Genomic DNA, 432,952 nt, shown 5'->3' with positions numbered 1-432,952 from the left:
GATTTGATCTTCTACACTTAACTTAGATGGTCTACCTTTAGCAGGTACAAGCATTTTTAGCTGTTCAGCCATTAAATCAAAGGTTGACCATGAGATGCCTGTATATCGCTTAAACTGTGTTTCAGAGAGCTTCTTTGAGTCGATGTATTTCATTCGCAAATTATGCATGAATATTTAAAATTATTCGGTACAAATAGTCAGCAAGGGATAGATCTTTTTTTGATTTATGAAAGAGATCTTAAGTTGTTGGTGATGTGTGAATGATTCGAGTTGAACCATCGTTAATGGTTCATTATAAATCCGATAAGGGATGTGAAAAATACTTTGATTCAAAGTAATAATACGACATGCATCCATATCTTCTAAAACTAAATAATTTTTTATGGTATCGATGTCATTCCTACAATGTAATGGAAAAGCATTTTCTAAAGAATGAATCATTTTTAGTCACTTTGAAATTAAATTATATGTGCATTTTGAACCCATTTAACTAGAAATTTATATAATTCTCTATATATATGTTGAGCTGACGTATTAGAAACTAAATGTATTTCCTCGTCGTAAATAATAATATAGCTATATAAGCTACCTACTTTCAATTTGTCATTAAGCTCATGGAGATATTCAGAAAGAAAAATTAAATTGTGAAGATGATATTTATATTGATGATTTAATTTGTGTGGCAACTTTTTTTGCACATAGTCTTCTAAAACGGACAGAGCAATTTTTTCTGTATCGATTGTTAACAAGTGCGGATTGATCTCGATAAAATATTTTTCTATTTTATCTGCTGATTCCATGAAGCAGAGATTAAGCGCAAATTCATTATGTACGTCTTTTAGAAGGGTTGCTTCAGCCCAATCTTGAATCTCTTTTGCTGTACAAAGTTCTACAATCAATTTAAGTTTTAGACGAAATTTTTCCTCATCATGCATTTTTTGTATTTTTAAATAATAGCCATTGATTTCATTTTGGCATAAAAAAACCCACTGAAGTTGGGTTTTTTTACATTTAATTTAAATTAAGCATTTTCACGAGCAATGGCACGGTAACCAATATCTTTACGGTATTGAACGCCGTCAAACGTTACTTTTTGGCAAAGCTCTAAAGCTTTTGCTTGTGCTTCACCAATGGTATTGCCAAGTGCAGTCACGCAAAGGACACGACCACCAGCAGTTACGATGTCACCATTCTCATTGGCTTTCGTACCTGCATGGAACACTTTCGCATCTGCCATTTCCGTATCTAAACCAGAAATCACATCGCCATTGCTAGACGTTTCAGGGTAGCCCTTGGATGCAAGTACGATACCAACCGTTTTACGCTCATCCCATTCAGCTTCTGTAGGAAGTTTACCTTCAATACCAGCTTCAACTAATTCAACTAAAGATGATTTTAAACGCATCATAATCGGTTGAGTTTCAGGATCACCGAAACGACAGTTAAACTCGATCACTTTTGGTTGACCTTGTTCATCAATCATCAAACCTGCGTATAAGAAACCTGTATAAACGTGACCGTCTTTTTTCATACCTTCAACGGTAGGACGCATCACTTCATTCATGGTTTTTTCAAAAACTTCAGCCGTTACAACAGGAGCAGGAGAGTAAGCACCCATACCACCAGTGTTAGGACCTTGGTCACCTTCAAAGATACGTTTATGATCTTGTGACGTAGCCATAGGTAAAATGTTGTCGCCATCAATCATACAAATGAAAGATGCTTCTTCACCTGCCAAGAACTCTTCGATGACAACGCGTGAACCTGCATCACCAAATTTGTTGCCTGCAAGCATGTCATCAATTGCATCGAATGCTTCTTGATTGGTCATCGCAACGATCACGCCTTTACCAGCAGCAAGACCGTCAGCTTTGATCACGATCGGCGCACCATTTTTCTCAACAAATGCCTTAGCAGTATCGACTTCTGTGAACACGTCATAGAAAGCGGTTGGGATGTTGTGACGTTTCAAGAAGTGCTTCGCAAATGCTTTAGAGCCTTCTAATTGTGCTGCAAATTGGGTAGGACCCCAAATTTTCACACCTGCAGCGCGACAAGCATCGACTACACCATTTACAAGCGGTGCTTCAGGACCGACAACAATCAGGTCCACGGCATTATTTTTTGCAAAGTCGATAATGGCAGGGTTATCTAAAATGTTAAGTGCTACATTTTCACATTTTGGTTCAGTTGCTGTGCCCGCATTACCCGGTGCAACAAAAACTTTAGCTACTTTTTCATCTTGAGCGATTTTCCATGCTAACGCATGTTCACGACCGCCATTACCCAAAACTAAAATATTCATCGGTTCATACTCCATGAATCGAAAATGACATAAAGTCCTCAACTAAATGAATAGAAGAGGACTTTAGGCAAGATTAAAAATCTCTTATCAGTGTTATAGGTGACTTATGAGAAGTCATCATGACACGAACCATTAATTAATGACGGAAATGACGCATGCCAGTGAACACCATTGCAATACCTGCTTCGTCAGCAGCAGCAATCGTTTCTTCATCACGCATTGAACCACCCGGTTGGATAATACATTTGATACCTGCTTTAGCGGCGTTATCAATACCATCACGGAATGGGAAGAATGCGTCAGATGCCATTACTGCACCTTCAACGACTAAGCCTGCATGTTCAGCTTTGATCGCAGCAATACGAGCAGAGTTTACGCGGCTCATTTGACCTGCACCCACACCAATCGTTTGACGGTTTTTAGCATAAACAATCGCGTTTGATTTAACGTATTTCGCAACTTTCCAAGCAAAGATCATGTCATCAATTTCTTGTTCAGTTGGGGCACGTTTCGTCACAACTTTAAGATCATCTTTAGTAATCATACCTAAGTCTTGATCTTGAACGAGTAAACCACCGTTTACACGTTTGTAGTCCATTTGTGGAGCACGTTCGTCAATTGCTGGTAATTCGCCACATACAAGTACACGTACGTTTTTCTTCGCACCAGTAACTTCTAATACACCTTCAGCAACGCTTGGTGCAATGATCACTTCAACAAATTGACGGTCAACAATGGCTTGTGCAGTTTCAACATCTAATTCACGGTTGAATGCAATGATGCCACCGAAAGCTGATTCTGGATCAGTTGCATATGCAAGGTCATATGCAGCTTTAATACCGTCTAAAGACACTGCAACGCCACATGGGTTTGCGTGTTTTACAATTACACAAGCAGGTTTAGCGAATGATTTAACACATTCAAGTGCGGCATCAGTATCTGCGATGTTGTTATAAGATAATTCTTTACCTTGTAACTGTTTAGCAGTAGAAACAGAGGCTTCAGTTGCAGCAGGGTCAACATAGAATGCAGCAGATTGATGTGGGTTTTCACCGTAACGTAAATCTTGCGCTTTATTCAATTGCGTATTGAATGTACGTGCAAATTGATCAGCTTGACCTTCTTCTTTACCAACGCGAGCGCCTAAGTAAGATGCGATCATACCGTCGTACTGAGCAGTATGTTCAAATGCTTTAACTGCTAAGTCAAAACGGGTTGCATAAGAAAGTGAGCCTTCAGCTTTAAGCTCAGCAACTACAGTCGCATAGTCAGATGCATTTACAACGATACCTACAGACGCATGGTTTTTCGCAGCAGCACGAACCATCGTTGGACCACCGATGTCGATATTTTCAATCGCATCAGCAAGTGAGCAGTTAGGTTTTGCAACAGTTGCAGCAAATGGATAAAGGTTTACCACAACTAAATCGATCGCATCGATGTTGTGTTCAGCCATCACAGCTTCATCTAGACCACGACGAGCCAAGATACCACCGTGGATTTTCGGATGAAGTGTTTTTACACGTCCGTCCATCATCTCTGGAAAACCAGTGTGCTCTGAAACTTCGACTACAGCAATATTGTTGTCACGTAACAACTTATAAGTACCGCCAGTAGATAAAATTTCTACCCCTAGAGCAACAAGGTCTTGGGCAAATTCAACAATGCCTGTTTTATCAGAAACAGAGATTAATGCGCGTTTAATAGTCATGATTTAGTCACAGTTATCAAGAATTAAAACAAAAAAGCTAAATAGCAGGTAAAAAAAATGCCCGCGGAAGCCGCAAGCATTTTATCATTTATTCACTCATTAAACCGTGAGCTTTCAACTTTTTACGTAAAGTACCACGGTTAAGGCCTAGAATCTCAGCAGCGCGAGTCTGGTTGCCACGTGTATATTCTAACACTACAGATAAAAGAGGTTTCTCCATTTCTGCTAAAACCATGTCATAAACTTGAGATGGTTGCTCGCCTTGCAATTGTGCAAAATAATGGCGAACTGCGCGATCTACGTGAATACGAAGAGCGACATCAGATTGTGCAGTAAAAATAGGAGATTTGCTATTCATGCGAGTTAATCCGAGAATCAATAATCACTTAGGGTAAAAGTGATTTTGTGGTCAAAATAAAAAAAACGAGCTCCGTTTTAGGTCCTAAAACGGTCGACTCTAAAACAAGAACAATTAGCTTGCCACAACTAGAGCAATTGAGTGAAAAATAAGCGTAACAATAGTTTAATATTTGTTACGGTTCCACATAAAACAAAAAACATCCCTGATGCGCTGAATAAAAAAATTAAGCACATGAACAGAACTGTATTTATTTTGAGAAATTGCGAGGAGTTTGCGGTACAAAGCTTTCGTGGCGCGTATCATACCATTGTCTATGAAAAAGTGAGCAAGAAAACTACATTTTTTTTAATTTTTTTATCGTTTTTTTTGATCTTATGGTCGTATAACTTCCAATTTGTAATTGTCAAACTCAGATTGAGAAAAATTTATACTAAATTTGAAACCAAATGGACTGTCTTGAGGAATTCGTGTAATTCCATGCAAACTTTCTACTAAATATTCATTGGGTGCTTTAATAGAAGATGAAATCAACTTCCCTTGTTGATAAATGCTTATTTTTAACAGAGGCAGTTTTAGCCCTTTGCTATATTGGTTCACCAAGTGACCTGAAAAAACAGTAGATATCGCTGACGTTGACTCAATATTGAAGTCTTGTACTTTTATATAGGTATAGCGTTCATCGAGCGTGTCACAATTAAATAAGTTACATGCTGATATAAATGCCTGATTCAGCGCAGGTGAGCGTTGCAATACATTAGGGTTAAACCATAAAAATTGAAAAACCAGTAATAACGCTAAAATTGTATTTACGATCGCCCATGTCGCAATATAAAGCTTAGTTCTTGGTTTCGATTGGCTATTGGCATGGATTGATGATGAAAGATTTAAAGAAGGGTAATTGGTAATCGGATCATGATTGAACGTATTTAAGTTATTTAAATACGTACGCAAGGTAATATTTGAATTTGCAACTTTACGATCGAAAATATCCAATAGGTGTTGTTCTTGTTTGGGTTCGATCACATCTTCAGATGGTGCGGTACTTTCTTGGACTTCTTTGATTAAAGGCTCAACCACTTTCGGTTGAGGATTGAATAGATGTAGAAGCGCATTAAACTCAGCAGAACATTTAGGACAACAAACCATACCCTCGGCAACAGTTAACTGGGTGACTGATACCTTGTAAATTGTGGAGCAATTTGGGCAGCGGGTTTGTTTATCACTCATATCTTAAATTAAGCTCTACTTATTTATGGCGTTTCCCAGAAAGACGGTACCAATTTTCATCACGCTTTTCTTTGTCTAATATATCAAAAAATTCAGCATAAACACGAGAAACATCATCAACTTGCTCTTCAATAATACCGGCTAGTGCGAATTCACCCTCAGGTTGAATGAGTGTTGAAAACTCCTCAGCAAGTGCCATCAGTGGGCCAGCAAGAATATTTGCGACAAATACATCTGCCTTTTGCTCACCGAGTGCTTGATTAAATTCTTCAGGTAAGCCGACATATAAATTTTCGAGAACGCCATTTAATTCAGCATTTTGTTGTGTAGCGAGTACAGCTTGAGGATCAATATCTGTTGCATATACTTTTTTTGCACCAAGCAGTAGGGCAGCAACACCTAGAATGCCAGAACCACAGCCGTAATCGATGACGATTTTGTCTTTCACATCGGTTTTACCTAACCATTGTAGGCAGAGGAATGTTGAAGCATGATTACCTGTACCAAAAGCTAGGCCTGGATCTAATTTAATATTGACCGCATCCGCTTCAGGTGCTTCCATCCACTCAGGCACGATCCAATATTTTTCACCAATTTGAATTGGCTCATATGCATCCATCCAAGTGCGTTCCCACTCTTGATCTTCGATAAACTCATAACGTAAAGGCGCTTCAGGCATCTGGTCTTTAATGAAAGTTTCTAGTGCGACGACATCGATTTCTTCATCCTCTTCTTGAGCGTAAATACCCGTTACGATGACTTTGTTCCAAAGCGGAGTCTCACCTGGAAGTGGTTCTAATAACGCTTGATCTTCTGCATCATCTAGCGTCACACTGACTGCACCAAGAGATAATAATAATGTTTCAGTAAAATCAACTTGTGCTTGATCGACAGTAATATGGATTTGTAACCACTTCACAGTAAAAAAACCTAAATATGCAATACGAGAGTTAGCATTGTACTGTATTCGCTTTAAGAATGCAGATAAAACCTGAAGCATAAATAAAGGCACGATTACAGTGCCTTTAAGATGAGTTGGTTAACTCAATTAATATCAGTTAATTTGTGAGTGGTTTCGAGTTAACTCAGCCGGATGGTCTAATGGTGCAAAACGATTCAGCAACATGCCGAAAATAGCAGCGAAGATATACATAAAGATTGAATAAACGGCTGCTGGCATCGCAATTTCGCTGCTATTCATTATCGTGATTGCAATCGCCATGGCCAAAGTACTGTTATGGATACCAATTTCAAAAGCACACGCTCTTGCTTGAAAACTCGGTACACCAAAGAAGCGTGGTAGAAAATAACCAACGCTAAGACTTGCGATACAAAATAACGCTGTTGCCAAACCAATTTGAGCAAGATAATTCATAATGTTGGCACGTTCAGAAAGTACTGCACCGACAATAATTAACACTAAGAATACAACGGCAAAAATACGCACTGGTTTTTCTAGTTTAGTTGCAACATTTGGAAATTTGTAGCGCACAAACATACCGAGGGCAACTGGAATAAGAATAATGGCGAACACTTGTAAAATTTTACTAAATTGTAGACCAATTTGAGTTGAATCCTGAATGAAATGTGTGATTGCAAAATTCACGATAAGCGGCAAGGTCACTGCAGCAATAATGGCATTAATCGCAGTCAAGGTGATGTTGAGGGCAACATCACCTTTGTATAAATAGCTAAATAGATTGGCTGTCGCACCCCCTGGTGAGGCAGCAAGCAACACTAAGCCGACAGCCAAGTAAGGCGAAAGATTGAGTATTTTACATATAATAAATGCAACGCCAACCAAAATGACGAGTTGGGAAAATAATGCGATGAGCACTGCTTTAGGGTGTTTACGAACGCGTAGAAAATCTTGAACAGTGAGTTCAAGTCCTAAACCCGCCATCACAATTGCAAGTGCTAAAGGTAAAAAAATCGTAAGGATCCCTGTGTCCATAAATTCATCCTGAATTTTGTTGTGTTATTTGTAAATAGATCGTTATTTTTAATTTTGTTTTATCGTTATCAATAAATAAAAGCAACCAATTTTTCAATTGGTTGCATAAATGGTCGAATTTAAAAAATTGGATTAAGACGCTTTTGGCATCGGTGGCGCATATCCGAGTGCACATTTGCCTTTATATTCTTGACCTTCAATATTCACGGAAACACTCGCTGCATCAGACTTACAAGCTGAATTAAGCTGCTCTTCATTTCCTTTCAAATCTTTACTTTGGGTAGGGAAAAATTGAGTTTGGCAAGTACCATTCCAAATGATTCCTTTATACGGGAAACTGACAGCATCACCTTCGCTTTTACCCTTACATACGCTTTGGAATTGTTTGGCATTATAAGCATTATCAACTTTGTCATTCGCAATACTCATACTACTTACGCTTACACCCAAACAACATAACATTGACATCGTAAATAACTGGACTTTCATGTTCGTATACTCTTGTTAAAAAATATGACAGGAATATGTTGAAAAAATAGTCAAATCAATGGAAGGGCAATGCTGTAAATAAATTTTCTAAATTGTTAAAAAATCACTTAAATCTGCAAAATTTATAAATTTTTATATCAAAATAGTTTATATTATTGGACTTCAAAAAAATTAGAATTAAATTGTTCTCGATTGTCTCAAGGCAAACAAAATTTGCTATAATTTTCTGTCATTATTTTTATCTCCTCATATACCACTATGCATTATCCTAAAGTTTACGATGTCATTGTTATCGGTGGCGGACACGCTGGTACAGAAGCAGCGCTTGCTGCGGCACGTATGGGTCGACAGACTTTACTCTTAACTCATAATATTGAGACTTTAGGGCAGATGAGCTGTAACCCAGCGATTGGTGGTATTGGTAAATCACACCTTGTTCGCGAAATTGATGCCTTAGGTGGTGCGATGGCACTCGCAGCAGACAAGGGTGGTATTCAGTTTCGTATTCTGAACTCACGTAAAGGTGCTGCAGTTCGTGCAACGCGTGCGCAGGCTGACCGTGTACGTTATAAAGCGGCTATCCGCGAAACATTAGAAAACCAAGCCAATCTTGATATTTTCCAACAAGCAGCAGATGACCTCATTGTTGACGGCGATACCGTTAAAGGTGTAGTCACCCAAATGGGGATTCGCTTTGATGCGAAAACAGTCGTGTTAACCGCTGGTACATTCTTGGGGGGCGTGATTCATGTTGGTCTTGAGAAATCAAGCGGTGGTCGCGCAGGTGATCCACCTTCAATATCTTTAGCGCACCGTTTACGTGAGCTTCAATTGCCAGTAGGTCGTTTAAAAACAGGTACGCCACCACGTATTGATGCACGTTCTGTAGATTTCTCTGTGATGACACCACAGCCGGGTGATTTCCCATCACCAACGATGTCATTTATGGGTGATGCATCTATGCACCCAGAGCAAGTCAACTGCTACATCACGCATACCAATGAAAAAACACATGAGATTATCCGTGGCGGCCTAGACCGTTCACCGATGTATACTGGTGTGATTGAAGGTGTAGGTCCACGTTACTGTCCGTCAATCGAAGATAAAATTCATAAATTTGCCGATAAAGATTCTCACCAAGTATTCTTAGAGCCTGAAGGCCTAGATACACATGAACTTTATCCAAATGGTATTTCTACATCTTTACCGTTTGATGTCCAGTTTGAATTAGTACGCTCAATCCGTGGTATGGAAAATGCGCACATTCTTCGTCCGGGTTATGCGATTGAATATGATTATTTCAACCCACAAGCGTTGAAATTTACTTTAGAAACTAAAGCGATTAATAACTTGTATTTTGCAGGTCAAATCAACGGTACGACTGGTTATGAAGAAGCAGGTGCACAGGGTTTACTTGCAGGCCTGAACGCTGCACGCCGTGCGTGGGATCAAGAGCAATGGACACCGAAGCGTGATGAAGCGTACATGGGTGTATTGGTTGATGACTTAATCACTTTAGGTACGAAAGAACCGTACCGTATGTTTACCTCGCGTGCGGAATACCGTTTGATGCTTCGTGAAGATAACGCAGACCAGCGTTTGACGCCAATCGGTCGTGAAATGGGTCTTGTGGATGACGAGCGTTGGGCGGCTTATTGTGAAAAAATGGAAGCGGTTGAGCGTGAAACAGGTCGTTTGCAACATCTTTGGGCTGCACCAAACAATCCAATGGGTAAAAAATTCGTTGAAATGACAGGCGCGGATCTTTCAAAAGAATGTTCAGCGATTGATTTGTTGAAACGTCCAAACATTACTTTTGCTCAAATTGCGGAACTTACTGGTTCTGATGTTTCTGCTCAAGTGGGTGACCAAATTGAGATTGCGGTGAAATACGAAGGTTATATCAACCGTCAGCATCAGGATGTTGCACAAATGAAGCGTCTTGAAGAAACCAAGATTCCAGCTGATTTTGATTATGACGTGGTATCTGGTTTATCTCGTGAAATTACCTTGAAACTCAAAGAGGTTCGTCCTGAAACTCTTGCTCAAGCAAGTCGTATTCCGGGCGTAACACCTGCTGCTGTTCAATTGGTGATGATTACGATTCGTAAGAATGCACAAACTAAAAAGTCTGCTTAAACCTTTTACTTTCCTAAAAAACCCGCTTGATGCGGGTTTTTTTAATCCTCATAGAACTATTTATTCATAAATTAGATAAAGATTTTGTTATTTTCGTTTAACAAGAATATAGATTAATAAAGAAATATTGATTATTTCTCAATCGATGTTGATATCGTTATATTGATTCTACGTTCACAATAAAGAGGAAAGGCCATGACGATGAAGCGTATTCGTTATAATGGTTATGAAATTGCATGCTGCACGATGTAAATCATAATCCAACGACATTGAAAAGTGTACGTGGGCTAAAGGGGAGTTTAGTTCGCGTATTTAAACTCAACAAAATAAGAAATCAGCGCAATACTGAAAATATGATAATAAAAAATCTTCAGAGCCAATTTGGCTCTTTTTTTAATTTTCAATTTCATGAACGGCATTAAATACATCGAGTGGTTCAATACGAATGATTTTTTTGCCGAAGCTTCTGAGCCACCAAACCAATTGTGAAGTAAAGGGCACATTAGCCACCACTTTAAAGAGATCATCGGATACTTGTGTGATGGATTGATCTTTACTGAGTTGGCTTTCGGAAAAGTAAAGTGCATCAGCTTTATTCATAAAGAGTTCGAGTTGAACGAGCTCAGTGGGTTTATTGAAATCAACTCTAAAGCCGAGCGCACCAGATTCAATGTAAGCATCAATATCAAAGTCAACAGGGTGTAAGGCGCGTTGTTCTAGAACTTTTGCAGATTTAAAACGATGTAAAGCAAAAGTTTGAACTTCTGATTTGTCATGTCGAGTACAAATCAAATAAATGATTGAGCCCTTTTGAACCAGTGCAAGCGGGTTTAAGGTATAACCACGTTCTTCACTTTCAGGTCCACGCGCACGATATATACATTCAATCTGTTTATCTTGTAATAGACCTTCGTAAATGGCTTGCTGCGCATGTTTCTCTACAACAGGAGGGATCAAGGGTTGGCTTGCTGGGACAATACGAACACGGTTAATCCACTGACGTACATTGTTTTGTGTAGATAAGCTGCGTTTTGCAAGCTCGAACCAAGGGTTCATTTCTTCAATTAAACTTGGAGGAAGCAAATGCTTTAAATGCTCTTCAACCATCATAAAGGTGACCGCTTGAGAGCTGGTCATATGCGGCAAGCTTTGAATAGGGGCATCTGATCGCCAACGCCAACCTTGTGGTACAGTTTTATTACTCTCAATAGGAAATCTTTGAGAAATTTGATTTAAATCACGTTGAATGGTTCTTAAACTGATTTCAATGCCTTCTCTTTGCAGGGTCTCTTGCAACTCTCGTGTACCCATCCATTTACCAGTGGTCAAGCGTGAAAGAATTTGCCACTGTCGATATAAGCTATTCGATGTTTCTTTTTCTTGAGAGGACATAATCAACTAATGAATAAAGAGAAAATATTTTTCAAACACACAATAAAAAATCTTAAAGAGATAAGCAAGCATGAAGAGCGAAGCAGTTGACTATATTTCGATACATCTTTAGGTCATTTTTCGTTGTGAATGCTTCAAAAATGGGGCATTAATAGATGAATAGGTAAATTTTTGGCATTGAAATTGCTTAATTTTGTTTACAATTGATAACAATTAAGAGGTATGTATGCTAAAAGAGGAAAAAGATACCACTTCAATTCTGGCAAATTTTGAGGCTGATCATACCGTTGAAGCTTTTGAAAAATCTAAGCACATCGAAGTTAAACAAAACAGTACTGCGTATTTGTTCGATCAACTTAAATCTGAATTTTATAATGAACTTTTAGATGACAAAACCATTGGATTAGAGGCATCTAGCAAAATCGAAAATTGGTTATGTGAAAGAAGCTTGGATGAGCTGAAATCTTTAAATCATCAAGCGAAGGAACATTTCCTCAATCAGGGCATTACATTTACAGTCTATGGTGATGCTGAGGGTACAGATCGCATTATTCCATATGACTTAATTCCACGTGTAATTGCCAAACAACAATGGCACAAAATAGAGCAAGGCTGTGCGCAAAGAGTGCAAGCATTAAACTTTTTTTTAGATGATATTTACCATAATCAGGCGATTTTAAAAGATGGTTTAGTGCCTGAGCTACAAGTGCTCACTCATGAAGCATACCAACCATTGATGTATAAACATTCATTGAAAGGTAAAGTTTATAGTCAAATTAGCGGAATCGATATTATTCGTGATCAGCAAGGTGACTTCTTCGTACTAGAAGACAATTTAAGAACACCATCAGGCGTGTCTTATATGTTGGAAAGTCGAAAAATTAGTGAAAAAATGATGCCCGAACTTTGTAAGTCATCAAATTTACAAGGTGTAGAGCAATATCCACAACTTTTAAGACAAATACTCGAGGAAAATGCTGAAGTAGATAACCCATTTATCGTGGTGCTTACACCCGGTCGATATAACAGTGCATATTATGAGCATTGTTTCCTCGCACGTGAGATGGATGTTCCTCTAGTTACAGGTCAGGATTTATTCGTTGAAAATGCTAAGGTCTATGCCAAAAACGTTTGGGGTAAAAAACAAGTCGATGTCATTTACCGACGCCTAGATGATGGATTTCTTGATCCATTGTGTTTTATGCCAGACAGTACATTAGGTGTACCTGGCCTAATGTCTGCATATTTACAACACAATGTCGTGATTGCGAATGCGCCTGGCACAGGGGTGGCAGATGACAAATCAATCTATCCTTATGTCGATAAAATGATTGATTACTATCTAAACCAGAAGCCAATTTTAAATAACGTACCGACTTATCAATGTCGTGAGCGTGATGAACTCGATTATGTACTTTGTAATTTAGAAAAATTAGTGGTTAAAGAGGCACAAGGTTCAGGTGGTTATGGCATGTTAATTGGTCCTAAAGCGACCGAACAAGAAATTGAACAATTTAGATTAAAGTTAATTGCACAGCCGCATACTTACATTGCACAACCAACTTTAGCGCTTTCAGTCGCTCCCACTTTAACTGAATTTGGCATCGCTGAACGTCACATTGATTTAAGACCGTTTATTTTAAGTTCACCATATCGAACAGAAATCGTGCCGGGAGGTTTAACCCGAGTTGCGATGCAAGAAGGGTCATTAGTTGTAAATTCATCACAGGGTGGTGGCATTAAAGATACGTGGGTTATAGATCTGCTACATTCATAAATATACAACCAGGAGCTTGTCATGATTATATTAAACAGCAATGCACAAAATATTTACTGGGTTGGCCGTTATTTATCTCGTATTCAACATTTATGTGGTCAGTTTCCATTTCAAGATGATGCTCAAGCATTACAGTACGCACATGCTTTTTGCTTACCTGCTTTTAATGCGTGTTCGCTCAATGAGCTGATTCTGAGTAATGATCAGCCAGCTTCTTTTTTGCAACAATTTGAATGTGTGAAAAATAATATTCAAGATTTACGTGGTGTATTGTCAGTTCAGGCTTATTCAGAATTAAAACAGATGGTGGATACAGCGACACAAAATGCAGGATTAATTTGTACTGTTGTTGATGAGTGTAGCGATATTCTAGAAGCTGAAAATGAAGACATTTTTCTGTTTTTTAGTCTAGGACAATATTTCGAAAATCTTGATCGTGAAATAAGATTGAATCAGGATGTTAATTCTACAATCAATTCTTTAAGTGTTGTGATTGAACTGTTGAAGTCTAAAGGATGGGACAGTTTAGATGAGGCTTGGCAACATCTTTTAGCGCATCCAAATGCTAATAGCTTTTACCAATTGAATGATCAGGTGCAATGTTTATTTGAGGTGGATGCATGAAATTGATGATTAATCATCAAACCCATTATCAATATACGGAAACAGCAAAAAATAGTATCCAATATATACGAATGTGTCCTCAAAGTAATGCTCACCAAAAAGTAGATGCTTGGTCAGTGAGTATTCCTGGTTATAAGGTCGAAGCAAAAGATGCCTTTAATAATATTTGGATCACTTCGACTCAACGCTATGCATATCAGAATTTAAGTATTATGGCGCAGGGCATTATGGAAATCGATACAGTTTCAGAACAAGCTATTGAGTCAGAAGTGCCAGTCGGTATTTTTCTACAAATTACCCCAGCGACTCAATGTGATGCTGAAATGAAAGCTTTTGCAGCTCAACATGTAAGTAAAAAGACTCGTGATGAATTAAAACATTTAAGTTCTGCATTGCTTGAGCATATGCCATATATTTCAGATTCTACTCAAGTGAATACTACGGCAATAGATGCATTCCATCATCAACAAGGGGTATGTCAGGATCATACTCATGTATTTGTAGGTATGTGTAGAGAGTTAAATATTCCTGCGCGTTATGTTTCTGGATATCTTTACGTTCCAGAAATGAGTCATTTGGCGAGCCATGCTTGGGCTGAAGCTTATATAGATGGAGTTTGGTATACATTTGATGTTAGCAATCAGCTCTATACGCCAAGTTCACACATTTATATTGCATTAGGGCGTGATTATTGGGACGTTGCACCTATCAGAGGTGTGCGAGAAGCTGGTGGCGTGGAGAGTATGACGACTATCGTTCAGGTATTACCGTGTTAGAACAAAATTTAGAAGAGAGATTTCAATGACCTATTGTTGTGCTATGCGTTTACGTGATGGCTTAATTTGTATCAGTGACACGCGAACAAATGCAGGTGTAGATCATATCTCTGTATTTCGTAAACTCTATCTTTTCGGTGTTGAGGGTGAGCGTTTTATCAGTATACAAACTGCGGGTAATTTGGCGACGACACAAGCCGTTATAGGACATTTGCAGAATCAGCTAGATTTAAAACACGAACCTAATTTGTATAGTGTGAATAGCATGTTCGAGATGGCTGAATTGGTTGGTCATACTTTAAAGCTTGTCATTATGGATGTGACTACTGATCAACTAGAGCAAAGTAATTATCACTGTACGATTTTACTTTCTGGTCAAATTCAAGGGGAGGATATTCAGTTATATAATATTTATCCTCAGGGTAATTTTATCAATGCGACGTCAGATACGCCCTTTTTTCAGATTGGGGAAAGTAAATACGGTAAACCAATTTTAGATCGTGCATTAAATTACAATACTGAGTTAGATGAAGCATTAAGATGCGGTTTAATTTCATTTGATTCAACCCTTAGATCTAATGTTTCTGTGGGCTTACCACTAGATGTATGTATTTATAAAAAAGATAGTTTTGCGATTCCATTGTCTAAACGTATTCATGATGATGATCCATATTTCTCATCTATTAGTAAACTTTGGTCAGATACTTTGCGTCAAGGATTAAACGGTTTGCCACGTCCAACAGAAGACTATTGGCAATAATTTTGCTTTATGATTAAGTTTAGATTAAATTGAGTTGCATTGAATATTAAATCATTACTATAAAAATTAGGGGAAGCAATGCAACAGTTCAGTTATGCGAGTGTGTCAACTGCAGATGCAAGTCGGTTATTGATTGATGTTCGTGAAATCTTGACTGAAGCCCGTCATTTCAATTTTGAGCATCAAATTTCTGGAGCACTTTATTATGCAGATGGGCACTATTTTCAATGTCTAGAGGGTGATGAAGCCACACTAGATATATTGTTGCAAAAGCTTCATAAGGATAAACGCCATCATCAAATTCGCCTATTTCAGCGAAAAAATATTGAAAAAAAACAATTTCAAGAATGGTCTATGAAGTTTGTCGGACGACAAAGTCCAGTGAAGCAGGCTTTAATAGATATGGGATTTAGTCAATTTACGCCTACACAGTTTACACAAGATCAAGCTGATTATTTAATTCGATTTTTGACACGCGCTCAGGATACGGATTTTAATGAACTACAACGTAATGCTGTTTAGCATTACGTTGATTTAATTCGCTCATTACATTTTGAGACGCTTCGGACGTTGGCTTAATCGACATAACAACTCATAACCAATCGTACCATTCGCTTCAGCAACATCATCCACTAAACGATGTTTACCCCATAATTCTACTAGATCACCAATTTTTGCGTTGAGATTAGTAACATCTATGGCAATCATATCCATGGCAACTCGACCGATCACTGGGGTCAATTGACCATCTAGTGAAACCGTATTATCACGAATAAAAGCTCTTGGATACCCATCACCATATCCGATCGAGACAATTGCTAATTGCATAGGTCGCTGTGCAACAAAGGTTGAGCCATAACCTACAGCTTCACCTGATTGAATGGTGTTAAGTGCAATAATCTCAGCACTGAATGTCATGACAGGTTTTAAATCTAGAGCGTGGACGTCACGATCTGCAAATGGCGTTGCGCCGTACAGCATAATACCAGGACGAACATAGTCAAAATGCAATTCAGGGTATTTATAAATTGCTGCTGAATTACAACACGAAGCTATAATTGGTGCACAATCTTGTTTTACTTCAAGAAATTGAGATATTTGTTGTTCATTTAAAGGGTGATCAACATCTGCATTAGCAAAATGCATTGCAAGTACACAGGTAAAACCTTCATTTTTTAATTGATGAATAATCGATTTGATTACATCAATTTTGAAGCCTAAGCGGTTCATTCCGCTATTTAGTTTAACCCATACTTTTAGATTTCGGGCGATATAAGCATCTTTAACTTGCAACAACCACTGCAGTTGTTGATGATGATGAACGATTACTTCAATATGTTGGTCAATCGCAATTTGCATTTCATCTTCAGAAAAAACACCTTCAATTAATGTGATAGATTGTTTAAAACCTAATTCACGTATTTCAAGTGCTTCTTCTAAACATGCAACGCCAAAAGCATCAGACTGGCTCAATGCGGCTAAACAGTCTGAAATGCCATGACCATAAGCATTTGCCTTCACCATACTTACAACTTTAGAGTTTGGTGCAAGTTGTTTCACGCGATTTAAATTGTATTGCAATGCGTGTGTGTCAATACAAACCGTTGCTTGGCGCACTCTAATTTACTCCTAGAGGCATGTGGAAAGGTTAAATCTTTTAAACTGAAAAAAGATAATTGTGGTCAGATCAATTCGTGCGTTCTCAACTACGAATTGATCAAAGCAAAATTACTCTTCTTCTTGGTTTTGCGCATAATATTCAGGTGATAGGTTACTGAAACGCGTATATTGGCCTTCAAAAGCGAGTCGAACAGTACCAATTGGACCATTACGTTGTTTACCGATAATGATTTCGGCAGTTCCTGCTTCTTTCGACTCTTTGTTATATACCTCATCACGATAAATGAACATGATCAAATCGGCATCCTGCTCAATTGCTCCAGATTCACGTAAGTCTGACATCACAGGACGTTTATTTGGACGGTTTTCGAGTGAACGGTTAAGCTGCGAAAGTGCAATCACAGGGCAATGCATCTCTTTCGCCAAGGCTTTCAAGCTTCGAGAAATTTCACCAATTTCACCCACACGGTTATCACCCATACCTGGTACTTTCATTAACTGCAGGTAATCGACCATGATGCAACCCAGCTTACCACCGTGTTGTTTGGCGATACGTCTTGCACGTGCGCGCATTTCAGTCGGTGGGAGGGCAGAAGAATCATCAATATAGAGATGCTTCTCTTGCAGTTGAAGAATAGTTCCCGTGACCTTGTTCCATTCTTCGCCATCTAATTTGCCAGATCGTAAATGTCCTTGATGCACTTTACCAAACGAGGAAATTAAACGCATGGCAATAGAGTCAGCAGGCATCTCCATGGAGAATACGAGAGCAGGAAGGTTGCAATTAAATAGCACACTTTCGACTAAATTCATTGCGAAAGTTGTTTTACCCATTGATGGACGGGCAGCAACGACGATCATATCTCCAGCTTGCATACCTGATGTTTTATTATCAAGCTCCACAAATCCTGTGGTAAGACCTGTAATATTCCCATCAAGTTGTGATAATTCGTTGAGTTTATCGAATACATCTGCGACAACGGTATTAATTGCTTTTGGTCCTTGAGCTTTAGCATTGTTATTGTGTTGTTCAGCCAAAGAAAAGATACTGGTCTCAGCTAAATCTAAAATTTCACTGACTTCTCGACCTTTCGTGTCATACGCATTTTGTAGAATTTCATTACCAACTTTGATCATATTTCTCAAAGTTGCAAATTCACGTATTTTATTGGCATAAGTTTCAAGGTTATAAAAGCTTGATGGAGAATCCGCCATCAATTGCATTAAATATTCTTCACCACCAATCGCATCAAGCAGGTTCTGTTTGATTAACCAATCATTGACCAATACGGCATCATAAGGTGAACTTTCTTTAGAAAGTTTTTCAATCGCTCTAAAAATATATTTATGTCGTGTCGCGTAAAAATCATTCTCGGTTAATATATCGCTGACTTGTTCGAATGACTCAGCTACTGTCATGAGTGCGGCAAGAACAGCCTGTTCAATAGCAAGATTGTGCGGAGGCGTACGAAACTCTTTGAGTGCTGAAGATTCACTCTTTAGCAAATCTAACTCAGTGTTATTCGTATTTTTTTTGGCAGTCGCCTGAGACATATAAAACCTTGATTTACAATAATTACGAAAATGAAAAGGGGGAGACTTATCTTAATGCAAAATGCATAAGCAAGACAGTGCAACAAATAATATCGATAACAAATGAAAAACTAAGTCCAAATTTCAGCTTGCTAAATCAAATTTTATAATTATTAGGGATAAAAAAAGAGCATGCAGATGCATGCTCTTTTTCTTTGCATAAAATTACTCAGATACGATTGTAACGAGAACTTCAGCAACAACATCATGGTGCAATTGGATTGCGATGTTGAATTCGCCAGTGTGACGAAGTGCACCGTTCGGTAAACGAACTTCAGCACGGTCAACTTCAAGACCAGCATTTGTCAACGCGTCAGCGATGTCACGAGTACCGATAGAACCAAATAGTTTACCTTCGTCACCAGCTTTCGCAGTGATTACGATATTTACTTCGTTCAATTGGTCAGCACGTGCTTGAGCAGCAGCTAATACTTCAGCTTCTTGCTTCTCAAGTTCAGCACGACGAGCTTCGAATGCAGCAGTGTTAGCTTCAGTAGCAGCAACTGCTTTACCTTGAGGGATTAAGTAGTTGCGGCCGTAACCAGCTTTAACTGAAACTTTATCACCTAATTTACCAAGGTTCTTAATGCGTTGTAATAAGATAATATCCACAGCTCAACCTCACTTATGATTGTCAGTGTAAGGAATCAACGCTAAGTAGCGAGCTTGTTTGATAGCAAGAGCTAATTGACGTTGGTAACGAGCTTTAGTACCTGTAATACGGCTAGGAACAATCTTGCCGTTTTCAGTGATGTACTGTTTTAAAGTATCGATATCTTTATAGTCGATATATGTAACGTTCTCAGCTGTAAAGCGGCAGAACTTACGACGACGGTAGAAACGTGCCATTGATGTTCTCCTTATGCTTCAGCAGAGTCTTGAGCTTGTTGTGCTTCTTCACGTTGAGCTTTACGCGCACGTTTTTCTTCAGCACTCTTAGCCAATAAAGACTCTTCAGTGATTGCGTTTTCACGACGAATAATAACGTTACGAAGAATAGCATCGTTGTAACGGAATAATTCTTCCAATTCATTAAGCGTAGTTTGGTTACATTCAACGTTCATTAAAATGTAGTGCGCTTTGTGAATTTTGTTAATTGGGTAAGCCAATTGGCGACGGCCCCAATCTTCAAGACGGTGAATTTGACCTTCAGCATCTTTAATGTGAGAGATATAGCGTTCTACCATACCTACCACTTGATCGCTTTGGTCTGGATGTACCAGAATTACGATTTCGTAGTGACGCATTGTCAGCTCCTTACGGTTTTATGCAGCCCCTAACGCATTTGTTAGAAGCAAGGAGTCACAAATAAATTTTATTGGTTTCAAAAAAACTTAATGTGTCGCAAAAAAATGCGAAGCTGTATTGTAAGGATGTCGGCAGGAGATTACAAGAAAAATAAAGGAAAATATAACGACGAAGAAAATAAATTGGACTATTAAATTTTGAAAATTAACTTGCTTTTAGAAAGTATTTGAACGTAGTGTTGAGTATAGATATTTATAGACTGCTGAAACCGAAGATAAAAAAAGATAGAGGCTTCTCTATCTTTTAAAAAATGACAAGATTGTTTATTGGTGCAGTAGCAGTAAAACTAAAGCAAATACTAATAATCGTAATTAGGAGAACAGAGAATAAAAAATATTTCTTTGCCCATAATTGATCATTTTCAGCTTTAAATCCAATGATATTTAAATATAGCCAATAAACAGTCAATACATTGAGAATTATACAATAAAGCCAATTTGCATAGCCAAATACAAATAAAGCGTTCATTGAGATTGCAAATAGCACAATGTAAATCAGCGATTCGATCTTGGTGCGAACAATCGAGCGCGCAACAGGAAGAATCGGAATACCCGCATTTTTGTAATCATCAAAACGATAAATTGCAATTCCCCATGAGTGAGGCATTTGCCAAAATGCATAACCCAAGAAAATGAGTAGCGCACCTAAATCGAATTGATTCGCGACCGCTGTATATCCAATGACAGGGGGGGCTGCACCAGAAATACTACCGACCACAGTTTGGTGGATCGTTGTTCGTTTTGTCCATAAGCTGTAAAAACCAACATATACGACAAAACCAATAACTGCGAATAAAAAAGCGTACGCATTTACCCAAAACCATAAAATACCAAAACCGAGTATGCCTAACAGCAAAGCAAAAGCTAATGCAATTTGAACAGAAATGGTTTTCTTAACTAACGCACGATTTTGAGTGCGCTGCATTTTTTGGTCGATGTCTTGATCAATAACGTTATTAACCACACATCCAGATGCAACTACGAGGGTAGTGCCAATGAGGGTAAGAAGCAGGAGAAGGAAATCTACTGAACCTTGGGTAGCTACAAAGTAGCCACCCAAAGTGGTAACAAAGTTACCAAAGAGAATTCCTGGCTTAGTCAGGAATAAGTACTTTTTAAACATGACAATCAGTTTAGATCATCATGTTTGAATGTAAGTAGTTCATGATCCATACAGAACCAACTAAAAGAACAGCAATAGTTAGAATTGTATAGATAAATGCAATCACGTTCCAACGTTGCTCAGAAGATGAGTTCATGTGCAAGAAGTAAACTAATTGTACAAGTACCTGAGCAACAGCTGTAATACCGATAACAGCAATAATTGCACCACGGCTGAAGCTATCAGTATTCATTGCCATGTAGAATGGAACTACAGTCAATAAAACAGAAAGTACAAACCCGATTGTATATTGCTTTACGTTACCGTGTGATGCACCAGCAGCATTATGATCATGACTCATTATAATACTCCCATTAAGTACACTACGCTGAATACGCAGATCCATACGATGTCAAGGAAGTGCCAGAACAAGCTTAGGCAAGCAAGACGACGAGTATTGATTGTAGTCAAACCATATTTTTTGATTTGAATCATCAACACGATCATCCATACCAAACCAGAAGTTACGTGAATACCGTGGGTACCAACTAAAGTAAAGAACGCAGATAAGAACGCACTCACGCTTGGTCCATGACCAGCATGAACTAAATGATTAAATTCATAAAGTTCCATGCCGATGAAGATTGCACCGAATACAAATGTAACTGCTAACCAAGCTAGAACTTGACCAACATTTTTCTTGTAAGAAGCAAGTACCGCAAAACCAAATGTCACTGATGAAATCAAAAGTGCGAAAGTTTCAGTTAAAACGAAACCTAAAGAATCTGCAAAAAGATCCTTTGCACTTGGAGTGCCAGGTGGAATATGACTGCTTAATACAGCGAACGCGATGAAGAGTGTACCGAATAAAATCAAGTCACTCATCAAGTAAGTCCAAAAACCAAAGACCGTGATGTCTGTATCATCGTGATGATGTTCATCATGCTCGTGGTTTTCGTGATGAAGTACTTCAGCCATATCCTTAGTCCTTCTTCAAGTGTTTTTCGAGTAACGCATAACGTTCGTTTTCAATACGTTCTACTTCAGCCGCTGGAACATAGTAATCCACTTTCTTCGTGAATGAGCTCCAGATAAAGCCGATGATTGCAGAAACGAAAGAAACAATCGCTAACCACCAAATGTGCCAGATAAGTGCAAAGCCCATAACAGTGATGATCAGTGCAATAAGTACACCCGCAGCACGGTTAGTTGGCATATGAACATCTTCATATTTAGCAGGACGTGCGTAAGCTACACCATTTTCTTTGTCAGTCCAGAAGCGGTCGATACCGTTCGCTTGAGGCAGTACTGCAAAGTTATAGAATGGAGCTGGAGATGAAGTCGCCCATTCAAGCGTACGTGCATCCCATGGATCGCCTGTAACGTCACGAGTTTGTTCGCGTTGTAAGAATCCAACAATGATTTGCATGATGAAACAAGCAATACCAATTGCGATTAATACAGCACCGAATAATGCGATACCAACATATGGATCCCAGTCTGGGTTGTCATACGAGTTTAAACGACGAGTCATACCCATGAAACCTAGGATATACAATGGCATGAACGCGAAGTAGAAACCGAAGAACCAGAACCAGAAGCATGCTTTGCCCCAGAATTCACTTAACTGCCAACCGAACATTTTCGGCCAGTAGAAAGTAATACCAGCAAACATACCAAATACAACACCACCAATAATTACGTTATGGAAGTGAGCGATTAAGAATAGTGAGTTGTGTACAAGGAAGTCCGCAGGTGGAACCGCCATAAGTACACCAGTCATACCACCGATACCGAAAGTCACTAAGAAGCCAACTGTCCAGTACATTGGTGATGTGAAGGTAATACGACCCTTATACATTGTGAACAACCAAGAGAAGATTTTCACACCTGTAGGAATCGCAATAATCATGGTCATGATACCGAAGAACGCGTTAACGTTGGCACCTGAACCCATTGTAAAGAAGTGGTGTAACCATACAACGAATGCAAGAACTGTAATCGCGATCGTTGCATATACCATTGATTTGTAACCAAACAATGTCTTACGAGAGAATACAGAAGTAATCTCAGAGAATAGACCGAATGCAGGTAAGATCAAGATATAAACTTCTGGGTGACCCCATGTCCAAATCAAGTTTACATACAACATTGGGCTACCACCCATGTCATTTGTAAAGAAGTGGAAACCGAAGTAACGGTCAAGCGTTAACATTGCAATTGTTGCAGTCAACACTGGGAATGATGCGATGATCAATACTGCAGTACATAAAGATGTCCACGTAAAGATCGGCATATCCATAAGACCCATGCCAGGAGCACGCATTTTAATGATGGTAACGAAGAAGTTAACACCAGTAAGAAGTGTACCAAGACCAGAGATCTGAAGTGCCCAGATATAGTAGTCAACACCAACACCAGGAGAATATTCGATACCAGAAAGAGGAGGGTAAGCCATCCAACCAGTTGCAGCGAATTCACCAAGCGCAAGAGAAACCATCATCAAACCAGCAGCACCAGCGAATAACCAGAAGCTTAGAGAGTTTAATAATGGGAATGCTACGTCACGTGCACCAATTTGTAGTGGAACAGAAATGTTCATCATACCCACTACAAGACCCATCGCAACGAAGAAGATCATGATCACACCGTGTGCTGTGAAGATCTGGTCGTAATGTTCTGGGTGTAAGTAACCTTCACCGCCACCTTTTGCAAGGAACAGTTGAAGACGCATCATAATCGCATCTGCGAAGCCACGAAGTAGCATTACCACAGAAACGATAAGGTACATAATACCAATCTTTTTATGGTCTACTGATGTGAACCATTCATTCCACAAGTAGCTCCATTTTTTGAAATAAGTGATACCAGCAACTGCTGCGATACCACCTAAAATCATCATTAATACTGTTACCTGTACGATTGGATCGTACGGGATAGCATCTACACTTAACTTACCTAAGAAGCTCATGTCTTATTCCCCTACAACTGAAGAAGCAGGTTCAGCATTTACATCAACAGCTACAGCATGATCTTCAGCTTCTGCTGAGTGATCTGCACCGTGGTAGTTTGCCATGTATTTGTTGATAATTGATTCAAACAAGCCTTTTTCAACAGAAGAGTAGTAAGTCACAGGATGAGGATGTGCCTTATACGGACCTTCTTTTTGAGCAATTTCAGCTTGTTGCTTCTCTAGATCGGTTTTAGCGTTACTAACCATCGCAGCGATTTGTTTCTCTGAACGGTTACCATCACGCAAGGTTGCAAATTCAGCTTGGTCTAAAACTGTTTTTTGAACAGCTTCAGGGTTAATTGAAGTACCGTTACCAGCTTTTACTGCAGACACCCATTCAGCGAACTTAGCTTCTGAAACAGAATGAGCTTGGAAGCGCATTTGTGTGAAACCATAGCCTGAATAGTTCGAAGAGAAACCACGGTATACACCTTCATTATCCGCAAGGACGTGAAGTTGAGTTTGCATACCCGCCATTGCATAAATCTGACCAGCTAACTGAGGAATGAAGAAAGAGTTCATTGTAAAGTTAGAGGTGATATTGAAATTAATCGGAGTTTTTTCTGGGAAACGAACTTCGTTAACTGTTGCAATTTCTTGTTCAGGGTAAACAAAAACCCATTTAAACTGTTCAGCAATAACTTGAATAGTTAAATGTGATTTCTCTGATTCTAGCGGACGATAAGGGTCGTACTTGTGCGAGCCCCACCATGTTAAATACGCTAAAATACCAATAATAATACACGGGATACCCCACACTACGATTTCGATAATAGTAGAGTGTGCCCATGTAGGTTTATAGTCTGCATCTTTATTTGACGCACGATATTTCCAACTAAACCATATAGCCATCAATGCTGATGGAATTACTACCAATAGCATGAGGTAGATCGCAGTCATCATAAGATCAGATTGACCTTGTGCTACTGGACCTTTTGAGTTTAGAAGTACCATATCACCGCCACACCCTGTTAAGAGCACGGCAAGCGTTGATAAAGACAATACAGCTAAAATTGTTTGTCTCATTTTACAACCTCGGTGAAGAGTCCCATTCCCTAATAAAATTATGGGATAGCGATTATAGTGTCACATGATTGAAAAACAGAAAATTACATTTCTCGGATTCCAGTCATACGACACCGCTACGTTGTAGGGCATTATGCCCTATAACGACCAACTAAGCTATATGTAAAGTGCCTTTAAATATAAGGATTAAACCCAATTTGTTTGGTCGGAATTGGTTGAAGAGTTGATTACTTTTGATGCGAAAATAGAAGCAAAACAAAGGGGAGCATTTGCTCCCCTAAGATAGAAATTATCGTTTTACGACTTTAGTCTTTGCTAATTTATCGTGCAAAGTTTGTCTTTTTTGACTTAGACCGAAGGCATGATCAATGATGGTAATGAATGGCATAAAGAGTAAATTCAATACAATAAAAATCACACTACGCAATGTGAAAGCACGCATTAAGTTTACTTGCTGACCATTTTCAGCATCTACAATCTGAATTTTTGCTACTTTTTTACCTAAACTCTGACCACTTTTCGCAATTAAAAATGCTTGAGCAGCTAGCATTACTACAATGTAAACCAACATTGCTTGCCAGGCTTCCATTGGAATCAGTGTAAATAACTGTTCCTGTAATTTGATTGCTTGATCTGATGAGCTAGCATTCTGCATTTTTTGCTGAAGTTCAGTCAATTGAGCAACTTGTTCTTCTTGCATGAAAAATGAAGGAATCACCATGGCAGGCAACCACAGCGCCAGATCAACGAGTTTAGCTAAAAATCGAGATCCAATTGAGGCAAGTTCTTGCTGTGTAGTATTTTTTTGAACATTGACACTCGAAATTGAAGGATTTGAATAGCTTTGTTGTACTGGTGGAGTGGGATGATAGCCTTCAGGTTGGTAATATAATTTTCCTTGAGTGAGTTCACCTAAAGCTTTCCATTCAGTCATACCTTGATGCCAGACCAAGTCTGTGAGTAAAACTTGTTGGCTCGAGAGCATTTGATTTAACTGCTCTACCGTATACGGTCCAGCTTGTTGATTATTTCTCGCCAAGTAAATTTGCATAAACCTAATTTCTCAAAAATTACTAAAAATAATGGGGTAAAAAAAAGACCCACGAATGGGTCTTTTTTTAACATAGTTTATTAAGCTTGTTTAGTCTTTTCTTCAGATAAGAAGAACCATGTATCTAAAACTGAGTCTGGGTTGAGTGAAACAGATTCGATACCTTGTTCCATTAACCAACGAGCAAGATCTGGGTGGTCTGATGGTCCTTGACCACAAATACCCACATATTTGCCTGCTTTACGACATGCATGAATCGCCATTGAAAGAAGTGCTTTTACTGCTGGATCGCGTTCATCAAATAAATGAGAAACGATGCCTGAGTCACGGTCAAGACCAAGCGTTAACTGAGTTAAGTCATTTGAACCGATTGAGAAGCCATCAAAATGCTCTAAGAATTGTTCAGCAAGTAGAGCATTGGTTGGTAATTCACACATCATGATCACTTTAAGACCATTTTCGCCACGTTTTAAGCCATTTGCAGCAAGAAGTTCAATAACACGTTTTGCTTCAGCGACTGTGCGTACGAATGGAATCATGATTTGAACGTTGGTCAGACCCATTTCATCACGAACTTTCTTCAATGCACGGCATTCTAATTCAAAGCAGTCACGGAAGTTGTCAGAAACATAACGGCTCGCACCACGGAAGCCCAACATTGGGTTTTCTTCTTCAGGTTCGTATAACTTACCACCGATTAAGTTCGCGTATTCATTCGATTTGAAGTCAGACATACGTACGATGACAGGTTTATCAGCAAATGCTGCAGCAAGTGTAGAAATACCTTCAACGAGTTTTTCAACATAGAATTCGATCGGTGAAGAGTAACCTGCAGTACGGGTCATCACAGCTGCACGTGTTTCGCGAGGTAAGCTGTCAATATTGAGTAATGCTTTAGGGTGAACACCAATCATACGGTTGATGATGAATTCTAAACGTGCAAGACCAATACCTTCGTTTGGAATTTGAGCGAAGTCAAATGCGCGATCAGGGTTACCAACGTTCATCATGATTTTGAACGGTAGTGTTGGCATAGATTCAATCGAGTTACGTTGAATTTCGAAATCTAAAGCGCCTTCGTAAATGAAACCTGTATCGCCTTCAGCACATGAAACAGTCACTTCTTGACCATCGACAAGTACTTCTGTTGCGTTACCACATCCAACAATCGCTGGAACACCGAGTTCACGTGCAATAATCGCGGCATGACAAGTACGACCACCACGGTTTGTAACGATCGCAGCAGCACGCTTCATAACTGGTTCCCAATCAGGATCGGTCATGTCAGAAACAAGAACGTCGCCATCTTGGACTTTGTCCATCTCTTTGATTGAATTAACAATACGTACTTTACCAGAACCGATACGCTGACCGATTGAGCGACCTTCACAAAGAACTGTACCTTTTTGTTTTAATAGGTAGCGTTCCATTGAGCCGACATTCTCACGGCTTTTCACAGTTTCAGGACGTGCTTGAACGATGTAAATTTGACCGTCATCACCGTCTTTCGCCCATTCGATATCCATTGGCGCACCATAGTGTTGCTCAATGATTAACGCTTGCTTAGCAAGTTCTTGTAATTCTTGATCATTTAAAGCAAATTGTTGGCGTTCAGTTTTTTCAACATCCACAACAACAACTGATTTACCAGCAGAGCCTTCTTCACCGTAGATCATTTTTTGGTGCTTAGAGCCAAGGTTACGACGCAATACTGCGTGTTTACCCGCATTTAAAAGTGGCTTAGATAAATAGAATTCATCAGGGTTTACAGCGCCTTGAACGACCATTTCGCCTAAACCGTAAGATGCAGTAATGAATACAACGTCACGGAAACCAGATTCAGTGTCCAGTGTAAACATTACACCAGCAGCACCAGTCTCTGAACGAACCATACGTTGCACACCAGCAGAAAGAGCAACGATGTCATGATCGAAGTTTTGGTGTACACGGTAAGCAATTGCGCGGTCGTTATAAAGTGAAGCAAAAACTTCTTTAATCGCGATTAAGACGTTATCAATACCGCGGATGTTTAGGAAAGTCTCTTGTTGTCCTGCAAAAGATGCGTCTGGTAAATCTTCTGCAGTCGCAGATGAACGAACGGCAACCGCGATCTCAGGGTTGCCGTTAGAAAGAGTTGCGAATGCATCACGAACTTCTTTTTCAAGTGCTGGAGTAAGCGGAGTATCAACGATCCATTGACGGATTTTAGCACCAGTTTCAGCAAGTGCATTTACGTCGTCAACATTGAGTTGTTTGAGCTCGGCTGAAATTTTGGCATTTAGACCACTTTGCTCAAGGAATTCACGGTAAGCTGCAGCAGTTGTTGCAAAACCACCTGGAACTGATACACCAGCATTTGCTAAATGGCTGATCATTTCGCCTAGAGATGAGTTTTTACCGCCCACGATTTCTACGTCGTGTTTACCTAATTTTTCCAGACCGATTACGCGTGCTTCCAAAGTTGTTACTCCACTTTTGCAGTATTAATCACTATCTTGGCATGATATTTTTCTGTGAAAACTTAGCAAACTTTCATTACTAAGCGACAGTCATGTAAGATCGGTTTACTATAAAGATTATATAGTACTTAGACAAATATTTGAGGATTAATTTAATGGCAGAAAGTAAAGATATTAAACGAAGTGTTTTTTTTATTTCCGATGGTACTGCCATTACGGCTGAAACACTCGGGCATTCTTTATTGGCTCAATTTCCTCATGTCGATTTTGATATTCATATTATTCCGTATATCACTACAGAAGAAGCCGCAATGAACGTCGTTGCAGAGATTAACGCTCGCGCAGAGTCTGATGGCCAACAACCTCTTGTCTTTGATACGCTTGTGGATCCCTATGTTCGGGATATCATCAATACGGCAAATGCGGTTAATTTAGATGTGTTTGAAGGGTTAATTAGTAAGCTATCTGAGGTGCTTGGAACAGCCCCTACAACTTTAGTCGGACAAACGCATGCTGTGACTGATTCAGAGTCTTATAAGGCACGTATTGATGCTGTACATTTCGCGCTGGATAATGATGATGGCGCACGTACAAGACACTATGATAAAGCGGACTTAATTTTGATTGGAGTGTCGCGTTCTGGTAAAACACCGACCTCAATTTATTTGTCATTACAATTTGGTATTCGAGTTGCGAACTATCCGTTAACTGAAGAAGATTTGGATGACAACCGTTTGCCAGCAGTTTTACGTCCACATAAGCATAAATTGTTTGGATTAATGATTGATGCTGATCGTTTGGTGGCAATTCGATCTGAACGCAAAGCCAACAGTCGTTATGCAAGTTTTAGCCAATGCCAGATGGAATTGCGTGCAATCGAAGGTATTTATATTTCTGAAGGGATTAAATATCTAAATGTTTCAGAAATGTCGATTGAAGAAATCTCAACACGAGTATTGCAAATGACTGGCTTAAAACGTCGGATTGGTTAAATCTGTAAATCTAATTTAAAAAAAAGAAGCACTAGCTGTGCTTCTTTTTTATTAAGCGATTAATCGTCATAAATACTCATAAAATTCAAAAATTATATAATTCAAGTGTCTATAATTTCATCATAAAATGTCATTTAGAATCGCATTTATCTACAAAATGATGATCACTATTCGTACGTTGTAATAATAATATCTACTAAGTGTTCGATTCCTTCCATACTTTGAACGGCATTTTCAGTAATTTTCACGACTGGCCATGTGATCAATTTACAGTTTTCTCGCTGTAAGGCGTTGTAATAATGATCGGATTTAAAAAATATTTTTTGCGACGAAGCTGGATTTGGCATCAATTGTCTTTTTAACCAAGTATCTGAAATCTGAGAATCTAAATATCGTATTGCCAATGTCGTCTTAATACGCTGATTAAATAATCGCTTATTTTTAGCGATGAGGGGATGAGCAATAATTTTTTGAATCCCTTTTTCAGTGTGTGGCAAAACGAAATGAGGTGTCATTTGAAATACTTTGACGAATAGCGCATTCTGACAAATCACATCTAAATGTGAGACTGACATTTGATTGGCACCAATAATCGCGACCTTTAATCCTGTAAAATCGGTTTGTTTGATGTCCTCAGCTGAGATAATTTTTCCTTTAAAGTCGGAAAAATATTCAGCTTCATTATGAAAGAACGAATCCGTGTGGGCTTTATTCCTTTTTTTCATTTCTGTACCTAATTATTGTTTTAGTGGGTTGCTTTTGGTTCTGCAGTTAATTCATATATCCAAGAAGGAATTTTAGGTAAAGATTTTTCTGGAATCTTATCAGTCATTTTTACCATGGTGTCGACAGGGATATGAAACCATTTATTACGTCGGTTCATGGCACTTCGTGCATGGAAGTTAATAATCTGATACCAAGGATTACGACGACCTTCTGCAGTACGTCCACCGATTCGAGCAAATTTGTGCATCGCTGCATAGAGCTTTTCTTCTGGCAAGCCTAGTTTAATCACGTTATCACGCATTTTATTAATGAGTGGTAAGTAGGCAAGAATACCGAGTAATAAACGTGGATCTACAACACGCGCTGCCATTTTAGAAAGCTCAATAAAGGTTTTATTGTAGCCTTGATCTTCCATGACACTAAATCCAACACCTAAATGTCGAGCTTCGTCACCATTAATCAGTTCAAAAGCTTGATGGCAAACTGGGTCTTCTACAGTATCCAATAGGAATGTACAAAGGGCGCCATCAAGAGCGACTTCTAGCATCGGGATGACAGCACCTAGAATATAGAAGGGCATTTCGTCAGCATAAGTGTCGAGCCATTCGATAATTAGTCTTAAGTTTTTATTGGGTTTAGGAATGTCGCCTTCAAGCATACCCCATCTTTTCATCAGTGCCATTTCGGCATTGGCATGACGCTGTTCCTCAGCGTGGAAAATGGCATACATTTCACGAAGCGTATCTGTCGGTGCTTTTTTTGACATTGCAGAAAATGCACGTGCACCCACATGTTCGATCCACATTAGATCAGCCATAAAATCTTTAAGCTTTGGCCACTGTTCTGCGGTGACTAATTCTTTGCCAGGAGCATCCCACTCAATATCAGAGAGTGTCCATTGAGTATGTTTTACTTTATCCAACATTTTTTCTAAGTCGATAGAGGCCATGTTATACATCCGTATTTATTTTTTAATCATGAAATTCTATCGCTTAAAAATGTGATGTATTTTGCAGAAGTGCTTATTCTAATTTGATATAAAATGCCAACTTTTAAGTGTTTGATTATGAATAATTAATATTATTGGTTAAAAGAATTGTTTAATTGGAATAGTCTTTTGGGGACATTCGATGTCATTTATTGCCAATAGTTGTTTGACAAACTCAAGAAATGAAAGAGTAATTAAGAACAGATTCGAAATCAAAACCATTACTCAATCATTTCAGATTTTTTGATCTAAGCGTTTTGCTTAATTTGCATTAAATACTCAAAGTTTTGAATGCGTTTGGCTGTATCGTAGATATCACAGGTAAAAATAAACTCATCTACATCATAAGGCACCAGTAGTTGTTCAAGACCTTGTTTCACAGTTTCTGGTGATCCGATTTGAGCCATTGCGTAAAAATTGTCAACTGACATCTTTTCTGGAGCAGACCAAATTCCATCCATTGATTTAACTGGAGGTTTGAGTTTTAAGCTTTGCCCGCGCATTAAACCTAATACACGTTGATAAGCGCTAGTTGCCAAGTATTCAGCTTCTTCATCAGTATCAGCTACAACAGTTGGAACGCCCATTGATACATAAGGACGATCCAAATATTCAGAAGGTTCGAAGTTTTCTCTGTAAAGTTGAATCGCTTGACCCAGCATACGAGGGGCAAAGTGAGAGGCAAAAGAATAAGGTAAGCCAAGTTTGGCTGCCAATTGTGCGCTAAATAAGCTAGAACCTAACAGCCATACTGGAACATGTGTTCCTTGACCTGGTGTCGCTTTGATTCTTTGATGTGGTGATGGATCTCCCAAATAGCTCAAAATTTCGAGCACGTCTTGTGGAAATTGATCCTCAGTCTCTTGACGACCTCGGCGTAAGGCACGCATGGTCAATTGATCTGTACCTGGTGCGCGTCCTAATCCTAGTTCAACTCGATCAGGATAAAGCGTTGCTAGTGTTCCAAATTGTTCTGCTACAACAAGTGGTGCATGATTAGGTAGCATGATTCCGCCAGAACCTACTTTTAAAGAGGAGGTGTTTGCAAGGATATAGCCTAATAAAACAGCTGTAGCTGAGCTAGCGATACCGTCCATATTATGGTGTTCTGCAAGCCACAGTCTTTTAAAACCCAATTGTTCGATTTTTTGTGCTAACTCCAAAGCATGCTGTAGTGAAAAAGCAACCGTTTTATCATCGCGTACAGGAGCGAGTTCCAATACTGAAAACTCGATATCTTTTAAGCTTCGCATAACATTCTACTCTTTTGAACACTCATAAAGATGTTAATACGAACTTGAGTATTTGTATATTGAAAAAAAACGATATAAGTGTAAATAAAAAAGCGCTCTAAGTTGAGCGCTTGAATTTTAAGAGTTTGGAATTAGCGTTTACCGTTTTTATACCAACCTAAATGACGACCATTGTCACTTCTGTAATTACGGTCATTATAACGATAGTTTGAATTGCGATAACCGCGGTCACGACGATCATAACGATCTCTATAATCATCTTCGCGACGGTCTTCAGCCACTTTTTTACCTAAAACTGAACCGCCAGCTGAACCTAATGCAGCACCAGCATAACCAGCATTTGTTCCGCCCATATTATTACCAACCGTGTAACCACCAGCACCACCTAATGCAGCACCAATTGCAGCAGCATTACGATCTTTTTTATTCGCTGATGCTGCTGCGCCACCAGCACTACCAATCGCTGATCCGATCATTGCTCCAGTTGAGCCACCCATTTGTTGACCAATCGCAGCACCAACGACTCCACCTAAAGCAGATGTGAGGGCAACTCTAGACGAACTATCAGCATAAGCGGTTGTTGTACTCAAGGCAGCAGTTGCGATCGCAGCAGCAAATAACTTTGAATTAAATTTCATGGTGAACTCCTTGTCGAAGTCTTATATTTGATCGTTTTAATTTAATCCAAATTTCTGCAATCATTTGGGAGAGCAAGTTGCTTGTTTGTATTTTTCTCTCCCTAATTTATCCATAATTAATTTGTTGATAAAAAAATGCGCCCTAAGGCGCATCGAGGTGAATACAGAGTATTCAAAGGGGAAACGATCAATCAGTTTGAATTAACGACGGTTACGTTTTTTCTTTTTCCATTTACGATCTTGGCGAGCATCGTATGCTTTGTCTTTCGCAATTTTGTTACCAAGAGCAGCACCGCCAGCAGCACCTAAAGCTGAGCCGACATAACCACCATTGGTTCCACCCATGCTATTACCTACGGTATAACCCGCACCGCCACCTAATGCACCGCCGATGGCAGATTCAGTACGGTTACGTTTATTACTGGCAACTGCAGCACCACCAGCACCACCAAGTGCTGCACCTAAAGTTGCACCTGTTGTGCCACCCATGTTTTTACCAATTGCTGTACCTGCTACACTACCTAAAGCACTCGCAGCAGCGACACGCGCTGTACTGTCAGCATGTGCAGATACCGTGAACATTGATGCAGTGGCTAAGGTGGCTGACATTAATAGGGTATTCAATTTCATGTGTGACTCCATGTCCTTGTTCGTGGACGAGTAATAATTCGTTGAGCACAATGTAACAAGAATTGAAGCGCTAAATATGTAGAAGTTAACCTAGAGTTTTACGTTTTGGTTGCACAATGTTGTTTTTATATTACAACTGATCATTCAATATGCATTATTGGGCTGATTAAGAAGAAACTATGGAGAGTTGATTCAGTAAACAGTTTTTAAACTTGGCAGTTATGGAGCTAATTTTTTGATTATCCATTAATTGGGTGTGACAAGGATTGAAAAATGGTTTTGCAAAGTCATTCTATATAAATATGTTAATTGAATGTCAGAGTCGTTAAACTACTCGCAATTTTAGAAATATTAATTTAAGGCAGTCCTTAAGTTAATCCAGTATTAGAGATTTTATTTAACATGAAAGAATCGTTACGTTTACGATTAGACCAACTTTGTGATCGTCATGAAGAATTAGAAGCGCTATTGGCTGATGTTGAAGTCATTTCCGACAATAAGCGTTTCCGTAATTTGTCACGTGAACACAATGATTTGACTGAAATCACCACTGTTTGGAAAAAATATACCCAAGCGGAAGAAGATATTGTAACGGCTGAAGCAATGTTGTCAGATCCTGACTTTAAGGAAATGGCACAAGAAGAAATTAAAGAAAATAAAGCATTAATTGAATCTTTAGAGGCAGAATTGAATATTCTGATGATTCCGAAAGATCCAAATGATGCGAACTCTGCATATCTGGAAGTACGTGCAGGGACAGGTGGCGATGAAGCTGCGATTTTCTCTGGTGATTTATTCCGTATGTACAGTAAATATGCTGAATCACAGGGTTGGCGTGTCGAAATCCTTTCTGAAAATGAAGGTGAACATGGCGGTTACAAAGAAATTATTTGTTTAATTAATGGTGAAGGTGTTTACGGACGCTTAAAATTTGAAAGCGGTGCTCATCGAGTTCAGCGCGTTCCTGCAACTGAATCACAAGGTCGAGTTCATACTTCAGCTTGTACCGTTGCAATTCTTCCTGAAATCGATGTTGATACGACTGTAGACATTAACCCTTCAGACTTGCGTATTGATACTTATCGTGCATCTGGAGCGGGTGGTCAGCACGTTAATAAAACGGATTCTGCTGTACGAATCACGCATATTCCGACGGGAACTGTCGTTGAATGTCAGGAAGAGCGTTCGCAACATAAGAACAAAGCAAAGGCAATGGCATTATTGGCATCTCGTCTTGAGAATGCTAAACGTGCAGCAGCTGATGCTGCGACATCTGAAATGCGTCGTGATTTGGTGGGTTCAGGTGATCGTTCAGAACGTATTCGTACCTATAATTATCCTCAGGGTCGTATGACTGATCATCGTATTAACTTAACTTTATATAAGTTGGATGCGGTGATGGAAGGAGATTTGACTGAGCTTTTAGATAGCTTACATCGTGAATATCAAGCGGATCAATTGGCAATGCTTGCACAGCAGAATGGTGGTTAATGAACATTCAACAAGCGCTTGCACTGCGTGGTGAGCCTGAAAGTTATGAGCGTCAAGAAAATGCTTGGTTGCTCGAACATATCACTAAAATCGATTCATTCGATTTAGTGATGAATAAGGATAAAGAGCTCACTGCGGAACAAGAGCAGGCGTATCGAGAGGCGATTGCTCGGATTGAAGCAGGTGAGCCTTTAGCTTATGTCACAGGTTCGCAACCTTTTTGGACATTGGACTTAAAAGTGACGTCTGATACTTTGGTGCCTAGACCAGACACCGAGGTTTTGGTGGAGACAGTTTTAAAGTTAGAATTGCCTGAGGATGCGCGCGTTGTAGATTTGGGAACTGGAACAGGTGCCATTGCATTGTCACTCGCTTCCGAACGTCCTAATTGGTCTGTAACAGCAACCGATATTTATGAGCCTACATTGGAGGTCGCTAAATTTAATGCTGAGCAACATGACTTAGATCAGGTTGAATTTGTATTAGGCAGTTGGTTAAAACCGTTTGGCCGTCAATTTTTTGATGTCATTGTGTCTAATCCGCCTTATATTGATCCAGCAGATGAACATATGCACAATTTGGTGACCGAGCCTCAACGTGCATTAATCTCTGATAAAAAAGGTTTAGCGGATCTTGAGCAAATTATTTTACAAGCCAAGAAGCATCTGACTGTTGAAGGTTGGGTGGTACTTGAACATGGATATGATCAAGCAGACGCTGTTCAGCACCTATTCCGTCAAGTAGGTTATAAGAAAGTGAGAACCGTTAAAGATTATGGTGGTAACGATCGCGTGACTCTAGCGCAATGGCCTCACTAGAAATATAAAAAGCGACTTTAGGTCGCTTTTTATTGATTTATCTTTTGATGACATCACGCCATAACAATAATTTTGATTCAAATACTTTCATTATGGTATCCGTGATTTTTCCTAATATTGCCAATAAAATAATGGCAATGATCACAATATCTGGGCGCGATGTTTCACGTCCATCACTTAATAAATATCCAATACCTTGCGTTGCTGCAATGAGCTCAGCAGCAATCATAAACATCCAAGCTAAACTCAAACTATTGCGCAAGCCTGTAAGGATAGATGGAGAAGCTGCAGGTAAAACGATTTGGTAGATCTGTTGCCAACGATTCAGTCTATACACTTGAGCCAACTCAATCAGTTTTCGGTCGACACCATGAATACCAGCCACAGTATTGGTATAGGTTGGAAAAAAAGAACCAATCGCAATGAGGGTGATTTTTGAGGACTCATCAATACCTAGCCATAACAAAAGGAGGGGAATCCACGCAAGACTAGGAATTGACTTAATTGCAGAAAAGGTCGGTTCAATAAACTCTTCTGCATGGCGATTGAGTCCTACCAAAACTGCAAAAAATAGTGCTAAGCCACTACCAATAGCAAATCCCAAAAACACTCGCCATGTACTCGCCCAAATATGTTGCCCTAAATCATTCTGAGCAAGTTCTTGCAGGGAAACCAACAAGCTACTTGGTGCAGGTAGTAGATAAGGTTCAACTACACCACCTCGAACCAAAATTTCACACAGTAATACCAGTAATACAGGGAGAAAAATGCTTTTCAACCATTTATTCCCTTTTGTCGACAGTTGTGATTGGACATCAATATTTCGATGTTCAATCGCTTTTTCACTGATCGCCATTATTTTGTCACCACTTTTTGAGCGAATGAGGCATTAAATAACTGTTGAACAACTTGATTTACATTTGTTCCTTTACGAACTAAGTCTTCTTCAGTCAAGATTTTGCTGGATTTTTGTAGTGCATTAATGTGTTGGGCTTTAGGAATATTTTGATTAAAGTCAGTACGCTGAAGCTGAAATTTTGCAACCTCTAAAGGTAGTTTAGCTTCAGTGGCGAGTAACTGCGCCAGTTTATCTGGATTGGCTTTTGCCCATTTACGTGCTTGCTCATACGCTTTAATTACGGCTTCAATTGCTTCTGGGCTAGATCGAGTAAATGGCTCTTTGACGCTTAACACGCTATAACTATTAAAGCCTACATTACGATAAAGCAGTTTTGCACCCGACTGGACTTGAGCTGATGCCATCAAAGGGTCTAAGCCAGCCCAAGCATCCACTTGCTTACGCTCTAACGCCGTTTTGCCATCTGGATGTTGCAAATGAACAAGCTGTACATCTTTTTTATTCAATCCAACGGTATCTAAAGCTTGTAGCGTAAATAAAAATGGGTCAGTTCCTTTTGTCGCGGCAATTTTTTTACCTTTTAGATCTTTTAGGGATTTAATCGGGGAATCTTTTGGCACGACCAAAGCTGTCCACTCAGGTTGGCTTTGGATATAAATCGTTTTAACAGGGCTACCATTGGCACGACTTAATACAGCGGCAAGACCAGCTGTTGAAGCAAAATCAACACTACCGCTATTGAGATATTCTAAGGAGCGATTACTGCCTTGACTAAATACCCATTTGATTTTGGTATTGGGTAAAGCCTTTTCTAATAACTTTTGATTTTTAACCACTAAGCTCGTAGGAGCATAATAGGCATAATCCAGTTTGATTTCCTTAGGGAGGGCAGCATTAGCTCCACTATGAACAACACTAATTACTAAACCCAACAGTCCTAATTTCAATGGAGATATCGATTTTTTCACTAAAGTACCTGATTTAATTCGCTAAATTTTCGATATAAATAGCCTTTTAGGTGATTTGTGACAAAAAAGAAAATGAGATATTAAAAGAATAAATTTTGATAAAGTTAAAATTATGAGTTAACACATTGAAATCAAATCAATATTTTATAAATATTGTGGTTTTGTGAAAATATAGTGAATTATCAGAACTTTATATGAATTAGTGCAATGAGATGAAGGTCACATAATTTAATATAGCAAGGCTAAGAGAGAAAATGAGACCAAACCATATCAGTTTGATCTCAACACTCACATTATACAAAATACTCAGTTGAAATATCGCTCACTTCAAGAAGGTCTAATGAGTCTGACTCCAAAGCCAAGCATAGCGCCACTACTTTTAGAGTATCCGAAATTTTCGAAGCATCTTTTAACGCAATGCCAGATTTCAGTTCATTAAGACGTTCAGTTGAAATATCTAACGCAAGTGCAGTTTCACTTGCATCTTGAGTGTTTAGGAAATGATTGATTGCATTTTTTAAATCTATTTCAGATGCATTCAGAATGCTCATTTGAAGCTGCTCTGAAATTCGATCTGCATCTTGATTAAGTGCATGGGGGAAAGTTTGAGCAAAATTTTGCTCTAAGACATCGATCATTTTAAACATGATTGAACCTTTAGGAGATATGGCAAAATGCCGAAATGAATAAGATTAAAATAGTCTAAATATTAGTCGAATTCAAAAAAATAACGATGACTGTATGGTTTTTAAATCATGTCACTAAGGCAAACTTAACTGTAATGTGTGATTAATTTTTTATATAAAATAAATATTAAATTATAACTATTTTGAATTTTTTTATACCAATTGGTCACTGAATAAATTGAATCCGTATTAGAGGAGGATTACCCTAAAGCCAACTTAAAACTAAAAAAAGGATAATGAGATTTATGAATATTCAAGGAAAAGTGATTGTTATTACAGGTGGCGCTTCTGGGTTAGGTGCGGCGACAGCAGCTTATCTTCAACAGCAGGGTGCTCGTGTGGTAATTGTTGATATGAATGCATCTTTGGGCGAGCAGACTGGTCAAGAAATTGGTGCAGAATTTATTAAACTAGATGTAACTGATGAAAAAGCAGTTGAATCATTCTTTGCACACATACAAGAAAAATATGGACAATTAAATGGTTTAATCAATTGTGCTGGTATTGCACCATCAGCTAAAGTGCTTGGTCGTGATGGCCTGCATGCCTTAGATATGTTCCAAACAGTGCTGAATATCAACGTCAGTGGAACCTTTAATATGTTGCGCTATGCTGCGCAATTAATGTCACAGTATGCGCTTTCGGGGGAAGAGGAAGAACGCGGTGTCATTGTGAACACGGCTTCAGTTGCTGCTTTTGATGGTCAAATTGGTCAGGCTGCATATTCTGCATCTAAGGGCGCTGTTGTTGGTATGACTTTGCCATTGGCGCGTGAGTTAGCACGCGAAAAGATCCGTGTTATGACTATTGCACCTGGGATCATGGAAACTCCGATGCTTAAAGGTCTTCCGCAAAATGTGCAGGATGCATTGGGACAGATGGTTCCATTCCCACCACGTTTAGCTAAACCTGAAGAATTTGCGAAACTGGTTGGACATATCTTTGAAAATTCGTATTTAAATGGTGAAGTGATTCGATTGGATGGCGCAATTCGTATGGCGCCAAAATAATATATGAAAATCAGTTTAGTCTTCACTTAAATAGACGACTAAACTGATCTCAGATGTTTTATGGTGAAATCGCCGGACGAGCTACATTTCGATACTTCTCAAGTAATGCATCAAGGCGGGCTACAGTCTCAATATCCGCGATACCATCATATTTCTCAGGATAAAAATGCATTTGGAATGCGGATACAACATTTCGAGTGACTTGATCATATTGACCAGTGACAGGAACGTTATAACCGTATAATGCCAATTTGCTTTGTAACGAAGCAATATCATTCTTCCAAGGATGATAGGTACGATAATAATTTACAGTGTCGTTATCGTACCAAGCACCGATGTTGTAGTCTTCATATAAACGTTTCCAAGGAAATAGCGGACCTGGATCAAATTTGCGACCTGGAGAAATATCACTGTGCCCCAAAATTCGGTCGGGTCTGATCTCGTATTTTTTAGTAATTTTTAAAATAATATCTGCAAGGACTTCGATTTGTTGTTTTGATGAAAATGGATACCATCGACGTTGCATCAAAGGGAGTTGTTCATCATCTGCAGGGAAACCGAGATTTTCAATTTCAATTCCGATACTCGAGGCATTCAAACTACTGTTGGTCTGCCAAGAACTCGCGCCAGCATGCCAAGCTCTTTTATCATCAGGCACAAGACGGTACACAGTAAATTTACCATTGGTTGATAATTCGGGTACAAAATAGTGACTACTGGCAGGGAAATTAGGATCTTTAAACAAAGCCAATGTTTCGTCTTTAGATACTGCTGTGTAGTGCAGAATCAAGAACATTTGCCGATTGTCTTGATTGGGTGAAGTATTATCTTCGTCCAGATCATAAAGCGTGCTTTCTATATATTCTGGTTGGGTATCCGAACCTTGATTGACGTATGTAATGTTGGTGATCTTTTCATCTTTACATGCCGTCAGGAATAAACTCGAAACTAATAATGTAGCGAGTGCAAAAAATTTTTTATTCATAAGTATGACTGTCATTTATTGGAGTTAGATGTTTTTAAAATCAATTGCTAGTGAAGCAATTATTGAGATTATGTTTATTAATATTAAAAAATAAAATAAGAAAAATTAAACAAACCTATTCGAATTGTAACAATAAGGTACAGATCTTCTAGGGTAAAAAATATCTTCAGAATTGTATGAATAGACTGCTTATTTATTCGGTATCATAGGCTTATACAAGCATGTAATCAGGGTGTTTAGGTGAGTGATAGCATTGAACTGAGTGATGTTGAGCTACAGTTGTACGCAAGACAAATATTGCTAGAGGATTGGGATATTGATGCACAAGAAAGATTAAAGCTGTCGAATGTGCTCATTATTGGTTGTGGTGGAATAGGGTGTTTGACTGCAGAGTTATTGGCGAGAGCAGGCGTCGGTAAATTGACACTCATCGATGCTGATACTGTAGAAATCAGTAATTTACAGCGACAAATTGCCTTTGATCATCATGAGGTGGGTTTTTACAAAGCTGAAGTGTTAGCCAAGAAAGTTTCTCAAATTAATCCTTATATTAAGATTGAATACATCACTTCAAAAATTGATTTTAATAATGCTGCCGCACTGATTACACAGCAAGATCTTGTGTTAGATGGTTGTGATAATTTTGAAACCCGTTATTTGGTCAATCAAATCTGTAAGGATGCGAATGTTCCACTCATCAGTGCATCTGCGATTGGTTTGCAGGGGCAGTTATTTATGGTGGATGGTGAATCAGCATGTTATGAATGTCTTTTTCCCAAAGAAGATCATGCAGATGAGAGTTTAAGGTGTGCAGATTCAGGAGTTTTAGCAACAACTCCTAACATGATGGCAAGTATGCAAGCACATCATGCGCTATTATATCTGGGGTTAAATTTAACACCATTAAAACAGAAGATCCTTCTATGGAATGGAATGAACATGCAACAGCGAATTTTGAGTTTTGACAAGGATAAAGAATGTCAAATCTGTCACAGTAGTCAATCCGCAAAGACAATTTAATTTGCTACACTCAACATATCGAAATTTAATATCGACATTATGAAAAATAATATTTGGTTAGATGGTTTACGCTCAGTGGCCCGTGTAGGTGAAACTGCGGTCATTGCTGCGCGAGCAGGGATTAAATACGCGACAGAAAAACCGAGTAATGCGAAATTAATGCGCGAAACTTTCGAGTCGCTTGGTTCAACGTATATTAAGTTGGGACAGTTTATTGCCAGTACGCCTTCATTATTTCCACGTGAATATGTTGAAGAATTTCAAGGATGTTTAGATCAGACACCTAAACTCCCATTTAGCTATATTGAAAGTGTCTTGAATGCTGAGTTTGAAGGTCGCGATTTAGGTGAAATTTTCGCATCTATTGATGAAACGCCATTAGCTTCTGCTTCGATCGCACAAGTGCATGCTGCTAAATTGGTGAGCGGCGAAGATGTCGTGATCAAAGTCCAAAAACCTGGTGTTGAAACCATCCTTTATACGGATTTAAATGTCCTACATTGGGCGACCAAGATTCTAGAGAAGGCAGTTCCTAAAGTAAAATTTGCTTCACTTGCGGACATAGTTGAAGAAATCAAAACACGTATGGTTCGTGAAGTTGATTTTATTGAAGAAGCAAAAAATATTGATGATTTTGTTAATTATCTGCACATTACTCAAAATACCAAAGCGACTGCACCAAAGGTATATCATCAATATTCCACACGCCGTGTTTTGACAATGCAGCGTCTGTATGGCGTGCCGTTAACGGATTTCGATGTGGTTCGTCAAGTTTCCAAAGACCCATCACAGGTTCTGATTACTGCCATGAACACATGGTTTGGTAGTTTGATGATGTGTGAAAGTTTCCATGCAGATTTACATGCAGGCAACCTCATGCTTTTGGATGATGGTCGCATTGGATTCATTGATTTTGGTATTGTGGGACAATTAAAGCCTGAAGTATGGACTGCATGTATTGCTTTCATGGATGCATTGCAAAATACCAATTATCCATTGATGGCAGAAAATATGCTGAAAATGGGCATGACCAATACGCAAATTGATACAACAGTTTTGGCAAACGATTTAGAACGATTATTCAGTGGTGTGCTCACCGCTGATCCTCAGCAAATTCTGTCATCTAATCCAGCCGACTTAAATGACATCATGATGGATATGGTGGCTGTAGGTGAGCGTCATGGCATCCGTTTCCCACGGGATTTCGCATTGCTGTTTAAACAAATGCTTTATTTTGATCGTTTTATGAGAATTCTTGCGCCGTACACTGATATTTATGCAGATCAGCGCTTACAAATGGTACAAACAATCGATCCTAATCTTTTGTTGAAACATTAAATCTTAAACAAGTGTTAAAATATAAAAGCAAATCCTCAGTAGAAGAGGATTTGCTTTTATCGCCTCCCGTCAAGTGTGCTATCACTGTTTGATAGTTTACGAAAAGGTCATGATTGAAGATGGATTCCGTATTAATTGAAGGATTGAAAGTTGAAACAGTCATCGGATGTTTTGACTGGGAAAGGCAAATCATTCAACCATTATTGCTTGATCTTAATATTGCGACCGATTTAGAGCAGGCATCAAATTCAGATCTTCTCGCTGATACTTTAAATTATGCTGAAATTTGTGAAATCGCGACTCAGACGATTCAAAAAGCTCAACCTGAATTAATTGAATTTGCTGCAAAAATTGTCCTCAAAGCTTTGTTTGAACAATATCCAGCAATTGAGTCTATCCAAATTACTGTGCGTAAGCCTGCTATTATTCCACAAGCTAATTCAGTAGGAATTCGTCTTGAAAGACACCGTAATGATTTATGCGCTAGCATTGGCGAGTAATAGCCAACCGCACGATCATCTGGTGAATGCATTAAAACAAATTGCGTCATTAGGATGTATTACGCGTTCTCCCATCTATGTCATACCTTGTCGAGATGGTGTTGGACAAGACTATTGGAATGCTGCATGTTTATTAGAATCAAAGCAGCAAGTCAATGAAATTACCAATCTTTTAAAAGCGCTGGAAAAAGCTTCTGGTCGAGTTCGCCCTTCACATGATATCTCTTTGGATGTAGATCTCATTGCATGGGGAAATACGCTCCAAAATATGCAATTTAATCCAAAAAAAATGCCATTAGCCTTAGATGTTAAAATTCCAATGTTTGATATTTGGGAAAATCCATTATTTGAACATGAAGCGCATCATTTTCCTCAAGTGTCACTAGATGGTTCATTTTCTAAAATAGGATGAGTTTCGCCGAATAGTCCATCGGTAGCATTGATCAAATATGTCTTTGATACGGAAATAAGCTGTGATGTAACAATAATCGGCTTCTTTTAAATGGACTAATTTTTATAATACGGCACTTCAAAATAAATAAGCTCCATATCAAGAAGATGTATAAAATTATTGTGTTAAGCGCAATTTTGGCGTTCCTCTCAGGTTGTGCAACGCTTTCCCCTCAAGAGTGTCGAACTGCTCAATGGTCGGAAATAGGTGAAAAAGATGGAAGCAGTGGTTATTCGAATCGCATTGTTAAACATCAAAAAGCCTGTTCAAAAGTGAATATTGAACCTGATCACAAGTTATATGAACAAGGTTACCAACTTGGGCTTCGTTCATATTGTCAACCCGAAGTTATTTTCGATGGAGCTTTGGATGGAAGAGGTGGGTATAGGGTTTGTCCATCAGAGTTACATGCTCAATTAGCACCCTTTTATAATGTGGCCGATCAGTACTATCGTTCTAAGAAAGACAAAGATGCAAAAGATAAAGAAATTGAAACATATCGAGACTACTTGCTGGATGACAAAATCACCAAAGAAAAGCGGGAAGAGTATCTTAAGAAAATCAAATCCTTAAAGCAGGATAAATTGCGGTTAGATTTGAATTTTAATCATGCTGAACGTGAATTAAATAAGTTTAGACGATTCCATCATCTATAAAAAAATGCGGCCCATGAGCCGCGTTTTTTTTAAATATAATAACTTGTTTTGGTCATGAGTTTGGATATACCCGTCATTGCGATTTTGACCGCAGCTGGTAATTCCACACCACCTGCATTTAGTGCAGTATCTCGATGCTGAAGTTCATCCTGATTCATCTGTGTCAAAATTTGACGAGAGCGGTCATCATGTGGTGGGAGTTGATCGAGATGGTGTTGCAGATGCAGACTCACTTGACGTTCAGTTTCTGCAACGAAGCCTAAACTGTATTTGTCACCAGCAATACCTGCGATCGCACCCATACCAAAAGAAAGACCATACCATACAGGATTGAGTAGACTTGTATGACTATCTAACTCTTTTAAACGATCTTCACACCATGCTAAATGATCTTGTTCTTCAATCGCGGCATGCTCCATTTCACGACGAACATTAGGCAACTTAGCTGTCAATGCTTGACCGTGATAAAGCGCTTGAGCACAGACTTCACCACTGTGATTAACACGCATGAGTCCAGCAACATGCCTTGCTTCACTCACTGCGAGATGAGTCTCTGCTTGACTTGCTGGATTTTCACGTTGTGAGGTGGTGGTGCCTGGAACCAAACTACGCAGTGCTTGATCAAATGAATGGATAAATTTATCTAGACCTGTGTAGTGACGCATAACCTTAATCCTCTAAATCAATTTGAGCATTTTTTAACATTGGTTTTAAGCGTGTTAATAACCAAATCGTGTACAGAGCACTCAATATCGCTGTAATACTGAATAGAATCTTAATATCAATACTTAAGATACTTAAAATAATAATGGAGAATATAGCAGAAGACACCATGAATACTGCATTCATAATGTTATTAGCAGCCACTACTCGAGCACGATGTGAACACGGTGAATAGGCTTGCATCATGGCATATAGCGGAACAATATAAAAACCGCCACTGATCCCTAATAATGTAACTGCAATCATCACATGATAATAAATCATACCAGAATTAAACATGTCTGATATGCCAATAAAATCACCAGTCCTTTCAGGAACAAAGGCTAAACTTCCTGCTAAGTAGAAAGCGAAAACGGTTAAGCCTACTGCACCAATAGGCACCATTTTAATATTGACCTCTGAGCCACCAATTTTTCGGCATAGCAATGAACCTACACCAATACCCACAGAAAAAAAGGTAAGGAGGAGGCTGACCACATTTTCATTGGCGTGCAGATTTTGCTGAGTCATTTGAGGAATTTGAGTTAAATAAGTCGCGCCGTAAAACCAATACCAAGAATTACCCAATAAAATGGTAAAAATGAGGGGTAAGCTTTTTGCATAACGTATGGTTTGGAAACTTGTTCGAAAGAAATTCCAATCGACATTGATATGATTTTCACGGACTTTTTGTTTGAGAATGAAGCGACTGCAAATATAACCAAGTATCGCGATGGTCACGACCGTCAGGCTGATCCAAACTAAGTTGCCTTCAGAGTTTGAAATCACTACACCACCCAAGATCATCCCCATCAATATTGCAATGGAAGTACCTGACTGAAATAAAGCATTACCCGACATCAATTCATTTGGTTTTAATATTTCAGGGAGAATGGCGTATTTAATCGGTCCGAAGAAGGTACTGTGTGTACCCATGAGGAACAATGCAAATAACAATAGCCATAAATTGCCGAGTAAAAATCCAGCAGTACCAATCAGCATAATCAAGATTTCAAGCAATTTGATATTACGAATCAAGAAAGAGCGTTCGTATTTGTCTGCAATTTGTCCTGCAGTCGCTGAAAAAATGAAGTAAGGTAGAATAAAGAGAAGTGCAGCTAGATTATTGAGTGTGCTTACGCTTGCGGTCTGTTGTTGAATCCAACCATAGGTAATGACAAGCAATAAGGATTGTTTAAAGACATTATCGTTTAAGGCTCCAAAAAATTGAGTCAAAAACATAGGTAAAAAACGGCGCGAACTCAGTAGATGCTCTTGTTTTTGCATGACAATTCAGCTTTTTTAAAAATTATTAAGAAATGTGATGATTTAGTAACAATATCGGAAAATCATGTATCATATTTTCATCCTAAAAATTTTGAAAATACTAGAAATTTGATTCAGTTAGCTTGAGTGAAAAATCCGTATTTTCTATTTAAAATATAAAGTATTCAGAGCGCAGTATGCCATCGAAAACACAATTTAAAAAATCATTACTTTCCCAATGTGTACAGCACATATGGATATCAAATGATATCAATAAATGGTTATATGCAAGTGTTTTTTTAGGTGCGCTTTCTTCACCTGTATTGTTTGCAGCCGACACAGTGATTTCAAGTCAGGAGCTTGAGCCTGCGACATCCGTACAAGCCATCGAAAATAATAAACAAAAAATTGAAAACGTTGCGCAACAACAGGGATTGTCAAAAGAGAAAATTGAAAGTATTGATCAAAAAATAGATCAGTTGAGTGGGCAAGATGATTTTAATAGTTATGAAATGCTTCAGCAGCAAGAGCAATTGAGTCCACAAGAGCAATTCAAGCCGATAGAATTTGATGATTTGGAGTTGCTGCCTGAGGAGAGTGTGGACCCTCGACTTGCCAATGAAATTTTATCAGTCGCTGAAGAAGCCAAGCAGGAAGCGCAAAATTTCAGATCGGGATCGACGACTCCAGCCATTCAAGTACAAGATTTACCTGCGAATGACATTACAGAGGCTGAGTTAACAAAAGCGCCAGTCAACATTGATCAGTTGATGCAAAATATTCAGTCTGATCGTCAGATTGAGGTGTCTGAAAATGCCGAAGGACGTTCATTATCTGTTCAAAACCAAGAACCTGAGAATAAAGAACCAGAAAAAGTAAATGTGTTTAAACGCATTTTCTACAAAATACGTCCTCCTCGTCTTAATCAGCCCGCTGCTGTGCCACGTATTACCGCAGATGTCACAGGTGCACCCAAACCACTCGCTGACAATATCAAAGCAAAGTTATCTTCATTCACAGTTGAGTCATTTTCAGATTTCAATGCTGCCGTTCCGCAACTCCGTAATATGACTATTCAAGCTGCACAAGCCGTAGGTTATTACGATGCTGAATTTAAGTTTGAAAAAGTCAGTGATAACCGTGTGCGTGTCAATGTCACACCTCATAATCCAGTAGTGGTGCGTGAACAAAATATTGAATTTACTGGGCCTGGGCAGAATCTTGCTCAATTGCAAGTGATTCGAGTGCTTCCTGATTTGGAGGTGGGTGATATTTTCGATCATGGTAAATATGAAGCGACAAAGGCTCGAATCATTGAAGCGGCGAATAACAACGGTTTCTTTGATTATTATTGGCGAATGCACGATGTCATGTTGGCCCGCCCTCAAAATCAAGCAGATATAAATTTGAAGATGGAAACAGGTGAACGTTATAAGCTGGATGATGTGCAGTTTAGAATGAGTGATCCATCAAAAAAATTACCGATTCGTGAAGATATTTTAAGAACATTAGCTCCTTGGCAAGAAGGCGCAGACTTTACTGCTTGGCGTGTGAATGTATTAGCCAACAACTTAACCAATTCACGTTATTTCAATTACAGCCTCGTTGACGCTGTTAAACCCGATCCAATTATTAAGCCGCTTGAACTTGCACCTGATTTGCAGGCTTTGGTGGATGAGCAAAAAATTGATCGAAATTTATTAACAGGTCAAGAAAAGGCTGAACAACAGGCAAGTTCATCAGAAGAAGTCACGCAGAATGTGGCAGATGAAACTCAATTTGCGGGTGGAAATGAACGTCGTACTTTGCAAGAGCGTAATGATGCTGATAATCAAGCGCAGGCCAAGAAAGAAGAAACTGAGCGTTTACAAGCCTTAGCACGTGAAGAGAAAAAAATCCCTGTCATCGTGACATTGAATGCGGATAAATTAAATAGTGTTGAAGCAGGTATTGGTTATGGTACTGATACAGGTGTGCGTTTACGAAGTCAGTACCGCCGTTCTATTGTGAATGAACGTGGTCATTCGTTTGATGCAAACTTAGAGTTGTCACAAGTCAGACAATCGATTGATGGTCGCTATAATATTCCATATAAACACCCATTAAATGATTATGTCAGTCTAGTGGGTGGTTATGAGCGTGAAGATCGTGATGAAATTGGGAATGGATTAAATCTCATTGTGGAATCCGCCGTTGCCGGAGCTGACAGAATTATTAAAGGTGCGCGTCGTGATTGGCAGCATATTTTTGGTGTGCGTTATCGTCTAGATCGTATGACGATTGAAGGTGATATTCCTGAGACACTTGACCCAGATACCAATTGGGATGAAATCCCAGAGTTTGTCGTTGCAACGGGTAATGATGACCAGCAATCTTTATTACTTGGTTATGAAGCCACTAAAGTCACCAGTGATAATCGATTAAATCCGACAAAAGGATTTAAACAAAACTACAAAATCCAATTGGGGAGTGAAAGCCTGCTATCCGATGCTGATATGGCGATTGTGAATGCGAACTGGAAATTTTTATATTCACTAGGCAGTAACAATGATCATCAATTCATTGGTGGGGCAAACCTCGGTTATATCATCACAGAAGATTTTCAAAAAGTGCCCTATAACTTGAGATTCTTTGAAGGGGGTGACCAAAGTCTACGAGGCTTTGACTATAAGAGTTTGTCCCCTGTGGAATTTGGATATAAAGTCGGAGGTCAAGCGCGTGCGATTGGGACTTTAGAGTACAATTACCAATTTAAAGAAGGTTGGCGCGCCGCGTTATTTAGTGATTTTGGTAATGCTTATGATGAAAAATTTACCAATGATACTGAATATAGCATAGGAGCAGGAATCCGCTGGAACTCTCCAATTGGTCCAATTCGTCTAGATGTGGCATCGGGGATATCTGATCCTGGTAAACCGATTCGTCTACATTTCTTTATCGGGCCGCAACTTTAATATTTAAGATAATAAAAGTACTCAATCATTTTTTGGAATAAGTATGGCTGAAGACATCGAGCAGCAACCTGAGCAACAACCTGATCAAAACGTGACGCCACAGCGAAGTTTATTACGCCGTGTATTGCTGATCATTTTATTTATTCTGATCTTTTTTGTGGCTTCGCTTGCCGTAATGTTTTCAACAGACAAAGGCAGTAAATTCTTACTTGACCGTGCTTTGTCCACTCAACAGATTATTCAGTATGAATATGAAAGTGGAAATTTACTTCAAGGCATTATTCTAAAAAATGTATTGGTAACGCTGAAATCAGTTGATGTGAAAATTGATAGAGCTGATGTCACTTTGGGTTGGCGTGCCATATTAGATAAAGAAATTCATTTGAATCGTGCTGATGTCCGAAATTTGCGTGTCATTAACAAGTCACCGCCGAGTGATGAGCCATTTAAGTTTAGTGAAATCAAACTCCCTTTTGTTTTACGTGTTGATCATGCCGATATCGATCAATTGGTCATTCAGACTTCAAGTTCTAAAGTGCAATTTAATGACATTATCCTAAACGAAGCACTATGGTCAGGTACTGAGCTTAAGTTTGAAGATTCGCAGTTTGATATGGGTTATTTGTCTGTAAAAAAAGCAACAGGTCAGATGGATTTTAAAGGTAAATATCCGTTAGATGCGCAAGCAGTTGTAAGACTCCCATCTTTAAAGTCGATCAACGTTGAGGATATTTATCTCCATGCAAAAGGCTCTTTAGATACCATTCAAGCGGGCATTGCCACGCGTACCCCTGATTTATTAACAGGTTGGGCAGTGGTACATCCAGTTCGAAAAAATGTACCGATGCAAGGTGCTTTAAACTTTAAAGATTATCACTGGCCTTTAATGCTAGAGCAGGAGCTCTTATCTAAACAAGGAGTTGCTAAGTTTTCTGGAGATATCCAACGTTTGAATTTGGATATTAATACCGATATTTCTGGTAAAAATATTCCTCAAGGACAATATACTGCGCTGGCGCATACAGATCTCGTCAATCAATTGAATATTTCAAACCTGAATGGTCAATTGATGAATGGGGCGCTGAATCTTGCGGGTGTCGTGGGATGGAAGGATAAAGTCACTTGGGATGTGCAAGGTCGCTTAGATAAAGTCAATCCAAAAGATAAAGTGATTCCACAAGTGGTGCAAGATTTTCTGCCAGAACGTTTGGATGCCAAAATCGCCTCAGCTGGGTCGTTAGAGAAGGGATTAGCTCTCACAGCACTTATTGATTTCGACCAATATGAAACATGGAATTTAAAGCTTAATCAAGCTGAACAAAAAAATAATAAGCCGAATCCGATGTTGCTAGATGTCGCTTGGAAAAATATTGATCGTGCTGTTCCGTACATTGGTTGGTTAAGTAGTGAATCTGGGGATGTAAAACTTGCTTTAGTTGAAGGTCAACAAAATATTCATGTGGCAACCGTAGTTGGTGCAAATGAAAAAGGAACTTTACCTGCTGGCAAATACAATGCCCAATTAGACCTTAAAGGTAATGATCTTCATGTTCCTTCATTTATCTATCAAGCAGATGGAAAAGGATCTTTACAAGCAAATGCCAAGGTTGAATTACCATCTGATCAAAGACAGTTGAAATGGAATGCGGTGCTTAATGCAAAAGACTTTAATCCGCAAACCATCAGTTCTGCTGCTCCTGTAAATTTATTAAATGGACAAATTCAAGCGAGTGGCTTTGCTCGACCTAACCAGCAAATTATTCAGTTAAATCAGATCAATCTTTCAGGTCAGCTTGCCAATCAAAATCCACCGGAAACAATTAAGCTGACTGGCTCAAGTACAGCAGCCATTCTTCTACATGATGAAAAGTCGGGTGGTGGCTTTAAAGGCTTCGCAGTCAATTATGATGGTGCATTACATGCAAGCCAACTGCCACAAGGGGATGGTCAGCTTAAAATACGTGTAGCAGGCACACCTCAGCGCATCAATATTTCCGAATTTAAACATCAGGGTGCTGCGGGTCAGATCAATGCCAATGGTTTAGTCAATTTAGCCAATGGAATCGGATGGGACATTAATGCTTCTTTAATACGCTTTAAGCCTCATTATTTTGTTTCAAGTGTTAAAGGTGAAATTTCAGGTAATGTCAAAACGGATGGTGTTTGGTCAGATCGTTTGAAAAAAATTAATATTGATCGACTCAACCTCGCTGGCATGATCAATAAAAAACCGCTGAGAGCAAAAGGTAATCTTGCTGTTATTCTTAATTCGAATCAGACAGGTTTCTTGCCACAACAGTTTGAAGCCAATAATTTGTATTTGGTGTATGCGCAGAATCAGATTCAAGCCGAAGGGAATGCTCAGAATCTTCGCGTTAAAATTGACGCACCTGCATTATTTGAGATTTATCCTGGTTTACGTGGTCGTGCGCAAGGTTTTGTTAATGTGCAGTCTCAACCGAGATTGTCCGCAACTGCGAATGTAAAGGTGAATAACTTTGGTTTCAATGATCTGGTCAGTATCAAATCACTCAACATCCAAGGGGAATTACCAACTTCAGATACAGTGCCTACTGTATTAACTGCAAGAATGGACAGTTTAAGAAGTGGCAATCGTGAGATTCAAAACGCTGAAGTCTCAATTGCTGGTACACGAAAAGCACATTTATTGAAAGTGCAAGCCGCGAACAAGCTGTCTAAATTTTACGTACAACTGGCAGGTGGATTTAATCCTGCGAATGATTGGTTAGGTCAAATTCAAAAAGGTGACTTTGACTCTGCACGCGCGCATTTGAAACAGGCCCAATCTGCCCCTGTGATTTATAATACTGCGAAAACAGAATTATTTGTGGGTGCTCATTGCTGGACCAGTAATCAAAGCCAGCTTTGCTTTGATCAGCCCTTACGTGTGAGTAAGACCAAAGGTAGCGCCTCATTTGTGAGTAGGAATTTAGATCTTGGTGACTTTGCTGCATTTATGCCTGAAGGTTTCGCAATTACGGGTAAATTGGATGGTTATGCTAAAGCGTCTTGGGGGCAAGGCATTCAACCAAAAATCGATGCCAAACTTGTTACGCGTAATGGTGTTGTCGGTCTAGCAGCTGCCGATCCTGATGATATTAGCACCACAATGAACTACGATGAAGTAAGTCTTATTGCACGAAGTATTCGTGAAGGATTATTACTTCGTGCTGATTTGAAAGCTCCGAATATTGGGACTGGATATGCAAATGTTGTGGTGAATCCATTTGTTGATTCGAAACCAATGCGTGGTGAAGTTGCTCTGAGTCAAGTACAACTGAAAATTTTAAAACCATTCATTGCGGATGTGCGTAAAATCGATGGTAATTTATCCCTTGCGGGTAAAATCAGTGGGACATTGACTCAACCGTTATTTAACGGCGAAATGCGACTTAAAAATGGTTCAATCAGCATGATTTCGTTACCTGTTAATCTCACGAATATTCAGCTGTATTCATCTATTCGTCAAAACCAAGCGACGATCGATGGCGCTTTCAATAGTGGTCGGGGTGTGGGTAAATTAACGGGTGATATCGATTGGAAAAATGATCCTAGAATTCGTTTAAAACTCAAAGGTGATAATTTATTTATTCGCCAAGCACCATTAATCACAGCTGTTGTGAACACTGAGATGGATTTAGATGCACGTCCAGTCAGCAAGCAGTTAACTTTGAATGGTAAAGTTGAAGTTCCGCGTGCGCTGATTTCAATGCCAGAATCGAGCGCATCCGTAGTGCCTTTATCCGCCGATGTTCGAGTGGTACGTGAAGGTGATAATCAACTCGCGGTACTTAAGGCTGCAAAGCCATGGGATATCCGCGCTGACTTAGAATTAAATTTAGGAAACCAAGTAATTTTCCAAGGCTTTAATAGTCGTATTCCATTGCTTGGGCGAATTTACTTAACGCAACGCGGATTAGAAACTGCCATGCGTGCCAATGGTGCGATTGGTGTAAGTAAACGCGTTACCATTGAAGCTTATGGTCAGTCTTTAGAATTAAGTCGTGCAATCGCACGTTTCAATGGCGCATTGTCCAACCCAACCCTTGAGGTTGAAGCAAGTAAACTCATTTCAGGCAGTACAGTTGGTGTGCGTGTTACTGGAACTGCAAGCAGTCCAAATATCCAAGTCTTTAATGATGCCGGGTTGTCTGAACAAGAAGCAATGAATGCCTTAATTACAGGTCGAATCAATGAAGGTTCAAGTAGCTTGAGTCAAGCAGAAGGCTTTAAGTCAGATGTGAACAATACCATTGCTGCAGCGGGGATTAGCTTAGGGCTTGGTGGTACACGTGCTTTAACCAATCAAATTGGACAGACATTTGGGTTAAGTGGTCTTGCTCTTGATGCGCAAGGAACAGGTGATGACACTCAAGTGAGTGTGACAGGTTATCTGACCCCTGATTTATATATCCGTTATGGTGTTGGTGTCTTTACGCCAGTCAATAAATTGACGCTACGATATCAGATGAACCAAAGACTCTATTTGGAAGCAAGTCAGTCTTTAGAAAAAGCCATTGATATTTTCTACAATTGGCGATTCTAAAAGGTAAAAGGGCTTCAATCGAAGCCCTTTTTAATGCACTGTATAAACCGAAATTAAATTTAAGCCCTATTGTTAAAAATGCTAGACTTAAAATTTATCGGACAAGAACGAATTAAAAAATGAAAACAATTGCAATATTCATCGCGATGACAGCTGCAACACTCATGGCGGGCTGTCAAACCACTCAAACTGAGCAACTTACTCCAAAAATTGGAATGGCTAATCCTGCAAGCAAATTTTGTGTTCAACAAGGTGGAAAATTAGAAATACGTGATGAGGCAAATGGTCAAGTGGGTTATTGCCAGTTGCCAGATGGTGTTGTGGTAGAAGAATGGGAGTTATTTAGACATCATCAAAATATTTGCAAGCCTGAAGAAGCGAAAAAATTAGTCGGCATGCATAATCTTGATGATCAACAGATTTTGAATAAAACCAAAGCCAAAATTATTCGCTCAAGCTGTGGCTAATGAACAAGAAAAGTCATTACACGATTTCCTATTCGGTTTAACTCGATTATCATAGCCACAACAGGAGAGATGTATGAACAAATTCGTGATTCTGGGTGCTGTACTTGGTTCAGCCGTTTTGCTCAGTGCTTGTGAAGAAAAAAAGCCACTAACCCCTGAAGAAGTCTGGCATGGTTACTGTACCAGTATTGGTAATGCTGCACGCTCTATTTTGCTAGACCGTCAAAATGGTATCGAGAAAACTGCAGCGGTCGAACATGCTTCTAAACTGACCGATCCGACGACGAAGAAATTTGTAGATGCTCAAATTGAGAAGGTCTATGCTTATCCTGCGAATCAATTAGAAGTGGATCGTGATGCATTAATGGCTAAATTCAAAAAAGAAGCAACGGATGAGTGTTTAGCCACTCCTTACGATAAAGATAATCTGCCTGACTACAAACAGTTTTAAAGCGCTACAATAAGATTGATCATAAAAAAGAGGGAAGCGCAAGTTTCCCTTTTTTTTGTCGAAATTAATTACAAATTTTAATTAGCATTAAAATAGAAAAGCTTATATAAAAATAAGATAAATAAACAAAAGGAGCGGAACAATGGAAGTGGTCGCATACCTGAATAATGCCGATCTTCTGCTTGAAGATGCCAATGGTGTTGCTGTAATTAATGGCAGCCATTATGTCCTAAGTTTAGGGGATCGAGTCTATCTTAAAAATATGATCAATGAACATGCCAAAATTTATCAGGTACACATTAGTTTTGCCTGTGCCGAACACCGCATGCTACATGATGATGAAATTCTGGTCAGATTCGAAGGAACACGAGAAAGTCTGCAACAATATTTAGATCGCACGACTGTCCACTAAGGTTGAATAGTCAAAAAAGGATTTAAAAGGCAACATCTTGTTGCCTTTTATTTATTTCAGATCCGTAAAAGCTTCATGTTAATGTCAGAATTGTTCGATAAAACAACATATTGAACAATGAGTAATCAGAAGAGAGATCATTTAGTAAGAAAATAATGGTCATCACAAAGAAACACTCTTCTTGCATTAACTTTTAACCGGAATTTTAGTAAAATTTAGCAGTCCATATTATTTGCAGGCTTTATAAGCAGGATATTGCAAGTAATTTTTTAAAGAAGAGGAATAACACCGTGCTAGAAGCTTACCGCCAACACGTTGAAGAACGTGCCGCACTCGGAGTCCCACCGAAGCCACTTGATGACGCTCAAACAGCTGCATTAGTTGAATTATTAAAAAATCCACCAGCTGGCGAAGAAGCATTCTTAGTTGATTTGCTTGAAAACCGTGTTCCAGCAGGTGTTGACCAAGCTGCTTACGTAAAAGCTGCTTTTTTGGCTGCTTTGGCGAAAGGTGAAGCGACTTCTCCATTAGTTTCTAAAGAGCGTGCGGTTTACTTACTAGGTACTATGCTTGGTGGTTACAACGTTGCTCCTTTAGTAGAATTATTAGAAGACGCAGCGCTTGGTGCTTTAGCTGCTGAAGCGCTTAAGAAAACACTTCTTGTTTTCGATGCGTTCCATGACGTTGCTGATAAAGCAAAAGCAGGTAACGAAAACGCGAAAGCTGTGCTTCAATCTTGGGCTGACGCTGAATGGTTCACTAGCCGTAAAGACGTTCCAGAAGAAATCAAACTTACAGTTTTCAAAGTTACTGGCGAAACAAATACAGATGACTTGTCTCCAGCTCAAGACGCTTGGAGCCGCCCAGACATTCCGTTACACGCGAATGCAATGCTTAAAAACGTACGTGATGGTATTAACCCAGAAGTTCCTGGTGAAGTTGGTCCATTAACTCAAATCAAAGAATTAATCGCGAAAGGCAACCAAGTTGCTTACGTGGGTGACGTTGTTGGTACAGGTTCTTCTCGTAAATCTGCAACAAACTCTGTGCTTTGGTTCTTCGGTGACGAAATCGCTCACATTCCAAACAAGAAAGAAGGCGGTTACTGCTTAGGTTCTAAGATTGCTCCGATTTTCTTCAACACTATGGAAGACGCTGGTGCGTTACCTGTTGAAATCGACGTTGCAAACATGAACATGGGCGACGAAATCACGTTAAAGATTGACAAAGCGACTGCAAAAGTTACAGCGTTCAAAGATGGCGCTCAAATTGCTGAAGCTGAGTTAAAAACTCCAGTACTTCTAGACGAAGTACGTGCGGGTGGTCGTATTAACTTGATCATTGGTCGTGGCTTGACTACTAAAGCACGTGAAGAATTGGGTCTTCCTGCTTCTGACTTGTTCCGTACTCCAGTTCAACCAGCTGCAACTGGCAAAGGCTTCACGCTTGCTCAGAAGATGGTTGGTCGTGCTTGTGGTCTTCCAGAAGGTCAAGGTGTACTTCCAGGTACTTACTGCGAACCTAAGATGACAACTGTTGGTTCTCAAGATACAACAGGTCCAATGACGCGTGACGAATTGAAAGACTTAGCTTGCTTAGGTTTCTCTGCTGACCTCGTAATGCAATCTTTCTGTCATACTGCTGCGTATCCAAAACCAGTTGACGTTCAAATGCAACACACGCTTCCTGATTTCATCATGAACCGTGGTGGTGTATCACTACGTCCAGGTGACGGTATTATCCACTCTTGGTTAAACCGTATGCTTCTTCCAGATACAGTCGGTACTGGTGGTGACTCGCATACTCGTTTCCCAATCGGTATTTCTTTCCCAGCGGGTTCTGGTCTTGTAGCGTTCGCTGCAGCAACTGGTGTTATGCCACTTGATATGCCTGAATCAGTTCTTGTGAAGTTCAAAGGTAAAATGCAACCTGGTATCACTTTACGTGACCTAGTACATGCGATTCCTTACTACGCAATTAAAGAAGGTGACTTAACTGTAGAGAAGAAAGGTAAGAAAAACATCTTCTCTGGTCGTATCTTAGAGATCGACTTATCAGAAATGGAAACTGACTTAACTGTTGAGCAAGCATTCGAACTTTCTGATGCTTCTGCTGAACGTTCTGCTGCTGGTTGTGCGATCACACTTTCTGAAGAGAAAGTTGCTGAATACCTTCGTTCAAACATCACAATGTTGAAGTGGATGATCTCTGAAGGTTATGGCGATGCTCGTACTATGGCGCGCCGTGTTGAGAACATGGAAAAATGGTTAGCGAACCCATCACTTCTTAAAGCTGATGCTGATGCTGAATACACGAAAGTGTATGAAATCGACCTTGCTGACATCAAAGAACCTATCCTTTGCTGCCCGAACGATCCAGATGATGCAAAACTTCTTTCTGACGTTCAAGGCGACAAAATTGATGAAGTATTCATCGGTTCTTGTATGACGAACATCGGTCACTTCCGTGCAGCTGGTAAACTTTTAGACAAAGTACCTGGTGGTTCTTTATCTACTCGCCTTTGGTTAGCTCCTCCAACTCGTATGGACGAACGCCAATTGATGGAAGAAGGTTTCTACAATACTTATGGTAAAGCTGGCGCGCGTACAGAAATGCCAGGTTGTTCATTATGTATGGGTAACCAAGCACGTGTAGCTCCAAATACAACTGTTGTATCTACTTCTACGCGTAACTTCCCGAACCGTTTAGGTCAAGGTGCAAACGTTTACTTGGCTTCTGCTGAGCTTGCATCTGTTGCTGCGGTACTTGGTAAGTTGCCAACTCCTGAAGAATACCAACAGTATGCTGCTCAAATCGACAGCATGTCTGCGGATATCTACAAGTACTTGAACTTCGATCAAATGAACGACTATACAGACGCTGCTAAAGACGTTGATACGAAGAAAATTGCTGCTGCTCAATTGTCTTAATTGATTAAGTAGTTGAAAATAAGGGCTGATTTATCAGCCCTTATTTTGTATGCAAAATTATTATGAAAATAAATTCGATGCTTTGTCTTTGGATTTTGGTCCTGAACTAGCAAAAGAAAAAATGGTACAAGAACTCTTGTATAAAAGTTCACAACCTAAAAATGGAATTTTTAAAAATAAATTTGATATGTTTTGGCAATCAAGTTTTATTAAATTACTCACTGTCGATGATATAAAAAGGCCAAATTATATTCTCGCATTAAGTCAATATATTCGTTTAAATTCGATTGATAAAAATATTTGTCTAAATTATTTAAAACTTGATGTTCAAAGTTTTATTTTGGCAGTACGTTATTCAGGGATAATACTTCATTCTGCTCATTATTCATGGTGTCTACTAAAGGAAATTGAACAAGAATTTAAAAATGAAACCCTTTCTAGTTTTTTTCAGACTGTATATTATTTACAATCACAATATACGCATCGATTAGAAATTTATGATGATATTAAGAATAGGCTGAATATTGGTCAAATTACAGCTATGGCTTTTGGTAGTTTATATGCTTATGAGTATATGATTCCAAATCAAGATTACTTTGATTATTTGCCTTATCAATTTGATAAAAATGAAAAGAATTCAGCAGAAACTATTTGGAAAGCTTTTGATGAAATTGTTAAAACTTCTAAACGAAATACCAAAAAACTAACGGATCAATCAATAGGATTAGCACTGAAAAATAAATTAATGCCTTTCTTAATTGGGGGAGGAGTGACTCCGTTACTTAAAGAGCAGTATGAATTGTATAAAAAGCTTGTAGCTATAAAAATTGAGATTATTAATTATAAAAGAAATGTCTTAGAGTCGTTTAGTTTTAATAAGCAGGTAAACTACGAGCTGAAAAATTCAGAATTGATTTATACTGATACCCAAGAAAAAAAAGATAACTGGTCTGAGAAAAATTCATTACTCATAAGCTATTGGTTAGGTATTGGTACTAAAAAACTTTTAAATTCCGATGTTATATATAGCATTATAAATACTGGTGAGAATTTAGAAGCTAATGCAATTGCTTTATCAAAAGCATTTGGTATCCAAGAACAATTAGAACAGGTCTATGGGATTGTAGACTTCAGTATTAACCATCAAAAACTTGATGCGTATGAAACCATGATTACCATGACTTTATCGCAAGCCCATTATTTAAAAGATCATATTGAAAAATTTATAAGTTTTTTACCTCATTCTCAAAGTAATTTGCAAGCCTTAATGCGACTCACTATGCATGGTTTTATGATCGGTGAAAATAGAATGCCTTTCACATTTGCTAGGCAAGAAGACAAGATTAAAAGAATGTCATCTTGGGTAAAAGGTAGTTCAAATTCAGTCAAAAAAAAGAAAATGGAACAAATCTTGAATTTTTGGACTTGTGACTTGTACAGTGAAGATGATTATTCCACATTTCAACAAAAACCATTTTACAAAATTGATGATTTTGTTTTTCAATTTCCATGGCTAACTGCATTTCAAAATCTAAATACGATGATGATAAATTATGTGCGTAAACTATATAAAAATCGTTTAGAGCTTAAAAGTGAGACAGATAATATTGAATTAAATTTAGCTGAAAAATTTAAGAATGCTGGATTTGAAGTATTTTGCCAATATCAACCTCTAGATAGAGAAGTTGGCGAAATTGATCTAATCGCAATATATGAAAATTTTGTCATTGTTGCAGAAGTAAAATCAACTTATATTAAAAGTAGTATTCAAGAAATCTATGAATATCGCAACTTCACGTTAAATAAAGCAGCTTATCAACTATCTAAAAAAGTGACCTACATTAGAAATGAATTTTTGAAGCAATATTTTGAAAATTTAGATGATGTAAAAATTCATTCTTGGATTATAGATACAACATTAGAATTTGATCACCAATATTTTGAAAATCATTTAAAAATATCTATGGATGAAATCATTATATCTTTAAATGGAAAGGCTGATTTTATGAACTCCTTCATAGATGATTCATTTGATCTAGAGAAAGAAGCGAATCCTGTTGATGTTTTACAGTTTATTGATGATATTGAGAATGATAGATTTTGGAAAAATCAACTTGGGAATTATGATAATTATATGAATAGTATGTTGAGTAAATTGAATGTTTAAACACCCCCGTTTCCTCTGTATCGGTGGATTCCTCAACGGAACCCAAGTCAAAGACCAAGGCGACAGCTTTGTTTGTATGACCAATGGAAAGAATGAAACTTATACGAAGAAGGTCATTTTCCATCAAGAAGCATGGGATCATGACTACTACGTGTTTGAAAACATCACCGACCAACAAGCAAAAGAGTGGGTGTTACAAAAATACGGCGAAACCGTCATTTACCGAAAAAGAAAGCCCATAAAAAAGCCCCGTAATTAAAAATTAACGGGGCTAGTCGTACCACTCTCGTGATACTCATATAAGGCTCATCTCATACTGCCTGCATTAAAACATATTCACACAGATTCGTCATGCTGAATCGAATATAAATTCGAATCGACTACTGTGAAAAGCTTACAAGCCCATAACCATACATAAAACTGACAGCAACAATCTAGAAAGGTGAAATAAATAGAATAAGCAAAAAATGAACACAGCATGAATATAATGAAAAGCCTACTCACATTAAGTTTAATCAGTCTATCGCTCATTGCATGTTCAAGCGTGGAGATTAAAAATTATGATCCAGAAGAAGATGCACGTTATCAGAAATATAAAGATGAAACAGTAAACATGTCTGAATACGATAAACAGCGCTATTACAATCAGCACCACCTAGGTGTAGTCGAGCCAGATCGAGTTCGCGAATCAATTCGAGAGCAAAGAAGAAAACAGGTGCAATAAACTAACAGGGTAGTACAAGAAAATGCACTGCCTATAAATCATTGAAAAATTACATTTCAGTAGCTGAATAAAGCAAAATTCTTTGTGAAAATTGATTAAAATTAAAACATTAGGGAAATAGAATGAATTTTGAAGTTGATGCCTTTGGCACCATCGTGATTGCCGTATTTTTTCTATTTATTGGGCGCTATCTAGTCAACCGTATCCAATTCTTTAAAAACTACAATTTACCTGAACCTGTGATTGGCGGTTTGGTCGCAGCAATTACAGCATTAATCTTATTTAAATTCTTTAATATTAGTGCCACCTTTGATGCGCAAATTCAAAGCATTTTAATGCTGATGTTCTTTACCTCTGTGGGCTTAGGTGCAGATTTTGTTAAATTAAAAGATGGTGGGAAAGCCCTATTTATATTTTTGTTCTGTGTGATCGGGTTTGTGATCGTTCAAAATATTGTTGGGGTGAGTTTAGCGACGGTTTTAGGCTTAGATCCTCTTATTGGTTTAATTGTAGGTTCAATCACCTTAACGGGTGGTCATGGCACGGCAGGTGCATGGGGGCAAGTGCTTGAAACCCAGCATGGCATTCAAGGTGCGATTGTATTGGGTATGGCAAGTGCGACCTTCGGTCTTATTATTGGTGGTATTGTTGGTGGTCCAGTTGCTAAATTTTTAATTAAACGTCATCAATTGGCTGACAAAATTGACAATGATCAAAACGAATCACAATTGGATGATCAGTTAAAATCTGCACCATTTGAATATCCAAAAAAGACACGATTAATTACTGCAAGTAATGCGGTTTCTACCCTTGGTATGTTTGCACTTTGTATATTCACGGCAAACTTAATGACAGATTTTAGTCAGGGTAAATGGTTTGAGCTTCCAACCTTTGTTTGGGCGTTAGGTTCAGGTGTGATTTTGAGAAATCTGCTTGAGCATGTATTCAAAGTGAATATTTTTGATCGTGCGATTGACGTGTTTGGAAATGCATCTTTATCACTTTATTTATCTATGGCATTGTTATCACTACAACTGTGGTTATTAGCAGATTTAGCAGGTCCGTTAGTCACGATTCTGATTGTGCAAATGCTGGTATTGATTTTATACACTGCTTTTGTGACATTTAAGGTGATGGGGAGCAACTACGATGCTGCAGTTTTATCAGCAGGTCATTGTGGTTTTGGTATGGGTGCGACGCCAACGGCTATTGCCAATATTCAAGCAGTCACCAATACCTATGGTCCTTCACACAAAGCATTCTTACTTATTCCACTGACAGGTGCTTTTTTCATCGATATTGTAAATGCGATAGTGATCCAGCTTTCGATTGGAATATTGGGATAGAGTAAGTTTAAAAAACCGCCTTTAAGACGGTTTTTTACTTATGGAGATTTATATATGCAGTTGAGATTCGATCATCGGCCAAATATTTTGATGCGACTGTTTGAACATCATCATGTGTCCGATCGCTTTATGTCCAAGCTCTTTGGGTTTGAGTTCGATCGCTTCGGTAGGTGCATTAGGATATAAACGTAGTAAATCCTGAACATTTGCTTCAGTTGCAATCTCATCATCACTTGCCCAAATGGCAGTGACAGGAATTCGTATCTCTTGGTGATAGTCTTGGTCTAGGGCAACCGTTTTGCCAATCGCATTAATAACATAGCCTGGTTGACTACAAAATTGAGCCCAGTCACGTGCAACATCTTTCGGTAGATTTTCCCCCATACCAATGGCTTGGGTAGGGCCGTAACCGAGCGTCATACGTGCGAGAGGAAAAATACCTTTAAACATCACAGGGGCAAGTAGTTTCGTACGACCTTTGAGCCCTTTTACATGCCCAGTCGAACCTGCAATTGCAACGACTTTTGCAACTTTATCATGGTTAGGGGTAATCCCAATCAGTTGTCCGCCAGCGCTGTGACCGACAAGAATAACTTGCTTGGCATGGGTGAGTTGTAAGAGTTGATCAATCGCAGCGGGAATATCCAACTGCCCCCATTGCACAATACTTGCTTTGGATTGCTTCAATGGGCCATAAAGAGAAGCACCAATACCACTAAAATCAAACACCATTACGGCATAGCCTTGTTGGTTAAGCCATTCGCAAAATTGATGATAAAACTTTTGAGTAATTCCAGTGGCAGGGCACACCAAGACAGGAAGGCGCTTTGAATGCTCGGCAGGAAAAAAGGTAGCAGCGAGTTCGTATTGATCCTGACGAATAATTTTAATTTTTTGCATAATTTAAACTGTGCAAGTATCCGTAATCAAAATACTTTACCGCAGTTCTAAAAGATCAAACCAACAAATGATGACTGTTGCGTTTGTGAAATGACTGTTCAGTCGTGAAAGGAACCTGTTTCAAGAAGTGCCAATAATAATGGAAAGTATTCCTGCTGCAATTAAAGGTCCAACAGGGACGCCACGTAAAATAGCAACACCTGCTACAGTACCAATCAGAAGTCCAGCGACAATATTTGGCTGATTCGCCATAAGCGTTACGCCACGACCACCTAACCATGCAACCAATAATCCGATTCCAATGGCTAAAATTGAGTTTAAGCTCAAGAATGACTTGAGGATATCTTTACCCGGAATGGTGCCACTGGCAATTGGCGTAAGTACACCAATGGTGAGGATAATAATGCCAATATTTAAACCATGCTGTTGAAGCAATGGAAAATATTCGTTTAAAGGGGTGATACGAAAAACAATAAGTACTGCGACTGCAATTGTGACGGCCGTATTTTGACTGAATATTCCACATGCCAATAAAATGATTAGAACGATTAAATTGAGGTCTAATTGAGACATAAAGAAGATCCAGTGCTTATCAGGACAGTACTTGAAAGTTATAATAGTTTAACTGATTTAAAGTCTGCATTCAGATGACATACTTTAAATTTCAACGAATATTGTAAGTAATGGAAGTGATTCATGGTTCTGGAAAAAATGTTACAGTCTCAAGGCTTTGGATCACGAAAATATTGTCAACAATTAATTAAATCTGGTGCAGTGGTCATTGATGGTACTGTGATCACGGACCCGAAATATAAACTGAAGCTTCAAGGTCTTAGCTTCCACGTGTATAACGATGAATATACTTATCGTGAAAAAGTTTATATAGCACTCAATAAACCTGTAGGCTATGAATGCTCGCATCAAGCGAAGCATCACTTCAGTGTATTTGAATTGATCGATGACATATTATTGCAAAGGGGAGTGCAAACAGTCGGACGTTTAGATCAAGACACGACTGGTATATTGTTACTTACAGATGATGGACAATTTCTGCAAGCGCTGACTCATCCTAAAAAACATGTTCCTAAAGTTTATCAAATGCATACAGCAGATCCAGTCACTGAGCAGCAAATCATTCAATTGGGTCAAGGTGTAGAGCTTCGCAATGAAACAGGATTTTTTCAAGCAACAGATATTCAACTCATAAGCAATCAACACCTACAATTTACAGTGCATCAAGGCGTTTATCATCAAGTAAAGCGTATGGTTGCTGCTGTGGGAAATCGTGTTGAATCATTGCATCGACTGCAAATTGGACAATTAAAATTAGATCAGCTTGCTGAAGGTGAATATTGCTATCTCACTGAACAGCAAATACTCGCCGCCAAAAATCAAAGTCCTGATGCTCAACTCCTTGAGGTTTAAATCATCAACTCAAAAGACTCTATGCTCAAGGCGATATGTTGTGTAATGCCTTAGGATAGGAAGCAATGATAGGTTTGGAATTCATTGTCTTTGACGAAGCCCATCTTTTCGTAAAGTTGGTGAGATTGAAAGTTACTTCTTTGTGTCTCTAATGAAATTCGACTGGCTTTTTCGGATTGTGCAAACAAAATTGCAGTATCAATGAGTTGTTTGGCTGAACCTTGTCTTCTATAAACTGGAGTGACATATACATCATCTAAGATGTAGTAGCTTGAACAAGCATGGGACGAAAAACCTAAATAAAGAATCACGAAGCCAGTGATTACATCATTTTTGATGTGAATAAAAATAACACTTTGTTGGTTTTCGAATCGCTGTTTTAGAAAATTATAGGATTGTTGAATATTGGATGACGCACCATAAAATTGTCGGTATTCGTCAAAAAGTATAGCGAGTTGATTGAGATCTTCTGTTGTGGCTTTCCGTACTATCACTGTTGAGCTCTCCTCAGATCATTATTTTTAATCTTGTTATGATGAAGAGCTAAACATATTTGCGCAGGGCGCTGTAAATTAAATTGTTTAAAAATACGACAAAGTTAACTTATGTCAAAAATTAATCTTTATCGCTTTCACCCAAAAGTGCATTCAATTCTGCAAAAAAATCGTCGTCATCTAAACTCGAAATTGTAGTGTTGGAATCTTGTTGTTCTTGCTTAAGCTTTTTGAGTTTCAACAATTGATCCATGTTGATCGTTTGATTTTCGATTGCAAAAGGAATGGACTTTGTCAGTACAACTTGTTTGAAAAATAAACGCACTGCTTGCGCTGGTGTAATCCCCAATTGCTTAAAAACTGCAAAGGCTTGTTTTTTTTCTTGTGAGTCAAGTCGGACTTGATAAACTTCTGTTTTTCTCATGAATTAAAACCAAACGACTCTAAATTTAAGTGCTTATTTTAATCTAAGTAAATGTAATTTCAATGTCTGAACGTGAAAATTAAATAAATTTGTCATTACAATGAATCTACAATGTCAGTATTTGTGTGCTTTTAAAGTGCATTTCAATATTTAATATCGGATCAATAAATTGAAGCTCATCAGCAAGTAATTGCAACGGAGCACTGAAATCATCCTCAGCTTTATGCGCGATTACCGGATATAAAGGATCATTTTTAATTGGAATATTGAGCGCATTGAGGTGAACGCGAAGTTGATGTTGCTTACCAGTCAGTGGTTTCAAAATATATCGTCCCCACTTTGAATTGTGTTCTATAAGGTCAATTTCAGTGACAGAATTGGTGACACCTTCACATACTTTCATTATATAAAATGGGTTTCCCTTTTCCATACGCAATTCAACTGTTCGTGGAAAGACTAAGTCTTTTAAGTAAGGTGCGATTGCTTGATATGTTTTGGATACTTTACGATCCGCAAAAAGTTGTTGATAGACTCCGCGACTTTCAACTTTTTTTGAAAATAAAACAACACCTGCTGTTTCACGGTCTAAACGATGAATCGGAGTGAGATGAGGATTATCAGTGAACTGCTTTAATCTCACCAATAAGGTTTCTTGAACATATTGACCTGTCGGACTCATGGTTAAAAAATGAGGTTTATCCACCACGAGCAGATCATCATTTTCGTATAAAATTTTTTCCTTAAACGGAACATGAATTTCGTGTGCTAAAAAACGATAATAAAAAATATGAGAATTGGGTTGATACGCCGAATTGATGGAAAGTGTGTTGCCATCTGAATTATAAACAAGCCCATCTTGAAAACGTTGTTGCCATTCCAGTGCGTCTATATGAGAAAAGGCTTGAATGAGAAAATCATAAATCGTAATCGGGGAGATTTGTAGATTTGGAAGAAATACTTTGCTGGCTGTTACACCATTGATCATCGGTGGCGTAAAACTTGGGGCACTTTCTGAATTTGATTTTGGCATAACAAGACAACAGAATAAAAAAATGATCAGATGAATGAGTTTTTGAACAAGTCTAGATAGGCACTGTTCAGGAGCATGCTATTATACCTCTTCAACAGATGTCTAATGTGATCCAGATGCAATATTCTTTTCAACTCAACTTAAATGATGAAGCAGATACTCAAAAATTAGCTGCATGTTTAGGGCAGTGTATTGAAAAGGGTGTCATATACCTCATTGGTGATTTGGGTGCGGGTAAAACTACCCTGACGCGTTATTGGCTACAAAATTTAGGTCATCGTGGTGCGGTTAAAAGCCCGACTTATACATTGGTTGAACCGTATAAAATCAATCAGCAGGATGTCTTTCATTTTGATTTGTATCGTTTGAATGATCCTTATGAACTTGAGTTGATGGGTATTCGTGATTATCTGGATATTGCTGATGCACTATTCTTGTTTGAATGGCCCTCTAAAGGTGGTGACGAAATTCCAAATGCAGATGTTATCTTGAATATTGAGAAATCTGATGATGAATCAGTACGTCATGTCACGATTTCTTCAAATGATGAAGCTTTACTCGCAAAATTAAAGACACAGTTTTAAATAATTCTATGGCGCATGATCTTAGCTTGAATCGAATTCAAACCTTATCTCCTGCATTAGCAAACCAAATTGCTGCGGGAGAGGTAATTGAACGTCCTGCATCAGTGGTGAAGGAACTTTTAGAAAACTCCATTGATGCAGGTGCGACTGAATTAATCATTCGAGTCGAACAAGGCGGTAGTACGCTGATTGAGATTATCGATAATGGCAAAGGGATTCATCCTGAGGATCTTCCGCTTGCGGTGATGAGGCATGCGACCAGTAAAATTCAAACTGCTGAAGATTTACATGCAATTGTGAGCTTAGGTTTTCGCGGAGAAGCCTTGGCTTCCATTGCTGCTGTTTCGCGCTTGACCTTGACCAGTAGTCGTGATGATTCAGGAATTGGTTATCAGGTCGAAGTAAACGGCACGGCCTTTGATCATCAAGAGATTCAAGCTGTTGCTACTCAGCAAGGCACACACATACGTGTACAAGATTTATTTTTTAATGTGCCAGCAAGACGAAAGTTTTTAAAAAAGCCAAATACGGAATTTGGTCACATTGAAGAAATCGTACGGCGCTTAGCCTTAACGCATTTCGATATTCGGATTGTGCTGGAACATAATGGTGCTATTCGTTTAAATTTGCCTGTCGCAGACAGTGGTCAACTCAGATTTCAACGTGTACAGCAGCTTTTAGGTCGACAATTTACTGAAAATGCGTATTGGATCGATGCTGATAGTGTCAATATGCGCTTATCAGGATGGTTAGGTCATCCTTCTGATGCTCGAGCACAAAGTGATTTGCAGTATGTGTACGTGAATGGTCGTATCGTAAAAGATAAAACAATCTCTCATGCTTTGCGAATGGCCTATGATGGCATCTTGCATGGGCATCAACATGCAGCTTATTTGTTGTTCTTAGAAGTTGATCCTGAATTTATTGATGTGAATGTACATCCGACTAAACATGAGATTCGATTTTTGAATCAACGTGAAGTACACGAATTTGTACGTCATTTTGCCAAAGAAACTTTGTCGCAATTTCAAACTGCGACTGCGGATTTAGCCCAGGCTTTAAAGCTTGATCAAGATGTCATCGCACCATCAGTTCAGCTACCACGTTATCAAGAGCAATTTAATTTGCATCAAAATGCGCAAGCATCGCCCCCTATGTCCCAGACGTTGCAGGAATCGAGTCATGAGGGGTATCTAACAGATTTTAGTGCTAAACAGCCTCAGTCAGTTCAATATAGTGCGCCGAGTCAGTCTTATTCAAATTCTAATATTAGCAATGCACTCAAATCTTATTTGGCACCTTTGAAAGAAACGTCATCTAATTTTGAAGTTCCTTATGATACTGAGATGGAATCAACATCGTCTAAAGTTGACGAGTTTCCTTTGGGGATTGCAATTGCACAACTTCATGGAATTTATATTCTGGCGCAGAATTCTGAAGGCTTGATCATTGTAGATATGCATGCGGCGCACGAGCGGATCTTATTACAGCAAATGAAATCTGCTTGGGATAAACCTGAATTTTGGACATCACAGCAGTTGCTTATTCCAAAAGTGATTTCAATTACACGCATGCAAGCCACGCGTATCGAAGACCTTAAGCCTCAGTTGGCGCGGCTTGGTTTAGAAATTGATCAATATGGCGATGAGCAAGTGATAGTGCGAGGTGTGCCTGCTATTTTGCACAAAGCCGATTTTAATGCATTAATCCCAGAACTTTTGAATGATCTTGATCCCAATGATGAGGCCAGTGCTTTACAACAAAAAAGAGACCATATCTTGGCAGGAATGGCATGTCATGGCGCAGTGCGTGCGCATCGAATGTTAAGTATTTCTGAAATGAATGCACTGTTGAGGCAGATGGAACAAACTGAGTTTGCAAGTCAATGTAATCATGGACGACCAACTTGGAGGGCTTTTCCACTTAGCCAGTTAGATAAATTATTTGCTCGAGGAGAGTAATTGTACATGTCAAATCAAATGCCAGTCATCAACTTAATGGGGCCGACTGCGAGTGGGAAAACTGCTTTGGCATGTGAGCTATATGAACGCGGTAATTTTGAAATTGTTTCGGTAGATTCTGCTTTAATCTACAAGGACATGGATATCGGTTCGGCAAAGCCATCAAAAGAAGAGCAGGAGCGATATCCACATCACCTGATTGATATTATTACACCGCTCGAGGTTTATTCGGCAGCTCAATTCGTTGAAGATGCATCGCTGCTGATTGATGAAATACATTCACGCGGTAAGACCCCAATCTTGGTGGGTGGGACGATGTTGTACTACAAAGCACTATTGGAAGGCTTGGCAACGAATCTCCCTAATGCTGATGAAAAGGTACGTCAACAAATTGAAAATGAAGCCATGGCAATAGGGTGGGAGAGCGTCTACGAGGAGTTAAAACGTGTCGATCCTATGGCAGGTGAGAAGTTTAAAGTGAGTGATCGTCAGCGCATTATACGCGCGCTAGAGGTCTATCGTCTGACAGGTCGCCCTATTACTGAGCTTCAAGCTGAACAGCCTAAAAAACAGCCATATCGTTACAATTTTCATAATTATGCGCTATTACCTGATCGTGTAGAATTACACAAAAGAATTGAACTGCGCCTAAAAATAATGTGGGATATCGGTTTTTTAAATGAGGTGGAGTACCTGATTGAAAAATACGATTTAAACGATAATTTGCCATCGGCAAGATCTGTTGGATATCGCCAAGCTTTAGATTTTCTTAAAAATAGTGATAGAAGTCTCAAATCTAAGCAAGATATGGAAGACAAGTGTTTGTTTGCAACACGACAACTGGCTAAACGTCAATACACTTGGTTACGTTCTTTGCAAGAAGCGCACAGTTTTCAAACTTTTTTGACGATAAAGCAAGCTCAAGAAGACTTGCGAAACTTATATGGATAAAGCAAAATTTACTCACTATCTTTTTTATAAATTTTAATTGAAAAATAAAGATAGTTTTTTTGCGCTGATTTTATTTTTTGGAGTATAACATGTCTAAAGGTCAAACTTTACAAGATCCGTTCTTAAACTCTCTCCGTAAGGAACGTATTCCAGTTTCAATCTTTTTAGTCAACGGTATTAAATTACAAGGTCATATCGAATCATTTGACCAATACGTTGTATTATTAAAAAACACGGTAAGCCAAATGGTTTACAAACACGCTATTTCAACAGTTGTACCTGCGCGTAATCCACGTCCTGCTGGTGCTCCTGCTGGCGCTCCTGCTGGTGCTCAAGGTGGCTTCGGTGGTCAACAAGGCGGCTTCGGTGGTCAAGGTGGCTTCGGTGGTCAAGGCGGCTTCGGTGGTCAAGGTGGCTTTGGCGGTCAAGGTGGCTTTGGCGGTCAAGGTGGCTTCGGTGGCGGTCAAGGTTTTGGCGGTCAAGGTGGCTTCGGTGGTCAAGGTGGCTTCGGTGGTCAAGGTGGTTTTGGTGCGACTTCTACACCAAACTTTGATGGCGAAACAAAATTTGATGATGCTCAAGAAGACGATAACAATCGTTAATTTTTGAGTAATCAAAAAGGCACCTGATGAAGGTGCCTTTTTTTATATGAACAGCCAAAAAAATTAAAGCCCCCATAGTGGAGGCTCTCAATTAAGAAAAATTAGTTTTGGTTGGGTTGTTTAATTTCAACGTATGTACTTGCGCGAAGTTCTCTTAACCAGCCATCTAACTCTGCATCAAATTGACGGTCACCAAGAATTTGGCGCGCTATGCGTTTTTGTTGTTCCTGAGTCATGTCTTGCTGACGTGCATCAGTAACTTGCAAAATGTGCCAACCAAACTGTGTTTCAAAAGGTTCACTGACTTCGCCAATTTTCGCAGTCTGCATTTTTTGATCAAACTCTGGCACCATCATACCTGGTGAAACCCAACCTAAGCTACCACCATCACGTGCAGAACCTGGATCATTAGAATAAGTTGCAGCAAGGACTGCAAAATCATCACCTGCCTTTACACGGCTATAGATACTGTCAATAGTGTGTTTGGCATTTTCAGGGCTCACCACTTCAGAAGTCTTAATCAGAATATGGCGAGTTTGGTATTGTGGCACAATTGTCTTTTTCTCATTTGACTTGCGCTCTAAGAGTTTCAACAAGTGGATGCCATCTCGAGCCTGAATTAAATCAGTAGTATTGCCTGGTGAAACTAAAGCGATACTCGATGCAAGTTCTTCTGGAATATCTGCGATTGAGCGCGAGCCCATATCTGCACCTTCAACTTTAATTGTAGATGTAGAAAATTGTTTCTGTATCGCATCTACATCATTCGAAGCTTGAAGTGCATCTTGAACTTGTTGCGCGACTTGAGTGAGTTCTTGTTGAGAGGCTTCACCAGAAATTCTGAAGTGAATCACGTGAGCTTGAGTACCCACAGCAGCTTGACCTTCCGGTGATTTGAGGAAGTTTTCAACATCTTGGTCGCTGATTTTGATGCGTGACATCACTTGTTGTTGACGTAAGCGCTGAATAGCAAGATCATCAGCGACTTTAGCACGTAGGTTTTCATAAGTGCCTGGAGCCATACGGTCAAGCTTTTGCTGGAAGTCTTCTAGGCTATTACTGTTCGACTGGCGAGCAACATTAAGTACAGCATCATTTAAAGTTTTTTCATCAACTTGAATGCCATAGCGTTTTACTTGTTCAAGTTGCGCATTTTGGATGATAAGTTTATTCAGAGCTTGATTTTCAAGTACCTGAAGTGGTGGTACATCCTGTTTTTGAGCTTTAAGCTGATGTTGAAGCTCAGCGACACCTTGTGCAATGTCACTTTTTAAAATGGCACTTTTGCCAACAATAGCAACGATTTGATCTGATGGGTTTGCATAACTTGACACTGATGCAGAAATAACAAGTGCTAACGCTGAAGCTTTAAAGAGTTGTTTTAAATTTTGCATCTTCATTAATTCGTCCAATTTTGTTTAACTTTATCGAAACCCAAGATTCGATTTTCCAGTAAAGAGCTTAACTTACTGTTTAAGCCACCAAGTCCTTTAAGTGTAAACTCTGCCATTACAGCACGTTTTTGTTTGGTATCTGGTGCATTAACATCATCTAAGTCATTGTAATAAGAGCGACCGTAGACCGAAACACCCCAGCAGCACGACTCATAATTAATACCTAAAAGGTACTCGCGTGCAACACTGTTGTCTAGATCATATTGCATATGACCCATCAAATTCCAATTACCTTTCACAGGTTGTATAAAGGATGCTGTAACTTGGTCATAGTGGTCTTGACGATCTTCAAGTCGCTTACGATTAAAATAACCAAAGTTGTATAGGTTACCTTGATCACCTGTGTAATACACTTGTAGATCACGTTGAGCATTATCTCCGTTAGACATCCACATTGAGTTTGCATTCACAGTAAAGTTCTGAGAAAGCTGGCTGGCAATGCTGATCACAGGACCAGTTTGACGCTCAGTATTAAATGGGTCATTTTGACTATTATTCAAAGTCACCTTACGGTCTTCAAAATAGTAACTTTGTCCGATGCTGGCACGTAAACGTTCTAATCCGATTGTATCAAAGAGGCTGTAACTTACCCCGAGTGATAAGAAGTTATTATCTTCTAGGCGGTCATGACCGTAAAAGCGACGTGGATTAAAGAGTTGATCGTAATTCAGAGATGCTGCAGTTGAGTCAAAGTTCGGTGAGCTATTTTGATTTCTGTGCGGTGCATAAGCATAGAATGCACGTGGTGTGATGGTTTGTAAGAATTTTCCATCTTTTTCAAAGATAAGACCAGCATCTAAAGTAAACTCTGGAACTATAACTGCATTGTCTTTGGTATTTTTTCTTTGTTCTTCAGTGATACGATCAATCGTATTTTGATCAAAGAAAGTATTTATAGAGCGAACTGATGCTTGTGGTATAAAGAATGACCACTGATTGCGGAAATTGTATCGAGCAGAAAACTCATTATAAAGACGTGTACCACTTGGTTGATAAATGGTGTCCACATTTGAGTTGTCTGAAGCATTTAAGTCATTAATATCTTTTTGGAAATATGCTGTATCGTTATTAAATTCATATTCCAGTCCTTGCGGATTACCAGTGATATAATTGACGAGCAATTGCGGTAGTCGTGCATAGGGGCGATCAACATCATCAACATCAGGGTCTAGCGTCTGGAAGTCTTCAACTTTGAGTTGCGCGCGTAACCCTGGAATTCCATTGGCGTAATTAAGATCCCAAGCGCGGCGTTGGTTTAACTCTGTTCTTGTATTCGGATTGCTGTCTAGATCGGCAAAGAAGTCTTTATCAGAAACATAGTTGTATTCTAAATTGGTCGTCCATTGGTCATTGATTTTCCAATTGTGCAAAAGGTGTAAATCTTTACGATCTTCATCATCATATTTACGATCTTGTGCTAAATAACCACCCCAAATACGACCGCCACCATATTGTTCAGTCAGATATCTGAACTCACCCTCAGCCATCAATCCACGACCGCCAATGAAACGTGGGGTTATAGTCGCATCATAATTGGGTGCTAAATTGAGATAAATTGGCGCTTCAAGTTCTAAACCACCATCGTTGGTATAGCCAAAACCTGGGTTTAATAAGCCAGTGGTACGACGATCATCAATAGGGAAATTGAAATATGGCACAGCCAGCACTGGTGTGTTTTTAATATATAGTTTAGTGCCTTTGGTCACGCCACGCCCAGTGTCTTGATTTAACTCAATCGAATTGGCTTGAATCTTCCATGTTGGGCTTTGCTCAGGTGGACACGTGCTATAAGTTGCATTTTGAAGGAGTAAAATATTGGGTGAGGTGCGCTCAATATTTTCTGCACGACCATGCCCATGTGTCGCTTCTGAAATATAAAAGCTGTTATTGAGGCGTCCCGTTTGGGTTTTTAAATTGTAGTCAATTTGATCACTTTGAGCCAATAAACCCGCTTGTGCTAACTGTACATTGCCAGAAGCTTTGGCATGGGTTTGAGTGTTGTCAATTTTAATCTTATCTGCACGAACCATACGACCTTGTTGATCGATGATGACATTGCCTTCTAATTCTGAGTCACCATTTGGATTGTAATATGCACGATCAGCGGTGATGATCGACGTTGCTTGCTCAGGATCAATTGCTTTGGTATCAGGGCTGATTGGTGTCAACCAAGTTTGAGCACAAAATTTCGAGCTTGGGGAGAGCGTGCTACGTTGTTGCGCTTCGGCTGAATTTTTATTGACATAATATTGATCAAAGAAGCGCTGACCAGGGTAGCTTTCTTTAATTGCAGTTTGAAGTGCTTGATTGTCCACCTCAGTTGTACTGTCTTTAGAGTCGGCATAACTTGAGACTGTGCTACCACACAATAAGGTTAAAATAGCAGTCGCCAAAGGGCTGAAAGTAAACTGATGCTTCATTTATATCATTAACCAAGTATGCAAATTGCAATTAATTATTGTCGCATCATAGAGAAAAAACGGATTAGTGGCTACACTTAGCACTTTAAATATTCAGCCTGTACTAGAATTTATAGCAAATGAATACACAACGTGAACAATTGATACATACGTGGGTGCAATCTGTACTTCAATCAGAGCAGTTCGTAATAAAATATTTAGCAGGCGATGCCAGTTTCCGTCGCTATGCGCGAATCACCTTGAATAATAAATCATTTATGTTAATGGATGCACCTCCAGAAAAAGAAGATTGTGTACCTTTTGTGACGATTGATGAATTCTTCGATCGTCATGGTGTTCGTGTTCCACATATTGTTGCAAAGGATTTAGAGCAAGGGTTGTTGCTTCTTGAAGATTTTGGGGATGAGCTTTTAGCGAACCATTTAAACAATGACACGGTAGATCAGCATTATTTACAGAGTTTTAAACAACTCATTCAATTACAGTCTATTCGTGGTGTGGATCAGTTTCCAGAATATAGTTACGAAAAATTAATCAGTGAAATGGAGTTATTCACAGATTGGTTGCTTCCATCATTAAATATTCGATTAAATGCTGATGAACAAGGTTTGATTAAGCGCACTTTTGCGATATTGGCAAATGCGGCTTTAGCTCAACCCCAAGTGATTGTTCATCGAGACTTTCACAGTCGTAATCTCATGTTGTTGAATGATGAACAAGAACAAGGCGTAATTGATTTTCAAGATGCGGTAATTGGTGCGGATACCTACGACTTGATTTCAATTACACGTGATGCATACGTGCAATGGCCTCCAGCACGTGTAAAACAATGGTTTAAAACCTTCTATGAATTATTACCAGATGATTCAAAAATTGATCGTGATTTAGAGCGCTTTATTAAAGATGCTGACTTCATGGCGATTCAACGCCATTTAAAGATTTTAGGTATTTTTGTGCGATTGTTTGAACGTGATGGAAAGTCGGGCTATTTAAAAGACCTGCCTCGTGTCATGTGGTATTTACTCGAAGAGTCGAAGCCTTACGCTGAACTCACTCCATTTATTCAATGGGTTGAAGATAAAGTGCTTCATGCATTTGAAGCCAAGTATGGTCACTATGAGGTAGTTGCTGCATGAAAGCCATGATTTTAGCAGCCGGTCTGGGTAACCGTATGCGTCCCTTGACGCTTTATAAACCAAAGCCACTGTTGGAAGTGGGTGGAAAGCCTTTAATTGTATGGCATATTGAAAAACTAAAGTCGATTGGTGTTAGTGAAATTATTATTAATTCGGCATGGCTGGCAGACAAATTGATCGGTGCTTTAGGCGATGGTTCTCAATTTGGTGTGAACATTCGCTGGACGCGTGAAGATGAGGGTTTGGAAACAGCTGGTGGTATCATCAATGCTTTGCCCTTGTTGGGTGAAGAACCATTTATCCTCGTCAATGGGGATGTGTGGACTCAGTTTGATTTTGCTCAGTTGCTTGAGCTTGATTTACAAGAAGATCTAGCACACTTAGTACTTGTGCCAAATCCGCTACAACACCCCCAAGGTGATTTCACACTATTAGATGGTCGTGCTTATACTTTTGAGCAAGAAAAAGAGGGCGAAAATCTGACTTATAGTGGTATTGCGGTGATTCATCCTCGTTTATTCGAAGGTTTAGAGTGGGGTAAGCGTCCTTTAGCACCTTTGCTTAAAGATGCTATGCACAACCACAGAATTTCTGCTGCAAAAATGGCAGAAACATGGGTTGATGTGGGTACTCCAGAAAGGTTGATGCAGTTGGATCAGCAAATTCGAGAAGGACAATTTAACTAACTGAGTATTCACTAAGCGTTAAATAGTGTTCCACGATGCATAAAACGGTATACTTTGATTAATTTTATTGAGATGTTTACTGTTTATGCATCCTTTTTTTTATGAGTTACAACAAGGTAGTCAAAAACTAGGTTTATCACTCAGTGATGAGGCGTTGAATTTATTATTAAAATATCAAGATGCGCTTGTATTGTGGAATAAGGCGTACAACTTGACCGCGATTCGTGATCCTAAAGAAATGTTAGTTAAGCATTTATTGGATAGCCTCAGTATCTTGAAAGACTTGCCTGAAGGACGATTGCTTGATATTGGTACTGGTGGTGGTATGCCGGGGATGATTATCGCGCTATGTCAACCTGATCGAAACTGTGTGCTTCTGGATTCGAATGGGAAAAAAATTCGTTTTCTCAAACAGTTTATTGCTGATTTAAAACTAAAAAATGTTGTGGCAGTTCAAACTCGAGTAGAGAATGAAGAGAGTATTAATGAACTGGGTAAATTTGATGTAATTACCAGTCGTGCTTTCGCCTCACTGACAGATTTTATTACAGCTTCTCGTCCTTTTATGCATGAAAACAGTATTATTGCTTCAATGAAAGGTTTAATTCCTGCTGAGGAAATTGAAAACCATAAAGATGAGTTGAGTTGCGAAATTATTGAGCTTCACGTTCCACGTTTAGATGAACAACGTCATTTATTGCTACTTAAACAAATTTAAAAATTCTAGGGATTGGGGTTACCATGGCTCAAATTATTGCTATTGCGAACCAAAAAGGTGGCGTAGGTAAAACCACGACTGCTGTAAATTTGGCTGCATCATTAGCAGTGCTTAAAAAGCGAGTATTGTTGATAGATATGGACTCTCAAGGCAATGCCACTATGGGTTCGGGTATTCAAAAGAATGATCTCTTATACTCAGTAACTGATGTTTTACTGGGTGAAGTGCCAATTGAAACGGCCATCACTAAAGCTGAAGTTGGATATCGCGTACTTGGCTCCAATCGTGATTTAGCAGGTGTTGAATTAGCCATTGCTGAGCAAGAAGGTCGTGAATTTATTCTGCGTGATGCGATCCAACAAATTGAAGATAAGTTTGATTACATCATTGTGGATTGTGCACCAAGCTTAAGTTTGATCACGGTAAATGCATTGGCTGCTGTTAAAAGTGTGATCATTCCAATGCAGTGTGAATATTATGCCTTGGAAGGCTTGGCGGATTTAACACAAACGATTGATCGTATTCAGCAAGCTTTAAATCCTGATTTAGAGATTATTGGTGTATTGCGTACCATGTACGATGCTCGAAATGCGCTGACACGTGATGTGTCGGATGAGTTGGAGCAGTATTTTGGTAAAAAATTATACGAAACGGTTATTCCTCGAAATGTGCGTTTAGCGGAAGCGCCAGCACATGGGTTGCCGATTATTTATTTTGAAAAAAGTTCTAAGGGTGCAGTGGCTTATTTGAATCTTGCTGCTGAAATGTTAAAAAAAAACAAAGTGAAAAAAGGAAGTAAAGCATGACCGTGAAGAAAAGAGGCTTAGCAAAGGGTCGTGGCTTAGATGCGTTATTGGGCTCTATTCAAAAAGAAAAATTACAATTAGAAGCACAGTCATTAGATCATGGTCAGCTCAAACAAGTAGATGTCAAACTTCTTAAACGTGGTAATTATCAGCCGCGACGCTTTATTCATGAAGAAGACCTTCAGGAATTAGCATCTTCTATTAAAAAGCATGGCATCATGCAGCCGATTGTCATTCGTCCAATTGAGGATGATGTACATCAATATGAAATTATTGCTGGGGAGCGCCGTTGGCGAGCAGCTCAAATCGCTGGACTAAATGAAGTTCCTGCAATTGTTCGTGATTTGTCAGATCAAGTTGCAATTGCGTTGGCATTAATTGAAAACATTCAACGCCAAGATTTAAATCCAATTGATCAAGCTATGGCATTGCAGCGTTTTCATGAAGAGTTTGGATTAAGTCACCAAGAAATTGCTGAAACGGTGGGCAAGGCACGTACTACAGTAAGTAATTTATTGCGCTTATTAAGCTTAGCGGATCCGATTAAAGACCATATCCAACAGGGTCAATTAGATATGGGGCATGCGCGCGCAATATTGACTTTGCGTGTAAAAGATCAAATTGAAATTGCAAAAATTGTCATTGAAAAAAACCTTTCTGTTCGTCAAACAGAACAGTTGGTGCGTGATTTTAATGCACCAAAACAGGATAAGCCAAAACCATCAATTTCAGCTGATTTAGAGCAACTGACTCAGCGTCTTTCTGAACGTTTCAGTGCAGATGTTAAAATTGATCACAATAAGCAAGGTAAAGGTAAGCTTGTGATTCATTACCATTCACTTGATGAGTTAGATGGTATTCTAAATATCTGTTTAGATGAAAAATAATTAATTTAAAAGCTGTAAATGTGATTTATTTAGATGAGTTTGAGATTTAAGTCATTTAGGTCTCAATACTTCAATTGAGCTAAGGTTTACTTTGATTATTCCATACAATCAGGTCATTGATTTTAGAGTGGGGCAGACTTTAGCATTCGATGTTCGAATTATGTATGATTAAATTGCATACGTGCTGAATCTGTTTAGGTGTTTAAGGATACCGTACCAATTAGAGGTTGTGAGTGAAGCAAGATTTTAAAGTTTATATGCGTTTGTTGAGTTACTTAAAACAGTACTGGACGATTGCATTGATTGTTGTATTTGGTTTTGTGCTGAATGCCGCGACTGAAGTTTCTGTTGCGAAATTATTAGAGCATATTATCAATGCCATTCAAGAACAGGATCGAAGTTTCACGAACTTATTCCCATTTTTGGTTGTTGTTTTGATGTTTGTACGAGGAGTGGGGCTATTTCTAGGTGGATACTACACTTCGGTGATTTCTCGAAATCTAATTTTTAATATTCGCCAAGAAGTTTTTGCTAAATTAATGCGATTACCGTCGCAATATTATTTAGATAACACTAGTGGTCATATTACTGCCAAAATTATGTACAACGTTGAACAGCTGACTGCTGCCTCAACGGAGTCATTAAGAACCTTATTACAACAAGGTTTGATTACCATTGCGCTGTTAGGATATTTGTTCTATTCCAACTGGCGCTTGACTTTATGTATTTTGATTTTTGCGCCATTAATCGGTTTGTTGATTAGAAAAGCTGCTAAACGTATGCGTAAGCTGTCTACTCAAGTGCAAGATACGATGGGTGATGTAAACCATGTAGTGCAAGAAACCGTGAATGGTAATTTGGTAGTTAAAGGGTTTGGTGGACAGGCATACGAGCAAACTCGTTTTAAAGAAACCTCACTCGAAAACTTGCGTCGTGGTTTAAAAATGGTTGCAGTACAACAATTAAATAGTCCTGTTGTACAACTTATTATGGCAATCGCTTTAAGTATTGTGATTTGGATTGCTTTAAGACCTGAGATATTACAGGATACTTCAGCAGGTCAGTTTGTTGCGTATATTACTGCAGCAGGTATGTTGAGTAAGCCGATTAAAGCTTTAACCGATATCAATGAAAAATTACAGCGAGGAATGGCTGCAGCACATTCAGTATTTGAATTATTGGATATGCCTGAAGAAAAAAATGAAGGGCAGTTAAAACCACAACTCAAAGGCAATATTGAATTTAATGAGGCAAATTTAACATATAGCGATGGTTTCCATGCCATCCATGATTTCAATTTAAATGTTAAAGCTGGACAGACTGTAGCATTGGTGGGGCGTTCGGGGGCTGGTAAGTCTTCTTTAGTCAACTTATTGGTTCGTTTTCAAGAATTAAGTTCAGGGTCAATCAAATTTGACGGCCATGATATTCAAGATATCGAAGTTACAGCGTTACGCTCACAAGTGGCCATGGTCAATCAGCAAGTCGTGCTGTTTAACCGAACTGTTCGTGAGAATATTGCTTATGGGCAGTTACAAGATGCTTCGGAAGAGCAGATTATTGCTGCTGCGAAAGCTGCTTATGCCCATGACTTTATTATGGCACTGCCTCAAGGCTATGACACACCATTAGGTGCTCAAGGTTTAAATTTATCTGGCGGACAAAGACAGCGTATTGCAATTGCTCGCGCAATCTTAAAAAATGCTCCAATTTTAATTCTTGATGAAGCGACAAGCGCATTAGACAATGAGTCTGAATACTTCATTCAACGTGCTTTTGATGCAGCTATGCAGGATCGGACAACGATTGTCATTGCACATCGATTATCAACGATTGAGAATGCAGATCTTATTGTGGTAATGGATAAAGGTCGAATATTAGAGCAGGGAACACATCAGGAATTACTTGATTTGCGTGGTGCATATTTCCAACTGCATCAACGTAATTTTGAGGAATAAGTTATGTCTATTGCGCAGGTCATTCAAAACGCTTGGAATAAGCAATCCAAGTGGTTGATTGTATTGCGACCACTGTCATTGCTTTATCGATTAGGATTTTCCTTGAATAAAGCGTTGTATCAACGTGGTATAAAACCTATTTATACTGCACCAGTTCCTGTCATGGTCATTGGCAATATAACGGTAGGTGGTAGTGGTAAAACGCCGTTATTAATTCAATTGGTTAAATATCTTCAACAAAAAAATATTAGAGTTGGAGTAATTAGTCGAGGTTATGGTGGTAAAGGTCCTTTTCCTGCAAGCGTGAATCTCGATTCTGAGCCAAATGAAGTGGGTGATGAGCCCTGTTTAATTGTGCAATCTACAAGCGTGCCGATGGTCGTAGGTGGGCAACGACAGAAAAGCATAGAGTTGCTTCTCTCTCAGCATCAACTTGATTTAATCATTAGTGATGATGGTTTGCAACATTGGGCACTCGATCGTCAATTAGAATGGATTGTACTGGATAACAATCGTGGTTTAGGTAATCAGAAACTGTTGCCAGAAGGCTTTTTGCGTGAGCCAGTAGCACGGTTATGCAGTGGTACAGTAATTGAGCATGCTGAGCAACCAAGCTCAAATCTGTATATGCAATTACAAGTCGCAGCGCCGTACTTGTTAAATCCAGTCGAAGATCAAGTTGAATATTTTGCCACTGATTTGAATTATTATGCGGTTGTTGGTATTGGGTTTCCGCAACGGTTTTATAAAACCCTTGAAAGTATGGGCTTAAAGCATTTTCAGTGCCATGAATTTCCTGATCATTATGATTATCAGATTGATGATTTACAATTTGAAGATTCAAATCCAATCATCACCACTGAAAAAGATGCTGTGAAACTCCTCCCTTTGTTAAAACAACATCCAGAATTTAGTCGTGAAATTTGGGTGGTTCCTGTTGAAGCAGTTTTATCATCAGCTTGTTATGATTTGCTGGATCAACAGCTTGCAAAACTCGGTATCGTAAACACATAAGGAATATCCATGAAACATATTGTAATACCTGCTCGCTTTGCAAGTTCGCGTTTACCTGGAAAACCACTACTTAAAATACACGGGCGTGAAATGATTTTACGTGTGGTAGATCAGGCGCGAAAAGTGACTGGGTTTGATGATTTATGTGTTGCTACTGATGATCAAAGAATTGTTGATCTTTGTAAGGCAGAACAAATTGATGTTGTGTTGACCAGTGCAGAACACCCTTCTGGAACCGACCGATTGAGTGAAGTTGCACGAATCAAAGGTTGGGCGAGTGAAGATATTATTGTAAATGTGCAAGGTGATGAACCATTATTGCCTGCATCTTTAGTCCAACAGGTTGCTTCTTTGTTAGAGCAAAAGCCTGAATGTTCAATGTCCACTTTGTGTGAAGTGATCAAAGAATTAGAAGAATTTAAGCGCGATAGTATTGTGAAAGTCGTCATGAGTAAGTTCAATGAAGCGCTTTATTTCAGTCGTGCAACCATTCCATATGATCGTGATGGATCAAAGCAACAAACTCAGATACTACATCGAAATGCTTACCGACATCTTGGTTTATATGCCTATCGAGTGAAGTTGCTGCAAGAGTACGTGACATGGGATCAGGGAGATCTCGAGGTTTTAGAAAGCCTTGAGCAACTGCGTGTTTTAGAAAATGGTCATCGAATCGCAATTGATGTGGCAGAGGTGAGCTTACCACCAGGTGTGGATACGCAACAAGATTTAGACCGTCTTAATGCAATGCCTATTTCTCATTTCCAATAATATAGATTAGTCAATGACTCAGACTCAGCATGTTTATCCTTGGCAACTTAATGTATGGAACACACTGACTCAGCGGTTTCCTCAAGTTGGTCATGGATTACTTTTTTATGGCAAAAAAGGCTGTGGTAAAGAAGCTTTTACCCAGCAATTTGTTGCTTGGTTGCTATGTTCTGATAAGCAGCCAAATCAAGCTTGTGGTCAGTGTACGAGTTGTTTGTGGCTAAAATCAGATACTCATCCAAATTATGTTTACGTCACGACGGATGAGGACAATAAGAAACAAAACGCTAAAATTAAAATTGAGAAAATTCGTGAATTACAGCCATTCGTGCAACAAACCGTCGATGGTTGGCGGGTTATTGTGATTGAACCGGCGGAAGCGCTCAATATCGCATCGTCAAATGCTTTATTGAAAACACTTGAAGAACCAGGTGAGCGTGTTGTGATTATTCTTTTGGCGGATCATTATTTAAAATTACCAGCCACTATACGAAGTCGCCTACAACATTACGCCTTAGATCGGCTGACTGATGTTCAAGCCAATGCATATTTGAATGAACATTTGAATGCAGAGCAGCAGACTTTGAGCACACTGTTGCTTAACCTTTCGAATGGTATGCCTTTAGCTGCTATTGAGTTGGCCTCAAGTGAATGGTTAACTCTGCGAAGTGAGTTTATAAATGATTGGTATCATTTAGTCAGTCAAAAAAATATGCCAATGCAGTACGCTTCTAAATGGAATAAGCAACTCAACTTTTCCGAGTTGATTATTATGTTTGAGTACTTATTAGCTGATCTTGTTGCCTATAAAATGGAACAAAATGTAAAAAATACCGATTTAGACTTTAGTTTGTTGGCTGAGCAATATCAATTAGAGCAATTATTTGATATTTATAACGATGTGCATCAAGCAAAACAAATGGTTGAGCAGAATGTTCAATCAAATTTAATTGTTGATCAGCTTTTTATAAAATTAATGAATGTTCAATAATCATGTTTGAATACAGGGGATAGAGATGCGGCCACGTCCGGGCGGTTTATTACAAGTCAATATTAATGATCGCGAAACTCTGCAATCAAGTTATATGCCTTTTGTTGAGGGTGGTGGATTATTTATTCCAACCAAACATCCAGTCAAAATGGGTGAAGAGATTTTTATCTTGGCAACACTTCCTAATCAAACCCAAAAAATACCAATTACGGGTAAGGTGATTTGGATTTCCTATAAGCAATCGGGTATTAAACCACAAGGTTTTGGATTGCAGTTAACTGGAGATAAAGGAGCCTATTACAAAATGGAAGCAGAAAAAATACTCGCTGGAAGTATGTCAACAGCACGCGCAAGCTTTACAATGTAGGCTCTGACTTAAAAATTTAAAAGGTGTCCTTGTGTTTGTAGATACACACTGTCATTTAAACATGCTCAATCTTGAACCTTACGAGGGAAATATCGATTTAGCAATTCAGCAAGCGATTGATGCAGGTGTCACAAAAATGATGGGGATATCCGTTGATTTGGATGATCATATTGTTCTGTCAGAAATTGCAGCTCGACACGAAGGAGTGGGTTACAGTGTTGGGGTGCATCCATGTGAAGATCCAGCAGTCATGCAGCGTGCTACTGTTGAAACTTTGGTTGAATTGGCGAGTAAAGATAAGGTCTGGGCAATTGGTGAGACGGGTCTAGATTATTATCACAGTACTGAATTTGTTAAAGAACAAAAAGAATGTTTTGCACGACATATTCAAGCTTCACAGATGGTGAAAAAGCCAGTTGTCGTACACACACGCTCATCTAAAAACGATACGATAGATATTATAAGAGCTGAAAAGTCGACACACGGAATTTTGCATTGTTTTACTGAGGATTGGGATACGGCAAAAGCGGTTCTAGATTGTGGTTATTACATTTCATTTTCAGGAATAGTATCGTTTAAAAATGCTCAGGATTTACGTGATGTGGCCAAGCAAGTTCCATTAGATCGACTATTAATTGAGACTGATAGCCCTTATTTAGCACCAATGCCATATAGAGGAAAGTCTAATGAACCAAAGTATGTCCCATATGTAGCCAAAGCATTAAGTGATGTATATGATAAGTCAGTCGAGGAGATTGCCTTTATTACAACGCAAAATTTCGAGAATCTTCTACGAATGCAGTAAAAATTTAATACGGAAAATAGAAAGAAGAGAGTTTATAGAGTGAAGATGGATCGTCAGGCTCAGTTTAGAGCGAGAGAAGCATTAATATTTCAGGTCGCAGAACAACTTCTTTTGGAAAACGGCGAAGCGGGTATGACATTAGATGCATTGGCCGCTGAGTTGGATTTGGCAAAAGGAACACTCTATAAGCACTTCCAAAGTAAAGATGAATTGTACATGTTGCTTATTATTCGTAATGAGCGCATGTTATTAGAAATGGTTCGAGATACTGAAAAAGGCTTTCCTGAACATTTAGCTTTTTTTATGTTGCATCATTTGCATCATCCAGAACGTACTGTACTCTTTCATCAAATTGAAGAACGATTATCTACAACTGGTCAGGGTATTAATCATTTATTTAATGAAATGTATCAGATCCGCAAAAGTAGACTCAGAATTATCATTCGTATGACAGAAAATCATCTAGCATCCATTCAAAGTAAGATGAGTTCTCGGGATTATCTAGCATCCATTTGGTCGATTACTCATGGTGGTGCTGCGATATTAAACTCGAGTTTCTATCAACGCTATTTAGGTTGCCGAGATACGCTAAGGGTTGCTTTAATTGATCAAGCGTTGATGATGCCTAAACAGATTAATTTGACAGAATCAGTGGCCTAATATGCAATCTCTAGATCACCGTCAAGGCGGATTTACTTTAATCGAATTGATGGTGGTCATTGTGATCATCAGCATCATGGCGGCATTGGTGGTGATGAATATTGGTGGGATTGATCAACGTAAGGCAATGCAAGCTAGAGAAGCTTTAATATTAGATTTAAAACGTATTCAACGAGAGGCTGTTGATCAATCGTTAGTGGTTGCATTGGTGCCACAATGGAATGGTGATCAGTTTCGCTATACATTTCAAAAATATAATGATTTAACTCGTCCTGAGCAGACGCTTGTATCGAACAATAATCGTCAACCTTCCACTTGGGTTGAAATGCCAGAGTTTTCTGCGAGAGAACTCCCTGCTAAGGTTTCATTTCAGATTGAAAGTAGCGACTATAGTTTTGAAAATGCAACTAATGCAGACCTAATGAATAATAATGCACCTAAATTAATTTGGTTGGGCAATGGCGAGGTTAAACCTGTCACAATTCAAATGTATTATGAACAAAAAGCAATTGGTGATCTTATTCAAATAGATTACTTGGGTAAAATCGATGCGGGTGCTTAAAGGATTTACCTTGATTGAGGTTGTGGTGGCTTTGGCTATTTTTGCTGTAGCAGCAATGTCATTGACGAAGGTAGCTATGCAGTACACACAGGCAACTGCGAATGCAATTTTACGAACAAAAGCACAATTCGTCGCACAAAATGAAGTCGCTGCAATGCAAATTAGTGGTGAATGGTTAGAGGGAACTCAATCGAAGCAAATTACCTCTCAAGGATTAAGTTGGCAAATTGATAAAAAATCAGAAGCGACTATTAGCCCAGATGTTCAGAAAATAGAAGTGCAAGTGAGTCTATATAACAATGATTTAGGTAAAGTTGAATCAGGTGTCACCACCATGGTGTTTTATAACTATCCTATCAGAGAGCAATCCAACTTATGATCAAGAGTAAACAACAAGGTTTTACCTTGGTAGAGCTTTTGGTTGCCATAGCCATCTTTGCAGTATTGTCTGCTTTGGGATGGAAAATTTTTGATTATTTAAATAAAGTCAAAGATCGAAATGCGGTGCATGAACAGCAACTTCTCAGTTTGCAAGATAGTTATTTACAAATGCAAAGAGATGCTTTGCAAATTGTACCGCTGACTGCAAATATCGCAGGACAAATTCAACCTGCACTTTTACTGGATGATCAGTCTTTACAATTTAGTAAGGCAGGGGTCACAGACCCGCTGAAACAGGGTTTGTCTCCATTTGAGAGAATAGAATATCGTTATAATGCACAAGATCGAAAAGTTTATCGTTTAAAGTATCCCAATCTGAATGTTCTTCAAACAACCCAACCTTTATCCAGTACGATCCTAGAGAATGTGGATGAGTTTCAAATCACAATTTTGAACCCGAATGAATTGAATTCGTGGCCGGATACATCAACAATAAGTTCTAATAGTAATGAAGTTCAAGATAGTGTTGCTCGGCTATTGCCTAAAGGTATGCGAATTAGATTTAAACAACAAGATGTTGAATACGAGTGGATTTTTAGTTTGCTTAATACTGACTATTTAAAACCGGCATCTAGTCAATAATCATTAGGAAAATGCATGAAGCAGCAAAAAGGAATCGCCCTGATTACGATTTTGATGTTAGTCGCTTTGGCAACTATCATTGCTGCGACGATTGCCCATCGTCAATACAATACCAGTGAAAATACGGCCTATGTGATTCGTCAAAACCAAGCACTGTATTATGCAAAAAGTGCTGAAGCTTTTTTCTCGGAATTATTGGTTCAAGATGCTAAGTCCAATTCAAAATCAGATAATCTTCAAGAAACTTGGGCTCAACCGATGCCACCATTTCCAATTGATGGTGGTTATGTCGCAGGGCGAATTATTGATGAAACGGGTAAGTTTAATTTAAACAGTTTGGTCAAAGATGATGGTGTGTCGAATGATAATGCGGTGAATTACTTTAAGGGATTATTAACAAAGCTTGGTTTACCAGAAGAATTGAGTGAAGCGGTAATTGATTGGCAAGATCAAGATGATTTGACGATTGGCGCAATGGGGGCAGAGAGTAATTATTATTCAAGTTTAACGCGTCCTTATTTGCCAGCGAATGGTCCTTTTCATAGCGTGGAAGAGTTGAAGCAAGTGCGAGGATTTGAAGGTGATAAGTTTTTATTGATAAAACCTTATGTTACAGCGATTCCTTTAAAAGAAATTAAAATTAATATCAATACAGCACCAGCGATGATTATTGCTGCTATAGACCCAAGTTTGGATATGCAAAATGTACAGCGTGATTTGGATCAGAAAAAAGCCAATGGTGAATTTTTTGAGTCCGTAGATCAGCTCTGGGAACTCAACACTCTAAGTCAGTTAAGTGAAGAAGCAAAAAGCACAGCAAAAAATAATTTTGATGTTAAATCAGCATTCTATCGAGCAGATATTGAAATCATGCTATCTGATCGAAAGCGATATTTTTCGAGTTATCTGATGCGTGATGAAGATAAGGTTTATGTTTTCTCAAGAAGTTTGGCACCTCTTCAAACCAATTGATTAAATTTCTAAACTATTAATTTAAACAAATTGAATGATAGCTTTTTATTTTTTTGTTTTTAATACGTTTTGCCAATTGCTTAAAACGTTAAAATTAATGATGAGTTGTGTGAATATGCACTATAATCATTTTAATCCATGATTTTTTATTGCTCTGACATATGTTAATTCGAAAATTATTTAAGTTTGAAAACGCGCATATTGTGCGAAATTGCACATCAGACCGCTGTAAGCGTTCAATTCATGGTCATAGCTATAAAGTCGAATTATTATTGAAAGCCTCAAAGCTAGATCATGGTCAAATGGTCTATGATTTTGGTTTGCTGAAAGGTGTGATCAAAGAACTTTATGATAGTTTTGATCATGCGATTTGTTTTTGGCAAGAGGATTCAGCTGAATATATTCAAGCATGTAAAACTTTTAGTGCGCGTTGGGTTTCATTGCCTGTTTCACCTTCTGCTGAACAATTTTCTCGAATTTTCTTTTATTTGGCAGAACAAGTACTGAAATCAACTATCACGCAAAATGGTGAAGGTGATGTTGAAGTCTATTCAGTGATCGTGCATGAAACTGACACAGGCTATGCGCAAAGTTTTGCTGAAGATATCTTAAATGAACAGATGGGCTTATTGGCGCTTGATCAAATCGTATTCTCAGAACAAATTCAAAATGAATGGTCTGATCCTAAAATGTACGAACAATTGAAACAAGGATTCACTTTTAAGAACCCAAGTGTAGATTTACAAGTAAAACTTTAAAGCTGTGAATGATTTAGGGATGAACACAATGCAACTCACCGAACAAGAATTAAGTCAACTGAATCAAGTTCGGTTAGAGGATGGTTGGAAGTATGCTTTAGCAGATTTTCTGCTCAGCGATAAAATGGATCAGCTGAAAGCTTTTCTCAAATCTGAATTACAGGCGAATAAGGTGATATACCCACCTAATTCCCTTATATTTAATGCGTTCAACACTACACCCTTAGATCGTGTAAAGGTCGTGATTCTCGGTCAAGATCCTTATCACGGTCCAAATCAAGCACACGGATTGAGTTTTTCAGTGCAAAAGGGTGTTGCATTACCGCCGTCTTTGCGTAATATCTATCACGAACTCAGCACTGACCTTGGAATTGCGCCTGCCAAGCATGGTGATTTAACCCAATGGGCTGAAGAGGGTGTCTTGTTGCTGAACAGTGTATTGACTGTTGAAGCGGGCCAGCCGACTTCACACCAAAAGAAAGGTTGGGAAGATTTCACTGATGCTGCGATAGATGTTCTAAATGAGCAACGTGAAAAGATCGTTTTCATTCTTTGGGGTGCGTACGCGCATAAGAAAGGTCAACGAATTGACCAAAATAAGCATTTGGTCTTAAAAGCAGCACATCCATCACCATTGGCAGCAAACCGAGGTGGTTTTTTTGGGTGTAAAGTTTTTTCAAAAACAAATAATTATCTTAAACAAAATGGCATTGAGCCAATTAAATGGCAGCTGGAAGCATGACAATATCTCCTGAGACGAATCAATATCATCCTGACTTAATTGTTGAAGAAGCACAGAATGGATGGAGAGTGGTTCGATTAAATCGTCCAAAATCTTTACATGCACTTGATGAATCTATTGTAACGGCTTTATTGGCTGTTTTTGAAAAGTTTCATCATGATGATGCGGTTAAAGCGATCTGGTTTGATTCAACAACCCCTAAAGCTTTTTGTGCCGGTGGGGATGTACGCAAACTCCGTCAGTTGGTCATCAATAATGAGGTTGATGCGGCAAATAAATTTTTTGAACAAGAATACGCGCTTGATCTTTTGTTGCATGACTACGCTAAGCCGATTGTCGTTTGGGGTGAAGGTTATGTGATGGGTGGTGGGCTTGGTTTATTTATGGCTGCACCATTCAGACTCGTTACACCTTATTCGCGCCTTGCAATGCCAGAAGTGAATATTGGTTTATATCCAGATGTTGGTGCTAGTCGTTTCTTGGCAGATCGTGGTCCAATTGGTCTATTTACAGGTTTAACTGGATCGATCATGACTGCGGCAGGAGCTTATGGTATTGGCTGGGCGACTCATATTTGTGATGCTCAGCGCGATGTTGTTTTACAAAAGTTGATCAATATCGATTGGGATCATTATCCTGCTGGCGATTTTAGGGCATTAGATGACACTTTAAATAGTTTGCATCGACCAGTTTCTCCAGGGCCACTGCAAATCTCGTTAGACGTGATTCACAGTGTCTGTCGTGGTGCAAACTTTGAAAATGACTACGAAGCAATTATCGGTCTAAGTGATGCACGAAGTGATTGGCTAAGACAAGCGAGTGAAAATCTAGCAAAAGGCTCACCAAGTACAGCTGCGATTACCTGGTTGTTATGGCAATGGGGGCGTCAAGTTCATCCTTGGCAAGAAGTATTTGAACTTGAAACTCAAATTTCTGATTGGAAAATTAGACATCCTGATTTTGTTGAAGGCGTACGTGCACGTTTAGTGGATAAAGATTTATCTCCTGAATGGACACCTGCAGAATCTATGTCCTTAAAAGGAATTTTAGGTGCGCACCCACCAGTTACAAATATCGAGAGCTGGAATAACTTGTTAAAACAGTACGGTATTATCTAATTTTGTCTGAAATTCAATTTGATGCCGAAGATCTAAAATGGATGCAGCGTGCCTATGAGCAGGCTGCATTGGCAGCTCAATTGGGAGAAATCCCTGTTGGAGCTGTCATTGTGAGTCAAGGAAAAGTAATTGGTGAAGGATATAATCAACCCATCCTGAGTCATGATCCAACTGCTCATGCTGAAGTGGTCGCACTGCGCCAAGCATGTAATCAAATTCAGAACTATCGTCTACCAGAAGATGCAACCCTTTATGTAACCCTTGAGCCATGCACGATGTGTGTGGGGGCTTTAATTCATGCTCGAGTTCATCGTGTTGTATTTGGTACTTTAGAGCCGAAGGCGGGTTCGCTGGTCAGTGCGCGACAGCTATTGAATAATCAAGGTTATTACAACCATATATTTGAATTTGAAGGGGGGTGCATGCAATCAGCGTGTGCTCATCAGCTTTCAGAATTTTTTAAATTCAGACGTGAACAAAAAAAACAACAGCGTGTACGACAAAAAATAGAAAATAATCAGGAATGATTGCTATTGTTGATTGTGGAAAAATTGACATAATGTATTGTCAGTATGAAGCGGACTCAATGAAAAGGAATAAAAAATGAATTCAATCCAAGTTAAACAAGAATTTAACCAGCCTATAGATCGTGTATTTGAAGTTTTGTCAAAACATGCGACTTATAATGATGTATTTGCACCGATTCAGGTTGTACGCATTAAAGATGCAGCTGATCCGAGTCGTCCTGATGGGATTGGATCAGTACGAAAAATGGGATTAGGCCCAATAAAGCCAATTCAAGAACAAATTACTGTACTTGAACCAAATAAGCGTATTGAATACAAACTTATCAAGAATCCATTAATCAAACATCATCTCGGAATTATTGAATTTAAAGAGCTTTCATCCGCTAAAACTTTAGTCACATACACGATCGAATTACAGGCAAGAGCACCATTTGTGAGCAAATTAATTCTTGCACAACTCAAACTTGCTATTACACTTGGCTTTAAGAAATTAGCAAAACGCCTCTAAGGCGAAGTTGGTAAAGTAATGACAATTCAAATTATCACGATCGATGGACCAAGCGGTTCAGGCAAAGGAACTTTGGCAGCTAAATTGGCACAGCATTACCAGTTTCATTTACTTGATTCTGGCGCCTTGTATCGTTTGTTGGGATTGTCATTACATCAACTGAATTTAATTGATTCAATTCACAATCCAGATGTGTTGGTTAAATGCGTAGAAATAGCGACTCATCTCGATATTCAATTTGTTAGTGATCATTTAAAAACAAAAATTTTACTTAACGGGCATGATGTAACGGATGAAATTCGCACTGAAAAAGTCGGTGAGTTTGCATCCAAGGTTGCAGTTGTACCTGAATTAAGACAGGCATTATTCGAAAGACAACGTGCATTTGCTCAAGCACCAGGTCTTGTTGCCGATGGCCGTGATATGGCGACTTCAATCTTCCCAGAAGCCCAAGCAAAAATATATTTGACGGCTTCTGCTGAGTCTCGTGCTGAGCGACGTGTAAAGCAGTTGCAGGCCATGGGGCAAAATGTTAAAATAAGCGACATTTTATCTAATATCCAAGCACGTGATAAGCGTGATATGGAAAGAACCGTTGCGCCGCTTAAGCCGGCTGAAGGGGCTTACATTATCGATAGTTCAGATCTGGACATTGACGCTGTATTTAACCTGATGACCGCATATATTGATGCGCAATAAGATAAATTAATGAATATTAGTGGAAGCATAGCTTGATCAGTTCTATATGGACTATGTCGATACTTAACTAAACCGGCCTTGTCTGATCCAAGACCGCTGACTTTTCTAGGTATATCATGACCGAATCTTTTGCAGCCCTCTTTGAAGCAAGCGAATTAAACCTCAACGTTGAAAAGGGTGCAGTCATCCAAGGTATCGTTGTTAGCATCGATTCTGACTGGGTAACTGTAGATACTGGCCTTAAATCTGAAGGCGTAGTAGCTCGCTCTGAATTCTTAAACGAACAACGTGAACTTGAAGTTAACGTTGGTGACACAGTTGACGTAGTTGTTGAAGCGCTTGACAACGGTATGGGTCAAACAGTTTTATCACGTGAAAAAGCTAAACGTGCTGAAACTTGGACTAAACTTGAAAAAATCTTTGAAGACGGCGAGATCGTTACTGGTGTTATCTCTGGTAAGGTTAAAGGCGGTTTCACTGTTGACATCGGTCCAGTACGTGCGTTCTTACCAGGTTCTTTGGTAGACACTCGTCCTATCCGTGACACGACTCACCTTGAAGGTAAAGAGTTAGAGTTCAAAGTTATCAAACTTGACGCTAAACGTAACAACGTTGTTGTATCACGTCGTGCTGTTATGGAAGCTGAATCTTCAGCTGACCGTGAAGCTCTTCTTTCTCAACTTGAAGAAGGTCAAACAGTTACTGGTACAATCAAAAACCTTACTGACTACGGTGCTTTCGTTGACCTTGGCGGTATTGATGGTCTTCTTCACATCACTGACATGGCTTGGAAACGTATCAAGCATCCTTCAGAAGTTGTTGAAGTTGGTCAAGAAGTTACTGTTAAAGTACTTAAATTTGACAAAGAGCGTAACCGTGTATCATTAGGTCTTAAACAACTTGGTGAAGATCCATGGTTAGCGATCATGAACCGTTACCCTAAAGGTTCTATCGTTAAAGCGCGTGTAACTAACTTAACTGATTACGGTTGCTTCGCTGAAATCGCTGAAGGCGTTGAAGGCTTAGTACACGTTTCAGAAATGGACCACACAAACAAAAACATCCACCCATCTAAAGTTGTTCAGATTGGTGATGAAGTTGATGTTATGGTTCTTGAAGTTGATGAAGAGCGTCGTCGTATTTCTCTTGGTATCAAACAAACTCGTGCTAACCCATGGGAAGAGTTTGCTAAGGCTCACGACAAAGGTGAAAAAGTTTCAGGTACAATCAAGTCTATCACTGACTTCGGTATCTTCATCGGTTTACCAGGCGGAATCGATGGTCTAGTTCACTTATCTGACATTTCTTGGAACGAACAAGGCGAAGAAGCGATTCGTCGTTACAAGAAAGGTGACACTGTTGAAGCGGTTATCCTTTCTGTAGACGCTGAAGGCAACCGTATTAGCCTTGGTATCAAGCAAATGAACAGCGATCCGTTCAATGATTTCTTAGCTGCTAACGAACGTGGTGCTCTTGTTAAAGGTACTGTAGTTGCAGTTGATGCTCGTGGCGCAACAATTAAGTTGGCTGACGAAGTTGAAGCTTCTCTTAAAGCTTCAGAAATCAACCGTGACCGCGTTGAAGATGCAACTAAATTCTTAGAAGTTGGTCAAGAAGTTGAAGCTAAGATCATCAATGTTGATCGCAAATCACGCGCAATCAACTTGTCTATCAAAGCGAAAGACGAAGCTGAAGAGAAAGAAGCTGTTGCTAACTTGAAAACTGCTTCTGCAGGTCAAGACAACGGTCCTAAGACAATTGGTGATTTGATCAAAGCTCAAATGAACCACTAAGTCTTTCGTGTTCAATGTATTGTTAATGTAATTTAACTAATACTTTTTACACAAATACTGTAAACGGTAGCGTAGTATTGACTTACTGCGCTACCGTTTTGTATTTAAACAGGTTATTATCTCGCTATGCACAGAGTAGCTTGATAATTAAAGAGGTCGCAGATGACTACTGAAGCACTTAATAAGTCTGACTTAATAGAACGTATTTCTATCAAAAATCCTCATTTGGCTGAGCCATTGGTCGAAGAAGCTGTTAAAATTATGATCGATCAAATGATTGAGTCATTATCAGCTGATAATCGTATTGAAATTCGTGGGTTTGGAAGTTTTGCTTTACATCATCGTGAACCGCGAGTTGGACGTAATCCTAAAACAGGTAAGTCAGTTGAAGTGGCTGCTAAAGCTGTACCTCATTTCAAACCAGGTAAAGCACTAAGAGATGCTGTAAACGAATCAGCAGGAAAATAATAAATTACTCAGGGGTGGTTATGCGTTACGTATTAGTTGCACTGTTAGTTGTAATCTTCGGATATGCATTGGCATTGGTTCTGCAAAATGGTACAGAACTGACTGTTGATCTTCTCTTCACTCAAGTACCGGCAATGAGATTAGGTTTATTGCTTTTGTTGACTTTGGCACTTGGGATCATCGTTGGATTATTACTCGGAGTTCAAGTTTTCCGTGTATTCCAAAATAGTTGGGAAATTAAGCGTCTTCGCAAAGATATTGAATATCTTCGTAAAGAACAAATCCAAAATGCTCAGTTAGCTGCTGCTGAAGCTGCTGCAAATGTACGTCATGAAAAGACAGTATTAGATGTGCATTCAGATCCGCGTAACTCAAATCCGCTGTAATTTATAAATATTTAAAAAACCTCTAAAATTTATTTTAGAGGTTTTTTTTATTGAAAATAAACTGTTGAATTTTAAGCTGAGTTTTTGAAAGTTAATTTTGCAGCTTAAGTTGAACATCTTTATAATGACGCAACTTTAGATGGACGGAAGAACAACCTTGAGTATCATTGTTGCTTTAGATGCAAAAAGCCAATACGACGCATTGAAAATGGCTGAAAATTTGGATCCTAAACTTTGTCGTGTAAAGGTGGGTAAAGAACTTTTTACACATGAAGGTCCGACCGTTGTAAAAGCATTGCATGATCAGGGTTTTGAAGTATTTTTAGATTTAAAATTTCATGATATTCCAAATACTACAGCACAAGCCGTTTGCGCTGCTGCAGATCAAGGGGTATGGATGGTTAATGTTCACGCATCTGGTGGACGAAAAATGATGGAAACTTGTGTAGAAAGATTAAAATCAGGTAACTATCAAACACAGTTGATTGCAGTTACCGTATTAACTTCAATGGGGCGAGAAGATCTACGTGATCTTGGTTTGGATATTGAGCCTTTTGAACATGTAAAACGTCTAGCGACTTTAACTCAAGAAAGTGGCTTGGATGGTGTTGTATGTTCTGCGCAAGAAGCAAAAATGTTACGTGAAACTTTAGGTCAGAACTTTGCTCTCGTCACTCCAGGAATTCGTCCGGAAGGTTCTGCAGCGGATGATCAAAAACGTATTGTTACACCTAAGCAAGCAATGTTAGATGGTTCTACACACTTGGTGATTGGTCGTCCGATTACTAAATCAGAAAATCCAAATCAAACTTTAAGAGACATTCTGGCTACTTTGTAATTTTTAAATTACAGTCTTTAAGTGTTTTAAAACGCCATGAAAATTCATGGCGTTTTTTTAATTTTATGATGTATCAATAGTTAAAGTTATATTATCTCTAAGGGGAACTACTGACCATTATTGTTAGACTCAAGAAAGTTTTAAACAAGGTTTAGAAAGAAGCGAGAAGAAGCCTAGTGCTAAGACAGTTAAAACTTAATAACATGATAAAATCAAAGAGTTGGATAAAAGGTTTAACAAATAAAAAAATTGAAAAAGCTGTTTAGCATGGCATTGTTGCTGCATAAAAGGTACGAAAGGAAAAAATATGCAAGTTTGTAACTGGGATTGGGGAGCAATTACTACTTTAATAGGGTTGGAATAGCATCTACTACTGCATGGTGTATTTCAAATGAATGGAGAAATCAAAAAGGTAGTGAAGTCATTGTAAATGAATGTAAATTGATTCTTTTAGATTTAAATAAATTTCTTATGAATATTGAACTTCTATTTAAAGTGAGTGCAAATGAAGGTGAAGAGTTGTTAGTTTAAACAAGTATAAATCAACTAACCAACGATATTATAAAAATAGAAAATCATCTGCAATCAGTTAGAGATTTATTAAAAAAATAAAGAAGTAAATTTTAGTGATTTTATAATGGATGTATATGTTGATATACGAAGGGGTTTGATTGATTATATCTCTCTATACAAGGATAAGGACAAATTAATTAATGAGTTTCTAAAGGGTGAAGTTGAATTAGATAATGGAGATATAGAGTTAATCCCTGTAAATATCTACTTTAGTGAAGTTGAAAAAGTTCATGCAAAAATATCAAGTAGAATTGATTGCGTAAAACAAGAGATAATACCATTTATAATGTATGAAAAAGTTTTAAAAAATCGAAAAGTCTATAGGCGCACCGTATCGCACTCGTGAGAGTGATCCTAGATAGTAAAAGGACAACCAATTCCTTTAAGTTAGATTTTCTTTAGAGAGGGCTAGAGTGAAGGTATGTTAGAAAATATCATTTTCCGCTCAAACTATGCCTAGAATCATCAATCAAAAAATAAGCCCTCTAAAAAAAGGGCTTAGGTTTAGAGATCATTCATGATTAAAGAATTGCTTTTAAGCGTTTAACAACTTCTTTACATTGGTCTAAATCTGCGACCAGTGCCAAACGAACATGGCTTTCACCTGGGTTTCCTTGTTCAGTATCACGAGATAAATAACGACCAGGAAGGACTTTGATATGCGCTTCTTGCATTAAATGTTGAGCAAAAACTTCATCATTGTCTACTTTAAGCCAATAATAGAAACCCGCATCAGGCTTTTTCAGTGGTAGCAAATGACCTAATTCTTGTTGGAATAAATCAAATTTAGCACGGTATTGTTTACGGTTTTCTTCAACATGTGCCTCATCATTCCATGCAGCAATCGATGCCAATTGATGTTGTACTGGCATTGCAGCACCGTGGTAAGTGCGGAATTTTAAATAAGGTTTTAATAGACTAGCATCACCTGCAACAAAGCCAGATCGCATACCTGGTAAATTAGAACGTTTAGACAGAGAGTGGAATACGATACAGTTTTTGTAGTCATCGCGACCTAATTCTGCACAAACTTCTAATAAGCCAACTGGTGCTTCATCAAACCATAGTTCTGAATAGCATTCATCGGATGCGATGACAAAATTGTATTGATCAGAGAGCGCGATTAACTTTTTAAACTGTTCTTTTGAAAGCACAGCACCTGTCGGATTTCCGGGGGTGCAGACAAAGAGCAAAGCTGTCTTCTCCCATACTTCCGCAGGGACAGCATCGAAGTCGCCAAGGTAACCATTTTCTTCAGTACAGTTGATGAAATAGGGTTGAGCGCCAGCGAGTAAAGCTGCACCTTCGTAAATTTGATAAAAGGGATTCGGCATAACTACATAAGGCGCTTCATCACGATTGATCAGCGCTTGTACGAATGAGAAAATTCCTTCACGTGTGCCAGTCACAGGTAAAATATGATCTTCTGCGCTAATAGCATTTAATTTGAAACGGCGTGTGAGCCATTGCGAAATACTTTCACGTAATTCTGGTAAGCCTTTACTGTTTGGGTATGTCGAAAGATGATTGAAGTTATCGACAATAGCTTGTTTTACGAATTCAGGTGCAGGATGTTTTGGCTCACCAATTGACAATGGAATTAACGGAAGATTTGCAGGTTTTACATCCTGAAAAAGTTTATTCAACTTTTCAAATGGATAAGGATGTAATAGGTTTAAACTAGAGTTCATGAAACAGTTACCGTCGGGTTAAATCTAAATTTTAATGATGATTACAGACCTGATTTGAAGCCTCATCTAATGCTGCTTTTAATTGTTCAGCAAAAGCCTGAGCTTCAGTTAAATTCATAGGTTCGCCATTCTTTTTGGTTACAAAGAAAATATCTTCTGCGCGCTCACCCAAGGTGGCGATTTTCGCGGAATGGATATCGAGACCTTGCATCATAAATAAGCCACCGATACGGGCAAGTAATCCAGGCTGATCGAGGGTAGAGATCTCGACCATATTTTGCTGTAGCGCCTCGTTTAACGTGATATCAATTGTGTTTTCAATATCAAAATGACGAAGTTGGCGTGGAATACGGCGTTGCATTATACCGGGATAATTTTGTGAATCTGTTAATGCATGCACCAATGATTCTTTTACCGTATTTTCACGTTCTGGATCTGTCACTAATGTGCCAAAACGATCAAGCACCACATAGGTGTCTAAGCTAAATGATTTAGTTGCTGTAATAATGCGTGCATCTTGTACATCTAAATTCATACGATCTAGAACCGCAACAGTAGTGGCAAAAAGATTAGGTTGATCTTGAGTGTAAATAAAAATCTGCACAGCATCTTGCGCTGATTTACGGTGCGCGCGCATCATCACCAATGGTGCTGAATTATCACCATGATCTAGGATTGCACGTGTATGCCATGCGACTTCATCTGCAGTTTCTTTGAGGAAATATTCGTCACCAAGTTCTTGCCAAACTTTTTCAACAGCTTCTAAAGCATAATCATTGACGAGTAATTCACTTGCAGCAAATTTGGTATCTTCGATCAGCATTTGGTAATCGACAGGACGTCCCAAACCACTACGAATAACGTCACGAGCATTGGTATATAACTGACGCATGAGCGATGCTCGCCATGTGTTCCAAAGCTTAGGATTGGTTGCGTTAATGTCAGCCACTGTAAGCGTATACAGATAGTCTAAGTGTTCCATATCACCTAGCTTCTCGGCAAAATCTTTTACAACATCTGGATCAGAAATATCTTTTTTCTGCGCAGTCATCGACATCAATAGATGATTTTGGATCAACCACGCAACAAGATTACACTCACGCTCAGTAAAACCGTGCTTGCTACAGAACTCAATGGCATCAACCGCGCCCAATTCACTATGGTCTCCACCACGGCCTTTGGCGATATCATGGAACAAAGCAGCGAGGAATACGATGTCTCGGCGCACCAGACGCTGGAATACCGAACTTACGACAGGAAAATCTTTAGCAAATTCTGGCGCTTTAAAACGATTTAAATTTCGTAAGAGTAGGAGCGTATGTGCATCTACAGTATAGATATGGAATAAATCGTATTGCATAAGGCCCATGATTTGCCCAAATGCAGGAATATAGTTGCCGAGTACACCATAACGTTTCATCGCAAGCAATGTTTCATATAAGTTATTTGGTGATCGGATGATCGCCATAAACAAGGCTTGATTAACTGGATTGTCTCTATACGCTTGATCAATGCGTTTTGCAGCTAAAGTAAGCAATCGAAGTGTACGAGCTCGAATACCATCAATATCAGGGCGATTTGCTAGGATATAGAAAATTTCAAGGATGGCTGTAGGCTTCTCTGCAAAAATTTTATGGTGTTGAACTGCGAGTTTACCATCCACCAATTTGAAGTTTTCATTCACTTCTTCAATTTTACGCTCATAGTTGGGTAAGCGAGGAGTGATGACTGATTCATTAAAATAGGCGAGTAGCATTTCATTCAGGGTTGAAACCTGCTGAGCTGCTCGATAGTAGCGTTTCATGAACTGTTCAATTGGATAATTGATATGTTCACCTTCAACTTTGTGATAACCAAATTTTGCTGCGATATCGCGTTGGTAATCAAACAATAGTCGATTTTCATCACGCTTAGTTAAGCGGTGTAAATGATGACGAATTTCCCAGAGAAAATTCTCAGCATCTTCGAGAACCCCAAGTTCAAACTCAGAAATGAAACCTAAATGAACAAGATCGTATATACGATTTACTCGGAAATGCCGTTTTGCAATCCAACCAATTTGGTTAATGTCTCGAATGCCACCCGGTGCATTTTTGATATCAGGTTCTAAATTACTTTCAGTGTTGTTGTGCTGAGCGTAGCGTTTGGCTTGTTCTTCCATCTTGGCATCAAAGAAGGTTTTATCAGTCCAAGTTTGTGAAACAACACGACGAGGCCATTTCGCTAAGTGTTCATTTCCAATAATTAAACGAGACTCAATGAGAGATGTTGCTACCGTTAAGTCATTCATGGCCTGTTCAAAGCACTGTTGAATGGTTCTTACACTTACGCCAGGTTTAAAATTGCCAACATCCCATAGAGAGGAAATAAAAATGGTAATGGCATTTTCTTGTTCTTGTGTAAGATCATCTTCTGAAAGGATCAGAATGTCGACATCAGAGTAGGGCATCATTTCACGACGACCATAACCTCCTACAGCGAACAAGCCCAGATCGGTTTGATCTAACTCAGCATGTTGCCAAAGGAATTTAAGCGCCTCATCAATCAGATTTGATCGAGTGAGAATAATCTCACGTATCGCCTTACCATGTTCAAACTCATGTTGTAATTGATTTTCAACATCTGAGCGCCATTGATTAATTGCCTTGATGTCGTGATTACTCGAAACATAGTTTGCTAATGGAGACGTATTGATCATGAAATGATGGCCTACCTAATGAATTATTTGTTTTGATTTACAATTACTTTTGAAGCTGCTTCAGTCGCTAATTCGCGTGCTATGTCAGTTGTTTCAGCACGTGCAGTTGCGACCCCCATACGACGACGTTTAAAGCCTTCAGGTTTACCAAAAAGACGTAAATCGACATTTGGGTTTTGCATAGCAAGATTTAAGCCAGAAAATGACAAATTCGTATTATCAACACCTGCATAGATCACAGCACTTGCAGCAACACTGTGACGTTGCGTATTCACTGGAAGACCTAAAATCGCACGGGCATGAAGTTCAAATTCACTTTGATATTGAGATGCAAGTGTCACTAATCCAGTGTCATGTGGACGTGGAGAAACTTCACTGAACCAAACTTGATCACCTTTAACGAATAATTCCACACCAAAAATACCGCAACCGCCGAGCGCTACTGTGACTTTATTGGCAATACGTTTTGCTTCATCAAGGGCAGCTGTGCTCATAGGTTGAGGTTGCCAGCTTTCTACATAGTCACCTGCATCTTGACGGTGTCCAATAGGATCGCAGAAGTGCGTTTCGATTTCTCCTGTTTCAGAATTTTTTGCGCGTACTGTGAGTAATGTAATTTCGAAATCAAAATCAATTTGTGATTCTACGATGACAGTACCTTGATTGACACGACCACCTGTTTGAGCATATTCCCAAGCTGCGTCGACTTCATCAAAAGATTTTACGCGTGATTGTCCTTTACCTGATGATGACATCACAGGTTTTACAAAATTTGGATAGCCAATATCATCACATGCTGCACGGAATGATTCCAAACTATTGGCAAAACGATAAGCAGAAGTTGGAAGCCCTAGTTCTTCAGCTGCAAGGCGACGAATTCCTTCACGATTCATGGTGAGATTCACGGCTTTCGCAGAAGGAATAACTACGGCAGTTTTAGTCTCTTCGATTTCCACTAAGACTTCAGTGGCAATGGCTTCAATCTCGGGAACAATTAAATGAGGTTGAACTTGTTCAATCAGTTTTTTTAATTCTTTTGGGTCCGCCATATTCAAAGTGTAGGAATGATGAGCAACTTGCATGGCAGGTGCATTGTCATAGCGATCTGCTGCATGTACTTCTACACCTAATCGTTGTAATGATATTACCACCTCTTTACCCAACTCACCTGAACCCAATAATAGAACTTTAAACGCCGAAGATTGAAGTGGAGTACCGAGTGTAATAAGCATTTGATTCATCCGTGCTTGATATTATGGACTTTTAGCATATCAGAACTAAAACCTCTTGAGCGCGATGAATACAAGAAAAAGCAAGAAATTATTTTGATATCGTTTAATTTTTTTATTGATAAAAATGCATAAGCCTTATCCGAAGATCAGGCTTATAAATTTAGAATCTGAATGAATAATACGCGAGAAATATTTTAAAGCGGGAAATAGGTATATACCAAACCGTATGTGAGTGCCGCTGTGAGTGTTGCAGGTACAATCTGTTTAAATTTGAAATACAAACCCGAGAGCACAATAAAACCAATTAGCATGGCAACGCTCTTATTGGGTGTTTCTAAGAGCGGCGGTAAAGTCGCGACCACGAGCATTGAACTGATCGCAGCAATACCGATTGATCCAAGGGCGATTTTGAGCCAAAGAGCACCGCGTTTCTGGCGACCTTGTTGTAGTTTCTGAATCACAAAAAAAGGACCAAAGCGTGAGGCGAAATTCGCGATACCGACCAGAATACCGACACAAATAATTTCTAGATTCATGATTGTTCACCTGTGTGCAAAGGATCATGTTGCTTTAGTACATAATGTTTAAACAAACCAGCCAAAATACCGGAGCTTATACCAATGAATATCGCTGCAGATAAATCGATAAAGTAACACGCAATAGCAGAAACAATAATGGTGATGGTCACGACAAAGGTATGTTTTTTCTCGAATGCAGCTAGTAAGAAGCTCAAGAAAAGTGCAGGTAATAGAAAGTCGAGCGCTGCTTGCAAAAATTGGGGGAGATGACTGACTTGATCTGCAAATAAGCCCCCGAGAAAAGATCCGAGTGCCCAAGACAACCAGCTAAATAGACTCAGACCTAACATCCAAGATTCAGACCATTCTTGACGGCGTTGCGACAGTTTAATCATGCCTGATGCAAAGACTTCGTCGGTCAAGCCCCATGACCAAATTGCAGTTTTTTTCAGATTGAGTTTATCTTGAATTAAGTTTTGTAAAGCAGGGCCATATAACAAATGTCGAATATCAAGCGCTATTACAGTTAAGGCTGTCATCCAGATAGAAGTGCCACTGCCGAGTAAGGCAACCACCAAAAATTGACTGGCACCGGCATACATCGAACAGGATAAAAATAATGCTTCCCACGCTGTAAAACCAAATTGAGTTGCAGATACACCAAACGCGAATGAAACAGGCAAATAGGTGAAAATGATGGCTTGACTGTCTTTGGCACCTTGCCAAAAACCTGCCGGTGTCATGTGTGGGGAGCTTGATTGGGTCACGATAAACCTAATTGGAGATTGGAACAAAAGGTATAAAACGAGATTGAGTATTCTACCCGAATTTACTAGCATAGTGCCGAATAGTTTATTAGAGCGATGTCATGTTTGCGATTCAATCTCCCTTTAAATTAGCTGCATTGACTACATTCCTCATCTTCACTTTGTCCGGTTGTGGTGGTCAGGCAGAAACTGCCGATGAAAAGGTTGAAATTAAAGAAGCACCGAAGTTGACCAATGATGCAACTGAATATGCAAATCATGCTTGGCAATTGATTAATCAGGTTGATCCTATTCTGTATCAAGCCAATAAAGCGCTTATACCATCACAAGTACGCGAGCCTGTGCGTCAATTGGTGTTGGATTGGCGTATTAATGTCAAAATGACCGATTCAGTGACTGAAGGGAAATATGCGCTTTGTCGAAAAGCGCTAACAACCATAGATGCTTGGGCGCGTGCAATCGTGGAAAATGAGGGGCAGCTCGCACAGCGTCAAGCCAATTATGAACGCGATAAAGCCCAGTGCAAAACTGCAATTGAGCAACCAGAATTAGGAAACACCAAGGCGTATACAAAATTATTTTAAATAACCCCCAAATACAATGATTAATCCAGATTTTACTGATGCTCCTCATCTTTAGTCGATTAAGTTTGATCGGCTAAAGCTTTAAGTTGATTGAGATTAATCACCTCAATTTTTTTAAATGCAATTTTAATTGCGCCAATTTTTTCTAAATGTTGTAGTTCTTGATTAATGGTTTGTCTTGAGCAGACCAACATTTGTGCCAATTGTTCCTGAGATAGGTTGATGGTGTTTTTTTCAATCTCTTTGAGATTACCGTATCCATTTAAGATAAAGATTAATCTTTGAGCTAAACGTTGAATAAGGGGTTGTGTTTGAATAGAGACCAACTCCATGAAAGCATAACGGAGTTTATGACTGACCAATTGAGCCAGATATAACCAAAATTTTGGATATTGTTCTAAAATTAGATCAAGTCCGACACGGCTTATTTTGAGGATTTTGGATTTTTTACTGGTAATCGCATGATGAGAGCGAGGTTGTTGATCAATCAACGAAATTTCACCAAACCACATAATGGGATCTGCGATAACTGTCACCGCCTCACGACCTTCTACGTCAATATGTGCTAAACGAACAGCACCATCAATCACGGCATAAATGCCATCAAATTGATCAGCTTTAGAAAATATCAGTTGATCTTTGCCATACTCAATGAGCTGTGCATGTTCGAGCATCAGCTGTTGTAGTTCATGATCAAACTGGCTAAACCACCAATTATTTTTTAAAAGATAAACGTATTGATTTAAAAGCAAAATTATCCCTTTTATGCTGCTTATTTGTCGTCTAGTCGACAACTTATTGGTTTACATTTATATATAGTGAAGGAAATAGTCAGAAAAAGGAATGATAACATGACTCGTTTAGAGAGCTTGCTTGGACAATATGCAGCTTATCACCTAGATCGTAAAAACGTATTTTCACATTTTATTGGAATTCCCTTGATTGTATTTTCGATCTTGTGTTTTGCAGCCAAAGCGCAATTTACAGTTGCTGGATATTCCATTGATCTTGCAATGTTATTGATCGTAGCATCGGTCATTTATTATTTGAGTTTGGATCTCATTTTTGGTGTGGTAATGGCAGTGCTATTTGCTTTAATTTATCAGCCAGCCACACAAGTAGCAGCTTTAACGACATCCTCTTGGGTATTGGTAAGTGCTGGATTTTTTATTGTGGGATGGATTATTCAATTTATTGGGCACTATTATGAAAAGAAAAAACCAGCTTTTGTAGATGATCTTGTTGGACTCGCAATAGGCCCTTTATTTGTCGTGGCAGAATTTATCTTTCTTATTGGTTTACGTAAGAAACTTGAAGAAAAAGTATTGGTTCGAGCTAAACAATTACGTTATGACATGGACCACAAACATGTAAATCACTCGAATGCTTCAACTCAAAATCCATGATCTCAATCTTTTAAATAATCTTTGCAAAAAAAAACAGCCTTTCGGCTGTTTTTTAATGACTTAAACGTTGAAACGGAAATGTAAAACATCACCATCTTGAACGACATAAGTTTTACCTTCAAGGCGCCATTTTCCAGCTTCTTTAGCGCCAGCTTCACCGTTGTATTGAACAAAATCGTCATAGGCAATGCATTCTGCACGAATAAAGCCTTTCTCAAAATCAGTGTGAATCACACCAGCAGCTTGAGGAGCGGTCGCACCGATTTTTACAGTCCAAGCACGAACTTCTTGAACGCCTGCAGTGAAATAAGTTTGTAGGCCAAGTAAGCCATAACCTGCACGAATAACCACGTTAAGACCTGGTTCTTCCATGCCCATCGCTTCTAAAAATTCAGCACGTTCATCATCTTCAAGCAAAGAAATTTCAGCTTCGATTTGGTTGCAAAGCGGAACAACAATGGCATTCTCTTCTGCCGCTAATTTTTTAACAGCATCAAGGTGCGGATTGTTTTCAAAACCGTCTTCAGCAACGTTAGCAATATACATTGTTGGTTTAAGGGTTAATAAACCAAAGCCACGAACTAATTTGCGCTCGTCGTCATCAAGATCAGCTGCGCGAGCAGGGCGACCTTCATCAAGTAATGGCTGAATTTTTTCTAGTACAGCTTTTGTTGCAACGGCTTCTTTATCACCACCTTTCGCAGACTTTGCTAAACGTGTAACCGCTTTTGATACTGTTTCTAAATCAGCTAAAGCAAGCTCAGTGTTGATGGTTGCAATGTCATCAAGTGGGTCAATTTTACCGTTCACGTGAATAACATTTTCGTCTTCAAAACAACGTACTACGTGTGCAATTGCATCAGTTTCACGAATGTTGGCTAAGAATTGGTTCCCTAAACCTTCACCTTTAGAAGCACCAGCAACTAAACCTGCGATGTCTACAAACTCCATCGTGGTTGGAATAACACGTTGAGGTTTAACAATAGCAGTTAATTTGTCCAAACGTGGATCTGGAACAGGAACGATGCCAGTGTTTGGTTCAATGGTACAGAATGGGAAGTTTTCTGCAGCAATAGCAGCTTTCGTCAATGCATTGAAAAGTGTAGATTTACCAACGTTCGGCAAGCCGACAATACCGCAATTAAAACCCATGAAAAGACTCACACAGTGTTATTTAAAAATTGTCGGTGATTTTACATCAAAGCCATGACAAAGTCAGGTCATGGCTTTGATGTTTCTCGTAAAGACAGATGAGACTCAATTGAATAGTGTGAATTAGATTTTACGTTTGTCCAAACTATGTGCCAATTGATCGCCTAAAGCTTGAATCAGCATCACCAATACGACTAATACAATGATCACCGCCAACATAATTTGCATATCGAAACGTTGGTAGCCATATCGATAGGCGATATCACCTAAACCACCTGCACCAATAGCACCCGCAATCGCAGAGGAATTGATCATGGTCACAAGCGTGACAGTAAAACCTGCCACAATACCAGGCAGTGCTTCTGGTAAAAGCACATGCCAAATAATTTGTTTGCGATTGCAGCCCATGGCTTGAGCGGCTTCTATGAGTCCATGATCAACCTCTCGTAGACTGACTTCCGCAATACGTGCGAAAAAAGGTGTAGCCGCAATAGTTAAAGGTACAACCGCAGCCCATACCCCATAACTGGTCCCTACAATCAGTCGAGTGAAGGGAATGAGCGCCACCATTAAAATTAAGAAGGGAATAGAGCGCGTAATATTCACCACCCAACCTAAGGCATGATTGATTTTTTTTGAAGGATAAATCCCATTTTCTGAGGTATTGACGAGGATCACAGCCATAGGCAAGCCAATGAGAAGTGCTAAAAATGCAGAAATACCGACCATTAATAAAGTATCAATAGTGCCAGTAATTAAAAGATCAATGAGCTGGTTGTGCATAGCCAAGCACCTCGATTTGTGATGTTTTATGGTGGAATTGCTGATGGAGCGTATGCACATCAATATCTAATTGAGGAATACCTACGATGAGTGAGCCAACCAGATGATGTTGAATAGTGTCTACATGGCTTTGATATAAATGCACAGGCAGTGCAATTTTAGAAAGTACATCATTTAAGTTGGGAGGATTTTTCAAATCAGTTGCATAGCTGATTTTCAAAATGGTATGCGTTAAATGTGTAGCTCGCTCTTGATGTAACTGGAATGGCAAATCTAGCTGTTCCAAATTGAGAAGTTCTTGCGTGATTTTCTGCTGGGGACGAGAGAAGACTGACCAAACTTGCCCTGATTCAACGATTTCACCTTGATCAATGACCACCACTTGATCGCAAATTTCACGAATCACTTGCATTTCATGTGTAATGAGAACGATGGTGAGTCCTAATTTTTGATTAATTTCTTTCAGTAAAGATAAAACAACAGATGTGCTTTCTGGATCAAGTGCCGATGTTGCCTCATCACACAATAGTATTTCCGGTTTACTGACCAATGCGCGGGCAATCCCAACTCGTTGTTTTTGTCCACCCGATAATTGTGATGGATAGTGATGATGCTTTTCAGCTAAACCGACTAGATTTAAAACCTCATCTACACGAGTTTGAATCTCAGCAGCAGGCACTTTTGCGATTTTCAATGGAAGCGCGACATTTTCCCAAACTGTTTTGGCAGATAGTAAATTAAAATGTTGAAAAATCATGCCAATACGCTGGCGTAGGACGATTAACTCATTGTGATTAAGTTGCCCTAGATCATGTTGATGTATATGAATACTACCATCAGAAATAGTTTCTAACCCATTTAAGGTGCGAATCAATGAGGATTTGCCCGCACCACTTTTGCCGATAATGCCGAAAATTTTTCCTTCAGGAATATCCAAATTAATGTTTTTGAGTGCGTGAACTTGTTTTCCTTGTACATCGTAATACTTATTTAAATGACGAATCGTAATATGGGGTACTGCAAATTCAATGTGTGAACCAAAACTCACCATGATTATTCTCCTTATTTCCAGCCTTCAAACCACAAACCTTGCCCAAAGTCTTTGTCTAGAATCTGACGGACTTTTGCAGAGTTTTGGAAGGTGTCAACCACAGTTTTTAATTTGTCATCCTGATCTTGATAATCCCGACGCGTTACAAACAAAATCGCAAATTTTTTATTGATCGGATCTAATAACAGTGCAGACGTAGGATCAGCAACTTTTGCCATTTTCAAATAATGAGGAAAACCCATAATTAAGTCAGCTTCATTGTAAGCATGCGCGGTTTGCGGGCCTTCAACTTCAATAATCTTGAGTCTTTTAGGATTACTGATAATGTCTCGGGTGCTGGTGAGTTCATTATTAATATCTTTAACTTGAATTAAGCCTGCACGAGCCAGCAAATTTAAACCACGTGCCATGTTGACTGGATCATTCGGTACGACTACTTTCGCTTGATCAGGTATGTCTTGTAGAGATTGATATTTTTTTGAATAAAGTCCGACATGACTGCCTGAACCTTTTGCAAAAGGCACAAGGTCATAGCCTGTTTCACGCACTGCATTCGCTAGAAAAACACTTTGTTGAAAGAAATTGGCGTCAATATCACCATTTTGCACAGCGACATTGGGCGCTTGCCAGTCTGAAAATTCAATCAACTCCAGATGGATACCTTGAGCTTTTACATCCTCAGCGACACTTTGCAGTAATTCAGCATAGGGTGGGCTAATGCCGATTTTAATAACTTTATCATTTGAGTTTTGACTGATATAACGATATCCCACTAAGGCCGCCAGTACTGCGACGATGACGACTGCAATTTGGATGAATTTAGATGATTGTGTTGAAGTAGACATGAACGCTCCTTATTTCCAGCCTTTGAACCATAGTTTTTCACCAATATCCTCATTCAATGCTTGTTTAACTTTGTCTGAGCTTTGATAAATTTGGATAAATTTTTTCAGTTGAGCTGCTTTTTCAGGCTGAGTTTGTTCAAAGTCATCGCGAACAACAAATAAGATGGCATAAAGCGTGTTGTTAATTTCATCCAAAATTAAGGCATCATTTGGATCAATCGTTTGCGCTAAGCGTAGGTACATTGGATAGCTAAATACGAGGTCTGCATCATCTACGGCACGCGCAGTTTGCGGGCCTTCGACTTCAATAAAGTTCAATTTTTTTGGATTGGATTTAATATCTTTTAAGTTGGATAAGTGGTTGTTGGAATCCTTAAGTTGTATTAATCCAGCGTGTTGTAAGAGGAGTAGGGCGCGACCCTGATTCACAGGATCATTTGGCAGTACAACTCGAGCGCCATTTTCAACTTCACTCATCGCTTTATATTTTTTTGAATATAAACCGACATGTGTTCCTGAGCCGATGCCCAAGGGTTTGAGCTTAAAGTTGGTTTCTTTTAACGCATTATTCAAGAAAGGTTGATGCTGAAAATAATTTGCATCAATATCCCCATGATTTAGGGTGATGTTGGGTGTATTCCAATCTGAAAATTCTACCAAACGTACATGAATGCCTTGCGCCTTTGCTTCTTCAATTGCGGCTTGAAGTGGTTTTGCAAATGGTGGGCTAATGCCAATCACAATTTCTTGTTGATCATTTTTTTTCAAAAAGGACCATGCAAACGCTGCAATCACAATAATGGCGATTGCAACGCCGATCCATTTAAGTCGAGAAGACTGAGCTTGTGCCATAGAAAGACCCCTAAATATTAAAAACTTAAGCTGAATGTTGGTGTATAGGATTTAAATTTGATTGTTGTATATCTTGTGTTGAGCTTGGACATCGGAAATGATGTGCAGGATGTGAAAGTGGTAAATGATCTCCCGCATTGAATAGCTTGTGCCTTAAGCTACCCTCAGCATAGGCGGTCTTATAGCGACCACGTTGTTGGAGTTCAGGAATGACATAACGAATAAAATCTTGATGTGACTCTGGAGCGACTGTACGGGCAAGGTTAAAACCATCTAATCCAGAAATATCAATGAATTCGATTAGCTGTTGAGCAACTGTTGCTCCACTGCCAACAAATAAGGGATAACGTCCACCGAGTACATGCTGAGCTTTTAAATCTGCCAAAGTGACTTTGTTTTCCTTAAAGCGCTCATTTACAGAAACGATGCTGTTGGTTTTTTTATATGGAATAGCATCCTCATCTTTTAGATGACCTAAGTCTGTTCCGATTGAGCTTGAAAAATGCGCAATCCCTGCTTCAGGACTTGCATATTGAATATAGTCCTGCAGTTTTTCTTGCGCTTGTTGATCTGTTTCAGCAGTGACGACAGTGATACCCGCAAATAATTTAATTGCTGTACCATCACGACCTTGTGAATGGGCTAATTGGCGAATCTTTTGTGTTTGCGATGCAATTTTTTCAGCGGTATCTCCACCAATAAACATGGCTTCTGCATGCCGAGTGGCAAACTGTAGTCCTTTAGGTGATGCTCCCGCTTGATATAGAACAGGTGTTCGTTGTACTGAAGGCGAGACTTGGAAGACGCCGTGACTGTTATAGAACTTTCCTTGATGGTGGATCGCATGTACTTTAGTCGGATCGGTAAAAATGCGATTGAGCTTATCTTGGATGACGGCATCATTTTCCCAAGAGCCTTCCCAAAATTTGTAGCAGAGTTCTAAAAATTCTTCAGCTTGTTCATAACGTAAATCGTGATCTTTCAGTCCTTGCTGACCGAATAATCGCGCTGCACTATCCAAATAGCCAGTGACGATATTCCATCCTAAACGTCCTTGGGTCAGGTGATCCAGACTCGCGAAGCGACGAGCAAATTGATAAGGAGATTCATAACTTAAGTTCACTGTAATACCGAAACCCAAATGCTGCGTGACGGCTGCCATTGCAGACACCAGCGTGCTTGGATCATGGCTTGGCAGTTGAATTGATTCTTTCAAGGTTAGATCAATGCCATTTTGATAGACATCGTAAACGCCAGTAATATCGGCAATGAACAATCCATCGAAAAGACCTTTCTCTAAAGTTTGAGCGAGTTCTGTCCAATAACTTAATTCATTAAATCGGTATGATTGATCACGTGGATGTGTCCAAAGTCCATGATTAATATGACCTACACAATTCATATCAAATGCATTGAACAGGATCTTTTTTTGAGGATTCGATTTATTTTTTGTCATTAAAGCGTACCTCGTCTTGGGGGGAATACGCCGTTTAAAACATAATTGGCTATGAAGAAATATTTCCAACGCGCTGGATCATGCAAGGTATGAACGCGTGCATTTCTCCAGTATCGATCAAGATTATCTTGTCGTTGACTTCCACGGCTACCAGCCAGTTCAATTAGTTTTGACGAGACTTTTAGTGCAGTTTCGGTACTGTGAGCACGTGCTTTAGCCACTTGAATAGAAGCATGTGCAACTGAATGTTCTGAAGGGGCGACTTTGGCGTCTTGAACCGCTTGCGCTGCTTGTTTAAGTAGTAACTCAGTGGCCTTGACGTCTGTTGCAATTCGACCAATTTCGTACAGTGTCAAAGGGTCTTGAGTGGCATGTTCAACTTTTGCATCTATCCAAGGGCGTGCTTGACGAACGCGTATTAATGTTTCTTCAAAAGCAGCTCGAGCAATGCCTGTTTCAATTGAGGCATGAATAATTTGTGCAAATGGACCTGAAATTGTGACAGTTGTATATGCCAAATCAAAAGGAACTACATCCTCAGGGTCAATCTGTACATTTTCAAATTTAACAGTCCCACTGCCTGTGGTTCGTTGTCCAAATCCACTCCAGTCATCTATTAGGCTTAAGCCTTCGCTATCACGTGGAACAAAGACCAGAAACTGGCGCTCTTGTTCATCACTAGCAAGGGTTGGAATACGGTGAGCGAATAGACTGCCAGTGCAATAAAATTTTTCTCCATTGAGGACATAACCATTTTCGACTTGCCTTAAAGAGGTATGGCGTTGTGCTGCATTTTTAGTTTTAAACTCAGCCAAGGCATTTCCAAAGCGAGCACCTTGTAAAACTTCAGTAAATAAACGTCTTTTTTGAGCCTCAGACCCAGTATTCCTCAAAATTTCAAGTGCATAGAAATGATTTTGTGGAATTTGTCCGATAGAGCCATCAACACCACTCATTAATGCGATGATTTTTGTCAGTGTATGAATAGAAACATCGGCACCGCCATATTGTTGAGGTACTGTAATGGCCCACAAGCCAGATTGACTGTAGGCTTCGATTTCTTCATGAGGAAGTTCACGATTTAAATCTCGTTCAGATGCACGGTGCTTAAACTTTTCTGCAAGTTCGTGTGCGACTTTTAATGCTTCTTCATCAGAGCGAATAATATGCGCTGGTCTATAACTGCCTGATTTTTGGATCTCTAAAGCTTGTAAAGATGACATGATGACTCCTCAAATCCAGGCATGACGTGCAGGAAAAGTATGGTTTAAGTAATACGAACCCAGCGCGTGAAGTTTCCAGCGAATGGGATCATGAAGGGTATGTACACGTGCATTTCGCCAGTGTTGATCAAAATTATGAACATTGAGGCTGGCGCGACTTCCTCCGAGCTCAATCAACTTTTCTGAGATATGCAGTGCAGCATCATTGGCATAGACTTTAGCTTCAGCAACTTTGATCGAAGCTTCAGCAATATGTTCATCAGAGAGTTGTTCAACTAAACTGAGTGAATCTAAATAATCAGCTGCTTCATCGAGCAAAAGAATGGCGGCATTTAACAAAACATTAGCTTTGCCAACTTCTTGTAAGGTGAAATGCTCATCACTGGCACGTTCAACTTGTGCATCCACAATTGGGCGTGCTTTACGGATCGCAAACAACATGTCCTTAAACGCTGCTTCAGCAATACCAACATCGATAGCCACTTGCATCAGCTGTGAAAAAGCACCTCTAAAATTAGGGACGACTAATAATTTTCTTTCATCAAAAATCAGTAATGGATCAACTTTAACTTGATCTAAAATCACTGTGCCACTTGAAGTGGTACGTTGACCAAATCCATCCCAGTCATTGATCACTTCGACACCACTGGATTCACGATTCACTAAAACTAAAACCACGTGACCTTCAGGGTGTATGGCTTTGATGGCTAACCAATGTGCAAATGAACTGCCTGTAGAATAGAATTTTTTTCCTGAAACTCGATATTTCCCATCCTCCAAAACAAGGTGTGTGTCTAAAGTCTTGGTATCTTTGGTATGACGTTCTGGCCCCCCATTGGCAAGACGCTTACCTTTTAAAATTTCATTAAAAATAAATTGCTTTTGTTCATGGCTTCCCATGATGTTGATCATATTGAGCAATGCAATTTGATTTTGTGGAATTTGCCCTAAACTTGAATCCGCTTTATTTAGAATACGAAATACTTGGGCGAGGGTACGATGAGAGACTTCAGCACCGCCATAGACGTAGGGGATGCGCAAGCCTCCTAAACCTTTTTGGCTGAATAATTCAATTTCTGCAAATGGTAAAGCTCGTTGTTGGTCACGGTGATTGCGACCTTCGAGCGCATAATCAGCAACATGATAGGCTGCATGAATGGCGTCTTGATCATTTTCAATAATATGAACATTTTCAGTAATTAAACGAGACATAGATCAATTCCTCTTTGAGGAGATATACGCTACGCCCATACAATATTTTTTTTAAATGCTGGTTTTCGTTGAACTATTCAAAAAAAATGCTTAAGACAAATATAGATATCGATTGAAAAATATTAGAAAATTTAAACTATTGATTGATAATGAATTTTAATAAATCATAGTGCTCTAAACACGATGGATTCATTTAGACATTGCAATAAAAATGATAAAGATTTGCTAAACATTTATAATTTAACGGATTCATATTTCCAAAAATAACAATTTAAGTTGCAATTGATGCATTATCACATTGTGTTTTGGCATAGGGTTGCATAAAGTAAGCAAAACAATAAATCCTATGATTGATCAAGATTTCGGAGATTTTATGCGCATCCTTTACCAGTTTCCTTTATCTCACTTTTGTGAAAAAGCTCGCTGGTTACTTGATCATAAGGAATTGGATTATGTTGCTCAAAATATCATTCCGGGCGTACATCGTGCATTCGCAAAATTAAAAACAGGTCAAAACTCTCTGCCGATATTACGTGATAAAGAAAAGTGGATTGCAGATTCAACCCAAATTGCCCTGTATTTGGATGATGTTTATCCAGAGCATTCATTGCTCAGATCAGATTTAAAGTTAAGAAAAAAAGCACTTGAAATTAATGACCTGAGTAATCAATTGGGTGTATCAGTGAGGCGCTGGGGGCTTGCTCAAGCTTTATCTGAAAGCGATGAGCCGCTAGAAATCATGATTGGTGAAAAAGGGTATCTGAGAAAATTTCAAAAGATCAGTAAGCCACTTATCAAAACTTTAGTTTCAACCAGCTACCAACTCGATGATGAACAAGTTGCGCTTGCTAAAGAAAATATGCATGAAATTATTATGCAGTTAAATGATCAATTAATTCACAATCAAGCTCGATATTTGGTAGGAGATCGTTTAGGTTTAGCAGATATTGCCGTTTGTTCAATGCTTGCTCCACTACTTGAGATCTCTGGTACACCTTGGGAAAGAGAATATCATCAGCCAGTTTCATCTGAATTTGAGGATTATCAAAATCAATTGCTTGATTTGCCGATAGGACAATATGTTAAACGTATTTATGCCAATGAACGAAATGCGCGGGTAGATTGGCGCGGGATATAACAGACATATTTTCTGTTATGTTGTCTGATTAGTTAATTTATTTTCATTTGAATCGATATTTTCGAAAAAATAACGCATAATCATTTTGTGCCATGAAAATATTGAGAAGAAGATGGAATTAGATCGTTACGATAAACAAATTTTAGAAATTCTTACGCATGAAGATTTGAATCTGAACGAGCTTTCGGAGCGTATTAACCTGTCTGTAAGTTCAGTGCACCGTCGTATTAAACATCTCATCGAAACCAATATCATGACGAATTTAAAGCGTGATATTAACTATCAAAAATTGGGGTTTAATTTACATGTGTTGTTACAAGTATCATTGAGTAAGCATGACTCAGATACTTTTGCAAAATTTTTAGATGAACTTAAAAGTATTCCTGAAGTGATCAATGCTTTTTTAGTCACAGGGCAATCTGCTGATTTTATTATAGAAGTTGTTGCTCGTGATATGGAAAATTATAGCCAGATTTTGTTACAGCGCATTGGTAAAATTGATCATGTCGTGGCATTGCATTCAAGCTTTGTCATTAAAGAATATGATGTATTTAACTGTCATGGTTTATTGAGTAAAGCATAATTCAAGCTTGCAAAAAAAGACGCCTTTCAATTAAAAAAACGCACCAGAAGGTGCGTTTTCTAATTCTGAATATGGATTAAGCATCCAATTGCGCTAAAACTTCTTCAGAGAACTCAACGTTGGTATATACGTTTTGTACATCATCTAAATCTTCAAGCATATCAATCATTTTCATGATTTTTTTCGCTTGATCGATATCTGTGATTTCTGCTTTAGTTGAAGGGTTCATCACCACTTCTGCATTGTCAGATTTTAAACCTGCAGCCGCTAAAGCATCTTGCACTGTACCAAAAGACTCTGGTGTGGTGATCACAAGAATTTCATCTTCTGTCACTTCAATGTCTTCTGCACCAGCTTCCAACGCAACGTCCATAATTTGGTCTTCTAAAGAAACATCTTCAAAAGTAATTTCGCCACGTTTAGTGAAAAGGAAAGCAACAGAGCCGTTAGTACCTAAGTTACCATCTGTTTTAGAGAAGCAGTGACGAACATCTGGTACGGTACGGTTTAAGTTATCAGTCATTGTCTCAACAATAACGGCTACACCACCAACACCATAACCTTCGTATGTGACTTCTTTTAAATCATCATTGTCTTCACCACCAGCACCACGCTGAATGGCACGATTGATGACATCACGAGTCATGTTAACGGACAATGCTTTTTCAACAACTGCACGAAGACGTGGGTTGCTTGCTGCATCAGGACCACCGAGTTTTGCAGCTGTAACAATTTCACGAATATATTTTGTGAAAACTTTACCACGACTAGCATCTTGTTTAGCTTTACGATGCTTAATATTGGCCCACTTGGAATGACCCGCCATGCGAAATATGCTCCTTGTAGATTGGCCTTATGCCTAATCAAATCTGCGAAATTCTACCATAAGGGCTTTTTTTTAATAAAGACCCTTATTTTAGCAATTGATCAAGTTCAGGCTTTATTCTTCGGTTCAGGAATAATAATGTCTAAACCTGTATGTACTTTATAAAGTTCCTGAATCAACTTCAAATCATGATCCAACTCTGATGGCATGATTTTGCCAAAAATTCCGCCTTGTTTGGTTTTTGGGTTTACAAACAAGAAAACGATAGGGACGTTTGCGGCTTTTGCGATATGCCAAAAACCGGTGCGGATCGGTTTACGTTGTTCACCATTTTTCGCACGAGTCGCTTCAGGCGCAATCACGAGATTAAATTTGTCATTGGAGTTGAAGAGTTCAACCATTTGCGCCACGATATCTTTATTTGAGTGACGGTCAACTGGAATACCGCCAACCCCTTCTAGAATTGGCTTAAAAGGTCCTTTGAATAGTTCTTTTTTAATTAGTGTGTGAATCGGGATATCATGGATTTGAAACAGTGCGATTGAGAGTACAGCATCCATCATCGTGGTATGTTCAAAACCGATAATGACTTGTTTATCACCAAGCACATTCGGTTCAACATGATATTTGACTCCAGCAAGTTTAAATGCCATTTCGGCAATGTGTTTTTTCATGATTCACAGAGATATTTGAATTTTATATGGCAGAGTTTCTTACTTCATTTTAAAAAATTCAATCCCTTTAGTGATAAATTATAGAAAAGTTGACTACTAATTTAGATTTTCTCTGCAAACTATACATCCTCGACGCTTACCGAAAATTCATAATTTTTCACATATTTGTGACTGAAATTCTATAGATGATTAAGATCCTACGTGATTTGCAAACTGCGATGAATAAATTTTGGTCAAGCTGAAGATAAAAAAATGAAAAACCTTGTTTTTGAATTTGATATTGGCTAGTATTCTGATTCGAAAATACTTGAGAAATCAGTATTTATAGGGCCTATAGCTCAGTTGGTTAGAGCAGCGGACTCATAATCCGTTGGTCGACAGTTCAAGTCTGTCTGGGCCCACCAGTTTTTTGTAATGATATGCTCAGTTTTGTTCTGTTATTACTACTAAACCCATGAATTTAAAAGGTTCATGGGTTTTTTTATGTCTTTTTTTATACGGCTATGTACGGTGATGTTTGGCTATAATTTAGCCTATTGTGTATCCGATCTTGTATCCGATACCCTGTATTCATTACTCGGATACATGAGGTATTTAGAAATGAGAAGAAGTGACTTAAATGGGACTAAACAAATAAAAGATACTCACCTCCATAATTTAGAACCTGAATCAAAAGAGTATCGAATCGCGTGTGATACAGGGTTGTACTTCCGTGTTTCTCCAAAAGGGAAAAAGACTTGGCAAGTACGTTTTAAAGATGGTGAAGGTAAGTGGAAATGGCATAGCATAGGTGGATATCCAGACCTTACACTAGCAGAAGCAAAACATGAAGCATTAACTATTTTTCTTAAGTTAAAGCAAAATGAAAAAGTACTAACAAAAAGAGAAATTGAATTAGAACGAGTTCAAAACAATCATTTAACATTTAAAACCTTGATATACGATTGGCTGGATACCAAAAAAACTACTTGGTGTGAGAAAACTTTAAGAAAGGAGACACAATCTTTTGAAAGAAGGGTTTTATCATTATTCGGGAATAGTGATTTTACAAAGATTTCATCAGAAAAGTGGTTAAACTTTTTTCAGGAGTTGATTAGACAAGAAGAAATTTTCAATCGAGTACGGAAGTTAGTTTCACATTGTCGTAATGCTTATGATCTTGCAAAATTCCGTGGCCAAATTGGCTCAAACCCTTTAGATGGCATTCTTAAATATCTTGATAGAGGAAGCAAGGGGAATATGAAGCATGTGAAATTGACTGAACTACCAAAGCTTGTTCAATCGATTAGAAGTTATAGCAATCAGCATACTGCTATTGCTCTTTAATTATTAGTTTTACTTTTTCCTCGACCTCAAGAACTTCGTTACGCAAAATGGGAAGATTTTGATTTCGAAAGAAAACTTTGGATTAAACCTGCTCACACAATGAAATGTGGTATTAGACACGTTGTACCATTACCACAGCAAGCGATTGATCTATTATTACAACTTAAAGAAATAAGAACGCCATCGGATTACTTGTTTTGTAGTCGCGATAGCCTAACAAAGCCCATGAGTGAAGCAACACTGAATAATGCTTTAAAGAATCTTGGATATAGAGGAAAGCAGAGTCCTCATGGCTTCCGACATATTGCAGCGATAGCTTTGAATGAACAGTTTAGTTCTCATGATCAGGTTATCGAAGCTTGTTTGGCGCATAAAAAAAGAGGTGTAAAGGCTGTCTATGATAAAGCAACACATTTAGGTGATAGAGTTAAATTGATGAGGTGGTGGGCTAATCATGTCGATAAAATAATTGTTGAGGCTAAGCTAGTTGCTTAAATAGTTTATTTGAAGGTTGGGCCATCCCTTAAAAGGGAATGGCCTATAGTGATTGTAAGGTTCGATTTGCTAAAAAAACTGATCAGATATTGTTTAATAATGAACCGTACCGGGTTTGTCGGAAACCAACTTTCTTGAGAGAATGTCCCGATGAAAAAGGTAAAATATACCCCTGAAATCAGAGAAAGAGCGGTTCAATTATTGATTGAATCTAAAAAAGACTATCCATCTAATTGGGCTGCGATCACGGCTATTGCAACTAAGATTGGTTGTACTCCTGAAACTTTACGCGTTTGGCATCAAAAATATCTCGATAAACAAAATCCAGTTAAAGTACAGCAACTTTCAGATCAAGAACGCATTAAACAACTTAAACGTGAAAATAAAGATCTGCAACGAGCCAATGAAATTCTACGTAAAGCAGCCGCTTTTTTCGCCCAGGCGGAGCTCGACCGCCCATACAAATAATGGTGGATTTCATCCATAACAATAAGGCGTTATATGGTGTTGAGGCGATTTGCAGGATTTTACCGATCGCAGCTTCGACCTATTATCGAACGTTAGATCTCACTGAAAATCCAGAACATCGAGCGAAACGGGATTTACATGATTTACATCATGCTGAACAAATTAAACGAATTTGGCAGGAAAGTTCAGGTCGATATGGTGTGCGTAAGGTCTGGCAACAATTGAAACGTGAAGGCTATGTTATTGCATGTTGTACAGTTGCTCGATTGATGCAAAAGCTAGGTATACAAGGTGTTTGGCGTGGTAAGAATAAACAAACTACCCGTAGCCGAGATGATCAAAAGCGAGCAGATGATTTAGTAAAACGTAATTTTAAAGCCGATCACCCTAATCATTTGTGGGTTGCTGACTTCAGTGTGCCGCAGCAAGCGGCGTAAGAGATGAGGGTATGGCCCCTCGCTATCGGCTTGCAGGAGCAGGTAGCAAACCACCATAAGCGGCTTGGATCAAAAGTCCCGGTCGTGAGCGTTATGGAAAAGGCATCGTAGAGATGTCAGGTAAGAATTAGGAAGGCGAACAACAGTGAACTGCCGTTCAAGTGTCGAAAGTACTCAAATGACATCAAAACCGGGGATGGAAGTTACCCCGCGATTAGTTTGGCCGTTACCTGCTTACGGGCCATTCGGTGTCCGGCGTAGAGGCAGCGCGATCCTAATTCAGGCTCTTACGTTGAACTGCGGGAACCTTCGGTGGCGATGTCAAGCGAAAGGCACAAGCTCAAAAGGCAAGGCTGATAATAGCAATGCGTCACCAAGGGGCGGAGCAACTCGTAGTAGTGTTGAAGTTACTGTAATGGTAATGGAGCGAAGGGGTTGCATTATCCAGGTCTACGGATTTGTCAACTGTGCAAGCAGGAGGAGCAAAACTTTATGACCAAACCATTTAACATTCCTAAAGCGTTAATCTGGGAGGCATTTAAGAAAGTCAAAGAGAATGGTGGCGCTCCAGGCGTTGATCATGAATCTATTGAGCAATTCGAAAAGCATTTAAAGAACAACCTATACAAACTATGGAATCGACTTTGTTCTGGCAGTTATTTTCCACCGCCAGTTAAGGCTGTTCCGATTCCAAAGAAGTCAGGTGGCGTGCGTATACTAGGTATTCCAACAGTTGCAGATCGAGTCGCGCAAACAGCAGTTAAGCTCTTATTAGAGCCGAAAATTGATCCATTATTTCATCCAAACTCATATGGATATCGTCCGGGGCGTTCTGCCCATGATGCAATTGCGATAGTGAGGAGACGAAGTTGGGATTATGACTGGGTTGTGGAATTTGATATCAAAGGTCTCTTTGATAACATCGACCATGATTTACTCATGCGTGCACTCAAGAAACACTGTGAAATTCCATGGATTCTTTTATATGTGCAACGTTGGTTAAAAGCACCAATGCAACACATAAATGGCCATCTTTTAGAAAGGAATCGCGGCACACCACAAGGTGGTGTTGTGAGTCCTTTATTGGCGAATTTATTTATGCATTATGCTTTTGATATGTGGATTACGAAACATCTTCAAAGTGTACGGTTCAGCCGTTATGCAGATGATGGCGTAATTCATTGTCGGAGTTTATCTCAAGCCAAACTTGTTTTACAAAAGATCGATGCACGATTTCGTGAATGTGGACTCGAATTGCATCCAGACAAGACAAAGATTGTTTATTGCCAAGATATTAATCGTCGTAAAGCATATCCCGATGTTCAATTTACTTTTCTCGGGTACACGTTTAGGCCCCGTAAGGCTGTGGACAAGTATAAAAGAGTTTATGTAAATTTCTCTCCTGCAGTCAGTCGTGATGCACTTAAAACAATGCGACAGACTATTCGGAAATGGCATCTACATCTGATGTGTAATCGCGAATTAAGTGATTTATCTGCAATATTCAATCCAATTCTTCAAGGTTGGCAGCAATACTATGGTCGATTCCATGGTTCAGCAATGTCAGCGATCTGGCAACACATGAATGCTTATCTTATACGCTGGATGAGGCGTAAGTATAAAAACTTGGCCCGTCATAAAAGACGGGCTAGATATGCCTTAGGGCGACTTGCGCGTGATTTTCCAAATGCCTTTGTGCACTGGAAAATGGGATGTTTACCATCGGTTGGATAATGGGAGCCGGATGAGCTGAGAGGTTCACGTCCGGTTCTGCGAGGGGCTAAGGGTGAAATTCCCTTGGTCTACTCACCCCTATATTTAAACAAATTCAGGCTGGGTGTATACCGCATTTATTGTTGATGTGTTCTCACGAGCAATTGTTGGATGGAAAGTATCGACACGCATGAATACAGATATGGTACTAGATGCATTAGAACAAGCTTTGCATGATCGAGGTATGCCTAAGAATGTGATTCATCATTCTGACAGAGGGGTTCAATATCTTTCCATTCGCTATACTAATCGTTTAGAGGCAGAAAATTTACGAGCATCAGTCGGTACAACGGGTGATTCATACGATAATGCCTTGGCTGAAACGGTGAATGGTTTATACAAAACGGAGGTGATTAAATATTTAAAAGCAGATTGGCAAGGCTTAGCTGATGTACAACTTGCGACACTAAACTGGGTAGATTGGTTCAATAAAAAAGCGTGTACACAGTGCATTGGGTTATGTGTCGCATTTTGAGTTTGAAGCAATGTACTATGATAAGATTAACCCGTTAGGTCAGGTGGCCTAACTTAAATAAAAAAGTCTCCGACAAACCCGGTACGGTTCACTTATTGAAGTGATGTTTTTTTTTAGAATATATATTGATTGAAGTCTAGGGAATGAAGATATTTCTGAATGCATTATTCAACAGAGGTAATTTTATCTGGAGTCATGAGTGCTTGGTTAATGTATAGTTTTATTAATCTTTCACGTGAGCCTATGGCTTTTTGATAATGACTTGAATTCAATAATAATGAAGCACCGTAAGTGACGGTCCAAATATAAGACAAATAATCACGAATTGACATTGCGCTTTCTAAAGCCTGTAAATAAGCACCGGTCATGTCTTTAATTTTAATGATTCGTTCTTCTCTCACCTGATAGAGTACGTCAAACAAGTCTTTTAATTTGCGTTCATTGTTGGTTAACTTTTCTTCAATGACATGCAGTAAAATGGTTCTGTTTGAGTTGAGCATATTATAGAGCATATATTGAGAAACATAAGTTTTCATGTCATGGTTATATTTCTTTGAAATCTCTAATAAGCGCTGTTCATTTAAAATAATGAGTTCTAAATACAGCTGATTTTTACTTTTGAAATGTTTATAAATAGTCCCTTTCGCAATATCTAATTCTAATGCAAGTTCACCTAAGGTGATGTCTTGGTTGTTTTCTAACAATAGAATTTCAGCCATCGCTAAAATTTTCTCTTTACGTAATAGAAAATTTTGTTGGCGTATTGAACTCATAATTTTTGTTCCATAAACATCAAAACTGCATCATCAATCTAACTGATTCAAATGGAATTTCCTATTCCACTATTGTATAGAATATACACCTAAATGAACGAGAAAAGTGTTGGAATATAATAGTTGAATAATAATTATTCTTTTCATGTGAAATATGGCTTGTCAAGAAAGTTGAACTGAGGAGGTCAGTTTTGGGAAATAAAATTCCATTTTTATAATTTTTAATTTATTGTTTTTGTGTTCGAACAACAATAGATATGTTTATTTGAAACTGTAAAAGTAGTCATATAGATATAGCGACTAAACAAATCTTGTTATTAGGTTTTATTATGTATAGCTGCACTTCTTATATTCTTAAATTTTTATTGAATTCTATTCATTCTGATCTACCCAAATACTATTCACAGTAAGTATTACAGTCTTCACAATTTTTGTTGTGCTTAAGATGTAATCCCTCAGTAATATTGATTATTACTGTCATTTATCTCACAAATTTCAATCATTCCGTAAAAACATTTCAATGGTTTTGCGTGGAAACATACAACTTTAAAAAAGCACTTTGATCGTTAAAGTATGAAATATCACTTGACTACAAAGTAGGGAAAGGAAAACACCATGCCAATTTATAATGCACCACTGAAAGATATGGACTTTATTTTAAACGATGTGTTTAAAGCAGAAGAGTTCTGGCAAAGTAATGAAAATTTAGCTCATTTAGATATGGCAACAGCCAATGCCATTCTAGAAGAAATGGCTAAATTTTCTAAAAATGTCATTTTAGATTTAAATCGTTCAGCAGATGAATCTGGTGGTGCAGAATTTAATAATGGTGTGGTAACAACACCCGCAGGCTTTAAAGAAGCTTTTAATCAATTTGCACGTGGTGGTTGGATTGGTTTAGGTGCAAATGAAGAATGGGGTGGCCAAGGCATGCCTAAAATGCTGACGGTCCTTGCTGATGAAATGATTTGGAGTACAAATCCATCATTTATGTTATATCCACTCCTTACCGTTGGTGCGGGTATGGCCATTAATGACCGTGCATCTCAAGAGCAAAAAGAAACCTATTTACCTAAAATGTATACGGGTGAGTGGTCAGGTACCATGTGTTTAACTGAACCACACTCAGGAACAGATTTAGGTATTATTAAAACCAAAGCTGAACCGAATGAAGATGGTTCTTATAACATTACTGGAACTAAAATTTTCATTACCAGTGGTGAGCATGATTTATGTGACAACATTATTCATCTTGTACTGGCAAAAACACCAAATGCACCAGCGGGTTCACGCGGTATTTCATTATTTATTGTGCCTAAATTTTTAGTCAATGCGGATGGTTCTTTGGGCGAACGTAATGCGGTGGCTGCAGGTTCAATTGAACATAAAATGGGGATTAAAGGTTCATCAACTTGTGTCATGAATTTTGATGGTGCGAAAGGCTTCATGGTTGGCAAAGAAAATGAAGGCTTAGCAGGTATGTTTGTCATGATGAACTATGAACGTTTGTCTATGGGAATTCAAGGTATTGGTGCATCTGAATATGCATATCAAAATGCAGCACAATATGCGACAGATCGTTTACAAGGCCGTGCAACTACAGGTGCGAAATCTCCTGAAAAGCCAGCAGATTCAATTTTAGTACATGGTGATGTACGCCGTATGTTATTGAATGTACGTGCTAATAATGAAGCGTCACGTGCATTTGCCGTATATGTAGGTCAACAACTAGATATTACAAAGTACTCAACAGATGCAGAAGCTGTTCGTAAAGCCAATGACCGTGTTGCGTTATTGACGCCAATTGCCAAAGCCTATTTAACAGATACAGCATTGCAAGCTACGCTAGAAGCTCAAATGTGCTTTGGTGGGCATGGATATATTCGTGAATGGGGTATGGAACAATGTATTCGTGATTTACGCATCGCACAAATTTATGAAGGCACCAATGGTGTGCAGGCTATTGATTTAATTGGTCGTAAAACTACAAAATGTGCGGGCGCATTTATTGCAGAGTATATTGCTGAAATTCGTGAGTTTGTGACGACTTTAGATGATCAATTGAGTATTAAAGCAACCACTCAAAAATTATGTGATGAACTTGAAGCACTCACCACCTTTATTGTTGAGCAATCTAAACTCAATTCTGATTTTAGTAATTCAGTTGCTGTGGATTATTTACATGCAGTCGGTTTACTGAGCTTTACCTATATGTATGCCCGTATTAGTCAAGCTGCACAGCAAAAAACCGAAGTATTCTTCCAAAATAAATTAGTTCTAGCACAGTATTTTGCAGCAAAAGTACTGCCAGACTTAGCTGCACGTACACAACGTATTCATGCTGGTGCTGAATTAGTTATGCAATTGCCTGAAGAATATTTCACTGCTCAGGCATAAGTCGCTGTAAAAAATGTAAAATTTGATGTAAAAACCCGAAGAAGTCCATATGCTTCTTTGGGTATACAAAATGTAAAAATAGGATGAAAAAATAAATGATTGTTATTGTAGATGCTGTACGTACAGCAATGGGTGGTTTTCAAGGTTCTCTTTCATCTTGTAGCGCACCCACTTTAGGTGCAACGGCAATTAAAGCAGTTGTAGAGCGTGCAAAATTACAAGCAAGCGATATTGATGAAGTGATTTTTGGTTGTGTGTTGCCAGCTGGTTTAAAGCAAGGACCTGCACGTCAAGCAATGCGTCAAGCTGGGTTACCCGATTCAACTGGTGCAACCACCATTAATAAAATTTGTGGTTCTGGCATGAAAGCAGTAATGCAAGCTGCTGATGCAATTAAAGCAGGTTCTGCAGAAATTGTAGTTGCTGGTGGTATGGAATCTATGTCGAATGCGCCTTATATCTTAGATAAGGCACGTTCAGGCTACCGTATGGGACATGGCAAAATTACAGATCACATGTTCCAAGAAGGTTTAGAAGATGCTGAAACAGGTCTTTCTATGGGAATATTGGCACAGGATATGGCAGATCAAAAAGGCTATACCCGTGAACAACAAGATGCTTTTGCCATTCAGTCATTAAATAAAGCAGTAACGGCTATTCACAGTGGTTTCTTTAAAGATGAAATTGTCCCTGTGACAGTAACTAGCCGTAAAGGTGATGTTGTTGTAGATACAGATGAACAACCACTAAATGCAAAACCAGAAAAGATTCCAACGCTACGTCCTGCATTTAAAAAAGATGGCACCATTACTGCTGCAAATGCCAGTTCAATTTCAGATGGTGCATCTGCATTGGTCATTACTTCAGATGAAATAGCAACGGCTCGTGGGTTAAAACCATTAGCCAATATTGTTGCTTATGCTACTCACTCACAACATCCTTCAGAATTTACTATTGCACCTGTGGGTGCGGTTGAAAAAGTCTTGAAAAAAGCAGGCTGGACAGCTCAAGAGATTGATCTTTGGGAAGTCAATGAAGCTTTTGCTATGGTGACCATGGCAGCAATCGATGCATTTGATTTAGATGAAGCCAAAGTCAATATTCACGGTGGCGCGTGTTCTTTGGGGCATCCACTCGGTTCATCTGGTTCACGTATTATTGTGACTTTAATTCATGCATTAAAACGTACAGGTGGCAAAAAAGGAATTGCAGCACTGTGTATTGGTGGTGGTGAAGCAACTGCAATAGCAGTTGAACTTATTTAATACACTTCGCAATTTTCTTTTGAGATTTTTATGATGAACGGTTTAGATCGCATTCGTTTGCATGCTTTGCATGATAAAGTTATGACCGCAGAACAAGCAATTGAATTAATTCAAGATGGTGCTGTAGTTGGCTTAAGTGGTTTTGGTGGTGCAGGTGAAGCAAAAGTGGTACCACTTGCTTTAGCAGATCATGCAGTAACACATCCTTTACGTATTACAATTGCAACAGGTGCAAGCTTAGGTAATCGTATTGATGGTCGTTTAAATGATGCTCATGCTATTGCACGACGTTATCCCTATCAGGCAGATCCAGGCTTAAGAAAATCGATTAATGCTGGTGAAGTCATGTATATTGACCAGCATTTATCTGAAATGGCAGATAACATTCGCCATCATAATTTGCCAAAAACTAATGTTGCTATTATTGCTGCAACTGCAATTACAGAAGATGGTCAAATTATTCCGACAGGATCATGTGGTAATTCTGCAAACTTCATTGAAATGGCAGATCATGTCATTATTGAAATTGACACCACTATTAATCCTATTTTAGAAGGGGTACATGATATTTATGTGCCTAAAGCTCGTCCAAATCGTGGCCCAATACCATTAACACATGTTGGTGATCGTATTGGTACTGCTGGTATTTGTGTGAGCCCAGAGAAAATATCTGCAATTGTGATCAATGAAATCCCAGATACCTCATTTAGTATGGATGAACCAGATGCTGAAACACTTTCAATTGCCAAGCATTTAATCCACTTTTTTGAAGGGGAAGTTGCAGCAGGACGTTTGCCTGAAAATTTAGGACCATTACAATCGGGTGTGGGGTCTATTGCAAACGCCGTATTCTCTGGTTTTGAACATTCTAATTTTCATGATTTAGAAATGTATTCTGAAGTATTACAAGACTGTGCTTTCCAATTGTTAGATTCTGGAAAAATGAAGTTTGCTTCAGGTTGTTCAATGACATTGTCAGATCCATGTTTTGCACATGTGATGAAAAACTTTGATCAGTACAAAGATAAAATTGTGTTGCGCCCACAAGAAATTTCAAATAACCCTGAAATTATTCGTCGTTTAGGCATTATTGCCATCAATACAGCATTAGAGTTTGATATTTACGGGAATGTAAATTCAACACATGTGACTGGAACAAAAATGATGAATGGTATTGGTGGTTCAGGTGATTTCACTCGTCATGCACATATTGCTATTTTTGTAACGAAATCGATTGCGAAAGGTGGTGCGATTTCATCTGTAGTGCCAATGGTGAGTCATACAGACCATACCGATCATGATGTCGATGTTTTGGTGACAGAACAAGGTTTAGCAGATTTACGTGGTTTAGCACCTCGTGAACGTGCACTGAAAATTATTGAGATTTGCGCACATCCAGATTATAAGGAAGAGTTACTCAGCTACTTTGAGCGAGCTTGTGAGCGCGGTGGGCATACGCCACATCTTTTAGAAGAAGCATTGTCTTGGCATGCTAATTTTGAAGAAACAGGTCACATGAAAAGTGCTTAAATATTTTTAGTAATTAAAAAAGCCTTAGAATTTTCTAAGGCTTTTTTATGTTTGATCTAAAAATTATTGAGCTTGTGCGAGTAGTTTTGCACGTGCTTGATGTAGTTTCTGATAACTATCAATTAAGCGCTGATGACGGTCTAAACCTTCAAGTTTCATAGTGGTTTCGGTTAATCCATAGAAACGTACAGTACCATCAACAGATCCTAAGACAGCATCCATACGTTCATCACCAAACATACGACGGAAATTCACAACAGAATCGTCAAGTTCCATTTCATCATCTAAGACAACTTCAAGAACAACGTCCATACATTGATAGAACAAGCCACGTTCTACTGTATTGGTGTTGTATTGTAGGAATGTTTCAACCAGCTCTTTTGCTTCTTCAAAGTCTTTTAAGACTAAATTAATGAGAAGTTTTAACTCTAAAATAGTCAATTGACCCCATACGGTATTGTCATCAAATTCAATCCCAATAAGGGTGACAATATCGGTGTAATCATCAAGTTCACTTTCTTCTAAATGTTCAAGTAGAGTTCGGAGCTGTTCGTCACTTAAACGATGTAAATTCAAGATATCTTCACGGAAGGTGAGTGCTTTATTGGTGTTATCCCAAACGAGATCTTCAACATCATACACTTCAGAGTAATCTGGAACTAAAATCCGGCAAGCAGTTGTACCTAGGTGTTGATGCACAGCCATATATACTTCTTTACCCATGTCTTTGAGAATATCAAATAATGCATCTGCTTCTTTAATATTTGCATCGTCACCTTGATGAGAGAAACTCTATTCAACAAAATCATAGTCAGATTTTGCACTGAAGAAATGCCAAGAAACAACATCACTTGAATCAATAAAATGTTCTACAAAATTATTGGGTTCAGTGACTGCATTGGTGCTGAAGGTTGGTTTTGGTAAGTCATTTAAACCTTCAAAACTACGACCTTGCATAAGTTCAGTTAAGCTACGTTCAATGGCAACTTGCATGTCTGGATGTGCACCAAAAGATGCAAAAACACCACCAGTACGTGGGTTCATTAAAGTAACGCACATGACTGGGAATTGACCACCAAGAGATGCATCTTTCACTAAAGTAGGAAAGCCTTGTTCTTCTAAGCCTTTGATACCTTCAATAATACCTGGATATTTAGCTAATATTTCTTGTGGAACATCAGGTAAAGTAATTTCACCTTCAATAATTTCACGTTTTACAGCACGTTCAAAAATTTCAGATAAACATTGAACTTGTGCTTCAGCTAGAGTGTTTCCTGCACTCATACCATTACTTAAGTATAAGTTTTCTATCAAGTTTGATGGAAAGTAAACAGTTTCACCATCCGATTGGCGAACGAAAGGTAGTGAACAAATCCCGCGTTTGGTATTTCCTGAATTGGTGAACCGTACCGGGTTTGTCGGAGACTTTTTTATTTAAGTTATGCCACCTGACCTAATGGATTAATCTTATCATAGTACATTACTTCAAAATCAAAAGGTGATACATAGCCGAGAGCACTGTGTACACGCTTTTTATTGAACCAATCCACCCAGTTTAATGTTGCAAGTTGTACATCAGCTAAGCCTTGCCAATCTGCTTTTAAATATTTAATCACCTCCGTTTTGTATAAACCATTCACCGTTTCAGCCAAGGCATTATCGTATGAATCACCCGTTGTACCGACTGATGCTCGTAAATTTTCTGCCTCTAAACGATTAGTATAGCGAATGGAAAGATATTGAACCCCTCTGTCAGAATGATGAATCACATTCTTAGGCATACCTCGATCATGCAAAGCTTGTTCTAATGCATCTAGTACCATATCTGTATTCATGCGTGTCGATACTTTCCATCCAACAATTGCTCGTGAGAACACATCAATAATAAATGCGGTATACACCCAGCCTGAATTTGTTTGAATATAGGTGAAGTCAGCAACCCACAAATGATTAGGGTGATCGGCTTTAAAATTACGTTTTACTAAATCATCTGCTCGCTTTTGATCATCTCGGCTACGAGTAGTTTGTTTGTTCTTACCACGCCAAACACCTTGTATACATAGCTTTTGCATCAATCGAGCAACTGTACAACGTGCAATGATATAGCCTTCACGTTTCAACTTTTTGCCAAATTTTACGAACACCGTACCGACCTGGACTTTCCCGCCAAATTCGTTTGATTTTCTCAACATGATGTAAATCATGTAGATCTCGTTTCGCTCGATGTTCCGGATTTTCAGTGAGATCTAACGTTCGATAATAGGTCGAGGCTGCGATCGGTAAAATTCTACAAATCGCATCAACACCATATAGATCTTTATTGTTATGGATGAAATCCACCATTATTTGTGTGGGCGGTCGAGCTCCGCCTGGGCGAAAAAAGCGGCTGCTTTACGTAGAATTTCATTGGCTCGTTGCAGTTCTTTATTTTCACGTTCAAGTTGTTTAATGCGTTCTTGATCTGAAAGCTGCTGTACTTTAACTGGATTTTGTTTATCGAGATATTTTTGATGCCAAACGCGTAAAGTTTCAGGAGTACAACCGATCTTAGGGGCAATAGCAGTGATTGCAGCCCAATTTGATGGATAGTCTTTTTCGGATTCAATCAAAAGTTGAACCGCTCTTTCTCTAATTTCAGGGGTATAGTTTGATTTTTTCATCGGAACATTTTCTCAAGAAAGTTGGTCTCCGACAAACCTGGTACGGTTCATGTTCCTCACACCAATTAAGGAAAGCTCGTGTAAGTCGGTATGCTTTAGCTGATGTTGTTGGACGAAAGTCATTGTAATCAAGCCAATCGCAAAATACATCTGCAGTTAATTCAGAAAGTTTGTACTCAAACAGTTGATAAATGGGTTGACTGGTATAAACACTATTTTTTTCAGGATCGTAACCACCTCGAGATAATTCGATATGGTCCTGATAACTTCTTGGTCGCCAATCAGATTGTCTTGCTTTTAAATATTCCAACCATACATCTTTAAATTTAATCGTCTTGCGTTTCTCTTGTTTTAGCATTTCTTTATTATCAGCTAAAGCTTTCTTACGCTCGATCAATGGGTCAATCCCTTTGTGACACATAATAGCTAATTCTTGTGCATACTTACGAGCGTCATCTAATTTCCATATATCAACGTCACCAATTTTGATACGACGGTTTTGAAGACCAATACGACCTTGGAAAATGTAGCTTTTATCATTTTTAGGTGTAACTTTAACACCAAATCCAGGTGTTTTTTCATCCCAAAAGAAAGTTGGTTTAGTTTGGTCTGAGCAATCAATTTTATCAATTGTGGGTTTTGTTAGTTTCATTCTAGTAAGCGTCTGGTAAGCAAGTAGTAAGCAAAATCAATATATTAATCTACAAAAAGAGTGAATAGTAAACTTTTTAAAATAAATAACTGTATGATATTGTTGAATTAATAGTTGTATCTTTTTGATTTTTAATCTTTATATTAACAGATTCATAATCCGTTGGTCGACAGTTCAAGTCTGTCTGGGCCCACCAAATAAAACGACCACTTACGTGCATTAATCGTAAGTGGTTTTTTATTTTTAAATTTTGGTAAGTAAATGGTAACAGCTTAAATCATCAATTATTTATAATGAGCTTTAGGGCACAAAGAGTTGAAAGATAGAATATCCTGATTTAATCAAATTTAACGGTTGTTTTACAATCTTGTTCAAAAGCCGATTTTTCCCAAGCTATTTAAATTTAATAGATAACTTGGAAATGGGTTACATCTAATTTAATAAATTCTGTTAATCCTTGAATAAGTGCATGAATTCTATTCATTTGGATTTGGACAATGATTGCAGTCTAAAAAATTCGGTCAATCAAGACACATGCTTAATTTTTTTCAAAACTTAGAACTTCAAAAATTCTGTATTTTAGTAGAGTATTTAACCTCAACCAAAAGCCAACAGATAACACGTAATATAGCGGGCTTTCCAGCCTTTGTAGCCATTGCCGATCGTGTCCAATCGGATCACGATATGGTACCCCTTGAAGCAAGTCAGGATTATCCAAAATCAATCGATAAAGTTTTGCATTTTTCAGGGAAAGGTCGTGATATTAAGGATTTTGAGTTATTTCTTCATCAGGCTAATTCAGCTCAGATTAGAAATTTACTTTTGATCACTGGTGATAAGCTTAAAGAGCATAGTTATGGGGATGATCAATTTGAACGTACCCGATACTTAGAATCGATTAATGCAGTGATGTCCGCAAAGAATTATGGTGGCTTTAATATAGGTGTTGCATTTAATCCCTTTAAATATACTGAGGCTGAGCATTATGCTCAATATTTAAAATTACATAAAAAAGTTAAAGCCGGCGCAGATTTTATTATTACCCAATTAGGGTATGACATGGATGCCTTAAAAGAGATAAAGTCTTTTCTAAAACATTACCATTACAAACAAAAAATACTGGCTTGCGTTATGCCACTGAGCTTGGCACGGGCCAATTTTATAGTCAAAAATAAAGTCGCTGGTATTGTGATTACACCTTATATGTTGAGAGTGTTGGCTCAGGAAAAACAGAATGGATTGGCTGCAAATGCGTATAAGCGGTGTGCCATACAAATATTGATGTGTAAGCTTTTAGGTTTCAATGGTGTTCATCTTTCAGCATGCGAAAAGTCAGAAGAACAGAAGATTCTTCAAAATTATATTGAGCAATATCAACATGATGATTTAGAGGAACTAGAAGCACGCTGGAAATCTCTTTGGCAGATTAAGACTGGAAATGAGTTTGTTCCAGAATTAACTTATGATGCACGTCAACCGACATTAGGTCAGCTGATTAAATATCATCATTTGCATGTCATGCATAAAGCCCTTTTTGAGTCCAAAATCTCTAAAGGTATAGGTAAGTTTATTTTTAAAGCGTCCTTTTGGAATAACGAGCTAGCATCAAAAACTTTGTTAAAAACCGAATTTACGTCTAAACATATGGTTGTGGGCTGTGAAAATTGTGGTCAATGTAGATTGACTGATACTTTATATATTTGCCCTGAAACATGTCCTAAAGGACTTGCAAATGGTCCTTGCGGAGGCACCACATTAGATCGATGTGAGTTTGGAGATCGTGAATGCATTCACTCTGTAAAAGCCCGATTAGCCAAAGCCGTAGGACAAACTGACGTTTTAAAAGATACCCTGATTGCAACCGTACCCGTTGAAGTTCGTGGAACCAGTTCTTGGAAAAATTGGTTTTTGGGAAAAGTTTAAGTCTTTTCAATTTCTTGTATGGTTTGATTTATATTATTGAAATGCAATTATTAATTAGCGTTATATTGGGGCTTAAATTAAATTATCCTATAAATCTAAAAGCCAAAATTTAATCTATTTTCCTATATATCAACATTTACTGATTCTTAAATTCTCATGATGACTCTATAATTTATTTATTACATAGATGTAAAACGAGAATTAAGGATGAGCATAACGCCCATTAAGTCAGGCACTGGCAATTTAGCTAATGTGATTTATCAACAAATAAAGGATGATATTTTTAGCTTTAAGCTCAAACCTGGACAACGTTTTACTGAAACGGACCTTTCTGAAAAGTATGAGGTTAGCCGTACCCCAACACGGCAAGCACTGTATCGTCTTGAACAAGAAGGCTATGTGAATGTGCATTTCCGCAGTGGTTGGGAAATTAAGCCTTTAGATTTTACCTTTTATCAGGAGCTCTTTGATTTACGTATGATCTTGGAAAAAGAGGCTGTTAAACGTTTATGCGTAATGGATCATGAGCAATCTGAAGAATTACAGAATTTAAAGCGATTATGGCTTGTAGACGAACAGGACTATAACCAGAACACCAAAGCATTGGTGCTGCAAAGTGAAGATTTTCATTGTGCCTTGGTTAGAGCTGCAGGAAATCGTCAAATCGCCAAGATTCATCATGAAATCAGTGAAAAAATCCGAATTGTGCTCAGTCTAGGCGCCATGCGTGAATTCGATATCCAGCATGCTTATCAAGATCATGCTGCAATACTTAGATGTATTTTAGCTCGTGATGCTGATGGGGCGATCCATTTAGCAGAACATCATGTCTTACATAGTATTGAGGACGTGAAGAAAATTATCCATAAAATATTTTCGACTGTTTAGGATAATTTATTAAAATTAAAAAATGCCAATTTTCAAAAATTGGCATTTTTTTTGCTTCTAATTCATATCTTGTATACAAGAATGTACACAAAACTAATCCAGCGATGCCAGAACAACATATGCTTAGTTTTAGTGCACCAATTTGAATTCAATATTTGTAAATGCATCAATATTGTGCGTATAGATGAGGATAGTTTTTTTGAAATCGCGTGTGGTTTTTTTAATGAGTTTGGTTGGTATAAGTGATCAGGTGTTTGCTACAGATCAGCTCAAAACCCTAGATACGATTTATCTCAGCACAGCTTTAAACTCAGAATCTACACTGCACGCTCAAGCGCTTACCAAATTTCAGCATGATCTATTGGACATCCCGTTTAATAAAAGCCATCTGTCGCAAGATGTCATTCAGCAGCAAGATATTCAGCGCATCGATCAAGCCCTTAGCATCGTGAGTGGGGTACTGCATCAAAATAATTATGGTGGGGGCTTTTGGGATAATTATTCATTCCGAGGTTTCCAAGGTAATCCCAATATGGGGGTGAATGCCATTCGTAATGGGCTAAGTGTCAATCGTGGCATTTCTGCACCGCGAGATATGGTGAATATTGAATCACTGGATTTTTTAAAGGGTCCGAGTGCCTCACTGTATGGGCGTGGCGAGGTCGGTGGTGCATTGAATGTCACCACAAAAAAACCAAAATGGACGTCTGAAACAGAACTTAATCTTCGTGGGACAACACAAGATGAATATCGTTTAAGTCTTGAACAGACCGCGCCAATCAGCGATGCGTTGGCGTATCGAATGGCTGTTGCCATTGAGGATAATCAGTCGTTCCGTGATCATGTCAGTAGCCAACGTTTATTTGTCGCACCGCAATTCTCATGGAAATTATCTGAAAATACCCAAGTGCATTTAGATACTGAATTTACCCAGCATTTAGGCACATTTGACCGTGGTATCACGGATGTAAATAACCAGTTATTGATGGATCCAAAGACCTTTACCGGTGAGCCTTCTGATGATGATATGCGCGTCAAAGACAATCTCTATCAAGTTCGATTAAAGCATCAGTTCAATGACGCATGGCAGATGAATGCTGCGATCAGTTATAAAGACGCCCAGATGGTGGGCTATTCGACAGAACCACGCAAATTACAAGCAGACTTAGAAACGCTAGAGCGTCAGCGTCGTCATCGTGATTATCAGACTGAGGATATTTTGCTCCAAGCTGAAGTACTTGGCCAACTGCAACTCGGTCATGTTCAGCATGAATTTGTACTCGGTGTAGAAACAGGGCGTTTAGACTTTATGCAACGTCAATTGCGTCTCAATCACTCGGCTGCTCAGCCCAATTGGATCAATATTTACGAGCCCACTTATGGGCAATTTAGCCCTGAACTACCTTTGTATACCGATTCGGATGAACGTCAGCAGTACATGGCTGTGAATCTACAAGATCAGGTCTTTTTTAATGATCAATGGAATATTTTATTCGGCGGTCGCTTAGATCGTGTCGAACAGCGCTTTATCAATCATCGTACGCAGTTCAAAGATGAGAGCACAGCACAAAAGTTTAGCCCACGAATTGGTCTGAATTATCGTCTTACGCCAGCACTCTCTTTTTACACCAACTATGGCGAAGCATTTTCAATCAATAATGGCATGGGGCGCACAGGGGAGACGTTTGCACCTGAAACAGCGAAAAGCTATGAAATCGGCGCGAAATACCAATGGCAAGATCACAGCATGCTTAGCATCGCCTTGTTTGATATGACCAAAAAAAAATGTACTGATGACGGATGCCATTGACCCAAACTTTGAAGCTGCAGTCGGTGAAGTGAAAAGCAAGGGGCTTGAAATTGACTTCAACCACCGTATTAATGACCAGATGATGGTGTCAGCAGGCTACGCCTATATGGATGCCAAAGTCAGCAAAGATGATGTGTTGCCTGCAGGCTCAGCACTGAGCAACGTACCCAAACATAGCGCACATGTCATTGCAAGCTATGACCTTTGGAAAAATACGCAACACGCAGCAGGTCTAAATTTCAACCTCCATTATGTCGGGCAACGGAGTGGAGACAGCCCAACCAATACGGCTAATGGTTTCAGCTTACCTGCCTATACCGTATTGAACTTTGGGGCTTATTACCAAGCAAATCCAAATTTACGCTATCAATTGAATATTCATAATTTGTTAAACGAGGAATATTACCTATCCAGTTATAGCCATGTATGGATACAAGCTGGTGAGCCGATCAAAGCAGCGTTATCAGTACAGTGGCAATACTAATGCGAATATTTATTGTCATTTTACTGAACTGTGTACTGTTGGGTTGTACGGTAACAGAGCAACCGATACCAGCAAAAATACAAAGCCCAACATCGCGTTGTGTGATGGATAGCTCAGAAACCGAAGTCTGCTTAGTTCAGCCAGCACAGCGCATTGTATCCTTATTTGAGTCAGGTTTAGACGGGCTATATATGTTGGGGCAGGGTGCAAAGGTCGTGGGGATTCCTGCCGAGGTGTATTTACAGCCCTTGTTATTTGATGCCTACTCAAAAATGGATTCGCGTATTGCCAATAAACAACTGACCACACCTTCACAAGGCTCAAATGCCACCAATATTGAAAGCTTAATGCTGTTAAAGCCGGATTTGGTGATTTTAGTTAGTGGGCAAACGCAAACCATTCAATTGCTTCGACAATTTGGTATTGCAGTCTATGTGATGGAATCAGGCACTTATGAGCAAGTAAAAGAAGAGCTGTATGAAATTGCTCAACTCACCGGTGCTGAGCAACGTGCCAAAGAAATTCTGGATTTTTCAGATGCGCTTCTAGCAGAAGTGGCACTCAAAACCTCAAAACAAAAATATAAGCAATCAGTGTATTACGCATGGTCAGGTGGGCGGATCTATTCAACCTCAGGCCGCAAATCAATTACCAATGATTTTATTGAATTGGCAGGGGCTTACAACATTGTTAAGACAGAGACCAATCAACCGAATGTTAATCCAGAAACGTTGATTGAGTGGAATCCCGACAATATTGTGCTGTGGAATACCGACCCAAACCTGATTTATCAGCGTAAAGAATTGCAAGGTCTAAAAGCAGTACAACAACAGAAAGTGTTTAATCTCAGCCCTGCATTTATCTATAACCCTCATACCATCAAAATTATTGTGACTGCGATTTATCTGCATCATCACATTTATCCTGACACTTCAGACTTAGCATTTGAAGCTTTGCAACTCAAGATTTTAGAGAAGCTCTATGGTCAGAAAATTGCCAAGGAGTTGATGTCATGAGCCATACTTCATGGAAGTACACTTGGTTTTATCCATTGCCGATTCTGCTGATTTTTACGTCGCTGTTACTAGGACCCAGTCAAACATTAAACGCAGGGGATTATGCGCTTTGGTTTATCCAATGGATGTTGGGTACTCCATATTTTGATGCGCAACAATTTAGCTTGATGCAAAATATTGTCTTCAATATTCGCCTACCACGCATCTTATTGACCTTTATGGTCGGGGCTGCTTTGGCAACAGCCGGCAATGGATTACAAGCTTTATTCCGCAACCCCTTAGTGGATTCCTATGTGCTGGGGATTTCTTCAGGTGCCGCCTTTGGTGCGGCTTTAGCATTATCTTTGAGTTGGTTATCGCCCAATTTATCAGCATTTATTTTTGGCGTATGTGCAGTGGCATTAACCTATATATTTGCCCGACAAAAATATGAAAGCCAAACTTCGTTGGTGATGGTGATTTTATCCGGCATGATTGTTTCAGGTCTGTTTTTAGCAGGACTGACCATTATTCAATATTTAAGTGATCCTTTTAGATTACAAGCGATTGTGCAATGGACCATGGGGAATTTACATCAAGCATCGTGGCAAAAAGTCCAATATGCGGTTGTGCCGATCACGGTGGCTTTAATGGGCTTATACGCCATGCGTTGGCGCTTGAATCTGATGGCATTGGGTGCTGATGAAGCACAAGCCGTGGGGGTGAATCCGAAGTGGGAGCAGCTTATACTGATTATATTGGTCACGCTATGCACCTCAACTTCAGTGGCTGCTGCAGGCATTATCAGTCTATACGGACTATTTATGCCGCATATTGTGCGCATGTTGGTCGGTCCTGACCACCGCTTCAGTATTCCTGCCAACATGATTTTAGGCGGTAGTTTTTTACTGCTGATTGATAATTTTTCACGGGTTTTACTCAGCTTTGAAATTCCAATTGGCATTTTCACCATGCTCCTCGGTGCGCCATTTTTCTTATTATTAATCAAAACACAAAAGACGGCTTGGGCATGATTCATATTGAACAGTTGAACTATGCCTATGGGCATAAACACGTGTTAAAAAATATTCAGCTTGAATTTCCAGCCCATCAGTTTTCGGTGATTTTAGGTCGCAATGGTTGTGGCAAATCGACCCTATTTAAACTGATGTCAGGTTTAGAACAGACCACAGATGGGCAAGTACTTTATGCAGGTCGAGCTTTAGAAAACATAAAAGGTAAAGAAAGGGCCGCGCTACTTGGATTTTTACCGCAGTTCCATAAAACGGTTTTCCCATTTTTAGTTAAAGATGTGGTGATTACAGGTCGGGCTGCTTTTAGTCGATTTCGTCCATCTAAACAAGATTGGGACATGGTCGATCAGGCTTTAATTGATCTCGATATCGAACATTTAAAAGAACGCCCTTATACCGAGCTTTCAGGCGGAGAGCGTCAATTGGTGATGATTGCCCGTATTTTGGTGCAAGCACCAAAAGTGATTTTATTAGATGAGCCGACCAATCATTTGGATGTCTATTATCAATCTTATTTGATGAAAAAACTGCGTCAATTGTCACGGCAGAATTTTACTGTGATCGCCATTATGCATGACCCGAATTTGGCTTTCTTATTTGCAGATCATTTGTTCTTTATGCGTGAACATGAAGTGATTCGCCCTGATTCAAAAGCGCGTCTCACCGATCCGAAATTTTTAAAAAGCGTCTACGATGTCGAGTTTCATGAAGCCATGATTCAAGATAAAACCATTGTTATCCCTGATCATTCTTGGTTGTAAAAATGAATTTAACGTTTGAAACACTACAATCCGCCGATCAATCTGTCATTCAATTTGCTTTAGATTCACGGCAGCTTTTATTTCCAGAACTGTATAGCACTAGTATTCCCAAAGATATTGCCCAGTTTGAGCAGTACTATGTAGACACTCCTTTAGGATGCTTTATCACAGTAAAAGATCAAGGACGGATTATTGCAACGATTGCTTATCGGATCTATGACGGACGTTTTGATTTGGATATTGCTGAAGGTGCCGTTGAGGTGGTTAAACTTTTTGTGCTGCTTGAATATCGTCGACAAGGCATTGCCACGCAACTGTGTCAGTTATTATTTACACATGCCGAGCAACACGGCATAGAAACCTTGTATTTGCATACACATCCCTTTTTACCTGCAGCGGAGCAGTTTTGGCGTTTACAAGGTTTCGACGTGATTAAACGTGAGTGGTTAAAAACTTACAATACCATTCATATGTTAAGAACTATAAAATCTGATCAACGATTTTGAAATTTAGCCATTAGCTTAATTATTTATATAGATTATAGCTAAATACTGAAGTAATCAGTCTAGATCATCCAGAGCATTTGAATAGAATTTCACACCTATTTTGATGCGATCACGCCCTTGGCTCATACGCCAACGATTAGTATCACGTAAGGAATAGACGCAACCACAATATTCCTGTTGGTAAAACTCCTCTTTTTTGCTGATTTCGAGCATACGCACAGCACCACCATTCTTACGCCAGTTGTAATCCCAATAAGTTATCCCTTCATAATGTGAAGCTGAACGATGACCACAGTCGTTGATTTGCTTCATATCTTTCCAACGGGAAATACCAAGCGAACTACTTATTAGACTGAAGCCATTTTCAGCTGCATATAAAGCTGTACGTTCAAAACGCATGTCAAAACACATAGTACAACGAATGCCTTTTTCAGGTTCATTTTCCATACCTTTGGCGCGTGCAAACCAATTGTCTGTATCGTAATCACAGTCGATAAAAGGAATGTTATGTTTTTCGGCAAAGCGAATATTTTCTTCTTTACGAATTTCATATTCTTTGACAGGGTGAATATTGGGGTTATAAAAAAAGATCGAAAAGTCGATGCCTGATTCAATCAGGGTTTCCATCACTTCACCCGAGCATGGTGCACAGCAGGAATGAAGTAGAAGTTTGTCGTGACCTGCTGGGAGAGATAGTTTTTGACGTTCAAGTTTGTTTGACATATTTATATGGGTTTAAATTTAAACCCTATATTTTAAAGATTGAGTTGATAAATAAACCTCTAATAAGCTGATATTTTCTAAGGTTAGGTTGAGATAAATTCACTTGAGCACCATTTGAGTGAATGGAATCGCATCCGTATACCAGTGATCTACACATTAACTGCATGGATAAGTTAGCTCATCTATTCTAAATCGCTTTGAAATAGCGAATATGCTTTAACATGAGAGATTCTCATCTTGAGCTGAATTTATATCGTTTTACTCACTTTATTATTCACGTTTAAATACAGCCATTCAGAAATTTAGCTTTTTATAAAATTTTTAGGTGGCAATCTCCATGAGTACAGCATTTGAGTGTTCAATTAAACGTATCCGTTTTGATGAAAACTATACGCCAGCAGAAAGTACACGTTTGACTACAAACTTTGCTAATTTGGCTCGTGGTGAAAGTCGTCAGGAAAATCTGCGCCGTACACTTGCGATGATCAATAACCGTTTTAATAGCTTGGCAAAAGTTGATAACCCTAAAGGTGATCGTTATTCACTTGAGATCGACATCATTTCTGCTGAAATTGATATCGAAGGTAATGGTCAAACCTTCCCATTTATTGAAACACTGAAAAGTATGGTGATTGACCACCAAACAGGTGAACGTATTGAAGGCATGATAGGCAATAGCTTCTCATCTTATGTGCGAGATTATGACTTCAGTGTGGTATTGCCTCAGTTGGGTTGTGGCGTGGGTGAAAAACCTGAAGATTTTGGTAATCTACATGGCAAATTGTATAAACATTTGGTGAATTCAGCAGTATTTAAAGCAGAATTCAACAAAGAACCGGTAATTTGCTTAAGTGTTTCAACCTCTAAAACCTATTATTGTACATCCAATGTACATCCTATTTTAGGTGTGGAATACAAAAATGATGAATATTCACGTACCGATGAATATTTTGCCAAAATGGGCCTACGTGTACGCTATTTCAAACCAGAAGGTGGTAATGCGCCACTCGCATTCTATTTCGCTGGAGATTTACTTCGTGATTACACTGATTTTGAATTGATCAGTGCGATTGCAACTATGGAAAGCTTTCAAAAAATCTACCGTCCTGAAATTTACAATACTAATTCACCAGCAGGTGTGGAGTATCAACCAAGCTTAAGCTATGGCGACTACTCACTAACTCGTATTGTTTATGACCGTGTAGAACGTGCTGAGTTAGCAGTCAAACAAGGTAAATGGACAGAAGAAAATTTCATTAAGCCTTATCAAGACATTTTAAATGAATGGGCTGAAAATTTCGAAGTCGAAACAGCTGCTTAAAACACCCAATTGATATACAGATTCACGAATTTAGAGAAAGAAGATTAGACATGGCACTTACACCACCGAAATTATTACTCCCAACTTCAACTGCGGGTAGTTTACCGAAACCATCTTGGTTAGCTGAGCCTGAAAAACTATGGTCTGCATGGAAACTCGAAGGGGAAGAGCTTCTTGAGGCAAAACGTGATGCATTGAAACTCTCATTACATGAGCAAGTCACTGCTGGTATTGATATCGTGAGTGATGGTGAACAAACCCGTCAGCACTTCGTCACTACATTTATTGAGCATCTTGAAGGTGTGGATTTCGAAAAGCGTGAAACCATGCGTATTCGTAATCGTTATGATGCAAGTGTACCTTCTGTTGTGGGCGAAGTTTCTCGTAAACAAGCAGTATTTGTAGACGATGCGAAATTCTTGCGTAGCCAAACCAATCAGCCAATTAAATGGGCGTTGCCTGGTCCAATGACCATGATTGATACTTTATTTGATGGTCACTACAAGAGCCGTGAAAAATTGGCTTGGGAATTTGCCAAAATTTTAAACCAAGAAGCTTTAGAGCTTGAAGCAGCAGGCGTGGATATTATCCAATTCGATGAACCGGCGTTTAACGTATTCTTCGATGAAGTAAATGATTGGGGGGTACCAACCCTAGAGCGTGCACTTGAAGGTTTAAAATGTGAAACTGCGGTTCATATTTGCTACGGTTACGGTATTAAAGCCAATACCGATTGGAAACAAACTTTGGGTAATGAATGGCGCCAATACGAAGAGTCATTTCCGAAGCTACAACAATCTAAGCTCGATATTATTTCGCTTGAATGCCAAAACTCACGTGTGCCAATGGATTTGATTGAATTGATTCGTGGTAAGAAAGTCATGGTCGGTGCAATTGATGTGGCAACTAATCAAGTTGAAACCGCAGTAGAAGTCGCGAATACCCTGCGTAAAGCTTTGCAATTTGTGGACGCGGATAAGCTTTATCCATCAACGAACTGTGGTATGACGCCGCTCTCTCGTCAAGTGGCACGTGGCAAGCTTGAGGCTTTAAGTGCTGGAGCTGCCATTGTCCGTAAAGAGCTAGAAGCTTAATCAAACGTAGTCTAGTATTAATCAGGGCAAATCGTCGCAAGATCATTTGTTCTGTCTAATGTACGACACGTCATATGTATATTTGAGATGAAAGAGATGATTGAAGCAACAGACTTTAGAAATGCAATGTCTTTACTTACAACTGCGGTAAATGTGATTACAACCACAGGCGAAGCAGGGATGCATGGCTTTACTGCATCTGCGGTATGTAGTGTCACAGATACTCCGCCAACACTATTAGTCTGTATGAATCAGTCCTCTCGTTCACATGCACATTTTGTTGAAAATAAAGTCTTAGCTGTAAACGTACTGAGTAATCAGCATGAACAGCTTTCGAATGCTTTTTCTTCAAGCAAGCTCAGCTCAGAAGATCGTTTCAGACTAGGTGATTGGATTGAGTTAAAAACTGGGTCGCCGATTTTAGAAGATGCTTTAGTCAGTTTTGATTGCGAGATTGAGAATATTCAACAAGTCGGTACACATAGTATTTTTTTATGCCGTGTGACTGCAGTAAAGCAAAGTAATCAAGAAGAAAGTTTGGTGTACTTTAACCGTGCTTATCATCAAGTGGGTCAGTTGGAACACGCTTAACTCAACCCCTTAATCCCTTCATCTTTTTAAAAGTTAGTCTATTGTGGAACTTATAACCTTTTTAATCATCGGTGCATTTGCTGGTTTTGCGGCTGGGCTGTTTGGTGTAGGCGGTGGTACGATTATTGTGCCACTACTTTTTATTGTCTTTACCCAAATGGGTTATGATCCTGATGTCATTATGCATCTGGCACTAGGAACATCTTTAGCAACAATCGTTGTCACTTCGATTAGCTCATTAATGGCACACCATAAAAATGGTGCTGTGCTATGGCCTGTATTTAAAAATTTAGCTCCACCCATGGCCATCGGCTGTTTTGCAGGTGCTGGAATTGCTGGTTTGTTACCGGGATTACATCTTCAAATCATGGTCGGCTTATTTTTAATTTGGGTGGCGTATACTATGTTTACAGGCGCGAACAAAGCAGTTAATTCAACAATGGCTCTTCCTTCATCAAGTCAGCAAGTTGCAGCAGGTAGTGTCATTGGGATTGCATCGGCACTCTTTGGGATAGGTGGTGGTAGTCTGACCGTTCCATATCTGAATCGTTATGGGGTGGTGATGCAAAAGTCTGTCGGTACATCTGCTGCTTGTGGATTACCAATAGCTCTAGCTGGTGCTATAGGGTTTATGGTTTTTGGTATGACTGCTGAGATCAATGTGCCGAATACCATCGGGTATGTTCATATTTATGCTTTCATTGGCATTAGTGTGATGAGTTTTATAACAGCAAAATTTGGTGCCAAAACTGCACATGCCTTATCGCCAGCAATGTTAAAGAAATGTTTCGCTGTCTTGTTGGTTATCATAGGAAGTATCTTCCTTGTAAAAGGATTGATTTAATTTCACCCAAATGTCTTATCACCCTAGATAGCTCACTTAATGTGGGCTAAAGCGAAGATTTTAATATGTCCCTAGAGGGATCATGATTTGAGTTTTTTCCCATATGATCGAACTAAAACATTTGAAAATGCTATTGGCTTTGAGAGAGCATGGCTCTTTAGTCGCTGCAGCGAGTGATCTCTGCATTACACCTTCAGCCGTATCTCATCAGTTACGTGAGCTTGATCAGTGGATGGGGGTTGAAGTCGTCAACCGCAAGACGAGACCAATTACTTTTTCTAATGTTGGTTTAAGACTGTTGCAGTTAGCGGATGAAATTTTACCGCAAGTTCAGATTGCTCAAAGCGATATCACGCGTATTATCCATGGGCAAACTGGTAGAATTACATTTTCTTCAGAATGCCATAGTTGTTTTGATTGGCTCATGCCGATATTAAATCAGTATCGAAACCAATATCCTGATGTTGATTTAGATTTCGCATCAGGGTTTGAAGCAAATCCTCATGAATTGCTACAAAATGGCGAATTTGATTTGTTGATTACTGCAGACCCAATTGCATTAAAAGGAGTTGAATATTTCCCAGTATTTGAATATGAATCACGACTTGTTTTATCTACAACACATCCTTTGGTACGTGCAAAAAACATTACTGTTCATGATTTAGCTGAAGAAACGCTGATTACATTTCCAGTAGACAAACATCGTTTAGATATCATGTCGAAGTTGTTCATTCCTGCAAATATTCTTCCAAAAAATATTCGAACCACAGATCTGACCCAGATGCTGATTCAGTTAGTCGCAAGTGGGCGTGGAATCGCAGCTTTACCAGATTGGGTGGTAAACGAATATGAAACCAAAGGATGGGTAACTTCACGTCGCCTAGATTGCGTTGCACCAGAGGGGTTAAGGCGTACTTTATATGCAGGTTTTCGAACTGAAGATAAGGAAAAAGATTATTTCGATTCATTTATAAAAAAATTAGCTAAATTTTCAGAATCAAGAAAACTCTATTACATGTAATAAAGTTTAATCTTACTGAATAGAGTAAAGATTGAACCTCGAATGAATCTTCATATAAATAATGAGCGAAGTTAAGATGAAAATTAGATAGTCGCTATTATTCGTATGAAGACGAATTTTTTGCTTTTGATTATACTTTTTTAACTAAGAGTGATGTCTGACATCGAGACATTGGACTTATCATTTGTTTGTAGACAGTAAACGATTTGATCTCAGTCCATTGTCCATTATTTTGGTCATTTATCTAAGTGTTTGTTTTAATTATAAAACTCAATTCATTATAAATTTAAGATTATATCCATGATACAACTCATACCTTCATTTTCAGTTTCAGACTATCTCAGCTTATTTTCGATTATTTGTACGATGCTGATAGGTATCGTCGCTGTCTTTTACGGTCGAAAAACGTATTTTGTGAGTCTAAAAAGTTTTAATGAAAATAAAAATTTATATGAGGCTGCATCTTTTTACATTCGAGAATTTATCACTGTAAGTCCGAATAAAACAATAGATCCTTTTTTGAAGAAAATTGCCAGTGATCAACTCAATGGCGGTGTCGAGATTCCTTCATTCTTAACCGATATACTTATACGCAAATATGCAGATTACTATTTTTACTTAGTGAAGTCCCTTCGCACTACATGGAAATTTTTTAAAGTTGAAAATGGAGAAATCCAATGTATTTATTCAGAACGGGAATTAGTCTTTAAAGGGTTAGCGTATGGTGCCTTATATACTGTCACAGGTTCTTTAGCTTTTTTTATATTTTCAAATTTTACTTGGTTTTTAGCTCGCTATACCTCAGATAGCGCATTAAACACAGGGATGACTTTAATCATTTTACTTGTATTTCTTTTGTTCGTAGCACTTGGAAGCTTAGCTATGATTTTTAAGTTAATCACTGTGCGTGATATCAACCAGAGTCTAAACCTACTTAAGCAATCAGAAAATAAACGCTCATAACAAACAGAATAGAATCACGTGTTAGCTTTTTTCTTTGCACAAGAAAATTGCACGCAGGTTAATTTCGGTGCTTACCGATTATTCTTTACTCCGACTGATTCAACTGGTTTACTTCAATTAAGTTCCGTTCAATACAATCAGCTCTAAGAGAAATGTTATATATCAAGCAATAGTAATACTAAAACACAAAAAAGTATTACTTTGGCACAGCCTTTGCATCTATCTACATCATCATAAAGTGATCTAGGGTTCCGATACATGAAGTTTCATGTAGGTTTGCGACCGAGAGTTCACGGCTTAAGTTGCAAGCTCAAGCTACACGGAGGGATAAAAGCCCGGGAGGTAAACCGTAAAAGATTGGGATGGATGTATATGAGCACAATAACTTATCATGAAGATCAAGTTCTTTGGACAGAATGTTTACCGGGTGGACACCACTGGTCAGCACGTATTCAGCGTGGCGCAGTATTACAACTTAAATCCTTAGGCAAAAATGCCAATGTGGCACTGTACTGCGTCAATAGCGAAGACAAACTCGAACGCTACAACATGCCAGACAGCTTAAAAGGGCAGCATACGGCATTTTTAAGTACAGGACATATCCTTGCATCTGACCTTGGTCGCGCGATGATTTCCATTGTGAAAGATGACCATGGCTGGAATGATGCATTTTGTGCACCAAGTAATGCACAGCAAATTGAACAACAATTTGGTTCAAAAACGTTTCAAGATGTACGCAACGACATGTACCGTAACGGCAAAGATTCGTTATTGCTCGAAATGACCAAGTTTGGTTTATCTGCAACAGACCTCAGCAGTACTTTAAATTTGTTTTCTAAAGTTCAACCGGATGACCATGGCAATCTCAGCTATGTGGCATCTGACAATAGCGATCAAGTGATTGAACTGCGCTTTGAAATGGATTGCTTGGTGTTTTTATCCTCTGCACCGCATGCTTTAGATAACAGCACAGAATATGCGCCTGCCGATGTTCAATTGTCTTTATACAAAGCACTTCCTTTAAGCGACAGCGATGTATGTCGTGATTCATGCCCGCAAAATCAGCGTGCATTTCAAAACAATAATCGTTACTACGCACTCAGCGCTTAATTTGGAGGATACAACATGACTGCACTCGTAAAATTAGAAAAATCAGTTTTAAGCGAAGTTTGTCCTGCCGGTGAAGCATGGATGTGCGAAGTCAAAAAAGGGCAATATTTCCGTATTGTGGATTTAGAAGGCAACCAAGCGGTGGATACGCTCTTTATCTCAGCGTCAAACCCTGAAGAGCGTTATAGCGCAACAGATACCTTAGCGATTAATCAACAAATCTATTTAGAAAAAGGCACAGCCTTATACACCAACTTTGGCAACAAAATTGCCACCATTCATGATGATAACTGCGGTCGCCATGACACCTTAGGCGGGGCATGTTCATGTGAAAGTAACACCGTTCGTTATGCACATGACAAATATCCAATGCACAGTTGCCGTAACAATTTCATGATTGCGCTGTCTCAGCATCCAATTGCCAAAAAACACGGCTTAAACGTGCGTCACATCGGTCCAAATATTAACTTTTTTATGAATGTGCCCGTGACCTCTGAGGGTCATCTAAAGTTTGATGATGGTATTTCTGCACCGGGTAAATATGTGGAAATTAAAGCGGAAATGGATTTGATCGTGCTGATCTCTAACTGCCCACAATTGAATAATCCTTGTAATGCCTATAACCCAACTAAAATTCAATTGATCATCCGTGAAGGCGAGGACGCATAACATGTTTAATAAAGTTTTAATCGCCAACCGTGGTGCAATTGCGTGTCGTGTCATTCGTACCCTTAAAAAATTAGGCATCCAATCGGTTGCGGTGTATTCAGAGGCCGATCGTGATTCACTCCATGTGACTTTAGCGGATGAAGCGGTATATATCGGTGAAGCACCAGCCAGCCAAAGCTATTTAAATGTTGAAAAAATCTTAGAGGTTGCTAAACAAACCGGAGCACAAGCGATCCATCCGGGTTATGGCTTCTTGTCTGAAAATGCGGAATTTTGTGACTTATGTGAATCACAAGGCATTGCTTTTATTGGGCCAAATTCAACACAAATGCGTGCCTTTGGTCTTAAACACACGGCACGTGAACTTGCGATTCAAGCCAATGTGCCGTTGCTTCCGGGCAGTCAATTGCTTGCAGATGAAGCTGAAGCACTGTTTGAGGCCAATCGTATAGGCTATCCTGTGATGCTAAAAAGTACCGCAGGTGGCGGTGGGATCGGCATGCGTTTGGTCTGGAACGAAACAGAGCTGAAAGATGCCTATGCAACGGTGTCCTATTTAGCGCAAGCCAACTTTAAAGATGCAGGTTTGTACTTAGAGAAATTTGTGCAAAATGCCCGTCATATCGAAGTGCAAATTTTTGGTGATGGCCAAGGGCAGGTGATCGCACTGGGTGAGCGTGATTGTTCGGTACAACGTCGCAACCAAAAAGTGATTGAGGAAACCCCGGCACCGCATATCAATGATGAACAACGTGCCTACATCCAAAATGTTGCCATTCAACTGATGCAGTCGGTAAATTACCGTTCTGCGGGTACGGTTGAATTTGTGATGGATACCGACACACAAGAATTCTATTTCTTGGAAGTGAATACCCGTCTACAAGTGGAACATGGTGTTACTGAGCAAGTCTTTGGTGTGGACTTGGTGGAATGGATGGTGACATTGGCCAGCGGTGATTGGACTGCGCCAACTGAAAAGTTGGAATCCAAAGGTCATTCCATTCAAGTGCGTTTATACGCTGAAGATCCAATTAAAAACTTCCAACCAAGTGCCGGACTGTTAACACATGTTGAGTTTGATGCTAATGCCCGAAATGAAACATGGGTAGAAACAGGCTCAAATGTATCGTCATTCTATGACCCGATGATTGCTAAAATCATTGTCACTGCGGACGATCGTGCATCTGCGATTCAAGCTATGCTTGACACTTTGGCGAAAACCTCTGTTGCTGGGATTGAAACCAATCTTGAATATCTACAAAACATCGTGGATGGTGACGTCTTTAAAGCAGGGACACAAACCACACGTTTCCTGAATACTTTTGAATGGAAAACCCAAAAAGTTGAAGTGCTACAAGCTGGTATTCAAACTGCCGTGCAAGATGTCACAGGTCGTTTGGGCTACTGGGATGTTGGTGTGCCACCTTCAGGTGCGATTGATCCATTGTCATTGAATGTCGCAAACCAACTGCTTAGCAATGCCTATAACACCGCAGGGCTTGAATGTACGCTACAAGGTCCGACGTTAAAATTCCATTGTGATAGCCAAATCGTGCTTGCTGGTGGTGATATGCCATCGACTTTGGATGGTGTTCAAGTTCCGATGTGGCAAACCGTCAATGTACGTAAAGGTCAGATTTTAAAATGTGGCAAAATTGCGACAGGTTGCCGTACTTATATCGGTATTAAAGGTGGTTTGAATGTGCCTGAATATCTAGGCTCACAAGCAACCTTTACCTTGGGTCAGTTTGGTGGTCATGCAGGGCGCAACTTATTGATTGGCGATATGCTTCCAATTACGGCATTTAGCTCCGATGAAGTGAAAACGCTTGCGCCTGAACAAGTGCCGTCATTTAGTCATGAATGGGAAATTGCGGTGATGTACGGCCCACATGGTGCGCCTGATTTCTTCACCAAAAATGACATTGATACTTTCTTTGCCAATACCTTTGAAATTCACTTTAACTCAAGCCGTACCGGTATTCGTTTAATTGGTCCAAAACCAGAATGGGCACGTGAAGATGGCGGTGAAGCTGGTCTGCATCCATCCAATATTCATGACAATGCCTATGCCATTGGTGCGATTGATTTCACCGGTGATATGCCGATTATTCTCGGTCCAGATGGTCCAAGTCTCGGTGGCTTTGTTTGTCCTGCTGTGGTGATCAATTCTGAGCTTTGGAAATTAGGACAGCTTAAAGCCGGTGACAAAGTGAAATTTGTGCCTGTGAGCTATCACCAAGCAAAACTTTTGAATGAAAAATATCATGCTCAACTAGAAGCATCAGATACACAAGCAGTGGCGTTTGATGAGTCGTTCTATCCTGAGCTATCTACACTGAAAAATGCTGTGCTTGATACCTTAAAAGGTGAAAATGGTGTGCCTGATGTGGTGTATCGTCCTGCCGGCAACAACTACGTGTTGGTGGAATATGGCGAGTTGGTGCTGGATCTAAACTTACGTTTCCGTATTCATGCTTTGATGCAGTGGGTACAAAATCAAAACATTGCTGGCATTATTGACCTCACACCGGGTATTCGTTCGCTACAAATTCACTTTGATTCGATCAAACTGGATCAACTAGATTTACTGCGATTGTTGCAAGTGGCAGAAGCTGAACTGCCTGATGTGACGAAAATGCAAGTGCCATCACGTACTGTGTATTTACCACTGGCTTGGGAAGACTCACAAACCCAATTGGCAACCGAACGCTATATGCAAACGGTACGTCCAGATGCACCATGGTGTCCAGACAATATCGAATTTATCCGTCGTATTAATGGCTTAAAAGACAAGCAAGCAGTCAAAGATGTGGTTTATGACGCAAGTTATTTGGTCATGGGCTTGGGCGATGTGTATCTCGGTGCACCTGTGGCAACTCCACTTGATCCACGTCAGCGTTTAGTGACCACCAAATATAATCCTGCACGTACATGGACACCTGAAAATGCCGTCGGTATTGGCGGTGCATATATGTGTGTTTATGGTATGGAAGGCCCCGGGGGCTATCAGTTCGTGGGTCGTACTACGCAAATGTGGTCACGCTACCGTAAAAATGCTGACTTTGAGCAAGGTAAACCGTGGTTATTACGTTTCTTTGACCAAATTAAGTTTTATGAAGTGTCTGAAACTGAACTCATGCAAATGCGTGAGGACTTTAAAGCAGGACGCTTAAAACTGCGTGTAGAAGAAGGTGTACTGAATCTAAAAGAATACAATGACTTCTTGACTGAAAATGCAGAATCTATTTCAGCATTTAAATCTGTCCAACAAGCCAATTTTGATGAAGAACGTCGTCGCTGGCATGAAGCAGGGCTTGCAGAATATGTCTCTGAAAGCCTAGATGCAGTAGATGATGGAGAAGGGGTAGAAGTGCCTGAAGGTGGCTGTGCTGTGGAATCGCATATGCCGGGTTCAATTTGGAAAATTGAATGTCAGTCAGGGGATATTGTGGAAGAAGGTGCAACGCTTGCTGTGATTGAAGCGATGAAGATTGAGATTCCAATTATTGCGCCTGAACGTATGAAGGTTGAAGCCATCACCATTGAAAAAGGGCAGACGGTAAAAACAGGGCAAGTGTTGTTTACGTTGTCGCCTGTGGCTTGATGAAGTAGGAATAAAAAGACCGTCCGTAAGGGCGGTTTTTGCTTTTAAATATTAAGAATATATAGATAATATATGGATGATAAAGACGATTAAAACTGAAATGACTAACTACTTTATAAAATCTTTTAACGCAGAAAATTTCAGACTGTTTTCAAAGATTTCAGTAAAATTCAATGAAAAATTTAATTTTATAACAGGGCCTAATGGTTGTGGTAAAAGTAGTATTTTAACAGGTATATATCACTGCCTTCATCATGATTTCAATTCTTCTCGATTAACTAATGAATCTAGTTTCGATATAGAAGTTGTAAATGGAAGTGAACTTATATTTCTAGGTCTAGCTAAAGAGTCCTTTAGAGAAAATAATGCATATAGAGAAACTCAAATGAAAAATTGGGTTCCTCCTCACATTGAAAATGTTACACAACCATACAGAGTATTTGTTCCTGACGGTCAAAATAAAGAAATAATTCCCTTATTCTTAGGGACAAAAAGATCTATTGATTATATGAGGGTTCAAGGCGCACAGCGTGAAGAAGCACAGCAACGAGCTATAGACATATATCGCCAAAGGAATCTTGAATATAATAATTCAAATGTTAAACAATGGTTTATTAATAGATATTTCTATATTGATAAAGATTGGGCATACGAGGAAAAAATTAATTGGGATATTTTACTTCAGAACTTACCAAGAATTGCACCTACTGGAAGTGATTTCCAATATTTAAGAACAGAAAGAGATTTGGAACCTATTTTTCAATTGTATGGCAAAGAGTGCTACCTAGAAGAATTATCAGCAGGATTCCAAGCAATTTTTTCAGTAATTGCTAATATTATCGAATGGATTGAAAAAATTAATCCTAAAGGTGCAAGGAATGTCCAACAGGCTAGAGGTACTGTGCTAATTGATGAGTTGGATTTGCATTTGCACCCTGAGTGGCAATTTAATATTCGAGATGGATTAGAGGCATTGTTTCCGAATCTTCAGTTTATAGTTACAACTCATTCACCACATCTTTTGGCATCTGCAAAAGAGGGGGAAGTCATTATTATGAACCGTGAAATTGGGAAAACAGAATATCATTTTGAGCCTAGTAATAAGCGCTATTCAGGTTGGAACACGGATCAAATTTTAGAAGATGTAATGGGGGTTAAAAGCCTGAAAAATAAAGATTACGAAAAATTAATTGATGAAGCTTTTGATGCTTATGAGTCAAAAGATAAGATTAAGCTTTTATCTGTGATGGAACAGCTAAAGAATATTACTCATTCTGATGACACAATTGTTCAAGTGCTAGAAATGAAAATGGCTTCTTTGGAGCTTCTATAAGATATGATTAAACTTGAAAAATCTGTTAATGCCCCTCAAATTCTTCAGGATAAACAAAAAGAATGGACAGATCATTTACTTTCATTAGTAAGTAAATATGGAAGTTACAAGGAGATTCCGAAAGAAGAGAAAGCTTCTGCGCTCAGTCATTACAGACATAAAGATATTACAACTCCTTTATTTGATAGTTCATATCAAAAATGTGCTTTTTGTGAATCTACTCCAAAGGATAGTGGAAATATAGAAGTTGAACATTTCTATCCAAAATCCATCTATCATGATAAAACTTTTGATTGGGAAAATTTTTTACCTAGTTGTCGTAAATGTAATGATTCAAAACTTGCACATGATGTAGGAGTTGAACCTATTCTAAATCCATATGAGAGTGATTTTGATCCAAGTGAGCATTTTGAATTTACTTTGGCACGTATGAAAGGTAAGACTGAAATAGCGAAAATGACAATAGATGTTTGTGGCTTAAAAAGCCGATTATACGATCCATATAGTAACTTGATTAAAGTGTTTTGTGAGTATGAGCAAGATTTAGAAGAAGCACTTCAAGAGCTAGAGGTAAAAGATACTGAAAGAAAAAAACAGAATCAATTGAGAAAAATTTCTGAGTCTATAGCGAGAATTGAAAATTTAATGCAACCTACTAAAAAGTATTCATATTTTTGTAGCTGTATGATCAAAGATAGTGAAATATATAATCAAGCAAAAACAATTTTATCCTTAGAGCTTCAGGAAGCGTATTAACGGTTTTGTAAAGCATAATTTTATCCGATCATGCTTTGTCGCAAATATTTCAGATGCCAATGGAATCAAAAGAGATTTTTTTAATTATGGCAAAAAAATTACAAGAACTTTTAGATGCTCGTAGCTCTGAAAGTCAAAATAGAATTAAGGAAAATGCAAAAATAATTTTGAATGATTGTCTTTCGGAAGATGTGCATTTAACACAACTAGCAGAAGAAGCTAAAAGTGAAAAAACGATAAATTCAAATTAAACGAGCTACGAGCTCGAGTTCATAAAAACCACGCTTAAAAAGTTCGATAAGCTTAATCCAAAAAATGTGGAACAGTTTATTCGTAATATGATGCCATTTTACACAATCCCTAGATTCCAAAAAACAAACTCAGTGGATCGGTCGACTTGTATAAAGTCAAACTCAGGTCGGCAGGATATCGCTTGGTCTATCAAGTTATCGATACAAAAATTGTAGTACTTGTCTTAGATGTTGACCGCCGTGATACGATCTATAAAAAGATGTAAAAGACCGCTATATAGCGGTCTTTTTTATTAGGCGAATTAAGGTTTAGAATTCAAATGCTCATGCAAAATCCGTCTTAACTCTAAAATCGTTTCAGGCTTAGCATGAATCGAGTGTCCCCCTTCAAAAATTTTCTCCGACTGAGCACCCTCTAAATGCGAACTCATATAGGGCACAATGCCATCCGACATTTTAGAAGGATCATTGGATTTGGTCACATTGCCAATAATAGAGTGATACGGCAACCCCGGCTTTGGCATTACCGTCTTAGTCACTTGCATAAAACGAGAGGAAGGGCTCAAGTCATCTGGACCATTTTGAACCAAGCCTTCAGTACTCTTACTTCCAGTGAGCTGAATGTTAACCTGATCGAAGAAAGAAGTTGGAAGTTTAACCAATTTTTTCGCTAAGTCGACGTACCAACGATCGGTCAGCTCACTCCCTTGATGTGGTGCAGCAACAAAAACTGCACGCGTAAAAGGCAAGTCCGCTTTAAATTGGAAACGTTCACCAATTACGGGATTTTGTTGCAATCGCATATATTGTTCATAATTCATCAACGGAATAGCTGATTTAGAAACATCAGCATCACTCACCAAAAGCCGACTAATAATACCGCCCATACTATGACCAATCAGAACCGCATTTGAACTTGATACCGAGCCCGATTGAACTTGAGAGAATGCTTGCTTTAATAAGGCGTGAATTTGGAAGCGACTTTCAACAATCGGCATATTGGTCGAATAGGAGACCATCCACACCTGATAATTTGCTCGAAGTGTCGTATCACCCAAGATATTATTGGTTAAATTCATCCAGGTTTCAGGGCTACTGGCCAAACCATGTATCAAAACGATGACTTTCTTATTCGGTTGATAAGGCTCTAGCATATATAAATGTGGCATTCGTAATGTTTCCACACGATCCAGCAAGCTCAGATAACCTGATTTACCTAAATGGTTTTGTGCAAGCCAAAATGCAAATGGTGCGGTATAGTTCGCGGTCAGCTTATATTGCTGATCATCCAGTGTCGCAGTTGAATACTGGTAGGGATTATAAAATTCGATCTTAAATGGAACTTGACCAGAAATAATCTCTCCCGCAGAAGCGTTGTTTTGTAATGGTTGAGCTGTCGCTGTCACAGACAAATAGCGCGGATGATGAATACGAGGATTGTTTCGATTAGAATAATAATCAATCGGATCAAGGATAAAATCATTGGGAATATGAGCTTCGTGCTGTCGAATAGCAATAAATTCAGCACCTAAACCATCTTGGCGATTGATCTTGTCAAAACCTGAAAAATTTAGAATATAGCTAGATTGCAGGTCTTGAAACTGAAATCTAGTCAGTTCTGGATAATGTTGAGCATCTATGATGTATTGCTGATTCCCTACAGAAAATTCAGTCGGTAGATGAGATGATTTCAAGCTTTGATATTTTAATCGGATCAAGCGAGATAGGGCATAATTATAGAAGGTTCGAACTTGTAACTGTCTTAAATCAATCGATTGTTGATCATGGTTTGAAGCCGTTTTGAATAAATATACGTAACTATGTCTGAGACTTAAATCATAAGCTATTTGTGCCTGTGCTAAAGCTTGCGGATTGTTTTGTTGATCCAATTGCATCGCTTGAGCAAGAAAAAGCTCAGCCAATGCACTATATCGTTCATTGGGTTGGATAATTTTCTGTTGTTCAATATGCGCTGAACAGCTCTCTATTTTTTCTAAACATGTTTCAGGTGTATATGAAAGGATTGTCAGTAGACTGGTTGTATCTGCACTAAATTGATGACTATTTATAATATCTTGTGAACGATACTGAATTGCCTGATCAATTTTGTATTCTTTGATCTTGACCAATTGGCATCCACTTAAGCTCATCAGTAGAGACGATATTCCAATACATAATATTTTTGAAGAAAAATGAGATAATATTGATGTCATTATTAAAATAAAAATCAAAGAATGTAATTTTCATTTTAGCGTTTTAAATCAGGTATAGCGACAACCCTACGACAAGTGAATCAGCATATATTTCCAAAGGTTTAAGTGCCTTCTCGATGTTTTTGTCCCCATACCGCCATTTGCACCATCAACTTTTCTAGGCCACGACCTGATGGCGTCAGATCATACATTGAGGTCGTTTTACCCGTGGTTTCATCAAGAGACTCAATTTTTTCAACAACATTGTTCAATTCAAGTTCTTTGAGCTCTTTAGAAATCATTCTTGGTGTAATGCCTTGCAGCAGACGTTCAATCTCATTAAAACGGCGTGGCTGTTTAATCATGGTTGCAACAATCGCAAGTTTCCATTTGCCATTAATGACATTCATGGCATTTTTAAGCGCCACAATAAACATCAAATTACATTGGTCATCCTCGCTTAATGTTTCAGCATTCTCTTTCATAAAATCAGCCACCTATCCTCCCATCTCGTCATAAAATTTAATCAAATGAAATCCTAAATTCACTATACAACAGTATAGTGATCTCGTTTTTTAACTCGCCTATAAATTACATCATTGCAAAAATAATCCAAGGTTATTGAATGATTTTAGTTACTGGTGCTACTGGCCATTTAGGGCGAAGTGTAGTGCAACAATTAAAGCAACAGCTACAAAACAATGAATTTGCTGTATTGGCGAGAAACTTAGAAAAAGCCAAACCTTATGTCAACGAACATATTGAAGTGCGTGAAGGAGATTTCAATCAACCTGGAAGTTTGATCAAAGCCTTTCAGGGTGTCGACAAGCTACTTCTTATTTCAACGATGGAAATGAATCGCTTTGAACAACATAAGAATGTCATCGATGCTGCGCGTGAAGCAGGTGTTCAACATGTCTATTACACAGGTTTATCCATTCAAAATATAGAAAATTCAGCGGTGAAAGATTTGATGATCAGTCATTTTCAAACTGAAGATTACCTCAAAGCAAGCGGACTGAAATATACAATCCTACGCAACACCATGTACGCAGAAGCGATTCCACAAATTATCGGTGAGGGAGTCATCGATACAGGCATCAAGCTCTCTGGAGGAGCGGGAAAAGTGCCTTATGTGCTAAGAGCAGAGTTAGGAGAAGCAATAGCAAATGCCTTAATTCAAAATGATCATGAGAATAAGGTCTATGAGTTAGTCGGCAGCCAAACTTATAGTTATCAAGATATTGCTGATGAGCTAAGTCAACTTAAAACAATACCAGTGGAATATCACGATCTCACTGAAGAAGCCTATCAACAGTTGTTAAAAAGAATCGGTTTGCCCGAATTTCTGATCTATCTCACACATGGCACAGTCGTAGATATTAAACATCAACAGTATGAAGTTCAAAGCCAAGATTTAGAACAACTTTTAGGTCGTCCAAGCCAATCACTCAAATCAATGTTGGCGAGTTTGTACGCTTAAAGAATTAAAAATATTCACATTTAAACATTATAGGTAAATACATGAAATTATTAGAGGCTTTACAGTGGCGTTATGCAACCAAACAAATGACTGGTGAAAAACTACCGCAAGAATTAGTCGATCAAATTCTTGAAGCTGCGCGTTTAGCGCCGACCTCAGCGGGCTTACAACCGTTCCATATTATCTCGATCAGTAACCAAGAACTTAAAGAGAAAATTTCACCAGTTGCATTGAATCAACCGCAAATTACCCAGTCATCGCATCTTTTGGTATTTACGGCTTGGGATACGATTCCAGACGAACGTATTGATGAACGCTATAACGCAATGAATCGTGAGCGTCATTTACCTTTAGATACGACCATGGATGTGGTGCAAAACTTAAAGAACCTGTTCTCGACGTTTACTGAAGAGCAGCAATACCATCATACTGCAAAACAAGCACATATTGGTTTTGGTATGGCAATTGCGGCAGCAGCTGAGTTAGGTGTAGATGCAACGCCAATGGAAGGTTTTGATAAAGACGGTCTGGATGAATTATTAGGATTAAAAGAAAAAGGCTTAAAGTCTGTGGTGCTATTGGCATTAGGTCGCCGTAACCCAGAAAAAGATTGGTTAATTGGATTGAAGAAATTCCGTATTCCGCGTGAGGAGTTCGTCACTGATATCCAGTAAAGTATTTCATTAGAACAAGAAGACAAAATAATAACCATTCGAGTTGACCGTCTATCTCCAGAAAGGCGGTCTTTTTGCATTTCTGAACATTGAACAAATCAAGTGCACAAATTTGATTCATGCACATTTTTGAATCTTTCCGACGACTTTTTTCCTAGCTCTCTTTTATATATCTCAAGAAAAGTTTTGGCACGTTTTCTGCATCTACCAAGTATTACCAATTCTTTTTTTTGTAATACCTAGAGGTGCTGCAGATGACGACAAATCAATCCAAACAATCGAAGCATCCCATCCTTCAATTCTTCATTGAACTGATGAGTGTCCGTGCCGGTTTACACCTACAACAATCTCAAAAACCTAAGGAGCTCAAACGTGCCTAAACAGAAGCTGGCGCGGATCAGCATCACCTTACCTGAAAATACATTGCAGGCTATGGATCAAAAAATTGTAGATCAACATTATGAAAGCCGATCTCAAGCCATTGTCGACATGATTAACCACCATTTGATCAATGACCTTGTCAGCCGCAATGAAGTCATGGTCGGTACTTTAACCTTATTGTATGACGTCAGTTTAAAGCCATTAAGAACACAGCTTATTGATTTACAGCAACAGTTTTTGACTCAGGTAATTAGTTCACTACATATCCAATTAGATGATGACAAAGTCATGCAGGTGATGTTGATGCAAGGGATCAGCAGTGACCTAAAAGCCATAAGTGAGCAATTTAAAGCATTAAAAGGGGTAATTAAGGGGCATTTAGAGCTGATGGATGCAGTCATGCCACCTATTCCTCAAAATTCTGAACACGTATAAGGAGCACCGCCGTGCATACATTATGGACTATACAAGATTGGCAACAGGCTTATGCAAATCAAACTATTCAACTGAATGACCTAAAGCGTTATGTTGCTGAATTCTCCAATGATAATCACGCTTGGATTTCAATAGCCAGTGCCGAGCAAATACAGGCGCAGATTGATGCATTAGCCCATCAGGATATCGCTGATCTTCCGTTATATGGTGTACCATTTGCTGTCAAAGACAATATTGATGTTGCTGGATTTTATACCACTGCGGCGTGCCCAGATGCGGCTTATTTAGCAACGCAAGATGCAACCGTCGTGGCTAAGCTTAAATCTGCTGGTGCAATCGTGGTGGGCAAGACCAATCTAGATCAATTTGCCACGGGATTGGTTGGCGTGCGTTCACCCTATGGGGCTGTAAAAAACAGTTTCAATCCGGATTATATCAGCGGTGGATCAAGCTCTGGCTCAGCGGTTGCAGTAGCAAATGGGTATGTACCATTCGCCCTCGGTACTGACACAGCAGGTTCTGGCAGAGTTCCCGCGGGTTTTAATAATGTTGTAGGACTCAAACCAACCAAAGGCTGGTTTTCAGCCATGGGTTTAATCCCTGCATGTCGAAGTATTGATGTGATCTCAATTTTTGCAACTCAAGTGGATGATGCTTGGACAGTAGCGCAATTGATGCAAGGTTATGATGCGACCGATGCTTATTCAAGACAGCATCCGAGAACAGTTCCGACACAATTTTCGAAGGGCAAGATTGCAATCCCAGATCATTTAGAATTTTATGGTGATACTCAAAGTGAGCAAGCATTTCAAACAGCCATTGCTCGAATGAAATCGCTCGGATTTCAAGTTGAAGAGATTGATTTCACAGTATTTAACCAATTGGCTACCGCATTATATAACCGCTCATGGGTTGCGGAGCGTACGCATGCAGTCGAACAAAAAGTTCGACGTGAGCAATGTCATCCGGTAATTAAGCAAATTATTGATCAAGCTGATCAATTCAATGCTGTAGACGTGATGCAAGATGAGTATCAGCGTGCAGAATGGGCTAGACAGATTAATCTTCAATTAGAAAATTATGATGCGTTGATGGTGCCTACCGCACCTACGATTTATCGCATTGCAGATGTTGAAGTAGATCCGATCCAAAAGAATTCGCATATGGGGGCTTATACCAATTTTGTTAATTTTGCTGATTTATCAGCATTGGCACTCCCAAATGTCATCCGTGATGATGGTTTGCCAAGTGGTATCACCTTAATTGCTGGCGCTTGGATGGATCAAGCTTTGGCACACTTCGGTCAGCAATGGCAAGCGACTTCAGGATTAAATTTAGCAACGTCAGAGAAAGGTTATCAAATTCATAAATCAATAGGATCTGAGCACACCGTTAAATTGGCAGTGGTGGGAGCACATCTCACAGGCATGCCGCTGAATTTTCAGTTAACGAGCAGACAAGCCACCTTGGTTAAAAAAACGCGTACTGCGCCGTATTACAAACTATTTGCTTTAAAAAATACTCAGCCACCTAAGCCGGGGCTACAACAAGATACATCAGGTCATTCTATTGAAGTGGAAGTGTGGGATGTACCAAGAGCATTGTTCGGTGACATTGTTGCTGAAGTCCCAGCACCACTAGGTATTGGCAATGTCCAACTCATTGATGGAACATGGGTGAAAGGCTTTATATGTGAAAACCATGCTTTAGCAGATGCACTTGATATCAGTCACTTTGGTGGATGGCGTGATTATATTCAAGCCTCAAATTTTACCAATACTAAATTTAAGTGCACGAGCATTGGTGAGGTGGTGCAATGAAAACGATGGTCTGGGGAGTCATTGGAACTGCACTGCTATTCGTGGGTTGTGATAAAACCGCAAAAATTCCAGAACCAAGTCAACATGCTCAAGCCGAAAAATCAATGCAACCGATTCGGATTGGTTACAGTGATTGGCCGGGATGGGTGGCATGGCAAGTTGCTATTGAGAAAGGGTGGTTTAAAGAAGCTGGATTAAACGTAGAGTTTAAATGGTTTGATTATTCAGCCTCTATGAATGCTTTTGCAGCAAACCAATTGGATGCGGTTTCTGTTTCTCATGGGGATAATTTGGTCATCGCCTCAGGTGGAACGCGTGGCATTATGATTTTAGCAACTGATTATTCATCAGGGAATGATGTCATTCTTGCAAAAGAGGGCATTCATAGTGTGGCAGATCTTAAGGGTAAAACGATTGCAGTCGAAAAAGGGCTGGTCGATCATAATTTATTGAACACCGCACTTTCAGATCAAAATATATCAGCCAATGAAATCAAACTGATTAATGCAGCAACCAACGAATTACCCCAAGTGTTTAGCAGCCCAGATGTGGATGCCATCGCTGTATGGCAACCTGTAGCAAATCAAGCTTTAAAAAGCGTAGCCGGGTCCAAAATCATCTATAGTTCTCAAGATAAACCAGGATTAATCTATGATACGTTGACGGTAAATATGACGCATTTATCTAGGCATCAAGCAGAGTGGAAAAAAGTGCTGCAAGTATGGGATCGAACCGTCAAGTATATTCAAGACCCTGAGACGAGAAACGATGCTTTGATGATTATGTCTAAGCGTGTTGGTGTTGAACCTGAGCAATATGAACAATTTATTCAAGGCACACATTTGTTGGATCTTGAGGCAAATCAAAAGGTATTTAAACGCTCCTCAACTTTAGATTCTATTTATGGATCAACTTATCATGTTAATAAGTTTAATCTTGAAAATGGAGTTTATACGGTAAAACTAGATATTGATGGGCTGATTTATCCAAAATTGGTTGAATCATTTAAATAAAAAAAAGCCCAGTGCAGAGGGGCTTGCACTGGGCACAAAGTTGGACTGAATGATTGGTCGGTAGAGCAACAGAGTTGCCTACCTTGTATGTATTAAGAATAGATAAAAATGGAAAAACTAGGAAACGGATTAAAATCATAAAATCAATCGTTTTATACAATGAATGCGTTAGCGTGTATGAAGTGTCTATAAATCAACAAAAAATCACATATTTTTCACGAATGAACGCTTAACATCAACGTTTGATGCGAATGAAAAAGGATCATGTGCGTTGTATACAACAGCTGATATTTCCAGAATTATTGAAATGGCGTGGGAAGATCGGACACCCTTCGAAGCCATTCTGCTGGAATACGGATTAAACGAAAGTGCAGTCATTCGATTGATGCGACAACAATTAAAAAAAAGTAGTTTTGAAATGTGGCGTAAACGTGTTGCGGGACGGAATATCAAGCATATTTACAAGCGCTCACCAGATATTTTAAGAGCTTACTGTACTCGACAATACAAACTGAAGTAGGCCTATTGGGAGATAAAGCTTTGCGTATTTTAAAACAACGAAAATGGTGGATTCTCATTCTGCTCATTTCGATGGGTGGGATATATTTCATTTTCCGTTGGTGGCAAGGTCCTGTAGTCGAAACTTACCTAATCGAAGAAAAACCACTGATTCAAACAGTGGTTGCTTCAGGTCGTGCTGAAAATGTAGCACGTAGTGAAATTGGGAGTGAAATTTCGGGTGTGGTGATTGAGCGACGCGTGCAAGAAGGTCAACGAATAGCAGCAGGAGATGTACTGTTAATTATTCAATCTGATGATTTAAAAGCACAAGTCCGTGAAGCAGAAGTTGCGCTAGAGGAATTGCGGAAAATTCGCTATCCACAAGCGCAGGTTGAATTGAAAACGGCAGAATTCCAATTACAACAAGCCAGTCGCGAAGCAAGACGTCGCCAGCAAACGGAACCGGGAGTGCTTTCTGTAGAGGAAAAAGAACAAGCCTTAGAAGCTGAACGCTTAGCGAGAAATCAATTATCTGCGGCAAAACTGAAGGTGCAAAGCCTTGCTCCAGGTCAAGTGGAAGAAAAAACCTTAAGTGAAAGATTAAATGCGCTACGTGCCCAATTGGCAAAAAGTGAAATTCGGGCACAAGTATCGGGTACGATCTTGACGCGTGAAGTCGAAAAAGGGGATGCGATTCAACCTGGAAAGGTGCTCTTTACAGTCGCAGTTGATAGTCCAACGCAAATTAAAGTGGCGGTGGATGAGCAAAATTTACCTTATCTTAAATTGGGTCAAAAAGCGGAAGTGATTGCAGATGCTTATCCAGAGCAAGCATTTCCAGCTGAAGTTAACTTTATTGCACCTAATATTGATCCTCAACGTGGTACGGTTGAAGTTAAATTGGCGGTGAATTCTGTACCCAATTTTTTGAAGCAAGATATGACAGTCTCAGTGAATGTCGAAACAGCACGTCGAAATAAAACCAAAGTAATAGCCAGTAACGCGCTTATTGACCCTTCAACCAAGCAAGCTGAAGTTATGGTGATAAGAGAGGGTAAGGTCCAACGTCAATCTGTAAAATTAGGATTGCGTGGAACCACCATGACTGAAATTTTATCAGGGTTGGATCACAATGATCAGGTCGTTATAAAGCCTGATCAAGTAAAAGCGGATCAGCGTGTCAGAACTAAGCAGGTACAAGCACTTTGAAGATGAAGCGTTTATGGACCAATTGGCTCATCGCTGTTGGGTTTTTACGCGAGGGTCGCAGTCAAACACTGATGATTATTGGTGGTGTTGCTATTGGTGTTGCCGTTATTGTCTTTATTAGTGCATTAATTCAGGGGCTTCAGGCCAATTTGATTGAGCGTACGTTGGGTACTCAGGCACATATCAGTTTACATGCACCAGATGAGGTTAATCGCGTCGTTAAAGTGCCTGAGGGCGTGGCACACATCATCCATGAAGATCAAAGGGCTCAAAGACTCAAGTCGATCAATAACTGGCAAGAAGTTCTTGAAAATCTAGACAATATCAAGACGCTCAATGCCGTTTCTCCCATGGTTTCAGGACCTGCACTGGTAAAACGAGGGGAAGCGATTCAGTCAGTTGCGATTATGGGGATTGATTTACCACGTTATCAACGTATTGTACCTTTGCAAGAGTATCTTAAAGCTGGTCAGCTTCGTCTAAAGGCAGATGATGTGCTTATCGGAAGTGAGTTGGCCAAAGACCTTGGGGTGCGCGTAGGCAGTAAAATTCGTGTTGATAACGGTCAAGATATTAACGCCGTCATGAATGTAACGGGTATTTTTGAACTCGGGGTCAAAGAACTAGACTCACGCTATATGTATATCGATCTAAAGCGGGCACAGTCTTTATTGGGTTTGCCGGGTGGGGTTACCATTATTGATCTTCGTATTTCTGATATTTTCTCCGCAGATCAGGTCGCAACTCAAATTCATCGTCTCACTGGATTAAAAGCTGAAAGTTGGATTGAAAGTAATGCGCAATTGATGAATGCGATTTCAGCGCAAAGTCTTTCAACCAATATGATTATTATATTTGTTGGAATATCTGTTGCATTTGCGATTGCCAGCGTACTCTCCATTACAGTGGTACAGCGTACACGTGAGATCGGAATCTTGCGTGCTACAGGTGCGAGCCGAGAACAAATTTTGATGATCTTTCTCATTCAAGGTGCGATTTTCGGCTTACTTGGTTCTATTGTTGGAATCCTGACCAGTTATGTATTGGTTTGGTCATTTAATGAATTTGGCCCAGGGTTATTCTACATTCCAATTTCACCTTATTTGATTGGATCAGCTTTATTACTTGCAACATTGAGCGGTTTAATTGCAGCGGCGATTCCTGCCCGTCGTGCAGCGCGTTTAGATCCTGTGGAGGCAATCCGTCATGTCTAATCATGATGAAGTACTACGTTTAGAGGCTTTGAAAAAGTCTTATAACATTGGACAACCCAATGAAATTGAAGTGCTGCATGGGATTGATTTTGCGATACATCGTCGAGATTTTGCTGCGTTAATTGGACCTTCAGGTTCAGGTAAAAGTACGTTATTAAATATTTTAGGTTTACTTGATCAACCCACCAGTGGTGAAATTTATTTACTTGGTCAACCAACCAGTCAAATGGAAGATCAACAAAGAACGGAATTGCGTGGAAAGAGCATTGGATTTGTGTTTCAGTTTCATCATTTGATTCAAGCGTTCACCGTTATTGAGAATGTTTTGATGCCTCTAATGTTGGCGCATGGCAAACCCAATCAGCAAGCTTTAGATCGGGCACATGATTTGTTAAAAGCGGTAGGATTGAGTCAATTTGCACAACGAAAAGCCAGTCAACTTTCTGGTGGGCAACAACAACGTGTCGCAATCGCCAGAGCTTTAATCACTCAGCCTGCTTTACTCCTCGCTGATGAACCTACAGGTAATTTGGACAGTCAAACAGCGAGCGAAGTCTTTGAGCTGTTTCGTGAAGTAAATGAGCAACAAAATTGTGCGGTATTGTTAGTGACCCATGATCCACGATTATCCGCTACATGTGATCGAACCATTCAATTGGTAGATGGGAGAATTGAGCGTGATGAAATGAAGTCGTGATTAATCCAAGGCTGCATTTAAAATGGTGTGGTCAAAAGGATTGATGTTGCATGCTTTATCCTGACCGTTTGTGTGATCAGGATATAGCGCCTTATTTAGAATGACTGACCTTGGTCATTCTAGGAATTTTAGGTAAGTCTGCGAGAGCTGGATCAAGTTCATCTTCTTCAGCATGTACCAAAGCATCTACACGTTGTCTTAACGATTTAAATTTTTCAGTGAGCATCAATTCATGCTGACGTGGTCTTGGTAGATCAACCTCAATGATTTCCTTAATTTCGCCAGGATTGGCCTTCAATGCCACAATCCGATCGGCCAGTAAAATTGCCTCGTCCATATCGTGTGTCACAAAAATAATCGTGATATCGATATTGGCCCAAAGATCGATCAGATGCTTTTGCATTTTTTGACGCGTATGAGGATCTAAAGCCCCAAAGGGTTCATCCATTAAGAGAATTTTTGGCTGATTCACGAGCGCGCGAGCGATGGCAACGCGTTGTTTCATCCCTCCTGAAAGTTCATGAGGGTATTGCTGCTCAAATTTTTCAAGTCCGATAATGTTGATCCATTCGCGGGCTTGCGCCTCAGCTGTAGCATTGCTGGCACCTCGCATGAGTGGACCAAACATGACATTTTCTTTTACCGTTTTCCATGGAAACAGTGTGTAGCCTTGGAAAACCATGCCACGCTCTGGACTTGGTCCTGTGATGGTTTCACCGTCTACCAGTAATTCACCACTGGTATATGGATCAAGACCTGCCACAATACGGCTAAAGGTAGATTTACCGCATCCTGAAGGACCAATAACACAGATAAATTCACGATTATGAATTTTTAAATCTAAAGCATTTAAAATGGTGCGCTCAGTTTTTCCGTGGCTAAACTTTTGGGTGAGATTTTTCGCTTCTAAAATGACGGGACGAGCGTAAATTTTGTCAAAGTAAGCGCGGGCATCAAAATCTGAGGGTTGAATTAGTGAAGACATTAGCGAGCTCCCGTTTTCCATTTAAATAAGTGCTGTCCAAGTTTCATTAAAATCACGTCGCAAATCAGACCAATCAAACCGATAATCAAAATTGCGGCGAAAACATTGTCAAAGTTTTGATAGCGAGCTTGTTGAGTGATGAACCACGTGATACCGGATGTACTTCCTATGAGTTCTGCAACGATTAAATAGGTCCAAGCCCAACCTAAAAGTACACGAAGGTTTCGATAAATTTCTGGGAGTGCAGCGGGGATGACCACATAAAATAAACTTTTGATTTTGTTGGTTCCTAAGGTGAATCCAGCTTCAATAAGACTGCGGTCGACCAGACGGGTGGTATTGGCAATAATGAGAATTTGTTGGAATAAGGTACCAATCACAATAATGGCAATTTTAGGTGCATCATTAATGCCCAAAATCGCAACAGCAAGAGCGCCAAAGGCTGGTGCAGGCAGATAGCGAAAGAACTCTACAAAAGGTTCAGTTAATTGAGAAATTTTATGAGAAAAACCGCAAAGAATACCCAAAGGAATACCAATCAAAGAAGAAATAAAAAATGCGGTAAACACCAGTTTGATGCTGTGCCATAAACTTTCATGAAACCATGGTGCATTCGCTTGAGCGGGTGGTGTTGTAAATGCGGTCACTAAAGCTGTAGCGACTTCATCTGGTGCGGGTAGGTAAATGGGATTGACCAAAATTCCCCGAGGTGGTGGCAGTCCTTGATCGACTGCCAATTGCGCTTCAGCATAATAAACTTCTCTACTGACACGGCTATCGACTTGTAAAAATGATGTGCTACCAGAATCTGTGATTTGAACTTGGGGATGCCAAATAAAAGGCAAATAACTTACTGCACACCAGATTAAAATTGGAATTAAAAACGATCCAAAACCAAGCAAAAATTTATGCTTTTGGGTCAATTCTCGTGCAACATAGCTCATCGTTGCCACCTCAGTAATACAAAAAATAAAATTCGTATGATTGGGTTGCAAAATCGATGCCATTTTCGAAGCGTGCTTTAAAAGCGCTAAATTTTTAAGTTTTCATTCATTTTTCTTATGTACATTCTTTCAATATCAAGGTTTCGATCATGAAAATATGATGGAGAATTACAACTCTTCACTTGATTGTGATCACTATCACGTTTTAAATGCAGATAGAAAAGATGAGAGCCTGCTTAAATGAGATCGGCTAAATTTGTGACATTCTTAGCATGTATGTTCATGTTCCAAAGCCTTTGGAATGTGGCGGCGGCTTTTTGTGTTCATGAAAGCGACTCAACATCGACACAAAGTTTTCACTTTGGTCATCATCAACCTGTACTTTGCCAAGCCGATCTTTCAAATCAAAGTCCGAAGTCCCAAACTGAAAAAGACTTCGTGCTTGGCGATGATCAAAGCGTGACGCTAGAAGAAAAAGCGCAAATCGATGTTTTGGATCATCAAGATCATCTGCCGTCGATGTCTCAGTTTATTCTTGCTGTAAACGAGAATTTGCCTTCATCACAACACATCGAAAAGATTTACCAAAATCACTTTCTTTGGATTAATGCTTATCAATCGCCTCATTTAGGTAAAATCCCTCCGCCTCCTGAATTAACCCCGCTATTGGTGGGGTAGCCTAAAAATTTCCCACCACTTATTTTTAAATTAGTGGGAAATTCACATGTCTTTTAAATTAAAACATTCCATTCGATTATGGCTGGTTTTAGGTTCGCTTAGTTTGGGTGCAAATGCTCAAGCAATGACAGTCAATTCGCTTGAACAAGCACTCGTTCAAGTGTCTCAATATCAACAATCAGAACAGATTTGGCAGCAACGACAACATATGTCAGAACTTGCTGTCAAGCAAAGTGGACTTTGGCAAAACCCGTCCATCAATCTCTCTCGAGATGGTTTTGGTTCGAGTCAAGATCAAGAATTGAGCCTTGGTATTAGTCAGCCGATAGACATTTTTGGTCAAAGACGGATTCAAAAAAATATAGCGCGTTTGGCTGGGCAACAAAATGAATTGCAAGAAAAGTTGTGGGAAGCACAAAGCCAATTAATCGTGAAGTATGCTTGGTCACAGTTTTTAATTTCGCAATCTGAAGCACAAATTCAAAAGTCTCAACTGCAAGTCAGTCGTGAAACTTTAGACAGCGCTAAAAAACGATATCAGGCAGGAAGCATAGCCTTGGTTGAGTATGAACGAGTGCAGATTGAAGCGGCAGAAAATGAACGCAATTATCAGCAAGCCATTTTAAATAAAGAAATTGCAAAACGTAATCTTTCTAATCTCTGGGGAGAAACTGAAGCAGAGGTGAAGGTTGATTCAAATCGGATTTATTGGCCTGACCAAGTTGAACAGAATGTTCAAAATTATATTTCTGCAGGTTATTTAGAAAAGCTTTATGCACTCAATGTTGTGCAGGCTAATCAACGAATTGAGCAGCTTAAAGTAAAAGCAAAACCAAATCCAAACTTGAATGTAGGGATGACGCGAACAAAAGCGCCCAATGAGACAAACGATACTAGTTTATCTGTGGGTGTCGATATTCCGTTCAATATTTTTAATCGTCAGCAATACCAAATTCCGCTTGCCCAACGCCAGCAATCTCTACTTGAGCGTCAACAACAAAGAGAACTCAAACAACAAATTTTAGAGATTGCAAACTCATTTCATCAGGTGCGTGGCTTAAAACTGCAGTATGACGCTGTACTGAGACAAAAAGACTTGTCTGAAAAAGTACAGATGCGCTCTTTGCTCGGTTTTAAAAATGGAAAACTTTCAATCACTGAGGTGCAACAAGCAACGACACAATTACAAAATATTCGGCTCAGTCAAATTCAGCTCTTAAGAGAGGCATGGCAAACCGCACTTACTGCTGAGGCATTAAGTATTGGTACCAGTTATGAACAAATTAGTCGTTCGGATGCCTATACCCAATTACTCAAAGAGGCTGTGTCACAGTCAGAAAATTTCATCAATATAGGGGCAGAATAAAATGAGATCTATACAACAAGGAAAAATAAACCAAGCATTCCTCATCGCCCTGATTATTGGGGTGACGGTAGTTATCGGGATTTGGATTTTTTTCAAAGATAATAAGAAAACAGCAATTGTTGAGAGTGAAGAGCAAGCTGAAACGTCGAATGGCGCAGAAGCTGAGCATGCAGAAGAAGATGAGATTGAACTCACATCTAAACAGTTGGTAGAACATGGTATCAAGATAGAATCAGCTCAATTAGGTGCAATTCCGCGATACACAAACTTGCCTGCAAAATTGATGGTAAATACAGACCAACAAGCGCATATTTCCCCTAATTTTGCTGGTCATGTTGAGCAAGTGAATGTAGCACTGGGACAAGAAGTGACTAAAGGTCAAGTACTTGCAGTATTAAGTGTCCCAGAACTTATTGACCAACAAGCGAATTTGAGAATGGCGCAATCCAATTTAGATTTGGCACATCAAGATTTGCAACGTGAACAACAGATGTGGTCGCAGGGGATCTCCGCAAAACAGGATTTGCAACGTGCTGAAAATTCATATCGTCAATCACAAATCGCAGTGCAAAGTGCCAATGCACGTTTACAAGCTTTGGGAGCTTCAGCAGGTTCGAATGGTCGTTTTACCATTCGTTCGCCAATCTCGGGCGTGATCAGCCAAAAAGACATTGTGGTGGGTGAAAATGTGCAACTTGCAGATCAGATTTTCATCATCGAACAATTAAAAGATTTATGGCTCGAATTTGTGTTACCTGCAGATGCGAGTAATCAAATTCGTGCACAACAAAATATTCAATTTAAATCTTTACAGTCAGGTCAGACTTATACAGCTCTTGTGCAATCGTTAACGCCGCAAGCAGATGCGCAGACTGGCCGCTTGATTGTTCGCGCTAAAGTTCAAGGAAAGGCAAGTGAGTTAAGACCAAATTTGATGGTAAATGTTGAACTTCAAAGTCCCGATGCATCGAATGTATTACGCGTTGCAAAAAATGCAGTGCAACAAATCGAAGGTAAATCAGCAGTATTTATTGTTACAGAACAAAAAAATGGAAAACTCCACTTTAAAGCGCAACCCATTGAAGTAGGTGAAATGTCTTCAGATGGTCAATGGGCAGAAATTAAGTTTGGTCTTCAGACGGGGCAAAAATATGTCAATCAAGGCAGCTTCTTACTGAAATCGGAGTTAGAAAAAGGAGAAGCTGACCATGGGCACTAATCATGACATGCCGAAGGCTGAAGGGCTATTTGAGCGAATTATTCAGTTTTCAATTCAACATGCGATTTGGATCATGCTGTTTGCTTGTGCTTGGATTGCTGTTGGAGTTTATAGTTATCAAAAATTGCCAATTGATGCAGTTCCAGACATTACCAATACACAGGTTCAAATTAATACCCAAGCCAATGGATTTACTGCGCTCGAAGTTGAGCAACGCATTACGTATTCAATTGAAAATGCCATGGCAGGGATACCAGATCTTGAATTAACACGTTCGATCTCTAGGTATGGTTTATCTCAGGTCACCATTGTATTCAAAGATGGCACAGATATTTACTGGGCACGTCAACAAATCAATCAGCGTGTGCAAGAGGTTCAATCCGAATTACCTGATGATATCGCACCTACCATGTCTCCAGTATCTACGGGGCTGGGTGAAATTTATCAATGGGTACTAAAAGCTGAGCCAAAGGCTAAAAAACCTGATGGTTCTTCATACACAGCAATGGATTTACGCGAAATTCAAGATTGGATCGTGCGTCCACAATTGCAACGCGTAAAAGGCGTTGCTGAGGTGAATAGTATTGGAGGATTCAATAAAACATATGTTGTTTCGCCAGACTTGAATCGTATGCAACAACTACAAGTCAGTTTGACGCAACTTCAACAAGTTCTTACTGAGAACAATGAAAATCGTGGAGCAGGATTTATTGAAGATGGAGGTCAACAACTTACAGTACGAGTTCCTGGAACACTGAATACGATACAGGATATTGAAAATACAACGGTGGTTACCTTAAATGGAAATCCTGTCCGTGTTTCAGATATTGCTTCAGTGTCGATTGGACATGATCTTAGAACAGGCGGAGCGACCTATAACGGAGAAGAAACCGTACTCGGCATCGCCATGATGATGATGGGTGAAAACAGCCGTAGTGTTGCACAGGCTGTTGATCAAAAAATTCAAAAAATTCAAACCACACTGCCCGAAGGCGTAAAAATTGAAACTGTTTACGATCGTACCACCTTAGTCGAGAAAGCCATTAAGACAGTTCAAAAGAACTTAGTCGAAGGGGCGATTTTGGTGATTGTGATTTTATTCATTTTCTTGGGAAATATTCGAGCAGCTTTAATTACAGCATGCGTGATTCCACTTTCGATGTTATTTACATTATCTGGCATGGCACAGCAAAAGATTAGTGCCAACCTTATGAGTTTAGGTGCGCTAGATTTCGGAATTATTGTAGATGGGGCGGTGGTAATTGTCGAAAACTGTATTCGCCGATTAGCTCATGCCCAAGAACAGTTTAAACGACCTTTAACCCGTTCAGAGCGATTTAAAGAAGTATTCCTTGCTGCTCGTCAAGCGCGCCGCCCTTTGATTTTTGGTCAAACGATTATTTTAGTGGTGTACTTGCCCATTTTTGCTTTAAGTGGTGTTGAAGCAAAAATGTTTCATCCTATGGCACTCACCGTAGTATTAGCACTTATTGCTGCGATCATTTTATCCATCACTTTTGTTCCTGCAGCGGTAGCCTTATTTGTAACAGGTGAAGTAAAAGAAACTGAAAGTAGATGGATGTTATGGTTAAAGAAAAGATATCTAAAAGCATTAGATATGACTTATTTATATCGAACGGTCATGTTAACGCTCGCAGTCAGTATTTTGGTTTTAACAGGGTTATTGGCGACACGTTTAGGAAGTGAATTCGCACCGCAATTAAGCGAAGGTGATTTTGCAATTCAACAAATGCGTTCACCCAGTACCAGCTTAGAAGAATCATTAAGAATGCAGGAAATGACTGAGAAACTTTTGCTTCAAAATTTTCCAGAAATTAAAAATGTTTTCGCACGAACGGGTACTGCTGAAGTGGCCACAGATGTGATGCCACCCAATATCTCAGATGGATTCATTATGTTGAAATCTCGCCAAGAGTGGCCGAATCCCAAAGAAAGCTTAGATGATTTAAGGTCACGTATTGAAACTTTTTTGGAGACTTTGCCTGGCAACAATAGTGAATTTTCTCAACCCATTGAACTGCGTTTTAATGAGCTCATTTCTGGGGTGCGCAGTGACATAGGTATAAAAATTTTTGGCGATGATATGCAGGTGTTAAACGATGAAGCTGCCAAAATTGCCAAGATTGTGCAAAAAATCAGTGGCAGTACCGCAGTCAAAGTAGAACAGACTTCAGGTTTACCCTTGTTAAATATAGATGTAAATCGTTCTTTAGCAGCGCAATATGGTCTTTCGGTTCGTGAAATACAAAATTTAGTCGCTTCAAGTATCGGTGGTCAACAAGTCGGTGAAATTCTACAAGGCGACCGCCGTTTTGATTTTGTTATTCGACTTAGCGATCAAGATCGAACAGTCATGGGTATTGCACAATTACCCATACAACTCCCCAATGGTGGGACAGTAAGACTGGCAGATGTGGCTACAGTTTCAAATATTGATGGTATGAATCAGGTGAGTCGTGAAAATGGCAAGCGTAGGATTATTGTGACGGCAAATGTTGAAGGGCGAGATCTGGGTTCATTTGTCCAAGAGTTGCAATCTAGCCTCACGACATATGTATTACCGAGTGGCTATTGGATTGAGTATGGTGGACAGTTTGAGAATTTGGCATCTGCCAAAGCTAGAATGACTATCGTGATTCCATTGGCTTTGATTACGATTTTTATCCTGCTGATGGCTGTATTCAAAAATATAAGAGAAAGTTTATTGGTATTCACGGGCGTACCCTTTGCTCTCACGGGGGGAGTCTTATTTTTATGGTTACGTGATATTCCCATCTCAATGTCTGCCGGTATTGGTTTTATCGCTTTATCAGGTGTCGCTGTTCTGAATGGACTGGTTATGTTGACCTTTATTAAGGAGCTAAGAAGTGAATACAGTTTAAAAGATGCCATTTGGCAAGGTGCAATGTTGCGATTACGTCCTGTGCTGATGACTGCTTTTGTGGCGTCTTTAGGATTTGTTCCAATGGCGCTCGCTACGGGTACGGGTGCTGAAGTACAGCGACCGCTTGCGACAGTGGTTATCGGTGGAATTATTTCATCCACCATACTGACATTGCTACTTTTACCTGTATTGTATAGGTGGATGAATCAAGCAAAAGCAGAACAATAAATTAAACAATAACATTAAGTATATGAATCAGATCCTCACTTTATTTTAAGTGAGGTTTCTGATGAGGAGTATAAAATGGGTAGTTCGCATAATCATGATCACAGTCATGTGGAAGTCAGTAAAGGCAACGCAAAGAAACTGACTTTTGCACTCGCTTTAACCACGACCTTTCTAATTGTTGAGGTCGTTGCAGCATTCATTACCCAAAGTTTAGCTTTATTGTCTGATGCTGCACATATGTTTACTGATGCTGCCGCTTTAGCCATCGCGTTGGTTGCAATTAAGATTGGTCAAAAACCTGCAGACAACAAGCGAACTTTTGGATATCAACGGTTTGAAATTTTGGCAGCTCTATTTAATGCAGTGATGTTATTTATCGTTGCAATTTATATTTTGATAGAAGCGATTCATCGATTAAGTAATCCTCCTGAAATTCAGAGTGTTGGAATGATGATAGTCGCCGTCATTGGCTTAATCATTAATTTAATTTCGATGAAGATTCTTTTTTCGAGTAGTAAAGATAGCCTCAATGTCAAAGGTGCATATCTAGAAGTATTAAGTGATGCACTTGGTTCTGTAGGTGTGATCATCGGTGCTGTGATTATTTATTTTACAGGCTGGGTACTTATTGACACGATTATCGCAGTCCTGATCGGATTTTGGGTCTTACCACGTGCTTGGATTCTCGCCAAGCAAAGTGTAAATATCCTACTTGAAGGTGTGCCTGATGAGATTGATATTGAAAAGCTCCGTACAGATTTATTATCGCTTGAAGGAGTTAAGGACATTCACCAATTAAAAGTTTGGGCGATCACATCCAAAAAAGTCATGCTCACAGTTCATTTGGTTGCACCGAATGTCGATCCTAAACGTTTACATCAACAAGCTTTTGAAATGTTAAGTCATGATCATCATATTACTGAAATGACCTTGCAGATAGAAGATGATGCATATCACCATGAACTAGAACATCAGCATTAAAAAAAGCCCCCGAAAGGGGCTTTTTTTAGATTTAGAGAATTTAAATGGATCTACACAGATTCAAGTGTTGCGGTTTGGGTTGTGGTGTGCAGCCCATTCGTTGATGACCTACGGTATTGAGCACCACGATGATCATCTGGAAGTAATGGTCCATGACCAAACAACTTTTCTCTAAGCGTCCCCTTGGTGTATTCTGTAGGATAAACACCGCGACGTTGTAACTCAGGAACGACGTATTTGACCACGTCTTCAAAAGATTGATGTGCCAAAATATAAGCCAAATTGAATCCATCAATGCCAGTTTCATCCACCCATTCTTGAAGACGATCGGCTACTGTGCTTGGTGAGCCGACAATCACGGGGCCATTTCCACCTACACTGGTCCATTTTGCAATTTCTTCAATGGTCCAAACTTTATCTGGATCTGCTTCTACGTAAGATTGCAACATAGACTGAATGGCATTGGTATGAATATATTCAACCTGGTCTGTAGCTTTGAATTGTGAAAAATCTACACCAGACCAGCCTGAAGCGAGTGTTAATCCACCATCATAACTACCGTAAGATTGATACTCTGCAAATTTAGCCTGCGCTTTCTCATCAGTTTCATCGACCACAATCGCAAACATCGTATAAATTAAAACTGCGTTTGGATCTTTACCTTCCTCAATAAGATTCTGACGAATTCCTTGTGCTAACTTTTTTACAGCAACTTTCGTTGGTGCAGATATAAATACGCATTCTGCATTTTGACTGGCAAATTTTTGTCCACGCTTTGATGCACCTGCTTGGTATAATACAGGTGTGCGTTGCGGAGAAGGTTCACAGATATGAATACCTGGCACGCTAAAATATTTACCTTCATGTTGGATTGGATGAACTTTGGTATGATCCGCAAAAATACCAGCGGCTTTGTCGCGTCGTACCGCATCATTTTCCCAAGAACCCTCCCAAAGTTTATATAAAACTTCCAGATACTCGTCTGCAATATCATAACGATTGTCGTGACTTACTTGGGTTTTTAAACCTAAGTTTTTGGATCCGCTTTCTAGATATGAAGTCACAATATTCCAACCCGCGCGACCTTTGGTGAGATGATCCAACGTGCTCATACGTCGTGCGAAGGGATAAGGATGTTCGAATGAAATAGAGGTGGTTACGCCAAAGCCTAAATGTTGGGTGACTGCTGCCATTGCTGGAACAATTTGAATTGGATCATTCACAGGAACTTGAACAGCACCATTTAAAGCATGTTGAGCCGATTGATGATACACATCATAAATACCCAAAACATCTGCAAGAAAAATACCGTCAAAAATACCTTTTTCTAATATTTTTGCTAAATCAGTCCAATATTTCAAATCTTTATATTCCGTAGAGCGATCGAGCGGATGACGCCATAAGCCTGGGGACTGATGTGCAATGCAATTCATTTCAAAAGCATTAAATCGTATATGTTTAGTCATAATGAAAATATAAAATAATTAAATGTTTATATTCTGATTATATGAAATATCATACTTATTATTTAATGAGAAAAACTGCAATATTCATAATAAAAAAATAAATGATTTATTTTGTTTGAAATTAGATTAGTAAATAAAATAATCGTATAAAAAATTAAAATAATTAGTGCTAGTTTAATTTTATTCAATTTTTTTGAAGAGAATAAAATGACTGCACAAATAGATATAAAATTGCATGAGGCTGAAATTTCAAAAGAATTCTACCAAATTCATCAGCCAGCGCATGTGATTAAGACAGATGAAGAAGCGATTCAAATCGCACAACAGCTCGCTGAAGATTTTGCAAAGGAAGCCTCCATTCGTGATCATGAACGCCGTTTACCTTTGAGTGAAATTAACAAGTACTCTCAATCAGGGCTTTGGGCAATTAATATTCCAAAGCAATATGGCGGTGCAGGAGCGAGCTACAAGACTCTCGCTGAAGTTGTTAAAACCATTTCTAGCGCTGATCCATCACTAGGTCAAATCGCACAAAATCATTGGGTGTTTCTAGAGCATATCCGTTTAGATGCCACCGAAGAACAAAAACAATTCTTTTTTAAAGCAGTGCTTGGTGGAGAGCGTTTGGGGAATGCTTTCTCAGAAAAAGGGTCAAAGACGGTTGCCGATCTCACCACAAAAATCGAATTTGATGCTTCTGGTAATGGGATTGTGAATGGTCAAAAATTCTTTGCGACTGGAGCTTTACTGGCACACCGCATTCCGGTTGTTGCGATTGATGCTGAAGGAAAACCATTTGCTGCAATCGTGCCACAAGGGACAGAAGGTGTAAAAATTACCAATGATTGGAGTGGGTTTGGTCAGCGTACAACGGTCAGTGGATCAGTCGAATTAAACAACGTTAAAGTGGATGCAAAATTTATCGTTCCAATTTATCAAGCTTTTGTAAGACCGACTGCAGCTGGAGCAATTTCTCAATTTATTCAAGCTGCTGTAGATGCTGGGATTGCGCGTGGTGCGATTCAAGAAACGATTCATTACGTTCGTAACTTTGCACGTCCATGGATTGATTCAGGTTTAGATAAAGCAAGTTCAGATCCATATACCATTGCTAATATTGGTGAATTGAAAATTAAGCTGCGTGCTGCTGAAGCCGTTCTGGATTTGGCAGGATTAGCGCTTAATTTAGCACTTGCTGAACCGACCGAAGATCATATTAATGAAGCAACATTGCTCGTGGCTGAAGCAAAAGTCTTAACGACTGATATTGCGATTTTAGCAGCGAATAAATTATTTGAGCTTTCTGGCACGCGTTCGACCTTATCAGAATTAAATTTAGATCGTTATTGGCGCAATGCCAGAACACACACTTTGCATGATCCCGTGCGTTGGAAATACAACATTGTAGGAAATTATTTTCTAAATGATGTCCCACCACCACGTCATCCATGGAGCTAAGGAGAAATTTATTATGACTATATTACACCAGAATGAAGAACTTTCACTTGGTGCCAACTATGAAGAGGTTGCAGCAAAGTTTCGACCGATTTTTAAGCGGATTGCAGAAGGGGTTGTTCAACGAGAAGCCGATCGTAATTTGCCTCATGAACAAATTAAATGGTTAAACGATGCAGGTTTTGGTGCATTACGTGTGCCAAAAAAATATGGCGGTGCAGGTTTTACCCAACAGCAACTTTTCCAAATCTTAATCGAGTTGGCGACAGCGGATTCAAACATTGTGCAAGCTTTACGTGGACATTTTGCATTTGTCGAAGACCGTTTAGTGGCGCATAAAGATCAATCACAAGCGTTTTGGTTTAAGCGGTTTGTAAATGGTGAAATCGCAGGAAATGCTTGGACAGAAGTCGGTAATGTTGAGATAGGCGACGTCATTACCCGTGTTAAGCAAAACCAACAAGGCGAATATGAAGTTTCAGGAGAAAAGTTCTATTCTACAGGCACTATTTTTGCCGACTGGATTGATCTTTTTGCTTATGACGAAACCACTGATCAGCATGTGATTGCAGCGGTCTCAACTAAAGCTAATGGAATTAAAGTACATGATGATTGGGATGGATTTGGTCAAAAAACCACTGGAAGCGGGACGCTAAAAATCAACCAAGTGTCGATTGAACGAGATCATATTTACCCGTTTGATCAGCGTTTTAAATATCAAACAGCTTTTTATCAAGTTGTACATCTAGCAACACTGACCGGCATCGCATTTTCTGCGGTGGAAACCTTTAGTGAGGAAGTGCGTAAGCGTACTCGAATCTTTAGCCACGGGAATGCTGATCTTGTCCGTGATGATGCTCAGATTCTACAAGTGATTGGTAAGGCATCTTCCCAAGCATTTGCCAGTCAAGCCATTACTTTAAAAACAGCTGCAGCACTGGATGATGCATATTTAAGTCACTTTAATGCTTCATCTGAAAAAGCTCATGAGATTAACCAAATTGCAGAACTAGAATCTGCTCAAGGGCAGGTAGTCATTTCAGATCTTGTACTTGATTTAACAACTAAACTATTCAATAGTTTGGGCGCTTCAGCCAGCGCTTCATCGAAGCAGTTAGATCGTTTCTGGCGTAATGCACGTGTCGTATCCTCACATAATCCGATTATTTATAAGGAGAAAGTGGTGGGGGCTTTTGTCGTGAATCAAACTGAATTGCCATTTGTATGGCAAATTGGTAATAGTCCTTTGGCGAAACACTTGAAAGCTCAAGTGGCTTAATTGATGTAATTTCTATGATGCTGCTAAGAAGGTCCTGTTAAGGACCTTTTTACTAGCTTCGTAAATAAGAGCTCTAATAGCCTAAGCGATTTAGATAGATCACTTTAAAAAACAATAAAAAAAGACACTAAAAAATAGTGTCTTAACGATTTAAAGCGAGCTTAAGAAGCCTTATCTGTTTGCAGAAGCCCTGATTCATCAACTTTACCGATACGCCATTGATAAGGGGGTAATGCACCATTTACGCTAAAGTCTCCGACAATTCGATCTTTATAAATTCTTGGGTTGTGAGATGCGAGCGTACGAATATTTCGCCAGAAACGATCTAAAGCTAAGTTTTTATCAGTGGCTGATGCTCCTAGAGCATCAAAAATGATGGTCGAAGCATTTAATGCAAGTGTAGTGATAATGGTTTGAGATTGAGCAACCTCTAATTCTGCTATGGCATTTTGATCTGCTTCGAGTTGTTCATTATCATTCAACCCAGCTTCAAAAGCACGTTGTATCGCCTGTGCATTTTTTTCAATAATTGCTGCAGTGGTGTAGGCGACACCACGAATTTGACCCACCACTTGTAGGATTTGAGCATCATTACGGACGTAGGAAGCATTGGCATGTGTATAATTTCTTTCACGTTTATAAACTTCAGCTGATACTTCATAGCTTGCTGCTCTTGTAAGCCCTGAAATAATTGCCAATTGAATCAGTTGATAGAATGCTGCAGAATATTTAAAGCGCTGTTGGTCTCCGATGACATCTTGTTGATTCACAACAACATGATTGAACTTAGTAGTACCACTTGCTGTAAGAATTTGACCAAAACCATTCCAATCATCCACAATCTCAACACCTTCAGCATGTCGAGGGATTAGAATACTGGCTGATTCTCCATACAAATCAGTAATACCCACATCAATCCAGTCTGCATACAAACTTCCTGTGGTATAAAATTTTTGTCCATTCAATACCGTACGTCCCTCAGCATCTTTGGAAAGTCTGGTTTTAAATTCATGAATGGACTCATTTCCACCTTCAGACCATGCGCTTCCAATAATTTGACCTTGAGCCACTCTAGGAAGCCATACAGATTTAAACTGTGGGTCGCGGCTGAGCAGTAAATCTTCTACAAAGCCAAAATGTACGCGAAGTGCCTGTGGTAAATTTGCATCAGCTTCGGCAAGTTCGATTAATAGATTAAATAATTCTGGAATAGTTGCATCAAATCCACCTTGCGAACTGGGTAAGCGAAGTCTCGTAAAACCGATGTCTTTTAACCATTGAATCTGTTCAAAAGCTAAAATTCGCTTTTCTTCGCGTTCTGATCGCGAAGCTTTGATTTTTTCAAATGTTGGTCTAAATAACGAGGCGAGGCTTTCATAACGTGAAGATGGTCCTTGTCCCCATACAGCATTAATTTGTGTGGTCAGTGCGCTGGGACGATGTTGCAATGCAGTTTGAGTTTTTAAATTAACGATACTCATAATACTCAGTCTTTATTTTAAATTGAAATAAAATAATAGCGCTTATAAAATGGGTGAAAATCTATTTATTGTGATATGTAAATATAATATGTTGGATTAATAAAAAATTAGATATTATCTTAAATAAAGAAAATGATATTCAATAAAATGAATTGAGATATAATAATATTGTGACTAGAAAAAAGGATTTAAATTAAATGGGTAAAGATTTTAAATCAAATACTTATATTTGTGATGATCATGCCATAGATACGATTTATTGGTTGATGCACCACCAAGATAGTTATGATCGCTTTGAGTTTGATGCATTTAGTCAAAAAATAACGGTACACCATGCCAATGGAACAGATGAAATTAAGCCAGGACAGTATCTTAATGCCAGTTATGGCATATTGATCACATCATAAAAAAACCGAAGCAAAGCTTCGGTTTTTAATTGAGTGAAGCTTTGAAATTAACTTGCCATTGCATCTATAGTCAGCTCTGATACAGTCGGCTTCGCTTTTTCTGCTTTTAGACCTAACTTATCGAATAACTGCTTATCTTTGCCTTCACCAGCATTAGGTGTCGTTAAAAGCTTTTCACCTGAGAACAAAGAGTTAGCACCTGCCATAAACGCTAAAGCTTGATCAGAATCAGAAAGGGATTCACGACCCGCTGAAAGTCTTATATAACTTTTTGGCATGATAATGCGCGCTACGGCAATAGTGCGAATCCATTCAGTCACATCGAGTTTTTCAACGTCTGCTAAGGGTGTGCCTTCAATCGGCACAAGCATGTTGATTGGTACCGATTCTGGATGAATAGCTAAGGTCGCAAGTTCATGTAATAGACCAATACGATCTTGAGTATCTTCACCTAAGCCAACAATTCCACCGCTACACACTTTCATGCCTGCTTGGCGTACAAAGTCTAAAGTATTTAAACGATCATCATAAGTGCGTGTGGTAATCACATTTGGATAGTACTCACGAGAGGTATCTAAATTGTGATTGTAATAATCTAAACCTGCTTCTTTTAAACGTTCCGCTTGTGATTGATTGAGCATCCCTAAGGTCATACAAGTTTCAAGTCCTAGGGCCTTTACCTCACGTACCATTTCAAGTACATAAGGCATATCGCGTTCATGAGGATTTCGCCATGCAGCACCCATACAAAAACGAGATGATCCAGAAGCGAGAGCTTCTTTGGCTTCATTAATTACTTTTTCAACAGCAATTCTTTTTTCGGCTTCAAGTTTGGAATCATAACGTGCAGATTGAGAACAGTATTTACAATCTTCAGGACATTTACCCGTTTTGATCGATAGTAATGTGCTGACCTGAATGGTATTTGCATCAAAGTATTGACGATGCACGCGTTGTGCTTCGAAAACTAAGTCCATGAAGGGTTGTTCATAGAGTCTTTGTATTTCTTCACGCGTCCAATCATTGCGTACTTGCATAATTTATCCATCAATTAAAAAGCTACTTATTTGATCATACTGTAATTTTAATAATGCAAAATCGTAAAATATGACAATAATGACTCAAAAAAATTATCAAATTCGCCAACTCAATAGAAATTAATCATTGTTGATTTAGTTACAAACTTAACTATTTTTATGCATTTTTCGCCGCAAAATTATTTTTTGGGAACTTGATGCTGAGAACTTGTTGCTAACGTGTGCTTAAAATTTCAGATCATGCTCAAAATGGTGATTTTGTCTTGTCAAGTCATTTTGGAAAAGTACAGTTAATTGTTTCTTTTTGATTGTTGTTCTTGTACTGCCCAGTCAATATGGATTTGCACAATCTCACTAGACTGATTTCTTTTTAGTATCAATTGCTCAATATTGTTTGGATGATACGGTGCATTCCCGATTCCAATCGCAATATTCCGCATAAAGCTTTCATAGCCTGTTCTACGCAGTGGACTGCCTTCTGTGTTGGCTAAGAATGTTGCTTCGTCCCATTGCCATAATTCTATTAAAGAAAGACGATCCAGCCCATGACGGGGATGGAAATCAGCAACCGTTGTGGTTTGTGCGAAACTATTCCAAGGGCAAATCAGCTGGCAATCATCACATCCAAATACGCGATTACCTATGCCGCGGCGTAGTTCTTCAGGAATCACCCCTTGGTATTCAATCGTCAGATAGGCAATACATTTTCGGGCATCTAATTGATATGGCGCTACAATCGCCTGCGTTGGACATATATCAATACATGCTGTACATGATCCGCAATGCGCACTGGCAGGCTCGTCAAAGGGTAATTCAAGAGAACTAAACAGTTCACCGAGTACAAAAAAGGAGCCCGATTTTTTGTGGATGAGCAGGGTATGTTTACCTGTCCAACCCATACCTGCAGATTCAGCGAGTGATTTTTCAAAAATAGGGGCTGAATCGGCGAAAGGTCTTGATTCAAATGGACCGACTTTTTCACGAATAAGGTTTGAGAGTGTTTTTAATTTACCGCGCATGGTTTTATGGTAATCCCGTCCGCGTGCATATCGCGCAATAACGGCAGAATTGGGGAAATCTGGTACTATTCGAGGTTGAGGTCGTTCAACCAAATAATTCATTCTGACGCAGATAATACTTTTTGTATGGGGAACCAAGAGTGTTGGATTAGCACGTTTTTCCAAATTTTCTTCGAGGAACTTCATGTCACCATGAAATCCTTGATCTAAATATGCTTTTAATCGAGGCAATTCATCTTGAGCATCAGGTCGGGCAATGACACAATCAGCGAAGCCCAGTTCCAATGCTTGAGCTTTAATCCAAGCTTTAAGCGCATAAGGATCAAATTGCTGTGTTGGAATACGAGCTGGTATAGATGAGAGAGATTGAGTCATAAATAAAAAAAGGAACGATGATGCATCAACAAGTTTATCACAGCAGTAAGATACAAGCTTGGGAACAGCGCTGGTTTGACGATCAAAATAGTGCTTTTGGTCTTATGCAGCAAGTTGCTTGGATGATGGCACAAGAAATCATCACAATTCTTCAAGGTATTGAAAAAAAGAAAATCCGTATCGCAGTCTGCTGCGGCAAAGGAAATAATGCAGGGGATGGTTATCTTGTTGCGTACTATTTAGCACAGCACTCTTTATCACAACATTGTTCATTCAACCCAAATCTAGAAATCGATATTTTTTCTTTTTCACAAGTCGATCATCACTCGGCTGACTCCTTGCAGAGTGCTTATAAAATGAGTCAATCCATACCACTTAAGCAGTTCACCGATCTGAACCATTGTAAGGGTTATGATGTCTATATTGATGCATTGTTTGGAATTGGAATTAATCGTATTTTAAGTGAAGACTGGCAGAGAATTATCCATCATATTAATGAGCAAGACGGCGTTAAAATTGCGATTGATATGCCGAGTGGTTTAGATGCAAATACAGGTCAACCATTACCAATGGCTATTCATGCTAAGCATACGCTTACCGCACTCGCATATAAGGTAGGGCAATTTGTAGGGCGTGCACAGGATTTTATAGGACATCTAAAACTCATTCCCATTTTACCATGTGACTCAAATTTAAAACCTGTGGCCCGTTTAAGCCCACTCAAAACAATTTTACCGCGACGACACTCTACAGGACATAAAGGAACGTATGGGCATGTGCTCGTGATTGGCGGTCATGCACAAATGGGAGGTGCGGTGATTATGGCGGCTGAAGCTGCATTTGCCGCTGGGGCGGGTAAAGCCACGATCGTGTGTGATGCTAAACATCATTCAGCAATTTTGTCACGATCACCCAATGTAATGGTGCAGGATATTAATCGTTTCGATCCATTACAACGAAAAAATTTGCTGCAGCAAGTCGATTCGATTTGTTTTGGGATGGGGTTGGGACGTGATGATTGGGCAGCTGAGCAATATGATCAATGGATGAGTATTCTGCCCTCTACGAATAAACCGACTGTACTCGATGCTGATGCATTGTGGTTCTTATCTGAAAAGCCCATTCGACTCAATGAGAGAACTTACGCAACGCCACATCCTGGTGAGGCTGCAAAACTTTTACACTCTAGCGTGGCGGAAGTTGAGCATGACCGGATCAAAGCAATTAAACGATTACAAACACTGTATGCAGGTGAATGGGTTTTAAAAGGTGCAGGAAGTTTAACGATTGACGCGCAGCAAACCATTTGGATTTGCACCCAAGGTAATCCAGGAATGGGGACAGGTGGAATGGGGGATATTCTTGCAGGAATGATTGCTAGTCTTAAAGGACAATTGTCTAATTCCATCCAGCTTCATGAAATTGTTAACTTACATGCTATGGCAGGTGATGTATTGGCTCAACAGGGTGAACGTGGTTTGTCGGCTCAGAATATGGCTGAAGCGATTTATCAAATAGTAAATCTAAAATAAAATTCAGGGATAGATATGCGATATTTAAAATTAACGATACAAGGTCTTGTTCAAGGGGTCGGATTTCGTCGCTGGTTTACGGAACAAGCCTTAAAGTTGCATTTAACTGGTTACGTTAAAAATATGGATAATGGGGATGTGGAAGCTGTCATTGTTGGTACATATCAAGATGTAAATGACATGATCAAACTGACCATGGCAGGGCCTCAAAATAGTAAAGTTAAGCAAATCTTCTATGAAGACTTGATTGAAATCACAGAACTTGATTTCGATAGCTTTCAAATTCGCCAATAAGTGCATTGAGTGTCGAGAGACTTTTAACGTCGACGACTATTGCTGCGGCTTCGTCCACGTGCCATTCCACCTAAAGCATTTAAGACGGCCAATTTACTCATACTGCCAGAGGCATGTGCATGGCAAATTGCTGCGGCAAGTGCATCTGCAGCATCGGCTTGTGGTTTAATACTTAAATTAAGTATGCGCATGACCATCATTTGAACCTGTTCTTTATCAGCAGCGCCATAGCCAACAACAGATTGTTTAATTTGACGCGCAGTATATTCAGCCACTTGTAGATCTAAATTGACCAATGCCGCTATAGCTGCACCGCGTGCTTGACCAAGTTTTAAGGCAGAGTCAGGATTGACCGCCATAAAGACCTGTTCCACAGCAGCTTCGGTAGGACCATGAAATTTAACGATTCTTTCAATTCCTGAAAAAATTCGTTTTAGACGCTCAGGCATGTCAGGTGTTTCAGTGCGAATTGTTCCAGCATCAATAAAAGTGAGTTTTTGCCCCTCTTTTTGAATAATACCGTAACCTGTTAGACGTGAACCAGGATCAATTCCGATAATTAATGACATTCCATGACTTTAAAAATAAAATAATGCCCATATTGTTACATAAGCGTATGAAAAAAGCTTGATACAGATTGAGCAGATGATTACGACCCTATATTTAAATTTTTGAGATTAGATTACATTTCATGAAATTAGCTCTTATTGTTTTAATCGGTATAGTCCTTGAAATCTTCGTATGGGTCGGTGTGGGTGATCTAGTCGGAAGTATGTGGTATGTATTCTTCTGGTTTATTGCTGCATTCTTTATTGGTTTAAATATGGTTCGTTCTCATGCATCAGGTTTAATGCCACAGATGCAGCAAATGCAACAAGGTCATATGAGTGCTGATCCGAATTTGACCAATAACTTACCTAAAATTATTGCGGGTATTTTCCTTTTGATTCCGGGGTTAATTTCCGATCTATTCGCCTTACTTATTCTAATTCCACCTGTTCAAACAGCATTTAAAGCGGTGATGATGAAAACCATGATGAAGCGTCAGCAAGCCATGATGGAAAAAATGATGGGTGGTATGATGGGAGATATGGGCGGCATGGGTGGTCAAGCAAATGGTCAGAATCCATTTGCAGATTTAATGCGCCAAATGCAAGAAATGCAGAATCAGCAGCATGGTCGTGGTTCAAATGACTCTACTATCATTGATGGTGAAGCGAGAGAAATTACACCTGAAGCAAAAAAAATTGAAATGAAAGACGTTAATCAAAAGTAAATTACGCATGTTCAAAACCAGACCTAATGTCTGGTTTTTTTAATTTTGTATCTCGATTTTCCTAAAAAACAGTATAATTCAAACAATTTTAATGCATTTTTGATTTATGTCTCTATTACTTACCATCTGTGTCCTGCATCTTGTTGCTCAATTGAGTCCTGGACCTGATATTTTGTTGATTGCCAAATGCGCAGCGTCAACCACAATCGCAAACACGTTGAAAGTTATTTTAGGTATTTCTATTGGAATTTTATTTTGGGTGATTTTAACCTTATCAGGTTTTGCACTTTTGATTGCCCAATTCCCATGGATTCAACAAGTCTTAATGTTAGTCGGTGGTTTATTTTTGGCAAAAATGGGCTGGGCGATGCTAAAGGGTGGTTGGCAAACCTATAAGTCTTTCAAACTTGATGCAATTGATGAAAATCAGTTACCTTTAAAAGCTGAAAAATACTTTCTGATGGGGTTGTTTACAAACCTATCCAATCCTAAAACACTGATTTATTTTAGTAGTGTATTTTCACTTGCCTTAACTGCTTCAGCACCAGAGATGTTGAAAATACAACTTGCAGTCATTATTCCGATTCAAACGTTTTTAACCTTTACGTTTTTGATGGTCGTTTTAGCGCGCCCCAAAATTAAACAGCTCTACCAGCGTTCAGGGCATTACATAGATATGGCATCGGGTGGTCTATTTTTGATCTTTGCAGTCTGGTTGTGGATAGATGCGCTTATTTTGCTTAACTGAATTCTGATCTAACTCTTCTGTTTGAGTCAGAACGAGCGTGTCTTGCTGATAACGTCTTGGTCGCAAAGTTGCTTCAGTATTTTCAGAACCTTGATAAGAGCGACTTCTGTTTGCTCTTTCTCTCAAGCCGCCTTTCTTAATTAATTGAACCATAGTCATATCATCATTTTTTCACTACGTTTATTTTACTTCAATTTATGATTTCCATGCGGATATGATGGGCGAGTGCGTGAATAAAATATGGATAATCTCTAGAAAAAAAAGAATGATAGAGCAGGTTGTCAAAAAAAATTCACATAGATATCTGATAATACAAAATATTGAATGAAGTCATAGATGGTTGCTGTTTTATAGCTACATCATGAGGTTGATTATTGGTGAAGGCTTATATAGTATAAATATTAGCCTCTAAGGTGATGTAGATAAAAATAAAAAAGACAGTCAAATCGGGAGGATGAGTATGCTGTATCAGTATCATTGTGCGTGTTGCGACAAGGTGGTTGCTTCGACAGACAAAGTGTGTTCTGAATGTGGATCACAAAATATTAGAACACCTTATGGTTTTTGGATATTTTGTATTATTGCTTGTTTAGCCGCAGCCATTGTGTTTAAAGTGGCCCATTTATATTTACAAGATAACCAAAATGTTCCTGTGAAGCAGTCGTTTTTGGACACGCTTCATCAAAGTGATAAAGCAAATTGAATCTATAAAAAAAGCCCACATTGATGTGGGCTTTTTTTATTTGGAAATTACAAACCAGCTGATGCTTTAAGCGCTTCAACTTTGTCTGTCTTTTCCCAAGTGAATGCAGTATCAGAACCTTCACGACCAAAGTGACCATATGCAGCAGTTTGCTTATACATCGGTTGAATGAGATTCAACATACGTGTAATACCATATGGACGTAAATCGAAATGCTCACGTACCAATGCAATAATCAATTCTTCAGAAACCTTAGCAGTATTGAATGTATTGATTGAGATAGATGTTGGTTCAGCAACACCAATCGCATAAGACACTTGAATTTCACATTTATCAGCTAAACCAGCGGCAACAATATTTTTTGCAACATATCGACCAGCATAAGCAGCAGAACGGTCTACTTTAGATGGATCTTTACCAGAGAAAGCACCACCACCGTGACGAGCCATACCACCATATGTATCTACAATGATTTTACGACCTGTTAAACCACAGTCACCGACTGGACCACCAATCACAAACATACCAGTAGGGTTGATGTGGAATTTGGTATCCGCATGGAACATATCTGCTGGAATCACTTTTTTCACGATTTCTTCAATGACAGCTTCTTTTAAATCAGTCTGTGAAATCTCAGGATCGTGTTGAGTCGATAATACGACCGCATCTAAACGAACAGGTACGCCATTTTCATATGCAAAAGTCACTTGGCTTTTCGCATCTGGACGTAACCATGGCAAACTTCCGTTACGACGAAGTTCTGCTTGTTTTTCCATAAGACGGTGCGCATACGAAATAGGAGCAGGCATTAAAACATCTGTTTCGCGACTCGCGTAGCCAAACATTAAACCCTGATCGCCAGCACCTTGATCTTCAGGTTTTTGACGATCTACACCTTGAGCAATTTCAGGAGATTGTTTACCAATCATGTTGATGACAGCACAAGTCGAACCATCGAAACCTAAATCAGAATGATGGTATCCAATGCCATTTACGGTTTGGCGTACAATTGCTTCAAAGTCTACATTTGCAGTTGTTGTGATTTCACCTGCAAGAACAACAGCACCTGTTTTTACAAGCGTTTCACAAGCAACCCGTGCATATGGGTCTTCTTTTAAGATTGCATCCAAAATAGCATCACTGATTTGGTCAGCCATTTTATCTGGATGGCCTTCGCTTACAGATTCTGAAGTAAATACAGCGTACTCGCGCATAAGTCCTATCACAGTTATTTCTAAAGACGCAATATGGTACATCGACTTAACGTTAAGGACTAGCTTAACCTGACTAAAAAGCATGAATTTATGTCATTTTTGTGTTTTTTTAATTGATATCCTCATCTGTTAAATTGATAAGTGAAAACTTTTGTATAAGACTTATTCTTTTTAAGACTGAGCTGAAATAAAAAACAGCTTAAGTGGGTACGAAAAAATGTGAATACATGATTCAACATCAGTACTTTAAAAAAAGGCCAAGCGACTAAAAAATATTGGATTGAATTGAATATTGATAAAACCGACTCGCATTGTATGAATTTTTTCGCTTTAGGGCTGAAATATACGTTTCTGGGCTTTACGCTGTTTGATTTTTTTAAGACAATACACCCAGTTTTTGAATTTTATTCATTTCCCATCTTTAATTTATCGGACACTGATCTATGACAACCCCGCTGAATGAACGTCGCATTGCTAACGCAATTCGTGTACTTGCAATGGATGCTGTGCAAAAAGCAAATTCTGGACATCCAGGTGCACCAATGGGGATGGCTGATATTGCTGATGTTGTATGGCGTGAATTCTTAAATCACAATCCGACAAACCCTCAGTGGGCTAACCGTGACCGTTTTGTATTATCAAATGGTCATGGCTCAATGCTTCAATATGCATTATTACATTTGACTGGCTATGATCTTTCAATTGAAGATTTAAAAGCATTCCGTCAATTGCATTCTAAAACACCGGGGCACCCAGAATTAGGTTATGCACCTGGTATCGAAACAACCACTGGTCCATTGGGTCAGGGTATCGCGAATGCTGTTGGTTTTGCTTTGGCTGAAAAAACCTTAGCAGCGCAATTCAACAAAGAAGACATTAAAGTCGTTGATCATTTCACTTACTGTTTCTTAGGTGACGGCTGTTTAATGGAAGGTGTTTCTCATGAAGCATGTTCATTGGCAGGTACTTTGGGTCTAGGTAAATTAATTGCTTACTATGACGACAATGGTATTTCAATTGATGGTGAAGTAGAAGGTTGGTTCTCTGACGATACAGAACAACGCTTCTTAGCTTATGGCTGGCAAGTATTGAAAGTTGATGGTCACGATGCAGATGCATTACGTGCGGCAACTTTAGAAGCGAAAGCTGAAACGAAGAAACCAACAATCATTATCTGTAAAACGATTATTGGTTTAGGTTCACCAAACAAACAAGGTAAAGAAGATTGCCACGGTGCACCGCTGGGTAATGACGAAATCGCCTTAACACGTGAAGCGTTGGGTTGGACTGAAGGTCCATTCGACATTCCCGCTGATGTTTATGCAGCGTGGGACGCGAAAGAAAAAGGTCAACAAGCAGAAGCAGCTTGGAACGAAGTATTTGCACAATATGAAGCAAAATATCCTACTGAAGCGGCTGATCTTAAACGTCGTTTAAGCGGTGAATTACCTGCTGACTTCGTTGCAAAAGCGGATGCGTATATTACTGAAGTAAACGCAAAAGCTGAAACCATCGCAACACGTAAAGCAAGCCAAAATGCAATCCAAGCATTTGCCCCAATGCTGTCTGAAATCTTAGGTGGTTCTGCTGACTTAGCAGGTTCTAACTTAACACTTTGGAAAGGCGCACAAGGCGTTCAAGACAATGCTGCAGGTAACTACGTACACTATGGTGTACGTGAGTTCGGTATGACTGCAATCGCAAACGGTGTTGCACTTCACGGTGGTTTCATTCCTTACGTAGCAACATTCCTCATGTTTATGGAATATGCACGTAACGCAGTACGTATGTCTGCATTGATGAAACAACGTGTGATTCATGTTTACACACACGATTCTATTGGTTTGGGTGAAGATGGTCCAACACACCAACCAATTGAACAAATCGCATCTTTACGTGGTACACCAAACCTCAACACATGGCGCCCATGTGACACAGTTGAAGCAGCAATTTCTTGGAAATCTGCGTTAACACGTTCTGAAGGTCCAACTGCGTTGATCTTCTCTCGTCAAAACTTAGCATTCCAAACACGCACAGAGGCACAAATTGCTGATGTTGCGAAAGGTGGTTATGTATTGGCTGAAGAAAAAGGCGAATTGAAAGCGATCATCATTGCAACAGGTTCAGAAGTTGCATTGGCAATGGAAGCTTATGCACAGCTTGAAGGTGTGCGTGTTGTGTCTATGCCATGTGCTGAAGAATTTGTGAAGCAAGATGCTGCTTACCGTGAGGCAGTTCTTCCATCTAACATTCGTGCACGTGTTGCTGTAGAAGCGGCACATGTAGATTACTGGTGGAAATTTGTAGGTCTAGATGGTCGTGTAATTGGTATGACTACGTATGGTGAATCTGCACCAGCGAAAGATTTGTTCCAACACTTCGGTATTACGACTGAAGCAGTTGTCGCAGCAGTGAAAGAAATTACTGCTTAATTCTTAGAATTAAGTGTTTTAAAAGGCGTCCCATCTGTGGGGCGTCTTTTTATTTTTATGTATCTATATAGATACATTCATTCCCTAAATTTCAGATTAGAAGTGAGTAGCGCAATGAGTTTGTATGAGCAAATTAGTGATGAAATTACTTTAATGGATGCGGGTGAGCAAAAGTGGATTGGTGAAGACTTACCACTTGAAGCGATGGTAGCAGTAGAATTATTGCTACAAGATATGGCTGAAGAGAAAATCATTAAAGTACGTCGAAAAAATCGTGAAAAAACTTCAGGATTAAAACAGATTGATCGTATTCTGATTGAAAAGCTTTAACAGTCATAAAAAAGCCTCCTATGAGGCTTTTTTATTATCCTATTTTTATTATTTTACCGTTAATTAGCCGTAGTTTCTGACACGGTAAAATTTAATTTTGGATCAGCATTTTGTTGAATTGTCCATTCACCACTTACTCTGAAAGATGCTGCTGAAGCATAAGTATCTTCCATAAACTGGAAATACGTGATTAAGCCATCTTTAACAATTGCTTTAATCGAAAAAGGTGAAGTGAAGGTGCGCTTAGCGTGAACAGATGTATAAGTAAATTGACCGAACACAGCCACTGTTTCATCTTCAGCTAAAATATCTGTGATTTGAAAATCATCGATCGTCCAATAAGTTCCGACATTAGAAAAAGTATAAATGTAGACATCACGACCTGTAGAAGTGCCAGCCCAAGGTTCAATTTGTTTCAGTTCAGGATTATTAAAATTTAGCGAAGTATAAATCGCATCTTCAGCCACTAACTTTTCTGAAGCAATCGCTACTCTTGATTTATCAGTATTATATAAAAAAGCCAATACCACATCTTTAGGTGCTTTGGTTTTAAGCGCTTTATCAATAACTTGTTGTTGTTCACTCATCATTGTTCTCCAGTTTAGTATAGTAATCTTAGTATTGTAAATGAGACAAAATATTATTATATTGTATAAATGTTTAATTTAATCTCATATTTAAGATATATGTTGATGTTAACTGCTTATTAGTAGAAAGCTTAAAGATGAAAAACATGATCTATACACAAGTGATAGTCATAATCTGATCAAATTGATTTGATAAAAGTGATACTTTCTTAAGGTGCGTTCTAATCTTGCAACAAACTGTTCTATATGTACTGATGCAAGAATTTCAGAATGCTATACATTATTCACTATCCATTTCATAAATGTTTTTAAAAAATTTGAGGAAAAATTGATGAACTTTAAAACAATAGCGTTAAGTGCCGTAGTACTTTCTGTAGCAACAGTTTCAGTTGCTAAACCAGTTGAGTATAAAATCGATCCAACTCATACAGCAACAGTATTTACTTGGGATCATTTTGGCTTTTCTACACCATCAGGTAATTTTAGCGATATCCAAGGGACGATCAAAGTAGACAATGAAAAGCCTGCGAATTCAGCAGTGAATGTTACAATTCCACTTTCAAGTATCAATACAAATGTTAAAGCATTAGATGAACATTTATTGAAACCAGATTTTTTTGATGCTGAAAAATATCCGAATATCACTTTTAAAAGTACTAAAGTTCAACCAAATGGTAAGAACAAGTATAAGATCACAGGTGATCTAACGATTAAAAATGTTACTAAGCCTGTCGTACTTGATGCTGTATTGAATAAACAAGCTGAACATCCTATGACGAAAGCGCAGTCTATTGGTTTCAATGCAACGACTTCATTTGACCGTTCTGCATTCGGTGTTGGCGCATATGTACCTAATGTAGGCGATAAAATCACGGTGAATATTACAACTGAAGCTTCGGTAGATAATAAAAAATAATAAAATCAATTTGTTAAGTTTTAAATAAGCCGCCTAAATGGGCGGTTTATTATTTTCTTATGAGGCCAAAAGCTTATCATTTTACTGCTCTACCCGTAATTATCGAAAGTAAGATGAACCAAATCTATAACAAGAATTTTATCTAAATAGCTTAAGTCATTGAGCGTGGCTCAAGCTTTAGAATCAATGTCACATACGACTTTACAAAGGGAGATAATAACCATACTAAGAAGTTTGTAGATCAATTAATTAAACGTGATATACGCTTGCAGAGATAGGAGTAGAGATATTTAAAAAAGTCTTGGATATTGTATGGTTTAAAAAAATTGCATTTATTTAAAATAAATTTAGATTTATGATTTGGACTGATTATAATTATTTAGTTTATTTTAAATATGTATTTGCAAATATTTGAAAAAGCCATTGAGCTTATTACACCATCATACAATCGAAAAAAATATCTTGAGCGCCACTTACGTCTTAAATCTTTTTTTGAAGAACGAGAAAGGATTAAAAATCTTAATGAAAGCGAGGAAGTTAAAACGCTTCTGCTAAATTCAGCAATTTCTGCACTTACTGGAGCAAAAAACGTTGATATAAAAGAGCTGGAGTATTTCTTAGATAAATTTAATGCAATGGAGTTTGAGTTACTTTATTGGACTTTTGTATGGAATAGAGCAGGTTATCAGGTATTAAAAAACTCTAGAGGTGAAATCATTAGACTAAAGGTATCAAAAAAAGGAAAAATAAAAGTTTTAGTAATGAATTTACTAGTTTTATTTTCTATGAGTTTTGCTCCCATAATGTTTTACTTTAAAAAAGATGAATATTGGAGATTGTTTAATTCTTTAGGTGCATCACAGATAGTTCCCGAAATAATTTATGGAGTTATATGTGTGATATGTGGACTCACCATAGTCAAACTTCTTAACGATTGGGTACATTGGAAAAATTTGAACAAAATTTTAGACACTTGATATCAAAAAAATATTAACTGCTGAAAGCGGTTTCTCACTCTATCAAATTCGGTTGAATGGTATGCAACGGAGTGGATGCTCATAACGAATGGTGGATTGATTGGCATAGCACAATCCAATATCCTGATCTACAGTTGGGTTGAAGGCTATCAAATCAAAATCATTTAATCTGTTCAATAAAACGGCTTATGATTGAACCTGCCACAGATTCTAGCCTTTCAGCATAACGATGGTTATCTGCACGTAATTGAGTAATATTTATACTGGCTTTACGCAATTCGCAAGTATGACCAATCAACCATTTTTCTAGACTATCTGAGGTCACTTCAGGATGGAACTGGAGTGCTAAAATATTAGATCCAACTTGAAAAGCCTGATTTTTATAAATTTGAGTGCTCGCCAGAAGTTTCGATTGCGAGGGAAGATCAAAGGTATCACCATGCCAATGCAAAACTGGTACACCATTTAAAGAATTTAGAATGTTGTCTTGCTCATTTATAATATCTACCGTACTCCAGCCAATTTCTTTGGTGTGGCCAGCATATACTGCACTACCCAAGGCTTTTGAAATGAGTTGAGCACCTAGACAGATGCCAAGCGTAGGGCGTTGTAGTTTTAATCTTTCTTTAAGTAAGTCTATTTCTGTTTGTAGGAAAGGGTAATCTTCTGTCTCATAAACACCAATCGGTCCACCCAAAATAATGGTCAGACCTTCGTACTTTAAGGCTACTGAAAGATCATCCACACCTGCATCAAAATATCTGACCCGATAACCCAGTTGATATAGTGTCTCCTCAAAAGAACCTAGATCTTCAAAGGCTAAATGCTGTATTGCATATACTGTTTCAGGAAGCTTTCTCATGATGTTACGTTCTTAAAAGAATGATGAGGAAATTATAGAGCTTTTGGAACTAAGGTTTCGTCCATAAAACAATATAAAACGATTTATTTCGCAATCCCATTTTTTAATAATGTCTTGAGCATAGCTAGACTAGAATTGAGAACATCTTTTTTTAAGCGTTCATCTTGAACTCCACGCGCTAATAGTACGGAGCCCACCATTTGACAGAGTATTGCCCAAGCGAAATCAGGTTCTGGAGCATGCTGCGCAAATAGTTTGTAACCACGCTGAAGTTCTTTTTCAAAACATTGTTTAATGTCAGCATCAGCGCGTGAAACTTCAGCAGCAAGTGAGGGTAAAACACAGCCTTTTTCTGGGTGTTGAACGTGTAATAGAGAAAGATATCGGTTCATTTCAAAATCTAACCAAGATTCTGGATCTTGATGGGGATTCATTTCCCACTGTTGAATACTTGCTCTGATTTCAGATTCGATTAAGGCTTTAAATAAGTCGTTTTTTGAAGAAAAGTGAGAATAGAAAGCACCGCTAGTCATATTTGCAGCGTGCATAAAACCATCAACCCCAGTATTGTTAAAACCTTGTTTTTTTGCGAGTTCACCACTGGTTTTTAAAATTTCGCGACGTTTTTCTTCTTTGTATCCTGCTTTATATCTCATATTGAATATTCAATAACCATTGACTGTGCCTCAAAACTATAACATAGTGATCGTTATAATAACGATCGTTATTTAATGGAGCGATGATGAATGATCAGCAGTCAGAAATTAATCATTCAGAAGAAAAATCAACATATAACAAGGTCGCACTGATCATTGGTGCAGGAGATGCCACAGGCAGTGAGATCGCAAAACGCTTTGCACGAGGTGGATATACTGCTTGTATGACTCGACGCAATGCAGACAAGCTTGGACCTGTCATCCGAGAGATTGAAGCACACGGTGGTAAAGCTTATGGATTTGCTTCAGATGCAAGAAAAGAAGATCAAGTGATTCAACTGATTGACACAATTGAACGTGACATTGGTCAGATTGAAGTATTGGTTTTTAATATTGGAGCAAATGTGCCGTGTAGCATTCTAGAAGAAACAGCACGTAAATATTTTAAAATCTGGGAAATGGCTTGTTTTAGCGCTTTTTTAAATGGTCGTGAAGTCGCTAAACGTATGGTCGCAAGGCAGCGCGGCACTATCATTTTTACTGGTGCAACAGCAAGTATTCGTGGTTCATCATATTTCAGCGCTTTTGCTGGCGCTAAACATGCGTTAAGAGCCTTAGCCCAAAGTATGGCGAAAGAGTTAGGGCCTCATTATATTCATGTTGCGCACGTCATTATTGATGGAGCGATTGATACTGATTTTATTAAAGATACTTTCCCTCATTTGTATGAAAAAAAACAGCATGACGGTATTTTGAATCCTCAACATATAGCTGATAACTATTGGCATATTGCTCATCAACCACGAGATGCTTGGACACATGAATTGGATTTGCGTCCATGGTCTGAACAGTGGTAATCATATTTAATAAGGATAAGACATGACTACACAACAACAAAAAGTTGAATTTTATTTCGACCTTGGCAGTCCATTTAGTTATTTGGCTTTTTATAAGCTACAAGAAATCACCAAAAAATATAATGCAGTGATTGATTACACACCAATTTTATTAGGTGGAATTTTTAAATCGACTGGTAACAAGAGTCCAATTGAGGTGCCTGCTAAAGGGATCTATTCAATGCAAGACTTAAATCGTTGGTCAGATTATTATCAGATTCCGATGCAAATGAATCCATATTTTCCAATGAATACATTGACTTTAATGCGTATATTAACGGGAGTCAAAATCTATCATGATGAATATTTTGAAGTGATTTTGACCAAGCTTTTTGATGTGATGTTTAGAAAGCCCTTGAATTTAGCCGATCCAGAAGTTCTGATAAATTTATTTCAAGGTGATGCAATCGACGGTCAGCAACTTTTGGATTTAAGCCAAGATCAGGTAGTAAAACAAAAATTGATTGATGAAACAAACAATGCCGTACAAAGAGGAGTATTCGGAGCACCTACATTTTTTGTACGGGAAAATATGTATTGGGGACAAGATCGCTTGCATTTTGTAGAGCGCGAATTACAAAAATAAGTGAAAAAGAAATTAAATTGAGACTCAGCTAAATTTATTAAAAATATTGATGTGATATAACGAATAAGAGAGTACGAAATTAACAGCTTGAGGGAGTCACGATGACCCATAATGTTTTAGCTTACGCAGCGCTTGATTCTAAAAGTCCATTGGTTCCATATACGTTTCAGCAACGTCAAGCTCGCCCCGATGATGTCATTATTGATATTGAATACTGCGGTGTATGTCATTCTGACTTACATCAAGCGCGTAATGATTGGGGTTTTAGTCGTTACCCAATTGTACCGGGTCATGAAGTAATTGGTCGTGTAAAAAGCATCGGAACATCTGTAACGAAGTTTAAGGTCGGAGATCTGGTCGGAATCGGGTGTATGGTAGATTCATGTCGTACTTGTTCAGCTTGTCACCAAGGTTTGGAGCAATATTGTGAAGCTGGCAATACACAAACGTATGGTAGTTTAGATCGCCATGATCAAACACCTACTTATGGTGGCTACGCACAAACGATCATTGCGAGCCAAGATTTTGTATTGAAAGTACCTGAAAATTTAGATACTCAATCCATTGCACCCATCTTATGTGCAGGGATCACGACATGGTCGCCGTTAAAACATTGGAATGTCGGTAAAGGCTCTAAAGTGGCTGTTGTTGGACTCGGTGGTTTAGGTCATATGGCGATTAAACTTGCTCATGCGCTTGGTGCAGAAGTGACTTTATTTACACGATCAGCAAATAAAGAACAGGATGCACGTGATTTAGGTGCAGATCATGTCGTGTTATCAACAGATCCAACACAAATGAAATCAGTGAAAAATCAGTTTGATTTAATTATTGATACTGTGCCTTATGATCATGATTTAAAGCCTTATATTCCGACACTTGCATTGAGTGGGACACTGGTATTGGTAGGCTATCTCGGAGAATTTAGCAGCAATTCCGTACCCATGATTATGGGAAGAAAATCAATCGCTGGATCGGTGATTGGTGGGATTCAAGAAACTCAAGAACTACTTGATTTTTGTGGTCAGCACAATATCGTGTCAGATGTAGAAGTCATTAATATGCAAAATATTAATGAGGCATTTGAGCGCATGCTTCAAAGCGATGTGAAATATCGTTTTGTGATTGATATGAAAAGTCTACAAGCCAGCTAATCTATTAAGCTCCTGTAGCAAAAAAGAAGCGGCAATCTGCCGCTTCTTTAGCTTTTGTTTTAGAAGAAACCCATTGGTTTAGTTGAGTAACTTACCAATAAATTTTTAGTTTGTTGGTAATGATCAAGCATCATTTTATGATTTTCACGACCAATCCCTGATTTTTTATAACCGCCAAAAGCAGCATGAGCAGGGTAGATATGGTAGCAATTTGTCCAGACTCGACCTGATTGAATTGCACGTCCTGCACGATATGACGTATGTGCTGATCGTGACCAAACACCAGCACCTAATCCATAAATGGTGTCATTGGCAATGTTGATGGCATCATCGAAATTTTTAAATGTTGTCACAGCCAAAACTGGTCCAAAAATTTCTTCTTGGAATGTTTTCATGCTGTTATTGCCTTTGAAAATCGTCGGCTCAATATAAAAACCTTGTCCAATTTCTTCACGTGCTTGACCACCTGTAAGAATTTGAGCACCTTCTTCACGACCTGTCGCAATACAACCTAAAATTTTATCTTGCTGCTCTTGCGAGGCTTGAGCACCAATCATGGTTTCTGTATCAAGTGGATGACCTGTTTTAATCCGCTTCACGCGCTCTACAGCCATCTCTAAGAATTTATCTGCAATACTTTCCTGGACTAAAGCGCGTGATGGACAAGTACAGATTTCTCCCTGATTCAGCGCAAACATGGCAAAACCTTCAAGCGCTTTATCTAGATATTCATCATCCTTATCCATGATGTCTTCGAAGAAAATATTTGGAGATTTGCCACCCAATTCTAATGTCACTGGAATAATATTCTCGGTGGCATATTGCATAATTAATTGACCGACCGCAGTTGAGCCAGTAAATGCAATTTTTGAAATACGTGGATTTGTCGCAAGAGGGCGTCCTACTTCAACACCATAGCCATTGACGATATTCAGCACACCTGGTGGTAAGATATCTTGTATGAGTTCAACTAAAACTAGAATACTGACAGGAGTTTGCTCAGCTGGTTTTAAGACAATACAGTTCCCCGCCGCTAATGCAGGCGCAAGTTTCCACGCCGCCATTAAAATCGGAAAGTTCCAAGGAATAATCTGTCCAACGACACCCAATGGCTCATGAAAATGGTAGGCGATAGTATCTTCATCAATTTCTGAAATACCACCTTCTTGTGCGCGGATACACCCAGCAAAATAGCGGAAATGGTCAATACACAGTGGAATATCTGCAGCTAAGGTTTCACGGATAGGTTTACCATTGTCCCAGGTTTCTGCCACAGCAAGTAATTCTAGATTCTCTTCTAAGCGATCTGCTATTTTTAATAAAATGTTAGAGCGAGTTGTTGCAGACGTTTTGTTCCATTCAGTTTTAGCGGCATGAGCTGCGTCCAAAGCGAGTTCAATATCCTCGACTGAAGAACGGGGAACTCGAGTAAAGACTTTCCCATCTACGGGAGAAAGATTATCAAAATACTCACCTTTTACTGGAGGAACCCATTTCCCACCAATGAAATTTTCGTATTGTGCTTTAAATTGAACTTTAGAATCTGGTTGATTGGGATCAGCGTAGCGCATAGTGTCCATCCTTTGGTTGTGCTATAAAGTTATGGAAAATATCTTCGTCTTTGGTATTAGATATCTTCTATTATTGATGAGTTAACATAACCACTATAAGGTTGGAAAAAGGTTGGAATGATGAAGGTTTACAACTGATCAACAAATACTATAACTATAATAAGTACAACACATGCATATTGGGAAATGTTGAGATAATAAGGAATGAACTCAATGCAGACTCTAATCAAGCAAAGACAACAAATAGAAACACTTAGAGAGAAAATCAGTCTTTCAACTGTACAGGCGAAACAACTTGGTCAGCATATTTTAAAGTCTTGGCAAAGATCGAAGTTGGCAGAAATTCCGAAAGAGCGAATGGTAGCGCCGTTGATCACAACGAGTACTGTTGAAAGTAACAGCCTAAATCAAGCATTGAAAATATGTGAACAAGAGTTAAAACATGTTGCACAACAATCATCTATGGTACTTGCGGTAGGCGATATCAACAGCACCATTATTTGGACGGAAGCTAGTCAACAAATGCGTAAGGCTGCAGAACGTGTTCACTTTATTGAAGGCGGTCAATGGCGGGAGGAAGTGGTTGGAACCAATGCTTTAGCATTAACCTTGAAAACTGAAAAATCAAGTTGTGTGTTTTCAAATGAACACTATATGGAGTCTATTCATGATTGGGTGTGCTATGCAGCACCAATTGTTGATCCATTTTCGAAGCAACTCATTGGTGTATTAGATTTATCAACGACATGGGATCATCACAATAGTTTTGGACTACTCGCAGCAGAACGTTGTGCATCTTTAATACAATCAGCATTACTGAATTATCAACGCCAACATTTATTTATTCGTACCTTTGGAATTCCTCAAGTCATATTTAACGGACGTACCTTGGTGGTTACACCTAGACAGATTGAAATTTTGACAATATTGGCATTATGTCCTCAAGGTCTTAGCTTAGATTCGCTTCATCAAGCTTTGTATGGGGAACGAAAGGTGAGCATGGGAACTTTAAAAGCTGAAATGTCGCAGCTTCGAGATTTATTGGGTGGAATGTTAGGCTCAAGACCCTATAAATTACTGGCGCATATTGAGGCTGATTTCCTCCAAATCGAAAATGCTTTAGACGTTGGATTTGTTGATAAAGCTTTACAGCAGGTCAATGGTGTAATGCTCTCCAAAACTGAAAGCCCATTCTTATGTTCTTGGCGAAATTGTCTAGATTCGCGTCTAAGCGAAGCAATTTTTAACTATTGTGATGTTGAAGTGCTTTTAAAATACATTGCACGAAATCCTGATGCAGTTGATGCAATGGAGCGTTTAATGGAGTTATCACCGCAAGATCACTCAGCGCAACAACTTTTACAGCACTATCATAATTGAGTCGAATTAAAGTAAAACACAATAGCCTAAAGCATCTTTTTCATATTGTTAACAACCTTTACTCTCATTGTTTATACCTACAAAAATTTAAACCCGCCATGCCTGATGTAATGCACAATTGAATTCGATTGAGAATCAAAGAATAAAAAAGAGAATCTAAATTGTATTCAGATTCTCTTTTAGATCTAGCAAATCAAAAGTTTACATTGCGGCTTTAAAAATGTTGATGACTTGTTGGAGATCTGCTTTACGTGGGTTAGTGAGCATGCAGGCATCTTTTTGTGCATTTTGAGCCATCACTTCTAAATCTTCCTCTTTAACCGAAAGCTCTTTTAATCCTGATGGAATGCCAATGGATTGAGATAGGATTTTGATGGCATCAATTGCTGCATATGCAGCTTCGTTAATGGTTAATCCTTCAATATTTACACCCATTAATTCAGCTATTTTGGCATAACGATCAGGGCAGGCAATTAAGTTGAACTCACAGACATGGGGGAGCAAAATCGCGTTACACACACCATGCGGAAGATTATAAAAACCGCCTAATTGGTGAGCCATGGCATGTACATAACCTAGAGAGGCGTTATTAAATGCCATGCCTGCCAAATATTGTGCATAACTCATAGCATCACGTGCTTCAATATTCTCACCATTAGCAACCGCAGGACTCAGCCATTGACTGATCATGCTGATAGCTTTTTCAGCACAGGCATCAGTAATTGGATTTGCTGCTGTTGAAACATAGGCTTCGACTGCATGAGTAAGCGCATCCATACCTGTTGCAGCTGTCAATGCTGCAGGTTTTGCGATCATCAGTTTAGGATCATCTATGGCAATGAGTGGAGTGCAACGCCAGTCGACGATTGCCATTTTTACATGGGTTTCTGTATTGGTAATAATACAGAAACGCGTCATTTCCGAAGCAGTTCCTGCAGTTGTGTTGATTGCAATAAGAGGTGTCATCGGAACGGTACTTTTATCGATTCCTTCATAGTCGCGAATGTGCCCACCACCTGCAGTCACTAAACCAATACCTTTAGCACAATCATGTGAAGAGCCACCACCTAAAGAAATAATAAAATCACAAGCATTATTATTGTAGGCTTCCACACCATCATGAACATTAATATCAGTCGGATTAGGCTCGGCACCAGCAAATATGTAGCTCTCCACTTGCGCTTCTTTTAAATAACCGGCGATGATATCTGCGACACCAAATTTGTATAAACCTGCATCAGTCACAATCAGTGCTTTTTTAGCGCCCAAATTTTGAGCTTTGCTTCCAACTTCTTTAGCACTACCTGGTCCGAAAAGTGAAACACAAGGGATATAAAACCCGTTTGTTTGGTCTGCAATATTTTTAAAAGCCATGGTGAGATTCCTTTTACCATTTATTGTTGTGTTCGGTGATATTTACCGTGTTTGCAGTATTGGACACGCTTGAGAAGATGTGTACCTACCAAACACCAACCCAATTTCTCCATGGCTCAAAACAAGAAACAGCAAGCAAGAAGTAATATTTCAAATGTGTGAAAAGGAGATTGGTCGCAAAGGTCTGTGAAGAGATGGGAAGGTTGAAGAATAGAAATATTGTATGACCAAGAGAAAGTCCATTCAGCTTGATCAATACACATTAACAATCAAGACCATTAAAATGAGGTCTTAGATGAACAGAATTTATAGATTTTTTGAAGCAAGCCAAGCAAAGAGTTGGTCATATACTTGCTGACGAACCAGTTTTTTTGAAAGAACCAAATCATGCAGACCATCTTTAATTGTCATTACAGTGACATCACCTTGTAATGCTTTTGCATATTTTTCGATGGTTTTTACATCTAAAATCACATCAGAGGTCTGAGCATCAATGTTATATTTCTTGGGATTGGTCGTGCGACTTGAGTGCATAACAAGAAGCGGAACTGAAATTTTAGGACCAGATTGGATTTTCTGTTGTGCTTTCACAACAGCACCGATAAAACTCAAATACACTTTGGTGTAGGTTTTAGGTTTAAGCTTGAGATCGAAACTCCATTCGCCATTTAAATTTTCGTGCAAACTCTTTACGTAAAACTTATTTAATTCACTTGGTAATTGCATCAACGGAAATTGCTGAGCTAATTTTGCAATCATTGGAAGCGCATATTTTTTTTTCAAGACATTCATATTGAAATCATAAAATGGACTGTTGGCCCAGATTGCTTTAATCAATGGATAATCAGGGTGTCGAATTGAAAAATAAGTGGCAGTTAAACCGCCTGTAGAATGACCGCATAATAATACCGATTCATTTCCCTCACTTTGAATTGCATTCAATGCGGCATGAATATCTTCATCATATTCGGTTAGGTCTTTCACAAAATAAGGTTTTTGATGCGGAAGTAGTGATCTACCGTATTTTCTAAGGTCTATGGCGTAAAAATGAAAACCTTGGGCATTAAATTTTTTCGCCATTTCTTGTTGAAAGAAATAATCAATAAAGCCATGGATATACAGCACAGCTTTAGTTGATGGAATATCTGATGGACGACGTACTAATGTTGCAATAACCTCACCATCATAATCAGGCGAAAATTTGAAAATATGTTGCTCAAATTTTTCACCTAAAATGTCGGATTGGTATTGTAGCGTGGTTTCAGCACTCATTTTTTCGATCATCTATTGATTCATTCCCTGATTCAAAATTGTTTATATTGACTGTAAATATTCTTTTAAAAGTTGTTCTGTCTCGTCAAACAATCGTTGAGCTAAACTACGATTTTTCGCATGTGTAGATTGAAAAGCTGGTGTTTGCAAACTTTTGTATTGACCTGTTTTCTTAGACCAGTCAGGTGATAACGCAATTTGATGAATAAGATTTGCTGGTTTGTTGGGTGAGATTAAGAACAATTTTAAAGCGCGATATTGATAGTTAGGAAGCTCGCGATAAATTTCGGAATCCACACCACCTGGATGAATTGCATTACTGGTGATAGATGTGCCTCTGAGCTTTTCAGCTAAGGCATGACTAAATAGTAAATTTGCTAATTTACTATTTCCATAGCTGAGTACACCGTTATACTTTTTAACAGAATCAAATTTAAATTGATGCGTGTCAATTTTACCCAGAACGTGCATCATGGATGCAAGGTGAATGATACGGCCTGAAGGCGCGTTTTGAAGTAAAGGTAACAACTGCATTGTCCACACAAAATGTCCTAGATAATTGACACCTATTTGTTTTTCAAAACCATTAGCCGTTTCTTCTAATTTAGGCGTCATTAGACCTGCATTGTTGACCAAAATATCAATCTGTGAATATTTTTCTTTTAAAGTTTGTGCTGCAGATTTGACTTGATTTAAATCATTTAAATCTAATTCTACAATATCAATTTGACCATGACCTTTGGTGCTGATTTCTGCTTTAGCTTTCTGAGCTTTATCCAAATTACGACAAGCAAGCACGACATGATGACCATCTTCAACAAATTTTTTTGCTGTCGCTAATCCAATACCTGTATTTGCACCTGTAATCACCACTGTTTTCATTATTGTCTCTAAAATTCTTAGTATGAGATTGTTTTAATACAGTCAGAGCAGTGAGTCAAACCTACTTTCAAGAAATTTTCATATAATTGTTGCATGATACGAACTGCTTATCTGACTCATACAAAAGTTACAGAATCTGAATAGCACAACTCATTTTAAGATAGAATAATACAGTTATATCGTTGTTATTTTTAAAAATCTTCCAGTCTTTCATATTTAGGCAAACTGTATGCTGGCGTGTCCTCCGCAAAATCCAAAGCAACGTCATCAATATACTGCACAGGCATTAATTGATCATTGCGATACACTAAAAGCCGTATTTCAGGATCAGTGGTTATATCTATGGACGATTACGCCTGAAAATTTATTCGTAATTGATCAGGAAAATAATAGCTTAGTGATCGCAGATGGACTGCTCACAGTTGAGTGTATCGATGATTATAAAATTCAATTTTATACATCTCGCGCAAATGTCGAGATTCAAAAAATTGCGGATTTTATGTTCAATGATTTTAGTTTTATCTTTAATCATAAGGCCTCACATCATTCTTTATATTTAAAAACGAAAGTGCAGTTATTTCGTCAAATGCTGGTTGAAGAAGTCTTTAAATGGGTCGATGGAGAAAATCGTGTTGAACAGTGCCTCTATAATTTGACCGATCAGCAAGCGATGCAGTTAGATCGAATCATGATGCAAAGTGAGTATTATGATGAACCTCATTTGCTGAATTTCAGCCGATTTGGTGCTGAAATACCTTTGGAAGTTGAACTGAATTTTAAACATCTGTGTTTGGTCAATTCAGTCATGGGAGATAATTTTCTTGCAGTGCAAAAATTGATTCCAGTATACGATCGGTTAAGCACTTCAGCAGAATTAATGTTGCCAAAACGGTTATATCGTATGGCACAAATTTCGTTCGAGGAACAATTTAGCTTATCTCAATTGGTAGACTTAGAGCCTGATTTCAATTTACTCAAACAGCATAACGAGCAAACACCGCATTTATTAGGTTTTACACGTTGGATCAAACGAGGGTATTGGCAGTATCAAGATATTTTCAATAAACAAAATTTTTTAAATAAAGATGTGCAGTATTGGGTAGAAGATATAGCGCAACAGTCGCCACTGTTTATACATAAAAGAGCAGTGAATTGGTTATTTAAACAAGATTATCTTGTCATCGACTGGGTAAGTGAAAATTTAAAAGATCCCAATATTCGATTGGCCGTCACCGCTTTAAGTTTTGTGGATTGCTCTAAAGTACATCCGCATGTCATACAACTCTCGATTCAATATTTTGAACAGGTGATCGGTCGTTTATTTATTTCTGAGTGTTTACGTATTTCACAGCAACAATCATGGTTTGAACTATCTGTTGAGCATCATTCATATACATTGAATGAGTCGCTAAATGTTCAAGATTATAAAAAATCAAAACCTCTCACGGCTTCTATTTTATATCTTAAAGAATGGTTGGACTTGTTATGGTCATTGGATCAGCAAGGATTGAGTTCAGTAAAATATGTCTTTAAACGTATTTCTCAAGTGATGCAGTCTTATATGTTGTTTTTAAATGATTTAGTTAAAGATCTGCCTAATGAAATCATCAAATTTATTGAGCCCTCAACACAACATCAAACGCATTTTCATTTCTTAATGCAGCAGTATCATATCAATCTAGATGAGTTTAGGCAGCGCTTTAAGCATCCAAATTCTCAATATAACCGCAGTAATAGTATTTTTGACTCTTATGTTGCAGATTATCTGATTGATTTTTTTCAACAAGATCGAACTATTGCGAAAAACATGACATGGCCCGCATGGTATCAGCAAGCAATACGTTGGCATCAGCATTTACATTATGTGGATACATTGACGACTTTGAAATTGCGACATGCTGAAAGTCATTGGAAACGAGTATCACCTCAAGCAGTCATGTATACAGAGAATTGGAAATTTCTGGAGTTGAATGAATTAGAGCAAATTATTCAAGAGTCTGTAAATTATAAACATTGTCTGGCTTTATCTTATACCCAAAGAATTATTGATGGTGAATATGTGGCGTTCCATATGTCAAATTTACATGATCCCTCACAGCATTTGACACTCGGTTGTTTTTTTAAATTCGATCAGCTTCATTTTGACCAACTGCGTTTGCCCAATAACGAAGTTGCTGATCTAAAGGTTGTGAGGGAAGCCAAAGAGTTTGTACATCAAGTCAATGAAATGTTGATTTGGAATTTTGGAGATCCTGAACAAATCAACAACTGATGCGCCTTAAATTGACGTATTCACGCGTTAACATGATCATAAGACTGATTTTTGGCTTAACTTTTTGATGAAATGTCGTTAGTCTATGAGCGTTTAAATTAGGTTAAGCACAAATGAAACAAGAAACTGCACTGAAGTTAATGAAAGCAGGAGAAAATGTCTTTTTGACAGGTTCTGCGGGTGCAGGAAAAACGTATACGCTTAATCAATATATTAATTATCTAAAGGCACGAAAAGTTTCAGTCGCCATTACCGCATCTACAGGCATTGCAGCCACACACATGAATGGGATGACCATTCATACGTGGGCGGGGATCGGGATCAAAGATTTTTTATCAGATGATGATCTAAAGCGCATGAAAGAGCGTAAATATCTCAAAGAGCATTTAGAAAATGCGCAGGTATTGATCATCGATGAGATTTCGATGCTACATGCGAAGCAGCTTAATTTAGTTAATCAAGTGCTTAAGTTTTTTAAAGAGTCTGATGAAGCATTTGGTGGCATACAGGTGATTGCCGCCGGAGATTTCTTCCAGTTACCACCAGTCGGACGCAATGACGAAAAAAATCGAGATAAATTCTGTTTTATGTCCCAGGCTTGGGTAGAAGCGAAATTTCGTGTTTGTTATTTAACTGAACAACATCGACAAGATGACTCAGTCTTGAATGATATTTTGAATGCAATCCGTGCGCAAAATATTCAAGCCGAGCATATTCAAGCTTTACAACAAACGCGTGAGCAAGATATTGGTGAAACATTTACACGTTTGTATACCCATAATATGGATGTTGATGCCATTAATTACCGTCATTTAAATGAGATTGATGGGGATGGTCATCAATTTTGTGCACAAATGGATGGTAATGAAAAATTAATCGAGACATTAAAATCTTCCGTACGTGCACCAGAAGAATTGACCTTAAAGAAACATGCCAAAGTCATGTTTGTAAAAAACAATTTTGATGTGGGCTATATCAATGGCAGTCTTGGTGAAGTCATTGGCTTTGAAGAAGTAGATGATCACGGGGTATTACCTAAAGTGAAATTAACAGACGGCACTGTTCTGGTGGTCGAACCTGAAACCTGGTCTGTTGATAATGATGCAGGAAAGACAATCGCGAGTTTTTCCCAAGTTCCTTTGCGGTTAGCTTGGGCGATTACTATTCATAAGTCTCAAGGGATGACTTTATCGGCGGCAGAAATAAATTTGGCGAATACCTTTGAAAAGGGTCAGGGCTATGTCGCCTTATCTCGTTTGAAATCTATTGATGGTCTGAAGTTGCTCGGCTTCAATGAGCAAGCATTAGAATTAGACAGTTTAGCAATTAAAGCCGACCGAAGATTTCAAGAACTCTCTGATGAAGCAGAAGCGCATTTTGGTGATGCTGATTTAGAAGCGCAACACAAGGCATTTATTCGGCACTGTGGTGGCACACTCAATGAGCTTGAGATTAGTCGTAATGAGAAAAAAATTGCCAAAAATGCAGGCAAAGCCAATTATGCCACCGCGACTCTCGATGAAACTCGCGAGCTCTTTGAAAATGGTTATGAAATTCAGGATATTGCGGTTGAGCGTGGTTTAACGCCAGCAACCATTATTAACCACTTAGGCAAACTTCATCGTGAGCAGGGGTTAGATATCTCGGTTGCTCATCCTGGGGATGAAGTCGTTGAACAAGTACGTAAAATCTATAAAAAATTACTTAAAAGACAGAGTCCTGAACATTTCGGTGAAGATGGTGCGATCAAGTTGCGTCCGATCGTGGAAAATACCAATCCGCGTATGGGCTATGACCAAGTGAGATTAGCCTTATTATTCATTGAATAATGAGTTACGCATTTGAAATTGATTTTTTAACACACAAGCAAAGGGAATTAAGATGCCACAGATGATCGTTGAGTATTCGGATAATATTCAAAATTTAGATGCGAAAGCGTTGCTTTTAGGCTTAAACCACGCTTTATTTGATACAGGTCTAGTGGGGCATCCTTCTGATATCAAATCACGTATTCGTGCTAATAGCGATTTCCTGATTGGTTTTGGCGAAGACCCTCAAGCCTATATTCATGTTCGTTTAGGAATCATGACGGGGCGTAATGAAGAGCAAAAGAATCTTATTTCAGATCGCTTAAATGAGTATCTTCATAGCTTTAATGGTTATCATGCTCAAGGCTTAACGGTTCAATTGATCATTGAGTTGGCGGAAATGCCAAAAGAGTATTATCGTAAAGGTAGAGTTCAGAAGTAAGACTAAAAAGGCTGAAGTGATCTTCAGCCTTTTGTTATGCAGCAAAAGTCAGTATTTCGATATCTGCACTGTTTTGAATTTTTTCAGCCGAATAGCTATAGAGTTCATCGATAAAAGCGACATTAAAACTTCCGACAGTTTGAGCCTGCGTATAAGCGAGTTTTCCTGCGATGGCAAAGTGTACATGGGCAGCAATACAGGCAATGGTTGGGTTTGTTACGCCAGCATAAGCTGCAATTAATGCACCTAAGGCGCATCCTGTAGCGGTAACTTTTGGCTGTAAATGTGAACCTCCATTAATCTTAACCATACATCCATAAGACTTAGAAAGAATAAAATCAGATTCGCCCGAAATTGCGATACATTCAGAGTAATCTAATAAGGTTTTCGCCTGTTCTACTACGGCAGCGCTATCGAGGGTACTGTCTACACCCTTAGATTGATTTCGTTGTCCTGCTAAGCTCCCAATTTCTGAAGCATTACCTCGGATAATGGTGGGTTTAAACCGCAATAAATCAGTTGTAATTTCAGTACGCCATGGCAAAACAGCACTATAGCCAACAGGATCTAATACCCAAGGTATATTTTTTTTGCGAGCAGTTTCTGTGGCAATTTTCATTGCGGCAACTTGTTCTGTATGAGGAGTCCCTAAATTGATACTTAAAGCTTGACTAATACTTACGAAACTTTCAGCTTCAAAAGGATTATCAATCATGGCAGGTGAGGCACCAACAGATAACAGTACATTTGCGACATAGTTGGCAGCAACCTGATTGGTCATACAATGCACTAAAGGTTGAGTGGTTTTTAACAGATGCCATGCTTCAATGACCTGTTTAAGAATCTCTTGGGTTTGAACCTCAATATCTTTTGGAGCATTTGCTATCAAGTTTTCTGGATGATTCATAGTCGTTCGCTAGCGTGTAAAATAGTGGTCTTGGTGATTACAATTACGACAAATTAAACTGACATAGTCATCTGCGTCATAATCCACAGAAAGTTCATTCGAGCCACAATTCATACAACGTTTTTGTGAGTAAAAATTTAAACGTGGCTCAATTTTACTCCACGATCGCCAAACAGGTTGAAAAAAGATTGATTCATCATAGCCCAGAAAATGAAAAAATAAGATTTCGCTCATTTTACTTAAAGGCAAGTTAGGTAGCCTTGGCAGTGTTGAGGTTTCCCATTTTTCAGCTACAGAACGTTCACGGTATTGCTGTAAGGTCTTTTTTAAAAGGTTGGTATTGATAAAATTTTCATTACGGGCTTGGAGTGCTTTCTGATGGTGCAAATACTCAAGCGCAGTTTGAACTAAATAATAGATTTGACCCACAGCGAGAGAGTCTAATAATCTAAAACAAAAGGTTTGAAAACTCTGATTTCCAGCAATTTGAACGCCCCAAGTACGACAGTAGTATTGCGCAAATTGAATAATTTCTTGGTACAACAGAGTGTAGAGTGCACTTTTGACTTCATCACTATTTTTAAATGGTACACCTTGGCTCAGATTTTCATAAAAGAGTTGACGTAACGCTTGAGTAATACTAAACAAGCTCGGCTCAGAATAGCCGTCAAGACGGACATTAATATAGTATTGACTGAGTTCGCTCGAAAAGTCACGCGGGACAAGAATATTGTCTTTCAAAAGTTGTTTCATCAAATGATTTTGAAATAAATAACTTGGGGTAATGGTGTGATATTTAATATTTTCCCAATCGATGAATTCTTGATGTTGGGTATGCTCATGGACTTGTTGATCTAATATTGAGAGTAAAAACAACTTGTGCATAAAGCTCAGTTGATGTAAATCGAGTTCTTGTATGTCCTTATTCTTCGATGCAATCTTACGTTGTTCTTGAATGCGAGTTTCTTGCATCATTTTCTTTCGTTTTGCTGTGCAGCGCTCACAATGGCAGTTGCGGTTTTCATCTTGAAAGACTTGATGATGGCAGTGAGAGCATTGATGGAATAGGATTTCTTTATCAAATTCTTCTGCTTCAATAAAGTACATACTGGCCTGACAAAGTGGACAGAAACTACTTTCATCAGCATTTTTTTGGAGAATTTGCAACATAGCAGCACTTTAATTTCAAGATAAAAGAATTATACACACGATTGTTCAACATCGCTTGATTGAGTCAGTATTGAAAACAAATCTGACTGATGTTGCGATCAATAAAATAAGCAGGTGAATGCCTGCTTATGTGAAATATATGAATATATCGAACCGGAAAATCTTTTCCTCAAGTGTTAGATCGACCTAGATGGAGGATTCAATAGGTTAAAGGGCAAGGGAGCTCTGAATCGGAAAAATGTTGCATTTTAGCTTGGATCAGTACCTGAGATTTCTTTTGAGATAATCTCTTGATTCCGAGTGCATCATAGTTTTTCAATACAGCTGTGACTTCTGATGTTTCAATAGGCATTCCCTCACTGGTTAAAAATGCTGCAATCACGCGATGATCAATTTTAGCAGCATCCATCATCTGCATGGTTTTGATGTTTTCTACTCTGACTATGTGGTCCCTGATGAGCATATTTCACCTCATTTATGATTTATAAGTTTTTTGATGATTACCGCTCTTAAACTGAAGCAATAATTATGCTTGAAAATAAAGAAGTGAATTTTTGTTACATTTCTATCGTAGTTAGACAAGATATTTGAAACGGGTAATAAAGAAGCAAACTGTTGTTACTACAAATAAATTAAATTGAAAAAAACATGAATAGACCCATATTAAATAGAGCGTCAAACACAGACAATTCGTCAATTTTGACCTATGATCAATTGACTTCACATAAAAGCATAATCGCTGTAAAGAACAGCTTATAGGACGAGTTATGAATATCGCGGCAAATCCAGTGATCGAAGCAGATCAAACGATTTATTTGAAAGATTATCAGAAGCCAGCATTTGTCGTGGATTCGATTGATTTAAATATCCAAGTCTATGACGATCATACGATGGTGACAGGCACACTAAAAATGCAACGTCAGACTGAAGGTGATTTGGTGTTGCTTGGTCGTGAGCTTGAGTTGAAGTCAATTACACTGAATGGTCAAGACTTAGATTCTTCGCAATATCATCTAGATAATGAACAGTTAGTGATTAAAGATGCACCTGATGATGCATGCATCGTTACAGTCGTTAAAATTCATCCTGAATCAAACACACAACTTGAAGGTTTATACCAAGCAGCATCTGATCTGTTTGTTACACAGAACGAACCAGAAGGCTTTCGTAAAATTACGTTTTATCCAGACCGTCCAGATGTGCTGTCTGTTTTCACAACACGTGTCGAAGCGGATAAGAAATTTCCAGTCCTACTGGCGAATGGTAATTTAATTGAAGCGGGTGAAGTAGGCGAAGGACGTCATTATACCATTTGGCAAGATCCAACCAAGAAACCAGCCTATCTCTTTGCATGTGTCATTGGAGACTTAGCGGTATTAAAAGATCGTTACGTCACTTCTGAAGGTCGTGATGTAGCTCTAGAAATTTATGCTGAAGAAAAAGATATTCCGAAGTGCCATATTGCCATGGAAGCACTTAAACATTCTATGCGTTGGGATGAAGAGCACTATGGATTACCTTATGATTTAGACAATTATATGATTGTCGCGACCAGTGCATTCAATATGGGTGCAATGGAAAACAAAGGGCTTAATATTTTTAACACATCATGTGTTTTAGCTGATGAAGAATACACGACTGATGCTGCGATTATGCGTGTTCAATCTGTTATCGCTCATGAATATTTCCATAACTGGACGGGTAATCGTATTACTTGCCGAGACTGGTTCCAACTTTGTCTGAAAGAAGGTTTAACCGTTTTCCGTGATCAATCTTTTTCTGAGGATTTGCAGTCTGCTGCTGTTCAACGAATTGATGATGTAGCAGTACTTAAAGCGCACCAATTCCCTGAGGATTCAGGCCCATTGTCTCATCCTCCACGTCCAGATCATTTCGTAGAAATTAATAACTTCTATACAGCGACTGTGTATGAAAAAGGTGCAGAAATTAACCGAATGATGGCGACTTTATTAGGTAAAGAAAAATTCCGTAAAGGAACGGATGAGTATTTCCGTCGCCATGATGGTCAAGCTGTGACTGTGGAAGATTGGGTTGCTGCATTATCAGCAGGTTCTGGTGTGGATTTATCAGGATTTTTAACTTGGTATAACCAACCGGGTACACCTAAGCTTGAAGCCAAAGGTGAGTATGATGCTGAGCAGAAAACTTATCGTTTAAACTTTAAGCAAAGTTTAAAACCACATCCAAAATATCCAAACTTAAAAGCGGTTCCAATTCCTGTCGCTTTGGCTTTGTTTGATGAACACACTGGTGAGCAACTTCAACTTGATTGCTCAGCTTTAGTTGAAGATCAAGTCAAAGATGGTGTTTACTTATTCACGACTGATGAAGCAACGATCGAGTTTAAAAACGTGGCGAAGGTGCCTGTAATTTCACTATTACGAAATTTCTCTGCACCCGTGAATTTAGAGTTTAATTATACTGATGAACAGCTTGCGTTCTTATTACAGTACGAAACCAATGGCTTTAATCAGTGGCAAGCGACGCAAACATTGCTTGAGCGCATCTTATTAAATGACCAACCTGCTGACATATATATTGAAGCGATGTTAAAAACGCTACCTAGAGTAATTCAGCAAGATCCGCTGTTAGCTTCACGTTTATTTGATGTTCCGAGTGAAGGATATTTGGGTAGCCGTATTGACTACGATTATCAACCGACAGCGATCTATGAAAAGCGTAATGCTCTATTAGATACTTTGTCTCGCCGTTTAGGTGATTTTGCTAAAGAGACTTATTTATCATTAGATCCAGCAACACAGTCAGATTTTTCCCAAGCTATGGGTACACGTGCTTTAAAGAACATCATGCTTTCTTTTATTGCGCGTCAAGGAGATGAAGCTGCATTTGACTTAGCTGAGCAACAGTATCGTCAAACACGTAATATGTCTGAACGTTTAGGTGCTTTAAAAGTGTTGGTGTGGAATGATGCACCGCAAGCTGCTGAGATTTTAGAAGATTTCTATGCGCGTTTTAAAGATGAGGCTCTATCAATGGATCAGTGGTTTATGATCCAAGCAGCTCATCCGAAAGCGACAGCAGAAACGATTCAAAAACTGACATCACATGCTGATTACGATCTTAAAGTACCTAATCGAATCCGCGCTGTAACTGGTGGTTTAAACTCAAACCCTATCAATACTTGGAGTTTTGGGGTAGATCATATTATTCAGTTGGCTCAATATTTGGACGAAAAGAATCCGATTGTAGGCTCACGTTTGTTACAACTTTTGTCACGTTGGTACACGTTAGCCCAACCTCAACAAGCCGAAGTCAAAGCGAAACTCGAAGCATTGAAACCTATCGTGAAATCTAAAAATGTATCTGAAACTTTAAATAGTATGCTTGCTGTTTAAATCACAAATAAAAAAACCAGTGCAATGCACTGGTTTTTTTGACTCAACAGAATCAAGCTTGCATGGTCATTAGACTCGCATTACCACCTGCAGCTGCGGTATTAATACTAATTGCACGTTCAATAAAGAAGCGTTCTAAAGGAATGTCATAATTACCAGGCTCTAGATGTGTAATTCCGATGATCGGACCTTGTCGCTGAGCCACTTTATCTTGCAATTTTAACAGTTGATTTTTGGTGCCATGATGTAGAATTGCATCAAAACTACCTGTCTCAATATCAGCAATAATGGCGATACGTTGAGCGACTTCTTTAGGCATAGACTGTAAGTATTTTAAAACAAACGTATTCTCACCTAGAACAGTTGGCTGAGAGCCAACCGCGAGAATGGCATGCAGTTGATGAATCTGATCAATTTCCTGATCTGCCAAGCTTAAAACACGATGTCTCGGTAACACAACATATTGATTGCTTTCACCTGTTGGTCCTTGTAATTCATAGCTATGTCCGACACAACTTGGTTGTAACGCCTTCATTTGATAATGCGGAAATGACTTATTGACCCAATCTTTATATTGATTCAATACGTTTTGATGTTCAGTCAATTCAACGGCTTGGCTCGTTGCATAAGGTTGTGCAATTTTTTTATGTGTACATTCATGCATTAACCGATAAATATACATCGGTCCACCAGCTTTTGGACCTGTACCAGATAAACCTTCTCCACCGAAGGGTTGTACACCCACAACAGCACCTACAATGTTGCGGTTAATATAGAGATTTCCAACTTCTGCTTTTGAAATTACGGTTCGTATGGTTTCATCGATACGCGTGTGTAAGCCCATAGTCAAACCATAGCCTTTGGCATTGATTTGATCAATAAGTCGATCAAGTTCGCCATATTTATAAGTAATGACATGCAGTACTGGACCAAATACTTCACGTTCAAGATCATCTAAATGTGGTAACTCAACCAAAGTCGGTTTAACAAATGTCCCTTGCTTGAGATGAGAGTCATCTTCATCCAACATGAGTTGTTGAACGGGATAGCCCAAAGATTTCATTTTATTGATATGTTGATCAATGGTTTGTTTTGCTTCTCGATCAATTACAGGTCCGATATCAATTTTTAATAAACTTGGAATACCGACACGCAATTGCTTCATTGCACCTTTGAGCATTTTGATCACGGTATGCGCATTATCTTCTTGAACACATAAAATTCGCAGTGCTGAACAACGCTGACCTGCACTATCAAATGCTGAGCTGACAACATCTAATACCACTTGTTCAGTCAGGGCAGAAGAATCTACGATCATGGCATTTTGACCGCCAGTTTCTGCAATGAGAGGTATTGATTGACCAAATTGATTCAGTCGTTTTGCAACGGTTTTCTGCAAAATTTTCGCAACCTCAGTTGACCCTGTAAACATAATACCTTGAATACGATGATCACTACTGAGTTGTGCACCCACTGTTTCACCACGTCCTGGCAAGAGCTGTAAGACAGATTGTGGTACGCCAGATTCCCAAAGGATCTGAACTGCAATTGAGGCAATTAAAGGAGTCTGCTCCGCTGGTTTGGCGATTACAGTATTCCCTGTTACAAGTGCCGCCGCGATTTGACCTGTAAAAATTGCCAATGGGAAGTTCCAAGGACTAATACACAGTACTGTACCTAAGGGTTGAATAACGGCTTTGTGTTCTAGATCTTTCACTTGTGCTGCGTAGTAGCGTAAGAAATCTACTGCTTCGCGTACTTCAGCAATCGCATTGGCAAATGTTTTACCGCTTTCACGACTGAGCAGAACCATTAGCTCTTCAAGTCGAGACTCCATCACATTGGATGCTGTAATTAAATATTCTGCACGTTGATCTTTTTCCAAATTTTGCCAATCCTGCTGTGCTTCAGTCGCATTAACTAACGCCATTTCCACTTGCATGGCATGAGTTTCCGTCACATTACCGACAATATCTTGACGGTTTGCAGGATTGAGAATTGCCATTGACTCTGTATCGTGTACGGATTCATCTAATCTCAGACCCATTGGGGTGGCTTTAATTTGAACTTTAGACCATTGTTGATAAGTATGATTCAAATGTTCAAGGTCTTGGTCATTTGCAAGATCAATTCCAAGAGAGTTAGGGCGATGATCAGCATATAAATGTTTCGGATATGGAATAGCAGGGTGCTTTAATCCAACTTTGCCTTCGATTCGACTTGTGACATCAATGGTTTGATGTGGATTTTCAATCAAGTCATCAATTTTGAGTGTTTTATCAGCAATACGATTTACAAAAGACGTGTTTGCACCATTTTCAAGCAATCGTCTAACCAAATAAGCCAAAAGGGTTTCGTGATTTCCGACAGGTGCATAAATTCGGCAAGGTACGCCAAGTTTATCATCTGCTTTAGAACCGACGACTTGTTCATAAAGTGGTTCACCCATGCCATGTAAACATTGGAATTCGTATTGTCCCTTATAATATTGTTCAGGATTTGCTAAATGATAAATAGTGGCTAAGGTTTGTGCATTATGTGTCGCGAATTGCGGATAAATAAAGTCTGGTTCGGCTAAAAGTTTGCGAGCACATGCAATATAAGATAAATCTGTATGCACTTTTCGAGTAAAGACAGGATAATCGGTCATGCCTTCAACTTGTGCTTTCTTAATTTCACTGTCCCAATAGGCGCCTTTGACTAAACGAATCATTAAACGTTTTTGACTACGCTTAGCTAAATCAATGATGTAATCGACCACGTAAAAACATCTTTTTTGATAAGCTTGAATCACAAATCCAATGCCTTTCCAGCCATTCAATTTCGGTTCGAAACATAAGCGTTCAAGAAGTTCCAATGAAATTTCCAGACGATCAGTTTCTTCAGCATCGATATTTAGACCAATATCATATTGTTTCGCTAGAACCGCTAGATTAAAGACTTTGTGATAAAGTTCATCGTGTACACGGTCAATTTGCGAGCGTTGATAACGTGAATGAAGCGCCGAAAGTTTGATTGAGATCCCAGGGCCTTCGTAAACATCTTTGTTGGATGATGCCTTACCAATCGCATGAATCGCATTTGTATAATCTTGATAATAGCGCTCCGCATCATGATCTGTAAGCGCTGCTTCACCTAACATATCATATGAGTAACGAAAGCCTTGTTCTTCTAATCGTTCTGCATTATTTAAAGCCTCGTCAATGGTTTCACCTGTCACAAACTGTTCACCCATCATACGCATAGCAACATCAACGGCTTTGCGAATAATGCCACGACCACTTCGTGCCAAGATGCCTGTGAGAAGACCAGATAAACTATTTGCTTTAGGTGTTTCCATTAACTTACCGGTCAACATTAAGCCCCATGCTGCCGCGTTTACAAACATTAGGCTGCTTTGACCTAAATGATCTTTCCAATTGCCTTGGTTGATTTTGTCTTTGATCAATAAGTCACGTGTTGCTTTATCAGGAATACGTAACAGCGCTTCAGCTAAACACATGAGCGCAATACCTTCTTGAGAAGATAATGAAAATTCTTGTAATAAACCCTGTACAATGCCTGCTTTGCCCGCTGACCCTTTACGTTCACGTAATGAATGCGCTAAATTGAAGGCTAATTGATAAATTTTGTCTGAAATTTCTTGATCAATCTCGGTCTGTTCGAGAAGTGTTTCGACACATTCAGATTCATCACGGCGCCATGCACGATTTATTTCTAATTCTAGATCTGATTTATCTTTAAATTCAGTAATGTCTTGAATGTCTATTGGGCGAGAAAGGGGTGAGCTAAGTTGTTCCATGAGATATACGCCAGCGTCCTGTGACAATGAAATAGATTTATCTTTAAGGTTTATTTAATTTATAATTACAGAAAATATGGTGCATAACTCACTATAATTAGAGTTAAATTTAGAGAATAATTCGCATGCAGACTCAGATGATGACCTTGGATCGTACAGATTTAAAAATTTTAGATATCTTGCAAAAAGATGGGCGTCTATCAAATATAAAACTTGCTGAAATGGTCAATCTTTCTCCCACAGCAGCGCTTGCTCGAGTACAAAAACTAACCAAGGATGGATATATTACAGGTTATGAAGCCAAGTTAAATCCAGATCTGCTGAATCGAAGTTTTGTGGTATTTGTCGAAATTTTATTAGATAAAACAACTCCAAATGTATTAGAAGAATTTTCTGATGCAGTCAGAAGTTACCCTGAGATTGTTGAGTGTCACATGATCAGCGGTGGGTTTGATTTTGTGGTTAAAATCCGTTGCGCCAACATGGAAGAGTTTCGCAAGATTTCTGGACAGGTTTTATGGCAACTACCTGGCATCAAAGAAACCCGTAGCTATCCAGTGATGGAAGTTATTAAGGAATCGTCGCAAGTGCAACTTAAGCAAACATTTAAAAAGTAAATATATAAGAAAGGGGCTATAAGCCCCTTAATTTTTTTATTTTTTATTACTTTCCATTTTTGATTTCTTGCATCTCAATTTTATATTTCTGTTGAGCTTCATCAAAACGGGCAGTCACATCTTGCGCTGGTGGGCGGCCTAATAAACTCACCACCATAATACTTACCCAAGATAAAATAAACCCAGGAATGATTTCATAGACGCCTGTATCAGCCATTGTGTTTTTCCATACAATGACTGTAACAGCACCAACAATCATACCTGCCAATGCACCATTGATGGTCATGCGCTTCCAGAAGAGAGAAAGAATAATCAGTGGTCCAAATGCTGCACCAAAGCCAGCCCACGCATAGGCAACTAATCCAAGTACCTTGCTGTTAGGATTCATTGCAAGGAAGATTGCCATAATCGCAACGATTAATACCATCAAACGACCTACCCAAACGAGCTCGGTTTGTGAGGCAGATTTACGAATAAATGCTTTGTATAAGTCTTCTGTAAGCGTGGTTGAGCATACCAATAGCTGGCAACTGAGGGTACTCATCACTGCAGCAAGGATAGCGGCAAGAATCACTCCTGCAACCCATGGATTAAATAAAATTTTAGTTAATTCCATGAAGACTGTTTCAGGATTTGCATTGACTGTAGCACCGAGTTGAGGAAACGTATCAAAGTAAGCGATTCCAAAATAACCGACAGCGACTGCACCACCAAGACATAGAATCATCCATGTCATTCCAATTCGACGTGCTGCTGGAATAGACTTCACGGAGTCTGCTGCCATAAAGCGCACAAGAATATGTGGTTGACCAAAGTAGCCAAGTCCCCATGCCATTGAAGATAAAATCGCTACAGTGCTGAGATCTGAAAGTAAATTATTCGCTAATGGGCGTGCGGATTCCACCATGACACTAACTTGCTGAGCATTTTCACCAATGGCTAAATAGGTCATTACTGGAGCAAGTAAAAGCGCAAAGATCATCAAGCCTGCTTGGAATGTATCTGTCCAACTGATGGCTAAGAAACCGCCAATACAGACATAACTAATCGTTGCCACTGCTCCAATCCAAAGGGCTGTGTTGTAATCCCAGCCAAATAGGCTTTCAAATAAACGTGCACCAGCGACCATGCCAGAGGCACAATAAATTGCAAAGAAAATCAAAATTACAAAAGCTGAGATGATACGAAGAACTTTTTTCCGATCACCAAAGCGGCTGGTGAAATAGTCGGGGAGAGTCAATGCGTTATGTTGAATTTCGGTATGAACACGTAGACGACCCGCGACCAACAGCCAGTTCAACCAAGCACCGATAACTAAACCAATGGCAATCCAAGCTTCGGATAAACCTGAGAGATAAATTGCACCAGGTAGACCCATGAGTAACCAGCCACTCATATCTGATGCACCTGCGGATAATGCAGTGACGACACTGCCTAAACTCCGACCACCTAAAATATAATCATCAAAATTATTCGTGGCTTTGTAGGCATAAAGCCCAATGCCAAGCATCGCCACAATATAAAAAATAAATGTGATTAGCGTAGGATTTAATTGGCTCATTGCTATGCCATCCTTTGTCTGTCCTAAATGACCATCTTTCCGAGATGAATTTTTAATCGAATTATTCGAGGAGCTGATTCAAGCACGTTTTGAAAATTACGCTCTGTTACATTTGAGTGAGATTTATAGTCGTTTAGTGAAACTGAATGTAATTTTGGTTACAAAGACTATTTTTTCAAAAAATAATTACTTTGAGGTTTAATACAATTCTATAAATGATTGTCTTTAACATAAAGTTACATTAGTCACTTAAACAGCGAAGTTGTAATTTTTTATTGCATAAAGAAGTATTAAATCAATAGTGAAAATAAGCATGAAGCCTATCATCGATATTGCACGATAATGGTGCATTATTGTTGAGTAATAAAAGTGTCTACGATTGAATTTGATAAAACAAGAATAGAGCAGGATCTGCTCGGTGAAAAAGCGGTTCCTTTCGATCGTTACTATGGGATTCATACCCTGCGGGCGATGGAGAATTTTCAGATTTCGCATCAACAGATAGGTGAAAACATACATTTTATTCGTGCATTGGCGCAGGTAAAAAAAGCATCAGCACAGACAAATTTAAAATTTTCCAAATTGAGTCAAGACGTCAGTCAAGCGATTCAATGGGCTTGTGATCAATTGATTGAGCAGCCTGAAAGCTGGAAATCTTCATTTCCAATTGATATTTATCAGGGTGGGGCTGGAACTTCTATTAATATGAATAGTAATGAAGTAGTGGCTAACCTTGCACTCGAGCATCTCGGCTTGCCAAAAGGTCAATATGATGTAATTCACCCAAACGACCATGTGAATAAATCGCAATCGACCAATGATGTTTATCCCACTGCATTGAGACTAGCAACATATTACAGTTTAGAAGATTTATTGTCTCAAGTTCGCTCATTAATCGCTGTTATTGAGATCAAAGCATCTGAATTTCAACACGTAATTAAAATGGGGCGAACTCAACTCCAAGATGCTGTACCCATGACACTCGGACAAGAGTTTCGTGCATTTGCGACGCTATTAAAAGAAGACTATCGCCTCATCCAAAAGATGCGTCATTTACTGCTAGAAATAAATTTGGGTGCGACTGCGATTGGAACGGGTGTGAACACACCTCATGGATATGCACAAGAAGTGGTTCAAACGCTTTCTCAAATTACTGGATTGAAATTACAAGGTGCTGAAGACTATGTTGAAGCCACCAGTGATTGTGGCGTATTTATTATTCTATCAAGCACTTTAAAGCGTTTAGCCGTCAAGCTCTCAAAAATTTGTAATGACCTGCGCTTATTAAGTTCAGGGCCTCGTACGGGATTAGCTGAAATTAGATTACCTGAATTACAAGCCGGCTCATCTATTATGCCTGCGAAAATCAATCCAGTTATTCCTGAAGTAGTGAACCAAATTGCTTTTAAAGTCATTGGTAATGATTTGACAGTGACCATGGCAGCTGAAGCGGGGCAATTACAATTAAATGTCATGGAACCTGTAATTGCACTGACCATGAATGAATCAACCAATTTATTAATTCAAGCAATGCAAACACTAGAAAACAAATGTATCCAAGGTATTACTGCAAATGAACAGACTTGTTACGATGCAGTGATGCGAAGTGTTGGTATCGTCACATTATTAGATCCGATTCTAGGTCATGCCAAATGTGATGAAATTGGGAAGGTTTGTCTTGCAGAAAATAAAACCATTCAGCAAGTTGTCATTGAGCAGAATCTTTTGACGCAAGAGCAGTTAAATCAAATTTTCTCTTTTGAAAATTTAGTGTCTGAGATCACGGGTCATGTTGTCGATGATATGAACATGGATAAAGTAAGCTAATAGAGTAGGTAAAATCTGAAAATCAATTGAATATGAATTGATGGCATATTTCATTCAATGAGGTATGCCATTTTCATTGAAATTTTTAAGTATAATTTCTTAATTGAATGTTAATAATAATTAAAATTATGAGCCATAAATACAAACATTATAATTTAGAGAAAACGAATGAAAAGAATAGTAATAAGCACGCTGCTGTGTTCGATGTTGCTTGCATCCTGTTCAAAAAAAATAGAGGAACATTCTGCTGAAGCAGTTCAAGAAAATACTGCTGATACGCAAGTTGATATGCAAGAAGCGGCTGAACCAAATACTTTGCCCGTCCAGGAGCAAAAACCTGAGGTCATATTAAATCAAGAGGTTAATCCAGTTGAACTGACTCGTCGTATGGTTCGAGAGGCGCAAGTTAACTTTACTGTTAAAGATGTGGTGAAAAGCAGTTTAGAGATAGAAAAAATAACCCTTGAAGCTGGCGGATTTATTGAAAGAAAAGATATTGATTTCAATGTGGTTGATCTTAAACGTCAGAATATTTCAGAAGGCAAAGTAAAAGTATTTGAAAAAGTTGAACCTGTATCTTTTATAGTGCTACGTGTACCGAGTGAGCGTGCCCCACATGTTGTTAATCAACTTTTACCTTTAATGTTTTTTCTGAATCAGCAACGCTATAGTGCACAACGTTTTGAATTGAAGCTTCTTCAAGAAAAAATGAATCAAGCACAGACTATTTCAAGTCAAGCACGACCAGCTCATTTGAATGAAATCACACGGCTCACTCAATTCGAAGTTCAAGACCGCGTTAAATTCAGTACGATCAGTTTACAACTGAATCAACCAACACTGGTCCGAGAAAGGGTTGATATTGATCTTGATGCAGTGGCGCGATTAAATGGTGATCACTTTACTCAGCGTGCTTGGAATAGCATCAAATATGGCTGGCAATTTGTGCTCGATCTTTTGGTGTTTTTATTAATGATTTGGCCTTTGTATTTGATTGCCTTAATTGGCTTCTTGTTATATCGATGGTTAAAACCTTATTTTGATAAACTCAAATAAGCCCATGCCTCAATTTGGCTGAACTGAAGAAAGAAGTTTGGCCAAATCTTGCATTCCTTCGGTTGCTGATTTTGAGATACATGTATAGTGTTGTGGCACACGGCCGAGATCGGCTTTAGGGTCGATATAATACGCATCACAACTTGGTGAAATACTGTGTACTAAGCCTGCAACAGGATAAACAGCTAAGCTCGTTCCAATCACAACAAAGATTTCAGCTTGCTGGCAAATCACTTCTGCTTCTTCAAAAGCGGGAACGGATTCACCAAACCATACGACATGTGGACGAAGTGGGTATCCAGCGTCACAAAAGTCACGAGAAATATCCAGTTCAGTACCTTCAATTGTGTAAAATTTGTCTGTGAAATGAGCATCTGGCCCCGAGGTTTTGGCGAGTCTTATATTTCCATGAAGATGCAGTACTTTTTTGCTTCCAGCGCGTTCATGTAAGTCATCAATATTCTGCGTGATCACATGTACATCAAAATGTTGCTCAAGTGCTGCAATCGCAAGATGTGCTGCATTAGGTTCAGATGCTAAAATTTTTTTTCGCCGTTCATTGTAAAAGCGCTGTACTAAAACAGGATTGTTACGCCAAGCTTCGGGCGTTGCGACATCCTCTATGCGATGGTTTTCCCAAAGTCCATCGCTATCTCGAAATGTATTGATACCACTTTCAGCACTCATACCAGCACCCGAAAAAATCACAAGCTTTGTTTTAGACTGATTCATCCAATCTCCATCCTATTGATTTTGTGCCCACGTATGACGTCTGGATCAACTTAATATTCAAATATTCATTAGAGCTTATATAGTTTGATTCAGAAATTTAGAGATTTCTTGTGCGAATTTAATGGGTTCATTGATCAAAGGCGTATGCCCTGAGCGCTCAAACAGTACGATACGATGATTTTTAACAGATTCAGCAATAAGCTTTTGCCCTTGCGCTGGATAGAGTGCGGATTTAGCGCCGATAAAAAAAGTTGCTGGACATTCTAACTTTGAGATTGATGCTCTGTAATCTTCTTTATGGTTTAGATAGTTGTCAATGTACCAACGCATATAGTCGAGACGTTGCATAGGGAGGATTAACTTTTGAATTTTCGGTTGATTGAGTGTTGTTTTAAAAATTTTAGCGCTCAATTGATGATTATCTTGTAAAGATAAAAATTTAACCCAAAGCTCGACTAATTCGCGGCTTAAGTGAGTAGGTAATTCACTCAGGTTTTGATAATTTTCATGTTGATGTAAAAAAGAAGAAAGTTCGATGAGTAGCTTTTTGAACTCTGGATAGCGATCGCCCAATAGCCCGAAACTCCAAGTTTCATCAGAAGGTATTTTAGGGGTTTGATCAATATGCAAGTATGCTTGGATTTGATCAGCAAATTGACCATATTGCATACCATGCATGGCAGTAGTTGCCCCCATAGAATAAGCAATCACTCTATATTGTTGTCTAGGGCGTTGACTGATCAATGCCTGAATATCGTTCCAGTGACTTGAAATAGCATCAGTATCTGGAATTTTACAATGCTTAGACCCACCAAAACCGCGCCAGTCAGGAATAATGAATTTATATTTCTTTAAATTAAATGCAAAAAAAGGAATCCATTGCCAACTTTGCATTCCTAAACCAGATAGCACCAAAACAGGTTCACCTTGACCAATTTCACGAACATATAATTTTTCGTCATCTTGCATGGTATAAAATGGCATAGATATATCCTTTATTTTGTATTCATTATTTTCAATTGTGGGATTACACGTTCTAACCAACTGATCCAACCTTGCTCTAATTCAATGCCTAATTGAAGAATCATTTTATGAATATAGAGTGTACGATCATCATTATTTTTATTGGCAAAATCTTTGTCGTAAATCGCTTGGTATATTTTTAATTTATTTTTATGAATTTCTAAATGAGACTCCAATTCTGTCAGCACATTATTACCACCTAGTTGTGCTTCAGCTCTTAAACGCACCATCAATTCTTCTCTGAGTTGGGCTGGCTCACTATGCTGTACCATCCAATTGGCAAGTTCAGTTCGACCTAGAGCATCAACTTTGTATTTTTTCTTTCTCGAGTTGGGGTCGCCTTCATCAATAGTCGAAATCCAACCTTTTTTTTGCATAGCATTGAGTTCACGATAGATTTGTTGGTGAGTTGCATTCCAAAAGAATCCCATAGAACGATCAAAGCGACGCGCAAGTTCAATACCTGTACTTGGTTTTTCAATGAGACTGGTCAACAAAACATGTGCTAAAGACATAAATCATATATCGTAAAATGTTGAATCAACTTTATTATGCAACATGTTGCATAAAATACAAAATTAGAATATATATTTATGCAACAAGTTGCATGAAGCACACAATAATAGCAAGCAAACGCGAGCCATGAGGTCAGAATGTCAAATTATCCAAACTTACTTGCACCACTAGATTTAGGTTTTACCACTTTAAAAAATCGTGTATTGATGGGTTCAATGCACGTAGGTTTAGAAGAGGTTGAAGGTGGCTATGAACGTATGGCCGCATTTTATGCTGAGCGTGCTCAAGGACAGGTCGGTCTTATCGTGACGGGGGGGATTTCACCCAACGATGCTGGTGTAACTTTTGCTGGAGGGTCAAAATTAGACTCGATTGCTGAAGCTGAGAAACATAAAATCATTACACAAGCAGTACATGATGCTGGCGGTAAGATTGCAATGCAGATTTTGCATACTGGTCGATATTCATATCAGCCTGAAAACGTTGCGCCATCAGCAATTCAGGCACCAATTAATCCAGTTAAACCTCATGCTTTAAGCTCGGCTGAAGTTCATCAAACTATTGATGATTTTGCTAACTGTGCAAAGCTGGCTCAATATGCAGGTTATGATGGTGTTGAGATTATGGGGTCTGAAGGTTACCTCATTAATGAGTTTATCGCAGCACGTACCAATCACCGTGATGACGAATGGGGTGGGAGTTATGAAAACCGCATTCGTTTGCCGATTGAAATTGTGAAACGTACCCGTGCAGAGGTGGGTGAAAACTTTATTATCATTTATAGACTTTCGATGCTCGACTTGGTTGAGGGCGGTTCAACGCTTGAGGAGGTCATCCATCTTGCAAAAGAAATTGAGAAAGCTGGCGCGACTATCATTAATACAGGTATTGGTTGGCATGAAGCGCGTATACCCACGATTGCAACGAAAGTACCTCGAGCAGCATTTACATGGGTGACAGAAAAGCTAAAAGGTGAAGTTAATATTCCATTGATTACCTCAAATCGTATCAATACCCCTGAAATGGCTGAACACGTGTTAGCTTCAGGTCATGCAGATATGATTTCTATGGCTCGCCCAATGCTTGCAGATGCAGAATTTGTACTAAAAGCTGAACAGGGTAGAAGTGACGAAATCAACACGTGTATTGGCTGTAACCAAGCGTGTTTGGATCATATTTTTTCACTCAGAATTGCGTCATGCTTGGTTAATCCACGTGCATGCCATGAAACTGAACTCATTTTTAAAGAAACCCATACGCCAAAAAAAATTGCAGTCATTGGTGCAGGTCCTGCAGGATTGAGTTTTGCTACTTATGCTGCTGACCGTGGTCATCAGGTCACCATTTTTGAGGCAGCCGATCAAATTGGGGGGCAATTTAATATTGCAAAAACGATTCCAGGAAAGGAGGAGTTTTATGAGACATTGCGTTACTTTAAGCGAAAAATTGAGTTGCAGCCTTTAATTCAATTAAAACTTAACCATACTGCAACTTTTGAAGAGCTCAATACAGATCAGTTTGATGAAATTGTAGTCGCTACAGGTGTGACACCTCGACATTTAGATATTGAAGGAATTGATCATCAAAAAGTGCTGTCTTATATCGAAGTTTTAAGAGAGAAAAAACCAGTCGGACAGCGTGTTGCGATTATTGGTGCTGGTGGTATTGGTTTTGATACTGCTGAGTATCTAACCCATGAGGGGGAAAGTGGAAGCTTGAATCCTCAAAAATTTTATGATGAATGGGGAATTGATACATCATATTCTAATGTAGGAGGTTTAAAACCTGCTCAAGTAGAACAGCCATCACGTGAAATCTACTTATTACAACGTAAAGCCACTTCAGTTGGTGCAGGCTTGGGTAAAACAACGGGTTGGATTCATCGTACTGGATTAAAAAATCGCGAAGTAAAAATGATTCCAGGTGCAACGTATAACAAAATTGATGACCAAGGCTTACATATCACAATCAACGAACAAACTACCGTCTTAGACGTGGATCATGTGGTGATTTGTGCAGGTCAAGAATCATATACGGCTATGTTTGATCAACTTGAGCAGGCAGGTAAAAAAGTTCATTTAATTGGTGGGGCGAAAGAAGCGGGTGAGCTAGATGCAAAACGTGCGATTCGTCAAGGTGCTGAATTGGCTGCCAAGATTTAAGCCAGAAAATTTCTCTCCTGTATTCTAGATGAAAGTGCGAGAAGAGGATTTGGAGAGGGTACTTAATTGAATGAGACCTCTCCTTGACGCAGTATTCTCCCTTTTCTTCTAAACCATTGGACTGATACAACAAAAAGGACGTAACAATGACACTCGAAACCACACAAAAATCTATTCAACGTTGGCACCACATGCTTGAAACGCGTGATTTAAGTCTATTGAATGAGCTTTTGTCTGAAGAAGTCGTATTTAAATCACCTGTCGCATTTAAGCCTTATCCAGGCAAACAGGTTGTTACTTTTATTTTGACCAATGTGATTGAGATCTTTGAAAATTTTCGTTATCACCGTGAGTTCTACACAGCAGATGGGCTCAGTGTTGTTCTTGAATTTTCCGCAAATGTCGGTGAAAAAACATTAAAAGGGATTGATATGATCCAATTTAATGAGCAAGGTCAAATTATTGACTTTGAGGTGATGATTCGGCCTAAAAGTGGTTTAGAGGCTTTGGCGTTTCAAATGGGCCAACGTATGGCTCAATTTCTACCAAAATAAATTAGGCATGTTTTTGGCTTATGAATTGGAGTAAGTAAATTCGGAGTCTGTATGAATCTTAATCAGCGTTTCAAGTGGATGCAAGAATTCACTCAAACCCAACTTGATCATTTTACTGGTGCAGCTATACCTTCAATCTATTTTAATCCGCAAGGTGAGTTAGCGCATGTGATTTCAAACTTGAAACGTCTGCATTATAAATATAGACCAACGCCGTGGCTCTCGAATACGCATGCTCACTTGGTGTATTTTGATAAAATTCGAAAGAAAACCGTAAAATTAGAATACGACTTCATTGAACAGTTAACAATGTCTGATGGGGGAACGACGGGTATTGCTTGGTATGGCATGCATCTTTCTGCGGAAACGCCAACTATCTTAGTGCTACATACCATTACTGGAAGCCCAGCCAGTATGAGAGAATTGGTCAGAGATTTATATCAAGTTACAGGTTGGCGTATTGCATTGTGTTTAAGACGAGGGCATGCAGGTCTACCACTTTCAGTTCCTAAAATTAATCTTTTTGGAAACACGCAAGATTTAAGAGAGCAGATTGAACATATTCAACAGCGCTTACCATATTCTAAATTGTATGCAGTTGGGTCTTCAGCAGGAACTGGACTATTGGTCAGATATTTAGGGGAGGAAGAAAGTTCCACACCAATTCAAGCGGCTTTCGCACTTTGTCCTGGATACAATACGGAAACTGGTTTTTCAAATGTTCATCCTTTTTATAGCCGTTTGATGGCAAAAAAGTTAAATACACATTTTTTAAAACCGTATGAGCAACATTGGAGAAATTTAGAAAGTTTAAAGCAACTGAGTGTTGCTAAAGATTTATTTGATTTTGAAAAAACATATTATCAGTTCGCAGGATTTGAAAATTATGACGCATATTGTAAAGCGACAAATCCCATCTATGTCTTTGAGAACATTAGAGTGCCATTGATGATTTTAAATTCGGAAGACGATCCAGTATGCCATATCCGCAATTTAGAGCCTTATAAAGAAGTGATTCAACATATGCCGAACATGGCAGTAGTGACCACAAAAAAAGGAAGCCATTGCTGTTTCTATGAAGGTAATAAAAATCCAGAATCTTGGGCACACAAATTAATTGCAGAATTTTTTTTAGAATTAGAGAAAGCCTGACAATTTTTGTTGTTTATAAATGAATAACAATTTGACTTTCATTCATGTTGATATAAAAAAACCGAGTCTTGTCACTCGGTTTTTTTAAATTCGAAAATTAGTTTTCTAAAGCAGGGGTAGCAGCAGCAATAGCAGCGGCAACAGCATCATCTTCAGATTGAGAACCATCTGTTGATGCACTTGGAGAAGGTGTAGGGCGTTCTACATTTTCAACAGCTGGTGCTGGCGCAGGATTCGTTTGTGCAGGAGCATCACGATATTCACGACGAATAGTCGCTGACGTATTGTTTGTTTCCTGATGCTCAATTTCAACTTGAGTTGGTGGCTCAGGTTCGATTTCAGGTTCAGAAATCTCTATGTTCTCAATTTGTTCTGCCTGTTCAGTTGTTTCAACAGTTTGTTCCTGTTCTTCTTCCTTAGGCGCTTCTTTTTTTACACATGCAGTAACGAGGAGTGCAGATAAGATTGCACCACCGATTAAAAGTTTTTTATTCATAGTTGCTCAAAACAAACTAGCTAGATCGACTGACGTAGTATAACAGCAAATTAACAGATGAAAATCACTGAAAGTGTGCGTGAATCTTTATTGGAAATGATGATAGAATAACCAATTGTTTATTGTTCTTTGAATTGATGCGGATTGACTTTGCTTTATAGGTACAGAGTAAAGTAAAATTGCGCAACATTGCAGGCCGATTTAGGCTCGATTGTACGAGAAACCCAATGACCCATTTTATTTTCGTTACTGGTGGTGTTGTTTCATCACTAGGTAAAGGTATTTCAGCTGCTTCAGTTGCTGCACTTTTAGAAGCCCGTGGATTAAAAGTAACCATGGTGAAAATGGATCCATATATTAATGTCGATCCAGGGACGATGAGCCCGTTCCAACATGGTGAAGTTTTTGTCACAGAGGATGGTGCGGAAACTGACTTAGACTTGGGTTATTACGAACGTTTCTTGCGTCGTGCGAAAATGACCAAGCTTAATAACTTTACATCTGGTCGCGTGTACCAAGACGTTTTAAATAAAGAGCGTCGCGGTGATTACCTTGGTGGAACAGTTCAAGTTATTCCACACATTACAGACAATATTAAAGAACGTGTTCTTCGCGCTGGCGAAGGCTATGACGTTGCTATTGTTGAGATTGGCGGTACAGTAGGTGACATTGAATCTCTCCCATTCATGGAATCTGTTCGTCAGTTAATGGTTGAACTTGGTCACAAACGCACAATGCTGATGCATTTAACGTTGTTGCCATATATCAAGTCAGCTGCAGAGTTGAAAACAAAACCAACTCAGCACTCGGTGAAAGAATTACTCTCAATTGGTATTCAACCAGATATTTTGATCTGTCGTACTGAACACGATGTTGATGCTGATACAAAGCGTAAAATTGCGTTGTTCACGAACGTAGAAGCTCGTGCAGTTGTGGTGTGTAAAGATGCACGCACAATTTACGAAATTCCACGTACGTTCTATGAACAAGACGTTGATGATTTAATTTGCGAGCGTTTTGGTTATAACGATTTACCAGAAGCCGATCTTTCAGATTGGGATAATGTCGTAGAAGCACTATTAAATCCTGAGTACACTGTTCGTGTTGCGATGGTGGGTAAATATGTTGAACTTCCAGATGCTTATAAATCTGTAAACGAAGCACTTTTACATGCAGGTATCCAAAACCGCGTTAAAGTTCAAATTGATTATGTCAATGCCGAAGAACTAGAAAGCCAAGATGTAGCAGAAGTGTTGAAAGATGCTGACGCAATCTTAGTTCCTGGTGGTTTTGGCGAGCGCGGTACTGAAGGTAAGATGCAAGCGATTAAATTCGCACGTGAGAATGGAATTCCATTCCTTGGTATTTGCTTAGGTATGCAACTTGCGGTCATTGAATACGCACGTAATGTTGCTGGTATTGCAGATGCAACCTCAACAGAATTTAACCGTTCAACTAAATCGCCTTTAATTGGTTTGATTACAGAATGGTTAGACGAACGTGGTGAAGTACAGCAACGTTCTGTAGATTCTGACCTTGGTGGAACAATGCGTCTTGGCGCTCAAAAATCAGAATTGGTTGAAGGTACTAAAACTGCAGAAGTGTATGGTTCAGTAGAAATTATTGAACGTCATCGCCATCGTTACGAAATGAATAATCGTTATATTCCTGCTTTAGAAGAAAAAGGCATGAAAATTTCTGGTTATTCGCCAATCCAACGTTTAGTTGAAACTGTTGAAATTCCTCAACATCCTTGGTTTATTGCTGTACAATTCCACCCGGAATTTACAAGTTCTCCACGTGATGGTCATCCATTATTTGCTGGTTTTATTGATGCTGCTAAAAAACAGTATCAAAAATCGAAATAATGAATGTCTTAGGACATAACTAGGAAGTTTAAATGTCACAATTAAAAGCACAAGAAATTGTACGTTTAGGCGATATACAAATGGCAAATCATTTGCCATTTGTATTATTCGGCGGAATGAATGTACTTGAATCAAAAGATTTAGCTTTTGAAATTGCAGAAACTTATGTTGATATTTGCAAACGTTTGGATATTCCATATGTTTTCAAAGCAAGCTTTGATAAAGCAAATCGTTCGAGCTTAAATTCTTTCCGCGGACCTGGTCTTGAAAAAGGAATTGAGTGGTTAGCTGACATTAAAAAACATTTTAATGTTCCGATCATTACAGATGTTCATGAACCATATCAAGCAGCACCTGTGGCTGAAGTGGCTGACATCATTCAATTACCTGCTTTCCTTAGCCGTCAAACAGATCTTGTTGAGGCGATGGCAAAAACTCAAGCCATTATCAATATCAAAAAAGCGCAATTCTTAGCACCGCATGAAATGCGTCATATCTTGCATAAATGTTTGGAAGCCGGGAATGACAAGCTGATTTTATGTGAGCGTGGCTCAGCATTTGGTTACAACAACTTAGTTGTCGATATGCTTGGTTTCGACATCATGAAAGAAATGAATGTGCCAGTCTTCTTTGATGTGACACATGCACTTCAAACCCCAGGTGGTCGTGCAGATTCAGCAGGTGGCCGTCGCGCACAAATTACGACATTAGCGCGTGCGGGTATGGCTACAGGTCTAGCAGGTCTTTTTCTGGAAGGACATCCTGATCCAGAAAAAGCAAAATGTGATGGACCTTGCGCTCTTCGAATGTCTCAACTTGAGCCATTCTTAGCTCAGCTTAAAGAATTGGATACCTTGGTTAAAGGTTTCAAAAAATTAGATACACACTGATGCAGCGTTAGACGCATCGTTTTATTAATCAACTGAGGAATTGTTCATGAGCCAAATCGTTGACATTCGTGCACGTGAAATTTTGGACTCTCGTGGTAACCCAACCATCGAAGCAGACGTTATCTTAGCATCTGGCGTAGTTGGCCGTGCATGTGCACCATCTGGTGCTTCAACTGGTTCTCGTGAAGCTTTAGAACTTCGTGATGGCGATAAAGCACGTTACTTAGGTAAAGGTGTTAAAACAGCTGTGAACAACGTAAACACGTTAATCCGTGACGCGTTAGTGGGTAAATCAGTATTCGAACAAAAAGACATCGATAATACGATGGTCGCTTTAGACGGAACTGAAAACAAAGAAAAATTAGGTGCGAACGCAACTTTGGCAGTGTCTTTGGCTGCTGCGCGTGCTGCTGCTGACGAAAAGAAAATTCCTCTTTTCCAATACATCGCAGACCTTCGTAACAACAGCATTTTAACAATGCCTGTTCCAATGATGAACATCTTAAACGGTGGTTCACATGCGGACAACAACGTTGATATCCAAGAGTTCATGATTGAGCCAGTTGGCTTCACTTCATTCTCTGAAGCACTTCGCGCAGGCGCAGAAATCTTCCATTCTTTAAAATCAGTTTTAAAGAAACAAGGTTTAAATACTGCTGTTGGTGATGAAGGTGGTTTCGCGCCGAACTTACGTTCAAACGAAGAAGCAATCACAGTTATCCTTGAAGCGATTGAAAAAACTGGCTACAAAGCGGGTTCTGACATTATGCTTGCGCTTGACTGTGCATCTTCAGAATTCTACAAAGATGGTCAGTACATCCTTGCTGGTGAAGGCAATAAAGCATTCACAAACAACCAATTCTCTGACTACCTTGCAGGTCTTGTAAACCAATATCCAATTATCTCTATTGAAGATGGTTTAGATGAATCTGATTGGGAAGGTTGGTCTTACCTAACTTCGATTCTTGGCGACAAGATTCAATTGGTTGGTGATGATTTGTTTGTTACAAATCCTAAAATCCTTCAACGTGGTATCAACGAAAAAGTTGGTAACTCTATCCTGATTAAGTATAACCAAATCGGTACGTTGACTGAAACTTTAGATGCGATCTATCTTGCTAAAGCAAATGGTTACTCTACAGTGATTTCTCACCGTTCTGGCGAAACTGAAGATTCTACAATTGCGGATCTTGCAGTAGGTACTGGTGCTGGTCAAATCAAAACGGGCTCACTTTGCCGTTCTGACCGTGTAGCGAAATACAACCAATTACTTCGTATTGAAGAATTAACGAATGCTATTTACCGCGGTAAAGCTGAGTTTAAAGGTTTAAATTAATCGTTTAGATTATTTTGAATTTCAAAAAACCACTCTGTAAAGAGTGGTTTTTTTTGTTATTAAGCTATGAAATAAAAAGTGTAAATATAATGACTCTAGAATATTCAATAACTTTTGATATTTAACAGTACATATTTTTAAAAGAAATCAATCAATGTGAATTTGTTTAACATTTGCATATTTAACACAGTTACACATACTACCTTTCTTTGTTTTAGGGTATATTAGTGCTCTAATTTCATGATGTTAACTAAGCCTCAAATATAATGTTAGACGTCTTTAAAACTACTTCAAGTAAAGTGATTTTGCTGGTGGCAATAATTTTAATTGCCATCTTTCAATATCGCTTTTGGCTCGGTGAAGGAGGATATTTCCCTCATCAGGCGCTACTTCAGCAAATGAATCAACAAGCTGAAACAAATGAAGAGTTAAAAGAGCGTAATCGTATTCTGGCTGCTGAAGTATATGATCTAAAAAATGGTGTAGAGGCGATTGAAGAACATGCACGTTTAGATCTTGGCTTAATTAAGCCTCATGAAACTTTTATTCAAATGAGTACAATCAGTACGAATTACAAGCCGATTTACATCGACCCAAATGCTAACGTAGATTTAAGAACCAATGAGTCTAGACAACCTGAATCTGAACAACCGTAAATTATGGGCTATTATTCCGGCAGCAGGTTCTGGTAGTCGATTTTCCAAATCAGCGTTAAAGCAATATCAAATTATCCAGAATAAAACTGTACTTGAGCATACTGTAGAACGTATTGCTCAATTGCCTATTGCTGGCTATGTGTTGGCAATCTCAGAGCATGACCAATTTGCTCAGACACTTCAATTTGCTAAATCAGAAATCCTTCATTTCTGCTTAGGTGGTCAGGAGAGGGTTGATTCTGTACTTAATGGTTTAAATTATTTAACCAATATTGCAGATGAAAATGATCTGGTGTTTGTGCATGATGCTGCTCGACCTTGTGTGAGCTTGAGTAATTTAGAATCTTTGATTCGCCATGTTATCGAATCTAAGCATAGCGCAATTTTAGCAACGCCTGTACGTGATACTTTAAAAAGAGTAGATCAGTCGAGTGCCATTGAAAAAACTGTTGATCGAAGTGCATTGTGGCAAGCACAAACTCCACAATTGTCGACCATTAAATTGCTAAAAACCTCGATTGAACATGCATTAACTCACAAGATCACAATCACGGATGAAGCGAGTGCGCTTGAATATGCTCATCATCCAGTAGATGTGGTGATTGGACGATCTGATAATATTAAAATTACTTATCCTGAAGATTTAGAACTTGCTCGTCTGATTCTTCAGTCACAGTCTGACTCGAAATAATTTAGTTTTATGTTTGGGACTTTGCTTAAATAGCCAAAACATTGTCTTATAATAACGCCACTTAGAATATGCAATTCAGCCAATGATACCTTCACAACAGTACCGTTTTTTGCGTCATGCCTTGAGAGATGGACGAACAATCAAACATGATTCGTCACGTTGGACTAAATTACATTTAGATCCATGGTTACTTGGTTTTTTGATATTAAACGCAGCTTTTGGACTCATGGTTGTTTATAGTGCAACCAATCATGATTCAAGCATGGTGATTCGTCAGGCGACCAGTTTTGGTATCGGTTTTATTTTGCTGTTTATTTGTGCACAAATTCCTCCAAAAGTTTATCAAATTGTCAGTCCTTATCTGTATGCATTTTCAATTGTGCTTCTGCTTTTGGTATTGCTAATTGGTGATGTCCGCTTAGGCGCAAAACGCTGGATTTCTATTCCTGGATTAGGGAGTGTGCAGCCCAGTGAATTTATGAAATTTACGATGCCACTCATGATGGCTTGGTTTTTCAGTCTGCGGACTTTACCACCCAAATTTATGCATATTCTCTTTGCTTTATTTCTGATGATGATTCCTTTTGTTTTAGTCGCATTACAGCCTGACTTAAACATTGGATTAATTATTCCTGGAATTTTTGTCATTTTTTTAAGTGGTATTTCTTGGCGTTTGATTGGGGCTGTGGTTGCTGGGTTTGCAGTAGTTGCACCATTATTATGGAATTTCTTTCTACAGGAATACCAAAAAAAGCGAATTTTAACTTTATTTGATCCTGAATCAGATCCGCTAGGTGCAGGGTGGAATATCATTCAGTCTAAAATTGCGATTGGCTCTGGTGGACTATTTGGTAAAGGTTTTAATGAAGGAACACAGTCTCATTTAGGTTATCTCCCCGAACATCATACAGACTTTATTATGTCTGCTTATGCAGAGGAATTTGGCTTTTTTGGTGTGTTCGTATTATTTGTTATCTTTGCGGCGATCATTATTCGTTGTTTGATAATTTCCATGAACAGCTTCCATAATTTTGGACGTCTTTATGCGGGTGCGGCAGGTTTAACTTTCTTTTTCTTTGTATTTTTGAACAGTGGAATGGTGAGTGGAATTCTTCCAGTCACTGGTGATCCATTGCCACTCATGAGTTATGGTGGTACGGCAGTCATTGCAACGCTTGCAGGTATGGGCATTGTAATGTCTATACATACTCATCGCTAAAACATGTGGGGTTGACAGCAAATTTTTAACTCACATTCTGCTGACTCTCACATCTATTGAAACTTTGAGCTTCAATGATTGCTCTAATCAGTCATTACACTTTTATGCTGAAGAAGATGAAAGTGTAGATGGAAGATGATCTAAGCTCTCTGAGAGAGTAACTTTAAAAAATAAATTGTTTCCTCATTTGTTTTTTAATGACTAAATTGTTCTCGATGGTAGAGAAAGTTTGAGCTAAACAATGATCTTTGTAACGTTTCCCAAGCTAAAAATTCCTGTCTTAGCTGTTGTCTTAAAGTTGGTGATCCATTTTTATAAAAATATTTTTTAAAATTGATTTTCGTAGATGTATAAAAAAATTAACTATGGCATATTAATTGCTGAATAAAAATTAAACGAATATTGCAGGAGAGAGGTCTTCTGTAGATCCGCCGAAGGAGCAACGACCCCGGAATCTCTCAGGCAAAAGGACTGTAATTATTCTCAATCATCTGGAGAGAAGTCTAATGATATTTAGACTCACCGAAGGGGATGGAAAAATTCATATGTCATGAAGATTTCCGAAGCTCTCAGGTACCGTGACAGATGGGGCATTGAAAATATAAAATTTTCAAGGAGCTTTTATGTCACATATTATGGTGATTGGTGCTGGCATTACAGGAATAACCACTGCCTACGAATTATTAGAACTTGGTTATCATGTCACGATTCTAGATAAAAACTTATACCCAGCAATGGAGACTTCATTTGCGAATGGAGGTCAACTCTCTGCATGTAATGCAGAGGTGTGGAATCAGAAAGCAACGGTACTGAAGGGTATCAAATGGATGACCCAAAAAGATGCACCATTATTACTCAACCCATCTTTTGATTTGCATAAATACGCTTGGCTGATTGAATTTATGGGTAATATCAAGCATTACGAAGCCAACACTCAAGAAACGGTAAGACTGGCATTATTGGCAAGAAAACGGCTGTTTGAAATTGCACAGAAAGAAAAAATTCAATTCGATTTGGAAAAGCGTGGAATTTTGCACTTTTATCATAATCAGCAGGATTATGATGTTGCAATAAGAGTGAATGATTTGTTATGCAAAGGTGGATTAGAGCGTCACGCTGTTACAAATGAAGAAATTCACAGTATTGAACCAAGTTTGACTGGGGAATATTACGGTGGTTTTTATTGTCCTGACGATGCCACAGGAGATATACACAAATACACCACGCATTTAGCCCAAGTGGTGGCGAATAAAGGCGGGAAATTTTTATACGGTGTAGAAGTTGAAGATTTAAATCTGGATCATTCTACAGAGCAAGTTTCAGCTAAATATCGGGCTTGTGATCCCAAAAATAAAGATATACCCGATGGATTTATTCAAGCTGATGCAATGGTTATTTGTGGTGGAGTTGGAAGCTATCATTTAGCACAACAGGCTGGAGATCGTGTCAATGTTTATCCGGTGAAAGGGTATTCGATTACAGTTCAGCTGAATGATGAACATAGCCAACAACATGCACCATGGGTAAGTTTATTGGATGAAAGTGCAAAAATCGTGACGTCGAGATTAGGTCGAGGTCGTTTAAGAATTGCTGGTACTGCGGAATTTAATGGCTATAACCGAGACATCCGTATGGATCGCATACAACCTTTGGTTCATTGGGTGAATCGTAATTTTGATATTTCAACTGAGCATTGTGTCCCTTGGGCTGGATTAAGACCGATGATGCCGAATATGATGCCAGTGGTAAGACAAGGGAAGCATCCGAGAGTCTTTTATAATACCGGTCATGGGCATCTGGGTTGGACGCTGTCAGCTGCAACTGCTGCAATGATCAGTTTAGAAATTTCACAGAAAATAGCGGCTTAATAAAAAGCCACAATAGCATGAAAGCTATTGTGGCAAATACATTTATAGTCGAGTGAAAACTTGATCTGCATTCAAACGAGATTTAGGTAATTTGGCATTAAAATCTTTTTCACTTCGATAACCAAGCGCCAATAGTACTGATGGAATCAGGCCTTTTGCGTCAAGATTTAACTCTTCAGCGATAATTTTTTCATCGAATCCTCCAATTGGAGTGGCATCGATACCTTCTAAACCTGCAGCAAATAAGGTTTGCCCAAGTGCAATAAAAGTTTGATTTTCAGACCAGCGCTGGATATCGCCTTTTTCGTTGCGATAATAATCAACATAGCCTAAGCGCGTATCTTTTTGAGCTTGTTTTGCTTGGTCATCTTTAAAACGACCGCTGATTTCATCTTGATTTAATAATTGATCTAGATGAGAGTCTGTAATGTCTTTATGCGTACAAAACAGAATTGTGTGTGAAGATTCAAGGACTTTTGGTGCATTATAAACATACTTACCAACCAGTGCTTTAGCAATGCGCTGTTTGGCTTCATCAGTTTCGATAACAAAGAAATGCCATGGTTGAATATTGATAGATGAAGGTGCGAGCCTTAAAGATTCCAATAATTTTTCAAACTTTTCTTGAGGGATCTTTTTTGAAGAATCGTATGCTTTGGTGGTGTAGCGAGATTGGGAGATGTTTAACAGATCCATATTATCCTCCGATTATTCACAATATATTCATCTAAAAATTTTAAATGAGTCCGAACTGAAATATTTTCTATAGTTGATGCTAAATGATATGAAAGGCCTGACTTGTCTTTAAATCAATAGGCATATTTTAAATCAGTATATTTTTCTAATGACATTGCAATTTGTTGATTGATGAATGCGCGAACATCTTCTTCAGTCATAGGCTCACCATTCTTACTGATATTATGTTCAATCGGTGCTTGGTCTGCGGCTTTAATTTTATAGACAAGGTTGGTGATCAATTCGTAATCGTTATTATGGTTTACGATGTTAGTCACATATTGATATGAATGCTCAAAGTTGAGATCTTGATGAGAAAATATAAATTGTTCAAAAATTGTCAATGCAGCGCCATCAGCAAGATTTTGGAGTTCATCAATAATTGTGGCATCTAGGCGTACATCATAACGTTCAGAGATTGCTTTACCATCGATTAATAATGACACTTTATCATCTTCATGGTGTTGAACAGTAATATTGCTGAAATTAGACATGACAAACTCACGAATTGAATTGAGTCGTTATTATCATATGCAAAAAAACTTAAAGCAAAACATACTGATTAATATTCAAACATTGAGTGAAATTTCAATTTAAAGATTGATGAGATCAGTAGAATAAATATAGGGTAATTAATAATGCCAAGTTTTCAATTTTAAATCGTTAATTGAGTGCTTAGAGAATTTCGATTGATTAATTTCCAAAATTTGAGCTTGATCCAAACGCCAGTCGCCTAAGACAATTCTTCTTTTATCTTGAAAGATATGGATTTGAGGGCGATGCGTATGACCATGAATTAATAAATCAACTTCTTTCAATGCATCGTGCACAGCATCTTGATTTACATCCATGACATCATAAGATTTAAATTCTTTTGATTCGTGGCTTTTTTTTCTAAATCCATTTGCAAGTTGAGTACGAAAAGAAAGTGGGGTTTTCCGAAGTATCCAAATGAGGAGTGGATTTCTGATTATTTTTTTAAAACGTTGGTATGAAATATCATCTGTACACAAGGCATCGCCATGTTCGAGACGAATATTGACATCGTTGATTTGTAAATAAGAAAATTCTGGTAGCAACTGACCACCAAATTTATTTAAAAAAATTTGATTCAGCGCAAAATCACGATTGCCGACAGAAAATAAAACTTGATTTCCCTGAGCAGTAAATCTTTTTAAGCGTTCAACGATTTCATCGAGCCAAGGAGCTGTATAGTCATCACCAATCCATGCATTAAACCAATCACCTAAAATATAGAGTTGGGTTTGCTGGTCTTGATAATGATCTAATAAATCTAAAAACCCTCGAACGAGTCGAGGGTGTTCAGGTGACAGGTGTAAATCTGAAATAAACAGATAGGTCACTTAATATTCCTTATTCGCCTACATCCGCACCAACTTTAGATGGGGAAACAATCCCTTGAACCATTATATTCGTTTTAAAGCAGTGCTTGAAAACTTAATAAGTTAAGGGGGAGGTTTTTTATTCAGAGATAATTTTAGCAGATTCGATCACAACGTTTTCTAGTGGAACGTCAGCGTGGTAGCCACGGTTACCAGTGCGAACGCCTTTGATTTCATTAACAACGTCCATACCTTCTACAACTTTACCAAATACTGCATAACCCCAACCTTGAGCTGTTTTACCCGTATGGTTAAGGAAAGCATTGTTTTTTACGTTAATGAAGAATTGTGCAGATGCTGAGTGAGGAGCTTGAGTACGTGCCATAGCAATCGTACCTTCGTCATTGCTTAAACCGTTGTCAGCTTCATTTTCAATAGAATCGCGAGTTGCTTTTTCTTTGAAGTTTTCATCCATGCCACCGCCTTGGATCATGAAACCGTCAATTACACGGTGGAAAATTACGCCATCATAAAAACCATCACGAACGTACTCTAAAAAGTTAGCAACAGTTTTAGGTGCTTTTTCAGAGTTAAGCTCTAGAACAATACGTCCTTTATTGGTGTTTAATTCGACTTGAGGAAAACTCATTCTATAATCTCCTGATCATGGACAAAAAGCCATGGGTTTGTGGTTGAGAGAAGCATAAGCAAACTGTAAACTACAAGGCAAGCAAAAACGTTATTTTCTTTGTTAATAATATGAAGATAGCGTTTTAATTATCCTATTTTATCTTATAGAAGTGATTTATCAACTATGAAGCCGAATGATGTTGTTTCATCCCTGCCAATTACCCCGACGACTAACAATCCATCAGTCGATGCTGCGCAGCAAGAACAACAACCGGGCTTAGACTTTGTACGTCAAGTAATTACAGAAGATCTTGCAGCAGGGCGTACAGATAAAGTCGTGACGCGCTTTCCACCAGAGCCTAATGGTTATTTACACATTGGACATGTTAAAGCGATTTGCCTGAATTTTGGTATTGCAGAAGAATTTTCTGGTTTATGTAATCTTCGTTTTGATGATACAAATCCAGATGCAGAAGAACAAGAATATGTAGATGGTATTGCGAACGATGTAAAATGGCTCGGTTTCGACTGGAATGGTGAACCACGCTACGCATCAAGTTACTTTGATCAATTGTATCAATGGGCGATTCAATTAATTAAACAAGGTGATGCATATGTCGATTTGCAATCTCCTGAAGAAATTAAGCTGAATCGTGGGAATTTTGTAGAACCAGGTAAAAATTCTCCGCAACGTGATGCAACGGTTGAAGAAAACTTAGCACGTTTTGAACAAATGCGTAATGGTGAGCTTGGAGAAGGCCAAGCAGTACTTCGTGCCAAGATTGATATGGCATCACCGAACGTACATATGCGTGATCCAATTCTTTATCGTGTTTTACATTCTGAGCATCATCAAACAGGCGATACGTGGAAAATCTATCCAATGTATGACTATGCTCATCCTTTGTCTGATGCGATTGAAGGCATTACGCACTCGTTATGTACGCTTGAATTCCAAGACCATCGCCCGTTCTATGATTGGGTTGTCGCTAAGGTAAATTCTCCAGCAGTTCCACGCCAGTACGAATCAAGCCGTTTGAATGTTGATTACACCATCACCTCAAAACGTAAATTACGTAAGCTGGTCGAAGGTGGTTACGTCAATGGTTGGAATGATCCACGTATGCCTACAGTCGTGGGAATGCGCCGTCGTGGCTTTACTCCAGAAGGCTTGCGTGATTTCTGTAAGCGTGTGGGCGTATCTAAAACTGATGGTATTGTCGATGTTGCAATGCTTGAATTCTGCATTCGACAATCATTAGAAAATACTGCTGCACGTGGTATGGCGGTATTGAATCCTCTTAAAGTGACATTGACCAACCTTCCAGAGGATATGGATTTAACACACGCACGCCATCCAAATGTTGATATGGGTGATCGTGTAATTCCACTGACTTCTGAATTGTATATTGATCGTAAAGATTTTGAGGAAGAGCCGCCTAAAGGGTTTAAACGCTTAATTCCTGGTGGTGAAGTCCGTTTACGTCATGCTTATGTGATTAAATGTGATGAAGTGATTAAGGATGAAAATGGCGAAGTTGTTGAACTTAAATGCTCTATCGATCCGCATACTTTAGGTAAGAATCCAGAAGGTCGTAAAGTCAAAGGTGTTATTCATTGGGTATCTGCAAATAAAGGGATTCCTGCTGAAGTTCGTATTTATGATCGTCTATTTACTGAAGCCGCACCTGATGCGGACGATGATTTCTTAGCGAATTTAAATCCAGATTCTCTAAAAATTGTTCAAGCAGTAATCGAACCTGCTTTAGCTCAAGCAAAACCTGAAGATCGATTCCAATTCGAACGTGAAGGTTATTTTGTCGCTGATCAATTTGATCATACTGTTGAAAAACCTGTCTTTAACCGTATTTTGGATTTAAAAGATAGTTTTAAGCCTGCAAAATAAAGTTTGGTAATATCAAAAAAAGCCTGATTGATTCAGGCTTTTTTTTATTCAAATTTAGGTTAATAAATAATTTTTGTGATTAAATTCACATGATTAGATAAAGGTGGGTATTTAAGAATAATTTAATAAGTTATAAATAAAAACTAAAATAACATTATATTTCAAATATATATTTGACTATTTGAATTTTCAAGCGCATATTTAATTCAACCGAAAGGTTAATTTGAAACTTTGTTTTCCTCAAAACCCTGCTTAAGCGGGGCTTTTTTTTGCTTTAGTTTCTGATGTTGCTGTAAAGCGATATACACAGGGCCTTTCAGTTTGCGCTGATCATTTAACTTTTTCTTAATATAAAATACCAAAGCAAAACAGGTGGTTGCTAAAGTTAAAAGAAGACTATTTAAGTAGCTCATGAGTGAGCTGATATAACCAATAGTGGTGAGTCTATTCATCATTTTGATGACTTGTGGACTACTTTCGATGCCCGTGATCGCCCAAGAACATAAGTGTTCACAATTATTAATAATGAGATGATAGTTATTTTCATGCATTCGAGAGCGCATTCGTCTTACGACAGCACGACCTGAATATTTGGGGGTACTATAATGCCGAATCGTAATTTTTTTGCCATGTGCAAATTTTTGCAGAGATGTAATTTCGATCGGATGTTTTTTAAAGAGATGAGCAAAACCTGAATAATGAATAACACGACCCTTACCCACATAAATACCATGATGTGAATAACCAAAATGCTTAACAATTAAGTGAGCACCAAGAGGGAATGTTTTGACGTGTTTATGCCGCATTTATAAAATATTCCAATAACTTTACAGATGTACATTTATTGAAAGAGAGTCCACAGTATAACCGAATTGGAAATAAATAATGAGGTATAAATACAATATAAGCACCCTAAAAAAGTTGCCTAATTTTTTTATTCAAGTCAAATGAAGTTATGAGAAGAAAGCATTTTGTGCTTCACAATTTTTAATTGCATCTTCTTTAGGAAGCTGTTTAATTTGCTCTTCAAACTCGATTTTTTGACGATCTATGGCAGTTTGAGGAATACCGCTCTCTTTCGCTAATTTTTCAATGTTGCCCCAAACTTCCTCACATGCTGAAGGTAGCTTATTACAACCACTAAGCGATATGAAAGTCGCCCCTAAAATAATGAATAGAATATTTTTCATTGAATCCCCAAATATATTTTTAATTATCCTATGAGCTTATCTTAATTGAACATTTTTAAATTGAACAGAAAATTTATCATAAAAAAAGCACTGTCTATGCAGTGCTTTTTTCTTTACTGAAGGGTGATTTTGTTACTCAATAAATCAGTAAGATCTTTTTTTGAATAGCCACGCGAAATAAGAACTTTTTTGATTCCGCGTATTACATCTTCATCTGATGCCTTTTGTAAAGCCTCGATCAACTGATCGTTAGTCTTACATGAACAATCATTTTCAACACAAGCAATTTGATTTTTATGCTCGTTCTGCTGCGAATCTGATGAAAACAGCTTTTGCCAAAAACTCATAGAGCCTTCATTTGCAACCAAAGATAGGTCGAAATATAGTCGATTTAAAATTTAATGCAAGTTTGTAACCGTGATTTAAGGCACATTTAAAAATAAATATTTCGATGATAAAGCTAAAGTTTAACGAAATTATGACATTGAAAAATTAAATTTTCCTTTATTTATATGATTTCTAAGTGAAATTCAAAAAGCATAAAAAATGGACAGTGTAAGAACTGTCCATTTGGTAAGAAATAAATTGTTTAAATTTTCTCTAAAAGAACGCCTGACTCGACATGGTGGGTATAAGGAAATTGATCGAACAGCGCAAATTTAGTGATTTTATGAGTTTCCGATAACATCTTCAAATTGTCGTGCAAAGTATCTGGATTGCATGAAATATAAATAATACGGTTAAAGCGTTGAAGTAGCTTCAAAGTATCATCATCAATGCCTGCACGAGGTGGATCTACAAATACAGTATCGAAGTCATAACTTTGAATATCAATATTGGCTTCTTGTAAACGTCTAAACTCACGTTCTGCATTGAATGCTAAGGTAAAATCTTCAGCTGAAAGGCGAGCAACTTGAATATTGTCTATTTGATTTTGCTCAATATTCCATTGCGCTGCATAAACTGATGATTTAGCCAGTTCCGTCGCTAGAACGCGATTAAACTTTAGCGATAATGGAAGGGTAAAATTACCATTACCGCAATAAAGCTCTAAAAGATCTTTATCACTGGTTTGAGCTGCATTACATGCCCACTCCAGCATTTTTTGACAAACTTGCGCATTAGGTTGCGTGAAGCTACTTTCAATTTGCTTATATTTGAATTTACGGTCAAATACGTGTAATTCTTCAACTACATATTCATCCGTCAATACAATTTTTTGACCACGGCTGCGACCAATAATCTTAATATTGAGTTTTGAAGATAAACTTTTTGCTAGTTGTTCCCAGTCTTGATCAAGCGGACAACGATAAATCAATGAAACCAGCATTTCACCGTTCAACGTTGAAAGAAAATGTACTTCAAACAGACGCTTAGAGAGCACTGCATTTGATTTTAGTTCAGACAGGAGAACTGGCATTAAATCATTAATAGATTTATCCGCGATTGGAAACTCATCAACACGTACAACTTTCTTTTGAATACCATCTTCCGCGCGTTCAAACATGGCATAAAACATATCATCTTCTGTATGCCAAATACGGAACTCAGCTCGCATACGGAAATATTTTTCAGGAGATGAAAAAACTTCTAGTTCGGGTGGTTGATATTCAGCAAATTGATTGCGGATACGTTCAATTTTTGCATCAAGTTGTTGTTGATAAATAGAAGTCATAAAAATCTAAAAAAACTAGCACAAAGCAGAGTGAATGGTAGCAAATAATAAGCCAACATTCTTCTAAATCTTTATGCTGTTGTGACTATCTTTTGGTGAGGTGCTCAACTAAATAGTCGATGAACACACGTACAGCTGGTAATAAACCACGGCGAGAAGGGTAAACCACATGAAAAATACCGTGTGGTGCATTCCAATCAGGCAGAACCTTAACCAATCGTCCATCTTTAATATAATCTTCAACAATACTATCTGGGAGTAATGCTACCCCACAATTCTCACTTGCAAGTTGTGCAAGCATCAGTAAGTCAGAGCCCATTACGACTGGACTCACTTTGACTTTAATCGATTTGTTGTTTGAATCATGTAGTACGAGTTGTTGATCAGTATGTTCATCAACCATGCTTAATATTCGATGATTTGAGAGTTCTTCAGGTTTTTTGATAGATCCAAATTCATTGAGATAGGCCTGACTGGCGAATAGATGTTGTTCAATATTTTCAAATTTTCGAATGACCAAACTTGGGTCATCATCCAAACTTGAGCGAACGCGAAGCGCTAAATCAATTCCTTCATTGATGATATCGACACGTCGATTAGTAACCATCAATTGAACTTTGATTTCAGGATACTGCTTAAGGAAATTTGGCAGTATTTTGGTCATTTCATGCTGAGCAATTGATACGGGTAAACTAACACGAATTAAGCCTCTTGGTTGTTCACTTAAATGATCTACCAAATCATGAGCAGATTGGGCAGCACTCATCATTACTTGCGCATGGCGATAAATGTTCATCCCAATATCAGTAACAGCAAAATGACGTGAACTACGTTGAATAAGCCTTACACCGAGATTTTCTTCTAAGTTATAAACACGTCGACTCAATTTTGATTTGGGAATGTCGGTTGCTCGTTCAGCAGCGCTAAAACCACCATGTTCGACAACAAGGGCAAAGCAATAAAAATCATCTAAATCTGAAAGCATGGATTCATTCCATATATGCAACGTTTTGTTAAAAAATACATTATTGTTCTGAATAGTCAATTGGCTTGCTGTGTTTTCTCTAAAATCTAAGGTTGTTATATTTAGTAATCAATATAGAGGGCTATTTAAAAATCTAAAAGCAATGGTTAAACTTATGTTTTATAGCGCGTAATACTTAAGGTTGACATGGCTTATACAACAATTGAACTTCAAGATCCTCAAGAAAATGTACAGTGCCCGCATTGTCAACACGCTGTTATCGACTGGAATGAAGAGCAATATATTCAACCTTGTGAGCATACATTGTTTATTGCCATGGACTTAGGATTTGAATTTATTTCAGATGAATTTGAAGCAACTATGCCTCGCACAGTAGACGAAATTCATGCAGATGATGAAAACTCGAATGTGTTTAATGAGATTACGCGTTCTGATTTAGCTCAGTTTAAAATTTATAAAGTGTCACTGGGTGTTGAAAACCTCAATCGTTATATTGGTTTTCAATGATAATTTTTTTAATCATAAGCAGATGGTCAAAAGACTTGGGGTTTCCTTGAGTCTCTTAATTTGATTGTATTTTGATATTGATTGCAAAGTTCTAAGGTTGTGTTTTTTCATGATAAGTTCAATGCTTTGCATAAAGAAATCATGGCTATCATAAAACGCACTGATGGATATAAACATCTGATCTATTTTTGGATTGGTTCGTGTTTTATCGATCAACTTCACCTTAGATCCAAGTGAATTCTATCTAACCCACTTGGATTTCAGCATTAGGATGACTCAACCTGCTTTTTTTAGGGGTTGCAATTAAATAAGCTAATGTCAAAGGACCGAGACGACCTGCAAACATCAGTATCATGAGCATATATAAACTTGCAGGTTGTAATTCTGAAGTAATACCTCTAGATAATCCGACTGTACAAGCCGCGGAAACAGCTTCAAATAGTAAATCTAGAAAGCGTTTATTAGGCTCTAAAATTAACAGTGTAAAGAAACCAATGAAAATGAGCATAGCAGTTATGCTAATGACCGCAAGAGCTTTATAGGTGACAGTTGCAGGAATCGAGTGTTTAAAAACAGTAACTTCGTCAGCTCGTCTCAAAAACGTGATCACACTCAATACTACAATAATAAATGTACCTACTTTAATACCACCAGCAGTACTTAAAGAGCCGCCGCCAATAAACATTAGTAGCATAGTCACCAAGGTTGCTGGATCACTCATACTGGCCACATCAATACTATTAAATCCAGATGATCGTGGTACTGTGGCATGAAACCAAGCATTTAATGCTTGGTCTCCAATTGACATTGGGGCGAGGGTCAATGGATTATTTGCTTCTAAACACCAAATCATAATAAAGGCAAATAGATTGAGTCCTGCGATGGTAGAAAGAATGAGTTTGCTGTTGGTTGAGAGTTTTTTCCACTTATGAGCGCGTTTGATATCCATAAGTACCACAAAACCTATTCCACCAATGATATACAACATACTGATGGTCAGTGTTACAGCATATTGGCCTGAAAAACTCATTAAGCTGTCTGGAAAAAGAGAGAAACCACCATTATTAAATGCTGAGATACTGTAAAAGGCTGCATAAAACAGAGCATCACTAAAATCGTAGTATTGAAGCCATGTAAAGGTCAGGATGAATGTTCCAATCCCTTCGAAAAATAGAGAATACAATAAGACGGCTTTAACAGTGAAAGAGGCCCTTGCTAAACTGGTTTGACCAATTGTTTCTTGAGCCATCACTTGTTGCTTTAAACCGAGTTTAGTGGAAAGGCTTAAAGCAGCCAAAATTGCGAAGGTCATGAACCCTAAGCCACCACATTGGATGAGTAGCATAATGATGAGCTGACCAAAAGTCGTATATGCTTCGCCAATATTGACCACAGAAAGTCCCGTAATTGTCACAGCAGACGTGGCGGTAAATAAGGCTTCTAGCCAAGAGACATTTCCTTCGTGTGCAAAGGGAAGTTTTAGCAGTAATGTTCCAATGATAATAAAACTGAGAAAGCCCAAAGCCAGCAAACTTGGTGGACTCAAATTAATACTTTGCGTTTTTTTGTTGATTAATTGATCATAAAATTTCATCATTTCGAAATAAATCTCGATGAGAGTTTACGTAAAAGATTGACAGGACCTTCAACAATTAAAATGTCATTTTTTTGCAGCAATGTACCAGGTGCGATGTCATAAATTACATGTGTGCCACGTTGTAATAGTAATGTTTGTACGCCGTCGCTGTGCTCCATGATATCTTTAAATTCTACACCTTGTAGTTTTTCACCCACTTCCACTTTGACAATATAACGGTCATCATTCAACGCCATATAGCGTCTAACCATTGGATAACTTAATGATTGTGCAACGCGAATACCCATGTCTTCTTCTGGATGAATAATTTGACCAATACCGAGATGCGTCAAAATCATATGATGGGCTTTCGATTTTGCTTTTACTAGGATTTTTTCTACGCCTAAATTTTTAAGGTTGAGGACACATAGAATACTGGCCTCAATATCTTCTCCAATTGCGACAACGACGGCATCGCAATTCTGTACATTCAGTTCTCGAAGTACATGTTCATCTGTGGCATCGGCGATGACAGCATGACTGATGTTATCAGAGATATTTTCAACGTATTTTTTTTCAGTATCGATTCCAATCACATCATGTTTTAATTGAGTGAGTTCTAATGCAACTGTACCGCCAAAGCTGCCTAAGCCAATTACTGCAAATAGCGCCATTGAATATCCTAAAATTTTAAAGATCAGAAAGTAATGATTTGATTTTAATTTCGCTTTGAGTGAGTTTATCTTGTTGATCTGAGTTGATTCAATTCATTTGTTGAGGATTATTTGTGATCACTATAAAAATAGTAAATCGTGATTGAAATCAATGTCCATGAAAGTGCTAAGTAAATATAAGTTAAATGAATATGATCAATCATAAAGTTAGCATGAACGAAACTTGTTGTGATCACAATTGCCATCATATAAATCAAGGTCATGCGATAGCGATAAATAGGTGCTAATCCCAACATGATATAGGGGAGTGCTGCATAACCTAAAAAAATAAAAACTTCGAGAAATTTGCTTAAGGTGGTAACTTCAGGATATAGATATTTCGAAATAAACAGAATTGCGGAAAAGATGATCCACATGAGAAAAGGAATAACTACAAAACTGAACCATATTTGCATGATTTATCTTAATATCTAAAATTTTAAAGTGATTGTTTTTCTATCTTTCGATTTAATTGTATATCAATTATTAAATTAAAAAAGCCTGTCAAAAATGACAGGCTGTATTGATTTTATTTAAGGAAACGTTGATAACCAAGATTATTGGTAATTTCTTCGTATGGATAACTGATACTTTCTAAGGTCTCAACTAAACCATCAGGGTTTTGTTGTGCATCTTCCGCTTCAAGACCGACCAATACACGACCTTCTGCTGCACCGTGGTTACGGTAATGGAACAAGGTAATGTTATGCGTTGGACCAAGACGTTCCAAGAATGTTAATAATGCACCCGGACGTTCAGGAAATTCAACGCGGAATAAACGTTCATTTTCAATATCAGCATGACCACCGATCAGGTAGCGAATATGTAATTTGGCTACTTCATCATCAGACAAGTCATCCACATCGTACTGAAACTTTAATGTCTCGAAGATTTCTTGACGTTCTTTTTCGCCGCTCTTTAAACTAATTCCAACAAATACTTGCGCTGCAGTCGCACTACTTGAACGGTAGTTGAATTCAGTAATATTTCGACCTTGAAGGGCACGACAGAAATTGAGGAATGCACCTTTTTGTTCAGGAATCGTGACAGCAAAAATAGCTTCTTTACGTTCACCTAATTCAGTTCGTTCTGCAATATATCGTAAACGGTCAAAGTTCATATTTGCACCGCATACAATTGAAACAATGTTTTTACCTTCTAAGCCGTGCTCAGCCACATATTTTTTAATACCAGCAAGTGCCATTGCACCTGACGGCTCAACAATACTACGGCATTCATCATAGGTGTCTTTAATTGCGGCACAGATTTCATCGGTATTCACCAAAACGACATTTGGCTCTACGATTGGGCCTGAGTTATCTGATTTTTGTAGGCGAATCACGTCAAACGGTTTTTCACCAATTTGCGCCACGGCTGTACCATCCGCGAATAAACCAACTGAAGGCAGAATCACACGTTCATTTGCTTCTAAAGCGGCTTTTAAACAAGCTGACTCATCATATTCCACAGGAATAACTTTGACATGTGGTGCAACATCACCAAGGTAAGCAGCAACACCTGCAATCAAACCGCCACCCCCAACGGCAACGAATACATAATCCACATCTCGCCATTGACGTAAAATTTCATTGGCAATTGTACCTTGACCAGCCATAACGAGTTCATCGTCATAAGGCGGAATAAAAGTCATTCCTTCATCTTGCGCACGTTGAATTGCGTATTTATTTGCGATATCAAAAGAATCACCATGAAGTACGACTTCACCACCTAAACGCTTTACAGCTTGGACTTTAATGTCTGGTGTTGTCTTAGGCATCACAATAATCGCGCGAATTCCTAATTTTTTTCCTGAGAGTGCTACGCCTTGAGCATGGTTACCAGCAGAAGCGGTAATGACACCTCGTTCTAGTTGAGCTTTAGGAAGTTGGCTGATTCTGTTATAGGCACCGCGGAGTTTGAAGGAGAATACGGGTTGTAGGTCTTCACGTTTAAAACGAATATTATTGTTAAGACGTTCACTAATTCGTGGTGCCGCTTCGAGTGGGGTTTCGATAGCAACGTCGTATACCGTTGCTTGTAAAATTTGTCGAACCAAACGAGACAGCATGTTAATTTTCCATCTAACAGTTTAAAATAGGCGCTTATTGTAACAAACCATAAGGCTTAGCGGTTTAAAATAACTGCAAAAGTCCAAATTAGTTGAGTGAAGTCATGAGTCTATATGCAACCCAAGATGAGAAAAAACAAGCAGCAGCACAAGCAGCTTTAAAACACTTACCGAAAGGGGGCATTTTAGGCGTAGGCACAGGCAGTACTGTTAACTTTTTGATTGATTTACTTCCTGAACTTCAATTAGAAGCTGCAGTTGCAAGTTCGGAAGCGACTGCGCAGCGTTTGAAGAAGCTGGGTATTGAAGTGGTAGATATGAACTCAGTGGGTGGTCTTGATGCATATGTAGATGGTGCAGATGAGATTGATCGTCATATGCACATGATCAAAGGTGGTGGTGCGGCATTGACACGTGAAAAAATCGTGGCATCGATTGCAAAAAAATTCGTCTGTATCGTAGATGATTCTAAATGGGTAGATCAGTTGGGGCGTGATTTTCCACTTCCTGTTGAGGTGATTCCAATGGCACGTTCTGCTGTTGCACGTAAAATTGTCTCTTTAGGTGGCGACCCAGCGTACCGTGAAGGTGTAGTGACCGACAATGGTAACGTGATTTTAGACGTGCATAACTTAAATATCTTAAATGCACTTGAGCTTGAAAAAACATTGAATGATATCCCTGGTGTGGTATGTAATGGTATCTTTGCTTTGAATAAAGCAGACATTGCGATTGTTGCGACCAACAATGGTATTGAAGAGCGTACAGCGGTTTAATTTTAACTCCTTGACGAGCTAATGTCCCCCAAATCCCTCTTTTAAATAGAAGGGCTTTTCTTCCCCCTTTCTTAAAGGGGGATTGAGGGGGATTTAATACTTAAAGAATAACAATGAATTTATCCGACCTTCCTGATATTGAAATCACCAAAAGTATTCGATCGAAAAGACTACGTCTACGTATAGATGGAACTTCAATTCGTGTGACTGCGCCATGGTTTTGTACCCATAAACAAATACAACAGTTTGTTCAAGATTCAGAAGCTTGGATTGTTCAAACTTGGCAGGCACAACAAAGTAAAATTCAACAGATTGATCGCGTTTTACCTTTATCTTTACAGTTATTTAATTTAGAAAATCCTATTCAAATTCAATATATTCAGCAGAAATTCAACTATAAGTTTGATTCAGTGATGAATGAGCTGTGTGTGAGTGATCGTCAGCCTGAACAATATTTAAAAGCCTTTGTTATTGATTATGCTAAACAGCATCTGCCTGTATATCTAGCTCAAGTATCTGATCAGTGTGGTTTAGCTTATCATGGCTGTAAGATTCGTCAGCCAAAAACGCGGTGGGGAAGTTGTACAGCACGTCATGACATTATGTTGAATAGTGCTTTGGTGCTTTTTCCTCAGGAAATAATACGCTATGTTTGTGTGCATGAATTAGCACATACAAAGCATTTTGATCATAGTGCTCAGTTTTGGGCGGAAGTGGCGAAGTATGATCCAGATTTTAAACTTAACCGAAAAAAATTAAAAATAACACCGTTGCCATATTGGTGGATTTAAAGAAGAATAATATGGAAAAAGATTTAAAAAAATGGAAGTCATTTGCGGAACAGTTAGACATCTTAGAATCTAGAGGTTTAGTTATAACAAATCGACAAGCAGCTTTAAAATACTTAGAGAGATTGGGTTACTATCGATTGAGTGGATATTGGTATCCATTTCGTCAAAATGAGCCCAAATCTTATATTAAAAAAGATGAATTCATTTCTGGGGTAACTTTTGAACAGGTTGTAAAGCTTTATGTATTCGATAAAAAATTAAGATTATTAGTGCTTGATGCTATTGAAAGAATTGAAATGGCAATAAGGGTAGATATTGCTTACTGTTTAGGTGAAATTAGTGCTCTAGCCTACTTAGAAGGGGTTACTTTTCATGGTGAGTTTTCTAAAAAGATAATAAAGAAAGGAAAAAATGCTGGAAAAACACAGCACCAAGTTTGGCTAAATAAGTTAAATGGTTCAGTTGAACGCAATTCTAAAAGTGATTTTGTTAAGCACTACAATAATGATTACAGTGGGAAGTTGCCAATTTGGGTCTCAATTGAATTGTGGGACTTTGGTATGATGTCAACTTTATATTCAGGTATGAAGATAGTGAACAAAGATGCCATTGCCAAAAAATATAAAGTTAAAGATGGTCAAATATTTAGCCAATGGTTGCGTAGTTTAAATCATATTAGAAATATTTCAGCACATCATAGTCGTCTTTGGAATGCTAATATTGTGGATCGATCTAATTTAATAGAATTTCAAGAAGGAATTTCATTAAATAATTCAAAACCATTTTTTTATTTGTGCATTATAAAGCAGATACTGGATGTTATATGTCCAAACAGTTTATGGGGACAAAGATTAAAAGCTTTGTATGCTGAATTTCCAATCCAAAATAGTGATTTTGTAAACCTGAATCAGACCGGTTCTGTCGATTTTTGGGAAAACTGGGAGTTATGGAAATAAAAAAGCCAACGCGTACAAAACAATAAAGTTAAGAAGAGGCGTTGGGCGTATTAAGGTATATATTAATATATATAATTAATATGTCAATTATAGTTGACAACCGTATTGTAAATTTTGTTTAAAACTCAATTAAGTCATTAAGAAACTTATCCAAAACAGTTCAGAAAGTCACAAGTTCCTGTCATACTACTGCCTGTAACGAATACAGTCATTTAGAGGTAGATATCGTGATTTCAGTTGGTATTGTTGGTGGTACAGGATATACAGGCGTTGAACTTTTGCGTCTTTTGCTGCGACACCCAAATGTTCAAGTGAAAGCACTGACTTCTCGTACTGAGGCTGGTCGTCGTGTCGATGATATGTTTCCAAGTTTACGTGGTCATACCGATCTAGAGTTTTCAGATTTAAGCTTAGATTTATTAAAGTCATGCGATGTTGTGTTTTTTGCGACACCACATGGTGTAGCGATGAAACACGCTGAAGAATTAGTAGCAGCGAATACAAAAGTAATCGATTTAGCCGCTGACTTTCGTTTGCAGGATTTAGCGCAATTTGAAAAATGGTACGGTATGGAGCATGATTGTCCAGATCTACTTAAAAATTCAGTGTATGGGCTTTCTGAGCTCAATCGTGAAAAAATTAAACAAGCTCAAGTCATTGGTAATCCTGGTTGCTATCCAACGACAGTTCAAATTGGTTTGGCGCCTGTACTTAGATCTTCAGAAGTATTGATAAAACCTGAAAGTATTATTATTGATGCAAAATCTGGTGTATCTGGAGCTGGACGCAAAGCAAGTTTAGGCATGATCTATACTGAAAATGCTGATAACTTCAAAGCCTACGGTGTTGTAGGGCATCGCCATCATCCTGAAATTGTTGAAGCGCTTGAAAATATATCAGGACAGAAAGGTGTATTTGACAATATCCTTTTTGTTCCGCATTTGGTGCCGATGATTCGTGGCATGTTATCTACAATATATATCGACTTAACAGAAGCAGGTCAGCAAGCCGATTTGCAAGTAATTTACGAACAGTTCTACCAAAACGAGCAGTTTGTTGATGTTATGCCGGCAGGAAGTTCACCAGAAACTCGTTCTGTTCGTGGATCAAATGATTTACGTATTGCGTTGTATAAACCACAACCAACAAAGTTAGTCATTTTAGTTGCCCAAGATAACTTGGTGAAAGGTGCAGCAGGACAAGCTGTTCAAAACATGAATTTAATGTTTGGATTTGCGGAAAATGCAGGCCTTAACGTGATTGGTTTATTACCATAAAAAACCTTTTTTGACTTCACACACATTTAACTTTGCAGTTAAATGTGTGTTTTGATTTTATAAATTAGAGATGACGATGCAAAACTCAGAATCAAATAATACGTCACAGCATAAAGATGAAAAAAATATCGGTTTTTTTCAATCGAATAAACCTCTTATGGCGGGTGGAATCATCTTATGTGCAGGCAGTTTACTTCTGGGCTATACGGTTGGTCATCGTCAAGGTCTAACCGTAGTTGGTTACGATGCTGACGCAGAACAATTGGTTGAAGTTGTCGAAAAACAAAAAAAAGAATTATCCGAGCTGAATAAGAAATTAAATACCTCAGTTCAAGAACGTGATGTTGCTGTAACTAACTCAAACGATATGTATGTTGCATTAAATCAAACTAACGCTGAAAAACTTCAAATTGAAGGTCAGAGTGCTATTTTCCGAGAAGTGCTGAGACAACGTGGTGGATTGAGTTTAACAGTGCAAAATTTAGCTGTTAAGTCACTTCCAGAAAATGTATATGAATATCAGGTTGATTTAGTTCAAGTCAGTCCGAATAAACGTAAAGCATCTGGTGAAATTGAAATCAGATTAATTCAAGGTACGGAAGTCTTAGTTGTTCCAATTTCAGAAAAATCATTCAATTTCGACCATTATCAGCGATTAACTGGTCGTTGGACGATGCCAAAAGGCTTTACGCCCCAATTTATTGAAATCCGTGTGAAAGGCTCAAGTGCTCAAACCAAGCGTTTTAGTTGGCAACGTGGTGAAGCAATCGAATCAACCGCTGCATTTGCAGCTGAAGTACCGCAAGCTGCGGCAAATTCTCAATAATAGATTATAGAGTGCTATGCGAAGTAATAAACGTCATAAATGTCTAAATGACATTAAATTATCATTTCAACAATCTGGATTGGTGGATTGGCACTTCAACCCACGATTGAGTGATGCACAAAATGATGAAGCCGATGGCGATTTAGCTGTAGCAACAGCACCACCGCAATTTAAACGACCTCCCTTATACAATGTGGTATTGTTGAATGATGATTACACTCCAATGGATTTTGTAATTGAAATTTTACAACAATACTTTGCATTGAATCTTGACCAAGCTACTGAAGTAATGCTAACAGTACATTATCAAGGAAAAGGTATCGCAGGTGTCTATCCTAGAGACATTGCTGAAACCAAGGCGAATCAAGTTAACAATTATGCGCGCTCTCAAAGTCATCCATTACTTTGCCAGATCGAGCCACAAGAATAAGGGGATCACATGCTCAGTCGTCAATTAGAAGTATCACTGCGTTTGGCTGTTAGCATGGCTCGTCAAAAGAGACATGAGTTTCTTACAGTTGAACATTTGTTACTCGCACTTTTAGATAATGATTCTGCAGTGAATGCACTAAAAGCCTGCGGTGCAGAAATTGTCAGTTTACGTAAAGAGCTTGAAGAGTATGTAGAGCAACATACGCCTAAATTAGGCGATAATGCTGAGCAAGCACCTCATCCTACAGAAAGCTTTGATCGTATATTACAACGTGCAATTTTCCATGTTCAGTCTAGTGGTGGAGATCGGACAGTTGAGGGTGCAGATGTACTGGTTGCAATGTACTCAGAACGAGATTCATTTGCGGTTTATTTGTTAAAACGCCACCAAATCAATCGTCTTACTTTAACTCAATATCTTTCACACGGTGCGCGTAAGGAAGATGTTCCAGCTGAAGAAGAAACGGATGACTTAGATGGTGACAATTCAGCCTCAGCAAATGCAGGTCCATTAGAGCTTTATACCTTAAATCTCAACGCAGAAGCTTTAAAGGGTAAAACTGATCCTTTGATTGGTCGTGAAAAGGAAATTGAACGTGCAGCTCAAATTCTATGCCGACGTCGTAAAAACAATCCGCTTTTGGTGGGTGATCCAGGTGTGGGTAAAACATCCATAGCAGAAGGTTTGGCTTGGCTGATTGTTAACAATAAAGCACCAAAGCCACTGCTGAATGCGGAAGTATATAGTTTAGATATCGGTGCACTTGTTGCAGGTACAAAATACCGTGGTGACTTTGAGAAACGATTAAAGCAATTGTTAAATGCTCTAAAGAAGAAGCCAGAAGCAATTTTGTTTATTGATGAAATTCATATGATCATTGGTGCAGGCTCAAGTATGGGTAGCACTATGGATGCATCGAATTTAATCAAACCTGCATTGGCAAATGGTACTTTACGTTGCATTGGCTCAACAACGTTTCAAGAATATCGTCAAGTTTTTGAAAAAGATCATGCATTATCACGCCGGTTCCAAAAAATTGATGTTAATGAGCCATCAATTAATGAAACAATTGATATTCTTCGTGGACTCAAGTCTAAATTTGAAGAATTTCATAAAGTTCAATATGATGACGCAGCTCTTGTTTCTGCAGTTGAGTTATCGGCTAAATTTATCAATGATCGCTTCCTCCCAGATAAAGCGATTGACGTAATAGATGAAGCAGGGGCACAACGACGTTTAAAAGCTGATCAAGATAACACTTTGATTACAGTTGAAAATGTTGAAGATATTGTTTCTAAAATTGCACGAATTCCACCTAAAACTGTGTCCAAAGATGATAAATCTGTGCTTGAGCATTTAGAGCGTGATCTTAAACGAGTTGTATTTGGTCAAGATGAGGCGATTACCGCATTATCCTCTGCAATTAAGTTGTCACGAGCTGGGCTTAAAGCACCAGATAAGCCAGTTGGTAGTTTCGTATTTGCAGGACCTACTGGTGTAGGTAAAACCGAGGTGACAAAACAACTTGCAAAACTGCTCGGTGTTGAATTAGTCAGATTTGATATGTCTGAATATATGGAACGCCATGCGGTTTCACGTTTAATTGGTGCACCTCCAGGTTATGTTGGTTTTGATCAAGGTGGCTTACTGACTGACGCAATACATAAAAATCCACATTGTGTATTGTTATTGGATGAGATTGAAAAGGCACATCCTGATGTGTTTAATTTATTGCTGCAAGTCATGGATCATGGTTCATTAACTGATAATAATGGTCGTAAGTCAGACTTCAGAAATGTCATTATTGTGTTAACAACGAATATTGGCGCTGAAAGTATTTCCCGTACAAGTATTGGTTTTACAGAGCAAGATAATAGTCGTGATAATCAGGAAGCAATGAAGAAGGCATTTACACCAGAGTTTAGAAACCGCTTAGATGGGGTTATTCAATTTAAAGCTCTACCTACGACAGTAATCGATTCTGTAGTAGATAAATTCCTTACAGAACTTCAAGCTCAACTTGATGACAAAAAAGTTGTTTTAGAAGTAGATCAGTCTGCACGAGATTGGTTAAGTGAAAATGGTTATGATCGTCTGATGGGTGCTCGTCCAATGCAGCGTTTGATTCAAGAGCATTTGAAAAAGCCGCTTGCTGAAATGATTTTATTTGGTGAGTTGGCTGAAAACGGCGGTAATGTAGCAGTAACAGTTAAAAAAGAAGATGGCAAAGCTGTTGGATTAAAGTTGGAAGTATTTGAAGATTCTGCAGCTGAACCAGCATAGTGTGTTATTAATTGTATTAAAGCCCGTTTATTTAAACGGGCTTTAATTTTTGGGTGAAAGTATGGACATACAAGTTACAAAAGTAATATCTACGACAGCTTTATTTTTTCTGACAGCACTGATGGAAATATTAGGGTGTTACTTTCCATATTTGATCCTAAATCAAGGGCGTTCGCATTGGTTGTGGCTACCCACTTTTGTCGCACTCGCTGCTTTTGTGTGGTTATTGACTTTGCATCCAGCAGCATCAGGTCGAATATATGCTGCATATGGAGGTATTTATATTTGTTCGGCATTGTTGTGGTTAAAGTTTGTGGATCAAATGGATCTTACTAAATGGGATATCATTGGTGGCGGAGTGGTTATTTTCGGGGCGCTGATTATCATTTTACAGCCACAAGGCTTAATTCGGTGAGTTGTCATAGGAGAAAGTCTGTTTAATTAAATTAATAATAAATCGACCTTGAATATTTTTGAGAAAAATTTAGAAGCCTATTTAATAAAATTTACATAAAGGCTTTTTAAATTGGCATGAAATAGGCATATATTTTCCGCCTATAATTTTGAAATACTTCAGAGTTTCATCATTATTCGACAATAAACGATGTAATTAGAATAAGGATTTTTCATTTGTCTACAACATATTCCAAGCAAGAAAAAACCAGCCGTATCAAAGGAATTATTGGTGCAGCTTCAGGTAATTTAGTTGAATGGTTCGATTTTTATATTTATGCAGTATTTGCTGTATATTTTACCCAAGCTTTAACTGCGCCAGATATGGATAGTTCTACCCAAGCCATCTATGTGTGGGGTGTATTTGCAGCAAGCTTTTTTATGCGGCCTATCGGTAGTTGGCTTTTTGGTCGAATTGCAGATAAACACGGTCGAAAAAAATCAATGGTCATCTCGATTATATTGATGGCTATAAGTTCTTTCATGTTCGCAGCATTACCAACGTATGAACAAGTAGGTATGGCTGCACCGTTTTTATTATTAATGGTTCGATTGCTTCAAGGCTTATCCGTTGGTGGTGAATATGGTGCTGTGGCGACTTATATGAGTGAATTGGGTTTAAAAGGTCAACGTGGCTTTTTTTCATCATTTCAATACGTAACGCTCACGGGTGGTCAACTCCTTGCAAGTTTATTGGGTGTAATATTCTTAGCATTTATGTCTGAACAGCAGCTTTATGATGGGGGATGGCGAATTCCATTTATTATTGGTGGTGTTGCAGCAATTTTATCTTTATTAGCGAGAAGTAGATTAGAAGAGACTTTATCTAGTGATGAAAGTGACAAAGAAGATTCTGGTACACTTCGTGAGCTTTTTAAAAATCACTGGAAAACTTTCCTATTGGTAGTTGGTTATACTTCAGCAGGCTCTCTTAGTTTCTATGTGATTACAGTTTACTCAAAAACTTACCTTACCAATATTGGAATAGACCCTAAAACGGTAGGGTTGATGATGACAGCCTGTATTTTTGTACTCATGGTGGCACAACCATTCTTTGGTGCATTATCAGATCGTATTGGTCGCAGAAATTCTATGCTGTTATTTAGTGGTCTAATGGCTATATTTATCTACCCAGTCATGGCAATCGGGATGAGATATTTCAGCGAAACTCCATTCATTGTAGCGATGCTTCTGATTTTCCTTATGCTATTGCTTAGTTTGTATACCTCTATTGGTGGGATTGTAAAAGCTGAAATGTTTCCTCCGCATGTTCGTGCGTTGGGTGTAGGTTTCTCTTATGCGATAGGTAATGCTGTATTTGGTGGTTCTGCACCTTCTGTTGCCTTGCAGTTTAAGGCCGCAGGAATTGAAAATTCATTTTTTATTTACGTGATCATTATTTTAATCGTATGTTTCTTTTGTAGTTGGCAACTTCCAAAAGAACCTAAATATTTAAAAGATGATCATTAAGATTTAGAAAATAAAAAAGCACCCGAGGGTGCTTTTTTAGTGGATGAAATTAATCTTTTTTTAAGCTTTCATTGATGAGGAACTCAACAAGTGCTTTTTGAGCGTGAAGGCGGTTTTCAGCTTCATCCCATACCACAGCATTTTTATGATCGAGCATATTTTCTGAAATTTCTTCACCGCGATGGGCAGGCAAGCAGTGCATAAATAAACAGTCTGGATGAGCAAGATCCATTAGACGTTCATTGACTTGAAAATCAGCAAAAGCTTTTTCACGAATTTTTTGCTCTTCTTCTTGTCCCATGCTGGCCCAAACATCAGTAACGATAAGGTCAGCATTCACTGCAGCATCTTCAGCAGAGTCTACAACTTCGGCGCAGTGCGCGAATTCAGAGAGAAATTCAAGTTTTGGTTCATAACCTTTTGGTGATGCAATCTTGAGCTTAAAGCCCCACATATGTGCAGCTTCGATATATGAGTTACACATATTATTACCATCACCAATCCATGCAACGGTTTTGCCTTGGATAGCGCCACGGTGTTCTACGAATGTTTGAACATCAGCAAGCAATTGGCAAGGGTGGTGATCATCGGTCAGTGCATTAATAACTGGGACTTTAGAATATTCTGCAAAACGAGTGACAATATCGTGGCCAAAAGTACGAATCATCACAATATCAAGCATGCTTGAAATAACGCGAGCTGAGTCTTCAATCGGTTCGCCGCGACCTAATTGTGTATCGCGGGACGAAAGGAAGATTGCACTACCACCAAATTGGGTCATACCCGCTTCAAAAGAAACACGGGTACGTGTGCTCGATTTTTCAAAAATCATTCCCATTACTTTACCAACAAAGGGTTGGTAGACTTCATGATTATGCTGCATGCGTTTTAATTCTATAGCACGATCAATAATGCGATTTAATTCTGCAGTTGAAAGGTCACGTAAAGTAAGAAAATGTCGTAGAGCCATGGTTACTCCACAATCATTGTTTCGTCAAAATAGTGAGTGAGACGACCAATAATTGTTGGTTGATGAAAAAAACGAGAATCGACTAATATACTATATGTAAAGAGAATTGCAAAAAAACTAGACTTTTTGGTGCCCATCTAGGAAGCGATCGACAGAATAGCTGATGTATTCGATGGTTTCTTGATCGGTTTCAAGTACTGGTATCCCCATTAAAATCTTCCATTCTAAATTTCTTAAGATTCCAAAATATAATTGAGCAGAAAATAAAGGATTTTCACATTTTAACACACCAAGTTTATGCGCATTTTCTAATGCATTTGCGATCGCTAACTGGATATGTTTAGGGCCTTTTTCGTGCAAATAAAGAGCAAGTTCTGGATTTTTTTGGGATTGCTCAATCACGAGGCGCATAAAGGCAGTGTGATCTTCTTTTTTAATGTGGCGATGAAAGTTAAGTAGTGTATGTATCAGATAAGATCTAAAATCGCCATGATCTGGATCATATGCAACACAGATATCTTTAAAAAAGAGTTCACGTCGATAATCACATATAGCAGTAAAAAGGCCTTCTTTGCCGCCAAAATATTTATAAATAGATGCTTTGGAGCCTCCAGCATGTTGAACAATATCATCCAAAGACACAGCATCGTAGCCACGTTCCAAGAATAGCGTATTGGCGCTTAGCAATAATGCTAAACGTCGTTCTTGACCACGGCGAGTATGGGGCATATCACAACCAGAAGTTTCAATATGCGGAAATGGATGTTGCATGCAGTAACAATAGCGAAAATGAAATTGAAGATGGAGTATAACAAATTAAAGCACTTAACGCCTGACACTCAAAATAATAACAAAATCAAAAAATGAATGATAATTCATTTTTATATGACTAAAGTTTTAGAGCAAAAATACTAAAAGGTCATATATCAAACTAAATTTATAGATATACTAAAAACTCGATAATTATAGTAAACACTGTGGAAAGGAATATGACAGAACAATCGTCTGCAGGCTTAAGATTTAGACAAGCATTAGAAGTGGAAAAGCCATTACAAATCATCGGAACTGTAAATGCATATGCAGCAATGATGGCAAAACAAGTTGGCTATAAAGCAATTTATCTATCAGGCGCAGGTGTTGCAAACTATTCCTATGGTCTTCCTGATTTGGGAATGACGAGTTTAGATAATGTGCTTGAAGATGTTCGTCGTATCACTGAACGTGTAGATACGCCTTTGCTTGTGGATATTGATACAGGTTGGGGCGGTGCATTTAATATTGCACGAAGTATCAAGCAAATGATCGCTGCTGGAGCTGCTGCAGTTCATATTGAAGACCAAGTTGCGCAAAAACGCTGCGGACATCGTCCGAATAAAGAAATTGTGTCACAACAAGAAATGGTAGACCGTATTAAGGCTGCTGTTGATGCAAAAACTGATTCTAATTTCGTGGTCATGGCACGTACGGATGCACTGCAAAAAGAAGGGCTTCAAGCTGTCATTGATCGTGCATGTGCATGTGTTGAAGCTGGAGCTGATGCTATTTTTGCGGAAGCGATGACTGACATAACGATGTATAAAACAGTCTGTGATGCTGTTGGTGTGCCTGTGCTAGCGAATATCACTGAATTTGGTGATACCCCTTATTATACGACCGAAGAGCTAGCAGAACAGGGAATTTCAATGGTGTTATACCCATTGTCTGCGACACGTGCGATGCAGAAAGCAGCATTAGAAGTGATGCATTCAATTCGTAAAGACGGCACGCAAGTGAATGTTATTGATAAAATGCAACAACGAAAAGAATTATACGAGTTCCTTGATTATCATACTTTCGAAAATACACTAGATAAGCTATTCACTCAGGAGAAATAAAAAAATGGCTGAAGGAAAAGTATTGACTGGCGCAGGATTGCGTGGACAAGTCGCAGGTAAAACAGCACTTTCAACCGTTGGGAAAAGTGGTGCAGGCTTAACATATCGTGGTTATGATGTTCAGGATTTGGCGGAAAATTGCCAATTTGAAGAAGTTGCATATTTAATTTTCTTTGGTGAACTACCTACGGCGCAACAACTTGCGGACTATAAAGCAAAACTAAAATCACTGAGAGCGTTACCGCAAGCATTAAAAGAAGTGCTTGAACGTATCCCAGCAGATTCACATCCTATGGATGTTATGCGTACAGGTGTTTCTATGTTGGGTAACTTAGAAACAGAACAGTCCTTTGGTGAACAGCAAGATATAGCTGATCGTATTTTGGCAACATTGCCAGCCATTATTTGTTATTGGTATCGATATAGCCATGATGGTGTTCGTATCGAAGAAAATACTGATGACGACTCAATTGGTGCTCAATTCTTGCATTTATTGCGTGGCGAAAAACCTAATGAATTGCATGAACAAGTCATGAATGTTTCTTTAATTCTCTATGCAGAACATGAATTTAACGCTTCAACATTTACGGCACGTGTGTGTGCTTCGACGTTATCAGATTTACATTCGTGTATTACAGGTGCGATTGGTTCTTTGCGTGGTCCACTGCATGGCGGTGCAAATGAAGCGGCAATGGATATGATTGAGCAATGGAAATCTCCTGAAGAAGCTGAGCGCGAAATGCTGGGTATGCTCGAACGCAAAGAAAAAATCATGGGCTTTGGTCATGCAATTTACAAAGACAATGATCCACGTAATGGGATTATTAAGGTATGGTCTGAGCGTTTGGCTAAGGATGTAGGAGATACTGTTTTATATCCAGTATCAGTACGTTGTGAAGAAGTCATGTGGCGAGAGAAAAAATTATTCTGTAATGCTGATTTCTTCCATGCTTCTGCTTATCACTTTATGGGTATACCAACGAAACTATTCACGCCAATTTTTGTGATGTCTCGTGTAACAGGATGGGCGGCACATGTGATGGAGCAACGTGCGGACAACCGTATTATTCGCCCAAGTGCGGATTACACAGGACCTGAATTGCGCAAAGTTGTACCAATTGAACAACGTGCTTGAAAAGCATAAAAAAAGCTCCTTCGGGAGCTTTTTATTTTGTTGAGCTGAGTAAAATGGCATCTTGTTTTTCGTAGCCTGTTTCAGTAGGAATACCCATATAACTAATAACTGCAACGCGATAATTGGGGAAAGTGTTAGGAAATGCGTAAAGTTTTTTGATCTGAGGTAAATTACGATGATATCGAATATTCTCGAATTGTTGGCTTTTATACATTGAAGGTTTAGAACTTTGGCTGAGTTGTACCTGAGATTGGAATTTACTTACTTTAATTTCAGGCACGTTTAACCAAAAATTTCCAGTCTGTTCTCTTTGTTTATTTAATTTTAGGTTAGCAGTCTTAGGGCTTAATGGCGCTGGTTTAACAAGGCGAGCTTGAATACTTTGAATTTTGCGAAGCGTATGCTGAGTTTCAGTAATGTGATTTCTGCTATTTAATGGGGTATAAATGGATTGAACCTCAATCGCTTTATGTGGGTTTCTGCTGTTGAGCAAATAATAATAAAGTGTTGGTGGTCGACCAGATTCATCATGGTAATGGCGTAAATAATATATTTTCTGATCTTTAATATCTGAACCTAGTACTTCTATTGTCTCCGGACCGCCGACTGTGGCAAAGGAGGGTGAAGAAATAAGGCAGAAGATGATACCTAGATAAGTTTTATGCTTTAAGTGATTATTGTTCATTTGGACTCATCTTTTTGTATTTTATATTGAGCATGATTTAAAATTTTAGAATTATGATGAAGAATAGGTTAATCAATTGTGTTGATTAACCTAAATCTAGAAGTTTACTCGGCAGTAGTGCTTACAACTTCATCTTCATCATCTTCAGCAGTATCCATTCCTAATTCTTTTAGCTTACGAGTCAAGGTATTGCGACCCCAACCTAAAAGCTCAGCAGCATGGCGTTTTCTTCCTCGAGTTTGTTGTAGTGCAGCATTAATTAAGGTGCGTTCAAACATAGGCGTGGCGATATCCAATAATTTCATTTCGCCATTTTTGAGTTTTTGTACAGCCCACTGACTAAGCAACTCATCCCAATGCTGAATAGCGATACGATCTGCTTGATTGTGTGGATGATTTGGATCATCAAATTTTTGGATTGGTAGTTGTTTTAACTCAGAAGGAAGATCTTCTGGGTAAACCTCTCTTCCAGTAATCATCACTGTCAGCCAGCGACATGTGTTTTCAAGTTGACGTACATTACCTTGCCAAGGCAACTGTTTCATGTATTCAATAGTTTCTGTACGTAAAATCTTTGGACTTACACCAAGTTCTTTACCTGCTCGTGCGAGAAAGTGTTGTGCGAGCATCGGAATGTCTTCCGAGCGGTGAGCAAGTTTAGGAATATGAATACGAATTACATTCAGACGATGATAAAGATCCTCACGGAAGCGTCCATCATGTACTAATTTTTCTAGATCTTGGTGAGTCGCAGCGACAATGCGGACATCAACACGCACTGGAATGTGTCCACCGACGCGATAAAACTCGCCATCAGCTAAAACACGCAATAAACGCGTTTGGGTTTCGAATGGCATGTCCCCAATTTCATCAAGGAATAATGTACCGCCATTGGCTTGCTCAAAACGACCTTGTCGCTGAGTATTAGCGCCAGTGAATGCACCTTTTTCATGACCAAATAATTCAGTTTCAATCAAATCTTTCGGAATGGCAGCCATATTAAGCGCAATAAATGGCTTGCTGCTACGTGGTGAATGACGATGCAATGCATGAGCGACTAACTCTTTACCTGTACCTGACTCACCATTAATTAATACCGTAATGTGTGATTGCGACAAACGTCCAATTGCTCGGAAGACTTCCTGCATTGCAGGAGATTCTCCAATGATCTCGGTTGATTGAATTGGCTGTACGGTTGATTTCGCAGATTCTTGTTGTTGGAGCTTATTAATGTGCATGATGGCACGATTGACAAGTGCTAAAGCCTCATCAATATCAAATGGTTTTGGTAAATATTCAAAAGCACCCGTTTGATAGCTTGATACCGCTGACTCTAGATCCGAATGCGCCGTCATGATGATCACAGGTAGATCAGGATAATGACCTTTGACTTTAGCGAGAAAGGTAAGACCATCAATTCCTGGCATACGTATATCAGTCAAAATTACATCAGGTGTATCATCAAGTAACTGATCCAGTGCAGATTGAGCCTCTTCGAAACTGGTAACATCTAAACCTTCTTCTTTAAATGTTTTTTCTAGAACCCAACGCATGGCGCGATCGTCATCTATTACCCAAATTTTATTTCGCGACATGGTTTAACTCCCAAGGTATATAAAGACTAAATACGGTTTTGCCCGGAACAGATTGGCATTCAATCATTCCATTGTGTTGATGCATAATATTTTGCGCGATGCTCAGACCTAAGCCTGTTCCTTTAGCACGCCCTGTGACTAATGGATAAAATACGGACTCTAAAATTTCCTCTGGAACACCAGGGCCGTTATCTTCGATATCAATTCGAACAGTTGAGCGATGTAAAGTTCCGTTAATCGTGACAAGGCGATGAATACGTGTACGGAGGGTTAATTCAGGTTGAGTGTCTTGAAAAAACTCTTTGTTTTCAGTCATGGCCTGAACAGCATTTACACTGATGTTCAACATCACTTGAATAAGTTGATCCCGATCTGCTTCAACATCAGGTAAGGAAAGATCATAATCACGAGTAATTTTAATTTTCTTTTTTGTTTGATTCACAATTAACGAACGAACACGCTCCAAAGGCTCGTGAACATTTACAGGTTCATAGCTTGGTAACTGCCGAGAGCCGAGCATTGTGTCAGCAAGATTTCTCAGGCGATCTACTTCACTAATAATAATGTCCGTAAATTCTTTATATTCAGGGTCATTTAAACTACGTGCCAATAATTGAGTTGCGCCACGTATGCCCCCTAATGGATTCTTAATCTCGTGCGCGACACCTCTGATTAATTGGCGTGCGACCTGATGTTGTTGAATAAAATTTTCTTCTTTAGAAATTTTCAACATTCGATCAATTGGATTGAGTTCAATCAGAAGGAGGGGGTGATAAATTTTGCCAGTGTTAAGTTGGGCAACAGAATAGTCAACATGTACATCTTTAAAGTTCACAATAATAGTCGCTTCACGGCGGGTATAAGCTTGCCCCGTGAGTAATGTATTCGTGAGTGCTTCTTCTGTGTTAAATGAATCACCTGGAGATTGTAAAATACTGAGCACAGATTGACCTGATGCTCTTAATAAGCTGATATCAAAGAGTGCTTCACATGAGGAATTTAAATAAAAAATATTTAATTCACTATCGACTAAAAGTATCGCAGTGCTCAAGTTGTCTACGAGTAAACGGTAATCAATCGTTGGTTGTTGATTCATTAACCTCAAAATCCTGTCTTAAAATAGAGCAATTGCATCTATGTGTTTTTCCATCACTGCTCACAAAGAGGGAGTTATTTAATTTTAACGTCCCCAAATAAAGCAAAATATGAGCCAACTTTGTTTGAAATCGTTAAATACAACTAAAATGAACGCATTTATTAAGAAAAAATGTGCGAAGCGTTTGCAAAGCATTCATGTAAAGTTAGGTTTATTTAATAATGCATCATATTGGTGCGATTGCAATATTTTTTAAAATTTATGGGAATATTTTGGTGCGTTATGCAAAGAGTGGGGTTTTCAACTGTTTTTATGAATTGAAAAGACATACAATACGCGGATTCTAGTGGAGCGCAGATTCATGAAATCCCCCAAAGTCGGTTTTGTTTCTTTAGGTTGTCCTAAGGCATTGGTAGATTCCGAGCGAATTCTTACTCAGTTAAAAACTGAAGGTTATGATGTAGCGTCGGATTATGACGGTGCTGATTTAGTTGTTGTTAATACCTGTGGTTTTATTGAATCTGCAGTACAAGAGTCATTAGACGCGATTGGCGAGGCGATGAGTGCGAACGGTCGCGTCATCGTAACAGGTTGTTTGGGTAAAGATGAAGAAAAAATTCGTCAAATGCATCCAAACGTACTTAAAGTTACTGGTGCAGCAGCTTATCAAGAAGTAATGGAAGCTGTGCATCAATATGTTCCTGAGCCTCCTAAGCACAATCCTTTTATTGATCTTGTGCCAGAACAAGGTATTCGATTAACACCAAAACATTATGCATATTTGAAGATATCTGAAGGCTGTAACCACCGTTGTACCTTTTGTATTATTCCAAGTATGCGTGGCGATCTCGTATCTCGCCCAGTTGGTTCTGTATTAGAAGAAGCGGCGGCTTTAAAACGATCTGGTGTAAAGGAAGTCTTGGTTATTTCTCAAGATACTTCGGCATATGGTGTAGATACAAAATACAAGCTTGATTTTTGGAATGGTCAGCCTGTAAAAACTAAGTTCTATGATATGTGTGAAGCATTAGGTCAATTGGGTATTTGGGTGCGTCTGCATTATGTCTACCCATATCCACATGTTGATGCAGTTATCGATTTGATGGCACAGGGTAAGATCTTGCCTTACTTAGATATTCCATTCCAACACGCTAGCCCTAAAATTTTAAAACTGATGAAGCGTCCAGCGCATAGTGAAAACACGCTAGAGCGTTTAAAAGTTTGGCGTGAAAAGTGTCCTGATTTAGTCATTCGTTCAACATTTGTTGTTGGCTTCCCGGGTGAAACTGAAGAAGATTTCGTGCAACTTCTAGATTGGTTGAAAGAAGCTCAGCTCGATCGCGTTGGTTGTTTTACATACTCTCCAGTTGAAGGTGCAACTGCAAATGATCTGCCAGATCATGTGCCTGAAGAAATTAAACAGGAACGCTACGAACGCTTTATGCAGGTTCAGCAAGAAATTTCTGCTGCAAAATTACAAAAGCGTATTGGTCAAACCATGACTGTGCTGGTTGATGATCTAGAAGAAGAGTTTCCAGTTGCAGTGGCGCGTTCTTATGCAGATGCCCCTGAAATTGATGGAAATGTCTTTGTGGAAGATATTGATAAGAGCATGATTAAAGCAGGTGATTTACTGGTTGTTAAAATCACTGATGCGGATGAATACGACCTTTATGCAGAATTGATTGAAATTAAAACCGCATAATTGTTTGAAGTAATACATATAAATGAATTCGGATATTGGAGTTTGTAATGTTAGATTCTAAAAAACCACGCTTTGGTCGTATTCTGCTAAAACTTTCGGGTGAAGCGCTAGCAGGCAATAAAGATATGGGTATCGATGCACAAGTGCTTGATCAAATGTCTTTATCTATTGCTCACTTGGTTGGTCTAGGTGTGCAAGTTGGTATCGTTGTGGGTGGTGGTAACCTTTATCGTGGTAGCCAATTACAGCAAGATGGGTTGGTTGGTCGCGTAACAGGTGATCAAATGGGTATGCTAGCAACTGTGATGAACGGTTTGGCGCTACGAGATGCATTGGTACGTCGTAATATTAAAACCCGTTTAATGTCAGCATTACCAATCGGTACAGTTGTAGAATCATATTCTAGCCGTGATGCGATTCGTCATTTAAATAATGGTGAAGTTTGTGTGTTTGTGGCGGGTACTGGTAATCCATTCTTTACGACAGATACGGCTGCATGCTTACGTGGTATTGAGATTGAGGCTAACTTAATTCTCAAAGCGACGAAGGTAGATGGTGTCTACAATAAAGATCCAAGCAAATATGAAGATGCTGTTAAATATGATGCATTAACATTCGACCAAGTCTTAGATGAGAAGCTTGGTGTAATGGATTTAACTGCGATTTGCTTATGTCGTGACCACAATGTTCCACTTCAAGTATTCGATATGAATAAATCAGGTGCGTTATTGTCAGTGGTTATGGGTGAAAAAGAAGGTACTCACGTTACTAATTGATGTACGTGGCTTTCAAAGCTATTTATACTAAACACTATTTTGATTTAAATTTTGAGAATTAGGTAAGGAAGATCACATGATTAACGATCTTAAAAAAGATGCTGAAGAGCGCATGAATAAATCATTGGACTCATTAGAGCATGGTTTTGCTAAAGTTCGTACAGGTCGTGCACATCCATCAATTCTTAATGGCGTAATGGTTCCTTACTATGGCTCTGATGTGCCATTAAACCAAGTTGCTAACATTGGTGTTGAAGATTCGCGTACATTACTTGTTCAACCTTTCGAGCGCACTATGGTTGCTGCAATTGATAAAGCAATTCGTGAGTCAGATTTAGGTTTGAACCCAATTACTGCTGATTCAATTCGTGTTCCAATGGCGGCATTAACTGAAGAAACACGTCGTGATATGCAAAAAGTAGCACGTAACGAAGCTGAAAATGCAAAAGTTGCGATTCGTAATATTCGCCGTGATGTATTGGGTGATATTAAAGCATTGTTGAAAGAAAAAGAAATTTCTGAAGATGATGAGCGTCGTGCGGGCGATGAAATCCAAAAGATCACAGATAAATTTGTTGCTGAAGTTGAAAAGCGTTTAGCAGCAAAAGAAGCAGAGTTGATGAAGGTCTAAGCTATATAATGACCATCTCAGCAGAGCTTCTGCCACAACATGTTGCCATCATTATGGATGGCAACAATCGTTTTGCAAAAAAGAAACATCTACAAAAAGGTGATGGACACCGTGAAGGAAAAAATGTCCTTGATCCGATTGTAGAACATTGTCGTAAAGTGGGTGTGAAAGCACTTACTGTCTATGCCTTCTCAAGTGAAAACTGGAATCGACCTCAATACGAAGTTGATTTGCTCATGAAACTGTTGGAAGAGACGATTAATGAACAAATTCCTCGAATGATTAAGTTCCAAATTGGGCTAAGATTCATTGGGGATCGCTCTCGTTTGACGCCAGAATTGCAACAATTAATGTTGCAAGCAGAACAAAGGACTGCTACTTTCACAGAAATGACGCTCACAATTGCTGTGAGTTATGGCGGAATGTGGGATATCGCACAAACTGCTAAAACAATCGCACAACTCGTCAAAGAACAAAAAATTGATGTTGATCAAGTTGATGTTGATTTGTTTGCTCAGCATGTCAGTTTAGGTGACTTACCTCCAGTCGATTTATTGATTCGTACTGGTGGTGATTATCGGTTGTCTAATTTTTTATTATGGCAATCTGCATATGCTGAGTTGTATTTTACTGAGACGTTGTGGCCAGAATTCACAACAGAAGAATTGGATCATGCCTTTGGTGTGTTTTTAGGGCGAGAAAGGCGCTTTGGAAAAACTTCTGAGCAGGTCCAACAAGAGAAAATAGAGAACTAATAATGTTAGAGCGGATAATTACCGCATTGATTTTAGTGGCTGTAGTCTTGAGCTGTATGTTTGCGACTACGTCCATTTATCCAATGTTAGCGTTAATGATTATCGCTGCCGGGGGGGCAGGCTATGAGTGGTTTAAACTCATGCCTCGTCAAACTGAACAAGTGAATAAGTTTAAAGCAGGATGCTTTGGTGTAATCACTGCTGTATTTTCTGCTATTGCACTTTATTTTGATGATCTAGCACTGCTGTTATGGAGTGCTTCGATTATCACTTGGATTATTACCATTTACTGGGTTAAACAATATCCTCTTTATGATGCTTGGTATAACACTTCACTGAATTTGATCGGTGTTGTGATTATCAGTGCTGCAGTATCAGCAATATATGAAGTCTGGACAAGTTCACCTTGGTGGCTCATGTATTTATTCCTCTTGGTGTGGGGTGCAGATAGTGGTGCTTATTTTGTAGGTAGGAAACTTGGTAAGCGAAAACTTGCGCCAGAGGTTAGCCCGAATAAATCTATCGAAGGGCTGATCGGTGGTGTAATTACCGTAATTATTGTTATCTTGTTTGTACAATTTAACTATTTAGATTTAACCGCAGTAGAGCACATTCTATTTTTACTTCTATCTGTGCTGACAGTATTTAGTTCAGTACAAGGTGATTTATTTGAATCAATGATTAAGCGCCGTGCAGGCATTAAGGATTCAGGTCGTATTTTGCCTGGTCATGGTGGTGTATTAGATCGCATTGATTCATTGCTTGCTGCCGCACCTATTTTTGCTGCGGGAATATTTGTTTTAAAACTTGTTGGTGTAGATTTATAGATGTCTCAATCAGTATGTATATTAGGTGTAACAGGTTCAATTGGACAAAGTACCTTAAAAGTCATTGATCGACATCCAGAGAAGTACAATGTTTTTGCGGTATCTGCATTTAGTCGTGTAGAGCAGTTAAGCGAAATATGTCAACAGTATCATCCACAGTATGCTGTTGTACCTGCGGCGAAAGTGGATGAACTACATCAATTTTTCAAATTAAAAAATATCACTTCAACCGAAATTCTCTCTGATGAATCTGGTTTGATCGCTGTTGCTGAGCATCCACAGGTGGATATTGTGATGGCGGCCATAGTGGGTGCAGCGGGATTGTTGCCAACACTCGCTGCTGTTCAAGCGGGTAAGCGTGTTCTTCTAGCAAATAAAGAATCGTTGGTGATGTCTGGTGACATCATGATGAAGGCCGCTAAAGAGAATAAAGCCTTATTATTACCTGTAGATTCTGAACATAACGCAATATTTCAGTGCCTGCCTCAAAATTATTTACAATTAGATACAGGTGGTAAACCCCAGTTAGGTGTTTCACAAATTTTGTTGACTGCTTCTGGGGGGCCATTTTTGCATCATACGCTAGATGAGCTCAGTAAGGTGACACCTGCACAGGCTTGTAAGCACCCTAATTGGTCTATGGGGCAGAAGATATCAGTTGATTCGGCAACGCTAATGAACAAAGGTCTCGAGTTGATCGAGGCCTGTCATTTATTTTCAATTCAAGAACATTTTGTTACAGTGGTTGTGCACCCACAAAGTATTATTCACTCAATGGTTCAGTATGTTGATGGTAGTACTTTGGCTCAAATGGGTAATCCTGATATGTGTACGCCGATTGCACATGCATTTGCATGGCCAAATCGGATTGAAACACATGTTCCTCCGCTAGATTTATTTGTAAACGATACGCTTAATTTTAAGCAGCCTGATACTGTGCGCTTTCCAGCGCTGCAATTGGCTCGTGAAGCAATGAAATCTGGAGGATTGGCCCCTGCGATCTTAAATGCTGCAAACGAAATCGCGGTTGAAGCATTTTTAAAAAATAAAATCAAATTTTTAGATATTCCTAAAGTTGTTGAATCAACTTTGAACCATATTCAAAATTCAAATGCTGATTCTTTAGAGCTAATCCTAGAGACTGATTCGCTTTCACGTCGTTATGCTATTCAACTCACGAATTCACTGAGTACCTAAGATGAATATACTTTTCATTATCGTCGCGGCTATTTTGCTTCTAGGTCCATTGATTGCAATTCATGAATTTGGACATTACTGGGTAGCACGAAAACTTGGCGTTAAGGTTCTTGTGTATTCAATTGGATTTGGTCCAACAGTTCTAAAGTGGACCTCTAAAAAGTCAGGCATTCAATATCAGCTCTCTGCATTACCTTTAGGTGGTTATGTAAAAATGCTAGATGAGCGTGAAGGTAATGTAAGTGCAGAAGATTTACCTTATGCGTTTAATCGGCAATCCCCTTTAAAACGAATTGCAATCGTTGCTGCGGGACCACTTGTTAATTTAATTTTTGCTGTTTTACTGTTTTGGATTCTGTTCTTACCAGCTCAGGAACAATTAAACACTCGAGTTGGTAAAGTGATTGAAAATACGCCAGCCGCACAAGTAGAGATGCGTTCTGGTGATAAAATCATAGCAGTGGATGAAACTGCGACGCCAACTTGGGAAAAATTGAATTATGCGCTGATTGATCGCGTAGGTGAAACTGGTACGATTCAAATTCAAGCTGATCGTGATGGTCAGGTACAAACTTTTAATTTACCGATTCAGCAATTTCTAAAAGATCAGTCTCAATCACCTTTGGATGTCTTGGGGTTTTTACCATATCGACCTCATATTCAACCAGTTGTTCATAAATTATCTGAAGATGGTGCTGCTATACGCCAAGGGATGAAAGAAGGTGATGTAATTGTCGCGATTGATAATAAAAAAATTAACGATTGGTTTGAAGTTGTTGATATAGTACAAAAATCACCAGAAAAACTATTGAATATTGAAGTGATGCGTCAAGGCGAGATTGTTCAATTAAAGGTCATGCCGCAAGGAAAGCGTGACAATATGGGCAATACGACAGGAATGTTGGGAGTGCAAGCTCAATCTGATCAGATCAATATTCCTGCTGAATATAAGCATACAATTCAATATAATCCAGCGGAAGCTTTTGTGGTTGCGGTTGAAAAAACGGGTCAATTATCTTCTATGATCCTTGGCTCAATTGTCAAAATGATTCGTGGATTGATTGGCTTGGATAATCTCTCGGGTCCAATTACGATCGCTAAAGTTGCAGGTCAAAGTGCTGAAATGGGGTGGCAAACTTTCATTTCATTTATGGCATTAATGAGTGTAAGTTTGGGGATATTAAATTTGCTTCCGATTCCGATGTTGGATGGTGGGCATTTAGTTTATTACATAATTGAATTAATTCGTGGTAAACCTGTTTCTGAACAAATACAATTGGTTGGATTAAAAATTGGTATGGTGTTGCTGGGAAGTATGATGTTTCTCGCAATATTTAATGATTTTATGCGTTTATAAGCGTTATAGATGGATAATTAACTTACTGGAAAACAATAGGCATGCAGCACAAACATTTATTTATGCCATTGGCACTCGTTAGCGCAATGGCAGCAGTACAACAAGTATATGCAGCAGACGAGTTTATCGCGCGGGATGTGCGTGTTGATGGATTAGTTCGACTAACGCAAGCTAATGTACTCGCAATGTTACCGGTGAATGCTGGGGATCGCATTAATGATCCAGTGATTGCGAATGCGATCCGTGCGTTGTATGCCTCTAATTCGTTTGATGATATTCAAGCTTTCAAAGAAAACGATGTTCTGGTTTTCAAAGTCGTTGAACGTCCTATTATTTCTAAAATCAATTTCAAGGGTAATAAGCTCATTCCAAAAGAAGCCTTGGAAGAGGGCTTGAAGAAAATGGGTCTAGCTGAAGGTGAGGTGCTCACTAAATCTGCACTTCAGACGCTAGAAACCGAGCTTGAACAACAGTATTCACAACAAGGTCGCTACAATGCGGATATTCAGGTTGAAACTGTTGCAAAAGCTAATAACCGTGTAGATGTCAATATTAATTTCATTGAAGGTAAACCAGCTAAAGTTTTTGAAATTAATTTAATTGGTAATACTGTATTTAAAGACGATGAAATTAAGCAAGTCTTTGCTGTCAAGGAAAGCGGATGGTTATCTGTCATTTCCAGAAATGATCGCTACGCGCGTGAAAAGATGGCAGCAAGCCTTGAAGCATTAAGAGCTTTATACCTTAATAAAGGTTATATCAATTTTGAAATTATCAACTCTAATTTGAATATCAGTGAAGATAAAAAAAATATTTTCATTGAAGTTTCAATGAATGAGGGTGAGCAATTTAAATTTGGTGAAACCAAATTTTTAGGTGATGCTTTATATAAAGACGAAGATCTTCGTGCACTAAAGATTTATAAAGATGATGCAACTTACTCACAAGAGTTGGTGAATGCAGTAAAACAGTTATTACAGCGTAAGTATGGTAATGCTGGTTATTACTATGCGGAAATTAATGTTGTGCCTCAAATTGACAATGAAACAAAAAAAGTTAATTTGAATTATTACATCAATCCGGGTCAGCAAGTTACGGTTAGACGTATTAATTTTACAGGTAATACCAAGACTGCTGATGAAGTTTTACGTCGTGAAATGCGCCAGATGGAAGGTGCATTAGCGAGTAATGAAAAAATTGATCTTTCAAAAGTCCGTTTGATGCGTACTGGATTTTTCAGCAAAGTTGATGTTAAGCCGGTACGTGTTCCAGGAGCGCCTGATCAAATCGATTTGAATATCGCTGTTGAAGAACAACACTCAGGATCAAGTACTTTAGCTGTTGGTTATTCGCAAAATGGTGGTATCACATTCCAAGCAGGCTTAAGTCAAACTAACTTCTTAGGTACAGGTAACCGTGTAGCGATTGATCTTTCTCGTTCTGAGACACAAGATTATTATAACCTAAGTGTTACTGATCCATACTTTACAATTGATGGTGTCAGCCGTGGTTACAATCTCTATTATCGTAAGACGAAATTAGACGAAGACTATAACGTTAACAATTATGTTACAGATAGCTTCGGTGGTGGTCTGAGCTTTGGTTACCCAATTGATGAGAATCAGAGCTTAAGTGCTGGTATTAATATTGATCAAACTGAAGTAACGACTGGTCCATTTGTTTCTACTTATGTACGTGATTATTTACTTGCCAATGGTGGTAGGGAAACAAGTACTGGTAAGTATTGTCCAGTCGACTTAGAGCCAATTAAAGATGATAACGGTAATGTAATTGGTTATGAACCTTGCTCTGAACCTGAAGTTGAGTACGGTAATGAGTTTAAAGGTGATTTCTTTACTTATAGTTTAAATTTAGGTTGGTCTTATAACACATTAAATAATCCACGCTTCCCAACGTCGGGTATGTCTCATCGTGTTAATGCAGAGATTGCATTGCCGGGTAGTGATGTTGAATATCAGAAGGTAACATACGATACTCAAGCCTTTATTCCTTTAGGAAAGGATTTTGTATGGCGTGGTTATGGTAAGGTAGGTTTCGGTAATGATTTACCATTCTATAAAAACTATTACGCTGGTGGTTATGGATCTGTTCGTGGTTACGATAATAGTACATTAGGTCCAAAATATCCGAGTATTACAGATGCTGCTCTAACTAGAGAAGATAGAAACCCTGAAGAGGTGGGGGGTAATGCATTAGTTCAATTTGGCACTGAATTAATCTTACCAGTTCCTTTTAAAGGCGACTGGGCGCGACAGGTCCGTCCTGTTATTTTTGCAGAAGGTGCTCAAGTGTTCGACACTCAATGTGACGTACCTACTGGAAATATTTATTTTGGCGCAACCAATCCGACGGCATTCGATGCTAGACAGTACTGTAAAGATAACTTTGGCTTCGATGCCGGAAATATGCGTTATAGTGTTGGTGTAGGCTTCACATGGATTACGATGATTGGTCCACTATCATTAAGCTATGCGTACCCACTGAATGATAAGCCTGGTGATGAAACTAAGTCTGTTCAATTTGAAATTGGTCGTACTTTCTAGTACGGCCTTTTGCCTTAAAAGGAATAATAATGAATATATTTAAAACAATGATATCAACGGCTTTACTCACATCTGTAGTTGGCTTTGCACATGCAGCAGGATATGGGGTAATCGATTTAGAAAAAGTGGTAGAAAATAGCACGTATTTAAAGCAGCAGAATGCTCAGCTTGAGCAGACAATTAAACCGCAAACGGTAAAGTTGGAACAGTTAGGTAAAGAAATTGAAGCTTTGGCTAAATCAGCTCAAGCCAATCAATCGAATGCCCAGCAACTATCCTCTCAATATCAAACGAAGATGAACGAATTTCAATCTTTGCAACAGACTGTTCAATCACGTGTTCAAAGTACCATTCAAAATACAAATAAAGTTTTTGACTCAAGAATTAAACAAGTTGCTGAACAATTGCGCAAAGAAAATAATCTTGATTTAGTTTTAAATAAAAATGCTGCCTTGGCATATGACCCAAAATACGATTTAACTGCTAAAATGATTCAAAAGGTTAATGCAATCAAATAGTCAATGAAATCAAATCAATTTCGTCTCGATCACTTGGCCAAACTTGTACAAGGCCAAGTCATTGGTGATGCAGATCTGTTGCTAGAGGGTCTTGCAAGTTTAACTCAAGCGAACTCAAACCAAATTTCTTTTGTAAATTCTGATAAGTATTTAGACGAAGCGATTTCATCTCAAGCAGGTGCGTTAATTGTCACTTCTGAGATGCAGGCTCAGCTTAATCAGCATAATAATTTTATTGTCGTACAAAATCCGTATCTTGCTTTCGCGATTTTAACTCATGTGTTCGAATCTAAAACTGTGCAACGTGGAATCGAGGCCACCGCAGTAATCGATCCGAGTGCTATGATTGGAGATAATGTATACATTGGTCATTACGTTGTAGTTGGCCCACATGCCGTGATTGGTTCAAATACAGTAATTCATTCGCAAACTAAAATTGATGAGTATGTTGAAATCGGTGAGGATTGTTTCATTGATTCGCATGTCACGATTACGGGTCGATCTAAAATTGCTAAACGTGTTCGTATCCATGCGAATACCGTAATTGGAGGAGAGGGTTTTGGCTTTGCTCCTTATCAAGGTAAGTGGAACCGAATTGCTCAACTCGGGTCTGTTCAAATTGGAAATGATGTCAGAATTGGTTCTAACTGTAGTATTGATCGTGGCGCTTTGGATGACACTATACTTCATGATGGTGTGATTATTGATAATCTTGTGCAAGTCGCACACAACGTTCAAATCGGTGAAAATACTGCGATTGCTGCAAAATGTGGTATTGCGGGCAGTACTGTGATTGGCAAAAACTGTATCCTTGCAGGTGCTTGTGGTATCTCAGGGCATCTAAAAATTGTAGATAATGTGACGCTAACAGGAATGTCAATGGTCACAGGTAGCATTTTAGAAGCTGGGACATATTCTTCAGGAATGGGATTACTCGAAAATTCTCGCTGGAAACGAACGGTTGTTCGTCTAAGACAATTAGCAGATGTGCCATTGACCAAATTAGTCAAACAAATAGATGATATGCAGGCTCAGTTAGAGTCAATCGAATCAACTTTAAAATTGCGTAAATAATATGACAGAGTCTACTTTATCTTTTTCAATTCCTGAATTGCCGATGAATATTCAAACAATTCGTGAATATTTGCCGCATCGTTATCCATTTCTATTGGTAGACCGTGTTACAGAGGTGACTGAGAATGGAATTGTCGGATTTAAAAATGTCTCCATAAATGAAGAGTTTATGCAAGGTCATTTTCCAGGTTATCCAATCATGCCGGGTGTCTTAATCGTTGAGGCGATGGCACAAATTTCTGGCGTTCTTGGCTTTATTATGAACAATGAAAAACCCAAACCGGGTTCACTTTTTCTTTTCGCTGGCGCTGAAAAAGTTCGTTTTAAAAAACAAGTCGTTCCTGGTGATCAACTCGTGTTAAAATCAGAGCTTGTAATGCAGAAACGTGGTATTTACAAGTATCTTTGTAGTGCGAGCGTTGATGGTGTAATTGCAGCGACAGCTGAAATTATTATTTCTCATCAGAAATTAGAGCAAGCATGAGTAACAGTGATTTAATCCACCCTACAGCAATTATTGATCCTACGGCAACAATTGCTTCTGATGTAAAAGTTGGTCCTTACTCGATTATTGGTCCTCATGTGACGATTGATAGTGGGACAGTATTACACTCTCATGTGGTGGTTGGTGGATATACTCGCATCGGTAAATCAAACGAAATTTTCCAGTTTGCAAGTGTGGGTGAGGTGTGTCAGGATCTTAAGTATGCTGGTGAAGAAACTTGGCTTGAGATTGGTGACAACAACAAAATTCGTGAGCATTGCAGTCTGCATCGCGGTACAGTGCAGGATCAAAGTATTACTAAAATTGGTAGTAATAATCTTTTAATGGTGAATACGCATATTGCGCATGACTGTGTGGTGGGTAATAACAACATTTTTGCAAACAATGTTGGTGTCGCAGGTCATGTGCATGTTGGTGACTTTGTTGTTGTCGGCGGTAACTCAGGTATTCATCAATTCTGTAAGATCGACTCATACAGCATGATTGGTGGAGCATCATTGATTTTGAAGGATGTTCCTGCTTATGTGATGGTGTCTGGTAATCCGGCGCATGCATTTGGAATGAATGTAGAAGGTATGCGTCGTAAGGGTTGGTCCAAAGATGTAATCAATGGTTTGCGAGAATCATTTAAGTTGATTTATAAGAGTGGTCTGACGACACAACAAGCCATTGAGCAGATTACTGCTGAAATTTTACCAAATGTTTCTGAAGCACAGCTCCTTATAGACTCTCTGAATGAATCTAAGCGCGGTATTGTTCGTTAAGGGCTTTTGCTAGCATAAAAAAAAGACATCTTATGATGTCTTTTTTATTTAACTTTTTTTGAAATATCCAGCTTCTTCTGAGTCAGGATATGTGCTTAATAATTTATTTTTGTAAATTTCAGCAGTTTGAACATTTTTATTTACATCTTTCGCGATGCTATATAGCTGATATAAAGATCGCGCTGCTTTCCCTGAATTTGGAAACTTCGAAGCGACAGTTTCATAGTGTTTTCTTGCTTCTTCATAATTGGGTGGTTCAATTGCTAAATTGAACTCAGCTAACCAAAAATAGGCATTACCTGTATACACACTATTTGGATTGTTACGTACAAAGTTTTGCATAGGTGCAATAGCTTTTTTTGCGCCACCTTGTTTGTATGCATCTAAGGCAACTGTATAAGCTGCTTTATCCAGTTCTTGTTGGTTGGTATGATTCAAGTTCGTTGCATTTTGTGATGCTGTGGTATTTGAGTTAGTGCTAGTGCTTGGTGCAGTTGGCTCATTGGGAGCGGGTGGTGCAGCATTAGGATCTTCGGCATTGGACTCCTCCACAGGATCAATTTTTTGTTGAAGGAGTTCTAATCTTTGATCTAGATCTGTATAGCGATTTTTTAATTCGTTGGTCAGTTGATTAATTTGATGTTCTTGTTCTTCTAATTTGCCTTGAAGTGCACGAATTTGATTTTCTAAGCGTTGATTCTGTTGGATAAGTTGCCAACTGGTGTTGGTAGGAGCGGTAGCGGTGTTATTCACTGCGACTGCTGTTTGGTTCAAACTTGAATTTTGGCTTAATCCTTTTGATTCGATAGGAATATTGGCAAAAACTGATGTTGAGCTCATCAATGCTAGTGCAAGAAAAGTACGCTTATTGAGCATGTTCATTATTCCATTTGTATCCATACTCAAATTTGAACTTTGAGTATTTTCAATTCTTAATAATCAGATCATTTAAAACGTCATAGCATTTAAAATCAATATAAATTTACAATGAAACTGTATAAATGAAGAAATTTAAGTTGAAGTTATTTAAATGAAAAATATCAAGTTTGTTGTTAATAGATTAGTAAATATTCACTTGAACTTTTTTAGTGCCTTTAAAGCCCATTATGGTCTTGCAAGATCGTTAAAAATCTCTATACTCTGTTCTTGCAATGGTAGCCCTGCTGGTGGCTTCGCAATTGTACTCTGAAAACCCCGCCAGGACCGGAAGGTAGCAACGGTATCAGAACTATGATGTGCCGGAGTTTTGCTAGTAGGGTTGCCACCATTATAATAATTTTATCTCTTATTCTTCATTCTCTTTTCGTTTTATAGCTTTCATAATCGCATCCATTTCAAAGCCTCTATATTGTAAAAAGCGAATTTGTTTTGCTTTTAGTTTTGCGTCCTGAGCAACTTCATAGCCATATTTTTTGACTTTCAATAAGTATGCTTGTTCATACCAATCTATTTCTTCCATTTCTGGTTCAGCCAAGGCTTTATCAACGTGTTTGCTTTTAAGCGCTAGCTTTATTCGATTTGGACCTTTTCCTTTGCGTAATTGGCTACGTACCGTCATTTCTGCAACGCGAGCATCACTTTGATAATTTTCTCGTGCTAGCTCATCAACTAAGCTCAAAACCTCTTCCTTATTTTGTGCATACAAAGCAAGTTTATCAATTAAGTCTTTTTTTGAGTATTCTTTGCGAGTTAAGACTGCAAATGCATACGATCTCAAACGAGTCCCTGTTAAGCCTTTATTCTGTGCTAGAACTGATGAATGAGTGTCATCTAAATCACATTCATCTGGTGCTTGATTGGCGAGGTATTGATTAGACGAGTGTTGATCATTGATGAGATGTTGAGGTTCATCTTCATTCATTATTGATTTTAAGTCCTCATAATGAATGAACTTGGGAAACTTCTCTGACATTTTAAATCCATGCTCTTAAGCAAAAGCGCCCATAATTTGGGCGCTTCGATTTCAAATTTTTGAAAAATTATACTTCAAATAAATCTGCTTCTTCGTCATTTTCTTCAGTTGGGGCTGGTGTCGCTGTGGTTAACAACTGTTCACGAATCATGCGATCAAGATCTTGTGCAAGTTGAGGATTTTCCTCAAGGTGACGAATCACGTTGTTCTTACCTTGTCCAATCTTGTTGCCTTGGTATGAATACCAAGCACCAGCTTTTTGAACAAGTTCTTGTTGTACAGCGAGATCGACCAATTCAGCAAGCTGATTTGTACCTTTACCGTACATGATTTGGAATAATGCTTCACGGAAAGGAGGTGCCATTTTGTTCTTCACCACTTTAACGCGTGTTTCAGAACCAACTATTTCATCACCTTCTTTTACTTGACCAATACGGCGAATGTCTAAACGTACAGAAGCATAGAATTTGAGCGCATTACCACCAGTAGTGGTTTCTGGACTTCCAAACATGACACCAATTTTCATACGAATTTGGTTAATGAAGATCACCATGCAGTTGGAGCGCTTTGCATTACCTGTAATTTTACGCAATGCTTGGCTCATCAAGCGTGCTTGTAGACCCATATGAGAGTCACCCATTTCACCTTCAATTTCGGCTTTAGGAGTTAAGGCTGCTACAGAATCGACAACAATTAAGTCGATAGCGCCAGACCGTACCAGCATATCTGCAATTTCTAGTGCTTGTTCACCGTGATCAGGTTGTGACACCAATAAGTTATCGATATCTACACCAAGTTTGCGAGCATATTGAGGATCTAAAGCATGCTCAGCATCGATAAATGCACAAGTACCACCAGCTTTTTGACATTGCGCAATCGCTTGAAGTGTCATGGTGGTTTTACCTGATGATTCTGGACCATAAATTTCAATAATACGGCCTTTAGGTAAACCACCAATACCTAGTGCGATATCCAATGTAAGAGAGCCTGTAGATACAGCTTCTACAGCTTGAACAGTATTGTCACCAAGGCGCATTACCGTATTTTTACCAAATTGTTTTTCAATTTGGCTTAAAGCAGCACTCAGTGCTTTGCTTTTATTATCATCCATCTCATAACCTCAAAACGATGTAAATCACTGATAACTTAAGTGGATGTCTTTAATTAAGTCTAATGTCCACGGCATTTATAGTGACAGAAAAAATAGGACTGTTCTATAATTTTAAACTTCAAAACGACAATATTTGTCGCTTTAACTTATTCATCATCGTATGACCAAACTTCGTCATATTGCTGACCATTTTGTTGACGGAATCTTGTAATATCACGACGATCTTTTTTGCTTGGTCGATGATCTGGTCGTGCAAGATTATGCAATTTTCTTTGTGCAGAAAGCAACTCACGACGCGCGATACTGACTTCAGTTTCTTCATAGAGTAATTGTGCAGCGGGCGCACCACCTCGAACAGACGATAATGCTTTCACAATGACGGTTTTCTTTTCAAATCCCTGCTGAATCGTTAACTCCATTCCTACACGTACTTCTCTGGAAACTTTAACGCGATCATTGTTATGATGAACTTTACCACCTTCAATTGCTGCCTTGGCAATTGAGCGGGTTTTAAAAAAGCGTGCTGCCCAAAGCCACTTATCAATTCGCATTGAATCTGTGATTTTAGTTTCATGCTGTTTTGACATTCATTTCTTTCTCATGGTTAATTTGGTCTAAATAGGGGATTAATGATCTTAGATCATTGATTGCAGGATACTGAAGTTTAGACCTTTCGCGCTCAGGTTGAGCGCTAGATGGTTGGGTAATTGTGATTAGATGCTCAATACCAAAAGATTTAGCACCTTCGAGTACTACTGCAGTATCATCAACGAGAACGCAGTGACGAGGTTCAAATGGGTGCATTTGCTGTAATTGATCCCAAAATTCAAAACGCTCTTTAGCAAAACCGATCGTTTCGCTACTGATCATCACTTCAAAATAAGAGGTGAGGTCAACTTGATTCATTTTCAATGCCAAACCTCTTTCATCAGCATTGGTGACTAACCACATTCGGTATCCAGCTTGCTTAAGGCTTGATAATAACGCAATGCATCCCTGTCTCGGCTTGATGAATTCTTTGTGATCGTGTTGAAGCTGAAAGGTATCAACGCCGACTTTGGCTGTCCAAAAGCGCGTAGAATACCAATCGAGCGTGTGCTTATGATCTTGATAAAATTTAAATAGAATTTGATTGCTCTGTTCTAAACTGATTTGATGAGTTTTGGCATGTCGCTCAGGGAGTTTGTGATTCCAAATTAAATCGTCAAAAGCAAGATCGAGTAGGGTTCCATCCATGTCGAACATGATGATGGGTTTGTTCATTCATCTTTCCTCAGGTATTGTTGCAATTTAGCACAAATAGAAACAACAAAATGGGTGTTATTTAAATATGGATTTACACCATCATTTGATGCAAAAGGTTGAACTCGCATCAGCATTCTTAAATTTAACCTAAAGATTGGGCGTGCGTGGTGACTTATATATTTCATTCCATTCGCATTATATCGAATTAGATGTGTGAGGTCACAAATTTAGATCTTAAGAATGAATACAAAAATAGTATAGAGGTTGCGATGAAAGCATCTTATTTTTTGAAAATGGTGCATAGGAGTTTGAAGTATGACAAAACATGATAATAGTTCGAAACCACACAAAGAATCTAATGAGGATAAAGGGAGTCAGGACTCTTTTAAAAATAAAGAGCCTGTGAAAAAACCGAATGAACAGCCTGAAAGTCCAGTCAAAGAGCAAAAATAAAAAAACAAGCCTTCTTAAAGAAGGCTTATTTTTTATGGTGATATTGACTCTAAGGTGCGCTCTGATTTTTGGAACTATTGCGGGGTGTTATTTAAGATGAATTGAGGATTGTTGGCAATCACGCTTCGGATTTTGTTTTAAAAGTGTTAGAGTTCTTCTGATTGAAATGGGTTATGTGTTTCAAAGTGGTTATATTTTATAGGTTTGCTACTATAAATATAAATCCAAAAATGCAAATTAAATCATGCTGCATTTAAGCTGAGGTTCTTAATATGATCGTCATGCTTAGAGTGTGTAGCGCCAAAAGACAAAAATAGGTTTTATCCATGTTTATCACAACGCATGCTCCCCAAGATCAGCAAATGTTAAATTTGGTTCCGATTTTGGCTGTTGCAAGCCAAATATTATTAGAAGAATATCAAAATTATTGTGCTGGACGTGATTTTAAAATCAACGAAAAAGATGATCATTCTCCTGTAACTCAAGCAGATTTAAAGGTCAATCAATATCTGCTCAGAGAGCTTACAAAACTTACACCTGATATTCCAATCATTTCTGAAGAAAGTGATTATTCGGAGCGACATGAATGGCCTCAATGTTGGATGCTAGACCCTTTGGATGGTACGAAGGAGTTTATTCATGAGCGTGATGAATTTACGATTAATCTGAGTCTTATTCAGAACCATCAAACTGTATTTTCAGTCATAGTCGTGCCGACAGAGCAAGTTATGTATATGGGCTATTTGACGGATCTTCCTTATAAATATTCATTTATGAACAATATTTGGGAAAAATATTGCAAATTTAAAGCCTCACCAGTCGATGCCATCCAAATTGGACTGAGTCATAGTAGTAAAAATCCTAAGTATCAACACTATATTGATTATATTGAAAGAGAAATACCGGTTATACGTCGTGAAGCTGGAAGTGCTTATAAGTTTTGTATGATGCTTGAAGGTGAGATAGATATTTACCCAAGATTTCATCCAACCTCTGAGTGGGACACCAGTGCTGGACAAGGCTTGCTAGAGAGTATAGGGGGTGGTTTATTGACCTTAGATTCTGTGCCATTTACCTATAATCAGCGTGATACTGTTTTGAATAACGGTTTTATCGCCTATCGTGATCCTGAAATGAGGCAATTGGCTTTAGATGCGTTGTCAAATGTACTTTAGGGGAGTGGAACTATAATTTCATCGTGTTATAGTCAAATTAATTTCATTTATTAGAATTATTATGTCGCTGAAGTTGCTTCCTCCAAGTATGCTCAGAGCGGTTGATTTACTGCCCGATGTTGCTGTGCCTGTTACATTATTTACTCGCCACTCAATACGTGAAATGGTGGTGGGTCAAGGACTCGCTGGATATGATTTGCAATTAACTGATCAAGGTAAGGATCTAGCGCAGGCTTGGGGGGCTTATCTTATAGATCAAACAGATCGTGTGATAGAACACTGTATTTCTAGTCCAATTCAACGTTGTATTGATACTGCTGCACTGATGATTCAAGGTGCTGATCAAATTAATCCTAAGTCAAATACCCATCATATTAAGATTGTTGAGCAGGGGCTTTTGGTCGAGCCTGGTAGCTTTGTTTTAGATATCGATCAAGCTGCGCCATATTTTAAGCAACAAGGTGCTTTGGGCTTTATCAATAGCTTTGTAAACAATACCTTACCTGGGATGAAGCAGCCAATTACAGGTGTGGTTGATGTTTTACATTTGCTTTATCAAACTCACCCTCAACAGAATCATGGATTAAGTTTGGCGGTTAGCCATGACACTATTCTGGCTGGTATTCTGGCTGTGATTTCAGGTAAAACACAGATTATTCAGCAGGATTGGCCAGAAATGATGGAAGGTTTGTTTGTTTGGTTTGAAGGTGAAGCATTTATAGATGCAAAATTGAAATGGATATGGCGTGGTCAATCTAATGAGCTGTCTATTCGTGAATTTATAGAGCAAGAAAGATAGTAATTTTAATATTTTTTAAGCATTATTGATAAATTTAAGATATAAAAAAAGCCCTTAAAGGGCTTTTTTTAACGCAACTTAGTTAGAAGCTAAAGCTTTAACTTGTGCATTTAAACGGCTCTTATGACGAGCAGCTTTGTTCTTGTGGATGATACCTTTGTCAGCCATACGGTCGATTACAGGTACTGCAGTTTTGTAAGCTTCAGAAGCTGCTGCATAGTCACCCGCAGCGATCGCTGCTACTGTGCGTTTAAGGTAAGTACGAACCATAGAACGTAAGCTTGCGTTGTGTTTACGTGCTTTAACGTTTTGACGAGCACGTTTTTTTGCTTGAGCAGAGTTTGCCACTCGTGCACTCCTTGAAATTGATTGGTCTGGGCGGGCTGAAATTTCAACTAAATACAAACATTAGAAGAATTTACACCAGCCCGTAAACAAGTGCCATATTGTGATTAAATGATGCGGCAAAGTCAAGTCTTGACATGCTTTGACAACATTTTTGATGCAGATAAAATGCGGTTAGCGCGTTAGATTATATGAATATTGGAAGGAATGGCGAAAAAATGATTAAAAATATTAAAAGTGCAATAGTTATAGGGGCAACTGGTTTAGTTGGTCGATCTTTGGTAAATCATTTGAATCAATTGGTAGATTGCGAAAGAATTGTCGTAGTTGTTCGTAAGCATGATGAACAATTTGAAAAGTTCACTAAAGTTGATCAGTTGGTCATTGATGACTTTTTAATGTTAAATGATGAGGACGCTTCTGGATTCTCACATGCGTTTAGTTGCCTAGGAAGTACAATTAAAAAAGCAGGCTCTAAAGAAAATTTTTACAATATCGATTTTGAAATAAATGCTCATTTTGCTGATTTGCTCGTGAATACCGATACTTTTTTTGCAATTGTAAGTGCGGAAGGGGCGAATGAAAGATCTCCATTCTTTTATAATCAAGTGAAGGGAAAGTTAGAAAATTATCTAAAATCATTATCACTCTATCAATTGGCGATCATTCGACCTTCACTCTTAATTGGTGAAAGAGCTGAAACAAGGACACTCGAAGATATTTCTCAGAGTATTTTCAAGCGAGTATCGCAATTTCTGCCAAATACATTCAAATATAAGCCAGTGACAGCAGAGCAAGTCGCTAATACTATGGTCGTGAGCGCAAGAACTCAAAATGAAAAAATTAAGATTTATGATAATTTAGAGATTCAAAAACATAACTGAGGGTATAAAAAGTGACAACGCCAACATTTGTAACGTGTGATTTACTGGATGACCATCCTGATTTAGATATTCAAGTATTGTATCCATCTATTGATGGAAAATTCTTTAAAAGTTACGGCGGTGTAAAAAGCTTTGGGGGGGAAGCGGTCACTGTTAAATGTTTTGAGGACAATTCACGAGTAAAAGAGTTACTCGCTACAGATGGGCAAGGCAAAGTTTTAGTTGTAGATGGTGGTTCTTCCATGCGTTGTGCATTGATGGGAGATATGATTGCTGAGTCTGCCGTTAAATATGGATGGAGTGGTGTCATTATTAATGGTTGTGTCAGAGATGTTGATGCCATTGCGAGTTTAAATCTAGGCGTGCACGCACTTGCAGCTATACCTCAAAAAAGTAATCGTAAAGGGGTGGGCGAAACCAATATCACGATTCAAATTGGAAATATCACAATCCAACCAAGTGATTATATCTATGCAGACAATAATGGAATGATTGTGTCCAAGACAAAATTAGTCGACTAATTTAAATAAAACAAAAAAGAGGTAATCGGTATGGTGATTCATCAATTAAAAGTGGCTCAGGCGCTAGCTTCAGCTGTTGCAGAAGGTGGACGTGGGACTTTAGGTACACCGTTTCCTAAACAGCCAGAAAAAGCATTAAAGCTTTACGAATTTGAAGGATCACCATTCTGTCGTCGTGTAAGAGAAGTGTTGACTTTACTTAATCTTGATTACGAAGTGTATCCTTGTCCGAAAGGTGGAAGAGTCTATCGAGATCAAGTAAAAACACTTGGGGGTAAGACTCAATTTCCTTTTTTGATTGATGAAAATACTGGGGCTAAACTTTACGAGTCTCAGGATATTATTCACTATCTTTTTAAGCATTATGGTAAGACAGGTCAAACACCGAAGCAATTCTCACATTACCCCAAATTGCCTGTAGTTGCTCTAGCTGGAACACTGATTAATGGTGCTCGTGGGATTTTTATAAATAAAGCGATTAAGCAGAGACAACAACCCGAGCATTTAATTGAGCTGTGGGGGTTTGAAGCGAGTCCATACACCAGAATCGTGCGCGCTGAACTTACAGAACTTGAATTACCTTTTAAGTTTCACAATGTCGCTAAAGAGCGTTGGCAGGATCAAGGACCAGCGATTTTAAGATTGAAGCCTGGGAAATATATTCCTTTGGTTGGCGGTAAACGCGAGCAGGTTGTAAAGGTAATGAATCGCAAGGGGAAGGATATACAAGTCCCGTACTTAGTTGATCCTAACACAGGCGTAAAATTGTTCGAATCGAAGAAGATTGTAGAATATTTAAGAAAAAATTACGGTTAATTTTAGTTTGAGTGCTTTTTGGTCATGAATATAGGTGTATTCGTGACCAGATGCTAAGATAAACCATCATTTTGAGTTTTCCGCTTTTCCTCCCAAACTATGTTTAAAAAAATTTCTGATTTGTTTCAAAAAAAACCATCGGCTGAGCAAATTTATTTACAGACCCACCAAATTCGTCATGATCCTGAATTAGGATATATTATCGATGACATCGTATTGAATGAATTAAATGAAAGATTGTCATATTTTTCAAACCGAAAGGTAACTCGTTTTGATGATTTGGAAAATTTATTTTATCGCGGAATGTTGATCAAAGAGAAAATTGATCTCGAGTTGAATACAGGTCGTTTTACAACGAGATTAGGTAATAATCAACAGAATCTAGAACAGTTAAAAAAAATCGTGATATTGCTCAATGATTATTATCGTGAATTCAAACGTGAGCGCTAAAGTTTGCGACTGAATGTTTGTGATATCTAAAAATAACTCATTCTCGATTTTGAACATGATAAAATAGTGCAATGTCCTACCAGACTTTTAAAGCGATCTTCATGTTCCAAAAAGAAATTTCTCAACTTAATCTATCACAAATAAAATCTGGCGAAAAAAGATGGTTAGGGGCGCTTAAAGGCTCTGCCATCGCTTTGCTTTTAAAAGAAATAAGTCAAAATTCCGATCGACTCTTTGTTCTGGTGGCTAGAAATAATCAACATTTAGCTCAACTTGAGAGTGAGCTTGAATTTTATGGTGTGAAGCCCACCATCTTTCCTGATTGGGAGATCTTACCTTACGATCGGTTGTCTCCGCATCAAGATATTGTCTCAGAAAGATTATCAGTGCTCTCTAATATGCCAACAAAAGGGATACTGCTCATTTCAAGCACAACTTTGGCACAACGTGTTGCGCCGAGGTCTTGGGTGTTAGGTGAGCATTTTGATATTAGCGTTGGGCAAAAATTTGATTTAGAAAAGCAGAAACAACGCCTGATTCAGGCTGGTTATCATTTGGTCGATACTGTATATGATCACGGAGAATTTGCTGTTCGGGGAAGTTTAGTTGATATTTTTGCTTCAGGGCAAGATGCTCCAATTCGAATAGATTTGTTTGATGATGAAATTGATTCTTTAAAATTTTTTGATCCAGAAACTCAAAGAACAACGACAAAACTTGAACAGTTTAAGGTTTTACCAGCTAAAGAGTTTCCCTTAAAAGAAGGTAGAACTCAATTTCGAGACCGTTATGCTGAAGAGTTTCCAACGGCTAACCCGAAAAAGAATCCAATTTATCAGGATGTAATGGAGGGTATTTCTTCACCGGGATTGGACTATTACTTTCCGCTGTTCTTTTCAAAAAAAGAAATGCTAGAACAAAGTAGTATTTCATCATACTTACCAAATCATTCCATTGTCATTACAGATCGCAATATTGAAAGTGAATTAACTCAATTTTGGAAAGATATTTATCAGCGTTATGAAGACCGACGTCACAATGTTGATCAACCTTTATTAGCTCCAGAGCAAATTTTCTTTCAACAAAATCAAATTTTTGAACAACTCAATCAGTTTCCTCGTATTATCGCGTCTGACGAAGTTTTTGAACCTAAAGCGGGTGTAATTAATACCTCTGCTGAACAGCCACCTCGTTTAGCGGTAGAGCCTAAACATCAACAGCCTTTTCATGCTGTAAAATCATTTATTGATGCTGCGCAACACCCTGTCTTACTCGTCGCTGAAAGTGCGGGACGTCGTGAATCGTTAAAGGACTCCTTACGAGCAAGCATGGGTGAAATTCCTGTTGTAGAGCATTATCAGGAGTTTATTAATCAACAATATTCAGTAGCAGTAACGCATGCACCACTTGAACGTGGCTTGGAGATTAAAGGACAAATATCTGTCATTTCAGAAAATCAACTCTATGAGCATCGTGTTGTACAACGCCGTAGAAAACGCCAGCATGAAGTTTCTGAAGAGTTCTTAGTTAAAAGTTTAACTGAATTAAGTATAGGTGCACCTGTAGTTCATATTGATCACGGTGTAGGTCGCTATGCGGGATTAGTGACTTTATGTATTGATGATCAAGACCACGAATTTTTGCAACTTAACTATGCTGATGATGCCAAAGTTTATGTTCCTGTCACCAATTTGCATCTGATTAGTCGATACAGTGGAGGTGATCCTGATTTAGCACCACTGCATAAACTTGGTACCGATGCTTGGAATAAAGCTAAGCGCAAAGCACTAGAACAAATACATGATGTTGCAGCCGAACTTCTTCATATTCAAGCAAGACGCCACTCAAAACCAGGTATTCAATTTGAATTAGATCACACTACTTATATGCAGTTTGTTAGTGGTTTTGCTTATGAAGAAACGCTTGATCAAGCGAATGCTATCGAAGCGACTTTATACGACATGCAACAAGCTAAACCAATGGACCGTTTAGTCTGTGGTGATGTTGGATTTGGTAAGACAGAAGTAGCGATGAGAGCTGCTTTTGTTGCTGTACAGAACAATAAGCAAGTTGCTGTTTTAGTTCCAACAACTTTACTGGCACAACAGCATTATGAATCCTTCAAAGACCGATTTGCTGATTGGCCTATCCGTATTGAAGTGTTATCTCGATTTGGCTCAAATAAAACACACTTAAAAACGATCGAGGATTTGGCAGAGGGTAAAGTCGATATCGTCATTGGAACGCATAAAATTTTGCAGGAAAATGTCCAGTTTAAACAACTTGGATTGATGATTGTTGATGAAGAACATCGCTTTGGTGTGCGAGATAAAGAACGTATTAAAGCGATGCGTGCCGATGTAGATATGCTGACGCTAACCGCTACGCCAATCCCGCGTACCTTAAATATGGCGTTTTCAGGTATGCGTGACCTCTCAATTATTGCTACACCACCTGCACGCCGTCTCGCTGTTAAGACCTTTGTCAATGAGCAGACCGATGCCACGATGAAAGAGGCGATCTTGCGTGAACTATTACGTGGTGGTCAGGTTTATATTTTGCATAATGAAGTGGATACCATTGAACGAGCAGCTGAAAATATACGGTTGTTAGTTCCTGAAGCTCGGGTTGCAGTTGCGCATGGTCAAATGCGTGAGCGTGAGTTAGAGCAGGTCATGCAGCAGTTTTATCATAAAGAATATAATGTATTGGTGTGTTCGACCATTATTGAAACGGGAATTGATGTACCAAATGCCAATACAATTATCATCGAGCGAGCAGACAAGCTAGGTTTGGCCCAACTTCATCAACTGCGTGGCCGTGTGGGGCGCTCTCATCATCAAGCCTATGCGTATCTGATGGTTCCGTCTATTAAAGGCTTAAAAGGTGATGCTGAAAAACGACTTGATGCCATTCAGCGTGCTTCTACTTTAGGCGCTGGTTTTGTATTGGCGACAGAGGATCTGGAAATACGTGGAGCAGGCGAGCTTCTAGGTGAGCAGCAAAGTGGTTCAATGCATGCAATTGGATATAGTCTATATATGGAAATGCTTGAGAAAGCGACTAAAGCCATCCAAAATGGTAAGACTCCTAACTTTGATGCCCCTTTGTCACTCACGGCTGAAATTAGTTTACATATGCCTGCATTAATTCCAGATGAATATTTAGGTGATGTGCATCAGCGTTTATTGTTCTATAAGCGAATTAGTAATACGGATACACAAGAAAAACTCGATCATATCCGTATGGAGCTTATCGATCGTTTTGGTGTGCTACCTCAACAAGTGAAATATCTTTTTACTGTTCATCAGGTGCGTATAAAAGCAGAAAAATTAGGTATTACCAAGATTGATTTGAGTAAGCAGGGTGGCCAAATTGAATTTTCACCTGATACTCCTGTTCAAGCGATGAGTATTATCCAAATGATGCAAAAACATCCGACATTTTTTAGAATGGACGGTGGTCAACGTCTGAAAGTGATGGTTATGCTTGAGGAAAATGACAAAAGAATTCAGTTTATTAATGATCTTTTAGATGAGTTGATGAGAGGGCTCAACTGATCTAAGTTGGGCTTGAATCTAGACTTGTTCATTGCTCAAAATGCATTGGCTGAAAGTCAACCTTATGGGTTGATTTTTTAGCGATGAATTGCAATGAATGAGTGAGATTCAAATCAATGAAATACATATTTTTTTGTATCGAAACACATGACTAATAATACTCAGTCTAAAACTGTTGTGTTAGTATTAGCTATCCATTTAATTTTTGCGTCATTTATAAATATATGTTTAGTTTGCATCCACAACTTGCTCAAGATACTTTTTTTGTTGGAGACTTTCCACTTTCAACTTGTCGTTTAATGAATGACATGCAATTTCCATGGTTGATTTTGGTACCGCGCGTTCCTGGTGTAACTGAATTATATGAATTAAGCCAAGCAGACCAAGAACAATTTTTAAGAGAATCTAGCTGGTTATCTAGTCAATTATCTCGAGTTTTCCGTGCGGATAAAATGAACGTTGCAGCACTAGGAAATATGGTTCCTCAACTTCATTTTCATCATGTAGTTCGTTATCAGAATGATTCTGCATGGCCTAAGCCTGTTTGGGGGGCTTCACCTGCAGTTCCTTACAGTAATGATGTTTTAGCGCATATGCGTCAAACGCTCATGCTCGCGCTTCGTGGTCAAGGTGACATGCCTTTTGATTGGCGTATGGAGTAAATACGTCAATTTCAGGGAAGAATAAAAATAATGTGAATTGAGGTAATAGCAATTGCCATTTGAACGAATGCTGGATAAAGAGCCACAGCAATTTGAAGTACTCCTCAGGATGATGGGGTATGTGATGATCGCGATTCTTGTTGTGATCTATTATTTCACTTCACAAAACCAAAATTATCAGATTTTATACCCTCTATTTATTTTCTTGCTGATTCTATTGGCACCCCGAATTTCACACAGCATCCAATATCGTTATGGTAGTAAAACCAGACGTTTTGCGTTCTTTATTATTGATGTTGTTGTTGTTGCTGCCGCCTTAGCAGCAGTGCATTTAAGTTTGTTGCCAACATTTGTGTTTCTGTTCGGATTGGTGTTTACCGCCGTTAATAATAAAATTTCGATGATGGTGAGTTCGATTGCAATTTTGGTCGCGATCATTGTTTTTTATATTTGTACAATTTTTATTTTTGGTTTTGAAGATTATTTCCAGCAAACTTCAATCGAATTATCCGTAGTCTCGTGCATATGTGCGATTCTTTTTGTGAATTTTGCCAATTATTATCAGAATCGACGTGTAAAAAAATTAGATGTTCAACGTCAAACTTATTTTAAAGAAATGAATCGATATATTGAATTGTCGAATCAGTTAAGCCGCTATGCACCAATTCAATTGTGGCAATCAATCATGCGTGGTGAAACTGAAGCGAAACTTGAATATAAACGAAAAAAAATTACGATTTTTTTCTCTGATATTCAGGGATTTACTGAGCTTTCAGAGACTCTTATTCCAGATGACTTAGCTTTTGTTTTGAATGATTATCTGAGCCATATGACTGAAATTGCCAAGCAATATGGTGGAACAATTGACAAGTTTATGGGTGACGCGATTCTCATTTTCTTTGGAGATCCAGATTCGCAAGGTGTTGAACAGGATGCCAAAAATTGCATCGATATGGCGATGGCAATGCGTCAACAAATGAAATTTTTGCGTGAACGCTGGGTGAAAATGGGATACTCAGCATTGCATATACGTATGGGCATTAGTACTGGTTATTGTCACGTTGGTAACTATGGCGCAGTTCATCGAATGGCATATACCATTGTTGGGCGGGATGCGAATTTAGCTGCAAGACTTCAAAATGCTGCAGAAATTGATGAAATTTTAATCTCGGATGAGACTTATAAGTTAGTTAAAAACTATTATCTTTGTGCACCTCAGGAACCTATAGAGCTGAAAGGGATTCATGGTTCAATTAAAAGTTGGCAGGTCATGGAAAAATATAGCACCAAGCAAACCCATCAACATTGGTTTGATTATGAGTACAAAGGGTTTCAACTGGTGCTGAATATGGAAGAAGTACAAAATTACGAATATGCTGAATTAATCGCAGTTTTAGAAAAAATGATTGAACGTATTAAACTTCAGCAGGATTTAACTAACTCTTCTGGTATTGTGAAGTTAAAACTATCTGATGAAGTAAAATATCTAAATTAGAATTTTATATCTACATAAATAAAAAGGTCACTTAAGTGACCTTTTTTATATAGTTTTACAAATGATTAATGATTTTCAGAAGCATGGTTAATCGTGTACTTCGGAATTTCAACTTCTAAATCATCATTTTCAATTTTTACTTGGCAAGAAAGACGTGAATCTGGCTCTAGACCCCAAGCACGATCGAGTAAATCTGCTTCTACATCATTCATTTCTTCAAGACCATCAAAACCTTTACGAACAATGACATGGCAGGTCGTACAAGCTGCAGACATATCACAAGCATGTTCAATTTTGATACCATTTTTTAGAAGGCTTTCGCAAAGATTGGCATTTTGCTCAACTTCAAACTCAGCACCTTCAGGGCAAATTTGCGCATGTGGAAGAACTTTAATACGTGGCATAAATTTTTACCTATGTTTAGTTTGAGTTTGACCAATCGTCAAGTTTAGTGCCTTTGAGAGCATGATCAATATGTTGATTCATTCGTTTTGCAGCAAATGCATCACTATGAACTTTTAACGCAGCAACAGCAGCTTCAATTGCTTCAATATCAGAAGTTTCAAGTTGTTGAGCCAAATGAGTTTGTGCAGAAATTAAATCCTGAGCTTCCTGTTCAGTCAAGAGTTTAATATCAGCTTTAAGCGCTTGAGAAAGAGCTTCAAGTTCTCGTTGAGCCTCAACTTTAGTTTCATGTAAATGACGAAGGGCTTTATCTTCTGCTGCAAATTTAAAACCATCAACCAGTAGGCGCTCCATATCAGTATCAGATAAACCGTATGATGGTTTAATATCGATCTGAGCTGAGACGTTAGATGTTGTTTCACGAGCAGATACCGATAAGAGACCGTCAGCATCGACTTGATAAGTCACTTCAATGCGTGCTTGACCAGCAGTCATCGGTGGAATGCCGCGTAAAACAAAACGTCCGAGACTACGGCAATGTTCTACTAAATCGCGCTCACCTTGGACAACATGGATTAACATCGCAGTTTGACCATCTTGATACGTGGTGAACTCTTGACGACGAGCGACAGGAATTGCAGTATTACGTGAAATTAATCTCTCTACTAATCCACCCATGGTTTCAATACCAAGTGATAATGGTGTTACATCAAGTAGTAAAGAACCATCGGTGCTATTACCAATTAATTGGTTGGCAGTAATTGCAGCACCAATTGCAACGACTTCATCTGGATTAATGGTACACAGAGGTTCTTGACTAAATACTTCTGCTACAGCTTTTTGTACCGCATAAGAGCGAGTAGAGCCACCAACTAAAACGACATTTTTAATATCGTCTAATTCCAATTTAGCATCACGTAATACTCGTTTGCACACTGAAATCGTTTTATCTAGAGCAACTTTAATGATGCTTTCAAACGTTGCACGATCCAATGTTAATTCGTTTTCTAAAAGCTGAAGATTAACTTGATCTTGGTCCGATAAAGCTTCTTTAGCTTTACGTGCTGCAACAAGGAAGTGTGCATACTCGTTATCATCTAAGGTCTCGATATTGAGTGATTTTTTAGCCCACTTGACGATAAGACGATCTAAATCATCGCCTCCAAGTGCAGTGTGTCCACCTGTAGCGAGTACCTCAAATACACCCTGTGAGAAACGTAGGATGGATACGTCGAAAGTACCACCACCTAAGTCGTAAATCACATAATTTTGATCTGTACTTAAATTTGTTGCTTGATCTAAACCATACGCTACAGCTGCTGCTGTAGGTTCGTTTAATAATCTCAGTACGTTTAAACCAGCGAGCTGTGCAGCGTCTCGTGTTGCTTGACGTTGTGCCTCATCAAAATAGGCAGGTACTGTAATGACAGCACCATTTATGGGATTTTTTAAACTTGCTTCAGCGCGATCTTTTAGATTTTTTAGAATGTCAGCAGAAATTTCAACAGGTGTTTTACGACCTTGTGCTGTTTCAAAAGCAGGCATCTGATTGTCTTCACCCACCAATTGATACGGGTGTTGAAATTTAATATCAGCTTTTGAGCGTCCCATAAAACGTTTTACAGAAACAATAGTATTCTGTGGGTCACGAGTTATAAACGGTTTTGCGTCATTGCCGAGCACAGTAGAGTTTTCAGCATAATGTACGATAGAAGGAAGTAACACTTGACCTTGTTCATCGTTTAGAACTTTAGGTTTGCCAGAAAGCACAGTTGCTACAAGAGAGTGGGTCGTACCTAAATCAATACCAATAGCAATGCGATGTTCATGTGGCGCACTTGATTGTCCAGGTTCAGCAATTTGCAAGAGTGCCATGTGTTAAATCCCTTGAAAATAAAACAAAAAAATAAAATTAGAATTCGTCATCTAGGTCAAAATCTTCATCATCGAGAATACGATCTTCAGCTTGATGTATATCATTCATCACTTTTTGGAAGAAACGTAATTTTCGAACAGTATCGCGAGACTCAGCCCAATCTTCAGCTTCATAGTCTATTTTGAATTCACGAACTAAACCATCGATCCATTGTTGCACTTCAGTTTTTAAAGATGAAAGTTGTTCAGAACTTTGAGCTTCATCTAACTGTTCACGAATTTCTAATGCAGATTGTAAAAATTCGAAATCATTGATGGATTGATCTAAATGATAGTCTTGTTTTTTGAGTGTGAGTAAATATCCAGCACGACTGTCAACTTGAGATAGAACTTTATAAGCTTGATTGATTTCGCTAGATTTGATCAAGGCTTGGTCTTTATTTTCAGCTTTATCTGGATGATATTGTTGCTGCAATTTTAGAAAGTTAGCTTTCAAAGTTGCTAAATCAATATCGAGTGCTACAGGGAGATTAAACAACTCAAAATGATTCATGGATTGGAAATTCCAAAATAGTGAGAAATAAAAGTGGGCGCTGAATAGAATTAAAACAGTGCAAGGCACTGTTTTAATCAGGTAAAAAGAGAATGATTATTTTAAACAGTGAAAGATTCACCACAACCACATTCACCTTTCTTGTTCGGGTTATTGAACTCAAAACCTTCGTTTAGACCATTTTTAACATAGTCCATTTCCATACCTTCTAGATAAACAAGGCTCTTCGGATCAACGAAAACTTTAACCCCAAACTGTTCAAAGACTTGATCATGTTCATCAACTTCATCAACGAATTCGAGAACATAAGCCAATCCAGAACAACCTGAAGTTTTCACACCAACGCGAATACCTTCACCCTTACCGCGATTCAATAAATAATTGCTGATATGAGTTGCAGCATTTTCAGTTAAATTGATCATGAAAACTCCATTCAATCATCAAGCGCTAAATTAAGCTTTCGCTTTTTTGCTACGGTAGTCTTCTACAGCAGCTTTAATTGCATCTTCTGCAAGTACAGAGCAGTGTACTTTTACAGGAGGAAGCGCAAGTTCATTTGCAATATCAATATTCTTGATTTGCTGTGCTTGATCTAAAGTTTTACCTTTTAGCCATTCAGTTACAAGTGAACTTGAAGCAATTGCAGAACCACATCCGTAAGTTTTGAAGCGAGCTTCTTCAATTACACCATTGTCATCCACTTGGATTTGAAGACGCATAACGTCACCACAAGCTGGCGCACCGACCATACCTGTACCTACGTTTTCTGCGTTTTTATCTAAAACACCAACATTACGAGGATTTTCGTAATGATCAATCACTTTTTCGCTATAAGCCATGATGCGTCTCCAAACCTCAGGGTCGGCTGATAATATTTAATATGGGTGCATCTTATTAAATTTCAATATTTAAGCTTAATAAGATGCATGTGTTTGGTTTAAATTAGTGTTCTGTCCATTCAACTTTTGACAGATCAATCCCTTCTTTGTACATATCCCAAAGTGGAGAAAGGTCACGTAATTTTTCTACAGCAGCTTTAGTCACTTCTAGTACATGATCAATGTCTTCTTCAGTCGTATATTTACCAAAACTGAAGCGAATTGAACTGTGTGCTAACTCGTCAGATAAACCTAATGCACGAAGAACATAAGAAGGTTCTAATGTTGCAGAAGTACAAGCTGAACCAGATGAAACAGCAGCATCTTTAAGTGACATCATTAAAGATTCACCCTCAACGAAGTTAAAACTTACGTTTAAGTAGTTTGCTACGTTTTGAGTCGGGTGACCATTTAAGAAAACTTGTTCAAGATCTTGTAGACCATTCCAAAGTTTGTCACGTAGAGTGCGTAAACGAGTTTGTTCAGCAACTAGGTTTTTACCTGCAAGTTCAAATGCTTCACCCATACCAACGATTTGGTGAGTTGCAAGCGTACCAGAACGCATACCGCGCTCATGACCACCACCATGCATTTGAGCTTTAAGACGCACACGTGGACTACGACGTACGTAAAGTGCACCGATACCTTTAGGACCATAAATTTTGTGAGCAGAGAAACTCATTAAATCAATTTTCATGGTTGATAAATCGATTTCAACTTTACCAGCTGCTTGAGCAGCATCTACGTGGAAATATGTCTTATTCGCGCGAGTTAATTCACCAATAGCGGCAACATCAGTCACAGTACCAATTTCATTATTGACCATCATTAATGAAACAAGAATTGTATCAGGACGTAAAGCAGCTTGAACCATTTCAGGAGTAATTAGACCTGTTTGAGCTTCTGGTTCAAGATAGGTAATTTCAAAGCCTTCTTGTTCTAATTCACGGCAAGTATCTAAAATTGCTTTATGTTCAATTTTACTCGTAATAATGTGTTTGCCTTTTGAAGCGTAGAACTGTGCAACACCTTTTAGTGCAAGGTTGTCAGATTCTGTAGCGCCAGATGTCCAAACGATTTCGCGTGGATCTGCTTTTACAAGATTTGCAACTTGCTCACGAGCGTATTCAACTTTTTCTTCAGCTTGCCAACCATATGCGTGCGAACGTGATGCAGGGTTACCAAAAGTCCCATCGAATGTAAGGCATTCCATCATGCGCTCAGCAACTTGTGGGTCGACTGGAGTCGTTGCAGCATAATCAAGATAAATTGGACGTTTCATGTCAAATACCTGTAACCGATAAAAGGGCTGAATCTAATGGAGCTGTATTCTGGCGGATCGCAACAGTTTGAACGTTATCGCGAGCAACTAAATCAGCAAGAGAGATTTTAGCTAAGTAATCGGCAATGTGGAGGGAGAGTTCTTGCCATAAATCGTGAGTTAAACACATTGCGCCATTTTGGCAGTTACCTTTGTGGTCACAACGTGTTGCATCAACAGTTTCGTTTACAGCTTCAATAATTTCTAAGACCGTAATATCAGAAGCATTACGCGCTAAATGGTATCCACCATTAGCACCACGTACACTCGAAACCAAGCCATGACGCTTTAATTTAGCAAATAGTTGTTCTAAATAAGCCACAGAAATAGTTTGGCGAGTAGCAATTTCTGCCAAAGTAATGGTTTGTTCAGTCGGCTGCAAAGCTAGATCAAGTAATGCAGTCACTGCGTAGCGACCGCGAGTGGTTAAGCGCATGATTCGATACACGTGTAAAAGGCTAGATGATGAAATTTTATGAATTCCGACTAATTTAGTCAAGTATTTTTTCTAAAAACCAACTAAATTAATCGGAATTAAATATGGCGAGGATTTAAACAGATAAAACTTTATTATTTTAATAAATAATCAATAAATTATACACGATTAAAGCCACGAATAGAACCGAAACTATCCCGAACGCAATATTGATACGTTTTTGGTTGGTTTGCATGCGACGAATACGATTTTTATATTGTTTTACCTCTACTTGAAGTGTATTGATTTTAGATCTTTGTAAGTCAATTTTTTCAAGTAATGGTGCAATGCGTTTTCTCGAAGCCTTTGTATCTTGGTCTTCAGAAGCTGTTGTTAACCAGTTTTTCCAATCTGAAAGTAATTTCGGTGTTGAGAGATGTAATGCTAAATCTCTGAATTCGTCTTTAAGGGTTTGATCACCTTCAATACGCATTTTTTTCAAACTTCTGCGGTTTGCAAACCCGAAAATTTGAATGATATCGACTAAAGTACTACTTACCTTGAGGTCAGGTTCTTTTTCTGGCGCTTGAAGGTCAAATAAGATGCCTTTATCCGTAAATTGGATATAAAAGTCAAAATAGGGGATATAACTATTCATTTTAATTGTAATTTGTTGTTCTACAAATTTTTTTGCTTGAAGGCGAACAACACGGTCATGTTTTAAGACGAAAGAATAGAATGTCTCTAAAACTAACATAACAATGTTAAGCAACAAACGGGTATGACCTTGTTGTTGTTGCGATTCACTCATAAAAAAATCCTATTCAAATTTAATAAATCTAAAAAGTTCTATTAACACAAACTTAAATTAAGTCTAAGATTACATCATTTATCATTGCTTTGTAGAACAGTTTTGAACAAGGTTCAATAGCGATATTTGATATTATCAATGTATTTTATGCACGAATAGTCAGTTTAGAGGCTAAAATATACAGGAGTATAACTGTGGATCAAGATTTAAATAACAATAAAGAACAGGAATTAATGGATAACACGCAACCTTCAAACTCACGCAAAACAAAGCATCAACGCAAATCTCCACTTGATTTTCGTAAATATACTAAACAAATTTGGCTTGCTGGTTTAGGTGCTTTTTCTCGTGCAGAAGAAGAAGGAAATAAAATGTTTGACTCTTTAGTCAAAGTTGGAGAAGAGCTCGAATCAAAAACGGTTGAACTGACAGATCAAACGGTAAATAAAGTTGCGGAAAAAACGAAAGAGTCTGTAACGGATAAAAAAGATAAGGTGGAAAAACTTTTAGATCATGGGGTAAGTACTTCGCTTAATCGTATTGGGCTTGTCTCAACTAAAGACGTACAACATCTTGAAAATATGATTTTAGATATTCATCAGAAATTAGATGTGCTCATCGCTGAAAATCAAGCTTTACGGGCGAAACTTGAAAAAAAATGATGGATTGAGAGTTAAAATGGTAATTTTGGTATTTTTTGTCGCTTATTTTGATTAAAACAGGTCGAGCAGTATTGCGTTTCCCCCCAAAGCATTGCTATAAAGTCGTTATGGCCTTTTAAAATACAAGCCTTGGATTTTAAACAAACGATATAAGAGGACGTAATCTTCATGAATAAATCAGAATTGATCGATGCAATTGCAGAGAAAGGGGGATTGTCTAAGACTGATGCTGGTAAGGCATTGGACGCGACTATTGCTTCTATTGGCGAAGCGCTGAAAAAAGGTGACTCTGTTACTTTAGTAGGATTTGGTACTTTCAGCGTTAAAGATCGTGCTGCACGCACAGGTCGTAACCCGAAGACTGGCGAAGAATTACAAATTAAAGCAAGTAAAGTTCCAAGCTTTAAAGCTGGTAAAGGTTTAAAAGATTCTGTAGCTTAATTCTTATTAAGTCCAAAACGCGCCGACTTGGCGCGTTTTTTATTAAAAAGAAAATTTATGCCTTGATCTGATATATTCGATATGGATTATCAGTTAGAATCGCTGTGAAATAAAATATTGGAATACCTATGGAATCGTTTCGTAAACTCATTAAAGGGTGGCTCGGCAAAGTCCTTCTAGTATTATTTTTGACACCATTGGCATTGGTCGGTATTGAAGGCTATTTCGGTGGTGGAAACAAAGATGGAATTGCTAAAACCGTTAATGATTTAGAAATTTCTAATAAAGAGCTAGAAGTTCAAACGAAGAACTATAAAGATCAATTCTTACAAATGGTTCAAGGTGATGAATCACTTCTGAATCAATCATATATTGAACAAATGGCTCTAGATAGTTTAATTGATCGTGCTTTATTGGTTCAGCAGGCTGAAAAGTTAGGCATTAGTTTAAGTGATGCTCAGATTGAGCAAATGATTGCTCAACAGCCAAGTCTGCAGGTTGATGGTAAATTTTCACAACAAGCTTATGAAAACTATCTTCGATCAATTAATATGACGAGCCAGGGTCTAATCCAAAATTTAAGACAAGATCATGCGCTTCAAATGTTAGTTTCAAGCATTCGTGATAATTCTTTGGTAAGCCAAAGTGATATTCAGCAAATCGCAAATCTACAAGGTGAGCAACGTACGTTATTTATGTCATCTGTAAAATTGGATGATTACAAAACGTCTGTAAAAATAACTGATGCTGAAGTCGCTGCTTATTATGAAAAACATAAAGTGCTGTTTAAGCAACCTGCCTCAGTTGATCTTGATTATGTATTGGTAACGCCTGCTATGGTAGCAAATGCCACAACAACTGTTACAGATGCAGAATTAAAACAAGCTTATGATCAATATGTAACTCAACAAAATAAAAATGCCAAAGTTGAAGTCCAACATATTTTGATTACAACAGATAATCGTACTGCGCTTGAGGCTGAAAAAATAGCCAATGAGGTCTATGCAAAAATTAAATCAGGATTATCTTTTGCAGAGGCTGCTCAACAGTATTCTGAAGATTCTAGTTCTAAAGATAATGCGGGCCGAGTTGATGGTTATGAAGCTGGTGTATTCGGTGATGCTTTTGATAATGCAGTTCAAGCTTCAAAAGGTACGATTTCTAAGCCAGTAAAAACCGATTTTGGTGTACACATTATTCAAGCTAAAGCTGATCAAGTGAGTGTTGCTAGTTTTGAGTCTGAAAAAGCACGTCTTGAAGCTGATTTATTAAAATCTAAAAATGCCAATGCTTATTCTGATTTAGTGAATGGTTTAAATGAGCTCGTTGTCAGTAGTGACGCACTGGATGTAGTTCCTCAGGAATTAAAATCGGCTAAATTGGTTGCTGCGAATAATGTAACTCTTGCCACTCAAAATACAGTCCTAGCGGATCCTGCTGTAAAATCTAAGATCTTTAGTCAAGATGTAAAAAATGGTGATCGTAACGCGACCAGCAATATACAATTGGCTAATGGTGATACAGTTTGGTTGAAAGTTCGTGAATACCGTGAAGCTGGTGTTCAACCTTTATCAGTAGCCAAAGCGAAGGTTAAAGAAAAGCTGTTGAATCAAAAGGCATATGAAGCTGCTCAAGCAAAAGTTGCTGCAATGTTAAAGGATTTTAAAACACTACCTTCACAGCAGGTTTTAACTAAGCATCAGCAATCTTTCGTAAATGCTGGTGTTTTTACTCGTTCTCAAGGTCTTAAACGAGAAATTGAACGTGCTGCATTTAGTGTGCCTGCACCTAAAGCAGGAATGTGGTCTGTGACTACAGCACAATTACCAAATGAAATGGTAATTATCGGTGTGGCTGAGGTAAAAAAACCATCTATGGATTCGATTTCGGCTGAAGAAAAACAGCAGCTTGCACAGCTTTATCAAAACTATCGTGGTACACAATTACTTAAAGATTACACTGAGTATTTAAAGTCAGTTGCAAAAATCAAGTAACTCACCAGTAATTCTATCTTCATAAAAAAAGCACTTCGGTGCTTTTTTTATTTTGCTATGATTTATTCAATTCGATTAATTCAAATAAGTATTACGATATTGGCTTGGACTGCATAGATAATGTTTTTTGAAGGCTTGACTAAATGCAGTCTCTGATGAATAACCAACTTTGTGCGCAATTTGTTGAATTGAAAGCTGGCTCAAGCGTAAAAGTTGACTGGCTAATCTTAAACGGTGTTTCTGTAAGTATGCTAATGGTGTTTCATTCACCATATTTTGAAATAAATGAGCGAATTTTGAACGCGACATAAAGCAAGTTTCTGCCAATGATTCTACAGTCCAGTTTCGTTCTGGTTGGCTGTGAATCGCTGAAAATGCAGGGCTCAGTTCTGGGTGAGTAAGAGCATTTAACCAGTTATTCTGGTCTGTAAGCGTGGAAATGTAATCTCTCACGCATTCGATTAACATAATACTCACCACGTGATCCATAATCTTATGTCGACCCGGTCGGTTCATCTTGGTTTCATCAGCCACGAAATAAAGCCCGATCCTTAACCACTCCGGCTCTCTAGCATTCAGTGCATTGTTTAAATGGATATAAGTGGGTAAGGCTTGGATCAATGGTCCACCCATAATACTGTCCATATTAGATCGTATACTGAAGATGAGAGATTTCTCAGATTTATCATCTTCGTCACCGAGGATAATTTCATCATCTCTTAAACCTTTAAATAAATGTTCTATTTGAGTAATGTTGACTAATCTTTGTTCTTGATGGCTATAGGCTTGATGTGACATTCCAGAAGGAATAATTGCCATATCTCCAGCTTTTAAGTGTAGCTGTTCGCCATTTTGAAATTTAAAAAAGGCTTCACCGTATAATAAAATATAGGTAATCATGGCTGTTTGATGACTTAACTCAAAAGCCCATTTACCTTGTGCTTGAAGGTAGAGATATTCCGTATTTTTGAGGTGAATATCTTCAAAAACTTGACTGAGGGCATCCATGTTTTTTGTATATTTCCTATACGCTCACAATTGCTGAATTTTAACATGCGTAAAGCTTTCTATAATGAATTTTAGCTTCAAAATCGTTGTTGAAATACGACCCAATAGCTTTTTTGGACGATTACGACTGTATTTGCAATCTTAAATAGCCAAAGATAAAAATAAGAAATAGAAAAGGAAAATTGCAAGTGAATGCAAAGGTAAAAGTTGAAGAGTTATTGAGTCAGAACCCGATAGCACAAGGCTTACAACTGGATAAGAAACGTTACTTGTGGTTGCTTAGTCCAGCATTGCCTGTATTAGGGATGGGTTTTTTGGCTGGATATCAATACGGACCTAAAGCGACTAAGAAATTGTTTGCATTAGGTGGACCTTTATTATTACACGTAATTATTCCCACCATTGATGCTTTGGTCGGTACTGATGAGAATAATCCGAGTGATGAACAGATCAAAAAATTAGTCAGTGATCCTTACTATGATCGTATAGTAAAAATGTTTGTTCCTTTACAATATGCAGCCAATTTTTTTGCTGGATACGTGGTCTCTCGTAAAGAAACCCCATTGTTGGATCAGTTGTTGATTGGTTGTACTATGGGGTTGATCAACGGTATTGGTGTGAATACTGCCCATGAACTATGCCATCGAACGAAGCGTGCAGATCATTATTGGTCACACGTGACACTAGCACCACTTGGATACAATCATTTCCGTATCGAGCACCCATATGGGCATCATAAGCGCGCAGCTACTCCAGAAGATCCAGCGACCTCTAAGATGGGTGAGACCTTTTACGAGTTTCTTCCAAGAACCATTAGCGGTGGCTTGAAGTCAGCAATACAGATTGAAAAACATCGATTAAATCGTAAGGGTGAGTCGTTCTTTTCACTGAAAAATGAGCTATTTCACGGCGCAGCCATTAGTGCAACTTTTCACGCAACGATGCTAAAACTGTATGGTAAGAAAATTTTACCATTCTTAGCCATACAGTCACTTTACGGTGTGACTTTATTTGAAATGGTCAACTATCTTGAGCACTACGGCTTATTGCGAGAAAAGAAGGAAGATGGAAGTTATTCGCGTACTATGCCTGAACATAGTTGGAATAATAATAACATCACAACCAATCTATTCTTATACCAGTTGCAGCGCCATTCGGATCATCATGCTTATCCGACACGACCCTTCCAAGCATTGAGAAACTTTGAAGAAGCGCCAGTGTTGCCAAGTGGATATGCGACGATGTTGATTCCAGTTTTAATACCTAAGTTATGGTTTAAAATTATGGATAAGCGCATATTTGACCATTATGGTGGCGATTTAAATAAAGCCAATATCCATCCTAAACGACGAGCAAAAATTTTTAAAAAATTTGGTGTTATTGATAAATTATTGGGCTAACACTCAAAAATAAAAAAACCGACCATGGGTCGGTTTTTTTATAATACTTTTAACATGCGTATTTCGCATGCATCACTATGTCCAGTATTTCCTAATGGGTGTTGTAGATGTTGAAAACCTAATTTTTCATATAATTTTACAGCCTGCCAGAGAGATGCTGTAGTTTCGAGATAAATTTGCGTGTAACCCTGATCTCGTGCAAATTGGATACATTTTTCTAGAATTTGTTTTGCAAAACCCAAACCTCGTATTGAGGGCATGAAATACATCTTTTGTATCTCTAGAGTGTTTTCGTCGCCCAGCAAAGGTGCAATGCCTCCACCACCTAAGACCTCGTGTTGGTCATTGCTAATAACCCAATATATCGATTGAGGTTGTGTATAAACGTCATAGAGTTGATCTAGAATTGGATCTGCAACTGCGAAGCCTGATTCAGCAGCGAGACCAAACTCCACTGAGACTTCACGGATGATTTTTGCAATATGGGGATTATCTTGGGGTTGAATAGTTCGAATAAAGTACATAATCGATGAAACTTAGTAAATTTTCACAGAGTATATCTAAGTTTCATCGCAGTTGAATTTAATTCAACGTGATTTATTTCAATTCGCTTGATGATTTTCCAAGTTCACGGCGCGCAACAATAAGCTGTTGAATTTGTTGTGTGCCCTCGAAGATATCTAGGATTTTGGAGTCGCGCGCCCATTTTTCCAATAACTCATCTTCGGTGTAGCCTACACTTGCAGCAAGTTCGACACACTTCAATGTAATTTCATTACAAATGCGTCCAGCTTTCGCTTTTGCAATAGAAGCTTCACGCGAGTTAGGCTTTTTATTGTCTGCCATCCATGCAGCTTTTAGGGTTAATAAACGTGCAGCTTCCCATTCTGCTTCCATGCGATAAATCTGAGCTGCAATATTTGAGGATTGAAGGTAAGGAGCGGCATATTCAGCATCTAGTTGGTCTTTAAAAATTTCCTTGATACGCTCTAAAGACGCTTTAGAGCACCCAACTGCCATTGCAGCCACAAGAGGGCGTGTATTATCAAAAGTTTCCATGACGCCTGCGAAACCTTTTGCAACATCGATTTCAGCATTACCTAATAAATTTGCAGCAGGGACGCGACAATCGATAAAGCGAATGACAGCAGTATCTGAAGCTTTAATTCCGAGTTTATGTTCAAGACGTTCTACGGTCATGCCAGGCGTGCCTTTAGGAACAACAAATGATTTGATTGCTGCACGCCCAAGTTTTTTATCGAGTGTTGCCCAAACCACGACTGAATCAGCTCGTTCGCCAGAAGTGACGAAAATTTTCTCGCCATTTAAAATATAATCATCACCATCTTTAGTCGCTGTGGTGCGTATTGCTGCAGAATCAGATCCACAGCCTGGCTCGGTAATTGCCATCGCAGCCCAAGTTCCCTTGAAGCGCTCAAGTTGCTCTTCATTGGCTACAGCAGCAATTGCAGAGTTACCTAATCCTTGGCGAGGCATGGTAAGTAATAAACCAGTATCGCCATAACACATCTCAATTACACCTAAAGCAGTAGACATGTTCACGCCATTTTTGTTGCCTTGAGTCGTATCTCCACGTTTATTGACGGCAGCGCCAGCATTCATACCATCGCCACCTTCATTCATACCATCCAATAGGGATGCTAACATGTCGAGTTCTTTGGGATAAGCATGTTCAGCTTTATCATATTTGCGTGAAATAGGGCGAAGCACGTTTAACGCTGTTTGGTGAGCTTGATCAACAAGCATTTTAAATTTTTTCGGATTTTCTAAATTCATCATCTTTGACCTTAAATTTTTATTGTTTGATTAAGCATGTAAACCAGAATGCATAATGGCAGTAGCACGCAAATCCCGATACCAACGTTCAACTGGATGTTCTTTGGTAAAGCCATGTCCACCTAAGAGTTGTACGCCATCAGTGCCAATTTTCATTGATTTTTCTGCACACAAAATTCGTGCTAAGTATGCTTCACGATGGAAATTTAAACCTGATTCTGCGCGGCTTGCAGCATTCAAAACCAACATTTTCATAGCATCAATTTCAATAGCCATATCCGCGATCATAAATGCAACACTTTGACGGTGGGATATTGGTTCACCAAATGCAGTGCGTTCATTGGCATACTGAATGCAATATTGTTTAACCGCTTGGCATGTACCCACTGCTATTGCACACCACATTAAATTACCCAGGTCAATGAATGCTGAGTAATCGAAATCTTGCTCACTCAGTTTAAATGCTGGTGTGTTGTTAAATTTTAGGCTCACAGATTGAGTTGCTTTAAGCCCCATTGCTGGATTAGCTTTATATGAAATGGTTTCACTTGGCTCAACAATGAAAACTTGAGCTGTTCCATCTAAATCTGCGGAAACCAATAAAAGATCTGCATGCTCACCTAGAATAACGATAGTTTTTTCACCATTAATGACAAAATGATCGCCTTGGCGTGTCGCTTTTGTTTTTAATTGGAAAGGGTTGAAAGCAGGTGTATTTTCCTGAACAGCAAAAGTCGCAAATAGATCATCTTGTTCGCTAAATGCCGACAAATACTTATTTTGAATCTCTGCTGAACCCCACTGTGTAATTGCATTAATGACTGAGAACGTGGAGAGTAATGTAGCTGTTAATGAGAAGTCACCTTGTGCAAGTTGCTCTGCGATCAGAACATTTGTAACCACATTCTTTTCTGAAGCAACACCGCCGTATTGTTCAGGCAATGCATAATAATTGACACCTAAATCTTTAAATTGAGTCCATAAGTTTTCTGGAAAAGTAGCTTGGTGGTCGGCTGTATGTGCTAGGGGGTAGAGAACTTCATGAGCAAATTGTTGCATCGCATCAACAGTCATCTGTTGTTCTTCAGAAAGGCTGAGATCAAATAAACCTTTCTGCTGATTGGATAGGCGTTGAGTGGGAGTATTGGATTTTTGTTTAAAAATTTTCTGTGTAGAGCCCAAGGTTTTAAATCCAGCCTTAGAGCCTTGATAAAGCGAGCGTTCGATAATTTTTCTTAGTTTTAATTGATCGATTAAATCACTGCCTGCGAGCTTAGTGATCAAGGCTAAGCCTAAACCTTGCGCTTTGTTTGCGATATCATTCATTGTTGTAAATTCCCTGATGGTTTTTTTATACAACAAGATCGTGACATGTGTTTAGTGAAATGACTATGTCGAAAATGACTAGCTTAAAAGACTTTTTTGACCAAACAGATAAATGGTAATTGAATAGGTATTCTAATGAAATTTAAGATATATTCTTTTTAGTAATTAAATTTTTTATTTAATAAATTGACCATAGTGACACGATAGATCACTATGGTCTTAGTTCATTAAATATATGATTGGATCATTTTACGTACATTTGTTTTTGCTTCGATCACAGTCATGAATGTATATGCACCTATGAACTTACGACTGATGAACATAAATTCTTTTGGTGGAACTGAAAAATAGCGCGATGCCATCGACTTGGATGCTCGTTGCATCACACGGCTATGCAGCTGGCTTTGTTTCCAATCATAGCGCTGCTGTTCATCCATAATGCCTGTTGGTAGGTCTGGATTATTGCTATAAGTACTAAAAGCTTCAGTAGCTAGAAGGAACACTTTTGCCATGTCAGGTTTAATGCTTAATGGCATTGCATCGAAAAACTCATAACCTGTCATAGCATTGACCATGGCTTGAGCATCATGATGATAGCCCGCGGTAATTAAATTACGAGCTACCTTGAGGAGTTGATCATCAAATTGACGGATCGCACCGAAGTCTAAAAGAATGATTTTATCTTCAATTTGCGCGCCGTCACCTAAGCGTACTAGGTAGTTACCAAAGTTAGGATCAGTCTGCATCTCGCCCCATTCAAACACTTCACGAACGGCAATTTCAAGCGATGCTTCACCTAATTTATTGCGACGTTCCTGAGGGAGTGAAAGCATGACTGGGCTATTAATCGGAACACCGCGCTCAAAAGTCATAGAAAGCACTTGATCTGTACAATATTGATCAATAATTTGTGGAACAACATAACGCGGATCATCTTTTAAACGCGCTCTAAAACGACGTGTTGTTTCAGCTTCAATTTTGTAATTTACTTCACGGTGCATCATTTCGCGAACTTCATCAAACCATTGATCAAATTCACGTGTTTGAGGAACCATACGTGTAAGTTTTAGCATGTTCTTAAACAAGCTCATATCTGAGTCAATTGCGCTTGCTACACCTGGATATTGAACTTTGAGCACCAATTCAAGACCATCAGACTTACGTGTTGCACGGTGAACTTGCGCTAATGATGCGGTGCCTAAAGGCTCATGATCAATGGTGAGATCATCGAGTTTAGAGCCAAGTTGGTTGCGCAGTTGCTCATGGATCGCAGGCCAGGCAAGGGCAACGGTCTGATTATTTAAAGTGTTTAAGGCTTGCGTAATCTCTTCAGGTAGAAAATGTTCACCATATAACGCCATCATTTGACCAATTTTGACAATTGAGCCTTTTAATTTACCGATTTCAGCAACGAGATAGTCAGCTTGTTCTTTCATCGCTTGTTTACGTTTTTTTTCTTTTTCTTCTTCGCTTGAAAAAATAGAACTCGCACTTGAAGCAGCCCAGCGTGTGCCAGCCAGTAGAGAAGCTTTCGCAATCGAAAGACGGCGATCCATTGAAGAAGTTTTTAATTGTTTAAGCTTTTCATTCTGATCTGACATGAAGTTTAGGTCCTTTAAGCGAATCGCGCAGAGAAATCATTGTATTGAATATTACATGTTATGAACGTATTAAAATAGTTCAAGTATTTCAATATCAGGTGTATAAATGGTCAATTTATTCAAACTTAAATAGCCTAAGCTTTTTAAAGTCGATATTTAACTGGGAGTTGAGCTCGAGCAGACAGGGACACGCGATACTCTGAAATGAATAATTTCATTAAGTTGACAACAGTTTCATGAATAAATCCAAGGGCATATGCTTTGATAATAATGACGCTAGGTAAGCTGAAGACAAAATATTTAACATCATCCGAACTTGGATTTTCAAAAATTTGATGATCCATCAAAAATTGCTTAAGAAATTGTTTTTCTGTTGTGACACGAGGAGAAGAATCATCACTCCAGTAATTTTGACGCATTGCCATTAAATTATTGTGTTTATAACTCATACTTTAACTTTTGAAATTCACTTTAACTTTTATTAGTTTGAGTCTAAATTTGCTTTTTCAAGTCGGGTGAACTTTTAGAGAGACGAAAAAAAACGGGCAAAGCCCGCTTTTTTTTAACAGTTAATTAAACTGCTACGATGTCAACAGCGTTAGGACCTTTAGGACCTTGAGTTACGCTGAATTCAACTTGTTGGCCTTCAGCCAAAGTTTTAAAGCCTGAACCTTTGATTTCGCTAAAGTGAGCAAAAACGTCAGGACCGTTTTCTTGTTGGATGAAACCGAAACCTTTAGTTTCGTTGAACCATTTAACTGTACCTTTAACAGTATTAGACATAATAGGAATCCTAATAAAACTTTAATGTTATGAGTTTGAACTCAATGATGTAACTTGGAAAAAAAATGAAACTTAAAATCTGAAACCAAACGTAGGATTATGACTAACACTGCGAAATAAAAGATTTAATGAAACAACATAAATTTTCTAGTTGGCTTCGAGTATACACGATTATTTTCAATATCGTTAGTTTTAATCAACTTTCTCGCTATTTTAAAACTTGAATGAGTAGACCTTATTCAATAGATAATTCTAACTATTCAAATTTTCAATACAAATTTGCCGAATAACACGGATAGAACTTTTTATTAATAGGACAAAACAAGGTATCATAGACCGTTTTTAAAAATTCGACCTTGGAGACGCCTTAAGTGGATCGACCGACTATTAGCCCTGAACATCTACAGGAAGCCGCTGAAAACTTAACAACTATTCGAGATTTTATTCGTTTTGGAGTTACAGCATTACGTCAATACGATGCACACTTAGGTCAAGGTACTGAAGATTATTTTGCTGAAAGTTCTGCTTTAGTTTTACAAACTCTGTCACTGGACTGGAATGCCGATGCTGAGATTTTAGACTCAAAATTACTGCCAAGCGAAGTTGCGGAATTCTTGAGCTTACTCGAACGTCGTATCAATGACCGTGTTCCTACTTCATATTTATTAAATCTTGCTTATTTCTTTGGTAAACCATTTTATGTCGATGAGCGTGTACTGATTCCACGCTCACCAATCGTTGAGCTGATTGAAAATCGTTTTGCACCTTATTGTTTGACTGAAAATGGCGAAATGGGTGAGGCGGTCAATAATTTGCCAGAGAATCCAAATCCTAAAACTCCACAGCGTATTTTGGATATGTGTACTGGCTCTGGTTGTATCGCGATTGCTTTGGCATATGCATTCCCTGATTCTGAAGTCGATGCTACTGATATTTCAAAAGAAGCCCTTGAAGTTGCACAAATCAACTGTGAGCATCACAATAAACAGTATCAAGTCGCTTTATTGGAATCTGATCTTTTCGCTAAAATACCTGCCGAAAATCAATACGATTTAATTGTTTCTAATCCGCCGTATGTAGATGCTGAAGATATGGCAGATTTACCAGATGAGTTTCATCACGAGCCAGAATTGGCATTGGCAGCGGGTCAAGATGGTTTGGATCTTGTGCGTAAAATGCTGGCTCAAGCCGCAGACTATTTAACTGAAGATGGTTTAATCGTCATTGAAGTGGGCAACTCAGAATGGGCAATGAAGCAAAACTTTAATACTGTTGATTTCTACTGGTTGCAATTCCAACGTGGTGGGTCAGGTATTTTTGCACTGACTGCAGCACAATGCCGTCAATATCATGATTTATTCATTCAATCTGTTCAAGTATAAAGGAGTTGTTGAACATGGCTGGCAATAGTATTGGACAATTGTTCCGTGTAACAACTTGTGGTGAATCTCACGGCGTTGGTTTGATGGCGATTGTAGATGGAGTTCCACCAGGTCTGAAGTTATCAGCTGAGGACTTACAAATAGACTTAGATCGTCGTAAACCAGGTACCTCTAAATTTGCAACACAACGCAAAGAACCAGATGAAGTTGAAATTATTTCAGGCGTGTTCGAAGGTAAAACCACTGGGACATCCATTGGTCTTTTAATTCGTAATACAGACCAAAAATCTAAAGATTACGGTAATATCGCACAAACTTTCCGTCCAGGTCATGCAGACTATACTTATACACAAAAGTATGGTTTCCGTGATTACCGTGGTGGTGGTCGTTCAAGCGCGCGTGAAACAGCAATGCGTGTTGCAGCGGGAGCAATTGCTAAAAAATTCTTATTTGAAAAATTTGGTATTGAAATCCGTGGGCATGTAACACAAATTGGAACTGAAAAAACAGAAAAATTAGATTGGAATGAAGTGCCGAATAATCCATTCTTTTGTGGTGATGTAGATGCTGTACCACGTTTTGAAGCACTTGTGACGTCTTTGCGTGAAAAAGGCACAAGCTGTGGAGCACGACTTGAAATTATTGCTTCAAAAGTACCCGTAGGCTGGGGAGAACCTGTTTTCGATCGTTTAGATGCTGATATCGCTCATGCGATGATGTCAATTAATGCAGTTAAAGGTGTAGAGATTGGTGATGGTTTTGGCGTGGCTGAACAATTTGGTCATGAAACACGTGATGAACTGACAACTGATGGCTTCTTAGCGAATCACGCTGGTGGTATATTAGGTGGTATCTCAAGTGGTCAAGATATTCGTGTATCAATTGCACTAAAACCTACTGCTTCTATTACCACACCAGGCAAAACAATTACCATTAATCGTGAAGATACGGATGTTCTTACTAAAGGTCGTCACGATCCTTGTGTGGGTGTTCGTGCGACACCAATCGCTGAAGCGATGCTTGCAATCGTGTTAATGGATCACTTTATGCGTCATCGTGCCCAAAATGCCGACGTTGTTGCGCCATTTGAGCCAATTTAACCAAAGTTAAAAAGCGTATGATGTAAAAAGCCAGATGATTGATCTGGCTTTTTAATATAATTTTAAAATTGCAATTGAACGTTTTATGGGGAATTCAATTGAAAATAAGGATATTGGTTGGGGCGATGGTCTTATGCGGATTATCGTATAGTTATGCGAATGGCTTAACACAATCTCAATTTGATATTGAAGTGAAGTCAATTTATAACGAAATTGAAGCGAGTCAAATTCGATTACATCAATCGGTCGATAGTAAGCAGAATATTTCGTTGATCATTCAAAGAGCTTGTGAATATGCAGATGCGTTAAATGCTTTAGAACGATTAGCACAAAAGAATATTCATATGGCTAAAGCAAAGGAAGAAGCATTGTTTGCAAGAAAAATGAGAAATTCTTTTGATCGATCATTCCAAGATTTAGGAACAAGTTATCAAAAAAGTTGTAAGTCTTAAAAAAAAGCCAGTTCAACGAACTGGCTTTTTAATGAATAATGCATTTATTCGATAGTTTGACCTGTATAACCTTTGATAAAGGTTAAGTAAGCAGAAGATTTCTGACCATCAGTTTGCAAGATTGGACGAGTCACTTCGCCGTTAGCTGTCACAATTTTTAGATCAATTTGTTTTGCATCTCTAAATGAGTTTAAAAAACTTACAGGAACGATAATAAAATTAGATGAATTTGTTACACCTGCCACAGTTGCATATTGGGTTGGTTGAATTGTTGAATAGACATAAGGTTGACCATCAACAATAAAGTTCAATTGTTTTATATCGTGCTGTACAGTGTCATTTACATCTGCAGTTATTTTAAAACCATTACGCTTTTCATCATTCCAACGTAGTGCAAGTTCAGGGCAAATTTCATCAGTAGCACAGATGAGAGGTCCTTTGGTTACAACACGTTCTGGATAACTTCCTGCACAACCTGTTAATACAACCAATGCTGAAATAAGCGCTAGTTTGATTTTCATGATTTTACCTATTGTCTTGTTTATTATAACTGTGTACACAATTTGTTAAATCTAACGAAAAATTCTAAAAAATGAAATGCCTAGCAGTCTAATAACACGTTGCAGTTTTGTATCGATGATTAAAAAAGACCCATAGTGGGTCTTTTTTTACTTTTGCTTAAATTGTTGGTAGCCACTTTTAAATGTTTGATAGGCAAATGATGCATGCCCATCTTTTAAAATGCTATGCGTAATAGCACCTTGATCTGTTACTACAGCAATATCGATAGATTTAGACTGATCAAACATAACGACAAAATTCATTGGTACATCAATGTAATTTGTAGAGTTAATGAGATCGGAATTGTTGACTGATCGTGTATTGGTTTGAGTTAAAGTTGTGTAAGGATAAGTTTGACCATCTAGCGTGAAAATCACTTGCTTGATATCAAAAGATTTTCGATCAAATAGATTGGTATGTACTCTAAATAAATTATTGCTCTGCTGTTTCCAATCAAATGTTAACTCAGTACATGGTTTTGATGGTTCACAAATCACCTGACCACGTGTTTCAATTCGCTTGGCATTTTCTGAAGGTTTAAAATCAATAACATTAGATGCATAAGCTTTTGCAGAACTTGCATTTGGTTTATTGGATACAACGATACACCCACTCAGTGAAAGAGCAGTAAGAATAGATATAAATTGAACTTTCATTATTATCAACCAGTTAAATAGATGTTGTTTTTGTATATGCTAAATTTAGCATAGAATCCATATAAGTGTTAACCAGTTATCAAAAAATATATATTTATTGTCTTATTTTGCTATTTTTCTTTGTGGTGATGCTTGTCATGTTGCTTGAATTAAGCTTAAAGGCGTTAAAAAATAATTGATTGAGTCCTTTATAGTCAAACGTTTCTATTTTTGATTGAACACTTTTCAAAAGGTGATATAACTAAAAATAAAGCGTTAATAAAAGAGTATGAAATGAAAACGACTGTGAAATATGTGGTGCTGAAGAGCGAAGACTATCAATTGGGCACTCCATTGTTTGAAGAAACCATCGAGGCAGACTATGCTTATTTCGATTCAATTCCATCAGTCATTCAGTACCAGAATCATGAGTTTAAAGTGAAGTCAAAAGAACTTAATCGAAAGCAAATATTTGATGACTTTGAAGAATCACAAACAATCTTAGTTAAAGTCATCGCACTGAATTAATTTAATGGCAGCCTTGAGCTGCCTTACTCATTCTCATCACTATTCATTATCTATTTTATAATATAGTTCTATTCGAAATTAAGCACGGTTCAATATGCACCAAACATTCCCAATCCAAAGTAGGTTAGGTGGATTTTACTTTTTCTATAGCACCATTGTGGATTATTCTTAATTTAAAACTATATATTTATTAGTGGTTTATATCGACTTTAACGATGCTATAAAAGTCTTAAAAAATCACGTGTAGACTATTTGTAGACTGTTGAGAAGCATGATTTAATAAACTTACTGAAGGTTTATTGGATTAATCATGAAACTCAACAAGTCTAATGTTGATGCTATCCCATTGACGGATTCTGGTCAAAAAATTATCAGAGATACAGATTTGATCGGTTTCGCGATTCGAGTCACCACGAAATCAAAATCTTATATTGTTGAACGTAGACACGAGGGTAAACTTTATCGAGTCGTGATTGGGAAAGCGAATGAAATATCCGTAAATTCTGCTCGAGCAAAAGCCCAAATGATTTTGGCTCAAATCTCCAATGGGGAATACATTAGTCCAAATGAAAAAGTAAACGTAAATAATTTTTTAAATATCACTGTCGCTGAAGCATTAAAGATTTATATCGATAGAAATGATTTCAAACCTAAAACAATTAGGCAGTATAAAAAATACTTTGATTTATACTTAAAGTGGTCAGATCGTAAGCTCTTTGAAATAACAAAAAAAGAAGTCCTGGATAAATTTATCGAAGTATCTGAGCTCAGCAAGTCATCAGCCAATGGTGCTATTTCATTGCTTGGCACAGTCTGGAAATATATTCATGTGCTTTATTCAACAGATGAAAGCCCAATTTTAAAAAGCAATCCGGTAGATATTATTGCGGTAACTAAAGGTTGGAATAAAATTGAAAGTCGTAATAGGCATTTAGATAAAAGTATCATTCATAAATACTACAACGCCGTTCTAAATTATGAGGATGAGCTCAATTTAGAAAATACTGCACGATCCAACACGCATAGAGATATCATCCTATTTACCATGTATACCGGTTGCCGTCGCCAAGAAGTCTGCGGTCTTAAATGGGAAGATGTAAATTTTAAAGAAGGTATAGTTATTTTTAGAGATACGAAAAATGGTTCAAATCATGAATTTCCAGTAGGGGACCACTTACTATCCATACTTAAAGAAAGATACTTACTAAAAGAAAATGATTGGGTCTTCCCAGCGACTAAACTTCCAACTTCTCATAATATTCACGCTACTGTAGTAGATACTGCACTCAAGAAAATAGGTACCCAAGTTAATTTTTATGTATCGATGCATGATTTTAGACGCACCTTCGCGACGATATGTAATTTACTAAGATTTAACATCTATGTGACTAAACGACTGCTTAACCATACTGCTAGACCGCGTTTAGATGTCACGGGTGGCTATGTTCAAATACCGATGGAGGAATTAAGAGCTTCCATGAATATGATTGAGGCTGTATACCAAGGAAAAATTGATTGTTTTAACTACGAAAGTGTCTGGGATGAAAGACTCAAACTATTAAAGGCAGGATAAACCTGCCTTCTTAATTATACGTATTGAGCAGTGCAGGTCACAGTTCTCCTTTTTTCGAAAGCGAGTACATCAGCTTTTCTATAAGCAACTCGACGACCTATTTTGGTGTAGGGAAGTTCAGACCCATCACAGCGCATTCTAGCTAAAGTCCAAGGCGAACAATCTAAATATAGGGCTACCAAATCTTGTCCAAACTTTTGATCATCTGGAGCATCTAAAAAAGGTTTTAATAATTTAGATCGTTCATCCTCATTGATATTTTTTAAACTTTTCAAAGCCATGAAAACACCTCTGTTGTTTGTATTTGTTTTTCATTTTGAAAATCTGATACATAAATTTTTTTCATTACTTTCTCCAAGTTGCTTCCTTAAACTTTGCATTGATGACCAAAGAATCAATTTCACCAATACCAACATTTTCGAAAATATGGGTCATTCGCGTCCCGAACACTGTCAGTGTTCGGGTAATAGAGGAATAATTAAATTTCATGTTTTCACCATACTTTTCGCATAGTTATCTATTTCGACTTTAACCGCTGCAAATTGCTTTACCTCAATCTGTGCCAAGGCATCTAAGCCTAAGTATTCACAAACGGTTTTAGTGTCTAAGCCACGTTCTGCAATAAAGTCTTGAAGATGAGCTAGTTGTTCATTTGAAATGCCATTGAATTCAGGTGAATTGAGCCATTTCTTTTCATCTTTGTTGTATGGACAGCCTAGTTCTTTAGCCCGACGTTGAACTGCGTACCACATATCCATTACGTAACGATGGCCCTGAGGTAATGATTCAGTGAGTTGGTTTAAATCCCCAGCATGTTGAGCTTCTGTGCAGCTTTGTTTCCAATTTTCATAGTCTTGATCCGCTTTGATGGTTTCCAACTGCTCAGGTGTCATTCTGTTGATATGGTCTTTCGCTTGTTTAATGATGTCAGCCAAGAATGTAGGATTCTGTTTTAAGTCAGGTACCCACACCTCACCAGTTTCACCACCTAAGCCACCAGCATTTTTTGCATGATGAGTAGGGCAAGGCTTAAAGCTAATGACACGTGCATTTTTACCTTCACCAGTGGTCACAGTAGTTAGATAACCCATAATGTCGGCTATTCGATAAAGCTCGTTACGGTTCTTACCGCCTAGATCAGGACGATATACAATTTGATCGCCGTTTTGATCTTCAGAAGCATGTGCAATGAAAACCACATCTTTTCCTGAAGCGATTAAGGTGTTCACGTATTGCTTAAAAATATTGTTGGCCAGGCCTTGAGCTTTAAGTTTGAGTGAACCATCTTTTTGTTTGTTGGTATTGTTCAAAGCCAAGTGCGTCTTGATGCTTTCAAGCATGGCGCCAACAGTATCAATAACCACTGTGTTATATGGTGCTAAATCTTGAGGTGTAAGATTTGCTACATCTGACCATTGTTGAACTTGAACTACTGCACCACGACGAAGTTCACCAGTACGATGTGCTCCTTTATCAAAGTCAAAGGAAATGGCTTTATCACCTGTAAAGCCAATTGATGTTTTGCCAAGTCCTGGATCCGCATATAGATAAACAATGATGGCTTGCACCAATAATGTTTGGTTCGCTTCAATGATAGGAAGGGCCATTACACACCCCCTAACATGCGATTCTTATGCATGTGAGTAATCAGCATTTGATTAATGTTGTAATGGTCATTGTGATCTGTGAAATCTGATACAGAGTTACCTAATACATCGTGAATTTTGTCGATCGTCAGCGATGTAATCATTGCATCATCAAATTCACTACCAGGTACGCCGTAATCATTCGTGAATTTTTCGTAGTCAAATGACACATCTAACGTATATTCATCAAGACGTACTACTGCATAGCCAGTCGTTTCAGAGGTCAGTTTTAGTGCTGCAACTGATGTTTGATTAGGTACATAGCTTGAATAGCTAAGCTTCAAATCTGTCGCTTGAGGTTGTTTAGTGAAGACTAATGCACCAATCGTTACACTTGATACTAATAAACTTACCGCGACGGTATTGAAAGGGGTGAAATTTAGATTCATAATTGATCTCGCAGTTTGTAAAAGCACATCGGGGTTCGAAGATCGATGTGCTTTTTTGTTGTCTGTGATATAAATATGAACTAACGGTTCAATTAAGTCAAGAACTAATAGTTCAACTTTGTTTTGTTTTTATGTTTTAATAGGCAAAAGAAAACCCACACAGGGTGGGTTGATCTTAACTGGATACCTTATTTTTTTACTTCAGTAATACTGATCGGCTTGTCTTTTTCAAACTCGACAATACCTTCACCGCCTTTGAAGTGAATAGAAACACCATCATCATTCGCTAAGCGAACTCCACTACCAGAAACAGCATGTTTAAGATGATAAACTTTACCCGATCCATCAATCATTTGTGCAGTTTCAAATAGGTCAGATGATTTTAGGAAAAGTTTTAAATCATTAGGACCAACAAAACTGATAACTTGTGTGTTTTCAGGGGCATTGCGTATCACGTTTTCGCGCGTTACTTCTTTATTTGGAGTCGAAGTACAGCCAGTGATCGCTAGAGCTACAAGAGTTGCACCTAACACGTATTTCATTTTATTTTCCTTTTTATTATCTAAATCATTAGAGTAAATATAATAAATGGTATAAAACTACGTTTAAATCCACTGTTACAGAGTTATTACACAAAAAGAACCCATCGATAGGCATCGGTTGGTTTGTTTTGCGCTACTTAGTTATAACAGGTGAGGATTGCGATTGACCTTGATTAGATAGTAGTAACCAGATATGGCACGAGCTTTACTTTACTGATTGCAGTCAATCACATACTTTTCTTTGTAGTAGTACACGGCTCTATCGAGTGCCTGACTTAATTCTTCATCGGTATATTCTGGTGAAAGTTGCTTTAAAGCAGGGACGTACTGCTTGTAATAGATATCAGGCCAGTCTTTGCAAAGGATCTGTTTGCGTACTTTTTGTGAAGTATCTGGATTTTCCAATAAATCAAAATAGCCGTTAATTTTTTCATCCGATTCTTCAAACTGCTTTGTTATCTTTGCACGTTCTTCTTCAGGTAGAGCGGCTGGCTGCTTTTGGCAGCCAGTGATGATTAGGGCAAGAAGTAGGGTGGTTATGGTTGTTTTTTTCATAATACACTTTTTGTTGTTTTACTATACAAAGTATATGTAAAGTTAAAAAAAGTAAAACTGTCAAGATTACTTTTCAACTTTTAATTGAGTATCATTAAGATGGGTAGAATGGTATTGAAATTCTTCTGAGCTTCTGATATGGATTTAGAATATAAGACTTTGTCAAAAATCTTTAATAGTGGTGTCTTAGCTGACATTGCTGAGGGAGATTTGTCTTATATTTTTAAAGTTTTAAATAAATTCTTTCCAGAAGAAGACGCTGAGCTTTCTTTGAAAGAGTTTTATGAAAAAACATATCAAATTCTTCTTAAACAATATCCTAATGAATATATCTATAAGAACTTGATAGCCAATAAAATTCTTTTAGGACGTCACTCTCTAAACACAGCTACTATGTTGTCTGAGTTTAGAGTAGGAACTAACAAGGCCGATTGTGTAATTTTGAATGGCAAATCAACATGCTATGAAATCAAAACTGATTACGACTCTTTGGTTAGATTAGATGACCAATTGGATGCTTATACTCAAATCTTCGACGATGTATATGTTGTTTGCAGCCAAAAGCATGTAAAGTCTGTTTTAGAAAAAACAAAATCATCAATAGGTGTAATTTTTCTATCAGAAAAAATGACTTTTCAAGAAATAAGAAAAGCTCATCATAATGAAATAAAGAATAAAAAATTATTATTGCAATCTCTTCGTAAGAATGAGTATGTGGAGTTGGTTCAAAATTTAACAGGACAAGTATTAGAGGCTCCAAATACACAGTTATTTGATTTATGCCTGGAAAGGCTAGAGTTAAACAAAGATGAAAAAAAATTAAATAAGTTGTTTATTGAAACTTTAAAGAAGTCACGCAAAAACAATGAGCACTTTATAAGTCATATGCCAAATTCTTTGGTTAATGCTATTATCAGCTATAAATTTAATAAAGTTCAGATGCACTCATTAATAGACTGTTTTGCTACAGAGGAAAAACTTAATGTACTATCCAATATTACGAGGAAAACTTAATGAGCTTTTAGCATTAAGAGAGTTAGCAAACCTTTCTGTTGATAAAAAATTTTGTCCCGTTATCGAGCCTGTAAGAGGTTCTCTAGCACCACTTTTTAGAACAATAAAAGAATTAAATGATAAGGAAATCGTACCTTTAGTTTTTATGAATCCAACAGTTGGGGATTTAGTTGGATGCAGTGAAAATATTATCAATGAATTTAGTAAAGAAGAAGGCTTGCGCTTTATACCAATTTTCGCAGTGAGTGATGGTGTTGATGATCTACGTTCATTATTCTCTCAATTCAATGAATATGCTTTGTTTTTAGTTGATGGACTAAATGCAAGTATTATTGAAGAGTCATCTGAAGCTATTCTAACTTTTATTAGCGCTACAACAGCACCAAATTTAATTAAGCGATTAAGTAATGTAGTTCTGTATGATGACTTCTTCAAAAAGCAAAAAAGAAATGCTGACTATCCTATAGAATCTCCATTTTCATCATTACATACTTACTATAATGGCTTTGGAAATGTTAAGGGTTTTGGTGATTACACTATTCTAAGTGAAGAATATAGTGAATCTGGTGGCCCTGCTTATGTAGTTACGATACATATCACTTATATCAATTCTGAAAAATTTGATGAAGCTTTTATTCGTCACTATTCCTCAAATTATGAAAGTGACACTCCGGCTAACCCTGGTAAAAAGTTCATTGAAGCATTAGGTAAGTTCATTTCTGAAAAAAGAAGTAAAACAATTAATTTTCTAGAAACCTCAGCGTGTCAAGATTTTGAGAGAATTTATAATGCACAGCATTTCCCTGGCCTAGGGCAGGTGAAGAAAATTTCAATTATGCATCACATTGAAACTATTAATGATTACTTAATAAATAATTGAGTGAATAATGTCAATTGAAAGAGTTTGTTGCCAACAATGTTTTAATGAAACAAATATTGCTCAGTACATCACACATAACGGTGATTTTAGGGCTAGTTGCTCATATTGTGAATCTGAAAATGTTAAAGCTGTAAATCCAAAAGAGATATTCCAGTTTGTAGAAAAGTTTGCTTACGGTTTAAAAGAGGTGGATGATGGAAAGCCATTATTTGCTTTATTGGAAGAAGATTTTTGTTTTTTTGAAGAAAAAGTTCTTGATAAACAAAATTTACTTTCTAATATTTTAAGTGATAACCAAGAGTTACTTTCTAAGAAATATTCTGTTCCAGACATTCAACTAACAAGAGATAGTTGGGATGAATTTCGCAATGAAATCACAACAAAAAACCGATTTTTCCCACAAACAGAACTATATAAGAATATTTTCACTAATACCAAAGAAATGAATAATGGGCAAACAAATGCTTTTATATCATTAGTCGATTCTTTAACAAAATCTTATTCTACGGGCAGAGTCTTTTATCGAGCAAGAGTTGATGAAAATAAGCTAGATATTAAACAAATGCGAGCACCTCCTGCGAATATAGTAACTCCAGGAAGAGCAAACCCTGCTGGAATTTCTTATCTTTATTTAGCAGAAGATGAGAAAACCTGTATTGCTGAGGTTCGCCCAAGTAATGGTAGCCTAGTTAATATTGCAACTTTCAATTTAAACAAGGAACTAGATCTGCTAGATCTAACAAATCCAAGAAAAAAAGCTTCTTTTCTTCTACAAGAAAGCGAAAGTTTAGAGGATAGTATTACACATATAAATTTACTTGAGATTTTTGCACAAGAGTTATCCAAAGCAATATTACCTCATAGAAGTCACTTAGATTATATTCCAACACAATTTATTAGTGAGTTTTTCAAAACAGTTTGTGGTTTCGATGGAATTGTTTTTAATAGCTCATTTGGTCATGGTAAAAACATTGTTTTATTTGATGAAAGTGTGGTTAAAGATAATTCTATGAAATATTGTCGTATTTCGAGTGTTGACCATAAATATGGTGAGGAGTAAAAAAAATTATAAATATCATTAAGGTTTCTACTAATGTTATCCAAAATATTAAACATGCTTAATGTAATCTACATTTTAATTTTTAGTTTTTTTTAATAAATATTCTGGATATGATTCCATGTTTTTTACTCAATCGGTTTAATAAATTATAGCTATAATTGCAGATATTGCTGCAACAATTGAAAAAAACAAACCCACGTAACTCGTCCAGTGTGGTTTGCTGGCTTCATTAATTTGCCGACTTAGAATTTCATTACTAATAAGTTGAATAGTAGATTCACGTATTAAACCGCTATGGCTTTCACCACTTAAAAACTTGTACAGTTCCTCTGTAGGCAGTTCTTTAATTTGATTTATCGTCAGTTCTAGAAAATTAAAGTCTATTGGCTCAGTGAGTTTAACTGGATAGTCGTGCTCTATTTCTGTGTTTTGAAATAAATCTCGCATTGCTTCTGGTGTTGTTAATCGCCAATGCTGATTAGCTTGCGGCTCTTTATTGTAGCTTTCTAGAGCTTCAAGTTGTCTAGCAGCTTCAAGATTTAACAGCTGTGTCTCTTTAAAACCATTTTCACTGTTTCCCATCTGTTCGCTTAACTTCTTTAAGAGTTCAGGGGTTAGAGTCCCGAGCTTTATTGGACCGCTATTTTGTTTATTTTCTTCTTTCAATTTTTCCCCCATAAAACACCAGCACTGCATCTCGCGGCTTATTATTCCTTCATGGTCACAGGTGAATTACTTTTCAAACATCCCGATACAACCCAACAACCTTACCCACCAACTTACATCCATCCACCAATGGAATCGTTTTTTCAGGCCAGTCTGGGTTAAGCGGTTGCAAATACATATTGCCGCTTTCAACAATCAGCTTTTTAAAAGTTGCCTCTAGATCGCCTTCACAAGAGACGATGACTAAATCACCTGTTTTTAAATCATTTGTTTGAAAGTTAGGATTCACATAAATTTTGTCACCAGGGCGGAAGTCTGGAAGCATTGATTCACCAACAACTTCCAATCCATACCCATTCTTTCCACACTTAGGATTAGGGGGTAACCATTCTTCGAATTGAGTCCCATTGGGTACTGAGTCAACTGAAGTCCAAGATCCTGCTTGAACCCATGAAATAACTGGGATTAAACGACCAGTGATAGGGAATGGGGTAGTGATATTATTATCATATTTAGATTCATGTTTTGAAATTTGCGTAGAATGCAAATTCATTTGTCCTGCGCCAGAAATTAACCATTCAGAGTTAACTTTTAGAAATTCAGCAATTAAAGGGATTTTTGAAGTTTCAGGAATAGCATCAGCATTTAGCCATTTACCAGCACCCTTATCTGAAACTGAAAAATGTTTACTTAGTACTCGAGCACGTCCACGAACTGGATAACCAGCATTATCCATGGCCATATGAAGTCTTTTCGAAAATTCTTCTTTTACTTTATCTGTACGGCTAGTCATAAGATACCCATGTGAACCAATGGTTCAATCTTAAATTATATTGATGGAACTATCAGTTCGTGTTATTGTTGAACCAATAGTTCAAATAATTGGAGTTTCAATGATTAACATCAAAGAGATTATTAACGATGCTGGCGGTGTATCAGTGGTTGCTACAGCATTAAATCTTAGTGAGCGCTCTATTTATAAATGGATAGAAAAAGGAGCTTTACCTCGTTCTGAGTACACAGGTGAAACTGACTATTCAACCCAAATAGCAGCTCTAAGCACAAATTACGGTCGTAAGTTAATACTTCAAATAGGTAAACCTAAAAAACCAAAAGTTGAACTAGATACTAATCTTCAAACAGCATAATAAACACGTTCAAAGGGATTACGAATGAACATCACTGATGCTGCATATAACACAGTTCACGATTATCCAGGCGGAGCAAATGCACTTGCGCCACGTCTTGGTATTAAAAGTCCTGCTGTGCTGAACAGCAAAGTCAATCCAAATACGGAAACACATCATCTAACGCTTGTCGAAGCTTCAAAGTTAATCGCGATCACAGGGGATTGCAGGATTTTGCAAGCACTTAATGCTGAACACGGAAAGGTCTCAATAGATCTTCCTCAGATTCCCGAATGTAGAGATACGGCGCTAACAGATCTAGTTTTAAGCATAGGTAAGGGTGGTGGGGATGTATGTGCAGTATTTAGGGAAATGATGGCAGATGGACGTATTACACAAGGAGAAGCCTTGGACATGTCCAAAGTCATACATCAACTGCACTTATTTTTAGCAAAGCTGGATTCACAAATTCATGCATGCGTAGACGAAAAAGCCTGACGGTCGAGGTCAGGCTTTTAGGCATTCAATAATTTAGGAAATCATGAATGAAAACAAATCTATCACAAGACCTTATTCAAAACAATCCAAACACAGACTTCTTGACTGGTGATGTCGTGGTGTACATGAACCATATCAAAACTGATGACCTCATGGTGGTTGAGGCATTTCAACCTGCAGAATATTACTGGTTAGAAGGTGGCCAACTTGTACACCGCGCGGATATCCGACTGGCAACACCAGCAGAGCTCAAATTAAAACGCCGTTTAACAGATGCTGAAATGGCATTAGCGGAGGTTTCATGAATACTCAATTTCAAAAGCAACCTGACTATAAACAGCAACAAGGTGTGCAGTCATTCTATGAGCCGACACTGCAGTTGTTAAATGAAGTTTATCTAGTTAAACAAACGAACCTCAAGCTACGTGGCTATAGCGAAAACAATGCTGCAGTGACGAAAGAAGAACTCGCTCAAAAGATGGCATACCGATTTCGTATAACGATGTGGTTAGCACATAAAGTTATCTCAAGCTTAATTAAAGCAGATCAAGTAATGGCATTTGGCAGTTATGTGAAGCCAAAGGATGGTGATGAATGAGCAAGAAACTTAAAACCACCTTTATCGCTCAAGAAAGAATTATTAATTTACTAGATCCCGTTCGGATCTATACCGCTTTAGAGCTTGCAGCAATGCCTTTATCAAAAATGAATGCTGCAATTGAGGCACAAGAGAAATTTTATCTCCTCGAGCACACAACCAAAATGGGGGGGCAAGCCATAGCTCTACGCCATCAAATGCAGAATGGTGCTCAACTCATTCAAGTCAAAGAAAAATCAAGAATTCGCTACAAAATCAACAACGATTTTATAGAACCTCGGATTGTCCGTCAGCTGGAAGTGCGCGGCCTTGTAAAATTGGGAGTTAAGCCATGAGCTTGGATGCAAGTGTATGGGCATGGAAAGTTGAAATGCCCACCAAAAAAGGCGGAGCTTTAAAACCCCTTAAAAAATTAGTATTGCTCTCACTGGCTGATCGTGCCAGTGAAGATCATTGTGCTTATCCAAGCATGAGCAGATTGGTAGAAGATACGGAAATGGACCGTAAAACTGTACTTAAAATCATCGATGAGCTAATCGAAGATGGATTGATTATTGACACTGGTGAACGCAAAGGTAGAACTAAACAAGTTAAAGTCTATCAATTGGTCGGAGTAAATGGTCGCGAAACAGTACCAATAACGGCACCCTTACAAGATCAAAATGAAGAGGTAAAGAGTCCCAACAGTGGAACAGTTCCAACAATGGAACAGTCCCAACAATTCCATGAAAGAGTCCCAACAATTCCGTTAAAGGGTCCCAACGTTGGGACACGGAATCTACCAAAGAATCTTTCAAATGAATCTAAAAATAAAAAATCTTGGTTTTGCTTTAAAAAACTTCGTGAAGAAATTTTCTTGGCTGATCCTGATTTGGATTTTGAAATGCTCATGAACGCAACTTGGGGTGATCGTGAAAAACGAGCATTTGAAATATACAACGCTGGAAAGAATCTCTGTGATGAACTGATGAATTTCCATTTTGCAGATTGGTTGATCAACGCATACCGCACCAAGTACTCAAATTCCACTGGCCATCAGAAACTAAATTCTACTGCAGAACCAAAATACCTCACTGACAAACAGATTCAGGTGTTTGCTCAGAAATTAGCTAAGCATCCAGATTTTGCTGGTAAATACGCTGAGCCAGGTGAGTCCTATGAAAAACTTGCAGCTCGAATCTCAATGAAACTTGAAAAACCTGAACAGGCTAAAAAGTGGGAATCCTATTTGAAACAGGTAGGTTTTAACGGCGTTTTAATGGGAGGTGTAGCGTGACTGAAGCTGACCGCACGATTACCAACCTGATGATCTTGAGAATCATGTCTTCAACGAATGGAAGAATCTCTGTGAAACAAATTTTCGATGAGATTCAACCGAACATGGGAATTTCAATCCGTAGCCTGCAACGTTATTTGAATGGACTTGCGAATTGGGGGCTCGTGGAAAAGGATGGCCAAACTCCGCAGGGATTCAGATTGAGCAAATCAGCAAGGGAATTATTTGCTGATATCGCTTTTGGAAAATCAGTATGACAAGTATTTCCCTTGCTGAATATAAAAGCTTGTACGGCTCAAAAAGTAAAAATTTAATTAAGTCAAAATCTCCGCGCCGTGATAAGCAAATTGAAAGTATGGGAGAGTCGATATTAGCTTTACAACTTAAGGCGCACAGAATCGAATTTGAGAGAGAGTTTAGGTTTCATCCCAAACGTAAATGGAGAGCTGATTTCCATCTAAACTGCAAAAAAATATTGATCGAGGTTGAAGGTGGAATATGGAGTGGAGGTAGGCACACCAGAGGTAAGGGGTATATCGGCGATATGGAAAAATACAACGCAGCAACAATGATGGGTTACCAGGTATTACGGTTTAGTACAGAACAAGTGAAATCAGGTTTAGCGATACAACAAATTGAGAAGATGGTAGGGGAATAGTCATGGTTGTAGCAGAGGCAACGAAACAACATATTTTTCAAACAATAGATTGGTCACGTTTTGATTTAGAAGGATGGTTACACCAATTCGGCGCATGGATGAATTCAGTTAGTGGTACATGTAGCCAAAGTATTAATCCGATTGCAGTGGCCATGGATAATGCCACTAAGAAAAGAAAACAGAAAAAACTGACCGATCTACAGGAATCAAAAATCATTGTTGACTTCCTGACTGGTGATTATCAATTACCAAAATTAAAGCAGACAAAAATTGTGTGTCAGATTGATGATAATGAAGCACGCGCCGTACAGCGTTTAATATTAGATATGCAGGGACAATCTGAAATTTTAGATGATTGGATGGATGCAGTTATTGATCGTTATTTTTATGGGAATTCGTGGTCTGAAATGGTACGAGAGAATCGCACGCAAGCTGATTCAAGAATGGATGTTAAGTGCGGTTTAGCTGCTTTGCATAGTCGGTATGGGTTTGTTGGATATAAAAAAAGCACCAAATAAGGTGCTTAATTAACCGTTATTGAAGTATTCATTTATTTAAATTTATTTGGGACATTTAAAAATTGACTATAGTTTTCAGGGAGGTAAGTGATTACTTCAAGTCTATCTAAGTTAATTCCATAACATTTATAGTTGCCACACAGAATAGGTTTGACTCTGAATTGTTCGTTATTTTGTTTGATATAACCAGTAGTGTATTCACAAATTTCAGATGTCTTAATCTTATCAACAGTAGAAATAATATCTTTTTTACCTTTATTATAGAATGTAAGAATGAGTAATAGACTAAAAATAAATATAAAGAAATAGATAGTAGTGGTAAACCAAAATGAATTAACCATTTTGACAAACTTAGAGTAAATAATCGGTTTCTGAAATTCAAAACTAGATAATAGTGCATCAACTCTGAATTTTTCATTTTCTTTTTCTGAAGGGTGAATCGCCAAAACATGTAATAAAAATGCTATGGCTAAATACAATATAGAAAATGCAATTAATAATACTAGTTTATTTAAATTATCTAAAAACGTAGTAGATAGATTTAAATAACCAAAAAATGAAACCTCAAAATAATTCATTCCTAAGGATGAGATGTCTATTCCCAACGGTTCACTTATTCCTGAAAAATAAGCAATTTGGCAACCATAAATGAGTGCTGGTAAATAAATAAGGAAAAAAGATATTCTTTTTAAGAAGCTTTCAAGTGAATTATGCATTTCAATCCTTAAATGTCTCATTTAAAGCCTGTTGCACAGCATCTACACGTGATTTGCAGGCTTTATAAGCAGTCATAGACTCCTCAACAATCTTCATCAAATTATCAATATCTGGTTCATCTTGAGACTCAAGGAGCTCGGCGTTCTTTTTGAGAATTTCATAGCCTTCTTTAAACGTTAATTCTTTCTTAGTCATTGCTAGATACCTGAGTCACATTGGCATTGATAATACCATCCTGTAATTCTACTTGAATGCTATCACCTGATATTTGTTGAATAGAACGTATGGCTTTACCTTGGCTACGGACGATACCAAAACCTTTGGCCATAACATTTTTGGGATTCTGAAGTAATGTTTCGCGTATGAGAGATTCAACTTGCTGAGAAGCCAGCTTAACCTGTTGCTGTGCTAAATATTGAGTGGTGTCTTTAATTAAGTCTAAATTTCGATTAGTTAAACTAATTTGATTATTCGCCAGTGTCTTGATTGACTTTATGTATTGATCATTCTGGCTTTGATACGCCGTGATCTGATGCTGAGATAACAACTTAATAGTTTGTAGAGAATCAGATACATCTTGGACACGCTCTACAATCAAATTACGTATACCTCCAATGACTTTACTGGGTGTATCAAAAGATCGATGTGCAATTTCATCTAAAATCGTTCGGTCTTTTTCATGGCCAATACCGACCCAGATAGGGACGGAACGCTTACAAAGCAGAGCTGCCAAATCAAAATCATTTAAATATGCTAAATCATTTACAGATCCACCACCGCGAATAAGAACGATGAGATCAGGGGCAACTTCGTAATCTTTGACCCATTGCTTAAGGGCAGTTATTAAAGTATCTCGGATACTTGTTGGCGCTGTATTGCCTTGGAAAGTTGCACTGTGATAAACGAAATGGCAGACACCGGCTTTGTCTAATGCGTCAGCATCCTTTTTGAAATCGCCTAGACCTGCAGCATTTTCAGGTGCAATGACCAGGACATTTTGAATATCAAACGGCGTAGGTAGCTGTTTATTTTTATCTGCAAGACCTTCGGTTTGTAATTTTTCTAATGTCTGCTGATAGCGCCGTGCTATATCACCTAACGTAAAACTTGAATCAATATCTTCTACATTAACTGAGAAACCATATTGAGGGTCAAACTTGGCTTTAACTTTTATCAGAACATTAAGATCTCGTGATAACTCAATACCACTTTCACGTTCGAACTTTAGAACCATCTTTTGAGCAGAAGACTTCCAAATAGTCGCTTTACAACTGGCGATCACTTTGTCTGAACCTTCCTCTTTTTCAGCCAGCTCAAGATAATAATGTCCGCTTTTAATATTTAAATTTCTTATCTCTGCTTTGACCCAAACAGGTTCATCAAAGGTGACCCGTATAACTTCTTGAACAGTGGATAAATATTCACTTAAGTTTAGCTTGTAATCAGACATCATTGAGCAGCGAGATGAGGTTACTAAAAATACTAACGAACATATTGTTCAAAGACAATGATGAATGTTTGACCTTGTACAAGGGTTGTGGCATATTTCAGCTATAGTGACCGAAGTGTACGTTGATGCACTAAGTTGATTTAAAAGCTCGCCAAATGGTGGGCTTTTTTGTTATCAATATTTCTTTTTTTGGGTGACAAAGTTACGAAGTATAGTGTTTTAAACGTTTGTTTGTTCTGAAAGCTTTAATAACAGGCAGTTGTCATTGTTTGTACTTTTAAATAAGGCATAATGGGCTTCTTAAATTTAGAGCTAATTTTTATTTATGGTAGATGTAAACCAGTTAAACAATATTTTTAAAGAAACATTAGCGAATAATAAAAAACCTGAAAGAATATTGATAGGCTACAAGCTATATGCAGAGTTAATGAAAGATAGAAGGTTTTTTGAAGAGGTGGTGGGATCCGCTATGAATCCTAGTAAGCGTACTTATCAAAATATTAAAATTAAGGTTACTCAAGATGATAGACAACTTGAATTAAAATCTTCAGGTTAATGAATTCTTCTAATATAATATTGTAACTTATTGCTAATGCTACGCTTTTAGAAATTGAATATTATTTATGCACAGGACCTAACCTGTTCTTCAATTTTACCTCCTCACTCAGGAGGTATTTTTTTGCCATTTAAATTATTAACATAATTAATCGTTCATTGAATTAGCAAGTTAAAGCGATAAATAAATCCCCTTACATTAACTTTATTTTTCAAGTTTAAAGGGGTGTTAATGTGATCTTGGGTTGTAACCGTAAGCAATACGGAAGTGTTCAAGTTGAAATACGGAATTGCGTTTTCCTTTCAATAAACCTGGATGTTTAACATCTAACTTGAATTTCTAACGCATGCATGTATTTGCACCATGCCAACCTAAAGGGCTCGCAGGTAAGAGCAAGCCCTTTTTGAAGTACTTGCCGAACTTATTACGGCACTAAACCTCACTAACGTAATTGTTAGTGAGGTTTCTTTTGTTTGAAATATTGTATTAACGCGGTAGGGACTTATATGACAGATCGTGTGCAAGCTAAACAAGATTTACAGTTCTGTTGTGCGGAGCTGGCGAAATATCAAAACCTCAGCCGTTCAGGTCTTAAGCGTCATCAAATGATTGCGATTGATGAAATCATGATTGAGCTTAAGGAGCGTATCCGAAACTTACGGAACGTACTGCAATGAGCAATGAAGTCGGACACGCTATACTAGTTCGACCATACCCACCAAAAGAAATATTCGATTTAGATACACCTAACTTCATGCCAGCACCAGAACTATGGGCATGGATTAAAGCTGTATTTCTAAATGAACATTCTGAAGTATTTAACCCTGATCATATTCACCTGGACTCATTTTACTGGCCACAAATCGCCGTGATGTGGGCAAATGGCGGATTTATCAAACAGGGGCGCTTTGTCGTTGGTCAAGCTGAAAAAGTCATGATCAATATGGGTGGATGGAAGAAAGCACGCCAAGAGGAACAATTTGAGCAATGGTTCGGTCAAGTTCCTGAATACCTCATTACCGTTGATGCCAAATTTGCCCAAGTGGCGAATGACATTGCCTTTTGTGCACTGGTTGAGCATGAGCTTTATCATATTGCACATAAGCGTGATGAATGGGGTATTCCTCAATTTAACCGTGAAACAGGCTTACCAAAGCTTGAGATCAAAGGGCATGACGTGGAGGAATTCACTGGTGTGGTACGCCGTTATGGTGCAAGCGAAGAAGTTCAAACCATGATTGATGCAGCAAAACAGCGACCTGAAATTTCAAGAGCCGATATTTACCATGCGTGTGGTACTTGCTTCCTGAAGGTCGTTTAAATTTTTTTGTCCATTAAGTTGGACGAAGTTGGACGGATAAAGAGCAATGGCAACGCTAAATCAAAAGCACAAACTCTTTATCGTGCGTAGCTTAGCGCAGTGGAATACACCTACTGAAACCGTTGAGCTTGTCCAACAAGAGTTTGGCATCACTATTTCACGTCAGCAGTGTGAGGCATACGACCCGACCAAACGGACAGGGCAAAACCTCAGTAAAGCACTCGCTGACGAATTTTATAAAACTCGGGAGCAGTTCCGTAAAAACACTGATGAAATGCCTTTGGCGAATCTCGCCGTGCGCTTACGTCATTATGAGAACTTGCTGAATAACCCACAGAACAAACGCAATCCGATTTTGCAGCTGACTATTCTTAAACAGGTGGCTGAAGATGTCGGTGGCAAGTACACCAATAAAACAGAATTGACTGGCGCAGGTGGTGGACCATTACAAAGCGAAAATGTTACCTACGTGGATGCTAGCCCTGAATTAGTGAAGCAGGTGTTAGATGAACTCGAAAGTAAATACTAGACCGCTTGAGATAAAGATCGAACGTGAGAAATGTGAACGTGAACATTTGTTTTTCACACGCCGTTTTTTCATGCCTCGTATGGGGTTTAAGTTCTCAGTTAATTGGCACCATGAATATATTGCATGGGCAATTGATGAAGTCATTGCTGGTCGCATTGAAAATTTAGTCATTAACGTTCCACCGGGTTCGGGTAAGACTGAACTACTGACCAATCTGATTGCACGTGGTATTGCTCGAAACCAGCGTTCACGATTCTTATATTTGTCATTCTCGCAGTCACTTGTAGAGGATGTGTCATCTACGGCGCGAAACATCGTGAAATCGGTCGATTTTCAGGGCTTATGGCCTGTGAAGATCTCGACCAGTACCGATGCAAAGGCAAGTTGGAAAACGACCGTAGATGGCTATGAAGCGGGGCATGTTTATTCCGCTTCAATGGGTGGTCAAGTTACGGGCCGCCGTGCAGGTACTTTGGCAGATGCTGGATTTACCGGTGCGATTATTCTGGACGATCCACTCAAGCCTGAAGATGCATTTAGTAAGACGGCACGTAACAAGGCAAACCGTAAGATTCTGAACACAGTCAACTCACGTAAAGCCAAATCATCTACTCCGATTATTCTGATCATGCAGCGTTTACACGTTGAGGATCCGACCAACTTTGTGATGACTGGCAACGTACCAGGGAAATGGCATCAAATCTCGATACCAGCACTGATTGATGATGACTATATCAACTCATTGCCTGAGCATATACGCCGTAAGGTACCACGTGATGTCGAGCGTGATGAGAAAGGACGTCAGAGTTATTGGCCACTGAAAGAGTCGTTACAGTCATTACTGCAGTTAGAGAAAGGCGGTCAGGATAAAGACGGCGCTACAGTGTCGCGTTATACGTTCAGCAGTCAGTACCAGCAAGAGCCTAAAAAGCTTGGTGGTGATCTTGTTAAGGCTGAATGGTTCGATCGGTACCATGAGTTACCAGTACTCAAGTGGCGTGCGATATGGGCAGATACGGCGCAAAAAACCAAAGAGCATAACGACTATTCAGTGTTCTTATGTGCAGGGCTTGGTTATGACAATCGCCTGTACATCATCGACGTGCGCCGTGGCAAATGGGAAGCCCCTGAGCTGATTAAGGAAGCCAAGGATTTCATCAATAAGCATAAGGAAAGCAACACCAAGATCGGCAAGCTTCGATACATGGCCATCGAGGATAAAGCATCTGGAACGATGCTGATTCAAAACATTTCGCGTGAAACCACATTACCGATCAAAGCGATTCAGCGTGATACAGACAAGCTGACTCGTACTATGGATGTGGTGTTCTACGTTGAAGATCGTCGTGTTGTTCTACCTGTGAGTGCGCCGTGGTTATTGAGTTATGTTGAAGAAATCGAGGGTCTTAAAGCCGACTTCACACATGAGCACGATGACCAATGGGACCCTACCATCGATGCGATTAATGACTCACTTGCGAAAAAGCCGACTGTATTTGATTAGAGGTATTTATGGCTAAAGATAAGAAGTCTGATACAGGCGGTAAAATTAAAACGCTTGTAGCTGACGCAGTAAAACAGGCAATCAACGCCATTGGCGATGCTGGTGCATATACAAACTTGGTATCGAATATTGGTACCGAACGTGACAAAGCCACAGGTGGCAAGTTCGTCCGTAAAGACATTGACGATGATCAACTTGAAGCGGTGTATCAGAATTGGCTTGCACGCCGTATTGTGAATCGTCCTGCATCTGACATGCTTCGTGCTGGATGGTTCTATGAAGGTATTCTAGGTGGTGATTTAAAACGCCTTGAGGAAGCGTGTAAGGCGTTTCACTTAGAGCATGTGCTTTTGTCAGGCTTGATCCTTTCTCGCCTCTACGGCGTTGTGTATATCCTGCTTGGAACGGCTGACGGCGCTGCCTTAGACCAACCTTTAGATATTTCAAAACTCGGCCAAGGTCGTTTGGAATTCTTCACAGTCGTGAAAAAGAAATACATTACGGCGGATAAAAACAGTTATTTGCCGCCGTCGGCATGCTGTGGATTACTAAAACAGCCTGAATTTTACGAAATGAAAATGGGGAATGAAGCGAAAAAGCGCATTCACCATACTCGTCTAATTCGTATTGCTCATGCTGATGTGGTGAATGAAGAGCCTCAAAGCATTCTGCAAGAAGTCTATGAGGATCTGCTGGATCATGCCAGCGTGAAGCGTGGATCTGCTAGCCTTATTCATGAATCAAAGATTGATGTCATTCAAACGCCGAACTTGGTCGATAAGATTAGAGAGGATATGAAAGGCGTCATGGAACGTTTCATGTCTGTAGGGCTTATGAAAAGCCTAAACGGTATGTTAGTCCTTGATGCTGAAGAAAAGTACGAATCAAAAACGTATAGTTTCGGCGGCTTGCCTGACATGATGCGTGAATTCTCAGTCCAGACAGCAGGCGCGGCAGATATCCCTTATACGATTCTGTTTGGCCAATCACCTGCAGGTATGAATGCCACTGGTGAGCATGACACTCGTAATTATTATGACTCGATTGCCACTAAGCAGGAATGGGACCTCAAGCCGATCTTGATGAAGTTCCTCGCCGTGATCTGTCAGTCTACGTTCGGACGTCAATTTCCTGAATTGGATGTCGTATTCAATCCACTTTGGCAATTGGATGCTAAAGTCCGTGCGGAAGTAGAAAAAGCCAATGCTGAGCGCGATGAGAAGTATCTCAATATGGGCATCATCACTGAACCGCAGATCGCTCGTCAGCTTAATATCGACGGCGTTTATTCAGTCATTGATGAAAAACACATCAAATTGCTGGAAACCATGGTGAAGCCAAATGACGACGATCATACAGATCCTTAAGCCTCAGCTTCAGCAGATTAAGAAAAGCAAGAAAGGACGCAAGGCTAAGCCCAAGGCAGTCAAAGTCAATCGCCGTGTCGAGCTGTTCTATACACGTCAGCTTTTGGAAATCTCTAAATATTGTCAGGAACAAACCAAGGATTTGGTTTTACCTACCGTTGGCCAAAACATTGGCGATAGCTGGGTGGCGGATATATTTACGGCGTTACGTGAAAAGATGGTCAAGTACACCATGGAAGTGTCGGTATCTTTGGCCACTAAGGTGGTGATGGATACCAGCAAGGAAGTGGATAAGCAGATTGCCAGTCATACCAAAACCATTCTTGGTGTGGACCTTACGCCGTTTTTCCGTGGTGCTGATATTCAGGATGAAATTGATACTCAGATTGCTGCAAACGTTTCGCTGATTAAGTCTATTCCAAGTCAATATACAGATAAGCTTGAAGCATTGGTGATGAATGCCTTGCAGACAGGGCAAACTAATCAGGAACTGGCTCAGGAAATAAAAAAACTCGGTCATAGCACAGACAATCGTGCACGACTGATTGCAGCCGATCAGATGGGTAAGATCAACGGCGCTATCAATAAGAAGCGTCAGACGTCTTTAGGTGTAACGACTTACGATTATTTAACATCAAAGGATGAAAAGGTTCGTCCGTTATGCCGAAGCCATCATGGTAAAACCTTTCGATGGGATACACCGCCTAAGGGTGGGCATCCTGGGCAGAAGATCAAATGCCGATGCACGGCGTTGCCGAATTATGAGGATATTTTGATCGACTGATTTAATAGGTTGGTTTAAAGTATCTTGCGATATGCAGGGGATTACAGATGCAACAACACCAAAAACTAGATATTTTGTTGGATGTAAAAAATAGAGCAAATGAATGGATTGGAAAGTATCTTTCTATGGATGTGGTTGATCCCCACTTTCAGCCTTTATTTGATGTTTTTAAAGAATCAAACTTCGATATCGAGTTGCTGTTAAATATGGATTCAATTGAAATTCTACAAGTGACTAAAAATTGTTGTGAAGGGATTGGTTTAAGTAAATTTGATAAAGATTGTGCTTTAGAGTGTTGGGCAGCAGATGCTTCGGTAATGATGAATTCGCTTAAAGATCAATAGTAAAGTCACTTGTTGTTTTATCTAATTTAACCCACTTCGGTGGGTTTTTTTATTGCCCACAGAAAATAGGACACCCGTTGTCCTTGATAATTATTGTCTAGAAATTAGAGAAATTGGATTGATTAACTTTTGTATTTTATGACACTTTTAGTATTTAGGAATAAGAACTCAGTTGGCTCATTGCGTGGGGATATATGCAAATTAATAATGATATCGTAAGTGATTATGAAGACTATTGTTATAAAAAATTAACTAGTGAATTTGGGTCTTTTACGCTTGGAAAACATAATCCCATGCATTTGTACCAACGTTATAAATACCGAATTATTAATCCTATACTTCGACAAGTCAAAGAACCCCAAAATTTAGTTATACCTGAAGAACATTTAACTGCTTACCAGAAAATAGTTTCAGATATACAACTAGGTAATACTTTAAATAAATATCAAAGTAGAAATCTTAAAAGACTAGATTATGATGATGACATGTTATCTCATTGGAGAATTCAGCATTTCCATCTAGGGGATACAGTAGAAACTGATGGATTTGTATCTAGAACGTCGGATTTATTATTTATACACTTTTCTGAATCACAAGCACATATCATTGGAATTTTTTCACATGGTGATTGGTGTGATTTGGATATCATAGAAACTATTCATCTAAATTGGCCTCATTTACTTACTTATTATAGAAGTGATTCAACTAGAAGATCTTTAACTGAAGATCAATATAAAATATTAAGAAAAAAAGGTTATAACACAACTGTTAGATTAAGGGATGGAGCTGAATATTTGTCGCCTGGGTTAGGAGTTGTCGCAAATGGTTCTCCTGTAGAGGCATTTACAAATGTTCAAAGGATTTTAATTAAATTTGAGAATTCATTTAAAGAAATTTGTATGAATATTGATCAAATATTAGAAGCTGATCCTCAGAGAAGAAAAACTGAAATAGCAACAATCGGTTTAGAGATGGATGAGTTTAATCAAAGGTTTATTTATATCGTTAAGGAAACAGGTCATAGATTTACTCTAAATTACGCATGAAGAAATAAATTTCTAGGCAGTTGTAACTTAAAAAATTGATATTTCAAACCCACCATCTGGTGGGTTTTTTATTGAGCATCATTCATGAAATGTATTTACCAACTCAAAATTGGCGACTTTGCACCAAGCGAAAGTACACGCTCATTTACTCAAGAGGGGTATCTGAAATGCGTCAACGTCCGTTTGGCCAAAGCACCGCAAGTCCGTCAGTACTACGCCTATGAATTTCCAAATTTAGAAGGCTATTCGGCAGATCAGGTCATCAATGTCTATGTGGCAGCTGAGGACTTATTTAAGCCAGAAGTCATTAAAGGCTTCGACGGCGTAGACACAACGGACTATCACCCACCTAAGAATGAAATCAATGCTTCCAACTGGAAGGAATACCACATTGGCGAATGTTTCAATGTGCGCCAAGAGGGTGATTTCTTGGTCGGTGATCTGATCATTAAAGATCAAAACAGTATCGGTCTAATCCAAAACAATGAGCGCGTTGAGATCTCATTGGGCTACGCGGCTGATCTTGTCCTTGAACAAGGCACGGCGCCAGATGGTACGCCGTATCAAGCCAAATTTATCAATTTTAAAGGCAATCACGTGGCGCTGGTGAAATACGGTCGCTGTGGCGGTGATTGTCGCGTCGGTGACCATAAACCAAACCCAAAGGGGAAAAAGATGGAAATTAAAGTAAACGGTATTCGCTTTGAGATTGGTGACAATCAAGCGCTAGCTGATGCTGTAAAGCAACAAGAAGACCAGCTTGAAAACTTAAAAGCAGCAAAACTTAAAGTCGGTGATAAACAATTTGCCATCGGTGATGAATTGCCAGCTGTACAAGCAGTGGTTGATACCTTGCAGACTGAAAATGCCGAACTGAAGCAAAAAGTCGGTGATCTTGAAAAAAACCAAATCACACCTGAAAAACTTGATCAAGTCGTGGCTGAACGTGCGTCAGTGGTTGCGGACGCCGTTGCCTTGGTACCAGGTATCAAAACTGAAGGCTGTTCATGTGAGCAAATCAAACGTGATGTGATTGCAGCCAAAGCAGGTGACACATTGGTGACCGCTGTACTTGATGGAGTCGCTGTCGGTGATGCTAAACCTGAACAGATCGACACGGTATTCCGTGCACTGTCAGCAGTGAAATCGACCACACCAGGCAATGCAGTCGGTGATGCATTACATCAACAGCAACAACAGCAAAACAATAATCAGGACCCTAAAGCAAATAAGGGTTATGACAAGTCTGCTGCATACAAAACAATTTAAGGGGAACTTGAATCATGGTTCAGCAATTAAATGCGGTGGTCGGTCAACGTGGCCGTTTAACTGCCAAAGAGGTTGTACTGTCATTACCGCTTTCAGGTCTGACTTTAGTTAATGACGGTGACGTAGTTGTCCGCACGACTGACGGCAAATCAGTAACGGCTGTGTCAGGTGCTACACCGACACGTTTTGGTGTGGTGGTACGCCACGGCGTTGGTAAGACAGGCAAAACGGCGGCTGGTAAAGAAGCCTATAAAGCGGCTGATATGTTGCCTGTGATGTTTGAGGGTGCAATTTGGGTCAAGCCTACAGCGCCAATCACTGACATTACTGCTGCGGTTTATGTAAAAACTGCTAACGGTACTACAGCAGCGCCGTTGGGTTCTTTGTCGAGCTCAGCAACTGACGGAACAGTATTGCCAGGCGCAGCATGGGAAACCGTGACAGGTGCCGATGGTTTAGCCCTTCTTAATCTTCGTGGAGCTTAATTAAACATGAGCAAATTAGCAAAAATGAAAGCGCGTTTAACGCCGATTTCACCTGCCATTCAGGCACAAGTTGGCGATGCGTTCAACATGGATGCATTGGCACAGCTCTTCGTAAAGATCGAAGAACAAAACGAAATTACACCACAGCTTGCACAGGTCCTTGACTATGCCAAGTTCATCCCAGTGACCAATGTAAATGCGGTTTATGGTGGTGGTGAAATCCTGTCTCGTAAAAAAGGCGTGGGTATCGGCGAAGATTATGCTGGTACTGGTGATGATATTCCGCTTGCAGAAGTTGAATACGACACTGTAAGCCTACCAGTGAAAGTGGGTGTGATTGGCTACCAATATTCAGTAATCGAATTGGCAACTGCACAAAAAATGGGGCTTCAAATCGAAGCTGATAAAGTTCAGGCTGCAAACTTAGCTGCTGAAAAGCACATGTCAAATGTCGCTTGGTTCGGTTACACCAAAGCGAATGCCAGTGGACAGCTTGAACAGGTGAATGGCTTCTTGAACCAAACAGGCGTTACCATCGTGACAGCTCAGCACGATTGGGCTACAGCGACCATTGAAGAAGTTTTATCTGACTTCAATAATTCGCTGGCTGACTCAGCAGACCTGTTTGACGGTGATGCGTCTATTGAGCCTGATACCTACTTGATGGCATCAGCGCAGTACACACACCTGTCAACACGTGTGGTACCAAACTCAGGCGGTAAAACATTCCTGAAGTACATTGAAGAAAACAACATCTTCACCACTCAGGGTAAGCCATTGACTATTCGTGGTTCTGGCCGTGGTAACGGCAAAGGTACTGCTAATGCAGACCGTTCGATCATCTATCGCCGTGATCCATCATGTATCCAGTTCAAAGGCAACAGCGTTGAGTTCTTGACGGCGCAACCGAAAGGCCTGGATGTACTTGTGCCAGGCCACTACAAATACCAAGGTGTTTGGCTGAAGCGTGTTGATTCACTTCGTTACCTTGACCATGCATAAGGATTAAAATCTCATGGCTAAATATTCATATACATACAGCGGCTCTAATGCCGCTTTTGTTTTTGCAGGCCTGGTGACTTTACCTAAAGGGATCGCCGTAGTAGTTGAAGCCAATCACCATAAAGCACTTCAAAAGAATAAGTTTGCCAAGCACCTGATTGATACAGGTGAGCTTGCTGTTGAAGAAGTTGCAGAAGCGGTTGAAAAACCTGCTTCAGGTCGTGGTAAAGGTGCTCAATCAGGTAAAACTGATGAAGGTAAAGGCAAGGATGAATCCAAACCTGCTGAGCTCACGATTGATGACGTACGTAAAGCGCTGACTGATCTTGAAATCACCTTTGCTGACGATGAAACCCTTGAACAGCTGCAAGAAAAACTTGCTCAAGCCACTGAATAAGGTGAACTATGGACCCACAAGCTTTTAAATTAAAGTTTAAGTACGACACAACATTATTAAATACTTCTGATGCTGAAATTGCCGATGCACTAGAAGAAGCTGGTCTTGTTGTAACGGCGCTTGAATTTGGTGATCTGAAAGAACGTGCTGTGGGTCTATATGCAGCACATATTCTCAGAGTTGCACATAAATCAAAGTCAGGTAACAGCTTTTCAGATGCATCAAGTATGACTATTGCAGGTCAGAGCGTGAGTTTTTCACGTTCTGGTACCGATGCATTTTATAACCAAAGTATTTATGGTCAGCGTTACCTGGCATTAAAAAATTCAATTCCAGTTGGCAATGATGGTACTAATCCCAATCGTATTGGTGTTGGTGCTTTCGTTGTTTAGGAGCAAGGCATGTCATTTAAGTATCAAGCGCCTGAAAACTTTAAAGCGACTTCGCTTGAAATTGCAGGCACCACATACAAGGTTGAAAAAGGTGTGATTGAGTCGGATACCGATATTGCACACATTCTGGCACCGCATGGTTTTAAACGTGCGGTACCTGAAACCAAAGCAGAACCTAAAAAAGAAACTGCTGCTGCAAAGTAGGTGATGTATGAGTGATTACCGTGTTGATGCTGATGTTGATTTTAACGAGGTCAATGAACGTGTACGTGCTGAAATACGGCGCACGGTAAATGCACTCACACTTAAACTTCAGCGAACTATTCAGGAAGATATGCTGACAGGTCAGCGTCTGAATGTGCAGTCTGGACGTTTAAGAGGATCCGTGTCATCCAAGGTGGAAGAGGATAAGGACTGGATCGAGGGTACAGTCGGAGCTGGTGGTGCCTTGGTACCGTATGCCTTTGCTCATGAATTTGTGCTTAAAGGTGCGATGGCCATTAAGGCGCATTTGCGTACAATCAAGAAAGTCTTTGGTCAGCCGATTACACCTCGTCAAATCATGATTAAGGCTCATTCGCGTAAAGTCGATATGCAAGAGCGCCGTTTTATGCGTGATTCATTGGATGAAGTGGCGAAGATCGTGCCGAAGAATATTGATGCTGCAATTGAAAGGGGATTAAGCAGTGAATAGTGAAGCCATTTACCATGCATTGTTTAATCGCTTGTTAGGCATCGAGGGGATTAAAACCACCAGTCGGCGTTTAAAGCACTTCAATAATGTAGCACCTGAAGAGCGTCCTGCCTTATTCGTGACCCAGGGTAATCAAACCCAAGCACCAGTGAAAGGCTTGGATGCCAAGGTTGAACTTGAAGCGGAAGTGTACGTTTATATTCATGAATCAGATCCATCCATACCGCCGTCGGTCCAGTTGAATCAGATGATTGATCAAGTACGTGCCAAGCTTGAGCCTGATCATCCTGATATCTGCGAATACCAAACCTTAGGGGGATTGGTCGAACATTGCTGGATCGAAGGCACTATCGAAGTTTTTGAAGCAGTGGAAAACATGCTCGATGACCAAGGGATTGCCATTATTCCGATTCGGATCCTCACCACTACCTAAAGCAATTTATAAATTCCATGACCGCCAATACGGCGGTTTTCTCATTTTTAAGAGGTCGATATGGCTCAATATTTATTTGGTGCCGGTAAAATCTTTGCCACACCTTTACAGGATGTGCACGGTAATCCAATCACCAACGGCACACCCGTTGAAGTGGGCGTATTGCAGTCAACGTCAGTTGATATCAGCTATGACTTGAAAGAACTCTATGGCCGTGGTCAGTTCGCCGTAGATGCCGCACGCGGTAAGGGTTCGATTAAGTGTAAAGCGACAATGGGTCGCATCAACGGCGCATTGTTGAATTCCATTTTCTTTGGTGGCGTGGTCACTGAAGGTGGTATTACTGCAGTCGCGCAGACCATCAATGGTGAAGTCGTTGCAGTGTCAGTAACACCAGTCGTTCCGAACAGCGGCACATTCGTGAAAGATTTAGGCGTGACTGATGCCAAAGCAGTTCCTTTAAAGCGTGTGGCGAGTGCACCAGTTGCAGGTCAATACAGTGTGGATGAAGCGACAGGCGTTTATACCTTTGCAGCAGCTGATGTGGGTAAAACGGTATTTATCAGCTTTAAATACACAGCGACGGTGGCAGGTGCCAAATCAGGTGTCGTAAGCAACTTGGATATGGGTTATACGCCTGAATTCAGTGTGGATCTGATGCGTGACTACAAAGGTAAATTTTTTGGCATGGAGTTTTTCCGTTGTGTCAGTAATAAGCTTGCGTTCAGTTCAAAACAAGATGATTACGATCTACCTGAGTTTGAATTCCAGCCAATGGCCGATGATTTAGGCCGTGTCTTCAAATGGACTACTTCGGAGTAATACCATATGCAATTTAACCAGGTCGAAAACCCACGTGGTAATCCGCTTAAAATTAATGGCCAGATTTGGATTTTTGCGCCGTTATCCTTGGGTGCTGCTGAAAAGCTGATGCCAAAGCTTAAATCCTTTGATCCAAGTGACTTTGCTTTAGTGGCAGATGTAGCACATAGCTCTTTAAAGCGTAACTATCCTGACATTACCCGCGAATTTATTGCTGATGAACTACTTGATATTGGTCACGTGAACGCCGTATTTGAAACGGTCATGGGGGCTTCTGGTCTGGTTTATACAGGTGAAGACGAGCAGGCCACTGATTCGGGGGAATAGACTGGGAGGAGCTGTACACGCATTTGGTGCTTACATTGGGCAAGGATTACGACTATGTGCGTAATGAATTGGATTTTCCAAGAGTCAAAGCATTGAATGCGTATCACAAGCAGTGTCCTCCCAGCCATGTTGGCATTCAGCGTCTGTGTCGGATCCTTGAGGCATTTATGGGGATTGAAGACAGTACTGGTTCAGAAGATACTCAAAGCAATGATGAAGATGATTTAATGGATGCTTTGATTAACTTTCCACAAGGATAATTTTATGACTGTAGATTATGAGGCATTAGGTCGTTACCATACTGTATTGGAGCAGTACCAGCGATTAATAACCCAGCGACATAATTTAGCAAGCAGTATTGATCGAGTAACTTTGAATGCTCGTATTTCTGGAAGTGTATCTGATTCCATACAAACACTAGATCATGCAAAGTTGGGTAGTTTGGTGAATGAAATCACTTCGATTAACCAAGAATTGATGCATGTTGTTGAGCAGGTAAATCATTATGCTGGCATTGTGGATAAGCCTAAAATCAAAATTATGCGTAATGCGTAGTCAGTTTTATTCAGGGTGGCTAAGGCTGCCCTGATTGATTAAAGTTTTTGAGTTGGTTAAAGTTCGCGGGAACTTTATAACAACTTGGATATAACCATGAAAAAAGTAATTGGATTGGGTCTATTAACTTTGGCATTGACTGCTTGCGGTGGTGGCGGGGGTAATTCATCTTCTTCTAATAATGAGGGAGATAAAACACCTGTAGCTAATGCTGAAATCACTGGTGTTTACACTGGCAAGACCAATCAAGCGCAAAATGTTATTGGGTTGGTAGATAAAAATAATAAATTCTGGTTTCTATATACACCACCTTATTCTAACGGAATTACTGGCTTCATGACTGGTGACTTAACTGTTTCTGGTAACACAGTAAAAGCGATTAAAGGGAAAGACTTTTATTTTGGTGGTAGTGCAGTTTACGACACATCTATTAATGGTACTTTTGAAACTAAAAAGAGCCTAAATGGAACGATCACTTATACGCCTTCAAATCAGGTTACATTTGACACTTTATATGATGCTGAATTAAATAACTCGGTATCCAATCTCACGACAATCGCAGGATCTTATATAGGTCAATCAGCGATAGTTGAAGGTATTGAAGAAGCAACCTTAACAATTTCAAATACGGGTGTGATTTCAGGTAAGGGACAAAGTGGCTGTACGTTCACGGGGAAAATAGCAGTTGAAGAAAATGCACCTTACTACAATGTTGATTTAGCTTTTGGTTATTCACCTTGTCTCTTAGCGGGACAGTCTGTAAAGGGTGTGGTTTATTATGATTCATCAATTAAATCACTTTATGCAGTGGCAGAAAATAGTACTAGACAGAACGCAGTACTGTACTTAGGAACAAAACAGTAACTCCCATAGTTTTGAAACTTACTTAAAGAAGCACCTTAGGGTGCTTTTTAATACCTGAAAATTTTCAATACCGCCTCACGGCGGTTTTTTTATGCCTGTGAGATAGGGATTATGAGCAACAATCGAGTGGAAGTGCACGTTGGTGCGAAGACTTCTGAACTTAAAAAAGGCATGAATGAAGCTGAAAGTATTGTCAAAGATACGGCGCAGGAGATTGAAGTCACAGGTAAGAAAGTGGACTTTCAGATTGACGTGTCTGGTGTGCAAAAGACCTTTGATAATCTCTCAAGCAATATCTCAACGCAGATGCTGGGCCTAGGTAAAAAAATTGCTGCTGGTATTGGTTCTGCCTTAGCTGTAGATGGATTGGTCAGTTTCACTCGCAATGCAATTAGCACCGCTTCAGAAGTTCAGAAAATGTCTGACATGTTGGGTGAATCGGTAGAAGACCTTCAATACTTTGCCAAGGGTGCTCAAACAGCTGGATTGTCATTAGAACAGTTCGGCATGATGGGTAAGGACGCGCTAGATCGGCTCGGTGAAGCACGCCGTGGTGAAGGCGAAATGATGGACTTCTTTGAAAAGGTTGCGCCTAAGATTGGTGTGACCATCGATATGTTTAAAGATTTAAGTGGTCCAGAAGTTATCCAGGCATATTACGATGGATTGGAAAAAGCCAATTTATCGCACGCTGAAACTATCACTTACATGGAGCAGATCGTCAATGATGGCAGTTTGCTTATTCCATTACTCAAAGACGGCGGTGCAGGATTTAAAAAATGGGGTGAAGAAGCCAAGAATGCTGGCGCTATCATGTCTAAAGATATGGTGGACAACCTCGGTAAAGCCAAAGAAAACCTTTACACACTAGAGCTTCAGTTCCAAGGCTTCCAAGCAATGCTGATCAATTCAGTAACGCCTGCAGTGACTGCTATTGCGCAGAACTTTGACAACATCAAAGCTGTGGCCATCGCTTTAGGTGCTGCTATTTCAGGTAAATTGGTTGTTCAATGCGCCGTATTAGCTAAAGAGTTTGTGATTGGTGTTGCCCAAGGCATGGCTTATCAAATGCAATTGTCTGCGCTTCAGGGTCAAGCGATGCGTACTGCTACGGCGATGGGTGTACTGCGTAGTGCTTCAGCATTGCTCGGTGGACCTGCTGGCTTAGGTATGTTGGCATTTCAAGGTCTAGCGGCAGGTGCTGCATTCCTTTACATGAAACGAAGCAGTGATGAAGCTGTTCCAGCTTTAAGCACACAGGGTAAAAGTGTTGCTCAACTTCGTGAGGAATATGAAAAGCTTGATAAAGCCCAACAGCGTGTATTGACGCGACAAGCCACGGCAGACCTATCCAAAGCTGAGCAGGGTTTCCGTAAACAGGAAATTGCATTACTTGGCTTGGTGCGTGCGGTTGTTAATCATTCCGATGCATCAGATGCTGATAAAAAAGCAGCTAAAGAGCTCCACGATCAATATATTCAAGGCAAGCTGAATTCAGATCAACTAGCCACAGGTATTAATAACCTACGAATAGTTGAGTCTAAACATAAGGCTGGAATTGATGAGAAAGCTGCTGCCGTTAATAAAGAGCGTAAAGCAGTCATTGATGCTCAGGGTGTTCTAAAAACTTATAACCAAGTTGTGACACAAGGTACTAAGGATAATAAGGAACACACCAATTCCATCAACGATAAAGCAAATGCATTAGCCAATTTGACTGCAAAGCAGATGGAGTATGTTCGTGAATCTAACAAACAGTCTGAACGAGAACGCTATATTCAACACAACATGAACGTTGGTGGTGTGTCGCGTGAGCGTGCTGAGCACATGGCAGATGCTCGTGATAAGGCTGGTATGGGATACACCGCTAAAGACGGTGCAATGCCTGAAGCTGTTAAACAGGCTGAAGAAGCGGACTGGAAGCGTAAACAAGCAGCTGAAGCGCGTGAGGAGGCTGAAAAGAAAGCTGAGGAGACTCAAAAACGTCAAACTAAGGAGCTTGAAAAACAGCAACAGATCTTGCAGGTCAATGCACGTGTAAAAGCGAATGCTGAAAAGTTTAACTATTCAGGCTTTGAAGCCAAGTATGGCTTGCCGAGTGGCATGCTATCAGCTCTTAACATGCAAGAGACTAAGGGTCGAAATGTTGAAGGCGTTCAGACTAAATACGGCACGGCGAAAGGCAACTTTCAAATGCTGGATATGACCGCCAAGCGCTTTGGCGTATCTGATCCATTCGACACAAAACAAGCTGCTGAAGGCGCAGCCAAATACATGCGTTTCTTGCTAGATAAGTATGGTGATATCAACAAGGCTATTTCTGCTTATCATGCAGGTGAAGGGAATGTTGATCGTGGTACCGGTATTGGTCCAATTAATCGCCAGTACGTGAAAAACGTCAAGGGTTACATGGCTGGCGTTAACGGTGTAGAAGCAGGGACTGAATCTTCAGATTTTGATAAATCACTTCAGGAGCAAATCCGTAAGACTGAAGAAGCTGAAAAGAACAAGCTTGCTTTACAGTACAAATATGCTGATGAAAGCAAGCAGGTTGCTTTAGATCTTAAGAAAGAACTTAGTGATATTGATTCTTCTATATTGTCAGCTGAAGATAAGAAAGCTTTTTCAATAAAAGCTGAGCAGGAATCCGCTGACAAAATCAAAGCTATTCGAATTGAACAGCTTGAAAAACTCAAGGCACTTCATGAGGAAGAGCTTCAAGGCAAGATGATTTTGTCTCAGCAAATATTCGAGCTAGAAATGGCACGTTTGGATGCTGATCTTGATGCTGGAAGAATCAATAATGTTGAAAAGGTACGTTTTGCAAAGCAACTTGAAGAACAGTTGTATGCCATCAAGCGTATTGGATTGCAGGAGCGCTTAGATCTTGAACAAGAGCTAAGTCAACTCACTGGGAATAGTTCTGGGGTAAGTGGCGTAACCAATGAAATCAGTGCATTAGATCATCAAAGATCATTGTCTGATATCCAAGCACCAGGCATGATTTCTGATGCCCAAATGAAAGACTTTGAAGATAAGTTTGGGAATCTAACGTCACGAATGTCTGGTCTATGGGATAAAGGCATTCAGTCCATGATGAATGGAACATTGACCTGGAAAAATGCCATGAATGCCATTTTTACAGAACTGGCAGGGGCATTTATTCAAAGCATGATTAGTGAACCACTGAAAAAATACGCTGCAAGTTTAGCAACTCGTATGGCGATTAAATTAGGGTTTATAAAATCAGAGACGGCGGCTGAAGTGGCTGGGCAAGCTGCACAAACTGGCGCCGTGGTAGCTGGTGAAGGCATGAAAACCGCTGCAACTTCAACAGGTGTAATTGCTCGTTTAGGTTTAAAGCTCATGGAAGTCTTAAAGTCAATCATGATGTCAGCTTGGGAGGCTATGGCTGGTGCTTGGGCTGCGCTTTCGTCTATTCCAATCGTAGGTCCTGCATTGGGTGTGGCGGCTGGTATTGCTGCATTCGCGGGTGTATCAGCAATTGTTGGAAAAGTGGCATCTGCTCGAGGCGGGTACGATATTCCTGCTGGTGTAAACCCCATGACTCAACTTCACGAAGAAGAAATGGTTTTACCTAAGCAGCACGCGAATACGATTCGTGCCTTAGGTAAGTCACTAAGTGCAGATGGAGGCTTTGGCACACATCAAACTCCAAGTCAGCAAGTGAGTAACCATTTCTCAATTCAAGCCTTTGACTCACGTGACGTAAAGCGTTTCTTTGAAAAGCATGGTCGTGAATTGGCGAGTGGATTAAAGGGCCATCGCCGTAATTTCGGTACCTAAGGAGGTTTTCGTGTCTGATGTATTATTTCCTGAATTACCTGGTCTTGAATGGGAGTTGTCAAAAACTCCCATTTTTAATACCAAAATTATGACTTCTGTGAATGGTCGAGAGCTACGAGCAAGTTACCAAGCCGTTCCTAAGTATGAAATCTCAATGTCATTTGCATTTTTACGTGAAAATAATGGTAGGAATGAATTGCAGCAACTCGAAAGTTTCTTTTTAGAGCGCCGTGGTGCTTTCGATTCATTTCTTTTCAAGATGCCTGATGATTATGAGTTTAATTGCACTTTTCAAGGTGATGGCACGACAACAAGCTATCAACTTTATAAGCAGATGCATACATCCGTAATACCTTTGGCTCACACTAAGGCTGAGACAATTTTTGATGTGGATCCAACATTTTGGAATGAAAATGACAATCAGCAATTTTGGAGTGATAACGACGACGATCTGTTTTGGGATGATACAACTGCAATTATTTCAAAAGATGGAAAGATCACGTTATCCAAACCAATAGATGGAGGCATTAAGTTTGCAGTCGATGGAACATATTACTACCGCTGTCGATTTGCTGATGATGAACAACAGTTTACGAATTTCATGCATAAACTTTGGAATGCAAAAAGAGTTGATCTCGTTGGATCTCTAGGAAATAAAGTATGAGAGCTGCTTCTCCAAAATTAATTGAATTACTTGATGCTGATCAGTTTGTAATGGCAGATCTCTACACCATCACAACTGTTCAAGGTGATGAATTCCGATATACGAATTATGACTTTGATTTGACTGTTGCAGGTCAAACATATAGTTCGAGTGGTCCCATCATCAGTCGTGAAGGGATCAGCCTCTCATTGGGTATTGAGGTTGATAATTTATCGATCAGTATTAATTGTATTGATGACAATGAATGGAACGGCATCAATGTTGTTCAAGCGTTTCATAATGGCCAGCTGGATGGTGCTCGATTTAAGTTGGAACGCATATTTATGGATATGAATACACCAACGGACACCAGTGCCGGCACCATTAAGTTGTTCGAAGGTCGAATCATTGAGCCTGACTTAGATCGTAATTCGATTCAAGCCAGTGTTGCGTCAGATCTGGATGAATTGAATGTGCAAATGCCACGAAATCTGTATCAGCCAAGCTGTACCAACACGCTATTTGATACGGCATGCGGTCTATTGCGTCAAAACTTTGTGGTGCAAACAACAATTGAATCAGGCAGTACTGCAGCACGAATTTTATGTCAGGTGAATCAGCCGCAGGGTTGGTTTACTCAGGGTGTGATTGAATTTTTAGACGGTGGAAATTCAGGTCTAAAACGAACAATCCGTATGCATGAATCAGGTGCTTTATTATTGACTTTGCAATTGTTGGAAGCACCGCAAATAGGGCAGCGTATCAAAGTCTATCCTGGATGTGATAAACGTCTTGAGACATGTCAAAACCGTTTTAACAATTTCGCTCGTTTCCGTGGTGCGCCATTTATACCGGTGCCTGAAACCGCAGTTTAACCAATTTTGTATTAATTCTTACCCCGCCATAGAGCTGGGTTTTTTTATGGGGTGAGAAATGCCATTGCCATCTCCAAGCGAGCTAACTGCAAATCATGTTACAGAGGCTCAGTTTAAAAATAAGCTTGCACAGCTGATTAATAATGTTTTTGATAAAACGGAAGGTCAGATTTTAAGTAGTGATTTGAAGGCGTTAAGCAAGACGTTGACTACATTGAGTCAGCGTGTGACAACTTTAAATACAGCACAACAACAGTCGCTCGATGCAAGTATTAGCGCCTTACGTCAATATGCGGATTTACTTGATAGTACTCAGACTCGCAATTTAAACCAAGTTATACGTTCTTTCAACTCAGATATAAGTACACTTCGAAGATATACGGATCAATTAATTGTTGAAAAAAACCGTACATTAGTAGCTGAACTACTTGAGCAGCTTATGGCTGATTTAGCAGCTTCTGGTGCAGGTGAGAACGGTTGGATTGCACCTCTAGTTCAGAGTAACAACGGAAAGTCCTTGCAACAGGTCGTTGATGCCGTGGGTTCGGATTGGTACAACAGACCAGGTGGATACAATGTAGGGGATCGAGTTTGTCTTGGAAATGGGGAGATTGTTAAAAGCCTTGTTCCAGGCAACGAAAATGACCCTAATCTGAATATGGCTGGCTGGATTAAAGCGGATTTTTTATATGTTGAATCAATAGAAGAACTAAGAAATATACATTTTACATCTGACAGTCTGGTCGTAAGTGTTAAGTCATATCATGCGGGACTTGGAAAAGGTGGGGGCGTTTTTTGGTGGGTTAAAGACAGTATAGCGTTAGAAGATGATGGCATCCATATTTCCTCAGCAACACGGACTGATGGTATGTGGGTGCGTAGCTTAGACCAAAACAGTCTCGTAACTCCATTGATGTTTGGTGCGAAAAATAATGGCGAAGATGATGATCGTCCAGCTGTTTCTAAAGCTATTGCGTATTTAAAAAAGATTGGTGGTGGAACGGTTGATTTTAAAACTAATAAGAAATTTTTGTTCAAAAGTGTTCCGAGTTTTCCAACTGTAAGAAGCATGATGATCAATTTGGATTTTACCAATATTCATTTTGACTTTGGATCTCGGTTCAATGGTATTACATGTGATGCTGAAGTTGACACGGTTTTCTATTTAGCAACTGGATGTAATACATTGCAAATGACAAGTGGAAATTTGTCAGGTAATCGGAAAGCCAAAAACATTTTTTATAGCGATCCTACAAGTTACAACCCATACTTGAATTGGAATGGGACACGAATGGTTCTATGTACTGAAGCTGTTGCCAGTTTAAATACATTCATGTCTACCTTTAACAATTGTTTGGCTGGTTTTGCACCAGTTGCATTTGAGTTCAATAACAGCGGTAATTCTAAAGAAATCACATCAGTAACAATGAACTCTTGTTATGCATTAGATTGCACGGATCGTGGATTCTGGATTAAAGACAGAGCGATTTATTGCACAATGAATGCTTGTGCTGCAGATAAATGTCGTATTGCTTATGCAATTGATGCGCAGGGCATGACGATGAATAGCTGTGGTGCTGAATTCTGTAATATGTATTTTGAGAGTACAAAATACAATGAATCCATGAGTATTAATAATCCACTAATGGTTTCTATTGGATCTAAAGATGAAGACATGCCGATTCATGAAATTATTAAAATTCAGGGATCAGGTGTAATCGAATTAAAGAATGTTCGAATTCTTTCATCTAGCACTGGTGTTCGATATAGAACTTATGTTCTTGGCGTTTATAAACCAGTTTCAGCATATAATCCTCAGGTTATTGTTGATGGCGGTGACATTCGACCAGAAAACACATACATTGCTGCTGAAAATACATCATTTGCAAAAACTGTTATTTTTCGTAGAAATGATCTACGTTTTACAAGTGATTATAACCAGCAAATTGATGTGTCTACATTAAGCTCAAAGCTGAATGAAATTAGTGAAAAGAATCGGTTTGCTAATTTGGTAATTAGACTGACTGGGCAAGAGGCTTTAGATTCAAGCGTCATTAAAAGCTTAAGCAATGCAAATGGGTCAAATAGTATTACGATCACGGGCAGCTCTTCTGATCGCACTCAAACAGTGATCAGTGGCGGAATGCTAGGTAAAATCAATTTCACCAATTGCGATTCAACGATCATTTTCAGAAATTTGACTATTGAATCAGATCCGTCTGTAAATAATTATGAAGGGGCAATGTTTAGGGCATTTAACTGTCATAAAGTTGTCTTGGATAATGTTTTACTTAAAACCCAAGGTGCGGTTGGTACAGCAGTCGAAGCAAGTAATAGTAATATTTATGTTATTAATGGTACAACTACAGAAGGTAATTTCAGTGCTACCTCAGCATTCAAAGAATCGTCTGGGGGTAAAATTTACTATGCTGCGTCACCGACAGCACCTCGAGCAAGGATGTCATACGGTGCGTTCGTACCTAACAGTGATATAGAAAAAAATAATTTGCTTGGCTGGGTGCAGACCTACGGTGCAGGTGGTTCCGCTGTAACTTCTGAAGTGTATAACGTCAGAAGATCAACACTTGAAATAGCATCTGAAGTTAGTGTTTCTGCTAACACGACTATTTATCGAACTGTTGCTGTTAATAACTGTGATCTGGGTGATATTTGCAACGTTGCATATACGGTAGCGATCCCAAATGGCTTAATTTTGTTTGCACAAGTTAGCGTCAAAGGGACAGTTAAAATTGCTATATGTAATACAACTGCTGCAAGTGTCAATTTGCCAGCAGGGGTTTTTAAAATACACTTGACCAATTAACTTAAATTAAAAGCACCTTTCGGGGTGCTTTTTTTATGAGGATAGTGAATGTATGCGTCAAAAAATTATTGAAGAAGCTCGTACATGGCTTGGCACACCATATCATCACCAAGGCCGTGTCAAAGGTGCAGGTGTGGATTGTGGAACGTTGATCTGTGAAGTCTATGAGAAAGTTGGACTCATGGATCATTTAGATCCACGTCCATATCCACCGGACTGGCACATGCACCAGCTTGGCCAACGATATTTAGAGCATGTTTTATCCGTGTGCTATGAAGTCGATGAACCACAGCCTGGTGACATTGTTTTGTATCACTTTGGCAAGTGCATCAGTCATGGTGCAATTGTCGTTGAATGGCCAACGATTATTCACTCCTATATTCATCAAGGAGTAATACTCCAAGATGGCACAAAAGGAAGTCTAGCTCGCAGAATTGCGGGCTTTTTTCGTATGAAGAGGCTAAAAGAATAATATGGGCGGAATATTAGGAAGTACGACAATCAGTACGTCTGATAAGCGCATCAATTCGATGCGCATTCAGCAATCTGCGTATGGTCTAACACAGCCACTGGTTTATGGCAAAAACCGTGTCGCAGCCAATATGTTTTGGTATGGTGACTTTAAAGCGACTGCTCATACGACAACAACTAAATCTGGCGGCAAAGGTGGTAAAACCAAGACCAAAAACACAACATATACGTATTCAGCATCTTTGATGTTGGGTCTATGTGAAAACAAAATCAAAGATATTGGAATTGTATGGCGTGATAAAGAACAGATCGTCACAAAAACCGAAGGCGGTGTGCAACTCAAGCCAATAGATCAAGTTGGATTTGAACTCTTTGATGGTGATCACAATCCTGTTTGGGGATATTTAGCAACCAAGCATCCTGATGAAGCAGTGCATTATCCGTTCCTTGGATATGTGGCATGTGCAAATTATGATCTAGGTGGTAGTGCAGCATTATCGAATCATAATTTTGAAGTGATTAGCGATATTACATTTTCAGAAACGATCCATGATGCGAACCCAGCGGATGTGATTGAAGACTTCATCACAAATCCACGGTACGGTGCAGCACCGAGTTTGAATATGGCAGATTTATCTGAATTTCGAACCTATTGTGCAGCCACTAATTTGTTGATCAGTCCTGCTTTGACAGAACAACGTGAAGCATTTGAAATCATCAATGAAATTGTGGAAGCGGTGAATTGTGCTGTGGTACCGAGTCCAGACGGCTTGAAAATCCGTTCATTCGGTGACAGTGCAGTGACGGGTAATGGTGTGACATTTACGCCAAATCTTGAACCGGTATATCACTTAACAGATGATGATTTTTTGGGTGAAGATCAGCCAATCCGTGTGCGTCGAAGCCGTGATACTGATGCATATAACCATTGCCAAATTGAGTACGTGAATCGCTTTAACCAGTACAACACAGAAACCGTTGAAGCCAAGGACCAAGCGAATATCGAAATGTTTGGGCTGCGTACACAAGATCCAGTCAAGTTCGACTTTTTCTGTGAGCCGAAAATTGCCCGTCATGCCGTACAATTACTATTACAGCGACGACTCTATGTGCGCAATGAATATGAGTTTGAATTAGGCTGGAAGTACTGCCGATTAGAGCCGATGGATATTGTGACGATTACGGATGAATCCTTAGGTTTGAATCAGTTTCCAGTACGAATCACACGAGTTGAAGAAGATGAAGAAGGAGTGCTTTCGATTACAGCTGAAGAGTTAGCCGTCGGATCTCGCTCAGCAGTTGAGTATGACCTGCAATCATCGAATGGGTATCAAGGTGGCAATGAAGAACCAGGTAACGTCAATGCACCAGCAATTTTTGAGCCTCCTTTAGAATTAACTGATGGTAAAAATCAAATCTGGGTGGCTGCATCTGGTGGTATTAATTGGGGTGGTTGTAACATCTGGGCAAGTTTGGACAATACAACATACGAAATGATCGGGACCATTTATGGTTCAGCGCGTTACGGTACATTAGTTTCAGCAATTGATGCAGATGATACATCGATGCAAGTGCAATTGAACACATCAAGTCAAATCTTTGGTGGTACGCTTGAAGATGCTGAAGTTGATGCAACACTGTGTAAAGTTGGTGATGAATATATCAACTATATTGATGCCACTTTGGATGGATCAGGGCGTTATACGTTGAGTGGCATGCTTCGTGGGCGTTTTGACGATGCAGGCTCACACTATGCAGGTGAATCATTTGTTCGTATTGACCGAGCCATTTTTGAATATGACTTCAACTCAAATATGGTGGGTAAACAGATTTATCTGAAGTTCACAAGCTTTAATGGTCTTGAGCAAAAAGAAGAAACTTTGGATGAAGTGACGGCATACAGTTACACCATCAATGGTGGTCGTCCTGCAGGTGTCAAAGGTTTATCGCTGCAGTCTGCATTTGAAGGAACGAGCTTTAAAGTACAATGGCAAAGTGCAGCTGGCGCGACAGGTTATATTGTTCAGATTTGGTCGAATGGTGTATTGCTTCGTACAGTTGAAACGACGAATACCGATTATTCATACAGTATGGATGAAGCGAAAATCGATGGTATTCAACGTGCTTATACAGTGCGTGTTGCAAGTAAAAACGGTTCGATTATCAGTACTTTCGCAGAGTTGAATATCAGTAATCCAGTGCCACCACAATTGTTGAACGTGTACACATCGGCAACTGCAGATTCAATCACAGTGACTTGGATTCCAAGTGAAGTACCGGATCTGAAAGATTACCAGGTGTGGATCAGTACCAATGCGAACTTTGATCCTGATACAACGGCAGCACGTTGGACGGGTACCGAAAATGCTTGCACGATTACTGGCTTGCAATCAACGACAACATATTATGTTCGTGTTGCTGCACGGGACGTATGGAAGCCGACCTCGTGGAACTATTCAACACGAATCACACAGGCAACAGCTGATAGTTAAAGTTTTCAACCATAAAGCACCTTCGGGTGCTTTTTTATTACCATAATTTAGGGGGCGAGATGTCTGAAAAGGCGCAATTAGCCGTAGATGCGGCGGTTGCCGCCTCCACAGCAACAAAATTTACATATGGGTGTCTAGGAATAGGCACCCTTTTTTCATGGGGAATATATGGATGACTTAAAATTAGTCATTGCGTCACTTGAGCCATTTTATACAGCCATTGCGTCATTCGTGATGGCTTTTTTAATGGCGATTTTTCGCACGGCTAGAAAACACGGCAAGGCAGACTGGCTTGAAGCTTTTATGTGTGGCTTATTTGCCATCGGCGCTTGGTCGGTAATGACTTGGTTTGGAATACCTGAAATTGTTGCGGTGGGTGTTTCATCCGCAATTGGTTTCAAAGGTACTCATTACGTCAGTGATAAAATTGATAAGGTTGAAATCAATGTCAAAAAATAAAACGATAGCCATTTGTGCAGGTCATTCTGACACTGATCCGGGTGCAGTAAATGGCACACGCACTGAAGCGCAAATCGTGCTTGATATGCGAAAGATGGTCGCACACTACTTAACCCTTGATGGCATTAAGCATGAAACAGACGGGAAAGGTGGTGTTAATCAGCCTCTCGCACAAACAATCAAGGTAGCACAAGCATGTGATATTGCTATCGAATTCCACTGTAATGCGGCAGCAAATAAGGCAGCAACTGGAGTTGAAGTATTATCTGCTAATAAAAACAAAGCTTTAGCTCAAAAGTTGGCGTCTGCTATTCACAAGCATCTTGGCATTCCACTTCGTGGTGATAAAGGTTGGAAATCAGAGGGTAGTGGGCAGCATTCACGACTCGGCTTTATTAGTAAAGGTGGTGGTTTGATTGTTGAGCTGTTCTTCATTTCCAATAATGCCGACCTTGCTAAATGGGATTCTAAAAAGTGGCTTGTAGCGAAAGAAGTGGCAGCCGTTTTGATGCAGGAGGCTACATGATAAAAACCTTCATCGCCAAATTTTATGAAGCCGTCATTATTGCTCTGACGGCTTTTTTATTACTCACACTTATTGGGCTTGGAATTCAGTCATGGCGTGTAAGTCACTGGCAAAATAAATTTAATGGCGCTGATGCCGAATGTGTCGAGCGAATAAACAAAGTTAATGAAGCCTACCAAAGCGCTTTAGAGGCTTGGAAAGCAAAAGTATTCATTGTTGAAAATGAACTCGAAGCCGAACGCAACAACATCAAAATTGAATTTAGAGATATTCGACATGAGACTCAAAAAATCATTACTGACCGCATTTACACTGATTGCAAGTTTACTGATGACGGCTTGCGTATCGCCCAAACCGCCATCGCTACCGCAAATTCCAGCAAGCCTATTAATTGATTGCCAAGATTTAAAGCAATTGGAGACTGGCGAAATGGGTGAGGCATTAATTTGGATTGTTGATACTTCTGAGCAATACGCAGATTGTAGAGCTAAAGTTAAAGCATTTATTAAAATCCATCAGCCCTCTAAATGAGGGCTAATTTATTTAAATATAACAAAATTTTTAAAGTACAGTTTTCTGCCTGATTCACTATCTATTAATTTATATACATATAAATCATAATTATTCCTATGCTTTAAATCATATACATTTTGTTTGTAATCACCATCGAGCATTAATTTTCTGAAATATAAATTACGTTTTAAATCGAATGCACTTAGAATTTTTTTCATTTTCGACCTCTATCTCTATATACCTTGTGTAGATGACTTTCCAGAACCCAAATATCACCATCGATGACAACTTTATTGCCATCGTAAAGAGATAAATTCTGGCCATAAAAATCTGTAATGTTATTTAGTTTCCCTTGATAATTATAGTTTGCCCAAGCACATCTACGATCACTGTGGTTTGACTCTTTGTGAAAAACGAGGATTACTTGAGGGTATTTAATCATCATGAGTTTAATTCTCGGCACTAATATAATCTGGTATTTCAATAAAGTAAGCTTGATTAGTAGCAATGCTTACCCATTGCAACGTCCCGATTTTATTAATGAGTTTAATATTATTGTTATCGTATAAGCTGATTAATACATTATTATCATCAAAAAAACCAACATATTGAATAGCTGGATTTCTGTGAAAGTTTTCATACATTTTATGGACTTTAACTTTAACAATATTCATTATTTATCCTAATCACCTAAAAGGAGTTAAACCTTTTAAATGATTTAAGAATTCTGAGTTATAAGTTATTTTTTAACTTCGACCTCAGTATGTTCTTTCGGAGCATCTTTAGTTTGTCTGTTCTCAGCATTTAATTGCTGTTCCTTATTTTTTTCTTGCTGAGTTTTTTGCGTATTATCGCCTGCAGGATTTGATTGTTGCTGGTTCTGTTGTTGCTGGGTTTTAGAGTCACTTGACTTTGTGAAATTTGACATAATGATTGTCCTTGAATTGTCAATAGTATTATCGACAAACTCAGCATGTGCCTTATATTTATTAATAGATACCCTGAATATGTATCAAGATTTATAGTTTTAGAAATATTTATTATGAGTGCCTGATATTAATCGATTATTAATATAATATTTAAATTAATATATTTGTAATTTATAAAAACTCTTACTCATGCATTGTCATAAATTTATACATTAGCAATTTAGCAGTAATCTCCTCATCAAACTCTATTACCCCAGTCTAGTACGATTCAATCTATAGATTGAAATTTTTTCAATACTTTGCAAGTTATGCTATCCGCTGAATTCTCAAAAAAGAGAAATAGCAAAATTGGGTAGGAAACCTTATAGGTAAAGTATAAAATTTCTTTAGTAACTTACTAACAATTAATTCTGATGAAAATGATCACAGAATTATTTTCTAAGACGTAAATATCTTCAGTCTACAAAAAATGAAGAGTCTACAAAAAAATAAATTTGTAGACTGATTTGTAGACTGATGAAGTGCAATTACACCTAAGTGGTAACAAATGTATGCAACTATTAAATGATATTAACTTATTGAAAATACTGGTAATTGCAATATGATACAAGCGTTGCCAATTAAAACAAAATTAGGTGGATTCTACTTTTTCTACTATGCGATTGTCGGTACCTTCATGCCGTATTGGAGTCTATATCTGCAAGATCAGGGATTTAGCTTTTTAGAGATTGGGTGGCTTAGTGCAATTGCAATCATGACACGTTTTTTTGCGCCGTTTATTTGGGGTTGGGTGGCGGATAAAACGGGTAAAAGAATGCTATTGGTGCGAATCGCAACATGGATGGAAGCGAGTATATGGTTCCTCATTTTTATTATACCCAATAATTTTCAATCAATTGCCTTGTTAATGTTGATCTTCAGCTTTTTTCAAAATGCGATACTTGCTCAATTTGAAGGCGTTACATTATTTTGGTTAGGCGAAAAACGAAATGAACTTTATGGCAAAGTGAGAAAATGGGGATCGATTGGGTTTATTGTTGGTGTTTTCTTTATTGGTCTAATTCTTGAAATCATCGATATTCAGTATCTCCCGATTTTATTACTGAGTATTTCATTTCTAGCGTTCTTATGGTCATTTACAGTAAAAGAACCGAAGGGCGCACCAAAAGCCCAAAAAACACTTGAATCCATTATTCCAGTCTTAAAACAACCAGTTGTGAAAGCAATTTTCTTAATTGAGTTCATTATGTTGTTTGCTCAAGCACCATTCTATAGTTTTTATAGCAATTACTTACAGTCATCTGGATTTAGTACCACAGCAACAGGATTTCTTTGGTCAACAGGTGTTATTGCTGAAATCATGATGTTTGCCTATGCATCATTTTTTTTAAATCGTTTTACATGGCGTCAGTTGGTTGCGATCTGTTTATGGATGACTGGGCTTAGGTTTTTGATTGTTGGTTTATTTCCTGAAAGTTTTGTTCTCCAATTTCTCTCCCAGACAATGCATGCATTCAGTTTCGGTTTATTTCACTTATTGGCGATGCGCATTATTTTTGAGCACTTTTCTGCTGGGCAGCAGGGTAGAGCTCAAGCTTTGTATAGTACGATGTGGGGCTTGGGTGTGGCATCTGGAAGCGTATTGGCAGGACAATATTGGGAGCTGATTTCTGGCAGCTATATTTTTATCATTGCAGGAGCTTCAACGTTGATTGGTTTCATATTTTTATCCGCTTTACCAAATCTCAAGCCCACTGAAGCAAGATAGTGACTTATGATGTTTGAGTAAATAGTAATTGAGGATCCACGCATAATCTATTTCGTCCTTCAGATTTCGCTTGATAAAGGGCAACGTCTGCACGATTAATCAATTGTTGGAATGGGGTGCCAGACGGAAGTTGTTGATAACTTAAACCTATGCTTACACTAATATTGAGATGTTGATTTTGCCTGATCATAATCGGTGTTTCTGCCACGCGGTCGCATATACGCTGTGCGATTTCAATGCAGGCTGGTAGGTTACTATCTTTAATTAAGAGGGCAAATTCTTCACCGCCAACTCTACCGAATAAATCATTTGATCTAATTTGAGATCTGACGATATTGCTAAAGTCTTTGAGAACAATATCACCTATTTCATGTCCATATTGATCATTAATTTTTTTAAAGTGGTCAATATCGAGTAGTAGAATAGACACGCTGTGAATATTGGATTTCGCCTCCCTATGAGTTGAGTCTATCGTCTTTTCGCTTTCTTCATAAAAATATCGGCGATTCATAGTCGTTGTTAAACTGTCATGGTTCGCTAAATATAATATTTGGTGATATAGCTTTTGGCGATTCAAACTAATAATTGATAATGTTAGTGGGCCTAAAGCCAGCATGAAAAGACCGATGCGAACAGACAGTGTTGTCGAAATAAATGCTTCTGGAGATTCTGTTAGATAATATGCACTTAAGCTGTTGTATAAGAACATACATACAAAGCAGTTGATGATTGCAACCAACAATAAATTGTAGGTTAATGCTGCCCAGATGAGTGCTCCAATCGGGAACATGATGGCGCCAGGGCCAATAAAAAAGTGAGTTAGAATTACAGATACAACGACAAATACGAAGGGTAAGACAAGGGGTAAACTTAAACGTTGATTTTTTTGATTTACAAAATATTGTTGAACTGTAGTTTTGCTTGGTAATGCGAGAACAATAGGTAAAAAAGCGACAAAGTTAAGAATTTCACCACTCCACCACATGCCAAAATCAACCCAAATACGGCCGAGCTCCATAAAGCTGTTAGGAACATAAGGGATGGTTAAAATCGCAAATGTTGGGCTCGCTAGGCACCCTCCAAAAGCACTAATTAAAAATAAGTAAACAAATGTAAGACCTTTATTGAATTCTTGATAATTGATTTTTAACCGGTTCAGTAGGTATAAGGTCACTAATGGGTTTAGCAAGTTAGCAAGAGTTAACAACCAAGCAAGTTGTAAAGTGTTGCCAGTACCTAGGTCTGCAAGCATATACCCAGAAAAGGCCCCAAGCCAGCCACCAAGATTATTGAGATAACTAAATCTTAAAAAAAGACCAAGTAGTACGGCATTTGCAGGCCAGAAAATTGCGAGAAATGATAGAGGTCGACCAAGTATTCCAGCCAAAGCACAAAGTGTAATGATGAGCATGACAATCAAAAAAGATTGTGCATTGTTTTTAATTAGCTCTGTTCGTATCCATGTGGTCATACTTAACGTATATTCCCTTGCATAAAATCTTATATTTTTAAGCTTTCTGTGAGGTGGAGAATGAATATTATTCTGATAAGAATATATTTTTGCACTAATAAATCAATAGATCGCATTAAACTGCTGATGATTTAAAATTCATCAATAGAAATTCATTTTCTTATATAAAATTGTTCTTATCACGTTAATTCTATGAGTTTTCTTGCTGAAATGTGCTAATTTAGCTCTAAACGTTGACCTATAGATGTTGTATGAAAAAAACAGTTTTTTTTGCACCTTTACTTTTATTAATGACGTCTTTTTCTTTTGCCGATCAAAATGTCCAAGCACAAGCTAAAGGTGCTGATTTACAACAGCCTGAAAATAATATTCGAATCAACATGCGCCCAGAAATTTTAGGTTTATGGGGAATGGAAATTCCAAATAATAAAAAATGTGTTGAGTATTATAATTTCCGTGGTAACAATGAGGTGGTCGTCAATAGTGCTAAAGAGTGGTCGGTCGGTTTATTTGAATATCAACCATCTCAAGACAGCTCTACGGGCTTGTTGCCGACGTTGGTCATGCAAGTCAATTATGAGAACAACGAAAAAGACTGCTCTGGTAATCAAGTAGATCAGGCAGGAGATTTGTCTCAATATTTTGTAAAATGGGACAATCCGAATCAAATCAATTTCTGTGCATCTGAAAAGGGTGGACAATGTTTTGCAAAACTTAATCGTATATTGCCTTAAGCTAAAATCTTTGCAGTCTATTCTTCAATAATAAAAAAGCCTCTTGAAAAAGAGGCTTTTTTATTCATCTTGTAAAGCTGTAATTACTCAGCTTCGCTATGTCCTTGTACCTGTTTCAACAAATGTTTCTCTAGGTAGTGAATATCCATAGCCTGTTCTGCAAAGTTCTTATCTTCAAGGATGAGATCTTTGTGTAGCGGAATATTGGTTTTGATTCCAGTTAAGATCATTTCATCTAAGGCTTGTTTCATACGAGCTAAAGCGGTTTCGCGATCTTTACCATGTGCGATTAATTTTGCAATCATCGAATCATAGTAAGGTGGAATGCTATAACCTGGATAGATATGAGAATCTAAACGGATGCCTGCACCACCTGGTGTGTAGAATTGCTCGATTTTACCTGGTGATGGAAGGAAGGTGGTTGGATCTTCTGCATTAATACGGCATTCAATTGCATGACCGTGTACTTTGATTTGATCTTGTTCTAGATTTAAACCAAGACCAGCGGCTACACGAAGCTGTTGTTCAATAATATCGACACCCGTTACCATTTCTGTCACAGGATGTTCTACTTGAACACGTGTATTCATCTCAATAAAGAAGAACTCACCATCTTCAAATAAGAATTCGAACGTGCCTGCGCCACGATACTGCATTAACTCGCATGCTTTTACGCAAGCTGCTAAAATTTCAGCACGAGCTTCTTCTGGAAGGTTGGGAGCAGGAGCTTCCTCAAGAACTTTTTGATGACGACGTTGTAATGAACAGTCACGATCATATAAATGTACGGCGTGACCATTACCATCGCCAATCACCTGTACTTCAACATGGCGTGGCTTTTGAAGGAAACGTTCCATGTAAACCGTATCATCACCGAACCACATTTCAGCATCACGTTGAGCTGCTTGTACAGACTCTAACAGTGTATCAACACGTTCAACAATTCGCATACCACGACCGCCACCACCAGCAGCAGCTTTTACGATAAGTGGGAAGCCAATCTCTTTTGCTTCCGCCAAGGCATTGTTTGGTGTTACAGCATGAGCTGAACCTGGAACGGTTGGTACACCAGCTTTACGCATCGCCATAATCGCTGACACTTTATTCCCCATAAGGCGAATATGTTCAGGACGTGGACCAATAAAGATAAAACCAGAACTTTCTACAATCTCAGCAAATTCAGCATTTTCTGATAAAAAGCCATAACCTGGATGAATTGCATCTGCACCAGTCACTTCCGCTGCTGTAATAATTGCAGGAATATTTAGATAACTTTCGCTACTTGCACCAGGACCAATACAAACGGCTTCATCAACAAAGCGTAAATGCATGAGGTCTTTATCGGCATCCGAGTAGATACCGACTGTTTTAATACCGAGTGTTTTGCAAGCACGTGTAATACGCAGTGCAATTTCACCTCGGTTGGCAATGAGAACTTTTTGCAACATACCAACCCCCAACGATTACGCGCGGTAGCGGAATAAAGGTTGACCGAATTGGATTACATCACCATTTTTAACTAAAATTTCTTCAATCACACCACTTTGAGTTGCCTCAATTGGGTTCATGATTTTCATTGCTTCAATAATTCCAAGCGTTTCGCCTGCTGAAACAGTTTGTCCTACATTTACAAATGGTGCTTCGCCTGGACTTGGTGCAGCATAGAACACGCCAACCATTGGTGAGGTTTCAACAGCACCACGAGAAGCTGGTTTCACAACTGGAGCTTCTGGCGCAGCAGATTGTATTGGTGCAACACCAGCGGCTACGATAGGATTACGACGCGCTAAAGCAATGGATTGATCACCTTCTTTTACTTCAATAGATTGAAGATCCGATTCAATCATTAAGTCGATGAGCTTTTTAATTTTGCGAATATCCATGAATTCGTATTCCTAAGGTTAAAGATGTGTAGAAGTTTGAATTTTTTGTACGGCATGAGTTAATGCAAATGAATAACCCTGTGCGCCTAGTCCACAAATGACACCGACAGCTTTATCTGAGAGATAAGAGTGGTGTCTAAATGCTTCACGTGCGTGAACATTTGAAAGGTGAACTTCAATAAATGGGATCGCAACACCTAATAGGGCATCACGTACTGCTACTGAGGTGTGGGTCAGTGCAGCAGGATTGATGATGATAAATTTTATACCATCAATCTGGGCTTGATGAATTCGGTCGACAATGGCACCTTCCCAATTGCTTTGGAAGGTTTCAAGTTGAATTGAACTTTCTTGAGCTTGCTGTATGAGTTGATGATTGATATCGTCTAAAGTTAAATGTCCGTAAACTTCAGGTTCTCGCTTTCCTAGCAAGTTTAAATTTGGTCCATGTATGACCAAAATGGTCGAACTCATGAAGACAGCTCCAATATGAAAGTTGCAATATAACCTTGCAAGATGTCTGCAAAGTTTGCATATTATGGCATGTTTTTAAGCTTTTCATTTATATTTTGTTTCAAAAATAGCAAAAAAACAATGTCGTCAATGAGCTGTATTTTGAGAACTTTGCAGTCAATTGGCAATGTTAAAAAATTACATTTTTCTTTTAATTCTTCGAGTCTGCTATTTTAAACCGAATTGACCAAAAGTATTCATTTGTTTTGTGTAACCGCCATATGTGAGTCATCAATAGTCAGCATTTCTGACCATGAGGTGGTATAGCGTGGAGAGTGGTGCAATTGCTTCATTTTCCATTGTTGTTGATTGGTATGATAGCCCACTTGAATACAATACTTTCCAAAGCGGTTTTTCATAGCGCCAATTGTTGTCATGAGTGAATCTCGTTGCTGGATTAAATCATGAGGCTGCCAAAGGTCATGTGTATGTGTTTTTTTAGCACTCAAAGCAGAAAACATGACGGAAACTTTTACATAACGTATATTTTCTTTAAATAAAACATCAATTTGCTGTTGTGCTGCATGCGTCAAGAGTAATAAATCATCCGTCGGATATTCCAAACCAATTACATGAGAATGTGATTTCTTGAATGGTTTTACTGGAATTTTTTCATAAAGAGACACATGGACACAGGCGCATAATTGTTCTTGCTTGCTTAAACGTTCATGAGCCCGACTTAAATGAAAAATCATGGCTTGCTTGATTAATGCTTTATCCTTTAATGCTGATGCAAAACTTCGTGATGCTAAGATTCGTTTAGACGGTAAATCAGGATCTTCTAGTGAAATACAGGACTGACCTTTTAGCTCACGAATGGTACGCCCCATGAGCACTGAAAACTGCTTCATCAAATAGTGTTCATTGGCAAAAGTTAAGTCATAGCAATTATAAATACCGTAACTTTCAAGTTGTTTACTAATTTTTCGACCTACGCCCCAAATTTCCGATACTGAGGTTTCTATAAGTAATTGATCAAAACTGCATGGATCCAAATCCAATAAAGAACACACTCGGTTAAAACCAGAACGTTTTTTGGCAAAGTGATTGGCGAGTTTAGCTTGTGTTTTACTGTAACCAATCCCGATACAACAAGGTAAACCGATCCATTGTTGAATACGGTCGACTAATTCTCGACAAAATTTTTCTAAATCAAAAAGACTTTGATAATGTGTTAGACGAATAAAACATTCATCAATTGAATAGGGCTCTAGATCTGAATCTGCATGAAAGTGTTGCTCTAAAATAGTGAAAAAACGACTCGACATATCGCCGTAGAGGGCATAGTTGCTTGAAAATACTTTAACACCAGCTTTAAGCATATCTTTTTCAATTTCATACCATGGCACGGCCATGCCAATATTGAGAGCTTTTGCTTCCTCACTACGAGATACGACACAACCATCGTTATTACTTAAAACAACGACCGGTTGACCATTTAAACTTGGATTAAATACACGCTCACAACTGACATAGCAGTTATTAATATCAATGAGCGCAAAAATCTCTTGATGATAAATATTTTGCATAGGAGTAGGGTGAACTGCTTAGATCAATTTATTTCAGTTTTTTTAAAATACAAGTCACTACACCCCAGACCATGATTTGTTCTTCGCTACGAGGATAGATGTCAGGGTAGTCTGGATTCTCGGCTTTTAACCATAAAAGGATCGTTCCATCATTTTGTTTTTCTAACATTAATCTTTTTACTGTGAATTCATTATTAATCAGCGCCAAGACGATATCACCATGTTCTGCATTCAAACTCCGGTCAATCAAGATTTGATCACCAACTTCAATCCCTGCATTTTTCATTGATAAAGAATTTACGCGTAGTATAAAAGTAGATGCTACGTTGTGAACCAAGTATTCATTTAGATCAATATGTCCTTCTACATAATCTTGTGCTGGGGAAGGGAAGCCTGCTGCCACAGATTCAATAGGATAGGCGATTTTTAAACGTGTTCTAAATTGGATTGGTGAAATTTCAATTTGTTGATTGAAATCATCTTCAGGTCGTATTTTTAACCATTCTTTAATTTGAATCACTTTTGATTCAGGAACACGCATTACTACTGTTTTTTCTGAAAACTGTGATTTTCGACCTGCATTGGCACGTTTACCACCATGTAGAGAAGCGGTATTTGTTGCTGAAATATTTGAATTGCTGCTCATATGAAATTCCCCCCATTTAATCTTGAATATGTAACAAAATCAAGATAGCAAAAAAAACATTGTAAAAACAGATTGTTTCGTCGGATTGATTGTGCTTATACGACACTATGCTTAAAATTAGGTCTGAATTTATGATGAAAATGGAATCATCCATGTTGCAAGATTTTATTGAAGAGCAAAAATTAGTCTGTGAGGAGTTTGATTCTGCTTACATCAAAGTGAATGAAGATGATGTTGTTGCTGTGGCTAAGCATACTTTAGATCAAGAGCCAATCGTCGGTTTACGTAATAAACCTGAACCTGGTGAGAAAGTGGAATGGTTTATTTATGGTGGTGAATTAGGCGAAGGCGAAGATTTTTTTGAGACGATGACGGTGAAAGAGCTTGAAGAAATTTTACCCGATGCCATTCCATTTCTTGCATTGGAAACAGGTTTCCGTTTTATGATTGATCGAGATGATTATGAGGATGTTTGGAAAGCTGAGCCTGATTTAGGAATCTAATGCGCATGTTATGGGTGAGTTTGATTTTTGTAGGTTTAAGTTTTGTTGTATCGCAACAGGTTGTAGCGAATGATTTGATTGATGCACAACAGATGGTGTATCAGCAAAAACTGGATCATGAAATGCAGCTGATCGAACAAACCAAGCAGATTTTAGATGATGAACACAGTACAGCCACACCGATGGAGCAACAACTTGCTTTATGCGGAAGGTTAAAGGCCTATCAAAACATTGTTGGTTTAGCAGACGAGTTTATTCAAGTTGAACAAGCACATGTAATGAAACGTATTGCGCAATTTTATTTAAATCAGCAATCTACGAGTTTTCAACAATCGGGCATGACAATTGATGATTGGTGTAGCGCAAACTAGCAAATTTGTCAGATATTGATATGAATTTGGACTGAATTGATAACTCGAACTTTATTATAATTTTTTGCGTTGAGTTGACGTATTCCAATTTCCCTGATTGACACGCGACATCTTAACCATCATTAGTCTAGGTGATGTCTAAACCCGCTGCATAGCGGGTTTTTTAATGTCTATTTCACTGATTAATTCATTTTTTAAAGCTACGAACTGACTCACTATGCTATGTAAATCAAAAAGTAGTTTTGGTTTACAGACAATTGGCAGGCTTTGGTATTCCGGCTAATCGACTTAGATGGCGAGCAACTAGGCCTGTTTTAAACCTTTCTTGCAATACTGCATTATCAATGTCAGCGCTGACGTGTTTCATTAAAAATTTGATTAAGGGACGAGTTGCAGGAGAATGACCAAATTGAGCGTAGAACTGACGAACCGCATGCAATACTTCGAAATGCCAAGCTGTTAGCTCAAGCTCGAGCGTATTCGCGAGTACTTGCGCTACATTTTCATTCCAAATGGTATAGTCAACTAAATGACCATCTTGATCGAGTTCAAGGGATAATTCAGTGGTCATGGTAAAACCTAAGTCAATAAATTTGTTTTATTTAAGGCTAATACAGCGTGTAAAGCCCAGAATGATATCTGCAAAAGTGGTGTAATCAATCACTTCAATTTGAAAATAATCGCCGTTCAATAGATGCGAAGGTAATAACTCAGCATCTCGATCTAAAATGTAGACCTTGTTTTGAATCGTAAGTAAAGATGGTGTAAACAATGCCAACACCGCATCCCCCATAAGCACTAAAACATCATTGGTATCCAGTGTTTTTTGAACCTGTTGAATACAATGTTCAGTATTTGCAAATTGAGATTGTATTAAATAAAGCGTTTTATCGGTCATATGAGTTACCAATACAGCACATGGTCAAAGCTTTGAATTAACTCTTTATTAAATTCAATAAATTTAATTTCATGCGTAGTGTGTTGAACAAAGGGATTATCTTGTTGATTGGATTCAATCAAAATAGGGCTTAGATCGTAAAACTCAAAGCTATCGACGAGGTTGGAAGCCAGTTTAAACGCATGTTTAATGGGTTCGAAGCTTAATTCGGAACGGAGTAAACTTAAGGCTGCGCCTTGCAATAAAACTTTCACTTCAGCACCAAAAGTTGCTAAAACCATGGTTGCAGAAAGGCTCTCATGAACTTGTAGCGAGTTGAGATTTGATTGGGTTAATATAACCAGTACAGATTTCACACAATTTACCTTTCAATTGCAACAATCAATGAAAAATGAATAATTTAGAATTGAACTAGACGTGCTGAAGATGAGACAGCATCTGCCAATTCACCGAGTCCTACCAGCTGAAAACCTTCGGCCAGATTATGGGACTCAATGTGATGGCGTTGAGCATTTTCAGCATCAGTGATTCCACGTGCTAGGGCAGCACTTACGCAAACAGGAAGTTTGATATTTAATTTTTGCCACTCTTGTGTGAGACTTCTTTGATCATCTGGCGACCACTGTAAGTTGTTTGCAACTTGAACGCCGTCTTGATAAAAGAAAACTCGAAAAATTTCGCCTTTCGCTTGCAATGATTGTGCGAGTCCTAATGCATGCCAAGCATGGATTGAGCTAGGTGCCGAGGTAATTAGTAATAACGTACTCATTTAAAACTTCGCATAGGGTGACCAAACTGAAAATAGCTTGTTCAGGCTTTTAAACAAAAAGGTAGTATACAATGATTTTAGTGACAGGTGGATTAGGCTTTATAGGTTCACACGTTGTTTTAAGCTTATTGGCACATGGTCAAGAAGTTGTCATTGTAGATAATCTTGCCAATGCGAATTTACAAACACTTGAACGTCTTGAATACATTTCTGGAATGTATGTACCTTTTGTAAAGTTAGATGTTAGAAATACGCCTGCTCTGAATAAAGTTTTTGAGCAGTACTCAATCCGTGCTGTTATACATACTGCAGGATTTAAGTCTTTAGAGGAGTCTCGCTTAAAACCGCTTGAATATTATAATGATAATGTCAGTTGCATTATGAGTCTGATGCGTGCAATGCAACGAACTGGTGTACGAACATTATTGCATCTTTCAAGTATGGCGGTTTATGGCACTTCGAGTTTGAATTTAAATGAAGAACATCCTCTCAATTTTGCCAATCCAAACCCTTATATTAAATCCCAGCAAATGATTGAAGAGATCATCCGTGATACCTCTAAAACGGACGAAGAATGGAGTATTGCGATCCTGAGACTAGCAAATGTAGCTGGTGCTTTTGAACATGGAGTTTTGGGTGAAGTGGTTGCCCCTTTACCTAAAAATATTTTGCCTTTGGTGTTACAAGTCGCAGCCATGCAGCGCGATTCCATTCAATTACAAAAGAATGCCAAAACAAAAGACCAAACGGTTGAACGAAGTTTTGTGCATGTCATTGATGTGTGTGAGGCAGTCATTGCAACTTTAAAGTGGTTATTTAATCAAAGATCAACGTGCGAAGCATTTGATATCGCAGGTCAGCCAAGTTCAATTCAAAACTTGATTAATACGGTAGAAAAAGTGACTGAAACAAAAATTCGAATTGAGGAAACTGATTATGTTTTCCAAGAATTAGATCAAATTGGTTCGAATAGTTTAAAAGCATTTGAATTATTGAAATGGAAAGCACATCGATCACTAGAACAAATGATTGAAGATCAATGGCGATACTATCAAAGCACCTTTAATAATTAAAATGATAATCATTTACATTTATGGTTTTTTTGATTAGCATCAAATCAACGGTGGATGAATCCGAATCAAACATGATTCTTCCAAGGAATAGCGAAATATTTGAGGCTGATATGCAAACACGTATAGAACACGACACGATGGGTGATGTAGAAGTACCAAGTGATGCCATGTGGGGGGCTCAAACCCAGCGCAGTTTGCAAAATTTCAAAATTGGTGGTGAGCGACTTCCTCGTGCGATGATCCGTGGTATGGGGCTGGTCAAAAAAGCTGCTGCACTTACTAATGCTGAGTTAAATCAGATTCCTGCTGAATTGGCGAATTATATTGTGGGTGCTGCAGAAGAAGTGATTACGGGGCAATGGGACAGTCAATTTCCATTGGTGGTATGGCAAACAGGTTCTGGTACTCAAAGTAATATGAACTGTAATGAAGTCATTGCAAATATTGCGAATCAAAAGCTGGGTAATCCGCTTGGATCACAGAAACCCGTTCATCCAAATGATCATGTTAATCGAGCTCAATCTACAAATGATTCATTTCCAACATCGATTCATGTCGCTGCTAGTTTACAGATCAATGAGTTACTGATTCCAGCAGTTCAAGCTTTACGTGAAACTTTAAATCAGAAGTCTAAAGAATTTTCAAATATCGTTAAGATTGGGCGTACACATTTACAAGATGCAACGCCGTTAACTTTAGGCCAGGAATTCAGTGGTTATGTATCCCAACTCGATCATGGATTAAAGCGTCTAGAGCAAGCTTTAGAAGGGTTATATGAATTGCCATTAGGTGGTACAGCTGTAGGGACAGGTCTAAATGCTCATCCTGATTATGCTGTAAATGCAGCAAAAAAATTGGCTGAGCTTACGGGTTTACCTTTTGTGACTGCACCAAATAAGTTTGAAGCACTAGCAGGACGTGATGCTGCAGTATTTGCTTCTGGCGCACTGAAAACACTAGCTGCGAGTTTAAATAAGATTGCCAATGATATTCGCTGGTTAGCGAGTGGTCCTCGTTGTGGTTTTGGGGAGATTCGTATTCCTGAAAATGAACCAGGTTCGAGTATTATGCCGGGTAAGGTGAATCCTACTCAAAGTGAAGCAATGACGATGGTTGTTGCGCAGGTTTTGGGTAATGACACGACGATTAATATCGCTGGTGCTTCAGGTAATTTTGAATTAAACGTTTTTATGCCGGTTATTGCTTATAATTTACTGCAATCAATTCAGCTGCTAGGTGATGCATGTAATAGCTTTAATGAGCATTGTGCTGTGGGGATTGAGCCGAACCAAGATAAGATTGATTATTTCTTGCATAACTCGTTGATGTTAGTGACTGCATTGAATCCTGTGATTGGTTATGAAAACGCGGCTAAGGTTGCGAAAACTGCCTATAAGGAAGGAAAGACTCTGAAACAAGTTGCTGTAGAGCTGAATTTAGTCACAGCTGAGCAGTTTGATGAAGTCGTTGTACCTGAGAATATGGTTTCACCTAATGTGAAGTGATTTTGATTTGGTGAATTTTATGATTTGAATGTTGATAACATATATTGACAAGCAACTGTCTTTAATATATTGACCAATTATTCATTTCAGAATACTATTTATATAACGACCTTTCATACGTCACTTAAGGCTTTTATAAAGGAGACAATCATGAATAATTATAAAGCTCGTCTAATCCTTGAAGAAGGCTATGGATTAGGTTGAGACTCATTTAAATTTGTGTAATAAAGCATCCATTAGGGTGCTTTATTTTTGAGTAAAATAAAATTGAATTACTTTTATACTTATCTTTTGATTATTCCATATGTCACTGTAATTGCTTATTTTTATATTTATCGTAGAGATAATTTCTTTATTAAGATTAGAAGTAGTAATCAACTCCTTCTCATCTTAATTTTATTAGGTATCACGTTTTTAGAAATATTAATTTGGAAAAGTTTTTTTGAAAATTATAAATTTCTAAATTTTGATATAGAAAATACAGATGGGCAGTTTAAAACGACAGCATTAGTTACGGTTTTAGCAGCTATAGCTGCCGTTTTTGGTTGGATTTTTACTTCAAGGGTGTAAATTATAAACACTATAAGAAGTCATTCAGTACAAGTATTGATGAATAGTAGGAATTCTACTGCGTATATTGCTAAGGTTGATATTGCAACCAAAATAAGAAGGAATTTGGGGAAGGATCAAAACGTAGAGTCAAAAGATAAAGTGCAATTGACTAGAGAAAAATTTAATTCATTGGAAGATGAGGAAAAATCGGCTGTAACATATTTATTAAATTTTTTGGAATTTGTAGCAATTGGAATCAGGCATAACAACTTAGATGAAGACTTAATAAAAAGTAGTTTCAAATCAATACTTAAAGCTAATTACAACCTCTTCCAACCTGTAATTGAATATTTAAGAGATATTGATAGTCCTAAAATTTACAATCAACTCGAAATTTTGCATAAAAGGTGGGAAGAGAACAAAGAACCAGAATGTATCAATTGTAAGCAAGGTATTGATGATGAAGTTCAGAATAGACAGAAACATAAATTTAATAATTTTCGGAACATTACATTAACAATTTTAACGGGCTCAGGGTGGCTAATAATGATAGCTATCATGAGATTAATAGATAAGTTGACGAAATATTCAACAGAGGAAGATTTATTATGCGATAACTGTAAAACATTAAAAAAATAAGTAAAAACTTCATCACATAGTCATGTAATTATTATGAGATTGATTAACTCGTCACAATTGTTAAAATACACATTGCTTTTAATTGCTGTTGTATCAAAGTTCTTATCTTAGACTTAAGACAGCCAATCTACGGAAATTTTCAATGCTCGATATATATTTAACAGATGTTCAAAAAAATGTTCAATTTCAAGATTATCCAGGTGAACATCCTGTTAAATTTATTCTTAACTTTAAAAAAATCTTCCCAAGTATCATGGAATTACTACTTCCTGTTCTGCCTAAAGATGAAAATCTAGAAGACATGACGTGGGAATCAACAACAAAAGATTTTGAAACGTTCAAACTCCTACTGACAGGTTGGGGTGTTATTGAACTGCGTCTAAATGCCATTACACAATTCAAAAATCGTGAATTTGCAGATCAGCTAGTAAAAACTGCTCAACAAAAAAGAGCAAAGTTTTCTAAAGAACAATCTAAGCTTAGTACGGTAGATTTAGACTATTTGTTCATGCATGAAGTTCATACGGCGATTGATGCTGAATTAGTGGAGTTAGGTGAAAAATTCTATTTGCCAACCTTACGCTCCCTATGGAAAAACCAATTATCGGCTCAGGTTCTTGAGGCTAAATTTTAAGCTTACATATGCCAAGACAAGCCCTCTATTATGGAGGGCTTTTTACTGTTGGGTAAAAAAAATACGGATAAAAATCAAATCTTCTAAATAGGGTTCAAAATGGATAGATGTTGGTCTGATAAATGCTTAATGTAACACTACAACATATTTGATTTGTTGAATATTTAATCTTAAGTTAAGTATTTCTAATGAATTAAAGGTCAGAGTATCGTATTTCCCCGAGGAAATACCAAAGGATTTCAAAAAATGTCGAATCAATTTTTAGATTTAATTAAAAAACGCCGTACGATTTATGCTTTAGGAAAAGCAGTTGAACAATCTCCTGAGTACTTAACAGATCTTATTCAGAATGCGATTAAACAAAGCCCATCATCTTTTAACTCTCAATCTTCACGTGCGGTAATTTTATTTAACGCTGAACATGAAAAGTTTTGGGGCTTTGTGAAAGAGAAGCTAAAGTCATATGCGAAGGACGAGGCGAGTGCAGCAAAAACTTCTGCAAAAATGGATAGCTTTGCTGCAGGCATAGGCACTGTATTATTTTTCGAAGAAATGGATACGATCACTGACTTACAAGAGAAATATCCTTCGTATGCGGAAAACTTTCCAATTTGGGCGGAACATTCAACAGCAATGGCACAGTTTGCGGTTTGGACAGCTTTGCATACAGAAGGTTTAGGTGCAAACATTCAACATTATAATCCGATTGTAGATGATCAAGTCCAAACTGAATGGGCTATACCAGCTTCGTGGAAACTACGCGCACAATTGGTATTTGGATCTAAGGAAGGTGAAGCTTTCGATAAAGGCTATATTGACGACGCCACACGTTTTAAAGTGTTTAAATAAAATATGGAAAAGCACTCATTGGAGTGCTTTTTTTAAACCCATAAATAGCCTAAGCAATATTCATATTTCGAACGTTTTTCCCATGTAATACATAATATAAGACAATGCAAAATAAAGTACCAATAGCACTATATAAATAGAGTTGTTGGTAACTGATCAAATCTAAAGCTAAACCTAAGAAATAAGGACCGAATCCTAAACCTGCATCTAAAAAGATAAAATAAGTTGAGGTTGCAAATCCCATTCGTTCCAAACTAGTACTTTTCACTGCAATCGTTTGGCAAATTGACTGGATATTACCGTAGCCTAAACCTAATAATCCTGCGCAAATCAACAAAAGGCCCGAACTGTTAGCTTGGCTCAACAAGAAGAAAGCAAGTGCCATAATGAGAAAGGCCGGATACATAATTATATTTTCGCCTTTCTTATCCATCAGTGGTCCCGTAATAGGACGAGAGAGCAGAATCGTCAACGCATAAATGAGAAAGAAAAATGATGCTGCTTCAACCAGATCAATTTCTTTGGCATAAAAATTAATAAACGATAGAACACCAGAGTAAAAGAGGGAGCTTACCAACATGATCAGAGCAATGGGTAAGGCGCTCTTTTCAATATATTGAGATAGAAAACTATTTTGAGCATGGGCCTGATCAGGTATAGACGAAACCTGATACAATTGAGGAACTTGAATAAATAATGCTGTAATAAAACATAAAACTGCAAGGATTGAAGATAGGGCAAAAATAATGTTGTAACTGACATGAAGCATTAGCCAGATTGCCAAAAATGGTCCAATTGCAGTTCCTAAAGTACTACTCATACTGTAGTAACCTATACCTTCACCACGACGGGTTGCGGGAATAATTTGAGCGATAATTGTGCCAAATACGGTGGAGGCAACTCCCATCATAAAGCCATGCAAGAATCGAACGATTAATAAAGTTCCAACCTCTAAATGGAGAAAATAAAAGCCTGAAAATATGAGAAATCCAGTGAGTCCGACCAGCATGGTGACTTTAGAACCGAATTTAACGAGGAATTTAGCCACCAATAAACGACCAATCAGTGTACCCACAATAAAAAGTCCTGATACTAAACCAGCCTGCGCCGTCGTCGCTCCAAGTTCTGCTATCGAAAATCCCACAATGACAATGACGAGAAGATAAAAAGTCAGTACCAATTGAAAGTTAATTAAACTGACGAAAATAAAGTTACGTGTCCAAAGAGGCTGATTAACTTGATTTGAGGAAGTACTCATAACTCCTCCACGATATTTAAGCTTTTATAACGCTCTAAAATAGACAAAAATAGTTGAAGTGTCTCAGCACTTTGAGCAATGTCTTCAGGATTTACTTGATTCAAAAACTGTTGTTCAAATTGATCAATCTGAATTGTACAAATTTGATAAAGATCTCTACCTTTTTCGGTTAATTGAATTAATTTTTGGCGTTTATCAGATGATTCTAAAAATTGAATAACATCTAATTTATGTAAAGTATTAATGCGTTTTGCAATTGATGGTTTAGAAACATTGAGTTCATGAGCCAAATCAATTGAAGTGATGGAGTCGTGATCATAGATATGATAAATCAACTGCCACATTGAATAGTTCAGTTGGTATTGAGCCAAGATATCATTTAAACGGTCGCTAAAGAGTCGCGCACTTCGCAGCAATACGACACGGAATTTGGGAGAATTTTGCATATAGTTAACCAAGCTAACTAGTTTGTTGGTTTGAATCTACGCTCAATTATTAGACGAATCAAGCGTAATGAACTTATTGAGAATCAGGGTATTGAAAATATTAGTTTTTTTGTTTTCTAAAAGTACTTGGTCGAATAGGACGGGTCCCGCGCCAGAGACCACGTTTATTGCGTTTTGCACTATCTTGTAGCGAGATCATATATTTTAATTGCTTTGGATCACGTATGTATTCTTCGTAAACCCACGCACCACCACGCCTCACTAATTCTTCATTCATATTCTTGCGATAGCGGTAGACCACACCCACGCAACGTCCATAACGATCAATATCCGTGATTTTTACACGAACAATTTTACCTTGAACCATTTTCTTAACTAAGCGTTGGGATTCAAGCCCGTAACTTTGATTAGATTCAGGCGCATCTACAAAAGCAAAGCGTAATTTAGTTTTAGAACGTCTCAAATTCAAACGATGGCAGGAGAGGGTGTCACCATCACTCACCGCTGTAACACGACACCAATAAGTTTTTCCTTTTTTAAAAGGTTTAAATACTTGAAGAAGATAAATCCATATTTGTCTGAAGATAATAAGAAGTAACAAGCATAAAATTGCCCCAAGCCCAATGAGCCATGATGCAGGGAGTTGATCAAACATAGAAAATACAAGAGAAAACAAGCCTTAATATGATAAATCAACTCGAAGTGAGTGTTTGATTCAATATTGAACAGATGGTGTTCACACAGATTTTCAACTAAATAGCCTAAGTTTTATCATCTATCACCACAACAAATAGCCTAAGCAAAAATTTTATTAATTTCTAAAATTAAATACTGAAACTTTTGATGCGATGCTAATTGTGAATTCCAATAAATTCCCATTTTCATTAAAGGCAATTCAACAGGGAGTTCAGAAATTTTTAAATCTTGAGGTAATTTTAAATTTTTTAAAATACTAAAAGGTAAGGTTAACAATGTGTCAGGATACTCCTTCAAAATTTGTAGTGCTGTTGAGTAATGTTGACAGCGTAAAAAAATATCACGTTGAATATTCAACTTTTTAAAATGTAAATCTTCAATAAGCACACCAGAATGCCTTGATGAAACACCAATATGTTGGGCATGTTTGTATTGTTCTAAATTTTCGATGGTTGTCAAACCACATATGACAAAGCGATCATTCACTAAAGGGGTAAAATAAATTTTCTCATCAACTTTCTGTTGAAGATCGACCACTAAATCAAGTTGCTGTGATAATAAATCTTTTGCCCAGTTAGTTCGATCTAACTTGATACTTTGAAACCGTGTCGCCAGTCCAAGATCACGAAAATGACGAATTAACTGCGGAAAAATCAAAGGCTCAATTTCATCATGAATTGCTATACGAATAGATTGAATCGTCAGTGGATCAAAAGATATATGATGAGTCGAGATATGCTGAATTGCGATTAATGTTTCTTTTATTCGCGGATAAATTTGATGTGAAAAGGGCGTCGCAACCATCTTTATACCACTTCGGATAAAAAGATCATCTTTCAATTGTAATCTTAATCGCTGTAAAGCATGACTGGCTGCAGATTGTGTAATACACATCAAATTTGCGGCTTTGCTGATACTTTGATGTTCGTATATCGCAATAAATAATGGATATAGATTGATATCAATGTGTGAAAAAGCGCTCAGATCCACAGATTCCTGATGAATTCTATTCATAAAGTAATATTTAAATAAATCATTTTATTCATAGTAGATTTCAAGCTATGTTGATGTAAAGCGTGATGAGAATATAGTTTGAGGGATTAATGTTTGAATTAACGGAAAAAGCTAAACACTTTTACGATTTAGCACAACGCTTTATTCAAGACGAAATAGAGCCTATAGAACAAGAATTTTGGCATAAAGTTCATCAATTAAATCCAAGTGATGATTGGACATCATGGACGTGGCCAGCAGAACTTGAAGTACTCAAACAAAAAGCTAAATCACAAAATCTGTGGAATCTTTTTTTACCAGACCCAGAATTTGGTCAAGGTTTAACAGTTCAAGAATATGCACACATTGCTGAGTTAACTGGCCGTAGTTTATTGGCTCCTACAGTTTTCAATTGTAATGCGCCAGATAGCGGTAATATGGAGTTAATTTGGCGCTATGGCTCAGAACAACAAAAAGAACAATGGTTAAAACCTCTCTTAGAAGGAAAAATTCGATCCGTATTTTGCATGACTGAACCAGAAGTTGCTTCTTCAGATGCAACGAATATGCAAGCTACTGCTGTAATTGAGGGAGACGAAATTGTTTTAAATGGACGCAAATGGTGGTCGTCGGGCTTAGGCGATCCTAATGCAAAACTCATTATATTTATGGCACATACACCAGACGCACATAAAGGTCGACATCAACAACATTCAATGGTTTTAGTTCCAGTTGAAACTGAGGGCGTAAAAATTGAAAGAATGTTACCTGTATTTGGTGATTATGATGCGCCACACGGTCATGGAGAGGTGACCTTTAATAATGTTCGTGTTCCAGTCACTCATATTATTGGTGGAGCAGGTCAAGGGTTTGAGATTGCACAGGGGCGACTTGGTCCAGGACGTATTCATCATTGCATGCGTTGTATCGGTGCTGCAGAGAAATCATTGGAATTAATGATTGATCGTGGAATGCAAAGAAAAGCATTCGGCAAGGAAATTTTGAAACTTGGTGGTAATTTGGAAAGAGTCGCGGAAGCGCGTGTTGCCATCGATCAAGCACGTCTCTTGACCTTATATGCGGCATATAAAATGGATAAACTGGGCAATATGGCTGCACTCACTGAAATCTCTGCAATTAAAGTCGTTGCACCTAGTGTTTTGGAAAAAGTTGTCGATATGGCAATGCAAATTCACGGCGGTGCAGGTTTATCTAGAGATACGCCATTGACAGGTTTTTTTGCACAAGCGCGTGCATTACGTTTGGCAGATGGGCCAGATGAGGTGCATAAAGGCATGATTGCAAAATTGGAACTTGCGAAACGTGGTTTTTCAACTCGTCATTCTCAATAAGATGAGTACTCGATTTAAGGAAGAAATATGTCAGTTATAGATACAGCAGGGCAAGTCAGACGTGGTGAAGAGGTCGATATCGTTTCAGTCACAACCTGGTTAAATCAAAATGGCGTGGAAGTGATTAAGCCTGTAGAAGTTACACAATATTCTGGTGGAGCTTCAAACTGGACATACCGGCTAAAATATAGCAATGCAGATCTGATATTAAGAAGACCACCCGCAGGAACCAAAGCCAAATCTGCTCATGATATGGTTCGAGAACATAATGTTCAGAAAGCTTTAAAAGATCTATATCCAGTCGTGCCCAAAATGCTGGCATTATGTCAGGATGAATCTATACTCGGATGCGATTTTTATGTGATGCAGCGAATCGAGGGAATTATACCAAGGGCAAAGCTTCCACCAGAACTAAAACTCACTGAGTTTGATGTGCATCAGCTTTGTATAAATTTTTTAGACAAATTGATTGAATTGCACCAAGTTCCTTATCAAGGAACAGCACTTGAGCAAATTGGAAAAGGTGAGGGTTACTGCCGTCGTCAGGTCGAAGGTTGGGACAGTCGCTACGAAAAAGCCCATACCATCAATGTACCGACCTTTAAGTTTGTACGAAATTGGCTTAAAGACAATATTCCTGAGGATTCAACCAACTGTATTATTCACAACGATTGGCGTTTTGATAATGTCATATTGAATCCTCAACAGCCTACTGAGGTCATTGGGGTGTTGGATTGGGAAATGGCGACAATTGGTGATCCACTTATGGATTTAGGATCAGCCTTAGCATATTGGGTTGAAGAAAACGACAATATGATCTTTAAATCGACACGTCGACAACCTACACATCTTAAAGGCATGTTTACACGTCAAGAAGTTGTTGATTATTACCTAGAAAAAACAGGACTGAAGCCATCTAACTGGACGTTCTATGAAGTATTTGGGATCTTTAGATTAGCGGTCATAGCACAACAAATTTATTATCGTTATTACCATAAACAAACGGATAATCCTGCATTTAAGGATTTTTGGATTGTGATTCATGCATTACATATTCGTGCTTTAAAACTTATAGGTATACAAAAGCTTGAAGCGAATGAAATTGCAAAAACTTATCTCGCAAAATTACAGGATATTCTGCCAAGATGACGACAATATATTTGGTCAGACATGGTCAAGCTTCATTTGGTGCTGAAAGTTATGATCAGCTTTCTCAGAAAGGTGAAGTTCAAGCACGTGTGTTGGGACAATATTTTCAAAAGTTACTACAAGAGCGACCATATGTCATAGCTGGCTCGATGAAACGTCATCAGCAAACGGCGTATATCTCTTTGAATGAATGTTTTCCTGACAGTCAGATTGATATCGATCCACATTGGAACGAGTTCAATCATCAACAAGTGTTTGCAAAATATGAACCACGTTTTGCAGATCCTGCATTACTTAAAAAAGATGTTGGTCAAGCTGTAGATCCTCGTGCCTATTTAGGAAAAATTTTTGAAGTTGCAATTCAACGTTGGACTAAGGGGGATCATCATCATGATTATGATGAAAGCTGGCCGCAATTTCAGCAACGAGTGCTTCATGGCTTGAACAAACTATGTATACAACTTGAAACAGAAAAACCTCGCTATGCCGTAGTTTATACGTCTGGTGGTGTGATATCTGTCGTTGCAGGGCATTTACTTGGTTTAAGTGCAGACAAAACTTTTGCATTGAACTGGGCAATCACTAATACCAGTTTTACCACCTTGAGATTGGTTGGTACAGAACCACAATTACTCAGTTTAAATGAACATCATTATTTAAAAGAACAAGATCGTGATTTGCTCACTTGGATTTGATCAAGGCTATATGCCATAGAGAGAAAATGGAATGAACAAAACTATATTAATTACAGGTGCAAGCTCAGGTATCGGTGCTGGGATGGCACAAGAGTTTGCAAAAAAAGGATATAACCTAGCGATCTGTGCTCGTCGTTTAGAAAGGTTGTATGCTTTAAAAGATGAAATAGAACAACGCTATCAGGTAAAAGTAAGTGCGAAGGTATTGGATGTCACGGATGATGAGCAAGTCTTCCGTGTATTTAAAGAGTTTAAAGATGAGCTAGGCACTATCGATCGAGTGATAGTCAATGCTGGTGTGGGCGAAGGACGTCGTATCGGTAAAGGTAATTTTGCGATTAATAAAGCAACAGTTGAAACTAATTTTATTTCTGCGATGGCACAATGTGAAGCAGCGGTCGAAATTTTTAGATCTCAAAATTCAGGACATTTAGTTGTAATATCATCGATGAGTGCTTTGCGTGGTATGCCAAAACATCTTACAGCTTATGCTGCCAGTAAAGCGGGAATTGCGCATTTAGCCGAAGGGATTCGAGCTGAACTTCTTGGAACACCAATTAAAGTTTCAACGATTTATCCTGGTTACATTCGAACTGAAATTAATGAAGGTGCTGGAAAATTACCTTTTGAGGTCGATCAAGCCACAGGATCACGACTATTAGCTGAAGCAATCGAAAAGCAACCAGTCAAAGCATATGTACCAAAGTGGCCATGGTTGCCATTGGGTTTTGCAATGAAGGTTTTACCGCTTCAGCTCGTCAATAAGCTGAGTTAAAAGAACGTCTTATAAATCCCACATTTAGTGGGATTTATTTTTAAAGAAATATTTCAAAGCATCTTGTATGACGATTTTCCAAACGGCATATGAATGTCCGCCTATATATTCTTGATAGTGAACATTGTGTCCCTGATCGATTAAATCCTGAGCGACAATCGGAGAGGTTTCTAGAATGCTTAAGCTATTATTTTGTCTCGAATATTCATAGCTATTGGCTGAAATATACCAATTGAGTTTCTTTGTATTGTCTAATGTTGAAGCTCTGATCAGTTTACTCATACCATTGATTGTATCGTTTGGATCAGATTTCCACCAAAATGAACCAGAAAGTGGCACGACGTGACTAATATCATTGGATATTTTTAACGCCAAATAAGCAGAACTCAGACCACCTAAACTTGAACCCAACAAGACTGTTTTGTTGTGATCACGTTGGTAGGGCAAATGTTGACTCATCCAAGGCAATAATTCTTCTTGAAAAAACTGTGTGTATTCTGGATTGGGACTAAGTTCTTTAGCACGTAATTGATCATTTGGGTGTCCAACAAAAACAGCCTGTATAGGTGGGAGTTGCTGTTGTTGAACCAACTGATCTAATATCTGAGGAACTTTAACTAAATGCGCATATTGCTCACCATCAAAAAAAATTAGAGTGATATATGATTTTCCGACTTGAGGTGGAGTTGCATAAATCTGAATAAGACGATCATTTCCCAAAACTTTACTTTTCAACACGGATGAAACTAATTGTTTTTCACTATTTTCAGCCATTTGAGTTGGATCAATAAAGTTAGGCGCTCGACTAAGTTTTGCGATATTTTCATTCCTCAGTGTGGTATTCGTTTTTATAGCAATGTTTTTAGAATCAAACCACTTATGAGGATTGAGAGGGTCGAGTTGTTGTACCTTTAAAATAGATCGACGCTGATCTCGTGATTCTTTTAAATTTGGGTTTAAATGTGGGCAGTAATTTGATAAATATCCATCCATATTTGGCGAATCCACAGCAAAACTATAACTTCCGATAAATCTTGAATCGACAATACTTTCTTTAAACCAAATATCAGTACCTTTAAGCCTAGTTAACCATTCATGATCATTACTCGGACCACCGATTAATCGCACATTGTGTTTTGCACCACGATATAAATAAATGACACGTTGGTGTGTTTCATTAAAATCTTCAATTATTGGGGTTTGATTTTTACGAATTTCCGACCAAAATTGATCGAGGAGATGATTTTTTTGATCAGGATACATCTGAATCTGTTTTTGGATTTGTTGAAGTACCTTACTTTTAGCATCCATATCCTCACATACAGGGGCATAGGATTGAGTGCTGACTTGTAATGAATGATTTACAGAAAGATCAGCACTTACTGCGGAACTCACTAACATCAATATAGAAAAAAATTTGATAGGATGATTCATGGATTTTAGCTTTAAATTAATTATGTAAATGATAATTATTTTCAATAATAAATAGCAATGAAAATATCAAAAAATCGTTTAAAATAGAAAATATCAAAACCTAAAATCAATTACATGTTTCTTAAATTAGCGACAATCGCACTCATTCCAGCTTTACTAGTGCAAGGTTACCAAGTCAAGAAAAATACACCTCGTTTAGCAGAAGCTTTGGGGGAAAGAAATGGTTTGGTTGGGAATGGTCCTCAAATATCAATTTTAATTTTAGGCGATTCAGCTGCTGCTGGTGTGGGTGTGCAATTTCAAGAAGAAGCGTTAAGCGGAACATTATTACAGGAACTTAGAGATCATTTTCAAATTCGCTGGTCATTAATCGCAAAAACTGGAAATTGTACTTCAGATGTGATTCGAACTATACAGGCTATTAATGACGATCAGTTTGATATTGTAGTAACTTCGATAGGGGTCAATGATGTAACACAGCTCATCTCACCGCAAAAATGGATCTGCCTACAAGAACAATTATATTCACTGATCGCTGAGAAATTTTCACCCAAGCTCATTATCGCGACTGGAGTTCCACCGATGAATGAGTTTCCTGCATTACCAAATCCTTTAGCTTGGTTGTTTGGAAAATATGCCCATCAAATGAATGTTGAATTGGAAAATTGGATTGAACCACAACCAAAATTTGAATTGGTTAAATATGATTTGGATGAGTATAAACAACTCAATTTGAAGATGGCTGAGGATGGATTTCATCCAAGTAAAGAAATCTATCAGCTTTGGGCAAAAAAAATTAGTTCGATTATTCAAAATCACTTTAGATCGAAAAGTTAGACCGAAATTTGATATGACTGATATCGAAACACATCCACTTGAGCCATTTGTACCCCATCAAGCCAAATTACTTATGCTTGGCAGTTTTCCTCCGCCGAAAGCAAGATGGAAAATGGATTTTTATTATCCGAATTTTCAAAATGATATGTGGAAAATATATGGGTTGATCTTTTTTCAAGACTCTCATTATTTTCTAGACCGTGAAAATAAACAATTCAAAGAGCAAATGCTGAAAGATTTTCTAAATGAGTTGGGCATTGCAATATTTGATACAGCCTATCAAGTACGGCGTTTGAAAGACAATGCCTCAGATCAATTTCTAGAAATCGTTACACCGACAGATATGTTTCTATTGCTTAAAAAAATTCCATATTGTCGAGATATTATGACCACAGGTGATAAAGCAACTGAGACCTTATTAAAGTCAATGAATGCATCTGTACACACTAAAGTTAAAATGGGTACAGTCGTGGATCTGCAATTTGATAACAAAGATATCCGAATCCATCGTATGCCATCTTCTTCAAGAGCTTATCCTTTAGCTCTTGAAAAGAAAGCCGAATACTATCGTGAACTTTTCCAGTCAATTGGATTAATTTAACAACTTGTTAAAGTCAATCGAAATGCTTATTACACATCATAATCTACATAATCCCACAAGTTTAAACGTGATTTAATTTCTTTACGAATATGTGGAAGCATATTGAGTAGAGTACCATCAATCCATAAAGATAATGCTTGAGCAGATAATTCTTGTCCTTCTTCATCAACTAAGCGAGCACCCTTCACAATCACGAGCGTTTGTTCTGAGACAGAGGTTTCAATGCCTTTGAACAATACTTGTAACTCATGACCATTGTCTAAAATTAACCAAGCCAATTCAATTTGAACATTATGGTTAGACTTTAAGGTGATAGAACCTTCAACTAAGTCTTCATCAGTAAGGCAATCATAATCAACACTAATTTTAGCTAAATACCATTCATGCTGAGATAAATCTTCAAGTGATAAAAAAGGGGTGAGTATGTCGTTCAGATTATACTGTCGACTAAGATCAAAAAATTGCATGGGAGTAGAGTAGAACCAAGGGTTCAAAAAATAAAACGTGAATAATAATGCAATTTATCCTGGTTGTACAAACCAGTCACAACAAAGAATTTACATCATCCATTCGATTGGGAGATAGGACAAAGACTTGAACATAAATCTCTGAAAACGAGTCGTTTCAGGGTCATGATCATGTATTAACTGTTCTTCACCTCGTTGTTCTTCCCATCTTAAGTTTTGATGTGCATCCAAATGTAGTTGATAGGCAACTTTGGGAAGATTTTCATCTAAAGATTGAGATATCTCTGTTTTAAAATCGGCTGACTCAATGATCAGTCCAAGTTCAGTATTCAAATACGCTGAACGTGGATCAAAATTGAATGTTCCAATAAAAACTTTATCATCTACAGTAAAAAATTTAGCATGAAGCCGCGACGCATTTTTTCCTTTCGCAGGAATAACATTACCCGTCATAATTTCATACCAAGTCCGATCAGACCGTTCAATAAAAGGTTTAAACTCGTAAAGTTTTACATCTGACCTTAAGAGTGATGTTCGATATTTTTGATAAAATGCATGAACAATCGGGACATCATTTGCCAAATATGAGTTTGTTAAAACTCGAACTTTGACATTCTGCTCACTCAATTGTTTGAGGAAAGACTCACCATGAACAGTAGGAACAAAATAGGCAGACACCAAGTTTATTTCTTGAGCAGGTTTCCCCATAATGGATTTGAACTGATTAAACAGCAGTTCATGAGATTGAGCTTTCGCTCTGATTTTATTGGGGCTGTCTGCAACAAAATGAGCTTTAGACCAACGAATAGGATGTTTTTTTAAATTTTCTTCTAAAAAACGTTCTGCTTGATCAATACGTTTTTTAGTTTCAGCACCTTGAAAATTTTGCTTGGTTGAATAATGCGATCTTAAATGCGCTAATTCTTTTTGAGACTCAGGAATTATTTGCTGAATATCATAACTCAGCTCATCATTCCAAAATTGGTGAAACACCGTGTTTGCAGCTGAAACTGATTGACCTGCAAATAAAATATCCATATCCGCGAATTGAAAATTGTCACTGGCATCAAAATATTCATTACTGATATTACGCCCCCCAGTAACAGCAATCGCTCCATCAGCAATAATCAATTTGTTATGCATTCTATGATTGATTTTATTAAAGCGAAACACATAATCCAAAACTCTAAAGCTGCGAAATTTGTAGGGATTGAATAGTTTAATTTCGATATTAGGATGTTTAGACAATGCACTTAAGGTCGAGTCTAATTGAGTGCCATTTTGATCATCAATTAACAGTCGAACCCTCACATTACGATCAGCTGCTTTGAGTAGGTCAGACAATAAATGCTGACCTATCACATCATTTTCCCAGATATAGTACTGTAAATCGATCGTATGTTGCGCTTCACGTATTAAGTGAACACGTGAGGCCATACTCATAAAAGGATCATGAAGTGGTAAAAATGCAGTTAAACCCTGTTCAATATTACGTTTTGTTTCTGGTGTATTGCTGAGCCAATGTGTGGTATGAGGTTGGATTGGGGCTTGTTTTATACTTGTATTCATCGCCAAATTACATCCAGTTAAAATAAAGAATGTAAGTAAACACAATATATATCGCAACATAAGGATCAAAGCTGTCGTTCCTAAATCTTATTATTCAGTTGTATGGCTATAATATCATCAATCAAATAGTTGAATGTTTTTATCAAAAGCGGTTACTGTAACTTATCTGCTAAATCTTAATTTACAAAGGAAGTTTTCATCATGAAATCTCGTGCAGCGGTGGCATTCGGTCCAGGTCAGCCATTACAAATTGTTGAATTAGATGTTGCTCCACCACAAGCTGGTGAAGTATTGGTGAAAATTACGCATACAGGTGTTTGTCATACTGATGCATTTACACTTTCTGGTGAAGACCCAGAGGGCGTATTCCCTGCGGTACTGGGTCACGAAGGTGCAGGTATTGTAGTTGAAGTTGGTGAAGGTGTAACCAGTGTAAAACCAGGTGATCATGTCATTCCACTTTATACTGCAGAATGTGGCGAATGTTTGTTCTGCAAATCAAATAAAACAAACTTATGTGTCTCTGTACGTGCCACTCAAGGTAAAGGTGTAATGCCTGATGGAACGACTCGATTCTCGTATAACGGCGAACCTATTTATCATTATATGGGATGTTCAACATTCAGTGAATACACAGTTGTTGCCGAAGTATCGTTAGCAAAAATTAATCCTGAAGCAAACCCTGAACACGTTTGTTTATTGGGTTGTGGCGTAACGACTGGTATTGGTGCGGTTCACAATACTGCTAAAGTACAGGAAGGTGACACTGTTGCTGTATTCGGTTTAGGTGGTATTGGTTTAGCAGTTGTTCAAGGTGCTAAACAAGCCAAAGCTGGCCGAATTATTGTAGTGGATACTAATCCAGAAAAATTTAAATTGGCTGAGCAGTTTGGTGCTACAGATTTCCTCAATCCTAAGGACTATGATCAACCTATTCAACAAGTCATTGTAGAGATGACTGGCTGGGGTGTTGATCATTCATTTGAGTGTATCGGTAATACAAACGTAATGCGTTCAGCGCTTGAATGTGCACACCGTGGTTGGGGGCAATCTGTCATTATCGGTGTGGCTGGTGCAGGTCAAGAAATCTCAACTCGTCCATTCCAATTAGTGACTGGACGTAAATGGATGGGTACAGCATTTGGTGGTGTAAAAGGTCGTACTCAATTACCAAAAATGGTTGAAGATGCGATGAAGGGTGACATTCAGTTAGAACCTTTTGTTACTCATACTATGGGGCTAGAAGACATTAATAAAGCCTTTGACTTAATGCACGAAGGTAAATCAATCCGTACAGTTGTTCATTTTTAATTGAGCAAAAAAAAACGGGCGATATGCCCGTTTTTTTTGTTTTAAGCAGTAGCTTTCAAAACTTCTGCAATTGATTCAGCCACATAATCAATATTATTCAAGTTTAATCCTGCTGCGCACATACGGCCACTACGTACTAAATAAATACCATATTTATCTTTCAGAATATCCACTTGTTCACCAGTCAAACCTGTATAACTGAACATACCTTGTTGTTTTACTAGATAGCTAAAATCACGTTCAGGTAGAGCCGCACTCAATTTAGCATTTAACAATTCACGCATTTTGATAATACGTTCACGCATTTCTTGTAATTCAGCTTGCCATTGAGCAGTTAGATCTGCGTTGTTTAACACGTTTTCAACCAACAATGCACCTGTGCTTGCTGGACTAGAATAAATACGGCGTACAGTGGCTTTTAATTGTCCAAGGACTTTTTGAGCAGTAGCTTGATCATCACAGACAAATGTTAAGCCGCCGACACGCTCACCGTACAGTGAGAAGATTTTTGAGAATGAATTACTCACAATGAAATTCATACCTGATTTATCTAAAGCACGAATAAGGTATGCATCTTCTTCAAGACCTTTACCAAAACCTTGGTAAGCAATGTCAAGGAATGGAATAAGGTCATTCGCCTTAAGCACTTCGATCACTTGATCCCATTCTGCTGGCGTTAAATCTGCACCAGTTGGGTTATGGCAGCAAGGATGAAGCAAAACAATACTTTTTGCTTTTAGTGTTTTTAATTCCTCAAGCATTGCTGCAACGTTAACGCCATTTGTATCAGCATCAAAATAAGGATAGAAATGAGATTGGATACCAGCGCCATTAAAAATTGCGATATGGTTATCCCAAGTTGGCTGACTTACCCAGATATCTGATTCAGGAAAATATTTTTTCAAAAAATCAGCACCGACTTTAAGTGCACCTGAACCACCAAGTGTTTGAATCGTGACAGCACGACCATCTTTACGCGCTTGACTATCAGGACCTAAAACTAATGCTTGAGTCGCTTCGTTATAAGATTTCAAACCATCCATTGGTAAATAAAGTTTAACTTTATCGTTGCTCGGTTCAATATTTTTGTACGCAGCTTTGACCGCATTTAACTGAGGTACAATACTGTCTTCGTTATAATATAGACCAATACTCAAATTCACTTTTTGAGTACGCTCATCTTTACTATATTCTTCCATAAGTGAAAGAATAGGGTCACCTGCATAAGCATCTACATGATGAAACATGGTCTAAATTTCCTAAAATGTTCAAAGTAAAAAGTTTAATCGGATAATATATATAATTTCCGTACGATCACAAGATCGAATTACAGGACTAATTTTTATAAAACTCAATACTTTTACTTATAACCGAAATTTTTTAATTGTCTTTAATCTACTGAATTATATAAATAAAAATTAAATTAACACTAAAATACAAACTCAACTGTTAGAATTTGAATCACATTTTTAAAGCTATTGAGTATATACATGCGACTAAATGCTGAGATCACCAAATCAAATGTGAATCAACGTCAACCTGCTCTTGTTCTGATTCATGGTCTTTTTGGTAGTTTATCGAACCTAGGCATGCTCGCGAGAGCATTTCAGGAAAAGCATGATGTCATACAAATTGATTTGCGTAATCACGGTTTATCACCTCATTCTAATCAAATGAGTTATCAACTTATGGCGCAAGATGTTATAGAAACTTTAGATGATATGACTGTGCAACAATTTCACGTCATTGGTCATTCAATGGGGGGGAAAGTTGCCATGCACTTAGCAAACCTTGTACCACATCGAGTAGTTAAATTGATTGTACTTGATATGGCACCCGTCGCTTATCAAAAATCTCATCATGATCAAATTTTCAAAGCTTTAGAAGAAGTTCAAAAAGCTCAAGTTGTTTCGAGAAAGGAGGCAACCGAGTTGATGCAGAAATATATTAATGAAATTGGCGTTATTCAATTTCTGCTCAAATCTTTCCGCAATGGACAATGGCTATTCAACTTAGATGTACTTAAACAACAATATTTTCAGATTTTGTCATGGGAACGTCTTAATCCACAATCGAATGAAACTTTGTTTTTAAAAGGAGAATTATCCGATTATATTAATTTTGAGCGCGATAACGATCTTATTCGGTTCCAATATCCTAAAGCTAAATTTGTGACGATTGATGGCACTGGACATTGGTTACATGCAGAAAAACCAAGTGAGGTTATCAAAAACATTAAAGATTTTTTATAATAAATTAATAATAAGTTTAGATTATTTTTATATTAATCTATACCTACTTAATATAAGTAGGTATTTTTTTAATTAAAATCGGAATTATTTAATTCTAAGATGTCGAATTATCAAATCAATTCATTATTGTGTCGTATTTCATTATTTTTTATGCATTTTGTCTATTTAATATTCACAAGTGATAAAAATTATGTATCATGCAGAAATGGTATTTGTATTAATTTAATCCATTTAAGTGTTATTATTATCACGTATTTTAAAATTAATGATGATTAATAATCATTATTAACGAAATTTAAATACTGATTAATTAAATTCTAAAATTTTACGCTGATTTTTGTATTCGTCATTTTGATGGGTTGTTATTTTCGAATAGGTGAACTATGAGCATTCTGGATCTGAATAGAGCTGATCATTTACAGTCCAAAGCTGTGCCTTTGCATCTAACACTGTCAGATGACTTTAAATTTGCACTCGATTTACTGCCCAATTTGATTTGGGTCAGTCACACCAACTCAGGGTATTGTAATCTCGCACTTAAACAATATATCGGTGCGGATACGCAAACCTTACGTGACGTAGACTGGCTTAAATTTGTTCATCCTGATGATGCTGAACATCTTTACCAAATTTGGAATGATGCGCAAAAAAACGGTCAGAAATTTGAAAAAGAGTGTCGTATAAAAAATAAATCAGGTGAATATCTTTGGTTCTTAATGCTTGCTGAACCTAAGGTGATTCAATCCAACCAGCAAAATTGGATGATAAGTTGCACAAATATCCATGATCGTACAATCAAAATGCGTGAAACTGCTGAGGCATTGCGTGCCAATACAGATATGCTCGATGTCAGCGTAGACTGTATAAAAATTATCACACCAGATGGCAAGCTTGAACACATGAACAAATCTGGATGCATGGCATTACTGGGTCAAGAGCGTGTTAAGAAATTTGGAATGGATTGGTTAACGCTGTTACCACCTGAAGTACGCGAGCAGGGGGCAAAGGCGATTAAAACAGCAGCTCGAGGGAAGAATGCTCGTTTTGCGGGGATGAGTACACACGGCGATACTGTGATGTATTGGGATAATATTTTAACACCTGTGCATGATGAACAAGGAAATACGACCAGTATTCTCTGTGTATCACGTGATATTACCCGTCAACGTGTTGCCGAAGCTAAACTTAAAATCAGCAGTGAGTATGATGATCTGACTGGTCTGATGAATCGTCGTGCCTTCAAAAATAAATTAAAAATGGCGATTTCACAGGCAAATCGTGAGAAAACACTTATTGGTATGATGTTTATTGATCTCGATCATTTTAAAAACATTAACGATACTTTAGGTCATCCTGCTGGAGATCATCTACTTAAAGTCTTATCTAAACGTCTGCAAAAGAGTTTGGATCGCAAGTGTATTGTTTCACGTTTAGGTGGAGATGAATTTGCAATTATCGTGACAGGGATGACCTCAGAAGAAGAATTACATCAAACCACACAGAAAGTGCTTAAACAAAATATTGCCCCCATCACTTATGCAGGAAAAGTGATTAATAGTGGGATGAGTATTGGATGTGCCATTTATCCTAAAGATGCTCAAGATGTATTCGGATTGATGAAATGTGCGGATACCGCTCTAAATGATCTTAAAGAAAAAGGTCGTGGTGGGTATCGTATGTATGATGACGAAATGTTTGCACTTGCTGAAAAGAAGATGCAACAACTTGATACTGCTCGCTATATCATTCAGGACAATTTAATCGAACCGTATTATCAACCTAAGGTTCGCTTAGATAACTGTCAGTTAATCGGATTTGAGGCTTTGATGCGTTGGCATGATGCACAGCAGCAACTTCATTATCCAGCTTCAATCTCAGAAGCGTTTAACGATTATGAGCTGGCCAGTAAAATAAGTGAAATCATGCATGAAAAGATTTTCAGTGACATGGCAGATTGGATGTCTAAGGGCGTTCAACTTGTACCGATCTCAATTAATGCCTCTCCAGTTGAATTCATGCGTGACAATTATGCAGAATTGTTGATTCAACGTTTAGAACGACATCAAATTCCTGCTCATTTAATCGAGGTTGAGATTACAGAACATATTTTGTCTGAGCGTGGAATAGAATTTGTGATTCGAGCACTACAAAAGCTCAAAAATTATGGTCTTCGAATTTCATTGGATGATTTCGGAACTGGTCATTCTTCAATGACGCATTTAAGAGATTATCCTGTCGACTGTCTCAAGATTGATTACGCTTTTGTGAATCGAATGAATGAGGAGAAGTCAATCAATTCAATTGTAGAGGGCATTGCTAAGCTCGGACCTATTCTGTCATTGGATGTGATCGCAGAAGGTGTCGAAACATGCCAACAGCTCTTAAGTCTTCAGGATGTTGGCTGTGCATATGGTCAAGGCTTTTTATTTAGCCAAGCGATTTGTAAGTCTGAGGCTGAGCAACTGATGCTCAAACAAGTATGTGCTATAAAAGATTGGCTTCCTTCAGATAAGCAATAAACCATTGATATATTTGAGTTATGATTGATATAACAATATTTTTTATATAAATTGCTTGTCAATCAGTCTATTTATGCGTATTTTACTTTTAAGGGTTATATTTTAGATAATTTGATGAAAACGACACACTTGATTACTAACGCTTATTATTATTTTTGGCAATTTAACATCTAGTTGCCTAGACGCGTTCGGGCAACAAAAATGTTGCCCATCAAGTTTATACCTGATTGGCAACACCAATCAGGTTTTTTTTCATCTCAACAAATATAGGAGCATCTCATGAAAACATTGAATACTTTTTATTTTAGCAACGGTTATTGGTTCTATTTTAGTCAAGAACAAAACCCAGCCAATAGACACCTCACGCTCAAATAAAAGATAGGGCAATTGCTGCCCAAAGGAATTCAAGATGAATGCAATTAATTCTCAGCTTATAACCACAGCTCAACATACTTTAGAAAAAAAATTAAGCTTACCATTAGAACTAAAATCAGCTTTACCTGTTAGTCCGATAGTTTCACTTCACATTCGTCAACATCGCCAAACAATACAAGACATTTTAGCGGGTCATGATCCACGTTTATTGGTGATTACTGGTCCATGTTCGATTCATGATCCTAAAGCAACCCTCGAATACGCACAAAAATTAAAACAACTGCAAGAACAAGTCAAAGATCAGATTTTCATCGTGATGCGTACTTATATTGAAAAACCTCGCACCACGGTAGGATGGAAAGGCATCTTGTATGATCCAGATTTAAATGGTTCAGCAGATATGCAAAAAGGACTTGAACAGTCTAGATCACTCTTCATTCAAATTGCTGAAATGGGTTTGCCGTTGGCCACAGAAATCTTAAGCCCAATGGCAACAGGATATTTTGATGATTTGATTTCATGGGGCGCGATTGGGGCGAGAACAAGCGAGTCGCAAATTCACCGTGAAATATCTAGCCATATGCCTTATAGCATTGGGTTCAAAAACGGTACAGATGGATCAATCCAAATTGCATTGGATGCGATTCAGTCCGCTTCACAACCGCATCAATTTCTTGGTTTAAGTCAAGATGGTGGTCCAAGCATTTTATCTTCAAAGGGTAATCCGCATGCACATTTGATCTTACGTGGATCGAATCAGGGTACAAATTACCAATTATCTGAAATTAAAAAGATTCAAGAAAACAATAACCATGTACTACCAGCTTTGATTATTGATTGTAGCCATGGAAACAGCGCTAAGAATCCATTGAATCAACCTGCTGTATTAAAGCAAATTGTGAATGAACGACCTCAAACACAAGTCCGTGGCGTCATGCTAGAAAGCTTTTTAGTCGATGGCAATCAGAAAATTTCTGATCACATGACTTATGGTCAATCAGTGACTGATGGATGCTTGGGTTGGTTAAGTACAGAGCAATTGATTTTGGATGTTGCTCAACAACTCTCCTAATATAATTCGTAAAAAAGAACCCATGAAATATGGGTTCTTTTTTTTGCCTTTAAGATTTGAATGTTTGTTCAAAGCATTAAATATTTGATGAAACAGCTGAAATAACCTTATATTTCTATTAGTATTTTAAGTATTTAATATTTATAACTTGGGGAAATTAATGTTCAGTAATGAATTACTTAGCGAAGCTCGGCAATTCATGTTCAGATTGCTTAAAAGCGTTTTTGACCATGAGGGATCAGATTTATTTATTTCAGCTGATTTTCCTCCAAGTATGAAACATCAAGGTTCAATGAAGCCTTTAAGTTCTCAAGCTTTGACTGCAGAAAAAACAAAACTATTCGCTTATAGCTTAATGAATGAAAAACAAAGAGCAGAATTTGAGAGTGAATTAGAATGTAATTTTGCCATTAATGTCCCAGATGTATCGCGCTTTCGCGTGAATGTTTTTCAACAGCAACTTAATGTAGGGATGGTCATTCGTACCATTACCTCTGAAATTCCAAACTTTGAAAAGTTGAAATTACCAGAAACATTGAAAGATGTGGTAATGGAAAAGCGAGGTTTAATTCTAGTGGTTGGTGGCACTGGATCGGGTAAATCTACTTCACTTGCTGCCATGATTGATTACCGTAATGAGAACTCAGCAGGGCACATCATTACTGTAGAAGATCCAGTTGAATACGTGCATAAACATAAAAAATCAATGGTCACTCACCGAGAAGTCGGAGTGGACTGTCACTCATGGCATAATGCGCTTAAAAACACACTTCGTCAGGCACCAGATGTAATTTTAATTGGCGAAATCCGTGATACAGAGACCATGGAGCATGCGATCGCTTTTGCAGAGACTGGTCATCTGTGCTTAGGCACGTTACATTCGAATAATGCCAATCAAACCTTAGATCGAATTATCAACTTTTTCCCTGAAGAACGGCGCAATCAGTTGCTTATGGATCTTTCATCAAATATGAAAGCCATTATTTCTCAACGTTTAGTTCGAACTGAAGATGGTGTCGGACGTAGAGCTGCTGTAGAGGTCATGCTAAATACACCTTTAGTTTCTGATTTGATTCTGAAAGGTAACTTTCATGAGTTGAAAGAAATTATGACCAAGTCGCGAGAACTTGGTATGCAAACATTTGACCAAGCATTGTTTGATTTATATAACGAAGGTGCGATCAGTTATGATGAAGCCATTCGTAATGCTGACTCTAAAAATGAATTACGTCTACAAATTAAGCTAAAAAGTACACGCGTCCGAGAGAATGCTGAAACCTCTTCACAAACCTTCAGTATGTTTGATGAAGATGCAGAGAGCTAATTAAATAAAAAAGCCTTCATCTGAAGGCTTTTTTATTTAATTAGCTCTCTAGACCGCTTTTACTTTAGTTTGAACAACGAAGCGGTAAAACAGCAAGCTTAATAGCGTCAATATCGCGCATAATATATATGCAATCGAATACTGATAGTGTGTGATCACAATACCTAGAATAAAAGAACCTAATGCGATGCCAATATCGTAAAAGGTGTAAAAAGTTGAACTCGCATGTCCAACTCGTTCACGTGCTACAGCTTGAATGGCTTGCGTTTGGAGACATGGCTGTGCTGACCCAAAGCCTATACCAATAAAGACAGCAGATATCAATAATCCGGCAGCAGAATGAATTTGGCTTAGAATGAATAGCCCAATGCTAAAGCTCACAATCGCTGGATAGACAACGTAGGCAGGACCCTTAGAGTCATATAACTTTCCTGTGAAGGGTCTTAGAAGCATCATGGAAATTGCAAAAACAGCAAAGAATAAGCTCGCATAGGTCAATAAATTTTTTGATTCAGCATATGTCGAGATAAAAGACATGATACTTGCATAAGAAAATGAGATGAGCATCGCCATCATCGCAACAGGTAAAGCTTTAATCTCAACAAAATCATGAACACTAATTTTTGTTTTGCGCTTAACAGTTTTAAATTGTGTCTGGATCGGAATTAAAAAGCAGAACAAATAACCAATAAAAACAATTGCAGCTAAAAGTGTAGCCACTGGAATATATCCCCATGGTTGAATGAGAATCAAGCCCAACATGGGTCCTAGTACAATGGCAAGATTGACTGACATGACAAAATAGCCCATGCCTTCACCTTTACGCTGATTTGGAATGAAGTCATTGACGATTGGTATCATGGCAGTTGTCAAAATACTGAACCAAATTCCTTGTAGTAACCGAATGACCAGTAATAGGGTTAGATTATCAGCAAAGATATAAGCGAAAGAGAGCAGTACAAAAAATGACTCAGAGATATAAAGTGCTTTTTTTAGCCCAATCTTCTCGATAATGAGACCGGTAAACGGTCGTATTGCGATCGATGAAGCTAGAAATAAAGTCAGTGCAAGCCCAGCTTGGGTAATATTCCCATTTAAATCATTCAGAATATAAATTGGCAATATCGTTGTCTGAGCAAAATAAAAGATGAAAATAAATAAGTTATTAATTAGACACAGAATAAAAGATTTATTCCATAGATGCTCAGCATGTATAGAAGACATAGACAACCTTGAAATATTGAACCATTAAAAGCTTCAATCTGTGCCAAATAAAATTATTTTTGGTTTTGGTCAGCAATGAAGTAGGGAGAGAAGTTGAATTAATTATAATCAAATTACATGAAAATTACAGCAAAAAGTGAGCCATTCATCCGAAAATGTATAAATAAAAAACCAGTCCGTAGACTGGTCATAAATATTACAAACCTGATTCATAATCTGTATTTGAGAGAAGTTGTTCTACATCTGCCAAATTAGATGGTTTGATTTTGTAGATCCAGCCTTTGCCATAGGGATCATCATTTACAAAATCTGGATCATCTTCTAGATTTTCATTAATTTCTACAACTACACCACTTACAGGAGCATGAATATCAGAAGCTGTTTTCACAGACTCAACTACACCCGCTTGTTCACCAACAGTCAATTCACGACCTACTTCAGGTGCTTCTACATAGACAAGATCACCCAATGCATCTTGTGCGTGATCTGAGATCCCAGTAACAACGAGATCACCTTCAATACGTACCCATTCGTGTGTGCGAGCATATTTAAGCTCTGAAGGATGATTCATCACGACTCCTCAATTCGATTTGAAAAATTTTCTTGTGTTATACAGTGTTTTATTTAAAAACGAAAGTTCTATAAATATGGATCTTTACGCCAACTGCTTGGACTTCGACCACTCCAACGTTTAAATGCCCGACTGAAATTCGCAACATCTGAATAACCGAGTTCATCTGCGATTTGTTCAAGTGAATAGTCAGTACGCGACAGTAGGGAGGTTGCATGACGATATCGAACTTCATCCACTAAGGTTGAAAAAGAAGTTCCTTCTGCAGCCAGCTGACGTTTCAATGTACGATCAGACATATGCAGGCGATCTGCCACATTTTCAATACTCAAATAGTGCTGTTCAGAATGTGTCAAAATATCGCGAACACGCATTGAAATTCGACGGCGTTCGCCAAGCTCTGATAGTTCTGCTTCACACTGATTAATTGCAATTTGACTGGCAATCGGATCCGCGTTAACCATCTTCAAGCCTAAATAACTTTTATCAAAACTAGCCAGAAAATGTGTTTGATCAAAATGAATAATCGTTTTGGGGTGTAGACGACTGATGTATTTGTCAAAGCCTTCAGGTTTCGGGAAATCGAAATTAATTTCGCCATACAAATCATTAATGCCTGTCAGCGCTTTCGCCATTGTAATGACGCCAAAAGTCAAAGCCATGACAATTTCAGTTCTCAGCGGTTCAAGATCAATATCACATTGTAACTGCAAAGAAACTTGTTCTGTAAATGTCGAGAAATGAAATTGCAGAAAAGGCATACGCAGTTGTATAAAGCGATTGGCTAAAATAAGTGCATCAGTAATCTCATTCGAGGTCATAATGGCATAGCCAATAAAACCATGGATAGAAATCCGCATTTGGTTACCAAGATGATAACCAAGAGAACTTTCACCTGTCATTTTGCGCGCGAGAATAATCATCTCATTCGCTACATGGAGTGGAATTCTAAATTCAGGATCGGCAAGTTGCTCGTTGGTGAATCCAAAGGGAGCGAATAGCGACTCAGCACTATAACCCCAACGAGAAACAACATCTAAAAGTAAGAGTCCGTAAACACCTGGAATGCCTAAATCTGGGCGAACTGAAACTGTTTTCATGTGCGATCCATTGCTTTACACAATTTTTTTCATAATTTTTGGTGAAAATAATACTGACATAAATTCCAGATAGAAAATACCAATTTTGTCGGACAAATCTAGTGTGAAACCGATGTTTAAGCCTTAAAAACGACAATTTTTGTGGTTGAAATCAACAAAACATCACCATACTGATTTTTTGTTTGTGTGACATAACTCACAATTCCACGATCTAGCTTTGTTTTAGAAGGATTGATAGCAACAATTTCAACTTCCACATGCAAACGATCACCTGCACGAGCTGGTTTTGGCCATCTTAAGCTTGACTCTGAACCGATAAGCCCCTTGGCAATTGGAAAACATTCAGTCCAGAGACGCATGGTAATGGCTGAAGTTTGCCAACCACTGGCTGCGATACCTTGAAAAATAGGATGATCTTTTGCGGCCTCTTCATCAGTATGAAAGACTTGAGGGTCATATTTTTGTGCAAATTCTTTAATTTCTTCGAGTGTTAACTCATATTCACGACTTTTAAACTGATCACCCACTTTTAAATCATCAAGATAAAGCATCTTCGTCTAATTCCTTGTCTTTCACTTTTTGTTCAACTAAAAATCCACCCGTTTGGCGTTGCCAAAGTTGGGCATAAATTCCATTCTGTTGGATCAGCTCATCGTGAGATCCTTGTTCTACGATATTTCCTTGATCCAAAACGATTAATCGATCCATTTGAGCGATTGTTGAAAGGCGGTGTGCAATTGCAATTACCGTTTTACCTTCCATCAAGTCATCAAGGCTTGCCTGAATCGCAGCCTCCACTTCTGAATCGAGTGCGCTGGTTGCTTCATCTAAAATCAAAATTGGAGCGTCTTTTAGGAATACCCGTGCAATTGCTATACGCTGTCTTTGCCCACCAGATAATTTTACACCACGCTCACCTACATAAGCGTCATATCCTGTCTGACCACGTAGATCTGTAAGCTGTGGAATAAACTCTTCTGCTCGAGCTTTACGGACAGCTTCATACATTTCTTCATCAGTCGCTTCAGGTCGACCATATTTAATATTCTCAGCGACACTTCGATGTAGTAAAGAAGTATCCTGCGTCACGAGTGCAATATTTTTTCTTAAACTATCTTGGGTGACTTCATCAATCGCTTGACCATCGATATAAATTTTACCTTGTTGGGTTTGATAAAAATGAAGTAGTAGTTGGATCAGTGTCGATTTTCCAGCACCAGACCGACCGACAATTCCAATTTTTTCACCCGGTTTAATTTCTAAATTCAAGTGATTAATAACATTTTTTTGATTATATGCAAAGCTCACATTATCAAATTTAATCGCACCAGAGTGTACCTCGAGTGGCAGTGCAGCTTCTTTGTCTTGAATTGCTATTGGTTTTGCTAGCGTGGTCATCCCATCTTGGATGGTACCAATATTTTCAAATAAGGCTGAAGTTTGCCACATCATAAAAGAAGCCATACTATTCAGCTTTAAAATCATGGCTGTCGTTGCGGCGATCACACCGATGTTTGCTTCACCAATAAACCAAAGCCAAACTGCTGTACCTAAAACGCCAAAGAATAAAATTGCGGTCAGTAGATTAATGCTAATTTCATAAGCAGTACCCAGACGCATCTGGGTATACACCGTCTTCATAAAAAGTTGCATAGACTCTTTGGCATATTGGCTTTCACGACCAGCATGTGCAAACAATTTTACTGTTTGTATGTTTGTATAGGCATCAGTTACTCGACCAGTCATCACCGCGCGTGCATCAGCCTGCTTTTTTGAAATTTTTCCGAGTCGCGGGATAAAGAAGGATGCTGCGCCAATGAATAAAATCAACCATACCATCAGGGGAATAAGGAGTAGAGGGGAGACGTTTCCTAAAACCACACTGATGGTAATAAAATAAATCACCACATAAGTAACGATATCCCCCAAAATTACCCAAAACTCACGAACAGCAAGTGAAGTTTGCATGACTTTAGCGGACAATCGACCTGCAAAATCATTGTGAAAAAAGTCTAAGCCTTGTAGAAGTAATAAGTTGTGAAAACGCCAACGCAAGCGCATTGGAAAGCTACTGAATAAAATCTGATGCCTTATGATTGATTGCAAACTTGCAAAGAAAATATTAGCGAGTAAGAAACCAGACAAAATCATTAGATTCGTTTGGTTATTTTCAAGAAAATTCTCAGACGTCGATGCGGATAACCAATCAACTAAATGACCAATTTGAGAGAAGAAAATAGCTTCAAATGAAGCTGTTGCTGCAGTAAATAACACCAACACCAAGAGATAACGCTTAACTCCTGATGCTGCTTGCCAAACAAATGGAAAAAATTTCTTCGGCAAGGGCTGATTTAAATCTTTGGATGGATATGGATCAACGAGTTTTTCAAACCACTGCAGCATACGATCAATCTTAATTCATCTAATCAAAACTCAGTTTACTGTGTCTTGAGGGATCTTGAAATCATTCCCAGAAGGAATCTGGAATATTTTTAATCCAAACTCAGGAAGAATCGCCAAAAGATGATCAAAAATATCAGATTGGATCGCCTCATAAGCCACCCATGCTGTCGTATTTGTAAAAGCATAAATTTCTATAGGCAAACCTTCACCTGTCGGTTGTAATTGACGGACGATTAAGGACTGATTTTGTGCAATACCTGGATGATTTTTTAAATAGTATTCAATATACGCGCGGAATGTTCCTAAATTGGTTAAACGACGTTGGTTATTGACCCCATTATTTGCATATTGCTGATTAAAGTTTTTTAACTCGGTTTGTTTCTCATCTAGGTATTTTTCTAAAATCAGAAATTCTTTGAGCTTGCTGTATTCCATTGCAGATAAGAAGTGAACACTATTTTGATCGATATAAAGTGCACGTTTAATACGACGAACACCTTGCTCTTGCATACCTCGCCAGTTCTTAAAAGTATCTGTCACCAAACGATTGGTCGGAATAGTGGTATAGGTCTTGTCAAAGTTTTGTACGGTCACCGTATGTAATGACATATCAATGACATCGCCATCCGCATTTAAGGTTGGCATTTCAATCCAATCACCAATTCGAACCATGTCATATGAAGAGATTTGAACTGAAGCCACTAGAGATAGAATTGTATTTTGGAAAACCAGCATGAGCACTGCTGCCATTGCCCCGAAACCTGCCAATAGCGTGAAAACATCTTTTTTAAGAAATGTTCCTATGACCATCAGAGCACAAACAACAAAAATAATCAGTTTAACTAACTGTAAATAACCCTTAATTGGCTTATTGTGAGATTTAGGATTACGTTGATAAATAATATTAAAAATGGTGAGAAGCTGACTAATTGCCAAGGCTATGGTTAAGAAAATGAAGGCTTGTGCAAACATCTGAATCAATGTAATGACTTTTTCAGACAGGTGAGGAACCGTCACAATTCCATTCATAATCACCAATGCTGGGACAATGTTTGCAATTCTTCGAATAACGCTATGTTCCGCTAAGACATCACTATAACTAAAACGTAGTTTGCTAATAATTTTGCGAATACCACGGACGACCACTTGTTTAGCAATAAAATTTGCGATAAATGCAATGAGAATAAGAATGCTCAGAGAGGTCAACATCTCTAACCAAGGAAATTGATCTGACCATTCTTGGATTTGAGTTACAAAATTTAATCTGTCCAACTTGATCACCTCTAAATGAATTGGCATTAGCTTAATGGTTTAAGTTATTAAATTTATTAGAGTTAACGTTTATCAAACAGAATAGATTAAATTAATTACTTGAAATACATTTTATGAACTTCTATTTTAAATAAAATTAATGTGAAATAAGTCACACTATACAATTTCCTAGATTATCGTCGTTACATTTTCAAATTATAAAGCCCATGTTTAAAGCTAATTTAATCTTTTTTATATCGATCTCTCTGTGTTCTTTGCTTTTTGCGAAAACTCCTCAAAGAAGCATTATTGAACTTGCTCATCTTCAGCAATTAGAAAATGATAAAATAATGCGAGAAAATCAATCCATTGATTTTTTTGAGCTCTCCAAAATACCATCGATTGAAAAAACAAATCAGAGAATAGAATAACAGCGCAGAAAATTGATAGACTCATCTCGTGATGTTTGGAAGCAGTAATATGACCTAAAGCATCTTAATCATGAATTTATACCTGCTGCTGCGCAATGTGAATCACGCATTAAGCGTAAAAAAGCCTAATAAATTAGGCTTTAGGCGAATTTACCACATTAAATCATCTGGAATAACATAAGCTGCATATGGATCTTCCTCATCTGTAATAGCCTCATTTTTCTCAGCATTATTCACAATAATAAATCCTTCGACTTTTTCATTAATCCGCTCAGATAGCGCTCTTGGTAGAACAGCATAACCTGATTGATCTCTGGCGATGACCAATGTACCTGCCACGAGTGCATTGTAAACTTGTTGATTAATATAAATTTTCTTAATTTTATTTTCATCAACGAACTGGTAGCTGATTTCACCATCAATATCTTTGATTTTATGTTGACCAATCATTTGCACTACTGCTGCACGTAATGCTTTTTCATCTTGCTGGCGTTTGATTTCAAGATTAAGATTCTGATCTTTTTCTAGTTTTTGCTTTAAATCTTGTTCGATTTTAGCTTTAATCTCAGCTTCGTTGCTTTGACCCGTGCGTTGCTCATGCACAGCTTGTTTAGAAAGTTTTTTAGCCTTTTTTTGATCGACTAAACCAGCTTTGAGCAATTGTGCTTGCAAGGCATTTTTTACCATGAGTAATACCAACTACGATTTTTGAAAATAACAATGACGGAAATATAAAATCCAATAGATCAGGGTCAGTAAAAAACTTAAACCTGCAGGAATTAAAAACGCTTCTAATTGTAAATAAGGATAGCTGAATGCCGCAACAGTACTGCCAATAATAAAACCAAATAAAATCACTAAATGCAAAATAACTTTTCTGGATTCCGTTGTCAGACCTCTTACAAAATATCCAAATGCTAAACCAAGATCGGTTAAGACACCAGAAAGGTGAGTCGTGCGAATAATTGCACCTTTATAATGACTTACCATGGCATTTTGTACACCCATCGCACAACATGCCCATAGCAGTGCATAACGTGGATAATAGGGAATAAATACCCAGCAGAGCAGAATAAAAACAGTCACTAAACTCAATGGTAAACCATATCTGCGCCCGAGTTTAAATTGACTATTCCCCAATATCAGACCGCTAAAACTAGAGCCTAAAACATAACTCAAGATAATAAGAATCAGAAAAATTACAGCTTTGAAATCATGGTCAATAAGACCGATCGCAAGTAAACTTGCATTGCCTGTCATATGTGAAACTGACTGATGTAATAAAGAAATAAGACCCAAAACGTTGATCATGCCTGCATTTACTGCAAGCATGAAAGCCCCAAATTGTACCCAGTTTGGAAGGAATTGAAATGGCATATCTTTCATTCTAAAAGTTTATGCCATGAATATATTATTTTGAAGGAGCGCGATCAACCGCAGCAGTAAACAATACATCTGTAGATGAGTTGAGGGCTGTTTCAGTTGAATCTTGTAGAACACTGATCACCATACCTATAGCTACGACTTGCATAGCGACATCAGGTGAAATATTGAATAGCCCACAAGCGACAGGAATCAATAACAGTGAACCACCTGCTACACCAGAAGCCCCGCAAGCAGAAACTGTAGCAACAACAGAAAGAACAAGCATTGTGGTAAAGTCAACAGTAATACCCAGTGTATTCACCGCTGCTAATGTTAATACGGTAATCGTTACTGATGCGCCCGCCATATTAATTGCAGCACCCAACGGGATTGCTACACTCGCTGTCGATTCATTCACGCCCAAACGCTTGGCAAGATCCAAGTTCACCGGAATATTTGCTGCTGAACTACGGGTGAAAAATGCGGTGATCCCACTTTCACGTAGACATTGAATAACCAATGGATAAGGATTTGAACGCGTAACAAATGCCACCATAATTGGATTAATTACAAGTGCAATAAAGAACATAGTCCCTAATAGAACAGACAATAATTGTGCATAACTTGCTAAGGTTTTAAGACCTGCATCTGCAAAAGTAACCGCAACAAGTCCAAAAATACCGAAAGGTGCAAAACTGATGACGAGACGAATCACGCGATTCACGGCATTCGCAGCATCAGTCAGACACTGTTTGGTCGTGTCTGTGGCATGACGGAATGCTATACCCAATGCAACAGCCCAAGCCAAAATCCCAATGAAGTTTGCTTCACTTAATGCAACGATAGGATTCGCAACAAAACTGAGTAATAAATTTTTAAGAATTTCAGTCAAGCTGCCAGGTGGCTGTAAATCAGCTTGCGCAGCGACATCTAGGAAAAGAGTGCTTGGAAATAAATTACTCACAATGACAGCAGTTAACGCAGATAAAAACATACCTACGGCATACATCATCATAATGGGTTTGATTTTCGCACTGCTGCTATCACCAACTTTAAAGTTTGCAATCGAAGAAAGGACCAAAACAAAAACAAGGATTGGTGCAACAGATTTAAGGGCTTTAATAAATAAATCACCCAGCAAGCTTAATTGTGGTGCAACTTGAGGGAAAAATATAGCCACCAAAACGCCCAGAATAATGGCGATAAGGATTTTGGTGACTAAACTCAAACGTGCTAGAGCAGTGAACATAACTGAACCTAATAATGCCGAGTCTGGCTTAAAATCGGATAAATAAGTCGGGTATTCTATACTTAAAAATGATTTTAAATATAAAACTTATTCATAATAAAAATTAAGTGAATCAAATCACTGGTTTTTTTTTGATAATTCTTACTTAAGAATATCAAATTCTTATGCAAAAGATGATTTATTTTCGCTGAAATGCGGGTCTAATTCATATACTGCTTGGAAATGAGTGAGGTATATTTTACCTGTCAGATGTTGTATCCAATTAGTTGAATTTAAGCGATCCATAACAGGACCTTTGACTTCGCTTAAGTGTAGTTGAATATTGAGTTTAGATAACTCAGAATTCATTTCCTCAAGAGTCTCTAAAGCTGAGTAGTCAATATTACTGATACTGGAACAGTTAATGACAACATGTTGAAGCTGATCATGTTGGCTAACTTCTGAAATAATAAATTCCTTCAGGGTGTTTGCATTGAGAAAACTCAAGTTTTCATCAATTCTCACCGAAACGAGCCTTTTACTGGTAATAACCTGGTGTCTTGAAATATTTCTAAAATGCTGCGTGCCTTCAACGAGACCAATCACTGCAATATGTGGGCGGCTAATTCTCCACAACAGCAACACAAATGTTGAAATAATACCCACCATTAAGCCTGTCGTAATATCTACACACAGCACTCCTAAAAATGTGAGTGCCATTGCTAAACCATCTGCTTTAGAATATTTCCAAGCCTCTATAAAAGGCTTAATTTCAACAAGTTTCCATATCGACACAATGATTGTTGCAGCCAATACTCCTAAAGGTAAATATTCAAATAGGCTTGTAAAATATAGACTGACCACAATAATAAGTAGCGAGGATAAAACCCCAGCCATAGGTGTTTTAGCACCAGCATCAGCATTGACCACTGTGCGTGATAGGCTACCAGTGACAGGAAATGCGCCACTGATTCCAGCGCCAAAATTTGCAACACCGAGTGCAACAAGCTCTTGATTACTGTTCAAATTACTACGTGATTGAAAAGCCGTAGCTTGCGCGATCGAAATAGATTCAACGAAACTCACCATAGCGATCATTACTGCGCCAGGAAGCAATATTTTCACCATGTCCCATGTCCAGTACGGCATTTGAATAGGGGGTAATCCACTTGGGATTTCACCTACTGTTTTAATTCCATAGGCAGTTAAATCAAAGGACTGAACCAGTAAGATAGAAAATAGCACTAAGCATAACGGTAATGCTTTTTGTATAAATTGCATCATTTTTTGATGATTTGAAAATGCTGGAATTTTAAGTAATTGTGGTAAATAAATGAGCGCTAAAATTGAAGCTAAACCCAAAGACAAGCTGGCCAAATCATATAAAGAAATATATTGAGCCAAACTCGTAAAAAATTCGATTAAATTACTGGATTGCAATGGAATATTAAGAATAAATTTTATTTGACCTAACGCAATTAAGACGGCTGAAGCAATGATAAAACTCTTAATCACAGGGTGGCTAATGAGACGAATCAAAAAACCAAATCTGAATAATCCCAATAAAAATGAAATTATACCAACCATTACTGCTAGCAAATACGCAGCTTGAATATAGACTGGTGAACCCACTTCATATAATGGCTGTAGCGTGGCAAAAGTCATCATGGAGATTAATGCAACTGGACCAATTGAAAGGGTTGTACTCCCTCCAATCAGTGCATAAGCAATCATAGGGATAATACTGGCATATAACCCCATAATTGGAGGTAAGCCTGCAATCATGGCATATGCCATGCCTTGTGGTACAAGCATTGCAAGCACGATCACAGATGCAAGAAGATCAGATTTAAAATCTTGAGTATTGTATTTTTTTAACCATTTCCAAGCTGGGATGACTCGTTCCACAGAATGCTTCGTTAAATCCATACAAATCTCTAAATCACATTTATGTATATATTATGCATAAAAAGTGATAAACAAGCACTGAGTATTGTTGATAAGGATCATCAAGAATTTGATTAATGATCCTTAGTGTATGAATTTAATCGTATATTTTTTTAAAAGGTTGTATCTGTTCAAGCTGATAAGCGAGATCTATCAGTAAACGTTCTTGTCCCAAATCAGCAGAAAGCTGAATACCTATCGGTCTTGAATCTAATTTGGTCATACCCATCGGTAATGATATCGCTGGAGCACCTGCGATATTTTGAATAGGTGTGAATGCCACATAATTTCTTAAACGCTCAAATAAAACATCAAATTCGAGTTGAGGTGAAAGATATCCAATTTGAGGCGAAACATGCGCTAAAACTGGCGAAAGGATGACATCATATTGTTGGAATATTTGTTGATAGATGCGCTGGATTTGCTTTAAACGGTACAGAAATAAAGGAGTTTTATAGAATTTTTTCTTGTACAAGTTTGCAAGCCCAACTGTTAAATGATCTAACTCATTCACGTTAAAATCTTTGCCAAGTAGCGGTTTTCCAAACTGTTGAATCATAAATGATAAAAACCCCCAATAGTGGCTGAAATCATCTACAAATGAATCTGGAATAGGAAGTGAAAATTCTTCAATATGATGACCTAAATTCCTGAGTAATAGAGCAGTAGACTCAACAGTTTGACGGGTCTCAGCATCAGTATTGGTTTGTAATGAATCATAAACAAGACCAATCCGTAAAGGTTTGCTGGATGGATGCTGGATTAAGCCAATTTCGGGTAATTTTTTTGGCTTATATTGTTTTTCCATTTCAGCAAAGAAAAACGCGGTATCCCGCACAGAACGTGTTAAAACACCATCTGAAACAAGGTCAATTGGTAAATACTGCGAACCTTCATTTGGATACCAACGACCACGTGTCGGCTTTAAACCGACTAAACCGCAATTTGCTGCAGGAATTCGTATCGAACCACCACCATCATTTGCATGTGCAATTGGTACTACGCCTGAAGCTACTAGTGCCGCAGCTCCACCTGAAGAAGCTCCACACGAATAATCAGTATGCCAAGGATTGCGTGTGTAATCCCCAGACTGAAATTCTGTTGAAGCATTTAAGCCAAATTCAGGCATTTTGGATTTACCCAGTGCAATTAAGCCTGTATCTAACATTTGTTGAGTAATTTTAGAATTTTTGATCTTTTCCTTGGATTTGAACGATGTTGATCCTTGTTGCGTAGGAAAACCAATAAGATCCAAATTATCCTTAATAAATGTAGGGATTGCAGAAAAAATCTGATTTGATTTAAAAGTAGGCGATTTGAGTATTTGTTCGAAGTTTTCAAATTCAATTGCATTCAGCAGAGGATTTACGGTTTTTGCGCGTTCTATCGTAGCTCTTAAAACCTCATCAATTGAGATGTCTTTAGATTGAATTCTGTTTGAGAGCTCGATCGCATCACTCGTACCTAATATATCATCCGTGAAAGCGTGAATTTTTTTTTGATTATCCATAATCGGTATTCTTTAAAATTGACTAAGCATATGTATACACATGAAATATTGATTTGTCGATTGGCTAGAGATTGATTTACCACAATTTCGCATAATGTATATTATGTTAAATAAAATATCTGGAACAACAACCCTTAACATTGGTTAATTGACTATATAAAGCAATGTTCTCAATTTTTGTCTAGCTCAGGTTATAATGCTCATCTTACACAATTCAGTTGATCAACTATGAACACCTCCAATGACCCTTTACATGGCAAAAAACTTGCTGACATTTTAGATGAGTTATTGGATTACTACGGAGGCTTTGAAGAATTAAGCCGTAAAATTGAAATTCGTTGTTTTTGCATCGACCCGAGTGTTAAATCATCTTTACGATTTCTACGGACTACACCATGGGCACGTGAAAAAGTAGAAAGCTTATATTTGTATGTTCTCCGTCAAAAAGGTAAACAGAAATTGTAGCCAACAAAAAACTTAAGCTATGTTTAACTTTTTTATACCCAATTGTAGAATAGCCTTAATGAGTATCTATCGTTTTTGTTGACAGCGTGTAGTTATAGGCGGAAGCCCCACTCTCCTACTACATAGGACAACGATCAATTATCTAAATCCAGTCTTATCAAGTCTAGAGCTAAAAGCTATAATATGTTTTTAAAAAGTTTTAGATCATATGCTCGAACTCATTCACTCATATCCTCAAGCCAAATTGGTGAATAATTTTCAAGCATTAGCGAATGAAGTTTTTGAAGACCATGTCAATGCTTTATGTTGGTATAGGCATTTAGATTACAATTTCGAAGAGATCGTTGAAAAACTTACACTCATAGAAGATATTACTGAAATTACCATCGCACAATTAGAGCAACTCAAACTTTCAGACTCTGCAAGCAAAGCGAGAGACATTATTATTAATGATGTAACGTTGCTCACCGAATTGGGCGCATCGCCGTCTTTAAACTTAATTAAGCAATATCAGCGTGATGAAGAATTGGATTTTATCAGCACTGATGTATATTCTTTTCATGTAGATCGATCGCCATTAGCAACGGATACATATCTATGTACCTATTACGGGGCGGCTAGCGATATTATTTCCAATGATCAGGTTGAACAAAAAATTCAAATTCCAGAAATCCGTCAAAAAATTAAATCATTGTTTGATGGCGAAGACCATGAGTTTGACGATTTTCTTGAAGAGACCTATATGGATCTTCACTATCAACCTAAAAATGGTGCAACACCTTTAAATTTAGGAATTGGTCATCTCTGGCGTTTGGCTGTAGATCATCCTGATCAGAAAGTACTTCCTTGTGTTCACCGTGCTCCAAAAGAAAATGCAGGAGAACTCAGATTACTCTTAATTTGTTAAGGAATTCCTTGCTCAATTTAGGCGAGTAATTCTTTTTCAGCTTCAAATGGGTTAAAGAAATTACACCAAACGATTGGTCCTAAACTCATCTCCGAATCAGTAAGTAAACATTGATCAAAATTTTGGATTAATTGCTCTTTATCCATCTCTTGACCAATTAAAACAATTTCCTGTCTGGCATCACCCGTTTCTGGATGCCAACTCGACTCAATTTCCTGAATAGATTGCGTATCTTGTGGCCATTCCTCTTGTGGTACCGAAGCCCACCAATATCCTGCTTGACCATGCCGAGCCATACCTCCAGCTTGTGACCAAGACATAGCCATTGTTGGTTCCGCAGCAAGCCAAAAAAATCCTTTTGAGCGTATAACACCTTTCCATTCTGAATGAATATAATTGTAAAAACGTTGTGGGTGAAAGGGTCTTCTTGCTCTATATACGAAACTTTCGATTCCATATTCTTCAGTTTCAGGCGTATGCTCTCCTCTCAACTCTCTTAACCAGCCAGGTGCTTGTGAGGCTTCATCAAAATTAAAAAGCTCTGTGTTGAGTATTTTATCGAGTTCAACCTGACCAAATGTGGATGACTCAATTTTTGCTCTAGGGTTAAGCTTTTTGAGAATCGCATAAAGCTGGGACTTCTGATGCTCATCGATTAAATCAGTTTTGTTTAGAATAATAACATCACAAAATTCGATTTGATCTATCAGTAAATCCACAACAGTACGTTGGTCAAATTCTCCAAGTGATTCGCCACGATCATGAAGAAGATCATATGAACGATAATCACGTAAAAAATTGAATGCATCGACTACGGTCACCATGGTATCTAAACGAGCATACTCATTTAGAGATACGCCGTCTTCATCTTCAAACGTAAATGTTTCAGCTACAGGTAGAGGCTCTGATATTCCTGTAGATTCAATGACGAGTTGATCAAATTTTTTCTCTTCCGCTAATCGTCTTACTTCTACTAATAAGTCTTCTCTCAAAGTACAGCAAATACATCCATTACTCATTTCAACGAGTTTTTCTTCCGTTCGTGATAATTCCGCCCCACCTTCTCTGACTAAAGCCGCATCAATATTGACTTCTGACATATCGTTCACAATTACTGCGACACGCTTTCCTTCTCTGTTATTTAAAATATGATTTAACAATGTGGTTTTTCCTGCGCCAAGAAATCCAGACAGCACAGTGACAGGTAATTTATACGGTTGTGAAGAATCAATATTCATGGTGAGCTACTCGTTTTCATGTTCAACCACATCATTTGATCGCTTATTGCAATCAATGAATGATCTTGATTTTTGAAATAACCTAAATCATAATTGTTATGTTATAACATTTCAATATGTTTAGTGTTTAGTTAAACTTTAATAAAATTTATTTATAGTGATTCTAAATTGTATTCATCACTGTAGAATCATAAGTAAAACTAAAGAATCTATGACCTAATTTTTATAATCATATGAGCATATAACAATGAATTTGACCAATCTCATTATTCGTACCACTTTAAGTACTTCTCTGTTACTTGGAGTTTCAAATGCGTATGCCGTGGTTGCAGGCGGAATAGTTTCGACTGACTACCATTGGAACAATATTCCTGCTAATGGCTTTGCAACACTTGAAAATCAAATCATCATTACCAATGAGCCAGGAAATGATGGTAATACATTTTGGGCCAATCAATTTTCATTAAAAAATGGAAATATCGGCTATGTTGGATTACAGCAACGAAGCAATGATGAGAAGTATTTAAATTTCTCAATCTGGAAAACGACATCTTGGAAATCAGGATACCCTGCGTATTGCAGACAATTTGCTCATGAAGGTGATGGCGTTCAATGTGACTTACCTTATGAATGGAAAGAAGGTACGAAATATAATTTTAAGATTGTTAAAAATAATGACAGTACAGTCTCAGCCTTTGTTAAAAACATGAGTACTGGTAAACAACTTGAAATTGCAAAAATCAATGTTCCGCAGACCTGGAGTGGTTTTGATAGTTTAGTTACATTTACCGAAAATTTCAGACAGCATCAACAACCCAACGGTATTTATGGCTATAACAGTTGTAATGATGTTCATACATCTGTTTCAGCGACCTACCCTGCAATAGCAAACTCTTCAATTAAGTCTAAATCACAAACGACTAAAACTTATGGAAATTGTGTACAAGTGGCATCAGCGCATTGCACGGATGATTCTACTTGTATTTCAACTGTGAATAATGCCAATTACACCCAGCAAAAACCTTTCATTTTGAAAAATGGCGCACAAGGTTTTTGTGCAGATAGCTTGAATGGTGGTCAACAAATGGGATTGTATTCATGTGATCCCAACAACGGTAATCAACTTCTGAGTACGGATCACACACATCGCTTATATTTAACTCATCGGGATGCGTGTTTGATGGGCGATGTTAAAGATAATTTCGTTAAAGTTGCGCCGTGCAATAATGATAGTAGTCAACGATGGATGTATAGCCGCCATACAAGCCAATATATCAACTTAAAAACAGGTCTATGCCTTGATGCCGCTGATGGTGCAAATAGTATGGCACGCTTACAAATGATTGGATGTCAAAGCAATAATTCATATCAAACTTGGAAAATTACACGTTAACTTATTAAATTCAGAGCTTTATCATTTAAAGCTCTGAATTTTAATGCTGAAATTTTAATTTTTTTGCTTTCTTTGAGTGACTCGTATTAATTTTAGTACAATTTGATATCTAAATTAGAGATTTTACTCATAGATAAACCAGCTCACTCAGGTTAAAAGCATTCTTAATACTGGCTCAAAAAGCAAAATAAGTTCAATGATTTTAGGGAGATATTTGTCTAAGGTAAATTTGTAATATTGATGACAGCAATAAAATAAAAACAATTAAGAATATTCTTCATAAATCTTTGCTATTTTTCCGATAGCGCCGTTAAGGATGAGAAAAAAATTCTTCAAAATATTAAAACTTAATAAATGAGATTAGATTTTTTGTTTATCGCTGAAGATGACAATCAAAAGCCCTTTTTTAATATTGGAGAGAATCAAATTCTAACCTCATGTTTAATATGAATATTCATAGATTATTTTTTTAAATTCATTGCCCTTCATGAGTTATAAATTATATGGTTATCTAGTTGATTTATGAATTTGGCTGAAATGATTAAGTACTTGAGCATAGTCATCTATGTAACATCAAAAAATCTTACTGAACTTTTTTCACAAGAACTATTTCTAAATAGATTCTTGAATAAAAAAAATGCGTAAATTTTTACTCTCCTCGTCATATTCATGACCTATTTTTGGTCAATCCTCACTTCTATTACTCATTAAATAAATACTAAGTTGATAAGTTTTTTAATAATCTTTGATATGTCGGGATTTTATTTATTGATGAGTTTAATTTAAAAATTATAATTTTGCTTAGGCTATTTTGGTGTTCAGAATTTAAGCCTAAGCATTTATGGATTTTCTTAAATTAGAAACTATAGGTGAAAGACACTACACCTAAATTTTTTTGTTTTTCGTTATAGCGGTTCTTACCACCAAAAATATATTGTCCACTCAACCCGAGTTCTGGTGTCAAGGCATAGTCTAGCCCGATAGATGAGAAGCGATAAGCAAATTCTCGTTCTGTATCACCAAGCTCTAGACCTTCATATTTCCCTTTATCATTAAAATAGCTCGCTGCAACACTTGCTGAAGCAGATAATTTATCGTTGAGTTGGTGGGTATATATCACGTTTAGATAAGTATCCCCTTGGTTTGCATACACAACATCATATGTATAGGTAGATAAACTGGTTGATAGAGAGTTTTTATCATTGAATTGGTGTGTGGCCGTTACCCCCATTTCATTGGAAGTTGTATTTGACGCGTTCGGATAGAAATAAGTGGCATTCCAAATATTCCAATTTGTCCTACCAGTATCAAAACTATAGCCGACAATAAAGTCGTGCTCTAATTTATCAGTTTTACGGCGCTTATCCCCTTGCAGCTCAGCATAAGAGTAGCCTAGTGTAGAACCCCAATATCCGACATAGAAGTTGTTATAACTGAGGTTGAGACCTGTTTGAATTGCGAGGTCATCATTTTCTGGTGCATTTGTTAAACCACGTGAAATGTATTTGGAGGTTAATGTGACATATCCATCAAATTGAATTGGTGAATTTTGTTCTTGAACCGTTGAATTTGCATAACTAGGTAAAATAATACAGCTAGCAGTGCTCAATAGCACTGCTTGAGTCGTTTTAATCATCATAAAATATAAAATTAAGAAAATGAGTGTGAAGTTTGCGCGCGATAAAATGGTGCATCTGAAGGAGCTAAGGCTGGTCGATTACGAATGTGATCTGCAATCTTCTCGGCCATCATGATCGTCGTTGCATTGAGATTACCAGTAATAATCAGCGGCATGATAGAAGCATCGACCACTCGCAACCCATCTATTTCATGGACACGACCATAACCATCTACAACAGCTAAATCATCTTCACCCATTTTACAGCTACACGAAGGATGATACGCTGTTTCTGCATGATTTTTTACAAATTCGTCAATTTGCTGATCTGTTTTTAATGCTGAACCTGGACTGATTTCTCTACCTCGATACTGATCTAATGCAGGCTGATGCATAATTTCTCGTGTAATTCTCACTGCATCACGGAATTCGCGCCAATCTTGTTCAGTGCTCATGTAGTTAAATAAAATGCTCGGATGATCAAAAGGATTTTTCGAGCTTAGGCGAATTCTTCCTCTTGACGGCGATCGCATAGATCCAACATGTGCTTGAAAACCGTGTTCATTGATTGCATTGGTACCATTGTAGTTAATTGCAATTGGTAAAAAATGATATTGGAGATTCGGCCACTCAAACTCATCACTAGAGCGAATAAATCCACCTGCTTCAAACTGATTGCTTGCACCAATTCCTTTACCCCAAAATAGCCATTCAGCTCCAATTTTAGGTTGGTTATACCATTTTAATGCAGGATAAAGACTGACGGGCTTCTTACATTGGTATTGAAGATACATCTCTAAATGATCTTGCAGATTTTCACCTACTCCCGGTAAATCTTGCACAACCTTTACATCCAGTGACTCTAGTAATGACTTAGCTCCTACCCCAGAGCGCTGTAAAATTTGAGGCGATGCAATAGCACCTGCGCACAGCAATACTTCTCGCTCAGCATAAACCTTGTGTAAATTGGTGGCATCTTGACCAAGAATGTATTCAACACCGATAGCTTGTTTTTTTTCAAATAAGATTCGATTGGTTGTGGCATGCGTAATTATCGTTAAATTCTGACGACCTTTAGCCATATCTAAATAGCCACGAGCGGTACTGGAACGTCTGCCTTGAGGTGTCACCGTACGATCCATTGGACCAAAGCCTTCTTGTTGGTATCCATTTAAATCATCCGTACGTGGATATCCAGCTTGTACACCCGCTTCAACCATTGCATGAAATAACTCATTATTGTCTGACTTTGGCGTAGCAACACTTACTGGGCCTTGATCACCGTGATATTCATTTGCACCAATATCTCTAGACTCTGCTTTTTTATAGTAAGGTAAACATTCAGCATAGCGCCAATGACTGAGTCCTTTCATTTGAGACCATTGCTCTAAATCCATGGCATTCCCACGGATATAACACATACCGTTAATTAATGATGAACCACCTAAACCTTTACCACGTCCACATTCCATACGGCGGTTATTCATATGTGGTTCTGGATCGGTTAAATATGCCCAATTATAACGTCGACCTTGTAAAGGATAAGCCAAAGCAGCAGGCATTTGAGTTCTAAAATCTAAACGGTAGTCAGGACCACCCGCTTCAAGGAGCAGAACTTTAATATCAGGATCTTCGGTGAGTCTCGCTGCAAGTACATTCCCAGCAGAACCTGCACCTATGATAATGTAATCATATGTCATAGTGTTCTCCTTAGGCTTTAAATACAGATTGAAATGGACTTAATTCCACTTGTACCGATTTGATTTGCGTGTAGTGTTGTAAAGTCGTTAAACCATTCTCTCTTCCTACACCAGAATGCTTATAGCCACCAACTGGCATTTCAGCTGGCGATTCACCCCACGTATTGATCCAACATATACCTGCTTCAATTTGGTGGATGATTCGATGTGCTTTGACAATATCAGGGGTAACCACGCCAGCAGCCAATCCATAAGAAGTATTATTAGCGCGACGAATCACTTCTTCTTCTGATGTATATGTCAAAATACTCATCACAGGACCGAAGATTTCCTCTTGAACAATGGTCATCTCATCTCGACAATCACTGAAGATTGTAGGCAGTACAAAAGCACCATGTTTTAAATGATCATCTGTTGCTCTAGAACCACCACACAATAAACGTGCTCCCTCACTTTTAGCAGAATCGATGAATGCCAAAATTTTATTCATATGCGCAAAGCTAGATACTGGTCCAAAATTTGTTTCTGGATCGAGCGGATTACCTAAGCGGATATAAGGAATACGTTCTAAGAGCTTTTTTTCAAATTTTGGCTGTAATGATTCTGGAATAAACACTCGTGTCCCATTCGTACATACCTGTCCAGAACTATAGAAATTTGCCATCATTGCAATATCTGCAGCTAAGTCTAAATCAGCATCTTCACAAATAATTAATGGTGACTTGCCCCCTAACTCCATCGTGACTTCTTTAAGACTAGATTCTGCAGCTTGAGCCATCACTTTTTTTCCAGTGCTCACACCACCAGTAAATGAAATTTTCGCAATATCTACATGCTGGCTTAAATAGGCACCAATATCACCGCCCCCTGTTACAACATTGAATACCCCATCTGGCACTCCAGCTTCGGTATAAATTTCTGCCAATTTAAAGGCTGTTAATGGGGTAATCTCGCTGGCTTTGAAGATCATTGCATTCCCCGCCGCTAAAGCAGGTGCTGACTTCCATAAGGCAATTTGAATTGGATAATTCCATGCTCCTATGCCTGCCACAATTCCCAAAGGTTCACGGCGTGTATAGACAAAAGAATCTGTTCTTAACGGAATCTGTTGACCCTCGAGTACAGGTAAAATTCCAGAGTAGTATTCGAGTACATCAGCACCTGTCACAATATCTACAGTCGATGTTTCACTATAGGCTTTCCCACTATCTAAGGACTCAATGGTGGCAAGTTCATCATTTCTTTCACGTAAAATAGCTACAGCTTTATTTAAAATTCTTGAACGCTGCATATAAGTCATTTCAGCCCAAACTTTCTGTCCTTGTTGGGCTGATAGAATGGCTTGATCCACATCCTGTTGAGAACATGCTTGAATGGTCGCGAGAACTTGCCCCGTGGCTGGATTAATCGAATCAAAAGTTTGACCTGATTGAGCATCGACGAATTGTCCATGAATATAAGGACGTTGTAACGGGAATTTATTCATACGATTAGCCTCAGATATAGTAAATATTAAAAATTATTGTGTAAGTTGCTGCTGGATAAAGGCATGGCAAAGATGAATAGATAGATCGGTATCAATCTCACTTCTTGTTAATGCGCCCCTTAACCAGAATCCATCAATTAATGCAGCCAACCCTTGAGCTGCTTGCTCAGCTTTTAGGGGGCTTAAAAGTTTTAAAAACTCATGTTTTAAATTTGAATGTAGCCGACAGTGATTCACTTGCTGTAATCGGTGTAAATCAGGTTGATGCAGACTAATAGCCCAAAATGCGAGCCATACCTTCATCGCGGCTTGATTGGTCTGAGGAGTTGCAAAATTCGCTTTGACGATCGCCATTAAACGATCTTCTGGTGAATGACCAACCTCTGATTTTAGATCCCTTACACTTTCTCCAAGTTGCTGTAGTAAATAGCGCATGGTTGCCTCAATCAATCCATTCTTCCCACCAAAATAATGACTAATAATGCCCGTGGAGACACCTGCTCTTTGCGCGATTTGTTGAATGGATGCATCAGCAAAACCGAGCTCATTTACAGTGGAGAGTGTGGCATCAATCAATTGTTGACGACGAATGGGTTGCATACCAACTTTTGGCATAAGATGACCTAAACCTAAAGGAGATTATAATCAGCGTTTATCAATAAGAACGCTGTAACATTAGTAAACGTTTTTTTAATTGAACGTTCAATCAATAAAAATTATAGTGCTATTACTTCCATGATGTACAGCTCAGTTTGTTTTGTATTTGCAAAAGTTTGTAATTGTGGATCAAGCAAGCTTCTATCAGGATATAAATCGAACTGCGCTGTAGATCATTTCATTATTCATTGAATGGTCACTGATTTATGCATAACAAAAATGATCAAACGCAGGATAGTTTGAACAAGGTCGTGTTCTATGTATCAGCATCATTGATACTTTTGTTTTCGATCACCACAATTTTGTTTAATGAAGCTGCTAATAACGTCATTACACAAACCCTCGATTGGGTAAGCAGAACCTTCAGTTGGTATTACCTGCTTGCTGCGACACTCTATTTTGTCTTTATTGTATTTATCGCATGCTCCCGATATGGCGAAATTAAATTAGGACCTAAACACTCTAAGCCTGAATTTAGTTTATTAAGTTGGTCTGCAATGCTCTTTTCTGCGGGTATTGGTATTGATCTCATGTTCTTTTCCGTGGCTGAACCTTTATCGCATTACATGAACCCACCTGTGGGTGAAGGACAAACCTTTGAAGCAGCACGTCAGTCCATGGTATGGACCTTGTTTCATTATGGTTTAACTGGTTGGAGCATGTATGCATTGGTTGGTGTAGCCTTAGGTTACTTCAGTTATCGTTATAACCTTCCCCTTACGATCCGTTCAGCTCTCTACCCTATTTTTGGAAAAAAAATTAACGGCCCTATAGGTCACACTGTAGATACAGCTGCCGTCTTAGGTACGATTTTTGGTATCGCGACTACCTGTGGTATTGGTGTCGTACAACTCAATTATGGTCTTCATGTTCTCTTCGATCTACCTGAAAATTTGTGGATTCAAGCTGGTCTAATCGGGATCGCGGTAGTCATTACTGTAATTTCAGTAACGGCAGGTGTGAATAAAGGGATTCGCGTACTTTCCGAAATCAATATCTATGTCTCGATTGGATTACTCCTCTTTATTCTTTTGATTGGTAATACAGAATTCTTACTCGCAGCCTTAATCCAAAATTTAGGTGATTACCTCAGTCAATTTCCGAAATTGAGTTTAATGAGTTTTCCATTCGAACAACCTAAAGAATGGATGAACAGTTGGACGCTTTTCTTTTGGGCTTGGTGGATTGCATGGTCGCCATTTGTCGGTCTGTTTTTAGCACGAATTTCTCGTGGTCGTACCATTCGTGAATTTGTATTTGGTACGTTGATTATTCCTCTACTATTTACACTGACTTGGTTATCCATCTTTGGAAATAGTGCGCTTCACAATGTAATTTTTGATGGCAATGCGCAACTCGCAACAACCGTTTTAGAAAATCCAGCGCATGGTTTCTATGACCTACTTGCACAATATCCTGGTTTTACGTTCTTAGCAGGTATAGCAACAATTACAGGATTATTATTTTACGTCACTTCTGCAGACTCAGGCGCTCTTGTTTTGGGTAATTTCACGACAAAATTCACCAATATCGAGCATGACTCTCCAAGATGGCTCAGCGTATTTTGGGCTATAGCCATTGGTTTACTAACCTTGGCGATGCTGATGGCAAATGGTATTACTGCCTTACAGAACACAACCATCATCATGGGTCTGCCTTTTAGCTTTGTCATATTCTTTGTGATGGCGGGTTTATACAAATCCTTGAGATTGGAAGATTTCAGACAAGCCAGTACTAGCTTAAATGCCGCGCCAGTCGTGGGCAATGTGGATATTCTAAATTGGAAAAAGCGACTCAGTCGCGTAATGCTGCATCCAAGCCATGAACAAACATTAAAAATGTTAGATGATGTGTGTAAACCTGCGATGGATGCCGTGGCACAGGAACTTTTATCCAAAGGTGTCAAAGTTGATGTGAATACCAAGCCTCTTGAAGATAATGCTGAGCTTTATCATTTGGACCTCATTATTCACTTGAATGAAGAGGAAAATTTCGTCTATGAGATTTGGCCCGTTCGTTATGACACCCCTAACTTTAGTACCCGTGCTAAACGAACAAAGCGTTATTACTATCGTTTAGAAAGTTACTTGTTTGAAGGTTCGCAAGGTAATGATTTGGTCGGTTACAACAAAGAACAAGTGATTAACGACATTTTGGACAAATATGAACGTCATATGATGTACCTTCATATTAACCGTATCAGTCCAGGTAAACGTCCACAATTTCCTGATCGTGACATTTAGTTAGTAGTAGCTCATCTAAACAAGGATAATGACCATGTCAGAAAGTCTAAACGCCTTTGCTCTATTTTTTTCGTTGCTTAATCCCTTTTTAATGAGTATTTATATGCTTGGGATTATTCGAAATTCAGATGCAAAAGTTTTTAATATGGCGCTGATCCAAGGTAGTTTGATTAGCTTTGTGGTTTTTGTCATTTTTGCTAAAACGGGTGAAGCCTTTTTTAATGATGTACTTCATGCACGATTTGAATCTTTCCAAATTTTTGGTGGGATCATTTTCTTGGTGATTGGTTATCGTTATGTATTTGAAGGTGCTGATACGATTGGGGTCATGCGTGGAGCACCAAATCATTTGGCTGGTACAATCGCCATGCCATTTATGATCGGTCCAGGAACGATTTCTGCATCTGTAATCACTGGCATTCAATTAAGTTTATGGCAGACGATCACAGTCATCTTTATGACCTTATTCTTAACCTGTAGTCTTTTGATATTAATGAAATATTTTCATGATAATTTACAGCATAAATATTCTAATTATATCGACTTATATGTAGATATCGTGGGTCGTGTTGCTGCATTGCTTATCGGTACAATTGCCATTGATATGATCGTGACTGGTGTTACTGGGATCATCAATGGCTAATTGAAGGTTGTTGTTGATATTTATAAAAAAGGAGTCTTATCATTGACTCCTTTTTTTAAACCCTAATATTTAGAATCTATATCCGATATTTAAACTATACACTGTTGGATCTACATCCACACTTCCTACCTTTTCTCCATTTACTTTTACATCGGTTTTGATATCCGCGTATCGGATATCAGCACCAACACTCCATTGAGGGTTCAATTGGTAATCTACGCCTATTTGACCAGCCCAACCAAAAGAATCTGAGAGATCAAACTTATCACCACTATATAGTCGGTCATTAAAAAAATAGGTGTAATTTAAGCCCAGACCCACATAAGGTTGTAACTTTTCATTGGGTAAGAAGTGATATTGCACACTGAAAATTGGAGGTAAATGTTTTGTTTTTGCGACTTCATTACCAGCAACATTAATTTTATGCTCTAGTGGCAAACCGACTAATACATCAAATGCGATATTTGGTGTATAAAAATAAGAGATCGTACCAGTGACTCCCCAAGCATCATCTATTGTGACTGGTGCTGTTCGATTAAAAATACTACCTGGAGAAGATGTGGGATCAATATTGCTAATCGCACCTCTTATCTTCCATTTATAATCTGCGCTGTGCGCATTAGAACTTAATGCCACGGTACTCAATAAAATCGCGAATAAACCAAAACTTAATTTATCATTCATATCATTACCCATTTTTTATAAATATCTGAAATTTTGAAGATTGTTAATCAATTGAATTGAATGCTTTAGATCATATCGATAATTCTTTTTGATGGTTATTTTTTATTCTGATTTGTTTTGATGATTTTTTATTTAAGAAAATTTATTCAATTTAAATGGATTTTTGGAATATTGTTTTTAATTTAAGTGAGGAAAGAACATACGCCTAATTTGGATTCCAAACAGTAATGATGAAACAAGAAACAAATCTTATTGACCTTACCACAATGGGAAGGTTTAGAATGATCATGACCTTATTTCAATCAGCATATGGAGTTAAGTATGTCATCTACTTCAACTAAATCTATTCAAATCAACATTGAAGGAATGACCTGTGCTGCTTGTGTAAGCCGAGTTGAAAATTCATTAAAAAAAGTCGGAGGTATTCAAAATGCCAGTGTGAACCTCGCCACTGAAATAGCTCAAATTGAGTTAACAACAGACGTAACAGATCAACAAATCATTCAAGCCGTAAATAAAACAGGTTTTAACATTAAAAAATGGGCAACAATAAAATTAAAAATTTTAGGTATGACTTGTGCTGCATGTGTAAGTCGAGTTGAACGTTCTTTACTAAAAATACCAGGTGTATTAGCAGCACAAGTAAGTTTGGCGACTGAGACAGCAAGCATTGATCTACTTTATCAAGTTCCTGTTGATCAAGTTATTGAGCGTATTGAAAGATCAGGGTTTGAAGCTGTACTTGAACAGCAAGCGATCACAGCACTTCCAGATCGCGAACTTGAATCAAAAAAAATTCTCAAGCATTTTATTATCGCACTTGTACTCAGTTTACCTATATTTATCATTGAAATGGGCTCGCACCTCATACCTTCATTTCATCATTTTATAGGTACTTACCTCAGTCAAAATCAGAGTTGGTTATTCCAATTTATTCTTGCGACTTTAGTTATTTTTATACCTGGACGGCATTTTTTCTCACAAGGTATCAAGTCACTGATAAATTTACATCCTGACATGAATTCTTTGGTGAGTTTAGGATCAGGAGCTGCCTATTTATATTCTATTGTTGCTACGTTCTTCCCAAATTTATTGCCACAACAGTCAGTGCATGTCTATTACGAACCTGCAACACTCATTATTACATTTATTTTATTAGGAAAATTTCTAGAAGCACGAGCTAAAGGTAGAACTTCCGCAGCGATACAACATCTGATTGGCTTACAACCTAAAACAGCGCGGGTTAGAGTATCTGACCTCCAGACTGAAGATATCTCGATTGATAAAATTACAATCGGTATGCAGGTTGAAGTGCGGCCTGGTGAAAAAATTCCTGTAGATGGCGTGGTTATTTCAGGTGAAGGCTTTGTAGATGAATCAATGATCAGTGGAGAATCTTTTCCAATCCACAAATTGATGGGTTCAGAAGTCGTTGGTGGAACCCTCAATCAAAATGGATTTCTTGTCATTGAAACCAAGCATACTGCTGAAAGTAGCATTTTATCTTCAATTATTCAGTTGGTTGAAAATGCTCAGACACAAAAGCTCCCCATACAATCTTTAGTCGATAAAGTCACCTTATGGTTTGTTCCAGTTATCCTCTTGATTTCGATGATTACTTTCATCGCGTGGCTGGTGATTGGACCTGAACCTAATCTCAGCTATGCTTTGATTAACGCCGTTTCTGTTTTGATTATTGCATGTCCGTGTGCGATGGGACTTGCAACCCCAATGTCGATTATGGTTTCGACGGGACGTGCTGCTGAACACGGAATTTTGTTTAAAAATGCAACCTCACTTCAAAAACTTCGAGAAATTTCAACATTTGCATTTGACAAAACTGGAACCTTAACAATAGGTCAACCTGCGATTAGTCATATCGAGATTTTCGCACCATTTACACATCAACAGGTTCTACAAACTGTTGCATCCGTTGAATATCATTCCGAACACCCAATTGCTAAAGCGATTGTTCAATATGCATCCGATCATCATATAAAGATGATCGAAATTTCAGAATTTAAGAGTATTTCAGGATTCGGCATTCAAGCACAATTGAATGGTCAGGATATTAAAATTGGATCTGTAGAATTTATTACTCGAGAAAATGCAAAGATTTCTCATGCACTCTCTCACCATCAAAGATTACTAGATGAAGCTCAAACACCCATCGCGGTCTCCATCGATGGTGAGCTTGCATCAATTATTTTAATCACGGATCAATTAAGACCTGAAACCTACGAGGTTATGACTCAACTTAAAAAGAACGACAAGCACATTGCTTTGATTACTGGCGATCATCAAAATGCAGCGCAATATGTGGCGAATCAACTTAATATCAATGCAGTTTATGCACAGGTCAAACCACATGAAAAGTTAAACATCGTTGAGACCCTTCAAACGCGATATGGAAATGTTGCTTTTGTTGGTGATGGGATTAATGATGCTCCAGCACTTGCGCAAGCTCAAGTCGGTATTGCGATAGGTTCAGGTACAGATGTCGCCATTGAAACGGCTGACCTTATTTTAATGTCATCAAATTTGAATAACTTATCTAAAGCCATCAAATTAAGCGAAATGACTATTAGAAATATTCATCAAAATCTGTTCTGGGCTTTTTTATACAATATTTGTTTGATTCCGATTGCTGCAGGCATCCTTTATCCCTTAACAGGTATCCTGCTCTCACCTGTTTTGGCTGCGATCGCAATGGCACTTTCTTCGGTATTTGTATTAGCGAATGCCTTAAGACTCAAAACTTTGAAACTAAATTAGACGCTTAAACAAAGGAAAGATCATGAATATTGGCGAATTAGCACGACGTTCAGGCTTAACTGCTAAAATGATTCGATATTACGAGAAAATCGATCTCATTTCTGTTCCGACCAGAAGCACTAGCGGTTATCGTGTTTATACAGAGCAAGACCTATCGACTTTAAGTTTTATTAAACATGCTAAAGATCTTGGCTTTTCGATCGTTCAAATCAAAAGTTTAGTTGAGCTTTGGAAAAATCCTGACAGAAAAAGTGCTGATGTGAAAAAAATTACAGATCAACATATCCATTTTTTGACAGAACAAATTCATTCGATGCAATCAATGATTTTAAAATTAAAGGCTGCGAGTCAGATGTGCTCTAATGATTCGACTTCAAACTGCAGTATTCTGAATAAAATTGAACATATTCAATCGTGATAGTGATAAATGTTAACTAACGCAAGAGGTTATTATGAAATTATTTATTGAAAATATTAGTTGTTCGGGTTGTGCTAAAGGTGTCACTGCTTCAGTAATGTCACTTGATCCTAGTGCTAGCGTGAATGTAGATGTTGCAAATAAAATCGTGGATATTCAAACAACATATGACTTTAAAAAAATCGCTGAAGTTTTAACTGATGATGGATTTCCTCCTGAATTAAAAGATTAAATTGGTATAAAAAAGGCGAAACAATGTTTCGCCTTTTTTGTAAAACGCATACCGCAGTATGCGTTTTTTAAAGAATTAATAAATGATTTGACCGTTTTGAAGTAACTGCTCCAAAGTCAGATCTACATTTTGAGGACCAATATTCAGCAATTGAGTAGCTTCAAATTGTGTACCTTCACCATCGCGATCGATTGAAATTACAGAATCTTTAACAGTGATATATTTACTTAAGATATCCGCAACTTGATCAGTCGAATCTGTTGAGAATGTAGTTGAAGTATTAGCGTCAACAAATAGTTGAGATACATCAATTACATCGACACCTGCTTCGAAATCTGACCACGTATCAAAACCGTTTCCACCTGTTGCATCAGCATCATCTAAAAGATTGAAAATCAATTTATCTGCACCAGAACCAAGATTGAACGTATCATTTAACCCACCACTGCTTACTACATTCGGATTTTCATCGCCATTTATAGTTTGAGTATAGCCAAAGACAAGTTCAGCCGTGTCTTGACTTCCAGTAACCGAAGTAGTCACATAAGTAAACTTGTCCTCACCAAAAGAATTCTTAGATGGTGTGTATGTATACTTACCGGTATGGTCTATTTCAAGTACGCCGTGCTCACCTTGAATAGTAATCTTATCATTACCAAACTTCGTATAAGCAGTTTGGTTTTGAACTTGAATAGAAGTTACTGTATCAGAACCAAGATCATTATCGAAAATGTTACCAGTAACAGGTTCAAGTGATTGTGGGTCTGTAGGTAGATATTCAGTAATAACTTGTTCCATTTTAACAGAACCAGTGAAATATGAAGAACCTGTAACATTCAACTCCAAAGTATAAGATCCTGCAGGAAGATTATTAACTTTGATTGTGTTTGTTGTACTTTTAGACACTTCTACATCGCCACTTGCCACTGGATTCCCAGCTTTATCTTTGACGATGTAAGTCATTTTACGACCATCACCATTAATTGCTAATGTTGTTTTAACAGTGAATGTAACGTCAGCTGTAAGATCTTTCTCATGGTAGACAACATCACCCGATTTCGTTCCTTCAACTTTAAACGCCTTCGAAACACTTGAGCCACTTGTAGCGCCAAGATCTTCACTATAATTACGTTTAGATATTTCTGACTCTACATTAATCACATCATTAATGTCATCATTTGAGATAAACGAATCTAAACGAATATTTAATGTTGTAGTCGCCAACTCACCAGTTTGTGGATTTTTCAAATGAATTGAGAATGTTTCCACATCCAATTGACTTACTTTTACATCTTTATTCAATGTATAAACATACGTACCGTCAGGATTAACCGTTAATTTACCAAATTTTCCTTGTACTTCAGAATCTTGAGAAGTACTCAAACCATCTACTTTAATTACAACGAAATCTTCTAGATTTTCTATAGTCACATCGCCGTTAATTGTTTGACCTTCAGCAACGCTATCGTAAGAAATAATCTTATCCGATACTGGTGTTAATGTGATGGTAGGTAAAACAGCAATACCAATTGTGTTACCTGTCGTTATAGCTTTATATTGACCTGGCTCTAAAACCACATCAACATTTTTGCTAGACGCACCACCAGCAACTACAACACCAACGATTGTAAACCAATCAGGAGTTTTTGAGTAAAGCTCCCAAAGCCCAGTGTCTTCATTTAGTTTATAAATTTCAAGAGAAACAGGAATCGCACCTAAACCTACAGGCGCACCACCAGCTGCTTTAAAACTTACTTCTCGCAATTGACTTTCACCAACATTGATTTCAATGGCATCTTTAAAATTAGCAACATCGACTGATGCAATACCAAGTCCAACACTTGCGACAATAACTTGATTAACTTTAGATAGCACTTCACTTTCAGGAATAGGTTGTTCTGTAGGAGCTAAATCAACTACAAAGCTTTCATCAATAACGGTGTGATCAACTTCTGTATTATTGATTGTAATATTCAATTTTGCTTCAGAAGTCATACCTGTCACAGGATCTTTAAGTTGATAAATGAAAGTATCAACAGCACCAATTGATGGATTTTTTGAACTATCAATGATATAGGTATAAGAACCATCGAATTTAACAGTCAACTTACCATATTGTCCGATGAATTCTTTCGTGCCATTCTGTCCCAGATCAACAAATTGTGAAGTTGAGTCCTGAGGTTTAACTGCAATCTCTGTATTTAAGAAATACATATCATGACCAGATTGACCTTCAGCCTGATTTACATCAGTTAAAATATTACCTGAGATTTCACCCTCAATCTTAACTGGATTATTACTATCGTACACTGTCATTTCTTGAACTGCTAAGCTATTTCCCGATAGCACAGCAATACCACTATTACTTTGGACTAATACTCGATAGTTACCTTCATCTAGAGTGATTGAACCTGTAGTTGTTCCACCCAATAAAATAACTTTTAGCCAATCACTATGAAGTTGGTCAACTTTCCAAACATTTGGCGCTACTTCTTTTAATACTAATAGATCAAAACTGTTACCAATACTAATACCGCCACTGTTACCTTTTAAAAGAATATCAGCAGTTGTGTTTTCTTTAATATTGAAAGATAAATATTGACCAAAATCTAATGCGCTAATATCAGCTGCACCACCAATACCAACTTTAGCAACACCGAAGCCAACAGCGCTTTCACCATTAAATCCTGTATCTTGTAATAATTGGTCTTTATCCGTATTTAGAACTGGTTTTCCATCTACGAGCTTAATATACGATATTACAGATGGTTCAATTACTGCCAATAAATTAACATCGTTATCAACAGCAAGAATTTCGACCACTGCGACTAAACTATCTATCGCAGATTGAAGTTCTTTTTGCGCTGGCAATACAGATCCTTCAAGACTTGGATTCGGTTGATTAGGATCTTTATATTGCGCAATAACAGCCTTAGCATCTGCAATCTCTTTAGTTAATTCGCTTAAAGAGTTTTCAGTATACTTATCACGAGCTGTTTCATTTTCAGCAATCTTTTGTTCAGCTTGCTCTACAAGCTTTTCAAGATTTCCAATAGACTCAGCTAATGATTTCTCAGTATCTTCAGCCTGTTGCTGTGCATTGGTTTTTAATGCAGCATCTGCAGCGTCTAATTCATCAGTCGCTTTGATCACATCACCTTTGGTAACTGTTTTAGCAGGATCACGACCATCAGCAACGAGTTGTAAAGCTTCATTAATTT

General features: G+C 38.5%; 420 protein-coding genes, 1 tRNA gene, 1 other RNA gene, 9 pseudogenes, 2 riboswitches and 2 other annotated features. Of the genes and pseudogenes, 254 read left to right on the top strand and 177 right to left on the bottom strand.

The window, feature by feature from the left end; all coding sequences use genetic code 11:
• Window positions 1-458 precede the first annotated feature (458 nt).
• The 8 genes from FTV17_RS04150 to FTV17_RS04115 all read right to left on the bottom strand — a co-directional run bounded on the left by FTV17_RS04150 (window position 459) and on the right by FTV17_RS04115 (window position 8,047).
• Entirely contained in the window at window positions 459-935 is a 477-nt protein-coding gene (locus FTV17_RS04150; protein WP_179998277.1) for a hypothetical protein, read from the bottom strand.
• A gap of 86 nt (window positions 936-1,021) precedes the next feature.
• On the bottom strand, window positions 1,022-2,305 hold the full coding sequence (gene purD / locus FTV17_RS04145) for a phosphoribosylamine--glycine ligase (RefSeq protein WP_179998276.1): 1,284 nt from the start codon (window positions 2,303-2,305) through the stop codon (window positions 1,022-1,024).
• 136 nt (window positions 2,306-2,441) lie between these two features.
• Window positions 2,442-4,016, bottom strand: a complete 1,575-nt coding sequence (gene purH, locus FTV17_RS04140; protein WP_179998275.1) for a bifunctional phosphoribosylaminoimidazolecarboxamide formyltransferase/IMP cyclohydrolase — start codon at window positions 4,014-4,016, stop codon at window positions 2,442-2,444.
• An 88-nt stretch (window positions 4,017-4,104) separates the two neighbouring features.
• The gene (gene fis / locus FTV17_RS04135) at window positions 4,105-4,374 is read right to left on the bottom strand and encodes a DNA-binding transcriptional regulator Fis (RefSeq protein WP_001086304.1); all 270 of its coding nucleotides are present in this window, start codon (window positions 4,372-4,374) and stop codon (window positions 4,105-4,107) included.
• A gap of 375 nt (window positions 4,375-4,749) precedes the next feature.
• Window positions 4,750-5,604: a DUF3426 domain-containing protein gene (locus FTV17_RS04130; RefSeq protein WP_179998274.1), complete on the bottom strand. Its 855-nt coding sequence runs from the start codon at window positions 5,602-5,604 to the stop codon at window positions 4,750-4,752.
• Window positions 5,605-5,623: 19 nt separating this feature from the next.
• Window positions 5,624-6,523, bottom strand: a complete 900-nt coding sequence (prmA, locus tag FTV17_RS04125) for a 50S ribosomal protein L11 methyltransferase (RefSeq protein ID WP_179998296.1) — start codon at window positions 6,521-6,523, stop codon at window positions 5,624-5,626.
• 135 nt (window positions 6,524-6,658) lie between these two features.
• Window positions 6,659-7,558, bottom strand: coding sequence for a bile acid:sodium symporter family protein (locus tag FTV17_RS04120; protein ID WP_035267632.1), 900 nt, complete (start codon window positions 7,556-7,558; stop codon window positions 6,659-6,661).
• A 132-nt stretch (window positions 7,559-7,690) separates the two neighbouring features.
• Window positions 7,691-8,047, bottom strand: coding sequence for a hypothetical protein (locus FTV17_RS04115; protein WP_179998273.1), 357 nt, complete (start codon window positions 8,045-8,047; stop codon window positions 7,691-7,693).
• Window positions 8,048-8,305: 258 nt separating this feature from the next.
• On the opposite strand from FTV17_RS04115, the gene mnmG reads away from it, so the two are divergent.
• Window positions 8,306-10,186 carry a tRNA uridine-5-carboxymethylaminomethyl(34) synthesis enzyme MnmG gene (gene mnmG, locus FTV17_RS04110; RefSeq protein WP_179998272.1) on the top strand — a complete coding sequence of 627 codons (1,881 nt, stop codon included), beginning with the start codon at window positions 8,306-8,308 and terminating at the stop codon, window positions 10,184-10,186.
• A 393-nt stretch (window positions 10,187-10,579) separates the two neighbouring features.
• Here mnmG and FTV17_RS04105 read toward each other — a convergent pair whose 3' ends face one another.
• Complete coding sequence (locus FTV17_RS04105) at window positions 10,580-11,578, bottom strand: YafY family protein (protein WP_179998271.1); 999 nt, start codon at window positions 11,576-11,578, stop codon at window positions 10,580-10,582.
• A 307-nt stretch (window positions 11,579-11,885) separates the two neighbouring features.
• Here FTV17_RS04105 and FTV17_RS04100 point away from each other — a divergent pair.
• The 5 genes and pseudogenes from FTV17_RS04100 to FTV17_RS04080 all read left to right on the top strand — a co-directional run.
• A pseudogene (locus tag FTV17_RS04100) lies at window positions 11,886-13,355 on the top strand (circularly permuted type 2 ATP-grasp protein); the annotation flags it as partial.
• 21 nt (window positions 13,356-13,376) lie between these two features.
• Window positions 13,377-13,979, top strand: a complete 603-nt coding sequence (locus tag FTV17_RS04095) for an alpha-E domain-containing protein (RefSeq protein ID WP_179998269.1) — start codon at window positions 13,377-13,379, stop codon at window positions 13,977-13,979.
• On the top strand, window positions 13,976-14,755 hold the full coding sequence (locus FTV17_RS04090; protein WP_179998268.1) for a transglutaminase family protein: 780 nt from the start codon (window positions 13,976-13,978) through the stop codon (window positions 14,753-14,755). The genes FTV17_RS04095 and FTV17_RS04090 overlap by 4 nt, the downstream gene beginning before the upstream one ends.
• Window positions 14,756-14,780: 25 nt before the next feature.
• The gene (locus FTV17_RS04085; protein WP_179998267.1) at window positions 14,781-15,515 is read left to right on the top strand and encodes a peptidase; all 735 of its coding nucleotides are present in this window, start codon (window positions 14,781-14,783) and stop codon (window positions 15,513-15,515) included.
• 78 nt (window positions 15,516-15,593) lie between these two features.
• On the top strand, window positions 15,594-16,037 hold the full coding sequence (locus FTV17_RS04080) for a BLUF domain-containing protein (protein ID WP_179998266.1): 444 nt from the start codon (window positions 15,594-15,596) through the stop codon (window positions 16,035-16,037).
• Window positions 16,038-16,061: 24 nt separating this feature from the next.
• Here the strand turns inward: FTV17_RS04080 and alr are convergent, their stop codons facing one another.
• From alr to ppsA, 12 genes are all read right to left on the bottom strand, one after another.
• The gene (gene alr, locus FTV17_RS04075) at window positions 16,062-17,132 is read right to left on the bottom strand and encodes an alanine racemase (protein ID WP_179998265.1); all 1,071 of its coding nucleotides are present in this window, start codon (window positions 17,130-17,132) and stop codon (window positions 16,062-16,064) included.
• 111 nt (window positions 17,133-17,243) lie between these two features.
• Window positions 17,244-18,689, bottom strand: coding sequence for a replicative DNA helicase (gene dnaB / locus FTV17_RS04070; protein WP_035267619.1), 1,446 nt, complete (start codon window positions 18,687-18,689; stop codon window positions 17,244-17,246).
• 204 nt (window positions 18,690-18,893) lie between these two features.
• A complete protein-coding gene (gene rplI / locus FTV17_RS04065) occupies window positions 18,894-19,340 on the bottom strand; it encodes a 50S ribosomal protein L9 (RefSeq protein ID WP_035267617.1) in 447 nt (148 codons plus the stop codon).
• Window positions 19,341-19,349: 9 nt separating this feature from the next.
• Window positions 19,350-19,577 (bottom strand): 30S ribosomal protein S18, encoded by a 228-nt coding sequence (gene rpsR / locus FTV17_RS04060; RefSeq protein ID WP_004719336.1) that lies wholly within the window; start codon window positions 19,575-19,577, stop codon window positions 19,350-19,352.
• A gap of 11 nt (window positions 19,578-19,588) precedes the next feature.
• Entirely contained in the window at window positions 19,589-19,975 is a 387-nt protein-coding gene (gene rpsF / locus FTV17_RS04055; RefSeq protein ID WP_035267614.1) for a 30S ribosomal protein S6, read from the bottom strand.
• 304 nt (window positions 19,976-20,279) lie between these two features.
• On the bottom strand, window positions 20,280-21,158 hold the full coding sequence (cyoE, locus tag FTV17_RS04050) for a heme o synthase (protein ID WP_035267056.1): 879 nt from the start codon (window positions 21,156-21,158) through the stop codon (window positions 20,280-20,282).
• Between the two features lie 10 nt (window positions 21,159-21,168).
• Window positions 21,169-21,501, bottom strand: a complete 333-nt coding sequence (gene cyoD / locus FTV17_RS04045) for a cytochrome o ubiquinol oxidase subunit IV (RefSeq protein WP_171076771.1) — start codon at window positions 21,499-21,501, stop codon at window positions 21,169-21,171.
• Window positions 21,498-22,115, bottom strand: coding sequence for a cytochrome o ubiquinol oxidase subunit III (gene cyoC, locus FTV17_RS04040; protein ID WP_035267060.1), 618 nt, complete (start codon window positions 22,113-22,115; stop codon window positions 21,498-21,500). Before cyoC ends, cyoD begins: the two co-directional genes overlap by 4 nt.
• 4 nt (window positions 22,116-22,119) lie before the next feature.
• A complete protein-coding gene (gene cyoB, locus FTV17_RS04035) occupies window positions 22,120-24,108 on the bottom strand; it encodes a cytochrome o ubiquinol oxidase subunit I (protein WP_179998264.1) in 1,989 nt (662 codons plus the stop codon).
• 3 nt (window positions 24,109-24,111) lie between these two features.
• Window positions 24,112-25,176 carry a ubiquinol oxidase subunit II gene (cyoA, locus tag FTV17_RS04030; RefSeq protein ID WP_179998263.1) on the bottom strand — a complete coding sequence of 355 codons (1,065 nt, stop codon included), beginning with the start codon at window positions 25,174-25,176 and terminating at the stop codon, window positions 24,112-24,114.
• Between the two features lie 289 nt (window positions 25,177-25,465).
• Window positions 25,466-26,227, bottom strand: a complete 762-nt coding sequence (locus FTV17_RS04025; RefSeq protein ID WP_179998262.1) for an RDD family protein — start codon at window positions 26,225-26,227, stop codon at window positions 25,466-25,468.
• A gap of 80 nt (window positions 26,228-26,307) precedes the next feature.
• Window positions 26,308-28,686: a phosphoenolpyruvate synthase gene (gene ppsA, locus FTV17_RS04020; protein ID WP_179998261.1), complete on the bottom strand. Its 2,379-nt coding sequence runs from the start codon at window positions 28,684-28,686 to the stop codon at window positions 26,308-26,310.
• A 155-nt stretch (window positions 28,687-28,841) separates the two neighbouring features.
• Here ppsA and FTV17_RS04015 point away from each other — a divergent pair, with 155 nt between their 5' ends.
• Complete coding sequence (locus tag FTV17_RS04015) at window positions 28,842-29,678, top strand: pyruvate, water dikinase regulatory protein (RefSeq protein ID WP_035267069.1); 837 nt, start codon at window positions 28,842-28,844, stop codon at window positions 29,676-29,678.
• A 167-nt stretch (window positions 29,679-29,845) separates the two neighbouring features.
• Here FTV17_RS04015 and FTV17_RS04010 read toward each other — a convergent pair whose 3' ends face one another.
• The 5 genes from FTV17_RS04010 to FTV17_RS03990 form a co-directional block, all read right to left on the bottom strand.
• On the bottom strand, window positions 29,846-30,403 hold the full coding sequence (locus FTV17_RS04010) for a flavoprotein (RefSeq protein ID WP_179998260.1): 558 nt from the start codon (window positions 30,401-30,403) through the stop codon (window positions 29,846-29,848).
• A 20-nt stretch (window positions 30,404-30,423) separates the two neighbouring features.
• Entirely contained in the window at window positions 30,424-31,353 is a 930-nt protein-coding gene (locus tag FTV17_RS04005) for a ferritin-like domain-containing protein (RefSeq protein WP_179998259.1), read from the bottom strand.
• A gap of 287 nt (window positions 31,354-31,640) precedes the next feature.
• Complete coding sequence (locus FTV17_RS04000) at window positions 31,641-32,645, bottom strand: LLM class flavin-dependent oxidoreductase (RefSeq protein WP_179998258.1); 1,005 nt, start codon at window positions 32,643-32,645, stop codon at window positions 31,641-31,643.
• A gap of 131 nt (window positions 32,646-32,776) precedes the next feature.
• Window positions 32,777-33,283: a hypothetical protein gene (locus FTV17_RS03995; RefSeq protein ID WP_179998257.1), complete on the bottom strand. Its 507-nt coding sequence runs from the start codon at window positions 33,281-33,283 to the stop codon at window positions 32,777-32,779.
• 201 nt (window positions 33,284-33,484) lie between these two features.
• Complete coding sequence (locus tag FTV17_RS03990; RefSeq protein ID WP_035267078.1) at window positions 33,485-33,913, bottom strand: hypothetical protein; 429 nt, start codon at window positions 33,911-33,913, stop codon at window positions 33,485-33,487.
• Between the two features lie 402 nt (window positions 33,914-34,315).
• Between FTV17_RS03990 and prfA the strand changes: the two genes are divergently transcribed.
• Together prfA and prmC are read left to right on the top strand one after the other, a co-directional pair.
• Complete coding sequence (prfA, locus tag FTV17_RS03985) at window positions 34,316-35,404, top strand: peptide chain release factor 1 (RefSeq protein ID WP_035267080.1); 1,089 nt, start codon at window positions 34,316-34,318, stop codon at window positions 35,402-35,404.
• Window positions 35,404-36,222 carry a peptide chain release factor N(5)-glutamine methyltransferase gene (gene prmC / locus FTV17_RS03980; protein ID WP_179998256.1) on the top strand — a complete coding sequence of 273 codons (819 nt, stop codon included), beginning with the start codon at window positions 35,404-35,406 and terminating at the stop codon, window positions 36,220-36,222. Before prfA ends, prmC begins: the two co-directional genes overlap by 1 nt.
• Before the next feature lie 37 nt (window positions 36,223-36,259).
• Here the strand turns inward: prmC and FTV17_RS03975 are convergent.
• The 3 genes and pseudogenes from FTV17_RS03975 to FTV17_RS03965 form a co-directional block, all read right to left on the bottom strand.
• Window positions 36,260-36,961: pseudogene (locus FTV17_RS03975) on the bottom strand (ABC transporter permease); the annotation flags it as partial.
• A 116-nt stretch (window positions 36,962-37,077) separates the two neighbouring features.
• The gene (locus FTV17_RS03970) at window positions 37,078-38,028 is read right to left on the bottom strand and encodes an aliphatic sulfonate ABC transporter substrate-binding protein (RefSeq protein WP_218945281.1); all 951 of its coding nucleotides are present in this window, start codon (window positions 38,026-38,028) and stop codon (window positions 37,078-37,080) included.
• Between the two features lie 314 nt (window positions 38,029-38,342).
• Window positions 38,343-38,696, bottom strand: a complete 354-nt coding sequence (locus tag FTV17_RS03965) for a hypothetical protein (RefSeq protein ID WP_179998253.1) — start codon at window positions 38,694-38,696, stop codon at window positions 38,343-38,345.
• Window positions 38,697-38,980: 284 nt separating this feature from the next.
• On the opposite strand from FTV17_RS03965, the gene FTV17_RS03960 reads away from it, so the two are divergent.
• A complete protein-coding gene (locus tag FTV17_RS03960; RefSeq protein WP_179998252.1) occupies window positions 38,981-39,745 on the top strand; it encodes a 3-hydroxyacyl-CoA dehydrogenase in 765 nt (254 codons plus the stop codon).
• Between the two features lie 58 nt (window positions 39,746-39,803).
• Here FTV17_RS03960 and FTV17_RS03955 read toward each other — a convergent pair whose 3' ends face one another.
• Window positions 39,804-40,730, bottom strand: coding sequence for an N-acetylmuramoyl-L-alanine amidase (locus tag FTV17_RS03955; protein ID WP_179998251.1), 927 nt, complete (start codon window positions 40,728-40,730; stop codon window positions 39,804-39,806).
• Between the two features lie 240 nt (window positions 40,731-40,970).
• Here FTV17_RS03955 and FTV17_RS03950 point away from each other — a divergent pair, with 240 nt between their 5' ends.
• The 5 genes from FTV17_RS03950 (at window position 40,971) to FTV17_RS03930 (ending at window position 44,695) form a co-directional block, all read left to right on the top strand.
• The gene (locus FTV17_RS03950) at window positions 40,971-41,750 is read left to right on the top strand and encodes a HesA/MoeB/ThiF family protein (protein ID WP_179998250.1); all 780 of its coding nucleotides are present in this window, start codon (window positions 40,971-40,973) and stop codon (window positions 41,748-41,750) included.
• A 39-nt stretch (window positions 41,751-41,789) separates the two neighbouring features.
• Window positions 41,790-43,088, top strand: a complete 1,299-nt coding sequence (locus tag FTV17_RS03945; protein WP_035267090.1) for an AarF/ABC1/UbiB kinase family protein — start codon at window positions 41,790-41,792, stop codon at window positions 43,086-43,088.
• Between the two features lie 119 nt (window positions 43,089-43,207).
• A complete protein-coding gene (gene folB, locus FTV17_RS03940; RefSeq protein WP_179998249.1) occupies window positions 43,208-43,588 on the top strand; it encodes a dihydroneopterin aldolase in 381 nt (126 codons plus the stop codon).
• Entirely contained in the window at window positions 43,545-44,000 is a 456-nt protein-coding gene (locus FTV17_RS03935; protein WP_373687183.1) for a 2-amino-4-hydroxy-6-hydroxymethyldihydropteridine diphosphokinase, read from the top strand. Before folB ends, FTV17_RS03935 begins: the two co-directional genes overlap by 44 nt.
• A 146-nt stretch (window positions 44,001-44,146) precedes the next feature.
• On the top strand, window positions 44,147-44,695 hold the full coding sequence (locus FTV17_RS03930; protein ID WP_179998248.1) for a DUF2799 domain-containing protein: 549 nt from the start codon (window positions 44,147-44,149) through the stop codon (window positions 44,693-44,695).
• 29 nt (window positions 44,696-44,724) lie between these two features.
• Here the strand turns inward: FTV17_RS03930 and coq7 are convergent, their stop codons facing one another.
• Window positions 44,725-45,360 (bottom strand): 2-polyprenyl-3-methyl-6-methoxy-1,4-benzoquinone monooxygenase, encoded by a 636-nt coding sequence (coq7, locus tag FTV17_RS03925; protein ID WP_179998247.1) that lies wholly within the window; start codon window positions 45,358-45,360, stop codon window positions 44,725-44,727.
• Between the two features lie 4 nt (window positions 45,361-45,364).
• Window positions 45,365-46,684, bottom strand: coding sequence for an MFS transporter (locus FTV17_RS03920; RefSeq protein WP_179998246.1), 1,320 nt, complete (start codon window positions 46,682-46,684; stop codon window positions 45,365-45,367).
• A gap of 176 nt (window positions 46,685-46,860) precedes the next feature.
• On the opposite strand from FTV17_RS03920, the gene FTV17_RS03915 reads away from it, so the two are divergent.
• The 10 genes from FTV17_RS03915 to gltS all read left to right on the top strand — a co-directional run bounded on the left by FTV17_RS03915 (window position 46,861) and on the right by gltS (window position 62,681).
• Window positions 46,861-49,617, top strand: a complete 2,757-nt coding sequence (locus FTV17_RS03915) for an autotransporter assembly complex family protein (protein WP_179998245.1) — start codon at window positions 46,861-46,863, stop codon at window positions 49,615-49,617.
• A 43-nt stretch (window positions 49,618-49,660) separates the two neighbouring features.
• Window positions 49,661-54,184: a translocation/assembly module TamB domain-containing protein gene (locus FTV17_RS03910; protein ID WP_179998244.1), complete on the top strand. Its 4,524-nt coding sequence runs from the start codon at window positions 49,661-49,663 to the stop codon at window positions 54,182-54,184.
• 119 nt (window positions 54,185-54,303) lie between these two features.
• Entirely contained in the window at window positions 54,304-54,651 is a 348-nt protein-coding gene (locus FTV17_RS03905; RefSeq protein ID WP_179998243.1) for a DUF333 domain-containing protein, read from the top strand.
• A gap of 73 nt (window positions 54,652-54,724) precedes the next feature.
• Window positions 54,725-55,102 carry a hypothetical protein gene (locus tag FTV17_RS03900; protein WP_035267099.1) on the top strand — a complete coding sequence of 126 codons (378 nt, stop codon included), beginning with the start codon at window positions 54,725-54,727 and terminating at the stop codon, window positions 55,100-55,102.
• A 142-nt stretch (window positions 55,103-55,244) separates the two neighbouring features.
• On the top strand, window positions 55,245-55,514 hold the full coding sequence (locus FTV17_RS03895) for a hypothetical protein (RefSeq protein ID WP_035267100.1): 270 nt from the start codon (window positions 55,245-55,247) through the stop codon (window positions 55,512-55,514).
• A gap of 290 nt (window positions 55,515-55,804) precedes the next feature.
• Window positions 55,805-58,444 (top strand): bifunctional aconitate hydratase 2/2-methylisocitrate dehydratase, encoded by a 2,640-nt coding sequence (locus tag FTV17_RS03890; protein ID WP_179998242.1) that lies wholly within the window; start codon window positions 55,805-55,807, stop codon window positions 58,442-58,444.
• 49 nt (window positions 58,445-58,493) lie between these two features.
• Window positions 58,494-60,611 (top strand): hypothetical protein, encoded by a 2,118-nt coding sequence (locus FTV17_RS03885; RefSeq protein ID WP_179998241.1) that lies wholly within the window; start codon window positions 58,494-58,496, stop codon window positions 60,609-60,611.
• Window positions 60,604-60,870: a hypothetical protein gene (locus FTV17_RS03880; protein ID WP_179998240.1), complete on the top strand. Its 267-nt coding sequence runs from the start codon at window positions 60,604-60,606 to the stop codon at window positions 60,868-60,870. The genes FTV17_RS03885 and FTV17_RS03880 overlap by 8 nt, the downstream gene beginning before the upstream one ends.
• Window positions 60,871-61,089: 219 nt before the next feature.
• Window positions 61,090-61,335, top strand: a complete 246-nt coding sequence (locus tag FTV17_RS03875) for a hypothetical protein (protein WP_179998239.1) — start codon at window positions 61,090-61,092, stop codon at window positions 61,333-61,335.
• A 122-nt stretch (window positions 61,336-61,457) separates the two neighbouring features.
• Window positions 61,458-62,681 (top strand): sodium/glutamate symporter, encoded by a 1,224-nt coding sequence (gene gltS / locus FTV17_RS03870; protein WP_179998238.1) that lies wholly within the window; start codon window positions 61,458-61,460, stop codon window positions 62,679-62,681.
• Between the two features lie 48 nt (window positions 62,682-62,729).
• Here the strand turns inward: gltS and FTV17_RS03865 are convergent, their stop codons facing one another.
• Window positions 62,730-63,581: an alpha/beta fold hydrolase gene (locus FTV17_RS03865; protein ID WP_179998237.1), complete on the bottom strand. Its 852-nt coding sequence runs from the start codon at window positions 63,579-63,581 to the stop codon at window positions 62,730-62,732.
• A 120-nt stretch (window positions 63,582-63,701) separates the two neighbouring features.
• Window positions 63,702-64,154, bottom strand: a complete 453-nt coding sequence (locus FTV17_RS03860) for a DUF441 domain-containing protein (protein WP_092766204.1) — start codon at window positions 64,152-64,154, stop codon at window positions 63,702-63,704.
• A 123-nt stretch (window positions 64,155-64,277) separates the two neighbouring features.
• Here FTV17_RS03860 and FTV17_RS03855 point away from each other — a divergent pair, with 123 nt between their 5' ends.
• Window positions 64,278-65,006 carry a pseudouridine synthase gene (locus FTV17_RS03855; protein WP_179998236.1) on the top strand — a complete coding sequence of 243 codons (729 nt, stop codon included), beginning with the start codon at window positions 64,278-64,280 and terminating at the stop codon, window positions 65,004-65,006.
• A 50-nt stretch (window positions 65,007-65,056) separates the two neighbouring features.
• Here FTV17_RS03855 and FTV17_RS03850 read toward each other — a convergent pair whose 3' ends face one another.
• The 3 genes from FTV17_RS03850 to FTV17_RS03840 form a co-directional block, all read right to left on the bottom strand.
• The gene (locus tag FTV17_RS03850; RefSeq protein WP_179998235.1) at window positions 65,057-65,500 is read right to left on the bottom strand and encodes a GNAT family N-acetyltransferase; all 444 of its coding nucleotides are present in this window, start codon (window positions 65,498-65,500) and stop codon (window positions 65,057-65,059) included.
• Window positions 65,501-65,621: 121 nt separating this feature from the next.
• Window positions 65,622-65,924 (bottom strand): type II toxin-antitoxin system RelB/DinJ family antitoxin, encoded by a 303-nt coding sequence (locus tag FTV17_RS03845; protein WP_179998234.1) that lies wholly within the window; start codon window positions 65,922-65,924, stop codon window positions 65,622-65,624.
• Window positions 65,925-66,030: 106 nt separating this feature from the next.
• Window positions 66,031-66,954 carry an RluA family pseudouridine synthase gene (locus FTV17_RS03840; protein WP_179998233.1) on the bottom strand — a complete coding sequence of 308 codons (924 nt, stop codon included), beginning with the start codon at window positions 66,952-66,954 and terminating at the stop codon, window positions 66,031-66,033.
• A gap of 116 nt (window positions 66,955-67,070) precedes the next feature.
• Between FTV17_RS03840 and tsaE the strand changes: the two genes are divergently transcribed.
• From tsaE to hfq, 4 genes are all read left to right on the top strand, one after another.
• On the top strand, window positions 67,071-67,538 hold the full coding sequence (gene tsaE, locus FTV17_RS03835; protein WP_179998232.1) for a tRNA (adenosine(37)-N6)-threonylcarbamoyltransferase complex ATPase subunit type 1 TsaE: 468 nt from the start codon (window positions 67,071-67,073) through the stop codon (window positions 67,536-67,538).
• 8 nt (window positions 67,539-67,546) lie between these two features.
• Entirely contained in the window at window positions 67,547-69,499 is a 1,953-nt protein-coding gene (mutL, locus tag FTV17_RS03830; protein ID WP_179998231.1) for a DNA mismatch repair endonuclease MutL, read from the top strand.
• Between the two features lie 6 nt (window positions 69,500-69,505).
• Window positions 69,506-70,450, top strand: coding sequence for a tRNA (adenosine(37)-N6)-dimethylallyltransferase MiaA (gene miaA / locus FTV17_RS03825; RefSeq protein ID WP_179998230.1), 945 nt, complete (start codon window positions 69,506-69,508; stop codon window positions 70,448-70,450).
• A gap of 89 nt (window positions 70,451-70,539) precedes the next feature.
• The gene (gene hfq, locus FTV17_RS03820) at window positions 70,540-71,052 is read left to right on the top strand and encodes an RNA chaperone Hfq (RefSeq protein ID WP_035264611.1); all 513 of its coding nucleotides are present in this window, start codon (window positions 70,540-70,542) and stop codon (window positions 71,050-71,052) included.
• A 101-nt stretch (window positions 71,053-71,153) separates the two neighbouring features.
• Here hfq and FTV17_RS03815 read toward each other — a convergent pair whose 3' ends face one another.
• Both FTV17_RS03815 and FTV17_RS03810 read right to left on the bottom strand, forming a co-directional pair.
• Entirely contained in the window at window positions 71,154-72,452 is a 1,299-nt protein-coding gene (locus FTV17_RS03815) for a peptidylprolyl isomerase (protein WP_179998229.1), read from the bottom strand.
• Complete coding sequence (locus FTV17_RS03810) at window positions 72,452-74,926, bottom strand: LPS-assembly protein LptD (RefSeq protein WP_179998228.1); 2,475 nt, start codon at window positions 74,924-74,926, stop codon at window positions 72,452-72,454. Before FTV17_RS03810 ends, FTV17_RS03815 begins: the two co-directional genes overlap by 1 nt.
• 119 nt (window positions 74,927-75,045) lie before the next feature.
• On the opposite strand from FTV17_RS03810, the gene FTV17_RS03805 reads away from it, so the two are divergent.
• From FTV17_RS03805 to pyrF, 26 genes are all read left to right on the top strand, one after another.
• Window positions 75,046-76,062 carry an aminoglycoside phosphotransferase family protein gene (locus tag FTV17_RS03805; RefSeq protein WP_179998227.1) on the top strand — a complete coding sequence of 339 codons (1,017 nt, stop codon included), beginning with the start codon at window positions 75,046-75,048 and terminating at the stop codon, window positions 76,060-76,062.
• Complete coding sequence (gene murU / locus FTV17_RS03800) at window positions 76,059-76,748, top strand: N-acetylmuramate alpha-1-phosphate uridylyltransferase MurU (protein WP_092766212.1); 690 nt, start codon at window positions 76,059-76,061, stop codon at window positions 76,746-76,748. The genes FTV17_RS03805 and murU overlap by 4 nt, the downstream gene beginning before the upstream one ends.
• Before the next feature lie 85 nt (window positions 76,749-76,833).
• The gene (gene rsmG, locus FTV17_RS03795; protein ID WP_179998226.1) at window positions 76,834-77,466 is read left to right on the top strand and encodes a 16S rRNA (guanine(527)-N(7))-methyltransferase RsmG; all 633 of its coding nucleotides are present in this window, start codon (window positions 76,834-76,836) and stop codon (window positions 77,464-77,466) included.
• A gap of 23 nt (window positions 77,467-77,489) precedes the next feature.
• Window positions 77,490-78,272 (top strand): ParA family protein, encoded by a 783-nt coding sequence (locus FTV17_RS03790; protein ID WP_179998225.1) that lies wholly within the window; start codon window positions 77,490-77,492, stop codon window positions 78,270-78,272.
• Entirely contained in the window at window positions 78,269-79,159 is an 891-nt protein-coding gene (locus FTV17_RS03785) for a ParB/RepB/Spo0J family partition protein (RefSeq protein ID WP_179998224.1), read from the top strand. The genes FTV17_RS03790 and FTV17_RS03785 overlap by 4 nt, the downstream gene beginning before the upstream one ends.
• Before the next feature lie 233 nt (window positions 79,160-79,392).
• Window positions 79,393-81,117: a lipid A export permease/ATP-binding protein MsbA gene (gene msbA / locus FTV17_RS03780; RefSeq protein WP_179998223.1), complete on the top strand. Its 1,725-nt coding sequence runs from the start codon at window positions 79,393-79,395 to the stop codon at window positions 81,115-81,117.
• A gap of 3 nt (window positions 81,118-81,120) precedes the next feature.
• On the top strand, window positions 81,121-82,131 hold the full coding sequence (gene lpxK, locus FTV17_RS03775) for a tetraacyldisaccharide 4'-kinase (protein ID WP_179998222.1): 1,011 nt from the start codon (window positions 81,121-81,123) through the stop codon (window positions 82,129-82,131).
• A gap of 9 nt (window positions 82,132-82,140) precedes the next feature.
• Window positions 82,141-82,902 carry a 3-deoxy-manno-octulosonate cytidylyltransferase gene (gene kdsB / locus FTV17_RS03770; protein WP_179998221.1) on the top strand — a complete coding sequence of 254 codons (762 nt, stop codon included), beginning with the start codon at window positions 82,141-82,143 and terminating at the stop codon, window positions 82,900-82,902.
• A gap of 13 nt (window positions 82,903-82,915) precedes the next feature.
• Window positions 82,916-83,893, top strand: coding sequence for a DNA polymerase III subunit delta' (locus FTV17_RS03765; protein WP_179998220.1), 978 nt, complete (start codon window positions 82,916-82,918; stop codon window positions 83,891-83,893).
• 25 nt (window positions 83,894-83,918) lie between these two features.
• The gene (locus FTV17_RS03760; protein WP_179998219.1) at window positions 83,919-84,260 is read left to right on the top strand and encodes a PilZ domain-containing protein; all 342 of its coding nucleotides are present in this window, start codon (window positions 83,919-83,921) and stop codon (window positions 84,258-84,260) included.
• A gap of 31 nt (window positions 84,261-84,291) precedes the next feature.
• Window positions 84,292-85,065, top strand: a complete 774-nt coding sequence (locus FTV17_RS03755; protein ID WP_179998218.1) for a TatD family hydrolase — start codon at window positions 84,292-84,294, stop codon at window positions 85,063-85,065.
• A 45-nt stretch (window positions 85,066-85,110) separates the two neighbouring features.
• Window positions 85,111-85,725, top strand: a complete 615-nt coding sequence (locus tag FTV17_RS03750) for a TetR/AcrR family transcriptional regulator (protein ID WP_035264575.1) — start codon at window positions 85,111-85,113, stop codon at window positions 85,723-85,725.
• 1 nt (window position 85,726) lies between these two features.
• Window positions 85,727-86,287 carry a Tfp pilus assembly protein FimT/FimU gene (locus FTV17_RS03745; RefSeq protein ID WP_179998217.1) on the top strand — a complete coding sequence of 187 codons (561 nt, stop codon included), beginning with the start codon at window positions 85,727-85,729 and terminating at the stop codon, window positions 86,285-86,287.
• Window positions 86,274-86,666 (top strand): type II secretion system minor pseudopilin GspI, encoded by a 393-nt coding sequence (gene gspI, locus FTV17_RS03740; protein ID WP_179998216.1) that lies wholly within the window; start codon window positions 86,274-86,276, stop codon window positions 86,664-86,666. The genes FTV17_RS03745 and gspI overlap by 14 nt, the downstream gene beginning before the upstream one ends.
• Entirely contained in the window at window positions 86,663-87,310 is a 648-nt protein-coding gene (gene gspJ / locus FTV17_RS03735) for a type II secretion system minor pseudopilin GspJ (protein ID WP_179998215.1), read from the top strand. The genes gspI and gspJ overlap by 4 nt, the downstream gene beginning before the upstream one ends.
• Before the next feature lie 15 nt (window positions 87,311-87,325).
• Window positions 87,326-88,282 (top strand): type II secretion system minor pseudopilin GspK, encoded by a 957-nt coding sequence (gene gspK / locus FTV17_RS03730; protein WP_179998214.1) that lies wholly within the window; start codon window positions 87,326-87,328, stop codon window positions 88,280-88,282.
• Window positions 88,283-88,443: 161 nt separating this feature from the next.
• Complete coding sequence (locus tag FTV17_RS03725; RefSeq protein WP_179998213.1) at window positions 88,444-89,040, top strand: 6-carboxytetrahydropterin synthase; 597 nt, start codon at window positions 88,444-88,446, stop codon at window positions 89,038-89,040.
• A gap of 28 nt (window positions 89,041-89,068) precedes the next feature.
• Window positions 89,069-89,782: a uracil-DNA glycosylase gene (ung, locus tag FTV17_RS03720; RefSeq protein WP_179998212.1), complete on the top strand. Its 714-nt coding sequence runs from the start codon at window positions 89,069-89,071 to the stop codon at window positions 89,780-89,782.
• Complete coding sequence (locus FTV17_RS03715; RefSeq protein ID WP_179998211.1) at window positions 89,779-90,900, top strand: enoyl-CoA hydratase/isomerase family protein; 1,122 nt, start codon at window positions 89,779-89,781, stop codon at window positions 90,898-90,900. Before ung ends, FTV17_RS03715 begins: the two co-directional genes overlap by 4 nt.
• Before the next feature lie 2 nt (window positions 90,901-90,902).
• Entirely contained in the window at window positions 90,903-91,427 is a 525-nt protein-coding gene (gene tadA / locus FTV17_RS03710; protein WP_179998210.1) for a tRNA adenosine(34) deaminase TadA, read from the top strand.
• Between the two features lie 76 nt (window positions 91,428-91,503).
• Complete coding sequence (locus tag FTV17_RS03705) at window positions 91,504-91,935, top strand: SRPBCC family protein (RefSeq protein WP_092766227.1); 432 nt, start codon at window positions 91,504-91,506, stop codon at window positions 91,933-91,935.
• 18 nt (window positions 91,936-91,953) lie between these two features.
• Window positions 91,954-92,634, top strand: a complete 681-nt coding sequence (gene cmk, locus FTV17_RS03700) for a (d)CMP kinase (protein ID WP_035264559.1) — start codon at window positions 91,954-91,956, stop codon at window positions 92,632-92,634.
• A 116-nt stretch (window positions 92,635-92,750) separates the two neighbouring features.
• Window positions 92,751-94,427, top strand: coding sequence for a 30S ribosomal protein S1 (gene rpsA, locus FTV17_RS03695; protein ID WP_035264556.1), 1,677 nt, complete (start codon window positions 92,751-92,753; stop codon window positions 94,425-94,427).
• A gap of 162 nt (window positions 94,428-94,589) precedes the next feature.
• The gene (locus tag FTV17_RS03690) at window positions 94,590-94,895 is read left to right on the top strand and encodes an integration host factor subunit beta (RefSeq protein WP_035264555.1); all 306 of its coding nucleotides are present in this window, start codon (window positions 94,590-94,592) and stop codon (window positions 94,893-94,895) included.
• Window positions 94,896-94,915: 20 nt separating this feature from the next.
• Window positions 94,916-95,281, top strand: coding sequence for a lipopolysaccharide assembly protein LapA domain-containing protein (locus tag FTV17_RS03685; protein ID WP_035264552.1), 366 nt, complete (start codon window positions 94,916-94,918; stop codon window positions 95,279-95,281).
• Window positions 95,282-95,420: 139 nt separating this feature from the next.
• Window positions 95,421-96,119, top strand: coding sequence for an orotidine-5'-phosphate decarboxylase (gene pyrF, locus FTV17_RS03680; RefSeq protein ID WP_179998209.1), 699 nt, complete (start codon window positions 95,421-95,423; stop codon window positions 96,117-96,119).
• Window positions 96,120-97,213: 1,094 nt separating this feature from the next.
• Here pyrF and dapC read toward each other — a convergent pair.
• From dapC to FTV17_RS03655, 5 genes are all read right to left on the bottom strand, one after another.
• Entirely contained in the window at window positions 97,214-98,383 is a 1,170-nt protein-coding gene (gene dapC / locus FTV17_RS03675; RefSeq protein ID WP_179998208.1) for a succinyldiaminopimelate transaminase, read from the bottom strand.
• Window positions 98,384-98,414: 31 nt separating this feature from the next.
• Window positions 98,415-101,081, bottom strand: a complete 2,667-nt coding sequence (gene glnD, locus FTV17_RS03670) for a [protein-PII] uridylyltransferase (protein WP_179998207.1) — start codon at window positions 101,079-101,081, stop codon at window positions 98,415-98,417.
• A gap of 23 nt (window positions 101,082-101,104) precedes the next feature.
• Entirely contained in the window at window positions 101,105-102,322 is a 1,218-nt protein-coding gene (purT, locus tag FTV17_RS03665) for a formate-dependent phosphoribosylglycinamide formyltransferase (RefSeq protein WP_179998206.1), read from the bottom strand.
• Window positions 102,323-102,507: 185 nt separating this feature from the next.
• Window positions 102,508-102,849, bottom strand: coding sequence for an L-valine transporter subunit YgaH (gene ygaH / locus FTV17_RS03660; RefSeq protein WP_179998205.1), 342 nt, complete (start codon window positions 102,847-102,849; stop codon window positions 102,508-102,510).
• Window positions 102,846-103,574: an AzlC family ABC transporter permease gene (locus FTV17_RS03655; RefSeq protein WP_092766232.1), complete on the bottom strand. Its 729-nt coding sequence runs from the start codon at window positions 103,572-103,574 to the stop codon at window positions 102,846-102,848. The genes ygaH and FTV17_RS03655 overlap by 4 nt, the downstream gene beginning before the upstream one ends.
• A 125-nt stretch (window positions 103,575-103,699) precedes the next feature.
• On the opposite strand from FTV17_RS03655, the gene FTV17_RS03650 reads away from it, so the two are divergent.
• A complete protein-coding gene (locus FTV17_RS03650; protein WP_035264529.1) occupies window positions 103,700-104,182 on the top strand; it encodes a hypothetical protein in 483 nt (160 codons plus the stop codon).
• 59 nt (window positions 104,183-104,241) lie between these two features.
• Here FTV17_RS03650 and FTV17_RS03645 read toward each other — a convergent pair whose 3' ends face one another.
• Window positions 104,242-104,934: a Crp/Fnr family transcriptional regulator gene (locus tag FTV17_RS03645; RefSeq protein ID WP_257219879.1), complete on the bottom strand. Its 693-nt coding sequence runs from the start codon at window positions 104,932-104,934 to the stop codon at window positions 104,242-104,244.
• A 99-nt stretch (window positions 104,935-105,033) separates the two neighbouring features.
• On the opposite strand from FTV17_RS03645, the gene FTV17_RS03640 reads away from it, so the two are divergent.
• Entirely contained in the window at window positions 105,034-105,588 is a 555-nt protein-coding gene (locus FTV17_RS03640) for a DUF962 domain-containing protein (RefSeq protein ID WP_179998204.1), read from the top strand.
• Between the two features lie 60 nt (window positions 105,589-105,648).
• Here the strand turns inward: FTV17_RS03640 and ychF are convergent, their stop codons facing one another.
• The 8 genes from ychF to FTV17_RS03600 form a co-directional block, all read right to left on the bottom strand.
• Window positions 105,649-106,740 carry a redox-regulated ATPase YchF gene (gene ychF, locus FTV17_RS03635; protein ID WP_035264512.1) on the bottom strand — a complete coding sequence of 364 codons (1,092 nt, stop codon included), beginning with the start codon at window positions 106,738-106,740 and terminating at the stop codon, window positions 105,649-105,651.
• A 123-nt stretch (window positions 106,741-106,863) separates the two neighbouring features.
• Complete coding sequence (locus FTV17_RS03630) at window positions 106,864-107,523, bottom strand: methionine ABC transporter permease (RefSeq protein ID WP_092766235.1); 660 nt, start codon at window positions 107,521-107,523, stop codon at window positions 106,864-106,866.
• On the bottom strand, window positions 107,504-108,574 hold the full coding sequence (locus FTV17_RS03625; protein ID WP_179998203.1) for a methionine ABC transporter ATP-binding protein: 1,071 nt from the start codon (window positions 108,572-108,574) through the stop codon (window positions 107,504-107,506). Before FTV17_RS03625 ends, FTV17_RS03630 begins: the two co-directional genes overlap by 20 nt.
• An 11-nt stretch (window positions 108,575-108,585) precedes the next feature.
• A complete protein-coding gene (locus FTV17_RS03620; protein WP_179998202.1) occupies window positions 108,586-109,419 on the bottom strand; it encodes a MetQ/NlpA family ABC transporter substrate-binding protein in 834 nt (277 codons plus the stop codon).
• A 9-nt stretch (window positions 109,420-109,428) separates the two neighbouring features.
• Window positions 109,429-110,271 carry a MetQ/NlpA family ABC transporter substrate-binding protein gene (locus FTV17_RS03615; protein WP_179998201.1) on the bottom strand — a complete coding sequence of 281 codons (843 nt, stop codon included), beginning with the start codon at window positions 110,269-110,271 and terminating at the stop codon, window positions 109,429-109,431.
• 25 nt (window positions 110,272-110,296) lie between these two features.
• Window positions 110,297-111,727: an LLM class flavin-dependent oxidoreductase gene (locus tag FTV17_RS03610; protein WP_179998200.1), complete on the bottom strand. Its 1,431-nt coding sequence runs from the start codon at window positions 111,725-111,727 to the stop codon at window positions 110,297-110,299.
• The gene (locus FTV17_RS03605) at window positions 111,727-112,950 is read right to left on the bottom strand and encodes an SfnB family sulfur acquisition oxidoreductase (RefSeq protein ID WP_179998199.1); all 1,224 of its coding nucleotides are present in this window, start codon (window positions 112,948-112,950) and stop codon (window positions 111,727-111,729) included. The genes FTV17_RS03610 and FTV17_RS03605 overlap by 1 nt, the downstream gene beginning before the upstream one ends.
• A gap of 9 nt (window positions 112,951-112,959) precedes the next feature.
• Window positions 112,960-114,162, bottom strand: coding sequence for an SfnB family sulfur acquisition oxidoreductase (locus tag FTV17_RS03600; RefSeq protein WP_179998198.1), 1,203 nt, complete (start codon window positions 114,160-114,162; stop codon window positions 112,960-112,962).
• Window positions 114,163-114,535: 373 nt separating this feature from the next.
• On the opposite strand from FTV17_RS03600, the gene FTV17_RS03595 reads away from it, so the two are divergent.
• A complete protein-coding gene (locus FTV17_RS03595; RefSeq protein WP_179998197.1) occupies window positions 114,536-115,300 on the top strand; it encodes a glutathione S-transferase family protein in 765 nt (254 codons plus the stop codon).
• 112 nt (window positions 115,301-115,412) lie between these two features.
• Window positions 115,413-115,883 (top strand): Lrp/AsnC family transcriptional regulator, encoded by a 471-nt coding sequence (locus tag FTV17_RS03590; protein WP_035264497.1) that lies wholly within the window; start codon window positions 115,413-115,415, stop codon window positions 115,881-115,883.
• 76 nt (window positions 115,884-115,959) lie between these two features.
• Here FTV17_RS03590 and FTV17_RS03585 read toward each other — a convergent pair whose 3' ends face one another.
• Both FTV17_RS03585 and FTV17_RS03580 read right to left on the bottom strand, forming a co-directional pair.
• Window positions 115,960-116,709 (bottom strand): YebC/PmpR family DNA-binding transcriptional regulator, encoded by a 750-nt coding sequence (locus FTV17_RS03585; protein WP_035264495.1) that lies wholly within the window; start codon window positions 116,707-116,709, stop codon window positions 115,960-115,962.
• Between the two features lie 107 nt (window positions 116,710-116,816).
• Window positions 116,817-117,383 carry a 1-acyl-sn-glycerol-3-phosphate acyltransferase gene (locus FTV17_RS03580; RefSeq protein ID WP_179998196.1) on the bottom strand — a complete coding sequence of 189 codons (567 nt, stop codon included), beginning with the start codon at window positions 117,381-117,383 and terminating at the stop codon, window positions 116,817-116,819.
• 327 nt (window positions 117,384-117,710) lie between these two features.
• Here FTV17_RS03580 and FTV17_RS03575 point away from each other — a divergent pair.
• The 6 genes and pseudogenes from FTV17_RS03575 to FTV17_RS03550 all read left to right on the top strand — a co-directional run.
• Window positions 117,711-117,787, top strand: a tRNA-Ile gene (locus FTV17_RS03575).
• Between the two features lie 196 nt (window positions 117,788-117,983).
• A complete protein-coding gene (locus tag FTV17_RS03570) occupies window positions 117,984-118,709 on the top strand; it encodes an integrase arm-type DNA-binding domain-containing protein (RefSeq protein ID WP_179998195.1) in 726 nt (241 codons plus the stop codon).
• A 33-nt stretch (window positions 118,710-118,742) separates the two neighbouring features.
• Window positions 118,743-119,204: pseudogene (locus FTV17_RS03565) on the top strand (tyrosine-type recombinase/integrase); the annotation flags it as partial.
• 150 nt (window positions 119,205-119,354) lie between these two features.
• Window positions 119,355-120,097, top strand: a pseudogene (locus FTV17_RS03560) (IS3 family transposase); the annotation flags it as partial.
• Window positions 119,630-119,746: a sequence feature (AL1L pseudoknot), on the top strand. (Overlaps the previous pseudogene by 117 nt.)
• A gap of 504 nt (window positions 120,098-120,601) precedes the next feature.
• On the top strand, window positions 120,602-121,843 hold the full coding sequence (ltrA, locus tag FTV17_RS03555; protein ID WP_179998194.1) for a group II intron reverse transcriptase/maturase: 1,242 nt from the start codon (window positions 120,602-120,604) through the stop codon (window positions 121,841-121,843).
• Window positions 121,844-121,931: 88 nt separating this feature from the next.
• A pseudogene (locus tag FTV17_RS03550) lies at window positions 121,932-122,409 on the top strand (IS3 family transposase); the annotation flags it as partial.
• A gap of 112 nt (window positions 122,410-122,521) precedes the next feature.
• Here FTV17_RS03550 and FTV17_RS03545 read toward each other — a convergent pair.
• Window positions 122,522-123,130: a TetR/AcrR family transcriptional regulator gene (locus FTV17_RS03545; protein ID WP_179998193.1), complete on the bottom strand. Its 609-nt coding sequence runs from the start codon at window positions 123,128-123,130 to the stop codon at window positions 122,522-122,524.
• Between the two features lie 615 nt (window positions 123,131-123,745).
• Here FTV17_RS03545 and FTV17_RS03540 point away from each other — a divergent pair.
• The 3 genes from FTV17_RS03540 (at window position 123,746) to FTV17_RS03530 (ending at window position 128,322) form a co-directional block, all read left to right on the top strand.
• The gene (locus FTV17_RS03540; protein ID WP_179998192.1) at window positions 123,746-125,527 is read left to right on the top strand and encodes an acyl-CoA dehydrogenase C-terminal domain-containing protein; all 1,782 of its coding nucleotides are present in this window, start codon (window positions 123,746-123,748) and stop codon (window positions 125,525-125,527) included.
• Window positions 125,528-125,622: 95 nt separating this feature from the next.
• Window positions 125,623-126,792, top strand: a complete 1,170-nt coding sequence (locus FTV17_RS03535; RefSeq protein ID WP_179998191.1) for a thiolase family protein — start codon at window positions 125,623-125,625, stop codon at window positions 126,790-126,792.
• A 30-nt stretch (window positions 126,793-126,822) separates the two neighbouring features.
• Window positions 126,823-128,322, top strand: coding sequence for a succinate CoA transferase (locus tag FTV17_RS03530; RefSeq protein ID WP_179998190.1), 1,500 nt, complete (start codon window positions 126,823-126,825; stop codon window positions 128,320-128,322).
• A gap of 63 nt (window positions 128,323-128,385) precedes the next feature.
• Here FTV17_RS03530 and FTV17_RS03525 read toward each other — a convergent pair.
• The 3 pseudogenes from FTV17_RS03525 to FTV17_RS03515 all read right to left on the bottom strand — a co-directional run.
• A pseudogene (locus FTV17_RS03525) lies at window positions 128,386-129,723 on the bottom strand (YcaO-like family protein); the annotation flags it as partial.
• A 38-nt stretch (window positions 129,724-129,761) separates the two neighbouring features.
• Window positions 129,762-130,982: pseudogene (locus tag FTV17_RS03520) on the bottom strand (IS3 family transposase).
• Window positions 130,590-130,707: a sequence feature (AL1L pseudoknot), on the bottom strand. (Overlaps the previous pseudogene by 118 nt.)
• 37 nt (window positions 130,983-131,019) lie before the next feature.
• Window positions 131,020-131,634, bottom strand: a pseudogene (locus tag FTV17_RS03515) (Arm DNA-binding domain-containing protein); the annotation flags it as partial.
• Window positions 131,635-132,168: 534 nt separating this feature from the next.
• Between FTV17_RS03515 and FTV17_RS03510 the strand changes: the two are divergent.
• The 7 genes and pseudogenes from FTV17_RS03510 (at window position 132,169) to FTV17_RS03480 (ending at window position 140,035) form a co-directional block, all read left to right on the top strand.
• Window positions 132,169-133,557, top strand: coding sequence for a methylenetetrahydrofolate reductase C-terminal domain-containing protein (locus tag FTV17_RS03510; protein ID WP_179998189.1), 1,389 nt, complete (start codon window positions 132,169-132,171; stop codon window positions 133,555-133,557).
• Window positions 133,558-133,764: 207 nt separating this feature from the next.
• Window positions 133,765-134,445 carry a GntR family transcriptional regulator gene (locus tag FTV17_RS03505; protein WP_179998188.1) on the top strand — a complete coding sequence of 227 codons (681 nt, stop codon included), beginning with the start codon at window positions 133,765-133,767 and terminating at the stop codon, window positions 134,443-134,445.
• A gap of 223 nt (window positions 134,446-134,668) precedes the next feature.
• Window positions 134,669-136,739 (top strand): annotated as a pseudogene (locus tag FTV17_RS03500) (TonB-dependent siderophore receptor).
• A complete protein-coding gene (locus FTV17_RS03495; RefSeq protein WP_179998187.1) occupies window positions 136,739-137,755 on the top strand; it encodes an ABC transporter substrate-binding protein in 1,017 nt (338 codons plus the stop codon). Before FTV17_RS03500 ends, FTV17_RS03495 begins: the two are co-directional and overlap by 1 nt.
• The gene (locus FTV17_RS03490) at window positions 137,752-138,768 is read left to right on the top strand and encodes an iron ABC transporter permease (protein WP_179998186.1); all 1,017 of its coding nucleotides are present in this window, start codon (window positions 137,752-137,754) and stop codon (window positions 138,766-138,768) included. The genes FTV17_RS03495 and FTV17_RS03490 overlap by 4 nt, the downstream gene beginning before the upstream one ends.
• Window positions 138,765-139,529: an ABC transporter ATP-binding protein gene (locus tag FTV17_RS03485; RefSeq protein WP_179998185.1), complete on the top strand. Its 765-nt coding sequence runs from the start codon at window positions 138,765-138,767 to the stop codon at window positions 139,527-139,529. Before FTV17_RS03490 ends, FTV17_RS03485 begins: the two co-directional genes overlap by 4 nt.
• A gap of 2 nt (window positions 139,530-139,531) precedes the next feature.
• The gene (locus FTV17_RS03480) at window positions 139,532-140,035 is read left to right on the top strand and encodes a GNAT family N-acetyltransferase (RefSeq protein WP_179998184.1); all 504 of its coding nucleotides are present in this window, start codon (window positions 139,532-139,534) and stop codon (window positions 140,033-140,035) included.
• A gap of 54 nt (window positions 140,036-140,089) precedes the next feature.
• Here FTV17_RS03480 and FTV17_RS03475 read toward each other — a convergent pair whose 3' ends face one another.
• Window positions 140,090-140,758 carry an epoxyqueuosine reductase QueH gene (locus FTV17_RS03475; protein WP_179998183.1) on the bottom strand — a complete coding sequence of 223 codons (669 nt, stop codon included), beginning with the start codon at window positions 140,756-140,758 and terminating at the stop codon, window positions 140,090-140,092.
• A gap of 337 nt (window positions 140,759-141,095) precedes the next feature.
• Here FTV17_RS03475 and FTV17_RS03470 point away from each other — a divergent pair, with 337 nt between their 5' ends.
• The 13 genes from FTV17_RS03470 to FTV17_RS15620 all read left to right on the top strand — a co-directional run bounded on the left by FTV17_RS03470 (window position 141,096) and on the right by FTV17_RS15620 (window position 154,584).
• Window positions 141,096-142,079: a putative oxygenase MesX gene (locus tag FTV17_RS03470; RefSeq protein WP_179998182.1), complete on the top strand. Its 984-nt coding sequence runs from the start codon at window positions 141,096-141,098 to the stop codon at window positions 142,077-142,079.
• Window positions 142,080-142,129: 50 nt separating this feature from the next.
• Entirely contained in the window at window positions 142,130-143,173 is a 1,044-nt protein-coding gene (locus tag FTV17_RS03465) for a methionine synthase (RefSeq protein WP_179998181.1), read from the top strand.
• Between the two features lie 96 nt (window positions 143,174-143,269).
• On the top strand, window positions 143,270-143,764 hold the full coding sequence (locus FTV17_RS03460) for a flavin reductase (protein WP_179998293.1): 495 nt from the start codon (window positions 143,270-143,272) through the stop codon (window positions 143,762-143,764).
• A 43-nt stretch (window positions 143,765-143,807) separates the two neighbouring features.
• Complete coding sequence (locus FTV17_RS03455; RefSeq protein ID WP_092766427.1) at window positions 143,808-144,608, top strand: sulfite exporter TauE/SafE family protein; 801 nt, start codon at window positions 143,808-143,810, stop codon at window positions 144,606-144,608.
• A 103-nt stretch (window positions 144,609-144,711) separates the two neighbouring features.
• The gene (locus tag FTV17_RS03450; protein WP_179998180.1) at window positions 144,712-145,629 is read left to right on the top strand and encodes a LysR family transcriptional regulator; all 918 of its coding nucleotides are present in this window, start codon (window positions 144,712-144,714) and stop codon (window positions 145,627-145,629) included.
• A 366-nt stretch (window positions 145,630-145,995) separates the two neighbouring features.
• Complete coding sequence (locus FTV17_RS03445; protein WP_179998179.1) at window positions 145,996-146,592, top strand: hypothetical protein; 597 nt, start codon at window positions 145,996-145,998, stop codon at window positions 146,590-146,592.
• Window positions 146,593-146,824: 232 nt separating this feature from the next.
• Window positions 146,825-146,936, top strand: a riboswitch (guanidine-I (ykkC/yxkD leader).
• A 28-nt stretch (window positions 146,937-146,964) separates the two neighbouring features.
• The gene (locus tag FTV17_RS03440; protein WP_179998178.1) at window positions 146,965-147,702 is read left to right on the top strand and encodes an urea amidolyase associated protein UAAP1; all 738 of its coding nucleotides are present in this window, start codon (window positions 146,965-146,967) and stop codon (window positions 147,700-147,702) included.
• A 15-nt stretch (window positions 147,703-147,717) separates the two neighbouring features.
• Entirely contained in the window at window positions 147,718-148,371 is a 654-nt protein-coding gene (locus tag FTV17_RS03435; protein ID WP_179998177.1) for an urea amidolyase associated protein UAAP2, read from the top strand.
• 1 nt (window position 148,372) lies between these two features.
• Window positions 148,373-151,978, top strand: coding sequence for an urea carboxylase (gene uca, locus FTV17_RS03430; RefSeq protein ID WP_179998176.1), 3,606 nt, complete (start codon window positions 148,373-148,375; stop codon window positions 151,976-151,978).
• 76 nt (window positions 151,979-152,054) lie between these two features.
• Window positions 152,055-153,311 carry an AAA family ATPase gene (locus FTV17_RS03425; RefSeq protein WP_179998175.1) on the top strand — a complete coding sequence of 419 codons (1,257 nt, stop codon included), beginning with the start codon at window positions 152,055-152,057 and terminating at the stop codon, window positions 153,309-153,311.
• Between the two features lie 3 nt (window positions 153,312-153,314).
• Window positions 153,315-154,067 (top strand): HNH endonuclease, encoded by a 753-nt coding sequence (locus tag FTV17_RS03420; RefSeq protein ID WP_179998174.1) that lies wholly within the window; start codon window positions 153,315-153,317, stop codon window positions 154,065-154,067.
• Window positions 154,068-154,120: 53 nt separating this feature from the next.
• The gene (locus tag FTV17_RS03415; RefSeq protein ID WP_218945266.1) at window positions 154,121-154,318 is read left to right on the top strand and encodes a hypothetical protein; all 198 of its coding nucleotides are present in this window, start codon (window positions 154,121-154,123) and stop codon (window positions 154,316-154,318) included.
• A 146-nt stretch (window positions 154,319-154,464) separates the two neighbouring features.
• Window positions 154,465-154,584: a type II toxin-antitoxin system RelE/ParE family toxin gene (locus FTV17_RS15620; protein WP_373687182.1), complete on the top strand. Its 120-nt coding sequence runs from the start codon at window positions 154,465-154,467 to the stop codon at window positions 154,582-154,584.
• A 36-nt stretch (window positions 154,585-154,620) separates the two neighbouring features.
• Here the strand turns inward: FTV17_RS15620 and FTV17_RS03405 are convergent, their stop codons facing one another.
• Complete coding sequence (locus FTV17_RS03405; RefSeq protein ID WP_257219875.1) at window positions 154,621-156,447, bottom strand: alpha/beta fold hydrolase; 1,827 nt, start codon at window positions 156,445-156,447, stop codon at window positions 154,621-154,623.
• 185 nt (window positions 156,448-156,632) lie between these two features.
• Complete coding sequence (locus FTV17_RS03400; RefSeq protein WP_179998171.1) at window positions 156,633-157,007, bottom strand: helix-turn-helix domain-containing protein; 375 nt, start codon at window positions 157,005-157,007, stop codon at window positions 156,633-156,635.
• A 128-nt stretch (window positions 157,008-157,135) separates the two neighbouring features.
• On the opposite strand from FTV17_RS03400, the gene FTV17_RS03395 reads away from it, so the two are divergent.
• The 10 genes from FTV17_RS03395 (at window position 157,136) to FTV17_RS03355 (ending at window position 165,937) form a co-directional block, all read left to right on the top strand.
• Window positions 157,136-157,993 carry an SDR family oxidoreductase gene (locus FTV17_RS03395; protein WP_179998170.1) on the top strand — a complete coding sequence of 286 codons (858 nt, stop codon included), beginning with the start codon at window positions 157,136-157,138 and terminating at the stop codon, window positions 157,991-157,993.
• Window positions 157,994-158,034: 41 nt separating this feature from the next.
• On the top strand, window positions 158,035-158,667 hold the full coding sequence (locus FTV17_RS03390; RefSeq protein WP_035263843.1) for an NAD(P)H-dependent oxidoreductase: 633 nt from the start codon (window positions 158,035-158,037) through the stop codon (window positions 158,665-158,667).
• 254 nt (window positions 158,668-158,921) lie between these two features.
• A complete protein-coding gene (locus tag FTV17_RS15480; RefSeq protein ID WP_257219874.1) occupies window positions 158,922-159,047 on the top strand; it encodes a hypothetical protein in 126 nt (41 codons plus the stop codon).
• Window positions 159,040-159,483, top strand: coding sequence for a transcriptional regulator (locus tag FTV17_RS03385; protein WP_179998169.1), 444 nt, complete (start codon window positions 159,040-159,042; stop codon window positions 159,481-159,483). The genes FTV17_RS15480 and FTV17_RS03385 overlap by 8 nt, the downstream gene beginning before the upstream one ends.
• An 11-nt stretch (window positions 159,484-159,494) precedes the next feature.
• A complete protein-coding gene (gene atzF / locus FTV17_RS03380) occupies window positions 159,495-161,303 on the top strand; it encodes an allophanate hydrolase (RefSeq protein WP_179998168.1) in 1,809 nt (602 codons plus the stop codon).
• Window positions 161,300-162,316, top strand: a complete 1,017-nt coding sequence (locus FTV17_RS03375; protein WP_179998167.1) for an ABC transporter substrate-binding protein — start codon at window positions 161,300-161,302, stop codon at window positions 162,314-162,316. The genes atzF and FTV17_RS03375 overlap by 4 nt, the downstream gene beginning before the upstream one ends.
• Window positions 162,317-162,587: 271 nt before the next feature.
• The gene (locus tag FTV17_RS03370; RefSeq protein WP_257219873.1) at window positions 162,588-162,836 is read left to right on the top strand and encodes a TIGR03643 family protein; all 249 of its coding nucleotides are present in this window, start codon (window positions 162,588-162,590) and stop codon (window positions 162,834-162,836) included.
• Between the two features lie 20 nt (window positions 162,837-162,856).
• The gene (locus FTV17_RS03365; protein ID WP_257219872.1) at window positions 162,857-164,026 is read left to right on the top strand and encodes an efflux RND transporter periplasmic adaptor subunit; all 1,170 of its coding nucleotides are present in this window, start codon (window positions 162,857-162,859) and stop codon (window positions 164,024-164,026) included.
• A 2-nt stretch (window positions 164,027-164,028) separates the two neighbouring features.
• Window positions 164,029-165,240 carry an FtsX-like permease family protein gene (locus FTV17_RS03360; protein WP_179998166.1) on the top strand — a complete coding sequence of 404 codons (1,212 nt, stop codon included), beginning with the start codon at window positions 164,029-164,031 and terminating at the stop codon, window positions 165,238-165,240.
• Window positions 165,233-165,937, top strand: coding sequence for an ABC transporter ATP-binding protein (locus FTV17_RS03355; RefSeq protein WP_179998165.1), 705 nt, complete (start codon window positions 165,233-165,235; stop codon window positions 165,935-165,937). The genes FTV17_RS03360 and FTV17_RS03355 overlap by 8 nt, the downstream gene beginning before the upstream one ends.
• Window positions 165,938-166,028: 91 nt before the next feature.
• Here FTV17_RS03355 and FTV17_RS03350 read toward each other — a convergent pair whose 3' ends face one another.
• Together FTV17_RS03350 and FTV17_RS03345 are read right to left on the bottom strand one after the other, a co-directional pair.
• Window positions 166,029-166,922 (bottom strand): ABC transporter ATP-binding protein, encoded by an 894-nt coding sequence (locus FTV17_RS03350; protein WP_218945265.1) that lies wholly within the window; start codon window positions 166,920-166,922, stop codon window positions 166,029-166,031.
• Complete coding sequence (locus FTV17_RS03345; RefSeq protein ID WP_179998164.1) at window positions 166,922-167,866, bottom strand: ABC transporter permease; 945 nt, start codon at window positions 167,864-167,866, stop codon at window positions 166,922-166,924. The genes FTV17_RS03350 and FTV17_RS03345 overlap by 1 nt, the downstream gene beginning before the upstream one ends.
• A gap of 240 nt (window positions 167,867-168,106) precedes the next feature.
• On the opposite strand from FTV17_RS03345, the gene FTV17_RS03340 reads away from it, so the two are divergent.
• From FTV17_RS03340 to FTV17_RS03320, 5 genes are all read left to right on the top strand, one after another.
• Window positions 168,107-168,544 (top strand): cation efflux protein, CzcI-like, encoded by a 438-nt coding sequence (locus FTV17_RS03340; protein WP_179998163.1) that lies wholly within the window; start codon window positions 168,107-168,109, stop codon window positions 168,542-168,544.
• 46 nt (window positions 168,545-168,590) lie between these two features.
• Complete coding sequence (locus FTV17_RS03335; protein WP_179998162.1) at window positions 168,591-169,910, top strand: TolC family protein; 1,320 nt, start codon at window positions 168,591-168,593, stop codon at window positions 169,908-169,910.
• 1 nt (window position 169,911) lies between these two features.
• Complete coding sequence (locus FTV17_RS03330; RefSeq protein ID WP_179998161.1) at window positions 169,912-171,129, top strand: efflux RND transporter periplasmic adaptor subunit; 1,218 nt, start codon at window positions 169,912-169,914, stop codon at window positions 171,127-171,129.
• The gene (locus tag FTV17_RS03325) at window positions 171,119-174,262 is read left to right on the top strand and encodes an efflux RND transporter permease subunit (RefSeq protein WP_179998160.1); all 3,144 of its coding nucleotides are present in this window, start codon (window positions 171,119-171,121) and stop codon (window positions 174,260-174,262) included. The genes FTV17_RS03330 and FTV17_RS03325 overlap by 11 nt, the downstream gene beginning before the upstream one ends.
• 75 nt (window positions 174,263-174,337) lie before the next feature.
• Entirely contained in the window at window positions 174,338-175,243 is a 906-nt protein-coding gene (locus FTV17_RS03320; RefSeq protein ID WP_179998159.1) for a cation diffusion facilitator family transporter, read from the top strand.
• A 50-nt stretch (window positions 175,244-175,293) separates the two neighbouring features.
• Here the strand turns inward: FTV17_RS03320 and FTV17_RS03315 are convergent, their stop codons facing one another.
• Window positions 175,294-176,709 (bottom strand): LLM class flavin-dependent oxidoreductase, encoded by a 1,416-nt coding sequence (locus tag FTV17_RS03315; protein WP_179998158.1) that lies wholly within the window; start codon window positions 176,707-176,709, stop codon window positions 175,294-175,296.
• Window positions 176,710-176,916: 207 nt separating this feature from the next.
• Here FTV17_RS03315 and FTV17_RS03310 point away from each other — a divergent pair, with 207 nt between their 5' ends.
• Together FTV17_RS03310 and FTV17_RS03305 are read left to right on the top strand one after the other, a co-directional pair.
• Complete coding sequence (locus FTV17_RS03310) at window positions 176,917-178,167, top strand: SfnB family sulfur acquisition oxidoreductase (protein ID WP_179998157.1); 1,251 nt, start codon at window positions 176,917-176,919, stop codon at window positions 178,165-178,167.
• Between the two features lie 13 nt (window positions 178,168-178,180).
• Window positions 178,181-179,443 (top strand): acyl-CoA dehydrogenase family protein, encoded by a 1,263-nt coding sequence (locus FTV17_RS03305; protein ID WP_179998156.1) that lies wholly within the window; start codon window positions 178,181-178,183, stop codon window positions 179,441-179,443.
• 161 nt (window positions 179,444-179,604) lie between these two features.
• Here the strand turns inward: FTV17_RS03305 and FTV17_RS03300 are convergent, their stop codons facing one another.
• On the bottom strand, window positions 179,605-180,924 hold the full coding sequence (locus FTV17_RS03300; RefSeq protein ID WP_179998155.1) for an acyl-CoA dehydrogenase family protein: 1,320 nt from the start codon (window positions 180,922-180,924) through the stop codon (window positions 179,605-179,607).
• 197 nt (window positions 180,925-181,121) lie between these two features.
• On the opposite strand from FTV17_RS03300, the gene FTV17_RS03295 reads away from it, so the two are divergent.
• On the top strand, window positions 181,122-181,331 hold the full coding sequence (locus FTV17_RS03295) for a hypothetical protein (RefSeq protein ID WP_035263811.1): 210 nt from the start codon (window positions 181,122-181,124) through the stop codon (window positions 181,329-181,331).
• A gap of 47 nt (window positions 181,332-181,378) precedes the next feature.
• On the opposite strand, the gene bioB is transcribed toward FTV17_RS03295, so the two are convergent.
• Entirely contained in the window at window positions 181,379-182,368 is a 990-nt protein-coding gene (gene bioB / locus FTV17_RS03290; RefSeq protein ID WP_179998154.1) for a biotin synthase BioB, read from the bottom strand.
• A 290-nt stretch (window positions 182,369-182,658) separates the two neighbouring features.
• Window positions 182,659-183,762: a tRNA epoxyqueuosine(34) reductase QueG gene (gene queG, locus FTV17_RS03285; RefSeq protein WP_179998153.1), complete on the bottom strand. Its 1,104-nt coding sequence runs from the start codon at window positions 183,760-183,762 to the stop codon at window positions 182,659-182,661.
• A 20-nt stretch (window positions 183,763-183,782) separates the two neighbouring features.
• On the opposite strand from queG, the gene FTV17_RS03280 reads away from it, so the two are divergent.
• Window positions 183,783-185,294: an NAD(P)H-hydrate dehydratase gene (locus FTV17_RS03280; RefSeq protein WP_179998152.1), complete on the top strand. Its 1,512-nt coding sequence runs from the start codon at window positions 183,783-183,785 to the stop codon at window positions 185,292-185,294.
• 15 nt (window positions 185,295-185,309) lie between these two features.
• A complete protein-coding gene (locus FTV17_RS03275; RefSeq protein WP_179998151.1) occupies window positions 185,310-185,588 on the top strand; it encodes an acylphosphatase in 279 nt (92 codons plus the stop codon).
• A gap of 23 nt (window positions 185,589-185,611) precedes the next feature.
• Here the strand turns inward: FTV17_RS03275 and ruvC are convergent, their stop codons facing one another.
• On the bottom strand, window positions 185,612-186,157 hold the full coding sequence (gene ruvC, locus FTV17_RS03270) for a crossover junction endodeoxyribonuclease RuvC (RefSeq protein ID WP_179998150.1): 546 nt from the start codon (window positions 186,155-186,157) through the stop codon (window positions 185,612-185,614).
• 122 nt (window positions 186,158-186,279) lie between these two features.
• Between ruvC and FTV17_RS03265 the strand changes: the two genes are divergently transcribed.
• Together FTV17_RS03265 and FTV17_RS03260 are read left to right on the top strand one after the other, a co-directional pair.
• On the top strand, window positions 186,280-186,864 hold the full coding sequence (locus FTV17_RS03265; protein ID WP_179998149.1) for an FxsA family protein: 585 nt from the start codon (window positions 186,280-186,282) through the stop codon (window positions 186,862-186,864).
• A 106-nt stretch (window positions 186,865-186,970) separates the two neighbouring features.
• Complete coding sequence (locus tag FTV17_RS03260; protein WP_179998148.1) at window positions 186,971-187,612, top strand: LysE family transporter; 642 nt, start codon at window positions 186,971-186,973, stop codon at window positions 187,610-187,612.
• Here FTV17_RS03260 and FTV17_RS03255 read toward each other — a convergent pair.
• Entirely contained in the window at window positions 187,556-187,765 is a 210-nt protein-coding gene (locus FTV17_RS03255; RefSeq protein WP_179998147.1) for a hypothetical protein, read from the bottom strand. The genes FTV17_RS03260 and FTV17_RS03255 overlap by 57 nt on opposite strands.
• A 307-nt stretch (window positions 187,766-188,072) precedes the next feature.
• Here FTV17_RS03255 and FTV17_RS03250 point away from each other — a divergent pair, with 307 nt between their 5' ends.
• Window positions 188,073-188,315 carry a hypothetical protein gene (locus tag FTV17_RS03250; protein ID WP_035263796.1) on the top strand — a complete coding sequence of 81 codons (243 nt, stop codon included), beginning with the start codon at window positions 188,073-188,075 and terminating at the stop codon, window positions 188,313-188,315.
• Window positions 188,316-188,362: 47 nt separating this feature from the next.
• Here the strand turns inward: FTV17_RS03250 and metK are convergent, their stop codons facing one another.
• Window positions 188,363-189,529 carry a methionine adenosyltransferase gene (gene metK / locus FTV17_RS03245; protein WP_035263794.1) on the bottom strand — a complete coding sequence of 389 codons (1,167 nt, stop codon included), beginning with the start codon at window positions 189,527-189,529 and terminating at the stop codon, window positions 188,363-188,365.
• 443 nt (window positions 189,530-189,972) lie between these two features.
• Between metK and tkt the strand changes: the two genes are divergently transcribed.
• Together tkt and FTV17_RS03235 are read left to right on the top strand one after the other, a co-directional pair.
• Window positions 189,973-191,961 carry a transketolase gene (gene tkt, locus FTV17_RS03240; protein ID WP_179998146.1) on the top strand — a complete coding sequence of 663 codons (1,989 nt, stop codon included), beginning with the start codon at window positions 189,973-189,975 and terminating at the stop codon, window positions 191,959-191,961.
• Between the two features lie 114 nt (window positions 191,962-192,075).
• Window positions 192,076-192,291 (top strand): hypothetical protein, encoded by a 216-nt coding sequence (locus tag FTV17_RS03235; protein WP_035263790.1) that lies wholly within the window; start codon window positions 192,076-192,078, stop codon window positions 192,289-192,291.
• A 59-nt stretch (window positions 192,292-192,350) separates the two neighbouring features.
• Here FTV17_RS03235 and FTV17_RS03230 read toward each other — a convergent pair whose 3' ends face one another.
• Window positions 192,351-192,878 carry a nuclear transport factor 2 family protein gene (locus FTV17_RS03230; RefSeq protein WP_179998145.1) on the bottom strand — a complete coding sequence of 176 codons (528 nt, stop codon included), beginning with the start codon at window positions 192,876-192,878 and terminating at the stop codon, window positions 192,351-192,353.
• Between the two features lie 331 nt (window positions 192,879-193,209).
• Between FTV17_RS03230 and FTV17_RS03225 the strand changes: the two genes are divergently transcribed.
• Window positions 193,210-193,794, top strand: coding sequence for a YceI family protein (locus FTV17_RS03225; protein WP_179998144.1), 585 nt, complete (start codon window positions 193,210-193,212; stop codon window positions 193,792-193,794).
• A gap of 395 nt (window positions 193,795-194,189) precedes the next feature.
• Window positions 194,190-194,771, top strand: a complete 582-nt coding sequence (locus FTV17_RS03220; protein WP_179998143.1) for a hypothetical protein — start codon at window positions 194,190-194,192, stop codon at window positions 194,769-194,771.
• Between the two features lie 160 nt (window positions 194,772-194,931).
• On the opposite strand, the gene FTV17_RS03215 is transcribed toward FTV17_RS03220, so the two are convergent.
• The gene (locus tag FTV17_RS03215; RefSeq protein WP_179998142.1) at window positions 194,932-195,633 is read right to left on the bottom strand and encodes a glutamine amidotransferase; all 702 of its coding nucleotides are present in this window, start codon (window positions 195,631-195,633) and stop codon (window positions 194,932-194,934) included.
• Between the two features lie 83 nt (window positions 195,634-195,716).
• Complete coding sequence (locus FTV17_RS03210) at window positions 195,717-196,289, bottom strand: TetR/AcrR family transcriptional regulator (RefSeq protein ID WP_179998141.1); 573 nt, start codon at window positions 196,287-196,289, stop codon at window positions 195,717-195,719.
• 86 nt (window positions 196,290-196,375) lie between these two features.
• Here FTV17_RS03210 and FTV17_RS03205 point away from each other — a divergent pair, with 86 nt between their 5' ends.
• The 3 genes from FTV17_RS03205 to FTV17_RS03195 all read left to right on the top strand — a co-directional run bounded on the left by FTV17_RS03205 (window position 196,376) and on the right by FTV17_RS03195 (window position 198,925).
• Window positions 196,376-197,146, top strand: a complete 771-nt coding sequence (locus FTV17_RS03205) for an SDR family oxidoreductase (protein ID WP_179998140.1) — start codon at window positions 196,376-196,378, stop codon at window positions 197,144-197,146.
• 22 nt (window positions 197,147-197,168) lie between these two features.
• Window positions 197,169-197,771 (top strand): 2-hydroxychromene-2-carboxylate isomerase, encoded by a 603-nt coding sequence (locus FTV17_RS03200; protein ID WP_179998139.1) that lies wholly within the window; start codon window positions 197,169-197,171, stop codon window positions 197,769-197,771.
• A gap of 101 nt (window positions 197,772-197,872) precedes the next feature.
• Window positions 197,873-198,925 carry an NAD(P)-dependent alcohol dehydrogenase gene (locus FTV17_RS03195; protein WP_179998138.1) on the top strand — a complete coding sequence of 351 codons (1,053 nt, stop codon included), beginning with the start codon at window positions 197,873-197,875 and terminating at the stop codon, window positions 198,923-198,925.
• Window positions 198,926-198,984: 59 nt separating this feature from the next.
• On the opposite strand, the gene FTV17_RS03190 is transcribed toward FTV17_RS03195, so the two are convergent.
• Window positions 198,985-200,496, bottom strand: a complete 1,512-nt coding sequence (locus tag FTV17_RS03190; RefSeq protein WP_179998137.1) for an aldehyde dehydrogenase family protein — start codon at window positions 200,494-200,496, stop codon at window positions 198,985-198,987.
• A gap of 204 nt (window positions 200,497-200,700) precedes the next feature.
• Here FTV17_RS03190 and FTV17_RS03185 point away from each other — a divergent pair, with 204 nt between their 5' ends.
• A complete protein-coding gene (locus FTV17_RS03185; protein ID WP_179998136.1) occupies window positions 200,701-201,876 on the top strand; it encodes a transcriptional regulator in 1,176 nt (391 codons plus the stop codon).
• A 201-nt stretch (window positions 201,877-202,077) separates the two neighbouring features.
• Here the strand turns inward: FTV17_RS03185 and FTV17_RS03180 are convergent, their stop codons facing one another.
• The 3 genes from FTV17_RS03180 to FTV17_RS03170 all read right to left on the bottom strand — a co-directional run bounded on the left by FTV17_RS03180 (window position 202,078) and on the right by FTV17_RS03170 (window position 205,404).
• Window positions 202,078-203,250: an iron-containing alcohol dehydrogenase gene (locus FTV17_RS03180; protein ID WP_179998135.1), complete on the bottom strand. Its 1,173-nt coding sequence runs from the start codon at window positions 203,248-203,250 to the stop codon at window positions 202,078-202,080.
• Window positions 203,251-203,556: 306 nt separating this feature from the next.
• The gene (locus tag FTV17_RS03175) at window positions 203,557-204,534 is read right to left on the bottom strand and encodes an alpha/beta hydrolase (protein ID WP_373687181.1); all 978 of its coding nucleotides are present in this window, start codon (window positions 204,532-204,534) and stop codon (window positions 203,557-203,559) included.
• Between the two features lie 30 nt (window positions 204,535-204,564).
• Complete coding sequence (locus FTV17_RS03170; RefSeq protein ID WP_179998134.1) at window positions 204,565-205,404, bottom strand: SDR family oxidoreductase; 840 nt, start codon at window positions 205,402-205,404, stop codon at window positions 204,565-204,567.
• Window positions 205,405-205,633: 229 nt separating this feature from the next.
• On the opposite strand from FTV17_RS03170, the gene FTV17_RS03165 reads away from it, so the two are divergent.
• The 3 genes from FTV17_RS03165 (at window position 205,634) to FTV17_RS03155 (ending at window position 209,926) form a co-directional block, all read left to right on the top strand.
• Window positions 205,634-207,676 carry a hypothetical protein gene (locus tag FTV17_RS03165; RefSeq protein WP_179998133.1) on the top strand — a complete coding sequence of 681 codons (2,043 nt, stop codon included), beginning with the start codon at window positions 205,634-205,636 and terminating at the stop codon, window positions 207,674-207,676.
• A 113-nt stretch (window positions 207,677-207,789) separates the two neighbouring features.
• Complete coding sequence (locus tag FTV17_RS03160; RefSeq protein ID WP_179998132.1) at window positions 207,790-209,505, top strand: AAA family ATPase; 1,716 nt, start codon at window positions 207,790-207,792, stop codon at window positions 209,503-209,505.
• Between the two features lie 52 nt (window positions 209,506-209,557).
• Window positions 209,558-209,926, top strand: a complete 369-nt coding sequence (locus FTV17_RS03155) for a 5-carboxymethyl-2-hydroxymuconate Delta-isomerase (RefSeq protein ID WP_179998131.1) — start codon at window positions 209,558-209,560, stop codon at window positions 209,924-209,926.
• Window positions 209,927-209,960: 34 nt separating this feature from the next.
• Here the strand turns inward: FTV17_RS03155 and thiM are convergent, their stop codons facing one another.
• The 3 genes from thiM to FTV17_RS03140 form a co-directional block, all read right to left on the bottom strand.
• On the bottom strand, window positions 209,961-210,833 hold the full coding sequence (gene thiM, locus FTV17_RS03150; RefSeq protein ID WP_179998130.1) for a hydroxyethylthiazole kinase: 873 nt from the start codon (window positions 210,831-210,833) through the stop codon (window positions 209,961-209,963).
• Between the two features lie 9 nt (window positions 210,834-210,842).
• On the bottom strand, window positions 210,843-212,003 hold the full coding sequence (locus tag FTV17_RS03145; protein ID WP_179998129.1) for a hypothetical protein: 1,161 nt from the start codon (window positions 212,001-212,003) through the stop codon (window positions 210,843-210,845).
• A gap of 199 nt (window positions 212,004-212,202) precedes the next feature.
• Window positions 212,203-212,466, bottom strand: a complete 264-nt coding sequence (locus FTV17_RS03140) for a hypothetical protein (protein WP_035263756.1) — start codon at window positions 212,464-212,466, stop codon at window positions 212,203-212,205.
• 304 nt (window positions 212,467-212,770) lie between these two features.
• On the opposite strand from FTV17_RS03140, the gene pepN reads away from it, so the two are divergent.
• Window positions 212,771-215,380, top strand: coding sequence for an aminopeptidase N (gene pepN, locus FTV17_RS03135; RefSeq protein WP_179998128.1), 2,610 nt, complete (start codon window positions 212,771-212,773; stop codon window positions 215,378-215,380).
• A 52-nt stretch (window positions 215,381-215,432) separates the two neighbouring features.
• Here pepN and putA read toward each other — a convergent pair whose 3' ends face one another.
• Window positions 215,433-219,182: a trifunctional transcriptional regulator/proline dehydrogenase/L-glutamate gamma-semialdehyde dehydrogenase gene (gene putA, locus FTV17_RS03130; RefSeq protein WP_179998127.1), complete on the bottom strand. Its 3,750-nt coding sequence runs from the start codon at window positions 219,180-219,182 to the stop codon at window positions 215,433-215,435.
• A 125-nt stretch (window positions 219,183-219,307) separates the two neighbouring features.
• On the opposite strand from putA, the gene FTV17_RS03125 reads away from it, so the two are divergent.
• The gene (locus FTV17_RS03125; protein ID WP_035263751.1) at window positions 219,308-219,799 is read left to right on the top strand and encodes an Lrp/AsnC ligand binding domain-containing protein; all 492 of its coding nucleotides are present in this window, start codon (window positions 219,308-219,310) and stop codon (window positions 219,797-219,799) included.
• Between the two features lie 46 nt (window positions 219,800-219,845).
• Here the strand turns inward: FTV17_RS03125 and putP are convergent, their stop codons facing one another.
• Window positions 219,846-221,360 carry a sodium/proline symporter PutP gene (gene putP / locus FTV17_RS03120; protein WP_179998126.1) on the bottom strand — a complete coding sequence of 505 codons (1,515 nt, stop codon included), beginning with the start codon at window positions 221,358-221,360 and terminating at the stop codon, window positions 219,846-219,848.
• Between the two features lie 369 nt (window positions 221,361-221,729).
• Between putP and FTV17_RS03115 the strand changes: the two genes are divergently transcribed.
• Together FTV17_RS03115 and FTV17_RS03110 are read left to right on the top strand one after the other, a co-directional pair.
• Complete coding sequence (locus tag FTV17_RS03115; RefSeq protein ID WP_179998125.1) at window positions 221,730-223,187, top strand: aspartate ammonia-lyase; 1,458 nt, start codon at window positions 221,730-221,732, stop codon at window positions 223,185-223,187.
• A gap of 168 nt (window positions 223,188-223,355) precedes the next feature.
• Window positions 223,356-224,243 (top strand): hypothetical protein, encoded by an 888-nt coding sequence (locus tag FTV17_RS03110; protein ID WP_179998124.1) that lies wholly within the window; start codon window positions 223,356-223,358, stop codon window positions 224,241-224,243.
• 9 nt (window positions 224,244-224,252) lie between these two features.
• Here FTV17_RS03110 and FTV17_RS03105 read toward each other — a convergent pair whose 3' ends face one another.
• The 3 genes from FTV17_RS03105 to FTV17_RS03095 form a co-directional block, all read right to left on the bottom strand.
• Window positions 224,253-224,975, bottom strand: a complete 723-nt coding sequence (locus FTV17_RS03105; RefSeq protein WP_179998123.1) for a Sir2 family NAD-dependent protein deacetylase — start codon at window positions 224,973-224,975, stop codon at window positions 224,253-224,255.
• Window positions 224,976-225,050: 75 nt separating this feature from the next.
• Window positions 225,051-225,959: an alpha/beta fold hydrolase gene (locus FTV17_RS03100; RefSeq protein WP_179998122.1), complete on the bottom strand. Its 909-nt coding sequence runs from the start codon at window positions 225,957-225,959 to the stop codon at window positions 225,051-225,053.
• Between the two features lie 11 nt (window positions 225,960-225,970).
• A complete protein-coding gene (locus FTV17_RS03095) occupies window positions 225,971-226,513 on the bottom strand; it encodes a PadR family transcriptional regulator (RefSeq protein WP_092766380.1) in 543 nt (180 codons plus the stop codon).
• A gap of 138 nt (window positions 226,514-226,651) precedes the next feature.
• On the opposite strand from FTV17_RS03095, the gene FTV17_RS03090 reads away from it, so the two are divergent.
• The 3 genes from FTV17_RS03090 (at window position 226,652) to FTV17_RS03080 (ending at window position 230,382) form a co-directional block, all read left to right on the top strand.
• Window positions 226,652-228,676 (top strand): NADPH-dependent 2,4-dienoyl-CoA reductase, encoded by a 2,025-nt coding sequence (locus tag FTV17_RS03090; RefSeq protein ID WP_179998121.1) that lies wholly within the window; start codon window positions 226,652-226,654, stop codon window positions 228,674-228,676.
• A gap of 146 nt (window positions 228,677-228,822) precedes the next feature.
• Window positions 228,823-229,230 (top strand): nuclear transport factor 2 family protein, encoded by a 408-nt coding sequence (locus FTV17_RS03085; protein ID WP_179998120.1) that lies wholly within the window; start codon window positions 228,823-228,825, stop codon window positions 229,228-229,230.
• Window positions 229,231-229,281: 51 nt separating this feature from the next.
• Entirely contained in the window at window positions 229,282-230,382 is a 1,101-nt protein-coding gene (locus FTV17_RS03080) for a YheT family hydrolase (protein WP_373687180.1), read from the top strand.
• 97 nt (window positions 230,383-230,479) lie between these two features.
• Here FTV17_RS03080 and FTV17_RS03075 read toward each other — a convergent pair whose 3' ends face one another.
• On the bottom strand, window positions 230,480-230,878 hold the full coding sequence (locus FTV17_RS03075) for an internalin (RefSeq protein WP_179998119.1): 399 nt from the start codon (window positions 230,876-230,878) through the stop codon (window positions 230,480-230,482).
• A 227-nt stretch (window positions 230,879-231,105) separates the two neighbouring features.
• Between FTV17_RS03075 and FTV17_RS03070 the strand changes: the two genes are divergently transcribed.
• The 7 genes from FTV17_RS03070 (at window position 231,106) to FTV17_RS03040 (ending at window position 239,406) form a co-directional block, all read left to right on the top strand.
• Complete coding sequence (locus FTV17_RS03070) at window positions 231,106-232,746, top strand: CTP synthase (protein ID WP_179998118.1); 1,641 nt, start codon at window positions 231,106-231,108, stop codon at window positions 232,744-232,746.
• A 32-nt stretch (window positions 232,747-232,778) separates the two neighbouring features.
• Window positions 232,779-233,636, top strand: coding sequence for a 3-deoxy-8-phosphooctulonate synthase (gene kdsA, locus FTV17_RS03065; protein WP_035263729.1), 858 nt, complete (start codon window positions 232,779-232,781; stop codon window positions 233,634-233,636).
• A gap of 46 nt (window positions 233,637-233,682) precedes the next feature.
• Window positions 233,683-234,972 (top strand): phosphopyruvate hydratase, encoded by a 1,290-nt coding sequence (gene eno / locus FTV17_RS03060; protein WP_179998117.1) that lies wholly within the window; start codon window positions 233,683-233,685, stop codon window positions 234,970-234,972.
• 266 nt (window positions 234,973-235,238) lie between these two features.
• Complete coding sequence (ftsB, locus tag FTV17_RS03055) at window positions 235,239-235,628, top strand: cell division protein FtsB (protein ID WP_035263725.1); 390 nt, start codon at window positions 235,239-235,241, stop codon at window positions 235,626-235,628.
• Complete coding sequence (gene ispD, locus FTV17_RS03050) at window positions 235,594-236,319, top strand: 2-C-methyl-D-erythritol 4-phosphate cytidylyltransferase (RefSeq protein WP_179998116.1); 726 nt, start codon at window positions 235,594-235,596, stop codon at window positions 236,317-236,319. Before ftsB ends, ispD begins: the two co-directional genes overlap by 35 nt.
• An 82-nt stretch (window positions 236,320-236,401) precedes the next feature.
• Window positions 236,402-237,538 carry a rod shape-determining protein RodA gene (gene rodA / locus FTV17_RS03045; RefSeq protein WP_092766373.1) on the top strand — a complete coding sequence of 379 codons (1,137 nt, stop codon included), beginning with the start codon at window positions 236,402-236,404 and terminating at the stop codon, window positions 237,536-237,538.
• Window positions 237,539-237,933: 395 nt separating this feature from the next.
• Window positions 237,934-238,022: riboswitch (glycine riboswitch) on the top strand.
• 139 nt (window positions 238,023-238,161) lie between these two features.
• Window positions 238,162-239,406, top strand: a complete 1,245-nt coding sequence (locus FTV17_RS03040) for a D-amino acid dehydrogenase (protein WP_179998115.1) — start codon at window positions 238,162-238,164, stop codon at window positions 239,404-239,406.
• Window positions 239,407-239,448: 42 nt separating this feature from the next.
• Here FTV17_RS03040 and nfsB read toward each other — a convergent pair whose 3' ends face one another.
• From nfsB to FTV17_RS03020, 4 genes are all read right to left on the bottom strand, one after another.
• Window positions 239,449-240,102, bottom strand: coding sequence for an oxygen-insensitive NAD(P)H nitroreductase (gene nfsB / locus FTV17_RS03035; protein ID WP_179998114.1), 654 nt, complete (start codon window positions 240,100-240,102; stop codon window positions 239,449-239,451).
• Window positions 240,103-240,215: 113 nt separating this feature from the next.
• Window positions 240,216-240,635 carry a hypothetical protein gene (locus tag FTV17_RS03030; protein WP_179998113.1) on the bottom strand — a complete coding sequence of 140 codons (420 nt, stop codon included), beginning with the start codon at window positions 240,633-240,635 and terminating at the stop codon, window positions 240,216-240,218.
• A 138-nt stretch (window positions 240,636-240,773) separates the two neighbouring features.
• Window positions 240,774-241,505 carry a UDP-2,3-diacylglucosamine diphosphatase gene (locus FTV17_RS03025; protein WP_179998112.1) on the bottom strand — a complete coding sequence of 244 codons (732 nt, stop codon included), beginning with the start codon at window positions 241,503-241,505 and terminating at the stop codon, window positions 240,774-240,776.
• A gap of 118 nt (window positions 241,506-241,623) precedes the next feature.
• A complete protein-coding gene (locus FTV17_RS03020; protein WP_035263711.1) occupies window positions 241,624-242,133 on the bottom strand; it encodes a peptidylprolyl isomerase in 510 nt (169 codons plus the stop codon).
• Window positions 242,134-242,298: 165 nt separating this feature from the next.
• On the opposite strand from FTV17_RS03020, the gene FTV17_RS03015 reads away from it, so the two are divergent.
• On the top strand, window positions 242,299-244,020 hold the full coding sequence (locus FTV17_RS03015) for a glutamine--tRNA ligase/YqeY domain fusion protein (RefSeq protein ID WP_092766370.1): 1,722 nt from the start codon (window positions 242,299-242,301) through the stop codon (window positions 244,018-244,020).
• Between the two features lie 218 nt (window positions 244,021-244,238).
• On the opposite strand, the gene FTV17_RS03010 is transcribed toward FTV17_RS03015, so the two are convergent.
• The 5 genes from FTV17_RS03010 to FTV17_RS02990 all read right to left on the bottom strand — a co-directional run bounded on the left by FTV17_RS03010 (window position 244,239) and on the right by FTV17_RS02990 (window position 247,870).
• Window positions 244,239-244,826 carry a lecithin retinol acyltransferase family protein gene (locus tag FTV17_RS03010; protein WP_051586486.1) on the bottom strand — a complete coding sequence of 196 codons (588 nt, stop codon included), beginning with the start codon at window positions 244,824-244,826 and terminating at the stop codon, window positions 244,239-244,241.
• A gap of 147 nt (window positions 244,827-244,973) precedes the next feature.
• A complete protein-coding gene (locus FTV17_RS03005; protein ID WP_092766368.1) occupies window positions 244,974-245,210 on the bottom strand; it encodes a hypothetical protein in 237 nt (78 codons plus the stop codon).
• Between the two features lie 113 nt (window positions 245,211-245,323).
• Window positions 245,324-245,557: a hypothetical protein gene (locus FTV17_RS03000; RefSeq protein WP_035263705.1), complete on the bottom strand. Its 234-nt coding sequence runs from the start codon at window positions 245,555-245,557 to the stop codon at window positions 245,324-245,326.
• A gap of 242 nt (window positions 245,558-245,799) precedes the next feature.
• Window positions 245,800-246,885 carry a tRNA (uridine(54)-C5)-methyltransferase TrmA gene (trmA, locus tag FTV17_RS02995; protein WP_179998111.1) on the bottom strand — a complete coding sequence of 362 codons (1,086 nt, stop codon included), beginning with the start codon at window positions 246,883-246,885 and terminating at the stop codon, window positions 245,800-245,802.
• 85 nt (window positions 246,886-246,970) lie between these two features.
• Window positions 246,971-247,870: a LysR substrate-binding domain-containing protein gene (locus FTV17_RS02990; protein WP_179998110.1), complete on the bottom strand. Its 900-nt coding sequence runs from the start codon at window positions 247,868-247,870 to the stop codon at window positions 246,971-246,973.
• 186 nt (window positions 247,871-248,056) lie between these two features.
• On the opposite strand from FTV17_RS02990, the gene FTV17_RS02985 reads away from it, so the two are divergent.
• Window positions 248,057-248,377: a hypothetical protein gene (locus FTV17_RS02985; protein ID WP_179998109.1), complete on the top strand. Its 321-nt coding sequence runs from the start codon at window positions 248,057-248,059 to the stop codon at window positions 248,375-248,377.
• 244 nt (window positions 248,378-248,621) lie between these two features.
• On the opposite strand, the gene FTV17_RS02980 is transcribed toward FTV17_RS02985, so the two are convergent.
• The 4 genes from FTV17_RS02980 to ilvA all read right to left on the bottom strand — a co-directional run bounded on the left by FTV17_RS02980 (window position 248,622) and on the right by ilvA (window position 252,734).
• Entirely contained in the window at window positions 248,622-249,971 is a 1,350-nt protein-coding gene (locus tag FTV17_RS02980; protein ID WP_179998287.1) for a TrkH family potassium uptake protein, read from the bottom strand.
• A complete protein-coding gene (locus tag FTV17_RS02975) occupies window positions 249,971-250,627 on the bottom strand; it encodes a TrkA family potassium uptake protein (protein ID WP_035263698.1) in 657 nt (218 codons plus the stop codon). Before FTV17_RS02975 ends, FTV17_RS02980 begins: the two co-directional genes overlap by 1 nt.
• Window positions 250,628-250,734: 107 nt before the next feature.
• Window positions 250,735-251,082: a hypothetical protein gene (locus FTV17_RS02970; RefSeq protein WP_179998108.1), complete on the bottom strand. Its 348-nt coding sequence runs from the start codon at window positions 251,080-251,082 to the stop codon at window positions 250,735-250,737.
• A 113-nt stretch (window positions 251,083-251,195) separates the two neighbouring features.
• Window positions 251,196-252,734, bottom strand: coding sequence for a threonine ammonia-lyase, biosynthetic (ilvA, locus tag FTV17_RS02965; protein ID WP_179998107.1), 1,539 nt, complete (start codon window positions 252,732-252,734; stop codon window positions 251,196-251,198).
• Window positions 252,735-252,838: 104 nt separating this feature from the next.
• Here ilvA and rpiA point away from each other — a divergent pair, with 104 nt between their 5' ends.
• From rpiA to FTV17_RS02920, 9 genes are all read left to right on the top strand, one after another.
• The gene (rpiA, locus tag FTV17_RS02960; protein ID WP_035263693.1) at window positions 252,839-253,510 is read left to right on the top strand and encodes a ribose-5-phosphate isomerase RpiA; all 672 of its coding nucleotides are present in this window, start codon (window positions 252,839-252,841) and stop codon (window positions 253,508-253,510) included.
• Between the two features lie 113 nt (window positions 253,511-253,623).
• The gene (locus tag FTV17_RS02955) at window positions 253,624-254,301 is read left to right on the top strand and encodes a M48 family metallopeptidase (protein WP_179998106.1); all 678 of its coding nucleotides are present in this window, start codon (window positions 253,624-253,626) and stop codon (window positions 254,299-254,301) included.
• A gap of 11 nt (window positions 254,302-254,312) precedes the next feature.
• Entirely contained in the window at window positions 254,313-255,257 is a 945-nt protein-coding gene (locus tag FTV17_RS02950) for an Abi family protein (RefSeq protein WP_179998105.1), read from the top strand.
• A 227-nt stretch (window positions 255,258-255,484) separates the two neighbouring features.
• A complete protein-coding gene (gene argC / locus FTV17_RS02945; protein ID WP_179998104.1) occupies window positions 255,485-256,534 on the top strand; it encodes an N-acetyl-gamma-glutamyl-phosphate reductase in 1,050 nt (349 codons plus the stop codon).
• A 76-nt stretch (window positions 256,535-256,610) separates the two neighbouring features.
• On the top strand, window positions 256,611-257,360 hold the full coding sequence (locus tag FTV17_RS02940) for a DUF6776 family protein (protein WP_179998103.1): 750 nt from the start codon (window positions 256,611-256,613) through the stop codon (window positions 257,358-257,360).
• A 16-nt stretch (window positions 257,361-257,376) separates the two neighbouring features.
• Window positions 257,377-257,790 (top strand): ATP-dependent Clp protease adapter ClpS, encoded by a 414-nt coding sequence (gene clpS, locus FTV17_RS02935; RefSeq protein WP_035263688.1) that lies wholly within the window; start codon window positions 257,377-257,379, stop codon window positions 257,788-257,790.
• Window positions 257,791-257,799: 9 nt separating this feature from the next.
• The gene (clpA, locus tag FTV17_RS02930; RefSeq protein ID WP_179998102.1) at window positions 257,800-260,076 is read left to right on the top strand and encodes an ATP-dependent Clp protease ATP-binding subunit ClpA; all 2,277 of its coding nucleotides are present in this window, start codon (window positions 257,800-257,802) and stop codon (window positions 260,074-260,076) included.
• Between the two features lie 61 nt (window positions 260,077-260,137).
• Entirely contained in the window at window positions 260,138-260,491 is a 354-nt protein-coding gene (locus FTV17_RS02925; protein WP_092766358.1) for a YnfA family protein, read from the top strand.
• Between the two features lie 215 nt (window positions 260,492-260,706).
• On the top strand, window positions 260,707-261,999 hold the full coding sequence (locus tag FTV17_RS02920) for an MFS transporter (protein ID WP_092766357.1): 1,293 nt from the start codon (window positions 260,707-260,709) through the stop codon (window positions 261,997-261,999).
• Window positions 262,000-262,048: 49 nt separating this feature from the next.
• On the opposite strand, the gene argF is transcribed toward FTV17_RS02920, so the two are convergent.
• On the bottom strand, window positions 262,049-262,969 hold the full coding sequence (gene argF, locus FTV17_RS02915; protein ID WP_179998101.1) for an ornithine carbamoyltransferase: 921 nt from the start codon (window positions 262,967-262,969) through the stop codon (window positions 262,049-262,051).
• Between the two features lie 117 nt (window positions 262,970-263,086).
• Entirely contained in the window at window positions 263,087-263,740 is a 654-nt protein-coding gene (locus FTV17_RS02910; protein WP_092766355.1) for a TetR/AcrR family transcriptional regulator, read from the bottom strand.
• Between the two features lie 218 nt (window positions 263,741-263,958).
• On the opposite strand from FTV17_RS02910, the gene prpB reads away from it, so the two are divergent.
• Together prpB and prpC are read left to right on the top strand one after the other, a co-directional pair.
• Window positions 263,959-264,843 (top strand): methylisocitrate lyase, encoded by an 885-nt coding sequence (gene prpB, locus FTV17_RS02905; protein ID WP_035263679.1) that lies wholly within the window; start codon window positions 263,959-263,961, stop codon window positions 264,841-264,843.
• Between the two features lie 4 nt (window positions 264,844-264,847).
• Complete coding sequence (gene prpC / locus FTV17_RS02900) at window positions 264,848-265,978, top strand: 2-methylcitrate synthase (protein ID WP_092766353.1); 1,131 nt, start codon at window positions 264,848-264,850, stop codon at window positions 265,976-265,978.
• A 31-nt stretch (window positions 265,979-266,009) separates the two neighbouring features.
• Here the strand turns inward: prpC and FTV17_RS02895 are convergent, their stop codons facing one another.
• From FTV17_RS02895 to glnL, 3 genes are all read right to left on the bottom strand, one after another.
• Window positions 266,010-266,663 carry an aminotransferase gene (locus FTV17_RS02895; protein WP_179998100.1) on the bottom strand — a complete coding sequence of 218 codons (654 nt, stop codon included), beginning with the start codon at window positions 266,661-266,663 and terminating at the stop codon, window positions 266,010-266,012.
• A gap of 104 nt (window positions 266,664-266,767) precedes the next feature.
• Window positions 266,768-268,258, bottom strand: coding sequence for a nitrogen regulation protein NR(I) (glnG, locus tag FTV17_RS02890; protein ID WP_179998099.1), 1,491 nt, complete (start codon window positions 268,256-268,258; stop codon window positions 266,768-266,770).
• Window positions 268,245-269,354: a nitrogen regulation protein NR(II) gene (gene glnL, locus FTV17_RS02885; RefSeq protein WP_179998098.1), complete on the bottom strand. Its 1,110-nt coding sequence runs from the start codon at window positions 269,352-269,354 to the stop codon at window positions 268,245-268,247. The genes glnG and glnL overlap by 14 nt, the downstream gene beginning before the upstream one ends.
• 361 nt (window positions 269,355-269,715) lie before the next feature.
• On the opposite strand from glnL, the gene rimO reads away from it, so the two are divergent.
• From rimO to lpxA, 12 genes are all read left to right on the top strand, one after another.
• Window positions 269,716-271,059, top strand: a complete 1,344-nt coding sequence (gene rimO, locus FTV17_RS02880; RefSeq protein ID WP_179998097.1) for a 30S ribosomal protein S12 methylthiotransferase RimO — start codon at window positions 269,716-269,718, stop codon at window positions 271,057-271,059.
• A 47-nt stretch (window positions 271,060-271,106) separates the two neighbouring features.
• Window positions 271,107-271,835: a UMP kinase gene (gene pyrH, locus FTV17_RS02875; RefSeq protein ID WP_035263670.1), complete on the top strand. Its 729-nt coding sequence runs from the start codon at window positions 271,107-271,109 to the stop codon at window positions 271,833-271,835.
• A 76-nt stretch (window positions 271,836-271,911) separates the two neighbouring features.
• On the top strand, window positions 271,912-272,466 hold the full coding sequence (frr, locus tag FTV17_RS02870; RefSeq protein ID WP_035263669.1) for a ribosome recycling factor: 555 nt from the start codon (window positions 271,912-271,914) through the stop codon (window positions 272,464-272,466).
• 8 nt (window positions 272,467-272,474) lie between these two features.
• Window positions 272,475-273,221, top strand: a complete 747-nt coding sequence (uppS, locus tag FTV17_RS02865) for a polyprenyl diphosphate synthase (protein ID WP_179998096.1) — start codon at window positions 272,475-272,477, stop codon at window positions 273,219-273,221.
• A gap of 2 nt (window positions 273,222-273,223) precedes the next feature.
• On the top strand, window positions 273,224-274,048 hold the full coding sequence (locus FTV17_RS02860) for a phosphatidate cytidylyltransferase (RefSeq protein WP_179998095.1): 825 nt from the start codon (window positions 273,224-273,226) through the stop codon (window positions 274,046-274,048).
• Window positions 274,049-275,245, top strand: a complete 1,197-nt coding sequence (ispC, locus tag FTV17_RS02855; protein ID WP_179998094.1) for a 1-deoxy-D-xylulose-5-phosphate reductoisomerase — start codon at window positions 274,049-274,051, stop codon at window positions 275,243-275,245.
• 1 nt (window position 275,246) lies between these two features.
• Window positions 275,247-276,602, top strand: a complete 1,356-nt coding sequence (gene rseP / locus FTV17_RS02850) for an RIP metalloprotease RseP (protein WP_179998093.1) — start codon at window positions 275,247-275,249, stop codon at window positions 276,600-276,602.
• A gap of 41 nt (window positions 276,603-276,643) precedes the next feature.
• Window positions 276,644-279,166 (top strand): outer membrane protein assembly factor BamA, encoded by a 2,523-nt coding sequence (gene bamA / locus FTV17_RS02845; RefSeq protein ID WP_179998092.1) that lies wholly within the window; start codon window positions 276,644-276,646, stop codon window positions 279,164-279,166.
• 29 nt (window positions 279,167-279,195) lie between these two features.
• Entirely contained in the window at window positions 279,196-279,684 is a 489-nt protein-coding gene (locus FTV17_RS02840) for an OmpH family outer membrane protein (protein WP_179998091.1), read from the top strand.
• Window positions 279,685-279,687: 3 nt separating this feature from the next.
• Complete coding sequence (gene lpxD, locus FTV17_RS02835; RefSeq protein WP_092766345.1) at window positions 279,688-280,758, top strand: UDP-3-O-(3-hydroxymyristoyl)glucosamine N-acyltransferase; 1,071 nt, start codon at window positions 279,688-279,690, stop codon at window positions 280,756-280,758.
• A gap of 1 nt (window position 280,759) precedes the next feature.
• Window positions 280,760-281,242, top strand: coding sequence for a 3-hydroxyacyl-ACP dehydratase FabZ (fabZ, locus tag FTV17_RS02830; RefSeq protein WP_035263658.1), 483 nt, complete (start codon window positions 280,760-280,762; stop codon window positions 281,240-281,242).
• Window positions 281,239-282,027, top strand: a complete 789-nt coding sequence (gene lpxA, locus FTV17_RS02825; protein ID WP_179998090.1) for an acyl-ACP--UDP-N-acetylglucosamine O-acyltransferase — start codon at window positions 281,239-281,241, stop codon at window positions 282,025-282,027. The genes fabZ and lpxA overlap by 4 nt, the downstream gene beginning before the upstream one ends.
• A gap of 48 nt (window positions 282,028-282,075) precedes the next feature.
• On the opposite strand, the gene FTV17_RS02820 is transcribed toward lpxA, so the two are convergent.
• Window positions 282,076-282,903 carry a YbgF trimerization domain-containing protein gene (locus FTV17_RS02820; protein WP_179998089.1) on the bottom strand — a complete coding sequence of 276 codons (828 nt, stop codon included), beginning with the start codon at window positions 282,901-282,903 and terminating at the stop codon, window positions 282,076-282,078.
• Between the two features lie 285 nt (window positions 282,904-283,188).
• Between FTV17_RS02820 and ffs the strand changes: the two genes are divergently transcribed.
• Window positions 283,189-283,285: signal recognition particle sRNA small type (gene ffs, locus FTV17_RS02815), an RNA gene on the top strand.
• A 27-nt stretch (window positions 283,286-283,312) separates the two neighbouring features.
• Here ffs and FTV17_RS02810 read toward each other — a convergent pair.
• The 4 genes from FTV17_RS02810 to FTV17_RS02795 form a co-directional block, all read right to left on the bottom strand.
• A complete protein-coding gene (locus FTV17_RS02810) occupies window positions 283,313-283,888 on the bottom strand; it encodes a regulatory protein RecX (protein ID WP_373687179.1) in 576 nt (191 codons plus the stop codon).
• Between the two features lie 118 nt (window positions 283,889-284,006).
• On the bottom strand, window positions 284,007-285,050 hold the full coding sequence (recA, locus tag FTV17_RS02805) for a recombinase RecA (RefSeq protein WP_035263652.1): 1,044 nt from the start codon (window positions 285,048-285,050) through the stop codon (window positions 284,007-284,009).
• A gap of 146 nt (window positions 285,051-285,196) precedes the next feature.
• Window positions 285,197-285,637 carry an RNA-binding S4 domain-containing protein gene (locus FTV17_RS02800; protein WP_179998087.1) on the bottom strand — a complete coding sequence of 147 codons (441 nt, stop codon included), beginning with the start codon at window positions 285,635-285,637 and terminating at the stop codon, window positions 285,197-285,199.
• Complete coding sequence (locus tag FTV17_RS02795) at window positions 285,621-286,313, bottom strand: HAD-IA family hydrolase (protein WP_179998086.1); 693 nt, start codon at window positions 286,311-286,313, stop codon at window positions 285,621-285,623. Before FTV17_RS02795 ends, FTV17_RS02800 begins: the two co-directional genes overlap by 17 nt.
• Before the next feature lie 297 nt (window positions 286,314-286,610).
• Between FTV17_RS02795 and FTV17_RS02790 the strand changes: the two genes are divergently transcribed.
• From FTV17_RS02790 to FTV17_RS02780, 3 genes are all read left to right on the top strand, one after another.
• Window positions 286,611-286,748: a hypothetical protein gene (locus FTV17_RS02790; protein WP_179998085.1), complete on the top strand. Its 138-nt coding sequence runs from the start codon at window positions 286,611-286,613 to the stop codon at window positions 286,746-286,748.
• Between the two features lie 326 nt (window positions 286,749-287,074).
• Window positions 287,075-287,923 (top strand): 3'(2'),5'-bisphosphate nucleotidase CysQ, encoded by an 849-nt coding sequence (locus tag FTV17_RS02785; protein ID WP_179998084.1) that lies wholly within the window; start codon window positions 287,075-287,077, stop codon window positions 287,921-287,923.
• 61 nt (window positions 287,924-287,984) lie between these two features.
• Window positions 287,985-288,722, top strand: coding sequence for a histidine phosphatase family protein (locus tag FTV17_RS02780; protein WP_179998083.1), 738 nt, complete (start codon window positions 287,985-287,987; stop codon window positions 288,720-288,722).
• A 78-nt stretch (window positions 288,723-288,800) separates the two neighbouring features.
• Here FTV17_RS02780 and rpsT read toward each other — a convergent pair whose 3' ends face one another.
• The gene (gene rpsT / locus FTV17_RS02775; protein ID WP_035263646.1) at window positions 288,801-289,070 is read right to left on the bottom strand and encodes a 30S ribosomal protein S20; all 270 of its coding nucleotides are present in this window, start codon (window positions 289,068-289,070) and stop codon (window positions 288,801-288,803) included.
• A 215-nt stretch (window positions 289,071-289,285) separates the two neighbouring features.
• On the opposite strand from rpsT, the gene FTV17_RS02770 reads away from it, so the two are divergent.
• The 7 genes from FTV17_RS02770 to FTV17_RS02740 all read left to right on the top strand — a co-directional run bounded on the left by FTV17_RS02770 (window position 289,286) and on the right by FTV17_RS02740 (window position 297,455).
• Window positions 289,286-289,951 carry a nucleoside-diphosphate sugar epimerase gene (locus FTV17_RS02770; RefSeq protein ID WP_179998082.1) on the top strand — a complete coding sequence of 222 codons (666 nt, stop codon included), beginning with the start codon at window positions 289,286-289,288 and terminating at the stop codon, window positions 289,949-289,951.
• A gap of 11 nt (window positions 289,952-289,962) precedes the next feature.
• The gene (gene rraA, locus FTV17_RS02765; RefSeq protein WP_179998081.1) at window positions 289,963-290,472 is read left to right on the top strand and encodes a ribonuclease E activity regulator RraA; all 510 of its coding nucleotides are present in this window, start codon (window positions 289,963-289,965) and stop codon (window positions 290,470-290,472) included.
• Window positions 290,473-290,502: 30 nt separating this feature from the next.
• The gene (locus tag FTV17_RS02760) at window positions 290,503-291,288 is read left to right on the top strand and encodes a glutathione S-transferase N-terminal domain-containing protein (RefSeq protein ID WP_179998080.1); all 786 of its coding nucleotides are present in this window, start codon (window positions 290,503-290,505) and stop codon (window positions 291,286-291,288) included.
• Window positions 291,289-291,387: 99 nt separating this feature from the next.
• Entirely contained in the window at window positions 291,388-291,738 is a 351-nt protein-coding gene (locus FTV17_RS02755) for a hypothetical protein (protein WP_179998079.1), read from the top strand.
• Window positions 291,739-291,839: 101 nt separating this feature from the next.
• Entirely contained in the window at window positions 291,840-295,298 is a 3,459-nt protein-coding gene (gene mfd / locus FTV17_RS02750) for a transcription-repair coupling factor (RefSeq protein ID WP_179998078.1), read from the top strand.
• Between the two features lie 224 nt (window positions 295,299-295,522).
• A complete protein-coding gene (locus FTV17_RS02745; protein WP_035263634.1) occupies window positions 295,523-295,960 on the top strand; it encodes an HIT domain-containing protein in 438 nt (145 codons plus the stop codon).
• Between the two features lie 52 nt (window positions 295,961-296,012).
• Window positions 296,013-297,455 carry an adenylate/guanylate cyclase domain-containing protein gene (locus tag FTV17_RS02740; protein WP_179998077.1) on the top strand — a complete coding sequence of 481 codons (1,443 nt, stop codon included), beginning with the start codon at window positions 296,013-296,015 and terminating at the stop codon, window positions 297,453-297,455.
• A gap of 65 nt (window positions 297,456-297,520) precedes the next feature.
• Here the strand turns inward: FTV17_RS02740 and fdx are convergent, their stop codons facing one another.
• The 8 genes from fdx to FTV17_RS02700 all read right to left on the bottom strand — a co-directional run bounded on the left by fdx (window position 297,521) and on the right by FTV17_RS02700 (window position 303,713).
• The gene (gene fdx, locus FTV17_RS02735; RefSeq protein WP_035263630.1) at window positions 297,521-297,859 is read right to left on the bottom strand and encodes an ISC system 2Fe-2S type ferredoxin; all 339 of its coding nucleotides are present in this window, start codon (window positions 297,857-297,859) and stop codon (window positions 297,521-297,523) included.
• 16 nt (window positions 297,860-297,875) lie between these two features.
• Window positions 297,876-299,735 carry a Fe-S protein assembly chaperone HscA gene (gene hscA, locus FTV17_RS02730; protein WP_179998076.1) on the bottom strand — a complete coding sequence of 620 codons (1,860 nt, stop codon included), beginning with the start codon at window positions 299,733-299,735 and terminating at the stop codon, window positions 297,876-297,878.
• 37 nt (window positions 299,736-299,772) lie between these two features.
• Window positions 299,773-300,288 carry a Fe-S protein assembly co-chaperone HscB gene (hscB, locus tag FTV17_RS02725; protein WP_092766335.1) on the bottom strand — a complete coding sequence of 172 codons (516 nt, stop codon included), beginning with the start codon at window positions 300,286-300,288 and terminating at the stop codon, window positions 299,773-299,775.
• Window positions 300,289-300,389: 101 nt separating this feature from the next.
• Complete coding sequence (gene iscA / locus FTV17_RS02720; RefSeq protein WP_035263624.1) at window positions 300,390-300,710, bottom strand: iron-sulfur cluster assembly protein IscA; 321 nt, start codon at window positions 300,708-300,710, stop codon at window positions 300,390-300,392.
• A gap of 30 nt (window positions 300,711-300,740) precedes the next feature.
• The gene (iscU, locus tag FTV17_RS02715; protein ID WP_179998075.1) at window positions 300,741-301,127 is read right to left on the bottom strand and encodes a Fe-S cluster assembly scaffold IscU; all 387 of its coding nucleotides are present in this window, start codon (window positions 301,125-301,127) and stop codon (window positions 300,741-300,743) included.
• Between the two features lie 103 nt (window positions 301,128-301,230).
• Window positions 301,231-302,448: an IscS subfamily cysteine desulfurase gene (locus FTV17_RS02710; RefSeq protein ID WP_035263620.1), complete on the bottom strand. Its 1,218-nt coding sequence runs from the start codon at window positions 302,446-302,448 to the stop codon at window positions 301,231-301,233.
• 1 nt (window position 302,449) lies between these two features.
• The gene (locus tag FTV17_RS02705) at window positions 302,450-302,923 is read right to left on the bottom strand and encodes an Rrf2 family transcriptional regulator (RefSeq protein WP_035263618.1); all 474 of its coding nucleotides are present in this window, start codon (window positions 302,921-302,923) and stop codon (window positions 302,450-302,452) included.
• A gap of 139 nt (window positions 302,924-303,062) precedes the next feature.
• Window positions 303,063-303,713, bottom strand: a complete 651-nt coding sequence (locus tag FTV17_RS02700) for a hypothetical protein (protein WP_179998074.1) — start codon at window positions 303,711-303,713, stop codon at window positions 303,063-303,065.
• A gap of 233 nt (window positions 303,714-303,946) precedes the next feature.
• On the opposite strand from FTV17_RS02700, the gene FTV17_RS02695 reads away from it, so the two are divergent.
• The 3 genes from FTV17_RS02695 to FTV17_RS02685 all read left to right on the top strand — a co-directional run bounded on the left by FTV17_RS02695 (window position 303,947) and on the right by FTV17_RS02685 (window position 306,810).
• Entirely contained in the window at window positions 303,947-304,375 is a 429-nt protein-coding gene (locus FTV17_RS02695) for a phasin family protein (protein WP_179998286.1), read from the top strand.
• Window positions 304,376-304,543: 168 nt separating this feature from the next.
• Entirely contained in the window at window positions 304,544-304,816 is a 273-nt protein-coding gene (locus FTV17_RS02690) for an HU family DNA-binding protein (protein ID WP_035263613.1), read from the top strand.
• Window positions 304,817-304,944: 128 nt separating this feature from the next.
• Complete coding sequence (locus tag FTV17_RS02685) at window positions 304,945-306,810, top strand: SurA N-terminal domain-containing protein (protein ID WP_179998073.1); 1,866 nt, start codon at window positions 304,945-304,947, stop codon at window positions 306,808-306,810.
• A gap of 75 nt (window positions 306,811-306,885) precedes the next feature.
• On the opposite strand, the gene FTV17_RS02680 is transcribed toward FTV17_RS02685, so the two are convergent.
• On the bottom strand, window positions 306,886-307,818 hold the full coding sequence (locus FTV17_RS02680; RefSeq protein WP_179998072.1) for an AraC family transcriptional regulator: 933 nt from the start codon (window positions 307,816-307,818) through the stop codon (window positions 306,886-306,888).
• A gap of 188 nt (window positions 307,819-308,006) precedes the next feature.
• Between FTV17_RS02680 and FTV17_RS02675 the strand changes: the two genes are divergently transcribed.
• Window positions 308,007-309,218 carry an alkane 1-monooxygenase gene (locus FTV17_RS02675; protein WP_373687178.1) on the top strand — a complete coding sequence of 404 codons (1,212 nt, stop codon included), beginning with the start codon at window positions 308,007-308,009 and terminating at the stop codon, window positions 309,216-309,218.
• A 38-nt stretch (window positions 309,219-309,256) separates the two neighbouring features.
• Here the strand turns inward: FTV17_RS02675 and FTV17_RS02670 are convergent, their stop codons facing one another.
• From FTV17_RS02670 to FTV17_RS02645, 6 genes are all read right to left on the bottom strand, one after another.
• Window positions 309,257-309,742, bottom strand: coding sequence for a GNAT family N-acetyltransferase (locus FTV17_RS02670; RefSeq protein WP_179998071.1), 486 nt, complete (start codon window positions 309,740-309,742; stop codon window positions 309,257-309,259).
• Between the two features lie 73 nt (window positions 309,743-309,815).
• A complete protein-coding gene (locus FTV17_RS02665) occupies window positions 309,816-311,015 on the bottom strand; it encodes an acyl-CoA dehydrogenase family protein (protein WP_179998284.1) in 1,200 nt (399 codons plus the stop codon).
• 30 nt (window positions 311,016-311,045) lie between these two features.
• Window positions 311,046-312,341 carry an acyl-CoA dehydrogenase family protein gene (locus FTV17_RS02660; RefSeq protein ID WP_179998070.1) on the bottom strand — a complete coding sequence of 432 codons (1,296 nt, stop codon included), beginning with the start codon at window positions 312,339-312,341 and terminating at the stop codon, window positions 311,046-311,048.
• Window positions 312,342-312,568: 227 nt separating this feature from the next.
• Window positions 312,569-313,942, bottom strand: coding sequence for an AarF/ABC1/UbiB kinase family protein (locus tag FTV17_RS02655; RefSeq protein ID WP_179998069.1), 1,374 nt, complete (start codon window positions 313,940-313,942; stop codon window positions 312,569-312,571).
• A 143-nt stretch (window positions 313,943-314,085) separates the two neighbouring features.
• Complete coding sequence (locus FTV17_RS02650; protein ID WP_179998068.1) at window positions 314,086-314,391, bottom strand: hypothetical protein; 306 nt, start codon at window positions 314,389-314,391, stop codon at window positions 314,086-314,088.
• A gap of 124 nt (window positions 314,392-314,515) precedes the next feature.
• On the bottom strand, window positions 314,516-314,725 hold the full coding sequence (locus FTV17_RS02645) for a cold-shock protein (RefSeq protein WP_035263597.1): 210 nt from the start codon (window positions 314,723-314,725) through the stop codon (window positions 314,516-314,518).
• Window positions 314,726-315,096: 371 nt separating this feature from the next.
• Here FTV17_RS02645 and prmB point away from each other — a divergent pair, with 371 nt between their 5' ends.
• The 3 genes from prmB to FTV17_RS02630 all read left to right on the top strand — a co-directional run bounded on the left by prmB (window position 315,097) and on the right by FTV17_RS02630 (window position 317,659).
• Window positions 315,097-316,107: a 50S ribosomal protein L3 N(5)-glutamine methyltransferase gene (gene prmB / locus FTV17_RS02640; protein WP_179998067.1), complete on the top strand. Its 1,011-nt coding sequence runs from the start codon at window positions 315,097-315,099 to the stop codon at window positions 316,105-316,107.
• Between the two features lie 14 nt (window positions 316,108-316,121).
• Window positions 316,122-317,207: a chorismate synthase gene (gene aroC / locus FTV17_RS02635; protein WP_035263593.1), complete on the top strand. Its 1,086-nt coding sequence runs from the start codon at window positions 316,122-316,124 to the stop codon at window positions 317,205-317,207.
• A gap of 98 nt (window positions 317,208-317,305) precedes the next feature.
• Complete coding sequence (locus FTV17_RS02630) at window positions 317,306-317,659, top strand: hypothetical protein (protein ID WP_179998066.1); 354 nt, start codon at window positions 317,306-317,308, stop codon at window positions 317,657-317,659.
• A gap of 44 nt (window positions 317,660-317,703) precedes the next feature.
• On the opposite strand, the gene FTV17_RS02625 is transcribed toward FTV17_RS02630, so the two are convergent.
• Window positions 317,704-318,180 (bottom strand): hypothetical protein, encoded by a 477-nt coding sequence (locus FTV17_RS02625; protein WP_179998065.1) that lies wholly within the window; start codon window positions 318,178-318,180, stop codon window positions 317,704-317,706.
• A 147-nt stretch (window positions 318,181-318,327) separates the two neighbouring features.
• Window positions 318,328-318,876, bottom strand: a complete 549-nt coding sequence (locus FTV17_RS02620; protein WP_179998064.1) for a hypothetical protein — start codon at window positions 318,874-318,876, stop codon at window positions 318,328-318,330.
• Between the two features lie 273 nt (window positions 318,877-319,149).
• On the opposite strand from FTV17_RS02620, the gene FTV17_RS02615 reads away from it, so the two are divergent.
• Window positions 319,150-319,383: a hypothetical protein gene (locus FTV17_RS02615; protein ID WP_179998063.1), complete on the top strand. Its 234-nt coding sequence runs from the start codon at window positions 319,150-319,152 to the stop codon at window positions 319,381-319,383.
• A gap of 310 nt (window positions 319,384-319,693) precedes the next feature.
• Entirely contained in the window at window positions 319,694-320,956 is a 1,263-nt protein-coding gene (locus tag FTV17_RS02610) for a tyrosine-type recombinase/integrase (RefSeq protein WP_179998062.1), read from the top strand.
• A 14-nt stretch (window positions 320,957-320,970) separates the two neighbouring features.
• On the opposite strand, the gene FTV17_RS02605 is transcribed toward FTV17_RS02610, so the two are convergent.
• The 6 genes from FTV17_RS02605 to FTV17_RS02580 all read right to left on the bottom strand — a co-directional run bounded on the left by FTV17_RS02605 (window position 320,971) and on the right by FTV17_RS02580 (window position 324,088).
• On the bottom strand, window positions 320,971-321,237 hold the full coding sequence (locus FTV17_RS02605; RefSeq protein ID WP_179998061.1) for a helix-turn-helix domain-containing protein: 267 nt from the start codon (window positions 321,235-321,237) through the stop codon (window positions 320,971-320,973).
• A gap of 64 nt (window positions 321,238-321,301) precedes the next feature.
• Window positions 321,302-321,445 carry a hypothetical protein gene (locus FTV17_RS02600; RefSeq protein WP_179998060.1) on the bottom strand — a complete coding sequence of 48 codons (144 nt, stop codon included), beginning with the start codon at window positions 321,443-321,445 and terminating at the stop codon, window positions 321,302-321,304.
• Entirely contained in the window at window positions 321,442-322,563 is a 1,122-nt protein-coding gene (locus tag FTV17_RS02595; RefSeq protein ID WP_179998059.1) for an ATP-binding protein, read from the bottom strand. Before FTV17_RS02595 ends, FTV17_RS02600 begins: the two co-directional genes overlap by 4 nt.
• On the bottom strand, window positions 322,563-322,991 hold the full coding sequence (locus FTV17_RS02590) for a hypothetical protein (protein ID WP_035265477.1): 429 nt from the start codon (window positions 322,989-322,991) through the stop codon (window positions 322,563-322,565). Before FTV17_RS02590 ends, FTV17_RS02595 begins: the two co-directional genes overlap by 1 nt.
• A gap of 188 nt (window positions 322,992-323,179) precedes the next feature.
• Window positions 323,180-323,533 (bottom strand): hypothetical protein, encoded by a 354-nt coding sequence (locus FTV17_RS02585; RefSeq protein ID WP_179998058.1) that lies wholly within the window; start codon window positions 323,531-323,533, stop codon window positions 323,180-323,182.
• A gap of 210 nt (window positions 323,534-323,743) precedes the next feature.
• Entirely contained in the window at window positions 323,744-324,088 is a 345-nt protein-coding gene (locus tag FTV17_RS02580; RefSeq protein ID WP_179998057.1) for a hypothetical protein, read from the bottom strand.
• Between the two features lie 138 nt (window positions 324,089-324,226).
• Here FTV17_RS02580 and FTV17_RS02575 point away from each other — a divergent pair, with 138 nt between their 5' ends.
• From FTV17_RS02575 to FTV17_RS02565, 3 genes are read left to right on the top strand one after another with little or no spacing between them, the layout of a single operon-like run.
• Complete coding sequence (locus FTV17_RS02575) at window positions 324,227-325,102, top strand: sce7726 family protein (RefSeq protein ID WP_179998056.1); 876 nt, start codon at window positions 324,227-324,229, stop codon at window positions 325,100-325,102.
• Window positions 325,071-325,982: a sce7725 family protein gene (locus FTV17_RS02570; RefSeq protein ID WP_179998055.1), complete on the top strand. Its 912-nt coding sequence runs from the start codon at window positions 325,071-325,073 to the stop codon at window positions 325,980-325,982. The genes FTV17_RS02575 and FTV17_RS02570 overlap by 32 nt, the downstream gene beginning before the upstream one ends.
• A gap of 7 nt (window positions 325,983-325,989) precedes the next feature.
• Complete coding sequence (locus FTV17_RS02565; RefSeq protein ID WP_179998054.1) at window positions 325,990-327,042, top strand: RES domain-containing protein; 1,053 nt, start codon at window positions 325,990-325,992, stop codon at window positions 327,040-327,042.
• A gap of 138 nt (window positions 327,043-327,180) precedes the next feature.
• Here FTV17_RS02565 and FTV17_RS02560 read toward each other — a convergent pair whose 3' ends face one another.
• Window positions 327,181-327,720 (bottom strand): hypothetical protein, encoded by a 540-nt coding sequence (locus FTV17_RS02560; protein WP_179998053.1) that lies wholly within the window; start codon window positions 327,718-327,720, stop codon window positions 327,181-327,183.
• 61 nt (window positions 327,721-327,781) lie between these two features.
• Window positions 327,782-328,501 carry a LexA family transcriptional regulator gene (locus FTV17_RS02555; RefSeq protein WP_179998052.1) on the bottom strand — a complete coding sequence of 240 codons (720 nt, stop codon included), beginning with the start codon at window positions 328,499-328,501 and terminating at the stop codon, window positions 327,782-327,784.
• A 100-nt stretch (window positions 328,502-328,601) separates the two neighbouring features.
• On the opposite strand from FTV17_RS02555, the gene FTV17_RS02550 reads away from it, so the two are divergent.
• From FTV17_RS02550 to FTV17_RS02510, 9 genes are read left to right on the top strand one after another with little or no spacing between them, the layout of a single operon-like run.
• Entirely contained in the window at window positions 328,602-328,856 is a 255-nt protein-coding gene (locus FTV17_RS02550; protein WP_179998051.1) for a hypothetical protein, read from the top strand.
• 24 nt (window positions 328,857-328,880) lie between these two features.
• On the top strand, window positions 328,881-329,333 hold the full coding sequence (locus FTV17_RS02545) for a phage regulatory CII family protein (RefSeq protein ID WP_179998050.1): 453 nt from the start codon (window positions 328,881-328,883) through the stop codon (window positions 329,331-329,333).
• Window positions 329,334-329,380: 47 nt separating this feature from the next.
• The gene (locus FTV17_RS02540; RefSeq protein WP_179998049.1) at window positions 329,381-329,638 is read left to right on the top strand and encodes a hypothetical protein; all 258 of its coding nucleotides are present in this window, start codon (window positions 329,381-329,383) and stop codon (window positions 329,636-329,638) included.
• Window positions 329,635-329,931, top strand: a complete 297-nt coding sequence (locus FTV17_RS02535) for a hypothetical protein (RefSeq protein ID WP_179998048.1) — start codon at window positions 329,635-329,637, stop codon at window positions 329,929-329,931. The genes FTV17_RS02540 and FTV17_RS02535 overlap by 4 nt, the downstream gene beginning before the upstream one ends.
• Window positions 329,928-330,266 carry a hypothetical protein gene (locus FTV17_RS02530; protein ID WP_179998047.1) on the top strand — a complete coding sequence of 113 codons (339 nt, stop codon included), beginning with the start codon at window positions 329,928-329,930 and terminating at the stop codon, window positions 330,264-330,266. Before FTV17_RS02535 ends, FTV17_RS02530 begins: the two co-directional genes overlap by 4 nt.
• A complete protein-coding gene (locus FTV17_RS02525; protein ID WP_179998046.1) occupies window positions 330,263-331,207 on the top strand; it encodes a helix-turn-helix domain-containing protein in 945 nt (314 codons plus the stop codon). The genes FTV17_RS02530 and FTV17_RS02525 overlap by 4 nt, the downstream gene beginning before the upstream one ends.
• Entirely contained in the window at window positions 331,204-331,464 is a 261-nt protein-coding gene (locus FTV17_RS02520; protein WP_179998045.1) for a hypothetical protein, read from the top strand. The genes FTV17_RS02525 and FTV17_RS02520 overlap by 4 nt, the downstream gene beginning before the upstream one ends.
• Window positions 331,461-331,865, top strand: a complete 405-nt coding sequence (locus tag FTV17_RS02515) for a DUF559 domain-containing protein (protein WP_179998044.1) — start codon at window positions 331,461-331,463, stop codon at window positions 331,863-331,865. Before FTV17_RS02520 ends, FTV17_RS02515 begins: the two co-directional genes overlap by 4 nt.
• 2 nt (window positions 331,866-331,867) lie before the next feature.
• Window positions 331,868-332,383, top strand: coding sequence for a hypothetical protein (locus tag FTV17_RS02510; protein WP_179998043.1), 516 nt, complete (start codon window positions 331,868-331,870; stop codon window positions 332,381-332,383).
• A 32-nt stretch (window positions 332,384-332,415) separates the two neighbouring features.
• Here FTV17_RS02510 and FTV17_RS02505 read toward each other — a convergent pair whose 3' ends face one another.
• Genes FTV17_RS02505 through xseA form a run of 3 tightly spaced genes read right to left on the bottom strand, consistent with a single transcriptional unit; the run spans window position 332,416 to window position 334,550 of the window.
• Window positions 332,416-333,099, bottom strand: coding sequence for a hypothetical protein (locus tag FTV17_RS02505; protein ID WP_179998042.1), 684 nt, complete (start codon window positions 333,097-333,099; stop codon window positions 332,416-332,418).
• Between the two features lies 1 nt (window position 333,100).
• Window positions 333,101-333,295 carry an exodeoxyribonuclease VII small subunit gene (gene xseB, locus FTV17_RS02500; RefSeq protein ID WP_179998041.1) on the bottom strand — a complete coding sequence of 65 codons (195 nt, stop codon included), beginning with the start codon at window positions 333,293-333,295 and terminating at the stop codon, window positions 333,101-333,103.
• Entirely contained in the window at window positions 333,288-334,550 is a 1,263-nt protein-coding gene (gene xseA, locus FTV17_RS02495; protein WP_179998040.1) for an exodeoxyribonuclease VII large subunit, read from the bottom strand. Before xseA ends, xseB begins: the two co-directional genes overlap by 8 nt.
• A 325-nt stretch (window positions 334,551-334,875) precedes the next feature.
• Between xseA and FTV17_RS02490 the strand changes: the two genes are divergently transcribed.
• From FTV17_RS02490 to FTV17_RS02340, 31 genes are all read left to right on the top strand, one after another.
• Window positions 334,876-335,106 (top strand): hypothetical protein, encoded by a 231-nt coding sequence (locus FTV17_RS02490; RefSeq protein ID WP_179998039.1) that lies wholly within the window; start codon window positions 334,876-334,878, stop codon window positions 335,104-335,106.
• Window positions 335,107-335,612: 506 nt separating this feature from the next.
• Complete coding sequence (locus tag FTV17_RS02485) at window positions 335,613-335,783, top strand: hypothetical protein (RefSeq protein WP_171319224.1); 171 nt, start codon at window positions 335,613-335,615, stop codon at window positions 335,781-335,783.
• Entirely contained in the window at window positions 335,780-336,427 is a 648-nt protein-coding gene (locus tag FTV17_RS02480; protein ID WP_179998038.1) for a putative metallopeptidase, read from the top strand. The genes FTV17_RS02485 and FTV17_RS02480 overlap by 4 nt, the downstream gene beginning before the upstream one ends.
• A gap of 46 nt (window positions 336,428-336,473) precedes the next feature.
• Window positions 336,474-336,956 (top strand): DUF2280 domain-containing protein, encoded by a 483-nt coding sequence (locus FTV17_RS02475; protein WP_168396906.1) that lies wholly within the window; start codon window positions 336,474-336,476, stop codon window positions 336,954-336,956.
• Window positions 336,934-338,460 (top strand): phage terminase large subunit, encoded by a 1,527-nt coding sequence (gene terL / locus FTV17_RS02470; protein WP_179998037.1) that lies wholly within the window; start codon window positions 336,934-336,936, stop codon window positions 338,458-338,460. Before FTV17_RS02475 ends, terL begins: the two co-directional genes overlap by 23 nt.
• A gap of 8 nt (window positions 338,461-338,468) precedes the next feature.
• Window positions 338,469-339,827: a DUF1073 domain-containing protein gene (locus FTV17_RS02465; protein WP_257219871.1), complete on the top strand. Its 1,359-nt coding sequence runs from the start codon at window positions 338,469-338,471 to the stop codon at window positions 339,825-339,827.
• Window positions 339,802-340,611 carry a phage minor head protein gene (locus FTV17_RS02460; RefSeq protein WP_179998036.1) on the top strand — a complete coding sequence of 270 codons (810 nt, stop codon included), beginning with the start codon at window positions 339,802-339,804 and terminating at the stop codon, window positions 340,609-340,611. Before FTV17_RS02465 ends, FTV17_RS02460 begins: the two co-directional genes overlap by 26 nt.
• Window positions 340,612-340,658: 47 nt before the next feature.
• Window positions 340,659-340,955, top strand: coding sequence for a hypothetical protein (locus FTV17_RS02455; protein WP_179998035.1), 297 nt, complete (start codon window positions 340,659-340,661; stop codon window positions 340,953-340,955).
• 194 nt (window positions 340,956-341,149) lie between these two features.
• Window positions 341,150-342,001 (top strand): hypothetical protein, encoded by an 852-nt coding sequence (locus FTV17_RS02450; RefSeq protein ID WP_179998034.1) that lies wholly within the window; start codon window positions 341,150-341,152, stop codon window positions 341,999-342,001.
• An 84-nt stretch (window positions 342,002-342,085) separates the two neighbouring features.
• Window positions 342,086-343,270: a DUF2213 domain-containing protein gene (locus FTV17_RS02445; RefSeq protein ID WP_179998033.1), complete on the top strand. Its 1,185-nt coding sequence runs from the start codon at window positions 342,086-342,088 to the stop codon at window positions 343,268-343,270.
• Window positions 343,271-343,284: 14 nt separating this feature from the next.
• A complete protein-coding gene (locus tag FTV17_RS02440) occupies window positions 343,285-343,755 on the top strand; it encodes a hypothetical protein (protein WP_034581944.1) in 471 nt (156 codons plus the stop codon).
• Between the two features lie 6 nt (window positions 343,756-343,761).
• Entirely contained in the window at window positions 343,762-344,757 is a 996-nt protein-coding gene (locus tag FTV17_RS02435) for a DUF2184 domain-containing protein (RefSeq protein WP_179998032.1), read from the top strand.
• Between the two features lie 13 nt (window positions 344,758-344,770).
• Window positions 344,771-345,154, top strand: coding sequence for a hypothetical protein (locus FTV17_RS02430; RefSeq protein ID WP_179998031.1), 384 nt, complete (start codon window positions 344,771-344,773; stop codon window positions 345,152-345,154).
• Window positions 345,155-345,162: 8 nt separating this feature from the next.
• On the top strand, window positions 345,163-345,546 hold the full coding sequence (locus FTV17_RS02425) for a DUF4054 domain-containing protein (protein ID WP_179998030.1): 384 nt from the start codon (window positions 345,163-345,165) through the stop codon (window positions 345,544-345,546).
• 9 nt (window positions 345,547-345,555) lie between these two features.
• Window positions 345,556-345,750 carry a hypothetical protein gene (locus FTV17_RS02420; RefSeq protein WP_179998029.1) on the top strand — a complete coding sequence of 65 codons (195 nt, stop codon included), beginning with the start codon at window positions 345,556-345,558 and terminating at the stop codon, window positions 345,748-345,750.
• A 7-nt stretch (window positions 345,751-345,757) separates the two neighbouring features.
• Window positions 345,758-346,240, top strand: a complete 483-nt coding sequence (locus tag FTV17_RS02415) for a hypothetical protein (protein ID WP_179998028.1) — start codon at window positions 345,758-345,760, stop codon at window positions 346,238-346,240.
• Window positions 346,233-346,673 carry a hypothetical protein gene (locus FTV17_RS02410; protein WP_179998027.1) on the top strand — a complete coding sequence of 147 codons (441 nt, stop codon included), beginning with the start codon at window positions 346,233-346,235 and terminating at the stop codon, window positions 346,671-346,673. The genes FTV17_RS02415 and FTV17_RS02410 overlap by 8 nt, the downstream gene beginning before the upstream one ends.
• A gap of 60 nt (window positions 346,674-346,733) precedes the next feature.
• A complete protein-coding gene (locus FTV17_RS02405) occupies window positions 346,734-347,495 on the top strand; it encodes a hypothetical protein (protein WP_179998026.1) in 762 nt (253 codons plus the stop codon).
• A 6-nt stretch (window positions 347,496-347,501) separates the two neighbouring features.
• Window positions 347,502-347,822, top strand: a complete 321-nt coding sequence (locus FTV17_RS02400) for a hypothetical protein (protein ID WP_179998025.1) — start codon at window positions 347,502-347,504, stop codon at window positions 347,820-347,822.
• Between the two features lie 26 nt (window positions 347,823-347,848).
• A complete protein-coding gene (locus FTV17_RS02395; RefSeq protein ID WP_179998282.1) occupies window positions 347,849-348,082 on the top strand; it encodes a hypothetical protein in 234 nt (77 codons plus the stop codon).
• Window positions 348,083-348,086: 4 nt separating this feature from the next.
• Complete coding sequence (locus FTV17_RS02390) at window positions 348,087-348,377, top strand: hypothetical protein (RefSeq protein WP_179998024.1); 291 nt, start codon at window positions 348,087-348,089, stop codon at window positions 348,375-348,377.
• A gap of 96 nt (window positions 348,378-348,473) precedes the next feature.
• A complete protein-coding gene (locus FTV17_RS02385) occupies window positions 348,474-349,241 on the top strand; it encodes a hypothetical protein (protein WP_179998023.1) in 768 nt (255 codons plus the stop codon).
• Window positions 349,242-349,352: 111 nt separating this feature from the next.
• Entirely contained in the window at window positions 349,353-353,048 is a 3,696-nt protein-coding gene (locus FTV17_RS02380) for a transglycosylase SLT domain-containing protein (protein ID WP_257219870.1), read from the top strand.
• A gap of 10 nt (window positions 353,049-353,058) precedes the next feature.
• Complete coding sequence (locus FTV17_RS02375) at window positions 353,059-353,712, top strand: DUF2460 domain-containing protein (RefSeq protein WP_179998022.1); 654 nt, start codon at window positions 353,059-353,061, stop codon at window positions 353,710-353,712.
• Window positions 353,709-354,566 (top strand): DUF2163 domain-containing protein, encoded by an 858-nt coding sequence (locus tag FTV17_RS02370; RefSeq protein ID WP_179998021.1) that lies wholly within the window; start codon window positions 353,709-353,711, stop codon window positions 354,564-354,566. Before FTV17_RS02375 ends, FTV17_RS02370 begins: the two co-directional genes overlap by 4 nt.
• A gap of 58 nt (window positions 354,567-354,624) precedes the next feature.
• Window positions 354,625-357,390, top strand: a complete 2,766-nt coding sequence (locus tag FTV17_RS02365; protein ID WP_179998020.1) for a hypothetical protein — start codon at window positions 354,625-354,627, stop codon at window positions 357,388-357,390.
• A 52-nt stretch (window positions 357,391-357,442) separates the two neighbouring features.
• Entirely contained in the window at window positions 357,443-357,862 is a 420-nt protein-coding gene (locus FTV17_RS02360) for an NlpC/P60 family protein (RefSeq protein WP_179998019.1), read from the top strand.
• Window position 357,863: 1 nt separating this feature from the next.
• On the top strand, window positions 357,864-360,353 hold the full coding sequence (locus FTV17_RS02355; protein ID WP_179998018.1) for a phage tail protein: 2,490 nt from the start codon (window positions 357,864-357,866) through the stop codon (window positions 360,351-360,353).
• Window positions 360,354-360,521: 168 nt separating this feature from the next.
• Entirely contained in the window at window positions 360,522-360,812 is a 291-nt protein-coding gene (locus FTV17_RS02350) for a phage holin family protein (protein ID WP_179998017.1), read from the top strand.
• The gene (locus FTV17_RS02345; RefSeq protein ID WP_179998016.1) at window positions 360,799-361,338 is read left to right on the top strand and encodes an N-acetylmuramoyl-L-alanine amidase; all 540 of its coding nucleotides are present in this window, start codon (window positions 360,799-360,801) and stop codon (window positions 361,336-361,338) included. The genes FTV17_RS02350 and FTV17_RS02345 overlap by 14 nt, the downstream gene beginning before the upstream one ends.
• On the top strand, window positions 361,335-361,733 hold the full coding sequence (locus FTV17_RS02340) for a hypothetical protein (protein WP_179998015.1): 399 nt from the start codon (window positions 361,335-361,337) through the stop codon (window positions 361,731-361,733). The genes FTV17_RS02345 and FTV17_RS02340 overlap by 4 nt, the downstream gene beginning before the upstream one ends.
• A 567-nt stretch (window positions 361,734-362,300) precedes the next feature.
• Here FTV17_RS02340 and FTV17_RS02335 read toward each other — a convergent pair.
• Both FTV17_RS02335 and FTV17_RS02330 read right to left on the bottom strand, forming a co-directional pair.
• Window positions 362,301-362,525 (bottom strand): hypothetical protein, encoded by a 225-nt coding sequence (locus tag FTV17_RS02335; RefSeq protein ID WP_179998014.1) that lies wholly within the window; start codon window positions 362,523-362,525, stop codon window positions 362,301-362,303.
• 65 nt (window positions 362,526-362,590) lie between these two features.
• The gene (locus FTV17_RS02330; RefSeq protein ID WP_179998013.1) at window positions 362,591-362,779 is read right to left on the bottom strand and encodes a hypothetical protein; all 189 of its coding nucleotides are present in this window, start codon (window positions 362,777-362,779) and stop codon (window positions 362,591-362,593) included.
• A 605-nt stretch (window positions 362,780-363,384) separates the two neighbouring features.
• Between FTV17_RS02330 and FTV17_RS02325 the strand changes: the two genes are divergently transcribed.
• A complete protein-coding gene (locus tag FTV17_RS02325; protein WP_179998280.1) occupies window positions 363,385-364,548 on the top strand; it encodes an MFS transporter in 1,164 nt (387 codons plus the stop codon).
• 4 nt (window positions 364,549-364,552) lie between these two features.
• Here FTV17_RS02325 and FTV17_RS02320 read toward each other — a convergent pair whose 3' ends face one another.
• Window positions 364,553-366,019 carry a GGDEF domain-containing protein gene (locus FTV17_RS02320; RefSeq protein ID WP_179998012.1) on the bottom strand — a complete coding sequence of 489 codons (1,467 nt, stop codon included), beginning with the start codon at window positions 366,017-366,019 and terminating at the stop codon, window positions 364,553-364,555.
• A gap of 251 nt (window positions 366,020-366,270) precedes the next feature.
• Between FTV17_RS02320 and FTV17_RS02315 the strand changes: the two genes are divergently transcribed.
• Complete coding sequence (locus tag FTV17_RS02315; RefSeq protein WP_179998011.1) at window positions 366,271-366,753, top strand: hypothetical protein; 483 nt, start codon at window positions 366,271-366,273, stop codon at window positions 366,751-366,753.
• 83 nt (window positions 366,754-366,836) lie between these two features.
• On the opposite strand, the gene accC is transcribed toward FTV17_RS02315, so the two are convergent.
• From accC to FTV17_RS02290, 5 genes are all read right to left on the bottom strand, one after another.
• Window positions 366,837-368,201 carry an acetyl-CoA carboxylase biotin carboxylase subunit gene (accC, locus tag FTV17_RS02310; protein WP_035267832.1) on the bottom strand — a complete coding sequence of 455 codons (1,365 nt, stop codon included), beginning with the start codon at window positions 368,199-368,201 and terminating at the stop codon, window positions 366,837-366,839.
• A gap of 15 nt (window positions 368,202-368,216) precedes the next feature.
• Window positions 368,217-368,636 (bottom strand): acetyl-CoA carboxylase biotin carboxyl carrier protein, encoded by a 420-nt coding sequence (gene accB, locus FTV17_RS02305; RefSeq protein WP_035267829.1) that lies wholly within the window; start codon window positions 368,634-368,636, stop codon window positions 368,217-368,219.
• 18 nt (window positions 368,637-368,654) lie between these two features.
• The gene (aroQ, locus tag FTV17_RS02300; protein ID WP_035267826.1) at window positions 368,655-369,110 is read right to left on the bottom strand and encodes a type II 3-dehydroquinate dehydratase; all 456 of its coding nucleotides are present in this window, start codon (window positions 369,108-369,110) and stop codon (window positions 368,655-368,657) included.
• A 236-nt stretch (window positions 369,111-369,346) separates the two neighbouring features.
• On the bottom strand, window positions 369,347-370,678 hold the full coding sequence (locus tag FTV17_RS02295; protein WP_179998010.1) for a Y-family DNA polymerase: 1,332 nt from the start codon (window positions 370,676-370,678) through the stop codon (window positions 369,347-369,349).
• A 28-nt stretch (window positions 370,679-370,706) separates the two neighbouring features.
• Window positions 370,707-371,324, bottom strand: a complete 618-nt coding sequence (locus tag FTV17_RS02290) for a LexA family transcriptional regulator (protein WP_257219868.1) — start codon at window positions 371,322-371,324, stop codon at window positions 370,707-370,709.
• A 152-nt stretch (window positions 371,325-371,476) separates the two neighbouring features.
• On the opposite strand from FTV17_RS02290, the gene FTV17_RS02285 reads away from it, so the two are divergent.
• On the top strand, window positions 371,477-371,827 hold the full coding sequence (locus tag FTV17_RS02285; RefSeq protein ID WP_179998009.1) for a hypothetical protein: 351 nt from the start codon (window positions 371,477-371,479) through the stop codon (window positions 371,825-371,827).
• Window positions 371,827-372,198 carry a hypothetical protein gene (locus tag FTV17_RS02280; protein WP_179998008.1) on the top strand — a complete coding sequence of 124 codons (372 nt, stop codon included), beginning with the start codon at window positions 371,827-371,829 and terminating at the stop codon, window positions 372,196-372,198. The genes FTV17_RS02285 and FTV17_RS02280 overlap by 1 nt, the downstream gene beginning before the upstream one ends.
• A gap of 247 nt (window positions 372,199-372,445) precedes the next feature.
• Here FTV17_RS02280 and FTV17_RS02275 read toward each other — a convergent pair whose 3' ends face one another.
• Genes FTV17_RS02275 through tusD form a run of 4 tightly spaced genes read right to left on the bottom strand, consistent with a single transcriptional unit; the run spans window position 372,446 to window position 373,865 of the window.
• Window positions 372,446-372,769, bottom strand: a complete 324-nt coding sequence (locus tag FTV17_RS02275; protein ID WP_179998007.1) for a TusE/DsrC/DsvC family sulfur relay protein — start codon at window positions 372,767-372,769, stop codon at window positions 372,446-372,448.
• 27 nt (window positions 372,770-372,796) lie between these two features.
• Window positions 372,797-373,096 carry a DsrH/TusB family sulfur metabolism protein gene (locus FTV17_RS02270; RefSeq protein WP_179998006.1) on the bottom strand — a complete coding sequence of 100 codons (300 nt, stop codon included), beginning with the start codon at window positions 373,094-373,096 and terminating at the stop codon, window positions 372,797-372,799.
• A gap of 5 nt (window positions 373,097-373,101) precedes the next feature.
• Window positions 373,102-373,452: a hypothetical protein gene (locus tag FTV17_RS02265; protein ID WP_179998005.1), complete on the bottom strand. Its 351-nt coding sequence runs from the start codon at window positions 373,450-373,452 to the stop codon at window positions 373,102-373,104.
• A gap of 44 nt (window positions 373,453-373,496) precedes the next feature.
• The gene (tusD, locus tag FTV17_RS02260) at window positions 373,497-373,865 is read right to left on the bottom strand and encodes a sulfurtransferase complex subunit TusD (RefSeq protein WP_035267807.1); all 369 of its coding nucleotides are present in this window, start codon (window positions 373,863-373,865) and stop codon (window positions 373,497-373,499) included.
• A 71-nt stretch (window positions 373,866-373,936) separates the two neighbouring features.
• Between tusD and FTV17_RS02255 the strand changes: the two genes are divergently transcribed.
• The 6 genes from FTV17_RS02255 to FTV17_RS02230 all read left to right on the top strand — a co-directional run bounded on the left by FTV17_RS02255 (window position 373,937) and on the right by FTV17_RS02230 (window position 379,117).
• Window positions 373,937-374,938 (top strand): NAD-dependent epimerase/dehydratase family protein, encoded by a 1,002-nt coding sequence (locus tag FTV17_RS02255; RefSeq protein WP_179998004.1) that lies wholly within the window; start codon window positions 373,937-373,939, stop codon window positions 374,936-374,938.
• 110 nt (window positions 374,939-375,048) lie between these two features.
• Complete coding sequence (gene fumC, locus FTV17_RS02250) at window positions 375,049-376,443, top strand: class II fumarate hydratase (RefSeq protein WP_179998003.1); 1,395 nt, start codon at window positions 375,049-375,051, stop codon at window positions 376,441-376,443.
• A 252-nt stretch (window positions 376,444-376,695) separates the two neighbouring features.
• Complete coding sequence (locus FTV17_RS02245; RefSeq protein ID WP_179998002.1) at window positions 376,696-377,013, top strand: hypothetical protein; 318 nt, start codon at window positions 376,696-376,698, stop codon at window positions 377,011-377,013.
• Window positions 377,014-377,049: 36 nt separating this feature from the next.
• The gene (locus FTV17_RS02240; RefSeq protein WP_257219867.1) at window positions 377,050-377,634 is read left to right on the top strand and encodes a DUF4760 domain-containing protein; all 585 of its coding nucleotides are present in this window, start codon (window positions 377,050-377,052) and stop codon (window positions 377,632-377,634) included.
• Window positions 377,635-377,776: 142 nt separating this feature from the next.
• Window positions 377,777-378,268 carry a hypothetical protein gene (locus tag FTV17_RS02235; protein WP_179998000.1) on the top strand — a complete coding sequence of 164 codons (492 nt, stop codon included), beginning with the start codon at window positions 377,777-377,779 and terminating at the stop codon, window positions 378,266-378,268.
• Window positions 378,269-378,514: 246 nt separating this feature from the next.
• Window positions 378,515-379,117: a nitroreductase family protein gene (locus FTV17_RS02230; protein WP_179997999.1), complete on the top strand. Its 603-nt coding sequence runs from the start codon at window positions 378,515-378,517 to the stop codon at window positions 379,115-379,117.
• 49 nt (window positions 379,118-379,166) lie between these two features.
• Here the strand turns inward: FTV17_RS02230 and FTV17_RS02225 are convergent, their stop codons facing one another.
• From FTV17_RS02225 to FTV17_RS02210, 4 genes are all read right to left on the bottom strand, one after another.
• Window positions 379,167-380,375, bottom strand: a complete 1,209-nt coding sequence (locus FTV17_RS02225) for an MFS transporter (protein ID WP_179997998.1) — start codon at window positions 380,373-380,375, stop codon at window positions 379,167-379,169.
• Window positions 380,372-380,821, bottom strand: coding sequence for a MarR family winged helix-turn-helix transcriptional regulator (locus tag FTV17_RS02220; protein ID WP_179997997.1), 450 nt, complete (start codon window positions 380,819-380,821; stop codon window positions 380,372-380,374). Before FTV17_RS02220 ends, FTV17_RS02225 begins: the two co-directional genes overlap by 4 nt.
• 100 nt (window positions 380,822-380,921) lie before the next feature.
• On the bottom strand, window positions 380,922-381,476 hold the full coding sequence (locus FTV17_RS02215) for a thermonuclease family protein (protein ID WP_035267796.1): 555 nt from the start codon (window positions 381,474-381,476) through the stop codon (window positions 380,922-380,924).
• A gap of 140 nt (window positions 381,477-381,616) precedes the next feature.
• Window positions 381,617-382,531: a LysR family transcriptional regulator gene (locus FTV17_RS02210; RefSeq protein WP_179997996.1), complete on the bottom strand. Its 915-nt coding sequence runs from the start codon at window positions 382,529-382,531 to the stop codon at window positions 381,617-381,619.
• A gap of 89 nt (window positions 382,532-382,620) precedes the next feature.
• Here FTV17_RS02210 and FTV17_RS02205 point away from each other — a divergent pair, with 89 nt between their 5' ends.
• From FTV17_RS02205 to FTV17_RS02190, 4 genes are read left to right on the top strand one after another with little or no spacing between them, the layout of a single operon-like run.
• Window positions 382,621-383,862 (top strand): acyl-CoA dehydrogenase family protein, encoded by a 1,242-nt coding sequence (locus tag FTV17_RS02205; RefSeq protein WP_179997995.1) that lies wholly within the window; start codon window positions 382,621-382,623, stop codon window positions 383,860-383,862.
• Between the two features lie 27 nt (window positions 383,863-383,889).
• Complete coding sequence (locus FTV17_RS02200; RefSeq protein WP_179997994.1) at window positions 383,890-385,011, top strand: phosphotransferase family protein; 1,122 nt, start codon at window positions 383,890-383,892, stop codon at window positions 385,009-385,011.
• Complete coding sequence (locus tag FTV17_RS02195) at window positions 385,008-385,706, top strand: histidine phosphatase family protein (RefSeq protein ID WP_179997993.1); 699 nt, start codon at window positions 385,008-385,010, stop codon at window positions 385,704-385,706. Before FTV17_RS02200 ends, FTV17_RS02195 begins: the two co-directional genes overlap by 4 nt.
• A 31-nt stretch (window positions 385,707-385,737) precedes the next feature.
• Window positions 385,738-386,481, top strand: a complete 744-nt coding sequence (locus tag FTV17_RS02190) for an SDR family oxidoreductase (RefSeq protein WP_179997992.1) — start codon at window positions 385,738-385,740, stop codon at window positions 386,479-386,481.
• Window positions 386,482-386,505: 24 nt separating this feature from the next.
• Here FTV17_RS02190 and FTV17_RS02185 read toward each other — a convergent pair whose 3' ends face one another.
• Window positions 386,506-387,915, bottom strand: coding sequence for an alpha/beta hydrolase-fold protein (locus tag FTV17_RS02185; RefSeq protein WP_257219866.1), 1,410 nt, complete (start codon window positions 387,913-387,915; stop codon window positions 386,506-386,508).
• 114 nt (window positions 387,916-388,029) lie between these two features.
• Here FTV17_RS02185 and FTV17_RS02180 point away from each other — a divergent pair, with 114 nt between their 5' ends.
• Window positions 388,030-388,752: an SGNH/GDSL hydrolase family protein gene (locus tag FTV17_RS02180; RefSeq protein WP_179997991.1), complete on the top strand. Its 723-nt coding sequence runs from the start codon at window positions 388,030-388,032 to the stop codon at window positions 388,750-388,752.
• A gap of 13 nt (window positions 388,753-388,765) precedes the next feature.
• The gene (locus tag FTV17_RS02175; protein WP_179997990.1) at window positions 388,766-389,353 is read left to right on the top strand and encodes a uracil-DNA glycosylase family protein; all 588 of its coding nucleotides are present in this window, start codon (window positions 388,766-388,768) and stop codon (window positions 389,351-389,353) included.
• 29 nt (window positions 389,354-389,382) lie between these two features.
• On the opposite strand, the gene FTV17_RS02170 is transcribed toward FTV17_RS02175, so the two are convergent.
• Window positions 389,383-389,820 (bottom strand): hypothetical protein, encoded by a 438-nt coding sequence (locus tag FTV17_RS02170; protein ID WP_179997989.1) that lies wholly within the window; start codon window positions 389,818-389,820, stop codon window positions 389,383-389,385.
• A 90-nt stretch (window positions 389,821-389,910) separates the two neighbouring features.
• On the bottom strand, window positions 389,911-391,389 hold the full coding sequence (locus FTV17_RS02165; RefSeq protein WP_179997988.1) for a phospholipase D family protein: 1,479 nt from the start codon (window positions 391,387-391,389) through the stop codon (window positions 389,911-389,913).
• A 201-nt stretch (window positions 391,390-391,590) separates the two neighbouring features.
• Between FTV17_RS02165 and FTV17_RS02160 the strand changes: the two genes are divergently transcribed.
• A complete protein-coding gene (locus FTV17_RS02160) occupies window positions 391,591-392,700 on the top strand; it encodes an S-(hydroxymethyl)glutathione dehydrogenase/class III alcohol dehydrogenase (protein ID WP_092766302.1) in 1,110 nt (369 codons plus the stop codon).
• 41 nt (window positions 392,701-392,741) lie between these two features.
• Here FTV17_RS02160 and FTV17_RS02155 read toward each other — a convergent pair whose 3' ends face one another.
• Window positions 392,742-393,947, bottom strand: coding sequence for an amino acid aminotransferase (locus FTV17_RS02155; protein ID WP_179997987.1), 1,206 nt, complete (start codon window positions 393,945-393,947; stop codon window positions 392,742-392,744).
• Window positions 393,948-394,190: 243 nt separating this feature from the next.
• Here FTV17_RS02155 and FTV17_RS02150 point away from each other — a divergent pair, with 243 nt between their 5' ends.
• The 4 genes from FTV17_RS02150 to FTV17_RS02135 all read left to right on the top strand — a co-directional run bounded on the left by FTV17_RS02150 (window position 394,191) and on the right by FTV17_RS02135 (window position 400,242).
• Window positions 394,191-394,952 (top strand): alpha/beta fold hydrolase, encoded by a 762-nt coding sequence (locus tag FTV17_RS02150; RefSeq protein WP_179997986.1) that lies wholly within the window; start codon window positions 394,191-394,193, stop codon window positions 394,950-394,952.
• 383 nt (window positions 394,953-395,335) lie between these two features.
• Window positions 395,336-397,471 (top strand): EAL domain-containing protein, encoded by a 2,136-nt coding sequence (locus FTV17_RS02145; RefSeq protein ID WP_179997985.1) that lies wholly within the window; start codon window positions 395,336-395,338, stop codon window positions 397,469-397,471.
• Between the two features lie 409 nt (window positions 397,472-397,880).
• Window positions 397,881-398,918, top strand: a complete 1,038-nt coding sequence (locus FTV17_RS02140) for a 3-deoxy-7-phosphoheptulonate synthase (protein WP_179997984.1) — start codon at window positions 397,881-397,883, stop codon at window positions 398,916-398,918.
• A 160-nt stretch (window positions 398,919-399,078) separates the two neighbouring features.
• Window positions 399,079-400,242 carry a PilT/PilU family type 4a pilus ATPase gene (locus FTV17_RS02135; RefSeq protein WP_179997983.1) on the top strand — a complete coding sequence of 388 codons (1,164 nt, stop codon included), beginning with the start codon at window positions 399,079-399,081 and terminating at the stop codon, window positions 400,240-400,242.
• Window positions 400,243-400,290: 48 nt separating this feature from the next.
• Here the strand turns inward: FTV17_RS02135 and FTV17_RS02130 are convergent, their stop codons facing one another.
• The 11 genes from FTV17_RS02130 to FTV17_RS02080 form a co-directional block, all read right to left on the bottom strand.
• Window positions 400,291-401,466, bottom strand: a complete 1,176-nt coding sequence (locus tag FTV17_RS02130; protein WP_179997982.1) for an MFS transporter — start codon at window positions 401,464-401,466, stop codon at window positions 400,291-400,293.
• Between the two features lie 196 nt (window positions 401,467-401,662).
• Window positions 401,663-402,037 carry a glycine cleavage system protein GcvH gene (gene gcvH, locus FTV17_RS02125; protein ID WP_179997981.1) on the bottom strand — a complete coding sequence of 125 codons (375 nt, stop codon included), beginning with the start codon at window positions 402,035-402,037 and terminating at the stop codon, window positions 401,663-401,665.
• A gap of 68 nt (window positions 402,038-402,105) precedes the next feature.
• Window positions 402,106-403,137, bottom strand: coding sequence for an AraC family transcriptional regulator (locus tag FTV17_RS02120; protein WP_179997980.1), 1,032 nt, complete (start codon window positions 403,135-403,137; stop codon window positions 402,106-402,108).
• Between the two features lie 116 nt (window positions 403,138-403,253).
• A complete protein-coding gene (locus FTV17_RS02115) occupies window positions 403,254-403,688 on the bottom strand; it encodes a MaoC family dehydratase (RefSeq protein WP_179997979.1) in 435 nt (144 codons plus the stop codon).
• Complete coding sequence (locus FTV17_RS02110) at window positions 403,675-405,540, bottom strand: ABC transporter ATP-binding protein (RefSeq protein ID WP_179997978.1); 1,866 nt, start codon at window positions 405,538-405,540, stop codon at window positions 403,675-403,677. The genes FTV17_RS02115 and FTV17_RS02110 overlap by 14 nt, the downstream gene beginning before the upstream one ends.
• Before the next feature lie 30 nt (window positions 405,541-405,570).
• The gene (locus FTV17_RS02105; protein ID WP_228143075.1) at window positions 405,571-406,812 is read right to left on the bottom strand and encodes a mechanosensitive ion channel family protein; all 1,242 of its coding nucleotides are present in this window, start codon (window positions 406,810-406,812) and stop codon (window positions 405,571-405,573) included.
• Between the two features lie 560 nt (window positions 406,813-407,372).
• Complete coding sequence (locus FTV17_RS02100; RefSeq protein WP_179997977.1) at window positions 407,373-407,909, bottom strand: DUF2058 domain-containing protein; 537 nt, start codon at window positions 407,907-407,909, stop codon at window positions 407,373-407,375.
• A 12-nt stretch (window positions 407,910-407,921) separates the two neighbouring features.
• Window positions 407,922-408,599, bottom strand: coding sequence for a YoaK family protein (locus FTV17_RS02095; protein ID WP_179997976.1), 678 nt, complete (start codon window positions 408,597-408,599; stop codon window positions 407,922-407,924).
• 34 nt (window positions 408,600-408,633) lie between these two features.
• Complete coding sequence (gene sstT / locus FTV17_RS02090; RefSeq protein ID WP_179997975.1) at window positions 408,634-409,836, bottom strand: serine/threonine transporter SstT; 1,203 nt, start codon at window positions 409,834-409,836, stop codon at window positions 408,634-408,636.
• A gap of 162 nt (window positions 409,837-409,998) precedes the next feature.
• Window positions 409,999-411,744: a SulP family inorganic anion transporter gene (locus tag FTV17_RS02085; RefSeq protein ID WP_179997974.1), complete on the bottom strand. Its 1,746-nt coding sequence runs from the start codon at window positions 411,742-411,744 to the stop codon at window positions 409,999-410,001.
• A 115-nt stretch (window positions 411,745-411,859) separates the two neighbouring features.
• Window positions 411,860-413,272: an amidase gene (locus tag FTV17_RS02080; protein WP_179997973.1), complete on the bottom strand. Its 1,413-nt coding sequence runs from the start codon at window positions 413,270-413,272 to the stop codon at window positions 411,860-411,862.
• Window positions 413,273-413,500: 228 nt separating this feature from the next.
• On the opposite strand from FTV17_RS02080, the gene FTV17_RS02075 reads away from it, so the two are divergent.
• On the top strand, window positions 413,501-413,737 hold the full coding sequence (locus FTV17_RS02075; RefSeq protein WP_179997972.1) for a VF530 family DNA-binding protein: 237 nt from the start codon (window positions 413,501-413,503) through the stop codon (window positions 413,735-413,737).
• Between the two features lie 208 nt (window positions 413,738-413,945).
• A complete protein-coding gene (locus FTV17_RS02070) occupies window positions 413,946-414,644 on the top strand; it encodes a DUF1826 domain-containing protein (protein ID WP_179997971.1) in 699 nt (232 codons plus the stop codon).
• Between the two features lie 17 nt (window positions 414,645-414,661).
• Here FTV17_RS02070 and zigA read toward each other — a convergent pair whose 3' ends face one another.
• Window positions 414,662-415,882: a zinc metallochaperone GTPase ZigA gene (gene zigA, locus FTV17_RS02065; protein WP_179997970.1), complete on the bottom strand. Its 1,221-nt coding sequence runs from the start codon at window positions 415,880-415,882 to the stop codon at window positions 414,662-414,664.
• 247 nt (window positions 415,883-416,129) lie between these two features.
• Here zigA and FTV17_RS02060 point away from each other — a divergent pair, with 247 nt between their 5' ends.
• The gene (locus tag FTV17_RS02060) at window positions 416,130-417,275 is read left to right on the top strand and encodes a DUF3472 domain-containing protein (RefSeq protein WP_179997969.1); all 1,146 of its coding nucleotides are present in this window, start codon (window positions 416,130-416,132) and stop codon (window positions 417,273-417,275) included.
• 856 nt (window positions 417,276-418,131) lie between these two features.
• On the opposite strand, the gene FTV17_RS02055 is transcribed toward FTV17_RS02060, so the two are convergent.
• Genes FTV17_RS02055 through betI form a run of 4 tightly spaced genes read right to left on the bottom strand, consistent with a single transcriptional unit; the run spans window position 418,132 to window position 422,694 of the window.
• Window positions 418,132-418,911, bottom strand: coding sequence for a hypothetical protein (locus FTV17_RS02055; protein ID WP_179998278.1), 780 nt, complete (start codon window positions 418,909-418,911; stop codon window positions 418,132-418,134).
• A gap of 14 nt (window positions 418,912-418,925) precedes the next feature.
• Window positions 418,926-420,593 carry a choline dehydrogenase gene (gene betA, locus FTV17_RS02050; protein WP_179997968.1) on the bottom strand — a complete coding sequence of 556 codons (1,668 nt, stop codon included), beginning with the start codon at window positions 420,591-420,593 and terminating at the stop codon, window positions 418,926-418,928.
• Between the two features lie 10 nt (window positions 420,594-420,603).
• Entirely contained in the window at window positions 420,604-422,079 is a 1,476-nt protein-coding gene (gene betB, locus FTV17_RS02045; protein ID WP_179997967.1) for a betaine-aldehyde dehydrogenase, read from the bottom strand.
• Window positions 422,080-422,112: 33 nt separating this feature from the next.
• Window positions 422,113-422,694, bottom strand: coding sequence for a transcriptional regulator BetI (betI, locus tag FTV17_RS02040; RefSeq protein ID WP_179997966.1), 582 nt, complete (start codon window positions 422,692-422,694; stop codon window positions 422,113-422,115).
• 248 nt (window positions 422,695-422,942) lie between these two features.
• Between betI and FTV17_RS02035 the strand changes: the two genes are divergently transcribed.
• Together FTV17_RS02035 and FTV17_RS02030 are read left to right on the top strand one after the other, a co-directional pair.
• Complete coding sequence (locus FTV17_RS02035) at window positions 422,943-424,979, top strand: choline transporter (RefSeq protein WP_179997965.1); 2,037 nt, start codon at window positions 422,943-422,945, stop codon at window positions 424,977-424,979.
• A gap of 34 nt (window positions 424,980-425,013) precedes the next feature.
• Window positions 425,014-425,622, top strand: coding sequence for a MarC family protein (locus FTV17_RS02030; protein ID WP_179997964.1), 609 nt, complete (start codon window positions 425,014-425,016; stop codon window positions 425,620-425,622).
• Window positions 425,623-425,691: 69 nt separating this feature from the next.
• Here the strand turns inward: FTV17_RS02030 and FTV17_RS02025 are convergent, their stop codons facing one another.
• Window positions 425,692-426,306 (bottom strand): OmpW family protein, encoded by a 615-nt coding sequence (locus FTV17_RS02025; protein ID WP_179997963.1) that lies wholly within the window; start codon window positions 426,304-426,306, stop codon window positions 425,692-425,694.
• 309 nt (window positions 426,307-426,615) lie between these two features.
• On the opposite strand from FTV17_RS02025, the gene FTV17_RS02020 reads away from it, so the two are divergent.
• The 3 genes from FTV17_RS02020 to FTV17_RS02010 are packed head-to-tail and all read left to right on the top strand — an operon-like array spanning window position 426,616 to window position 429,731.
• Window positions 426,616-429,081 carry a heavy metal translocating P-type ATPase gene (locus FTV17_RS02020; RefSeq protein ID WP_179997962.1) on the top strand — a complete coding sequence of 822 codons (2,466 nt, stop codon included), beginning with the start codon at window positions 426,616-426,618 and terminating at the stop codon, window positions 429,079-429,081.
• 22 nt (window positions 429,082-429,103) lie between these two features.
• A complete protein-coding gene (locus FTV17_RS02015) occupies window positions 429,104-429,499 on the top strand; it encodes a MerR family transcriptional regulator (RefSeq protein WP_179997961.1) in 396 nt (131 codons plus the stop codon).
• Between the two features lie 34 nt (window positions 429,500-429,533).
• Window positions 429,534-429,731: a heavy-metal-associated domain-containing protein gene (locus tag FTV17_RS02010; protein WP_179997960.1), complete on the top strand. Its 198-nt coding sequence runs from the start codon at window positions 429,534-429,536 to the stop codon at window positions 429,729-429,731.
• A 75-nt stretch (window positions 429,732-429,806) separates the two neighbouring features.
• Here FTV17_RS02010 and FTV17_RS02005 read toward each other — a convergent pair.
• Window positions 429,807-432,952, bottom strand: a 3,146-nt coding sequence (locus FTV17_RS02005; RefSeq protein ID WP_179997959.1) for a BapA/Bap/LapF family large adhesin, incomplete at its 5' end; no start/stop codon positions are given.

The organism is Acinetobacter sp. YH12239, from assembly GCF_013417635.1.
GTDB lineage: Bacteria > Pseudomonadota > Gammaproteobacteria > Pseudomonadales > Moraxellaceae > Acinetobacter.
Note: the sequence above shows the minus strand (reverse complement) of the source record. Positions and strands in the feature narration are given on the sequence as shown.

Coding starts and splice junctions, on each gene's coding strand:
- FTV17_RS03020 (WP_035263711.1), bottom strand. CDS start 242,133: ATGAGTTTTCCTCAAGTCGAATTAAACACCAATAAAGGACGTATTGTT.
- FTV17_RS03205 (WP_179998140.1), top strand. CDS start 196,376: ATGAATGATCAGCAGTCAGAAATTAATCATTCAGAAGAAAAATCAACA.
- FTV17_RS03960 (WP_179998252.1), top strand. CDS start 38,981: ATGAATATTCAAGGAAAAGTGATTGTTATTACAGGTGGCGCTTCTGGG.
- FTV17_RS03745 (WP_179998217.1), top strand. CDS start 85,727: ATGCAATCTCTAGATCACCGTCAAGGCGGATTTACTTTAATCGAATTG.
- FTV17_RS02365 (WP_179998020.1), top strand. CDS start 354,625: ATGCCATTGCCATCTCCAAGCGAGCTAACTGCAAATCATGTTACAGAG.
- FTV17_RS02275 (WP_179998007.1), bottom strand. CDS start 372,769: ATGACCACTGAATTATCCCTTGAACTCGATCAAGATGGTCATTTAGTT.
- FTV17_RS03195 (WP_179998138.1), top strand. CDS start 197,873: ATGACCCATAATGTTTTAGCTTACGCAGCGCTTGATTCTAAAAGTCCA.
- metK (WP_035263794.1), bottom strand. CDS start 189,529: ATGCGCGAGTACGCTGTATTTACTTCAGAATCTGTAAGCGAAGGCCAT.
- purD (WP_179998276.1), bottom strand. CDS start 2,305: ATGAATATTTTAGTTTTGGGTAATGGCGGTCGTGAACATGCGTTAGCA.
- FTV17_RS04095 (WP_179998269.1), top strand. CDS start 13,377: ATGATTATATTAAACAGCAATGCACAAAATATTTACTGGGTTGGCCGT.
- ychF (WP_035264512.1), bottom strand. CDS start 106,740: ATGGGTTTTAATTGCGGTATTGTCGGCTTGCCGAACGTTGGTAAATCT.
- FTV17_RS03180 (WP_179998135.1), bottom strand. CDS start 203,250: ATGGCTTTTAAAAATATTGCAGACCAAACAAACGGGTTTTATATCCCT.
- FTV17_RS02215 (WP_035267796.1), bottom strand. CDS start 381,476: ATGTTTGATCAACTCCCTGCATCATGGCTCATTGGGCTTGGGGCAATT.
- FTV17_RS03170 (WP_179998134.1), bottom strand. CDS start 205,404: ATGAAAACAGTGGTGATTACAGGTGCAAATACAGGTATTGGATTAGCG.
- FTV17_RS03905 (WP_179998243.1), top strand. CDS start 54,304: ATGAAAACAATTGCAATATTCATCGCGATGACAGCTGCAACACTCATG.
- FTV17_RS03650 (WP_035264529.1), top strand. CDS start 103,700: ATGTTTGCGATTCAATCTCCCTTTAAATTAGCTGCATTGACTACATTC.
- FTV17_RS02650 (WP_179998068.1), bottom strand. CDS start 314,391: ATGAGTTATAAACACAATAATTTAATGGCAATGCGTCAAAATTACTGG.
- FTV17_RS03615 (WP_179998201.1), bottom strand. CDS start 110,271: ATGGCACAAGCTCAGTCTTCTCGACTTAAATGGATCGGCGTTGCAATC.
- FTV17_RS02925 (WP_092766358.1), top strand. CDS start 260,138: ATGGACATACAAGTTACAAAAGTAATATCTACGACAGCTTTATTTTTT.
- FTV17_RS03190 (WP_179998137.1), bottom strand. CDS start 200,496: ATGCGCTACGCTGATCCCAATCAACCAGATTCTAAAGTTCAATTTAAA.
- FTV17_RS02645 (WP_035263597.1), bottom strand. CDS start 314,725: ATGTCTAATACTGTTAAAGGTACAGTTAAATGGTTCAACGAAACTAAA.
- FTV17_RS03300 (WP_179998155.1), bottom strand. CDS start 180,924: ATGAGTATCGTTAATTTAAAAACTCAAACTGCATTGCAACATCGTCCC.
- FTV17_RS02075 (WP_179997972.1), top strand. CDS start 413,501: ATGAACACCTCCAATGACCCTTTACATGGCAAAAAACTTGCTGACATT.
- uca (WP_179998176.1), top strand. CDS start 148,373: ATGTTTAATAAAGTTTTAATCGCCAACCGTGGTGCAATTGCGTGTCGT.
- FTV17_RS02230 (WP_179997999.1), top strand. CDS start 378,515: ATGTCGAATCAATTTTTAGATTTAATTAAAAAACGCCGTACGATTTAT.
- FTV17_RS02620 (WP_179998064.1), bottom strand. CDS start 318,876: ATGAAAGTTCAATTTATATCTATTCTTACTGCTCTTTCACTGAGTGGG.
- betB (WP_179997967.1), bottom strand. CDS start 422,079: ATGAATAAATTCCCGTTACAACGTCCTTATATTCATGGACAATTCGTC.
- FTV17_RS02700 (WP_179998074.1), bottom strand. CDS start 303,713: ATGAGTGAATCGCAACAACAACAAGGTCATACCCGTTTGTTGCTTAAC.
- kdsA (WP_035263729.1), top strand. CDS start 232,779: ATGTCACAATTAAAAGCACAAGAAATTGTACGTTTAGGCGATATACAA.
- FTV17_RS02780 (WP_179998083.1), top strand. CDS start 287,985: ATGTCGCTGAAGTTGCTTCCTCCAAGTATGCTCAGAGCGGTTGATTTA.
- FTV17_RS03945 (WP_035267090.1), top strand. CDS start 41,790: ATGAAAAATAATATTTGGTTAGATGGTTTACGCTCAGTGGCCCGTGTA.
- FTV17_RS03860 (WP_092766204.1), bottom strand. CDS start 64,154: ATGTCTCAATTAGACCTCAATTTAATCGTTCTAATCATTTTATTGGCA.
- lpxA (WP_179998090.1), top strand. CDS start 281,239: ATGAGTAACAGTGATTTAATCCACCCTACAGCAATTATTGATCCTACG.
- accC (WP_035267832.1), bottom strand. CDS start 368,201: ATGTTGCAAAAAGTTCTCATTGCCAACCGAGGTGAAATTGCACTGCGT.
- FTV17_RS02595 (WP_179998059.1), bottom strand. CDS start 322,563: ATGGCCCTTCCTATCATTGAAGCGAACCAAACATTATTGGTGCAAGCC.
- fdx (WP_035263630.1), bottom strand. CDS start 297,859: ATGCCACGTATTAAAGTTCTTCCACATGCGCAAATTTGCCCTGAAGGT.
- ispD (WP_179998116.1), top strand. CDS start 235,594: ATGAGTCTAGACAACCTGAATCTGAACAACCGTAAATTATGGGCTATT.
- FTV17_RS02110 (WP_179997978.1), bottom strand. CDS start 405,540: ATGCTGCAGTGGTTTGAAAAACTCGTTGATCCATATCCATCCAAAGAT.
- fis (WP_001086304.1), bottom strand. CDS start 4,374: ATGAATAGCAAATCTCCTATTTTTACTGCACAATCTGATGTCGCTCTT.
- prmC (WP_179998256.1), top strand. CDS start 35,404: ATGAACATTCAACAAGCGCTTGCACTGCGTGGTGAGCCTGAAAGTTAT.
- mfd (WP_179998078.1), top strand. CDS start 291,840: ATGTTCCAAAAAGAAATTTCTCAACTTAATCTATCACAAATAAAATCT.
- FTV17_RS03350 (WP_218945265.1), bottom strand. CDS start 166,922: ATGTCTTCACTAATTCAACCCTCAGATTTTGATGCCCGCGCTTACTTT.
- FTV17_RS02695 (WP_179998286.1), top strand. CDS start 303,947: ATGGATAACACGCAACCTTCAAACTCACGCAAAACAAAGCATCAACGC.
- FTV17_RS02435 (WP_179998032.1), top strand. CDS start 343,762: ATGAGCAAATTAGCAAAAATGAAAGCGCGTTTAACGCCGATTTCACCT.
- FTV17_RS02390 (WP_179998024.1), top strand. CDS start 348,087: ATGACTGTAGATTATGAGGCATTAGGTCGTTACCATACTGTATTGGAG.
- FTV17_RS02095 (WP_179997976.1), bottom strand. CDS start 408,599: ATGCCATTTCAATTCCTTCCAAACTGGGTACAATTTGGGGCTTTCATG.
- FTV17_RS03260 (WP_179998148.1), top strand. CDS start 186,971: ATGTCTCTATTACTTACCATCTGTGTCCTGCATCTTGTTGCTCAATTG.
- FTV17_RS03995 (WP_179998257.1), bottom strand. CDS start 33,283: ATGAAATTTAATTCAAAGTTATTTGCTGCTGCGATCGCAACTGCTGCC.
- lpxD (WP_092766345.1), top strand. CDS start 279,688: ATGAAATCAAATCAATTTCGTCTCGATCACTTGGCCAAACTTGTACAA.
- FTV17_RS03810 (WP_179998228.1), bottom strand. CDS start 74,926: ATGAAGCATCAGTTTACTTTCAGCCCTTTGGCGACTGCTATTTTAACC.
- kdsB (WP_179998221.1), top strand. CDS start 82,141: ATGAAACATATTGTAATACCTGCTCGCTTTGCAAGTTCGCGTTTACCT.
- FTV17_RS03505 (WP_179998188.1), top strand. CDS start 133,765: ATGAGCATAACGCCCATTAAGTCAGGCACTGGCAATTTAGCTAATGTG.
- FTV17_RS03175 (WP_373687181.1), bottom strand. CDS start 204,534: ATGATCGAAAAAATGAGTGCTGAAACCACGCTACAATACCAATCCGAC.
- mutL (WP_179998231.1), top strand. CDS start 67,547: ATGGCGCATGATCTTAGCTTGAATCGAATTCAAACCTTATCTCCTGCA.
- FTV17_RS02370 (WP_179998021.1), top strand. CDS start 353,709: ATGAGAGCTGCTTCTCCAAAATTAATTGAATTACTTGATGCTGATCAG.
- FTV17_RS03815 (WP_179998229.1), bottom strand. CDS start 72,452: ATGAAGATGCAAAATTTAAAACAACTCTTTAAAGCTTCAGCGTTAGCA.
- FTV17_RS02330 (WP_179998013.1), bottom strand. CDS start 362,779: ATGTCAAATTTCACAAAGTCAAGTGACTCTAAAACCCAGCAACAACAG.
- FTV17_RS03015 (WP_092766370.1), top strand. CDS start 242,299: ATGAAGCCGAATGATGTTGTTTCATCCCTGCCAATTACCCCGACGACT.
- FTV17_RS02015 (WP_179997961.1), top strand. CDS start 429,104: ATGAATATTGGCGAATTAGCACGACGTTCAGGCTTAACTGCTAAAATG.
- FTV17_RS02280 (WP_179998008.1), top strand. CDS start 371,827: ATGCGCATGTTATGGGTGAGTTTGATTTTTGTAGGTTTAAGTTTTGTT.
- thiM (WP_179998130.1), bottom strand. CDS start 210,833: ATGAATCATCCAGAAAACTTGATAGCAAATGCTCCAAAAGATATTGAG.
- FTV17_RS02535 (WP_179998048.1), top strand. CDS start 329,635: ATGAATACTCAATTTCAAAAGCAACCTGACTATAAACAGCAACAAGGT.
- pyrF (WP_179998209.1), top strand. CDS start 95,421: ATGGACGGAAGAACAACCTTGAGTATCATTGTTGCTTTAGATGCAAAA.
- FTV17_RS03585 (WP_035264495.1), bottom strand. CDS start 116,709: ATGGCGGGTCATTCCAAGTGGGCCAATATTAAGCATCGTAAAGCTAAA.
- rpsF (WP_035267614.1), bottom strand. CDS start 19,975: ATGCGTCACTACGAAATCGTAATTCTGGTACATCCAGACCAAAGCGAT.
- FTV17_RS02455 (WP_179998035.1), top strand. CDS start 340,659: ATGCAACAACACCAAAAACTAGATATTTTGTTGGATGTAAAAAATAGA.
- FTV17_RS02940 (WP_179998103.1), top strand. CDS start 256,611: ATGCAAAACTCAGAATCAAATAATACGTCACAGCATAAAGATGAAAAA.
- FTV17_RS03955 (WP_179998251.1), bottom strand. CDS start 40,730: ATGAATAAAAAATTTTTTGCACTCGCTACATTATTAGTTTCGAGTTTA.
- FTV17_RS03540 (WP_179998192.1), top strand. CDS start 123,746: ATGCCAATTTATAATGCACCACTGAAAGATATGGACTTTATTTTAAAC.
- FTV17_RS03570 (WP_179998195.1), top strand. CDS start 117,984: ATGAGAAGAAGTGACTTAAATGGGACTAAACAAATAAAAGATACTCAC.
- FTV17_RS03895 (WP_035267100.1), top strand. CDS start 55,245: ATGGAAGTGGTCGCATACCTGAATAATGCCGATCTTCTGCTTGAAGAT.
- ygaH (WP_179998205.1), bottom strand. CDS start 102,849: ATGAATCTAGAAATTATTTGTGTCGGTATTCTGGTCGGTATCGCGAAT.
- FTV17_RS02530 (WP_179998047.1), top strand. CDS start 329,928: ATGAGCAAGAAACTTAAAACCACCTTTATCGCTCAAGAAAGAATTATT.
- xseB (WP_179998041.1), bottom strand. CDS start 333,295: ATGACTAAGAAAGAATTAACGTTTAAAGAAGGCTATGAAATTCTCAAA.
- zigA (WP_179997970.1), bottom strand. CDS start 415,882: ATGAATATTGATTCTTCACAACCGTATAAATTACCTGTCACTGTGCTG.
- FTV17_RS03705 (WP_092766227.1), top strand. CDS start 91,504: ATGAATTCAATCCAAGTTAAACAAGAATTTAACCAGCCTATAGATCGT.
- rpiA (WP_035263693.1), top strand. CDS start 252,839: ATGAGTCTATATGCAACCCAAGATGAGAAAAAACAAGCAGCAGCACAA.
- FTV17_RS03490 (WP_179998186.1), top strand. CDS start 137,752: ATGAGCCATACTTCATGGAAGTACACTTGGTTTTATCCATTGCCGATT.
- FTV17_RS02035 (WP_179997965.1), top strand. CDS start 422,943: ATGCATAACAAAAATGATCAAACGCAGGATAGTTTGAACAAGGTCGTG.
- FTV17_RS03445 (WP_179998179.1), top strand. CDS start 145,996: ATGCTGATAGGTATCGTCGCTGTCTTTTACGGTCGAAAAACGTATTTT.
- FTV17_RS03990 (WP_035267078.1), bottom strand. CDS start 33,913: ATGAAATTGAATACCCTATTAATGTCAGCCACCTTAGCCACTGCATCA.
- FTV17_RS02600 (WP_179998060.1), bottom strand. CDS start 321,445: ATGAAATTTAATTATTCCTCTATTACCCGAACACTGACAGTGTTCGGG.
- FTV17_RS02670 (WP_179998071.1), bottom strand. CDS start 309,742: ATGTACTTTATTCGAACTATTCAACCCCAAGATAATCCCCATATTGCA.
- FTV17_RS03000 (WP_035263705.1), bottom strand. CDS start 245,557: ATGAGTTTTTGGCAAAAGCTGTTTTCATCAGATTCGCAGCAGAACGAG.
- FTV17_RS03030 (WP_179998113.1), bottom strand. CDS start 240,635: ATGTCTAATTTCAGCAATATTACTGTTCAACACCATGAAGATGATAAA.
- FTV17_RS02665 (WP_179998284.1), bottom strand. CDS start 311,015: ATGAATTTAGAAAATCCGAAAAAATTTAAAATGCTTGTTGATCAAGCT.
- FTV17_RS03855 (WP_179998236.1), top strand. CDS start 64,278: ATGGTTCTGGAAAAAATGTTACAGTCTCAAGGCTTTGGATCACGAAAA.
- FTV17_RS03605 (WP_179998199.1), bottom strand. CDS start 112,950: ATGTCATCTTTACAAGCTTTAGAGATCCAAAAATCAGGCAGTTATAGA.
- FTV17_RS02820 (WP_179998089.1), bottom strand. CDS start 282,903: ATGCTCAATAAGCGTACTTTTCTTGCACTAGCATTGATGAGCTCAACA.
- FTV17_RS03530 (WP_179998190.1), top strand. CDS start 126,823: ATGATGAACGGTTTAGATCGCATTCGTTTGCATGCTTTGCATGATAAA.
- FTV17_RS03325 (WP_179998160.1), top strand. CDS start 171,119: ATGGGCACTAATCATGACATGCCGAAGGCTGAAGGGCTATTTGAGCGA.
- FTV17_RS03355 (WP_179998165.1), top strand. CDS start 165,233: ATGTCTAATCATGATGAAGTACTACGTTTAGAGGCTTTGAAAAAGTCT.
- FTV17_RS02205 (WP_179997995.1), top strand. CDS start 382,621: ATGTTTGAATTAACGGAAAAAGCTAAACACTTTTACGATTTAGCACAA.
- FTV17_RS02955 (WP_179998106.1), top strand. CDS start 253,624: ATGAATTTATCCGACCTTCCTGATATTGAAATCACCAAAAGTATTCGA.
- FTV17_RS02810 (WP_373687179.1), bottom strand. CDS start 283,888: ATGAATGAAGATGAACCTCAACATCTCATCAATGATCAACACTCGTCT.
- FTV17_RS02785 (WP_179998084.1), top strand. CDS start 287,075: ATGTTTATCACAACGCATGCTCCCCAAGATCAGCAAATGTTAAATTTG.
- FTV17_RS03880 (WP_179998240.1), top strand. CDS start 60,604: ATGTTTAAACACCCCCGTTTCCTCTGTATCGGTGGATTCCTCAACGGA.
- FTV17_RS02360 (WP_179998019.1), top strand. CDS start 357,443: ATGCGTCAAAAAATTATTGAAGAAGCTCGTACATGGCTTGGCACACCA.
- FTV17_RS02975 (WP_035263698.1), bottom strand. CDS start 250,627: ATGGCGCTATTTGCAGTAATTGGCTTAGGCAGCTTTGGCGGTACAGTT.
- FTV17_RS03200 (WP_179998139.1), top strand. CDS start 197,169: ATGACTACACAACAACAAAAAGTTGAATTTTATTTCGACCTTGGCAGT.
- FTV17_RS03075 (WP_179998119.1), bottom strand. CDS start 230,878: ATGAATAAAAAACTTTTAATCGGTGGTGCAATCTTATCTGCACTCCTC.
- cyoE (WP_035267056.1), bottom strand. CDS start 21,158: ATGTTTAAAAAGTACTTATTCCTGACTAAGCCAGGAATTCTCTTTGGT.
- FTV17_RS02430 (WP_179998031.1), top strand. CDS start 344,771: ATGGCTAAATATTCATATACATACAGCGGCTCTAATGCCGCTTTTGTT.
- FTV17_RS03595 (WP_179998197.1), top strand. CDS start 114,536: ATGCGCATCCTTTACCAGTTTCCTTTATCTCACTTTTGTGAAAAAGCT.
- ispC (WP_179998094.1), top strand. CDS start 274,049: ATGTCTCAATCAGTATGTATATTAGGTGTAACAGGTTCAATTGGACAA.
- FTV17_RS02760 (WP_179998080.1), top strand. CDS start 290,503: ATGGTGATTCATCAATTAAAAGTGGCTCAGGCGCTAGCTTCAGCTGTT.
- FTV17_RS03625 (WP_179998203.1), bottom strand. CDS start 108,574: ATGGTGAGTTTTGGTTCACACATTGAATTTGCAGTACCCCATATTACG.
- FTV17_RS03965 (WP_179998253.1), bottom strand. CDS start 38,696: ATGTTTAAAATGATCGATGTCTTAGAGCAAAATTTTGCTCAAACTTTC.
- xseA (WP_179998040.1), bottom strand. CDS start 334,550: ATGTCTGATTACAAGCTAAACTTAAGTGAATATTTATCCACTGTTCAA.
- FTV17_RS02160 (WP_092766302.1), top strand. CDS start 391,591: ATGAAATCTCGTGCAGCGGTGGCATTCGGTCCAGGTCAGCCATTACAA.
- FTV17_RS02570 (WP_179998055.1), top strand. CDS start 325,071: ATGTACTATCCAATATTACGAGGAAAACTTAATGAGCTTTTAGCATTA.
- FTV17_RS03495 (WP_179998187.1), top strand. CDS start 136,739: ATGCGAATATTTATTGTCATTTTACTGAACTGTGTACTGTTGGGTTGT.
- hscB (WP_092766335.1), bottom strand. CDS start 300,288: ATGAATCATTTTGAGTTGTTTAATCTCCCTGTAGCACTCGATATTGAT.
- FTV17_RS02070 (WP_179997971.1), top strand. CDS start 413,946: ATGCTCGAACTCATTCACTCATATCCTCAAGCCAAATTGGTGAATAAT.
- FTV17_RS02400 (WP_179998025.1), top strand. CDS start 347,502: ATGCAATTTAACCAGGTCGAAAACCCACGTGGTAATCCGCTTAAAATT.
- FTV17_RS02080 (WP_179997973.1), bottom strand. CDS start 413,272: ATGGATAATCAAAAAAAAATTCACGCTTTCACGGATGATATATTAGGT.
- FTV17_RS03470 (WP_179998182.1), top strand. CDS start 141,096: ATGAGTACAGCATTTGAGTGTTCAATTAAACGTATCCGTTTTGATGAA.
- FTV17_RS02480 (WP_179998038.1), top strand. CDS start 335,780: ATGAGCAATGAAGTCGGACACGCTATACTAGTTCGACCATACCCACCA.
- FTV17_RS02590 (WP_035265477.1), bottom strand. CDS start 322,991: ATGAATCTAAATTTCACCCCTTTCAATACCGTCGCGGTAAGTTTATTA.
- pyrH (WP_035263670.1), top strand. CDS start 271,107: ATGTTAGATTCTAAAAAACCACGCTTTGGTCGTATTCTGCTAAAACTT.
- nfsB (WP_179998114.1), bottom strand. CDS start 240,102: ATGGATCTGTTAAACATCTCCCAATCTCGCTACACCACCAAAGCATAC.
- FTV17_RS02560 (WP_179998053.1), bottom strand. CDS start 327,720: ATGGGGGAAAAATTGAAAGAAGAAAATAAACAAAATAGCGGTCCAATA.
- rseP (WP_179998093.1), top strand. CDS start 275,247: ATGAATATACTTTTCATTATCGTCGCGGCTATTTTGCTTCTAGGTCCA.
- FTV17_RS02990 (WP_179998110.1), bottom strand. CDS start 247,870: ATGCTTTCAGATTTAGATGATTTTTATTGCTTTGCCCTTGTTGTCGAA.
- FTV17_RS03320 (WP_179998159.1), top strand. CDS start 174,338: ATGGGTAGTTCGCATAATCATGATCACAGTCATGTGGAAGTCAGTAAA.
- FTV17_RS02505 (WP_179998042.1), bottom strand. CDS start 333,099: ATGCATAATTCACTTGAAAGCTTCTTAAAAAGAATATCTTTTTTCCTT.
- FTV17_RS03580 (WP_179998196.1), bottom strand. CDS start 117,383: ATGAAAAAACACATTGCCGAAATGGCATTTAAACTTGCTGGAGTCAAA.
- FTV17_RS02130 (WP_179997982.1), bottom strand. CDS start 401,466: ATGTCTTCTATACATGCTGAGCATCTATGGAATAAATCTTTTATTCTG.
- FTV17_RS03005 (WP_092766368.1), bottom strand. CDS start 245,210: ATGAAAAATATTCTATTCATTATTTTAGGGGCGACTTTCATATCGCTT.
- ltrA (WP_179998194.1), top strand. CDS start 120,602: ATGACCAAACCATTTAACATTCCTAAAGCGTTAATCTGGGAGGCATTT.
- FTV17_RS03265 (WP_179998149.1), top strand. CDS start 186,280: ATGAAATTAGCTCTTATTGTTTTAATCGGTATAGTCCTTGAAATCTTC.
- pepN (WP_179998128.1), top strand. CDS start 212,771: ATGAATATCGCGGCAAATCCAGTGATCGAAGCAGATCAAACGATTTAT.
- FTV17_RS02150 (WP_179997986.1), top strand. CDS start 394,191: ATGCGACTAAATGCTGAGATCACCAAATCAAATGTGAATCAACGTCAA.
- clpA (WP_179998102.1), top strand. CDS start 257,800: ATGCTCAGTCGTCAATTAGAAGTATCACTGCGTTTGGCTGTTAGCATG.
- FTV17_RS02790 (WP_179998085.1), top strand. CDS start 286,611: ATGACAAAACATGATAATAGTTCGAAACCACACAAAGAATCTAATGAG.
- FTV17_RS02145 (WP_179997985.1), top strand. CDS start 395,336: ATGAGCATTCTGGATCTGAATAGAGCTGATCATTTACAGTCCAAAGCT.
- FTV17_RS03655 (WP_092766232.1), bottom strand. CDS start 103,574: ATGACACCGGCAGGTTTTTGGCAAGGTGCCAAAGACAGTCAAGCCATC.
- cyoB (WP_179998264.1), bottom strand. CDS start 24,108: ATGAGCTTCTTAGGTAAGTTAAGTGTAGATGCTATCCCGTACGATCCA.
- FTV17_RS02800 (WP_179998087.1), bottom strand. CDS start 285,637: ATGTCAAAACAGCATGAAACTAAAATCACAGATTCAATGCGAATTGAT.
- uppS (WP_179998096.1), top strand. CDS start 272,475: ATGACCATCTCAGCAGAGCTTCTGCCACAACATGTTGCCATCATTATG.
- terL (WP_179998037.1), top strand. CDS start 336,934: ATGAACTCGAAAGTAAATACTAGACCGCTTGAGATAAAGATCGAACGT.
- ruvC (WP_179998150.1), bottom strand. CDS start 186,157: ATGTCATTAATTATCGGAATTGATCCTGGTTCACGTCTAACAGGTTAC.
- purT (WP_179998206.1), bottom strand. CDS start 102,322: ATGAATCAAATGCTTATTACACTCGGTACTCCACTTCAATCTTCGGCG.
- FTV17_RS02290 (WP_257219868.1), bottom strand. CDS start 371,324: ATGAGCAGCAATTCAAATATTTCAGCAACAAATACCGCTTCTCTACAT.
- prfA (WP_035267080.1), top strand. CDS start 34,316: ATGAAAGAATCGTTACGTTTACGATTAGACCAACTTTGTGATCGTCAT.
- FTV17_RS03215 (WP_179998142.1), bottom strand. CDS start 195,633: ATGAGAAAGCTTCCTGAAACAGTATATGCAATACAGCATTTAGCCTTT.
- FTV17_RS03125 (WP_035263751.1), top strand. CDS start 219,308: ATGCAGACTCAGATGATGACCTTGGATCGTACAGATTTAAAAATTTTA.
- FTV17_RS03610 (WP_179998200.1), bottom strand. CDS start 111,727: ATGACAAAAAATAAATCGAATCCTCAAAAAAAGATCCTGTTCAATGCA.
- FTV17_RS03760 (WP_179998219.1), top strand. CDS start 83,919: ATGCGGCCACGTCCGGGCGGTTTATTACAAGTCAATATTAATGATCGC.
- ilvA (WP_179998107.1), bottom strand. CDS start 252,734: ATGCTGTCTCGTTTGGTTCGACAAATTTTACAAGCAACGGTATACGAC.
- FTV17_RS02770 (WP_179998082.1), top strand. CDS start 289,286: ATGATTAAAAATATTAAAAGTGCAATAGTTATAGGGGCAACTGGTTTA.
- FTV17_RS03305 (WP_179998156.1), top strand. CDS start 178,181: ATGACTATATTACACCAGAATGAAGAACTTTCACTTGGTGCCAACTAT.
- FTV17_RS04150 (WP_179998277.1), bottom strand. CDS start 935: ATGCATGATGAGGAAAAATTTCGTCTAAAACTTAAATTGATTGTAGAA.
- clpS (WP_035263688.1), top strand. CDS start 257,377: ATGCGAAGTAATAAACGTCATAAATGTCTAAATGACATTAAATTATCA.
- gspK (WP_179998214.1), top strand. CDS start 87,326: ATGAAGCAGCAAAAAGGAATCGCCCTGATTACGATTTTGATGTTAGTC.
- FTV17_RS02060 (WP_179997969.1), top strand. CDS start 416,130: ATGAATTTGACCAATCTCATTATTCGTACCACTTTAAGTACTTCTCTG.
- betA (WP_179997968.1), bottom strand. CDS start 420,593: ATGACATATGATTACATTATCATAGGTGCAGGTTCTGCTGGGAATGTA.
- rodA (WP_092766373.1), top strand. CDS start 236,402: ATGATACCTTCACAACAGTACCGTTTTTTGCGTCATGCCTTGAGAGAT.
- FTV17_RS03790 (WP_179998225.1), top strand. CDS start 77,490: ATGGCTCAAATTATTGCTATTGCGAACCAAAAAGGTGGCGTAGGTAAA.
- FTV17_RS03480 (WP_179998184.1), top strand. CDS start 139,532: ATGAATTTAACGTTTGAAACACTACAATCCGCCGATCAATCTGTCATT.
- FTV17_RS03100 (WP_179998122.1), bottom strand. CDS start 225,959: ATGCCATTTTATACCATGCAAGATGACGAAAAATTATATGTTCGTGAA.
- FTV17_RS03340 (WP_179998163.1), top strand. CDS start 168,107: ATGAGATCGGCTAAATTTGTGACATTCTTAGCATGTATGTTCATGTTC.
- FTV17_RS02270 (WP_179998006.1), bottom strand. CDS start 373,096: ATGACCGATAAAACGCTTTATTTAATACAATCTCAATTTGCAAATACT.
- FTV17_RS03900 (WP_035267099.1), top strand. CDS start 54,725: ATGAACAAATTCGTGATTCTGGGTGCTGTACTTGGTTCAGCCGTTTTG.
- FTV17_RS03210 (WP_179998141.1), bottom strand. CDS start 196,289: ATGAGATATAAAGCAGGATACAAAGAAGAAAAACGTCGCGAAATTTTA.
- FTV17_RS03155 (WP_179998131.1), top strand. CDS start 209,558: ATGCCACAGATGATCGTTGAGTATTCGGATAATATTCAAAATTTAGAT.
- FTV17_RS03315 (WP_179998158.1), bottom strand. CDS start 176,709: ATGACTAAACATATACGATTTAATGCTTTTGAAATGAATTGCATTGCA.
- FTV17_RS02485 (WP_171319224.1), top strand. CDS start 335,613: ATGACAGATCGTGTGCAAGCTAAACAAGATTTACAGTTCTGTTGTGCG.
- FTV17_RS02220 (WP_179997997.1), bottom strand. CDS start 380,821: ATGCAAAATTCTCCCAAATTCCGTGTCGTATTGCTGCGAAGTGCGCGA.
- FTV17_RS03095 (WP_092766380.1), bottom strand. CDS start 226,513: ATGTCTTTAGCACATGTTTTGTTGACCAGTCTCATTGAAAAACCAAGT.
- FTV17_RS03535 (WP_179998191.1), top strand. CDS start 125,623: ATGATTGTTATTGTAGATGCTGTACGTACAGCAATGGGTGGTTTTCAA.
- tkt (WP_179998146.1), top strand. CDS start 189,973: ATGACAACCCCGCTGAATGAACGTCGCATTGCTAACGCAATTCGTGTA.
- FTV17_RS02615 (WP_179998063.1), top strand. CDS start 319,150: ATGAAAACGACTGTGAAATATGTGGTGCTGAAGAGCGAAGACTATCAA.
- FTV17_RS03630 (WP_092766235.1), bottom strand. CDS start 107,523: ATGCACAACCAGCTCATTGATCTTTTAATTACTGGCACTATTGATACT.
- FTV17_RS03040 (WP_179998115.1), top strand. CDS start 238,162: ATGTCACATATTATGGTGATTGGTGCTGGCATTACAGGAATAACCACT.
- FTV17_RS02710 (WP_035263620.1), bottom strand. CDS start 302,448: ATGAAACGTCCAATTTATCTTGATTATGCTGCAACGACTCCAGTCGAC.
- rsmG (WP_179998226.1), top strand. CDS start 76,834: ATGCATCCTTTTTTTTATGAGTTACAACAAGGTAGTCAAAAACTAGGT.
- FTV17_RS02585 (WP_179998058.1), bottom strand. CDS start 323,533: ATGAAATACGTGTTAGGTGCAACTCTTGTAGCTCTAGCGATCACTGGC.
- FTV17_RS02440 (WP_034581944.1), top strand. CDS start 343,285: ATGGTTCAGCAATTAAATGCGGTGGTCGGTCAACGTGGCCGTTTAACT.
- recA (WP_035263652.1), bottom strand. CDS start 285,050: ATGGATGATAATAAAAGCAAAGCACTGAGTGCTGCTTTAAGCCAAATT.
- FTV17_RS03185 (WP_179998136.1), top strand. CDS start 200,701: ATGAACTCAATGCAGACTCTAATCAAGCAAAGACAACAAATAGAAACA.
- FTV17_RS03085 (WP_179998120.1), top strand. CDS start 228,823: ATGACACTCGAAACCACACAAAAATCTATTCAACGTTGGCACCACATG.
- FTV17_RS04090 (WP_179998268.1), top strand. CDS start 13,976: ATGAAATTGATGATTAATCATCAAACCCATTATCAATATACGGAAACA.
- FTV17_RS02575 (WP_179998056.1), top strand. CDS start 324,227: ATGGATTTAGAATATAAGACTTTGTCAAAAATCTTTAATAGTGGTGTC.
- cyoC (WP_035267060.1), bottom strand. CDS start 22,115: ATGGCTGAAGTACTTCATCACGAAAACCACGAGCATGATGAACATCAT.
- FTV17_RS03510 (WP_179998189.1), top strand. CDS start 132,169: ATGCTTAATTTTTTTCAAAACTTAGAACTTCAAAAATTCTGTATTTTA.
- FTV17_RS02320 (WP_179998012.1), bottom strand. CDS start 366,019: ATGACCACATGGATACGAACAGAGCTAATTAAAAACAATGCACAATCT.
- FTV17_RS02120 (WP_179997980.1), bottom strand. CDS start 403,137: ATGAAAACAGTTTCAGTTCGCCCAGATTTAGGCATTCCAGGTGTTTAC.
- FTV17_RS03280 (WP_179998152.1), top strand. CDS start 183,783: ATGCATCAACAAGTTTATCACAGCAGTAAGATACAAGCTTGGGAACAG.
- putP (WP_179998126.1), bottom strand. CDS start 221,360: ATGAGCCAATTAAATCCTACGCTAATCACATTTATTTTTTATATTGTG.
- FTV17_RS03145 (WP_179998129.1), bottom strand. CDS start 212,003: ATGTTGCAAATTCTCCAAAAAAATGCTGATGAAAGTAGTTTCTGTCCA.
- FTV17_RS03920 (WP_179998246.1), bottom strand. CDS start 46,684: ATGCAAAAACAAGAGCATCTACTGAGTTCGCGCCGTTTTTTACCTATG.
- FTV17_RS02185 (WP_257219866.1), bottom strand. CDS start 387,915: ATGAATCATCCTATCAAATTTTTTTCTATATTGATGTTAGTGAGTTCC.
- FTV17_RS02235 (WP_179998000.1), top strand. CDS start 377,777: ATGCTCGATATATATTTAACAGATGTTCAAAAAAATGTTCAATTTCAA.
- FTV17_RS02610 (WP_179998062.1), top strand. CDS start 319,694: ATGAAACTCAACAAGTCTAATGTTGATGCTATCCCATTGACGGATTCT.
- lpxK (WP_179998222.1), top strand. CDS start 81,121: ATGTCTATTGCGCAGGTCATTCAAAACGCTTGGAATAAGCAATCCAAG.
- FTV17_RS02355 (WP_179998018.1), top strand. CDS start 357,864: ATGGGCGGAATATTAGGAAGTACGACAATCAGTACGTCTGATAAGCGC.
- FTV17_RS03725 (WP_179998213.1), top strand. CDS start 88,444: ATGTTAATTCGAAAATTATTTAAGTTTGAAAACGCGCATATTGTGCGA.
- FTV17_RS02755 (WP_179998079.1), top strand. CDS start 291,388: ATGTTTAAAAAAATTTCTGATTTGTTTCAAAAAAAACCATCGGCTGAG.
- FTV17_RS02685 (WP_179998073.1), top strand. CDS start 304,945: ATGGAATCGTTTCGTAAACTCATTAAAGGGTGGCTCGGCAAAGTCCTT.
- FTV17_RS02660 (WP_179998070.1), bottom strand. CDS start 312,341: ATGAATGATATCGCAAACAAAGCGCAAGGTTTAGGCTTAGCCTTGATC.
- FTV17_RS03390 (WP_035263843.1), top strand. CDS start 158,035: ATGAAATTATTAGAGGCTTTACAGTGGCGTTATGCAACCAAACAAATG.
- FTV17_RS03475 (WP_179998183.1), bottom strand. CDS start 140,758: ATGTCAAACAAACTTGAACGTCAAAAACTATCTCTCCCAGCAGGTCAC.
- FTV17_RS02605 (WP_179998061.1), bottom strand. CDS start 321,237: ATGGCTTTGAAAAGTTTAAAAAATATCAATGAGGATGAACGATCTAAA.
- FTV17_RS04120 (WP_035267632.1), bottom strand. CDS start 7,558: ATGGACACAGGGATCCTTACGATTTTTTTACCTTTAGCACTTGCAATT.
- FTV17_RS03335 (WP_179998162.1), top strand. CDS start 168,591: ATGTCTTTTAAATTAAAACATTCCATTCGATTATGGCTGGTTTTAGGT.
- FTV17_RS02285 (WP_179998009.1), top strand. CDS start 371,477: ATGTTGCAAGATTTTATTGAAGAGCAAAAATTAGTCTGTGAGGAGTTT.
- eno (WP_179998117.1), top strand. CDS start 233,683: ATGAGCCAAATCGTTGACATTCGTGCACGTGAAATTTTGGACTCTCGT.
- FTV17_RS02085 (WP_179997974.1), bottom strand. CDS start 411,744: ATGGATTTAACGAAGCATTCTGTGGAACGAGTCATCCCAGCTTGGAAA.
- FTV17_RS03250 (WP_035263796.1), top strand. CDS start 188,073: ATGCTGTATCAGTATCATTGTGCGTGTTGCGACAAGGTGGTTGCTTCG.
- FTV17_RS04130 (WP_179998274.1), bottom strand. CDS start 5,604: ATGAGTGATAAACAAACCCGCTGCCCAAATTGCTCCACAATTTACAAG.
- bioB (WP_179998154.1), bottom strand. CDS start 182,368: ATGCAAGTACGCAATGATTGGACGCGTGAAGAAATACAAAGACTCTAT.
- FTV17_RS03840 (WP_179998233.1), bottom strand. CDS start 66,954: ATGCCAAAATCAAATTCAGAAAGTGCCCCAAGTTTTACGCCACCGATG.
- FTV17_RS03275 (WP_179998151.1), top strand. CDS start 185,310: ATGCGATATTTAAAATTAACGATACAAGGTCTTGTTCAAGGGGTCGGA.
- FTV17_RS03225 (WP_179998144.1), top strand. CDS start 193,210: ATGAACTTTAAAACAATAGCGTTAAGTGCCGTAGTACTTTCTGTAGCA.
- FTV17_RS03590 (WP_035264497.1), top strand. CDS start 115,413: ATGGAATTAGATCGTTACGATAAACAAATTTTAGAAATTCTTACGCAT.
- cyoA (WP_179998263.1), bottom strand. CDS start 25,176: ATGAGACAAACAATTTTAGCTGTATTGTCTTTATCAACGCTTGCCGTG.
- FTV17_RS03375 (WP_179998167.1), top strand. CDS start 161,300: ATGAAAACGATGGTCTGGGGAGTCATTGGAACTGCACTGCTATTCGTG.
- FTV17_RS02460 (WP_179998036.1), top strand. CDS start 339,802: ATGACGACGATCATACAGATCCTTAAGCCTCAGCTTCAGCAGATTAAG.
- FTV17_RS02385 (WP_179998023.1), top strand. CDS start 348,474: ATGAAAAAAGTAATTGGATTGGGTCTATTAACTTTGGCATTGACTGCT.
- FTV17_RS03930 (WP_179998248.1), top strand. CDS start 44,147: ATGTATAAAATTATTGTGTTAAGCGCAATTTTGGCGTTCCTCTCAGGT.
- FTV17_RS02030 (WP_179997964.1), top strand. CDS start 425,014: ATGTCAGAAAGTCTAAACGCCTTTGCTCTATTTTTTTCGTTGCTTAAT.
- prpB (WP_035263679.1), top strand. CDS start 263,959: ATGACAGAACAATCGTCTGCAGGCTTAAGATTTAGACAAGCATTAGAA.
- FTV17_RS02345 (WP_179998016.1), top strand. CDS start 360,799: ATGTCAAAAAATAAAACGATAGCCATTTGTGCAGGTCATTCTGACACT.
- FTV17_RS03785 (WP_179998224.1), top strand. CDS start 78,269: ATGACCGTGAAGAAAAGAGGCTTAGCAAAGGGTCGTGGCTTAGATGCG.
- FTV17_RS02315 (WP_179998011.1), top strand. CDS start 366,271: ATGAAAAAAACAGTTTTTTTTGCACCTTTACTTTTATTAATGACGTCT.
- FTV17_RS03360 (WP_179998166.1), top strand. CDS start 164,029: ATGAAGCGTTTATGGACCAATTGGCTCATCGCTGTTGGGTTTTTACGC.
- FTV17_RS04105 (WP_179998271.1), bottom strand. CDS start 11,578: ATGTCCTCTCAAGAAAAAGAAACATCGAATAGCTTATATCGACAGTGG.
- FTV17_RS02175 (WP_179997990.1), top strand. CDS start 388,766: ATGACTGATATCGAAACACATCCACTTGAGCCATTTGTACCCCATCAA.
- dapC (WP_179998208.1), bottom strand. CDS start 98,383: ATGAACTCTAGTTTAAACCTATTACATCCTTATCCATTTGAAAAGTTG.
- FTV17_RS03845 (WP_179998234.1), bottom strand. CDS start 65,924: ATGAGAAAAACAGAAGTTTATCAAGTCCGACTTGACTCACAAGAAAAA.
- FTV17_RS03070 (WP_179998118.1), top strand. CDS start 231,106: ATGACCCATTTTATTTTCGTTACTGGTGGTGTTGTTTCATCACTAGGT.
- gltS (WP_179998238.1), top strand. CDS start 61,458: ATGAATTTTGAAGTTGATGCCTTTGGCACCATCGTGATTGCCGTATTT.
- aroC (WP_035263593.1), top strand. CDS start 316,122: ATGGCTGGCAATAGTATTGGACAATTGTTCCGTGTAACAACTTGTGGT.
- fumC (WP_179998003.1), top strand. CDS start 375,049: ATGCAAACACGTATAGAACACGACACGATGGGTGATGTAGAAGTACCA.
- FTV17_RS03465 (WP_179998181.1), top strand. CDS start 142,130: ATGGCACTTACACCACCGAAATTATTACTCCCAACTTCAACTGCGGGT.
- FTV17_RS02690 (WP_035263613.1), top strand. CDS start 304,544: ATGAATAAATCAGAATTGATCGATGCAATTGCAGAGAAAGGGGGATTG.
- FTV17_RS02025 (WP_179997963.1), bottom strand. CDS start 426,306: ATGAATGATAAATTAAGTTTTGGTTTATTCGCGATTTTATTGAGTACC.
- FTV17_RS03165 (WP_179998133.1), top strand. CDS start 205,634: ATGCTGGCGTGTCCTCCGCAAAATCCAAAGCAACGTCATCAATATACT.
- FTV17_RS03910 (WP_179998244.1), top strand. CDS start 49,661: ATGGCTGAAGACATCGAGCAGCAACCTGAGCAACAACCTGATCAAAAC.
- FTV17_RS02155 (WP_179997987.1), bottom strand. CDS start 393,947: ATGTTTCATCATGTAGATGCTTATGCAGGTGACCCTATTCTTTCACTT.
- FTV17_RS02425 (WP_179998030.1), top strand. CDS start 345,163: ATGGACCCACAAGCTTTTAAATTAAAGTTTAAGTACGACACAACATTA.
- rpsR (WP_004719336.1), bottom strand. CDS start 19,577: ATGGCACGTTTCTACCGTCGTCGTAAGTTCTGCCGCTTTACAGCTGAG.
- FTV17_RS03420 (WP_179998174.1), top strand. CDS start 153,315: ATGATTAAACTTGAAAAATCTGTTAATGCCCCTCAAATTCTTCAGGAT.
- sstT (WP_179997975.1), bottom strand. CDS start 409,836: ATGTTCACTGCTCTAGCACGTTTGAGTTTAGTCACCAAAATCCTTATC.
- FTV17_RS04005 (WP_179998259.1), bottom strand. CDS start 31,353: ATGGCCTCTATCGACTTAGAAAAAATGTTGGATAAAGTAAAACATACT.
- FTV17_RS02100 (WP_179997977.1), bottom strand. CDS start 407,909: ATGGTAAAAAATGCCTTGCAAGCACAATTGCTCAAAGCTGGTTTAGTC.
- cmk (WP_035264559.1), top strand. CDS start 91,954: ATGACAATTCAAATTATCACGATCGATGGACCAAGCGGTTCAGGCAAA.
- FTV17_RS03090 (WP_179998121.1), top strand. CDS start 226,652: ATGTCAAATTATCCAAACTTACTTGCACCACTAGATTTAGGTTTTACC.
- FTV17_RS04085 (WP_179998267.1), top strand. CDS start 14,781: ATGACCTATTGTTGTGCTATGCGTTTACGTGATGGCTTAATTTGTATC.
- FTV17_RS02580 (WP_179998057.1), bottom strand. CDS start 324,088: ATGAAAAAAACAACCATAACCACCCTACTTCTTGCCCTAATCATCACT.
- FTV17_RS02985 (WP_179998109.1), top strand. CDS start 248,057: ATGGCTTATACAACAATTGAACTTCAAGATCCTCAAGAAAATGTACAG.
- FTV17_RS04115 (WP_179998273.1), bottom strand. CDS start 8,047: ATGAAAGTCCAGTTATTTACGATGTCAATGTTATGTTGTTTGGGTGTA.
- FTV17_RS02950 (WP_179998105.1), top strand. CDS start 254,313: ATGGAAAAAGATTTAAAAAAATGGAAGTCATTTGCGGAACAGTTAGAC.
- FTV17_RS02010 (WP_179997960.1), top strand. CDS start 429,534: ATGAAATTATTTATTGAAAATATTAGTTGTTCGGGTTGTGCTAAAGGT.
- FTV17_RS02745 (WP_035263634.1), top strand. CDS start 295,523: ATGTTTAGTTTGCATCCACAACTTGCTCAAGATACTTTTTTTGTTGGA.
- FTV17_RS02210 (WP_179997996.1), bottom strand. CDS start 382,531: ATGAATAGAATTCATCAGGAATCTGTGGATCTGAGCGCTTTTTCACAC.
- FTV17_RS04025 (WP_179998262.1), bottom strand. CDS start 26,227: ATGCAAATTTACTTGGCGAGAAATAATCAACAAGCTGGACCGTATACG.
- FTV17_RS03435 (WP_179998177.1), top strand. CDS start 147,718: ATGACTGCACTCGTAAAATTAGAAAAATCAGTTTTAAGCGAAGTTTGT.
- FTV17_RS02340 (WP_179998015.1), top strand. CDS start 361,335: ATGATAAAAACCTTCATCGCCAAATTTTATGAAGCCGTCATTATTGCT.
- FTV17_RS03330 (WP_179998161.1), top strand. CDS start 169,912: ATGAGATCTATACAACAAGGAAAAATAAACCAAGCATTCCTCATCGCC.
- FTV17_RS02555 (WP_179998052.1), bottom strand. CDS start 328,501: ATGACTAGCCGTACAGATAAAGTAAAAGAAGAATTTTCGAAAAGACTT.
- FTV17_RS02625 (WP_179998065.1), bottom strand. CDS start 318,180: ATGAAAATCAAACTAGCGCTTATTTCAGCATTGGTTGTATTAACAGGT.
- FTV17_RS02540 (WP_179998049.1), top strand. CDS start 329,381: ATGAAAACAAATCTATCACAAGACCTTATTCAAAACAATCCAAACACA.
- tusD (WP_035267807.1), bottom strand. CDS start 373,865: ATGAGTACGTTATTACTAATTACCTCGGCACCTAGCTCAATCCATGCT.
- FTV17_RS02655 (WP_179998069.1), bottom strand. CDS start 313,942: ATGTCAGATCAGAATGAAAAGCTTAAACAATTAAAAACTTCTTCAATG.
- fabZ (WP_035263658.1), top strand. CDS start 280,760: ATGACAGAGTCTACTTTATCTTTTTCAATTCCTGAATTGCCGATGAAT.
- FTV17_RS03485 (WP_179998185.1), top strand. CDS start 138,765: ATGATTCATATTGAACAGTTGAACTATGCCTATGGGCATAAACACGTG.
- FTV17_RS02980 (WP_179998287.1), bottom strand. CDS start 249,971: ATGAAATTTTATGATCAATTAATCAACAAAAAAACGCAAAGTATTAAT.
- FTV17_RS03545 (WP_179998193.1), bottom strand. CDS start 123,130: ATGAGTTCAATACGCCAACAAAATTTTCTATTACGTAAAGAGAAAATT.
- FTV17_RS02525 (WP_179998046.1), top strand. CDS start 330,263: ATGAGCTTGGATGCAAGTGTATGGGCATGGAAAGTTGAAATGCCCACC.
- FTV17_RS02140 (WP_179997984.1), top strand. CDS start 397,881: ATGAATGCAATTAATTCTCAGCTTATAACCACAGCTCAACATACTTTA.
- glnL (WP_179998098.1), bottom strand. CDS start 269,354: ATGAATCAACAACCAACGATTGATTACCGTTTACTCGTAGACAACTTG.
- FTV17_RS03885 (WP_179998241.1), top strand. CDS start 58,494: ATGCAAAATTATTATGAAAATAAATTCGATGCTTTGTCTTTGGATTTT.
- FTV17_RS02510 (WP_179998043.1), top strand. CDS start 331,868: ATGGTTGTAGCAGAGGCAACGAAACAACATATTTTTCAAACAATAGAT.
- FTV17_RS02445 (WP_179998033.1), top strand. CDS start 342,086: ATGAAATGTATTTACCAACTCAAAATTGGCGACTTTGCACCAAGCGAA.
- hfq (WP_035264611.1), top strand. CDS start 70,540: ATGTCTAAAGGTCAAACTTTACAAGATCCGTTCTTAAACTCTCTCCGT.
- folB (WP_179998249.1), top strand. CDS start 43,208: ATGGATTCCGTATTAATTGAAGGATTGAAAGTTGAAACAGTCATCGGA.
- FTV17_RS02055 (WP_179998278.1), bottom strand. CDS start 418,911: ATGATTAAAACGACTCAAGCAGTGCTATTGAGCACTGCTAGCTGTATT.
- FTV17_RS02195 (WP_179997993.1), top strand. CDS start 385,008: ATGACGACAATATATTTGGTCAGACATGGTCAAGCTTCATTTGGTGCT.
- FTV17_RS02895 (WP_179998100.1), bottom strand. CDS start 266,663: ATGAACAATAATCACTTAAAGCATAAAACTTATCTAGGTATCATCTTC.
- prpC (WP_092766353.1), top strand. CDS start 264,848: ATGGCTGAAGGAAAAGTATTGACTGGCGCAGGATTGCGTGGACAAGTC.
- FTV17_RS02860 (WP_179998095.1), top strand. CDS start 273,224: ATGTTAGAGCGGATAATTACCGCATTGATTTTAGTGGCTGTAGTCTTG.
- FTV17_RS03460 (WP_179998293.1), top strand. CDS start 143,270: ATGATTGAAGCAACAGACTTTAGAAATGCAATGTCTTTACTTACAACT.
- FTV17_RS03235 (WP_035263790.1), top strand. CDS start 192,076: ATGAGTTTGTATGAGCAAATTAGTGATGAAATTACTTTAATGGATGCG.
- FTV17_RS03450 (WP_179998180.1), top strand. CDS start 144,712: ATGATCGAACTAAAACATTTGAAAATGCTATTGGCTTTGAGAGAGCAT.
- FTV17_RS02680 (WP_179998072.1), bottom strand. CDS start 307,818: ATGGATGCCCTCAGTCAAGTTTTTGAAGATATTCACCTCAAAAATACG.
- rimO (WP_179998097.1), top strand. CDS start 269,716: ATGAAATCCCCCAAAGTCGGTTTTGTTTCTTTAGGTTGTCCTAAGGCA.
- gcvH (WP_179997981.1), bottom strand. CDS start 402,037: ATGAATCATCCTTCAGAGCTTAAATATGCTCGCACACACGAATGGGTA.
- FTV17_RS03255 (WP_179998147.1), bottom strand. CDS start 187,765: ATGGTTCAATTAATTAAGAAAGGCGGCTTGAGAGAAAGAGCAAACAGA.
- FTV17_RS02190 (WP_179997992.1), top strand. CDS start 385,738: ATGAACAAAACTATATTAATTACAGGTGCAAGCTCAGGTATCGGTGCT.
- FTV17_RS02020 (WP_179997962.1), top strand. CDS start 426,616: ATGGAGTTAAGTATGTCATCTACTTCAACTAAATCTATTCAAATCAAC.
- FTV17_RS02705 (WP_035263618.1), bottom strand. CDS start 302,923: ATGCGCTTAACCACTCGCGGTCGCTACGCAGTGACTGCATTACTTGAT.
- gspI (WP_179998216.1), top strand. CDS start 86,274: ATGCGGGTGCTTAAAGGATTTACCTTGATTGAGGTTGTGGTGGCTTTG.
- FTV17_RS03765 (WP_179998220.1), top strand. CDS start 82,916: ATGACTCAGACTCAGCATGTTTATCCTTGGCAACTTAATGTATGGAAC.
- FTV17_RS03425 (WP_179998175.1), top strand. CDS start 152,055: ATGATAAAGACGATTAAAACTGAAATGACTAACTACTTTATAAAATCT.
- glnD (WP_179998207.1), bottom strand. CDS start 101,081: ATGATCAATACGTCTCCATTAGCAAACTATGTTTCGAGTAATCACGAC.
- FTV17_RS15480 (WP_257219874.1), top strand. CDS start 158,922: ATGACGACAAATCAATCCAAACAATCGAAGCATCCCATCCTTCAATTC.
- trmA (WP_179998111.1), bottom strand. CDS start 246,885: ATGACTTCTATTTATCAACAACAACTTGATGCAAAAATTGAACGTATC.
- tsaE (WP_179998232.1), top strand. CDS start 67,071: ATGCAATATTCTTTTCAACTCAACTTAAATGATGAAGCAGATACTCAA.
- FTV17_RS02350 (WP_179998017.1), top strand. CDS start 360,522: ATGGATGACTTAAAATTAGTCATTGCGTCACTTGAGCCATTTTATACA.
- FTV17_RS04010 (WP_179998260.1), bottom strand. CDS start 30,403: ATGAAAAAAAGGAATAAAGCCCACACGGATTCGTTCTTTCATAATGAA.
- FTV17_RS04000 (WP_179998258.1), bottom strand. CDS start 32,645: ATGCGAAGCTTAAAAGATATCGAGTTTTCAGTATTGGAACTCGCTCCT.
- FTV17_RS02515 (WP_179998044.1), top strand. CDS start 331,461: ATGACAAGTATTTCCCTTGCTGAATATAAAAGCTTGTACGGCTCAAAA.
- FTV17_RS02180 (WP_179997991.1), top strand. CDS start 388,030: ATGTTTCTTAAATTAGCGACAATCGCACTCATTCCAGCTTTACTAGTG.
- FTV17_RS02115 (WP_179997979.1), bottom strand. CDS start 403,688: ATGCTTTATCTTGATGATTTAAAAGTGGGTGATCAGTTTAAAAGTCGT.
- dnaB (WP_035267619.1), bottom strand. CDS start 18,689: ATGTCTCAGGCGACTGCCAAAAAAAATACGAATAACACTGAGTTAGAT.
- FTV17_RS03685 (WP_035264552.1), top strand. CDS start 94,916: ATGCGTTACGTATTAGTTGCACTGTTAGTTGTAATCTTCGGATATGCA.
- FTV17_RS03875 (WP_179998239.1), top strand. CDS start 61,090: ATGAATATAATGAAAAGCCTACTCACATTAAGTTTAATCAGTCTATCG.
- FTV17_RS03750 (WP_035264575.1), top strand. CDS start 85,111: ATGGATCGTCAGGCTCAGTTTAGAGCGAGAGAAGCATTAATATTTCAG.
- FTV17_RS02225 (WP_179997998.1), bottom strand. CDS start 380,375: ATGAGTACTTCCTCAAATCAAGTTAATCAGCCTCTTTGGACACGTAAC.
- FTV17_RS02490 (WP_179998039.1), top strand. CDS start 334,876: ATGGTAGATGTAAACCAGTTAAACAATATTTTTAAAGAAACATTAGCG.
- FTV17_RS03345 (WP_179998164.1), bottom strand. CDS start 167,866: ATGAGCTATGTTGCACGAGAATTGACCCAAAAGCATAAATTTTTGCTT.
- FTV17_RS03295 (WP_035263811.1), top strand. CDS start 181,122: ATGGGTAAAGATTTTAAATCAAATACTTATATTTGTGATGATCATGCC.
- rpsA (WP_035264556.1), top strand. CDS start 92,751: ATGACCGAATCTTTTGCAGCCCTCTTTGAAGCAAGCGAATTAAACCTC.
- FTV17_RS02405 (WP_179998026.1), top strand. CDS start 346,734: ATGGCTCAATATTTATTTGGTGCCGGTAAAATCTTTGCCACACCTTTA.
- FTV17_RS03440 (WP_179998178.1), top strand. CDS start 146,965: ATGAGCACAATAACTTATCATGAAGATCAAGTTCTTTGGACAGAATGT.
- FTV17_RS03715 (WP_179998211.1), top strand. CDS start 89,779: ATGACAATATCTCCTGAGACGAATCAATATCATCCTGACTTAATTGTT.
- mnmG (WP_179998272.1), top strand. CDS start 8,306: ATGCATTATCCTAAAGTTTACGATGTCATTGTTATCGGTGGCGGACAC.
- hscA (WP_179998076.1), bottom strand. CDS start 299,735: ATGGCACTCTTGCAAATTGCTGAACCTGGACAATCAAGTGCGCCACAT.
- FTV17_RS02795 (WP_179998086.1), bottom strand. CDS start 286,313: ATGAACAAACCCATCATCATGTTCGACATGGATGGAACCCTACTCGAT.
- FTV17_RS02255 (WP_179998004.1), top strand. CDS start 373,937: ATGATTTTAGTGACAGGTGGATTAGGCTTTATAGGTTCACACGTTGTT.
- FTV17_RS02420 (WP_179998029.1), top strand. CDS start 345,556: ATGTCATTTAAGTATCAAGCGCCTGAAAACTTTAAAGCGACTTCGCTT.
- FTV17_RS03600 (WP_179998198.1), bottom strand. CDS start 114,162: ATGTCTCGTTTAATTACTGAAAATGTTCATATTATTGAAAATGATCAA.
- FTV17_RS03865 (WP_179998237.1), bottom strand. CDS start 63,581: ATGCAAAAAATTAAAATTATTCGTCAGGATCAATACGAACTCGCTGCT.
- FTV17_RS03310 (WP_179998157.1), top strand. CDS start 176,917: ATGACTGCACAAATAGATATAAAATTGCATGAGGCTGAAATTTCAAAA.
- FTV17_RS02415 (WP_179998028.1), top strand. CDS start 345,758: ATGAGTGATTACCGTGTTGATGCTGATGTTGATTTTAACGAGGTCAAT.
- bamA (WP_179998092.1), top strand. CDS start 276,644: ATGCAGCACAAACATTTATTTATGCCATTGGCACTCGTTAGCGCAATG.
- FTV17_RS02840 (WP_179998091.1), top strand. CDS start 279,196: ATGAATATATTTAAAACAATGATATCAACGGCTTTACTCACATCTGTA.
- FTV17_RS02465 (WP_257219871.1), top strand. CDS start 338,469: ATGGCTAAAGATAAGAAGTCTGATACAGGCGGTAAAATTAAAACGCTT.
- FTV17_RS03230 (WP_179998145.1), bottom strand. CDS start 192,878: ATGAGTGAACAACAACAAGTTATTGATAAAGCGCTTAAAACCAAAGCA.
- coq7 (WP_179998247.1), bottom strand. CDS start 45,360: ATGCGTCACTACACAGGTCTAGATAAATTTATCCATTCATTTGATCAA.
- FTV17_RS04080 (WP_179998266.1), top strand. CDS start 15,594: ATGCAACAGTTCAGTTATGCGAGTGTGTCAACTGCAGATGCAAGTCGG.
- FTV17_RS03395 (WP_179998170.1), top strand. CDS start 157,136: ATGATTTTAGTTACTGGTGCTACTGGCCATTTAGGGCGAAGTGTAGTG.
- FTV17_RS03805 (WP_179998227.1), top strand. CDS start 75,046: ATGAATACACAACGTGAACAATTGATACATACGTGGGTGCAATCTGTA.
- FTV17_RS02550 (WP_179998051.1), top strand. CDS start 328,602: ATGATTAACATCAAAGAGATTATTAACGATGCTGGCGGTGTATCAGTG.
- FTV17_RS02380 (WP_257219870.1), top strand. CDS start 349,353: ATGAGCAACAATCGAGTGGAAGTGCACGTTGGTGCGAAGACTTCTGAA.
- FTV17_RS03690 (WP_035264555.1), top strand. CDS start 94,590: ATGACTACTGAAGCACTTAATAAGTCTGACTTAATAGAACGTATTTCT.
- betI (WP_179997966.1), bottom strand. CDS start 422,694: ATGCCAAAAGTTGGTATGCAACCCATTCGTCGTCAACAATTGATTGAT.
- purH (WP_179998275.1), bottom strand. CDS start 4,016: ATGACTATTAAACGCGCATTAATCTCTGTTTCTGATAAAACAGGCATT.
- FTV17_RS02545 (WP_179998050.1), top strand. CDS start 328,881: ATGAACATCACTGATGCTGCATATAACACAGTTCACGATTATCCAGGC.
- FTV17_RS02335 (WP_179998014.1), bottom strand. CDS start 362,525: ATGAATATTGTTAAAGTTAAAGTCCATAAAATGTATGAAAACTTTCAC.
- FTV17_RS03160 (WP_179998132.1), top strand. CDS start 207,790: ATGAAACAAGAAACTGCACTGAAGTTAATGAAAGCAGGAGAAAATGTC.
- ftsB (WP_035263725.1), top strand. CDS start 235,239: ATGTTAGACGTCTTTAAAACTACTTCAAGTAAAGTGATTTTGCTGGTG.
- FTV17_RS02475 (WP_168396906.1), top strand. CDS start 336,474: ATGGCAACGCTAAATCAAAAGCACAAACTCTTTATCGTGCGTAGCTTA.
- FTV17_RS03640 (WP_179998204.1), top strand. CDS start 105,034: ATGACTCGTTTAGAGAGCTTGCTTGGACAATATGCAGCTTATCACCTA.
- FTV17_RS03915 (WP_179998245.1), top strand. CDS start 46,861: ATGCCATCGAAAACACAATTTAAAAAATCATTACTTTCCCAATGTGTA.
- FTV17_RS02170 (WP_179997989.1), bottom strand. CDS start 389,820: ATGCAATTTTTTGATCTTAGTCGACAGTATAATCTGAACGACATACTC.
- FTV17_RS03415 (WP_218945266.1), top strand. CDS start 154,121: ATGCCAATGGAATCAAAAGAGATTTTTTTAATTATGGCAAAAAAATTA.
- gspJ (WP_179998215.1), top strand. CDS start 86,663: ATGATCAAGAGTAAACAACAAGGTTTTACCTTGGTAGAGCTTTTGGTT.
- queG (WP_179998153.1), bottom strand. CDS start 183,762: ATGACTCAATCTCTCTCATCTATACCAGCTCGTATTCCAACACAGCAA.
- frr (WP_035263669.1), top strand. CDS start 271,912: ATGATTAACGATCTTAAAAAAGATGCTGAAGAGCGCATGAATAAATCA.
- accB (WP_035267829.1), bottom strand. CDS start 368,636: ATGGATATTCGCAAAATTAAAAAGCTCATCGACTTAATGATTGAATCG.
- FTV17_RS04015 (WP_035267069.1), top strand. CDS start 28,842: ATGGCAGAAAGTAAAGATATTAAACGAAGTGTTTTTTTTATTTCCGAT.
- FTV17_RS03105 (WP_179998123.1), bottom strand. CDS start 224,975: ATGAATCAGTCTAAAACAAAGCTTGTGATTTTTTCGGGTGCTGGTATG.
- FTV17_RS02200 (WP_179997994.1), top strand. CDS start 383,890: ATGTCAGTTATAGATACAGCAGGGCAAGTCAGACGTGGTGAAGAGGTC.
- FTV17_RS03110 (WP_179998124.1), top strand. CDS start 223,356: ATGAAAAGAATAGTAATAAGCACGCTGCTGTGTTCGATGTTGCTTGCA.
- putA (WP_179998127.1), bottom strand. CDS start 219,182: ATGGAACAACTTAGCTCACCCCTTTCTCGCCCAATAGACATTCAAGAC.
- FTV17_RS02135 (WP_179997983.1), top strand. CDS start 399,079: ATGTTCAGTAATGAATTACTTAGCGAAGCTCGGCAATTCATGTTCAGA.
- FTV17_RS02450 (WP_179998034.1), top strand. CDS start 341,150: ATGCAAATTAATAATGATATCGTAAGTGATTATGAAGACTATTGTTAT.
- aroQ (WP_035267826.1), bottom strand. CDS start 369,110: ATGAGTTCGACCATTTTGGTCATACATGGACCAAATTTAAACTTGCTA.
- glnG (WP_179998099.1), bottom strand. CDS start 268,258: ATGTCGCGAAATAAAATTTGGGTAATAGATGACGATCGCGCCATGCGT.
- miaA (WP_179998230.1), top strand. CDS start 69,506: ATGTCAAATCAAATGCCAGTCATCAACTTAATGGGGCCGACTGCGAGT.
- FTV17_RS02295 (WP_179998010.1), bottom strand. CDS start 370,678: ATGCAAAATATTTATCATCAAGAGATTTTTGCGCTCATTGATATTAAT.
- murU (WP_092766212.1), top strand. CDS start 76,059: ATGAAAGCCATGATTTTAGCAGCCGGTCTGGGTAACCGTATGCGTCCC.
- FTV17_RS03080 (WP_373687180.1), top strand. CDS start 229,282: ATGAATCTTAATCAGCGTTTCAAGTGGATGCAAGAATTCACTCAAACC.
- FTV17_RS03220 (WP_179998143.1), top strand. CDS start 194,190: ATGTATTTGCAAATATTTGAAAAAGCCATTGAGCTTATTACACCATCA.
- iscU (WP_179998075.1), bottom strand. CDS start 301,127: ATGGCTTATAGCGAAAAAGTGATTGATCATTACGAAAATCCTCGTAAT.
- FTV17_RS03620 (WP_179998202.1), bottom strand. CDS start 109,419: ATGTCTACTTCAACACAATCATCTAAATTCATCCAAATTGCAGTCGTC.
- ung (WP_179998212.1), top strand. CDS start 89,069: ATGCAACTCACCGAACAAGAATTAAGTCAACTGAATCAAGTTCGGTTA.
- FTV17_RS02970 (WP_179998108.1), bottom strand. CDS start 251,082: ATGCAAATATGGTTCAGTTTTGTAGTTATTCCTTTTCTCATGTGGATC.
- FTV17_RS02910 (WP_092766355.1), bottom strand. CDS start 263,740: ATGCAACATCCATTTCCGCATATTGAAACTTCTGGTTGTGATATGCCC.
- FTV17_RS03010 (WP_051586486.1), bottom strand. CDS start 244,826: ATGCGGCATAAACACGTCAAAACATTCCCTCTTGGTGCTCACTTAATT.
- FTV17_RS02165 (WP_179997988.1), bottom strand. CDS start 391,389: ATGAATACAAGTATAAAACAAGCCCCAATCCAACCTCATACCACACAT.
- iscA (WP_035263624.1), bottom strand. CDS start 300,710: ATGATCAATTTAACTGAAAATGCTGCAACTCATATCAGCAATTATTTA.
- FTV17_RS02565 (WP_179998054.1), top strand. CDS start 325,990: ATGTCAATTGAAAGAGTTTGTTGCCAACAATGTTTTAATGAAACAAAT.
- argF (WP_179998101.1), bottom strand. CDS start 262,969: ATGGCTCTACGACATTTTCTTACTTTACGTGACCTTTCAACTGCAGAA.
- FTV17_RS03140 (WP_035263756.1), bottom strand. CDS start 212,466: ATGCTCATCAGGGACCACATAGTCAGAGTAGAAAACATCAAAACCATG.